This window comes from Streptomyces sp. NBC_00654, assembly GCF_026341775.1.
Classification (GTDB): domain Bacteria; phylum Actinomycetota; class Actinomycetes; order Streptomycetales; family Streptomycetaceae; genus Streptomyces.
In genome coordinates this window covers 1-461373 of the sequence record NZ_JAPEOB010000002.1, presented here as the reverse complement: position 1 = coordinate 461373, position 461373 = coordinate 1, and the positions used below count along the sequence as shown (strand labels likewise).

362 protein-coding genes and 64 pseudogenes (1 of these 426 only partly in view) are annotated in these 461373 nt (G+C 69.2%); 220 read left to right on the top strand and 206 right to left on the bottom strand.

Features of this window, described 5'->3' with window-relative positions:
• A protein-coding gene (locus OHA98_RS22225; protein ID WP_266928490.1) for a hypothetical protein crosses the window boundary here: on the bottom strand, positions 1-360 show its 5' portion. It extends 567 nt beyond the left edge of the window; the window shows 360 of its 927 coding nt (coding positions 1-360); it begins with the start codon at positions 358-360; its stop codon lies off the left edge, out of view.
• 282 nt (positions 361-642) lie between these two features.
• On the opposite strand from OHA98_RS22225, the gene OHA98_RS22220 reads away from it, so the two are divergent.
• The gene (locus OHA98_RS22220; RefSeq protein ID WP_266928489.1) at positions 643-1011 is read left to right on the top strand and encodes a hypothetical protein; all 369 of its coding nucleotides are present in this window, start codon (positions 643-645) and stop codon (positions 1009-1011) included.
• A 58-nt stretch (positions 1012-1069) separates the two neighbouring features.
• Here the strand turns inward: OHA98_RS22220 and OHA98_RS22215 are convergent.
• Positions 1070-2323, bottom strand: a pseudogene (locus OHA98_RS22215) (transposase); the annotation flags it as partial.
• Positions 2324-2606: 283 nt separating this feature from the next.
• Here OHA98_RS22215 and OHA98_RS22210 point away from each other — a divergent pair.
• Both OHA98_RS22210 and OHA98_RS22205 read left to right on the top strand, forming a co-directional pair.
• Positions 2607-4082, top strand: coding sequence for an FAD-binding oxidoreductase (locus OHA98_RS22210; RefSeq protein ID WP_266928488.1), 1476 nt, complete (start codon positions 2607-2609; stop codon positions 4080-4082).
• Between the two features lie 228 nt (positions 4083-4310).
• Entirely contained in the window at positions 4311-4697 is a 387-nt protein-coding gene (locus tag OHA98_RS22205; RefSeq protein ID WP_266928487.1) for a hypothetical protein, read from the top strand.
• Here OHA98_RS22205 and OHA98_RS22200 read toward each other — a convergent pair.
• Positions 4646-5026: a hypothetical protein gene (locus OHA98_RS22200; protein WP_266928486.1), complete on the bottom strand. Its 381-nt coding sequence runs from the start codon at positions 5024-5026 to the stop codon at positions 4646-4648. The genes OHA98_RS22205 and OHA98_RS22200 overlap by 52 nt on opposite strands.
• A gap of 693 nt (positions 5027-5719) precedes the next feature.
• On the opposite strand from OHA98_RS22200, the gene OHA98_RS22195 reads away from it, so the two are divergent.
• Positions 5720-6934 carry an IS110 family transposase gene (locus OHA98_RS22195; RefSeq protein ID WP_266922784.1) on the top strand — a complete coding sequence of 405 codons (1215 nt, stop codon included), beginning with the start codon at positions 5720-5722 and terminating at the stop codon, positions 6932-6934.
• 117 nt (positions 6935-7051) lie between these two features.
• Here the strand turns inward: OHA98_RS22195 and OHA98_RS22190 are convergent, their stop codons facing one another.
• From OHA98_RS22190 to OHA98_RS22180, 3 genes are all read right to left on the bottom strand, one after another.
• Positions 7052-7273: a hypothetical protein gene (locus tag OHA98_RS22190; protein WP_266928485.1), complete on the bottom strand. Its 222-nt coding sequence runs from the start codon at positions 7271-7273 to the stop codon at positions 7052-7054.
• Between the two features lie 17 nt (positions 7274-7290).
• Positions 7291-8241 (bottom strand): MerR family transcriptional regulator, encoded by a 951-nt coding sequence (locus OHA98_RS22185; RefSeq protein WP_266928484.1) that lies wholly within the window; start codon positions 8239-8241, stop codon positions 7291-7293.
• Between the two features lie 435 nt (positions 8242-8676).
• The gene (locus OHA98_RS22180; RefSeq protein ID WP_266928483.1) at positions 8677-8835 is read right to left on the bottom strand and encodes a hypothetical protein; all 159 of its coding nucleotides are present in this window, start codon (positions 8833-8835) and stop codon (positions 8677-8679) included.
• Between the two features lie 195 nt (positions 8836-9030).
• On the opposite strand from OHA98_RS22180, the gene OHA98_RS22175 reads away from it, so the two are divergent.
• Both OHA98_RS22175 and OHA98_RS22170 read left to right on the top strand, forming a co-directional pair.
• Positions 9031-9423, top strand: coding sequence for a hypothetical protein (locus OHA98_RS22175; protein ID WP_266928482.1), 393 nt, complete (start codon positions 9031-9033; stop codon positions 9421-9423).
• Positions 9424-9655: 232 nt separating this feature from the next.
• Positions 9656-10044 (top strand): annotated as a pseudogene (locus OHA98_RS22170) (IS5/IS1182 family transposase); the annotation flags it as partial.
• A 91-nt stretch (positions 10045-10135) separates the two neighbouring features.
• Here the strand turns inward: OHA98_RS22170 and OHA98_RS22165 are convergent.
• From OHA98_RS22165 to OHA98_RS22155, 3 genes are all read right to left on the bottom strand, one after another.
• Complete coding sequence (locus OHA98_RS22165; protein WP_266928481.1) at positions 10136-10621, bottom strand: hypothetical protein; 486 nt, start codon at positions 10619-10621, stop codon at positions 10136-10138.
• Positions 10622-11998: 1377 nt separating this feature from the next.
• Entirely contained in the window at positions 11999-12961 is a 963-nt protein-coding gene (locus OHA98_RS22160) for a phosphotransferase family protein (RefSeq protein WP_266928480.1), read from the bottom strand.
• Complete coding sequence (locus OHA98_RS22155; protein ID WP_266928479.1) at positions 12945-13226, bottom strand: hypothetical protein; 282 nt, start codon at positions 13224-13226, stop codon at positions 12945-12947. The genes OHA98_RS22160 and OHA98_RS22155 overlap by 17 nt, the downstream gene beginning before the upstream one ends.
• 418 nt (positions 13227-13644) lie before the next feature.
• Here OHA98_RS22155 and OHA98_RS22150 point away from each other — a divergent pair, with 418 nt between their 5' ends.
• Positions 13645-14007 (top strand): hypothetical protein, encoded by a 363-nt coding sequence (locus tag OHA98_RS22150; RefSeq protein WP_266928478.1) that lies wholly within the window; start codon positions 13645-13647, stop codon positions 14005-14007.
• A gap of 281 nt (positions 14008-14288) precedes the next feature.
• On the opposite strand, the gene OHA98_RS22145 is transcribed toward OHA98_RS22150, so the two are convergent.
• Complete coding sequence (locus OHA98_RS22145) at positions 14289-15191, bottom strand: LysR family transcriptional regulator (protein WP_266928477.1); 903 nt, start codon at positions 15189-15191, stop codon at positions 14289-14291.
• 171 nt (positions 15192-15362) lie between these two features.
• Between OHA98_RS22145 and OHA98_RS22140 the strand changes: the two genes are divergently transcribed.
• The gene (locus OHA98_RS22140; RefSeq protein WP_266930849.1) at positions 15363-16196 is read left to right on the top strand and encodes a DMT family transporter; all 834 of its coding nucleotides are present in this window, start codon (positions 15363-15365) and stop codon (positions 16194-16196) included.
• Positions 16197-16417: 221 nt separating this feature from the next.
• Here OHA98_RS22140 and OHA98_RS22135 read toward each other — a convergent pair whose 3' ends face one another.
• On the bottom strand, positions 16418-16792 hold the full coding sequence (locus OHA98_RS22135; RefSeq protein ID WP_266928476.1) for a hypothetical protein: 375 nt from the start codon (positions 16790-16792) through the stop codon (positions 16418-16420).
• A gap of 718 nt (positions 16793-17510) precedes the next feature.
• Between OHA98_RS22135 and OHA98_RS22130 the strand changes: the two genes are divergently transcribed.
• Both OHA98_RS22130 and OHA98_RS22125 read left to right on the top strand, forming a co-directional pair.
• On the top strand, positions 17511-18026 hold the full coding sequence (locus tag OHA98_RS22130; protein ID WP_266928475.1) for a GNAT family N-acetyltransferase: 516 nt from the start codon (positions 17511-17513) through the stop codon (positions 18024-18026).
• A gap of 413 nt (positions 18027-18439) precedes the next feature.
• On the top strand, positions 18440-18685 hold the full coding sequence (locus OHA98_RS22125; RefSeq protein WP_266928474.1) for a hypothetical protein: 246 nt from the start codon (positions 18440-18442) through the stop codon (positions 18683-18685).
• A 511-nt stretch (positions 18686-19196) separates the two neighbouring features.
• Here the strand turns inward: OHA98_RS22125 and OHA98_RS22120 are convergent.
• Together OHA98_RS22120 and OHA98_RS22115 are read right to left on the bottom strand one after the other, a co-directional pair.
• Entirely contained in the window at positions 19197-21557 is a 2361-nt protein-coding gene (locus tag OHA98_RS22120; RefSeq protein WP_266928473.1) for a glycosyl hydrolase family 18 protein, read from the bottom strand.
• A gap of 713 nt (positions 21558-22270) precedes the next feature.
• Positions 22271-22576 carry a hypothetical protein gene (locus OHA98_RS22115; protein WP_266928472.1) on the bottom strand — a complete coding sequence of 102 codons (306 nt, stop codon included), beginning with the start codon at positions 22574-22576 and terminating at the stop codon, positions 22271-22273.
• 204 nt (positions 22577-22780) lie between these two features.
• On the opposite strand from OHA98_RS22115, the pseudogene OHA98_RS22110 reads away from it, so the two are divergent.
• The 7 genes and pseudogenes from OHA98_RS22110 to OHA98_RS22080 all read left to right on the top strand — a co-directional run bounded on the left by OHA98_RS22110 (position 22781) and on the right by OHA98_RS22080 (position 30088).
• A pseudogene (locus OHA98_RS22110) lies at positions 22781-23616 on the top strand (alpha/beta fold hydrolase).
• Positions 23617-24836: 1220 nt separating this feature from the next.
• Complete coding sequence (locus OHA98_RS22105) at positions 24837-25709, top strand: ABC transporter substrate-binding protein (RefSeq protein ID WP_266928471.1); 873 nt, start codon at positions 24837-24839, stop codon at positions 25707-25709.
• Between the two features lie 2 nt (positions 25710-25711).
• On the top strand, positions 25712-26812 hold the full coding sequence (locus OHA98_RS22100; RefSeq protein WP_266928470.1) for an amino acid ABC transporter permease: 1101 nt from the start codon (positions 25712-25714) through the stop codon (positions 26810-26812).
• A 3-nt stretch (positions 26813-26815) separates the two neighbouring features.
• Complete coding sequence (locus tag OHA98_RS22095) at positions 26816-27568, top strand: amino acid ABC transporter ATP-binding protein (protein ID WP_266928469.1); 753 nt, start codon at positions 26816-26818, stop codon at positions 27566-27568.
• 122 nt (positions 27569-27690) lie between these two features.
• A complete protein-coding gene (locus OHA98_RS22090) occupies positions 27691-28476 on the top strand; it encodes an acetoacetate decarboxylase family protein (RefSeq protein ID WP_266928468.1) in 786 nt (261 codons plus the stop codon).
• Positions 28477-28547: 71 nt separating this feature from the next.
• Positions 28548-29237 carry a GntR family transcriptional regulator gene (locus OHA98_RS22085; RefSeq protein WP_266928467.1) on the top strand — a complete coding sequence of 230 codons (690 nt, stop codon included), beginning with the start codon at positions 28548-28550 and terminating at the stop codon, positions 29235-29237.
• A gap of 44 nt (positions 29238-29281) precedes the next feature.
• Entirely contained in the window at positions 29282-30088 is an 807-nt protein-coding gene (locus OHA98_RS22080) for an SDR family NAD(P)-dependent oxidoreductase (RefSeq protein ID WP_266928466.1), read from the top strand.
• A gap of 105 nt (positions 30089-30193) precedes the next feature.
• Here the strand turns inward: OHA98_RS22080 and OHA98_RS22075 are convergent, their stop codons facing one another.
• Positions 30194-31156, bottom strand: coding sequence for a phytanoyl-CoA dioxygenase family protein (locus OHA98_RS22075; RefSeq protein ID WP_266928465.1), 963 nt, complete (start codon positions 31154-31156; stop codon positions 30194-30196).
• Positions 31157-31270: 114 nt separating this feature from the next.
• Between OHA98_RS22075 and OHA98_RS22070 the strand changes: the two genes are divergently transcribed.
• Positions 31271-32338, top strand: coding sequence for an AraC family transcriptional regulator (locus tag OHA98_RS22070; protein ID WP_266928464.1), 1068 nt, complete (start codon positions 31271-31273; stop codon positions 32336-32338).
• A 114-nt stretch (positions 32339-32452) separates the two neighbouring features.
• On the opposite strand, the gene OHA98_RS22065 is transcribed toward OHA98_RS22070, so the two are convergent.
• Positions 32453-33058 carry a CGNR zinc finger domain-containing protein gene (locus tag OHA98_RS22065; RefSeq protein WP_266928463.1) on the bottom strand — a complete coding sequence of 202 codons (606 nt, stop codon included), beginning with the start codon at positions 33056-33058 and terminating at the stop codon, positions 32453-32455.
• Between the two features lie 111 nt (positions 33059-33169).
• Here OHA98_RS22065 and OHA98_RS22060 point away from each other — a divergent pair, with 111 nt between their 5' ends.
• Positions 33170-33958 carry an MBL fold metallo-hydrolase gene (locus OHA98_RS22060; RefSeq protein WP_266928462.1) on the top strand — a complete coding sequence of 263 codons (789 nt, stop codon included), beginning with the start codon at positions 33170-33172 and terminating at the stop codon, positions 33956-33958.
• A gap of 286 nt (positions 33959-34244) precedes the next feature.
• Here the strand turns inward: OHA98_RS22060 and OHA98_RS22055 are convergent, their stop codons facing one another.
• The 3 genes from OHA98_RS22055 to OHA98_RS22045 form a co-directional block, all read right to left on the bottom strand.
• Positions 34245-35519: an MFS transporter gene (locus tag OHA98_RS22055; protein WP_266928461.1), complete on the bottom strand. Its 1275-nt coding sequence runs from the start codon at positions 35517-35519 to the stop codon at positions 34245-34247.
• Positions 35520-35600: 81 nt separating this feature from the next.
• Positions 35601-36131, bottom strand: coding sequence for a carboxymuconolactone decarboxylase family protein (locus OHA98_RS22050; RefSeq protein WP_266928460.1), 531 nt, complete (start codon positions 36129-36131; stop codon positions 35601-35603).
• 111 nt (positions 36132-36242) lie between these two features.
• The gene (locus OHA98_RS22045) at positions 36243-37079 is read right to left on the bottom strand and encodes a hypothetical protein (RefSeq protein WP_266928459.1); all 837 of its coding nucleotides are present in this window, start codon (positions 37077-37079) and stop codon (positions 36243-36245) included.
• Positions 37080-37274: 195 nt separating this feature from the next.
• On the opposite strand from OHA98_RS22045, the pseudogene OHA98_RS22040 reads away from it, so the two are divergent.
• From OHA98_RS22040 to OHA98_RS22010, 7 genes and pseudogenes are all read left to right on the top strand, one after another.
• Positions 37275-37650 (top strand): annotated as a pseudogene (locus OHA98_RS22040) (serine hydrolase); the annotation flags it as partial.
• A 658-nt stretch (positions 37651-38308) separates the two neighbouring features.
• Positions 38309-39271 (top strand): 3-oxoacyl-ACP synthase III family protein, encoded by a 963-nt coding sequence (locus OHA98_RS22035; RefSeq protein ID WP_266928458.1) that lies wholly within the window; start codon positions 38309-38311, stop codon positions 39269-39271.
• Positions 39264-39524: an acyl carrier protein gene (locus OHA98_RS22030; protein WP_266928457.1), complete on the top strand. Its 261-nt coding sequence runs from the start codon at positions 39264-39266 to the stop codon at positions 39522-39524. The genes OHA98_RS22035 and OHA98_RS22030 overlap by 8 nt, the downstream gene beginning before the upstream one ends.
• Positions 39514-41079, top strand: a complete 1566-nt coding sequence (locus OHA98_RS22025) for an amino acid adenylation domain-containing protein (protein ID WP_266928456.1) — start codon at positions 39514-39516, stop codon at positions 41077-41079. The genes OHA98_RS22030 and OHA98_RS22025 overlap by 11 nt, the downstream gene beginning before the upstream one ends.
• Entirely contained in the window at positions 41076-42299 is a 1224-nt protein-coding gene (locus OHA98_RS22020) for an acyl-CoA dehydrogenase family protein (RefSeq protein WP_266928455.1), read from the top strand. Before OHA98_RS22025 ends, OHA98_RS22020 begins: the two co-directional genes overlap by 4 nt.
• A gap of 552 nt (positions 42300-42851) precedes the next feature.
• On the top strand, positions 42852-43064 hold the full coding sequence (locus OHA98_RS22015) for a hypothetical protein (protein WP_266928454.1): 213 nt from the start codon (positions 42852-42854) through the stop codon (positions 43062-43064).
• A gap of 472 nt (positions 43065-43536) precedes the next feature.
• The gene (locus tag OHA98_RS22010) at positions 43537-44808 is read left to right on the top strand and encodes an APC family permease (protein WP_266928453.1); all 1272 of its coding nucleotides are present in this window, start codon (positions 43537-43539) and stop codon (positions 44806-44808) included.
• 157 nt (positions 44809-44965) lie between these two features.
• Here OHA98_RS22010 and OHA98_RS22005 read toward each other — a convergent pair whose 3' ends face one another.
• Both OHA98_RS22005 and OHA98_RS22000 read right to left on the bottom strand, forming a co-directional pair.
• Positions 44966-45271: a PadR family transcriptional regulator gene (locus OHA98_RS22005; RefSeq protein ID WP_266928452.1), complete on the bottom strand. Its 306-nt coding sequence runs from the start codon at positions 45269-45271 to the stop codon at positions 44966-44968.
• A gap of 169 nt (positions 45272-45440) precedes the next feature.
• Positions 45441-45893 (bottom strand): hypothetical protein, encoded by a 453-nt coding sequence (locus tag OHA98_RS22000; protein ID WP_266928451.1) that lies wholly within the window; start codon positions 45891-45893, stop codon positions 45441-45443.
• A gap of 72 nt (positions 45894-45965) precedes the next feature.
• On the opposite strand from OHA98_RS22000, the gene OHA98_RS21995 reads away from it, so the two are divergent.
• Together OHA98_RS21995 and OHA98_RS21990 are read left to right on the top strand one after the other, a co-directional pair.
• Positions 45966-46280, top strand: coding sequence for a hypothetical protein (locus tag OHA98_RS21995; RefSeq protein WP_266928450.1), 315 nt, complete (start codon positions 45966-45968; stop codon positions 46278-46280).
• Between the two features lie 116 nt (positions 46281-46396).
• Positions 46397-46822, top strand: coding sequence for a tail fiber domain-containing protein (locus tag OHA98_RS21990; protein ID WP_266928449.1), 426 nt, complete (start codon positions 46397-46399; stop codon positions 46820-46822).
• Positions 46823-47718: 896 nt separating this feature from the next.
• Here OHA98_RS21990 and OHA98_RS21985 read toward each other — a convergent pair.
• On the bottom strand, positions 47719-48108 hold the full coding sequence (locus OHA98_RS21985; protein ID WP_266930848.1) for a GNAT family N-acetyltransferase: 390 nt from the start codon (positions 48106-48108) through the stop codon (positions 47719-47721).
• A 431-nt stretch (positions 48109-48539) separates the two neighbouring features.
• On the opposite strand from OHA98_RS21985, the gene OHA98_RS21980 reads away from it, so the two are divergent.
• Both OHA98_RS21980 and OHA98_RS21975 read left to right on the top strand, forming a co-directional pair.
• On the top strand, positions 48540-52109 hold the full coding sequence (locus tag OHA98_RS21980; protein ID WP_266928448.1) for a serine protease: 3570 nt from the start codon (positions 48540-48542) through the stop codon (positions 52107-52109).
• Positions 52102-52515 (top strand): CU044_2847 family protein, encoded by a 414-nt coding sequence (locus tag OHA98_RS21975; protein ID WP_266928447.1) that lies wholly within the window; start codon positions 52102-52104, stop codon positions 52513-52515. Before OHA98_RS21980 ends, OHA98_RS21975 begins: the two co-directional genes overlap by 8 nt.
• Positions 52516-52899: 384 nt before the next feature.
• Here the strand turns inward: OHA98_RS21975 and OHA98_RS21970 are convergent, their stop codons facing one another.
• Complete coding sequence (locus OHA98_RS21970; RefSeq protein WP_266928446.1) at positions 52900-53571, bottom strand: TetR/AcrR family transcriptional regulator; 672 nt, start codon at positions 53569-53571, stop codon at positions 52900-52902.
• Between the two features lie 61 nt (positions 53572-53632).
• Between OHA98_RS21970 and OHA98_RS21965 the strand changes: the two genes are divergently transcribed.
• Positions 53633-55045: an MFS transporter gene (locus OHA98_RS21965; protein ID WP_266928445.1), complete on the top strand. Its 1413-nt coding sequence runs from the start codon at positions 53633-53635 to the stop codon at positions 55043-55045.
• On the opposite strand, the gene OHA98_RS42970 is transcribed toward OHA98_RS21965, so the two are convergent.
• Positions 54951-55352 carry a hypothetical protein gene (locus OHA98_RS42970; RefSeq protein ID WP_353962255.1) on the bottom strand — a complete coding sequence of 134 codons (402 nt, stop codon included), beginning with the start codon at positions 55350-55352 and terminating at the stop codon, positions 54951-54953. The genes OHA98_RS21965 and OHA98_RS42970 overlap by 95 nt on opposite strands.
• A 121-nt stretch (positions 55353-55473) precedes the next feature.
• Between OHA98_RS42970 and OHA98_RS21960 the strand changes: the two genes are divergently transcribed.
• From OHA98_RS21960 to OHA98_RS21945, 4 genes and pseudogenes are all read left to right on the top strand, one after another.
• Entirely contained in the window at positions 55474-56097 is a 624-nt protein-coding gene (locus OHA98_RS21960; protein WP_266928444.1) for a hypothetical protein, read from the top strand.
• Between the two features lie 43 nt (positions 56098-56140).
• Positions 56141-56567: pseudogene (locus OHA98_RS21955) on the top strand (IS5/IS1182 family transposase); the annotation flags it as partial.
• A 4-nt stretch (positions 56568-56571) separates the two neighbouring features.
• Positions 56572-56847 (top strand): hypothetical protein, encoded by a 276-nt coding sequence (locus tag OHA98_RS21950; protein ID WP_266931015.1) that lies wholly within the window; start codon positions 56572-56574, stop codon positions 56845-56847.
• The gene (locus OHA98_RS21945; RefSeq protein WP_266928443.1) at positions 56820-57761 is read left to right on the top strand and encodes a serine hydrolase; all 942 of its coding nucleotides are present in this window, start codon (positions 56820-56822) and stop codon (positions 57759-57761) included. Before OHA98_RS21950 ends, OHA98_RS21945 begins: the two co-directional genes overlap by 28 nt.
• Positions 57762-58069: 308 nt before the next feature.
• Here OHA98_RS21945 and OHA98_RS21940 read toward each other — a convergent pair whose 3' ends face one another.
• From OHA98_RS21940 to OHA98_RS21910, 7 genes are all read right to left on the bottom strand, one after another.
• Positions 58070-59788 carry an ABC-F family ATP-binding cassette domain-containing protein gene (locus OHA98_RS21940; protein ID WP_266928442.1) on the bottom strand — a complete coding sequence of 573 codons (1719 nt, stop codon included), beginning with the start codon at positions 59786-59788 and terminating at the stop codon, positions 58070-58072.
• Between the two features lie 79 nt (positions 59789-59867).
• Positions 59868-61502: a ribosomal protection-like ABC-F family protein gene (gene abc-f, locus OHA98_RS21935; RefSeq protein WP_266928441.1), complete on the bottom strand. Its 1635-nt coding sequence runs from the start codon at positions 61500-61502 to the stop codon at positions 59868-59870.
• 625 nt (positions 61503-62127) lie between these two features.
• Positions 62128-62562 (bottom strand): spore-associated protein A, encoded by a 435-nt coding sequence (locus OHA98_RS21930; RefSeq protein WP_266928440.1) that lies wholly within the window; start codon positions 62560-62562, stop codon positions 62128-62130.
• A 470-nt stretch (positions 62563-63032) separates the two neighbouring features.
• A complete protein-coding gene (locus OHA98_RS21925; RefSeq protein ID WP_266928439.1) occupies positions 63033-63233 on the bottom strand; it encodes a hypothetical protein in 201 nt (66 codons plus the stop codon).
• A gap of 103 nt (positions 63234-63336) precedes the next feature.
• Complete coding sequence (locus OHA98_RS21920; protein ID WP_266930846.1) at positions 63337-63963, bottom strand: hypothetical protein; 627 nt, start codon at positions 63961-63963, stop codon at positions 63337-63339.
• 320 nt (positions 63964-64283) lie between these two features.
• Positions 64284-64814, bottom strand: a complete 531-nt coding sequence (locus OHA98_RS21915) for a DUF402 domain-containing protein (RefSeq protein ID WP_266928438.1) — start codon at positions 64812-64814, stop codon at positions 64284-64286.
• Between the two features lie 725 nt (positions 64815-65539).
• The gene (locus OHA98_RS21910) at positions 65540-66121 is read right to left on the bottom strand and encodes a snapalysin family zinc-dependent metalloprotease (protein WP_266928437.1); all 582 of its coding nucleotides are present in this window, start codon (positions 66119-66121) and stop codon (positions 65540-65542) included.
• A gap of 212 nt (positions 66122-66333) precedes the next feature.
• Here OHA98_RS21910 and OHA98_RS21905 point away from each other — a divergent pair.
• A pseudogene (locus tag OHA98_RS21905) lies at positions 66334-66514 on the top strand (hypothetical protein); the annotation flags it as partial.
• 302 nt (positions 66515-66816) lie between these two features.
• Positions 66817-67164 (top strand): hypothetical protein, encoded by a 348-nt coding sequence (locus OHA98_RS21900; RefSeq protein ID WP_266930845.1) that lies wholly within the window; start codon positions 66817-66819, stop codon positions 67162-67164.
• Between the two features lie 813 nt (positions 67165-67977).
• On the opposite strand, the gene OHA98_RS21895 is transcribed toward OHA98_RS21900, so the two are convergent.
• Together OHA98_RS21895 and OHA98_RS21890 are read right to left on the bottom strand one after the other, a co-directional pair.
• On the bottom strand, positions 67978-68487 hold the full coding sequence (locus tag OHA98_RS21895) for a GNAT family N-acetyltransferase (RefSeq protein WP_266928436.1): 510 nt from the start codon (positions 68485-68487) through the stop codon (positions 67978-67980).
• Between the two features lie 174 nt (positions 68488-68661).
• Positions 68662-69021 (bottom strand): hypothetical protein, encoded by a 360-nt coding sequence (locus OHA98_RS21890; protein WP_266928435.1) that lies wholly within the window; start codon positions 69019-69021, stop codon positions 68662-68664.
• A 127-nt stretch (positions 69022-69148) separates the two neighbouring features.
• On the opposite strand from OHA98_RS21890, the gene OHA98_RS21885 reads away from it, so the two are divergent.
• The 3 genes and pseudogenes from OHA98_RS21885 to OHA98_RS21875 form a co-directional block, all read left to right on the top strand.
• Positions 69149-69556 carry a hypothetical protein gene (locus tag OHA98_RS21885; protein WP_266928434.1) on the top strand — a complete coding sequence of 136 codons (408 nt, stop codon included), beginning with the start codon at positions 69149-69151 and terminating at the stop codon, positions 69554-69556.
• An 11-nt stretch (positions 69557-69567) separates the two neighbouring features.
• Entirely contained in the window at positions 69568-70020 is a 453-nt protein-coding gene (locus tag OHA98_RS21880; protein WP_266928433.1) for a hypothetical protein, read from the top strand.
• A gap of 151 nt (positions 70021-70171) precedes the next feature.
• Positions 70172-70900: pseudogene (locus OHA98_RS21875) on the top strand (2-oxoglutarate and iron-dependent oxygenase domain-containing protein); the annotation flags it as partial.
• A gap of 506 nt (positions 70901-71406) precedes the next feature.
• Here the strand turns inward: OHA98_RS21875 and OHA98_RS21870 are convergent.
• Positions 71407-72012: a hypothetical protein gene (locus tag OHA98_RS21870; protein ID WP_266928432.1), complete on the bottom strand. Its 606-nt coding sequence runs from the start codon at positions 72010-72012 to the stop codon at positions 71407-71409.
• A 101-nt stretch (positions 72013-72113) separates the two neighbouring features.
• Here OHA98_RS21870 and OHA98_RS21865 point away from each other — a divergent pair, with 101 nt between their 5' ends.
• A complete protein-coding gene (locus tag OHA98_RS21865) occupies positions 72114-72266 on the top strand; it encodes a hypothetical protein (protein WP_266928431.1) in 153 nt (50 codons plus the stop codon).
• Between the two features lie 140 nt (positions 72267-72406).
• Here the strand turns inward: OHA98_RS21865 and OHA98_RS21860 are convergent, their stop codons facing one another.
• Positions 72407-73252: an SDR family oxidoreductase gene (locus tag OHA98_RS21860; protein ID WP_266928430.1), complete on the bottom strand. Its 846-nt coding sequence runs from the start codon at positions 73250-73252 to the stop codon at positions 72407-72409.
• An 80-nt stretch (positions 73253-73332) separates the two neighbouring features.
• On the opposite strand from OHA98_RS21860, the gene OHA98_RS21855 reads away from it, so the two are divergent.
• Positions 73333-74277, top strand: coding sequence for an AraC family transcriptional regulator (locus OHA98_RS21855; protein WP_266928429.1), 945 nt, complete (start codon positions 73333-73335; stop codon positions 74275-74277).
• A 597-nt stretch (positions 74278-74874) separates the two neighbouring features.
• On the opposite strand, the gene OHA98_RS21850 is transcribed toward OHA98_RS21855, so the two are convergent.
• Positions 74875-75549, bottom strand: coding sequence for a hypothetical protein (locus OHA98_RS21850; protein WP_266928428.1), 675 nt, complete (start codon positions 75547-75549; stop codon positions 74875-74877).
• Between the two features lie 458 nt (positions 75550-76007).
• Between OHA98_RS21850 and OHA98_RS21845 the strand changes: the two are divergent.
• The 5 genes and pseudogenes from OHA98_RS21845 to OHA98_RS21825 form a co-directional block, all read left to right on the top strand.
• Positions 76008-76418 (top strand): annotated as a pseudogene (locus OHA98_RS21845) (Lrp/AsnC family transcriptional regulator); the annotation flags it as partial.
• A gap of 5 nt (positions 76419-76423) precedes the next feature.
• A pseudogene (locus OHA98_RS42965) lies at positions 76424-76846 on the top strand (polysaccharide deacetylase family protein); the annotation flags it as partial.
• Positions 76823-77592: pseudogene (locus OHA98_RS42960) on the top strand (SDR family NAD(P)-dependent oxidoreductase). The pseudogenes OHA98_RS42965 and OHA98_RS42960, both read left to right, overlap by 24 nt.
• Positions 77589-78167: pseudogene (locus tag OHA98_RS42740) on the top strand (ketopantoate reductase family protein); the annotation flags it as partial. The pseudogenes OHA98_RS42960 and OHA98_RS42740, both read left to right, overlap by 4 nt.
• A 919-nt stretch (positions 78168-79086) precedes the next feature.
• Entirely contained in the window at positions 79087-79458 is a 372-nt protein-coding gene (locus tag OHA98_RS21825; protein ID WP_266928425.1) for a nuclear transport factor 2 family protein, read from the top strand.
• Positions 79459-79724: 266 nt separating this feature from the next.
• Here the strand turns inward: OHA98_RS21825 and OHA98_RS21820 are convergent, their stop codons facing one another.
• Positions 79725-80954, bottom strand: a complete 1230-nt coding sequence (locus OHA98_RS21820; RefSeq protein ID WP_266928424.1) for a PQQ-binding-like beta-propeller repeat protein — start codon at positions 80952-80954, stop codon at positions 79725-79727.
• Positions 80955-81529: 575 nt separating this feature from the next.
• Here OHA98_RS21820 and OHA98_RS21815 point away from each other — a divergent pair.
• On the top strand, positions 81530-82933 hold the full coding sequence (locus OHA98_RS21815) for a CARDB domain-containing protein (protein WP_266928423.1): 1404 nt from the start codon (positions 81530-81532) through the stop codon (positions 82931-82933).
• 107 nt (positions 82934-83040) lie between these two features.
• Here the strand turns inward: OHA98_RS21815 and OHA98_RS21810 are convergent, their stop codons facing one another.
• The 9 genes and pseudogenes from OHA98_RS21810 to OHA98_RS21770 all read right to left on the bottom strand — a co-directional run bounded on the left by OHA98_RS21810 (position 83041) and on the right by OHA98_RS21770 (position 96516).
• Positions 83041-85938 (bottom strand): BTAD domain-containing putative transcriptional regulator, encoded by a 2898-nt coding sequence (locus OHA98_RS21810; protein ID WP_266930841.1) that lies wholly within the window; start codon positions 85936-85938, stop codon positions 83041-83043.
• 102 nt (positions 85939-86040) lie between these two features.
• Positions 86041-88368, bottom strand: a pseudogene (locus tag OHA98_RS21805) (SAV_2336 N-terminal domain-related protein); the annotation flags it as partial.
• The gene (locus tag OHA98_RS21800) at positions 88365-89375 is read right to left on the bottom strand and encodes a MoxR family ATPase (RefSeq protein WP_266928422.1); all 1011 of its coding nucleotides are present in this window, start codon (positions 89373-89375) and stop codon (positions 88365-88367) included. The pseudogene OHA98_RS21805 and the gene OHA98_RS21800, both read right to left, overlap by 4 nt.
• 26 nt (positions 89376-89401) lie before the next feature.
• Positions 89402-91561, bottom strand: a complete 2160-nt coding sequence (locus OHA98_RS21795; RefSeq protein WP_266928421.1) for a trypsin-like peptidase domain-containing protein — start codon at positions 91559-91561, stop codon at positions 89402-89404.
• Between the two features lie 5 nt (positions 91562-91566).
• Entirely contained in the window at positions 91567-92052 is a 486-nt protein-coding gene (locus tag OHA98_RS21790) for a CU044_2847 family protein (RefSeq protein WP_266928419.1), read from the bottom strand.
• A gap of 191 nt (positions 92053-92243) precedes the next feature.
• Positions 92244-93068, bottom strand: coding sequence for a tyrosinase family protein (locus OHA98_RS21785; RefSeq protein ID WP_266928417.1), 825 nt, complete (start codon positions 93066-93068; stop codon positions 92244-92246).
• A 16-nt stretch (positions 93069-93084) separates the two neighbouring features.
• Positions 93085-93489: a tyrosinase cofactor gene (locus OHA98_RS21780; protein WP_266928416.1), complete on the bottom strand. Its 405-nt coding sequence runs from the start codon at positions 93487-93489 to the stop codon at positions 93085-93087.
• Positions 93490-94148: 659 nt separating this feature from the next.
• The gene (locus tag OHA98_RS21775; RefSeq protein WP_323179618.1) at positions 94149-94670 is read right to left on the bottom strand and encodes an FBP domain-containing protein; all 522 of its coding nucleotides are present in this window, start codon (positions 94668-94670) and stop codon (positions 94149-94151) included.
• Between the two features lie 235 nt (positions 94671-94905).
• On the bottom strand, positions 94906-96516 hold the full coding sequence (locus OHA98_RS21770) for an MFS transporter (protein WP_266928413.1): 1611 nt from the start codon (positions 96514-96516) through the stop codon (positions 94906-94908).
• A 232-nt stretch (positions 96517-96748) separates the two neighbouring features.
• Here OHA98_RS21770 and OHA98_RS21765 point away from each other — a divergent pair, with 232 nt between their 5' ends.
• Positions 96749-97612, top strand: coding sequence for a TetR/AcrR family transcriptional regulator (locus OHA98_RS21765; RefSeq protein WP_266928411.1), 864 nt, complete (start codon positions 96749-96751; stop codon positions 97610-97612).
• Positions 97613-97707: 95 nt separating this feature from the next.
• Here the strand turns inward: OHA98_RS21765 and OHA98_RS21760 are convergent.
• Positions 97708-97947 (bottom strand): annotated as a pseudogene (locus tag OHA98_RS21760) (IS5/IS1182 family transposase); the annotation flags it as partial.
• A 143-nt stretch (positions 97948-98090) separates the two neighbouring features.
• Here OHA98_RS21760 and OHA98_RS42735 point away from each other — a divergent pair.
• Together OHA98_RS42735 and OHA98_RS21755 are read left to right on the top strand one after the other, a co-directional pair.
• Positions 98091-98186: pseudogene (locus OHA98_RS42735) on the top strand (IS5/IS1182 family transposase); the annotation flags it as partial.
• 55 nt (positions 98187-98241) lie between these two features.
• Positions 98242-99124, top strand: a protein-coding gene (locus OHA98_RS21755) for an IS5 family transposase (protein ID WP_266930840.1) whose coding sequence is annotated in 2 segments (ribosomal slippage) — positions 98242-98289 and positions 98291-99124 — 882 coding nt in all. Because the reading frame shifts where the segments join, the coding sequence is not laid out codon by codon here.
• A 29-nt stretch (positions 99125-99153) separates the two neighbouring features.
• Here the strand turns inward: OHA98_RS21755 and OHA98_RS21750 are convergent.
• The 17 genes and pseudogenes from OHA98_RS21750 to OHA98_RS21670 all read right to left on the bottom strand — a co-directional run bounded on the left by OHA98_RS21750 (position 99154) and on the right by OHA98_RS21670 (position 117448).
• Positions 99154-99918 (bottom strand): MerR family transcriptional regulator, encoded by a 765-nt coding sequence (locus tag OHA98_RS21750; RefSeq protein WP_266930838.1) that lies wholly within the window; start codon positions 99916-99918, stop codon positions 99154-99156.
• A gap of 494 nt (positions 99919-100412) precedes the next feature.
• Positions 100413-100751, bottom strand: coding sequence for a contact-dependent growth inhibition system immunity protein (locus OHA98_RS21745; RefSeq protein WP_266928410.1), 339 nt, complete (start codon positions 100749-100751; stop codon positions 100413-100415).
• Positions 100748-100996 (bottom strand): hypothetical protein, encoded by a 249-nt coding sequence (locus OHA98_RS21740; protein ID WP_266928408.1) that lies wholly within the window; start codon positions 100994-100996, stop codon positions 100748-100750. The genes OHA98_RS21745 and OHA98_RS21740 overlap by 4 nt, the downstream gene beginning before the upstream one ends.
• Before the next feature lie 202 nt (positions 100997-101198).
• Positions 101199-101702: pseudogene (locus OHA98_RS21735) on the bottom strand (transposase).
• Between the two features lie 349 nt (positions 101703-102051).
• Positions 102052-103287 carry a hypothetical protein gene (locus tag OHA98_RS21730; RefSeq protein ID WP_266928407.1) on the bottom strand — a complete coding sequence of 412 codons (1236 nt, stop codon included), beginning with the start codon at positions 103285-103287 and terminating at the stop codon, positions 102052-102054.
• A protein-coding gene (locus OHA98_RS21725; RefSeq protein WP_266928405.1) for an IS3 family transposase occupies positions 103288-104498 on the bottom strand; the annotation gives its coding sequence in 2 pieces (ribosomal slippage) (positions 103288-104207 and positions 104207-104498; 1212 coding nt in all).
• A 60-nt stretch (positions 104499-104558) separates the two neighbouring features.
• Entirely contained in the window at positions 104559-105554 is a 996-nt protein-coding gene (locus OHA98_RS21720; RefSeq protein WP_266928404.1) for an NACHT domain-containing NTPase, read from the bottom strand.
• 839 nt (positions 105555-106393) lie between these two features.
• Positions 106394-107707: a hypothetical protein gene (locus OHA98_RS21715; RefSeq protein ID WP_266928403.1), complete on the bottom strand. Its 1314-nt coding sequence runs from the start codon at positions 107705-107707 to the stop codon at positions 106394-106396.
• Positions 107708-108667: 960 nt separating this feature from the next.
• Positions 108668-109042 carry a helix-turn-helix transcriptional regulator gene (locus tag OHA98_RS21710; RefSeq protein WP_266928402.1) on the bottom strand — a complete coding sequence of 125 codons (375 nt, stop codon included), beginning with the start codon at positions 109040-109042 and terminating at the stop codon, positions 108668-108670.
• An 8-nt stretch (positions 109043-109050) separates the two neighbouring features.
• Positions 109051-109467 carry a tyrosine-type recombinase/integrase gene (locus OHA98_RS21705; protein ID WP_266930837.1) on the bottom strand — a complete coding sequence of 139 codons (417 nt, stop codon included), beginning with the start codon at positions 109465-109467 and terminating at the stop codon, positions 109051-109053.
• Positions 109468-109541: 74 nt separating this feature from the next.
• Complete coding sequence (locus OHA98_RS21700; RefSeq protein WP_266928401.1) at positions 109542-111689, bottom strand: tetratricopeptide repeat protein; 2148 nt, start codon at positions 111687-111689, stop codon at positions 109542-109544.
• Positions 111686-112057, bottom strand: a complete 372-nt coding sequence (locus OHA98_RS21695) for a hypothetical protein (protein WP_266928400.1) — start codon at positions 112055-112057, stop codon at positions 111686-111688. Before OHA98_RS21695 ends, OHA98_RS21700 begins: the two co-directional genes overlap by 4 nt.
• Before the next feature lie 135 nt (positions 112058-112192).
• Positions 112193-112573 carry a hypothetical protein gene (locus OHA98_RS21690; protein WP_266928399.1) on the bottom strand — a complete coding sequence of 127 codons (381 nt, stop codon included), beginning with the start codon at positions 112571-112573 and terminating at the stop codon, positions 112193-112195.
• A gap of 426 nt (positions 112574-112999) precedes the next feature.
• Entirely contained in the window at positions 113000-113983 is a 984-nt protein-coding gene (locus tag OHA98_RS21685; protein ID WP_266928398.1) for a tyrosine-type recombinase/integrase, read from the bottom strand.
• A gap of 289 nt (positions 113984-114272) precedes the next feature.
• A complete protein-coding gene (locus OHA98_RS21680; RefSeq protein ID WP_266928397.1) occupies positions 114273-114431 on the bottom strand; it encodes a hypothetical protein in 159 nt (52 codons plus the stop codon).
• A gap of 454 nt (positions 114432-114885) precedes the next feature.
• Positions 114886-115353, bottom strand: coding sequence for an NUDIX hydrolase (locus OHA98_RS21675; RefSeq protein WP_266930836.1), 468 nt, complete (start codon positions 115351-115353; stop codon positions 114886-114888).
• A gap of 232 nt (positions 115354-115585) precedes the next feature.
• Positions 115586-117448, bottom strand: coding sequence for an ABC transporter ATP-binding protein (locus OHA98_RS21670; protein WP_266930834.1), 1863 nt, complete (start codon positions 117446-117448; stop codon positions 115586-115588).
• 746 nt (positions 117449-118194) lie between these two features.
• On the opposite strand from OHA98_RS21670, the gene OHA98_RS21665 reads away from it, so the two are divergent.
• A complete protein-coding gene (locus OHA98_RS21665) occupies positions 118195-118605 on the top strand; it encodes a GFA family protein (protein WP_266928396.1) in 411 nt (136 codons plus the stop codon).
• Between the two features lie 146 nt (positions 118606-118751).
• Here the strand turns inward: OHA98_RS21665 and OHA98_RS21660 are convergent, their stop codons facing one another.
• The 4 genes from OHA98_RS21660 to OHA98_RS21645 all read right to left on the bottom strand — a co-directional run bounded on the left by OHA98_RS21660 (position 118752) and on the right by OHA98_RS21645 (position 124098).
• Positions 118752-119987 carry a cytochrome P450 gene (locus OHA98_RS21660; RefSeq protein ID WP_266928395.1) on the bottom strand — a complete coding sequence of 412 codons (1236 nt, stop codon included), beginning with the start codon at positions 119985-119987 and terminating at the stop codon, positions 118752-118754.
• 712 nt (positions 119988-120699) lie between these two features.
• Positions 120700-121686 (bottom strand): quinone oxidoreductase, encoded by a 987-nt coding sequence (locus tag OHA98_RS21655; RefSeq protein ID WP_266928393.1) that lies wholly within the window; start codon positions 121684-121686, stop codon positions 120700-120702.
• A gap of 49 nt (positions 121687-121735) precedes the next feature.
• Positions 121736-122797 (bottom strand): sulfotransferase, encoded by a 1062-nt coding sequence (locus tag OHA98_RS21650; RefSeq protein WP_266928391.1) that lies wholly within the window; start codon positions 122795-122797, stop codon positions 121736-121738.
• 32 nt (positions 122798-122829) lie between these two features.
• Positions 122830-124098 carry an MFS transporter gene (locus OHA98_RS21645; RefSeq protein ID WP_266928362.1) on the bottom strand — a complete coding sequence of 423 codons (1269 nt, stop codon included), beginning with the start codon at positions 124096-124098 and terminating at the stop codon, positions 122830-122832.
• A gap of 56 nt (positions 124099-124154) precedes the next feature.
• Between OHA98_RS21645 and OHA98_RS21640 the strand changes: the two genes are divergently transcribed.
• Positions 124155-124781 carry a helix-turn-helix domain-containing protein gene (locus tag OHA98_RS21640; RefSeq protein ID WP_266928360.1) on the top strand — a complete coding sequence of 209 codons (627 nt, stop codon included), beginning with the start codon at positions 124155-124157 and terminating at the stop codon, positions 124779-124781.
• A gap of 369 nt (positions 124782-125150) precedes the next feature.
• On the opposite strand, the gene OHA98_RS21635 is transcribed toward OHA98_RS21640, so the two are convergent.
• Positions 125151-126134 (bottom strand): trans-aconitate 2-methyltransferase, encoded by a 984-nt coding sequence (locus OHA98_RS21635; protein ID WP_266928358.1) that lies wholly within the window; start codon positions 126132-126134, stop codon positions 125151-125153.
• A gap of 280 nt (positions 126135-126414) precedes the next feature.
• On the bottom strand, positions 126415-135681 hold the full coding sequence (locus OHA98_RS21630; protein WP_266928356.1) for a non-ribosomal peptide synthetase: 9267 nt from the start codon (positions 135679-135681) through the stop codon (positions 126415-126417).
• Between the two features lie 214 nt (positions 135682-135895).
• On the opposite strand from OHA98_RS21630, the gene OHA98_RS21625 reads away from it, so the two are divergent.
• Positions 135896-142939 (top strand): non-ribosomal peptide synthetase, encoded by a 7044-nt coding sequence (locus OHA98_RS21625; protein WP_266928354.1) that lies wholly within the window; start codon positions 135896-135898, stop codon positions 142937-142939.
• A gap of 98 nt (positions 142940-143037) precedes the next feature.
• Here the strand turns inward: OHA98_RS21625 and OHA98_RS21620 are convergent, their stop codons facing one another.
• From OHA98_RS21620 to OHA98_RS21605, 4 genes are read right to left on the bottom strand one after another with little or no spacing between them, the layout of a single operon-like run.
• Positions 143038-143274 carry a phosphopantetheine-binding protein gene (locus OHA98_RS21620; protein ID WP_266928352.1) on the bottom strand — a complete coding sequence of 79 codons (237 nt, stop codon included), beginning with the start codon at positions 143272-143274 and terminating at the stop codon, positions 143038-143040.
• 23 nt (positions 143275-143297) lie between these two features.
• Positions 143298-144512, bottom strand: coding sequence for a cytochrome P450 (locus OHA98_RS21615; protein ID WP_266928350.1), 1215 nt, complete (start codon positions 144510-144512; stop codon positions 143298-143300).
• Positions 144513-144518: 6 nt separating this feature from the next.
• On the bottom strand, positions 144519-145532 hold the full coding sequence (locus OHA98_RS21610; protein WP_266928348.1) for a methyltransferase: 1014 nt from the start codon (positions 145530-145532) through the stop codon (positions 144519-144521).
• A gap of 2 nt (positions 145533-145534) precedes the next feature.
• Complete coding sequence (locus OHA98_RS21605; protein WP_266928346.1) at positions 145535-146986, bottom strand: AMP-binding protein; 1452 nt, start codon at positions 146984-146986, stop codon at positions 145535-145537.
• A 255-nt stretch (positions 146987-147241) separates the two neighbouring features.
• Here OHA98_RS21605 and OHA98_RS21600 point away from each other — a divergent pair, with 255 nt between their 5' ends.
• The 25 genes from OHA98_RS21600 (at position 147242) to OHA98_RS21480 (ending at position 176643) form a co-directional block, all read left to right on the top strand.
• Positions 147242-148252 carry a VOC family protein gene (locus OHA98_RS21600; protein WP_266928344.1) on the top strand — a complete coding sequence of 337 codons (1011 nt, stop codon included), beginning with the start codon at positions 147242-147244 and terminating at the stop codon, positions 148250-148252.
• Positions 148249-149358 carry an alpha-hydroxy acid oxidase gene (locus tag OHA98_RS21595; RefSeq protein ID WP_266928342.1) on the top strand — a complete coding sequence of 370 codons (1110 nt, stop codon included), beginning with the start codon at positions 148249-148251 and terminating at the stop codon, positions 149356-149358. Before OHA98_RS21600 ends, OHA98_RS21595 begins: the two co-directional genes overlap by 4 nt.
• A complete protein-coding gene (locus tag OHA98_RS21590) occupies positions 149355-150683 on the top strand; it encodes a PLP-dependent aminotransferase family protein (RefSeq protein WP_266928340.1) in 1329 nt (442 codons plus the stop codon). Before OHA98_RS21595 ends, OHA98_RS21590 begins: the two co-directional genes overlap by 4 nt.
• Positions 150684-150688: 5 nt before the next feature.
• Positions 150689-151756 carry an N-acetylneuraminate synthase family protein gene (locus tag OHA98_RS21585; RefSeq protein ID WP_266928338.1) on the top strand — a complete coding sequence of 356 codons (1068 nt, stop codon included), beginning with the start codon at positions 150689-150691 and terminating at the stop codon, positions 151754-151756.
• The gene (locus tag OHA98_RS21580) at positions 151740-152549 is read left to right on the top strand and encodes an SDR family oxidoreductase (RefSeq protein WP_266928336.1); all 810 of its coding nucleotides are present in this window, start codon (positions 151740-151742) and stop codon (positions 152547-152549) included. The genes OHA98_RS21585 and OHA98_RS21580 overlap by 17 nt, the downstream gene beginning before the upstream one ends.
• Positions 152550-152575: 26 nt before the next feature.
• Entirely contained in the window at positions 152576-154537 is a 1962-nt protein-coding gene (locus OHA98_RS21575) for a transketolase C-terminal domain-containing protein (protein WP_266928334.1), read from the top strand.
• Positions 154513-155187 carry an RraA family protein gene (locus tag OHA98_RS21570; protein ID WP_266928332.1) on the top strand — a complete coding sequence of 225 codons (675 nt, stop codon included), beginning with the start codon at positions 154513-154515 and terminating at the stop codon, positions 155185-155187. The genes OHA98_RS21575 and OHA98_RS21570 overlap by 25 nt, the downstream gene beginning before the upstream one ends.
• Positions 155187-156077, top strand: coding sequence for a dTDP-4-dehydrorhamnose reductase (gene rfbD / locus OHA98_RS21565; RefSeq protein WP_266928330.1), 891 nt, complete (start codon positions 155187-155189; stop codon positions 156075-156077). The genes OHA98_RS21570 and rfbD overlap by 1 nt, the downstream gene beginning before the upstream one ends.
• Complete coding sequence (locus OHA98_RS21560) at positions 156077-156721, top strand: HAD family phosphatase (protein WP_266928328.1); 645 nt, start codon at positions 156077-156079, stop codon at positions 156719-156721. Before rfbD ends, OHA98_RS21560 begins: the two co-directional genes overlap by 1 nt.
• A 1-nt stretch (position 156722) precedes the next feature.
• Positions 156723-158006 (top strand): L-lysine 6-transaminase, encoded by a 1284-nt coding sequence (gene lat, locus OHA98_RS21555; protein WP_266928326.1) that lies wholly within the window; start codon positions 156723-156725, stop codon positions 158004-158006.
• A gap of 193 nt (positions 158007-158199) precedes the next feature.
• Positions 158200-158415, top strand: coding sequence for an MbtH family protein (locus OHA98_RS21550; protein WP_266928325.1), 216 nt, complete (start codon positions 158200-158202; stop codon positions 158413-158415).
• Between the two features lie 584 nt (positions 158416-158999).
• Complete coding sequence (locus OHA98_RS21545; RefSeq protein WP_266928324.1) at positions 159000-161765, top strand: LuxR family transcriptional regulator; 2766 nt, start codon at positions 159000-159002, stop codon at positions 161763-161765.
• Positions 161766-161987: 222 nt separating this feature from the next.
• The gene (locus OHA98_RS21540) at positions 161988-165044 is read left to right on the top strand and encodes a BTAD domain-containing putative transcriptional regulator (RefSeq protein ID WP_266928322.1); all 3057 of its coding nucleotides are present in this window, start codon (positions 161988-161990) and stop codon (positions 165042-165044) included.
• 303 nt (positions 165045-165347) lie between these two features.
• On the top strand, positions 165348-165665 hold the full coding sequence (locus tag OHA98_RS21535; RefSeq protein WP_266928320.1) for a hydroxyisourate hydrolase: 318 nt from the start codon (positions 165348-165350) through the stop codon (positions 165663-165665).
• 696 nt (positions 165666-166361) lie between these two features.
• Positions 166362-166724, top strand: a complete 363-nt coding sequence (gene uraH, locus OHA98_RS21530; RefSeq protein ID WP_266928319.1) for a hydroxyisourate hydrolase — start codon at positions 166362-166364, stop codon at positions 166722-166724.
• A gap of 310 nt (positions 166725-167034) precedes the next feature.
• Positions 167035-168024 carry a helix-turn-helix domain-containing protein gene (locus tag OHA98_RS21525; RefSeq protein ID WP_266928317.1) on the top strand — a complete coding sequence of 330 codons (990 nt, stop codon included), beginning with the start codon at positions 167035-167037 and terminating at the stop codon, positions 168022-168024.
• 487 nt (positions 168025-168511) lie between these two features.
• Positions 168512-169306 carry a 2-keto-4-pentenoate hydratase gene (locus OHA98_RS21520; protein ID WP_266928316.1) on the top strand — a complete coding sequence of 265 codons (795 nt, stop codon included), beginning with the start codon at positions 168512-168514 and terminating at the stop codon, positions 169304-169306.
• Between the two features lie 52 nt (positions 169307-169358).
• A complete protein-coding gene (locus OHA98_RS21515) occupies positions 169359-170252 on the top strand; it encodes an acetaldehyde dehydrogenase (acetylating) (RefSeq protein ID WP_266928315.1) in 894 nt (297 codons plus the stop codon).
• Entirely contained in the window at positions 170249-171286 is a 1038-nt protein-coding gene (gene dmpG, locus OHA98_RS21510) for a 4-hydroxy-2-oxovalerate aldolase (protein WP_266928314.1), read from the top strand. Before OHA98_RS21515 ends, dmpG begins: the two co-directional genes overlap by 4 nt.
• Positions 171287-171345: 59 nt before the next feature.
• Entirely contained in the window at positions 171346-171576 is a 231-nt protein-coding gene (locus OHA98_RS21505; protein ID WP_266928312.1) for an acyl carrier protein, read from the top strand.
• Between the two features lie 68 nt (positions 171577-171644).
• Positions 171645-172772 (top strand): histidinol-phosphate transaminase, encoded by a 1128-nt coding sequence (locus OHA98_RS21500; protein WP_266928311.1) that lies wholly within the window; start codon positions 171645-171647, stop codon positions 172770-172772.
• Positions 172769-173749: an LnmK family bifunctional acyltransferase/decarboxylase gene (locus OHA98_RS21495; RefSeq protein WP_266928309.1), complete on the top strand. Its 981-nt coding sequence runs from the start codon at positions 172769-172771 to the stop codon at positions 173747-173749. Before OHA98_RS21500 ends, OHA98_RS21495 begins: the two co-directional genes overlap by 4 nt.
• A 70-nt stretch (positions 173750-173819) precedes the next feature.
• On the top strand, positions 173820-174380 hold the full coding sequence (gene cysC / locus OHA98_RS21490) for an adenylyl-sulfate kinase (protein ID WP_266928308.1): 561 nt from the start codon (positions 173820-173822) through the stop codon (positions 174378-174380).
• Entirely contained in the window at positions 174377-175312 is a 936-nt protein-coding gene (gene cysD, locus OHA98_RS21485; protein WP_266928306.1) for a sulfate adenylyltransferase subunit CysD, read from the top strand. Before cysC ends, cysD begins: the two co-directional genes overlap by 4 nt.
• A 2-nt stretch (positions 175313-175314) precedes the next feature.
• Positions 175315-176643 (top strand): sulfate adenylyltransferase subunit 1, encoded by a 1329-nt coding sequence (locus OHA98_RS21480; protein WP_266928305.1) that lies wholly within the window; start codon positions 175315-175317, stop codon positions 176641-176643.
• Positions 176644-176737: 94 nt separating this feature from the next.
• On the opposite strand, the gene OHA98_RS21475 is transcribed toward OHA98_RS21480, so the two are convergent.
• From OHA98_RS21475 to OHA98_RS42955, 5 genes and pseudogenes are all read right to left on the bottom strand, one after another.
• Entirely contained in the window at positions 176738-180595 is a 3858-nt protein-coding gene (locus tag OHA98_RS21475; RefSeq protein ID WP_266928304.1) for an amino acid adenylation domain-containing protein, read from the bottom strand.
• Complete coding sequence (locus OHA98_RS21470; RefSeq protein WP_266928302.1) at positions 180592-188316, bottom strand: non-ribosomal peptide synthetase; 7725 nt, start codon at positions 188314-188316, stop codon at positions 180592-180594. Before OHA98_RS21470 ends, OHA98_RS21475 begins: the two co-directional genes overlap by 4 nt.
• A gap of 29 nt (positions 188317-188345) precedes the next feature.
• Positions 188346-189395: a MupA/Atu3671 family FMN-dependent luciferase-like monooxygenase gene (locus OHA98_RS21465; protein ID WP_266928301.1), complete on the bottom strand. Its 1050-nt coding sequence runs from the start codon at positions 189393-189395 to the stop codon at positions 188346-188348.
• A gap of 90 nt (positions 189396-189485) precedes the next feature.
• Complete coding sequence (locus OHA98_RS21460; protein WP_266928299.1) at positions 189486-194126, bottom strand: amino acid adenylation domain-containing protein; 4641 nt, start codon at positions 194124-194126, stop codon at positions 189486-189488.
• A 133-nt stretch (positions 194127-194259) separates the two neighbouring features.
• A pseudogene (locus OHA98_RS42955) lies at positions 194260-194382 on the bottom strand (MbtH family NRPS accessory protein); the annotation flags it as partial.
• A 192-nt stretch (positions 194383-194574) separates the two neighbouring features.
• Here OHA98_RS42955 and OHA98_RS21455 point away from each other — a divergent pair.
• From OHA98_RS21455 to OHA98_RS21400, 13 genes and pseudogenes are all read left to right on the top strand, one after another.
• On the top strand, positions 194575-195852 hold the full coding sequence (locus OHA98_RS21455; protein ID WP_266928298.1) for an MFS transporter: 1278 nt from the start codon (positions 194575-194577) through the stop codon (positions 195850-195852).
• Positions 195853-196134: 282 nt separating this feature from the next.
• Positions 196135-197433, top strand: a complete 1299-nt coding sequence (gene istA / locus OHA98_RS21450; protein ID WP_266922051.1) for an IS21 family transposase — start codon at positions 196135-196137, stop codon at positions 197431-197433.
• Positions 197433-198272: an IS21-like element helper ATPase IstB gene (gene istB, locus OHA98_RS21445; protein WP_266922050.1), complete on the top strand. Its 840-nt coding sequence runs from the start codon at positions 197433-197435 to the stop codon at positions 198270-198272. Before istA (OHA98_RS21450) ends, istB begins: the two co-directional genes overlap by 1 nt.
• Before the next feature lie 79 nt (positions 198273-198351).
• Positions 198352-198453 (top strand): annotated as a pseudogene (locus OHA98_RS42730) (transposase); the annotation flags it as partial.
• 573 nt (positions 198454-199026) lie between these two features.
• Entirely contained in the window at positions 199027-200910 is a 1884-nt protein-coding gene (locus OHA98_RS21440) for a SidA/IucD/PvdA family monooxygenase (RefSeq protein ID WP_266928296.1), read from the top strand.
• Between the two features lie 43 nt (positions 200911-200953).
• Positions 200954-201133, top strand: a complete 180-nt coding sequence (locus tag OHA98_RS21435; protein ID WP_266928294.1) for an MbtH family NRPS accessory protein — start codon at positions 200954-200956, stop codon at positions 201131-201133.
• Complete coding sequence (locus OHA98_RS21430; RefSeq protein WP_323179617.1) at positions 201076-202944, top strand: non-ribosomal peptide synthetase; 1869 nt, start codon at positions 201076-201078, stop codon at positions 202942-202944. Before OHA98_RS21435 ends, OHA98_RS21430 begins: the two co-directional genes overlap by 58 nt.
• Positions 202941-206132 carry an amino acid adenylation domain-containing protein gene (locus OHA98_RS21425; protein ID WP_266928290.1) on the top strand — a complete coding sequence of 1064 codons (3192 nt, stop codon included), beginning with the start codon at positions 202941-202943 and terminating at the stop codon, positions 206130-206132. Before OHA98_RS21430 ends, OHA98_RS21425 begins: the two co-directional genes overlap by 4 nt.
• Positions 206129-210118 carry an amino acid adenylation domain-containing protein gene (locus OHA98_RS21420; RefSeq protein WP_266928289.1) on the top strand — a complete coding sequence of 1330 codons (3990 nt, stop codon included), beginning with the start codon at positions 206129-206131 and terminating at the stop codon, positions 210116-210118. The genes OHA98_RS21425 and OHA98_RS21420 overlap by 4 nt, the downstream gene beginning before the upstream one ends.
• Positions 210119-210198: 80 nt before the next feature.
• Complete coding sequence (locus OHA98_RS21415; protein WP_266928287.1) at positions 210199-211497, top strand: MFS transporter; 1299 nt, start codon at positions 210199-210201, stop codon at positions 211495-211497.
• Positions 211498-212304 (top strand): dimethylargininase, encoded by an 807-nt coding sequence (ddaH, locus tag OHA98_RS21410; RefSeq protein WP_266928286.1) that lies wholly within the window; start codon positions 211498-211500, stop codon positions 212302-212304. It abuts the gene before it with no gap.
• 27 nt (positions 212305-212331) lie between these two features.
• Positions 212332-212934 carry a 2OG-Fe(II) oxygenase gene (locus OHA98_RS21405; protein ID WP_266928284.1) on the top strand — a complete coding sequence of 201 codons (603 nt, stop codon included), beginning with the start codon at positions 212332-212334 and terminating at the stop codon, positions 212932-212934.
• Positions 212935-213702: 768 nt separating this feature from the next.
• Positions 213703-213984, top strand: coding sequence for a hypothetical protein (locus tag OHA98_RS21400; RefSeq protein ID WP_266928282.1), 282 nt, complete (start codon positions 213703-213705; stop codon positions 213982-213984).
• Positions 213985-214090: 106 nt separating this feature from the next.
• On the opposite strand, the pseudogene OHA98_RS21395 reads toward OHA98_RS21400, so the two are convergent.
• The 3 genes and pseudogenes from OHA98_RS21395 to OHA98_RS21385 form a co-directional block, all read right to left on the bottom strand.
• Positions 214091-214234, bottom strand: a pseudogene (locus OHA98_RS21395) (IS701 family transposase); the annotation flags it as partial.
• A 195-nt stretch (positions 214235-214429) separates the two neighbouring features.
• On the bottom strand, positions 214430-214906 hold the full coding sequence (locus OHA98_RS21390; RefSeq protein WP_266928280.1) for a transposase: 477 nt from the start codon (positions 214904-214906) through the stop codon (positions 214430-214432).
• Between the two features lie 62 nt (positions 214907-214968).
• A complete protein-coding gene (locus OHA98_RS21385) occupies positions 214969-215127 on the bottom strand; it encodes a hypothetical protein (RefSeq protein WP_266928279.1) in 159 nt (52 codons plus the stop codon).
• Here OHA98_RS21385 and OHA98_RS21380 point away from each other — a divergent pair.
• Positions 215119-215316 (top strand): hypothetical protein, encoded by a 198-nt coding sequence (locus OHA98_RS21380; RefSeq protein ID WP_266928277.1) that lies wholly within the window; start codon positions 215119-215121, stop codon positions 215314-215316. The genes OHA98_RS21385 and OHA98_RS21380 overlap by 9 nt on opposite strands.
• Before the next feature lie 556 nt (positions 215317-215872).
• Here the strand turns inward: OHA98_RS21380 and OHA98_RS21375 are convergent.
• Positions 215873-216937, bottom strand: a complete 1065-nt coding sequence (locus OHA98_RS21375) for a 2,3-butanediol dehydrogenase (RefSeq protein WP_266928275.1) — start codon at positions 216935-216937, stop codon at positions 215873-215875.
• A gap of 299 nt (positions 216938-217236) precedes the next feature.
• Here OHA98_RS21375 and OHA98_RS21370 point away from each other — a divergent pair, with 299 nt between their 5' ends.
• On the top strand, positions 217237-217563 hold the full coding sequence (locus OHA98_RS21370) for a hypothetical protein (RefSeq protein ID WP_266928273.1): 327 nt from the start codon (positions 217237-217239) through the stop codon (positions 217561-217563).
• A 304-nt stretch (positions 217564-217867) separates the two neighbouring features.
• Here the strand turns inward: OHA98_RS21370 and OHA98_RS21365 are convergent, their stop codons facing one another.
• The gene (locus tag OHA98_RS21365) at positions 217868-218104 is read right to left on the bottom strand and encodes a hypothetical protein (protein WP_266928271.1); all 237 of its coding nucleotides are present in this window, start codon (positions 218102-218104) and stop codon (positions 217868-217870) included.
• A 1347-nt stretch (positions 218105-219451) separates the two neighbouring features.
• Here OHA98_RS21365 and OHA98_RS21360 point away from each other — a divergent pair.
• The 5 genes from OHA98_RS21360 (at position 219452) to OHA98_RS21340 (ending at position 225030) form a co-directional block, all read left to right on the top strand.
• Positions 219452-219769 (top strand): hypothetical protein, encoded by a 318-nt coding sequence (locus OHA98_RS21360; RefSeq protein WP_266928269.1) that lies wholly within the window; start codon positions 219452-219454, stop codon positions 219767-219769.
• A gap of 534 nt (positions 219770-220303) precedes the next feature.
• The gene (locus tag OHA98_RS21355) at positions 220304-221689 is read left to right on the top strand and encodes an NAD(P)/FAD-dependent oxidoreductase (RefSeq protein ID WP_266928268.1); all 1386 of its coding nucleotides are present in this window, start codon (positions 220304-220306) and stop codon (positions 221687-221689) included.
• A 453-nt stretch (positions 221690-222142) separates the two neighbouring features.
• A complete protein-coding gene (locus tag OHA98_RS21350) occupies positions 222143-222580 on the top strand; it encodes an ester cyclase (RefSeq protein WP_266928266.1) in 438 nt (145 codons plus the stop codon).
• A gap of 840 nt (positions 222581-223420) precedes the next feature.
• Positions 223421-223759 (top strand): bifunctional 2-polyprenyl-6-hydroxyphenol methylase/3-demethylubiquinol 3-O-methyltransferase UbiG, encoded by a 339-nt coding sequence (locus tag OHA98_RS21345; protein WP_266928265.1) that lies wholly within the window; start codon positions 223421-223423, stop codon positions 223757-223759.
• A gap of 60 nt (positions 223760-223819) precedes the next feature.
• Positions 223820-225030 (top strand): IS3 family transposase gene (locus OHA98_RS21340; protein WP_266928263.1). Its coding sequence is split into 2 segments (ribosomal slippage): positions 223820-224111 and positions 224111-225030, totalling 1212 coding nucleotides; the frame shifts between segments, so codons are not numbered across the junction.
• Between the two features lie 141 nt (positions 225031-225171).
• Here the strand turns inward: OHA98_RS21340 and OHA98_RS21335 are convergent.
• The 4 genes and pseudogenes from OHA98_RS21335 to OHA98_RS21320 form a co-directional block, all read right to left on the bottom strand.
• Entirely contained in the window at positions 225172-225804 is a 633-nt protein-coding gene (locus OHA98_RS21335) for an SMI1/KNR4 family protein (RefSeq protein WP_266928261.1), read from the bottom strand.
• A gap of 65 nt (positions 225805-225869) precedes the next feature.
• Positions 225870-226340: pseudogene (locus OHA98_RS21330) on the bottom strand (ATP-binding protein); the annotation flags it as partial.
• The gene (locus OHA98_RS21325; RefSeq protein ID WP_266928260.1) at positions 226313-226495 is read right to left on the bottom strand and encodes a helicase associated domain-containing protein; all 183 of its coding nucleotides are present in this window, start codon (positions 226493-226495) and stop codon (positions 226313-226315) included. The gene OHA98_RS21325 and the pseudogene OHA98_RS21330, both read right to left, overlap by 28 nt.
• Positions 226496-226519: 24 nt before the next feature.
• Positions 226520-226711, bottom strand: coding sequence for a hypothetical protein (locus OHA98_RS21320; protein WP_266928258.1), 192 nt, complete (start codon positions 226709-226711; stop codon positions 226520-226522).
• Between the two features lie 369 nt (positions 226712-227080).
• Here OHA98_RS21320 and OHA98_RS21315 point away from each other — a divergent pair, with 369 nt between their 5' ends.
• Both OHA98_RS21315 and OHA98_RS21310 read left to right on the top strand, forming a co-directional pair.
• A complete protein-coding gene (locus OHA98_RS21315; RefSeq protein WP_266928256.1) occupies positions 227081-227746 on the top strand; it encodes a DUF4232 domain-containing protein in 666 nt (221 codons plus the stop codon).
• Between the two features lie 250 nt (positions 227747-227996).
• Positions 227997-228449 carry a hypothetical protein gene (locus OHA98_RS21310; protein WP_266928254.1) on the top strand — a complete coding sequence of 151 codons (453 nt, stop codon included), beginning with the start codon at positions 227997-227999 and terminating at the stop codon, positions 228447-228449.
• Positions 228450-228470: 21 nt separating this feature from the next.
• Here the strand turns inward: OHA98_RS21310 and OHA98_RS21305 are convergent, their stop codons facing one another.
• Positions 228471-228893, bottom strand: a complete 423-nt coding sequence (locus OHA98_RS21305; RefSeq protein WP_266928252.1) for a DUF4190 domain-containing protein — start codon at positions 228891-228893, stop codon at positions 228471-228473.
• A 284-nt stretch (positions 228894-229177) separates the two neighbouring features.
• Between OHA98_RS21305 and OHA98_RS21300 the strand changes: the two genes are divergently transcribed.
• Both OHA98_RS21300 and OHA98_RS21295 read left to right on the top strand, forming a co-directional pair.
• On the top strand, positions 229178-230311 hold the full coding sequence (locus tag OHA98_RS21300; RefSeq protein WP_323179615.1) for a histidine kinase: 1134 nt from the start codon (positions 229178-229180) through the stop codon (positions 230309-230311).
• Positions 230308-231048: a response regulator transcription factor gene (locus tag OHA98_RS21295; protein WP_266928249.1), complete on the top strand. Its 741-nt coding sequence runs from the start codon at positions 230308-230310 to the stop codon at positions 231046-231048. Before OHA98_RS21300 ends, OHA98_RS21295 begins: the two co-directional genes overlap by 4 nt.
• A 220-nt stretch (positions 231049-231268) precedes the next feature.
• Here OHA98_RS21295 and OHA98_RS21290 read toward each other — a convergent pair whose 3' ends face one another.
• On the bottom strand, positions 231269-231499 hold the full coding sequence (locus OHA98_RS21290) for a hypothetical protein (RefSeq protein ID WP_266928247.1): 231 nt from the start codon (positions 231497-231499) through the stop codon (positions 231269-231271).
• 15 nt (positions 231500-231514) lie between these two features.
• Positions 231515-233752 carry an HAD hydrolase-like protein gene (locus OHA98_RS21285; protein ID WP_266928245.1) on the bottom strand — a complete coding sequence of 746 codons (2238 nt, stop codon included), beginning with the start codon at positions 233750-233752 and terminating at the stop codon, positions 231515-231517.
• 153 nt (positions 233753-233905) lie between these two features.
• Here OHA98_RS21285 and OHA98_RS21280 point away from each other — a divergent pair, with 153 nt between their 5' ends.
• Positions 233906-234442, top strand: a complete 537-nt coding sequence (locus tag OHA98_RS21280) for a hypothetical protein (RefSeq protein WP_266928244.1) — start codon at positions 233906-233908, stop codon at positions 234440-234442.
• A gap of 310 nt (positions 234443-234752) precedes the next feature.
• Here OHA98_RS21280 and OHA98_RS21275 read toward each other — a convergent pair.
• A pseudogene (locus OHA98_RS21275) lies at positions 234753-235508 on the bottom strand (transposase family protein).
• Between the two features lie 180 nt (positions 235509-235688).
• Positions 235689-236969 (bottom strand): hypothetical protein, encoded by a 1281-nt coding sequence (locus OHA98_RS21270; protein WP_266928242.1) that lies wholly within the window; start codon positions 236967-236969, stop codon positions 235689-235691.
• A 569-nt stretch (positions 236970-237538) separates the two neighbouring features.
• Between OHA98_RS21270 and OHA98_RS21265 the strand changes: the two are divergent.
• Together OHA98_RS21265 and OHA98_RS21260 are read left to right on the top strand one after the other, a co-directional pair.
• A pseudogene (locus OHA98_RS21265) lies at positions 237539-238294 on the top strand (transposase family protein).
• Positions 238269-238724, top strand: a complete 456-nt coding sequence (locus OHA98_RS21260) for a hypothetical protein (RefSeq protein ID WP_266931013.1) — start codon at positions 238269-238271, stop codon at positions 238722-238724. Before OHA98_RS21265 ends, OHA98_RS21260 begins: the two are co-directional and overlap by 26 nt.
• Positions 238725-238741: 17 nt before the next feature.
• On the opposite strand, the gene OHA98_RS21255 is transcribed toward OHA98_RS21260, so the two are convergent.
• The gene (locus OHA98_RS21255; RefSeq protein ID WP_266928240.1) at positions 238742-239593 is read right to left on the bottom strand and encodes an IS5 family transposase; all 852 of its coding nucleotides are present in this window, start codon (positions 239591-239593) and stop codon (positions 238742-238744) included.
• 109 nt (positions 239594-239702) lie between these two features.
• Here OHA98_RS21255 and uvrA point away from each other — a divergent pair.
• The 3 genes and pseudogenes from uvrA to OHA98_RS21240 all read left to right on the top strand — a co-directional run.
• Positions 239703-242375, top strand: a pseudogene (gene uvrA, locus OHA98_RS21250) (excinuclease ABC subunit UvrA); the annotation flags it as partial.
• A 32-nt stretch (positions 242376-242407) separates the two neighbouring features.
• Positions 242408-243379 (top strand): annotated as a pseudogene (locus OHA98_RS21245) (RNA polymerase sigma factor); the annotation flags it as partial.
• A gap of 961 nt (positions 243380-244340) precedes the next feature.
• Positions 244341-244934 carry a hypothetical protein gene (locus OHA98_RS21240; protein WP_266928238.1) on the top strand — a complete coding sequence of 198 codons (594 nt, stop codon included), beginning with the start codon at positions 244341-244343 and terminating at the stop codon, positions 244932-244934.
• Positions 244935-245224: 290 nt separating this feature from the next.
• On the opposite strand, the gene OHA98_RS21235 is transcribed toward OHA98_RS21240, so the two are convergent.
• Together OHA98_RS21235 and OHA98_RS21230 are read right to left on the bottom strand one after the other, a co-directional pair.
• Entirely contained in the window at positions 245225-246733 is a 1509-nt protein-coding gene (locus OHA98_RS21235; RefSeq protein ID WP_266928237.1) for a hypothetical protein, read from the bottom strand.
• Between the two features lie 949 nt (positions 246734-247682).
• Positions 247683-248363, bottom strand: coding sequence for a TetR/AcrR family transcriptional regulator (locus OHA98_RS21230; protein WP_266928235.1), 681 nt, complete (start codon positions 248361-248363; stop codon positions 247683-247685).
• A 152-nt stretch (positions 248364-248515) separates the two neighbouring features.
• On the opposite strand from OHA98_RS21230, the gene OHA98_RS21225 reads away from it, so the two are divergent.
• Positions 248516-249442, top strand: a complete 927-nt coding sequence (locus OHA98_RS21225) for an NADP-dependent oxidoreductase (RefSeq protein WP_266928233.1) — start codon at positions 248516-248518, stop codon at positions 249440-249442.
• A gap of 1513 nt (positions 249443-250955) precedes the next feature.
• A complete protein-coding gene (locus OHA98_RS21220) occupies positions 250956-251378 on the top strand; it encodes an RICIN domain-containing protein (protein WP_266928231.1) in 423 nt (140 codons plus the stop codon).
• A gap of 226 nt (positions 251379-251604) precedes the next feature.
• Here the strand turns inward: OHA98_RS21220 and OHA98_RS21215 are convergent, their stop codons facing one another.
• Both OHA98_RS21215 and OHA98_RS21210 read right to left on the bottom strand, forming a co-directional pair.
• Entirely contained in the window at positions 251605-251727 is a 123-nt protein-coding gene (locus tag OHA98_RS21215; RefSeq protein WP_266928229.1) for a hypothetical protein, read from the bottom strand.
• A 256-nt stretch (positions 251728-251983) separates the two neighbouring features.
• A complete protein-coding gene (locus tag OHA98_RS21210) occupies positions 251984-252424 on the bottom strand; it encodes a VOC family protein (protein WP_266928227.1) in 441 nt (146 codons plus the stop codon).
• Between the two features lie 486 nt (positions 252425-252910).
• On the opposite strand from OHA98_RS21210, the gene OHA98_RS21205 reads away from it, so the two are divergent.
• Positions 252911-253372 carry a cupin domain-containing protein gene (locus tag OHA98_RS21205; RefSeq protein ID WP_266928225.1) on the top strand — a complete coding sequence of 154 codons (462 nt, stop codon included), beginning with the start codon at positions 252911-252913 and terminating at the stop codon, positions 253370-253372.
• A 944-nt stretch (positions 253373-254316) separates the two neighbouring features.
• On the opposite strand, the gene OHA98_RS21200 is transcribed toward OHA98_RS21205, so the two are convergent.
• On the bottom strand, positions 254317-255534 hold the full coding sequence (locus OHA98_RS21200; RefSeq protein ID WP_266928223.1) for a CdaR family transcriptional regulator: 1218 nt from the start codon (positions 255532-255534) through the stop codon (positions 254317-254319).
• A 362-nt stretch (positions 255535-255896) separates the two neighbouring features.
• Between OHA98_RS21200 and OHA98_RS21195 the strand changes: the two genes are divergently transcribed.
• Both OHA98_RS21195 and OHA98_RS21190 read left to right on the top strand, forming a co-directional pair.
• Positions 255897-257201, top strand: a complete 1305-nt coding sequence (locus OHA98_RS21195) for an FAD-binding oxidoreductase (protein ID WP_266928221.1) — start codon at positions 255897-255899, stop codon at positions 257199-257201.
• Positions 257202-257862: 661 nt separating this feature from the next.
• Entirely contained in the window at positions 257863-258447 is a 585-nt protein-coding gene (locus OHA98_RS21190; RefSeq protein ID WP_266928219.1) for a GrpB family protein, read from the top strand.
• Positions 258448-258543: 96 nt separating this feature from the next.
• Here the strand turns inward: OHA98_RS21190 and OHA98_RS21185 are convergent, their stop codons facing one another.
• Positions 258544-258954 (bottom strand): hypothetical protein, encoded by a 411-nt coding sequence (locus OHA98_RS21185; RefSeq protein WP_266928218.1) that lies wholly within the window; start codon positions 258952-258954, stop codon positions 258544-258546.
• Positions 258955-259420: 466 nt separating this feature from the next.
• Between OHA98_RS21185 and OHA98_RS21180 the strand changes: the two genes are divergently transcribed.
• Entirely contained in the window at positions 259421-260794 is a 1374-nt protein-coding gene (locus tag OHA98_RS21180; RefSeq protein ID WP_266928216.1) for a serine hydrolase, read from the top strand.
• Here OHA98_RS21180 and OHA98_RS21175 read toward each other — a convergent pair.
• Entirely contained in the window at positions 260784-260945 is a 162-nt protein-coding gene (locus OHA98_RS21175; protein WP_266928214.1) for a hypothetical protein, read from the bottom strand. The genes OHA98_RS21180 and OHA98_RS21175 overlap by 11 nt on opposite strands.
• Positions 260946-260985: 40 nt before the next feature.
• Between OHA98_RS21175 and OHA98_RS21170 the strand changes: the two genes are divergently transcribed.
• The 9 genes from OHA98_RS21170 (at position 260986) to menC (ending at position 273372) form a co-directional block, all read left to right on the top strand.
• A complete protein-coding gene (locus tag OHA98_RS21170; RefSeq protein WP_266928212.1) occupies positions 260986-262608 on the top strand; it encodes an ABC transporter substrate-binding protein in 1623 nt (540 codons plus the stop codon).
• Between the two features lie 59 nt (positions 262609-262667).
• On the top strand, positions 262668-263633 hold the full coding sequence (locus OHA98_RS21165) for an ABC transporter permease (protein WP_266928211.1): 966 nt from the start codon (positions 262668-262670) through the stop codon (positions 263631-263633).
• Complete coding sequence (locus OHA98_RS21160) at positions 263630-264583, top strand: ABC transporter permease (protein WP_266928209.1); 954 nt, start codon at positions 263630-263632, stop codon at positions 264581-264583. The genes OHA98_RS21165 and OHA98_RS21160 overlap by 4 nt, the downstream gene beginning before the upstream one ends.
• The gene (locus OHA98_RS21155) at positions 264580-265545 is read left to right on the top strand and encodes an ABC transporter ATP-binding protein (protein ID WP_266928207.1); all 966 of its coding nucleotides are present in this window, start codon (positions 264580-264582) and stop codon (positions 265543-265545) included. Before OHA98_RS21160 ends, OHA98_RS21155 begins: the two co-directional genes overlap by 4 nt.
• A complete protein-coding gene (locus OHA98_RS21150; protein ID WP_266928205.1) occupies positions 265542-266567 on the top strand; it encodes an ABC transporter ATP-binding protein in 1026 nt (341 codons plus the stop codon). The genes OHA98_RS21155 and OHA98_RS21150 overlap by 4 nt, the downstream gene beginning before the upstream one ends.
• Positions 266568-266785: 218 nt before the next feature.
• Positions 266786-270166 (top strand): serine hydrolase, encoded by a 3381-nt coding sequence (locus OHA98_RS21145; RefSeq protein ID WP_266928203.1) that lies wholly within the window; start codon positions 266786-266788, stop codon positions 270164-270166.
• Between the two features lies 1 nt (position 270167).
• On the top strand, positions 270168-271355 hold the full coding sequence (locus OHA98_RS21140) for a M20/M25/M40 family metallo-hydrolase (protein ID WP_266928202.1): 1188 nt from the start codon (positions 270168-270170) through the stop codon (positions 271353-271355).
• A gap of 14 nt (positions 271356-271369) precedes the next feature.
• Positions 271370-272269 carry a GNAT family N-acetyltransferase gene (locus OHA98_RS21135; RefSeq protein WP_266928200.1) on the top strand — a complete coding sequence of 300 codons (900 nt, stop codon included), beginning with the start codon at positions 271370-271372 and terminating at the stop codon, positions 272267-272269.
• Entirely contained in the window at positions 272266-273372 is a 1107-nt protein-coding gene (gene menC / locus OHA98_RS21130; protein ID WP_266928198.1) for an o-succinylbenzoate synthase, read from the top strand. Before OHA98_RS21135 ends, menC begins: the two co-directional genes overlap by 4 nt.
• A 179-nt stretch (positions 273373-273551) precedes the next feature.
• Here menC and OHA98_RS21125 read toward each other — a convergent pair whose 3' ends face one another.
• Positions 273552-275135, bottom strand: a complete 1584-nt coding sequence (locus OHA98_RS21125; protein WP_266928196.1) for a CdaR family transcriptional regulator — start codon at positions 275133-275135, stop codon at positions 273552-273554.
• A 792-nt stretch (positions 275136-275927) separates the two neighbouring features.
• On the opposite strand from OHA98_RS21125, the gene OHA98_RS21120 reads away from it, so the two are divergent.
• Complete coding sequence (locus tag OHA98_RS21120) at positions 275928-277478, top strand: alpha/beta hydrolase (protein WP_266930833.1); 1551 nt, start codon at positions 275928-275930, stop codon at positions 277476-277478.
• Positions 277479-277866: 388 nt separating this feature from the next.
• Here the strand turns inward: OHA98_RS21120 and OHA98_RS21110 are convergent, their stop codons facing one another.
• Both OHA98_RS21110 and OHA98_RS21105 read right to left on the bottom strand, forming a co-directional pair.
• On the bottom strand, positions 277867-278304 hold the full coding sequence (locus OHA98_RS21110) for a carboxymuconolactone decarboxylase family protein (protein WP_266928195.1): 438 nt from the start codon (positions 278302-278304) through the stop codon (positions 277867-277869).
• Between the two features lie 94 nt (positions 278305-278398).
• The gene (locus OHA98_RS21105) at positions 278399-279232 is read right to left on the bottom strand and encodes an IclR family transcriptional regulator (protein WP_266928193.1); all 834 of its coding nucleotides are present in this window, start codon (positions 279230-279232) and stop codon (positions 278399-278401) included.
• Positions 279233-279276: 44 nt separating this feature from the next.
• On the opposite strand from OHA98_RS21105, the pseudogene OHA98_RS21100 reads away from it, so the two are divergent.
• A pseudogene (locus OHA98_RS21100) lies at positions 279277-279603 on the top strand (hypothetical protein); the annotation flags it as partial.
• Here OHA98_RS21100 and OHA98_RS21095 read toward each other — a convergent pair.
• From OHA98_RS21095 to OHA98_RS21035, 13 genes are all read right to left on the bottom strand, one after another.
• The gene (locus tag OHA98_RS21095) at positions 279566-281032 is read right to left on the bottom strand and encodes an aldehyde dehydrogenase family protein (protein WP_266928191.1); all 1467 of its coding nucleotides are present in this window, start codon (positions 281030-281032) and stop codon (positions 279566-279568) included. The pseudogene OHA98_RS21100 and the gene OHA98_RS21095 overlap by 38 nt on opposite strands.
• A gap of 34 nt (positions 281033-281066) precedes the next feature.
• On the bottom strand, positions 281067-282200 hold the full coding sequence (locus tag OHA98_RS21090) for an NAD(P)-dependent alcohol dehydrogenase (protein ID WP_266928189.1): 1134 nt from the start codon (positions 282198-282200) through the stop codon (positions 281067-281069).
• A 256-nt stretch (positions 282201-282456) separates the two neighbouring features.
• Positions 282457-283701, bottom strand: a complete 1245-nt coding sequence (locus tag OHA98_RS21085; RefSeq protein ID WP_266928187.1) for an FAD-dependent monooxygenase — start codon at positions 283699-283701, stop codon at positions 282457-282459.
• A gap of 10 nt (positions 283702-283711) precedes the next feature.
• Positions 283712-284335, bottom strand: coding sequence for a maleylpyruvate isomerase family mycothiol-dependent enzyme (locus OHA98_RS21080; RefSeq protein ID WP_266928185.1), 624 nt, complete (start codon positions 284333-284335; stop codon positions 283712-283714).
• On the bottom strand, positions 284335-285177 hold the full coding sequence (locus OHA98_RS21075; protein ID WP_266928184.1) for a fumarylacetoacetate hydrolase family protein: 843 nt from the start codon (positions 285175-285177) through the stop codon (positions 284335-284337). The genes OHA98_RS21080 and OHA98_RS21075 overlap by 1 nt, the downstream gene beginning before the upstream one ends.
• Position 285178: 1 nt before the next feature.
• On the bottom strand, positions 285179-286315 hold the full coding sequence (locus tag OHA98_RS21070) for a cupin domain-containing protein (protein ID WP_266928183.1): 1137 nt from the start codon (positions 286313-286315) through the stop codon (positions 285179-285181).
• Between the two features lie 137 nt (positions 286316-286452).
• A complete protein-coding gene (locus tag OHA98_RS21065) occupies positions 286453-286632 on the bottom strand; it encodes a hypothetical protein (RefSeq protein ID WP_266928181.1) in 180 nt (59 codons plus the stop codon).
• Positions 286633-286877: 245 nt separating this feature from the next.
• Positions 286878-287819, bottom strand: coding sequence for an ornithine cyclodeaminase family protein (locus tag OHA98_RS21060; protein WP_266928179.1), 942 nt, complete (start codon positions 287817-287819; stop codon positions 286878-286880).
• On the bottom strand, positions 287816-288949 hold the full coding sequence (locus OHA98_RS21055; protein ID WP_266928177.1) for a pyridoxal phosphate-dependent aminotransferase: 1134 nt from the start codon (positions 288947-288949) through the stop codon (positions 287816-287818). Before OHA98_RS21055 ends, OHA98_RS21060 begins: the two co-directional genes overlap by 4 nt.
• Positions 288946-289599, bottom strand: coding sequence for a transcriptional regulator (locus tag OHA98_RS21050; RefSeq protein ID WP_266928175.1), 654 nt, complete (start codon positions 289597-289599; stop codon positions 288946-288948). The genes OHA98_RS21055 and OHA98_RS21050 overlap by 4 nt, the downstream gene beginning before the upstream one ends.
• Before the next feature lie 151 nt (positions 289600-289750).
• Complete coding sequence (locus OHA98_RS21045) at positions 289751-291019, bottom strand: amidohydrolase family protein (RefSeq protein ID WP_266928173.1); 1269 nt, start codon at positions 291017-291019, stop codon at positions 289751-289753.
• A gap of 73 nt (positions 291020-291092) precedes the next feature.
• Positions 291093-292571 carry a M81 family metallopeptidase gene (locus OHA98_RS21040; protein ID WP_266928171.1) on the bottom strand — a complete coding sequence of 493 codons (1479 nt, stop codon included), beginning with the start codon at positions 292569-292571 and terminating at the stop codon, positions 291093-291095.
• A 29-nt stretch (positions 292572-292600) separates the two neighbouring features.
• Complete coding sequence (locus OHA98_RS21035) at positions 292601-293908, bottom strand: MFS transporter (RefSeq protein WP_266928169.1); 1308 nt, start codon at positions 293906-293908, stop codon at positions 292601-292603.
• A 116-nt stretch (positions 293909-294024) separates the two neighbouring features.
• Between OHA98_RS21035 and OHA98_RS21030 the strand changes: the two genes are divergently transcribed.
• Positions 294025-295059 carry an Lrp/AsnC family transcriptional regulator gene (locus tag OHA98_RS21030; protein ID WP_266928167.1) on the top strand — a complete coding sequence of 345 codons (1035 nt, stop codon included), beginning with the start codon at positions 294025-294027 and terminating at the stop codon, positions 295057-295059.
• A gap of 82 nt (positions 295060-295141) precedes the next feature.
• Here OHA98_RS21030 and OHA98_RS21025 read toward each other — a convergent pair whose 3' ends face one another.
• Entirely contained in the window at positions 295142-295450 is a 309-nt protein-coding gene (locus tag OHA98_RS21025; RefSeq protein WP_266928165.1) for a hypothetical protein, read from the bottom strand.
• A gap of 674 nt (positions 295451-296124) precedes the next feature.
• Between OHA98_RS21025 and OHA98_RS21020 the strand changes: the two genes are divergently transcribed.
• The 3 genes from OHA98_RS21020 (at position 296125) to OHA98_RS21010 (ending at position 299338) form a co-directional block, all read left to right on the top strand.
• Entirely contained in the window at positions 296125-297672 is a 1548-nt protein-coding gene (locus OHA98_RS21020; RefSeq protein ID WP_266928163.1) for an NAD(P)/FAD-dependent oxidoreductase, read from the top strand.
• 64 nt (positions 297673-297736) lie between these two features.
• Positions 297737-298189: a hypothetical protein gene (locus OHA98_RS21015; RefSeq protein WP_266928162.1), complete on the top strand. Its 453-nt coding sequence runs from the start codon at positions 297737-297739 to the stop codon at positions 298187-298189.
• Positions 298190-298315: 126 nt separating this feature from the next.
• Entirely contained in the window at positions 298316-299338 is a 1023-nt protein-coding gene (locus tag OHA98_RS21010; RefSeq protein ID WP_266928160.1) for an NAD(P)/FAD-dependent oxidoreductase, read from the top strand.
• 257 nt (positions 299339-299595) lie between these two features.
• On the opposite strand, the gene OHA98_RS21005 is transcribed toward OHA98_RS21010, so the two are convergent.
• The 3 genes from OHA98_RS21005 to OHA98_RS20995 form a co-directional block, all read right to left on the bottom strand.
• A complete protein-coding gene (locus OHA98_RS21005) occupies positions 299596-300513 on the bottom strand; it encodes a PaaX family transcriptional regulator C-terminal domain-containing protein (protein ID WP_266928159.1) in 918 nt (305 codons plus the stop codon).
• A gap of 346 nt (positions 300514-300859) precedes the next feature.
• Entirely contained in the window at positions 300860-301687 is an 828-nt protein-coding gene (locus OHA98_RS21000) for an alpha/beta fold hydrolase (protein ID WP_266928157.1), read from the bottom strand.
• 42 nt (positions 301688-301729) lie between these two features.
• On the bottom strand, positions 301730-302953 hold the full coding sequence (locus OHA98_RS20995) for a saccharopine dehydrogenase family protein (protein ID WP_266928155.1): 1224 nt from the start codon (positions 302951-302953) through the stop codon (positions 301730-301732).
• 80 nt (positions 302954-303033) lie between these two features.
• Between OHA98_RS20995 and OHA98_RS20990 the strand changes: the two genes are divergently transcribed.
• Both OHA98_RS20990 and OHA98_RS20985 read left to right on the top strand, forming a co-directional pair.
• The gene (locus OHA98_RS20990) at positions 303034-303660 is read left to right on the top strand and encodes a GNAT family N-acetyltransferase (RefSeq protein WP_266928153.1); all 627 of its coding nucleotides are present in this window, start codon (positions 303034-303036) and stop codon (positions 303658-303660) included.
• A gap of 794 nt (positions 303661-304454) precedes the next feature.
• Entirely contained in the window at positions 304455-306761 is a 2307-nt protein-coding gene (locus tag OHA98_RS20985) for a M20/M25/M40 family metallo-hydrolase (RefSeq protein ID WP_266928151.1), read from the top strand.
• A 274-nt stretch (positions 306762-307035) separates the two neighbouring features.
• Here OHA98_RS20985 and OHA98_RS20980 read toward each other — a convergent pair whose 3' ends face one another.
• Positions 307036-307407: a MerR family transcriptional regulator gene (locus OHA98_RS20980; protein ID WP_266928149.1), complete on the bottom strand. Its 372-nt coding sequence runs from the start codon at positions 307405-307407 to the stop codon at positions 307036-307038.
• Positions 307408-307474: 67 nt separating this feature from the next.
• On the opposite strand from OHA98_RS20980, the gene OHA98_RS20975 reads away from it, so the two are divergent.
• Together OHA98_RS20975 and OHA98_RS20970 are read left to right on the top strand one after the other, a co-directional pair.
• On the top strand, positions 307475-308710 hold the full coding sequence (locus OHA98_RS20975) for an MFS transporter (RefSeq protein ID WP_266928147.1): 1236 nt from the start codon (positions 307475-307477) through the stop codon (positions 308708-308710).
• Positions 308711-309338: 628 nt separating this feature from the next.
• The gene (locus OHA98_RS20970; RefSeq protein ID WP_266930831.1) at positions 309339-309932 is read left to right on the top strand and encodes a hypothetical protein; all 594 of its coding nucleotides are present in this window, start codon (positions 309339-309341) and stop codon (positions 309930-309932) included.
• Here the strand turns inward: OHA98_RS20970 and OHA98_RS20965 are convergent.
• Together OHA98_RS20965 and OHA98_RS20955 are read right to left on the bottom strand one after the other, a co-directional pair.
• Positions 309890-310066: pseudogene (locus OHA98_RS20965) on the bottom strand (IS630 family transposase); the annotation flags it as partial. The gene OHA98_RS20970 and the pseudogene OHA98_RS20965 sit on opposite strands and share 43 nt — an antisense overlap.
• A 602-nt stretch (positions 310067-310668) precedes the next feature.
• Complete coding sequence (locus OHA98_RS20955) at positions 310669-311970, bottom strand: MFS transporter (RefSeq protein ID WP_266928146.1); 1302 nt, start codon at positions 311968-311970, stop codon at positions 310669-310671.
• A 56-nt stretch (positions 311971-312026) separates the two neighbouring features.
• Between OHA98_RS20955 and OHA98_RS20950 the strand changes: the two genes are divergently transcribed.
• From OHA98_RS20950 to OHA98_RS20935, 3 genes are all read left to right on the top strand, one after another.
• Positions 312027-313043: a helix-turn-helix transcriptional regulator gene (locus tag OHA98_RS20950; protein ID WP_266928144.1), complete on the top strand. Its 1017-nt coding sequence runs from the start codon at positions 312027-312029 to the stop codon at positions 313041-313043.
• A gap of 1046 nt (positions 313044-314089) precedes the next feature.
• Positions 314090-314317 (top strand): hypothetical protein, encoded by a 228-nt coding sequence (locus OHA98_RS20940; protein ID WP_266931012.1) that lies wholly within the window; start codon positions 314090-314092, stop codon positions 314315-314317.
• Positions 314318-314621: 304 nt separating this feature from the next.
• Positions 314622-315203, top strand: coding sequence for a restriction endonuclease (locus OHA98_RS20935; RefSeq protein ID WP_266928143.1), 582 nt, complete (start codon positions 314622-314624; stop codon positions 315201-315203).
• Positions 315204-315488: 285 nt separating this feature from the next.
• Here OHA98_RS20935 and OHA98_RS20930 read toward each other — a convergent pair.
• Both OHA98_RS20930 and OHA98_RS42725 read right to left on the bottom strand, forming a co-directional pair.
• Positions 315489-315686: pseudogene (locus tag OHA98_RS20930) on the bottom strand (hypothetical protein); the annotation flags it as partial.
• Between the two features lie 16 nt (positions 315687-315702).
• Positions 315703-316270: pseudogene (locus tag OHA98_RS42725) on the bottom strand (ATP-binding cassette domain-containing protein); the annotation flags it as partial.
• A 763-nt stretch (positions 316271-317033) separates the two neighbouring features.
• Here OHA98_RS42725 and OHA98_RS20920 point away from each other — a divergent pair.
• A complete protein-coding gene (locus OHA98_RS20920) occupies positions 317034-317363 on the top strand; it encodes a hypothetical protein (RefSeq protein WP_266928141.1) in 330 nt (109 codons plus the stop codon).
• Here the strand turns inward: OHA98_RS20920 and OHA98_RS20915 are convergent.
• Together OHA98_RS20915 and OHA98_RS20910 are read right to left on the bottom strand one after the other, a co-directional pair.
• Positions 317318-317767, bottom strand: coding sequence for a hypothetical protein (locus OHA98_RS20915; protein WP_266928139.1), 450 nt, complete (start codon positions 317765-317767; stop codon positions 317318-317320). The two genes, OHA98_RS20920 and OHA98_RS20915, sit on opposite strands and share 46 nt — an antisense overlap.
• 201 nt (positions 317768-317968) lie before the next feature.
• Positions 317969-318424 (bottom strand): annotated as a pseudogene (locus OHA98_RS20910) (transposase); the annotation flags it as partial.
• A 45-nt stretch (positions 318425-318469) separates the two neighbouring features.
• Between OHA98_RS20910 and OHA98_RS20905 the strand changes: the two are divergent.
• From OHA98_RS20905 to OHA98_RS20895, 3 genes are all read left to right on the top strand, one after another.
• Positions 318470-318790 carry a hypothetical protein gene (locus OHA98_RS20905; RefSeq protein ID WP_266928137.1) on the top strand — a complete coding sequence of 107 codons (321 nt, stop codon included), beginning with the start codon at positions 318470-318472 and terminating at the stop codon, positions 318788-318790.
• A gap of 194 nt (positions 318791-318984) precedes the next feature.
• Positions 318985-319143: a DUF6233 domain-containing protein gene (locus OHA98_RS20900; RefSeq protein ID WP_323179614.1), complete on the top strand. Its 159-nt coding sequence runs from the start codon at positions 318985-318987 to the stop codon at positions 319141-319143.
• A gap of 427 nt (positions 319144-319570) precedes the next feature.
• Positions 319571-320137, top strand: a complete 567-nt coding sequence (locus OHA98_RS20895; protein WP_266928135.1) for a dihydrofolate reductase family protein — start codon at positions 319571-319573, stop codon at positions 320135-320137.
• Between the two features lie 526 nt (positions 320138-320663).
• Here the strand turns inward: OHA98_RS20895 and OHA98_RS20890 are convergent.
• Positions 320664-320913, bottom strand: a pseudogene (locus OHA98_RS20890) (IS1182 family transposase); the annotation flags it as partial.
• Positions 320914-321031: 118 nt separating this feature from the next.
• Positions 321032-321602 (bottom strand): annotated as a pseudogene (locus OHA98_RS20885) (GNAT family N-acetyltransferase).
• A gap of 585 nt (positions 321603-322187) precedes the next feature.
• Between OHA98_RS20885 and OHA98_RS20880 the strand changes: the two are divergent.
• The 4 genes and pseudogenes from OHA98_RS20880 to OHA98_RS20865 form a co-directional block, all read left to right on the top strand.
• Positions 322188-322862 carry a Ku protein gene (locus tag OHA98_RS20880; RefSeq protein WP_323179613.1) on the top strand — a complete coding sequence of 225 codons (675 nt, stop codon included), beginning with the start codon at positions 322188-322190 and terminating at the stop codon, positions 322860-322862.
• A 16-nt stretch (positions 322863-322878) separates the two neighbouring features.
• Positions 322879-323846: pseudogene (locus OHA98_RS20875) on the top strand (ATP-dependent DNA ligase).
• Between the two features lie 105 nt (positions 323847-323951).
• Positions 323952-324590 (top strand): hypothetical protein, encoded by a 639-nt coding sequence (locus OHA98_RS20870; protein ID WP_266930828.1) that lies wholly within the window; start codon positions 323952-323954, stop codon positions 324588-324590.
• Positions 324591-325099: 509 nt separating this feature from the next.
• A pseudogene (locus tag OHA98_RS20865) lies at positions 325100-325324 on the top strand (conjugal transfer protein TraA); the annotation flags it as partial.
• A gap of 132 nt (positions 325325-325456) precedes the next feature.
• Here OHA98_RS20865 and OHA98_RS20860 read toward each other — a convergent pair.
• On the bottom strand, positions 325457-326020 hold the full coding sequence (locus OHA98_RS20860) for a GNAT family N-acetyltransferase (RefSeq protein ID WP_266928134.1): 564 nt from the start codon (positions 326018-326020) through the stop codon (positions 325457-325459).
• Between the two features lie 465 nt (positions 326021-326485).
• Positions 326486-326644 (bottom strand): hypothetical protein, encoded by a 159-nt coding sequence (locus tag OHA98_RS20855; protein ID WP_266928132.1) that lies wholly within the window; start codon positions 326642-326644, stop codon positions 326486-326488.
• A 205-nt stretch (positions 326645-326849) separates the two neighbouring features.
• On the opposite strand from OHA98_RS20855, the gene OHA98_RS20850 reads away from it, so the two are divergent.
• The gene (locus tag OHA98_RS20850; protein ID WP_266928131.1) at positions 326850-327155 is read left to right on the top strand and encodes a hypothetical protein; all 306 of its coding nucleotides are present in this window, start codon (positions 326850-326852) and stop codon (positions 327153-327155) included.
• Positions 327156-327638: 483 nt separating this feature from the next.
• Here OHA98_RS20850 and OHA98_RS20845 read toward each other — a convergent pair whose 3' ends face one another.
• The 3 genes from OHA98_RS20845 to OHA98_RS20835 all read right to left on the bottom strand — a co-directional run bounded on the left by OHA98_RS20845 (position 327639) and on the right by OHA98_RS20835 (position 329222).
• Positions 327639-328133, bottom strand: a complete 495-nt coding sequence (locus OHA98_RS20845) for a hypothetical protein (RefSeq protein ID WP_266928129.1) — start codon at positions 328131-328133, stop codon at positions 327639-327641.
• A gap of 20 nt (positions 328134-328153) precedes the next feature.
• Positions 328154-328603: a hypothetical protein gene (locus OHA98_RS20840; RefSeq protein ID WP_266928127.1), complete on the bottom strand. Its 450-nt coding sequence runs from the start codon at positions 328601-328603 to the stop codon at positions 328154-328156.
• 238 nt (positions 328604-328841) lie between these two features.
• Entirely contained in the window at positions 328842-329222 is a 381-nt protein-coding gene (locus OHA98_RS20835; protein WP_266928125.1) for an FKBP-type peptidyl-prolyl cis-trans isomerase, read from the bottom strand.
• A gap of 694 nt (positions 329223-329916) precedes the next feature.
• Here OHA98_RS20835 and OHA98_RS20830 point away from each other — a divergent pair.
• The gene (locus OHA98_RS20830) at positions 329917-330441 is read left to right on the top strand and encodes a hypothetical protein (RefSeq protein ID WP_266928123.1); all 525 of its coding nucleotides are present in this window, start codon (positions 329917-329919) and stop codon (positions 330439-330441) included.
• Between the two features lie 56 nt (positions 330442-330497).
• On the opposite strand, the gene OHA98_RS20825 is transcribed toward OHA98_RS20830, so the two are convergent.
• Positions 330498-330800 carry a hypothetical protein gene (locus tag OHA98_RS20825; protein WP_266928121.1) on the bottom strand — a complete coding sequence of 101 codons (303 nt, stop codon included), beginning with the start codon at positions 330798-330800 and terminating at the stop codon, positions 330498-330500.
• A gap of 86 nt (positions 330801-330886) precedes the next feature.
• Between OHA98_RS20825 and OHA98_RS20820 the strand changes: the two are divergent.
• Positions 330887-331142 (top strand): annotated as a pseudogene (locus OHA98_RS20820) (transposase); the annotation flags it as partial.
• A 20-nt stretch (positions 331143-331162) separates the two neighbouring features.
• Here the strand turns inward: OHA98_RS20820 and OHA98_RS20815 are convergent.
• Entirely contained in the window at positions 331163-332422 is a 1260-nt protein-coding gene (locus tag OHA98_RS20815; protein ID WP_266928119.1) for an IS110 family transposase, read from the bottom strand.
• Between the two features lie 361 nt (positions 332423-332783).
• On the opposite strand from OHA98_RS20815, the pseudogene OHA98_RS20810 reads away from it, so the two are divergent.
• A pseudogene (locus OHA98_RS20810) lies at positions 332784-333242 on the top strand (IS5/IS1182 family transposase); the annotation flags it as partial.
• A 632-nt stretch (positions 333243-333874) separates the two neighbouring features.
• Here the strand turns inward: OHA98_RS20810 and OHA98_RS20805 are convergent.
• Entirely contained in the window at positions 333875-334714 is an 840-nt protein-coding gene (locus tag OHA98_RS20805; RefSeq protein ID WP_266928117.1) for a helix-turn-helix transcriptional regulator, read from the bottom strand.
• 460 nt (positions 334715-335174) lie between these two features.
• Here OHA98_RS20805 and OHA98_RS20800 point away from each other — a divergent pair, with 460 nt between their 5' ends.
• Together OHA98_RS20800 and OHA98_RS20795 are read left to right on the top strand one after the other, a co-directional pair.
• On the top strand, positions 335175-335594 hold the full coding sequence (locus tag OHA98_RS20800; RefSeq protein WP_266928115.1) for a hypothetical protein: 420 nt from the start codon (positions 335175-335177) through the stop codon (positions 335592-335594).
• A 134-nt stretch (positions 335595-335728) separates the two neighbouring features.
• The gene (locus OHA98_RS20795; RefSeq protein ID WP_266928113.1) at positions 335729-336013 is read left to right on the top strand and encodes a hypothetical protein; all 285 of its coding nucleotides are present in this window, start codon (positions 335729-335731) and stop codon (positions 336011-336013) included.
• 1507 nt (positions 336014-337520) lie between these two features.
• Here OHA98_RS20795 and OHA98_RS20790 read toward each other — a convergent pair.
• The 6 genes and pseudogenes from OHA98_RS20790 to OHA98_RS20765 form a co-directional block, all read right to left on the bottom strand.
• Positions 337521-338090, bottom strand: a pseudogene (locus tag OHA98_RS20790) (helix-turn-helix domain-containing protein); the annotation flags it as partial.
• A gap of 198 nt (positions 338091-338288) precedes the next feature.
• Positions 338289-338580, bottom strand: a pseudogene (locus OHA98_RS20785) (HNH endonuclease); the annotation flags it as partial.
• A 23-nt stretch (positions 338581-338603) separates the two neighbouring features.
• Positions 338604-339196, bottom strand: a pseudogene (locus tag OHA98_RS20780) (hypothetical protein).
• Positions 339197-339314: 118 nt separating this feature from the next.
• Positions 339315-339812 (bottom strand): VOC family protein, encoded by a 498-nt coding sequence (locus OHA98_RS20775; RefSeq protein ID WP_266928111.1) that lies wholly within the window; start codon positions 339810-339812, stop codon positions 339315-339317.
• 851 nt (positions 339813-340663) lie between these two features.
• A pseudogene (locus tag OHA98_RS20770) lies at positions 340664-341002 on the bottom strand (transposase); the annotation flags it as partial.
• Between the two features lie 97 nt (positions 341003-341099).
• Positions 341100-342650: an RICIN domain-containing protein gene (locus tag OHA98_RS20765; protein WP_266928109.1), complete on the bottom strand. Its 1551-nt coding sequence runs from the start codon at positions 342648-342650 to the stop codon at positions 341100-341102.
• 214 nt (positions 342651-342864) lie between these two features.
• Here OHA98_RS20765 and OHA98_RS20760 point away from each other — a divergent pair, with 214 nt between their 5' ends.
• The 3 genes from OHA98_RS20760 to OHA98_RS20750 are packed head-to-tail and all read left to right on the top strand — an operon-like array spanning position 342865 to position 343413.
• Positions 342865-343041, top strand: coding sequence for a hypothetical protein (locus OHA98_RS20760; RefSeq protein WP_266928107.1), 177 nt, complete (start codon positions 342865-342867; stop codon positions 343039-343041).
• A 1-nt stretch (position 343042) separates the two neighbouring features.
• A complete protein-coding gene (locus OHA98_RS20755; RefSeq protein WP_266928106.1) occupies positions 343043-343213 on the top strand; it encodes a hypothetical protein in 171 nt (56 codons plus the stop codon).
• Entirely contained in the window at positions 343210-343413 is a 204-nt protein-coding gene (locus tag OHA98_RS20750) for a hypothetical protein (protein WP_266928104.1), read from the top strand. The genes OHA98_RS20755 and OHA98_RS20750 overlap by 4 nt, the downstream gene beginning before the upstream one ends.
• A gap of 343 nt (positions 343414-343756) precedes the next feature.
• On the opposite strand, the pseudogene OHA98_RS20745 reads toward OHA98_RS20750, so the two are convergent.
• A pseudogene (locus tag OHA98_RS20745) lies at positions 343757-344324 on the bottom strand (IS110 family transposase); the annotation flags it as partial.
• A 241-nt stretch (positions 344325-344565) separates the two neighbouring features.
• Positions 344566-344874 (bottom strand): transposase, encoded by a 309-nt coding sequence (locus OHA98_RS42950; protein WP_353962257.1) that lies wholly within the window; start codon positions 344872-344874, stop codon positions 344566-344568.
• Between OHA98_RS42950 and OHA98_RS20740 the strand changes: the two genes are divergently transcribed.
• The 5 genes and pseudogenes from OHA98_RS20740 to OHA98_RS20720 all read left to right on the top strand — a co-directional run.
• Positions 344873-345325 (top strand): hypothetical protein, encoded by a 453-nt coding sequence (locus OHA98_RS20740; RefSeq protein WP_266928102.1) that lies wholly within the window; start codon positions 344873-344875, stop codon positions 345323-345325. The two genes, OHA98_RS42950 and OHA98_RS20740, sit on opposite strands and share 2 nt — an antisense overlap.
• Before the next feature lie 302 nt (positions 345326-345627).
• Positions 345628-345861 (top strand): hypothetical protein, encoded by a 234-nt coding sequence (locus tag OHA98_RS20735; RefSeq protein ID WP_266928100.1) that lies wholly within the window; start codon positions 345628-345630, stop codon positions 345859-345861.
• 149 nt (positions 345862-346010) lie between these two features.
• On the top strand, positions 346011-346889 hold the full coding sequence (locus OHA98_RS20730) for an alpha/beta hydrolase (RefSeq protein ID WP_266928099.1): 879 nt from the start codon (positions 346011-346013) through the stop codon (positions 346887-346889).
• A 162-nt stretch (positions 346890-347051) separates the two neighbouring features.
• A pseudogene (locus OHA98_RS20725) lies at positions 347052-347859 on the top strand (IS5 family transposase).
• A 467-nt stretch (positions 347860-348326) separates the two neighbouring features.
• A pseudogene (locus OHA98_RS20720) lies at positions 348327-348970 on the top strand (transposase); the annotation flags it as partial.
• A 117-nt stretch (positions 348971-349087) separates the two neighbouring features.
• Here OHA98_RS20720 and OHA98_RS20715 read toward each other — a convergent pair.
• A complete protein-coding gene (locus OHA98_RS20715) occupies positions 349088-349678 on the bottom strand; it encodes a helix-turn-helix domain-containing protein (protein WP_266928097.1) in 591 nt (196 codons plus the stop codon).
• Between the two features lie 109 nt (positions 349679-349787).
• Between OHA98_RS20715 and OHA98_RS20710 the strand changes: the two genes are divergently transcribed.
• Entirely contained in the window at positions 349788-350741 is a 954-nt protein-coding gene (locus tag OHA98_RS20710) for a S9 family peptidase (protein ID WP_266928095.1), read from the top strand.
• 440 nt (positions 350742-351181) lie between these two features.
• Positions 351182-351559 (top strand): hypothetical protein, encoded by a 378-nt coding sequence (locus OHA98_RS20705; RefSeq protein WP_266928093.1) that lies wholly within the window; start codon positions 351182-351184, stop codon positions 351557-351559.
• A 168-nt stretch (positions 351560-351727) separates the two neighbouring features.
• On the opposite strand, the pseudogene OHA98_RS42945 reads toward OHA98_RS20705, so the two are convergent.
• A pseudogene (locus OHA98_RS42945) lies at positions 351728-352153 on the bottom strand (FAD-dependent oxidoreductase); the annotation flags it as partial.
• A gap of 28 nt (positions 352154-352181) precedes the next feature.
• A complete protein-coding gene (locus tag OHA98_RS20695; protein ID WP_266928089.1) occupies positions 352182-352310 on the bottom strand; it encodes a hypothetical protein in 129 nt (42 codons plus the stop codon).
• A 420-nt stretch (positions 352311-352730) separates the two neighbouring features.
• On the opposite strand from OHA98_RS20695, the gene OHA98_RS20690 reads away from it, so the two are divergent.
• The gene (locus tag OHA98_RS20690; protein WP_266928087.1) at positions 352731-353954 is read left to right on the top strand and encodes an MFS transporter; all 1224 of its coding nucleotides are present in this window, start codon (positions 352731-352733) and stop codon (positions 353952-353954) included.
• A gap of 225 nt (positions 353955-354179) precedes the next feature.
• Here the strand turns inward: OHA98_RS20690 and OHA98_RS20685 are convergent, their stop codons facing one another.
• The 4 genes from OHA98_RS20685 to OHA98_RS20670 form a co-directional block, all read right to left on the bottom strand.
• Positions 354180-354356, bottom strand: a complete 177-nt coding sequence (locus tag OHA98_RS20685; protein WP_266928085.1) for a hypothetical protein — start codon at positions 354354-354356, stop codon at positions 354180-354182.
• Positions 354357-354602: 246 nt separating this feature from the next.
• Positions 354603-355214 (bottom strand): HD family hydrolase, encoded by a 612-nt coding sequence (locus tag OHA98_RS20680; RefSeq protein ID WP_266928083.1) that lies wholly within the window; start codon positions 355212-355214, stop codon positions 354603-354605.
• Between the two features lie 346 nt (positions 355215-355560).
• Positions 355561-355695: a hypothetical protein gene (locus tag OHA98_RS20675; protein WP_266928081.1), complete on the bottom strand. Its 135-nt coding sequence runs from the start codon at positions 355693-355695 to the stop codon at positions 355561-355563.
• 1276 nt (positions 355696-356971) lie between these two features.
• Positions 356972-357394 (bottom strand): ester cyclase, encoded by a 423-nt coding sequence (locus tag OHA98_RS20670; protein ID WP_266928079.1) that lies wholly within the window; start codon positions 357392-357394, stop codon positions 356972-356974.
• 306 nt (positions 357395-357700) lie between these two features.
• On the opposite strand from OHA98_RS20670, the gene OHA98_RS20665 reads away from it, so the two are divergent.
• Together OHA98_RS20665 and OHA98_RS20660 are read left to right on the top strand one after the other, a co-directional pair.
• Positions 357701-358255, top strand: a complete 555-nt coding sequence (locus OHA98_RS20665) for an EF-hand domain-containing protein (RefSeq protein WP_266928077.1) — start codon at positions 357701-357703, stop codon at positions 358253-358255.
• Positions 358256-358600: 345 nt separating this feature from the next.
• Positions 358601-358804, top strand: a complete 204-nt coding sequence (locus OHA98_RS20660; protein WP_030299464.1) for a cold-shock protein — start codon at positions 358601-358603, stop codon at positions 358802-358804.
• Between the two features lie 1049 nt (positions 358805-359853).
• On the opposite strand, the gene OHA98_RS20655 is transcribed toward OHA98_RS20660, so the two are convergent.
• Together OHA98_RS20655 and OHA98_RS20650 are read right to left on the bottom strand one after the other, a co-directional pair.
• A complete protein-coding gene (locus tag OHA98_RS20655) occupies positions 359854-360306 on the bottom strand; it encodes a hypothetical protein (RefSeq protein WP_266928075.1) in 453 nt (150 codons plus the stop codon).
• 681 nt (positions 360307-360987) lie between these two features.
• Complete coding sequence (locus OHA98_RS20650) at positions 360988-361194, bottom strand: hypothetical protein (protein ID WP_266928073.1); 207 nt, start codon at positions 361192-361194, stop codon at positions 360988-360990.
• A gap of 306 nt (positions 361195-361500) precedes the next feature.
• Here OHA98_RS20650 and OHA98_RS20645 point away from each other — a divergent pair.
• From OHA98_RS20645 to OHA98_RS20620, 7 genes and pseudogenes are all read left to right on the top strand, one after another.
• Positions 361501-361687: pseudogene (locus tag OHA98_RS20645) on the top strand (DDE-type integrase/transposase/recombinase); the annotation flags it as partial.
• Between the two features lie 447 nt (positions 361688-362134).
• Positions 362135-362443, top strand: a complete 309-nt coding sequence (locus OHA98_RS42720) for an FAD-binding protein (protein ID WP_323179663.1) — start codon at positions 362135-362137, stop codon at positions 362441-362443.
• An 85-nt stretch (positions 362444-362528) separates the two neighbouring features.
• The gene (locus tag OHA98_RS42715; protein ID WP_323179612.1) at positions 362529-362684 is read left to right on the top strand and encodes a hypothetical protein; all 156 of its coding nucleotides are present in this window, start codon (positions 362529-362531) and stop codon (positions 362682-362684) included.
• Positions 362685-362912: 228 nt separating this feature from the next.
• A complete protein-coding gene (locus tag OHA98_RS20635) occupies positions 362913-364379 on the top strand; it encodes an MFS transporter (RefSeq protein WP_266928071.1) in 1467 nt (488 codons plus the stop codon).
• 175 nt (positions 364380-364554) lie between these two features.
• Positions 364555-364740 carry a hypothetical protein gene (locus OHA98_RS20630; RefSeq protein WP_266928069.1) on the top strand — a complete coding sequence of 62 codons (186 nt, stop codon included), beginning with the start codon at positions 364555-364557 and terminating at the stop codon, positions 364738-364740.
• Between the two features lie 174 nt (positions 364741-364914).
• A complete protein-coding gene (locus tag OHA98_RS20625; RefSeq protein ID WP_266928067.1) occupies positions 364915-366060 on the top strand; it encodes a methyltransferase domain-containing protein in 1146 nt (381 codons plus the stop codon).
• A 309-nt stretch (positions 366061-366369) separates the two neighbouring features.
• Positions 366370-367272: a transposase gene (locus tag OHA98_RS20620; protein WP_266928065.1), complete on the top strand. Its 903-nt coding sequence runs from the start codon at positions 366370-366372 to the stop codon at positions 367270-367272.
• Between the two features lie 212 nt (positions 367273-367484).
• Here OHA98_RS20620 and OHA98_RS20615 read toward each other — a convergent pair whose 3' ends face one another.
• Together OHA98_RS20615 and OHA98_RS20610 are read right to left on the bottom strand one after the other, a co-directional pair.
• Complete coding sequence (locus tag OHA98_RS20615) at positions 367485-368351, bottom strand: hypothetical protein (protein ID WP_266930827.1); 867 nt, start codon at positions 368349-368351, stop codon at positions 367485-367487.
• Between the two features lie 524 nt (positions 368352-368875).
• Positions 368876-369204: pseudogene (locus tag OHA98_RS20610) on the bottom strand (hypothetical protein); the annotation flags it as partial.
• Positions 369205-369249: 45 nt separating this feature from the next.
• On the opposite strand from OHA98_RS20610, the pseudogene OHA98_RS20605 reads away from it, so the two are divergent.
• Positions 369250-370517: pseudogene (locus OHA98_RS20605) on the top strand (NF041680 family putative transposase); the annotation flags it as partial.
• A 247-nt stretch (positions 370518-370764) separates the two neighbouring features.
• Here OHA98_RS20605 and OHA98_RS20600 read toward each other — a convergent pair.
• The gene (locus tag OHA98_RS20600; RefSeq protein ID WP_266928063.1) at positions 370765-371682 is read right to left on the bottom strand and encodes a CPBP family glutamic-type intramembrane protease; all 918 of its coding nucleotides are present in this window, start codon (positions 371680-371682) and stop codon (positions 370765-370767) included.
• Positions 371683-372800: 1118 nt separating this feature from the next.
• Here OHA98_RS20600 and OHA98_RS20595 point away from each other — a divergent pair.
• The gene (locus OHA98_RS20595; protein ID WP_266928062.1) at positions 372801-373091 is read left to right on the top strand and encodes a hypothetical protein; all 291 of its coding nucleotides are present in this window, start codon (positions 372801-372803) and stop codon (positions 373089-373091) included.
• Here OHA98_RS20595 and OHA98_RS20590 read toward each other — a convergent pair.
• The 3 genes from OHA98_RS20590 to OHA98_RS20580 form a co-directional block, all read right to left on the bottom strand.
• Positions 373076-374512 (bottom strand): PucR family transcriptional regulator, encoded by a 1437-nt coding sequence (locus tag OHA98_RS20590; protein WP_266928060.1) that lies wholly within the window; start codon positions 374510-374512, stop codon positions 373076-373078. The two genes, OHA98_RS20595 and OHA98_RS20590, sit on opposite strands and share 16 nt — an antisense overlap.
• A 78-nt stretch (positions 374513-374590) precedes the next feature.
• A complete protein-coding gene (locus tag OHA98_RS20585; RefSeq protein ID WP_266928058.1) occupies positions 374591-375397 on the bottom strand; it encodes an SAM-dependent methyltransferase in 807 nt (268 codons plus the stop codon).
• Positions 375372-376241: a helix-turn-helix transcriptional regulator gene (locus OHA98_RS20580; RefSeq protein WP_266930825.1), complete on the bottom strand. Its 870-nt coding sequence runs from the start codon at positions 376239-376241 to the stop codon at positions 375372-375374. Before OHA98_RS20580 ends, OHA98_RS20585 begins: the two co-directional genes overlap by 26 nt.
• 170 nt (positions 376242-376411) lie before the next feature.
• Between OHA98_RS20580 and OHA98_RS20575 the strand changes: the two genes are divergently transcribed.
• The 4 genes from OHA98_RS20575 to OHA98_RS20560 all read left to right on the top strand — a co-directional run bounded on the left by OHA98_RS20575 (position 376412) and on the right by OHA98_RS20560 (position 379562).
• Complete coding sequence (locus OHA98_RS20575) at positions 376412-376891, top strand: ATP-binding protein (protein WP_266928056.1); 480 nt, start codon at positions 376412-376414, stop codon at positions 376889-376891.
• The gene (locus tag OHA98_RS20570) at positions 376888-377262 is read left to right on the top strand and encodes a hypothetical protein (RefSeq protein ID WP_266928055.1); all 375 of its coding nucleotides are present in this window, start codon (positions 376888-376890) and stop codon (positions 377260-377262) included. Before OHA98_RS20575 ends, OHA98_RS20570 begins: the two co-directional genes overlap by 4 nt.
• A 1231-nt stretch (positions 377263-378493) precedes the next feature.
• Entirely contained in the window at positions 378494-378964 is a 471-nt protein-coding gene (locus OHA98_RS20565; RefSeq protein ID WP_266928053.1) for a matrixin family metalloprotease, read from the top strand.
• Positions 378930-379562, top strand: coding sequence for a hypothetical protein (locus OHA98_RS20560; protein ID WP_266928051.1), 633 nt, complete (start codon positions 378930-378932; stop codon positions 379560-379562). Before OHA98_RS20565 ends, OHA98_RS20560 begins: the two co-directional genes overlap by 35 nt.
• A 143-nt stretch (positions 379563-379705) precedes the next feature.
• Here OHA98_RS20560 and OHA98_RS20555 read toward each other — a convergent pair whose 3' ends face one another.
• The 3 genes from OHA98_RS20555 to OHA98_RS20545 all read right to left on the bottom strand — a co-directional run bounded on the left by OHA98_RS20555 (position 379706) and on the right by OHA98_RS20545 (position 382329).
• Positions 379706-380083, bottom strand: a complete 378-nt coding sequence (locus tag OHA98_RS20555) for a hypothetical protein (RefSeq protein WP_266928049.1) — start codon at positions 380081-380083, stop codon at positions 379706-379708.
• A gap of 354 nt (positions 380084-380437) precedes the next feature.
• Positions 380438-381712, bottom strand: coding sequence for an RICIN domain-containing protein (locus tag OHA98_RS20550; RefSeq protein ID WP_266928047.1), 1275 nt, complete (start codon positions 381710-381712; stop codon positions 380438-380440).
• 371 nt (positions 381713-382083) lie between these two features.
• Positions 382084-382329 (bottom strand): hypothetical protein, encoded by a 246-nt coding sequence (locus tag OHA98_RS20545; RefSeq protein WP_266928045.1) that lies wholly within the window; start codon positions 382327-382329, stop codon positions 382084-382086.
• On the opposite strand from OHA98_RS20545, the gene OHA98_RS20540 reads away from it, so the two are divergent.
• The gene (locus tag OHA98_RS20540) at positions 382328-382648 is read left to right on the top strand and encodes a hypothetical protein (RefSeq protein WP_266928044.1); all 321 of its coding nucleotides are present in this window, start codon (positions 382328-382330) and stop codon (positions 382646-382648) included. The genes OHA98_RS20545 and OHA98_RS20540 overlap by 2 nt on opposite strands.
• Before the next feature lie 446 nt (positions 382649-383094).
• On the opposite strand, the gene OHA98_RS20535 is transcribed toward OHA98_RS20540, so the two are convergent.
• Positions 383095-385947: a M48 family metalloprotease gene (locus tag OHA98_RS20535; RefSeq protein ID WP_266928042.1), complete on the bottom strand. Its 2853-nt coding sequence runs from the start codon at positions 385945-385947 to the stop codon at positions 383095-383097.
• Positions 385948-386043: 96 nt separating this feature from the next.
• Complete coding sequence (locus tag OHA98_RS20530) at positions 386044-386601, bottom strand: hypothetical protein (RefSeq protein ID WP_266928041.1); 558 nt, start codon at positions 386599-386601, stop codon at positions 386044-386046.
• A gap of 1266 nt (positions 386602-387867) precedes the next feature.
• On the opposite strand from OHA98_RS20530, the pseudogene OHA98_RS20525 reads away from it, so the two are divergent.
• Positions 387868-388622, top strand: a pseudogene (locus OHA98_RS20525) (transposase family protein).
• Positions 388623-389289: 667 nt separating this feature from the next.
• A pseudogene (locus OHA98_RS20520) lies at positions 389290-389557 on the top strand (transposase); the annotation flags it as partial.
• Between the two features lie 28 nt (positions 389558-389585).
• Here OHA98_RS20520 and OHA98_RS20515 read toward each other — a convergent pair.
• Positions 389586-390449 carry a hypothetical protein gene (locus OHA98_RS20515; RefSeq protein ID WP_266928040.1) on the bottom strand — a complete coding sequence of 288 codons (864 nt, stop codon included), beginning with the start codon at positions 390447-390449 and terminating at the stop codon, positions 389586-389588.
• Positions 390450-390735: 286 nt separating this feature from the next.
• Between OHA98_RS20515 and OHA98_RS20510 the strand changes: the two genes are divergently transcribed.
• The 4 genes and pseudogenes from OHA98_RS20510 to OHA98_RS20495 all read left to right on the top strand — a co-directional run.
• On the top strand, positions 390736-390975 hold the full coding sequence (locus tag OHA98_RS20510) for a hypothetical protein (RefSeq protein ID WP_266928038.1): 240 nt from the start codon (positions 390736-390738) through the stop codon (positions 390973-390975).
• An 18-nt stretch (positions 390976-390993) separates the two neighbouring features.
• Positions 390994-391287: a DUF6233 domain-containing protein gene (locus OHA98_RS20505; RefSeq protein ID WP_266928036.1), complete on the top strand. Its 294-nt coding sequence runs from the start codon at positions 390994-390996 to the stop codon at positions 391285-391287.
• 266 nt (positions 391288-391553) lie between these two features.
• Positions 391554-392444 (top strand): hypothetical protein, encoded by an 891-nt coding sequence (locus tag OHA98_RS20500; RefSeq protein ID WP_266928035.1) that lies wholly within the window; start codon positions 391554-391556, stop codon positions 392442-392444.
• Between the two features lie 175 nt (positions 392445-392619).
• Positions 392620-393219 (top strand): annotated as a pseudogene (locus OHA98_RS20495) (IS5 family transposase); the annotation flags it as partial.
• A 149-nt stretch (positions 393220-393368) separates the two neighbouring features.
• Here OHA98_RS20495 and OHA98_RS20490 read toward each other — a convergent pair.
• Complete coding sequence (locus OHA98_RS20490) at positions 393369-393485, bottom strand: hypothetical protein (protein WP_266930824.1); 117 nt, start codon at positions 393483-393485, stop codon at positions 393369-393371.
• A complete protein-coding gene (locus OHA98_RS20485) occupies positions 393467-394018 on the bottom strand; it encodes a hypothetical protein (RefSeq protein WP_266931011.1) in 552 nt (183 codons plus the stop codon). The genes OHA98_RS20490 and OHA98_RS20485 overlap by 19 nt, the downstream gene beginning before the upstream one ends.
• Before the next feature lie 326 nt (positions 394019-394344).
• Between OHA98_RS20485 and OHA98_RS20480 the strand changes: the two genes are divergently transcribed.
• Positions 394345-394539: a hypothetical protein gene (locus OHA98_RS20480; RefSeq protein WP_266931010.1), complete on the top strand. Its 195-nt coding sequence runs from the start codon at positions 394345-394347 to the stop codon at positions 394537-394539.
• Here OHA98_RS20480 and OHA98_RS20475 read toward each other — a convergent pair.
• The 4 genes and pseudogenes from OHA98_RS20475 to OHA98_RS20460 all read right to left on the bottom strand — a co-directional run.
• A pseudogene (locus OHA98_RS20475) lies at positions 394470-394811 on the bottom strand (helicase associated domain-containing protein); the annotation flags it as partial. The gene OHA98_RS20480 and the pseudogene OHA98_RS20475 sit on opposite strands and share 70 nt — an antisense overlap.
• A 396-nt stretch (positions 394812-395207) precedes the next feature.
• Positions 395208-395633: a hypothetical protein gene (locus tag OHA98_RS20470; RefSeq protein WP_266928033.1), complete on the bottom strand. Its 426-nt coding sequence runs from the start codon at positions 395631-395633 to the stop codon at positions 395208-395210.
• Positions 395634-395722: 89 nt separating this feature from the next.
• Positions 395723-396253, bottom strand: a complete 531-nt coding sequence (locus OHA98_RS20465; RefSeq protein WP_266930822.1) for a transposase — start codon at positions 396251-396253, stop codon at positions 395723-395725.
• A 490-nt stretch (positions 396254-396743) separates the two neighbouring features.
• Positions 396744-397538 carry an APH(3')-V family aminoglycoside O-phosphotransferase gene (locus OHA98_RS20460; RefSeq protein ID WP_266928031.1) on the bottom strand — a complete coding sequence of 265 codons (795 nt, stop codon included), beginning with the start codon at positions 397536-397538 and terminating at the stop codon, positions 396744-396746.
• Positions 397539-397894: 356 nt separating this feature from the next.
• Here OHA98_RS20460 and OHA98_RS20455 point away from each other — a divergent pair, with 356 nt between their 5' ends.
• The 3 genes from OHA98_RS20455 (at position 397895) to OHA98_RS20445 (ending at position 401340) form a co-directional block, all read left to right on the top strand.
• On the top strand, positions 397895-399637 hold the full coding sequence (locus tag OHA98_RS20455) for an endo-1,4-beta-xylanase (protein ID WP_266928029.1): 1743 nt from the start codon (positions 397895-397897) through the stop codon (positions 399635-399637).
• Between the two features lie 490 nt (positions 399638-400127).
• On the top strand, positions 400128-400523 hold the full coding sequence (locus OHA98_RS20450) for a DUF6415 family natural product biosynthesis protein (protein ID WP_266928028.1): 396 nt from the start codon (positions 400128-400130) through the stop codon (positions 400521-400523).
• Positions 400524-400887: 364 nt separating this feature from the next.
• Positions 400888-401340, top strand: coding sequence for a hypothetical protein (locus OHA98_RS20445; RefSeq protein ID WP_266928026.1), 453 nt, complete (start codon positions 400888-400890; stop codon positions 401338-401340).
• 93 nt (positions 401341-401433) lie between these two features.
• On the opposite strand, the gene OHA98_RS20440 is transcribed toward OHA98_RS20445, so the two are convergent.
• On the bottom strand, positions 401434-401922 hold the full coding sequence (locus OHA98_RS20440; protein ID WP_266928025.1) for a helicase associated domain-containing protein: 489 nt from the start codon (positions 401920-401922) through the stop codon (positions 401434-401436).
• Between OHA98_RS20440 and OHA98_RS42940 the strand changes: the two genes are divergently transcribed.
• Positions 401816-402178, top strand: a complete 363-nt coding sequence (locus OHA98_RS42940; RefSeq protein WP_353962254.1) for a three-helix bundle dimerization domain-containing protein — start codon at positions 401816-401818, stop codon at positions 402176-402178. The genes OHA98_RS20440 and OHA98_RS42940 overlap by 107 nt on opposite strands.
• Positions 402179-403037: 859 nt before the next feature.
• Here the strand turns inward: OHA98_RS42940 and OHA98_RS20430 are convergent.
• The 3 genes and pseudogenes from OHA98_RS20430 to OHA98_RS20420 form a co-directional block, all read right to left on the bottom strand.
• Positions 403038-404985: pseudogene (locus OHA98_RS20430) on the bottom strand (copper resistance CopC/CopD family protein).
• A 12-nt stretch (positions 404986-404997) separates the two neighbouring features.
• Positions 404998-405450: a copper chaperone PCu(A)C gene (locus OHA98_RS20425; protein WP_266928021.1), complete on the bottom strand. Its 453-nt coding sequence runs from the start codon at positions 405448-405450 to the stop codon at positions 404998-405000.
• Positions 405451-405614: 164 nt separating this feature from the next.
• On the bottom strand, positions 405615-406418 hold the full coding sequence (locus tag OHA98_RS20420) for a hypothetical protein (RefSeq protein WP_266928020.1): 804 nt from the start codon (positions 406416-406418) through the stop codon (positions 405615-405617).
• A 544-nt stretch (positions 406419-406962) separates the two neighbouring features.
• On the opposite strand from OHA98_RS20420, the gene OHA98_RS20415 reads away from it, so the two are divergent.
• Positions 406963-407145, top strand: a complete 183-nt coding sequence (locus tag OHA98_RS20415) for a hypothetical protein (protein ID WP_266928018.1) — start codon at positions 406963-406965, stop codon at positions 407143-407145.
• Positions 407146-407942: 797 nt separating this feature from the next.
• On the top strand, positions 407943-408191 hold the full coding sequence (locus tag OHA98_RS20410) for a hypothetical protein (RefSeq protein WP_266928017.1): 249 nt from the start codon (positions 407943-407945) through the stop codon (positions 408189-408191).
• Between the two features lie 399 nt (positions 408192-408590).
• Here OHA98_RS20410 and OHA98_RS20405 read toward each other — a convergent pair whose 3' ends face one another.
• On the bottom strand, positions 408591-408761 hold the full coding sequence (locus OHA98_RS20405; protein ID WP_266928016.1) for a hypothetical protein: 171 nt from the start codon (positions 408759-408761) through the stop codon (positions 408591-408593).
• Positions 408762-409560: 799 nt separating this feature from the next.
• Here OHA98_RS20405 and OHA98_RS20400 point away from each other — a divergent pair.
• Entirely contained in the window at positions 409561-411312 is a 1752-nt protein-coding gene (locus tag OHA98_RS20400) for a dihydroxyacetone kinase subunit DhaK (RefSeq protein WP_266928015.1), read from the top strand.
• Between the two features lie 37 nt (positions 411313-411349).
• Here the strand turns inward: OHA98_RS20400 and OHA98_RS20395 are convergent, their stop codons facing one another.
• The gene (locus OHA98_RS20395; RefSeq protein ID WP_266928014.1) at positions 411350-412006 is read right to left on the bottom strand and encodes an HAD family phosphatase; all 657 of its coding nucleotides are present in this window, start codon (positions 412004-412006) and stop codon (positions 411350-411352) included.
• Positions 412007-412573: 567 nt separating this feature from the next.
• Between OHA98_RS20395 and OHA98_RS20390 the strand changes: the two genes are divergently transcribed.
• Positions 412574-412783, top strand: coding sequence for a DUF5133 domain-containing protein (locus OHA98_RS20390; protein WP_266928012.1), 210 nt, complete (start codon positions 412574-412576; stop codon positions 412781-412783).
• A gap of 361 nt (positions 412784-413144) precedes the next feature.
• Here OHA98_RS20390 and OHA98_RS20385 read toward each other — a convergent pair whose 3' ends face one another.
• Positions 413145-413378, bottom strand: a complete 234-nt coding sequence (locus tag OHA98_RS20385) for a hypothetical protein (RefSeq protein WP_266928011.1) — start codon at positions 413376-413378, stop codon at positions 413145-413147.
• An 82-nt stretch (positions 413379-413460) separates the two neighbouring features.
• Positions 413461-414345 carry an ISL3 family transposase gene (locus OHA98_RS20380; RefSeq protein ID WP_266928010.1) on the bottom strand — a complete coding sequence of 295 codons (885 nt, stop codon included), beginning with the start codon at positions 414343-414345 and terminating at the stop codon, positions 413461-413463.
• Positions 414346-414637: 292 nt separating this feature from the next.
• Between OHA98_RS20380 and OHA98_RS20375 the strand changes: the two genes are divergently transcribed.
• On the top strand, positions 414638-415618 hold the full coding sequence (locus tag OHA98_RS20375; protein WP_266930820.1) for a phosphotransferase: 981 nt from the start codon (positions 414638-414640) through the stop codon (positions 415616-415618).
• 151 nt (positions 415619-415769) lie between these two features.
• On the opposite strand, the pseudogene OHA98_RS20370 reads toward OHA98_RS20375, so the two are convergent.
• Positions 415770-415877: pseudogene (locus OHA98_RS20370) on the bottom strand (AAA family ATPase); the annotation flags it as partial.
• A gap of 52 nt (positions 415878-415929) precedes the next feature.
• Between OHA98_RS20370 and OHA98_RS20365 the strand changes: the two are divergent.
• Entirely contained in the window at positions 415930-416130 is a 201-nt protein-coding gene (locus OHA98_RS20365) for a hypothetical protein (RefSeq protein WP_266928009.1), read from the top strand.
• 257 nt (positions 416131-416387) lie between these two features.
• Here OHA98_RS20365 and OHA98_RS20360 read toward each other — a convergent pair whose 3' ends face one another.
• From OHA98_RS20360 to OHA98_RS20350, 3 genes and pseudogenes are all read right to left on the bottom strand, one after another.
• On the bottom strand, positions 416388-416516 hold the full coding sequence (locus tag OHA98_RS20360) for a hypothetical protein (protein WP_266928007.1): 129 nt from the start codon (positions 416514-416516) through the stop codon (positions 416388-416390).
• Positions 416517-416545: 29 nt separating this feature from the next.
• Positions 416546-417127 carry a GNAT family N-acetyltransferase gene (locus OHA98_RS20355; RefSeq protein WP_266928006.1) on the bottom strand — a complete coding sequence of 194 codons (582 nt, stop codon included), beginning with the start codon at positions 417125-417127 and terminating at the stop codon, positions 416546-416548.
• Positions 417128-417424: 297 nt separating this feature from the next.
• Positions 417425-417550 (bottom strand): annotated as a pseudogene (locus tag OHA98_RS20350) (helicase associated domain-containing protein); the annotation flags it as partial.
• 195 nt (positions 417551-417745) lie between these two features.
• Here OHA98_RS20350 and OHA98_RS20345 point away from each other — a divergent pair.
• On the top strand, positions 417746-417958 hold the full coding sequence (locus tag OHA98_RS20345; protein WP_266928005.1) for a hypothetical protein: 213 nt from the start codon (positions 417746-417748) through the stop codon (positions 417956-417958).
• A gap of 286 nt (positions 417959-418244) precedes the next feature.
• Positions 418245-418610 carry an SH3 domain-containing protein gene (locus tag OHA98_RS42710; RefSeq protein ID WP_323179611.1) on the top strand — a complete coding sequence of 122 codons (366 nt, stop codon included), beginning with the start codon at positions 418245-418247 and terminating at the stop codon, positions 418608-418610.
• A gap of 1224 nt (positions 418611-419834) precedes the next feature.
• Here the strand turns inward: OHA98_RS42710 and OHA98_RS20340 are convergent.
• From OHA98_RS20340 to OHA98_RS20320, 5 genes and pseudogenes are all read right to left on the bottom strand, one after another.
• Positions 419835-421064, bottom strand: coding sequence for a PP2C family protein-serine/threonine phosphatase (locus OHA98_RS20340; RefSeq protein ID WP_266928004.1), 1230 nt, complete (start codon positions 421062-421064; stop codon positions 419835-419837).
• Between the two features lie 388 nt (positions 421065-421452).
• Positions 421453-421761, bottom strand: a pseudogene (locus OHA98_RS20335) (transposase); the annotation flags it as partial.
• Positions 421762-421783: 22 nt separating this feature from the next.
• Positions 421784-422993, bottom strand: a pseudogene (locus tag OHA98_RS20330) (IS3 family transposase).
• A gap of 69 nt (positions 422994-423062) precedes the next feature.
• Positions 423063-423688 (bottom strand): annotated as a pseudogene (locus OHA98_RS20325) (IS5 family transposase); the annotation flags it as partial.
• Positions 423689-423718: 30 nt separating this feature from the next.
• Positions 423719-424303 (bottom strand): S1 RNA-binding domain-containing protein, encoded by a 585-nt coding sequence (locus OHA98_RS20320; RefSeq protein ID WP_266928003.1) that lies wholly within the window; start codon positions 424301-424303, stop codon positions 423719-423721.
• A gap of 112 nt (positions 424304-424415) precedes the next feature.
• Between OHA98_RS20320 and OHA98_RS20315 the strand changes: the two genes are divergently transcribed.
• Positions 424416-424814, top strand: a complete 399-nt coding sequence (locus tag OHA98_RS20315) for an integrase core domain-containing protein (RefSeq protein WP_266928002.1) — start codon at positions 424416-424418, stop codon at positions 424812-424814.
• 196 nt (positions 424815-425010) lie between these two features.
• On the opposite strand, the gene OHA98_RS20310 is transcribed toward OHA98_RS20315, so the two are convergent.
• The gene (locus OHA98_RS20310) at positions 425011-425244 is read right to left on the bottom strand and encodes a hypothetical protein (protein WP_266928001.1); all 234 of its coding nucleotides are present in this window, start codon (positions 425242-425244) and stop codon (positions 425011-425013) included.
• Between the two features lie 354 nt (positions 425245-425598).
• Here OHA98_RS20310 and OHA98_RS20305 point away from each other — a divergent pair, with 354 nt between their 5' ends.
• Positions 425599-425739, top strand: a complete 141-nt coding sequence (locus tag OHA98_RS20305) for a hypothetical protein (RefSeq protein WP_266928000.1) — start codon at positions 425599-425601, stop codon at positions 425737-425739.
• Between the two features lie 394 nt (positions 425740-426133).
• Here OHA98_RS20305 and OHA98_RS20300 read toward each other — a convergent pair whose 3' ends face one another.
• The 3 genes from OHA98_RS20300 to OHA98_RS20290 form a co-directional block, all read right to left on the bottom strand.
• The gene (locus tag OHA98_RS20300; RefSeq protein WP_323179610.1) at positions 426134-426715 is read right to left on the bottom strand and encodes an ATP-binding protein; all 582 of its coding nucleotides are present in this window, start codon (positions 426713-426715) and stop codon (positions 426134-426136) included.
• A complete protein-coding gene (istA, locus tag OHA98_RS20295; RefSeq protein ID WP_266922051.1) occupies positions 426715-428013 on the bottom strand; it encodes an IS21 family transposase in 1299 nt (432 codons plus the stop codon). The genes OHA98_RS20300 and istA (OHA98_RS20295) overlap by 1 nt, the downstream gene beginning before the upstream one ends.
• Positions 428014-428489: 476 nt before the next feature.
• A complete protein-coding gene (locus tag OHA98_RS20290; protein ID WP_323179609.1) occupies positions 428490-429170 on the bottom strand; it encodes a response regulator transcription factor in 681 nt (226 codons plus the stop codon).
• A gap of 262 nt (positions 429171-429432) precedes the next feature.
• Here OHA98_RS20290 and OHA98_RS20285 point away from each other — a divergent pair, with 262 nt between their 5' ends.
• The 5 genes from OHA98_RS20285 (at position 429433) to OHA98_RS20265 (ending at position 434551) form a co-directional block, all read left to right on the top strand.
• The gene (locus OHA98_RS20285; RefSeq protein ID WP_266927999.1) at positions 429433-430404 is read left to right on the top strand and encodes an ATP-binding cassette domain-containing protein; all 972 of its coding nucleotides are present in this window, start codon (positions 429433-429435) and stop codon (positions 430402-430404) included.
• Positions 430401-431219, top strand: coding sequence for an ABC transporter permease (locus OHA98_RS20280; protein ID WP_266927998.1), 819 nt, complete (start codon positions 430401-430403; stop codon positions 431217-431219). Before OHA98_RS20285 ends, OHA98_RS20280 begins: the two co-directional genes overlap by 4 nt.
• A 122-nt stretch (positions 431220-431341) precedes the next feature.
• Positions 431342-433039 carry a sensor histidine kinase gene (locus tag OHA98_RS20275; protein WP_266927997.1) on the top strand — a complete coding sequence of 566 codons (1698 nt, stop codon included), beginning with the start codon at positions 431342-431344 and terminating at the stop codon, positions 433037-433039.
• Between the two features lie 79 nt (positions 433040-433118).
• Entirely contained in the window at positions 433119-433784 is a 666-nt protein-coding gene (locus OHA98_RS20270) for a nitroreductase (RefSeq protein WP_266927996.1), read from the top strand.
• Between the two features lie 107 nt (positions 433785-433891).
• Positions 433892-434551 (top strand): MSMEG_1061 family FMN-dependent PPOX-type flavoprotein, encoded by a 660-nt coding sequence (locus tag OHA98_RS20265; RefSeq protein ID WP_266927995.1) that lies wholly within the window; start codon positions 433892-433894, stop codon positions 434549-434551.
• Between the two features lie 556 nt (positions 434552-435107).
• Here OHA98_RS20265 and OHA98_RS20260 read toward each other — a convergent pair.
• A pseudogene (locus tag OHA98_RS20260) lies at positions 435108-436389 on the bottom strand (Helicase associated domain protein); the annotation flags it as partial.
• A 320-nt stretch (positions 436390-436709) separates the two neighbouring features.
• Between OHA98_RS20260 and OHA98_RS20255 the strand changes: the two are divergent.
• From OHA98_RS20255 to OHA98_RS20245, 3 genes and pseudogenes are all read left to right on the top strand, one after another.
• A complete protein-coding gene (locus OHA98_RS20255) occupies positions 436710-436946 on the top strand; it encodes a DUF6186 family protein (protein WP_266927994.1) in 237 nt (78 codons plus the stop codon).
• A gap of 16 nt (positions 436947-436962) precedes the next feature.
• Positions 436963-437322 (top strand): DUF6256 family protein, encoded by a 360-nt coding sequence (locus OHA98_RS20250; protein WP_266927992.1) that lies wholly within the window; start codon positions 436963-436965, stop codon positions 437320-437322.
• A 466-nt stretch (positions 437323-437788) separates the two neighbouring features.
• Positions 437789-438091, top strand: a pseudogene (locus OHA98_RS20245) (transposase family protein); the annotation flags it as partial.
• 6 nt (positions 438092-438097) lie between these two features.
• On the opposite strand, the pseudogene OHA98_RS20240 reads toward OHA98_RS20245, so the two are convergent.
• Positions 438098-438537 (bottom strand): annotated as a pseudogene (locus OHA98_RS20240) (transposase); the annotation flags it as partial.
• A 347-nt stretch (positions 438538-438884) separates the two neighbouring features.
• Between OHA98_RS20240 and OHA98_RS20235 the strand changes: the two are divergent.
• On the top strand, positions 438885-440231 hold the full coding sequence (locus tag OHA98_RS20235; protein ID WP_266927991.1) for a hypothetical protein: 1347 nt from the start codon (positions 438885-438887) through the stop codon (positions 440229-440231).
• Positions 440232-440734: 503 nt separating this feature from the next.
• On the opposite strand, the gene OHA98_RS20230 is transcribed toward OHA98_RS20235, so the two are convergent.
• The 4 genes and pseudogenes from OHA98_RS20230 to OHA98_RS20215 all read right to left on the bottom strand — a co-directional run bounded on the left by OHA98_RS20230 (position 440735) and on the right by OHA98_RS20215 (position 445728).
• Positions 440735-441550, bottom strand: coding sequence for an alpha/beta fold hydrolase (locus OHA98_RS20230; protein ID WP_266927990.1), 816 nt, complete (start codon positions 441548-441550; stop codon positions 440735-440737).
• 377 nt (positions 441551-441927) lie between these two features.
• Positions 441928-443138, bottom strand: a protein-coding gene (locus tag OHA98_RS20225) for an IS3 family transposase (protein ID WP_266926278.1) whose coding sequence is annotated in 2 segments (ribosomal slippage) — positions 441928-442847 and positions 442847-443138 — 1212 coding nt in all. Because the reading frame shifts where the segments join, the coding sequence is not laid out codon by codon here.
• A 155-nt stretch (positions 443139-443293) separates the two neighbouring features.
• Positions 443294-443971, bottom strand: a pseudogene (locus OHA98_RS20220) (alpha/beta hydrolase).
• A 104-nt stretch (positions 443972-444075) separates the two neighbouring features.
• The gene (locus tag OHA98_RS20215; protein ID WP_266927989.1) at positions 444076-445728 is read right to left on the bottom strand and encodes an alpha/beta fold hydrolase; all 1653 of its coding nucleotides are present in this window, start codon (positions 445726-445728) and stop codon (positions 444076-444078) included.
• A 191-nt stretch (positions 445729-445919) separates the two neighbouring features.
• On the opposite strand from OHA98_RS20215, the pseudogene OHA98_RS20210 reads away from it, so the two are divergent.
• Positions 445920-446163: pseudogene (locus OHA98_RS20210) on the top strand (hypothetical protein).
• Positions 446164-446181: 18 nt separating this feature from the next.
• On the opposite strand, the pseudogene OHA98_RS20205 reads toward OHA98_RS20210, so the two are convergent.
• From OHA98_RS20205 to OHA98_RS20195, 3 genes and pseudogenes are all read right to left on the bottom strand, one after another.
• A pseudogene (locus OHA98_RS20205) lies at positions 446182-447047 on the bottom strand (transposase).
• Between the two features lie 399 nt (positions 447048-447446).
• Positions 447447-447884 (bottom strand): GNAT family N-acetyltransferase, encoded by a 438-nt coding sequence (locus tag OHA98_RS20200; protein ID WP_266927987.1) that lies wholly within the window; start codon positions 447882-447884, stop codon positions 447447-447449.
• A 344-nt stretch (positions 447885-448228) separates the two neighbouring features.
• A pseudogene (locus tag OHA98_RS20195) lies at positions 448229-448998 on the bottom strand (transposase).
• 114 nt (positions 448999-449112) lie between these two features.
• Here OHA98_RS20195 and OHA98_RS20190 point away from each other — a divergent pair.
• On the top strand, positions 449113-449919 hold the full coding sequence (locus OHA98_RS20190; RefSeq protein ID WP_266927985.1) for an IS5 family transposase: 807 nt from the start codon (positions 449113-449115) through the stop codon (positions 449917-449919).
• Positions 449920-449927: 8 nt separating this feature from the next.
• Positions 449928-450074, top strand: a pseudogene (locus tag OHA98_RS20185) (site-specific integrase); the annotation flags it as partial.
• 330 nt (positions 450075-450404) lie between these two features.
• Here OHA98_RS20185 and OHA98_RS20180 read toward each other — a convergent pair.
• Positions 450405-451646 carry an FAD-dependent monooxygenase gene (locus OHA98_RS20180; RefSeq protein ID WP_266927984.1) on the bottom strand — a complete coding sequence of 414 codons (1242 nt, stop codon included), beginning with the start codon at positions 451644-451646 and terminating at the stop codon, positions 450405-450407.
• Between the two features lie 78 nt (positions 451647-451724).
• On the opposite strand from OHA98_RS20180, the gene OHA98_RS20175 reads away from it, so the two are divergent.
• Complete coding sequence (locus tag OHA98_RS20175) at positions 451725-452306, top strand: TetR/AcrR family transcriptional regulator C-terminal domain-containing protein (RefSeq protein ID WP_323179662.1); 582 nt, start codon at positions 451725-451727, stop codon at positions 452304-452306.
• Positions 452307-452389: 83 nt separating this feature from the next.
• Positions 452390-452608 carry a hypothetical protein gene (locus OHA98_RS20170; RefSeq protein WP_266927981.1) on the top strand — a complete coding sequence of 73 codons (219 nt, stop codon included), beginning with the start codon at positions 452390-452392 and terminating at the stop codon, positions 452606-452608.
• Positions 452609-452821: 213 nt separating this feature from the next.
• Here OHA98_RS20170 and OHA98_RS20165 read toward each other — a convergent pair whose 3' ends face one another.
• Positions 452822-452977 (bottom strand): hypothetical protein, encoded by a 156-nt coding sequence (locus tag OHA98_RS20165; RefSeq protein WP_266927980.1) that lies wholly within the window; start codon positions 452975-452977, stop codon positions 452822-452824.
• A 284-nt stretch (positions 452978-453261) separates the two neighbouring features.
• Here OHA98_RS20165 and OHA98_RS20160 point away from each other — a divergent pair, with 284 nt between their 5' ends.
• Positions 453262-454119, top strand: a complete 858-nt coding sequence (locus tag OHA98_RS20160; RefSeq protein ID WP_266927979.1) for a DUF3592 domain-containing protein — start codon at positions 453262-453264, stop codon at positions 454117-454119.
• Positions 454120-454841: 722 nt separating this feature from the next.
• Positions 454842-455183, top strand: coding sequence for a DUF6415 family natural product biosynthesis protein (locus tag OHA98_RS20155; RefSeq protein ID WP_266927978.1), 342 nt, complete (start codon positions 454842-454844; stop codon positions 455181-455183).
• A 6-nt stretch (positions 455184-455189) separates the two neighbouring features.
• Here the strand turns inward: OHA98_RS20155 and OHA98_RS20150 are convergent.
• A pseudogene (locus tag OHA98_RS20150) lies at positions 455190-456122 on the bottom strand (helicase associated domain-containing protein); the annotation flags it as partial.
• A 358-nt stretch (positions 456123-456480) separates the two neighbouring features.
• Between OHA98_RS20150 and OHA98_RS20145 the strand changes: the two are divergent.
• The 4 genes from OHA98_RS20145 to OHA98_RS20130 all read left to right on the top strand — a co-directional run bounded on the left by OHA98_RS20145 (position 456481) and on the right by OHA98_RS20130 (position 459671).
• Positions 456481-457146, top strand: coding sequence for a transcriptional regulator (locus OHA98_RS20145; RefSeq protein ID WP_266927977.1), 666 nt, complete (start codon positions 456481-456483; stop codon positions 457144-457146).
• Positions 457143-458480 carry an MFS transporter gene (locus OHA98_RS20140; protein ID WP_266927976.1) on the top strand — a complete coding sequence of 446 codons (1338 nt, stop codon included), beginning with the start codon at positions 457143-457145 and terminating at the stop codon, positions 458478-458480. Before OHA98_RS20145 ends, OHA98_RS20140 begins: the two co-directional genes overlap by 4 nt.
• Before the next feature lie 181 nt (positions 458481-458661).
• Positions 458662-459024, top strand: a complete 363-nt coding sequence (locus tag OHA98_RS20135) for a transposase (protein WP_323179607.1) — start codon at positions 458662-458664, stop codon at positions 459022-459024.
• Positions 459025-459050: 26 nt separating this feature from the next.
• Entirely contained in the window at positions 459051-459671 is a 621-nt protein-coding gene (locus OHA98_RS20130) for an IS3 family transposase (protein ID WP_266930816.1), read from the top strand.
• On the opposite strand, the gene OHA98_RS20125 is transcribed toward OHA98_RS20130, so the two are convergent.
• Entirely contained in the window at positions 459619-461016 is a 1398-nt protein-coding gene (locus tag OHA98_RS20125; protein WP_266927527.1) for an IS30 family transposase, read from the bottom strand. The genes OHA98_RS20130 and OHA98_RS20125 overlap by 53 nt on opposite strands.
• Before the next feature lie 104 nt (positions 461017-461120).
• Here OHA98_RS20125 and OHA98_RS20120 point away from each other — a divergent pair.
• A partial coding sequence (locus OHA98_RS20120; RefSeq protein WP_266927974.1) for an IS3 family transposase occupies positions 461121-461373 on the top strand: 253 nt, incomplete at its 3' end.

Below are 461373 nucleotides of genomic sequence, written 5' to 3'. Positions count from 1 at the left end.
CTGCCACTGCGCGTGGTATCCACCGCCGTCGGCCTGCCGTACGGGGCCGACGCGCCAACCCTGGCCGCGGACGAGCTGGGCGAGCTGGCCGTCGGTCGCCGGACAGACCTTCGCCGTACGGACCTTCCGGCTCTGACCCCATCCCGCCGGGCCGTCCGGCGCGGCGTTGTCCTTGGCCGTGTCGAATCCGTGGCGATGTCCTTCCCGCGAACGCGAGGAAGCCCGCCGATCGGACGAGGTATCGGTCTTGGGGATGAGCGAAGAGCAGTCGCGCGAGCACCTCGGACGGATACGGCCGAAGGCGAAGCAGGCGGCGTCGGCCGCCCCGCGGCACGGCAGTGGCAAGTCCCCGGAGGCCATCACCGAGGAGAACGGAGGGTCTGCGCCCGAAGCCCGGATCGCCCCTTCGGACATTCAGTGGGCGGGCGGCATCCGGTCCGCGCGTTGGGCCCACGGATCGGATGCGGGCGTCGCGGGGAGTGAACAGGTTCGTGCCTCGGCAATCGCACCGGAAGCCCACTGATCGCGCCGCGCCCCGGCCGTATGACGCTGTTGGCGAATTCAGATGTTGAGCCCGGCGTGAGTTGAAGCTCGCACCGGGCTCTCCTGTCCATGCCGGGGCTGAGGTGCGAGGATGCGTAAGTGGTGACGGAAGCAGAGTGGGAGCGAGTGCAAGGCGAGCTGCGCTTCGGTCAGGTCTTCACGGGCACTGTCGTCCGGGTGCCCAGGCCGGGGGCGATCGGTGTCTTCGTGGACATTGGCCTCAGTGTCGGAGGGTTCGTCGACGTCGTGCTCTTGCCTCGTAGGCGAAGCGAGGACTGGCCTGTCGAGGGAACAGTGACCGATTTCGAGGTCTGGTGGGTGCACAGCGGTCACCAGCAGATACGGCTGAAGCCCTCTGACCCGCAGTACCTGTGCGAGGACTTCGCCGACTTCGTTGCCCGATACAGGCCCAATTGGCCATCCGACATCGGCAAAGTTGTAAGGGGTTTCGGGGCGATCAATCCGTGAGCACTGCTCAGCCCTCGCTCTCTGCGAAACCAACCCGGAGCACAGGCATCCGCCGCTATGAGCTGTAAACGGCCCGCGATCTACTGGAGCGACCGTTCGGGCAGGTCACGCGCTCGTTATCCCAGCCGATGGTGAAGGCATCCTGGCCGTAAGCACCATCACCGCGCGAGGACCGGACGCTGTTGACCGCCTGGAGAGGGCCGTGCAGCTCAACCCCGTAGTCGCGGCGGGCGGCAACCATGGCGGGACTGTTGGCGTAGCCAGTGTCGACCCAGCGCTCCTCAGGTAGCAGCTCCCGCTGGGACAGACGGGCATGGACCACCGCGGCCATGCGGTCGTCATTGACCGCAGCGGCGGTGGTGGCCACGTTCGTGATCAGACGCACGTCCCCAGGGCCGCACGTCTCGGTCAGATGGACCTTGTATCCGTCCCAGTCCAGGTCCCGTTTGGAGCCGGTACGGGTCTCGGAGTCATACGAGGTGACCAGGCGTTTTGAGCCAGGCGAGCGGTCTTTTGGGTCCCTGCGATGCACCTCGCCCTCGACCAGGTGAAAGTGCTGGATCGAAATCTGCCGCAGGATCTCCACCGGTGGCAAAGACCCCAGCAAGCCGGGCGCATCCGACGCGGTCACAACCTGGAGCAGCCGCATGCCGTCGGCGCCGATCCGCCGGCCGATTTCGTCCTGCTTGGAGCGAGACCTGGGAAACCTCGAATCCTCGGCCCGGGTTGCGTCGTGCCGGAACCAATCCGGGGCGGCGACCCCGGTCAGCCACCCGGGGCAACCAGGGCCAGCTCGTTCAGCGCGGCGCGTAACGTCTCCGCCACCATCTCCAGCCAACTCAGCTCCCGAGCCGTGGACAAGACATGACTGGAGTCGGTCCGTGCCTTCCCACCACTGGCTAGCAGGCCCTTCTCCCCGGGCCGCGGTCAGGATGCCGTCCAGTAGCCGACGTCCTGCATCCACCCCGGCCAGACGGTCCCTGAACTCCGACAGCACCGAGAAGTCGAAGCCCGGATCGGTCAGATCCAGTCCGAGCGCGTATTTGAAGTCGATTCTCGCCCGCACTGCCTCCGCGGCCTGCCGGTCAGTCAGGCCTTCCACGAACTGCAAAACCAACACCATGGCGAGCCGACCCGGCGACCACGCAGGCCTACCGTGCGCGGGGAACAGGTCTGCGAACTCCTCATCGCGGAACAGCACCCCCAGCTCGTCCCGGATGCGGATTGCCAGACTTCCCTTCGGGAAGGCAGCCCGCGCCACTCGCAGGGTCTCAGCGGGAACGTCTCCCGGCTCCGTCGGCTGCATCGACATCGGCACCCATCCCATACAACAACGTCGGCCTTCAAGACCACAACCAGGTCTTGAAGGCCGACGTCACGCCGAGCTCCGAATTGACCAACAGCGTCCCGTATGCCGGGGGAGCCGCACGGGTGGATCTGGGAGGGGCGGTCGGGAGTCGTCTTGATCGAGCTGTGCCGCAGTGGCTGGATGACATGTGTGCCCAGGTCCGGACCGTGCGGTCACCACCAACCGTGGTCCCGCGTGCGACGCCCCGGGGCGGGGTCCGGGCTGGACAACGCGAAGGAGTGTGGGCGTGGCTGTGCAGGGTGTCGATGTGCTGGTGGTCGGTGCGGGAGCAGTGGGCCGTTCGCTGGCCTTCGCGCTCACCGCGGCGGAGCCGTCAATCCGCGTGGTGCTGGCCGGCGAAGCCGGTAGCGGCAGTGGGGCGGCATCGAGTGCGGCAGGGGCGATGCTCGGCGCGTCGGGGGAAGTCACCGATCTCGGGGTGCGGACACCCCACGGCCGGCTCCGTATCGAACTCGCGGTCGCCGCGGCCGGGAGGTGGCCGGCCTGGCGGGAGCAGGTCCGTGCCCGAGCGGGGGCCATGGCTCCGGAACGGGATGGGTACAGGACCGGCACGTTCATGGTCCTGAACGCGGTCTCCTCCGGTCTGGACGACGCTTCGTTCGCCGCCGTCGCCCGTTCCGCGGCCGAGCACGGTCTCGCCTGCCACGACACCGACCCGGCGGACATCCCGGGCTACCGGCCTTTGGACAACGACCGTGCGCTGCGCGCCTGGCACCTGCCCGAGGAGGGCTTCCTCGACGCCAGGGTCTGGCTCGCCACCCTGGACGCAGCCCTCACGGCCCCGTCCAACATGATCCGCGTTCCGACAGGCACGCTCACCGCGGCTCCGGGCGGCGGCTACCTCCTCGACACGCCCACGGGTGTCTTCCGGGCCCCGCGCGCGGTTGTCGCGGCCGGGGCCTGGACCACCCCGATCCTCGACGCCCTCGATCCCGACCTGCCGGTCGTACCCGTTCTGGCCGCGGCCGGGACCGCGGTGACGGTTACCGGTTCCGAGCCGTGGCCTTCGGTGGTCCGCACCCCCAACCGGGCGTACGCGTGCGGCCTGCACGCCGTCCCGCAGGCCGACGGGACCCTCTACCTCGGAGCCAGCGCCCACCCGGCCCTGGCCCCCACTGCCCATCCCACTGCCGGCGCCCTGCGCTTCCTTCTCGACGCCGCGCTCAGCCAGCTCGATCACCGTCTCGCCGGCGCCGGGGTCGTACGCACACATCACGGAAACCGTCCCCTGACCCTGGACGGTCATCCCGTCATCGGCCCCACCCTCCGCGAGGGCCTGTGGGTGGCGTCGGGTACGCACCGCGACGGGCTGCACGCCTCCCCGCTGATCGCCACCCTGCTCGCCGACGCCCTTCTCGCCCCCACGGGACCGGCCGTCCCGCTGCCGGGACCCCTGGCCGCGTTCGCGCCGTGCCGGAAGCTCATCGCCGACCTCACCATGAAGGAGGCGGCGGCGGAAGCCGCCTCGCATCACGCGGCGCTCGCGGCGGAGGCCCGGATGAGGCCACCGCTGACCGGCGCCTGGCCCCAAGCGCTGGCCGACTCCTACGACGGCCTCATGGACCGTGCCTACGCGGCCATGCCCGACGGCTACGTCCCGCCCCCGGACCTCGCCCCACTCGCCTACGAGACCACCGGTCAGGCTCTCGCCGAACTGGCGGCCTCGCACGGGGCCCGCCGCGAGCGCGCCCACGCCCCGTAATCGTGCCCCGCCTCGGGGACGGCGGCACGGTCCCGCGCTCTGGCGGAGTCTCCCCGCCGTACGCCAACGCCTCCGACAACCGCGCCCGGGTGCCCGGCTGCGCTGCCTCCGCGTGAGGGTCCTTGGACCGCCGGTGCGCTTGCGGCCCCTTGTGTTCGGGGCTTCCTGCGGATTTGCTGGAGGTGCTGGCCTGCACCGATGAGATGCTCTCCAGGCCGGGGGATACAGATGATCGAGGCGGTTTTCCGTTGGGAGACGCTGTCCGAGGCCGACCGGTTCGAGTGCTGGCGGGAGATGGCGTGTGAGAGCCACGCGCCCAACAAGGTCGAGTCGGATCAAGCCGACGACTTCCGGGCGACGCTACGGGTGCTGGGCCTGGGGCCGGTGAGGGTGTCCGTCCTCGACTGCCCGCCGCTTCGCTCGCACCGTACCCCGAGACTGATCCAGCAGTCCGATCCGGAGCTGTACGACCTCACCTTCACCCAGCGGGGGAGTGCCGGGGCCGTCCATGCCGACCGGGAGGTACGGCTGGGCGGGGGTGAACCGCTGGCACCCCGTACTGATCAGTCCGCGATCCACCCGCTGTTGGTGCTCACACCGTCGAACTGCAGGTAGTACTCGGCGTCAGGGGTCGAGTTCGTGAAAATGACCGTCCACACCCCCTTCGTGGCCTTGACCCACCCGTGGCACTTGTTGTGCGTGCAGACCCTGACCGAGCGGGTGGAGTTGGTCTTGATATTGATGTCGTTGCAGTTGCCCAGGACACTGGTCCAGTGGCCGCGGTTGGGCCAGTGCGCGTTGTCGCCCGGACCGGAACCCGCTTCGGCCGAGTACGAGCGGGCACTGCCGTAGCAGGACACCGCTTCTGTGCCGCTGCCGGCGGTATCGGCGGCCTGCGCAGGGATGGTGAGGGCCGTGAGGACCACAGCGGCGCTGACCGTCATCGCTGCGACACGCCTGTTCGTGGTGGTGATGACTTCCTCCTGTTGGGAGCGCGCGTCCCGCGAACCAGTCGCGGTCGCGGGAGGCGCGGGTTTGTGTGCTGCTCAAGTACGGACGATGCCAGGGGCCGTATCGCGAAGCCTTAGTTCTCCGCGCCAGGGGCTTGGGCCCGGGTGCCTCGTTTCCGACGCCTCACGTGCGGCGTGGGCGACGGGTGCGGCGGCAGAATGCGGCCCGACAGCGGCAACGATTCCGGCGACCGTTCCGGCCACAGCGGCGACAACGGCTCGATCAGCACACAGGTAGTACCCATGCGTCACACATCAACAGAATCGTGTGACGAACCATCAGCTGTGGGTGCGTCGTTGCCCGGGAGTGGCTTCTTGTCCGCCCACCGAACACGTACCGACCGCGCGCGGCGCCGACGATCCCCCTGTTATGTTTTTCGCGGTCCTGCAATGGGGCCGCTGGCCTCCGGGCCCGGTATGACTGTGTCCCCTCTGTCGAACGGATGACCTGGGGGGTGGTGTCGCCGGGCCTGGGGGTGCCGTCGGAGACGCTGATGAGAGACCCGGCCACCGCCCGGTCCGGCGCAATGCCGGGCAGAGACGTGGGCGGCAGGTCTGCATAACGTGGATGCGCGAGCACGGTGCCACTGCCGAGGCCGGCACGGTCAACGACCTGGAGAGGGTGCGATGTTCGACACCGAAGGCGTGGGCGTCTTCCTCGGGATGGACGTCGGCAAGACCGCCCATCACGGTCACGGGCTCACCCCAGCCGGGAAGAAGGTCTTCGACAAGCCGATGCCCAACAGCGAACCCAAGCTGCGGGCCGTCTTCGACAAGCTCAAAGCCAAGTTCGGCACTGTGCTGGTGATCGTGGACCAGCCCGCGTCCATCGGTGCCCTGCCGCTGACCGTCGCCCGCGACGCGGGCTGCGAGGTCGCTTACCTGCCCGGACTCGCGATGCGCCGAATCGCTGATCTGTATCCGGGCGAGGCGAAAACGGACGCGAAGGACGCGGCGGTGATCGCGGACGCGGCCCGGACGATGCCTCACACCCTGCGTTCGCTTGAGCTGACCGACGAGATCACCGCCGAGCTCACGGTCCTGACCGGTTTCGACCAGGACCTCGCAGCCGAGGCCACCCGGACCTCCAACCGGATACGCGGCCTGCTCACCCAGTTCCACCCCAGCCTCGAGCGCGTGCTGGGGCCCCGGTTGGACCACCGGGCCGTCACCTGGCTGCTGGAACGCCACGGATCTCCGGCCGCCCTGCGGAAAGCAGGCCGCCGCAGACTCGTCGAGCTGATCCGGCCCAAGGCCCCGCGGATGGCGCAGAGGCTGATCGACGAGGTCTTCGACGCTCTCGACGAGCAGACCGTCGTTGTTCCCGGCACGGGCACCCTCGACATCGTGATCCCGTCGCTGGCCGCCTCGCTCGCCGCGGTCCATGACCAGCGCCGGGCACTGGAAGCCCAGATCAGCACCCTGCTGGAGGCCCACCCTCTTCATCCGGTCCTGACCTCGATGCCCGGAGTCGGAGTCAGGACCGCCGCCGTCCTTCTGGTCACCGTCGGCGACGGCACCGGCTTCCCCAGCGCCGCCCACCTCGCCTCTTACGCCGGCCTCGCCCCGACGACAAAATCGTCGGGGACCTCGATCCACGGCGAACACGCACCCAGAGGCGGAAACCGGCAGCTCAAACGCGCCATGTTCCTCTCCGCATTCGCCTGCATGAACGCCGACCCGGCCTCGCGCACCTACTACGACCGGCAACGCGCCCGCGGCAAAACCCACACCCAAGCCCTCCTCCGCCTCGCCCGTCAACGCATCAGTGTCCTCTTCGCCATGCTCCGGGACGGCACCTTCTACGAGTCTCGAACCCCCACCGTCACCCTCGCCGCATAACCATCCCAAACAGCCTCATACCCGGCGCCACATCCTTGACGAACGACATAGAGACACCCCCCCCACGACTCCCTCCTCCCCGCAGTGTCCGCTCGGCGACCCTTCTCCCACGTCCCGTCAGCTTCTTTGCCCGATTGCCTTCGCCTTGCCGCGTGCCCAGCCCGCAACAGCAGCGCCGATGGCGACGGCGACGACGTAGACGGTGATGCTCGCCGCGAATCCGCCCGGCAGCCGGCCGAGCAGCCCGGCGTTGTCGTGGTCGACGAGCTGACGGATCGCTCCCTGCCCCCCGAGGACGAGGAGAGCCACACCGAGAGTCTGGAAGATGTCGTACTTCACGCGATGCCTTCCGAAGCTCAAGTCTTCGCCGCCGAGGCACCAGTGCCGCAGAGAACGGTGGTGAACCAGGTGTACACGGGAGCGAGCGTCGGTGACGCGGACCATCCATTGATCGTCGCCAGGAGTTGCCAGTAGCGCTTGGCGTGTGGGTCGACGGTCATCTGCAGGCGGGCGAGGAGCCAGCGGCGCAGATCGCCGTCGCCGACACGCTCGAACGCGTGGCCGTAGAGACCGCTCAGTGAGGCCGAGAGGGGTGGGGCTTTGGCGGAGGCGGGGAGGATGCCGACGGATACTGCTTCGTCGAGTCGATCCCGTACCGCTCGGTTGAGGCCGTCGTGCAGGCCGTTGACGTCCTGCTGGGAGGGTTCTTCCGCCTGCTCCACCGCCAGGCGCCGTACAGCGGTACGGAAGTCTGCGGTCTGGCAGAGTTCGGCAAGTTCCACCCAGGCCCCGACCTGTTCCGGCGTGGGGTCGTCGGCGAGTTCGGGCAGGGCGGACCGCATGAGGTTCACGAACTCGGGGTTGGTTTCGAGGCCCTCGAAGGCGTCGTCGATGAAGTCGTTGACCAGCCTGCGCTGTTCGGACCGGGAGAGTGTGGCGAGTCGCTGCATGAGGTCCATCTCTGTAGTGGTGGGGCAGCCTCTGGCGACTGTTCGCAGTACTGCCCGGCGCAGGCGGAGGGTCTGAATCTGTACGTCCAGGGCGTCGGCGTGTGCTTCGGCGACTTCCGGTATGGACGCCTCCCGGTCGAGCACCTTGCGGACTGTCGCCAGGCCGAGCCCGAGATCGCGCAGCGTGCGGGCCAGATCCAGGCGTGCCAGTGCGTCGAGACCGTAGAGCCGGTAGCCCGCATGGCTCCGTTCGGTCGGCGGGACGATGCCCTGGTCGGAGTAGTACCGGATGGTCTTCACGGTGAGGCCGGTCCGGCGGGAGAGCTCTCCGATGGAATAGAGCGTGTCGCTGTCCATGTCCCCAGCTTGAGGTCTCCCCCCACGGGAGACTCAACCGAGCCCCGAATCGCTGCCGAGTCCGCTCACGGGATTCGGCATCCGCGACGATGATGTGGGTGTACTGGACGTCGAGTTGGCCGATGCCGCCACGGAAGGGCACGGTGTCGCCGCGGGGCGGGGGTGTCCACACCGCACGGTCACCGCGTTGGTGGCCGGTTCAGGTGCGGGTGAGCAGTCCGGTCAGGAGGATGACCACGGCGTGGCGGAGGCCAAATTGAGGACGACCACGACTTCTTCCCCCACCCCCGACGGCCAGGCACCGCAGCCAGACATCAACGGCCTCGCCCTCAAGAACGCTGGACACGACGTGAGCCTCAGCGTGAACTGCCGGACGGGTAAACACGCATGCGAAGCCTCTGGTGGAGACGTTTCGCTTGGTCGAAAACCCATCTATCACGAGTTGTCGTAGGTGCCGTTGGGCTTGGCGCGGTATGGGTAGCGGCCGAGTTTCCGGCCGCGCCGCACTCGGCGCCCGCACAGCAGCACCACGGCGAAGATGCTCAAGAAGAGCAGCGCGACCCCGCTGCCGCCGAGTATCAGTGCTGTCTCCATCGGCTGAGTGTATGAGAGGAGGGCCAGGAGGCAGCCGAGATACAGCCCGCTGGGGCGGCCAGCCCCCGAGCGGCGCCAGAATCGGAGCTGGCGTGGGACGGGCGTGGCGTGCTCGGGGGAAGCACCCAGCCCCGCCGCCCACGATGTCCAGCGCGAAACCGCTCAGTGGCGTCACCGAACTCGTATGATCTCGCGGTGGAGATCTGGACGGAGCGCCCTGCCAAGACCGATGTCGAAGCGGTCGTTCGCGGCTACTTCAGCCTGCTCCGGGCCGGGAGGATCCCTGAGGCCGAGCAGCTCATCGATCACCACCCGGTCCGGCATGTGCTCAAGTCGCTGTGGACCGGTTCCGTCGAGGCAAGTGCAATCGAGGACGGGGCGAGCGGCAGTCCTGCTGCCGACGAGTGGGAGCAGGACCTGTCCTGGCTCGGTGAACTCGATCTCGCGGACTTCCACTGGGGCCACACCGGCAGCAGTTTCTATGTCGAGATCACCTACCGCGCGCAGGTAATCGAGGTGGCATTGGGTTTCTGGGTCAGGCCCACCGACGCCGGCTGGGTCCTCACGGGACCGGCCACGTACTGGTAGGTCACGCGAGAGAGCAGCACGATCCGCGTGACAGCGCAATTCTTCCACTGGCGGACCATCACATGCCGTCGATCGAGGACCCGACCAGCCCGAGCACCCCGCTCCCGTCCCACGCCAGCCCCGTGACCTGCAATTTCAGGTCGGAAAAGGCTGACTGCCCGCCCCCTCGACCCTACCGGCCTTCACGGGCCGGATGCCGGGAAGGCCTCTACCGCCACAGTGTCGGTGAGGGGTCGCCTTCGACAAGTTGCTGCAGCACCTGCGGTTCAGCTGTTCCTGCCAGGCGATTGCCGACCCCACGTGTTCGGCCACCACGATCCGCACCCGCCGCGACGAGTGGATCCGGCTGGGTGTCCTGGCCCGGCTGAGACAGCTCGCGCTTCAGGGGTACGACCGGATCGTGGGGCTGGTCCTGGACCAGGTCGCCGTCGACGGATGCATCGCCAAGGCCCGGGCGGTGGTGAGGTCGTGGGGCGCTCGCCGGTTGACCGGGGCAGGCAGGGCAGGCAGGGCCTGAAACGCTCCGGCACGGTGGACGGCTACGGCATCCCCCTGGGTCGTGTCCTGGCCGGGGCCAACCGCCACGACTCGCCACTCCCGGCCCCGACCCTGGACCTCCTCAACGGTCTCGGGCCTCTGCCTGGAAGGCGGCGGACGCGACCGGCACCTGGTGGCGAACAAGCCCGGCCCCATCCGGTGCGGCGGTGAAGGCTCAGCTGTCGCGTGTTGCCGTGGTGCGGAGCGGCAGACCTGCATTGACGCGCCGCTTCAGCTCGCTGAAGTAGTCGAAACCGTCCACGCAGCTGATGACGTTGCCGTCATCGTCTTCGTCGCCGTACACGTCCAGTAGGTCGCGGTCGAAATGCTTCAGCATGCGGGTGTCATCGATTTCGATCACGGTCGGTGGAGTCACGATCTCCAGGCGCGGCTCACCGATCACCGCGTTGGCGATGAGCGCGCCACCGATGGTGAAGTGATGTTCTTCGCCACAGAAGAGCCGGGCATGGACGTCGCCGCCGATGTGGGCGGAGTAGTGGTTGTAGTCGCCGATGAGCCGATCGGTGCTCGGATTGCCGTGGACCTGGAGCCAGTCGGCGGTCACCACGTCGCGTGCCCGCATGTTGCCGGTCACCAGCAGAAAGGACCCGGGATCGTCGCTATCGCCGTACGCGCCGTCGACGACCAGATCGCCGAGCACGACCAGGAGGTAGACGCTCTCGCCCGTCAGGTCGAGGTCGCCGGAGATGTGCAGGTCGCCATCGACAAACCAGACGTCGGTGGTGTAGTCGTCGATCTCGTCGAGCGCCGCAGTAACACGCTTGAACTTGTAGTTGTCTTGGAACCGACCGATTGCCGTGATGACCTCGGATTACGGGACAGCTCTTAGGAGACCTGATTCTTCTTGTAGCTACGCACGTTGGCAATCATGGCCAGGACACTACCTTCGTGTAATCGGCGTCGAGGTCCGTCGAATTTCATCCGTCGGATGGGGAGCCGCAGAGCTGGCCTCTTCCCATCCGCACCGGCATGCTGAACGCCCTCACTGACACGCCCACTCCTGCCCGACATTCCTCGGCGAAATGCCGTAGCGCAATGGGGACTTCTATCGATACCACCGATCTGGAGGCATCACCGTGCCTGTCGCGACCATCACCATCCGTAGCAGCCGCGCCGCCCCGCCCAGCCTCGGCATGGCCTGGCCAAAACGCCCAACCGCTCCTACCCGCACGGGTGGTAAGTGCATGAGTATGTGTACTCATGCGTCTTGAGTTCTCTCGCGCCACACTGTCTGCTTCATCGGGCCTTCCAAGGAGCAGACGTGATAAGTACGGGAAAGAGCATGGTTGTAGCGGTAGCGGCGGCTTTTGCTCTGGCGGGTGCGGCGGCTTCACCGGCCGCCGCCGCTGGGGGGCTGCTTCCGCACCCGGGGCCGGAAGGTCTGGTGTGGGTGGAGGAAATGAGAGGCGATGGTGGTGTTGCCTCAGGGGGTGCTTGGGAGGGGCTGCCGACTGTCCTCACGGTTGCTTGTGAGGGAGGCGGCAACGTTCAAGTGACCATGGAGTCACAGCGGTTGCAGGTGGCTGAGTTCACAGTGGACTGTCCTGTCGGCAGTGCAGGGGTGGGGTCGGTGACGATGGATCCGGGCGTCGTGCGGTCGGGTTCTTTCTCGATCGGCGTTGACGCCTCAGCTCAGGACATTCGGTGGGCGCTGACGGTGACGCAACCGGAGTAGGGACTCACACTCCTCATGGTGGCCCAAGTCCGGGTGTTCTCAGGCGACTTGGGTCATCAACCGGCTCAGCCGATGGGTACGGGGGGAGCGAAACGTTTCGCTGATCGGTGTTCCTGATTGACGACGCCGGGCCGGCGCGCCGCCCCGGCGTCCGACGGACCGCATCAAGAAGACCAAGACGCGGTGGCGGGCGGAGTTCGTGACCATCCCTTGCCGCCGAACGGTCCGTCACCCTCCGTGACCGTTCGGCCGTACCCGGGTGCGGGTGTGCGATCGGCTAGGCCGGAGCCGGTGCTCACATCCGGCCCGCGCCGTGGGCCGACGTCGGCCGCACGCTTCGGCTCAGCCCAGCGCGTCCATCAGAGCGGTGACATAGGCATCCAGCCGCTCCTCCACAGCTCGCGTCGTCAACTCTGTTCTCCCTGCGTTCCGCCAGGGCTGCGCCACCTGCTGCACTTCTTCTGAGCATGCCAGCCCGTCCCGCACGTGCCAGTACAGCCGCTCGCTCGCGGCCGTGGCCAGCACTCCACCGGCCTCCTCGTACGCCTCGGAGAACCGCAGACCCCAGGCCGGGCCGTGCAGCAGCGCGAGATTGGTGGAGCAGTGCGCCACATCGAGATCCGCCGGGCCCCAGGAAGTCGCTGCCCAGTCGACGACGCCGGTGATCCGGGCACCTGCCAGGCTTGGGGGCGACACGTCGAACAGTACGTTGCCGGGTTGGAAATCCCGGTGCAGGAATCGCCCCTCATAAGGCGGTGCCGGCCTGCGGATCACGTCGATCGCCGAGGCCCATACCGCCGCGTCGGCGCACTTTGGAGTCACGACGGTGTCGGCGGTCGTCAACGTCACATACTTTTTGGGCCGCTCGACGGGTCGCAACGCGTGGATCGCCACGAGTTGACGGGCCAGCAGAGGAACGCGTGTCTCGATTCCCTCATCGTCGAGGACCGTCCGGCCCGTCAGATGTGTCATAAGGAGCGAGGGAAACTCGCAATGCGCGGCGGTCGGATCAACCGCGACCAGTCCAGGAGCCCGCACGCCGGTTCCGGCGAGCAGGATCAGGGCGCCGGCCTCCCTGTTCAACCAGTCTTCGGCGTGCCCCACGGAGAAGGGGTCGACGAAACTCCGCAGCACCAGGTCACGGGTGCCTCCGTCCGGCGTGCCGATGATCAGTCTCCGCATTTCGGCAGTGATCCCGCCGTGCAACGCCTCAGCCCTGACGATCCGTTCGCCGACATTCAGGTGCCGGCTGACCCAGTCCAGTGTCAACGGTCGGACAGCCGCCACTTCATCGCGGTTGGTCATCGTGCCACCTCATCATCCGGAGGGCGGCACGCGCAAAGAGTATTCCTTGGAGGTGATGGCAGCACCGCTCTGTGCCTGTCGCAGCTGCCACAGGCACCGGATTCCAGTGCGGGATGAGACCGGCAGTGACGGCGTCGAAGGAGCGACGCAGGTGGCACGCGAAGCCGGTGATGTCGGCGTCCAGCGTGTCCCGTGCGGCCAGCAGGCCCGTCACGGCCTCGTTGATGCGTTCACGTTCACGTTCCCGGTTCAGGTCGGGCAGCATGCCGGAACAGGCCGATGACCCAACGTGCCTTGTAGTAGGCCGAGTTCCCCCGTCGGGGTGGAGGCAGGGTCTCGGCCGAAACGCCACCGTGCCTGGCGGAAGCGCTCGCATGTAGCGAGGCCGAGCCGACGTCGAAGCTGGTGAGCGGGTGTGATGGTGGCGTCGGGTGGGCGTCAGCGGGGAGGGGCTGCTGGGTGCCTGGTCGTGTGTACGGGTGTGGGTTGATCGCGGGCGAGGCGCGGACCGCGTCGGGGGCTGGGGTCGCCGCCCTGATGGCGGCCGCGAACGGTGTTGGTGCGAGTTGCACGGAGGCGCGCCGGAGGTTCACCCGCCCGAGTGATTGTTACGCTGTGCGCATGAGCGGACACTCGAAGTATTCGAGGGGCTCATGGGGGCTCCCGACGTGAGAGGAAAAGTCATGGCCGCAGTCGAGTCTTCCGCCACTGAGGTGCCGCGGATCGCGAGTAGTTCGCAGGCCGCCGACAGGGATCAGGGCCTCGCGGCGATCGGCGGCAACGTCGGCGCCGTGTGGCGGGCGTGGTGGACATGGACCCCGGGGAACGGAACGTTCAACCTCCAACTCCCCTGGAATGTCATCGGGGTCAACTCGACGGTCGTCATCACGGCCTCCGAGATCGACGGCAACGGGAACCGGTTCGTCGGTGGGGCACCCTTCCAGGTGTCGAGCATCGCCCCCAGTAACGGACTGGTGACGTTCAAGATCAACATCGGCTGGAGCAGCCCACTGCCGATGCGCACCGACGTCCTGGTCTTCAACTGAGCACCGCTCCCCGGCCGCCCGGTCACACTGGCCGAGGACCGCGCTGATCCGCCGACCCTTGCCCGCTCACGACTGTGACCCTGTCAGTTCCAAGGATTCGTAGCCGGACATGGGAACGACAGCACGAGACCCCGAGCGGTGATGCCCGGGGTCTTGGTGCGGTGCCGTTCCGCCCGGTTCACCCGACGTGCCTCGCACAACGTGCGATTCTCGGGGCTTGCTCAAACGCTGACCTGTGGAAACGTGATCGCTTCGGACTCCGGAGGAGTTCTCGCATCAACTCATTTCCGCAAGCTCGGGGGTTTGTCCTCCCCGTGGTAGAGGTCGATGGCGAGGGCGACGGCGGCGTGGGTGGCGGGGTGGGGATCCTGACGTCGCCAGATGAGGTGGACGGGGACAGGGGCGGCGTCGCGCAGGGGGCGGTAGACGATGCCGTCGCGGCGGTACTGGGCGGCGGTGGCCCGGGGAGTGACGCCGACACTGCGGCTGGTGGCGATGGCGGCGAGCCAGTCGTCGATGTCGTGGGTGTACTCGACGTCGGGTCGTTCGTCTGCGGGCCACAAACCCAGAGTGGTGGTGCCGGTGCGTCGGTCGATGACGAGGGTGCGGGCCGGGATCTCGTCCAGGCGGATGCTGCGCCGACGGGCCCAGGGATCGTCGGAGGCGAGCGCGACGACGCGGTGTTCGTGGCCCACCAGGGCGTGCGACCAGGGCTTCAGGTCGAGTGGGGCGCGGACGACAGCCAGGTCGCACATTCCTTCGGCCAGCCCGCCGGTGGGGGAGTTGTGGCGGACGAGCCGCAGCTCGACCTCGGGGTGGCGCTCGTGCCAGCGGCGCTGGAACTCGGTGGTGTGGGAGCCGAAGGCGGACCAGGCGTGGCCGATATGGAGCCGGGCATGTCCGCCGGTCGCTTCCGCGACGAGATCGTGGGCGCCGGCGAGCAGGATGCGTGCGCGCGCGAGAACCCGCACGCCTGTGGACGTGGGCGCGACCGTGCGGCTGGTGCGGTGCAGCAGCCGCACGCCGAGGAGCTGCTCCAGGCCGCGCAGGTTGCGGGAGACAGCCGCCTGGGAAATGCCCAGTTCAAAGCCGGCGTCGGTGAAGCTACCGGTGTCGATGATGGCAACCAGGCAGCGTAGGTGTTTCAGCTCCAGGTCAGTGGTGTTCCATCGTCGCTCTTCCATACGCTGAGCGTATCAATGGGCTGGTGGATGCATTTTGCGTATTGCTGCGCCGGCACCACGGTGAAGGGCATGGTGCTGGAGAATTCTCATGAGGGTGCCGGACGTGTTTCCGGCGCCGCCCACAGCGGTGGTACCGGCCAGGACGGCAAGCGCCTGACCGGGGTGGCGCTGATGCTGGGCAGTGGCCTGTCCAACCAGGCCGGAGCGTCGGCGGCGGCGCTGGCGTTCCCGGTGATCGGCCCGGTGGGTGTGGTGGCGGTCCGCCAGTGGGTTGCCGCAGGGGTGCTGTGGGCGGTCGGCAGGCCGCGGCTGGCATCGTTCACCGCGGCGCAGTGGCGGCCGGTCCTGGGGCTCGCGTTGGTGTTCGCCGCGATGAATCTGTCCTTGTACATGGCCATCGACCGTATCGGGCTCGGGCTCGCCGTCACGCTGGAGTTCCTCGGCCCGCTCGCTGTGGCCCTGTCCGGCTCGCGCCGCCGCGTCGACGCCTTGTGCGCGGTGGCCGCTGCGGGCGCGGTGGTCGTCCTGGCCCGTCCCTCGCCCTCCACCGACTACCTGGGCATCGCCCTGGCTCTGCTCGCCGCGGTGTGCTGGGGCAGCTACATCCTCCTCAATCGCGTCGTCGGCCGCCGCCTGCCCGGACTGGAGGGGCCGGCTGCCGCCGCCGCGGTCTCAGGTGCGCTCTACTTTCCCGTCGGCGTCCTGGCGTTGTGGCTGCGTCCCCCGACCTCGGCCTCCATGGGCTGCGCACTGGCGGCCGGCGTGCTGTCCTCCGCCGTGCCATTCCTGGCAGATCTGCTGGCACTGCGGCGAGTGCCCACGCAGTTCTTCGGTGTATTCATGAGCATCAACCCGGTCTTCGCCGCACTGATCGGTCTCGTCGTACTCGGCCAGCACCTCGATGTGACGGCCTGGCTCGCCATGCTGGTGATCGTCGGTGCGAACGCGGTCGCCGTCACCACGGCTTCTCCCACTGTCACCACCACCAACTGGAGCGTCTCGTGAAGGCCTCATCGTCCACGCCCGGGCCGTGGGCGTTGGTCGGCATACGGCATTGGCGCTGGTCAGCGGATGGAACCTGGAAGATGCCGCTGCCTCGCGTCCGGGACGGGACGTTCCCGCGGACGCTAGGGTGACGGCCCCAACCCGAACGGGTGCTGGAGCAGTTCTCCGTTCCGCCCGGCAACCGAGTCCACGGCTGCCGGGGTTCGGAAGGGAACGGGTTCTCAGAGGCTGAACCAGGGGCCGCAGGCGGTGTCTGCTCCGGCCCTGCCGGTGCAGACCTGGTAGCTGAGGGCGGGTGCGGAGGCGGCCATGTTCTGTTCGCCGCAGCCGGCGGTGACACCGTTCGCGTCGGTGATGGTGCGGGTGGCGGTGCCCCCGGTGCTGTTCCGGTACGTGTAGTGGGTGCGTACACCCCAGTTGTCGGCGAAGGTGTCACAGGCGTACACCCGCAGCCCGTTGTCGTCGGCCCCGCCGAATCCGCGGTTCTGGCCCTCGGCCTGGACGGGGTACTCACTCGCCGAGGCAGCGGTCGCGGTGAGCAGGACGGCACTGGTGGCCGTGACGGCGGCCAGCAGGACCCGAATCGTGTGTCGCATGGTCAACTCCCCTGTGGATTACGGACTCTCCCAGCGGTCCACCGGCCCGGCAGGCCCGTCGGAAGCCGGGACGTCCCGACAGGGCACGAGCCGCGAGAGCGGGGAGGCCTCCGGCACTGTCCGCCGCTGAGCCTCCCGGGCCGACAGACTCATGGGGAGGAATGGCCCGCGGGAACGTCTCCCAAGCCTGCACGTGGCGCATGTCCCTCTGGAGAGCTACCAACGGGACATGCGCCTTAATTCCTGTTCTCTGCCCCTGCCTCGCGGACAGGGACGGTTCCGCACCTCGGGGGCATTCAGGGCTACGCGTATCACGGGAGAGAGGAGAAGCGGCCGACGTCCTCAGTCCGCGAAACGGGTGGCGTGGATGCCGGCCGGTCCGAGAGCCCGACGCTGTTCCGGGGATCACCCGCCTGTGGCAGTGAGCTTGCCGCCGTTCGCGAACCCACCGCCTACTCCCCATGCCCTGCGCAACGGCCAAAAGGACAGATCCATGTCAAAGACGGCCTCGGCGGAGGAGTTGTCCGTCGAACGCACCAGTTGGACCCAGCCGAAGAGGGCCCGGTAGACCTTCCCCAGGCAGTCCACCACGGCGGTGCAAAAGAAGTGATCACGGCTTCACCCTGCCGCGCGGACGCCTCTCCGAGAAGGAACCGGACGGCCGCGTCGGCGGGATGAGGCAGTGCGGTCTGAAGTCCTGTGGCCTTACCGTGGAGCGATGGTGCATGTGCGGGAAATGGATGGAGCTGATGTTGAGGCCGTTTCGGCGATCAGGGTCAGGGGGTGGCAGGCGGCGTACACCGGCATCGTCCCCCAGGCGTACTTGGACGCGATGACGGCCGAAGGTGACGCCGACCAGCGGCGGCGGTTGCTCTCTCGACCCCGCCGGACGTCACGAGACCTTGTGGCGCTCGGTGACCGGGGCCCGGTGGGGTGGATCTGCTTCGGGCCGTGCCGTAGCGAGGTTCCCGGTGTGGGGCGGCTGGGTGAGGTCTACGCCCTGTACGTCTCGCCGGATCTGATCGGCCGGGGCATCGGCCGGAGGCTACTGGGCGAGGCTCACGCCCAGATGAAGAGCCACGGCTTCGAGGCGTCGGCCTTGTGGGTTCTCTGTGACAACCACCAAGCCAGGCGCTTCTACGAGCGGGCGGGCTATCAAGCCGACGGGGCGGTTCAGGACGATGTCTACGACGAGATCACGCTCTCCGAACTCCGTTACCAGCGTGTGCTCTGACACTCCAGGGCACACGCAGAACGGGCGACGGCGCACTCGTGGTTCCCGGCTCGCCCTGACCCGGGGGTGCGTGCTACCAGTTCACCGTGGCGACCAGGACCGTGCCCCTGCTGGACCGGTACGGCGCCGACCAGCGGGGTGGCCGCAGGGGAACAGTGAGACCCGAGACGGCCGGCGCGACCATCGGGCCCGGCATTCCCGTCGGAGGCCTGTGGCCACGGCACGTCGCCCACCCAGTCCCACTGGCCGGGGTCGTCGGGGTGGGGCCGACGCGGTCGTTTCCGTACACCCGTCGCCGCAGTAGCGCGGTCTTGCGATCAGGCGGTCATCGGCCCGCCGGGGGCGTCATCCGTTCGGGCGGAGTGCCCCGAATCGAGTCGCATCTAAAATCGAACAGGTGCTCTAATCGATGTATGACCTTTCCCTTCCCCGATGATCTGGTCCGGGCCCAGCGTGAGTGGCTCGCCACCTACCGGCAGCTCGCCGCGCCACGATCCCGCCACACCACCGCCCTGCGTCGCCGCCTCCTGGATCTGTCCGCCTGGATCCTGTGGCATCCGTTCTGGTCCACCCCGTCCGGCCGCACCCCCGCGGCCCGGGTGGAGCTCCGGCGGCTTGCTCACCGCCAGGAGCAGAAGCGGGGGACGAGAGCGGCATGACCCGCCGGACGTCCTGTCCGCCCGGTGGGAAGCGATCCTGGGCACGATCCGGGCTGCGGCCGGCCCGGACCTCCGCGACGTACGCCCCCGCCGCCGGGATGGCTGAGACGGGCGAGCGCGGGTCGCGGACGCCCCAGCCTCAGCCTCAGCCCCAGCCCCGGCCGCGCGTGGACGGCCGCGCGCGGCGGGAGGTGCTGGGGGTGGTTCCCCAGGAGCCGAGGTCGGCCCCGGGGGAGGCGGCGGAGGCGGGCGCTCGCGATGTGGAGGCGGCCGAGGGGCCTGCCGGCCCTGTTGGGTATCGGGGCCTGACGGTCCGCGTCGGCCGTCGGCCATGACGTGACGTGATGGGAACGGAGGCACGGTGCGTCGGCGTGTCGGGCCCCGATCGTGAGCCGTGGACCGGATCGCCGGGCGGTGGGAGTGAGTGGGGAACGACCCGGGCGGGAGTCCGCCGACCGCGCCCGGGTCCGGTGCACGGCCCGGCGGGATCCGGGCCGTGCGCGTTACTTCACTACTTCAGCCCGTTGTCCAGCGCGGTCATCAGCTGACCGTTCGGGGTGTCGCCGGACATCTCCCAGACGAAGCCGCCCAGCAGTCCCTTGGACTTGACCCAGGCGGTCTTCTTCGCGATGGACCAGGTGTCGTCGAAGGACCACCACTGGCCGTTGGCCCCGGTGTAGCCGTACGTCGACACCGACTGCTCGTCGTGACGGATGGTCATGTTCGGGAAGCTGGTGATCAGGTTGTTGTAGCCCCTGACACCGGCTTCGGTGTCGAACTGGCCGGGTGCGGCACCGTTCGCGCTCTGCCACTCACCGTTGGCGCCGCCTTCGGCGACGCCCTGCCAGCCGCGCCCGTAGAAGGGAAAGCCCACGGTCAGCTTGCGGGGGTTGACCCCGGCGCCGAGGTAGGCGTTGATGGCGTTCTCGACGCTGAAGTGGAATGAGTACGGGTCCTGTTCGTCCGTGTAGAGGTTGGACGCGTGGCCGGCACGGTTCGGCTCCCAGGAGTTGTCGCTGCCCGCGCCGTGGAAGTCGTAGCCCTGCACGTTGGCGTAGTCGAGGGACTCGAAGATGCGGCTGAGGTCCCAGCCGGCCTCGATCTTCGCCGGGTCGGCCGGGGTGAACGCGGTGAGCAGCTTGTGCTCGCCGCCGAGCGCGTCGAGCTGCTTGCGGAACTCCGCGAGCAGGGCGGTCAGGTTGTCCTTGTCCTGCGGGCCGTAGTGGTTGCCCGGGTGGCCCTCGGAGCCCGGCCACTCCCAGTCGATGTCGATGCCGTCGAAGATGCCGGCCCCGGTGCCCGGCCCGCCCGCGCCGTTGTAGAGAGGCAGGTCACCCTTGATCCACACGTCGATGCAGGACTTGACGAACTTCTCCCGGGACTGCTGTGTGGCGGCGGCGTCCGAGAAGAACTTCGAGTACGTCCACCCGCCGAGCGACACGACGGCCTTCAGCTTGGGGTACTTGGCCTTCAGTTTCTTCAACTGGTTGAAGTTGCCGCGCAGTTTGCCCCAGCCGTCGTCCGCGACGCCGTCCACGGACTGGGCGGCGGACATGGGGCGGGCGTAGTCGGCGTCCGCGTCACCGGCGCCGGTGCCCTCGTCCGGGTCCTGCGGGTTGCCGGAGACACCCTTGGTCACACCCGCCTGGCAGGTCAGGTTCTTCGGGTCGATGTTCTCGAACGAGTAGTTGATGACGTCCAGTTTGGCCGCGGCACCGGAGGTGTCGAGGTTCTTCACGAAGTACTGGCGTCCGTAGATGCCCCACTGCGCGTAATAGCCGACCTTGAGCTGCTTGCCCGCGCCGGCCACGTCGTCGGTGGTGACGGTCAGGGCGTCGGTGGCGGGCGACGGGTTGTCGGCGGTGTCCCGGGCCTTGACGGTGAAGGTGTACGGGGTGGCCGGGGAGAGCCCCTCCACGGTGGCGGTCAGGGTATCCGCGCCGACGGACTTGACCAGGGTGCGGCCGCGATAGACGTCGTAGGCGGCCACGGCGACGTTGTCGGTGGACCTGTCCCACGCCAGACCGATGGTGGAGGCGGTCTTGCCGGTGGAGCGGAGACTGCCCGGCGCTGTCGGCGGCGTCGGGTCGGTCGCCGGGTCCACCGTCTTGACCGACAGCGGGTCACTGGCCGGTCCGATGTTGCCGCGAATGTCCTTGGCTCGGACGGTGAAGGTGTGGTCAGTTGCCGGCGTCAGGCCGGTGACGGTCGCGGAGGTTCCGGTCGCTGTCGCGACGGTGTCCGGACCGCTGAGCACCTCGTAGGCGGCCACGGGGTGGTCGCCGCCGCCGGCTGCGGCCCAGCTCAGCGAGACCGTGTGCGCGGTGATCGCGGTGGCCTTCGGCGTTCCGGGGGCGGTCGGCGGGACGTCGGGGCTGCCGTCGCACTTGTCGCCGTTGACCGTGCAGCCGGTCGGGGTGCCGGGGGTGCCGTTCGCCGTGAACCAGTAGCTGTATGGCTCGGTGCTGCCGCCGGCCGCGACATTGGCGTTGTAGAAGGCGTTCTTGACGGTCACATGGCTGCCGGAGACGGTCACTTCGCCGTTGTAGTTGCCGGACAGTGTCACCCCGGCCGGCAGGTTGAACTCCAGGGTCCAGCCGTTGACCGCGGCCGTACCGGTGTTGCGGACGATGTACGTCCCTTTCCACCAGGAGCCGTTGTCCTGCGTGGTGAAGGACGCGGTCAGCGTGCCGGCCGCGTGGGCGGGTGCCGCGAGGGCGGTGAGCCCCGCGAGCGGCAGCAGCAGGGCGGTGCCGAGGACCGCGAAACGTCGCCGCAGCCGTCGTGCGTTGCCGGAGCGGTGCGGATGTGCCGCTGCCCTCGTACCGGGAAGTGGTCTCCGTCCGGGAAGTGGTCTGCGCCTGTGGAACATGGTTCTCCCTGTGGTGGTGGGGTGGTACAGGGGTGAGATGAACCGTGCGCTTACGCCTGCGGGTGACCGGACGAAGGCAGGCCGGTGTGCGAGGCGGAGCCGGACTGCGGACCCGGTGCCGCCTTCGGTCAGGACGCCCCACAACGTAGAAGGTCTGGACCAATGCGTCAATAGGTCCAGACCACGAACGGATCGCCCGGTGCGCCCCGGGCGGTGAACATGGGTGACATCCACCGGGCCCAACTGCACGGGAGAGGTCCTGGCGGTCGTTCCTCCTGGCGGCAGAACGGTCCAGGAGTTCGGGACCAGCGTGTTCATCGCGTGAGCATGCCGACCGGGTGAGGAAGCGGCCGGTTTCGACCTCTTCGAAGAGGCTGTCACCGGCCTTGCCGCTGCCCGGGGCGGGTGGCCCCGGGCAGCGGCGAAGGCTCTCTTCCTATCGGGGCGAAGGCTCCCTGCTTACGGGAGCGGCGGGGGACTTGAGAGCGGCCGCCCGTCTCGGCGGCCTGCTCCCCGCGGTGCCCCCGTGGGTCCTGCACCGTGCCATCGGACAGGAACATGCCGCGCGCGGGCACCTGAGCCCCTGAGCACCGACGGGTGAATCGCCGACGCGCACACAGTGCGCCTCCGTTCACCGGCTCCCGGATGCGTTGTGGACGCGTGCGCGGATGCCCGAGGTTGTCCGCGCCCCGCCGGCCGTTCCGCTGGTGTTGCTACTCGGTGTGTGTGGTGTGTGTGGTGTGGGTCGTGATGTGGATGTACTGGACGTCGAGTTGGTTGGCGATGTTGTCGAGGACATCGGCGAGGGAGCGGACGGTCACGGGCTCCAGGCCGATTCCTGGGCCGTCCTCCGTGTCCAGTACGGGGATGCCGTCGTGCGCGCCGGCTTGCCAGGAGCGGGCGATGGACCGCAGGAGCGCGGTGACGTGTTCCGCGGGAACGGTCAGGCGCCCATCGGGCTCGACGTTGACCTCGGGTGCCGCGAGCTGCGCTTCGTGTCCGTCGTCCTGTGAACTCATACCGCCCATTCCACACCCAACACGACGAGGGCGTCGCGCTGTACCTGGGGAGTTGGTTGCGGCGGGTTTTCCGTGTTCTCCCACATCCTCCCTGGCCGTGCCCATGACGAAGCCCCGAGCCGCCGTCCCGGCTTCCGGTTCGTTCGACGTAGCCGCCGCGGGCACCGCGCCCTCCCTCGCGGAGCACCTGGGATCCTGAGGCATATGAGCAAGATCGGCATCGAACTCTTGGAGATTCGCATGGCTTGGTCTGAGCGCACGGTGATGCGAGATGGCGTGCGACTTGTGTGCCGGGACTGGGGCGGGCCGGGCACGCCCGTCGTGCTGCTGCACGGTCTGGCCGGTCACTCCGGTGAGTGGGAGGCGATGGCCCGGCGCCTGACGTCCCGGTACCGGGTGGTCGCGGTCGACCTACGCGGGCACGGCGCCAGCGAACGTCATCCGCAGGATGTCTCCCGCGCCGCGTACGTCACTGACGCCGTCACTGTCATCGATCAGTTGGAGCTTCGACGGCCTGTCGTGGTCGGTCAGTCTCTGGGCGGACACACCGCTATGCTCACGCCGCCGCACATCCCGACCGGGTCCGCGCGCTCGTGCTCATCGAGGCTGGTCCAGGTTCTGGGGACTCCCGCGTTTCCGTCGAGGCCGGCGGATGGCTCCAGTCGTGGCCGGTGCCGTTCAGCTCTCGCGAAGCCGCCGCCCAGTTCCTCGGCGGCGGACCGGTCGGTGAAGGCTGGGCGGCCGGCCTGGAAGAGCTCGATGGTGGCTGGTGGCCGCGTTTCGACCGGGACGTGATGGTCCGCTCGCTGGCGGAGAATGCTCAGCGCACGTTCTGGGACGAATGGGAGCAGGTTACGTGCTCGACCTTGATGATTCCGGCCCAGTCCAGCTTCGTCCCGCCGCAGGAGGCCGACGCCATGCTCCGTCGAGGGACCGCCACTGTGGCCGTCAGCATCCCAGGTGCAGGTCACGACCTGCACCTGGAGCATCCAGAGGCACTGTGCGCGTTACTCTCGGACTTCCTTGATGAGCTCGCCTGATTCTCGGACGGCCGTTGGGCGGAGCGTCAGGCCCCGGTTCGCAAAGGCTTCGGCGTGCGCGCTACTTCAGTGCGTAGGCCCGGTGGATGGACTGGGTGGTGCGGTTTCCGGCGGCGTCCCACACTGCGGTCCGCAGGGACACATACAGGTTCGTGCCGTCGTGTACCTCGTGCGGGGGCCCGTCATGTACGCGGAGTAGCGCGTGCTCAGGTACAGCATGCGCTGGTACGTCAGGTCGGAGCCCGCCAGTTGGTAGTCGTCCCTGGTTCCGCCGAGGGTGATGTTCCGCCGGTGGCGGTGATTCGGCCGGAGAGCTGTCCGGTGAGCAGTCCGTTCGGGGTTCGTAGCTGTTTGATCTTCTGGCGTGTGCGGTGACCGTCTCCTTGATCCGCTGACCGGTCCAGTCGGGGTGACGCTGGGCCAGGATCGCGCGGCTCCGGCGGCGTGCGGGGGCGCCATCGACGTACCGCCGGCCGCGGTGTGGGTGGCGCCGACCGGGTGCCCATGGCCGTGCCTGCGGCACGTGCGGCGACGATGTTCACGCCGGGGGGATCTCCGGTTTGATCCTCATGTCGCCGGGGCGCGGGCCGCGGGAGGAAGCCTTTCGCGCCGCCGCTACCGCCATTGCCATCGCTACCGCCATCGCCGCCGACGTCCGCCGCCAAGCCGACCAGCTGCCGAAGAGCCGCTGATCCGAAGCACGTGCCGGCAGCGTCCTCGCGCGGGACGGAACGCCGACTGGCCGCGACACTGTCGGGCCCCGTGCGCCATGGCCGGCGCCGTGTCCGTACGGAGCGCGTCCGGTACGAACCACCTCGACCGGCTCACCGAAGCGATCACGGAGCCGACTGGGCCGGGCGGCGGCCGGCCGGCTCGGTCCGGGCCGCTGTGAGCCCCGTCGACAGCTCGATCGGCGGACTCACCCGGGAAGGAATGCCGCCGGGAGACGGAGACCTGACCGGCGGGTGGCCAGATCCCGTCGATCGGCCCCGGCCCGGCCACGGTCCTTGGCTCGCTCGCCCGTCTGCTCGCCCGCCGTTGGCGCAGGCGGGCCATCTCCGTGCGCCAAAGGTATGGCCAAAAACACGCCCTCGCGTATAACGTGCGTCCCACATCACTGAAATATCAATGATGTTCCAGGGTTCGCGCGGCAGCGCATGGCGTGGACTCGGGCTGCTCCTCTCCTCGTACTCCGAGGTCATTCTCCCCAGAGGTCGCACATGAAGAAGTCACTGAGAATCAGCGGTGCGGTGGGCATTGCCACCGTCCTCGCCGTGCTCACAGCCTGTTCCGGCGGGGCCGGAGCGGACTCCGCGCATCGGGCCGAACCGTTCGGGGACTGCGAGGTCACCAAGAGCCCTCGGATCCATGAGCTGAAGACGAAGAAGGCGGGTGAACTCACCGTCGCCGCCTCGCTGCCCTTCCCTGCGGGATACCGGGGCAACACATTGGAAACCATCGACGGCGGCTACATGTACTGCCTCGACGCGGAGATCGCCAACCGGGCGGGCCTCAAGAAGATCACCCTGGTCAACGCCTCCTTCGAGGCGCTGGTGACGGCCAAGGCGTCGAACTTCGACTTCGCGGTGTGGGACATCCTCGTCACTCCGGAACGACGCAAGGCCGTCGACTTCTCGACCCGTTACAACACCTACGAGACCGGCGTCCTCGCCAAGAGCGGTTCGGGACTCTCCCCGTCCACCATCAAGAACTCGACTGTCGGTGTTCTGGCCGGATCGCTCCAGCTGAAGTTCGCCAACGACACCCTCAAACCCAAGCAGGTCCGGGTGTTCAGTTCCAACGACGACCTCTTCAACGCCCTGCTCGCCGGCCAGCTCGACGCCGCGCTGAACGACACCGCGACCGTCATGCCCCGCGCCGCCAAGTCCGGCGGAAAGCTCGAAGTCATCGGCAGGTACCCGGTCGGCGGCGATGTCGCCCCGCTGTTCCCCAAGGGATCGCCGAACGTCGAGGTGGTGAACGAAATCCTCGCCGACATGGAGAAGGACGGCACGTTGAAGTCGATCATGGACAAGTGGCTCAACCCGATCCTCGGCGGCGATCCGCAGGCACTCCCCGACTGGAGTGCCTGACCATGGCTGCCCGAACGCTCCACAAGGAGTCCACCGGCAGACCCGCACCCGGCGAAGAGAGCTTCGTCCCGGCTCGTCCGCTGCGTACCTCGGGGTATCTCGGCGGGGCCGCGGTGCTCGCCCTCCTGACCGTGGTGCTGTGCTACCAGTTCGCCGGAACCCTCACTCCCGGACAGCTGCCCCGGCTCGTGTTCGGAGTCGTGCTGCCGGTGATCGTCCTCGGCGGCCCGCTCCTGCTGGCCTACCGGCGCAACAGGCTCTCGGACGAGGAGTGGGAGGCCGGGCACTACACCGAATCGCGCATCGCGGCCGCCCGTTCCAGGAACGCGTCGGTGTCCTCGCTGGGCCTGACAGGCTTCGTTGCCGTCGTGGCAGTCGCCGGCCTGCTCGTCCTCACCAACGACGGCGCGGTGCAGAAGACCTTCTTCAATGTGTCGTTCATGACGGAGAGCCTGGGAGACGTCTTCAAGGCTCTCGTCATCAACATCGAGATCGCCGTCGGCGCGCAGATCCTGGCCATGCTCTTCGGACTGGCTCTCGCTGTGGCACGGCTGCTGCCGGGCAAGGGTTTCTGGCCGGTTCGGGCGCTGGCGATCACGTACATCGACGTGTTCCGCGGCATCCCGTCCGTGGTGCTGATCTACCTGGTCTGCTTCGGTCTTCCCCTGACCGAGGTGCCCGTACTCAGCGAGGGCGATCCGATCGTCTACGCCATCGCGGCCCTGGCGCTCACCTACAGTGCCTACAACGCCGAGCTCTACCGCGCCGGCATCGAGTCCATCAATCAGGGGCAGACCTCGGCGGCGCTCTCCATGGGCCTCTCGCAGCCGGACGTCCTCAGGTTCGTCATCCTGCCGCAGATGTCCCGGAACATCGCCGCCCCCATGCTCAGCCAGTTCATCGGGCTGCAGAAGGACACGGCCTTGGTCATCGTGGTCGGCATCATCGACGCCTTCAGCCAGGCGAAGATCTACTCCGCCAACGACTTCAACCTCTCCGCGGTGACCGCCGTGTGCTTCGTCTTCGTCCTCGTCACCATCCCGCAGACCCGCTTCGTCGACTACCTGCTGGCCCGTTCCGGGACAAAGCTGAAGAGAGCCTGAACCATGACGACAACCGCACACGTGGCCCTGGAGCAGGTCACCAAGAAGTACGGCGACACCACGGTCCTCGACCGTGTCGATCTCGGCGTCGAACGCAACAAGGTCGTCACCCTCATCGGTGCGTCCGGGTCGGGGAAGTCGACCCTCCTGCGCTGCGTCAACGGACTCGAACCGATTCAGGGCGGACAGATCCTGCTCAACGGCGACGTCGTCTCCGGCGACGGGGTCGATCTGGTCAGGCTGCGCCGCAGAGTCGGCATCGTGTTCCAGAGCTTCAACCTCTTCCCGCACATGACGGTCCTGCGGAACTGCACCCTCACACCGGTCCGCGCCGGGGTGTCTTCGAAGGTCCAGGCGGAAGCCGACGCACGCGTCATGCTCGAACGTGTGGGGCTCAAGGACAAAGCGGATGCCTATCCCGAACAGCTCTCGGGCGGACAGCAGCAGCGCGTGGCGATCGCGCGTGCCATGCTGATGCGCCCCGAGGTCCTGCTGCTGGACGAGATCACCTCGGCCCTGGACCCGGAGCTGGTGATCGAGGTGCTCAACCTGGTCCGTGAACTGGCGGACGACGGCATCACCATGATGATGACCACTCACGAGCTGCCCTTCGCCAGGGAGATCTCGTCCCAGCTCTGCTTCCTGCACAAAGGAACCATCCTTGAGCAGGGGCCGCCCGAACAGATCTTCAACGAGCCGCGCACACCCGAACTGAAGACCTTCCTCCGGCGGATTCACGAAGCGGGAAGAAGCTAGTGCCCCCTGCGGCCGGTTCTGCCGTGCCGTTGCGGGCCCTCCCGTAAGCCGGAAGCCTGCGGGACACCTGCACCGGACACCCGAGATCGCACCAAGAACCCTATTCCACACAGGAGTTGACGATGTCTCAGAACTACGATGTGAAGAACTTCTTCAAGTACCTCGGCTACCCCGGCGGCGACCAGCCGTACTGGTCGCAGAACCTTCGCACGCTCTCGGTCTACTGCCGGGGAGACGCCGCGAACCTCGCCTCACTGCTGGAGCCGACGCCGTTCGAGCCGGCTGACGACCGGTTCGTCGTCCAGATCGCGGACTTCGGCAACGCGACCGCGGGCGCCTTCTACGATTCCGGAGTCGTCATCCCGGTCCGCTACAAGGACACGACGGCGGTGACCTACTTCTTCGAGTTCGAGGACCAGCCCTGGAGCGTGGCCTTCGGCCGTGAGGTCTGGGGATACCCGAAGCAGTACGCCGAGATCGAGCTGACGGACGGCGCGAGCGGCGCCCGCGGGACGGTCACCCGCGCGGGCTCCCAGATCTTCAGCATCGCGATGTCGGCGCGGGACGGGTACTCCGCTGATTCCTGGTCGGACATGCGGCTGTATCCGCACCTTCAGGTCCACGCGCTCCCCGAGGCGAACGGGCCGGGTTTCAAGACCTTCGAGATCATCTCGCGCGACACCTCCAAGGACTTCGTCCTGAAACACAAGACCTTCGGCCCGGCCGAGGTCGAGCTGTCCTCGGCGCTCGCCGTCAACGGCGTCGAGCTCAAGCTCGTGGAAGTCCTCGGTGGGGAATACTCCGTCGGCGACTACGCCTGCACGGTCGAGAACGGCATATCCACCGTGATCGACGATCTGCTCGCGGACCCAGGGACGTCCGGCGCCGCCCCAGCGGTGAACGCGTAGCCTGCTCACAGCCAACTGCCCACGGCGTCAATGGTCCTGCCGTTGACGCCCCCACACAGAGAGGTCGCCCGGTGCGTTCTGTAACAGTCGTCGGCGATTCAACGGCCGGCGGCGAGGCATCCGCTCCGAATCTGCTCAGCGCCTCGGCCTACAACACCCTGTGCTCGCGCCTCGTGCTCTGCGAGATCATGCCCGGGGAACGGCTCAGCGAGCCGGAACTGCGCAGCAGCCTCGGCTTCGGGACAACGCCCGTGCGCGAGGCGATCAGACGGCTCACCTTCGAGCGGCTCGTGGTGGTCTACCCCCGCAGCGGAACCTACGCCACCGACATCGCTCTCAAGAACTCCCGGTCCGTGACCGAGCTCAGGCTGGAACTCGAAGGGCTCGCCGCGACTCTGGCCTGCCGAAGGGGCTCGGACGCGGAGAAACAGCACCTGCTCGCCCTCGCCGAGCAGCAGGCGGAGACCACCAACCTCCAGGAGTGCATCGACCTGGACGCCACGTTCCACCGGGCGATGTACGCGATGACCCGCAACGAGGACCTGTCGGCCACCGCCGAGATCCACTTCAACCTCGCGCTGCGGCAGTGGTACTTCTGCTCGAAGGTCGTGAAGTCTCCCGGCGGTACCGCCGTCGACCATCGACCGCTGGCCGAGGCCATCATCCGGCAGGACGCCGAGGCCGCTTCCGCGCACATCCGTGACCACGTACTGCACGACTCCCAGAAGGTCGTGCGGATCCTGACCGACTACGGGCTGTAGCCGGCTCCCACCGTCTCGCCCGGCCCCACGCGAGGAGTGCTTCCATGCCGGCCGATCACACCACCTTCCCCTCCGCTGCCCCGTTCAGTTGCTTCTCACTGGCCGGACAGACCGCCCTCGTCACCGGTGCCGCCGGCGGACTGGGCCGTGCCCAGTGCCTCGCACTGGGCACGGCGGGCGCCCGAGTCATCGTCTCCGACCTCGACCCCGAGGCTGCCGAGGAGACGTGCGCGTCCCTCAGGGAGCAGGCGATCGACTGTTCCCCGCTGGCACTCGACGCCGCGGAACCGAGCAGTATCGATGCCGCGTTCGACGCCTTGGAGGCCTGCGGGGACATTCCGGACGTCCTGGTGAACAACGCGGGCGTCTCCTTGCGCAACAGCGCGCTGGAGGCCACCTTCGGAGAGTTCGACACCATGCTCTCCGTCAACCTGCGTGGCACCTACTTCACCGTGCAACGCGCGGCGCGTGCCATGCGGAAGCGTGGAGGCGGACGGATCATCAACCTCGCTTCCATCGGCGGCCTCGTGGTCGACGGTGAACGTTCCTCCGTGTACGACGCGTCCAAAGCCGCCGTTGTCCAGGTCACCAAGAACATGGCTTACGAATGGGGGCGGTACGGGATCAGGGTCAATGCCATCGCACCCGGCTACATGCGTACCGCCATGACCACGGACCTCCTGCCCGATCAAGCGGAGGAACACCGGCTCGTGGACACCCACATCCCGCTCGGGCGCATCGGAGAGCCCGGTGATCTCGGTGGTGCCGTGGTCTACCTGGCTTCGGCGGCGTCCGCGTACGTGACCGGCCATACGCTGACGGTCGACGGCGGCTGGGTGGTGGCGCTGTAGCAGTGCGTCACCGGTCTGCTGCGCCCAGGCCGGCGGTCTGCCGTGGCCGCACCCCCGCCGGCGCATTCCACGCGTCCATGGCTTCCATACGTAGCGTTCCTACCGTCAGGTCCCGCACCCGCCTTCACCGCTGGGGCGGACATGGGCGGTCGTCAGGTCCGCCGTGCCCTTCCAGGCGTACGGATCGCTCCCGGCGACGAGCACGATGTCCCGGTAGTCGTGCCTGGCCACCCATTCCCCCTCGGGCAGGGCGCCCCAGGGCAGCAGGGACGAGGCGGACATGTAGTGGTTGACCAGGGCCCGGCGGAAGCCCCGCTCCGCCGAGTTGGGCAGCGAGCGGTGCAGCAGATAGCCGTTGAAGAGGACGACGGTGCCGGCGGGCACCTCCACGGGGACCGCGTCCTCCTCCCGGTAGGGGAAGCCGTACGCCTCGTCGGAGCAGTCGAAACGGACGTCCTGCTGTGCGCGGGCCGGGTGGATGATGCCGCGTCGGTGGGAGCCGGGCAGCACCCAGAGGCACCCGTTGCGTACGGTGGCGTCGTCCAGCGCGATCCAGGCGGCGGTCAGCGAGCCGTCCCGGGTGGGTATGAAGTACTCGTCCTGGTGCCAGGCCTGGCCGGGCTTCCCCTCGGACTTGATGAACAGCATCGACTGCATGGCCTTGACGTCCGGCCCGATCACGCCGGTGAGAGCGGTCACCAGAGCAGGGAGGGAGAGGGCGGAGCGCAGGACGGACGAGACCTTGTGCGGCTGGTGGATGCAGAGGAAGTCCCGCATGGTGTCCGCGTCGCGCTCCTCCGGGGTCCGGGGGTCGGAGGCGGCGTCGGACAGTGGCGTTTCATCCGCCTTCTCAGGAACTCCGGGCAGCGGCCCACGCTCTCCGCGGCAGACGGCTGCCGCCTCGGCGCGCAGTTCGCGGATGTCGTCCTCGTCCAGGACATCGGGGAGCATGGCGAAGCCGTTCTCGGCGTAGTGCGAAAGGTCGTAGCGGGCCGGATCGGCGGGGGAGCCGGAGCGGGTGCTGGATTCGGGAGGCGCGAGGTGCTGGTCGCGGAAGGCTGTCGTCATACACAGCAGCATCCGATGGCCGGGGGCGGAGATCCATGCCCCATAGCGTCTGGGGCATGACCGATCCGGACAGGGAAGCCCGCGCGACGCCACCGCGCCTGACACAATCGAGGAATGCCGCCCGCATCGACCGGACCCCTCGACCACCACCGCGACGAGTCCCGGGTCGCGGTGCTCTTCGGTGGACTGGCCGACTACCCGCCCGGTGCCGCCTTCGGACCGCGACGGCTGGCCGAGTGGGAGCTGGTGTGGGTGCTGAACGGGGGCGCGGAGTGGCAGCGCGGCCCTGTCCGGGTCAGCCTGGAACCGGGTCGCCTGCTGTTGCTGCCGCCCGGTCCGCCGGACGTTTTCGACTGGTCCCGGCACGGCCCCACCCGCCACGGCTATCTGCACTTCCGGATAACCGATCCGGACCTCGCCGCCCGGATCGGCCCCCGGCCGTTGCTGCGGGAGCTGACGGATCACGACCCGCAGCGTGCCCTTGCCCAGTACCTCCTGGCCCTGACCCCCGGCTCGGGTCCGTCGGAATGGCCGGAGCGGGCGGGCCGGGTGCTGGAGCTGCTGCTGGAGATCATGCTGGACGGGCCACTGCCCGGTACCGCGGAGGATCTCCGGTTGCCTGCCCCGGTGCTGGACGCGGCGGAGGCGGTGGCCGCCCAGTGGTGCCGGGACGGCAGCCCGGGGGTGGTGCGGCTCGACCAGCTCGCCGCTGCCGCCGGACTCTCGGAACGCCAGCTGGGCCGGGTGTTCCGGCAACGGTTCGGCGAGGGGCCGGTGAAGGCCTTCGAGGTGGTCCGGCTGTCGCGGGTCGCCGAACTGCTGGCCCGCTCCAACCTGACGCTGGCCGCGGTGGCCCACAGCTGCGGCTACGCCAGCCCCTACCACCTCTCGCGACGCTTCCGCGCCGAGTACGGGGTCCCGCCGCGGGAGTACCGGGTCAGGGCAGGCGGGGAAGACGCGGGCGGGGGTGGCGGATCCGCCTTCCGCCCGGACCCGGTCGCCGGCCGCGGGCTCACCGCCCTGGCCCGGGTCGTCGCCCAGGCCGAGGACCGGCGGCGCGGCAGCACGGCCGGACCGGTCCTCGATGGCGGCGCTCGGCCGCTACCGCCTCCATCGGCCGGGCCCATGCGGGGTGTCGTCGAGGTTCGGCGTCCCGCGCCTGGGCCCATGTCCCCGGGGTGACGCTACTGGGCGACGCCGCTCGACTGATGCCCCGTCGGGGGCGGGCGCGAACCTCGCGGTACCGGACGGTGCCGAGCTCGCCGAGTCGCTGGTGACCCGCGGTCGTGTGCCCCGTCAGGAGGGGGTGCTGCCGCGTCGGGCGTAGGCGCGGGCGGCGCGGGCGCGGTCGCCGCAGCGGGTGGAGCACCAGTGGCGGCGGCCGTGCCGGAGCAGGTAGCGGTTGCAGGGCGGGGAGCCGCAGGCGGTGAGGCGTTCGGCGTCGGGGGAGGTGAGCAGATCGGCGGCGTCGGCGGCGAGGGTCGCGAGCGCGTGGTCGACGATCTGTGTGGTGGGGTGCGGGGCGGCGCGATAGGGGCCGGCCTTGTCGTCCCACTGCAGCAGGGGGGCGGTGGGGACTCTGATCAGTGCGTCATTGACGGCGCCCAGGGCGGCGGGGAGTGCGGGCAGTCCGTCGACGCGGGAGGCGAGCAGCGACCTGATCTGCTCGCGCAGGGAGCGCAGTTGCGTCGCGCACGTCTCCCGCATCCCGATCTCGACCGGGGCGAGACCGCGTTCGGTCAGCCACTCGTTCGCCCCCGCGGGGGTACCGAGCTGGTCGGTGTAGTGCCCGCCGGGCAGTGCGACGGCGCTGTTGGCGAGGGCGAGGGCGGGGTACTGCTCCGCGCCCGGTGCGGGCGGCAGGCCGGATTCGGGGGGCGCGGTCTTTTCCATGACCCTCATGGTACAAGCTCCACTCATCCATGATTCTCACGGTTGTGCTTGAACTTATCCGTGAGGTCTGGCTATGGTGATCTCACGGTTCACTCGCAACTATCCGTGAGGTTCGTTCTTATGTCTTCCCCCACCACAGCGACCGGGCAGTTCCCCGTCCGCGTCTTCGGCGGCCCGACCGCCCTCTTCGAGTACGGCGGACTGCGCTTCCTGACCGACCCGACCTTCGACGGCCCCGGCGACTACCCCTCGGCCGGCCCGACTCTGACCAAGACCCACCCCTCCGCCGTCGGCCCGGCCGACCTCGGCCCCATCGACGTCGTGCTCCTCTCCCACGACGAGCACGCCGACAACCTCGACGCCTCCGGGCGCGCCCTGCTCGCCGATGTCCCGCTCACCCTCACCACTCCCGGTGGCGGACAGCGCCTCGGGCGCAGGGCCCAGGGGCTGGCCGACTGGGAATCCGTCGAGCTGGACCGCCCGGGCGGCGGCACGATCACGGTGACCGGGGTGCCGGCCGTTCATGGGCCCGGGACACGCGAGGAGGTCGAACCGTTCGCCGGTGAGGTCGTCGGCTTCGTCCTGACCGGCGCCGGCCTGCCCACCGTCTACGTCAGTGGTGACAACGCCTCGCTCGACCTGGTCGGGCAGATCGCCGAACGGTTCGGCCCCATGGACACCGCCGTCCTCTTCGCGGGCGCGCCCCGCTTCCCTGTTCTCTTCGACGGCCGGTGCATCGTCCTCGACAGCGCCCAGGCCGCCGAGGCCGCTCAGCTTCTCGGCGCCCGCCGCGTGGTGCCCGTCCATTACGACAGCTGGGCCCACTTCACCGAGGGCCGCGACGACCTGGCGGCCGCCTTCACCGCAGCGGGGCTGGCCGACCGCCTGGACTGGGGCCACCGGGGATGATCCGGCGGAGGCGACCGTCCCGCGCGGACACCGGCGGTTGAAGCCTTCCGCGCCACACATATCCGGCGAGTTCCGGCGAGTTCCTCCGGCAGGAGCGCATGTGCGCTTCTTGATGTTCAACCTCTTCACCTTCAAGGACGGGAAGATCATCGAGAAGCGCGCCACTGCAATCTCCTCGATACCATCGAGCAGCTCAAGGCGGTATCCAGCGCGTAGCGGTCCCGGACGCTGCCGCGAGGGTCTCCGCGAGCTCCGCGTCGCCCCGGTGGTCCAGACGCAGAGCGTTCTACGCGGCCTCGGACAAGGTGGACCTGTCCGTCCGGGATGCGGGCCGGTCGAGTGCCGCCGTCGCGGTCACGGCTTGTCGTCCGTCGTGGCGTGGCCACAGGAGGAGCGCGCCGATGGCTCCCGCCCCGGCGAGGACCGCGAGGGCGGACCAGGCGGGAGTGAAGCCGGCGTTCGTACCGAGCCATCCCGCGATGGGGTAGGTGATCAGCCAGGCCAGGTGCGACAGCGAGAACTGGGCTGCGAAGGTCTCGGGGATCGCGTTCGGTCCGACGGAGGCCCGCAGGACACTGCCGGTCGGTGTGATGATCAGCGCCATGCCGATACCGATCACGGTCCAGACGACCGCCGTACCGGTCCAGGTGGTCAGGCCGGTCGCGGTGAGAGCAACCGCGGCGACCGTGGCGCCGACGAGCACTCCGGCACCGGTCACCATGACGGTGCGGGCGGTGATCCGGTCGAGTACGCGGGGCAGCGCGAGGGCGGCCAGGAGGGTTCCGCTGCCGGAGGCGGCGAGCATCCACGCGACGTCCGACTGCGAACCGCTGAGCTCGTCACGGACGTAGTTGACGGTGTTGACGACGACGATCGATCCTGCCGCCGCGACCACCAGGTTGAGTGCCATGACGCCGCGCAGCCGCGGTGTCATGAGGAAGGTCCTGATCCCTGATACCGCCTTGTCCCATGCCGTGGTGTGGGGGCTGGGACGGGCGTCCGGGATGCGCGTCGACAGGACGAGCAGAGCGGAGAGGAGGAATCCGGCGGAGGTGCCCAGGAACAGCCGGTCGAAGCTCATGAACGCCAGGGCGACCGCCGCCAGTACGGGGCTGAGCAGGCTCTCCATGGTGGAGGCGACCTGGGAGGCGGACAGGGCGCGCGTGTAGTCGGACCCATCGGTGACGATATCGGGGATGACGGCCTGGAACGTCGGGGTGAACGCCGCGGACGCGGCTTGGAGCAGGCCGATCAGGACGTAGATGTGCCAGACCTCGGTGACGAGCGGCAGTGCCAGGACCACTGCGGCGCGCACCACGTCGAGGAGGACCAGGAGCGCTCTTCTGGGGAAGCGGTCGACGTAGGCGGCGGTGAGGGGAGCTATGACCACGTACATGACCATCTTCACGGTCAGGGCGGTGCCGAGGACCGTGCCGGCGCGCGGGCCGGCGAGGTCGTAGGCGAGCAGTCCGAGGGCCACTGTTGTCAGCCCGGTACCGAACAGGGCGATGATCTGGGCGCTGAACAGGTGGCGGTAGTCGCGGATGGCGAACAGGCGCATGGCGTGTTCCTTCCATGTCCATGCGGCGGGGCACGGCCTCGGGGCGGAGGCCGGGAGCCACGGAGGGAGGCGGGGATGTCTCTACGCACCGGCGTCGACCTCCGGTGTGAGGCCGGCGAGCAGGTTGAAGGAGCCGGTGAGGATGTTGAGTGCGACGATGCCGACGACGTCGGCTATCGCACGGTCGCTGTAGCCGTGCTCGCGCAACGCGATGACCTGTTCGTCGGTGATCGACGTCGGCTCGCGGTACACCTGGAGGGCGAGGGCGATGATCGCCGAGATCGCGGGATCGGCCGAGGTGCCCGCGCGGGCCCGCTCGATCTCTTCCTCGTCCACTCCCCTCGCACGGGCAGCGCTGACATGCGCGTCGAGACACAGCCCGCAGCCCTGCAGCACCTGGAGGGCGATCGAGATCCGTTCGCTGGTCCCACGGTCGAGTTTGGCGCGTCCCATGGCCCGGCTGAGCTGCAGATAGCCGCCCAGAACGGCGGGTGAGTGCGCCATCGTGGAGACCATGTCGCCGACCCCGCCGTGGCGGGAGACCAGCTCGGTGAGGAGATCGCGCGAGGCGCCGACCGCTGTGTCGGGCGTGAGCCGGGTCAGGCGGGGCATGACGGTCCTTCCGGTGCGGAGGTTGTCCTGGGGGCGGCGGGACGCTCGACGGGGCGAGCGTCCCGTGACCGCTCCGTGGGTCGCGGCAGTTGGTCAGTGATGTGCATGCGGTCAGTGATGTGCGTGGTCGCCGTGGCCCGTGCGTTCGGGTGCGGCCGGGGATACCGCGTCCGAGTGGTGGCCCGCCGAGGCGGTCCGCACCGTGAACTCGGCCGTCCGGACGACGTCGTTGTGCTGGAAGTCCAGGTAGAGGCGGTAGGTGCCGCCCGATGGCGCGGCAGCCATGAAGGTGATCTCGGGCCCCGGCTCGGTGGTGCCGTCACCGGGCTCGCCCTCCGGGTGGACATGGAGGTAGCCCAGGTCGCCGACCCGCAGCGCCACCAGGTGCCCGTACGCGCCCAGGTAGGGCTGCAGGTCGGTGACGGGCCGCCCGTTCCGGCTGACGGTGAGCGTCAGGTCGCTCGCCTCGCCGGGCACGAGCTCGCCGTCGAGGGCGACGGTGTACTCGCCGACGTGAGCGGTGCGGGTGTCCTCGGAAAGTGGCTGCGGGTCGTACTGCCCGGCGACCGAGGCGTCGATGCCCAGCGTCATGGCCGAGTGGTGGCCGGCCGGGTGGATGTCGGCGAAGAACCTCCAGTCTCCCGGCCGCAGGGTCAGTCCGACACTCCAGGTGCCCTTCTCGTCCATCACGGGGTGCACGTGCTGGAACCCGGTCGTGTCGCGCCGGACAGCGATGAAGTGGAGTTCCTTCTCGTGCTCCGGCACGAACTCGGTCACCGGCCGTCCATCGGGACCGGTCACCCGGAAGGTGACCGTCCGCACACCGGTGGAAAGGATCGGCGAGTCGAATTCGAGGGTGTACCCGCTCTCGGAGACCGACAGCCCGCCGGGACGGGCTCCGCTGTGTCCGCTGTGGCTGGTCATGTCGTGGCCTGCATTGCTCTTCATCGTGTCTCCACCTGTGTGATGCGTGCCGTGTGATGGGTCTTCTGACGTTGTCCGTGTCCCGGACACCTGCCATAACTGTATACCCCTGGGGGGTATTCCCGCACGGGGTGTCCGGACGGGCCGCATGTCGTCGGGGGATCCCGCACATGCTGCGGCGCCGTACCCGCGCCGCACGGATCCGCGGAGCGTTGTGACGGCCCGTCCGGCTGGTATCGACCGTCACGGACCTCAACCGCTTCCTCGGCATGCTGCTCGCCGGCGAGATCGTCAGGCCGTCGTCGCCGGCGCAGATGCGGCGCACCGTCCCGGTCGTCTCCCGGGAGGGCAGGACGATCGACTACGGCCTCGGCCTGCACTCGATGGAGGCTCCTGGCCAGGGCACCTTCTGGGGGCGTGGCGGTACGGTCTGGGGCGCCGGAGCGCTGACCGTGACCCGTGCCGACGGCGGACGGAGATGTCCGTCGCGGTGAACCTGCAGAGGTGGAACGGACTCGACTCCACGGGCAGGCCGCAGCCCCACCCCATCGACGACGCGCTCGCGGCTCTCCACCGCGTGGCGATGTACGGCTGACCGGGCCGGAGGGGACCGCGTGCCGCGTACCACGTACACCGAGCGGCTCGGATCCCGAGAAGGGAGAGCCGGACGCGCCCGCGGGGATGGCCGCCCGCTCGTCCGGCTCCCGGAAGGTGGGACGGATCTCCGTGAGCTCAAGGGTGGCAGTCGGTCGGGCGTGCCCGATTCCTGGCCATCGCGAGGACCTTGCCGGCGAAGTACCCGCCCGGACGCCCCCATGGCCGATAACAGGGCCGAGAAAGTTCCTATTCAGTCACCGCGCGAGCATCTCTCCCGTAGAAGGTGCCATTTCCCGAGGTGGCCCGAACGGCATTCTGGCCATTCTCGCTTCTTGGACATTTTACGAGGTCTTAACAGTGGTAACGCGAGAGACGTGAGGGAACTCGAGTGACGCGTGTGGTTTCCTATTGGCCCGTACAGTTGGCCTGAAAATCAACCTCCTGTCGCTCCGGGCGGAACGAGACGGCTGTTAGTGTGAGGGCGCCAAATACCCAGGAGGGTGGTTATGCGTTCCGTTGGAATACAGGCCCTATCCGTTCACCTGCCGGACACAGTGCGCACCAATAAATGGTGGGGTGCGGATTCCACTTCCGTGGAAAACCCGCAGCCCACGAAACCGTCCGGGCCGAGACCACGAAACTTATTCGATGCCGCAATGCAGCCGTACATCGACGATCCGTTCTTCGGGAGCGTCGAGCGTCGAATAGCCGATCCCGGAGAGGGATCGGTTTCGCTGGGCATCAAAGCCGCCCGCAGCGTGCTGGAGACCGCGAACATCACGGCCGGCGAAGTGGACGGCCTGATCTCGGTGTCCATGTTCCCCGACCGGGTCGGCGCGGGAGACGCCGGCTACCTCGCCCAGGCCCTGGGCACGGCGGGTGGCGCGTTCAGTCTGGAGGCGACCTGCTCCGGTTCCATGTCCGCCCTGCTGACAGCCAGTTCGCTGGTGCGGTCGGGACTCAAGGAACGGGTCCTGGTGGTCGTCGCCTCCATGCTCTCGCGGGCGATCGACGCGGACGATGTCACTGCGCGACTCTGCGGAGACGCCGCGGCGGCCTTCCTGGTCGGTCCCGTGGACGAGGGCTACGGGCTGCTGGGTTCCAAGACGCTGCAGACGGGCGAGACGTGCGGTACCTGGCTGCTGGACACCGTCGACGAGCCCGAGGGAACCACCGCGGGGGGCCGCCGTATCCGTCTGCGGGTCGATCCGACCATCACGCACGTCCTGCGCGCCACCGCGAAACCGTATCTGCTGGGGACGGTCGAGGGCGCGCTCGAAGCCGCCCAGCTGAAGATCGACGAAATCGACGTGGTGGTACCGAACACCCCCACCGCCTGGCACGCACGGTTCAGCGCCGACACCCTGGGCGTGGACCCGGACCGCGTGGTGAACACCTTCCCCAGCGTGGCCAACATCGGGCCCGCCCTGATGCCGGTGAACACCCACCTCGCCGCGGTCGAAGGCCGCATCAAGCCGGGCGACCGGGTGCTGCTCTACACCTTCGGAGGCCAGGCGGAGGCGGGAGCCGCCGTCTTCCGCTGGCCCTCGGTACTCCTCGGCCCGGCGCCGGCCGGGGCGACCACCACTCTGAACTCCCTTGGAGGCAACCATGGCTGAGGTACGCGACCAGATCCGCTCTTTCATCATCAAGGAGATCCTCAAGGGCGGCAGCGAGGACGACCTGTCCGACGACGTGAACCTGCGCGAGTCGGGAGTGCTGAACTCGCTCGCCACCATGCAGCTGGTGACGTTCATCGAGGACGAGTTCGGTATAGATGTGGCGCTCCAGGACCCCCGGCTGCACTTCACGACCGTCTCCCACCTGACGCAGTACGTGAAGGATCGGCAGGCGCAGCCTGATGAGCGATAACTCCGTGCAGGCGTTCGAGGAGGCCGACCTCGCGGAGTACCTCGACGCCGCCGCCGAGCGTTCGCCGCTCAACCGCGCCGTCGTCGGGCCGGACGGGCAGTCACAGACCTACGGTGAGTTCTCCGCACAGGTCGACCGGGTGGCGACCGTCCTGCACGGCCGGGGCGTCGGCCAGGGGGACAGAGTCGGGGTTCTGATGCCCAAGAGCGTGCAGTCCGTGACTCTGATCCACGGCATTCTCAGGCTCGGGGCGGCCTATGTGCCGGTCGACGCGCACGGATCCCCGCAGCGCGCCGCGACCATCTTCGAGGACTGCCAGGCGCGCCTCATTCTGGCCGACGAGCGGTCCGCGGGGCGGCTCGGGGAGGCTGCCCCCTCTCTCACCACACGCACGCTGATCACCGACGGCTCCTGGCCGGGCGCGGACGCTTCGGGGGAACCCGACTATCCTCGCGCGGAGAAGAACCCCGACCGGTTGGCGGCGCTGCTCTACACCTCGGGGTCGACCGGGACGCCCAAAGGCGTGATGATCACTCACCGGAACGCCGTGGCCTTCGTCGAGTGGGCGTCGGCCACGTTCGGGATCACGGAGGCGGATGAGGTCGCCAGTCACGCGCCCTTCCACTTCGATCTCTCGGTCTTCGATCTCTTCGTGACCGTCAAACACGCCGCGTGTGTCCACCTGATCGACACGGATCTGGCGGCCAGCCCCCGGCACCTTCCCACGTTCATCGCGGAGTCCGGCATCACCGTCTGGTACTCGGCCCCCGCGATCCTGGGAATGATCGCCGAATCACCCAGAGCGGAGAGGTTCCCGCGGAACAGGCTCAGGCTCGTCCTGTTCGCCGGTGAAGTCTTCCCGATCGACAAGCTGCGGCGCCTCCTGCACCTCTGGCCCACACCCCGTTACTACAACCTGTACGGCCCGACCGAGACAAACGTGTGCACCTATTACCCGGTCCCCGAACAGATCCCGGCCTCCCGCACGGACCCCCTGAGCATCGGCCATGCCTGCTCCCACTGCGACGTCATCGTCGTGAACGAACAGCTGGAGCCCGTCCCCTCCGGACAATCGGGGTTCCTGAGCGTCGCCGGCCCCTCGGTCTACCCGTCCTACTGGAACATGCCCGCGCGTACCGCGGAACGCACATTCCACTTCGGGGGGCGCCGCTGGTACAACACGGGCGACATCGTCCGCGCGACGCCGGAGGGCTACGTGTTCCTCGGACGCGCGGACCGTATGGTCAAACGCCACGGTCACCGCATCGAACTGGACGAGATCGAGCACAGCCTCCGGCACAACGAAGCGCTCGCCGACGCGGCGGTCGTCAGCACCGGAGTGCCCGGCGATGTCACCATCACCGCCTTCGTCGTGGCCCCCGGCGCCGCGCCCACCGGCGTCGAGCTGCGCCAGTACTGCCACAGCCGGCTCGCCCGCTACATGGTGCCCGACGACTTCCAGTTCCTGGACGAGCTCCCCCGCACATCGACCGGGAAGACCGACTACCAGGAGCTGAGCAGTCGCTGCCAGGTCGCCGAAGCGATGAGCGGATGACCGCGGGAAAGACCTCGACCAGCAGTCCTCACGAACGAGCGGGAGGACACGATTCAGTGAACGCAGGGGTGGCTATGTGGAGTGGATGGGACGACCACCGCTCAGCTCTCTATCAGGGCGCGGATCGATTCGCCCGTGAGGTCCTGAGCACTGACATCGCAGAACGCGATGCGAGCGGGGAGTTCGACCGGGCCGGCTGGAAACAGTGCGCGGAGTTCGGACTTCTGAGGATGCCCGTCCCCGTGGAACACGGCGGCACGGGCGCGCCTCTGGGCGATCTCCTCGCCGTCATGGAAGGGCTGGGCCACGGGACGGAGGACCAAGGTCTCCTCTTCGCACTCAACGCCCACCTGTGGACGGTGGTCCTGCCCCTGTCCGTCCACGGGACACCGGCGCAGCGAGCCCAGTACCTGCCGATGCTGATGCAGGGATCATCCATCGGCGCGAACGCGTCGACCGAGGACGAGGCCGGGTCGGACGTGTACGCCATGCGGACCCGGGCGACGAAGGACGGCGACAGCTACGTCCTGAACGGCACGAAGAGCTACATCACCAACGGGCCCGTGGCCGACCTCTTCGTCGTGTACGCGACGGTGGACCCGGCGCTGGGCGCCCTGGGCGTGACCGCCTTTCTGGTCGACGCCCGGACGCCGGGACTCCACAGAAGCTCCCCGGTGGAAAAGATGGGCATGCGCACAGCCCTCATGGGACGCATCACGTTGAAGGACTGCCGCGTCCCCGCGGACGCCGTTCTCGGCCGGCCGGGACGCGGGGTCAGTGTCTTCGACGGCGCGATGGAATACGAACGAGGCTGCATACTCGCCACCGCTCTGGGCGCCATGCAGCGTGAACTGGAGCAGTCCATCGAGCACGCCCGCACCAGAAAGCAGTTCGGGCGCCCGATCGGAAAGAATCAGGCGGTCTCCCACCGCATCGCAGACATGAAAGTCACGCTGGACGCCGCTCGCGAACTCACACACCGCGTGGGTGCGCTCAAGGATGCCGGAAAAAGCATCGCACTCGCTTCGGCCAGCGCGAAACTTTTCGTATCCGAGGCCTATCTGAAGTCGTCCGTCGACGCTCTGAGAATCCAGGGAGGCCGAGGCTATCTCACCGGAACGGAATCCGAACGACACATGCGGAACTCCGTCGCGTCCGTGCTCTATTCAGGAACGTCCGACATCCAGCGCAACCTCATAGCAACCCATCTCGGCCTCTGACCAAGACCTCACCGTAAAGGCTGTCCCGCAATCCCTGGCGGGCGCGCGACGACAGCTGCGGCACCTCGCGGCGTTGTCGGAACGTCCGCATACATCCAGTATGCGGACGTCCCTCCGCCTTGCGATGCACCGCATCCGACCCCGCGCGCTGATCCACCACGGATTGCGGGGCAGCCTTTGGCCCGGCGAGGTACGGACCTTTCGCGGAACAGAGCCGCGCTACGTCCGTCGGCCGCCCCATCAGCCGACCCCGGGCCGATACGGCCGTGCGCCTGCTCAACCGGAGAACGCCGTTGGCTGTTCGGCCAGGCGATGTCGCCCGCACCACCTGGGTGGCAGTCGGACCCGGAGACGACCAAAGGCCCTCACCCACGGGATACGCGGGTGAGGGCCCCTTGGCGTTGGACGGCACCCGAGGTCGCGGCGCGGTGCCGGAGTGGCAGAGGTGATACCGGGAGTCGGCCGGTGTTGTCGGTGGGAGGGGGGCCAGGGCGGAACGGGCGTGCGCGCCACCGCCGGCCTCCGGCATTTTCTGTGGGAGAGCATGCTCCCGTGATCAACGGGGAGTTCTCATCGCGGTTGGCCGGCGCACGCGGTCGTCTTGTCGTCCGGCTCGGTGACGCGGCAGCCCGGTGGGGCGGGCCGGTCCCGGAGGACCCCGGCATCGCCGAACTCGCCGACCTTCTGGAAGAGGCCGCCAGGCGCCTCGGCCGTCCCGGCGCGGTTCGCTGCGGGGCGAAGGCCGAGCCGGGCAGGGGCCGTTGATCACCTGAGGGCTGCGGCCCGGCTCGGGGTCCTGCTGCCCGCCGTGACCCTGTGGCACCTGCACCGGGCCGTGCGTCGGGAGCAGGCTGCCCACGCCAGCCTCCGCGACTGAGCGCCAGGTCTTCCCGCCCCGCGCGGCAGACGCTGCCGGGGGTGCGTCACGGTGCGGGCGGCCGTGACGTTCTGCCGCCGGTGCGGCCTGGCCGCGCATGAGACCCGTCGCGGCAGCCGACCCGTCGGAAACCCCTGTCGCACAACGTGCAGGTCCTGAGGGGACTTTCACGAGTTGCGGCCTGCGGAATCGGTCCGGCTTCCGGACCTCGCGCAGAACTCTCACGAGTGGTCATTCATGAGAATCGCCGTGCGTGAGGCAAGGCCGCGGGCATGGTGACGGCGGCCCGGGGAGCTCCTGTATCGTGATCCGATATCGGGATCCGTAACATGTGCGGCTCTGCCGCGGAGGAGCGAGTCCATGAGCAGACCGTCGACGGACGCCGGGCAGGGTGAGTTGCGGCGCCGGCTCGGGGTGTCCGATGCCGTGGTGATCGGGCTGGGGTCGATGATCGGTGCGGGAATCTTCGCCGCACTCGCGCCGGCCGCGCACGCGGCCGGCTCCGGACTGCTGGTCAGCCTGGCCCTGGCAGCCGTGGTCGCGTACTGCAATGCCACCTCCTCCGCCCGGCTCGCCGCCCGGTACCCGGCCTCGGGCGGCACCTACGTCTACGGTCGCGAGCGGCTCGGCGACTTCTGGGGCTATCTCGCAGGGTGGGGGTTCGTGGTCGGCAAGACCGCTTCCTGCGCGGCCATGGCGCTCACGGTGGGCTCCTACGCGTGGCCCGGCCAGGCGCACGCGGTCGCGGTCGCGGCGGTGGTGGCGCTGACCGCCGTCAACTGCGTCGGGGTGCAGAAGTCGGCGCTGCTGACCCGGGTGATCGTGGCCGTGGTCCTGGCGGTGCTCGCCGCCGTGGTGGTCGCCTGCCTCACCTCTACCGCGTCGAGCCCGGCCCGGCTCGGTATCGGGGACGACGTGACCTTCGGCGGAGTGCTCCAGGCGGCGGGCCTGCTGTTCTTCGCCTTCGCCGGATACGCGCGCATCGCGACCCTGGGAGAGGAAGTCCGCGACCCGGAGCGCACCATCCCGCGGGGCATCTCGATCGCGCTCGGAATCACCTTGGCCCTCTACGCCGTCGTCGCCATCTGCGTGCTGAGCGTCCTCGGCCCGCAGGGACTGGCGCACGCCGCAGCCCCCCTGTCGGACGCGGCCCGGACAGCGGGCGCCGACTGGCTGGCGCCGGTGGTGCGCGTCGGCGCGGCGGTGGCCGCGCTCGGGTCGCTGCTCGCTCTGATCCTCGGAGTCTCCCGCACCACCCTGGCCATGGCCCGCGACCGGCACCTGCCTCACGGCCTGGCCGCCGTCCACCCGAAGTTCAAGGTGCCGCACCGCGCCGAACTCCTGGTCGGCACGGTGGTGGCAGTGGCCGCCGCGACGGCGGACGTCCGCGGGGCGATCGGGTTCTCCTCCTTCTGCGTCCTCGCGTACTACGCCATCGCCAACGCGTCCGCCTGGACTCTCACGCCGCAAGAAGGCCGCCCCGCAAGGATCATTCCTGCCCTCGGGCTGTCCGGCTGTCTCATCCTGGCCTTCACGCTTCCGGTGACCTCGGTGATCTGGGGTGCCGCGGTCCTGGTCCTCGGCGCTGCCGCATACGGGGCGCGCCGCATTGTGGCCGCCGGAAGCTTCTAGGTGTCACGCACGCGGAGGGCGGAGAGCCGCTGGTGCCTTCCTCTGCCGCGTCGGAACGATCGGGATCCGAGACGTCCTTGCCGGGGCAGAGGGGCATCCTCATGGTCAGGGCCGGCACGCGGCGGACCGAGAAGCCGACCATCGACTTGCCGCAGGTCTACCGGTCTTCGTCGCCGAGGACCTCACGGGCGAGTTCCCTGAGCGCCCTGCGGTCCTCGGCGAGGGCCTTCTTCCCGGCTTCGGTCGCCCTGTAGACGCGCCGGGTACGGCCGTCGACCACCCGCTGCTCGGAGACCAGCAGCCCATCAGCCTCCAGCCGGTGAAGTGTCGGGTACAGGGTGCCGGGACTGATCCGGTATCCGTGACTGGCCAGTTCCTCGGTCATCCAAGCGCCGTGGATCTTCTCCTTGGCCGCGTGGTGCAGGATGTGCAGCCGCACCGCACCCCGCTGGAACTCCCGCACCTGGACACCTCCGGCAGTGACGAAACCGATATCGATATCCGATCCTACGTGGACCGGCACTCGCCCCCACGCGGAGCCGATGCATCCGGGCCCGGGCGATCCGCGGAGCCGCGATCGGGGCCTCCGGTCCGCCCGGCTGAGAACCCGCTCGGACCGGCAGGGGTGTCGGTCATACGTACTGCAGTCCCGGATCGTGACCGATGCCGCCCACCGCACTGCTGCGGATGATGACGCGCTTCTGGAGAGGCTGCACGCTCTCGCGTGGGGTGCGGAAGGAGTCGCGCCATCGTGAGGCCGAGATGCTTCGTCGCCCAGCGGGGTTTCCCCTGGACCGCGCCCCCTCGACCAACGCCTCGTCACCGCCGTCCTGTCCAGGACCGACCACGTCACCCTCACCCTGCACGACTTCGAGCAGATCACCCTGCAGCCCACGGGGAACGCCCGCGCCGTCGCTATCGACCGTCGGCCACCACACCGACTTCCTGGACGGCGACACCAGCCCCCGAGCGCTGGCCGAGGTCATCCTTGCCGAAGTCCAACGCCGCCCGAGCGCACCCTCCCCAGGGCATTTCGCGCAGTGGTTCGTCTCGACGGGCATGGTGACCGAAGCGGAGTTCTTCACGACGTGTCCTGCCGGGCGTTGGGTCGTTGGGAGGCAGGGGCGTGATCGGCGTCCCCGGCGAAAGGATGCCTGATGCCCACGAAGCGCGCTGCCCGCCGTCTGGTGGTGCTGTCGGCCGCGGCCGCCGCATGCACCGGCGCCATGAACACCCCGGCCGCGGCGAGCGAGAACGTTCTCGCAGCCGGCAATGCCGCATTCGGCAACACGATGATCAACACACACAGAGAAGTCACGGCGGCCGGCGAGACAGTTCACGGCAGCGGGCTGGCCGGAAGCCTCTTCCAGCTGCCGGTGAACCGCCCCGAGAACGGTGGCGGCGGTGGCAGTCTTCTCTTCTCCGACCGTGAGTTGAAGACCGCGGTCACCGCGGTGGTCTGGGAGCGGTGAGCGGCTTGCGGCTGAGGGGGTTCCTGGCCAGGATCCGGACACCGGTCGTGGTCAGGAGGAGCCGGCTTCAGGATGTCTCCGTTGCCGGCCTGGCCTCCGGGGCGGTGTCGGGGGCTGTGTGCGGCAGCGAGCCGGTCAACGGCTATCAGGTACTCGAACAAGTGGTGCAGCTGCCGGTCAGCACGTGGCGGTATCACTGGGACCCGCCCCACGTACGACACCTGGGCCCCATGGCGCAGGACTGGTGGAAAGCGTTCAACGTGGGTGAGAACGACAGGACGATCTGCTGCACCGACACCAACGGAGTGGCCCTCGTCGCGATCCAGGCCCTGCACCGCGAACTCACCCAACTGCGCAACGAAGTCACAGCCTTACGAGCGCAGGCTCCCCAGCGCACCACTCCCGCAGCCCCAACAGCCCCGGCACGGCCGGCACCTGGTCAGCCTCCACTTCTCCCGAGCCCCTCCTGCACCGGAGACGCGATCGACGCGACGGCCGCCGAGCAGCTGACGACCGTCGACGAGATCCGGAACTGTCCGTGACCACTGAACCGACAACGCCACCTGCCGGTTCAGCACGTCGCGATCGATGAACTCGGGGTGGCGTGGGCGAGGCGACGGCAGCAGCAGGGCGCGGTGCTGCCGCCGACTCATGCCGACGGGCAACCAATGACCTACCTGGTGTTCAGAACCGGGCCCGTCCGGTCCGCACGCTCTCAGACCGCTTCGACCGCTTCGACCGCCTCCAGGCCGCTGATGGCCGGGCGCCCTGAACCACGCATCCGCGCGGGCGCATCGCGAGCCGTCTCGGACACCGACACACCAAGTGACACATGCCAACGGCGTATCGGGTGGAGACGTCGATGACCAGGTGGAGTGGCTATCGATGTGAATCCCTGCTGGCTTGCTGTTCTGCCTGAGCGCCGGAGAGCGATGACACACAGCGCCGGCGCCCGAGCCGGCCGGTGAGAGGACGGGCGTCGATCTCGAACGCGCGTGGTCGCGGTTGGCCGCTGAGGGGACTTCGGGAACGACCTGATGCTCTTTCGCCAGCGGCTCGACGCCAGAGGGGCGGAGAACGTACGCGTGATGGGCGCGAGCAACCCATGGTGCGTGTCCGGCTGGGCGGCAACCGGCTGCTCGGCCGTATGGGCGAGGCGAGGTTCCCGGCCCCGCACATGACGCGAGTGAACACCTTCACCGACATCGAAATCGGCTAAGGACCGCATGAGTTGGATGTGGTGCTTCACCGCCCGGGAACCGGCCGAGTGGGCGAGTGAGTGGGCAGAGGGCCGATGCCATGAGCAGGCGTCCGTCCGGTGGGGACGGCGGCAGCGAACAATCCAGCGGCGGCCTCCGGAAACCGAAGTGGCCGAGGTCGTCGAAGTGGCCGAGGCCGCCGAAGGAAGTGCGGCAGACGCACATCGTTGATGCGTCGGTCAGCCTTTCTGGCGGAGCATGACGATCAGGTTGTGCCCGGTCTCGTCGTCCAGGCGGCGAGTCCGTTCCTCGAAGCCCATCCGTTCGTAGAAGCCACGCGCACTGGGATTGGCCTCGAACACTTCCAGGAGCAGTTCGCCTCGCAGCGCTGCCGCATGCTCCACCAGCGCCCGCCCGATTCCCCGCCCCTGAGACCGGGGCGCGACGAACAGACCACCGATCTCGCTGCCGATCATTCCCAGCAGGGCGACGGCGACCCCGTCCTCCTCCGCGACCCAGTTCTCGGCCTCGCGCAGATAGAATTCCCGGACCTTGAGCGCCCGTTCGCCTTCTCCCTCACCCGGGATGAACGGGTGGGCGAGCTTCGAGGCACTCGACCACAGAGCCATGACCTCGGCTTCGTCGGAAGCTTCGTAGCGTCGGATGACAGGCTTGGTGTCCACGTGCGGACGCTATGCAGACTCTCCGGTTCGATCAAGTGAGTTTCGACTCGGACGATCCTTCTGCGAAACGGCACTCACCGGGCGGAGGAGGACTTCGCTCTGTGCCTGGGGGAGCGGGTTGTGCCGTGCCACCTCGAGGCCTGCACAGCAGGGCCCCCGGTCTGTCGCAGGCACGGTCATGTTCGTCGAGGTCTCTGCTTTGCAGGTGAGTCCACGCCCGCTTTCGGACACGGCCGCCGAGGTAGGAGGACAGGGGCGAGACGGGGCGGGGACGGGGCGGGGGCTGGGCCCGTTGTCCGGAATCAGCCCTGGACATCGGTGGATACCTGGATATGCTCAGCGCCTTCACATGGATCTGGTGCACGGGGGTGGACACCATGGAACCGGGAAGCGCAGCGCTCAGTGATGCCTCGGTGGCACGGATCCTGGGTGTCGATGGGAGCCCTGAAGGGGCCGGGTTCCGCGCCGGGCCGCGCGAGGTCATCACTTGTGCGCACGTGGTCGCCACGGCGCTCGGTCTGCCGTCGGACACCCAGAAGTCACCCGGCGACCGATTATGGGTCGACTTCCCACTCGCTGAGCGCGGCACCCGGGTGCCCGCGCGGGTCGGCTCCTGGACACCGGTCCGGCCCGACGGCTCCGGTGACATCGCCGTCCTGGAACTTCTCGTCGAGCCGCCCGTGAAGGCTCCCATAGCCCGCCTCGTCGAGGGCGCGGCCGGTCCCGACCGGCGGGTACGCGCCTTCGGCTTCCCCCACAGCTACGACGACGGCGCCTGGAGCGTCGGCTGGCTGCGCGGCGCGACCGGCGCCGGCTGGCTCCAGTACGACACCGATCCCGCCAGCGAGCACCGGGTCGAGCAGGGCTTCTCCGGGGCCCCGGTCTGGGATGTCGCCGAGGGCGGCGTCGTGGGCATGGTGGTCGCCGCCGATACGCGGGCAGACGTACGAACCGCCTACCTGATTCCGGTCCGCACCCTGCGCGAGAGCTGGTCGGCACTGGCCTCCAGCACTCTGCCCGCGTGCCCCTTCCGGTCCCTGGAGCCCTTCGGAGAGCAGGACGCCGGCCTCTTCCACGGTCGCGCCGAACCCGCCGAACGGATCGCCGGCCTGCTCGCGCACGCCCCGGCGACCAGCCTCGTCGGACCGTCAGGCTGCGGCAAATCCTCCCTCCTGCACGCAGGCGTGCTGCCCAGGCTGCGCGAGCGGACCGAGCTGGAGATCGTCGACTTCCGCCCCGGGCAGCTCGGCCGCGCCCCGCTGGACGCCCTCGCCCTCGCCCTGCTTCCCCGGCTGGAGCCCGACCTGACGGAAACCGCCCGACTCGCCGAACTTCCGGCTCTGGCTGGGCTGTTACGGGACGGGCAGCTCCCCGCGGTGGTGGAACGGCTGCTCGCCCGGCAGGGCAAGGAGCAGCTGCTCGTCGTCGCCGACCAGTTTGAGGAAGCCCTCATCGGTACCGGCGTCGCCGCCCGCGACGAACTGGACGCCCTGGCCGCCGCGTTGGCGTACTGCCTGCAGCCCGGCTCCCGGATGCGGCTCGCCACCAGCCTGCGCGCCGACTTCCTCGCTCCCGCCCTCGCCCACCCGGGACTCGCCCCCCTGCTCTCGGGCGAACGGCTCTTCACGGTGGGCGCGATGTCCGACGCCGAACTACGGGCCGCGGTGGAGCTGCCGCTGACAGGCACGGGCGTCACCTACGAACCCGGACTGGTCGACCGTATCCTCAGCGATGTCGGCAGCGACCCCGGCCGGTTGCCGCTGTTCGAGTTCACCCTGACCAAACTGTGGGAACGGCAGAGGCACGGACGCATCGGACACACCGCGTACGAGTCCCTCGGGCGGGTCCACGACGCGCTGGTCACCCACGCCGAACAGGTCTGGACCGGCGCCCTCGCCGAGACCGAGCAGCAAGCGGCCCGCGCCCTGCTGGTCCAGCTCGTCCACCCCGGAGACGACGGCCTCGCACCCACCCGTCGCACACTGGCCCGCTCCGAACTGCGCTCCGAGCAATGGAGGCTGGCCCAGCGCCTGATGACCACCCGCCTGCTCGTCCCGGGCGAGGACTACCGGCCGGACTCCGGTCCGCCCGAGGAGACCGTCGAGCTGGCTCACGAGACGCTGCTGACCCATTGGGACCGACTGCGCGCGTACGTGGCGGAGGACCGCGACTTCCGCATGTGGCAGGAAGGGATTCGTCGGCGTATCGCCCTGTGGTCCGCCGACGACCGCCCCGCGCGGCGGCTGCTGCGAGGGCAGGACCTCCGTGACGCACGCCGCTGGCGGGCCGCCCGCACCGGCGAACTGCGCCCCGCCGAGGAGTCGTTCATCGACGCGAGCGGCAAGGGTGCCCGGCGGCGCCTGACCGGGCTCGCCGCCGTGGGCGTCGTCCTCGCCCTGCTCGCCGGGCTCGGCAGCTGGGCCTGGCGCGAGGACATCAGCCAGGACGCGGCCACCACGGCATCGGACGTGCTGGTCCAGCAGTCCCGTGACGCCGACCTGGGAGGAAACCCCGCGGACTTCGGCATGTCGTACACGGCGCTGCTGCTCTCCCTGCGCGCCTACCGCACCCAGGACACTCCGCGTACGCGGGAGCGGCTCGGGGAGATGTACGCCCGGTTCGGATTCGCCGACCTGCTCGCCCCCCGGTACAAGAGCCCCACCAATGCTGTCCTCGAACCACTGAGCCTGCCTGTCGAGACCGTCATCGACGGGGAGGCGAAGGTGGTCGCCGCGCGGACCGGTGACGGCGACCTCGTGGTCCTGCGTACGGACGCCTCGGGGATCCGACGCGTGGAGACGCAGCGCAAGGGGGACGTCACGGCGGTCAGCCGGGACGGCACGATGGTGGCACTCGCGGATTCGATGGGCCTCTCCCCGGACTTCACGAAGCCGCCGGACCCGCAGCGGACGGCGGCCCGACTGCTCACCGTCGCGACAGGCCGGATCCTGGACCTTGAAGCCCCTCAGGGCGGAGACCCGTTCCCCAAGGACATTGACACGGGCCCGGAGATCCCCGGACTCGAGATGCCCACGTTTCCCGACATCCCCGGACTGCAACTGCCGACCCAGTACGCCCGTCTCGCCTTCGACCAGGGGTCCAAGGTGCTGCTCGGGCAGACCGGCCTGTTCGGGGAGGGCGGCAGACTGGTGCTCTGGAACACGGCCGACGGGCGGATCAAGAAGGTCATGCCCGGCCTTCCGGACGCTGTCGAGCAGCTGTGGCCGACGGACGGGGGAGATCGGCTGGTCACCGTGGCCAACGAGAGCGTGTCGCTGACGGAGACGATCATGGTGGTGAAGTCCTGGGACCTGACCGGAGCGGCGCCCGTCGGCCGGGAGGTGATGCGCCGGCAGAGCACCATGGACAAGGTGTTGTTCATGGACGTGAGCCCGGACCTCACCCGGTTGGGGCTCGTCGAGACGGACGTCGGCACCGGGAAGGGGCTGTCGGCGCCGTCCCACCGCATCGCGGTCCACGACCTCGACGACGGCAGACTCCTGCACCAGGAACGCAGCGGACAGCTGATCCCGGTCAGCGGGATTTCGATGGGTTCCGCCGGGGCGAAGCCGCTGGCGTACTCCTTGGTGGGTGAAGGGCCGCCGGCCGCGACCACAGCGGGCGACGGGCCTGTTCGCATGATCGGCCAAGGGCAGACCTGGACGGGCCTGGACCTGATCGGACCGGCCGACAGGCCTTCCGTGGTCCTGGACTCGATGGGCGTGGTCGCCGTGGTCGGTCCGGGCGACGGCGACCCACTCGCCCGGCTCCCCGTCCCCGGGGAGAAGCCCGTGAAGGCGCCGTCCGTCGACGAGGCGGGCGGGTGGATGACAAGGCTGTGCCGGATCCTCGGAGACGAGACGCTGCCACCCGCGGTGAACGAGAACGTGCCGCCCGGTGCTTACCGGGGGCCTCTGTGCGAGGGAAGGAACCGGACGCGTGGGTGACAACGCGCAGCTCATCTGGGTGCCGCTGGACGGCGAGGGCGGGAGTGCGGGCGAACGAGTGGTGGTAGAGGTGCCGTCCGGCAGTTCCGGGATCGTACGGGCCGCCCGGCCCGGGGAGATCGCGGGTACAGCCGCGCGCTCGCTGGCCGAGAGCTTCGACCAGGTGCGGGCGGCCGCCGCCTTGCTGCTGGACCGGATGACCACCATGCCCAGCCCGCCGGACACGGTCGAGGTCGAGCTCGGAGTGAAGATCAACGCCGAGGCGGGCGCGATCATCGCCAAGACGGCGGCGGAGGGGAACTTCACCATCCGGCTGACCTGGGAACGGGGGGAAAGCGGAGCGGCGGGGGAGCGGGTGGGACCGGGCCGTCCGGCCGTACCGGCAGATTCCTCGGCTGACGGCTGAGCCCCATCCCGCGTTCGACTCGGTCCACGGCATCCGGATGCACCCGCGCGTGATCAGGCTGACGCGGGGGTGACGCTCGGGGCGTTCGCCACCCGCTCGTTCTCGTTCCGCGGCGAAGGTCACCAGCACACATGCTCCCGCACATGGTGCTCAACCGGATCGCCCTCGTGTCGGAGACCCGGAGCACCATGATCACCCCGACACGGCTGACCAGCCTCGCGCTCGAAGCCCGGCCTCCCGCGCCCACGGCCCCCGCATGAGCGGTACGCCGCGGCCTTCGCCGTGGGGCGACGTGGAGGAAGGGGGAGGGACGAGGAGGGCGGCGGCACGGTCTTCGGCTGCCGGCAGCCGACTGGCACGGGGCGGAGCTCGGGGTGGTCCGCATCACTCCGTGTGGCGGTGGTGGATCTGCGGATCTCCGTCCTTCTTCCGGCTGATCTCCACCAGCTTCGGATAGTCGACCGCGACTCCCCGCAGCAACGTGTGCACAGCCTGCTCCGCTTCGTCGTCGCTGGTGACGGCGTGGCCGAACAAAGCACGGTAGTGGACCAGCGAGGCGAGCAGGTCGAGCAGCAGGTCCCGGTCGACGTCGTCGCGCAGGTCGCCGCGCGCGATGGCGGCGTCGAGCGCCTGGCCGACGGCGGTCCGGGGCGGGTCGAAGAGGGCGGCCATGAACGTCTCGCGGCGTTGTGGATCGTCGCCGTAGTCGGCGAGCAGTGAGGCGAGTGCGTCCGGTGGCATGCGCTGGAATGCGGCGACGTACAGCTTGATCGCGTCGCTGAGGTCGCAGATCGTGCAGTCGGTCGCGGGGGGGTCGAGACGGCCCAGGCGAGCGGTCAGGGCGTCGAGCACCAAGCTGGGCAGGGTCTTCCAGCGCCGGTAGACGGCCGGTTTCGTCGTGCCGGCGTGCCGTGCCACAGCCTCCACGGTGAGCCGGGCGTACCCGACCTCGTCGAGGAGATCGAGCACCGCATCGAGGATCGCCTGGTCGATGGAGGCGTCGCGAGGGCGGCCGCCCGGGGCCCGGCCTCTCGGTGCATGTTTCGGTTCAGCCATCCTGCCAGTCTAGTGTTAGATTCCGTTCCGGTACGTAATGAATCTCTCGGAGGGGAATCGCGTGACCACCAGAAGCGAGGAGCCGACTGCGGCACCGTCACCAGCCGGATGGGGAGCGTTGCTCGGCCGCGAACACGGGGAGGTCGCGGCGACGCTCGCGGCCGGAGTCGCGCTGCATGCCGTGAACGTCTACCTGGCGGCGACCATCCTGCCGTCGGTCACCGCCGACATCGGCGGATCGAATCTGTACGCCTGGGCCACCACGATCTTCATGTTCGCGTCCGTGCTCGGGTCGACGGCCGCGTCCGCCGTCCTCGGAGCCCGCGGCCCGCGCTCCAGCTACCGCTTCGCGGCACTGCTGCTCGCGGCCGGAACGGTGATCTGCGCACTCGCCCCGACGATGCCCGTCCTGCTGGCCGGACGCCTTGTCCAGGGCGTCGGAGGCGGGCTGCTCTTCGCTCTCTCCTACGCCATGGTCCGCATCACGCTGAACGAGGCACTGTGGCCGCGCGCCATGGCGCTCGTCTCCGCCATGTGGGGCGTCGCGACGCTCGTCGGCCCCGCACTCGGCGGCTTGTTCGCCCAACTCGATTTCTGGCGCGGCGCGTTCTGGGGACTTCTGCCATTCCTGCTCTTCTTCGCCTTCTGGGGCGCTGTGCGACTGCCCAAGGGGACGGCGGGGGAGTCGGCCCCGCGCATTCCCTGGGTGAGCGTGAGCCTGCTCGGCCTGGCCGTGCTCCTCATCTCCGCGGCCAGCATCTCGTCCCGGCTCGCCGTCAATGCCGCTGGTCTCCTGGCGGCCACGCTGCTCCTGGTCGCCTGGCTGCGACGTGAGCGGCGTACGACGATCCGGCTCATCCCGGCCGCCGCATTCGGCCCGGACGCGCGGCTGCGGCTCGTCTACGTCACGATGGCCCTGCTGGTGCTCGCCAGTACGGTCGAGGTCTACGTGCCCTACTTCGGGCAGCGGCTTCAAGGGCTCGGACCTCTGGCTGCCGGGTACTTGGGCGCCGTCCTGGCGGCGGGCTGGACGCTCGGCTCGGTCGTGTGCAGCGGCATGCAGCACCGCAGGGGGTTGATCATCGGCTCCGGCCCGGTCTTCTCCCTGATCGGGCTCGTCGTGCTCTTCTTCGCCGGCCCGGTGCACTCGGGCGCGGCCACGACCGTCGTGGCGGCGGGCGCCGGGCTGCTCCTGCTGGGCTGGGGCATCGGCATGGCATGGCCCCATCTGCTCACCCGGGTCCTGCAGTTGACGCCGGAGGAGGACCAGGACCTCGCCGGTTCCTCGGTCACGACGATCCAGCTCACCGCGACCGCCTTCGGCTCGGCGTTGGCCGGGACGGTCGCCAACGTGATCGGGTTCTCCGACGACGCGGAGGTCACCGACCTGCAGAGCACAGCACGCTGGATGTTCGGCCTGTTCGTGCTTGCACCGTTGGCCGCCGTGGTGACGGCGCGGCGCGCCCGCCGTTGAGGCGTGGCTCCACACGTTCGTCCCACCGCCAGGACGTACCGCACGGTCCCGTCCCCGTCCCCGTCCCCGCTGCCGGTGACGGCGACCGGACGGCCCTCCACCACCCCGTTGGCATTCCGCGCACCCAGCCGGTGTGGCCGGTCAGGGGTTCGCCGACGTGCCGGCCGGTGGCCGGATCCCACACCCGTACCGTCTCATCGGCGCCACCGGTGACGGCGATGGGGCAGCTGTCCACCACTCCCGTCGCTACTCCACTCACCGCGCTGGTGTGACCGGCGAGGGTCTGCCAGAGGCTGCGATCGACCATGCCGCCAGTCGCCCACGCCCCCCCCACTGCGCGGCGGGTTCGCCCTCCACCAGTACGCCGGTGATCCGCGCGTACCGATCCCGGATCGGACCATGTCGGTGCCTGGTGACAGGATCCCAGGGTGCTGATCAAGGGATACGACGACGGCCCGCTGGTGGCGGGCGAGTCACTGCTGGCCCGGTTGGGCTTCTGGTCGAACTACCTTCTGGCGATGTGCAGTGACGGGGCATGTGCTGAGCGGCCGGCTCCGGAGTGGTTCGGTGATGACGGGGCCGATGCCGATGCCATGTCCGACGTCCTCTTCGATCCCGAACACTGGCCGGTGTTCCGGGTGCCGGCCGAAGATGGTCCCGGAGCTGTGGTGATCTACCGCAACCTGGTCGGCGACTACGGAACCGACTACCTCCTCACCCATCCAGACAGGCGCTACGCCCAACAGATCGCCGACTGGGAAGGAGACTTCTCAGGGATGGGACTGACGTGGCGCGAACTGGTCCGCATGGCTGACAACCCTTCCGCCGCGGCAGAAGGCGTCCAGGACACAGCCGCCCGCCTCCTGCTGATCCTTCCCCTCCTTACCGACCCGGACCTGCCAGAGGCAGCCCCGGCAAGGCTCACCGCCGCCCTGACTGCGGTCGGTGCGCCGCAAGACACGGCCTCGACCACGGCGGAGCACCTGCTGGCCCACCTGGAGAGAAGGTCGCGACATGATCCCGCGTGGGAGTCTCCCCTGAGCGGCAGCTGAATGGCAGGCCGCCCCTTGGATCACCCCACGGAATGATCTTGTGATGCCACGTGTGACTACGTTGTCGGATTCTTCCCGGTCAGCCCCGTTCACCGGGCTGAGCGCCCGCGTCGGTTCGGCAGAGGGATGACTTTTGCTGCGGCGCGAGGGTGCGGACGCGATCTGTACGTGTCGGCCGTGGGGCCTTCGGCGGGAGGACCGGGGCGCCGCTGGTCGCGGCGTACTGGCGGACGAACTTGACGGTGCGGCAGATCCCCCGCTGTTCGGTATCCCGAAGTCCGCAGCCCAAAGGATCACCGCCCACCCCGGCTTGATGCTCGCACTCCAGCCCCGCGAACGGTTCGCCAAGGACACCGTGCTGATCGTGGGTGGGCACCCTGGTGCCCACCCACGACCACACCATCCCGGCGCAGTCGAAGAACTACCGGCACTCCACCGACCACCACGTCATCGACGCCGACACTCGGCTACGCGATGCTCACCTGGGAGGGCAACCAGATCCAGGGCGCGGGCAACATCATCGAGCAGCTCAAGAAGCCCGGGTTGAAGGCGGTCAAGACTCAGATCGCCGCGACCGACGCGCAGCCCGGAACGAACAACGGCGTCGTGCTCCTCGTCCTTCACGGTCCTGAGCCGCAGGGTCTCCGCAGGTCCCCGTTGGAGCGGCGGTGCAGTCGGTCGGGGACGACGTCGATGATTCCGTGGATGGTTGACTGGCCTTCATGGAGCCGACCACAGAAGTGCTCGTGACCCGTGGCCCCGCAGTCGTGTACGAGACGCGCACGGGTGCTGCCGACGTGGGGAAGCACTTTCAGATTGCGTCCCTGAGCAAGCAGTTCGCCGCTGCCGCCGCGCTCCTCCTCGCCGAGGACGGAACCCTGGCCCTGACGGACCAACTGGTCGACCGGGTTCCCGGCTGCCCGTCGTCGTGGGCCGGCATCACCGTGCACCACCTGCTGACACACACCTCCGGTCTGCCCCACTGGGACCCCGGCCCCGGCCCCGGCCCCGGCCCCGGCCCCGACCCCGACACCGACACCGGCCCCCTCCCGCCACCGCTGTCCCGCGTGGACACCATCGCCCACGTCATGCGCCTGCTCCCATTGGCCGAGCCGGGGCAGCGATGGCACTACAGCAGCCCCGGATACGTCCTCACGGCCCTGCTGGTCGAGCACACCACCGGACGCCCCTACGCCGACATCCTGCGCGAACGGGTCCTCAGCCCGCTCGGCCTGTCCCGCACCGGCACCACTGCCCCGGGCCACCGGGACGGCACGGGCAACGGGGAGATGGACCCTTCCTGCCTCCCGGGCGCCGGCGACCTGTGGTCCACCGCCGGCGACCTCGCGCGCTGGGCCCGCGCACTGGAACGGGGCCACCTCCTCGGACCCGACTCCCTGCACAGGATGTTCACCTCCCACATCGCTCCCCGCATCCAGTACCCGATGCCGCTCACCGTCACGGGATACGGCTACGGGGTATTCCTCGGCACCTTGGCGGGGCACCCGGCACGCTTCCACCACGGAGACAACCCCGGTCACCGCTCACTCCTGGTCCGGCTTCCCGGCCAGGACACCGGCATCATCGTCCTCACCCGCGACAACCACACCGACCCGTACGCGACTCTTTCCGCCCTTCTCGCCACGTCGGCGCTCCGCCTGTGAACACCCGTAACCCTGACGGAGGCGGTGTACAGACGGCGCTCCTTGAGCCCCAGCGGGGGCGTGACCATGTGTGGGAGGCCAGGGTTCAGTCCACGGCCGCACGGACGCCGCCGCGGACCTGTCTCAGGACGTGGATCCAGGGGCAGCCGGTTCCTCACACAGGCCGTGGCCTGCGGTCAACCTCCCTTGAGCGTACGGCACTTGAACGAATACCGGGCTACCCGCCGAACCGCATCATGCGTTGCGGGCCCGGTGATCCAGTGGTTTCCAGTTTTCGGCCATACGCGCGAGGGCGGTGTCATGGGTGGTCACTGATCCGGCGCCTCGGTCCCGGTCGTGTCCGGCGACCGCTTCGGAGCATGCTCCCCGACGGCAACGGGCTGTTGCCCGCTCTCCCGCTGACCGCGTCCCGGCTCCAACCGGATCTCGCGCCCCTGCCACCTTCGGCGAAGCCAGCGGTCGTGGCTTGCCAGGACGATTGCGCCGGGGCCGGTGTTGAAGGCCTCCTCCAGCTCGTCGCACAGGCGTGGGGAGAGATGGTTGGTGGGTTCGTCGAGCAGCAGCAACTGGGGTGGCCGCGCCACCAGGAGGGCCAGGGCGAGCCGTCGGCGCTGGCCGACGGACAGATGGCCGACGAGTTTGTCCACGTCGGCCGAGCGCATCAGACCGAGCGAGCTCAGCGGTACCTTCTCGGCCCGAGCTGTCCCCAGCAACATCTCATAGGTGTCGTGGACCGTGCGGTCGTCCCGGTCGAACACGGTGTCCTGGGTGAGCAGCCCCACCGTCAGCCGGTGCCGCCTGCGTACCTCGCCCTCGGCGGCAAGCCGTCCGGCGAGCACGGCGAGCAGAGTCGACTTGCCCGCCCCGTTGCCGCCCGTGACCAACAGCCGGTCGGTTGCGGACACCTCCAGGGCGTCCAGAGCGAGTCGGCCGGGAACCCGTACGTCCCGCAGGGACACCAGGGACCGCGGGTCTCCCTCCGCCGGCGCGGCCAGCTCCCCGGCCGCGAACCGCAGGGGGTGCGGTGGCTCGGCGGCCTGGGTGCGCTCCAGTTCCTCCAGCCGCCGCGTGGCATTGCGCACCCGGCGGGAGATCTGGTTCTGCACTCGTCCGGCCCGGTGGCCGTAGCCCATCTTCTCGTTGTCCTGCCGTTCCCGGCCCGGCGCGACCAGGTGCGCTGTCACGCCGGCCGTGTGACGTAGTCCCTCCAGTTCCTCCTGCTCCTCGGCGTACCGCCGCTCCCAGCGCTGCCGCTCGGCGCGCTTCTCACCCAGGTAGGCGCTGTAGTTGCCGCCATAGCGGACCGGGCCGTCCACCGACGGGTCGAGGTCGACCAGGTGGGTGCAGACAGCGTCCAGGAACGCCCGGTCGTGACTGGCGACCACCACTGCTCCGGGCAGGCCCCGGACCTGTTCCTCCAGGAAGGCGGCGGCGCTGTCGTCGAGGTGGTTGGTCGGCTCGTCCAGCAGCAGCGCCGACGGCCGTCGGACCAGCAGCGCGGCCAGGGCGAGCCGGCTGCGCTGTCCGCCGGACAGGGAGCCAAGTGTCCGGTCGTGCCCGACCGCGCCGAGGCCCAGCCCGTCGAGCATCAGGGCCGCGCGGCGATCGGCGTCCCAGGACTCCCGGTCCTGTGCCTGCTCAAGTCGCCTGCTGTAGGCGTCGAGGAGGTCCTGATGGCCAGGGGCCTCCTCCGGGACCCGGGCGAGCTCCTCGCCGAGCCGTTCGAGCTCCGTGACGTCCTCGCGGGCCTCGCACAGCGCATCGTCCATCACGGCCGTGAGGGACGATGCGGCCTCGAAAGGCATCTCCTGGTGCAGGAAGCCGATGTCGCCGGGGCGCCTGACGCTTCCGGCGTCAGGTTGGTCCACGCCGGCCAGAACCCGCAGCAGGGTGGATTTGCCGACACCGTTCTCCCCGATCAGGCCGATGCGGTGTCCGGGGGAAGCGGTCAGGGAGACGCCGTCGAGAACACGTCGGTCCCCGAGGCTTCGGACGAGGTCGTGGGCGAGCAGAGCGGGCTGGGGCACAGGGAACCTCTGAACGTGATCGATGCTCGGCCCGCCGGGCACAGGGCCTCGGGCGCGGGCCAGTCAGTACGCCGCCGGCTCACACCGCGGGTGCTCCGGTCTCCTTGAGAGCTCCGTCGGTGATGCGCAGCCAGCGGTTCACCCCGATCTCGGCAAGGAACCGCTCGTCGTGGCTGATCACCATGAAGGCGCCCTGGTAGGAGTTCAGCGCGCTCTCGAGCTGGCCCGCACTGACCAGGTCGAGGTTGTTCGTCGGCTCGTCGAGCAGGAGCAGATGGGGGGCCGGCTCGGCGCACAGCACGCATGCCAGGGTGGCGCGCAGCCGTTCACCGCCGGAGAGCGCCCCCACCGGCAGATGCGCGCGGGTGCCCCGGAAGAGGAATCGGGCGAGCAGGTTCATCCGCTCCGCCTCGGCCCGATCGGGGGCGAAGGCGGCGAAATTCTCCGCCACGGTACGGCCCAGGTCAAGCAGGTCCAGGCGCTGCGAGAGATAGGCGATCCGTCCGTCACCGCGGGTGATCTCTCCGGTGTCCGGCTCGAGATCGCCGGTGATCAGTCGCAGCAGGGTGGTCTTTCCGGCACCGTTGGCCCCGGTCAGCGCGATCCGCTCGGGGCCGCGGATGGTCAGGTTGACGCCGCCGTCGGTGAACACGGCCTGACCGGAGTGGTGCACCTGCATCCCCTCGCCGAGGAAGAGGTTGCGTCCTGCGGGCACCTGGGTGCCGGGCAGTTCAAGGGTGAGCCGCTGTTCCTCGCGCAGGGCGCGTCCGGCCTCATCGAGCCGGGACTTGGCCTCGCTGACCCGGGAGGCGTGCATCTGGCCGGCCCGGCCCGCGGACTCCTGCGCGCCGCGCTTCATATTGCCGGCGAAGATACGGGGCAGGCCCGCGTTCTTGAGGTTGCGGGCGGCGTTGCTCTGGCGGCGCTCGGCCCGCTCGCGGGCCTGCTGCATCTCCCTCTTCTCCCGCTTCAGCTCCTGCTCGGCGTTGCGGATGTTCTTCTCCGCGACCTCCTGCTCGGCACGCACGGCCTCCTGGTACTCGGTGAAGTTGCCTCCGTAGAAGCGCAGTTCGTCGCCGGTGAGTTCGGCGATACGTTCCATGCGGTCGAGCAGCGCGCGGTCATGGCTGACCAGCAGCAGGCAGCCGTTGAAGTCCGCCAGCACGTCGTAGAGCCTGTGCCGGGCTTCCAGGTCGAGATTGTTGGTCGGTTCGTCGAGCAGCAGCACATCGGGGCGCCTGAGCAGTTGGGCGGCGAGGCCGAGTGAGACGACCTGGCCGCCACTGAGCGTGCTCAGGCTCCGGGTCAGTTCCAGGCCGACGAGTCCGAGACGGTCGAGCTGGGCGCGGGTTCGCTCCTCGATGTCCCAGTCGTCACCGATGGTGGTGAAGTGCTCCTCGCTCACGTCCCCGGATTCGACGGCGTCGAGGGCGCGGATCACGGCGGCGATGCCGAGCACCTCGGCGACCGTGAGGTTTCCGGTCAGAGGGAGGGTCTGCGGGAGGTAGCCCAGCGTTCCGTTGAATGAAACCGAGCCGGTGGCGGGCCTGAGTTCGCCGGCGATGAGTTTGAGCAGCGTGCTCTTGCCGGAACCGTTGGGTGCGACCAGACCCGTGCGACCGGCAGCCATGGTGAAGGACAGATCCGTGAAGACCGGGGTGTCGTCAGGCCAGGCGAAGGAGAGGTTCGAGCAGATGATGGCAGCGTCGTACATGGAGCGTCCTCGAAGAACGAAGGGCAGACAGAGCTCTGCCCTGGACAGTGTGGGAACAAGGGGAACGACGAATAAGCCACGCCGACAGCACTACTGAACGCTGTCCGGTGGCCAGTCACATCCGGATCTCACCCGGAGATGTCGTCTTCACCCGCCACGTCTGCCACTCCTCGATTCCGACAATGCGCAACTCACACCGTAGCAGGCGCGGCACCTGCCGGGTCCGGGAATTCTCTGCCCGAACGGCCCCAGCGCCGCTGTCATCAGCACCCAGAAGCACCCAGAAGCGCCCAGAAGCGCCCAGAAGTACCCAGAAGCACCCCAGAAGCCCCCGACCCACCGCAGTCCGCCGCTGCTTGCTCAGAAGCTGATGTCCTTCCGAGAGCGACGGGTGTGCTTGCGCCGGTCAGGTATGAGGGTGGTGTCCCGGTGGCAGGGGCGAGGTGCCATGGTGCCTCGTCGGCGGAGGGGGAGAGGCCGGGACGGCTCACATCGACAAGCTGTACATGATCTTCGTCGCAGAACACTGTTGACGAGGCGTATGTCCACCACCCACCCGACAACCCCAACGGCCCGCCGAAGAAACGACAGGCCGTCAGGAAGAATCGAGGTCAGCCGCTGTTGCTCATCCGCAGTTCGTGCCTTCTCCAGAGGCATACGTCGCGCCGATTTCCCCTCGCCAGTCGATGCACCTGCCCGCGGCACCCGGGAGATAGACGGGGCCCGCGTAGTACTCGTACATCCCGAAGTCGTGGTCGTACCAGGGTTGTCCCGAGTAGCCCACCCAGGCCCCCAGCTCATATATGGAGCCGTCCTGTGTCGCCCTGATGGCGACAACGCAGTTCTTCTGCGCGGTGGGACTCCACGTCACGTACACGGTTCCCCGGCCGAACTGCGTGTCTTTCCAGTTCACCACGTTGTAGCCCGAGCCGCATTTCCCGTTGTAGGCAACGTTGGGAGAGGCGGCGGTACTTGCGCTTGCCGTACCCGGGAGCCCTGCAAGCATGGCGAGCGTCAGAAGAGGAGCGGACAGTCCAGCGAGCGTTCTTCGTGACAGCATTGACGAAACCCTCCTGATGAAAGTGGTTCACGGCAACGCGGATCCGTCCCCGTGCAGTGCACCCCGGCGGAGCGGCTTCACTATGCGAGAACCAAGGGCCGGTGACAAGAAGGCATCGCCCGCCCCAGCAGTTCCCGCTTGCGTCCGAGGCCTTCCTGGCCCCGTCCATCGCCCACCGAGAAACACGGCGGGGTCTGCGGGAACGGGCGATCCGCTTCCACTGCCGGTGTCGACAGGCCTCGCTCCGTCATCGCGTACTCGTCCAGGGCGAACCACTGGGTGGGTCTGGCGGAGGCCGCGCCCTGGCCGCTGGTTGCCGGCGTTGGTCCGGACATCGGCCCCGGGGCGGCTCGCCGCACCGTTCGGCCGGGCGCAGTGGAAGTCGGCCTGGTCATCGCCGTACCGGAGCCAGGCGGCGGACGCGGGCTGTACATACAGGTGGTCGGCACTGTTCCCCCCCGCTGGACGGTCTACGGCCGAGGCGTGGGCACACCGGGTTCGACCACGGGGCATCGCGTGCCCGAGTAGATGGTGGGCATGCAGCGGTTGCGGTGAATGCAGCACGAGGCGGCCGCGGAGTCCGTGGTGATGCGTCTGGCCGGATCGGGGTCGCTGAGCAGTGCCCGAGCCATCGCCACGAAGGCGAAGCCCTCGGCCATCGCGAGGTCCATGCTCTCCCGCCGGGTGATGCCGCCGAGCAGAATGAGCGGCAGGTCGAATTCGGCGCGGAAGCGCCGGGCGTACTTCAGGAGGCAGGCATCCTCGTACGGGTAGTCATGCAGGAACCGGTGACCGGTGATCCGTCAGCCGGATGCCCCAGCGCAGCGGCGGAGGGAGGCGCCGGCGAAGTCGCGGACCGGGGCGTCGCCGTGGAAGACGTACATGGGATTGAGCAGCGAACTGCCCGCGGTGAGCTGCAGGGCGTCGACCGAGCCGTCCTCCTGGAGCCAACGGGCGACCTGCAGACTTGTCGTCCACGTCCAGGCCGCCGCGAACGCCGACCTTCATGCCGAACTTCGCCATGACCGCGATCTCGGCGCCGGCCTCCTCCCGCACCGCGCGGGCGATATCGCGGGCCGGCCGGGCCCGGTTCTCCAGGCTGCCGCCGTAGGCATCGGTACGACGGTTGAGGCGGGGGCTGAGGAAGGAACTGGCCAGGTAGTTGTGACCGAGGTGGATCTCCACCGCATCGAAGCCGGCATCCACGGCAAGGCGCGCGGACGTGGCGTGTGCCCGGGTGACGCGTTCCAGGTCGGCGGCGGTGGCCGCCCGGGTGCGCCGCATGCCGAGGGGGTTGAAGAAGCGGCCCGGACCGAGGGCCGCAACGCTGTTGGAGGCGGCGTCGGCCACGGGGCCGGCATGCGCCAGCTGCGCACAAGCGGCCGCCCCCGCGTCATGCACGGCGTCGGTCAGTCTGCGCAGACCAGGCAGCGCCTCCGGCCGCAGATGCGGCTGGCGGCGTTCGTACGGCCGTCGCGGGACACGGCGCAGTAGGCCACGGTGGTCATGCAGAGATCGTTTGGCGGCCTTCGTGGTGATCCACCTGTCCGTCGGCCTCGTCACCGGATCGGTCAGATATGGCCCGCACAGCGCAGGTTCCCGCCGTATCCGAAGACCTCTCGGCACAAGAGGCATTGGCCGTTGAGACAGACCGCAGGTGTGGAGGACCGGATGGGACGCCCACTTGGTGTGGTGCCGTTCCGTCTCGCTCGTACCGCATTTCAGCCCTCCAAGAGCGTCCATTCGCGAGGAAGGTCGACGGACAGCACGGCCTTGACCTCGGCGGGCGGGAAGTCCGGCCAGCTTCGCTCCACGTCGTGCCGACGGTTCAGCCGTCGGTCCAGGAACCGCTGGCTGCGGATCAAGCCGTCCGCGGCCTGTGCGGGGCTCAGTTGGCCGTCGGCCAGTGCCTTGGCGTATTCGTCGAGGTCGAGGAGGCGGTAGGGGTGGTCGGGCGGCCCGACGATGACGTCGATCCACAGGTCGTCGACCCGTATCAGCTCGCTGTCCTCGACCACGGCGACCAGGTCGCAGTACCACCAGCCTTGCTGCTCAGGAGGAAAGAGGACCGGCTGATTGATTTGCATCCCGTCGTCGAGCAACACGAAGCTGCGTTGGACATAGTGCTGTCCTTGCTGCTCAAAACCCCAGTCATAGGCGACGACGTCCCCCCACCTGAGGCCTGCGGCCCGAAGTCTGCCGTCCCGCAGGACGGTGACCGGCCGTCCCGGGTGTGCCATCGAGTCAGTCATGGCGCCCAGCCTTCCATGGGCCACCGAGGCCGTCGCCCAGCCGGAGTGCTGACCACCGCGCGACCAGGTTCGGTCAGACAGCGACTCGATCGACTGAGGGCAGGGGACTGGGGACTGGCGACAGCCTGATCTGATGACTCCTCCCACGGGGATTTCGGGGGGTGCCGACCTCGGGCATACCGACGTGGTCGAGCACCAGAGCTTCGGGAGCGGCGAGGTTGCGAGTACGAATACGCCGACACGGATTCTCCGGGGCGGCGCATCACGGCATTGCAGTCATCTGTGCCATTTGCGGCCGCCAGGGGCGTATCGGCTCCAGGCTCCGCCTGTGGACCTCCGACCGCTTCACGCCTCCGACGGCGCCACGCTGCTCGACCCGGACAGGCTCGTCGGCGTGCTGTGCCGCTGACGGCGGCCTGTGTCCCGGTGGTGGTCTCACCTCGACGCCGGTGCCACCACCGGGACGCGGCGTGCGCTCGTGGAGCTGTGGCTGAACTCCTCCATCCGGCCTTCGTTCGCGTCACCACGAGTCCTGTGCCCGGCGAAGGCGATCCCGCAGCTTCCGGGATGCCTTCTACGAAGGTGCGGCGTTCGAGGTGGAGCCGGTACTCCATGACCGTGCCACGGCTGAGGAGGGTGGACACCGGTGTTCAGACGGGGCGGAGGTCCGGGTGGGGTGCACCGCGGTCCGGCGGTTTGGGCGGCGGTGCACCCCACCCGGACGGTCAGGGTGCGTCGACCAGCAGGCGGCCTTCGGACGGGGTGCGTGTGGCGGCGCGGCCGGCGTAGGCGGACTCGACGCGGGACCGTTCGGCCGCGTTGGGGACGGAGTTCTTGCAACTGATACCGGCGCTGGAGCCTGACATCAGCTGGGAGCACGGCCCGGGCTTGGTGTCCGGCAGGCCGAGGTTGTGCCCGATCTCGTGGGCGGCGATGCGGGTCTTGTCGTGGCCCTCGGTGACCGCCAGGCTGCCGAGTTCGACCCGGGCAAGGCCGCCCGGTCGGACCGGGCCCAGCGTGGCCTGCGGCCAACCGCTGGTGGCGACGATCTGTATCTCGGCGCGGGTGCCCGGCTGCGCCTTCGCCAGCTTGACGTTGCTGGTGTTCGCGTTCCAGGAGGCGACTCCGGCCGTGATGGCGGCTTCCCAGCCGGAGGCCCGGGTGTCGTCGTAGTAGAGGGTCGTGGCTGCAGAAATGCTGACCGGTGCAGCCGTTGCGGGCGTAGGAGCGGCGTGCGCCGCGGGCATCATGATCATAGTGATGGCCGCAGTGGTGACGGCTACCGCGAACCACTTCGAGTGGGGCATGGCTGTCCTTTCGCTGGGCTGGTCTCCGTGAGAGGGCGGCGGGGCCGGTGGCACGGGCAGTGGGCACCGCCCCCTCGGGGGAACGGAACAAGCATCCATTTTGTCGATGCACTGTCAATGTGTCGTGATGGGGAGTATGCGGGCGCAACGCCGACTTCCGCCAATGTCGGCCGGTCATAACATCCGTGGATGTGCGGGTCGCAGTCGGCTGTCTGGGCCTGGACCACTTCGAGGGCCGCACCTGGCGCGGCCGGTACTGCCACGTCCCCCTCGTCACCGCAGCTCCGGCATCCCTCGCCCTTCCGGAGGCTCGACCCGAAATGTCCGCAGGGGCGGTCTTCCGGTGCATGGTCCTGCGGTCCTGGCTCTTGCCGGTGGGGTCCAGGGACTTGACGGCCATGGTCGGCAGCGACACAGTCAGCCGCCGTGCAGGTGTGGTGCGAAGGACCGGGACGAACAGTCCAACGCATGACCGTAACGGGAGATTTGGCCGGGAGCCGGGGTGAGGCTGGGGCCCGGGTGGAGCTGGCGTCTTCCGGACAACGGATGCCGGGAGCGTCTGTGATTGACCGGTATGGATCTGGGCGGTCATGCCCGTCTACCGGAGGATTCGTGAGTGCAACACGCGTGCCCGAAACGTCTTCGAATCGAAGGGGCTTGACGTGAAAGCAGTACGTGCTCTCGGAGCTGTGGGGATGGCTGTGGCCTTGGCAGGCGGTGTGTCTGTTGCGGCCCAGACGACGGCGTTGGCTTCATCCAGGACCACCGCAGTACAGGCGGCGGACACCTGTGCCTATCCGTATGTCTGTCTCTTCAAGAACGGTGTGAAGATCGGCCAGTTCCAGGATGTCACCAGTACGTGGCAGAACCTGCCGTCCAGACCGTCCGGCCCGGGGCTGGTGGTTCAGAACACCCGTAATGACGATGTCGCTCATATCCGCTGGTCGGGGGGCGCCACGACCTGCATACCCCCGAACTCGAGCTTCGGAGTGACCGGCGGAACGCTGACAGGAATACGGATCTCCAGCGCTGCCACCTGCTGATAGCGGCCGAGACGCGGGACAGCCGGTTCGTGCGGGCCGGGCGGGATCGGTCCGGCCCGCGTGCCTGGCTGGGCAGCTCTTTGCGATGGGATCCGGCCCGGTGGAGGCTTCGGCGGTGCGGGGCCCCGGAGCCCGTTCCTGTCCGGGCGACGGCCTTCAGGGGGGTGTCTCACTCTCTCGCGGAGTCTGGCTGATGGGGGGCATGATCTTGAGCATGCGCACCTGAACTCGAACTCGGTCTGCCCACTCGGTTGTGGGGAGGAGCATCTGCGCATGCCGTTTCCGTCCCGGGAGGGCCGCGATGCCCCCGAACCACAAGCACCGTGAACGAAGTCAAGGCCGCGGCTATGGATCGGCGGACACTTCTGGGCCGGCCCGATGGGTCTGTGCGGACTGCCGTTGTCGGCGCTCAATTCGACCTGGTCATCGGCATGTTCAATCGAGCAAGCCATGGGCCCCCGGAGTCGAGCATCTCACCGGCGAGGTCCCCGACGCCCCGCTCACAGCCGGGCAGTTCCACGCGCTTCATCAGTTGGCCGTCACCGCTGCGGAGGCCGTACGGAACGACCGCCACCGGACTCGATGTCGCCTACCTCCTGTTTGGACTCGAAACCCCGACCTGACCAACACCACCGGAGGTTGAAGACCTGGCTCGGATGCTGTTCATGAACCGGGTGTACGCCGTCACCGGTGCCTCTCCTGCGGGTCGGTTCGAGGAGAGCTCGGGTTCACCCCCCCCGGACGGGGGCCCTCCGGTGCGGGCCTACGAGCCGACGTGAGTGTCCGCGAAGTGGGCAAGGAAGCGCTCAGGGTTCAGCCCTGGGTATCAGCCGGGGCGTTGAACGTGATCCAGGTATCGGGTGTCAGTTCTGGGCGACCCGGTACTGGCCTGCGTTCCTCGGTCCACGCGTCGCCGGCAATCTCGGTGGCAACGCGATGCCAGAATGCGACTGCGGCGGTGTTGCTCTCCTGGAAGGCGACTTCCCATTGCCCCGGATGTTTCGCCACGACCTCTTGAACGGCTTGCAGCCCGACCCCCGTTCTGCGCGCCCCACGGACGACGAAGAAGCTGTTCAGCACGCGCGTCGGAGCTGTCAGACTGCGGACGAACGCGAGGCCGACAGGGGAGGTGCCACTGGTCAAGAGGTAGGGCGCCCAGTCGGCCTGCGTAAAGGCGGCGTGGAGCCGATCGTTCCGGAAGGTTCCGTCGGGGTTGGGCAGAGCGCCACTGATCTCGGACATGTCGTGTCCGAACAGCAACCAGAGGCGCTCCATTACCGGTTGGTCGGATGCTTCGGCGAGGCGCACAGATACGTCGGTCATGAATCTCCTTCGTGTTGCGTGAAACCGTGGTGTTTCGGAGCCTCTTGGGCGCACGAATGTGGCGGGATCGCGGTGGCGGCCCCGTTGCGTCCGGGGTGAGGCCGGGCATGAAAAAAGCCTCCCTGGCGGAGGCGGGGCCCGGCCGGGAAGGCTTGAGTGCAGGCAGACAACATATCAGCATGCCCGAAGCGCCCGTCCTACGGGGTCGTATTGGCCTTGCCGGGGATCAACCCCGGTGATCTCAGGGGCGTATCCGGCGCTCAAACCGCCGCGTTCACGGTCCGGTTGGCGGCGATGCTCTGGTGGAAGCTGGGAAGCTGGGAAGCCGGGAAGCCGGGAAGCCGGGCTGAGGACGTGGGCCGACAGCTCGGACGCGATCTCCACGAGCGAAGTGTCGCGCGCGCGCGGCGAGGCCGAGCCCGGACCTGCGTGGTCGGTGAACCAGGCCAGCGTGAGCAGCCCGACTTCCTGCTCCTCCGTGCGGTGCGGCGAACTCTCCAGTTCTCGGAGCCGCTCCTGCTGCGCTGCGGACATACGGGGCCGCGCTCCGCCCGGTCCCAGGTACCCCGATCACCGACGAACGGCCCGCACACCAGCTGCGTCGCGGCCACCGGTCGGAGTGCCGCAAGCAGAACCGGCTCACCAGATCGGTGCTGTAGGAGTGCCCGATCAGCACGGCCTTGGGCACGTCCCACGCGTCGAGCAGCTCGGTGAGATCGTCGATATTCGGCACCCGTTGCTGGACCTGTCGCTGTTCCGCCGGCCCGCGTTCACCGCTGCGATGCTCACGATCGCGGTCGGCGAGGGCACCGTCTACGGAATCATGCCCTACACCTCGCTGTGGCTGCAGTCCGTGCAGCACCTCTCCCCTCTCGCCGCCGGTCTGGTCGTGCTGCCGCACGCGGCGGCTGCCGCATCGGTAGCGGTGCTGGGCGGCATCCGGAGACGCAAGCCCTCTCCCCGTTCGGGCGCTGCCCTCGGGCTCGCTCTCGCCGGTCTGGGGGTCGGTGCCCAGGGCTTCCTGGGACCCGGGTCGGGCTGGCCCGTCCTGGTGGGGGCCTGGCCCTGAGCGGGGTCGGCATGGGACTGATCTTCCAGGTCGCGGCGACTCTCGCGCTGAGCTCCGTTCCGGCCGAGCACGCGGGTACTGCCAGCGGCACCTACAGCACCTTCGAACAGCTCGGCTACGCCTTCGGTGTGGCTGTCTTCGGCGCCCTGGCCGTCTCCACCATGACCATGTCCCTCCAAGGCAAGGTCACCGATCCCGCCGCCACCGCACAGACCCTCTCCGGTGGCGGAGCCGACAGCCTCCTGGCCCACACCCCGGCTACGCAGCGCGCCTCTCTGGAGCACACACTCCATACCGTGTTCGCCACCGGGCACAACACCCTCGCGCTCACGGCCGGTGCCGTGGCCCTGGCCGGAGCCGCTCTTGTGCTGTGGCTGTCCCGACCGCCCCGGCAGGAACGCCCGACTGCCGCAGACGAAAACACCACCCCTGACGCCCGACCGGCGACAGCCGCCATCGAATGAGCCCGGCGGCAACCGTGCCGCGCCAGACGATCCGAGGCGCGCCGTACCCGGCGGACACGTCCTGACTCACGCCGTGCCCCCGCACCTCACCGGCCGGCTTCAGCCTCACTCGTATCCCGGCCCGCCCACCGACCTCAATGAGGGACTCAGTATGGCCACCACTCCGATTCCCGTCATCGACCTCAGCGCCTGGACATCGAATCGCAGCGCGGACCAGCAGCGGCTCGCAGCCCAGGTCGACCTCTCCCTGCAGTCCACCGGCTTCCTCCTGGTGACCGGACACGGCATCGAACCGGATCTGCCCGGCCATGTACGCGCCGCGGCACGCGACTTCTTTCATATGCCCCAGGCGGCCAAGCGGCACTACGACCAGAACCGACGTGGCTGGATCGGCCGGGAACGGGTGACCACCGCCCGGTCCGAAGGCACCCACACCCCACCGGATCTGCTGGAGGTCTGGTTATGCGCCGTCGATTCCTCCGTACGGCCTGGCAACGCACACCGGATACCTTGCGACTGGCCCGACGAAGTCCCCAGCCTGCGCCCGCTCGTCACCGCGTACACCGACCGGATGCGCACCCTCGCCGACACGCTTCTCGACGTCATGGCGACCGCCCTGCGTCAGCCGGCCGACTTCTTCACCCGCCATACCACCCGCCCGCACTGGGACTTCACCATCAACTGGTATCCGGCAGCCCACGAAACCGGTGCCGCCGCACCCGGTCTGTTCCGCGTCGGACCGCACACCGACTTCGGCCTCATCACCCTCCTGAACCGGGAGTCCGGCAAGGGCGGCCTCCAGATCTACGACGATGCGTCCGGCTGGCAGGACGCCCCCTACGAGCCCGGCGCCTACACGCTCAACATCGGTGACCTCATGGCCCGCTGGAGCGGAGACCGCTGGCGTTCCGGCCGGCACCGCGTTCTGCCGCCGCCCCCCCGAGGCCCCGCAGGAAGAACTCACCTCACTCGTGTACTTTCACGCCTGCGCACCCCACACCCGCATCGCTTCGCTGCCGGCACCTCTCGGCCTCAGGCCCTACAGCCCCGTACGTGCTGGGGAGTACCTCCACGACAAAATGCAAGCCATCCTCGGTTGACGTTCGACCCGCGCCTCGGTCGGCAACCCCGGCGTGGAAGTCAGCGGATGGCCAGGGCCTCCGGTCGCCAGGGTTGTGGGCACCTCTCATCCAGGCGATACCCAGGTGATGACCCGCACCGGCGATGCTGTCAAAGCAGAGCCGAGCTGTTACCCACACTTGTCCCTCGCCTACGCCGCAGGCGGCGCCGAGACCGTCGACGTGGTCACTCTGGCGACCGATCGCCGGAGTGCCGCTCGCGGGGGGAGAGAGACTCGGGCCCGACGGCGGCGCCGTCGACGGCCCCTCAACGAGAGGACGGAATCTGTTCCGATGTGCCGACCGCCTGTGGTGCCGTGGCGGACGGTGGCCTGGATATGCGGGCCACGGGAGTCAGTCCGGCCATGAGGAGCAATGCGCCGATCGGCAGCAGATCCAGGTTGGCCGCGAACAGGAGGAAACCCACGAGTACCAGCAGGGGACTCCAAGCGGGCAGCAGACGCGGCTTGGCGGCCGCCAGCATGACCAGCAGGGTGAGCCAGCCCAGCTGGAACGCAAGTGGGCCGATCATCTTCAGGGGTTCAGGCAAGGGTGCCGCGGTGTCCAGCTGCGCGAACAGATCACCGAGAATGACCCAGAGGAAACAGGCGACGCCGAACAGGCCGACTGCCGCAGCCATGTTGGCGAGGAAACGCCTGCGTATGGTGGCGGCGGGGGCGAGCTGCCGCAGCCTGATCGTCACCATGCCGAAGAGTGCGAAGGCGATGAAGAACAGCGTGTGTCCGAGGTTCCAGGCGAGCCCGGGTCCGTGCTCCCCGTCCAACCCGTCGAGGAGTCGCAGCAGGCCGTACAGCAGCAGCATGAGCGGAGCGGTGAACGCGGGGCTCCGCACGCCCACGAGTTTGGAGGTCATACCGGCAGACTCACAGTCCGGCTGCCTCCGGCCAATCGGGGACGGCCCCAGCAAACCCCGGAATGTGCCCCGTAGGGGCCGCGTGCACCCAGGAGACACGGTTGCCGAAGCCTGACCTCGACGCGACGGCCGACGGGCGAATCCGCAGGCGTGGGGGATCGGGCGAAGTCCACATCGGCGCTGCCATGCGCAACACCACCCCCAAGATGCTGCCTCGCCTCGCCTCGCCTTGCTTCGACGAGATCAAGACCTAACTCTTGGTCCGCCGGGCCGGTGCCGAGCAAGGGGATGGCTCGGTGAGATCGAGGGCATCGATCTCACCTCTACCTTCCTGCGTCAGAAACGCGGAGAGAGCCGTCGACCGGATCGCATCGCGCCGGTTTCGTTGACACGGTCAGCCCGGCCAACCACCCCTGTCGGCAGTGGACTTGGCGAATTCGGCAAAGGTCCGAGGCGAGCGGCCAAGGGCACGCTGCACGCCGTCGGAGACGTACTCGTCCGTACCCTCCCTGAGTGGCTCAATGACGTCCGCGAAGGCTTGGGCGTCCGTGGGCGGCAGTCCCTGCTGCACGAGTTCCGCGACGTAGCCCTCGACGGAGAGCGGCACGTAGCGGATTTTCCGGCCGGTGGCCTCGGAGATCGTGGCGGACGCCTCGGCCAGCGTCACCGCCCGGGGTCCGGACAACTCATAGATCTGGCCCGCGTGCCGGTCCTCGGTCAGCGCGGCGACCACCACCGCGGCGATGTCCTCTGCATCGACGAAGCTGGCAGCCCCATCGCCGCCCGGTAGCCGCAGCTCACCGGCGCGGACGGCATCAGCGAAGAAGCCCTCGCTGAAGTTCTGCGCGAACCAGCCGGGCCTGCTGATCGTCCACTCCAGACCGCTGTCCCGTACGGCGGCCTCGCTGTCGACGATGCCCTCAAAGACACCGCTGCTGTCCTTCGCGTAGTCCGGATTGTCGATTCCGCGCCCCGAGGCCAGCACGATCCGCCGCACCCCATGCTGCACCGCCCGCTCGATGAACGGGCGAACGAGCTTCGTGCCGTCCAACTGCACGATGTAGATGGACTGCACGCCCTCCAGAGCGGCATCCCAGGTGCCGCTGTCGGTCCAGTCGAAGATGTGCTCGCCGTTCCGGGCCGCCGCGCGAACAGACAGCCCCTTGGTCCGCAGTTGGCCGACAACTCGACGGCCAGACTTACCGGTTGCCCCGGTGACAAGAATCGGAAGTTCAGACATGACCCCAGTCAACGGGCCGGCGCCGAGACGATCCATGGCTGGCAAGCTCCACTTGATGTCCAGGCGTCTATGCTGAGGGCATGGACGCCGTGTCGGAGCTGTTGGCAGAAGTACGGGCGCGCGGCGCCATCTTCCGGCAGACGACCATGCGACCGCCCTGGGCGCTGCGGATGGCCAGTGGTGCCCCGCTGACGCTGGCCACGATGGTGCGCGGCCGGGCCTGGATCGTTCCCGACCAGCACGAGCCGGTGCCCATCGGCGTCGGCGACATCGCCGTCATCCGCGGCGACGTGCCCTACACGGTGGCCGACGACCCCGCGACCAGACCCTCGCTGGTGGTGACCAGTACCGACTACTGCCCAAGGGCCGAGGGCGTCGAGCACGCCTCCGGGCCGGCCCGGAGCTGCGGAACACCGGCCGAGGGGGCTGCCGTGCTGGTCAGCGGGGCTTTTGAGCGCAGGGGAGAGCTCAGCGAACGACTGCTGCATGCCCTGCCCGCCGTGCTGGTGGTGCCGGCCGGGGGCAGCCCCTACCTGTCGGTGGAGATGCTGGCCGAGGAGGTCACCAGAGAGCGACCGGGACAGGATCTGGTGCTGGACCGGCTGCTGGACCTGATGCTGGTTTCCGCGCTGCGCAGCTGGTTCGACAACCCCGACGCGGATGCCCCTGCCTGGTGCCGCGCACTGGACGATCCGGTGGTGGGTACTGCGCTGCGGCTGCTGCACGACACACCCGCCCGCCCTTGGACGGTGGCGGACCTGGCGGCCAAAGTGGGGGTATCGCGGGCAGCGCTCGCCCGGCGGTTCACGGCGCTGGTCGGCGCACCACCGATGGCCTACCTCGCGGACTGGCGGATCACCTTGGCCGCGGACCTGCTGCGGGAGACCGACGACACGGTGGGCACGATCGCCAGGAAGGTGGGCTACGCCAACGCCTTCGCGCTGAGCGTGGCGTTCAAGCGGCTGCGCGGCACGCGGCCCAGCGATCACCGGAGCTCGGAAACAACACAGTGGCGGGTCGGATGAGTCCCGCCACTGTGTCGCGCGAAGTGTGAAGGCGAGACGGATGGATCCGTGAATACCTGAGCCGATCACCCCGATGTGTCCTCTTGCTCGGTGCGGAGCGGCTTCTTGTGGGAGGCAGAGGTGCCATGGATCGGGGCGCCCTGGATCGGGGCGCCCTGGATCGGGGCGACCCGTATCGAGGCCCGCGACTTCTCCCAGTGGATTCAGAGAAAAGCCAAACCTCCCAGCCAAACCTCCCTGTCCGGCCAGGGAGGCCACGACCACCAACGCCATCACCGCCGCGGTGGCCGCGTCCCTGGCGGCTCAGCACGGAAGCCATCGCGCTGTGGCGGAAGTTCCCGCCCCGGGCCAACCCGAAGAGCCGGCCGACGACACGGCAGACCCCCGCCGCCGTGGTCGCCCGGATGCTGGAGCCCCCGTTTCTCGGCCAGGACTCCAAGTCCCGCTGCAACAGGAAGCTGACCCTGCTCAAGGTGCTGGAGTGGCTTGAGATGCGGCCCGGCAACACCTGGCAGGAGCGAGATCGACGCTGGTCCGCGTGTTCAGCACGATGCTTCCCCGACCGGCTCACTTTCAAGGGGGAACGATCTTCCCGGGCTACTCGACGGGCTGGAAACCGAGCCCGTATCCCTGTGCGCCCATCGTGAGTCGCAGGGTCGCGTAGCCGGGTTCGCCCTCGTCGGCGAACTTGCTCCAGTACTGGCAGGTGTAGCCCGTGTCCTTGCCCAGGGGGACCGCCTTCGCGGCGGGTATCTCCTCGCAGGCGAGCTTGCTGGCATCGGTGCGGCCGGACTCGGAACCGTAGCTCTCGTTGAGCGAGTCGTACACCGCCTTCGCCACCAGCAGACCCTTCTTGGGTGTGGTGTCGAAGAAGATGAGGGAGTTGCCTTCCTTGGCTGATTCGCTGATCTTCACCTCGTAGGGAACATCGACTCCTTCGTACGTGGCGATGCACTGGCTGACCGCGCCGGCCTTCTCGTCCACGCCGTCGGGGCATTTGGCGCTGGTCTCGCCGGGTACCCGTGCGGAGCGGAGAACGGCCTGGCGCAGGTTGTGTTCCACCTTCTCGACGAAGGGCGCGTCCATCGGGGGGAGCGGGGTGATCTTGAGCCTTTCGCCCGCTTCACGCTGCGGGACCACGTCCTTCTGGGGGCCGTCGACGGCGACCGGCAGAGCCTTCTGCGCGGCGCTGTCCTCGGCGTCGCTGGAGCCGCAACCGGCGGTGAGCAGAACGGCCGTGACCAGGCCGACAACAATCTTGGCGTTTTTCATGAGGTGAGGATAAAGGCCGGCACTGACATTGATGCCGATACTCAGGTTCCGGTGGCCGTGGCTCGGGCACCGACTGACGCCCTGCTGGGCTGTCCTCAAGTCGTTCTGTCCGGCCGCCGGGACCTGTTCAGCGCGTATGTGACGGCGCGGCCCTCGCAGCAGGCGTCTCCTGGCCGTCACCGGTGACTGTGCCTCGGCAGGACCGCAGGCTCCGGTCGCTCACGGGGCTTTCCGTACCGCGGTCGGTGCCGGACGGGTGCGCCCCGATGGACGCCAGGTGTCTTTTTGGACACGCGTGTGGCGTAATCCGTCATGTTCCAGCCATCCGTGTGCACGGGGCCCAGCTGCGTTCTTTACCCCTCCGGGGCGCTGTGGCTGCGGGATGAAAAGGCTTTGACCAGCGATGATGCAGGATTCCTTCATTGACGGTAGTGAGGGTGCTCGTTACCGTCGGCACCATGAAGCACCAAGCCCCTGTGGGCACCATCGACGAGCTGGACCAGCGCATCATCGCCGCGCTCCAGCTCAACGGTCGTGCCCCGTGGAGCGCGGTGGCACGCTGGGTGGACGCCAGTGAGACGACCGCCCAGCGGCGATACCGCTCCCTGTGCGAGCGGGGGCTGCTGCGGATCGTCGGCACCATGGAACTGGACCGGACGCGGGAGGGATCCTCCATGCTCGTCCGGGTACAGGCCAAACCGGGCCAGGGCCTGGCCGTCGCGGACCGGCTCACCGCAGGTCCGGACGTCCGCTTCGTGGCCGTGGTCACCGGCGCCGCCGATCTGATCGTCGACTTCGTTGCCCGCGACAACGAGGAGATGATGCGGATGCTCTTCACCGACCTGCCCGCGGCCGACCTCATCACGACTCCGGCCTGCCCGCAGAGAGCTGGCGCTGGACCGAACAAACCTGGCGCGGACACGTGGACGCCGTGCGCGCCGGACGGAGGCTGGTCCCCGGCCGCTGGCCCGGCAACGCCCGGGTCGCGGTCGCCCTGTCCTTCGACTCCGACCACGAGACGATCCCGCTGCGCGACGGCGAGACCAGTCCCGGCCGGCTCGCCCAGGGCGAGTACGGTGCCCGTGTCGGCGCGGCCCGGATCCTGGACCTGCTCGCCCGTCACCGCGCCCCCGCGACGTTCTTCATGCCGGCCGTCTCTGCCCTGATCCACCCCGAGGAGGCGCGTGCGTACACGTATGACGGGCACGAACTGGCCGTCCACGGCTGGATCCACGAGCGGAACATGCTGCTGGGACGCGACGACGAGAGAGAGCTGACCGCCCGCGCCCTGGACACGGGAGCGCTGCTCACCCTCACCGACCGCGACCCCGAGGCCCTTGATCGGGCCGCGGCACGGCTGGGCGGTGACCAGGCTGCGCACGCCGCGGACCTGGCCGACCCGGACGCCCCCTCCAGCCTGATCGAGAGGGCCTGGGCGGAGCAGGGTCCCGTCGACGTCCTGGTCAACGCGGCAGGTGTCTACCCGTCCCTCGACATGGCGGACGTCGACGCCCCCGCCTGGGACCGGCTGTTCGCCGTCAATCTGCGTGCCCCCGTCCTCACCACGGCCGCGTTCGCCCGGCTCGCCATGGCGGCCGGGCGGCCCGGCACGGTCGTCAACATCTCCTCCGGTTCCGCACTGCGGTCCCGGCCCGGCGGGGCCCCTACGCGAGTTCCAAGGCCGCCCTGGAGATGGCCACCCGCGCCGCCGCCCTGGAACTGGGCGAATACGGCATCCGCGTGAACGCCGTCAGCCCCGGCTTCGTCCAGGTCGCCGGCGACTGCAACCCCGTATCCGCCGAGTACGCCGCGGCCATCGGCGCCAACCCGCTGGGCCGCCCCGGCACTCCGTACGACATCGCCCGCGCCGTGTGCTGGATCACGGGCCAGGACGCCTCGTGGATCACCGGGGAGGTGCTGAGGGTGGACGGCGGGTCCAGTACGGGCGCACTGCACCTGCCCCGCATCTGGCAGCCCGGCGACACCCGCGCCGTCCCGCTGCCCGCGATACCGGCCGCCACCACGGAAGGACCCACCTCATGACCGACACCTCCCCGCGACGGGCCGCCTACACCGTCGTCGGCGGGGGCGCGATCGGCGGCACGCTCGCCTTCGCCCTCGCGCGGGCCGGACACCCCGTCACCGTGGTCGACACCGACCCGGCACACGTGGCGGCGATCCGCGCCGACGGATTCGTCGTCGCACATGGCGGCACCCGCACCGGCGTGCCGGTCGCCGCCACCACCCCTGACGAGTTCGACGGCACCCTCGGGCGGGTTCTGCTGGCTGTGAAGGCCCAGGCCACGGCTACCGCAGCAGCCTGGATCGCACCCCGCCTGGCCCCGGACGGCTGTGTGGTCTCCCTCCAGAACGGCTTCAACGAGAACCTCATCGCCCGGCACGTGGGCGCCGAGCGCACCGTCGCCGCGTTCGTCAACATCTTCGCCGACGTCATCGAACCAGGCGTCATCCTGGACGGCGGCGCCGGCGCCCTCGTCATCGGTGATCCCGACGGCGCCCCGGTCAGTGCCCGCGTCCGCTCCATCGTGTCCGACCTGCGGAGCTGGGGTCCGGCGGTGGCCAGCGACAACGTCGAGGGCTATCTGTGGGCCAAGGCCCTGGCGGGCGCGCGACGACAGCTACGGCACCTCGCCGCGTTGTCGGAACGCCCGCATACATCCGGTATGCGGGCGTCCCTCCGCCTTGCGATGCACCGCATACGACGCCGCGCGCTGATCCGCCAGGGATTACGGGACAGCCCTTTAGTGCAGCACGAGGACGTCCTCGTGCCCGAGATCCAGGGTCATGCCGGACAGCGTCGGCACATCGTCGTCGAACCACGTGTAGCGGAATCCCGGCGTGGGTGTCCAGCGGAATGCTTCGACGCCGGCGGCCCGCAACAGCGAGACCTGTTGGTTCAGCACGCGAATTCCACCCAACGGGAACTGGAATTCGAACGACGCGTAGATGACTCGACCGGTCACCGTACCTCCCTGAGACATCGGCGTGAACGCGTGCTGCCGGGCCTTCGGATCCACTGTCCTCGACCTGGCCGACATGGTCAATCCTGTGATCCAGTGGGACCGGATCGCTCGATGCGATACAGCGTCGCTGCCCATCGGATTATCTCGTGCGGTGCCTGAACGGCTCGGTAGATGGTGGAGATGATCGTGGGCTGTTCGGTGCCGTCACGAGTTTTCTGCCTGAATTTCTGTGCCCAGGGGGACGGAACGGAACGGAACGGTGTGACCGAGGCATCAGCGCCGGTGCCGGTGGCGGCCCACAGCAGGGCGTCCGGCCCCTGGTCACCGGCGCGCGCGGGAAAATCACCATCGCTCGAATCCCGCAGCTCCGGAAGAACGCATCGCACCATGCGATCGATTGCATCGACACAATGAGCTTGACCGCATCGGCAGGGCCGTCGACAGTGGTTCGAGTTATTACCTCGTATGGCGTCGAAGCCGGCACTGTCGTCGCCCACTCGCCATTGACTCGATCGGTCACACTCCGTCTCCGCAGAAGGAATGAGGGATCGATGTGCAGCAAGATCTGAGTGCGAAAGTGAATCTTTTTCTGCAGTGTCTGGAGGTGCGCGATTTATCCCGCGCCCAGGCGTTGTGTACGGACCGGGCGACCGTTTGGCAGAACGACGGCAACGGGGCACAGGGGATCGGTGAGAGCCTGGAGCAGTTCAAGGCCTTTGCCGTCGATGTCAAGTCGCTGCAGTACGACGTCATCCGCCGATTTCACAGTTCGAACGAGGTGTTCCAGCAGCACGTGCTCCACCTGAATATGGTCGGCGGGTCATTCAACGAGGTCCACGCCGTGGTGTATTTTCGATTCGAAGGTGATCTCATCGAGCGGATCGAGGAGTGCATCTACACCATGCCGAAGGGGAGAGCTTCATGATCCCATTTTCCGCTCCCGAGGAACGGTGCTGAGCGGGACATCCCTCAGGAGATCAGAAGCCGCTGCCCCGTCCGGGACATCGTCGCCCGTGAAGCCGTGGGCCCCGGGGAGCGCCGCCGGAATCTGCCCGGAGGACCCAGCACTCTGCGAGCCGGTGGGCGAACTCAGGTGCCGGAGGCCGGAGTTCGCCCACCACGGGGTGCGGCACACGGTTCGGACGCAGGCCTATGGAACGCACCGCGGGGAACCGGACGTGGGTACCACGATCACACGGCGGGCAGCGCGTAGAGCCGCTTCCCATGCATCACGGCCAAGCGGCTGCCCGCGGCCACCACGTACCACTGCTGGATGTCGCCGGTGCCGTCGTTGTAGGTCCAGCGCAGTTTTCCGGTCGTCGTGTCGAAAGCATGCACGCCGCCGTCCTTGTCGAACTCGGTCGCGCCGTACAGGGTTCCCTTGACCTTGGCGAACTGCCACGCCTGCGTCGCCGACTCCAGCAGATCCTCGTTGTGCCAGATCGCCTTGCCCGTGCCGGGATCCACCGCCCACATGCCACGCGCGCTGTCAGCGGCGTAGAGCACCCCGTCCAGGATCTGCGGGTCGTAGAACTTGCTGAACTCTTCGGTCCTGAGCGACCAGCGGTCCTTGCCTCCGGCCAGTTCGAGCGCCCGCAGCCGCCCTCCGTCCGCCACGATCACCAGGTCCTTGTGCACGGCGAAGCGGCGGCGGTTGGACTCGCTGATCTTCTTCGTCCACACCTGTCGGCCGGTCGCCGTGTCACGGACGGTCACATTCTCGCGGTAGTCCGTATAGATCAGGTGCCCGTCGACGGACGCGGCGGTGATCCCGTGCTCCTCGGTCCCCGCGTCGCGCTGCTCACGCCAGACGATCCTGCCGGACGTGGTGTCGATCGCCGCGATCACATTGTTCGGCGTCGTGAAGTCCTTCTCCAGAATGCCGGCGAGGACATACACATGACGGTCGTCGGCCGCGATCGGGCGCGGCAGTTGGTACTGCTTGCCCAGCCGGCTCCGCCAGGTCTCCTTGCCCGTGGCCGGATCCAGCCCCACTACGTCGCCGTCGTACTCGGCGCTGGCCAGATAGAGCGTCCCGCCGCCGACGATGAGTTTGGCGCCGGGGGTGGTGACACCGGCGCGCGACCACTTCTGCGTGCCGCCTGCCATGTCCCGTCCGACCAGCGGATCTCCCGACACCAGGACCGTGTCGCCGACCACCGCGAGGGCGTCCATCCCGGCCAGATTGGTGTTCGCGGCGTCCGACTTCCACAGAGGTTCGGGTGCGGTACCCGGCGGCGGTGTCGTGGACCCTCCGCCCTCCTTGTCCGCGCCCGTCGCCGGACCGTCGCCGGGCTCTTCCGGCTGCTCCCCGGATTCGCACGCCACGGCCCCGGTCCCGAGGACGACCAGTCCCAGCCCCGTCCCGGCCAGCCTGATCATCTGCCTGCGGGACACCGTGTGCCCGTAACGTCTGCCCATGTCTGTTCTCATTTCCGTCCGGTCGTTGCGACGCCTCCCTCGGCGTCCGTGCCAGCTAACCAGCGAATTTCGGCCGAACGGCCGATGGCACACAGTCGGGACATGGCGGTGAAGCACCTGTCACAGGACGGGATGGCGAGCGGGTGCGGCGGCCATCGGCGGTGACGGGCGCGCCCCGAAGGGTGCTGGGGAGGCAGAACCCCTGCTGTCCGGAGGCGCCGGCATCCGGAGAGCTCCCTGACTGTCAACCCTTTGCGTAGCGGATCACCCTCACGGAAGGCGAGGGAGAGTGGCCGCGGAGTTCTTTTCGGCCGTTCAAGGGGTGGCGGCAGGGAGAGGTGTGCCCCGTGAGTTCCGGGTGATGTGCGGACAGCCGCCGGTGCGGGGGCGGTGCCGTCAACCCTGGCGGATGTGCCCGGCAAACCAGCCCGGCGGGTTTGGCGAGGACCGATGAGGATGTGCTTTCCGTGTCCCCGGGATTGCGTTGTGCTCTCGGGGGCCACGGCTCCGCCGAAGCCCGCCCTCGTGGTCCGGCCGGAGGGCGATGCCGGACCTCGCCGAACCAAAGGGGACACGTGACTACACCTCCGCCCGCTCCGCTCCGGGTCGCACTGGTCAACGGAAGCTTCGAAGAGCCCGTCGTCACCGGCTTCGAGATCCTCCCGGACGCGTCGCAGACGCAGGCAGCCAAGCGCGTACCGGGATGGCGTACCACCTCGACCGATCACATGATCGAGCTGTGGCGTTCCGGTTTCAACGGGGTGCCGGCGGTGCACGGCTCCCAGTTCGCCGAGCTGAACGCGCGCCAGGTGGCCACGCTCTACCAGGACCTGCCGACCACGCCCGGGTCGAAGCTGTACTGGAGGCTGTACCACCGCGGACGGCAGGGCCAGGACACCATGGCACTGGACATCGGCACACCGGGCCCCGCGGTCGAACAGCGACGCTTCACCGACGGCAACAACGCCTGGGGCTACTACACGGGCACGTACACCGTCCCGGCAGGCCAGACGACGACCCGGTTCGCGTTCCGCTCCATCTCCGCCGCCGGCGGAAACCAGGGGATCGGGAACTTCCTGGACGGCGTCTTCTTCGGTACCGCTCCCTACGTGGTGCTCACCAAGACCGCCATCCCCGTGGGACCCCTGGAGGTGGGGGACGTCGTCACCTACCGCATCACGGCCAGGAACGAAGGCGGAGGCCCGGCCGAAGCCCTCGTCCTGACCGACGTCATCCCCGCCGGCACGACGTACCTGCCCGGATCTCTGCGTATCGTCGACGGTCCCCACACCGGGCCGAAGAGCGACCGGAACGGCGATGACCAGGCGTACTTCGACGCCCAGGGCAACAAGGTGGTCTTCCACCTGGGCAACGGCGCTTCGGGCGGCCAGGCCGGCAGCCTGCCCAGCACCGAGACCCTGCCGGGCGGCACCACGGTGGAGTACCGGGTCACCATCGGCCTGGCCGCGGGAGGCAGCCGGGTCATCAACAGTGCCACCGCTGCCTACGAGAACCGCCTCGGGCCGACTCCCGAACCGCTGACCGCCACGTCCAACGAGGCGGTCACGGACGTCGATCCGGCTGCCGATCTGACGGTGGCCAAAGCGGCCGACGCGACCACGGTCACCGAGGGACAGACCGTGACCTACCGGATCGCCGTCCGGAACACCGGACCGAACCGGGCCACCGGAGTCACCGTCACCGATGTGCTGCATGACGATCTCACGTTCCTGTCCGCCACGCCCTCACCCGGCACCTACGATCCGGTGACCGGACAGTGGGAGGTGGGTGACCTGGCCGACGGCGCCACCGCCACGCTCGTGCTGCGGGCCAAGGCGACCGCCTCCGGCTCGATCAGCAACACCGCCACGGCCACCGCCCATGAGAAGGACCCCGACCCCACGAACAACACCGACAGCGTCACCATCTGCGTCGAACGCGCCCGCGACTGCTGCGGCCCCTGCTCCGGCCAGGAGTAACCGGACGCCACCCCTCACCGGCGCCGTCGCGGTACGGTCCCGCTCGCACCAGCGGGTCTCCTCGGACAGCGGCGCCGGCACCAGGCGGCGGACCATGTCCGGTGGCGCTACGCGGTGTTCGGTACGGGGGCGGACGCCCGGCCCTCGACCAGTTCGCGCACCTGCCGGGCTTCGGGGGAACCGAGTTCCTCGAAGATGTCCAGGGCCTCCTGCCAGCACGCCCGCGCGCGGTCCACCTGTCCCACGGCCTGGAGCGCGCGCCCCAGGACCGTCAGTACGTTGCCCCTCCGCCAGTCGCCGCCGATGCCGCCCAGCACGGCCAGGGCCCGCTCGGCCAGATCCAGAGCCGGTGCCGGACGGTGCGCGGCGAGTTCGGCCTCGGCGATCCTGAACAGGGTCATGCCCTCCCAGAGACGCTGGCGGCTGTCGGTGAACCTCAGAAGGGCCTCGCGGAACGCGGCGATCGCCTCGTCGAACCGCTGGGCGGCCGTGAGCGCGAGTCCGAGCGCGTAGCGCGCGTTGGCGCCACGCAGGGACATGCCGAGGCCGTCATAGACGGCCATTCCCTGCTCCACGAGCGTCAGGGCGGAGGAGACCTCGCCGACGGCGAGCCGGACACGGGACAGGTTGCACAGGGCGCTCGCCTCGCCGGGCCGGTCATCGACGGCCCGGAAACCCGCCAGCGCAGCCGTCAAATGACGCTCGGCCTGCTCATGGTGGTTCCGATAGAGAGCCATCGTCCCCTGGCTGTTCTGCGACCAGCAGGCTGTCAGGGCGTCCCCGCAGCTCTCCGCCATCAGGAGCGCGCGGGCCGCCGCGTCGTCGGCCTGCTCGAACCTGCCCGCGTTCATCCAGGTCCTGGCCACCACCAGCGCGGCCCGTCCCTCTGCCCTCGGGTCGCCGCGCCGCGCCGCTTCCTCCCACAGGGCCGTGGCGGCCGCCTCGTACTGCCCGGACGCGGCGCCCGAGTCCGCCAGATCCTGGGTGACCCACAGGGTGTCCACGGCGCGCCGCAACGACGGGCCCGCGGACTGCCGGACCGAGGCGAGCAGACCGGCCGCCTCGGAGTACAGCCAGTCGATCGCCGTGGGCCGGCCGCCGAAGATCAGGCCCCCATGGGCCGTGGCCTCCAGATGGTCGACCAGCCGGTCGCCGGGATGCTCCAGCGCGTACACCTCGGCCGCCGTGGCGAGGTAGAAGTCCAGCAGTCGTGACAGTGCCAGTTCCCGCTCCACCGGCGGCTGTTCGTCGCGCTCGGCGCAGGCACGTGCGTAGAGGCGTACGAGGTCGTGGTAGCGGTAGCGGCCCGGTGCGGCCGATTCCAGGAAACTGGTGCCGACCAGTTCTTCCAGCAGGTCCTCCGCCACCTGCGGTTCCAGGTTCAGGAGTGCGCAGGCCGCCGCCAGTGAGATGTCCGGGCCGTCGGCGAGGCCGAGGAGGCGGAAGGCGCGGGCCTGGGCGGGCTCCAGCTGGCCGTAGCCGAGTTCGAAGGTGGCCTTGACCGCGAGGTCGCCCGCCTGGAGTTCGTCCAGCCGGCGGCGCTCGTCGGCCAGTTTGGCGGCGAGGACGGAGACGGTCCAGGTGCGGCGGGCGGCCTGGCGGGAGGCGGCGATACGGATGGCCAGGGGCAGGAAGCCGCACATGGCCACCACATCCAGAGCGGCTTCGCGCTCCGCGCTCACGCGTTCCTCGCCCACGATCCGGGTGAAGAGCTGGAGTGCTTCCTCGGGGGACATCACGTCCAGGTCCATCAGGCGGGCGCCGGCCAGGTCGACCATGCGGACCCGGCTGGTGACCAGGGCCGCGCAGCCCGCCGTACCGGGGAGCAGAGGGCGGACCTGGGCCGCGTCGCGCGCGTTGTCCAGGAGGACCAGAACGCGACGGCCCTCCAGCGAGGAGCGGTACAGGGCGGCCCGTTCGTCCAGGGTGTCCGGTATCGCCGAGTCGGCGGTGCCGAGCGCGCGCAGGAACGAGCCGAGCACCGTTTCCGCCGCCGCCGCACGGGGGCCGGCGCCCTGGAGGTCGACGTAGAGCTGGCCGTCCGGAAAGTGGGCCCGGACGGCATGGGCGGCCTCGACGGCGAGGGTCGTTTTGCCGATGCCGCCCAGGCCGCCCAGGGACGCGATGGTCATGACCGAACCGTCAGCCCGGCCCAGATGCTCGGTGACCTCCCGCAGATCGTCCTGATGGCCGGTGAAGTCGGTTACCCGTGCGGGGAGTTGCGCAGGAGCGGCCGCGGCGTACGGGGGCGCCGGTCCGTCGGCCGGGCGGGCCAGCTCCTCGTCGGCCCGGAGGATGCGCTGCTGGAGCTGGGCCAGCTCCGGGCGCGGGTCGACGCCCAGTTCCTCGGCGAGCAGCCGGCGGGTGTCGGCGTACACCGCGAGGGCCTCGGCCTGGCGTCCGCTGCGGTACAGGGCGACCATCAGCAGTTCGCGCAGCCGCTCGCGCAGCGGGTGCGTGGCGGTGAGCGCGGTCAGTTCGGAGACCGCATCCGCGTGGAGACCGGATTCCAGGTCCAGATCGAGCCGGGTCTCCGTGAGCTGGAGGCGCCACTCCTCCAGCCGGGCGCGCTGGTTCTCCGCGTACGGACCGGGCACGGAGGCGAGCGCCTCGCCGTCCCACAGGCCCAGCGCCTTGTTGAGGAGGCCGCGGGCCTGAAGGAGATCGCCATCGCCCCGGGCCCGCTCGGCCTCGGTGGCCAACTGCCGGGCGAGGTCCAGATCCAGTGAGTCGGCAGGGACCCGGAGGGCGTACTTTCCTCCATCGGAGACCAGGACATCGGGGCCCAGGGCTTTGTGCAGCCTGGAGGCGTAGGTCCGTAGCGAGGCCAGTGCCTGTTGGGGCGGATCGTCGCCCCAGATTCCGTCGATCAGCTCGTTCGCGGTGGCCGTCCGGCCGTCGTGCAGCAGCAGTGCGGCCAGAAGGGCCCGCTGCTGCGGTGAACCGGAGGACAGTGGATCGCGGCCGCGCCAGACGCGTACGGGACCGAGTACGGCGAACCGCAGCCCGTCCGCCGGCGGTGGCGTGGCCGGTGAAGCCGTGAGGACGGACCGAGGGTGCGGCGCGATGTCCAGCTCACGGGGGTCGGAGCCGTTCAGGATGCGCTGCTGGAGCCTCGTCAGCTCCGGGCCCGGGTCGAGGCCGGCCTCGTCGGCGAGCACCCTGCGGGTGTCGGCGTACACCGCGAGGGCCTCGGCCTGGCGTCCGCTGCGGTACAGGACGAGCATCAGCTGCGCGCGCAGCCGTTCGTTCATCGGATTCGCCGTGGTCAGGGCGGTGAGTTCGGGAAGGAGCTCGGCATGATCCCCCGCCTCCAGATCGAGCTCGATCCGGAATTCGAGGAGCGCGAGGCGCCACTCCGCGAGGCGGGTGGCCTGGCCCGCGGCGAAGGGGCCGGGGATCCCGTCGAGCGGGGATCCCTCGGTGCAGGCGAGCGCATCGGTCAGCGCACGCCGGGCCCCGGCCGGGTCGCCCGCCGCCCGCGCCGTCTTCGCCTCCTCGTACAGCCGCTCGGCGACCGTCAGATCCAGATCCGGTTCGCCCCTCTCGCCCTGCGCCGACAACCGGTGGCCGTTCGCCGTGTCGTCGATCTCGACTCCGGAGGAGGCCAACGCCTGCCGCAGCCGGGAGACATAGGACCGCGCGGTCCGCTTCCTGCCGTCGGGCGCCCACTCACCCCACACCGATTCCACGAGCGCGGTGTCGTCCACGGCCCGGCCTCTGCGCAGCAGCAGAGCCACCAGTACCGCCTTCTGCCGTGGCGGTCCCATCGGGACCGGCTCGGTGCCCCGCCAGGCGAGATGCGGACCGAAGACCGTGAACCGCAGGGGCGCCCGGGGCGTGCCGGGAACCTCCGCGACCGGCGTGGTCCTGCCGTACAGCCTGTCCAGCACCGGGCTGACCAGGACCGCGAAGGCGGACGCGCCCGCCGGGCGGTGCTCGTTCCCGCCCGGATCGTCGAGCAGCGCGGCGAAGTCGGGCATCCGGCCGAGATGGGGCTCCAGCGCCTCACCGACCGCCTCCACGACCTCGATGGACCGCTCCACGCTGAGCCCGCTCGCCAGCAGGTCCCGGACACCGGGTCCGAAGTCGTAGAGAGGATCGGCCGGCCTGCCACCGGCGGACGTCGGCAGACGGAGATCTCCCGGCCCGCCGTCCGCCAGCGGCCGCAGCAGGTCACCGAGCAGAACCTCGGCGACCGCCGTCGGTGACGTGTCGGGCAGCGAGGCGATCCGTACCAGCTGGATGACCGGCAGGCTGAGGGGCCTGATCGCGGAGAGCCGGACGGCCAGCCGGTAGGCGTCCGGGGAGAAGGAGGCCCGGAAGCGTTCCAGACGGTGCTGCGGGAGCGTCGAGGGGGGAGGACCGGAAGCTCGTGACGCCCCGTCACCGGTGTCGAACAGGGCGATGTCCACCATCGTGGGTGTGCCGGGACGGGTGAGCAGCCGGGCCCACGCGGACAGCGAGGACGGTGTGAGCGCGACAACCGGGACAGCGGGCCGGTCGGCCGTCCGCCCGACCGGCAGACCACTGAGCGGATCGAGGACCCGGAGCTCGCGGGCGGGCGCGAACGGCCGCTCCGCCACGACGGGACGGGGCTGTGCGTCGAACGCCGTGCCACGCCACAGCCGTCGCGGCAGCGGCGGCAGCACGGTCAGGGGGCCACCGTGCCCCCATGCCTCGATGAACCGGTCCGCCGCGGGGCTCTGCCACGCCTCGTCCACACCGTCCGTCAGCACGAAGGTGACGGGCGATTCCGTCCGCGGAGTCCCGGCGGGGTGGTGACCGTCCCCCAGGGCGAACCGGTGCACCCGTACCGCACGGAATACGCCGGCTCGCTCCAGGAGGCGTTTCACCTCCCGCGCGAGCGGCTGCCAGAGCCGCATGGACGGTGAGTCGTCCATGAGCAGCACGGCCGTGTGCCGCAGCTCCTGCTCGGGCCGGTCCACCACGTCCAGCACACCCGACTCGGCCGTGAGCCGGACCGTGGCCTCGATGTCCGCGACTGTCCGGTACCGGTGGTCGCGGTAGCCGCGCAGCGGGCGCAGCGCACGGGCCAGCGGCTGCGTGCCCGGCAGCGCCCGGGGGCCCGGGGCACGAACGGACCGGGCCCGGGTCCCGGCGCCGTCCGGGGTACCGCCGCCGTCGGAGGCGTACAGGCGGTGCGGCCGCCCGGCCGGCGCCGCGGCGGGCGCGGGGACGCGCGGATCGCGGGGAGCCTCCGACGGCGCGACGGGAGATACGGGCCCGGCGGCGTCCCCCACCGGCTCCATGAGGGGCGGAGCACCCGGCTGAACCGTCGGGGTGCCGGCCCGGGGTTCGGTCGCCGGTGCTTCGTGGCCCATCGCCCGCGCGAGCCACAGCACATCGAGAAGTTCGGGCGCCGCCAGGTCGTACCCCAGGGAATCCAGGAGCACCCGCAGCCGGTCGATCATGAGGGGAACGCTTCGTCCAACCGGTGCATGACCGCGCCGAGCAGCTCCTGACGCGTGAGATCGGCCCCGGTGACCCGCAGATGGACGGCGGCGAGCAACTGGTCGGTGGCCAGGCTCTGCACGGCCGCCTTCCGCAGGAATTCGGAGATCAGGTCGTCGGCCTCGGCCAGGGCGGCCTCACCGAGGTTCTGCCGGACGATGTCCCGCAGCTTCGCCTCGTCCGGGTCGCGCAGGTCGAGCCGGACACAACGGCGCAGGAAGGCCGGAGGGAAGTCCCGCTCCCCGTTGCTGGTCATGACGACGACGGGGAACTGTTCGCAGGCCACCAGGCCGCGCCGCACCCGGATCCGCTCCCTGCTGCCCGTGACGAGAACATCCGCGGTCTGCTGGTGTTCGGGCAGCCTCGCCAGCTCCGGGATCTCGAACTCGCCCTCCTCCAGCACCACCAGAAGGTCGTTGGGCAGGTCCAGATCGGACTTGTCGAGTTCGTCGATGAGCAGCACACGGGGGCCGCCCGTGGCGGCGAGCGCTGTTCCCAACGGCCCCAGACGCAGGTAGTTGCCGATGTCCGAGCCCTGCGCGCCGCGCCTCTTGAGCCGCCGTGCCGGACCGCGCGGCGCCTCGCGTTCACGCTGCAGCGACGCCTCGCGCAGCCGGCCGACGGCGTCGTACCGGTACAGGGCGTCCTGCAGTGTCGACCGGCTGTTCACGGACCAGCGGAGCACCTCGCCCAGCCCCAGGTCCTCGGCGAGGGCACGGGCCAGCGAACTCTTCCCGGTGCCGGGACGGCCCGTCACCAACAGGGGGCGGCGCAGATGGAGCGCGGCATTGACCACGGCGATCTCGTCGGCGTTCATGAGATAGCGCTGCGAGCCCGGGCTGCGCCGCGCGGCGGGGAAGCGCCGCCACGGTGGCGGTTCGGGCAGATCGGACGGGCCGCGGAACACCCACCAGGGTTCGGCGGGCGAGCTGCTGTCACCAGGTGCTGTGGCGCGTGGATGCGGCACGACGCGGTCTCCTCGTCGGGACGGGTTCATGGCTGGATGAGGGCCCACGGCGCGGGTGCCAGGGGCGGTGGCCGGTGGTTGGGCCCGTCGTGCAGGAGCGACAGCTCACGCCCGTGGTGGGTCGTGCAGTCCGGATCGGCCATGGCCTTGGCCCGCTCCAGGCGGACCGCTTCGGGGATGCGCGTGTGATCGACACCCTCGACCAGCGCCAGCAGGTCCGCCGCGATCTGCCCGCCGTGTTCCTCGCGGTGCCACAGCACGGTGTGGACCCCGGCCTGGATGCACTGCCGCAGCACCAGTCCCTGGTGCTGCCGGTCGCAGCAGACGACGACGATTCCGGCCTCCGGATGCACTTCGAGCCTGGCCTGGGCCACCGCCGGGTCGCAGGAGCGCTGATCGAGCAGCAGCCGGGGCGAGGAAGGCAGCGCGCTGCTGCGACGCTTCCACCCGGCGTGCGTCTCCCGGGTCCGCTCCGAACTCCGCAGCACCACACGGCGGGTGATGCCGGGCCGGAAGCCCCCGTCGTCGGCGCTGCCCGGGAACTCCCAGGCATCCACGTCGAGCCGCAGCCAGGCGGGGGCCACGAAGAACTCGACCAGAGCCGTCTCCGGATGCTCCTCCACCTCGGTACGCAGCACCTGCCGGATGGCCTCCACGACACGGTGGCTGGAGACTTCGGTGTCCTCGGTCAGGACCACCTCGTGCCGCCCGTCACCGTTCCAGACCCAGATCTGGTACGTGAAGAGGTGACCGGTGGACACGGGCAGGAGCTCGACCTGGACCCGGGGTGGGGCGGTGCGCGGCGCTCGCGCTCCACGCGCTCCGGCGTGCGCCGACACATCCGCCCGGAACTGCGCGACGGCGGCGGGCGCCACGCCCAGCCGGGGGGCGGTGCTGCGTACCCACGCGTCCAGATCGTCGGCGAGATAGGCGCCCGATTCGCGCTCCTGGACGCTGATGTGGATGACCCCCTGCAACAAGGGGGGCATGGGCTGGCCGGGTTGGGGGTCGTAACACTCCAGGATGTCCGTCGCGTCCGCGAGGTCGCAGGGCCGCGGGACCTCGTCCGCGTAGGGCAGTACGGCGCGGACGAGCGCGATCGGGTCGGTGGCGCGGCACTCGGCGAGCAGGGCGTTGAGATTGCGCCGCTGCCCGGACGACAGGCGTTCCCCCGGACTGACGATGCGCGCGATCCCGAGCGCCCGTTCCCAGTCGGGGTCGGTCGCCGGGGAGCCGGCACGCAGTTCGGCGAGCTGTTCGTAGACGATGTTGAGCAGTTCGGGGACGCCCCGGCGTACGCCCATGGCCATGCCCGCCAGCCGTTCGATGTCGGCGGCCGGACCGGAGGACCGTCGTCCGAGCCGCCCGGCGAGCCGCTCCTCGCACGCCATGACCTCCCTGCGGGTCGGCAGCAACTTCTCCAGGGCGCTGAGGAGTTGCTGCCGCCCCCGGCCCGCGGCGGGGACAGCGACAGGCGGAAGGCCGGGGAGCTCGGACTCGATGGAGGACAGCCCGATCGCGTACATCGCGGCGGGTGGGGCGTACCGCCCGGCTGGTGCGGGGCACTCCTCGCGCGCGCGGCTCTCATGAGCGGCGACGACCAGGCCGACGACGGCCTGTCGCGCCCGGTCCCACAACGGCCCGCCGCTGAACCCCTCGGCCACCGTCCCGCCCAGCACATCGAGCGCGATCCAGGGATGGGAGGAGACCCGCGGCATCGCCCGGAGGGTGGGCAGGGCGTGACCGCTCGCCCACTGCGCGACGACCTCGTTGCCGTCCCGATGGGTCAGGAAGGGCGCCGGTTCGGCGCCCGGTGGGGCCTCGGTGTCCAGTTCGACGACCGCGAGATCACCGTAGTACGGAAGGGCGCCGGCTCCCGGCGGGCTCGGGTGGTCGGCCTCGGGGCGGCTGCGCGGAGGCCGCCAGCAGTGCGGCAGCACCCGGCCGATCAGCTCGCGCTCCCGGTCGACATGCGGGAACCGCAGCCCGATCTGCTGCCCCCGCGACGGCACGGGCGCGTCGAAGCGATGCCGGCCGAGCGCGCTGTTGATGACATGCGCGCAGGTCAGGACCAGGGTCGGGGAGAGCAGCACGCCCGCACCGACCGGCTGGTCCCGCCCCAGGACGGACACGAACGCCCGGTGCAGCGGTGCGTCGGCGAGTGAGGGGGTCACATCCAGCCGCATACGGGTCAGGAACCGTCGACCTGGCTCGGCAGCCCTGCGGACGGGTGCGCCGGCGCGGCTTCCTCCGTGCCGTTCGTGCCGTTGAGGTTCCAGGTCGCCGAGACGGTGAAGCTGGCCTCGCCGCTCCCGGAGAAGACGCCGAGACTCAGGTCGCTGCCCAGCGTGACACCGAACTCGACCGTGACCTCGTCGGGCCGTTGGGCGAACCGGCTGACGGAGTCGTGGATGCCGCTCAGCACCCCGCCGAGGGGGCGCAACGCGTCACTGAGCGTCTGACCGCTCCGGGTGAGGGCCCGCGCCGTGCGCCCGTCGGAACTCACCGGCCGCGCCTCGCCGAACCCGGGCGGCAGGTCCAGCTCGCCCGCCGGATCGCCGTCACGCTCCGCGGTGCGTGCGCCGGCACCCGGATCGAGCGCCGGAGTACCGGTCCGCGGCGCGAGGTGCAGGCGTACGACAGAGCCGTCGTCGAAGGTCAGTCTCACATCCTCCATGGCCGAAGTCTCCCACGAGACAGGGGGGTTCGCCGTTCGTTCCCCGTTCCCCGTTCCTGTTCCCGGATCTCCGGGGGGTCTGCTCGCCGAGGGGGCCGTCAGGGAGATCGGCGCACACGGCAAGAACCTGCGACCGGAGACCGACGGCGGGACACCGTCGGTTCCGGCAGCAGACCCGTCATGCCCCGAACTCAGGCATACGTGTAGAAGGGAGAGTGGTCCAGCATGCTCTGGGGGGTCGTGTCGGTCCAGGGCGGCATGGTCTCGTCGAGATCGATCACGTCGGGGGTGTCCGCGGCGGGGAGGTACGCGGCGCCGGCCGGGTGGAGTGCGTGCCAGTCGGCCCAGAGCTTGTCGACGAACGCGTGGTGCAGCCAGAACACCGGGTCGTTGGGGGAGACGCTCGTCTCCATCTGACCCCAGACCCAGGTGTGCACCCGGTTGTGCATGCTCATATAACTCGCCGTGCCTTCGAGCGTGGAGCGGAAGCCGGCCGAGCCGTCCCGCCAGGGCGCGGAGTCGTACGTGGGAATGGCGAGGGCGGCGTCGACCTCGGCCCGGGTCGGGAGCGTGGGCACGCGGTAGGCGAGATTGCGGGCGAGGAACGGGCGCGTGTCGACCTGGATGGTGATGGGCCACTTGCCGGCGGAGTACGCGAAGGGGCCGTCCATCACCTGGTCGTCCAGGGCTCGTCCGGTGCCGCCGAGAAAGTCCGGCGCCCAGAGCGACGAGCCGAGGGTGTTGTCGGCGGTCCAGTCCCAGTAGGGGATCGATACCGAGGCGTCGACCTTCTGGAGTTCGTTCTCGAAGTCGATGAGGAACTTGCGGTGCCAGGGCAGGAACGACGGGCCGAAGTGGCCCACGTATATCCCGGTGTTCATGTCCAGCGCGAACCGGAGACGGTGGGCGGCGACGAACTCGTCGTACACCCCGGTCCGTTTGACTTCCAGTACCGCGTCGACGAAGGCCTTCTTCTCGGCACCTGTGAGGTTCGCCTGATTCTTGCGTACGGTCATGGCAGCTGCTCCCGGCTCAGGATGTGGGGTCGAAGGGAACGACGGAGGCGCCCTTGAGCGAGGTGACCGCGGTGCGAGCGGCGTCGAGCGGGCCGGCGAATCTCTCGTAGTGGTTGATCGGGCTGCTCCAGCCGCTCTTCCCGTGCTGCATCACATGGAGTTCGCGGCCATCGACCAGGACGCGGTAGCCGGTGCCGTGTCCGGCGTGGGCATGAGCATCGGCGGGCAGACCCTGGATGCGCCGCCCCTGGAAGATCTCGTCGAAGGGCGCCGGCCCTCCGGTGCCGCCGGGTGCGGCCGCCTTGCCGTTCGCCTTGTCGGGCGCGCTGTCCGCGGACGCGGTGGCCACACCGACGAGCGCTATGCCCGCGGCGGCGCCGGTGACGGCCCCGAGGGCCTGACGGCGGGTGAGTCTGGACATGGTGAATCCCCCCAGGAACATGAATGAGGCGGCCCCCCAGGTTGTTTGGTGCCGCCGCGACCATGCCTACAGGGGGAGCGGCCGTTCACAGAAGGAGGGAATTTTTGGTTGGCTGTCATATGGACATGTCTTCGCAGGTCATGCGGGGACCGCCGGCCTCGGTCCCCCTCCGCGCCGACGCTCCGCGGATCACAAAGTGGAGATTCCGCTGTGAATGAGCCCTGTACGTGAAGATCCTTCGGGGTTCATCCGGCTGCCCGCGTCAGGACCATGATCTGAGCATGGCCTGAAATCGGGTCAACTTCCTGTTCTGCCGCGCTCTGTTCGCCGGGATCGGAGGTCCCTGCCGGTCGCGGCCCGAGACCTTCACGTGCCATCGCCCGCGGCTCCGAACGGTGGTGACGCTCACGCATGGCCACGGGGGGTGGATGCCGTACAACTGACAACTGCCCGGCTGCTGCGGGGAAGTGAGGCCCGGCGACGGGCGCCCGTTCGGCCGGGGACGCACGCTGACGGATGCGCACCACGGTCGACAAGTGGTGCTTCCCGTCATCAGCGTGTGGCGGTCCCTCTCGCGGAGCCCTCGTGAACACGAAGTCATCGGCCCTGGCGGCGGCAGACTCCCCGCCCCGAGCAATACCAGCGGGTCGAGCGCACGTTCACCTTCTGTGTCTCTTGGTCTGCCCGGGGGTGGACACCGAACGGATGAAGGCGATCGTGCGTGAACGCATGCCTTCGCGGCGTGCCCTGATGGTTTCATCGAGCGAGGGATCGAAACTGTGGCGGATCGGCTTGGTGTGCATCTTCACCGCACAGTCGAGATCGGTGCACAGGAGAAGGCCGACTGCGTTGAGGCGTTCGCGTTTGTCGCGTGAGGGGAGTTGAGCGGTGAACAGGGACACCTCGTTGAACCGGCGGACGGACCGGCACAGATCGCACATCATCGCGCGCGATCCGTGTGCCGCGTCATTCGGGGCCTGCCGCAGCAGCACTCCCCACGCCCGGCCATCAGCCTCGGTGACGAGGTAGGCGCGCTTCGGAGCGCGCAGATCTCGCCATCCGAGGTAGTCGATCCGATGCCACGGGGCGTCGTCGAACCAGGCCGGTAGCCGGACCTTCTTCTCGGTCGGGTCCAGGTTCACGATCGCGCCGCGCACCTCTTCCCTGGTCATGGGGCGCATGGCTCCTCCTGGCACGTTGCACACGGGTACCACGTGTATCGAGACGGGTGGGAATGAAGGAATCTTGTGTGTCGTGGTGTCGACACGCCTGCTCACCACGCTTCGCCGGTGAGAAGGGGTTTCAGGACGCTGCACGGACTGACCACGTTCGTTGTTGGCTTCCTATGCCACCACGGGCATGTGCACGTTCTCAGGCGCCCATGGCATCCATGGCACCCACGCCCGGCCCGAGGGGCTACGGGGCGGGCGTCCTGGCAGGCAGTCCATCGGCCTCGTCGTGTCGGCCCGGTTCTGCCAGGTGCTCCGCCTCCTCTGCTGCCCAGCCACGGGTCCGGGCCGCTTGGCTGCCTCGGAGCAGGGTGGCGATCAGGATCGCTCCGCCGGCTGTTACTACGAGGGCGGCCACCGCAGCGATCCGCATCTCGTGGCTGAAGGCGTCGAAGGCCACCCTGCGCAGAGCCTCTGCGGTCCGGTGCGGCAGGGCCGCAGCGGTTTCGGCGGCGGCGCCGAGAGTCTCCTCCGCGCCCGCCCGCTGCTCGGGGGTGAGGCCGGCGGGGGCCTGGGACTCCATGTGTGAGCGATAGACGGCTGTGCCGATACTGCCCAGAACCGCGATACCCAGCGCGCCGCCGAACTCGGCGGAGGTCTCCGCCAGTGCGGAGGCCGCCCCGGCCCGCTCGGGCGGCGCGGCCGACAGGATCACCTCGGTGACCACGGCGGACACGCCGCCGATGCCGATGGAGACCACAGCCAGGGCGCTCACCAGGTGCACGATGCTCGAGTCGGTCTCGACAAGAGCCAGCGCGACGTAACCGGCGGCCGCCACCACCAGCCCGGCGGCCATCACGTTCGGCTTGCCGACGCGCGGCGCCATCGCGGTGGCCAGGGCGATGCCCACGGGCATCACGAGGAACGTGGGCAGTGACCACAGGGCCGACTCGAACGGACTCATGCCCAGGACGAGCTGCATGAACTGCCAATTGAACAACGAGAAGCCGACCATCGCGAAGGTCGCCAGGGCGTCGATGAGCAGCGGCACGTTGAACCGGCGAGTGCGGAACAACGCGAGGTCGATCATCGGATGGGCGGCCGTGCGCTGGCGACGGACGAACAGTGCTCCCACGCCGAGTCCGGCAGCGATGCAGACTGTGCCGGGCCAGGCGAAGCCGTGCTCCGCCGTCGCCTTGACGCCGTAGATCACGGCGAGAACGGCCACCAGGGACAGCAGCGCGCCGAGCAGGTCGAAGCGGCCCGGCTCGGGGTCGCGGTACTCGGGCAGCAGCAGCGGTCCGAGTACCAGCAGCAGGATCATCACGGGCGCGTTGATCAGGAAGACCGAGCCCCACCAGAAGTGCTCGAGGAGCAGACCGCCGATGATGGGGCCGAGGACAGCACCGCCGGCGAAACCGGCTGTCCAGACGCCTACAGCGGTGGCCCGCTGGCGTTCGTCGGAGAACATGTTCCGGATCAGGGAGAGAGTGGAGGGGGCCAACGTGGATCCGGCGATGCCCATGAGCGCGCGGGTCGCGATGAGCGTCTCGGGGCCGGTCGAGCAGGCCGCCAGGATCGAGGCGAGGCCGAAGGCCGCAGCGCCGATCAGCAGCACGCGCCGCCGCCCGATCCGGTCACCGAGGGTACCCATCGTGATCAGTAGGCCGGCCAGCAGGAAGCCGTACGAGTCCATGATCCACAGCAGTTCCGCACTGCTCGGGTGGAGGTCGGCCGTCAGGGACGGGAGCGTGACGAACATGACGGACATGTCCATGGACGCCAGGACGCACGGCAACACCAGGACGGCGAGCCCGATCCACTGCCGCGCTCCGGCTCTCTTGCTCACTTCGGCCATGCCCTTCACTCACTCCTGTTCCTTCGATCGGTGGCGGAAGACTGGCGACCATAAATTCCGTCACCCTTCGCGTACTCGGTACGCGTCACGCCGTGTACAGCATAAGCGGGAAGGTACCCTTTCCTGCAAGAGCCTTCTTTACCTGCTGGTACCTGGGTTCACGTGGTTCGCTGCGCCGGGTGAGCTAGACTTTCGTCACAACATCGGGTGTGTGACGAAAAGGAGTGTGGTGATGTCGGAGCAGTCCGTATGTGAGTCCTGCGGACGAGGTCTGGAACCTGCGGAACGGGGGCGGCCGCGACGGTACTGCTCCCAGGCCTGCCGGACACGGGCCTACCGGGCGCGAAGGACCGACGCGTCGACCGGGTTCCCGGAGGGAGGCGTCCTGGGCGGTGGTGCGCCGGACGCCGGCGGCAGTGCACCCCAGCTGACCGTCGAGCGCATCGTGCGGGCCGGGATCGATGTCGCGGACACGGAGGGGCTCGACGCTCTGTCGATGCGCCGCGTCGCCACGGACCTCGGCGCGAGCACGATGGCCCTGTACAGGTACGTTGCGTCCAAGGACGACCTGGTGGCCCTGATGGTGGAGGCCGCACTGACAGGCGTCCCGCTGCCCGACACACCGCCGCGGAACTGGCGACACGGCCTCGAACGGGCCGCCTACCGCGACTGGGAGCTGTACCACCGCCACCCATGGGTCCTGTCGAAGGTCCTGGTGACGGCCTGGACGCACTCCAGCCCGGCACTCGCCGCGGACAGCGAGAGCGCCTTCTCCGCGTTCGACGGACTCGGTCTCGAACCCGCTGACGCGTTCCGTTACATGTTCATGTTCGCCTCCTACGTACAGGGGGTGGCCCTGACCTACGTCAGCGACGTGGAGGCGGAACGGCAGGCTCGAAGCACCGGTCGGCGAACGTCCCACGAGCCGGACGACGGACACAGTTCGCTCTACGAGTCCGGCGCGTACCCACGGCTCGGCCCCGCAATGCTCGCGGGCGCCAACCCCTGGGACCTCGACGCCCTCTTCGCCGCAGGCCTTGCCGGCGTGCTGGACGGCATCGCCGCCGACATCGCACGGCGTGGCATCGAGGCATGAGTGGTGGCGGGCGGGCCGTCCCCGGTGGTTGCGCTCGGCGCTCAGGTCGGAATGGCCAAGTACCGCACCTCTGAGGGCGTGCCAACGTCGGCGGTTCAAGGGCGGTGGTGGGGTCGGGTGTGCCGGCGGTGGATGGCCGATGCCCGGCGGATCAGACCGCGGACGGTGATGACGGTGTCGACGAGGTCGAAGAACGCGTCGGCGACCACGGCGCGGCGCTCACAGCAGCGTGCCGGGCGACGGAAGGCGTTCTGCCCGGCATGTGTCCGCTCCACATGCCACCGCCGACCCGCCTGAGCAGGGGCTTTCTCGCCCTTGCGAGCGATGCGGCAGCGTTCGTCGCTGTGGACTCGCCTGGACCAGCCCGGGTGCGCTGAGGATCTGGGCGGACCAGGGCTTGGCCGGCCGCCTCGTGGAGTGGTCACGGACGATCCTCGGCCGTGAGCTCGTGAGCTGGAGATCGAGCGCGGCCCTGGGCCAGCGCGGATTCCAGGTTCAGCCCGAGAGACGGGCGGTCGAGCGCACTTTCTTGTGGCTCACGTCCCACCGCGGCCTCGCACGTGACTACGAGACTAGAGCCTGTCCGATGGGTCGTGTGACCGGCGATGGGCGAGATCTTTCCGGCTGGTGTGGGGCGCGGCGATCTTTCTGACGCGCAGTGGGCTCGGTTGGAGCCGCACCCTTCCGAAGAACGTGGGACGGGGCGGGCGGTGGAAGTGCCATCGCAAGATAGTCAACGGCATCCTCTTCCGCCAGCGCACCGGCATTTCTCGGCGCGACCTGCCGACGCGCTTCGGGAAGTGGAAGACCTGCCACGACCGGCATCGGCGCTGGTCGGCGGACGGCACCTGGGAGAACGTCCTGCGTGCCGTCCAGACCGACGCAGACGCCGAGGAACGTATCGACCGGAGCATGGTCGGCATTGACCCGTCGACCTGCCGGGCCCATCAGCATGCCGCCGGGGCTCGAAGGCGTCCGCCGCGAATTCCAAGGAAACGGATCCTGCCCGCTCAGCATCGCCCCGACGAGGCTCTCGGCCGGTCCAGGGGAGGTCTGACCACGAGAATTCATCTCATCGGAGACGGCGGCTGCCGGCCCCTGGCGGTGCTGATCACACCAGGGCAGAGGGGCGACGCACCTCAGTTGATCCCGGTCCTTGAGCGCGTTCGCGTACCACGGCCGGGTGGCGGTCACCCGCGCACCCGGCCTGATCACCGCAGCGGCGATAAGGCGTACTCATCCCGCCGTAACCGCCGGTACCTGTGCAGACGCAAGATCAAGCACACCATTCCCGAACCGAGAAACCAGCGGGCCAACAGGCAGCACCGTGCCAGCCGGGGCGGTCGGCCCACCGACTTCGACAAGTCGCTCCACAAGCGCAGGAATGAAGTCGAGCGAACGATCAACGCCCTCAAGGGCTTCCGTGCCGTAGCCACCCGATTCGATAGGAGGGCATACATCTTCCACGGCACCGTGACCGTCGCAGCCATTCGCCTCCGGCTGCGCTCATGACCCACCGAACAGCCCTTAGGCGCGTGCGGTCAGCTCAGCCGGGCATCGGCATACACGGTCATCGCATCGCGCTGGTAGACGGCGAGACCGTCGGCGATCTTGTCGAAGTTGGCCCGCATCTGCGGGTCGTCGACATAGGTCTGGCCCACTCCCTTGTACGCGGCCGCGGTCGGGGTCCAGAACCGGCAGATGCCCTGGTAGTTGGCGTCCACTTCGGCCTGTACCGCCGGGTCGGATACCGGCGTGCCAGCCACCATGAACTCCGCCATACGGATCATCTGCGCCGTCACCTCACGCTGCCAGCGCTCCGTGTCCTCGGAGGTCATCGCCTCGACGGCCTGCCGGGACTGCTCCCACGCCTGCGGCCACCGCTCCCGTACCTCGGCCTCGGCCTCGGAGGGGGGCTGGAACCCCTCGAACAGGTTCTCCGGCTTGTTGATCTTCGTCATATGACCCTTGTCCTTACCTTCTTCCAGTTCGGCGATGGTGAGGCCGACCGTACGGGCCAGCGTCTCCAGGCGGTCCCGTTCCGCGAGCAGCCGTTGGTGGTGCTCACGGAGCACGGCCACCTGGTCGAGCTGGCTGTCCAGGACCGCCTGGATCTCGCGCAGCCCCAGGTCCAGCTCCCGCATCAGCAGGATCTGCTGCAACCGCAGTAGATCGGCCTCCTCGTAGTAGCGGTGCCCGTTGCTCCCGATCCATGCGGGCGGCAGCAGGCCGATCTCGTCGTAGTGCCGTAGCGTCCGCGATGTCGCCTTGGACATCCGCGCCACCTCCGCGATCGACCAGGCCATTGCCGGTGCCTCCCTCGCCGGGCCGGTCTCTCCGGCCACACACATGACCGTAGAAGTTGCCGCAACGGAAAGCGCAAGCCCAAAGCCCTGTTGGACAGGCATCAGGGCCTGACCCGTCGGACAGGCCCTGGGGGCGTGTGTCGAAAGTAGCGCCGTCCGCCCGAAGGGCGGGGCTCACGGCGTCCGGTGCGTGCGATCGCAAGGCGGAGGAGTGTCCTCGTACTGGACGTACGAGAACACTCCAACAACACGGACAACGCCGACAACGCGGCGAGCGCGCGTGCCGGGCGTCGCGAGCCAGGCGGGACTTTCGACACACGCCCTAGCCCGGCCCGCTCAGAGACCGTGATCCGATGGGCGATGACCGGCATCATGGTCCGTCGGCCCGCCCGTGGCCGACCGGCGACACGTCCGGGCCCGCGTGTGCTCCTGCGAGACGTCTCGCAGGAGCACGCCGACCTTCGCTTCGAGGGGGAACGTTCTGCGCCGGTGCTCTATGGAGCCAGGAAGAACTCAACCTTCCGTCGCAGGTCAGGGGGAAGGCCAGCCGACTTCAAGACGATCGCGCGAAGCTCTCTGCAGAGGTCGGGAAACTCGTCCCAGACCGATGGGTTCGTGGCAAGGACCGCGGACAGCAGATCACCTTCGTACATGTGCCCCTCCGCCATCGGGTTCTCCCGAAGCACCTCCAGTGCCAGTGCCAGTGCCAGTGCCAGTGCCAGTGGCAGGAGGTAGGGCAGGCCAATGCCCTGCCCTATCAACAAGCGCACGTCCTCCACGGTCAGTTCGCCGATCGGCCGACGCCGCAAGGCGTGCGCAGTAGTGACACTCACACGCCGGTGAGTGCCGCACCGTAGCGCAGGTAACCGAGGCGGGCTGAGGGATCGGTGACGTGCCCGAGGCGCAGAGGCCTGCCCAGCTGGGCGGCCGCCTCTTCCTCGGCTTCGCGCAGCAGGGTGGACACGGGGTCGCCGTGGTCCTGCGCCTCCGTCTTGCCACCCGGCAGCACGGCGAATCCGGTCTCGGGGTCGAGGATCTGGTGCAGCGCAGTATTTGGCCTCGTCGAATGGTTCCGCACAGCTGACTTCTTTGGGGTGGTTTGCCCTCTTCTGCTGACAGGAGCACGGTCACTGTAGGTTCGCGTTTCGTATGTCCCTTTCTTGTTGACGACGGCCCTTGTCCGGCCCAAGGGGCAGCATGGCGAGACGAACTCCTGTCTGATCGTTCCCTCGGAGATAGCGCTGATCCCGCTCTCGTTCTCTGTAGAGCTCGTAACACGATCACGGCCGGGCCTTCTTGAGGCGTCTCCAGCAGATGAGGCTGCAGGCGAGGGAGGTGAAGGCGTCGTAGAGTTCGGTGCGGTGCCCTCATCGGACGGCGAGGCGTTTGTCGCGGTTCGGGTTGGAGGCGTAGCCCTTGTCGCCGAGCAGGGTGCCGGGGCGACCGGCTACGGGCCGGTGTCGGCGCCCGCTTTCGCACGGACATGAGACCGTCCACGCACGCCCGTGACCAGTCGAGCTCGCTGGCCGCGTTCAGCTCCGCGAGCAGGACCCGGTGCAACTGGTTGAAGATCCCGCCTTCTGCCACCGGTCCAGGTGTCGCCAGCACGTTTGACACGAGCCGAACCCCAGCTCCAGCGGCAGAAGTTGCCAGGCTATATCGTTGTGGAGGACGAACAGGATCCCCTGCAGACAGAGACGATCCGGCACCGGCCGCGGCACTGGCGACCGCTCCGGCCACGGCGGCAGCGACGGCTCGATCAACGCCCACAACTCGTCGTCCACGAGTCAAGGTCGAGTAAGCACACCCTCACGAACGGCCAAATCACACACCGGTCACGGCCAACCAGGACGCTTCAACAAGATCGTGTTACGAACTCGATGCACGGAAATCTTCACCGATTCGGCACGCTACCTGTCACCAATACCGAGGTGGGTAGATGATTGTCGCCATCGCACTGAGTGTTCGAGCGAGCTGAATATCCCGCGATTCCCTATCCTGTCAGCGGACCAGCGAACGGTTGGCCGCTGTCCCTGTTGGGTTTACCGTGTGACCGAGAACGTCAAAGCGGGCGCGCTGTCGACCCCGTAGGTATAGGGGACGCGGGATTCGGTGGATGCCCGGCGAATGTTCCTATGTGACTGGTGGCCAGGGCTGCTGAGCAAGGTGGCGTTGCAGTTCGATGTGCCGGAACTGGTAGACGGTTCCGATTTGCCGCAGCACACCGCGGTGTTCGTGCGCATCCTGGAGAAACGGCATGAGGCGCCAGGGCACTCTGCGCCGTATCGCAAGGTAGGTCCTTGATGCCACGAAGTCTGCCCAAGCTGTATGGTAAGCGCCGACCGTCAGACCAATAATCACCCCGCAGCCGACCACGACTGCCGCTTCGCGCGAGGCACCGGCCAATATGGTGAAGGGCCCGGAGGCGATGCCCCCCATCGGTGCGAACATAAGGCAGATGCGGCGATCCCGGGCAAGCAGCGGGGCAGCTCCGACCTCGGTGGTTAGGTCGGAAGGCTCCGACCTAACCCCTCGGGCGACTATGTGCAACAACGCACTCATAGTCCCGAGAAAAAATCCCGAAAGGGCCCCGATAGCTGCATACATTCCAGAAAAATAGGTCCACACAGATGTATCTTTGGAACTGGCACTGGCACCGTAAATAATTCCTACCGCAAGTACGCCGAGGATGGTCAGGCCAGGCACCCAAAGCAACCCGATCAGCGTGGAGCCGAGCGACCAGCGGATTCGCACTTTGGGTGCCCCTGTACGTGTCCGTCCGAAGAAGGTTAGCGGCATGATGGCAGCCCCTCCGATGAAGAGGTATGGCGTGGACAAGCCCCTCCACCTTGCCGTCTCGATGTCTAGCAAGATCTTCATGAGAAGGCTAAGCGCCATCCAGAAGAGGATCAGAGTGAGGCTGTAGGCGAGCGCGCGGAGGGCCAGGTTCAGACCTGTGCCTGGGGTGCGCCGGATTGCGGGCAGTAGCAGGGACAGGGCGGTGGAGGCGAGTACGAGGGAGAACCCAAATACAAAGCCGCCCCACGGGTCACCGGTGGACACGGCAAGGAAAACAATCCCGATGCCGCCGAGCACACCGTAGATGATGCGTTTGGTGCGGGCGGAGACAGCGTAGTGGAGTTCCCACCAGGCGAGGTTGGGGGTGCCGTCGCGGTGGTTTTCCAGGTGGTGGGCAAGAAAGGTGAGGGTGCGATGGGCCTGGAGTTTGGTCCAGGGGGACGGGTTGGGGTTGTGAGGGCTGTAGGCGGCGGGGATGTAGGCGTTGAGCAGGTGGGTGTCCAGGGCGGCACGGGTGGGGTAGGCGGCGGTGTCGCAGAGTTGGGCCTTGACCCCGGAGCTTGAACACATCTATGCGGCTCGGGTCAGGGTAGTTGATAGTGGGTGGAAGGTGGTCTCGTAGGCGATCGGGGAGCGTTGTCCGAGGCGGGAATGCCGGCGTCGGGTGTTGTATCGGGTCAGCCATCGGAAGGCGTCGAGCCGGGCCTCACGCTCGCTTGGCCAGCCCCTTTGCCCCTTCAGCGTCTCTCTTTTGAAGGTCGCGTTGAACGACTCCGCCAGTGCGTTGTCCGCGCTGGACCCGACCGCGCTCATGCTCTGACGGACCCCTGCTGACCTGCAGGCTTCGGCGAATTCTCGGCTCGTGTATTGCGAGCCGTGGTCGGTGTGCATCACCGCCCCGGCCAGGCTCCCGCGGGTCCGCTCGGCGGCGGCCAGGGCGTCGGTAACGAGTTCGGTCCGCATGTGATCGGCGACTGCCCACCCCGCCAGGCGTCTCGAGCAGAGGTCGATGACGGTCGCGAGATAGCAGAACTTCCCGCCACCGATCCTCAGGTAGGTGATGTCGCCGACGTACTTCGTGTTCGGGGCCGTGGCGGTGAAGTCACGCCCGATCAGGTCCGGCGCCTTCGGCGCGGCCGGGTCCGCGACGGTGGTGCGCTGCCGGCGCCGCAGCCGGACGCCCTCGAGCCCGATCGTCCGCATGATCCTCGCAACCCGCTTGTGGTTGACCGCCTGGCCGCCGTCGTCGCGGAGCTCAGCGGTGATTCTCGGGGCGCCGTAGGTGCCGTCGGAGTCCTCGTGGACCTTGCGTATCCGGGCGGCGAGCTGGGCGTCAGCGGCCTGCCGGGCCACCCTGGCAGGGGCGGTCCGGCGCCAGTAGTAGAAGCTCGAGCGGGAGATCCCGAGAATGTCACAGAGCCGCTTGACGCCGAACCGGCGCTGATGATCTTCAACGAACTGGCAGCGGGTCACCAGCGCGTCTCCGTCGCGAAATACCGGGCCGCCTTGCGGAGGATGTCGCGTTCTTCCTCCAGCTCGCGGATCCTCTTGCGCGCGGCGGCCAGCTCCGCCTGAACCAGCTCGCCGCCAGGCTGCGGCGCAGCCGCAGGCGCGGAGTGGGCACCGGCACGGCGTCCGTCGGCGGCCCGGATCCAGTTCCGCAGCGTCTCGGTGTTCACCCCGAGATCGGTGGCAACCGACTTGATCGTCGCTCCCGGACGCGACTGGTAGAGCGCCACCGCGTCCGCCTTGAACTCGGTGGGATAGTGCTTCATCCCCACAGGGACTCCGTTCTCCTGGACCATCAAGATCCAAGTCTCTCCGGTGTCCAAACTCCGGGGTCAGGGCCCGTAGGGTCCGGGCGTGGCTTGGGGGCGGGGGTTGTAGATGGTGCGGGCCAGGAACAGTCCGAATGGGGTGCTCAGTGCTTGTCCGGCAGGGGTGTTGGTGCCCAGGTGGGTAATTACCTGGTTCCAGCGGTTGGCGGCGGGGGCGTGGGGACCGCCTGCGTCGCGGCGGAGGTAGTCGGCGGCGGTCTGAGGTGTGAGGGGGAGCAGGTGGATGCCGGCTGCGCCGTTGAGCCGGACCGTTGCGTCGGGCCTGGCCAGGGCTGTGCGGTAGGGGACGGCGCGGCTGGACAGGACCAGGGGCTGTCGGGCGGGCATGGTCCGGTTGAGGGTGTCCAGCGCCACGGTGTGCAGGGCGGGGGGTAGCTCGTCGAAGCCGTCGAGCAGCGGGACGATGCTTCCGGTTGCCAGCAGCGCCTGAGCCAGATCGAGCGGGCGGGTGCCTAGTGTGGCGGTGGTGGTCGGTGCTGGGGCACGCAGTCCTGGGTGACTGCGTCGTAGCTGTTCGGCCAGCCAGGATTCGAGGGGATCGTGGGTGGGGTCCCAAGAGGCGAGGGAGAACAGGACCGGTACAGGTTCGCCATCCTGCCGGTGCTGCATCAGATCCTGGAGCAGGCGGATGAGTAGCACGGTCTTGCCGGAGCCGGGCTCGCCGAGCACGACCAGCCGACGGGTAGGCACACGGTTAACGAAGACCTCGCGGATCTGCACGTAGTGTCCCGCCAGATCGGCCTCGTTCGCAGGCCACCCGGCGGGATCGCCGGGCGGGGTGCCGGGCCAGTCACTGGCCAGGCCCGTCAGCCGGGCCCAGGGCTCGGTCAGGGCCGCATCGGCCGTACGCCAGGCGACGGGCAGAGGATACGGATCGTTCAAGCGCCTGGCCTCGACCTCGTCGTCCCACTGCCGCTTCACCGCGAGCGCAAGGTCGTCGGCAACGGTACCCAGCCCCACATCGGCATTCCGGCCCGGCCGGGCCGGAATTGTCAGCACAAGAGCCACCAGACCGCTCACCGCGCCGACCACGCTAGCCTTCTGATCCGCTTTGTCCCACCCGCCTACGATGCCGCTGATGACCAGCCATACGGCAGCCGCCGCGCACACACCCCACGGCACCACACGCAACCAACGACCCCTGTAACCCATAACGGACCACTCTGTCGTGACCCGCACGTGCCACGGGCGGGAATGGTCAGATTGGCTGGATCGAGCAGCCTCTGCCTCCGCCAGCAACTGAGCCAAGTCACAAGAACGGATGTCGACGAGGCATTCGTCATCACCGGTGACGCCGAACGGCCCGGCAGAGAGAGGTCGCCGTGCCGGACGCGACGGGAGCCTGTCAGCGCGCATGCGGCAGCGACAGCAACCCCCGACGCCGTAGAAACGGCAGTGCACCACCGGCACGAGCATGTCGGTCGTATTCGCCCGACGGCGTCTACCTGGCAACGGCCAGCAACGACCTGTCCTTGCGGATTTGGGGTCGCCAAGGTACTCCGGTCACCATGACGCGAACCGAGCAGGCCCTCGTAACCCTGGCGTGGGTCGCGGACGCCACTGGCTACGGCATCATCGGCGGCGGGGCCGGAGCGTACTTCCGGAAGTTCATGGCGGCCAGCACCAGCTGGGTCGCGCAAAACACGAGGTCCCACTGCGGGCGGTGTCGAACCCCGGTGACGCCGGCGGATGACTGCGGTCCCGGGCATGACATCCGCGGCGGCGTCGGCCTTCAGGGACAGGGCCGAGAGACCAGAAGCGCTGTGTCCCTCACATGGGACATTCGGAGATCCGAGGCCATTACGGCGAAACGGGATATTCGACATGTGAGCCTGTAGTCACTCAGGGGCGGGGGGTGGTGGTCGGTCCTTCATCCGCATGGCGACGTAGCTCGCGCGGTCTGTGGCGGAGTGCTGGTGCCAGCGGTGGGCCGTGGCGTTGCAGGTGCCGATGAGGTCGGCGAGCAGCTTCCAGTGCACGGAGCTGACCAGGGAGAGCCAAGCACCGTTGCGGGCGAGGCGTGTGGCAGGGATGCCGTGGCGGATGAGTCGCTCACTCAGGGCGTTCGCAGTGAGGTGACGGCCGGGGCGCATGCCGGGGAAGAGGTAGGGGGTCGCGCGGGCACGGGCGATGACGGTCGGTGGTGTGCGGCTGTCGATCAGCCGTTGCAGCAGCGCAGACAGGCGAGGCCGGAGCCAGAGCGGATCACGTCCGAAGAGCAGGCCGAGAGTGTCGGGCTCGTTCGGGTGGTGCTGGACGTCGTCCAGTGTGAGGCTGACGATGCGGGTGCACAGCTGCCCGTACTGGAGGACCAGACATCCGGCGACGCGGTCGGCGAGAGGGACGGTCTCGTCGGTCTCCAGTCGCAGGGCAGCCAGGACACGTTCGGTGTCGCTCATGATCGAGCGATCTTCAGCGCGCTGGGCTGCAGCGATGGCGATGCGTGGCGGGGACAGGCGGGCGTCAGCCGACCAGACCAGGAACTGACGGAGTTCTGCCTGGTAGTGGCTGTGCTGGGTGACCCATCGGTCGCAGCGGGCCTGCGTGCAATCGGCCAGGAGGACGCCGCAGCTGTGGAGATGGCCGAGGAACTGTCGGGCGACACGGAGGCGACGCAGGAGATAGGCGCGTTGTCCCTTGGTCAGGGGCTTGCCGTGACGGATGGCGTGCTGGGCGAGTGGCATCAGGGACCAACGGCCGTAGCGGGTGAGGATGAGCCGGTTGCCGGGGTCGAGTGCGCTGGCGTGGACGATGATGTCGCGGGTGAGTTGGGCAAGTTGTTCGTCGCGCGGGGGCAGGATGCCGACCAGGGTGAGTACATCCCGTAGGTGGTTGACCGAGGCGGTCTGCCGCAGCTCGTCGAGGGCCTCGTGCTCTGGCAGGAGGGAACCCGTAGCGAGCTGTCTGATCAGTTCTCCGCCGGGGCCGCGGAGGTAGGCGTCGAGACTCGACGGGTTCTCGTAGGCGGCCAGCTCGTCGACGAGTGGCTGCAGCCAATCGGGTGTGGCGCCGGTGACCGGGTCGGTGGTGAGGCCAGCCAGTCGGGTCTGTGCGGTGCAGGCGCGGCAGCGCGCGTCGGATTCGAGTCGCGCGAAGCCGTGGCAGGTGCGGCAGCGGTAGGAGAAGCGGACGCCGGCACACTCAGGGCACATGGGGCCGCCATCGTTGTGTTGGAAGGCGATGCTGGGCTGCTGGCAGCGGGAGCAGACGGCGGGGCTGGCCAGCACTTGGTCGACACATGCCCGGCAGACCGGCCCTTCGGGCCAGCGGCGGTTGGCACGGGCGATGGCGCCACAGCGACTGCAAGGAACCCGCATCTTCCCGTAGCAGGATGCACAGCGCGGGATCCCGTCTTCGACGGTGGTGACCTCTGCGGTACGCAGCCCGCAGTCCCGGCAGGGGTGTTCGGGAAACCGGTCCTGGCGGCGGCAGCGGGCGCACAGAGGCCCGTCGGGACCGCGGGCGACGATCACGGCGGTCGTGCCGCACCGTGCGCAGGGGCGGGAACGGTCGCGGCTTCGGCAGTACCGGCACTGGGGACCGCGCTCGTCGCGGTGGGCGACTTCCCGGCTCTTGCCGCAGTCCCGACAGGGCTCATGCGTGCGCATCAACGCGGCGCAACGGCGGCAGACCCTCTTCGCCGCGCTCTGCATCTGGCGAACCTCGCCGCAGACCGCACACTTCAGGCGAGGCGTGCGCTGGCGGTAGCAGCGTTCACACAGCGGTCCACTCTCGCCACGCTGGTGGACCGCGCGTACCTCGCCGCAGCCGACGCATGGCTCGCCGATCTGCTGCTTCTTCCAGCAGGTTTGACACAACGGTTTGCCATCCTCCAGCCGCGCCGTCACGACTCGGAGCTGGCCACATCGGGCGCACGGCTGGGCGTTGCGGCGTCGTTGGCACGCCTGACATACCGGGCCGGCAGCGGTCCGAGCGTAGGGCACCCGGTGCTGTCGGCAGTCGATGCACTCCTCGGTTGGCCGGCGGCGATCGGAACAAGTCGCGCACAGCTGAATCGAGCGCGTGTTCACCCGCAGATATCGCTCGCGGCCGCAGTCGTCGCACGAGCCGCGTCCCCGCTGCTGGCTCTTGTCCACCGCCATGGGGGCCGGTCAGGCTTCGGCGTCGAAGAAGCCGGCGTCGAGCATCGGCGACTCCGGCAGCAGCGGACGCGGGCCGGCCTGTTCGGGCAGCGCCACGTTGCTCTCCGCCGAAGCGACCTCGACGACGAGTTCCTCGAACCGGCAGCCGAGGATCTTGCACAGTGCCAGCAACAGATCGACCGGCATCTTGGGAGGCTTGTCGCCGCTGACCAGCCGATAGATGTGGCTTCGGTCGAAGTCGAAGCCATGCTCGTGCAGGGCCTCGGTCAGCTTGGTGGTGGTGTACCAGTTCTTCCGGACGGCCATCAGCTCGCGCAGCCGCCACTCGTACTGTGGTCTTGAGCTGGCCCTGACGCCTTCCGAATGGGGCTCCGGTGCGGGCACGGCCCTCATCACGCGCCCCTCCGGGAGTCGTTACCCTGCGGGGCGAGGGTGCTCGCCAGCTCCTCATCGCACTCCGCCTCGAGATCGGCCTGAGCGAACGCGAGACGGAGCACCTCGGCCTCGGCCGCCTCCAGGTGCTGGCGGACCTGCAAGTTCTGGTACTCGCTGCTGAGCGCCGTGTAGATAGCCGTCGTGGCGGCGTGAGAGTGGCCGACCTGCTCGGTGACGAACCCCGCGTCGTAGCCCGACTCGATGAGCCTGGTGACGTACGTGTGCCTTGTGCCCGCAGAGACCGTGTGCATACGACCTTGTGTAGCGATTGTGTAGGGGTGCCGACTGTGCACCTTTTGCCACGCAGATCGCGAGGTGTGCTGTAGCGGAAAGCGCCGCCCATGAGATAGATCACACCCTTTGGGATGTCTCAGCTGCAGCTCCCGATCACAGACTGCTACCGGGAGTTAACCGTTGCTTCGAGTAACGGCTCCAGTATGATGAACCGTCAAATCGCATCAAGGATGGAAAGCCGACTGCGGACCTCAGCAGCCTCTGGGACACCCAAGGCGTCATAGAGCGCTGCGGACTCGATCCAGCAAGCCCTGGCCTTCGCCGTGTCTCCGGCCTGCAGGTAGGTCTCGCCGAGGCTCTTCAGCGTGTTGGCGACACCCTCACGGTCACCTATGTCCCGGCGAATATCCAGCGCCTGGAGTAGGTAGGTGAGAGCCTCGACGAGCAACCCAGTGTCGCGGTAAGCGATGCCTATGTTGTCCAGCGTGATGCCTTGGCCTCGCCGGTCATCAGCCTGCTGGCGAAGCAGCAGTGCCTGCTGGTAGTAGACCAGGCCCTCGTCACACAGCCCCATCTCAACATAGACAAGCCCGAGGTTATTCAACGTGGCGCCTTCACCCTGGCGGTCGCCGGTCTCCCAGCGAAGGTGGAGCGCTCGCCGGTGGCACGAGATCGCCTCGTTATAACGCTGCAGTTCCCAATAGACAAGGCCGAGGTTGGTAAGAGAATTGGCTTCATTTACTTGGTTACCGACTCCACGGTGCAGGGGCAGAGCCTGCTCGTAGCAGGTGATCGCGTCATCCAAGCGACGAAGTCGCCAGTACGCCAGCCCGAGGTTGTTGAGCGTGTTCGCGCGGGCAGCCGGGTGATCCAGGCGCTCTGCCGCCTCCAAGGCGAGCAAATGAGTGGAGACCCAATCGCCGTAGTGACCGCGGAGTCGGAAGAAGGAGAACAGTATCCAAGGTATTTGCCAGGTGAGCTTGTCCAGCCCGGCTTTGGCCGTGGCTCGCACGAGGGCGGCCAGCGTTTTCCGTTCGGCCTCACACCAGCTCAGTGCCTGCGCATGATCTGTCATTGGAAGCGGGTGACGCGGTTCGGCCACCGCCTCGAAGGTGCGTTCGGGATCGGTTGGGGAGAGGAGCCGGCGAGCCGTATCCGCCGTGACGAGGTACCAGCAGGCCAGCCGCTCTACTGCTGCGCATGTGGCTTCGGGAGCATCTTCGGTGTCGGCGCACGTGCGGGCGAAGGCCCTCAAGAGGTCGTGCATGTGATAGCGGCCGTGCTCGCGCTGTTGGACCATGTACTGATCGAGCAGGTCCTCGAGGACGTCTTCCGCCTCCTGCGGGGAAGCATCAAGCAGAGCGGCTGTGGAATGCGGCGTGTACGAGTCCCCGGGATGCGATGCCAAGAGGCGGAAGAGACGTCGATGCGGTTCGGGAAGGGGCGCGTACGAGAGCGCGAGCGCTGCAGCCACGGCTCGGTCGCCAACGGACAGTTCCCGAAGGCAGCCATGCTCGCTCCGGAGTCGAGCGGCGTAAAAAGCGAGCGTCCAGGTGGGACGGGAGCGCAGCTTGTGCGCGGCTACCGACAAGCCAAGCCCGAGATAACCCACAAGGCGGCAGATATCAGCAGCGTCGTGCGGCTCCGCTTCAACCCGGACGTCACCGACAATCTGTTTGAGCAGCACAAGCGCTTCGGCTTCGGAGAACACGTCCAGGTCCAGGTGCTTGGCTTCCAGCCCGGACAGGCGGTTGCGGCTGGTCACCAGTACAAAGCAGCCAGGTGAACCGGGCAGCAACGGGCGGACCTGCTGCTCGTCTCGGGCATTGTCCAGCACCAGCAGGACTTGGCGTGAGGCAAGCAGGTTTCGGAACGTAGCCGCTCGCGCGTCCAGCCCGGCCGGAACTCGGTCCGGAGGGACGCCAAGCAGATCCAGGAATTCGCCAAGGACAGCGTTCGGAGCTGTCGGGGGGTGCCCTGCTGGGTCGTAGCCGTGCAGGTCGATGTACAACCGGATGTCAGGGAAACGGTCCATGAACTGGTGCGCGGCATGCACCGCGAGTGCGGTCTTGCCGACGCCCCCGATGCCACCGATGGCAGAGATCACGACCGCCGTTTTCTCACCCTCAGGGGGTAGAACCGAGTGCAACCAGGCCAGTTCCCGCTCTCGGCCGATGAAGTCGGCACGGTCCGCGACCAGCGTGTCCACATGGAGGGGGGCGCAGCCGCCCGGCGCGGGTGCTGGACTGGTGTAATGGGTGATGTACTGATCGCGCCCGGCCTGATATACGCGCCCTCCGCCGTCAGCCCGCCCCTGCATAACGCCAGCAGGGGGGACCGGCTCACCGTCGGCCTCGCTCACGCTTCGGAGATGTGCTGGTCGCGGCCAGCCTGGTACACCCTCGCACCCCCGTCAGCCTTCGCGTTCATCACGATCGACGCTATGCCGTTCCGCTCACGGTCGGCGAGAGTAGGAGTGAGATCCTCGTCCAACAGCCGCCGCAGTTCCTCGGCCAGGTGCGGGTCCTCGTGCAAAAGCTGTTGGAACCGCAGCCGCCACTGCCCGGCGAACGCCTGCTCCGTGTCGCTGTCCCCAGCCTCACGGGCAGCCATCACCCCGAGTCGGACCTCTTCCAACTCTCCTTCTACCGCCCCGGCCTGCTCCGGACGCGCTCGCCGCCATAACCGCACCACCGCGACGCGGGCCTGCTGCCAGGCGTCCGTCGCCATCGCCGCCACCAACGCAGTCCCCGTCGCCGCAACCACCGGATCCAAACCGCACCTCCAAGAAGTCACCATCCCGTGACACGGACTGTAGAAGAACCGAGGTAGGCCGCGTGGAGAATTCACACACCTCACCACCGTTCACGGGGTCTCGGCGTCGGTGATCGAGGAGTCGCTGTTCGGCTGCGGAGGGAGACCACCGTCCGCCTCGCCGCCAAGGCCGGTAAACACACACGGTGACCGCGATACCTCATACACAGAGGAATACGCGATGCACGATTGCGCGAGGTCGCCAGTTCTGGATCCCATTGTGGTTCGCGATGTGGGAAGGCAGCTGACGCGGCTCGTCCCAGCGGCGGACTCTCGGAGATGAACGATCTCCTCGTGCTGGGCGACGAGCTGGGCCAGGACCTGGGTGCGGAAGTCCGTGAGCTCGTCGATCGTCTGCTCCGACGCGGCCAGCCGTTCCTTGAGCTTGGCGTTCTCCGTCTTGAGTCGGGCGATTTGGGCTTCGAGAGTCACACATCCCGATCAGCGGCCGGTCGGCCGTGGGGTGCCGGCCAGTTTGAGGCAGAGTGCCCGGGACGGGTCGGTGAACCAGCAGTAGTTCGCGGGCCCAAGGTAGAAGACCTTGGCGCGTTTCGTCAGCAGATGTTCTCCCACGAGCTCGGCGCCGGCGCCCCGCTGGCCGGGAGCTCACGCAACCACCGGTTCACCACCGCCGCCGACCGCGGCACAGCCGGGCCGTCCTCGAAGCCCAGGTCGTCGCCGATGAGCACGGGCATCCCCTCGGGGATCAACGGCCGAGGCTCGACGTCAGGACTCCCAGCCCCGGGGCGAGAAGAAGTTCAGGATCACGAGCGCTGACAGTAGAAACACCACACAGCCGAGCGCAAAGCCCAAACACCCTGGTCACTAGCTCAGCTGGAGTCAATCGCCACACGGAAACTAAGCAGAGACAATGTGTCGAAGACAGTGGGGGCCAAGTTCCTCGGCCAGGCCAGCCTTGTCCCGCCAGTGTGCGAACCGGTCGTTGAGCGACCGCTCGCTGATCCGCGAGCCTCGCTCGGTGGGGAACATGACGCCGTCGTCCCGACGGCCCTGGTAGAACAACGGCCGTACGTGCTCGACGTAGAACCGGACCGTGGATACGGCCCACGGCCACACGGACACCACTGTTCGGCGGCGCGGCGGCTGCCCGGCCATCGCCTTGCCCCAGCGCACCGCCAGACCCCCGAAGTCCCCGAACTCCGGAAGTCGGGGCTGCCGACGCCAGTCGTGCAGGTCGAGCCGGGCGGCCTCCCGTCGCCGCAACCCCCACGCGTACGTGGTCGTCACCAGGGCAAGGTCCCGCGCCGCCGACAGAGCCCCCTTGTGACCGGCCGCCTGCAGCCGCCGGATCTCCGGATCGATCTGTCCGATCAGTGAGCGGATCTCCGGCCGCGTCAGCGGGCGGTTCCGGTTCGGTCGGCCGACGTACTCCTGTGAGTGCCGAACCCGGTTCAGGTCCCACAGAGCCCGCTCGTTGAATGTGCCGAACAGTTCCTGGCAGACCTCGCGCCAGCCGTATGCCGGCTCGCACAGATACGTCAGATAAAGCCCGACCTTCTGCTGGTGGGCGATCACCGTTGAGGTAGCCACCTTCTCCGAGAGGGCCGCCGACCATCGGTCGTACAGCGGCGCACCCCAAGTGGGCTGCCATGGGAAGGCTCCCGAGAACGCCTGTAGCTGCCGCACGGTCCGCTCCCGACCACGGATCGTGTCCGGGTCGAGATGCCGGGCCCGCTGACTGTCGCCGAACCCGGTGAGGGTCTGCTCGAAGACCACCGATGGGGACCGGAGCCGGGCTACCCCGTCCGGCACCCAGTGGGCCGAACTCCCAGGCTCTGAACGCCGCGTCCGGCGGGTCGGCAGGTCGATCGTCGTGCTCATGAGCGGCTCTCCACCTCGCAACTCGCCGATGCGATAGAGGCATCGGTGATGACCCCTAGTCATCACAACGAGGGAAGTCGCAGATGGGCACGCTGAACAGGGAGGCAGGAAGTGGTAGAACTACGGAGAGATCGCTCCAGAGATGCGGACAGGTCGGCACTTTGGGGACCGCGCCGATGATGACTCCCGTGCAACTCTGCGCGGAGAGGACGAGGACGCGCCCGTCCGGAGCGAATGACCACTCCCAGACCTGGGCGACGGTAAGCCCGTGCGGGGCTGGACCGTTGTGTCAGCGGTAGTGGTACTTGGGGCGGCCCGAGTGCTGGTCGGGTCCCAGGTCATGGTGACCACGGCAGTGGGCGCGTGTGCGGTGGCAACGCTGGGCGAGGACCCCGCCGGCGGGGTGGGCGAACAAGCCGAGCAGATTCGGCGCGGACGATGACGTCACAGGAGGAGAGGACTCGCTGGCCCGGGTCGTGCGATCACGGCCTCTCCTTCGCTGCCCGGACTGTTTCGGATGGTGCCGTCGGCCCGGGCACCCGGGAGTCACGGCCGGGCCGGCCGTGGACCAACCGGGAGGCGGGTGTGTCGAGCACGTCACCGGGCGGCAGCTGATCGTCCGGGGTCCTGGGCGGGTGGACACTCAGCGGCGGGTAGCCGCTCGTGTGTACATCCCGGCCCCCGTGCACACACGCGGCGAACCGCTGGGCCGGCTCCGGGCCAGGCCGCCCTTAGGTGTGGATGGAGAACTCCGTTCGGCGGTGGTGGCATCCGGCGCATCGTGGTTCCTGATGTGGGTCAGGCAGGCGATGGTGCCGTCGGTGTCTGTGAGTACGTGTCCTGGCTCCAGCGCACGGACCTGTCTTGGCTCCATGGGCGGGCAGGCCAGGCAGACGCAGCCTCTAATGCTGGATCAGGCCGTCGACCGGGACAGGATCGACGTGACCGGTTGCCGGAAGGGCCTGGGCGAGGGAGAGGCCGATGTCGACCAGCGATGACCGGCGCAGGCCGGCGACGTCGGAGATCTCGGTCCAGACCGACTCGGCGATATCGCCGTTCGGCTCGGGCCGGAGCCGGCCGCCAGTGATACGGACCCGGTAGAAGACGCCGACATTCTGGTGTTCGACTCCCGCACGGGCTTCGGCCACAGGGATCACTCGTGAGTCCACTCCGACCAGGCGATCCACCACCGCAGTGCAGCCTGTCTCCTCGGCGACCTCCCGGATCACCGCATCGAATGGATCCTCGCCGTGCTCGACCCCGCCGCCCGGAAGCGTCCAACTGCTTTCGCCCGCCGGTGACACCCACCGGGCGAGCAGCACCCGCCCGTCCTCGATGCACACGGCATACGCCGCCAACCGAAAACTCATTGCCGCACCTCCCACCCGGACCCTATCCGTCCGTCCAGGACCCGCGCATCGCTCCGTGAGTGGAGCCAGATCGACTTTCTTGCCTTTGGAGCCACTCCTGTTCCGTGCGGTGGTCCCAAAGAAGTGCTGACGAACAGCGGCCCCTCCGCAGTCTCCCGGCGCGGAACCAGGTGAAACGGCATGACGTCGGCGCCCGTTACGGCCGGGGGCTGCGACGTGGCTCCGGGGCGGCTCATGGGTGTGTCCCGTGCTTGTCGCCGTCCGGTTCGGCCGTGACCTGGAAGGACAGCAACTGCTGGAACAAGCCCGGCTGTTGGGAGAGTTCCGAATAGGTACCCTCCTGGACGATCCGGCCTTCGTCGAGGACGACGATCCGGTCGGCCACGGCGACATTGGTGATGCGGTGGGTGACGAGCAGCACGACCCGGTCCCGGGCCAGGCCCCGTAGACGCTGGAAGATCCGGAACTCGGCCCGTGGGTCCAGATTCGCGGTCGGCTCATCGAGGACCAATAGCCCGGCTTCTCGGAAGAACGCCCTCGCCAGAGCGACGCGCTGCCACTGACCGCCGCTCAGCTCCTCCCCGTTGAGCCACTCGCGGGCGAGGAGGGTGTCCAGCCCTGAACCGAGCTTGTCGATGACTTCGTCCGCCCCGGCTGCCTCGCACGCCTCACGCACCGCCGCGTCGCCGCGGGGGGAGGGCTGCCCGAGGGTGATGTTCTCGCGCACGGTCAGTGGCCAGTGCGCGTAGTCCTGGGGCACCAGCGCCACCCGTTGCCACAGAGCGTCGGGGTCGGCGTCCGCGGTGGGGGTGCCGTCCCACAGCACCTCTCCGTCCGTCGGCAGGTACAGGCCGCTCACCAGCTTCGACAGGGTCGACTTCCCCGATCCGTTGAATCCGACCAGGGCGGTGACCTCGCCCCTGCGCAGGGTGAGCGAGACGTCGGTCAGCGCGTTCTGGTCCTTGCCCGCGTAGCGGTGGGTGACCGATCTGATCTCGATCGTCTCCGGCGTCTCCGGCCGGTGCGATCCGCGGCGCATGCGGAACCCGCCCGCCTTGTCGAGGAAGCGGGTCCAGTCGTCCATGTAGAGGCCGGTGCGCATGGCTCGCGCACCGACGGACACCAGGCCGCGGACCGATTGCCCCACCATCTGGAGTGCGAATACCGCTGTCCCGGCGTGGCCCACACTGATGCGGCTGTTGGCCAGCAGCCACACGACGGCCGCCCACACCAGAGCCGATCCCAGCCCCCCGCAGAGCGCGCCGACGAGAGACATACGAGCACCCTTGTCGGCCGCACCACGGTCCTCACGGTTGATCCGTTCGACCGTCTGCCGGTACCGGCCGCCCAGGAACGAGGCCATGGTGCCGGCACGGATCTGGTCCGCCGCCTCCCGGTTGTAGATGTGCCAGCGCAGCACCGACAGCATCCGCTGGTCACCGTTGCTGCGGAGGTTGGCGAGGTAGCGCACCCGGGCGCCACTGACCTGGGCGAGAGCCTGCGGCAGGCTGGCCACGACCAGGAGAGGGAGAAGGATCCAGTGCACGCCGGCCAGCACGATGGCCCCGGCGAGGAACGAAGCCGAGGACGCGATCAGGTTCTGGCCCTCGTCGACCAGGTCCCCGGTGACCTGGGCTCCGCGGTCGGCGGCCTCACGGTCCCGGTTGAAGTCCGGTTCGTCGTAGGCGCACAGCTCCACCTGGGCGCAGCCGGTGAGCAGCATCTGCTCGGCCTCGCGCGACATCAGTGGGCCGAGACGGGAGGACAGCCAACTGACGGTGATGCCCAGGAGCGCGCGCACTCCGGCCGCACCGGCGAGCAGGGCGACGGGCGGCCATGCCTGCAGAAGGCGCTGGTAGACGTCTCCGCTGCTGAGCAGGGCGGTCAGGGTGCCGCTGATGGCGAGCAGACCGAGGGCCTGCATCACCCCTGCGGTGGCCTGGCACAGCAGGAGTCCGGTGGTCGCGTGCCGGTCGACGCGCCAGGCGAGTTCGAGCGAGCGGCGCACCAGCCGGGGCAGGCGCCTGGCCATGTCACGCAGCCGGATCGACCGGCCGGCCGCCTCACGGCTGCCGGTCAGATCCACGAACTGCATCTGTGTCCCCGGACCGTTCACCGCCCCGGAGGAGAGCGGCTCGGCATCGGGGGACACGTTCCCCGTGCGCCGCGGCCCGGTGGGCGTCGGTCCGGCGGGGGGCGGCAGCGGGGTGGCGCGCGGTCCTGGGACACCGCCGGCCGATTCATCGGCGGGGCTGTTCATGCCGCCCGCCCCGCGTCCGGTCGTGCCCAGCCACGGGCGGGGGCGGAGGCGCCGACGGGCCGCACACCGGGGGCGGGAAGCGGCCTGACCGGCAGCGATCGTTCGAATCCGAGGGGTCGGTGCAGCGGTGCGGGGAGAGGCGTCATCGTGTCCTCCATCAGTCATCGAATGGCACGTGTGCTCTAGAACGGGGCTCCCCGGCGCGCCGTAACGGGTGACGGCGGGGGTATTTCCGGGTGTCTGTGCGAATATCGCGGTTCGCGCCGTGTACGCGGGGGCCGGGCGTTTGAAACGCCCTCGTTCGATGGATCGTCGCCCGTTCGGCCGCTTCCTCCGAGGGTTTCCGGCCAACCTGAAACCCTCTCCGCCCCCTGCGGCGACCGCACGGTGGCGAGGGGTTCCGCGCTGCACCCCGGTGGCGGCAATGGCCCGATTCCGTGCGGCCGCACCCCGGCCGCGGAACAGGCGTGCCAGGCTGCCGACCCCGAGGAGCCCCCGGTGCCCGGAGCCGGTCCGCCGGCCGTGTCGTCGTCGGCGGGCCGACGGCTGCACCGACCATGCCGCGACAGCGAGGAAAGCCCATGCCGAACGACCACTCACCCGCACAAGCAATGTCCACCGGCGGCTGCCTGTGCGGACACATCCGCTTCGAAGCGTTCGGAGAGCCCTACGACCCCCACGTATGCGCCTGCCCCCACTGCTCCCGCCTCTCCGGCGGCCCGCTCATGGGCTGGGCCGGGTTCCGCCCGACGGCCTTCACCTGGACCGGGCCGGGGACACCCCGCTCGTACCGGTCCTGGCCCACGGTGGAGCGCTGGTTCTGTTCCCGGTGCGGTACGCAGCTCGGGGCGGCAGCCGACGGTGAGGAGTACCTCGGGATCTGTCTCTCGGCCCTCGACAACGGCTCCGGGATCGTCCCGGTCGGTCACAGCTTTCGCCACAACACCCCGGCGTGGCTTCCGGCCATCCCCTCCGCGCAGCCGCCGTCCTGAACCCCCCGGGCGGAGAGGGGCCGCGAGGCCCCGTCCGGGCGGGCCGGCTGTCCCTGCCGCTCAGCAGATGACCGCCATCCCCGTGGAGGTTGCGCCCGGTGCGCTGCCGGTGATCGTGGGACGTGGGCGCACGGCGCGTACGGCCGTCATGCCGGCTTGTCCGCAGGGGAGTTGTGGGGGTGGAGGAGGACAGGCAGGGCCCGGGGGTTGTTGGAGATGATCGAGCGGGCGGGCTCCAGATGCCGCGGGTCCACGGCCGGTGCGAGATCGGGGAAGCGGTCGAAGAGGAGAGTGAGGGCCGTGGTCGCTTCGAGCCGGGCGAGGGGAGCTCCCAGACACAGGTGGACTCCGTGGCCGAATGCCAGGTGCTCCTTCTCCTCCCGGCGGACATCGAAGGTGTCGGCGTCGGGCCCATAGGTATCGGGATGCCGTCCGGCCGCGCTGTAGGCGGCGAGGATGGCCTCGCCCTTACTGATCACCGTGCCGTCGGGCAGTGTGAGGTCCTGGACGGCGAAGCGCATGGGCAGGTGAGCGATCGGTGCGTCCCGCCGCAGCGTTTCCTCCACGACATCGCTGAACGCCGCCTTCCCCTCGCGGACCAGCCGGAGCTGTCCGGGGTGGGCGAGCAGATTGCGGACCGCGTTCGTGATCAGAGCGACGGTGGTTTCGAAGCCCGCGGAAATGACGAGAAGCAGCGTGTCGGCCAGTTCGGATTCGCTGAGCGCCCCGTCGTCCTCGCTACGGGCCGCGATGAGAACGCTGATCAGGTCGTCTCCCGGCGTGCCCCGCTTGAGGGCGATGAGCTCATGCAACAGGGCGTAGAGCGCTTCGGCGCCGGCCTGTTGCTCCTGCTGGGTGAGCGTCGTGTCGAAGACGTTGTCGACGACCCGGCGCAGGGGCTCCTCATGGGCGCTGCCGACGCCCATGAGCCGGCAGATGGTGAGGATCGGCAGGGGATGGGCGAACGCGGCGCGCAGATCCACGGGCCCGTCCGTCCGGCGAGCGGCCAGGTCGTCCAGGAGCCGCTGGGCGATGACCTCGACCATGGCGGCCCTGGCCCGGGTCTGCCGGGTCGTGAACGCACCCTGGATCAGCCTGCGCAGGCGCCGGTGGTCGTCCCCGTAGGCGGTGAACATGTTCTTCACGGCGACCCACGTGGCCAACGGCCACACCGCTGCCTGCCGTTCGAAGTCGGGCCAGTGGGCCGAGGCGTCCTTGGAGACCCGAGGGTCCGTGAGGAGTTGCCTGAGCAGGTCGGGGTGGGTGATCGCCCAGGCCTGGACCCCGAGAAGGTCGACACGGGTGGCGGCGCCGCGGCGGCGGAGTTCGGCGTCCTCGCCGACACGGTCGGGGGCTTCGGGGTTGAGAACGAGCGGTTCCACGGTGGTCCTCCTGGGTACGCGGGCAGCGGCGTGAAGCGGACGGGCAAGCGTTTCCGTACGTGGTGGAAGGGGCCGACCGCCGGCCGATCTCCTGGGCGGTGACGGCGGGTTCCGGGCCGGTGAGCGAGCCCGGGACATCGTCCGGCGCGGTCCGCGCCATGACCGGTGCCACGCTCCGGGCCGGGCAGGCGCGGGGCCCTTCGCGGCACGCCGGCGAGCCCGTCCCGGTTCGGCCGGGTGTGGTGTTCCGGCGGCCGGGACAGGATGCCGGTGCCCGACCGTACGGCGGCGACCTCGGCCATCCCCGCGGGGCCGGGTCGGCGGCGATGTGTCGTCTGCTTCATCCTTTCGCCGGAGGGGTGGAGTACGGGCCGGGCTCCGGCCTCGATGAGCTTCTGACGATCGGGCATCGGGCATCGGGCATCGGGCATCGGGCCCGGCACGGTCCTGGCCACCTGTTGTCGCCGCGGTCCTGTGGACGTGCTGGAACGTGCGCAGAGTATCCGGACAAGGAGGTGGCCGGGCGTTCATGGCCTGTCTGGGCCTGCCGAGCCGCCCCGCGCCACCTCAGGGCTCACCCGGGGCGGGAGCCCGTCCACAGGTGGTCAGAACCATCGAGGGCAACCGCATGAAAGCCATGCCCGGAGTCTCTGGTTCTCTGGATCTTACGACGGCCCGTCCAACCCACGAACAAGGTGGGACCGCATCAGCGCTATCGAGGGGGCGCCGAGGAGCAGGCGAGCACTGTCTTGGCGATCGTGGTGCGAGCTTCGAGAGCCGCATGGGCGTCCGACGCGGCGGACAGGGGGAACCGCTGTCCGATCCGGACCCGCAGACCTCCGTCGCGGACCAGTTGGAGTACGGCCGTTCCCCGGCGGAGCAGCTCCGCCCGGTCCTGGATGTGGTGGGTCAGGTTGGGCCGAGTGACGTACACGGACCCGGCGGCGTTGAGGCGCTGCAGGTCGAACGGCGGCACCGCGCCGCCGGACTGCCCGTAGACCGCCAGGACTCCGCGCGGGCGCAGCGCGGCGAGGCTCTCGTCGAACGTCGGACCGCCGATGCCGTCGAACACCGCGGCGGCGCCGAGGCCGTCGGTGTGCCGGCGCACCGCCTCCAGCAGCGCGCCCGGTCGGTAGCCGACGACCTCGACGGCACCTGCGGCACGCGCGGCCTCCGCCTTGGCCCCGGTCGACGCAGTGCCGATCACTGTGCCGCCGCGCAGCCGCACGAGCTGAGTCAGCAGCATGCCGACGCCGCCCGCGGCGGCGTGCACGACGACGGTGTCGCCGGCCCGGACCGGACAGGTGTCGTGGCACAGGTAGTGGGCGGTCATGCCTTGCAGCAGGGTGGCCGCCGCCAGTTCGGGGGCCAGTCCCTCCGGCACCGGCACCAGCCGGTCGGCGCTCAGCAGCGCGTACTCCGCATAGGATCCCGGCAGGTTCGCCCAGGCGACCACGTCACCGACGGCGACCTCACGCACCCCGGGCCCGACCTCGACGACGGTACCGGCGCCCTCCTGCCCGGGTACGTACGGCAGTTCCTCCGGGTAGAGGCCGGATCGGAAGTAGACATCGACGTAGTTGACCCCGGCGGCGGCGAGCCGCACCAGCGCCTCGCCCGCTCGCGGTGACGGGCGTGGCAGGTCGACGAGTTCGAGCACCTCGGGCCCGCCGGCCCGACTGACCTGAATGGCTTTCATGACCGGGACCGGACGACGGCCGTCCACCGCCGGCCGGGCGCCGGACGGTTCAGCTGCCGTCATAGCCGGCCCTCTCGGCGAGGTCGCGGACGATCGGCAGGACCTGACGGATCTCGGACTCGTGACGGCGCCACTTGTCCGGGTCGGGAACCGTCTGGGTCATCACGACAGGGAGGTCGCGGCGGCCCCAGGCGTCGGCGAAGGGCAGGTTCACCGCCTCGGCCACGGCCTCCATCGTGGATACCGGGTCGGCCTGGACGTCCTCGTAGCGGACGAGTACGGAGTTGCCGGTGGGAGCCATGCTCCGGGCGGCGTCCAGGACGGCCTGGTTGTGGGTCAGCCAGTTGCGTGCGCAGACCTCGGCCAGAGTCAGGTCCACCCAGTCCTGCCAACCGGGCGGCAGGCTCAGGTTCCACCACTGCTTGCCCCACGGGAAGACGTCCGAGTAGCCCTTGATGCGCAGCGGCACCGGTACCGGGTAGGAGAAGAACATCCGCGGGTTGAGCCAGGCGTCCATCAGGGAGCCGATGCTGGTACGCGGATCACGGATGACGAACACGTACGTGGCGTCCGGGTAGAGGGCCTGCAGGAACGGGATCCGGAAGCAGGACTGGATGCTCTTCTCCACCAGCCGGATCCCGCCGGCGAGGTCGGCCTCCGTGGGGCGCGGGCCGCGCGGCGGGAAGCAGAACGGTGTGATCTCGTCGAGTTCACCGCCGTCCCGCGTGGTGGGCGGGCCTTCCGGCCAGTCGCCCGGGAAGCGCTCCTGGAGGGCCTTGAGCGGCACGTCGTAGTAGTGCGGCTGGAGGCCCTGGGCGCTGAGGAAGCCGAGGAAGTCGAGCTTGTCGCCGACGGACCACTCCGCACCGGGTCTGCGCGCGGCGGCGAGCAGGTCCGCGTTCAGCCGCGCCGCCACCTCGGGGGTCGCGTCGGAGGCGTCCAGGGCGTTGGAGTGCCAGCCGCGCCGGCTGGGGTGCAGGCCGTCGCGTTCCCATATCGGCTTGCCTTCGCGGCCGATGCTCCAGACGTGCTCGCTGCGTTCGATCAGACTGCGTACCAGGCTGGTGCCGGAGCGGGGATGGCCGACGATGAAGATGGGCTGCTTGAGCATGGCTCAGTTCGCTTTCGTGAGGAGGCGGGTTCTCATGCGGGCCAGCGAGCGGACCTGACGTGCCGGCTCGCGAGCCCGGCCACGGTGATCACGGCCTGGACGCCCGCGATCAGCGCGATGGCGCCGGTGACACCGAGGAACTGCAGGGCCAGACCGCCGACCAGGGAACCGAGCGGGGATCCGGCGCCGATGAGGGTGATGGTCGCGGCGATGGCACGGCCTCGTCGGTGGTCCGGGGTCTGTCGAAAGATCATGATGTCGACGAGGATCTTCAGCGCCGGCAGCCCGAGTGCTGCCAGGGTCAGCATGGCGAAGACCCAGACCGGTCCGAGGGGGAGCGCCAGCAGCGCCACCGCGACCGTGGTCAGCGTGGACGCGGAGAGCAGCAGCGCGCCGGGGCTGAGCAGCCGGTTGAGCCGCGTCACCAGCGCCGAGCCGACGAGCATGCCGACGGCGGTACCGGACAGGGCCAGACCGATCGTGCCCGGCGAGTGGTGCTGGTCCCGCAGGGTCACCATCACCATCAGGATCGCGGCGGTGATGCTGAAGTAGAAGATGCTGATCAGGAGCAGCGCGGACCGCAGCAGCCGGTCGCTGATCAGTTCGAGCAGTCCGGAGAAGGCGGTGGTCAGCGGCGCGAGGGCGCTCTTCGTCTCGTTGCTCACCGGCTCGGTGGGCTTTTCTGCTTCGGGAAGGCGTATCACCAGGGTGCAGGCGAACGAGATCACGAAACCGACGATCGCCGCGACGAAGGGGAACGTGCGGGAGACCAGGTAGAGCGCGCCGCCGAGGGGCGGTCCGGCCAGGGCGGCGGCTCCGCTGCGGGCCTCGTCCTGACTGAGCGCCGCAGTCAGCTGGTGGTCCGGCACGACAGCGCGGATCAGCAGCATTCTGGCCGGTGCTCCGAAGGCCGTACCGGCGCCCAGGACGATCGCGGCCAGGATCAGAAGGCCGAAGTTCGCCCAGCCGGCGGTCAGACCGAGGACGATGAACGCGAGAGTGAGGGCGCGGACCGCCTCGGAGATCAGCAGGATGCGGCGCCGGTCCCAGCGGTCGACGACCGCGCCGGCCGGCAGCCCGACCAGGAGGGCGGTGCCGATCTGGGCGAAGCCGAAGAGGCCCGCCAGCGCCGGTGATCCGGTGAGGGACATGATCAGCAGGGGATAGGCGACCTCCACGGCTTCGAGGCCGAGGTTGGCCGCGGCCGCCCCGATCCACAGAGTCTGAAAACGCCGGTTGCGGCGCAGGGGTACGGGAGTGGCGGGGACCTTACTATCACCCTGACGTAAGCATTCACTCATGCGTGAACGATAGCGTGTAGGTGAATGGTTCGCTACGAGGAAACGGAGATGGGTCAATGGCTGACGATGCCGACGCGATCGCGGTCGTCCGGGAGGTGGACGACGTGGAGACGTTGAAGGCCCTGTCCGACCCGCTGAGGCTGGCGATCCTTCGCACGATGATGTGCGAGGTGCGTGCGTCGCACAGGGTGAAGGACATCGCCCGGCTTCTGGACCAGCCGACCACCCGGCTCTACCGGCACATCAAGGTGCTCGAGGCGGCGGGCCTGATCAAGGTGGCGCAGACCCGGATGGTCTCCGGCATTCAGGAGAGCCAGTACCGGGTGGCGCAGTTCGCCCTGCGGCTGAGTCGCGACCTGCTGGCCGCGCCGGGCAACGCGGGCGAACTGGCCGACGCGTTCGCCGCGACGCTGAACGACTTCCGCGACCGGCTCGTACGCGACATCATCAGCGGTCGCTTCCAACCGGAGCCCGAGGCCGCGGAGGAGCCGGATCCGCTAGGCCCGATGGTCGTGGCGCTGGACCGCCGGCTGACGCCGGAACGGGCGACCGAGTTCCGGTCCCGTCTGTCCGCGCTGATGGAGGAGTTCAACCGGCCCGACGACGAGGAGAACGCCGTCGTACCGGTCGAGTTCCTGCTGCTGTTCTGGGCGCCCAAGGAGCCCACCGAGGAGTCGCCCTAGCCGGACCCTCACCCCTCCGGGCACAGCACCCTCCTGCCCGTCGCCGGACATTCGGTCATGTCTTCGCCGGTCCGCCGGTCCGCCGGTCCGCCGGTCCGCCGGTACGCCGATCCGGACCCGGTGCCCCGGACCCGGTGCCCCGGACCCGGAGCCGGGACCGGGGCACCGGTCACCGCGCCGGACGCCGCTTCGAACGTCCGGGCGCGGTCACCGTCGTACAGGAGGAACGCCTCACCCCGGCCGCACTTCCGCACCGGCATCAGTGGCTCGGGCGCTGCCGGTTCCTCCCGGACGCGGGCGGGCGCCCTCGGATCCGGGAGGTCCGGCTGCCCGGTCGCCCGCGCATCACCGTCAGCTGTCCCTCACGGCTCACCTGGCCGCGATGAAGAGCCGGCCGGCGGGGAACCGGTGCGGCACGCACCGGGCCTGGTCGAAACCGGCCTGCCGGAAGCGGGCCAGCCAGTCCTCCTCCGGAGGCAGCGTCACGTTCATGAAACCGGCGTGCAGGTAGGTGAACAGCGCGCTGAACCTGCGCTCGCGCTCCGCCGACGCGTACGGCACCGCGTCGGTGATCGCCATGATGCCGCCCGGACGCAGCGCCTCCCGGCACCTGCGCAGCACCTGGTCGAAGACGTCGCCCTCCTGCACGATGTCATGGAAGACGAACCCGGCGTGGATGACGTCGGCACCGGCCACCGGTGCGGGGTCCTCGGCGATGGACTGGATCGGCCGCTCCACCACTTCGAGGCGGTCGCCGACGCCCGCTGCCCGGGCCGCGCGGGCCGCCTCCCGGCATGCTCCGGCACTCATGTCCAGGGCCACCCCGGTGCTGCCCGGCAGCCGGCCGAGCAGGTCGATCAGCAGTCCGGCGGCGCCGGCGCCCAGGTCGACGATCCGCTGCGGCCGCGCGGCGAGGATCGCCTCGGTGGCGGCCGGGTAGAAGCCCTGACTTCCGATCCACCGGGAACTGACCGCCACCTCACGGCCGTTGCGCTGGTACCGCGCGGCGGCGGCGACCGGGTCGCGCAGGAATTCTGCGGGATGCTCGACGTACGGCTGGTTGGCCCTCAACGACCAGGTGAGGTAGCCGGACTGGTGGATCCGGTCGGCGAAGTCGTCCGAGATCCGGAACTCCTTGACACCGGTCGGCACCAGCAGCGCGGCGGCGACCAGGGCGGACAGGAAATCGCCCATGCCTTCTTCCGGCACGTCGGCGGTCGCGGCCAGCTGTGCCGCGGTGACCGGCTCGCCGCGCTCCAGCAGGGGGACGATACCCAGCCGGTCCGCCATTTCCAGCAGGGCGGCGACGGCGGCGAGATCGGCTGCGGTCTCAGAGGGACTGATGCTTGACATCGCGCTCTCCCACTCCATTTCGACGGTCATCTCGGGTTCTGCGGTGCCGGGCCGGTGCTGTGCCCGGCCCGCGGGCGCGGCACCGTCGGCGCCGCGCCGGTCTTCGGTCCCGCTGCCACGGGTCCCCTGCCAACGGGTGACAGGGGAGAGCGAGTTGTGCGGTGGGCGTGAACCGGCCGGGTCCGTCGGGGTCCGCGCCGCCCGGCTCGCCGGCGGGGTGGTTGCCGTGCCGGCCTTCCCGGGGGGGGCACGGCAACCACCGGGGGGTTCGTCCGTGGCCTCACCGGGAATTCCCTTCGTCGCCGGCGGGGCCGGTGCGCCGGCGGAGTTTCGGCCGGCTGCGGTTCTCGGCCCGCCCGAGGCGTGCGGCGAGTGCGGCGACCGTCGGGGCTTCGAAGAGGGCGGCCACGCTGAGGTTCGCGCCGAACCGGGTGCGTACCCGGTTGAGCAGGCGGGTGGCGAGGAGCGAGTGGCCGCCGAGGTCGAAGAAGTTGTCGTTCACACCGACCCGCGGTGCCTTCAGTATCTCGGCGAACATCGCGCACAGCGCGGCTTCCCGCTCGTCCCGGGGGGCCACGTAGGCCGTGTCGGACGTGCTCGGTCCGGGTGCCGGCAGCGCCTTCCGGTCGACCTTGCCGTTGCCGGTCAGCGGCAGCCGGTCCAGCGTGACGAACACGCTCGGCACCATGTAGTCCGGGAGCGTCCGGGCGGCGTGCTCCCGCACGGCGGCCACGTCCACATCCGGCGGCACGAGGTATCCGATCAGCCGTTCGCCGTCCCCGGTGACCGTCGCGTGAGCCACGTCCGGATGGCCGGTCAGGGCCGCTTCGACCTCGGCCGGCTCGATCCGGAATCCACGGACCTTCAACTGCGCGTCGGCGCGTCCGTCGAACTCGAGCACCCCGTCGGGCCGGTACCGGGCGAGGTCGCCGGTGCGGTACATGCGCCCACCGGCCGGGCCGTACGGGTCGGCCACGAACCGTACGGCGGTCACGTCCGGCTGATGCGCGTAGCCCCGGGCCAGGCCGGTCCCGGTCACGTACACCTCGCCGGGTACCCCGGTGGGCACCGGCCGCAGTCGCTCGTCGAGCAGATACAACCAGGTGTTGTCCATCGCCCGGCCGATCGGCACCGTACGGGCCGGCGCCGTGGCGATCGGGTACCAGGAGGAGATGATGGTGGTCTCCGTGGTGCCCCAGGCGGCCGCGACCGAGGTGTGCGGCGCGTCGGCCATCAGGTCCGCGACCGACGCGGGCGACACCACGTCACCGGCCACCCATACGAGGTCCAGCGCGGACAGTGCCCCTCTGGCCTCGGCCACCATCAGGTTGAACAGCGCGGAGGTGAAGACCGCGGTGGTGGCCCTCCCGTCGACGATGGTGCGGGCCAGTACGTCGGTGTCCAGGTCGCCCTCCGGCGCGATCACCACCCGGCCGCCGGTCAGCAGGGGCAGCCAGATCTCGAACGTGGACGGGTCGAACGATGTCGGCGAGTGCATCAGCGTGTCGGCCGGTCGCAGCCATTCCCAGGCACGGTCGGCGACGAACTCGGCGACACTGCGGTGCGAGACGCTGACCGCCTTGGGCGTGCCGGTCGAGCCGCTGGTGAACATCGTGTACGCGGTGAGGTCCGCGTGGGTGGTGAGCGTGGGGCCGTGCTCCTCGGTACCGGGGGAGGGCGTGATGACCGTGACCCCGGTCAGCCCGGTGGGCCGGTCGGTCACGAGCAGGCCCGCCCGCATGTGGTCGACCATCCGCTGCTGCCGGGCGAGCGGCGCGGACCCGGGCAGAGGCAGATAGCCGCCGCCGGCCTTGATCACCGCGAGGACGGTCACGAGGTAGTCGATACCGCGCGGCTGATGTATCGCCACCGGATCGTCGGGCGCGCAGCCCGCCGCCACCAGCACGTGCGCCAGATGGTTGGCGCGCCGGTCGAGGTCCCGGTAGCTGATCGACCTGTCGCCCTCGACCGCGGCGATCGCGTCCGGGACGGCGGCGGCCCGCCGGGTGAACAGGACGGCGAGATCCTCGTCGACGACCGGCCGTGCGGTACCGCGCCGGCCCGACAGCGCGGCCTGCCGTTCGGCGTCGGACAGCAGGTCGATCCGCCCGATCGGCGCGTCCGGATCCGCGACGGCCGCGCCCAGTACCCGCAGGAGCCGGTCCATCAGAGCGGCCACGGTGTCCCGGTCGAACAGATCGGTGCGGTAGCGCACCTCGCCGGTGATGCCCTCGGGGACCCGGCCGTCTCCGTGGTGCTCGACGAAACTCAGGCTGAGGTCGAAGTCCACCGGACCGACCCGGATCTCGTCGAGCGCACCCCCGGCCGGCGCCGGCGACACGTCCACGCCGGACAGCGTGAAAGCGGACTCTGCGTTGTTCTGCAGCACCAGCATGGTCTGGAAGAGGGGGTGCCGGCTCAGTGTGCGGGCCGGGTTGAGCGCGTCGACGATCCGGTCGAACGGCAGCTCCTGGTGGGCGTAGGCGGCCAGGTCCAGGTCCCGCACACGGCCCAGCAGTTCGCGGAAGCTCGGATCCCCGGCGGTGTCGGTCCGCAGGACCAGGCTGTTGACGAAACAGCCGATCAGGTGGTCGAGGCTGTCGTCGCTGCGCCCGGCGACCGCGGTGCCGATGGGGATGTCGGTGCCGGCGCCGAGCCGGGTGTAGAGCGTCGCGAGTGCGGCGTGCAGCACCATGAACAGGGTGGTGTGCGTGCGCCGGGCCAGGTCCAGCAGGCGGGCGTGCAGCGGACCGGGCAGGGTGACCGCAAGCAGCTCGCCACGCAGGTCCGAGGAGTCGGGCCGGGGCCGGTCGTAGGGCAGTGCCAGTTCCTGCGGGAGCCCGGCCAGTTGCCCGGTCCAGTACTCCGAGAGCTCTTCCCCGGCCGGTCCTTCGAGCAGGGCCCGCTGCCACAGCGTGTAGTCGGCGTACTGGACCGGCAGCGGACGCCAGTTGGGCGCCTCACCACGGATACGGGCGGCGTACGCCTGGGCGAGGTCCCGGGTCAGCGGGGCCAGGGACCAGCCGTCTCCGGCGATGTGATGCATCAGCAGCAGCAGCGTGTGCCGGTCCGTGCCGGTGGTGAACAGGTGCAGCCGCAGCGGCAGGTCGGTGGTGAGGTCGAACCGGTGGCCGGCGGCGGCCGTCAGCTCCCGGTCCAGGTCGGCCGGGTCCACCGGGAGCACCCGCAGCACGTCGCCCGGTTCGGCCTCCTGCGGGATCTGCTGGCTGGGCGCCCCGTCGACCTCCGGGAAACGGGTGCGCAGCGTCTCGTGCCGCTCCAGCAGATCGCCCACCGCGGAGCTCAGCCCGTCGAGGTCCAGGGCCCCGTCCAGGCGCAGCACCAGCGGCCAGCCCAGCCCGTTCCACCGGGAGAGGAACCACAGCCGCTCCTGGGCGTAGGACAGCGGCAGCGGACACGGCCGAGCGGTCGGCAGCAGGGCGCCGCGGGTCCGGCTCGCCCCGTGGCCGGAGCCGAGCCGCGCGCCGAGTGCCGCCGCGGTCGGGGCTTCGAACAGGTCCGAGACGCCCAGGTCCGCTCCCAGGTGTGTGCGGATCCGGTTGACCAGACGGGTGGCGAGGAGCGAGTGGCCGCCGAGGTCGAAGAAGTTGTCGTGGGCGCCGACCCGGGACCTGCCGAGCAGCTCGCCCATGAGCTCGACGAGGATCTCCTCGGCAGCGGTGCGCGGCGCCGTGTATCCGGTGCCGGCCTCGAACTCGGGCTCCGGCAGGGCCCGTCGGTCGACCTTGCCGTTGCCGGTGAGCGGCAGCCGGTCGAGGACGACGAAGGCACTGGGCACCAGGTAGTCGGGCAGCGTCGCGGCGATCCGGTCCCGTACGCCGGCGACATCCGGGCCGGCGCCCTCGGGCACCAGGTAGGCGACGAGCCTGCGGTCGCCGGCCCGGTCCTCATGGGCGGTGACGAACGCCTGGCCGACCTCCGGCAGGGTGGTGAGAGCGCATTCGACCTCGGCGGGTTCGACCCGGAAGCCGCGGATCTTCACCTGGGCGTCGGCCCGCCCGATGAAGTCCAGGGTGCCGTCACTCCGCCACCGGGTGATGTCACCGGTGCGGTACATCCGGCCGCCGGGCGGTCCCCACGGATCGGCGGTGAACCGTTCGGCGGTCAGGCCGGGCTGTCCGGCGTACCCCCGCGACACCCCGGAGCCGGCGATGTAGAGCTCGCCCGGGACCCCGGCCGGCACCGGCTGGAGCCGCCCGTCGAGCACATACAGCCGGGTGTTGTCCATCGGAGCGCCGATCGGCACCCGGCCGGGCACGGCCTGCGCGCCGGACATCGAGAACCGGGAGGAGCAGGTGGTGGTCTCGGTCGGACCGTACAGGGCCCTGACCGTCAGGCCGGGGTGGCGGTCCAGAATCCGTCCGACCGCCGCGGGCGGCACCACGTCGCCGCCGGTCAGTACCTCCCGGATGCCCGTGAAACAGTCCGGGTTCTCCGCGAGAGCCCCGAACAGGCCGGAGGTGAGCCAGATCCGGTCCACACCGAACGCGGTCACCGCGCGGGCCAGGCCGGCGTCGTCGAGGATCTCCTCGGGAGCCACCACGACCGTGCCGCCGGTCAGCAGCGGTGTCCAGATCTCGTGCACCGACGCGTCGAATCCGGTGGCGGAGTGCATCAGCACCGTGCCGCCGGCCTGCCAGAGCCGGTCGCGGACGAACCCGGCCGTGTTCCGGTGCGTCAGGACGACGGCTTTGGGAACACCGGTCGAGCCGCTGGTGAACATCACGTAGGCGGCCTGGTCCGGGTGCGGGTCCGGGCGGGGCGGCTCGGACGACTCGCCGTCCCCGGGTGCCAGCACGGTCATGCCCGCCGGCTCGTGAGGCCGGTCGGCGACGAGCACGGTGGCGCCGACCTGGCCGGCCATCTGCCGCAGCCGTTCCGCGGGAGCGTTCGACGGCAGTGGCAGATAAGCGGCGCCGGCCTTGAGCACCGCGAGCATGGACACGACGAGGTCGGCCGAACGCCGCTGGAGCAGCGCCACCGGCCGGTCCGGGGACGCGCCGGCCGCGACCAGACGGTGCGCCAGATGGTTGGCACGCCGGTCCAGTTCGGCGTAGGTCAGGGTGAGAGGCCCGGTGATCGCCACCGTGTCGGGGGTCGCCGCGGCGCGTGCGGCGAACAGCCGCGGCAGCGACGCGTCCGGCAGCGGCCGCACGGTGTCGTTCCAGGTCCGGAGGATGGTGTCGCGTTCGTCGCTGTCGAGTACGTCGAGCCGGCCCAGCCGCTGGTCGGGGTCGGCGGCGACGGCCTGGAGGACGCGGACGAACCGGTCGGCCAGCGACCGTACCGTGTCCGGGTCGAAGAGCCCGGTGCGGTAGACGATCTCGCCGGCCATGCCGTCGGCGGTGCCGTCCCGCCGGTAGGTGTCGGTGAGGTTCACGAAGAGGTCCAGCTGCGCGGCGGACGGCGTCGACCGGACCACCTCGGCGTCCAGGCCGGACAGGCCGAAACCGGCGTCCGCGTTGTTCTGCAGGACCAGCATCGTCTGGAAGAGCGGATGGCGGCCGAGTGCCCGAGCCGGGTTGAGTGCCTCGACGAGACGGTCGAAGGGCAGGTCCTGCTGGCTGAGGGCGGCCACGTCGTCGGTCCTGGTGCGTTCCAGGAGTTCGCGGAAGGTCGGGTCTCCCGCGGTGTCGGTGCGCAGCACCAGGTTGTTGACGAAGAAGCCGATCAGGTCGTCGAGCTTGTCGTCGCCGCGCCCGGCGACCACGGTGCCGATGGGGATGTCGGTGCCCGCGCCGAGCCGGGTGTAGAGCGCGGCCAGGGCGGCGTGCAGCACCATGAAGAGCGTGGTCCGGCTCTGCTGCGCCAGGGCCAGCAGGCCTGCGTGGAGCGACGCGGGTATCCGCAACGGGAGCAGCGCGCCGTCGTGGTCGGCGCCGCTGGGGCGGGGCCGGTCGTAGGGCAGGGCCAGTTCCTCGGGCAGCTCCGCCAGGTAGTCGCGCCAGAACCCGGTCAGCTGCTCCTGGTACGCCGTGGTGAGCAGATCGCGCTGCCACAGCGCGTAGTCGGCGTACTGCACCGGCAGGGGCTGCTGCCAGACCGGCGCGGTGCCGGCGGCCCGCGCCGCGTACGCGGTGGCCAGATCCCGTGCCAGCGGCCGCATCGACCATCCGTCGCCGGCGATGTGGTGCAGCACCAGCACCAGCACATGCCGCTCCGGCGCGGTGCGCAGCAGCCACACCCGTACCGGCGCTTCCGCGGTGATGTCGAAGGGTTGCCGGCAGGCGGTCCGCACGGCCCCGTCCACGTCGGACTCGTCCACGTCCAGCACACGGACCGGATCGCCCGCGGGCGCCGGCGGAAGGATCCGCTGGCAGGGCTGTCCGTCCCGCTCGTCGAACACGGTGCGCAGCGACTCGTGCCGCGCCATCAGGTCCCCGACCGCGGCGGACAGCGCGGCCCGGTCCACCGGACCGGTCAGGCGCACGACCACGGGGAGGTTGTAGGTCCAGCCGAGCGGATCCATACGGTTGACGAACCACAGGCGCTGCTGCGCCCAGGACAGCGGGACGCGTTCCGGCCGGGGGGCCGCGACCAGGGCCGTCGCCTCCTGTCCGGCGGTCTCGGCGAGGGTGGCCGCGAGACCCGCGACGGTGGGCGTGGCGAACAGCGCGTCGAGCCCGAGCCGGACGCCGAAGGCGCCCCGGATCCGGTTGAGCAGACGGGTGGCGAGGAGCGAGTGGCCGCCGAGGTCGAAGAAGTTGTCGTCGATGGTGATCCAGGACCGGTCGAGCAGTTCGGCGGCGAGTTCGCAGAGCAGCTTCTCCCGCGCGTCCCGGGGCGCCCGGCCGGACCCGTCGCCGCGGAAGTCGGGCTCGGGCAGCGCCTGCCGGTCCAGCTTGCCGCTCGCCGACAGGGGCAGCGCGTCGAGCACCATGAACGCGGAGGGCACCAGATAGGACGGGAGGCGCTCCTTGGCCCAGTCGCGCAGAGCCGCGACGAGCAGCCCGCGACGCCGGGTGGCGATCGGGTCGTTGGTGAAGCCGGTGGAACCGAGGGAGCCGCCGTGCAGGTACACACCGTCCAGCACCTGTGGGCCGTCGGCGGCCGGGAAGAGAACGTCGAGCAGGTCCGGGCCGTCCGCCGACCAGGTGACCACGGCGGTGCGCCCGTGCGCCGCGGCCAGAGAGTGCCAGTACTCCGGGTCGATCCGGTCGCCCGGACCCGCGAGCGCGGCGCGCGTGGTCTCCACCGGCGCGCCCGCCCGGACCGCTCGTGCGGCGGCGACCTCACCGGCGACCCGGGCGTTGCGCACCCCGGTGAGCCGCAGCGCGGTGCCGTCGGCCAGACGCGCGGCCAGGTCCTGGGGATCCCGGACATCGAGCCCCCAGCTCAGCACCGGGGCCGCCGACAGGTCCTGCGCGTCGGTGCCGTGCTTGTGCAGCACCACGTCGTAGCGGTGTTTGGTCAGTTCGTTGTGGTCGGCGCCCGGCTTCAGCCGCACATCGACCGCGCCGGCGCCGACGGTGCCGAAGAAGCCCGGGTCGATCAGGAGCTCCTTCTCCAGGGCCACCGCCTGTTCGATCTCGCGGCGCAGCACCTCGGGACCCGGATCGTGGTCGAGCTGCCCGAGCCGGACGCCGGTCCACATGCTGTCCACGAGCGGCAGGCACCGCACGTCACCGACGAACAGCCGGCCGCCCGGACCGAGCAGGTCCACCAGCTTGGCCAGAACGTCCCGCACGTACCGCTCATCGGGGAAGTACTGCACGACCGAGTTGATGATGATCGTGTCGAAGTGGCCGTGCGGCAGGCCGGTGGTCACATCGGCGGCCTGCACGCGCAGGGTGACCTTCTCGGCGGTGCCCGCTTCACCGGCGAGCCGCTCGCGCAGCCCCTCGATCGCGGACGCCGAGTAGTCGGTTCCCCAGTACTCGTCCACCTGGCCGACCAGTGGCGTCAGGATCAGGCCGGATCCGACGCCGACCTCCAGGACGCGCCGCGGCGTGAAGTTCCGTACGCGGGTGACGATCGCCTCGCGCCAGCGGGCCATCTGCTCGACCGGGATACCCTCACCGGTGTAACTGGAGTTCCAGCCGGAGAAGTCGGCCCCGAAACCCGCGCTGTCGGACCCGTCGTAGAACGAGTCGTAGATCTGCTGCCACTCGTCGACGTGCCGCTCGGCGTTGCCGTCGTCGTTGTCCCGTGCCGGTGCGGCTACCAGGTAGGCGGCCAGCCGCTTCTCGCCGAGCTGGTCCTCGTGCACCAGGACCCGGGCCTGTTCCACCGCCGGGTGCCCGGTGAGGACCGTCTCGATCTCGCCCGGTTCGATCCGCAGGCCCCGGATCTTGATCTGGTCGTCGACACGGCCGCAATAGGCGAGTTGCCCGTCCGGAAGCTGCCGCACCAGGTCGCCGGTACGGTACATCCGGCTGCCCGGCGCCCCGAACGGGTCGGCGACGTAGCGCTGCGCGGTGAGCCCGGCGCGGGCGACGTATCCGCGGGTCACGCCACCGCCGCCGCTGTACAGCTCGCCGATCTCACCGGGCGGCGTCGGGCGCAGTGCGTCGTCCAGTACGTACAAGCGGCTGTCACCGGCCCGGGAGCCGATCGGCGGTGCGTCCGGCCCGGGTACGAGCGGGGCCGAGAGGGTGATCGCCATGGTGGTCTCGGTGGGGCCGTAGCCGTTGATCATTCTGCGGCCGCGGCTCCAGATGTCCACCAGCCGCGCGCCGCACGCCTCACCACCCACCATCAGCGCCCGCAGCGCCGGAAGACCGGTCCGCGGTACGGTCGCCAGCACCGACGGCGGTACGAACGCGTGGGTGATCCGGTGGTCCGCGAGGAACGAGGCCAGATCCTCCCCGACCAGCGTGTCCGGGGGCGAGACGACCAGGGTGCCGCCCGGCACGAACGCCAGCAGAACCTCGATGATCATGGCGTCGAAGCTGGGCGAGGCGAGCTGCGACACCACGCAGTCGGGGCCTGCCGCCATCCGGTCCACCAGGTCGGCGCCGAACGGCGCAACCCCCCGGTGCGGTACGGCGGCCCCCTTGGGCCTGCCCGTCGAACCGGACGTGTAGATGACGTACGCCAGTGACAGCGGATGGTCCACCGGGTCCGGGGCGGTCACCGGCGCCGTGGCCGCCTCGGCCAGGAGCTCCGGCAGCGACAACTGGTCGGTGCCCGGGGTGTCCGGCAGTCCGGGCAGCACCGCCTCGGTGGTCAGCAGGGCGCGGGGCGCGCTGTCGGCGCACATGAAGGCGATCCGCTCGGCCGGGTGATGGATGTCCACCGGCAGGAACGCGCCACCGGCCTTTCCGACCGCGAGCATGGCGACGATCAGGTCGGCCGAGCGGGGCAGCGCCAGCGCCACCACGTCCTCGGCGCCCACGCCGCGACCGCGCAGCACGTGGGCCAGTTGGTTGGCACGGGTGTCCAGCTCGGCGTAGCGCAACTCGACCGGGCCGCAGCGCAGTGCCGGTGCGTCACCGCGGAGCGCCGCGTGCCGGGCCACCAGACCGTGCAAGGACGCGGGCGAGTCGGTATCGGCTGACGGCGGGCGCTCCGGCGAATACGGCATCGCGGCTCTCCATGATCGGTGTGTGCCGGTGGTCGTGGTCCCATGCGGGCTGGCTCATGATGAGCGGACGGCAAGTTGTGCGACAACCCCTAGACAGTGCCGTCGGAACCCCTTGGGACGCGGCCTTTTCGGACTCGGTGACCTTGCTCTCCGCGGAACCGTCCTATCGTGTGCGGCCGACGACCGTCGATGCCTCGCAGGCGCAGGAGGATCCGTGTTCCCGTTGTCTTTCGCGCAGCAACGCCTGTGGTTCCTCAACCGCCTCGACACCGGAGCCTGGACCTACAACCTGCCGCTCGCGCTCCGGCTGGAGGGCGCGCTCGACACCGCGGCCCTGCGCTCCGCCCTGGGTGACCTGGTGGCCCGGCACGAGAGCCTGCGCACCGTCTTCCCCGAGACCGACGGCGAGCCGCGGCAGCGGGTCCGCGACAGCGTGGACGTCGCCGAGTTCGTCACCGAGCTGGACGTCACGGCGGCCGAACTGCCCACGGTCCTGGACCGGCTGGCCCGGCACGCGTTCGACCTGACGGCGGACCTGCCGCTGAGGGTATGGCTGCTGCGCACCGGCCCGCGAAGCCACACGCTGTACCTGGTGCTCCACCACATCGTCGGCGACGGCTGGTCGATGGCGCTGCTCGGCCGCGACCTGGACGCCGCCTACAAGGCCCGCCGGGCCGGTGCCGCGCCCGACTGGGAACCACTGCCCGTCCAGTACGCCGACTACGCGCTGTGGCAGCGGGAACTCCTCGACGGCCAGGAAGGTGCGGAACTCCTCGCCCACTGGACCGCGCGGCTATCCGGCCTGCCCGACGAGCTGCCGCTGCCACTGGACCGGCCCCGGCCGGAGGTCTCCGGTGACGACGGCGGTGAGGTACGGCTGGACGTGCCGCCGGCCCTGCACGCGCGACTGCTGCGGCTCGCGCGCGAGGCCGACGCGTCTTTGTTCATGGTCGTGCACGCGGCCCTGGCGGCCCTGCTGACCAGGCTGGGCGCCGGTACCGACATCCCCATCGGCACGATGGACGCGGGCCGCGCCGACCAGGACCTCGAGGACCTGATCGGGTTCTTCGTGAACACGTTGGTGCTGCGGCTGGACACGGGCGGGGATCCGACGTTCCGTCAGCTGCTCGCGCGGGCCCGGGAGGCGGACGTCGCCGCCCTCGCGCACCCCGAGCTGCCGTTCGACCGGCTGGTCGAGGTGCTCAACCCGAGCCGGGCGCTCAACCGGCACCCGCTCTTCCAGGTCGCGCTGGTGATGCAGAACAACGCCGCCGCGCAGTACACGCTGGACGGCCTGACCGTCACGGAGCTGCGCAACCGGACCATCGCGGCGCACTTCGACCTCTCGGTCAGCTTCACCGGCCGGTACGCCGCGGACGGCACTCCGCTCGAACTGTCCGTGCAGCTCGTCCACCGCACCGAACTCTTCGACCGGGACACGGTCACGGCGTTCGCGCACCGCCTGGTGCGGCTGCTCGAAGCGGCGGTCGACGACCCGGACCGGGCCCTGGGCGACATCGACCTGCTGGACCCGCGCGAACGCGACAACGTGCTGTACGGGTGGAACGGTACGACCCGGCCGGCACCGACGACCGGACTCGCCAGTGCCTTCGCCCAGCAGGCCGCCCGGACTCCCGCCGCGCCCGCCGTGTCCGACGCGGACGGCTCGCTGAGCTACGCCGAGCTGGACCGCCGGAGCGACCTGCTGGCCGGCCGGCTGAGCCGGCTGGGCGTGGCGGCGGAGACACGGGTCGCGATCCTTCAGCAGCGCTCCGCCGACCTGATCGTGTCGATGCTCGCGGTGCTCAAGGCCGGCGGCTGCTTCGTACCGCTGCCACTGACCGCGCCGGCCGAACGGCTGCGCGACATGCTGGACCGGGTCGGCGTGGAACTGCTGCTGGTCGACGACGCGCTGCGCGACCACGACGTGGCTACCGGCGGCCGGGTGGAGACCCTGACGGTGACAGGTTTCCTGGCCACCGCGGCCGACCACGCCGCCGTACCGACCGGTGCCGCGCACCCCGAGCAGGCCGCGTACATCATGTTCACGTCGGGCTCGACCGGCGCGCCCAAAGGGGTCGTCACCACCCAGCGCGGAGTGCTCGCGTTCGCCCGCGACCGGTGCTGGCAGGACGAACGGCCCCGCCGCGCGCTGCTGCACTCACCGCACGCCTTCGACGCCTCGACCTGTGAGATCTGGGTGCCGCTGCTGTCCGGCGGAGAGATCCGCGTGGCACCGGCCGGTGAGGTCGACGGCGCCGTCGTGCGGGCCGCCGGCCTCACCGACGTGCTGCTGGTCTCCGGCCTCTTCCAGGTCATCGCCGAGGAGGACCCGGACTGCTTCGCCGGACTGCGCGAGGTGATGACCGGCGGCGACGTGATCAGCCCCGCCGCGGTCCGCGCGGTCCTGCGCCGCCACCCGGGCCTGCGGGTCCGCGCCACGTACGGTCCCACCGAACTGACCATGTGCTCGGTGCAGATGGCACTGCACGACCCGGACGCGGTGCCCGGCGGCGTGCCACTGGGCCGGCCGATGGACGACACCGCCGTCTACCTGCTCGACGACCGGCTGCGACCGGTGCCGGTCGGTGTGGTCGGTGAGCTCTACGCGGCCGGCGCCGGCCTGGCGCGCGGGTACGCCGGCCGCGCCGGGCTGAGCGCCGAACGCTTCCTCGCCGACCCGTTCGGCGCGCCCGGTACCCGGATGTACCGCACCGGCGACCTTGCCCGGTGGCGCGCCGACGGGACCCTGGAGTTCGCCGGCCGGGCCGACACCCAGGTGAAGATCCGCGGCTTCCGGGTGGAACCCGGCGAAGTGGAGAGCGCGCTGGTCCGCCACCCGCACGTGGCGCAGGCCCATGTGCACGCCCGCGAGGACCGGCCGGGCGACAAGCGCCTCGTCGGATACCTGGTGCCCGCCGTACCGTCGCCGGACCTCGCCGGGATCCGCGCCGCGGCGGCCTCGGTGCTGCCGCCGTACATGGTGCCCTCCGCCCTCGTCCTGCTCGAACAGCTGCCGCTCACCCCGAACGGCAAGATCGACCGGCGGTCGCTGCCGGCCCCCGGTCAGGCGGCCTCCGGCACGGACTACGTGGCGCCTCGGGACGACCGGGAACGCGCCCTGTGCGCACTGTTCGCCGAGGTGCTGCGGGTACCGCGGGTCGGTGTGCACGACGGCTTCTTCATGCTCGGCGGCCACTCGCTGCTCGCGATCCGGCTGATCAACCGGATCCGTACCACGTTCGGTGCGGAACTCGGTGTGGCGGCCCTGTTCCAGGCACCCACCGTCGCCGAACTCGCCACCTATCTCGTCGAACCGGCCGGCGGCCGACGGATCCCCGCCGTTCCCCGGGCGGCCGCGCTGCCACTGTCGTACCAGCAGGAAGGCCTGTGGTTCCTGCACCAGCTCGACCCCGCCTCCCCGGTCTACAACGTGCCGCTCGCGCTGCGACTGCGAGGCCGTCTCGACGTGGACCGGCTCTCCCGCGTCCTGGGCCGGCTGGTCGCCCGGCACGAGAGCCTGCGCACCCGGTTCACCGCGGTGGACGGCACTCCGGTCCAGGTGACCGATCCCGCCCCGCCGGCCTGGCCGCTCGTGGTGACCCCGACCCACCCGGACGCTGTGCCGGAGGCACTCGCCGAGGCCGCCAACCGCCCGTTCGACCTGTCCGCCGATCAGCTGCTGCGCACGGAGCTGCTGCGGCTCGGCCCGGTCGAGCACGTGCTGGTGCTGTGCACCCACCACATCATCGCCGACGGATGGTCGGCGGGCGTCCTGCTCGACGAACTGTCCACCCTGTACACCGATCCGGACGCCTCCCTTCCGGCACTGGACATCCAGCCGGCCGACCACGCCGTGTGGCAGCGCGACCGGCTCGCCGACGACATGCTGGACAAACAGCTCGGCTACTGGCGCGAACAGCTCCACGCGCTGCCGCAGCTGGACTTCCCGACCGACCGGCCGCGCGGCACCGGCGCAGGGCACCCCGGAGCCACGGTGGAGCTCCATCTGCGGGACGGTCTCGGCACCTCGCTGCGCCGCCTGGCCGAGACCGAACGCGGATCGCTGCTGTCCGTGCTGATGGCCGGATTCCTGGTGGTGCTCTCCCGGCACACCGGGCAGGACGACATCGGCATCGGCTCGGTGTTCTACGGCCGCGACCGCCCCGAACTCGAACCGCTGGTCGGCTACTTCGCCAACACCGTCGTGCTGCGCGCCGATGTCGCCGGCAACCCGGCCTTCCGGGAGCTGGTGCGCCGCTGCGAACTGGCCGTGCAGGGAGCCACCGAACACCAGGACCTCCCGTTCAGCACCCTGGTCGAACAGTTGCGGCCGGCCCGTGAACCGGGCCGCAACCCGCTCTTCCAGATCAGCCTCACCCTGCACGCCGACGAGGTCTCCGCAGCCGCGCCGGCCTTCGGCCCGGTCACCGCCGAACCGCTGTCCGTGGCCGGTTCCGTCGCCCGCTTCGACCTGGCCGCGCACGCCACCGTCACCGCCGACGGCGGACTGCGGTTGCAGGCCGAGTACGCCACCGACCTGTTCGACACCGACCGGATCACCCGGCTGCTGGAACACCTGGGCCGCGTCCTGACCCGTGCGGTGACGACCCCGGACGCCCCGGTGGACGACTTCGTCCTGCCCGGACCGGACGAGGCCGCGCTGCTGCACCGGTGGAGCGCCGCCCGGCGCGAGGTCCCGGCCGACGCCTCGCTGTGGGACCTGTTCGCCGAACAGGTCCGGCTGCGCCCCGACGCGGTGGCGGTCCTCGCCGGCGAGGAGCGCACGACCTATCGGCAACTGGCCCGGCGTGCCGAACGGCTGGCCGCCCGGCTGGCCGCCCGGGGGGTCACCCGGGGAAGCCTGGTCGGCCTGTGCGCACGCCGGGAGACCGGCCTGGTCGTCGGGATCCTGGGCATCCTGCGCGCCGGTGCCGCCTATGTGCCGCTGGATCCCGACCACCCGGCGCAGCGGCTGTCCTACATGGCCGCCGACGCGGGCCTGTCGGTGGTGGTCACCCAGCGAGGGCTGGAGGTGCCCGCGGCCGCGCTGCTGCTGGACGCCGACACCGACGGGGACCTCCCGGTGCCGGACGTGACCGTGACCGGTGCCGACCTGGCCTACCTGATCTACACGTCGGGCTCGACCGGGGAGCCCAAGGCGGTCACCGTCCCGCACGGGCAGGTCGTCCGGCTGATGCGGGCCACCCAGGACCGGTACCGGTTCGACGAGCGGGACGTGTGGACGCTGTTCCACTCGTTCGCCTTCGATTTCTCCGTCTGGGAACTGTGGGGCGCCCTCGTCCACGGCGGTCGGCTGGTCGTCGTGCCGTTCTGGCAGACCCGCTCGCCCGAGGACTTCCAGCAGTTGCTGGTCCGGGAGAAGGTGACGGTGCTCAACCAGACCCCGGCCGCGTTCCGGCAGCTGGCCGCGGTCGACGAGGAGCGCCCGGAGGCACTCTCGCTGCGGTACGTGATCTTCGGCGGTGACGCGCTGGACATCGCATCGGTACGGCGCTGGTTCGACCGGCACGGCGAGGACCACCCGCGGCTGGTCAACATGTACGGCATCACCGAGACCACGGTCCATGTCACGTACTGCCCGCTGACCCGGGAGCTCCTGCGCGACAACGCCGGCCCCATCGGCGAGCCGATACCCGACCTGGCGCTGTGGGTCGTCGACCGGGCCGGGCAGCCGGCGCCCATCGGCGTGCCGGGCGAACTCCTCGTCGGCGGCGCCGGTCTGTCCTGGGGCTACCTGCACCGGCCCGGCCTGAGCGCACAGCGATTCGTCGCCGACCGGTTCGGCGGCACACCCGGCGCCCGGCTCTACCGCTCCGGCGACCTGGCCCGGCGCCGCGCCGACGGTGGCCTGGAGTACCTGGGCCGCATCGACCAGCAGGTCAAGATCCGCGGGTTCCGGATCGAGCTCGGTGAGATCGAAGCCGTACTCGCCGCGCATCCTCGCGTCGACAGCGCGTGTGTGACCGTCCGTGACAACCGCCTCGTCGGTTACGTGGTGGCCGGTGCGGCGGGCGGTCCCGGAGACCTCGGCGAGATCCGCGCGCACCTGGCGGCCCGCCTGCCCGACTACATGGTGCCCTCCGCGCTGGTACCCGTGGAGAGCATCGCCCTGACCGGCAACGGCAAGGTGGACCGGGGCGCGCTGCCCGCGCCGGAGCCGAGCCGCGCCGGCGAGTCCGTCGCGCCGCGCGACGACACCGAACACGCCGTCGCCCGGGTCTGGTCCGGCCTGCTGGGCACCGACCGGATCGGCGTCCATGACAGCTTCTTCGACCTGGGCGGCACCTCACTCGACCTGACCCGGATGCGTGCGGAGATCCGCCGGGAGTTCGGCGTCGAACTGGGCGTGCGCGACCTGTACTCGGCGCCGACCGTGGAGATGACCGCCAGGCTGCTCGATCCGTCCCGCCGGCAGCGGCCCCAGCCGTCGCCGCTGGTGCCGGTCAAACCCACCGGCAGCCGGCCGCCGCTCTTCCTGGTCCACGCCGTCGGCGGATCCGTGGTGCCGTATCTGCCGCTGGCCCGCCTGATCGACCCCGAGCAGCCGCTCTACGGCCTGGAGGATCCAGGGCTGGAGGGCGGTCCGGTCACCACCTCGCTGACCGCCCTGGCCGCGCGGTACGTCGACGCGATCCGCGCCGTCCAGCCGCACGGCCCCTACCATCTCGGCGGCTGGTCCCTGGGCGGCGTGGTGGCGGCGGAGATGGCCGGTCAGCTGACCGCCGCGGGCGAACCGGTCGCGCTGGTCGTCATGCTGGACACCGGAATGCCGCCGTACCTGGACGGGGAGCTGCCGGACCGCTCGGTGCTCCTCGGCGGGTTCGTCCACGACCTGGCCGGCCTGGCCGGGGTGCCGGCGCCCCGGTACGACGAGGCCGCACTGCGGGGTCTGTCGCCGGACCGTCAGGAGGAGGCGCTGCTGGACCTCCTGGAACGCGCGGCCCTCGTCCCGGAAGGCATCCGTGACGACATGCGGGACCGGATACGGGTCTTCGAGGCCAACACCCGCGCACTGCTGCGGCACCGTCCCGGCCCGGTCGACGGCCGCCTGGTGCTGCTGTCGGCGCGGCAGCAGCCGCGCAGGCCGAAGACCCGCCCGTGGCGCGTCCTCGCCCGTGGCGGCTTCGAACTCCACACGGTCCCGGGTGACCACCACACGATGATGCAGCAGCCTCACCTGACCACACTGGCGGAGAGTCTGCGGAGTGTGCTGGACCGGCTGGGCCGGTCGTGAGACGCCGCCCCGGCCCGTGAACGCGAGGCCGGGGGGAGCGCACGTACAGGACGGCGGGAGCGGAGGAGCCGCTCCCGCCGTCCTGTACGACCGGGCTGTCAGGACCGGTCCGGGGACGGTTCCCCGGACCGGGCGAGCTGGCCGGCGAAGTCCGCCAGCACGGGGTGTTCGAGCAGGACCCGGACCCGGACCGTGATGCCGAGGCGCCGGCGCACCGCGGCCACCACCTCCATGGCGGCCAGTGACTGACCGCCCAGGGCGAAGAAGTCGTCGTCGTCCTCGACCGGGACGCCCAGAACCTCCTGCCAGATTTCGGCGATTGCGGTGGTACCCATCGTCCATCAGCTCCTTGACGGGCTCACGCCGGGCTCAGCCGCACCGGCAGTCTGGTCAGTCCATGGATGAAGTTGCCGGTGCTCCACACCGGCCTGCCGGCCGGGGCTATCGTGCGCACCCGGCGGATCAGCGCGGTCAGCAGCGCGGTCAGTTCCAGCCTGGCCACCCGCGAGCCGACGCAGACATGGGGCCCCCAGCCGAACGCGAGGTGCCGGTTGGGGGAGCGGTCGGGCCGGAAGGTGTCCGGGTCGGGGAAGACCGCCGGGTCGCGGTTGGCCGAGCAGAGCCAGGCGGTCACCCGCTCGCCGGGCAGCAGGTCGCTGCCGGAGACCGTCACCGGGCGGGTCACCGTACGCAGCGCGTGCAGGCCGGGGCTGGTCCAGCGCAGGATCTCCTCGACGGTGGTGGGCAGCAGCTCCGGCGATGCGCGCAGCGCCGTCCACAGGTCGGGCCGGTCGCCGAAGACCAGCAGCGCTCCGGCCGCCGCGTACCGGACGGTCTCGTTGGCACCGGTCAGCACCCCGCTGCAGTTGATCAGCAGCTCCTCGTCGGTCAGGTCGCCGCCGGCCGCGAGCAGCGCGCTGATCAGGTCGTCGCCGGGGCGGGCGCGGCGCCGGCCGATCAGGTCGGCGAAGTAGCCGAAGATCTCGGCGTTGGCGTCCAGCCGGTCGATGGGGTCGGGGGAGTCCAGACCGTCGGTGGTGAGCCTGCCGATCAACGGCCAGTCGGCCCGGGGCAGGTTCATCATGGCGCAGATGACCTGGTTGGGCAGTCGCTGGGTCAAGTCACCGACGGCGTCCCGGATCAGTGGCCCGGCAGCTTTGTCCGGCCGGTCCCCCACGGGCCCGCCGACACCCTCCCCGACCACCTCGTCCACCAGTTCGGTGACGCCGGCGACGATCCGGTCGTGCCAGCGAAGCAGCGCCGCCGGGGTGAACGGCGCACCCATCACACGGCGGATCCGGCCGTGCCGCGGCGGGTCGCTGACCACCATCATCCGGTCGGCGACCAGGCGGGCCGCCTCGTCCGATCCGCCGAGCCTGATGCCGGCGCGGGAACTGAACGTGGCCGGATCACTCAGCACCGTCCGGACGTCGTCGTACCGGGCGGCCACCCAGAACCCGGGACCGCCCGGCTCCGGATGCCGGGTCAGGCCCGGACGGGCGCGTACGGCCGCGAGCTGGTCCAGGTGCCGGTGTCCGGCGAAGACATCCGGCGTGAGCAGGTCGATGTCCATCGCCGGTCAGCGCGCCTCGATCACGGAGAACGGCGACCCCGGGATCTCCGAGACCCGGTCGATCCGGTAGCCGGCGGCCTCCAGGACCCGGGTGAACCCGGCCCGGTCGCGTTCCCGGCCGCCGGTGAGGACCATCATGCCGAGGTCGCTCCAGCGGCTGATGTGCTGGGCGCCGTCCTCCGGCACCAGCATCTCGATCACCAGCAGCCGGCCGCCGGCGGCCAGCGCGCGACGGCTCGACCGCAGAATGTCCACCGCCTGGTCGTCGGTCCAGTCGTGCAGGACGCTGCACAGCAGGTGGGTGTCCGCGCCGGTGGGCACCGCGACGAAGAAGTCGCCCGGCACGGTGCGGCAACCGGAGACACCGCCGCGGAGGTTCACCTCGTCGATCACCGAGGGGCGGTCGAACAGTACGCCGCTCGCGTGCGGGGCCACCGAGAGGATCTTGCCGAGAAGAAAGCCGTCGGCGCCGCCGATGTCCAGGATGACCTCCGACCGCGACCAGTCGACGGTCTCGGCCGCCTGCCGGTACAGACGGCCGGTGCGTTCCCGCATCCGGCGCAGGAACGCGACGTTCGCGCCGCGCCGGGTGTTCTTGACACCGAAGAAGTCGCCGCCGCCGTCGCCGTCGAAGGATGCCGCGCCGGTACGGAAGGTGTCCGTGGCACGCAGCCAGGCCAGCTGGCTCTCGGCATTGACCAGGGACGCGGAGAGACTGCGCGGGTGGTCCCGTCGCAGCCTCGCGCCGAGCGCGGTCAGCCGGAAGCCGGTGGCGGGGTCGCCGGCGAAGAATCCGGCCGCGGCGAGGGCGGACAGCAGTCGGCCCAGGGCGTCGGGGGCGGCGTCGATCAGGCCCGCCGTGGTCGCTACGGGCTGCGGGGTCAAGGAGTCCATCACATCGGCGACGCCGAGTTCGACGGCGATGCGCAAGGCGTGCGGCAGCACCGCGACCATGCTGTCGTCGACGAGTGTGAGGTAGTCCTCCACGATCTTGTCGGTGGTCTCGGTGTACGTGGTCATCGTCAGCCCCTTTCCTGGGGTCGGGACGTGAGCAGCAGCTCGGTCAAGGCCCGGTGGTCGACCTTGCCGTTGGCGTTGTGGGGGAGATCGTGGAGGCGGCGCACCAGATCGGGCACCAGGTGGCCGGGGAGCCGGTCGCGCAGCTCCGCGCGCACCCGGTCCGGGTCGGCGTCGCCGGTGAAGGCCAGCGCCAGACGCTCGTACGCGCCGCTTCGGCCGGACAGCGCCACCGCCACGCAGTCGCGCACGCCGTCGCGGCCCGCGGCGTGGCTCTCCACCTCTCCCAGCTCCACGCGGTATCCGCGGATCTTCACCTGCCGGTCGGCACGGCCCAGGAAGTGCAGCACTCCCTCGGCGTCGCGTACCGCGCGGTCCCCCGTGCGGTAGACACGTGTCGGCACACCCCGGACATCGACGGTGACGAACCGCTCGGCGGTGCGTTCCGGGTCGCGCAGGTATCCCTGGGCCAGCCCCGCGCCCGCGACGCACAGCTCGCCGTCGACCAGGTGGACCTCCGTGCCGGGCACCGGCCGCCCGATGGGCACGCCGTGAGGCCGGTCGCAGTCCTCGGGCCGGATGTGATGCATGGTGGCGAAGGCGAAACTCTCCACCGGGCCGTAGCAGTTGTGGACGGCCGTGTCCGGGTGGTGCAGCAGCAGGGCCCGCACCGGCTCGGGCGCCAGACGTTCACCACCGATGAACATCAGGCCGATCCCGCGGAAGCAGTCGGGATCCAGCCGTACGAGCAGGTTCACCACGGAGGCGACCAGGACGAGGGTGTTCACGCCGTGCCGTGCGACCAGGTCGCGCAGGGTGTCCGGCAGCAGATGGTCCTCGTCCGGCAGCACCACGGTGCCGCCCCGGCACAGCATGCCCCACAGTTCCAGTCCGCAGGCGTCCCAGCCGACCGGGGCGAGCTGCGGCAGCACCCGCCCGGGGCCGAAGGCCGCCAGGGGGCCGCTGTCGAAGAGCCGCAGCACGGCCCGGTGCGGAGTCACCACGCCCTTGGGGGCGCCCGTGCTGCCGGAGGTGAAGAAGACACAGGCCGGGTCGTCCGGCCCGATGTCCGCCCGGACCGTCCGGGACCCGGGTGCGGGGGCGGACGGTGGTGTCCAGCACGGTGCGCCGGCGAGCGGTGTGTCCGTGATGAACAACGGTGCCCGCAGCAGGCGCAGCAGTTCGCGTACGCGCTCGTCCGGCCACTTCACGTCGATGGGGCAGTACGCCGCACCCGTCTTCAGCACGGCCAGCAATAACGTCACCATACGGGCCGACCGGGTGATGCGCACCGGCACCAGGCAGCCCGGACCCACCCCCGCCTCGACCAGTGAGGCCGCATACGAATCGGCCGCCGAAACAAGCTGGGAATAAGTGACCGGGCCATTGTCACCCATCAGTGCAATATGGCCGCCGTATTCTGCCGCGCGCTCGTCGAGTGCCTGATGAATCAGCACGTACCGCTCCTTGTCCGCAGCTTCGATCGCACGCATATTCACCCGTCGCCGTGGCGCGCGCAACCCCTACGAACCCCATAGCGGATACCCCGGCACCCAGGTGCGGGAAGGTGCGTTCCGTACTGTTGGGCGGCTCCCAGCAGGGTTCATTGACATTCTTCCGCGCCCGTCCGTAGCGTTTTTTCGTCGCGGTACCGGGATCTGACAATTCTTGTTCCCACCGTGGAAACCGATTATCGAGCCTTGGGGGAATTCGTGTCGTCCGCACCCCAGACCAGAAATCAGCACACCGTCGACGCCGGCATCGACCACATCACACTCTCCGTCGGTGATGCCCGCGCCCGTGCGGCCGAGTTCGTGGACCGCTACGGCTTCAAGGTGATCGCCGCCGGGGAGACCCCGGAGTTCACCGCCGTGGCGGTGCGGCAGCGGGACGTCGTCCTGGTGCTGCTGGAGGGCCGCACCGACGACCATCCGGCCACCCTGTTCACCGCCCGGCACGGCGACGGCGTGAGCGACATCGCCCTGCTCGTGGACGAGCCGGACCACACGGTGCTCGAAGCCTTCGGCGATGTGACGCACACCTTTGTGAGCCGGCCCGACGGCGGACCCTGGTCGCTGCCCGGTATCGCACCGGTCGGCACCGAGGAGCCCGCGGGGCCCGCGGCGCCGGCGCGGCGCCACCTGCTGTGCGTCGACCACATCGCGGTCTGCGTGGAGAACGGCGAACTCGACCGGACCGTCGAGTCCTACCGGCGGACGCTGGGCTGGCAGGTGGTGTTCGAGGAGGACATCCACGTCGGCGCGCAGGCCATGCAGTCCAAGGTGGTGCAGAGCCCGAGCGGGCGGGTGACGCTGACGCTGCTGCAGCCCATGAGCGGTGCCGCCCCGGGCCAGATCGACGACTTCCTGAAGAAGCACGGCGGCAGCGGTGTGCAGCACCTGGCCTTCGCGGTGCCGGACATCGTGGACGCGGTGGCCGATCTCGGCACCGCCGGCGTACGGTTCCTGTCCACGCCCGCCGCCTACTACGAGAACCTCGAACAGCGGCACGGATCCTCCGGCCATCCGGTGGCGGCGCTGCGCGAGCACAGCGTGCTCGTCGACCGGGACCACGACGGTGAGCTGTTCCAGATCTTCACCCGGTCCGAACACCCGCGCCGCACGCTCTTCATGGAGATCATCGAACGCCGCGGCGCGACCACGTTCGGCAGCAACAACATCCGCAAGCTGTACGAGGCGGTCGAGCGACAGGACCGGGCGTGACGGGCGGTCGGACCGTCCTGGCGACGGATCCGCTCACCCTCGCCGACATCGAGGACCGGGCCCGCGCCGTGCTGGCGCCCGAGGTGTACGACTTCGTGGCCGGCGGAAGCGGCCGGGAGTCGACGCTGGACGCCAACCGGACCGCGTTCGACCGGTGTCACCTCGTCCCTCGCGTACTGTCCGGGGTGGACACCGCCGACACCACGACCACCCTGCTGGGGGTGCCGGCGTCGATGCCCGTCGCCGTGGCGCCGATGGCGTTCCACTCGGTGGTGCACCCGGACGGCGAACCGGCGGTGTCCCGTGCGGCGGCCGCGGCCGGCATCCCCTTCACCGCGGCGACCCTGGCCGGCTGCCCGCTGGACGAACTGTCCCACGCCGGCGGCGACCTGTTCTTCCAGTTGTACTGGCTGCGCGACCGGGCCCGCACCGAGTGGCTGATCGGTGAAGCCGAACGGCTCGGCGCCCGCGCCCTGATCCTCACCGTGGACGTTCCGTTCATGGGCCGACGGCTGCGCGATCTGCGCAACGGGTTCACCGTGCCGGCGCACGCCGCACCGGTGAACCTGGCCGGCGCACAACGCGGCGGCGGGCAGAGCGTCGGCGGGCACGCGGCCGCGGTGATCGACCCCACGCTGTCCTGGTCCGACCTGGACCGGATCCGGCGACGGACACGATTGCCGTTGGTGCTCAAGGGAGTTCTCGACCCGGCGGACGCGCGGCGCGCGGTGGACCTCGGCGCGGACGGCCTGGTGGTGTCCAATCACGGCGGCCGGCAACTGGACGGCGCCGTACCCAGTCTCCTGGCCCTGCCGGCGATCAGGGACGAGGTCGGTGACGCGTGCGAGGTGCTGCTGGACAGCGGTGTGCGCAGCGGCACCGACGTGCTGCGCGCGCTGGCCCTCGGCGCGTCCGGGGTGCTGCTCGGCCGGCCGGTCCTGTGGGGACTGGCCTCCGGCGGCGAGACGGGCGTGACCGGGGCGCTGGAACTGCTGCGCACCGAACTCGAGGTGTCGATGGCCCTCGCCGGTGCGCCGCACGTGGCCGCGGCCGGGCGGCTGGGCGTGCGCTGGGCGTCCGCGACGCACGAACGGGAGGAGCGATGACCGAGTCGCCCCACGCCCGAACGGCACCGCCCGGAGCGGTGATGGACCTGGCCGGCCTGCACGGGTCGCTGTCCGATCCGGCGCTGCTGTCGATGAACCTGCTGAACGAGGTGTCCGACCGGTACCCGGACGCGGTCTCCTTCGCGCCCGGACGGCCGGACCCGGGCGGGTTCTCGGTGGAGGACGTCCACCGGTATCTGCGTACCTGGACCGAGTACGTCACCGACGGCACGCCCCGCGGCGCGGAAGTGGCCCGCAACCGGCTCTACCAGTACGGCAGAACGAAAGGGGTGATCCAGGACCTGGTGGCCCGCAACCTCGTGACCGACGAGAACATCCACGCCGACCCGGAGTCGATCCTGGTGACCGTCGGCTGTCAGGAGGCCATGGTCCTGGTGCTGCGCGCCCTGCGGGCCGGTGACCGCGACGTGCTCCTGGCCACCTCACCGGCCTACGTGGGCATCACCGGCGCGGCCCGTCTGGTCGACATGCCGGTCGTGCCGGTCGACAGCGGCGCCGGCGGCATCGACCTGGACGACCTGGCGGCCAAGGTGCGGGGCGCGCGCGAGGCCGGACTGCGGCCCCGGGCCTGCTACCTGGTGCCCGACTTCGCCAATCCGACCGGGCTCAGTCTCGACGTGCCGACCCGGCGCCGGCTGCTGGAGCTGGCCGCGGAGCTGGACATCCTGATCATCGAGGACAACCCGTACGGCTTCTTCGGCGACGGCGCGCCCCCGAAGCCGACGCTCAAGTCGCTGGACACGGGACATCGGGTCGTCTACCTCGGCTCGTACGCCAAGACCGCCCTGCCCGGCGCCCGGATCGGGTACGTGGTGGCGGACCAGCCGGTCGTCCGGGACGGAGAGGTCGTCGGCACCCTCGCCGACGAGCTGTCGAAGATCAAGAGCATGATCACGGTCAATACCCCGCCGATCGCGCAGGCGGTCATCGGCGGCCGGCTGCTGGAGAGCGACTTCGCTCTGCGCGAGGCGAACCGGGACGCCACCGCGCGGTACGGACAGCGGCTGCGGCACCTGCTCGACGGGCTGGCCGCGCGGTTCCCGACAACGTCGCCGGTCTCCTGGAACCGACCGGACGGCGGATTCTTCCTGGTCGTCACGGTGCCGTTCGTCGCCGACGACGACCTGCTCGCCCACTCGGCCAAGCGGCACAAGGTCATCTGGACGCCGATGCACCACTTCTACGCGGCAGGGGGCGGTCAGCGGCAGCTGCGACTGTCCTGCAGCTCGCTCACACCGGCGGAGATCGACCTCGGTCTGGACCGGTTCGCTTCGCTGGTGACCGATCTTCTGGAGAGGACCTGAGAACGATGAGAGCGCTGACGGTAAACGATCGGACCATCTCGGACGAGACCGACGCCTATGTGATCGCGGAGATCGGCCACAACCACGAGGGCGATCTGGGCAAGGCGGAGGAGCTGGTACGTCAGGCGGCCGCGGCCGGGGCCAGCGCGGTCAAGCTGCAGAAGCGGAACAACCGCTCGCTCTACACCAGGGCGATGTACGACTCCCCCTACACGGGACGCAACAGCTTCGGCCCGACGTACGGAGCGCACCGCGAGTTCCTCGAGTTCGGCACCCACGAGTACACCTATCTCCAGCAGCTGTCGGCCGAACTGCGCGTGGACTTCCTGGCCACCGCCTTCGACTTCGCCAGCGTGGACTTCCTGGCCGAGCTCGGTGTGCCGGCGATCAAGATCGCGTCCGGGGACATCAGGAACACACCACTGCTCGCCTACGCGGCGAAGGCGGGCAAGCCGCTGATCGTGAGTACCGGTGGCGCCGACATGGAGGCCGTGCGGCGCGCCTGCGGCACCGTCCTGCCGATCAACCCGGACCTCGCGCTGCTGCAGTGCACGGCGATGTACCCGGCCGAGCCGGAGGAGTTGAACCTGGCGGTGCTGAGCACCTACCGGGCCGAGTTCCCCCGGACGGTGGTCGGTTTCTCCGGGCACGACCTCGGCCCGTGGGCCGCCTGGACCGCGTACGCGCTCGGCGCCCGGGTGGTGGAGAAGCATGTCACTCTCGACCGCACCCGGCCCGGCAGCGACCACAAGTTCTCGTTGGAGCAGGCGGACATGGCCGAAATGGTCGACGGGCTGCGCCGCGTGCGGCGCTCGCTGGGCAGCCGGGACAAGCAGGTCCTGCCGGGCGAGCGGCCCGCGATCAACAAGATGGGCAAGAAGCTGGTCGCCCACCGGGACCTGCCGGCAGGGCACCGACTCATCATGGAGGACGTGGCGATCAAGTCGCCGGGCGACGGGCTGACTCCCGACCGGCTCGCCGACGTGGTGGGCCGCCATCTCGGCCGGCCGCTGGCGGCCGACGCCGACATCACCCTGGAGGACCTGGTGGACGGCGATGCCGACCGCGATTGACCTGACCGGATCGGTCGCCGTCGTGACCGGCGTGTGCGGACGGCTCGGCGCCATGTGGGTGGACGCCCTGCTGGGCGCCGGTGCCGATGTGCTGGGCCTGGATGTGCGGGACACCCGCGGGCCGGAGCTGCGGGCGGTGCTGGACAACCACGACCCGAAGCGGTTCGCCACGCTGGTCGCGGACGTCACCGACACCGGCAGCCTGCGCCGCGCGCTCGACGACTGTCTCGAACTGGCCGGCGAGCCGACCATTCTGATCAACAACGCCGGCATCGACAGCCCACCGTCGGCCGCGGGCGCCAGCTGGTGCTTCGAGGACATCCCGGACGAGGTGTCCGGCGGCATACTCGCGGTCAACGCCCAGGGGACGCTGCGGATGTGCCAGGTGTTCGGGTCGCGGATGGTCCGGCACGGCGGCGGGTCCGTCATCAACATCGGATCGATGTACGGCGGCCTCGCGCCCGACCCGCGGATGTACGAGCACCTGCCGATGGATCCGCCGTTCCTGAAACCGCCCGCGTACGGCATGTCCAAGGCAGGCGTCGCCTCGCTCACCCGGTACCTCGCGGCGCTGTGGGGGCCGGCCGGGGTGCGGGTCAACACCTTGTCGCCGGGCGGTGTGCTGGGCGGGCAGGACCCCGCGTTCCGGGAGAAGTTCCACGCCCGCGTGCCGCTGCGGCGCATGGCCCGTGCCGAGGACCTCACCGGACCGCTGCTGTTCCTCGCGTCCGACCTGAGCCGCTACGTCACCGGAACCGAACTCACCGTGGACGGCGGGTTCAGCTGTTGGTGACACCGACCCATCCACGAGGAGAAGCCATGGACAGCTCCTTGGCCTGGATACCGCGCACCGAGTTCGAGCGCGTCCTGGGCCATGTCGACGATCCGTACGAAAGGGCCCTCGCCTTCGCGGCGATGTCCCGGATCAACACCCTCTACATGATCGCGCGCGCAGGGTCGGGACACATCGGTTCCAGCTTCAGCGCCGCCGACGTGGTCAGCTGGCTGTTGCTGGAGGAGCTCGACCAGCCGTTCGAAGCCAACGGCGACGTGTACTTCTCGTCGAAGGGACACGACGCGCCCGGACTGTACGCCGCGATGATCGCGCTCGGACGGCTGGACGAGGACCTCCTGCACCGGCTGCGGCGGATCGACGGGCTGCCCGGTCACCCTGACGTCGGCACTCCGGGAATGCCCTTCAACACCGGTTCCCTCGGCATGGGGATCTCCAAGGCGAAGGGCCTGATCCTCGCCCATCGCCTGGCCGGCCGGGTCTCCCGGGTGGTGGTGATGACCGGGGACGGCGAACTGCAGGAGGGCCAGAACTGGGAGGCGCTGCCCAGTGCCGCGCGGTACGGGATGGGCGAGCTGACCGTGGTGGTCGACCACAACCGCCTGCAGTCCGACACGTTCGTCACCGACGTCAGCGACCTCGGCGACCTGCCGGGCAAGTTCACCGCCGCGGGCTGGGGCGTGCTGCGCTGCGACGGGCACGATCCCCGGCAGCTGGAGAAGGCGTTCACCCGCCGCGCCGAGGACCACCCGGAGCAGCCCGTGGTCATCATCGCGGAAACGGTGAAGGGCGGCGGCTGCCCCACGTTCGCCGCGACCTCGATGGAACCCGGCGAATGGCGCTACCGCCACCACAGCGGCGCGCCGAGCCCGCAGGACTACCGCTCCGCGCACCGGGAGCTGACCGACACCGCCGACGGGATACTCCGCAGGCACGGCCTGCCGCCCCTCCGGCCGGTCGAGCGAACGCTGGACCGGCCGGTGAAACCGGCCGGGGTGCGGCTGCCCGAGCTGTACGGCCGACTGCTCACCGAGGCGGCACACGACGATCCGCGGATCGTCGCGCTGGACGGCGACCTGGTGCTCGACACCGGCCTGATCCCGTTCCGTGAGGCCCACCCGGACCGTTTCGTCGAATGCGGCATCGCCGAGCAGGACATGGTCTCGATGGCGGGCGGACTGGCGGCCGGCGGTCTGCGGCCGTTCGTGCACTCGTTCTCCTGCTTCCTGCACGCGCGGCCCAATGAGCACATCTACAACAACGCCACCGAGCGGCGGCCGGTGGTGTACGTCGGCTCGCTCGCCGGGCTGCTGCCCGCCGGGCCCGGACATTCGCACCAGGCGGTCCGCGACGTGTCGGCGCTGTGCGCCGTCCCCGGTCTGGCCATCCTGGAACCGTCCCACCCGGCCCAGCTGGCCGCCGCGCTGCACTACTGCCGGTCCACCCCGGACAGCGTCTATCTGCGGCTGTCCAGCCAACCGGTCCCCGCCGAACTGGCGGATCTGCCGCCCGCGCCCCTGGTGACCGGCCGGGGCCAGGTACTGCGTACCGGCGGCCGGTCGGTCGCGTTCGGCGCCGGCCCGGTGGTCCTCGCGCAGCTGCTGGGCGCCGCCGGCCTGCTTGCCGCACAGGGCATCGAGCTGACGGTGGTGGACCTGCCCTGGCACAACCGGGTCGACCCGGTGTGGCTGGGCGAGCTGCTGACCGGCGTCCGGCATGTGTTCGTGGTCGAGCACCAGTACAGCAGCGGTGGCCAGGCCGACCTGATCGCCCGGCAGCTGCTGGAGACGGGCACCTGGGACGGAGCCTCCTTCCGCGGCGTCGGCCTCACGGACGTACCGCGCTGCGGCACCGACGCGGAAGTGCTCGCCGCGCATGGCATGGACGCAGCGCACCTGGCGCACCTGATCGGCGCGGACGTCCTGGACCGCACCCGTACCACCCAACCGACGGGAGACACACCGTGGAAACTGTCCGCAACGAACTGAACCGCCCACCCCAGGAGATCGTCGAGGCCTTCCGCGAGGTGCTCGCCGAGTACAGCCCGAGCTGTCTGGTCACCGACGCCCGGCGGCGGGTCGGCGCGATCGGCGGGCTGCTGCCGGTGAAACACCACCACAAGATCGCCGGGCCGGCGCTCACCGTCAACCTCTCGATCGACGACCTGGTCGACTGCATGCCGGTACTGACCCGGGCGCAGCCGGGCGATGTGATCGTGGTGGCCTGCCACGGCACCACCCGCACCGCGATGTGGGGCGGCCTGATGTCCACCCTGTCGCGGCAGATCGGTCTGGCCGCAGGCATCGTCGACGGCGCCATCCGCGACGTCGACGAGATCCGCGACCTCGACTTCCCGGTCTGGTACCGCAGCACCGTCCCGAGGCCCTCCCCGACCGCCGTGCACGACCGAACCGAGCCGGTCCAGGTGAACGTGCCGGTGGTGATCGACGGTCAGGTGATCAACCCGGGGGACATCCTGGTCGCCGACGAGAACGGCATCGCCGTCGTACCGCAGGACGAGGCCGAGACCGTCCTCGCCCGCACGAGGATGAACATCGACAGGGAGCGGGTGATCCGCGAGAAGATCGGCTCCGGCCTGTCGGTCGCCGAACTGATCGCCGAGTTCGGGCACCTGTGATGCGCGTCTACCTCACCGGCGCGGACGGGATGCTGGGCACCGCGCTGCGGCGGGAGCTCGCGACGCGGCCGGAGACCGCCGACTGGCCCGTCCTCGGGGTGTCCCTCTCCGACTTCGACATCGGCGACGAGACCGCCGTCCGGGACTCGATCGCCGATTTCGGCCCCGACGTGGTGGTGCACACCGCCGCGAACGCGGTGGTGGACTCCTGCGAACGCGACCCGGCACTGGCCCTGCGCGTCAACGTGGGCGGTACCCATCACGTCGCGGAAGCCTGCCGGCGGCACGGCAGCCGGCTGATCTACATCTCCAGCGACTACGTGTTCGACGGCCGGGCACCCGGGCCGGCCGGGTACAACGAGGAGGACGTACCCGCCCCGGTCAGCGTGTACGGCCTGAGCAAACTGGCCGGCGAGCGGATCGTCGAGTCCGTGCCCGACCACCTCGTGGTGCGCACGTCCTGGCTGTTCGGCGGTACCGACCCCCGCCTGGACCAGGTGCTCGCCGCCGCGCGGGAGTTCCTCGACGGCGGCCGGCCGCGACTGATCGACGACCAGTTCAGCAGCCCGACCTACGTCCCCGATCTGGCGTCCGCGCTCGTACGGCTGCTGCCCGGCGCACTGGCGGTCCGCGGCCTGCTGCACATCGCCAACCGGGGCCGGGCGAGCTGGTACCAGGTGGGTCTGGCACTCGCCGAACGCCTCGGCACCGCCCACCCGGTGCCGATGTCCATGGCCGACGCCGGTTTCGTCGGCGGCCGGCCGCGCGACTCACGCCTGGACAGCACCCGCGCGGCCGCCTTCGTGCACGCGATGCCCCATTGGACCGACGCCCTCTCCCGGTACTGTGCCCGGCTCGCAGCCGTCGACCGAGGGCCGGTGAACCACTGATGCCCGAGCCGTTCCTGCTGCTGGACTTCGACGGTGTGGTCTGCGACACCGAACGGGCCGCGCTGCTGGCCTGGCAGGACCTCTACGACCGGCTCGGGGTGCCCCTGAACGGCGAGGTGCGGGCCAGGATGCTCGGCAACTCGGCCGGGGCCCGGGTCGCCCTGGCCGACCTGGCCGACCGGCTGGGCCGGCCGGTCGGGGACGGCGAGTGGGCCTGGCAGCGGCAGCGGCGGACCGCCCGGTGCGCCGCCGCGCCGGTCCGGCCCGGTGTGGAGCGGCTGCTGCGCACCGCCGAGGGTGCCGCGATCGTGTCCAGCAGCCCGACCGCCTGGGTGGAGGAACACCTGCGGCGGCTCGGGCTGCGGGACCGCTTCGGCTTCCTCGTGACCGGCGACGACACCGACCGGCACAAGCCGGAACCCGACCTGTACCTGCTCGGGCTGGAACGCGCCGGGGTGGGTGCCGACGACGCGCTGGCGGTGGAGGACTCCCCACGAGGGGTCCGCGCCGCCCGGGCCGCCGGTCTCCGCTGCGTGGCGGTGCCCTGGGAGCCGGCCGGGGCAGCCGGCCTGGCCGGTGCCGACGCGGTGCTGTCCAGCCTGAACGAGCTGGACCTGCGGCACTATCAGCGCGACGAGGTGTGACATGGAGATCACGGCGGACAACGCCCTGGACGAACTGTCCCGGCACGTCCTGATGGACGGCCTGGACCTCGTACTGGACCTGGAGCGCAGCCACGGCAGCACGCTGGTCGACGCGCGTGGCGGCGAGGAGTATCTGGACCTGCTCACGTTCTACGGTTCGTTGCCCCTGGGCATGAACCACCCCGGCATGGCCGATGACCCGGCGTTCCTGGCCGAACTCACCCGGGCCGCGCTGCACAAGGTGACCAACTCCGACATCTACACCGCGCAGTACGCGCGGTTCACGGCGACGTTCAGCCGGGTGCTCGGCGACCCGGGACTGCCGCACCTGTTCTTCATCGACGGCGGCGCCCTGGCGGTGGAGAACGCGCTGAAGGTGGCTTTCGACTGGCGGGCACAGCGACCGCGGACCGACCCGACGGCACCCCTCGAAGTCCTGCACATGGAGAGCGCCTTCCACGGGCGCAGCGGCTACACGCTGAGCCTGACGAACACCTCGCCGACGGTGACCGCGCGGTACCCGGTGTGGAGCTGGCCCCGCGTACCGGCACCCGGGCCCGGCGGTGAACGGGAGGCGGTCGAGGTCGCGCGACGGCACCTGGCCGAGCGCGGCGACCGGATCGCCTGCTTCATCGCCGAGCCGGTCCAGGGAGCCGGCGGAGACCGGCATCTCAGCAGGGAGTTCCTGCTGCGCATGCAGGACCTGTGTCACCGGTACGACGTGCTGTTCGTGCTCGACGAGGTGCAGACCGGGTGCGGCATGTCCGGCGCGCCGTGGACCTATCAGCGGCTCGGACTCGCACCGGACGTGGTGGCGTTCGGCAAGAAGACCCAGGTGTGCGGCCTGATGGCGGGCGGCCGGGTGGACCAGGTGCCCGAGGGCGCGCTGGCCGTGCCGGACCGGCTCGGCTCCACCTGGGGCGGCAACACGGTGGACATGGTGCGGGCCACCCGGATCCTGGAGATCATCGAACGGGACGGCCTCGTCGACGCGGCCGAGACCAAGGGCGGACATCTGGGCCGCCTGCTCGCCGGCCTGGCCGCGGCCCACCCGGCGCTGGTGCGCGACGTGCGTGGCCTGGGCCTGATGTGGGCGTTCGACCTGCCGGATCCGGTACTGCGCGATGAGGTCCTGGACCGCCTGCGCCGCGGTCACCGGGTGCTGCTGCTGCCCGGCGGGGGGTGCGCCGTACGCTTCCGCCCGGCGCTGACCATCGGGCTCGACGAACTGGACAGGGCGGTCGCCGCGGTGGACGCGGTCCTCACCTCGATGAGTGCGCGGTGAACACCGTGCTCCCTCGACGCGTCGCCCGGCGGACGGGGGTCCCGCGCCGCCGGAGCGGGGTGGCTCCGACCCGGCGGGCACCAGCTTCCCGCCGGGCGGCACAGGGGTTGTCAGAAGGTTGTGGTGCGGCGAAAATACGGGCAGCAATAGGGCAGTTTCTCAATTCGGTGACAATAAAGGAGTGCGAGGGCTCATGAGTAATCCGTTCGAGGACGAGAATGCCTCATACTGCGTTCTGGTCAATGCGGAGGAGCAGTATTCCTTGTGGCCGGATTTCGCGGAGGTCCCGGCCGGCTGGACCGTCGTCCTGCCGAGCACGACCCGGCAGATGTGCCTGGACTACGTGAACGAGCACTGGGTCGACATGCGTCCCAAGAGCCTTGTCGAAGCGATGAGTCAGGCCGACTGACGCACCGCCCCCGGAGCAGCCAGGGATCATGTCGCGAGGCGGCATGATCCCTGGCTGTGTTCCGTGGTGGGGGCCAGGACGCATTGAATGGATATTCTGCAACCGCTTCGATCGGCTCGGATGCCTCGGGTACTCCTCGACGCCGTCACCGGTTCTCTATCAGGATTCTCTCGTTCCCGCATCGCGGCGCACGGCCGGCGCCCCGCGCAGCCGATAGCACGCTGATAGCCGGTCGATGAGCCGGGCGGGAAGCATGGGCCGCGTCGGCCGCAGGAACGCCCGGCAGCCGCCACGGCTCATCGACGGGGGCACGCGGCGAAGACGCGTGCACTGATGGCGCGGCACACGTATGCGACCCGAAGGAGGCTGTCCCGTAATCCCCGGCGGGCGAGCGACGACAGCTACGGCACCTCACGGTGTTGTCGGAACGTCCGCATACATCCGGTATGCGGACGTCCCTCCGCCGTGCGACGCACCGCATCCGACGCCGCGCGCTGATCCGCCAGCGATCACGGGACAGCCTTTACCGCCTGGCCGAGGAATGGTTTTCCCTCTTTCTCACTGACCCATGGGAGGAGTTCGCGGTGGAACTGGTGGAGCGCGAAGCACCGTTGGCACTACTGACCTTGCTGGCCGAACAGGCGCGGGACGGACACGGATGCGCCGCGCTGGTCTCCGGACCGGTGGCGGCGGGCAAGAGCGTGCTGGTGCACAACTTCGCCGATCGTGCCCCGGGCCTGGGAATGCTCCCGTTGTCCGCGCTGGGGTCCGAGGACGAGCGGCACCTGCCGCTGGGAGTGGTACGGCAGTTGGTCGACGACGCGCCGCTGGACTCCCGGGACCGGGCGCGGGCCGTGGCGCTGATCGAGGACGGCGTGCGCGCCGCCCGGTGCCGGGGCACCGGTGCGCAGGTGGACGACGGCATCGTGCACGGGCTCTGCACCGTTCTGCTGGAACTGGCCGAACGCCGCCCGCTGTACATCGCCGTCGACGACGTGGAGCAGGCCGACCAGGCCTCGCTGATGTGTCTGGCGTATCTGGCGCGGCGGTTGAAGAGCGCCCGGGTGCTCGCGGTGTTCACGCACAGCGGGCACGGGTGCGACACCGAGTTCCGATTCGGGGCGGACCTGCTGCGACAGCCCAACTGTCACCGCGTCGAGGTGACGCAGGTCTCCCCGGCGGGCGTGCGGCAGCTGGTGGCCCAGCACCTGGGCGAGGTGATCGCCGATGAGCGGTCCGCCGACTGGCACGCCTACAGCGGGGGCAACCCGCTGCTGGTCGAAGCGCTGGTCCGCGACCACCTCGGTGGCGACGAGGCGGGTCCGCGCTACCGCGAAGCCGTACTGTCCTGCCTGCGCCGCGGCCGCCCGGACATGGTCCGGGTGCTGAGCGGCTACGTGGTGCTCGGTGAACTGGACAACCTGGACAGTCTGGTGGGGCTGAGTCCGGTCCGGACCACGGAGGCGGTGCACGCGCTGATCGCCGGCGGACTGCTCACCATGGACGGTTTCCGGCACGGGGCGGCCCGCGACGCGGTGGTCGGCGCGATCGACTCCGACGAGCTCGCCCGGCTGCACGTCCGGGCGGCGGTCCTCGCCCACGAGCGCGGTGCCGGCACCGCGGTGGTCGCCGACCATCTGCTCCACGCCGGTGCGCCGGCCGACGGCGGTGCGCTGGCGGAGCCGTGGGCGCTGCCGGCACTGGAGGACGCCGCGGCGCACGCCCTGCGGGACGGCGCGGCCGGCCGTGCGGTGGACTGCCTCCGGCTGGCCCGGCTGGTCTGCACGGACTCGCTCAGGCGGGCACGCCTCACCGCCGCTCTGATCCGGGCCGAGTGGAGCATCAACCCCGGTGTGTCCAGCGGCCGGCTCGGCGAGCTCGTCGAGGCGATGCGAAAGGGCTGCCTGCGTGGTGCCGACGCGCTGACGCTGGTCCGGGCGCTGCTCTGGCACGGCCGCTTCGAACAGGCCCAGGAGGTGCTCGGTCACCTGGCCGGATCCGGGCAGGCGATGGACCCGGAGACAGCCACCGAGCTGCAGATCACCCGGCGCCGGCTGCGGCACACCTATCCGTCGTTCCTGGCCGCTCTCGGCCCGCGGTCCGGCGCCGGACGTCCCCCCACGCACTCGGTGAGCGCCGACCGCCGGCTGCAGGCGGTGTCCGCGCTGGCCGCCGTACTCGGCGAAGGCTCCCATCAGGAGGCCGTCGGCGTGGCGCAGCGGGTGCTCCACGGCACCCGGCCGGACGAGTTGTCCACCGAGACCGTCGAAAGCGCCCTCCTCGCCCTCGCGTACAGCGGGCGGGCCGAGCGCGCGGCAGCCTGGTGCGATCTGTTCCTGGACCGGATGCAGGCACGGCACACACCGAGCAGACAGGCGCGGCTCGGCGCGGTACGGGCCGAGATCGCCCTGCGCCGGGGTGACCTGAGCGACGCCCTGCGGTACGCGAGTGAAGCGCTCGCCACCCTGCCGGCGATCAGCTGGGGTGTGACCGTCGGCGCGCCGCTGAGCACGCTGATCCTGGCCACCACCGCGATGGGACGCTACGACGAGGCACAGGCCTACCTGGACCACCGGGTTCCGGAGGCGATGTTCGAGACCCGCTACGGCATGCACTACCACTACGCGCGGGCGCGGTTCGGGCTTGCCACCGGGCACCTGGAGATGGCCCTGGAGGATCTGCGCCGGTGCGGTGCCAAGCTGTGCCAATGGGGGATGGACACGCCTGGCCTGATTCCGTGGCGTACCGACGTCGCGGAGGTGTACCTGGGGCTGGGCAGGCCGGACGACGCCAGGCGGATACTGGAGGAGCAGTCGGCCAAGTTCGCCGTGATGCCGAACCGGGTCCGCGGCACCGCGACCCGGGTCCTGGCCGGAGTCGGCGCTCCGGCGCACCGGCCGACGCTGCTGCGCCAGGCGGCGGAACTGCTGCAGTCCGACGACGGCGACCGGTACGAACTCGCCCTGGCCTTCGCCGATTTGGCCCGCGCCTACCGGACCCTGGGTGAGTTCCGGCGTGCCGCGGCGGCCGAGCGCCGCGCGGTCATCGTGGCCGCCGACTGTCACGCCGAAGCGCTGGTCCGGGGCCTGGCGGTGGAGAGCGCCACCGCGCTGCCGGCACTGGCCGACGGCGGTGACGGGCTCACCGAGGCGGAGCGCCGTGTGGCCGCCATGGCCGCGGTCGGCTGTTCCAACCGGGAGATCGCCGAGGGGCTGCACGTCACCGTCAGCACGGTCGAGCAGCACCTGACCCGCACATACCGAAAGCTGCGTATCAGCCGGCGCGCGGACCTGCCGTCCCTGCTGGGCGGACCGGCGACGGTGGACCTCACCGACGCGCGGCGACGGTGACCGGACCGTGCCGAACCGGCTTCTTCCACGGCCGAGGTCCCGCCCATTCGGCTCAGTCGCCTTCTCGGACCCTGTGGGTGAATCCGCGCATTTCTTCCCGTCACTGAATCTCCGGCCACTTCAGTGACACCGTTCACTGGATAGACCCGATCGAGTCAGGTAGATATGATGTTGGTGCGTAGCTGACCGGCGGGAACTGTGTCGTGGATGTGAAGGACGGTCATGCGCTTTCGTCTATTAGGGCCGTTGGAAGTGGTCGGCCCTGGTGGCCCAGCGCTGATCACCGCCGAGCGTCAGCGAATTGTTCTGGCGGTTCTGCTGCTGGAGCCCAATCGGATCGTTCCGATGGACCGGCTGGTCGACGCGGTCTGGGGCGCGTCTCCACCGCCCACCGCGCGCGCCCAGATCCAGATCTGTGTCTCCATGGTCCGCGCCAGCATGGCGAAGGTCGGTCTGCCCGATGTCATCCAGACCAGGTCACCCGGCTACCTCGCCGAAGTCGGGGATGACGAGCTGGACCTCTACGCCTTCGAGCGGGCCGCTTCGGCCGGGCGTATCGCGGAGGAGGCCGGCCGCTTCGACGAGGCGGCGTCCGCCTTCGAAGCCGCGCTCGGGCTCTGGCGCGGGTCCTCGTGCTTCGGCGGTGGCATCACGAGCACGGCACTTCAGGCTCCGGCCGCGCGGCTGGACGAGCAGCGGCTCGCCGTCGTGGAGCAGTGGGTGGACGCGCGGCTGGCTCTCGGCCTGCACCAGCGGCTCGTGGCGAGGCTGATCGACCTGGTCATGCAGAACCCGCTGCGTGAACGCCTCCGCGCCCAGCTCATGGTGGCGCTGTCCCGGTCGGGCCGCAAGGCCGAGGCGCTCGAGGTCTACCGGCGTGGCCGGCGCGAGCTGATCGATGAACTCGGCATCGAGCCGGGGGAGGAGCTCCGCCGGCTGCAGGAATCGATTCTGTCCGGGCGGTTGGACGGTGCGCGGCCGATGAGTACGCCGCCCGCGGTGCCGTCGGTACCGGCGACGCCCGCGGCCCCCGAAGCGGCGCCGCCACCGGCACCGGTGGCCGCGCCCTTCGTCGGACCACCGGCGGTGCCCCGGCTGCTGCCCGGCACGATCGCCGACTTCACCGGACGCGACGACCTGCTCGCCAGACTCGAAGCGGCGCTGGAAGAAGCCACGGAGACGCCGTACGCCCTGCGGATCGTCTCGATCACCGGCAGAGGAGGCGTCGGCAAGAGCACCCTCGCGGTACATCTCGGACACTCCCTGGCGAACCGATTCCCCGACGGCCAGATGTTCGCCAAGCTGAGAGGACCGTCGGCCCAGCCGATCCTGCCGACACGCATCCTCGAACGCTTTCTGCGCAGCTTGGGAGTACGGGGCTCGGCCATGCCGTCGAGCATCGAGGAACGGGCGGAACTGTTCCGCAGCCTCGTCGCCGACCGGCGTATGCTCATCGTCCTCGACGACGCGATCGACGAGGAACAGGTGCGCTGGCTGTTACCCGGATCGTCCAACTGCCCGGTTCTGATCACGAGCCGGTCCCGGCTGGCCGGTCTGGAGGGCACGAGTTCCGTCCAGGTCGACGTGTTCTCCACCGAACAGGCGTTACAGCTGCTCAGCCGGATCCTCGGCACCGAGCGGATCCACAGCGAACTGTCCAGCGCACTGCACCTGATAAAGCTGTGCGGCAATCTCGCGCTGGCGTTGCGGATCGTGGCGGCGCGGCTGGCCGCTCGGCCGCACTGGCCCCTGAGCAAGATGGTGGCCCGGCTCCGTGACGAACGCCAGCGGCTGGATGAACTGACCCACGGCGGGGTCGGCGTCCGGGCCGGCCTGGCCATGGCCTACCAGGGCCTGCCCGCCGACGCGCAGCGCCTCTTCCGGCGTCTGTCGATGCTGGAGGCGGCGGAGTTCTCCAGCTGGGTCGCGGCGCCCTTGCTCGATGTCGCCGCGGCGGAGGCCGAGGACACCCTGGAGTTCCTCGTGGACGCCCAGCTCGTCGATGTCGAGGTGGTGAGGGGCAGCCGCCCCCGCTATCGCCTGCACGACCTGGTCCGGGTCTACTCCCAGGAGTGCCTGGCCGAGTACGAGAGCACCGCCGAGCGGTCGGTCGTGCTCGGCCGAGTGCTGAGTACGTGGCTGTTCCTGGTCGAGGAGGCGCACCGGCGGGCCTACGGCGGGGACCACACGCTGATCCACGGGAACGCGCCGCGCCTGGCACTCGACCGTGCGGTCGTCGACCGGGAACTCGGCGATCCGCTCAGGTGGTTCGAGGGCGAACGGGCCAGTCTGATCACGGCGGTCAGACAGGCCGCCGGCGCGGGTCTCGACGAGCTCTGCTGGGATCTGGCGCTGACGCTGGTCACGCTCTTCGAGATGTACGGCTACTTCGACGACTGGCGCACGACGCACGAGATCGCGCTCGCGGCCACCCAGCGCAACGACAACCGGCGTGGTCAGGCAGCGATGCTCTACTCCCTCGGCACACTGCACATGTTCCAGTACAAGCTGGACGAGGCGCGAGGCCGCCTGGGGCTCGCCGGTGAACTGTTCCGTCAGGTCGGCGACGTGCACGGCGAAGCGCTGGCCCTGCGCAATCTCGCGTTCGTCGACCGCGTCCAGGGCCGCCTCGACGAGGCGATGGCGGGCTACGAGAAGGCACTGGTCATGCTCTCCGAGGTGAACGACCCGACCGCCGAGGCGCATGTGCTGAGCAACATCGCACAGATCCACTTGGACCGTGGTCTGGTCACGGAGGGAAAACACACCATGGCCGCCGGTCTGGCCGCGGTGGAGCGCTCGGGCAACCGGCGGGTGCGCGCGCAGATTCTGTGCCGCCTGGGCGAGGCACATCTGCAGATCGACGAGGTGGCCGAGGCCGAGTGCGTGTTCGCACGGGCGCTGGAGACCGTACGTTCGGTCGGGGATCCGGTGGGTGAGTGCTACGCGCTGCGCGGTCTGGCCGTCGTCCGGTCGCGCCTGGGGAGCCACGGCGCGGCCTACGAGATGCTGGAACAGGCCATGGTGATCGCCTCCCGGGCCCATGAGTACCTGGCCATCGGACGGATCCAGCTCTCGCTCGGTGAGGTGGCCGCGGACAGGGGCAGCTATGAACGCGCCAAGGAGCACCTCACCTCGGCCCTGGACATCTTCGGGCGGATGCGGGCCACCCAGTGGCAGAATCAGACGTTGCGTCTCATGAGCGACGTCCGCGCGGCCTCCGACGGCGTGGCCTCGGACAACGCGGCCGCTGCCTACGCGCGGGCGAGCACGGGCTGATGCCGGGGCCTCGGAGCGGCCGACGGCTGACCCTTTTACCGCCGTCCCCGGGTCCGACAGCCGGACCCGGGGGCCCGGCACCGGAACCGGCCAAACTGGAAACGGAACTCCGGTGTCCCTTCCGGCCGCGTGGCACGATGCCCACCTCGGCGGGAGGCTCCGTCCGGACCGCGGATGCCGGGCGGTGGGATGGCAGGACCGAACCGTCGCGGCGGCGGGGCTGATGTTCGCAGACGGGACGCATCCGGTGTTCCGTCCCACAAAGGATGCAATCGATGAGGCCGGTGTTACGTGAAGCTCGGAGTGTGTGTCTCTGATGGAACCAATGGGCGGCCCGTCGACGGGCTGATGATCCGCATCGAACGGCCTGGCCTGGACGAGTGGCAGACCGTGTGGCACGGGCTGACCGGGAGGGACGGGAGACTGGACCGTCCGTCCCTCCCGGAGGACACCCCCGGGCCGTTCCGGCTGGTCCTGGAGAGCGACCGGTATTTCGCGACGCTCGGGAGACGGCCGTTCTACAGTCACATCGTGGTCGCGTTCGCCGAGTGGGAGACGGATCAGGAGATCCCGATCGTGATCGCCCCCTATGGATACGCGGTGTGCGCCGTCGGCCAGTAGTCGTGGCGCGCGAATGACGAACGAGGCCGGGCTACCCCACACCCCGGTCACCTTCCCCGCGATGGCGCGGTCACGTGAAGTGCGGCGGTGCGTCGCCGGCGCGGACGAACACGTGCCCACTCCGACGAGGCAGCGGCGGGCGAAGGCGATCCCTGTCCCGCGCACTTCGCCGAGCGCGGCGTCCGCCAGGCCGGTGAAACCACGCCGGCCAGCGCCAACGGCTGCCCCACGAGCGGGTTTCGCCCTCCAACACCCCACGCTTAGCGAGTACTTAGCGTTCCGGTAGGAGGACGAAAAGGGAACTCACTAGAACTGGAGGAGTCCACCCGGACCTCCGGGTCACGAGTTTCCGCATGGGAGATCGCTATGTTGGCTCTGCCGTACACCCTGGCCGAATTCGCGGGCGTCCACATTCAGGACGACACCATCTGGGGCTGAATTTCCGCCACTCGGCAGGCGGCTGCCGCCGGATCCGGCGCGGGCCGCCCGCGACGTGGCACGGGGGAAGGGCCGGACGGAGTGCCACGAAGGGCACTCCCCGGCCCCGGTGATGACTCGGCCCGGACGAGGAACACCCCGGACCGCGTTCGGCCGGCGAGCGCCTTCACGTACTTATGACGCAGGATGTGATGCGGTGTTGATGGCATGTGAGGAGCGGACGGTGAACGGCCTGTGCCGACCGGGAGGTGACGGCACATGAGCATCTCGGTTCGGGTCATCGATTCCACCAGTGGCTGCCCGGTCGAGGATCTGGTCGTCACCCTGCACGCCCGGGAGCACGGCGCGTGGCCCGCCGTGGCCCGGTCCCGGACCGACAGCGCGGGAAAGATCGCTTCGCTGTCCGACGAGGCCCTGCCGTACGGGTCCTACCGGCTGGTCTTCGAAACCGGTGAGTACTTTGCCGAGCGGGCGGTCGACAGCCTGTACGGGGAAGTCATCGTCTCGCTCCACTACCAGGGCGACCCGGGCCACCTGCACGTTCCGTTGCTGTTGAGCCCGTTCTCGTACACCACCTACCGGGGGCTCGTCCCCAGGACAGTGGCAGCCGAGAAGGTGTGAGAAGGGGCGGGCGACGCCCGCGTGCCGGAGTCCGCCGGTCCGTCCGTCACCGGCCGCGCTCCGTCGGCGGGCAACCGCGACGGCCCGGCGGAACGCCGAAGCGGGGCGGCGTGATGATGCCCCGGGCCTGAACCGGCCTCACCCTCCCTTCGTCCCCTAGCGCCGGGGCACACCCGTTCCTCGCGGGACCGGCGCGGGGCGCGCAGGGGCGAAGGCTCGCAGTGAAGGCACCTGCGGACACGGCCCAGGGGCACCGCAAGCAGAAGGGGTGGAACAGTTGTCTGACGCATCGCAGTCGACGATTCACACAGTGCCGGTCGAATCCCTGCTGCCGGCGGACTCGCCGCGTCTGGAGGGTCTGAGCGAGGGCCATGCGCTGGCACTGGCGGGGAGCGGGACCGAGTTCGAACCGATCCTCGTGCACCGGGACACGGGACGCGTGGTCGACGGCATGCACCGGCTCCGGGCCGCGACCCTGCGCGGGGAACACCACATCACGGTCCGCTATGTCGAGGGCGCGTCGGCCGATCTGTTCATCCGGTCGGTGCAGGCCAACATCGGCCATGGCCTTCCCCTGACACTCGGGGACCGCAAGGCGGCGGTCCTGCGCATCCTCGCGACCCACCCCCACTGGTCGGACCGGGCCATCGCCGCCGTCACAGGGGTGTCGCCGAAGACGGTAGGGGCAGTACGGGGGAGATGTTCGACTGAGGAACCTCCTCAGTCGAATCCACCGATCCCACGTGTGGGCAGGGACGGCAGGGCGCGCCCGACGGACATGCCGGAGCGGCGGGAGAAGGCTCGGTCCCTGCTGGCGGAACGGCCCCGCGCGACCCTGCGCGAAGTGGCCCAGGAGGCCGGTGTCTCCGTCAGCACGGCGCACCGCCTGCGGCAGGAACTGCGGTCGTGCACGGCCGTACGCGAATCGGACGAGCAGCCACCGGCCGCCGCGGACGTGCGCGAGGACTCCGCGTGCCTCCCCCCGCTCGTGGTCGCGGCGCCCCAGCGGTGTTCCGTTCCGGCTTCCCGCCCGGCCCCGGTGGAGCCCTCCTCGCGGGGGACCGTGCGCATCCGGGTACGGGCCATGGACGTTCTCTCCAACGATCCCTCGATCCGCTTCACGGACAGTGGCCGCGCTCTCCTGCGCTGGCTCAACGGCCAGGCCCACGGGCTGGCGGCGGGCGAGCAGCTGCTGGCCGCCGTCCCACCGCACTGCGCACGGGCTCTCACCGAAGTGGTGAGCCACTACGCCAGGGAGTGGGAACGGCTGGCCGCCGGGCTGCAGAGTCCGACCCGATGAGACGGCTCCCGGCGAGCGGTCCGGTGGGACCACCCCCGGTGCGCGTCGGCGCATTTCCCGGGACGGCCGGCGGACCTGGGAAACGTTCGGTGACGAAGCTCACGTTTGATGTGCGGGTCGCATCCTCTTGGCCCCATTTACGTGGGGGGCAGGGTGGTGAATATGCCCAATTACCGGACTCGTGCGCCTGGGTGAAACCTTCTGTGGTGCTCACTTCGTGGCTACGGTGAGACGCGAAACGAGGGGGCAGGCATCGAGCCCCGGGCTTCGCGGCCGTGCTCCCCTCGCCCGGATCCGTTCTGCTGATCCGAGTGATGCGGTCCGCACGTCATGGACCTCGTGTTCCCCGGGTGCCGGTGGCGGTCCGTCAGAGGCGGACCCGACGTCATCGGTGACGTCGACGCGTCGGAGCACGAGACGGTCCGCGTCGCGGACAGGTGACCGGCGGGCCCATGCGGCAGGTGCGATGTGTTCTGACAGGAGCAGAGTGAACATCTCGGTGGACGATGTCAGAGTCAAGGCCAAGGCACTGTACGAGTCACGTGCGACGGGCCGTCCCATCCCTCCCTTCACCGACGAGCATCCGGCGCTGGACATGCACGACGGATACGCCATCCAGCGCGAACTGGTCGGCATGCTCACAGCGGCGGGCGACAGCGTCGTCGGTTACAAGGCGGGACTCACATCCGCCCCGATGCAGGAGCTGTTCGGTGTCAGTACCCCGGACTACGGACCGGTGCTGGGCTCGACCGTGTACGAGAACGGAGCCACCACGCCGAACGGCTCGTTCATAGCGCCCAAGGTCGAGGCGGAGATCGTCTTCCGGCTCGGAACGTCCCTCAAGGGGCCCGGTGTCACCGTGGCCGCGGCACGGGAGGCGATCTCCGAAGTCATGGCGGGGCTCGAGATCGTCGACTCCCGGATCGAGGGCTGGAGGATCCGGCTCGCGGACACCATCGCCGACCTCGCGTCGAACGGCGCGGTGGTGCTCGGCCCTCCGGCCGCGCTGCCCGACGACTGCGATGTGCGCCTCGTCGGTATGGCCTTCTCCCGCAACGGCGAACTCGTGGCGACCGGAGCCGGTGCCGCCGCGCTGGGGGATCCGGTCGCGGTGGTCGCCTGGCTGGCGAATGTGCTCGGCGAGCACGGTGTGACGCTCGAAGCGGGTCAGCTGATCATGACGGGCGCCCTTCACGCCGCCGTCGCGATGCGTCCCGGCGACAGCTTCGTGGCCGAGTTCGACCGGCTGGGCACCGTCACCCTCCACGTCGGCGACCTGTAGACCACCGGCGCGCCCCAAGGTGAATCTCTAGCGAGGGAAGGGCAATGCAGCCATGAAGCGAAACGGGCGCCTGCCCGTGGCCGTCCTCGGCGCCGGCCTCATCGGCGTCGATCTGGCAGAGAAGATCATGCGTTCGGAGTTCCTCGACTGCGGGCTGGTCGTGGGACGCGACGAGAAGACGCCCGGCCTGCGGCAGGCGGCCGAACTCGGTCTCGCCATCGGTACGCGCGGCATCGAGTCCCTCCTGGACGCCCCGCAGCCGTTCGGCATCGTGTTCGACGCGACCAATGCCATGGCCCATGCCGAGCATGCGGAACGCCTGTGTCTGTCGGGTACGAAACTCGTGGACCTGACGCCGAGCAAGGTGGGGCGGATGGTGATTCCGAGCGTGAACGGGGCGGAGGTCCTGAGCTGCGACGACATCAACATGATCAGCTGCGGTGGCCAGGCGTCGATACCGATCCTGCACGCGGTCACCCAGGGACACAGGGTCGAGTACGTCGAAGTCGTCACGACGGCCGCCAGCCCGAGTGTCGGGCGCTCCACCCGGCTCAATCTCGACGAGTACGTCGAGACCACGCAGGACGCGGTACGTGACTTCACCGGCGTCAAGGACGTCAAGGCGATCCTCAACATCAGTCCGGCCAGGCCGCCGGCGACCTTCCGGGTCGCCATGTCGATGCTGGGGGAGGGGTTCGGCACGGCTTCGGTGAACGCGGCCGTGACGGCCGCGGCCGAGCAGGTCCGCTCCTTCGCCACGGGGTACCGGATCACCGCGTGCGTCGTGGAGGAGAACAAGGTGTTCGTCGCAGCGGAGGTCACCTCGTCCGGCGGACGCATCCCCCGGTACGCGGGCAACCTCGACATCATCAACTCCGCCGCGGTCCATGTCGCCGAACAGTGTGCGGCGGTCGGCCGGGCGAGCACGGGTACGGAGACGTCATGAGCGCAGCAGCATCTCCCGGCGGCGCCGGAAAGCCGGTGCTCATCTACGACGCGTCCCTGCGCGACGGCCATCACGCCGTCCGTCACCAGCTGGGCCGTGAACAACTGCGTGCCTACGCGCGGGCGGCGGACGCCGCCGGCGTTCCCCTGGTCGAGGTGGGGCACGGCAACGGTCTGGGAGCTTCCTCCCTCCAGGTCGGGCAGGCCCGGCTCGGCGACGACGAGATGCTGTCGATCGTGCGGGAGTCCCTGCGCGACAGCAGGATGGCCGTCTTCATGCTGCCGGGATGGGGCACGACCGCGGACCTCGAACGGGCCATCGCCCACCAGGTGGATGTGGTGCGGATCGGCACCCACTGCACCGAAGGAGACCTCGCCGAACGGCATCTGGGCTTTCTCCGGGAGCAAGGGGTCCAGGCCCAGGCCGTTCTTCTGATGAGTCACATGGCGAGTCCCGAACGGCTGGCACAGGAATGCGCCCGGCTGGTGGAGTTCGGCGCGAACGCGGTGGGCATCATGGACTCCTCCGGCCACTATCTGCCGGCCGATGTCACGGAGCGCGTCGCCGCCATGCGCGAAGCCGTCGAGGTGCCGGTGATGTTCCACGCCCACAACAATCTCGGGATGGCGGTCGCGAACTCGATCGCTGCCGCGGAAGCGGGTGCGGACATCCTGGACGCCTGCGCCCGGGGGTTCGGAGCGGGCGCGGGGAACACCCAGCTGGAGGTCCTGGTGCCCGTGCTGGAACGGACGGGCTTTTCGACGGGAATCGATCTGTACGGTCTGCTCGACGCGGCCGACATCGCCGAGCGCGAACTCATGCCGGCCCCACCCACCATCGACTCGGTGAGTGTCGTCAGCGGTCTGGCCGGAGTGTTCTCCGGGTTCAAGAACCGGGTCCTGGACATCTCGCGGCGTGAGGACGTCGATCCGCGCGACGTCTTCTTCGAACTGGGCAAGAGGCAGGCCGTGGCGGGCCAGGAGGACCTCATCGTCGAGGTGGCCCTCGCCCTGAAGGCGGCTCGTGGTGCGTGAGGGCCGCAAGCCCGCGGCTTTCGGTCGGGTGAGGACAGCGAGCGAGGGAAGAGCCAGTCGTGTACGACGTACTCAAGGACATCCTGGTCGGCGAACTGCACGTACGCGAGGAGGATGTCGTGCCCACGGCCACCCGTGAGGAGGTCGGGCTCGACTCCCTGGCGGTACTGGAACTCGCCACCGCGCTGAACGAGCGGCTCGGCATCGAGGTCCACGACTACGAACTGCTGGACGCCGGCACCCTCGCCGACGTGGCCCGTCTGATGGCGGAACGGCGGCCGGGAGGCTGAGCCCCACAGTCGATTCGGGCGCCGTCCGCACCACTGAACGCGGCGGCGTCCTCTCCATCGGGAGTCCCATGTCTCATCCACCGCTGCGCGCGGTTCTCGAAACCGTCGCCTCCTACAAGCCGTCCGAAGGTGTTCACGGACCGACGGCGCGGCCTCGCCCGCTGTCGGCGAACGAGTCGCCGCACACTCCTCTTCCCGGCATCGTCGAGGCGATCGAGGAAGCCGGTTCCACGGTGAACCGCTATCCGGACCCCGGCTGCGGAGCGCTGACAGGTGCCCTCGCCCGGTCCCACGGGATCGCGGAGGACCGAATCGTGGTCGGTGCCGGTTCCGTGGCCCTCCTGCAGACCCTGTTCCAGTCGGTCGCCGATCCCGGCGCCGAAGCCGTGTACGCCTGGCCGTCGTTCGAGGTCTACCCCACGCTCGCCGCCCTGGCCGGCGTGGAATCCGTACAGGTGCCGCTGGTCGGCGAAGCTCATGACCTGCGGGCCATGGCCGCCCGGATCTCCTCCCGGACCAGGCTCGTCATCATCTGCAACCCCAACAACCCGACGGGCACGGCCATCGGTCACGAGGAACTCCGGACGTTCATCGAGTCCGTGCCGCCGACCTGCCTGGTGGCCGTGGACGAGGCCTACTACGAGTACGTCCGCGGCCCGGCGGTGACCAGTGCCCTGGGGCTGTGCGCCGCCCATCCGAACCTGGTCGTGCTGCGCACGTTCTCGAAGGCGTACGGACTGGCCGGACTGCGGACCGGATACCTGGTGGGGGACGCCCATGTCGTCGAGAGGCTGCGCAAGGCATGTCTCCCCTACGCGGTGAACACCGTCGCGCAGCGGGCGGCCGTCGCGGCCCTCGGACTCGAGGAGCAACTGCTGCGGCGCGTCGACAGCACGGTCGCGGAACGCACTCGCGTACGTGACACCCTGGTGCGCCGCGGCTGGGAGATCCCGGACAGCCAGGCGAACTTCCTCTGGCTGGCACTGGGCCGGCACGCCGCCGGCTTCGGTGAGTGGTGTGCGGGCAGGGACATCGCGGTACGGGCGTTCCCGGGCGTGGGCGTGCGTGTGTCGGTCGGTTCCGCCGAGGACAACGACCGGTTCCTCGCAGCGGCCGACGAGTGGCGCTCCGCGAGGCGGACGGCCACGGCCGGAGCCGGTCGGACGCGTCAGGCCCGAAAGGAGGCGGAGGTATGACCACTCTTCACACCGCACGAGGTGCTCCGGCCGCGGACGACGCCGGGGTCTCCCGTCACGTGGTCGTCGCGCCGGGCATGTGCAGCGGCGGCTCAACGGTGTTCGGCCGGATCGGGGACTGGACCTGGGAGGTGGTGAGCGAGTCGTGCCGGATCAACGTACACGCGGCCCGGACCGCCGGGGGAGACCCCGCCTACCTGTCCTTCTACTACTTCCATGTGCGCGGCGGAGACGTCGTCCATCCCCACGGGCTCACCTTCGGCGACGAACTCCGGGTGGACTCCAGGGCCTTCCAGTTCGGCAGCCAGTCGGTCATCACCCTGCACCGGCTGGCCCCCGCCGGACTGGAACTGCCGGACGGACCGCTGGATCCGGCGGAGGTGTACGAACACCCGCACCCGCACTGCCTCTACGCGGAGAACTTCAACCGGTGGATCGCCCGCGGCACCGCAGGCAGCAACCGGGGTCTCGCTCAGGTGACACCCCCGGACTTCGGCTACCAGGAGCTGGCGCCGCTTCCGAACGCCTACTCCCCCCGGTCCCTCGTGGGCCGGGCCCGGGCCACCGGAAGCTTCCACCCGGCGGGCCCGCCCGGGTTCCGGGAGGCCGGGCAGCCCCGGACCTTCGAATACGCCCTGGATGTCGTGCGCGACCTCAACGGCGCCGGACTGATGTACTTCGCCTCGTACTTCTCCGTCTTCGACACGATGCTGCTGCGTCTGTGGCGATCGCTGGGACGGACGGACGAACAGTTCCTGCGGCGCAGGGTGATCGACCAGAAGATCGGCTACTTCGGCAACGCCGACCCCGGCACGGTCTTCGCGGTCACCGTGCGCAGGTGGCGGAGCACCGGCTCGTCGGACGTCGAGGTGGCCGACATGGCCCTGCGCGACACGGCGACCGGACAGCTGATAGCCGTCACCGCGATCGAGATCGGGATCGAGGCGGCGGGCATCCGCTCCTCGGACGGCGGGTGAGGTCCCGGCCGGCCGCTGCCCGCCCGCACGGGAACGCTCTCTTCGACGAACCGTACCCCGGATGGAGCACATGACCGACGAATGCACGAACGGCGGCGCGGTCGGCGCGACGGTGTGGCTGACCGGCCTGCCCAGCGCGGGCAAGACCACGATCGCGTCGACCGCGGCCGCCGAACTGCGGTCCGCCGGGCGCCGGGTGCACATCCTGGACGGCGACGAGCTGCGCGCGCACCTGACGGCCGGCCTCGGCTTCTCCCGCAAGGACCGGGAGGTGAACGTGTACCGCATCGGCTATGTCGCGGAGCTGCTCGCCTCCCACGGTGTGACGGTGCTGGTCCCGGTCATCGCCCCGTACGCGGACGCCCGCGAGGCGGTGCGCGCACGGCACGGGGCCGCCGGTACCGCGTATGTCGAGGTGCATGTGGCGACGCCGGTCGAGGTGTGCGCCACGCGCGATGTGAAGGGTCTGTACGCCAGGCAGGCGCGCGGCGAGATGGCCGGACTGACCGGGGTGGACGATCCGTACGAGCCGCCGGCCGCACCGGATCTGCGGATCCCGGCGCACGAGCAGAGCAGGGCGGAGTCGGCGCAGGCGCTCGTCGCGCTGCTGCGGGAGAGAGGGCTGGCATGACGACGGCGACGACACAGGCCGGGAGAACCGGCAACCCGTGCACGCTGAGCCACGCGGACGTGCTGGAGTCGGAGGCGGTGCACATCCTGCGCGAGGTGGCGGGTGAGTTCGAGCGGCCGGTGATTCTCTTCTCCGGCGGCAAGGACTCCATCGTCATGCTGCACCTCGCGCTGAAGGCGTTCGCGCCCGCCCCGGTGCCGTTCGCGCTGCTGCACGTGGACACCGGACACAACTTCCCGGAGGTCCTGGAGCACCGGGACCGTGTGGTGGCGGCCCATGGGCTGCGTCTCCATGTGGCCTCCGTACAGGACTACATCGACCGCGGTGCGCTCAAGGAGCGCCCCGACGGGACCCGTAATCCGCTGCAGACGCTGCCGCTGACGGAGAGGATCCGGTCGGAGCGGTTCGACGCGGTCCTCGGCGGCGGCCGTCGTGACGAGGAGAAGGCCCGGGCCAAGGAAAGGGTGTTCAGCCTCCGGGACCAGTTCTCGCAGTGGGACCCGCGCCGCCAGCGTCCCGAGCTGTGGCAGCTCTACAACGGCCGGCACGCCCCCGGTGAACACGTACGGGTCTTCCCGCTGTCCGACTGGACGGAGCTGGATGTGTGGCAGTACATCGCCCGCGAGGGCATCGAGCTGCCGGAGATCTACTTCGCCCATGAGCGCGAGGTCTTCCGGCGCTCCGGGATGTGGCTGCCCGTGGGGCCGTGGGGTGACCCGAGGGACGGCGAGAGAGTCGAGAAGCGGCGCGTCCGCTATCGCACCGTCGGTGACATGTCCTGCACCGGCGCCGTCGAGTCCGACGCGGTGACCCTGGACCAGGTCATCGTGGAGATCACCGCGTCCCGGCTGACCGAACGGGGCGCGACACGCGCCGACGACAAGCTCTCCGAGGCCTCCATGGAGGACCGCAAGCGCGAGGGGTACTTCTGAGCATGACCAGGACCACGGAACTCCCGACCACCACCCTTCTGCGGTTCGCCACAGCCGGCTCCGTCGACGACGGCAAGTCCACGCTGGTGGGCCGGCTGCTGCACGACTCCAAGTCGGTGCTGGCCGACCAGCTGGAGGCCGTGGAGCGGGCGTCGGCCGGCCGTGGCCAGGACACGCCCGACCTCGCCCTGCTCACCGACGGTCTGCGCGCCGAACGAGAACAGGGCATCACGATAGATGTCGCCTACCGCTACTTCGCCACCCCGAAGCGGCGGTTCATCCTGGCCGACACACCCGGGCATGTGCAGTACACCCGCAACATGGTCACCGGTGCCTCCACCGCCCAGCTGACCGTGATCCTGGTCGACGCCCGCAACGGTGTCGTCGAGCAGACCCGCCGTCACGCCGCCATCGCCGCGCTGCTGCGCGTCCCGCACGTCGTCCTGGCGGTCAACAAGATGGACCTGGTCGGCTACCGCGAGCCGGTGTTCGCCGCGATCGTGAAGGAGTTCACGGCGTACGCGGCCGAGCTGGGCATCCCCGAGGTCACCGCGATCCCGGTCTCGGCGTTGGCCGGGGACAACGTGGTGGAGCCGTCGGCGGTCATGGACTGGTACAGCGGCCCGACGGTGCTGGAGTACGTGGAGACGGTCCCGGTCAGCCACGACCCGGCCCACCGGCGGGCCCGGCTGCCGGTGCAGTACGTCATCCGGCCCCGGACCGCCGAACACGCCGACTACCGCGGCTACGCCGGCCGGATCGCGGCCGGTTCCCTTCGGGTCGGCGAGCCGGTCACGATCCTGCCGTCCGGTCGTACGACGAGGATCTCCGGTATCGACCTGCTCGGCAGGCGGGTCGACACCGCCTGGACCGGGCAGTCGGTGACCGTCCTGCTGGAGGACGACATCGACGTCTCGCGTGGTGACCTGATCGTGCCGACGACGGACGCCCCGGCGACCACCCAGGACATCGAGGCGACCGTCTGCCATGTGGCCGACCAGGCACTGACCGTCGGGCACCGGGTGCTGCTCAAGCACGGCACCCGCACGGTCAAGGCCATCGTCGAGAGCATCCCCTCCCGGCTCACCCTCGATGACCTGTCCCCGCACCCCTGCCCCGGCCGGCTCGTCGCCAACGACATCGGCCGCGTCAGGATCCGTACCGCGGAGCCGCTGCCCGTCGACCTCTACGCCGACTCGCGCCGCACCGGCTCGTTCATCCTGATCGACCCCGGTGACGGCACCACCCTGACCGCGGGCATGGTCGGCGGGCCCTCCGCCGTACCCGAACCGGTCGAGGGCACCGCCACCGAAGACGGCTGGGACTTCTGACGAGCGGCCCTCGCCCGCGCAGGGGCCCGCTTCGTCGTGGCCCGACGGGGCCCGGTGCGCCGCCCGCCACCGGGTTCCGTTCCGTCGCGCCCGCTCATCGCCCCGCCGTTCCTTCCGCGACCCTGTCCGACAGCACCGCGCCGATCGAGGCGAGCGGGGCGGGATCCAGCATCTCGTAGTGGCCGCACGCGACATCGAAGGCCGAGAGCCGCCCGCCGCAGTACGCCCGCCAGGCGTCCGGGGCAACGTCCGCGCCGTCCGACGCGGCCCGGAAGTGGAGCACGTCCACACCGCGCGTCCGCGCCGGAGCGGTCCGCAGCGCGTCCACCGCCGAGCGCACCGCGAGCCGCGCGCCTTCCACCGCTCGCTCCCCGAGCAGCGCGATCTGCTCCGACGGCGTCCCGTCCGCGGCGAACCCGGCCGACCGGGCCACGTGCCGGTGCGTCTCCTGCCAGTCGGGCAGCCCCTTCCCGGGCACCGGGTACGAGTCGAGCAGGGCCACGAACTCCACGGTGTGCCCCGTTTCCACCAGTTCCGCGGCCACCCCGTGGGCGAGGGTGCCGCCGACCGACCAGCCGAGCAGCCGGTACGGCCCCTCCGGCTGCGCCTCCCGGATCCGCCGCGCGTACTCCCGCACCAGTTCCTCCGGCTTGCGCGCACCGCCCTCCGGGTCGGCGAGACTCGGCGCCTGCAGCCCGTACAGCGGCACGTCGGGATCCAGGTGCGGCAGCAGCCGGGCGTACGGCCAGGCCAGGCCGCTCGCCGCGTGCACCGCGAACAAGGGCCTTTGGCGCCCGCCGGTCCGCAGCGGCAACAGAACGTCCAGGCCGGAGCCCTCTTTCTCGCCGTCGAGCCGGCGTGCGAGGGCGGCCGGGGTCGGCGCCTCGAACAGGACACGGACGGACAGCCCGGTGCCCAGGACCGCACGCACCCGGCTCACCAGCCGGGTCGCCAGCAGGGAGTGCCCGCCCAGATCGAAGAAGCCGTCGTCGGGTCCGACCCGCTCCACCCCGAGCACCTCGGCGAACAGCGCGCACAGCGGCTCTTCGCGCGCGTGGGCCGGCCCCCGGTGGACGGTGGCGCCGTAGGCGGGGGCCGGCAGCGCCGACCGGTCCAGCTTGCCGTTCGGCATCAGCGGGAACCGCTCCAGCTGCACCACCGCCGACGGCACCATGTGGTCCGGCAGCGTGTCACGGGTGAAACGCCGCAGCTCCGCGCCGTCGAGCGGCGTCCCGGGCTCGGCCGCCAGGGCGTACGCGACCAGCCTGCGGTCACCCGCCCGGTCCTCCCGTACGACCGCGACGGCCTGCGTCACACTCTCGTGCCGCAGCAGGGCGGCCTCCACGTCGCCGAGTTCGATCCGGAAGCCGCGGATCTTCACCTGGCCGTCGAGCCGGCCCAGATACTCCAGCTGCCCGTCGGCCCGCCACCGCACCCGGTCGCCCGTGCGGTACATCCGGCCGCCGGGCGTGCCGAACGGACAGGCCACGAAGCGCTCCGAGGACAGCGCCGGCCGGTTCAGATAGCCGCGGGTGACACCCGCGCCGGCGATGTACAGCTCTCCCGGCTGCCCCACCGCGACCGGCTGGAGCCAGGGATCCAGCACGTACATCCGGGAGTTGGGCACAGGCCGGCCGATCGGCGGATCGCCGTCGGCGTCCTGGTCGCCGCTGCGCCACCACGTCGAGTAGGTGGTCGCCTCGGTGGGGCCGTAGATGTTGGTGACCGCGCAGCCGGGCACCCGCTCCCGCAGCTCGCGCAGCAGGGCGTGCGGCACCGCCTCCCCGCCGAGCACCACGTGCCGTGCCGACACCTCGAAGGCGTCGCCGGCCAGCATGCTCGCCATGGCCGAGGGAACGCCGCTGACCAGGCTCCCCTCCCAGCCGTCCCGTTCGAGCAGCGCGAACAGGTCGTCGACCAGCTCCAGACGGCCGCCGAGCGCCAGGGTCGTGACGATCTCGAAGACCGACACGTCGAAGCTCAGCGAGGTGGACGCCAGGACCCGCGCCATGCCGTCGGTGCCGAAATGGTCCTCGACGGTCGCCACGAAGTTGACGGCGTTCGCGTGCTCGACGACCACCCCCTTGGGGACGCCGGTGGTGCCCGAGGTGTAGATGACGTAGGCGGGGTGCCGGGGGAGGAGCGGTCCCGGCCGCTCCGCGTCCACGACGTCCGCCTCCTCCTGCTGCTCGACGCGCCGTGCCACGGAGGGGTCGTCCAGGACGAGCGCGGTCGTCCCCTCCGGCAGCACACCCCTGGTCGCCCCGGTGACGACCGCGAGCAGGGGCCGCGCGTCGCCGAGCATCCGCGCCACCCGGTCGGCCGGGTAGCGCACGTCGACCGGCACATAGGCGGCCCCGGCCTTGAGCACGGCGAGCAGGGCGACGACCATGTCCGGGGCCCTCGGCAGCGCCAGGGCCACCCGGGTCTCCGGTCCCGCGCCTTCGGCGAGCAGTACGCGCGCCAGACGATTCGCCCGGCGGTTGAGCTCGTCGTAGCCGAGGGCCCGTCCCTGGTACGAGAGGGCGGTCCCGCGCGGGATCCGCGCGGCTCGCGCCTCGATCAGGGCGGGCAGCGTGGCCGGTGCCACCGGACGGGCGGTGGCGTTCCATTCCTCCAGCACCCGCCGGCGCTCGTCGGCCGAAAGGCCGGGCAGGCCGCCGGCCGAGCGGTGCGGATCCCCGGCGATCGCCTCCAGGATCCGTTCGAGCCGCTCGGCGATCCCCTCGACCGTCCCGCGTCCGAGCAGATCGGGCCGGAAGTCGATCCGTATGCCCAGCTCCTCGGCCGGCGTACAGATCAGGGAGAGCGGATAGTGGGTGGCGTCGAACCCCGTGACGCCGACGAGAAGCGCCTCGCCGAGACGGCGCTCGCCCGAGCCCATCGGATAGTTGTCGAAGACGGTCGTGGTGTCGAACAGGGACCCGAAGCCCGCCTGCTGCTGGATCTCCGTCAGCCCGACGTGGTGGTGCTCGAACAGGTCGAGCTGCTCGTCCTGGACCCGTTCGAGGAGTTCGAGCAGTGTGTCCCGCGGATCGATCCGCACCCGGGCCGGAACGGTGTTGATGAGCAGCCCGACCATCGTCTCGACGCCGTCGACCTCGGCGGCCCGCCCCGACACCGTCATCCCGAACAGCACGTCGCCCTGCCCGGTCAGCTGCCGCAGCACCAGCCCCCAGGCCACCTGCATCACCGTGCCGAGAGTGACCCCCGACTGCCGCGCCCGGTCCGTCAGCGCGGCGGTACGCGCGGCGGAGAGTGTGCGCACCACCCGTTCGGGCACCACCGTGCCCTGCGCCCGCGGTGCCACCAGCGTCGGCCCCTCGATCCCGGAAAGCGCCTCCGCCCAGGCGTCCCGGGACCACTGGGGGTCCACCTCGCCGAGCCAGTCCAGATAGGAGGTGTACGAGGGGGCGGCCGGCAGCCGGTGCGCCGTGCCGCCGGCTCCGGCGCCGTACAGCTGGAACAGCTCGTCGAGGAGGACCGAGGTGGACCAGCCGTCCAGAATGATGTGATGGTTCGTCAGCGCGAAGCGCCACCGGGCGTCGTCCAGACGGATCAGCAGGAAGCGGACCAGCGGCGGCCGGGCGGTGTCGAAGCGCCGCCGCCGCTCCTCCTCGACCAGCCGCGCCGCCTCGGCCTCCCGGTCCTCGGGCGCCGTCGCGGTGAGGTCGGCCGTCCGCCAGGCCAGCTGGACCCGGGGCGGTACGAACCGTACCGGCGCGCCCGACGCGTCCGTACGGAACCCCGACCGCAGGCTGTCGTGCCGGTCCTGGAGCACCTGGCAGACCTCTCGCAGCAGCACGGGATCGACCGGACCTTCGAAGTCCAGTGCCAGCTGGGTGGTGTAGATGTCCTGGCCGTCGGTGTCGAACGCCGTGTGGAAGAACAGCCCTTGCTGGAGCGGCGCCGGCCTCGACGTCCGCCCGTGGGTGCGATCTGGTGTGGTCACGCCGTCTCTCCCGGTTCGCCGGTGCGTGCGGTCAGGGTGTTCAGGGCCTCGGACCAGGCGTCGGCCAGGGCCTCCACCCGGGGCCGCTCCAGCACGGCCTTCGGATACGCCCAGGTGATGTGCAGTTCCGGCCCCTCGCCGCGGTCGTGGACGATCGCGGACACTTCCAGGAGGTGTGTCAGGGGCAGCCCGGGGTCGCCGCCTCCGGCGACCGCGCCGGCTTCCGGCGCCAGGCCCCAGTCCGACTCGCCGTGCCGGTCGAACCGGCCCAGGTAGTTGAACAGTATCTGCGCCCGCGGCAGAGCCCCGAGCACGGGCGCGGTCTCCGGATCGAGATGGCGCAGCAGACCGTAGCCGAGCCCCTTGTCCGGAATGCTCCCGAGCCGGCCGTCCACGGCCCGTACGGCGGCTTCCGGATCGTCGGGCCGCCCCGGGAGCCGTACCGGGAACATGCTGGTGAACCAGCCCACGGTCGACGACAGGTCGAGGCCGGCGGCGATCTCCTCGCGTCCGTGTCCCTCCACGTCCACGAGGAACGGCGCGCCGCCGTCGGCCCCCGCGCCGCCGGAAGCGCCGCCGGGGCCGAGCGCCGTACGCCAGTGCCCCGCGGCCGTGCTCAGCGCGCCGAGCAGCACGGCGTTCACGCCGACGCCGAGCCGGGCGGGCACGCGGGTCAGGAGCGGCTCCGTCCGGTCGGCGGGAAGGACACGGGTGACGGTGTGCTTCGAGCCCTCGACATCACGGTCTGCCACGAGGTCCGCACCGTCGACGAGATCGTCCGTTCCCTCGACGAGCCCCAGCCAGAAGGGGAGTTCGGACGCCCGCCCGCGCGATTCGCGCTCCAGCAGGCGCCCCCAGTCGGCGAACGACACGGGCGCGAGGCCCGGCCCCGTCGTCCGCGGGGCGTCCGCCGTGCCCAGGTCCTCCAGGAGGATCCGCCACGAAACGCCGTCCACGACGAGGTGGTTGATCATCAGGAGCAGCCTGCCCGGCCGGCCGGGACCCGCGTCGAACCACACGGCCTGGAGCATGTTCCCGTCCCCGGGCGCCAGACGCCGCCGGGCCGCGTCCGCCTCGGTGCGGACCAGGTCCGCAAGCGTCCCGGCGGCGAGGCCGGCCGCGTCGATCCGTACGACGCGCCCGGCCGCGTCGGCCGCACCGCGCGGCAGGACCTCGAGGCGCCACGCGGGGGCGCGCGTCAGCCGCATCCGCAACGCGTCGTGCCGGTCGAGCAGCGACTGGATCAGCGCCCGCAGCCGCGGCAGGGACAGGTCCGCCGGGGTCCGTACGAGCACGGACTGGTGGAAGCCGTCGACGGGGCCGCCCCGTTCGCGCTGCCAGTGGAGGATCGGAGTGAGCGGCACCTCGCCGGCCGGTGACGCCGGGGCGGATCCGGTCGCCGTGCCCGCCCTGGGCGTCCGTACCTTCGCGTGGACGGCCAGTCCGGCCACGGTCCGGTACCGGAAGACGTCCCGGGTGGAGATGGCCAGACCTCGTGAGCGGGCCCGGGACACCAGCCGGATCGACACGATGCTGTCGCCGCCGAGCTCGAAGAAATCGTCCTCGACGCCGACGCCGGGCCGTCCGAGGACGGCGGCGAACAGTTCGCGGAGGATCCTCTCGGCGGGGGTGTTCGGCTCCCGGGTCTCCCGGGCGGGGGAGGCGGATCCGTGCGGGGCGGGCAGCGCGGACCGGTCGAGCTTTCCATTGGGTGTGAGCGGCAGCCCGTCGGGCAGCACGACGACGGCGGGGACCATGTACGGCGGCAGCTCCTGCCGCGCCCGCTCGGCGAGTCCGGCGACGAGGCCGTCCGCGGTACCGGCGTCCCGGGCGGGTACCACGTAGGCGACGAGCCGACGCTCGCCCGGCCGGTCCTCGCGCACCACGACGGCGCTGCGGGTGACCTGGTGGTGCCGGTCCAGGACCGCCTCGATCTCGCGGGGTTCGATACGGAAGCCGCGCAGCTTCACCTGGTCATCGGTGCGCCCGAGGAAGTCGAGTTCCCCGTCCGAGGTCCACCGGACCAGGTCGCCGGTGCGGTACAGGCGGGCGCCGGGCGGACCGTACGGATCGGCGACGAACCGCTCGGCGGTCGGCCCCGGGCGGCCGAGATAGCCCCGGGCCACGCCCGCACCCCCGATGTACAGCTCGCCCGGTACGCCCACGGGCACCGGCCGGAGTCCCTCGTTCATGACGTAGACCCGGGTGTCGCCCAGCGGGGAGCCGAGCGGCGGGCGTTCCGCGTTGTGCGGGCCGATCGGGGCCGCGAGGGACCAGATGGTCGTCTCGGTGGGCCCGTACACGTTGGTGACCTCCGCGGCCAGGGCGGTGAGGCCGCCGGCCAGGGCGGGCGGCAGCGCCTCGCCGCCGACGAGGACGCGCAGCCCCCGGACCGCGTCGGGGACCTCGGCCACGAGGCCGGACCACAGGGAGGGCGTCGCCTGGACGGCGGTGACTCCGTGCCGTCCGATCAGCCGGCCGAGGGCGTGCGGCTCGCGCACCTCGTCGGGAGAGGCGAGGACGACGGCGGCGCCGTCGAGCAGCGGCAGGAGGAGTTCCAGGTGGGCGATGTCGAAGGCGACCGTCGTCACGGCGAGCAGACGGTCGGTGGGGCCCAGCGGCAGCCGGTCCCGCATGGCGGTCAGCAGATGGGCCACATTGCGGTGGCTGACCACGACCCCCTTCGGCCGGCCCGTCGAACCGGAAGTGTAGAGGACGTACGCCGTGCCGTCGGCCGGGATCGCCCCGTGCGGGGCGGGGCCTTCGGTACCGGCCCCGGCGGTGGGTGCGGCGAAGGGCCGGGGGTCGTCCAGGGCGAGCCAGTCGTCGGTGCCGAGCGTGTCGCGGGTGGCGCGGTCCGAGAGCACCAGGAGCGGCGCGGCCTCGGACAGCACCCTGGCCACCCGGTCCCTGGGGTGGTGCGGATCGACCGGGAGGTACGCGGCACCGGTCCGGTGCACGGCGAGGAGTGCGACCAGGAGGCCGGGAGTACGGTTCATGGCCACGGCGATCAGCCGCTCGGGGCCGGCGCCGAGCTTCCGCAGATGCCCGGCCAGCCGGTCCACCCGCGCGTCGAGCTCCCCGTACGTGATCCGGCGGGCCCCCTGGAGCACCGCCACCGCGTCGGGTGTCCTGGCGGCCTGGTCCCGGAACCGCCGCGGCACCGAACCGGCCGGCGGCTGCGAACCGGCCGCCGGACCGCTCCACTCCGCGAGGAGGGTGTGACGCTGGGCGGGGGACAGGACGTCCAGCTGCCGCACCGGCCGGGTGGGGCGCGCCGCCGCGTCGGCGAGGAGAGTGGCGAAGCACCCGGCGAGCCGTTCGGCGGTGGCGTGGTCGAAGAGGTCGCGGGCGTAGACGAGGGTGCCGTCCAGGCCCCCGCCGGACTCGGTGAGATCGAAGAGCAGGTCGAAGGGAACGGTCCGGTACCGGCCGTGGTCGAGCATGCCGACGTGGAGGCCCGGCAGTTCCACGGCGCCGGCCGCGTTGTTCTGCAGACTCAGCATGACCTGGAAGAGCGGGTGCCGGGCCGCCGACCGTACCGGGTCGACGGCGTCCACGACCTGCTCGAAGGGCACGTCCTGGTTCTCCAGTGCGGCGAGGACTCCGGTGCGGACGCGGTCGAGCAGGCCGCCGAAGTCCGGATCCCCGGAGACGTCGGTCCGTACCACCACGGTGTTCACGAAGCAGCCGACCAGGTCGTCGAGAGCGCTGTCGGTGCGTCCGGCGACCGGGCTGCCGACGAGGATGTCCGTCCCGGCGCCGAGTTGCCGCAGCAGGCCCGCCAGGGCGGCGTGCAGCACCATGAACACGCTCGCGCCGTGCTTCCGCGCCAGGGCGGTGACCTTCGCGTGGTCCTCCGGGGCGAGCCGGAACGGCACCGCGCCGGCGCGGTGGGTGGCGGCGGCGGGACGCGGCCGGTCGGCGGGCAGCGGGATCTCCTCGGGAGCGCCGGCCAGTGTGCCGCTCCAGTGGGCGAGCTGCCGGGCGACGGGGCTTGCGGGGTCGTCGGGTTCCCCGAGTCCTTCACGCTGCCACAGTGTGAAGTCGGCGTATTGCACGGGCAGTTCCGGGAACGCGGGGGTCCGCCCCCGCAGCCGGGCGGCATAGGCCGCGGAGAGGTCGTGGAGAAAGGGCGCGGCGGACCAGCCGTCGAAGGCGATGTGGTGGACCGTGACCGCGAGAACGTGCTCCTCGGGGGCGCAGACGAAGAGTTCCGCCCGCACCGGTATCTCCCGTGCCAGGTCGAAGTCGTGCTCCGACGCCGCGACCACCGCCGCCTCGACGTCCCGCTCCGGCACCTCCCGCACCGGGAGGCCGAACTCCACAGTACTCAGCACCGTTTGACGGGGCACCCCGTCGGCGACCGGGAAGACCGTGCGCAGGCTCTCGTGCCGGGTCACCACGTCCCCGAGCGCCGCCGTCAGCGCCCCGGAATCCAGCGGACCCGACAGCCGCAGGGCGGTCGTGACGGTGTGCGAGGCGGCTCCCTCCGCCAGTTCGCCCTGCAGCCAGAAACGCAGCTGGGAGAACGACGCCGGCAGTACGTCCCCGCGTGGCCGGGGCCGCAGCGGGCCGCGGCCGGCACCCGTGTCCCCGAACCTCCCGGCGAGTCCGGCGGGCGTCGGCGACTCGAAGACCGTACGCATCCCGATCCCGTCGTCCAGCACCTCGCGCAGCCGGTTCACCAGCCGGACGGCAAGCAGGGAATGGCCGCCGAGCACGAAGAAGTTGTCGTCCGCACCGACCGCCGGCACGGCGAGGATCTCGGCGAACAGCGCGCACACGAGCCGCTCGGCCGGCGTGCGCGGCGGGCGGGAGCCGCAGCCCTCCCCGGGGGCGGGCAGCGCCGCCCGGTCGAGCTTGCCGTTGGGCGTGAGGGGAAGCCCGCCGGGGAGCACGACGACGAGGGGGACCATGTAGTCGGGCAGGGTCCGCCGGGCGTGCTCGGCGATGTCCGGTGCGGTCTCGCCGTCGATGTCCGCGGCGGGGACGACGTAGGCGACGAGGCCGCGCTCCCCGGGCCGGTCCTCCCGTACGAGGACGGCGGCGCGGCCGACGGCCGGATGGCGCTCCAGAGCCGCCTCGATCTCGCGGGGTTCGATGCGGAAGCCGCGTATCTTGACCTGGTCGTCGACGCGGGTGAGGAAGTCGAGCTCGCCGCCGGCGGTCCAGCGGACGACGTCACCGGTGCGGTACATGCGGGTGCCGGTCGCGCCGTACGGGTCGGCGACGAAGCGCCCCGCGGTGAGTCCCGGGCGGCCGAGGTAGCCGCGGGCCAGCCCGGCCCCCGCGACGTACAGCTCGCCCGGCACCCCCACGGGCACGGGCCGCAGCCACTCGTCCAGCACGTACACGCGTGTGTTCGCCAGGGGCCGGCCGATCGGCGGCTTGCCGCCGTCCGCGTCCCGGGCCGGGTCCAGGCGCCCGGAGGTGGTGAACGTCGTGTTCTCGGTCGGCCCGTAGACATGGGTCAGCGCGGTGCCGGGGAAGTCCGTCAGCATCCGCCGCACGGCCCCGGCCGACGGCTGCTCCCCGCCCGTCCAGACGTGTCCGAGCCGGCCGAGCACCGGACTTCCCTCCGCGACCAGCAGGTTGAAGAGCGCGGTGGTGAGGAACGCGCTCGTCGCGCCCCCCTCGGCCACGGCCCGCTCCAGTGCCTGCTGCGAGGAGTCGCCGGCCGGCACCATCACGACCGTGCCGCCGCCGAGCAGCGGTACCCACACCTCGTACGTCGAGGCGTCGAAGGAGTGCGGCGAGTGGGCGAGCACCCGCGTGTGGCCACCGTCCGCCGCCCAGCAGGGATCGGCGGCGAGAGCGACGATGTTCCGGTGGGTCACCAGGACGCCCTTGGGGCGGCCGGTGGAGCCGGACGTGTACATCGCGTACGCGGCCCGGTCGCCGGTGATGTCCGGCCACCCGCCCGCATCCGGATCGGGGTCGGGGCCGGCCGGACCGTCGCCGTCGACCAGGACCAGCGGCAGGCCGAGCGGAGCGCCCGCGAGGCCCTCGGCCCGCTCCTTCGTGGACGCGTCCGCCAGGAGCAGACAGGGCCGCGCCTCCTCCAGGACCGTGCGCTGCCGCTCATCCGGGTTGCGCGGGTCCAGGGGAAGGTAGGCGGCCCCCGTCCTCAGCACGGCGAGCAGGGCGACGACCAGGTCGGCCGAGCGGTTCACGGCCACGGCGACCAGCCGTTCCGGACCCGCGCCCAGTCGCCGCAGACGGCGGGCGAGGCCCTCGGCCCGAGCGTCGAGTTCCGCGTAGGTGAGCCGGGACGCGCCGCAGATCACTGCGGTGTCCTCGGGCGAGGCGGCCGCGCGCCGCCGCAGGAGCTCCGGCACGGAGTCGGCCGGGAGCGCCGTGTCCCGGCCGTTCCATGTCTCCAGCACGGTGCGGCGCTCGGCAGGGGTGAGCAGCTCCAGACGGCCGATGCGCCGCTCCGGCGCGGCGACCGCCTGGGCCAGGAAGGAGGTGAAGCGGCGGACAAGGCGCTCGGCGGTGTCGTGGTCGAAGAGGTCGAGGGCGTAGACCAGGGTGCCGTCGAGCGCCCCGTCGGTCTCCGTGATGTCGAGGAGCAGGTCGAAGGCGACCCTCCGGTGGTTGTCGCAGTCCAGCAGGCGGGTGTCGAGGTGGGGGAGGTCCACGGCGGCGCCCGCGTTGTTCTGCACACTGAGCATGACGTGGAAGAGCGGGTGCCGGGCGGCCGACCGCACCGGGTTGACGGCCTCCACGACCTGCTCGAAGGGCACGTCCTGGTGGTCGAGCGCGGCCATGACGCTCGTCCGGGTCTGCTGGAGCAGGTCGTGGAAGTCGGGGTCGCCGGAGGTGTCGGTCCGGATGACGACGGTGTTGACGAAGCAGCCGACGAGGCTGTCGAGGCCGACGTCGGTGCGGCCGGCGACCGGGCTGCCGACCAGGATGTCGGTGCCGGCGCCGAGCCTGCGCAGGAGCCCCGCGAGCGCCGCGTGGAGGACCATGAAGGTGCTGGCGCCGTGCCGGAGGGCGAGCCGGGAGAGATGCCGGAAGCTGTCGGGCGGCAGGTGGAAGGGGACTGCCCCGGCCCGGTGGGTGGCGGTGGCGGGGCGCGGCCGGGCGGTGGGGAGGGGGAGTTCGGCGGGCGCGTCGGCGAGGGCGCGTGTCCAGTGCGCCAGTTGCTCGGCGAAGAGGCTGTCGGGGTCGTCGGGCGCGCCGAGCTCCTTGCGCTGCCACAGGGTGAAGTCCACGTACTGGAAAGGAAGCTCCTCCCAGGACGGAGGACGGCCGTCGACGCGCGCGGTGTAGGCGTACGCGAGGTCGCGGAGGAACGGGGCGACGGACCAGCCGTCGAAGGCGATGTGGTGCACGGTGATCGCCAGCACATGGTGGCCGTGGGAGCCGACGGCGAGCAGGACGGCCCGCAGCGGTATCTCACGCTCCAGGTCGAAGAGGTGCCCGCCCGCGTCGGTCACGGCCGCCTCGACGTCCTGCTCCGCGACCTGTCGTACGGGCAGCTCGACCGTCACCGCCTCCACGACGCGCTGCTCGGGCACTCCGTCGACGAGAGGGAAGACGGTGCGCAGGCTCTCGTGCCGCGTCACCACGTCCCGCAGCGCGCGGCGCAGCGCCACCGCGTCCAGCCGTCCCGTCAGCCGGAGTGCCATCGAAGTGTTGGGAGATTCGCCCCCGGGTTCCATCTCTCCCTGGAACCAGAACCGCAGCTGCGAAAACGACAGAGGGATCACGGTGGTCTCGGCCTCTCGGGTCTCTCGGATCAGTTCACTGCGAATGCTTCGCGGAGGGCGTTCAGATGGCGCAGCCCGTCCAGCACGGTCTTGGTGCCGATGCCGTAGTCGATCAGGCAGGCGATCTCGTCCACGCCGATGCCGCGCAGCCGCTCGACCGTCGCCGTCGCCTCCTCCACCGTCCCGAACAGCCCCCGCTGCTCGAAGTAGGTGTCGAAGGACTGGGCGACGAGGAAGTCGAGGTCCTCGTCCTCCAGCGCGTCGATGTCGAAGTCGGGGTCGAGGGCTTTGAACGAGCGGGCGATGAGATGGACCGAGCTCCTGAGATAGGCGCGCAGCGGCCCGTCGACGGTGGCGCGCACCTCGTCCCGGTCGGCCCCGAGGAAGGTGTGCAGCATCAGGACGACATGTCCGTCCCAGCCGGGGTGCGCCGCACGCGCCGTCCGCCGGTACTCGGCGATCTTCGCGGCGAGTTCGTCGACATCCTGGTGCAGCAGATGGGTGAGGACGCCGGCCCGCGCCGACGCTGCCGAACGGAAGGTTTCCGCGTCGCCGGCGCTGGTCACCCAGAGCGGCAGTTCCCGCTGCACCGGCGGCGGGAAGATCCGTACGGTCGCCGGGGCGCCGTTGCCGTCCACGACCTCGTGGGCCTCCCCGCGCCACAGCCCGCGGAGCTGCTCGATGCTGTCGGTCAGCCGGCGTTTGCGGTCCTCGTACGGCACCTGGCTCAGCGCGAAGTCCACCGGGTGCCAGCCGGAGGCGAGGGACACCCCGGCCCGGCCGCCGGAGAGGTTGTCCACGACCGACCACTCCTCGGCGATCCTCAGCGGATGGTGGAGGGGCGCGACGACGCTCCCGGCGCGGATGGCGACGGTGCTCGTGACCATCGCCAGGGCGGCGCCCACCACGGACGGGTTCGGGTAGAGCCCGCCGAAGGGGTGGAAGTGCCGCTCGGGCGTCCACACCGCGCGGAAGCCGTGCCGGTCGGCGAAGCGGGCGCCCTCCAGCAGCAGCTCGTACCGTCCGGCGTCCCCCTCCGGTGTGCTGTCGTCGGCGAAGTAGAAGAGGCTGAAGTCCATCGCGAATCCTTCGATAACCCTTGCCGTAGGTGATCCGGTCGGTGTCGCGGGCCGCGACGAGGTGGCGGACATGCCGCGGCCTGTGCCGCGTCAGTCCGGGCGAGGCATTCTCCGCAGGCCCGGTCTCGCCCTGCGGGCCCCCGCGAGCCGGGACGCGAGTCCGGCCACCGTGGGAGCGTCGAAGACCGTGCCGACCTGGAGCTCCACCCCCAGCTCGGCGCGGACGCGGCTCACCAGCCGGGTGACGAGCAGCGAATGGCCACCGAGCGCGAAGAAGTCGTCGTCGATCCCCACCGCGTACGCCGTGTCCGCCCCGCCCGAGGCGTCCGCCGCGTCCGCCGTGCCTGCCGCGTCCGTTCCGTCCGCCGGTTCCGCCGGCTGCGCCGTGACGAGTCCGAGGACCTCCGCGTACATCCGGCACAGCGCCGCCTCCCGCGGATTCCGCGGCCGGCGGCCGGCCCCGCGCCGGGCGCGGCGGGAGTCGGGCAGGGCGGCCCGGTCGAGCTTGCCGTGCGCGGTGAGCGGGAACTCGTCGAGGACGACGATCGCGGACGGCACCATGGACCCGGGGAGGTACGCGGCCGCCCACGCGGCGACCGACGTGATGAGCTCCGCGTCGTCGGCCGCCGCGAAGGGAACGCTGACGTGGCGTTCGGGATCCACCACCGGCCCGGTCCCGCTCACCGGCCCGGTCCCGCTCTCCGGCGGGAAGTCCCGCTCCCCGGAGGAGAACTCGGCGTCGACGTGTTCGGGCCCCGCCTTCGCGGACCAGCGCACCGCGGCGCGGTACCCCAGCCGTTCGCCGAGCCGCGCCAGATCCTCCGGGTCCTCCGGGTGCGCGCGGGAGCCCGGCGACCTGCCGGACGCGCGCAGATCCTCGGTGAGGCGCGCGTTGGGCACCCCGGCGACCCGGAGGGGTGCGGCGTCCCGCGCGCGGTCCCGCAGGATGCCGGCGAGGTCGTCGAGCGTACGGACGTCCGCTCCCCAGAGCAGTTCCGTCACCGCACCGGTGCGGGGCCGCGCGTCGCCGGCACGGCGCAGGACGACGTCGTAGCGGTAGCGGGTCAGTTCGTTGTGATGGGTTCCCCGCTTCAGCCGTACGTCGCAGGTCGCGAAGCGCGGCCCGCCACCCCCGTCCGGGACCGTCAGCGAACGGAAGAACTCCGGATCAACCAGCAGCTCCGGCTCCGTGGCCAAACCGTGTGCCACGGCCCGGCGGTGCTCCGCGCTGCCCGGTACGGCGTCCGCCGAGCGGGCCGCGACCGCCCCGTGGAAGGGTTCCGCGAGACCCAGGTGCCGGACGTCGCCGACGAACACCGAGCCACCGGGCGCCAGGGCGGCCGCGGCGAGCCCGAGCACCCGGGCGAGATAGCGCCCGCTGGGGAAGTACTGGAGGACGGAGTTGAGGACGACCACGTCGAAGTACGCGCGCGGGACGCCCTCGTGGTCGTCGGCCGGCCGGCTGTGCAGGACGACCCGTCCGGCCAGGTCCGGTTGCCCCTCCACCTGCCGCCGCAGCCGCTCGATCACCCGGGGCGAGAGGTCGAGCCCCCAGTAGGCCTCCGCCCCCGGGGCGAGGCGTGACAGCAACAGGCCGTTGCCCACGCCGAGTTCGAGGATGCGCCGGGGCCGCAGGGCGCGGATGCTCCGTACGGTCTCGTCGCGCCACTCGCGCAGCTGCTCCAGCGGCAGCGCTCTGCCGTCGTACCGGCTGTTCCACCCGCTGAAATCCTCGCCGAAGGCCGTCGGTCCGTCGTCGGCCGGCACGGCGTCGTGGACGCGCCGCCAGTCGGCCACACGGTCCGCGTCGCTCGGGCGATCGGCGCCTGCCGGCGCGGCCGGCTCGCGGCGGACGTAGGCGACGAGCCTCCGGTCGCCGTCCTGGTCCTCGTGCACGGTCACCGCGGCGGCGGACACCCGGGGGTGACCGGCGAGCCGCGCCTCGATCTCGCCCGGCTCGATCCGGTGCCCGCGCACCTTGACCTGGTCGTCCGCGCGCCCGACGAACTCCAGTTCGCCCGATGCCCTCCGGCGGGCCAGGTCACCGGTGCGGTACATCCGCGTCCCGGCCGGGCCGTACGGGTCGGAGACGAAGCGCTGCGCCGTCATCGCCGGCCGGTCGAGATAGCCGCGGGCCAGGCCCGTTCCCGCGACGTACAGCTCGCCCACCACTCCGGCGGGCACCGGCCGCAGGGCGGCGTCGAGCAGGTGGAGGCGCGTGCCCCGGATCGCCCCGCCGATCGACGGCGTGCCGGAGCTCTCCGTGAGGGGCCGGCTCATGGTGGCGCAGACCGTGGTCTCCGTCGGTCCGTACGCGTTGATCAGAGTCCGGCCGGGAGCCCAGCGCCGCCGCTGTTCCGCGTCCAGGGCCTCGCCGGCGGCGATCAGGACACGTACGAGCGGGAGGGCGTCGGACGGCAGCACGCGCAGCACCGACGGGGGCAGGGTGGCGTGGGTGATCCGCTGCTCGTCGGCAAGACGGCGCAGCCCGGGACCGGGCAGCAGGGTGCGGGCGGGCGCCAGGACGAGCGCGGCCCCCGCGGAGAGCGCCATCGCCAGCTCCCAGAAGAACGCGTCGAAGCTGGGCGAGGCGAACTGCAGGACGCGGCTGTCGGCGTCCACCGCGAGGGTGCCGCGCTGGTGGGCGGTCAGGTTGGCGAGACCGGAGCGGGTGACGACCACGCCCTTGGGCAGGCCCGTGGACCCGGAGGTGTAGATGACGTACGCGGGCAGGTCACCCCGTGCGCGCCGGGCGCCGGCCGGCGGGGCGGACGCCGGGGCGCGCCGCAGCGCCGCGCGGGTCTCCGGATCGTCCAGGTCGGTACGGGGTACCGCGGTGCCGGCCGGGAGGACCGTGCCGGACTCCGCGAGGAGCAGTGCCGGGGCCGCGTCGCCCAGGATGTGGGCGATGCGCCGCTCCGGGTAGCCGGGGTCCACCGGAAGGTGGGCCGCCCCGGCCTTCATCACCGCCAGGACCGCGACGACCAGTTCCACCGAGCGGTCGAGCGCCGAGGCGATCACCGACTCCGGCCCGGCGCCCCGTGCGGCCAGCACATGGGCCAGCCGGTTCGCGCGGGCGTCGAGCTCCGCGTACGAGACATGGTCCTCCCCGAACACCAGGGCGGTGGCGTCCGGGGCGGTCCCGGCGTGCTCCTCGAAGAGGTCGAGCAGCGGCCGGGCCGGGGTGTCAGGGGTGTCAGGGGCGTCGCGCGGCACGGGGCCTTCCGGGGCGTCGGGCGCGGGGAGGGCGACCCGGTCGATCCTCCCGCCGGGGGTGAGGGGAAAGGCGTCGAGCGGGACGATGACCGAGGGAACGAGCGCGGCGGGCAGCCGCTCCGCGCAGTACCGCAGCAGCTCCCGCGCGTCGAGTGCCGGAGCCGAGGCCGTCACATGGGCGACGAGACGCCGCTCGCCGGAGCGGTCCTCGCGGGCGGTGACCACGGCCCGGCGTACATGGGGGTGCCGGCCCAGTACGTCCTCGGTCCCGCCCGGCTCGGTCCGGTGGCCGCGCAGCTCGATCCGGTCGTCCGCCCGGCCGAGGTGGGCCAGGTGTCCGCCGGGGAGCCGGCGAACCCGGTCGCCGGTGCGGTACATCCGGGTGCCGGCCGGACCATGGGGGTCGGCGACGAACCGCTCGGCGGTCGGTCCGGGGTGGCCCCCGTACCCGAGGACGACACCCTCGCCCGCGAGGTACAGGTCCCCCGGCTCGCCCTCGGCCACCGGCCGCAGCATCCCGTCGAGGACATGCGCGCGTGCGGCGGGAAGCGGCGAACCGATGTGGGGCAAGGGGCCGGTGACGGGTGCGGCGGTGGAGACGAACGTGCATTCCGTCGGCCCGTACAGATGGACGGCGTCCACCCGTCCCTCCTCGGCGAGTCGCGTCAGGTCCGCCCAGAGGGCCCGGGACACGGGCTCCCCACCGAGGAAGAGCCGCAGTGGAGCGCTGACCGGCCCCTCGGGCACCACATAGGGGCGCAGCGCCTCCCACTGGGACGGGGTGACGTCGAGGTCGGTGGCCCCGTACTCCCTCAGGAACCGGGCGAACAGCTCCGGGTCGGCGCGCAGTTCACCGGCCGGGAGGAGCAGCGTGTCGCCGCGGCAGATCCGGACCCACTGGTGGACCGAGGCGTCGAAGCCGAGGCTCGTGTCCCACACGACCCGTGAAGGGGCCGGGGGATAGACGCCGCAGTCCTCCAACGCGCGGACGAGATGGGCGGTGTTGCGCCGGGTGACCGTCACGCCCTTGGGACACCCGACGTCGCCCGGGCCGTGGACGACGCACGCCGCGGCCCCGCCCGGCACCTCTCGTGCCGGCGCCGGTGTGCCCGGGGCCGACGGGCCGAGGCCGGTTGCCGGATCGATACGGCGCGTGCCCGTCGGCCACTCCGTGCCGTCCGGCCCCGCGGTGAGCACCAGGCGCGCCCCGGCGTCCTCGGCGAGCAGGCGCCGCCGGTGCGCCGGGTGGGCCGGGTCCAGCGCCACGTACGCCGCGCCGGCCCGCCACACCGCGAGCATCGCCGTCACCAGGCCGATACCGCGGGGGAGATCGAGGGCGACGGTCGTACCGGGCTCCGCGCCCGCCGAGCTCAGCACCCGGGCGGTCCGCTCCGCCCGCTCGCCCAGTTCGCCGAACGTCACCGACTCCGACGGTGTGACCACGGCGGCGCGCTCGGGGTGCCGGGCCGCCTCCCGCACAAAGCGTGTGAGGAGGTCGATCGCGCTGGTGACCACGGACAGCTCCTTGCGAGGGAAAGGGGGGCCGGTGCGGGACGGGCGGAGGGACCGGGGGCGCTCGCGGCGCCATCGGAGCGGGCCGTCGCCAGTGCCGGCGCCATGTCCGTCGCGGCGCGCGGGTTCGCCGGCCGCATTCCGAATGCCGCGTCCACCCGTCCGGAATATCGAATTCCAAGAGCCGGAGGGAGTGCTGGTCCTCCTCGATGACAGAGACCAGGAAATGACCGCGATCATGTGTGAACGGATGGGTCATCCGGGCCGACCTTCCCACGGGCACGGTTCGTTGGCAATGAACGAGGCCGACCCCGAGAGCTGTCTCCGTGGGAAAAGGACGCCCTGGTCTCCGGGGCGATGAACTTGTACGCTCCAGCCCGAACCAGCGGCCACCGCACCTGATCCGTGGCGCGTCAGAAATCAGTCGGTTGTCGAAGTCCGGAGGCCCCTGATGGAATCCGCCGTGCCCTCTGCCGCGCAGTCCGCGAAAGGCCAGGGCCGGCGGCCCCACCGGAACTTCCGGTTGCTGCTGATCGGCGAGACCACCAGCAAGTTGGGCACCAGCGTGACGTCCGTCCTGCTGCCGCTCGTGGCCGTCACCACCCTGCACGCCTCACCGTTCGTGATGGGTGTGCTCACCGCCGCGCCGTGGCTGCCGTGGCTGGTCATCGGCCTGCCTGCCGGTGCGTGGGTCGACCGTCTCGCGCCGCGCCGGGTGATGCTCGTGTGCAACGCCGTCTCCGCGGCCGTGTTCGCGAGCGTGCCGGTCACCTGGTGGCTGGGAGCCCTGACCATCGGGCACCTGCTCGGGGCTGCCCTGATCTCCGGTGCCGCCTCCGTCTTCTTCTCCACCGCCTACTCGGCGTATCTTCCCCAACTGGTCCCCAAGGAAGACCTGATGGAGCGCAACGCGCAGCTGCAGGCCGGGGATCAGACCGCCAGGGTGGCGGGCCCCGGTCTCGGCGGGCTGATCGCCCGGACCCTGGGCAGTGTGCCGGGCCTGCTCCTCGACGCGGTCTCCTTCGTGGTGTCATCGCTCTGTCTCATGGCCATCCGCTCCGACGGACCGCGCCCCGTCCCGGCACCCCGGCGGCGGCTGGGCCGCGAGATCGCCGATGGGCTGGGCTTCGTCGTCGGCAATCCGTGGGTCCGGGCCGTCACCGCGTTCGGCGCGGCGGTCAACCTGGCGATGGCCGGCCTCCAGGCCGTCCAGATCGTCTTCCTCGTGCGGACCGTCGGCGTCGGCTCCGACACGCTCGGCTGGCTCGTCTCCTGCGGCGGTCTCGGCGGGGTGCTCGGCGGTCTCGTGGCCGGCCGGCTCGCCAGGCGCCTGGGCACGGCACGCGCCCTCCTGGCCATCCAGTTCGCCGCCTCGCCCTTCGGCCTGCTGGCCGCGCTCACCGGTCCCGGGCCGGGGCTGGCGTTCTTCGTGATCGGAACGGCCGTGATGCTCGCCGGGGTCGTGGCCTGCAACGTCATCATCGTCAGCTTCCGGCAGGCGTACTGTCCGCCCGAGCTGCTGGGGCGCGTCACCGCGACCACTCTGTTCCTCAACTACAGCACCATCCCGCTCGGCGCCCTCCTGGGCGGTTCCCTCGCCTCCCTCTTCGGCGCCCGCCCCACGATGTGGGTCGTCACGGCCGCGCTGGTGGCCGCCGGCGGTTTCCTCCTCGTGGCGCCGCTGCGCGGCCTCCGTGACCTGCCGGGCGCACCTGTCGCCGACGGCTGAGCGCCTCGGCCAGGACCGGGCCGAAGCCGGCTGAGCAGGGCCGGCTGTTCTCGGCCGGAGCCTGGTGGAGCCGGGCGAATTCCTGGTCGCCGAGTGGGTGATCGACGACAGGCGAGGTGATATCCGAGGACGGGACGTACGCATTGCGATGACGTCATCGACCACACCGGCTGTGTCGGCAACGGGTGAAATGGATACCACGGACGGCGGATGAAAAGTGAGCCACTCTGCGATCTCTTGATCATTCTGGCTTCAGGGTCTCTGGAGCGGGAGGAAGAGAGGGTGATCCTTGTGGAGGACTGGGCTGAGATCCGCCGGTTGCACCGGGCTCAAGGACTGTCCGCGCGGGCTGTTGCCCGACAGCTGGGGATTTCACGGAACACGGTGCTACGGGCTCTTGCTTCGGACCGGCCCCCGCAGTACCGGCGGGCGGCGAAGGGGTCTGCGGTGGACGCGGTGGAACCTGCGGTCCGGGAGCTGCTGCGGCAGACCCCGACCATGCCCGTGACTGTGATCGCGGAGCGAATCGGCTGGGAACGCGGGCTGACGATCCTGCGGGACCGGGTGCGTGAGCTGCGGCCGGTGTATCTGCCGGTGGATCCGGTATCGCGGACGGTCTATCAGCCCGGTGAGCTCGCGCAGTGCGACTTGTGGTTTCCGCCGGTGGATATCCCCCTCGGCTACGGCCAGAGTGGACGCCCGCCGGTCCTGGTCATCGTCTCGGGCTACTCACGGATGATCACCGCCCGGATGCTGCCCTCCCGGCAGACCGGCGACCTGATCGACGGTCACTGGCGGCTGCTGGCCGACGGCTGGCAAGCAGTCCCCAGGACGCTTGTCTGGGACAATGAGGCAGGCATCGGCAGAGGAAAGCTGACTTCCGAGTTCGCGGCGTTCGCGGGGCTGCTCGCGGTGAAGGTCCACTTGTGCCGGCCCCGTGACCCGGAGGCCAAGGGCCTGGTGGAACGCGCGAATGGTTACCTGGAGACGAGTTTCCTGCCCGGGCGGACGTTCAGTGGCCCCGACGATTTCAACACCCAGCTCACCGGCTGGCTGCAGATCGCCAACCGCAGGACCCATCGTGCAATCGCCGCTCGGCCGACGGACCGCTGGGAGTCCGACCGGGCCCAGATGCTCCCGGTCCCGCCGGTCGCCCCGCCCCACTGGTGGCGCTTTCAGACCCGCATCGGCCGTGACCACTACATCCGGGTCGATACCTGCGACTATTCCGTCCACCCCCGGGCGATCGGTCACCGCGTCCTGGTCCGTGCGGACAACGAGGACATCACGGTCACCCTCACCGATACCCCCAGCGCCGGTGCCGGGACGGAGACGGTGGCGCGGCACCCGCGCTGCTGGGCCCGCCACCAGACGCTCACCGACCCCGAGCACGCCGAGGCGGCCCGCCTCCTGCGCGGAGAGGTCTGGCATCAGCAGGCCGCCCGAGCGGCCACCGCCCATACTGCCGCCCTGGCACCGAACAACCTCGGCGTCGAAGTCGAACAGCGCGAACTGGACACCTACGACCGGATGTTCACCCTCATTGAGGGCGGCGGCGGGAAAGAGGAGGCGGACACCTGATGCCCCGCACCCCAGCGGCCGGCTCCCGGCCAGGCCCGGCGAAAACCGCGGACAAAACAGCGCCCACCGGCCATCAGACTGCCTCGGACCTGGCATTTCTCGCCCGCGCGATGAAGGCACCCACCCTGCTGGACGCCGCCGAACGTCTGGCCGAACGCGCCCGCGCCGAGTCCTGGACCCACACCGAATACCTGGTCGCCTGCCTGCAACGCGAGGTGTCCGCCCGCGACAGCCACGGCGGCGAGGGCCGCACCCGGGCTGCCCACTTCCCCGCGATCAAGACCATCGAGGAACTCGATGTCGCCCATCTGCGCGGTCTGACGCGACAACAGCTCGCGCATCTGGGCACACTGGACTTCATAACGGGCAAAGAGAATGTGGTCTTCCTCGGCCCGCCCGGAACCGGCAAGACCCACATCGCCACCGGCCTCGCCGTCCGGGCCTGCCAGAGCGGACACCGCGTGGCCTTCGCCACCGCTTCCCAATGGGTGGACCGCCTCGCCGCAGCCCGCCGCTCCGGGCAACTCCAGGAAGAACTGGTCAAACTCGGCCGCTACCCGCTGATCGTGATCGACGAGGTGGGATACATCCCCTTCGAAGCCGAAGCGGCCAACCTCTTCTTCCAGCTGATCGCCAACCGCTACGAGAGAGCGAGTGTGATCGTCACGAGCAACAAGCCCTTCGGACGCTGGGGAGAAGTCTTCGGCGACGAGACCGTGGCCGCCGCCATGATCGACCGGCTCGTCCACCACGCAGAGGTCCACTCCCTCAAAGGCGAGTCCTACCGCATGCGAGGACGAAAACTCGGCCGCGTCCCCACCCCCACCGACAACGACTGACAACCAACCAAGACCGCAAAACGGCCCACAATTCAACCGCCCAAACTGGCCTCAAATTCGGCCGTTGCCGACAGGCTGCAAGGAGCAGGGCAGCATGATCGGTCGCTGCATCATCTGGCGGAACAAAAAAGCCGCCGACGAATGTCTTCGCGAGGTCGTGAACAAGCCAAACGTTGCCTGAAGCGGCACTGGTCATGGGCCCCGCGGTAGTAGTTGGTCCTCAATAGGACACGCGGACGGTGATCGCCCCGGCCAGGGAACACCCATCGATCTCATCGAAGTCGGCTAAAGGCTTCGGAAGGTCATGGTTGACAGGCGATCAACTTCGTTGTATCAAATGGTGGTTATGGGGTGGGCTTGCGTGCGAGTCCGTACTGGCACGATAATTTGCAGCCGGTCCCAGCACTTTGGGGCGCTCCGGAGCGGGGGTGGGCGTGCATGCTTGTCGGTGCATGCGTACCGGGGGGTAAATGAGAGGGCGGGGTCTTGGCAGTATTTGCCAAGTTGGTAGGCCTCGGGTCTTCGTAGGTCTTCGTGCGGTACTCGATCGCTTGTGGCGAAGGGTGGATGGGCCCTCATTCATGGGTGCCGGCGCCGGCCGGATTCGAAAGATTGCGCAACCGTGCGCGTGTCTGACATGAATAGCTGAAGCACCGCGACGCGTTGTGCCCTCGGGTTGCCTTCTGTTCGCCACGTCAACTCTTACTGAGCTGTCCAGACCAAAATAATTTCTGAATTATTGAGGAGAAGGTCCATGCTCGATATGCTGGGGATCGGATTCGGCCCGTCCAATGTGGCGCTGGCCGCTGCCATGACAGAGGCGGAGAATCCGCCCAGAGCACTCTTCCTGGAGGCCAGGGAAAGACTTGCCTGGCACCCGGGAATGCTGCTGGATGGCGCCCGGATGCAGATTTCTTTCCTCAAGGACTTAGTGACGCTGCGCAATCCGGAAAGCCCTTATTCCTTCCTCGCGTACCTCAAGGCCAAGGATCGCCTGGAGGAGTTCGCGAATCTCCGGGAATTCCATCCCTCTCGTATTGAATTCCAGGACTACCTTCGCTGGGTGGCGGGGCACTTCGAGCACCAGACTGTCTTCGGGGCGCGCGTGGCGTCGGTCAGTCCGGACTTCGGCATCGACGGCATGGCGCGCAGCTTCACGGTCAGTGCGAAACTCGCACATTCCGGGGAGTACGTCACCTATCAGACACGCAACGTCGTGTACGCCCCGGGTGGGACTCCGAATCGGCTCGCGGGTGTGGCTCCGCGTGACGAGCGTGTCATTCATACCGCGGAATTCCTTGAGCGTTTCCCGGAGAGCTTCCCCGATCGCTCGGCGGATCTGTCGTTCGCAGTGGTCGGCGGCGGTCAGTCCGCCGCGGAGATCATTGAGTACATCCTCGCGAAGTACCCCTTGAGCCGTATCCACGCAATTCTCCCCGGATACTCCTTCCGGCCTGCGGACGACAGCCCGTACAGCAACGAGGTCTTCTTCTCCGCCGAGGTCGACGACCACTTCACCGCCCACGACCGCGCGGCTCGGCTGGCGGGGGCGCGCAGCACCAATTACGGCGTCGTGGACCTTGACCTCATCGAAGACCTGTATCGCATGGGCTACGAGGACCGGGTCCGCGGGAATGTGCCGCGGCTCACGCTCTGCCGGTCCAGCAGGCTGCTGTCGGCGGACGCCGGCTCGACGGGAATCGATGTGACCGTCGGTGGCCCGGAGGGCAGCCGGAGCCTGAACCTGGACGGCCTCGTGCTGGCCACCGGCTATCACCGCGAGCTCGATCCCGAGATGTTCAGGGACGTCGTCCCGCATCTGCGGAGGAACGAGTCAGGTGATTTCCTGGTCAGTCGTGCGTACCGGGCGGACAGCGCACCAGAACTGACGGCGGGCATCTATTTTCAGGGCCTCGCGGAGTCGTCGCACGGTATTGGCGACACCTTGCTCTCGCTCCTGCCCTTCCGGTCGGCCGAGATAGCTGAAGACGTGCGGAAGAATTCGGAAGTGCCCTCGGCGGATGAGATGGAATACCCGCCGGACCGTCATGTCGAGACGGACACGGTGGCGCTTCTGGAAACCGTACAGCGTTTCCCGCTCGCGACGTTGATCTCCTCGGATGACGACGGTGAGGTGTTCGCGACGCATCTTCCGCTGATCCTGGACCGGGAACGGGGAGAGCAGGGGGTGCTGTTCGGCCATCTCGACGCCGGAAATCCCCAGGTCCCGAACCTTAACGGCCGCCGGGTGCTGGCGGTGTTCCACGGTCCGAATTCCTATATATCGCCCCGGACCTACACGACGGACCAACTGCCGACCTGGAATTACGTAGCTGTCCATGTGCGGGGCCGCGTGCGCGTTCTGGAGAACCAGGACCAGGTTGTCTCGGGCCTTGCCGGCATCAGTGAGAATGCCGATCGGTCGGAGGGCGCATACCGCTTGGACAAGAACGACTCACGTATCGAGAAGCTCATCGGCGGAATCGTGGGGTTCGAGCTGGACATCGAATCGTTGACCGGCCGGTTCAAGCTCTCCCAGGACCGGAACGAAGAGGATCGGAAGCGTGCCATGGCGGTTCTCCGTGAGGGTGTGGGCGGCGAGCACCATGACTTCGTGGCTCGAATACACCAACAGTGAAGCGCTCCTCGGTGGCAGCTGACTGGAACCTGGACGAGGGATTATGGAAAACCCTGGCGCATATGTGGTTGTCCGCAACGTTGAAGAACAGTACTCGATCTGGCGCGCCGGTCGACGAATTCCGGACGGCTGGACGGTGGTGGGCGAGCCGGCGGAGAGGGCCGAATGCCTGGATCGTATCGAGGAGCTGTGGACGGACATGCGTCCGAGGAGCGCGCGGTGAGGGCCGGTGCTGTGGGGGAATTCTCGATGAACAATGCCGAACCAGGCTGTGTGCACGAGCTGTTCGACCATCGAGCGACGCAGTCACCCGAAGCCGTGGCTGTGCGGTCGGAGGGGATGGATCACTCGTACGCCTCTCTACGGAGGGCCTCCGACAGCATGGCCGCGATACTCGTCGGGAAGGGGGTGCTGCCGGGCGACGTCGTGGCCGTCGCCTGCCCAAGGTCGTTCGACCTGATTGCCGGCATGCTGGGCATCCTCAAGGCGGGTGCGGCGTACCTTCCGATCGAGCAAGAACTTCCCGACGCCCGGGTACGGGGAATGCTGCGTACAGCCGGTGCCCGGGTGGTGCTTACCGGCGGTGCGGGAGCCGAGCGCACATGGGCGGACTTCGGCGTGGCAGAGGTGCCCGCAGGTGAGCGCACGCCTCGGCGGCAGGCGCCAGGAGTCGCGGTCTCTCCCGCGATTGCCGCCTATGTGCTCTTCACCTCCGGATCGACCGGAAAACCCAAGGGCGTTGTCTACCCCCATGCGGGCGCGGTGAACCGGCTCCGCTGGCTCCAGGAGACCTATGGCCTCCGGCCGGGCGACCGGGTGCTCCAGAAGACACCTTACGGATTCGACGTATCGTTCTGGGAGTTCTTCTGGCCGCTGTCCGTGGGTGCCACCCTGGTCTTCGCCTCCGCGGGAGATCACCGGGATCCGGCGCGAGTGGCCGCACTGATCAGGGACGAGCGGATCACTGTCGCCCATTTCGTCCCGTCGGTTCTCCGCATCTTCCTCGACCAGAAGGACGTGGCGGAGTTCACCTCCTCGCTCCGTCATCTGTTCGCCAGTGGCGAGGCACTCTCCCCCGAACTGGCGGAGGCTGTGCACCAGAAGCTGGGTATCCGGGTGGACAACCAGTACGGGCCCACGGAGTCGGGCGAGTGCACCTGGTGGACCTACCGGGAGAACCACGGCCATGCCTCGACGCCCATCGGGGAAGCCGTCCCGGGGTTCCGTACCTACGTCCTCGACGAGCACCTCAGCCGGGTTCCCGACGGTGAGGCCGGTGAGCTCTTCCTCGGTGGCGACGGGAACCTCGCGCATGGCTACTTGGGGGAGCCTGTCCTCACGGCCGAGAAGTTCCTGCCGGACCCGTTCGGCTCACCCGGTGAGCGCATGTACCGGACGGGGGACCGGGTCAGGCACGACCCCGAGGCCGGGTTGCTGTACCTGGGCCGGACCGACAGCCAGCTGAAGCTGCACGGCAACCGCATCGAGACCGGGGAGGTGGAAACCGCTCTCCGGAAGCTGCCGGGCGTCCGGGAGGCCGCCGTCAAGGTCGTGCCCGACGAGACCGGTGGACAGCTGGTCGCCTACGTGCTCACGGACTTTCCTTTCAGCCCCGGTGACGCACGGCGTCTTCTCGCCGAGACCCTCGTGGCGGCCGCTGTGCCCTCGCACTACGTGGTACTGGACGAGTTCCCCGTGAACCGCAACGGCAAGCTGGACCGTGACGCCCTGCCCGTACCCGCGCTCGATGCGGAGGCCGGGAACGGGGCCATGGACGGCGCCTCGGAACTGCACGTCGCCGTCGCCGAGGTGTGGGCGGGAGTGACGGGCCGGTCACCGGCGTCGATCGATCAGGAATTCCTGGACGCGGGCGGCAACTCCCTGAAAGCGGTTCAACTCGTCGGCCGGCTACGCCGGCTGACAGGGCTCGACCTCACCGTGGAGGAGTTCTTCACGGCCGGCACCGTACGTTCCATCGCCACAGTCCTCGAGCATCGGTTCGAGAACCTCGATTCCCCCGGGATACCGTTATGAGTGAACCCCTGTCCCTGCTCGACCGGCTCCGGCAGGCATCACCCGCGGCCGGGTTCCCCAGGAGAAGAACGGCCGACCGGGCCCCGGCATCGGCGGCGCAGCGCCGACTCTGGTTCCTCGCCGAAGCAGACGAGAGCACCGCTCCCTACCACGTGCCCGTTGCCTTCCACATCGACGGCCCGCTGGATGCCGAGGCTCTGGAGCGTGGTGTCTCCCGGGTCGTCGAACGCCACGAGGCCCTCCGCACAGCGCTGGTCGTCGATGCCGACGGCCTTCGCCAGGAGATATCCGAACCGTCACCCATCGTGGTCGAGCGCGGGACCGCGGAGTCTGTCGACGATTTCATCGCCGCCGCGCACCAGGACGCCCGCAGGCCCGTCGACCTCTCCCGCGCGCCGCTGCTGCGGGTCCACCTCTACGCGCTGGCCGACGGCAGTCATGGACTCCTGTTCGTCTTCCACCACGCCGTGATCGACGCGTGGTCGCTCGACATCTTCTTCGGCGATCTCAACGCCGCTTGCGCCGACGAGGCCTTGCCTGCCATAGCCCACCAGTATCGGGACTACACCCAGTGGCAGGAGGACTGGCTGTCCGGCGACGAGGCCCGGCGATCCCGTCACTACTGGACAGGGGCGCTCGCACAGGGGTACCCGCCCCTCTCCATCCACCCGCGTCGCCCCCACGCGTCCGACGGTCCGCGTGGGGGCGCGGTACACCGGTTCGGTGTTCCCGCCGCACCGGTCGAGGAGGTCTCCTCCCGGGCTTCGGCGACGCCGTTCTCCGTTCTGATGGCGGCCTTCCAGACGCTGCTGCACCGCTACTCGCTGAATGACGTGGTGAGCACGGGGGTGCCGGTGGCCTGCCGGACGACCCCGGAGAGCGAGTCGATACTCGGCTACTTCGCCAACACTGTGGCCGTCCCCACCGAGTTCGACAAGGAAACCTCGCTCACGGATGTGGTCCGGAGCGTCGGGCAGCGCATGCGCGAGGCCCTGAGCCATCAGGAACTGCCGTTCGACGAGGTTGTGGGCGCCGTCGCACCACATCGGAGCGCGGATGTGAACCCCCTGTTCGACTCCGTCTTCGTCATGCAGAACACCGAGTCGGCAACTGCTCTCTCCCTGCCCGGCTGCAGGACGCGGCCAGTGCAAGTCCACAACGGAACCGCGAAGTTCGACCTCACCCTGTCCGTCGTCAGGGAGTCGGACACGTTCAGCTGCGAGCTCGAATACGCGACGGACACCTTCGACGCCGATTGGGCCGGGGAATTCGGCCTGGCATTCGGTGAATTGCTGCGCGGGGCGCCGGTTTCCGGTTCCCTTCCCGTCGGGGAGGCTCCGCTGCTCTCGGAGGGGACGAGGGCCGGAATCCTCCGGGACACCGCGCAGGGCGTGGAGCCCTACCGGATCGACTGGACCATGCACGGCCTTGTCGCGGAACAGGCCGCCCGCACCCCTGACGCGACCGCGATCGTCGCGGGCGGAGCGAACATCTCCTATGCCGAACTGGACCGGCGATCCGGCGCACTGGCGGCCGTCATGGCCGAACGAGGCATCGGCCGGGAGTCCGTCGTCGGTGTCTGCATGCAGCGCTCGGTCGAGCAGATTGTCTCGCTGCTGGCGATACTGAAGGCCGGCGGGGCGTTCGTGCCGCTCGACCCGCGCCTCCCGAGGGCACGTCTGGCCGGCATAGCCGACGACGCGTCGCTCGCCCTCGTCGTGACCGACGAGCAGTGCCTCGACCTGGTCGACGGCCTGGCGCCCCTGCTCGTCCCCGAATCGGAACCGGTTCCGGACGCCATCCCGACCGTCCGCACCACTGATCCGACCGGCCTGGCCTACGTGTACTACACGTCGGGTTCGACCGGTAAACCCAAAGGCGTGGCCATCGATCATTCGTGCGCCGGAATCCGTCTGGAATGGCTGCGGCGCCGCTACGCGCTGGGCGGCGGGGAGGCGGTGCTCTACAAGACGCCGCTCATCTTCGATGTCGCGATCTGGGAGATCTTCCTCCCCCTCATGACCGGCGCGACCGTCGTCATGGCGGATGCCGAAGCCGAGTCCGACATCCAGCACATCGCGGACCTCCTCCAGGAGCACCCCGTCGTGCTGGCGCACTTCGTGCCGTCGATGCTGGAGGTCTATCTCCAGGGAGTTGCCCCGCAGGAGTACACCCACCTCCAGTGGATCGCGCTCAGCGGAGAGGCGGCTTCGGCCGCCCTGATCGAGCGGGCTGTGGAGCACTTCGGCGTGCCCGTGCACAATCAGTACGGCCAGACCGAGACCTCCGAGGTCGCTGTGTGGGAAGGCGATGGTGACTCCGTACCCGAACTGTCGGTCATCGGCACGCAGGTGGGTGCCTACCGGCTCTATGTGATGGACGAGTCGCAGGAACTGGTTCCCCACGATATGCCGGGCGAGCTCTGCGTGGCCGGCCTGGACGGCCTGGCCCGCGGCTACGTGGGCAGGCCGAGCCTCACCGCACAGGGCTTCGTTCCCCACCCGTACCCGGCACGGCCGGGCGAACGCCTCTACCGCACCGGGGACCTGGTCCGGCGCCGAGCCACCGGTGAGATCGTCTATCTGGGCCGTGGCGACCACCTGGTGAAGATCCGGGGCTGCCGGGTGGAGACCGGTGAGGTCGAGAGCGTTCTCCTGGACCACCCCGCCCTCACCTCCTGCGTGGTGATCGCGCGTCCCGGACCGGGCGGTGACCTCTGCCTGGTGGCCTACACCGTCGGGCGGGAGGCCGGGCGCGCGGAGCTCGCCGGCCACGCCGCGTCCAGCCTGCCCTGGTACATGGTTCCGAGTGCGTTCGTCCACCTCGGCGAAATGCCACGCACGGCGAGCGGAAAGATCGATCGAAACCGGCTGCCCGAACCGCGGCCCTCCGATTTCGAGCAGGAGAGGTCCTGGGAGGAACCGGAGACGCCTCTGGAGGCTCATCTCGCCGCACTGTGGTCGGAGGTGCTGGGGATGGGGAGAGTCGGCCGTCGCGACGGCTTCTACGCCCTGGGCGGCAACTCGCTTCAGACCACGCGAGTGCTGGCGGCGCTCAAGGCGTCGTTCGGGATCCGGCTGTCGGTCCGGGACTTCATGCACGCCCCCACGGTGGAAGGGCAGGCACGGTCGGTGATGGCCGCCCTGGAGAAGAAGGCCGCCGCACTGCTGGAGGAGAACGGCGCATGAGCGAGCACCTCACCGGGTCCGCCTCCCGCCACGAGCAGTTGGTGGCCGAACTGCTCGCGCAGGGGCTGGGCCGGACGACACCCCGAGCCGGAGCCGGAACGCACACCACGGGGCCTCTGTCAGTCGCCCAGCGTCGGCTGTGGTTTCTCGAACAGCTGAAGCCGGGCACAGCCACCTACAACATCGCCCTGATGGCGGAGCTGCACGGGACGCCGTCCCCCGACGTCCTCCGGGACGCCCTGCAGATCGTGCAGGACCGGCACAGTGTGCTGCGCTGCCGCTTCACCGAGCAGGACGGTGAACCCCGGCAGGAGGTCGTGCCGGGCGGGGGCGTTCCCCTCGTCTGGCACGACCTGCGGACCCCGTCCGCGGACACGGACCCCGACGGGACGGCACGCCGGATAGCCGCGGACTGCGCCGAGCGTCCGTTTCGGCTGGACGAGGCACCACTCTTCCGGTGCGCGGCCGTCCTTCTTCCTGATGACCGCTGGCACCTCGTGTTGTGCTTCCATCACATCGTCGTGGACGGCTGGTCCGTCGGCGTCCTTCTCGAGGAACTGGGCACCCTGCTGAGCGGCGGCAGCCTCGGCCCGGTCCCGTCTTTCCGTTTCCTCGACTGGGTGGCCGAGACCCCCGGGCAGTCGCCCGACCCCAAGGACGAGGCGTACTGGACCAAGAAGCTGTCCGGCGCCCCGGCCGTGGCGACTCCGTTCAACGATGCCCCGCGCCGGCCGTCGGATCACGCCACCGGCAAGCTGATGAGCTTCGTCATCCCGGCCCCCACGGTCTCCGCCATGGAACTGCTCGCCAAGTCGGCCGGAACGACCACCTTCGTGGTCCTCCTGTCCGCGTTCAAGGTGCTGTTGCAGCGGGTGGGCGGGGTGGACGATGTCGTGGTCGGCGCACCGTTCGCGGGACGCCCCGACCCTCGCCTCGACAAGGTCGTCGGCTTCTTCGTCAATACACTCCCGCTGCGCACCGGGATGGCCGGCGCCCGGACCTTCCGAGACGTTCTGGAACGGGTGCACGTCACGGTCATGGAAGCGCAGGACCACCAGGACACGCCGTTCGACCGCATCGTCGAACTCCTCGGCCTCAGCGGGGCCACATCGGAGAGCGCGTTGTTCCGCACCATGCTGGCCTGGCACAACACTCCAGGCGGACACCTGCGGTGGCAGGGGAGGACGGTGGCTCCCACACATCTGGACACCGGCACGGCCAAATTCGACCTGACACTCTCGCTCGAGCAGCGGGACCGTGTGATCGAGGGGCAGGCCGAGTGGCTCCTCGACTTGGCGGACACGGCGTTCGTGGACGGCTTCGTCCACGCCTACGCCGAGTTGCTCCGCTCGCTCACCGACAGGCCGGACGCCCAGTTGGCGGAGCACGCACTGACCGGTCCCCGTGACGAGAGAACGGTCGTCCCGCCCGCCGCCTCGCCCCGGCCGGCAGTGCCGTACCGGACCCTCAGCGAGCCCTTCGGAGAGCAGGCGCGACGGACACCGGATGCCGTGGCGCTCCTCGGTGACGAGGGGACGCTCACCTACGCACAACTGGGGGAGAGAGTCGAGCGGTTCGCCGCCGGCCTGTACGGGCGCGGTGTGCGGCCCGGCGACAGGGTGGGCGTGCTCATGCAGCGCTCTTTCGACATGGTTGCCGCCCTGCACGCGGTGTGCGCGATCGGCGCGGCCTACGTCCCGCTGGACCCCTCGGCCCCGCGGGAACGTCTCCACGGCATGCTGTCGACTCTGGAGATCGCTCACGTCACGGCCCATGGCGCGACCGCTGACAAGGTGCCCGACGGACCGTGGGGAGTGGTGCGCACCGAGAGCCTGGCGGATCCGGACGCGGTGGCGGATGCCCTTCCGGACGCTGCCGGCGACGCGCTGTCGTCGGATCGTACGGCCTACGTGCTGCACACCTCGGGGTCCACGGGACGGCCAAAGGCTGTTGCCTATCCCACTGACGCGTCGTTGGCCTTTCTCGACTGGCTCCAGGGCCTGATACCGGTGGGCCCGGGTGATCGCCTCCTTCTCAAGACGCCCTACGGCTTCGACGTGTCCGTGTGGGAGCTCTTCTGGCCCCTCCACCACGGGGCCACGATCGTGGTGGCGGAGCCCGACGGCCACCTGGACCCGAGCTATCTCGCGCGGTTGGTCCAGCGGCATGAAGTGAACGTGGTGAATTTCGTCCCTTCGATGCTGGAGAGCTTCCTGGGGCAGCTCGACGCCGTCGGCTGCCCTTCACTGAGGCATGTGCTGTCGGCCGGTGAGGAGCTCAAGCCGGGGCTGGTGGCCCTGACCCACCGGAAGCTCGAAGCCGAACTGATCAATCTGTACGGGCCCACCGAGGCCGGCGGGGTGAGCTACTACCTCGCCCGGCCCGGGGTCACGGGGACCGTGCCCATCGGCCGTCCGTTGCCCTATGTACGCCTGTACGTGCTCGACGCCCGCCTGCGGCCGGTCCCTGTGGGTATGCCTGGAGAGCTGTACATAGCCGGCGAACTGGGGCTGGCCGACGGTTACGAGGGCCGCCCCGCCGCCACGGCGGAGAAGTTTCTCCCGGACCCCTACAGCAGAGTGCCGGGCGGCCGGATGTACCGCACCCAGGACATCTGCCGGCAACTGCCGGGAGGCGAGCTGGAGTACCTCGGCCGGAGCGACCGGCAGCTGAAGCTGAGAGGGATCCGTCTGGAACCCGCGGAGATCGAGCAGTCGATGCTGGCGTCGGCCGCGGTCGCCGCCGCGCGCGTGCTGGCGATGGGGAGCGGATCCGAACAGAAACTGATCGGTTTCTATGTGCCGGTGGAGGGTGCCGCACCGGATCCGCGTGCCCTGCGCAGACATCTGGAGCACTGGCTGCCGCGGAACATCATCCCCTCCGCCCTGGTGGAGGTGGAGACCATCCCCACCACTCCGAACGGCAAGACGGACCAAGCCGCCCTGACGGCTGTCTGGGAGGACAGGCAGCAGACAGCGGGTCCTGGGGGACGGACGGGGGACACGGGCAGCAGGCCGAAGCCGGCCGACGGTTCCCTGGAGGCTCGTGTATGTGCCGTCTTCGAGAGTGTCCTCGAGATCCCGACGGCCGATCCCGACACCGGCTTCTTCGCCATGGGCGGGCACTCCCTCCAGGTGCTCAAGCTCACGGCTGTCTGCAAGGAGCGCCTGGGCATCAGACCGTCCGTGGCGACGATCTTCGCCCATCCCACGCCGCGAGAACTCGCTGTATGGATCAGGGAGACGACGACCAGTGAGCAGGACATCGTCGTTCCGCTGACGCCCGGGAAGGAAGGGACGCTGGTCATCGGCGTGCACGCGGCTACGGGTTCCGCACTGCCGTACCTTCCGCTCAGCCGCGCGCTGGCGGACAGCTGTTCCTTCCTCGGGCTGCAGGCGCCCGGTCTGGAGTCGGATGCCAGGACTCCCGGCTCGGTGGAGGAGTTCATCGCCGTCTACCTTCCGGTCGTCGAGCGACTGGCCGCCTCGCGGCGGCTGGTGCTGATGGGCTGGTCCTTCGGCGGCAACGTCGCCTACGAACTCGCCGCGGCGCTCGACCGCCGTGGACGCGCTCCGCTGGCCACGGTCCTCATCGACTCCTGGTACGGGGACGGCCTGGAGGACATCGCAGGGGATACCCCCGAGGAAGCGGTGGGCACGCTGCGCCGGCACGGGCTGGTGCCGGACGGACTCCCCAGTGAGACGGAGACCGGGATGCTGCGGGTGCTGGCCGGGACCTTGAAAGCCTTTCGTGCCTACCGGCCGGCCCGGTCGGAACTGGTGGTCGACCTCGTCAGGGCCACGGCGGACGAAGCGGAGAGCCCCTACCCGCGGCAGGTACGGGAATCCGCCGACCGCGGTATCGGAGCGTTCGCCAAGGCGGTCCGTGTCCACGACGTCGACGCGGATCACTACAGCGTGATGTCCGCAGACCACGTGAGAACGCTGGCAGCGATCTTCAAAGGCATTCTGTGCGAGCACACATGAAAGCGGGTGGTGAAGGAACGACCTCAGGGAAGCGATTGCGACGATATCTACAGGTCAGGCCCGCTTCCCTGAGTCTGGTGATGGCCCTGCAGCTCACCATGGGCACCGCCTGGTGGATGGCGCTGGTTGCCAACCAGGCACGAGCGACCTACGAACTGGGTGCGACGGAGCTGTACCTCGCCCTGGTGGCCACGGTCTGGGGCGCCCCCACCATCCTCCTGGGGCCGTGGGTAGGGCGACTGGCTGATCTGTACAGCCCCGCCGTTGTGGGGGCGGTGAGCACTGCCGTCGGCATCGGTGGGGCGGTCGGCCTTGCCGTCGCGGACTCGGCGCCGTGGTTGCTCGTGGCGGCCTTGACCAGCGGAGTTGCCAGGGCGGTCACTCAGGTTGCCATCGACGCGTTGCCCAGTAGGGTGCTGGGGAGCAACCAAGAAGTGAGATCGAGCATTCTGCTGGGCTTCGCCAGCAGCGTTCCCATCGTTGCTGGTCCCAGCCTGGCGGCTGTCATGCTGGCGAACTGGGGCAGCAACAGCGCCCAGTGGGCGAACGCGGCCGTCCATCTGATCGGATTCGCGGTCTTCTGCGTGCTGCGGGTCGATGTGCCCTCCCGCGGCAGGGACAGGGGCACTGGTGCGGGCAGCCGTCGCCGGAGCCTGTTCAGAGACCCGTCGCTGCGTGAGGCACTGGTGTTGACGGGCGTCGTATGGGTATCCCTGGGCTGGATCGGCCCGTTGGAGATTCTCTTCGTCAACGAGGTGCTGTCCGAGCCGGCCGAGACGTACGCGGCTCTCCAAGTAGCCTTCGGAGTGGCGCTCCTGGCGGCGACGTACGTGATGTCGAAGGGGAAGGCTCTCGCCGTCCGCCGTTGGTTCTTCGTCATGACCGTCGTGCTCGTCGGTGTCGGGGAATCCCTGTTTGCCTCTTCGCGCAGTGTGGGTATGGCATTCGTCGCCATCTCCCTCTGGGGAATGGCCGCGGGTCTGTTCAACCCCGCGAGCAGGATCGCCTTCCTCAAGGCCGCTCCCGTGGAGATGCACGGACGCGCCATGGGGCTCTGGAGGGCAGTGCAGTCCTTCGGCAGCCTGGCCCCTCCGATTCTCGCCGGCGTCGTCGCACACGCCTGCGGACTGCGGACGGCCATGCTCGGCATGGGCGTCTGCACTCTGTTGGCCACAGCGGTGGTGCTCGGGATCTCCGCTCGGCGTGGGACCCCCGGAGTGCGTTCGGCACCACGGGCGGCGGGCGACGCGCGAGCGGACGCGGAATCGGGTGGACCGACGAGTCTCGGAGCCGCTGACAACCAGATTCACATCGAGCCGAATCGAAGGCGTTCGATGCTGTCTCATTTCGGAACCACGAATTCTAGAACGGAGCGGTGAATGTTCCGTACGGCCAAGCCACACCGACTGCTGATGTGCCGTCCTCAGCACTTCGACGTCGTCTACTCGATCAACCCATGGATGGCACCGGAGAAGCCGGTCGACAACGGCCTGGCGGTGCGTCAGTGGGAGGAGCTCCGCCGGCTCTACACGCACCTCGGGCACGCCGTTGAGGTAGTGGACCCTGTCCCCGGCCTCCCGGACATGGTCTTCGCTGCGAACGGTGCCACGGTCGTCGACGGAAAGGTCCTGGGTGCCCGATTCCGGCATGTCGAGCGCACGGCCGAAGGGCCCGCCTATCTGGATTGGTTCGTGCGGAACGGTTACGAGGATGTCTTGTGGCCGGAGTTCATCAATGAGGGAGAAGGCGACTACCTGACCGTCGGCCGCCGGATCCTGGCCGGCACGGGCTTCCGTACGGACTCCAGGTCACACGCCGAAGCTCAGGAGTTCTTCGGGCTTCCGGTCACGGGGCTGACCCTGGTCAACCCGAGGCACTACCACTTGGACACCGCACTGGCCGTATTGTCAGATACTGAAGTCATGTACTATCCGGCGGCGTTCACGACCGGCAGCCAGGCAGTTCTGAAGGAGATGTTCCCGGACGCCGTCATCGCGTCGGACGACGACGCCGCGGTGTTCGGACTCAACGCCTTTTCGGACGGTCGGAACGTGCTTCTGCCCAAGAGTGCCACCGGGCTGATTCTGCAGTTGGAGAAACGGGGTTTCAGCCCCATCGGAGTGGACGTATCGGAACTTCTCAAGGCCGGCGGCAGCGTCAAGTGCTGCACGCTGGTGCTTCGCTGACCCAGAGGCCAATAGGGAGGCTGAATCATGAGTACCAACCGCGAACTGCTCATACAGGATTCCGTCCTGATGATCGACGGACCCGATGGCGGGCCCTACTCCGCAGAGGAGATCGATCGGCTGGTCGGGCTTTGCGAGAAGCTGCCGCGTGATGTGGGAATCGGCGACAACAACAGTGTCGAGGTCGGGCGCATAGTCGTCGACTCCTTCGACATCGCGGTGTCCGAGTCCAGATCCGTACCTCATGAGGTGGCAGCGCCGCACATCGCCGAGAAGATCCTTGAGATCATTGCCAAGAGTGAGGCAATGGCCTACTGGGGCGAGCTGTGTGGCCACAAAGTGTCCGTGCGACGGGCGCAGGCCAACTACATGCAGCAGGGCCAATACATAGGACGGCACACCGACTCGGAATCGAACCCGGAGTACTGCGCCAACGTCGTGATCGGCCTCAGCGATGACTACACTGGGGGTGAGTTTGTGGCTCACATGGACAACGAGCAATCCCGCCGGTTCATCCTTCGCCGCGGCTCGATTCTCGTCGGCACCAACGACCTGCTGCACGAAGTGAGCGAAGTGAGTTCCGGTGTGCGCGGTTCGCTGGTCATGTTCTTGGTGCCCGAAGGGCAGTGACTCCTTCTCGTCCTGGCCGGGGGCAATGACGCGTTCGGTGGACGCCGGGTGAGGCAACAGGGCTCGCAGCAGTCGCTGTTGGTGGACCCACTCGTCAAGTCGCGGACGCAGTACGAGGCGTGCCTTCCCTCCACAGCGTCATGCCCGGTGGCCCCGCAAGCTCTGGCCACCCCGTGCCGAACACTGGCGGCGGCTTCCGCCAGTGTCCGGCCCGGCCTGGCAGACGGTGCACCGGCGGTTCGCGCAGTGGGGCCTGGACCGGGTCCGGGCTCGGCTCCACCGCGTGGTCCTGCGTGGGCGAAGGCGCGAGAGCACGTGCTGACCCGCACGGAACTCTCCGCTGGGCCGGCCCAGCGGCTCTACGGACTTCGGCATGCCGGGATCTCGTTCCGGCCGTACTCCGGCGTGGTCCCCGCCGAATGTGCTCGCCGCGCGGGTCGGAGCATCTCATCCCAGGGCGGTTGCAAGTTCAGGGATCGCGTAGATCGTCCGAGCCCAGCTGGAGTTGACGTGACGACAGCGCAGGCAAGAGACCGGCGACCATCACGGTTTCTACGCCGGCGGATCACATCGAACTCCCGTGCCTGCCGCTCCATCCTGCCGATTCCTGTCGTCTGCCTGTGGCACCGTGCAGGGAAGTGGCTACGTCGACCTCGTGAAATCCATGCCACCGTGCCTGCCGGAGATGTGCGTGCGCCGAGGATGCCTCCAAGGCCAATCCGGCCGCCAGCAGATACCGCAACTACTACCTCATGAGGACCAACTGACATGCTCGACAGGGAACAGGCCGAGCGCAGGGCCGCGGAGTTCCTCGCTGAGGAAAGCAGGTCCTGGGGCCCGTCCTCCCGTGTCCGGATCATCCCCGAGTACTGCTTCACCGACGGAGGACAGTTCATCGCTCCTTACGACCACGTCGATTACCTCGACCATGGTCGCGAGGACATGCAACTCGGCGGAAACCTGCCGGTCGCGGTCGACCTGACAACAGGAGCCTGCCGCTTCATCGACGGGGAGGAGACGGACGACTTCATGGAACGCGACCTGCTCTGAGCTCGACGTTCAAGTGCGCCACGAGCGCAGAGAGCGAGGCCGACAGAGGCAGGACCCATCTGGCTCGCGACAGCAGGTGCCGCAGGCCGTACGGGACAGCCCCTGGCGTCCTGCAGTCTTCGTGCGGCGGGTCCGACAACAACCCGAGCACGAACGCCCGTGCCCGGCGTCGGCGTTCCACTCGGACGGACCGTCCCGTGATGCGGCCCAGCAAGAGCGCGAACATCTCCTGCCAGCGGGCAGGACCCAGGCTGTGACCTGTGGCCACCGTCTGATCCTCAGTCTTCACACACCGATGATCACCGGTGGCCGCGCCCGTTTCCGGGCCGACCCCGACCAGCAAGATCGCGATCTGCAACGGGAGTACGGGCTCGGGCGCGGGTCTGTCAGGAATCTGGTGTAGACCGTCTGTTTGGCCTACAGGTTCTTCGGTGGGCTGATCGGCCTACGCTCGGTTGGCGGTGAGGCGGCCGTCGAAGAGGACGTCGAACTCGTTGAGGGCGGTCTTCCAGCGGTTGTTCCAGCGCTGGCGGCCGCGGCCGGTGGGGTTCAGGGGGAGGGTGGTCAGATAGAGGCGCTTGAGGGCGGCGGTCTCATTGGGGAAGTGGCCGCGGGCTTGGGCCGCGCCCCGGTAGCGGGCGTTCGGACTCTCGATGGCGTTCGTGGTGTGGACGACCTGGCGGATCGCGTCCGGCAGGCCGAGGAAGGGTACGAACTCGCTCCAGGCCCGTTCCCAGGCTCCGGGCATCGATGGGTACTTCCTGCCCCATTTCACGGCGAACTCTTCCAGCCGGGTGCGAGCCTGGTCCTCGTTGGCGGCGGTGCAGACGGGCTTGAGGTCGCGGACGATATCGGCCCGGTCGCGGCGCGAGGCGTAGCGCAGGCTGTTGCGGATCAGGTGGACCACGCAGGTCTGCACCACGGTCCGGGGTCAGACGGTGCTGACCGCGTCGGGCAGGGCGGAGAGGCCGTCGCGGACCAGCATCAGCACGTCCCGGACGCTTCGATCCGTTTGTCGTCACCACCCCGGTGCAGCTCGGCGACGACGAGTTCGGCATCGAGCTGGCCCATCAGTGTGCAGGCGCCCGCGTGGAGGGCCAGTGAGAGCACGGACGCGCCCGAAGCCTCATTGCGGTGCGGCACCTTCAGCACCGGCCGGCCCGCGACCTGCACCCGCCGCGTTGGACCGGCGCCCTGCCCACCGGGGACAGCCTCGGCTTTCTGCTCGTACAGACGCGTAAGGACCCGTTCCGGGACCGCGAGTTCCTCGCGCTCGGCGTCCACCTCGGCCAGCGTTTCCGCGAGCTGATCCAGCTCGGCACGGCGAGCTGAGATCTTCTCCAGCGACGACGCGGTTCCCCTCCCCAACGGTGCGACACCCGCCCGCGATCGTAGAAGCCCGCCGCCCGCCGCCCCAGCGCGGCCGAAACCGGAAACCCGTATCCCCGACGAGTCAGATGGTCTACACGCCAGTCTCCCGCTCCCGACCAGGGCGAGTGCGCCACCGATCTCCCAAGCAGCTCCACTGACCAGCGGGATTCAAGATGTGCGGCTCTCATTGATCATTTCGTTTCCCAGGGTAGGTCTTCGCCGCGTCGTGGAAGTGCCTGTGCCCGCGTCGGCCCGGCGACCACGACGACACCTTGCGCCAGGTCGCGCGGCACGGGATCGGGCGCGGCGAAGGCACGGCCGTCGACGTCAGGGTCTCGACGCGAACGGTCGAGCGACATCGCCGCCGAGGAACAGCGGCGCCCCGTTCTCGCGGATCATGATCCGCGAGAACGGGGCGGGTGAGGGGGTTTTCGGCGAGAGCCGCCCACGCCCTCACCCGCGCAGGTTCGAACCTGCCGAAGCGTCCTGCGAGGGCATGGACATCTCGCCGTGCGCGTCAGGCGCGGGGATCGACCAGGATCTTGACGGCGGTCTCGTTGTGGTGGATCAGTGTCTCGAAGCCCTCGCCGACGAGGTCGTCCAGTCCGATGGTCTTCGTGATGAACGGCGCAAGGTCGATGCGCCCTTCCTGCACGAGCTTGATGGTCTGCGGGTGGGAGTTGACGTACGCGATGGTGCCGCGCAGGTCGACCTCCTTGAGGACGAGCTTCTGCATGTCGATCGAGGCCGGCTTGCCCCAGATCGAGATGACCGTGATGACACCGCCCGGCTTCACCGCGTCGAACAGCGTATCGAGGACCACGTTGACGGAGGTGGCCTCGAAGGCGACGTCCGCGCCCTTGCCGCCGGTGAGACGCCGGACTTCCTCGGCGACGTCGGTGGTAGCGGGGTCGATGACGTGGTCGGCGACCTTGGCGTCCAGCGCCTTCTGGCGGCGCAGCGGGCTGAGTTCGGAGACCGCGACCTCGACGCCCATCGCCTTGAGGACCGCGCAGGTGAGCAGCCCGATGGGACCGGCGCCGCCGACGAGGGCGAAGTTGCCCGCCTTCGCGCCCGAGCGCTGGAAGGCGTGGTAACCCACCGAGAGCGGTTCGATCAGGGCAGCCTGGTCCAGCGGGACGTCGCCGACCGGGTGGACCCAACGGCGCTCGACGACGATCTTCTCCGCGAGCCCGCCGCCGCGGCCGCCGAGCCCGATGAAGTTCATGTCGGGCGAGATGTGGTAGGTCGGGTTGTTCTCGCTGGTGTCGACGCCGGGGCGCAGGATGTAGGGCTCCACGACGACGCGGTCGCCCGGCTTCACGCCTTCGACGCCCTCGCCCACCGCGTAGACGGTGCCGGACATCTCGTGGCCGAGGGTCACGGGGGCGGCCTCGCCCGACACCGGGTGCGGATGGCCGGCCGGCGGCACGAAGATCGGTCCGTCCAGGTACTCGTGCAGGTCCGTGCCGCAGATCCCGCAGTACGCGACGTCGATGCCCACCGTGCCCGGTCGGACAGCGGGCTCCGGGACATCCTCGATACGGATGTCACCGCGGTCGTAATAGCGTGCAGCCTTCACTTTGCACCGACTCCTTCGTCATTCCTGCTCACACCATGCATCGGGTCGTGCCGCAGGTGACGTATGTACCCGACATGGCGCACACGGTGAGCAATTCACCAATACGACCATATACCTCCATCGGAACCTCAAGGACAGGGGTGTGGTGGCGCTCAGGTGAGGCTGCTCTGGTGGGCGACATCCCGTGAGTTCCCCGAGCGGCGGCGCGAGGCCGTCGACCGGGCTACGGCCCGCCAGTTCGACCGGCACGGCAACCGGCCGGACCGCCCGGCACCACGCTCCTGCCCGGCTGGGCACCGGTGGTCGCAGACGTCCGATCCGCCTACGTCGGAACGGCCCGCAGGGCGGGGGCCGGGGCCTACCCCAAGCCGACGGAGACCTGCCAGAGCGCGGTGGAACGCCCGCCGTTCTCCATGATCGAGGTGGTGCCGTTCGACCAGGTCGTGGCGCGTAGCGCGGAGGAGCTGATCGGCCTGGAACTGAGCAACTCCTATTCCACCCCGGCGCAGCTCGGGGAACGCAGGGAACCCTTCGAGGTGGAGCTGCGCCGCGCGCTCCTGACGTACGACCCCTCGGGCCAGTACGAGGAAACGATCCGCACCGAGGCCCTCATTGCCACCCGATAGACAGATCCGGATGGGGCCTGCCGTACACAGGGCGGAAGGCGCTGCTCAGCTTGCCGTTTAACCCTGTCAGGGGGTGACGTGGTCACCCCGGCCGAAAGTGGCGACGTAAGCCCGTCGAACGGCTTCTCCGCCTCAGCCACCCTTGATGCGGATGATGGGCGGCGCGAGGATGAACCAGGCGGTGAAGCACCCCGCCACGCTCGAAGCCCGCGTCGGCAAAAAGGTACTGCGCTGGATGATCCCGCTCTTCGCCTCTGATCCTGATGACCAGAGAGCGCTTGGCCCGCACGCGACCAACTCGCAGTCAGCCCTGCTTGCGTGTCAGTGCTTCGGCGCGAACGTCGATGCGGTAGTTCTCGACCAGGTCCGTCAGGCGCTCGACTATCTGTTGAGGGTCGCCCTCGGCGCTCACCTCCGGAACATCCAGTTCCGTGACGCTCTCGCCTGCCTGTGGAGTGAGGCTCGCCACCGGTGCATCGGGGGGCGATGCTGCGAGAGCCGTGATGAATCCCTGGGCATCATGAGTGATGGAAACGCGCATGCCTATCCCTCCAGTACCGGCTGTATGACCTTCCGGACTGTCCGCTGTCCGCTGTCCGCTTGATTGATCGGCCGTGGCTCGCTCAGGGGATGTTCCGAGTGAGGTAGGCGGTGTAAGAAGTCACATTTCCTTGACCGGCCAACCCGCTGTTCCTCACCTTCACCCAGAGGTAGGACTGGACATTACTTATGTCGCCGGATCCGATGTCCTTCTTGCCCATCGATATGTCGTCAACCGTGAGCCAGAAGAGCGTCTGCCTGAGGGTGGTGACAGGGTGCGCGGAAACACTGAACGACCCTTGGTCGAAGTATGAGTTAGGGCCCCATGTCAGGTCCCTCCGTGCTCCCACGGGTATGCTTTGGACAACGTAATGGGAAGTCGTCTGAGTGGCCATTGCCTTCTCCCGAATCCGGTTCGACCTTTGTATCGTGCGACCGTCAGCATTCACCGAGACCGCTGAGGATCCAACTGATTCCCTACCGCCTGGACTTTCGCGAAAATTAGTCGAGAGTGCAGGCGGATATCGCGCTCTCGGTGCTCTGCTTCTCAATTTACAAAGATGATCCTGATTGCCCGGTCGCGCAAGTCGATCACGTCGGCATCACCCTTTGCTTCACGATTCACCAACCGAGTCGTCGGGCCCGTTGCCCAAGGGCGAGAAAATCTTGACTCGTAGCTTCCTGTTCGGGAGTGAGTCGGTCCGGCATGGGCAGGATGAAACGGCAACGGGCTCTGCCGGCAGCCAAGTTCGAGGCGCTCTGCCGTACCCGACAAGCGGCAGCGCCGTCCGCTGATGGGGCGGAGGCTCAGCCTCTCGGCCACGACGGGATCAGAGCGGCCTCCCGAGCACGCCGGTGTCCGTGGGGCAGCGTCCGCGGGAATGCGGGAAGTCGGCTTAGGAGAAGCAGGCGCTGGGACGGGGTCGTCGACCTGGCGGCTGCCGCAAGAACGCGTCGTCGACCTGTGAACCCAGCCGTTGGCAACCGCTTCTCACGCTGGTGACCCCCGACGTACTTGGGAATCCTCTGCCGCCGCTTCACTGGACCCGCGAAATCCACCCGCCTGCGCCGTGAGGTTCGGCATCACTCCCCGGCATGCAATCCCCACGTACGCGAGGGAGATTCACCCGCCCCGACAGGGTCTCCCGCCAAACATCATGCCGTCCTGTGTCAGAGCAGACTACGGAGTGCTGCCAGCGGTGTCAGTGCCGCTCCCACGAGGGCGGCTCCCAGGTCACCTCGACGTCGGTGTCATGGAAGTCGCGCGCGAGTTCCGTCACCGTTGCCATCACCGCTGCCGCTGCCGCTGCCGCGGCCCGCGAGTCTTGCGGGCCAGAGGCTTCATCTCGTGCACGGTGAGGATCACCGCCTGGTCCGGTGCGGCCTCCATCTTCGGGGGGCGCCGACGCGTCCGGGGGAGATCTTCTCCTGGAACACCTTCGTGCAGTCGGCTCTCTCCAACGCGGCCAGTGGCTGGCTATCTCCTGGTCCACGGTCGAGCAGCGGGCGTACCCCGATCCGGATCGGCATTGCGGCCGTCTCCGTGGGCCGCTCCGGCATGGTGATCACCTGCAACGCGGTGGAGGCGGATCTGCCCAGCGTCCTCGGACAGGACTGCAGCAGCCAGCAGCCTCCAGATGATTTTCGAGCCGTCACCGCCTACTGACACACCACAGTGCCGACGTCGTCGAGGCCGTTCTGGATGATCCGCAGTGGGTGGAGTGGCGGCGGCGGTCACGCCTACGAGTTCAGCGCCGCCTGACCTTGTGGGCGGGCCCGCGGAGTGCGAGTTCCGCAGGCCCGGGTCATCTTCAGACCCGTCACCGGATACTCCGCTGAGCACGTCACCATCGACGTCAACGTCCGCGCCGACGAAGAGGTCGGCCGGCTGCCCCCTGTGCGTGAACGTGGTGCCCGGAGCCGCTGCTGGAGCGCAGGCGAACGGCGGCCGGACCAGCTCCGGCTGGGCGTCGAGGACGTGGGTCTGGTGGGCTTCTTTTTCTTGGACCACTTCTTGTGGCATGCCTGATCGTTTTCCTGTTGGGCGGGGAAACCAGCCGTCCGGCAGGGCTGTGCAGCCTGTGGTTGCCGCAGGGACAGGGCGCAGAGCGCAATCCCCGTGACCGGGGGACCAGAGGGCCGCGTGCCGTGTGGGGTCAAGTGCCCGGCCCTCACCGCTGAAACTTCAGGAGGAGCAGTCATGCAGGACTGGACGGCCGTCGTTCACGGAGAGCACTCGGAGCAGGAAGTCCTGCGCGTGGAGCGATTTCTGGAACTCAACCATGTCGAATTCGTACACGTCGAGGAGAGGAACGCGGACACGGTCAGTGTGGAGCTCACGCCTCCCGGCGGTGGTGAGCCGGTCGTTGTCAACGGGTTCGATCTGGGTGGGCTGACGGCGCATCTGAAGCTGAACACTTACACGGGGAAGGACTCCTACGACCTTGTCGTCGTGGGGAGCGGTCCGGCGGGCGTGTCCGCCGCGCTGAACGCGAAGACTCTGTTCGGCTGGACCACGCTCATCGTCGAGGACAACGCCCCCGGCGGGGCGGCCGGCACAGCGCTCAATCCGATCAACAACTACCTGGGTATCCCCGCGGGGACCAAGGCCCTTGATCTGGCTCATACCTGGATGGGGCAGATCAACACGGCCGGTGTCGAGTGGCTTCCCGGCTGCAGGGCCACCGGGATCACGCGGATCGAGGATCCCAGGCGGACCGGGACCCGGGACTCGTCCCTCTATCCCACGTACAAGCTCGCCGTCCGGAAGACCGATGGCACGGACACCGTCGATCTCTATGCGGGAATGGTCCTGATCGCCGCAGGGCTCAAGCCCAACCGGCTCGGATGCACGGGCGAGGAGCAGTACCTGGGCCGGGGCGTGTACTACGGCACACTGCCAACCGACATCACCAGGGCGAGGAAGGAAGGCGTCATCGGGATTGTCGGCGCGGGAGACACCGCCTCCGTAGCCGCGATCCTGCTCGCCGAGGAGAAGGCCAAAGACCCGGCACAGAAGCTCCAGGTAGTCATGTTCGTCCGCGGCAAATTCGGCAAGGACACGATCCCCGGCAACGTGGACAGGGTCAGGGAGTACGTGGGCCGGCACCTCATCACCGTTCACGAGGGAACCGAGGTCTTCAGCTGTCTGGGGAAGGACAGGAAACTGACAGGCGTCGAGTTCGGGACGACCGGACACCCCGAGAACGTGGAACCACTCGGCCTGACCGCTCTCCACGTCCTGACCGGGGGCGTCGCCGACACCCAGTGGCTCCAGGGCCTCGGGCTGCGGATCGTCTCCGACGAGGATGTTCAACAGCGCCGCTACCGGAAGGCCGGCGCGGTGATCACCGGAGGAGTCGACAGCACCCTGGGCTCGCTCACGACAACAGGAGTGGACGCCGTCTTCGCTGCGGGGGACGTGCGCGAGGGCGCGGTACGGCGTATTGCGGCCGCGGTGGGGGAAGGCGGAGCGGCCTCACTCGACATGAACTCCTACCTGGTCACGGACCGCACCTGGCAGAAGGCCATCAAGGAGGGTACGGCGCTCTACAAGTACTACGAGGCCACCGCACCCAGGAACTAGCCGGACACCAGGCAGTCCGTTCTGAAGAACGCCCCCAAGAGAACGAGTCCGTACAGGGCGTGCAGGGGCCAGGCCCTCCGCAGGCGAAACCATGACGACCACGGCCGCGTATTCACAGGTGGTCCGGACACATCCAGAAACGAAGAAGGTGAGAGCCGGATGCACCGGATCGCGGGACTGGTGACGCCGTCTCAGCCCGTGAGCTCCGGCGCATCCGGCCAAACAGCCGCGACCGCTGCTACGCCCATACCACCCGAGTTCCGCAGGGACGTCGCGCTGTGCCTGGGCGAGCCTGCTCCCTGTGGTGTGCGATGTTGCGAGGGGCTCGCTGGTGGGCCGGGGTGGTGCAGAGCCCGCGGCCCGGCCGGGTGACCGCTGCGCCTGTCGAGCCGTGGGCGGAGTATCCCGCCGCGCGACAACCGCGACATCTGCGTGGTGGTCCCGGGTGAGGGTATGAACCCGGGACTGGAACCGCGCGATGAGGCTGTGGCCGTCCGTTTCCTTGAGGAGACGGAGGACCGGGACCGCGTGGCCGCTTACGCCCACCTGTGTACCGCGGGCTGTCTGGAGCACGACCCGGCCATGCCCCAGGAGACGGTGGGCCGGGACGAGGCCGCGCAGGTCTACCGGGAGCTGCTGGCACCCTTCCGGCTGGGACACAACGTGGCGAGCATGGTGGCCGAAGACGATCCGGTGTGCGCGCGGTTCACCGTGCGCGGTCGCCACATCGGCGAGTACCAGGGAATCCCCCCGAGCGGCAGGACGTTCGAGGTGTCCGGCCAGGCCGCCGCCTTGAGGTTCGAGGGCGGAAAGATCACCGAGGCATGGTTCAACTGGGACCACCAGGGCGTTCTGGAACAGCTCGGTGTTCCACCGGGATCCGCTCGGTGACCACTCGCCGTGATGGCTCGATACCAGGCGCGGGCCCCGGGCTACGGACAGCAGCATCCCTCTCGTGGAGGGGCGCGGAACCGCCGACCGTCATCAACCGCTCACAGGAGACGTCTGGCCGGAACCCACCTGGCCGGGTGTCTCCTGGCGATTGATCGCCAGCGGCTCCCCCGGGGACGACCTCCCGCAGCCCGGGTACCGGACGCGGGCACTGAGCACTCGGGCTCGCCGGCCGTGCCGGTTGGTGGTTTCGGGGTCGTGTCTGCGGAGGTTCACCGCCTGGTCTCGGGCGCGGTGTTGGTGTGGGACTCATGGACGTTCGCATCCGGGAGTACAGCCACCTCGATGAGGTGGTTGTCGTTGAGTTGTCTCTTCGGGCATGGGCCCCGGTATTCGCCTCCATGCGGAGTGTTCTCGGGAAGGATCTTTTCCTCCGTCTGCACGGTGACTGGCGGGAGTACCAGGAGCGAGCGGTGCGTCAGGTGCTCCGCAGAGCGTGATGGAGGTCTGGGTGGCGGAAACGGAGGGCCGGGTTGTCGGTTTTGCCGCGGCGACGGTGGCCGACCCCGCCCGCCTCCTCGGCGAGCTCTCGATGCGTCCGTCCGTCACCTGCGGCCACACGACCACGCCGCTGTGCGGGTGTTGGGGCCCATGGCGGCGAGCCGGGCGAGGGGTGCCGCCCGGTCCTGGCCGGGCAGGTCCGAGACATGGATCCAATTGCCACGGTGATCCGCCGCCCTCACGAGCGCCGGGTCGCGCCCTGTGCGCCGACTGCGCGTCTTGAACCTGCACGGGCAGGTGCTCTTGCCCTGAGACGTCAGAGCCATCAGCATCCTCGGTATGAGCAGGGTCTATGACGATGAGCGGCTGGCAGGCGTCTATCAGGGCGGCAATGAGATGCCTGATGAATCATTTCGCGACTGGGCGCAGCTGATGGGTTCCTTCGCAGACCGTTCGTCACCTGCTGTAGTGGAGATCGGAGCGGGAACCGGTATGTTCTGCTCGGCGATGGCCCGCTGGTTGAAGCCGTCGAGGATGGTCGGTGTTGATGCCTCCTTACCCATGCTCATCCAGGCTCAGCGCTTCAACTCCCATCCTGCGGTCCAATACCTGGCCGGCACCGCGGAAGCGGTGCCTGTCCGCTCCGACCTGTTCGACCTGGCCGTGCTGGGGCCCTGACCCCGGAGTTTGGACACCGGAGAGACTTGGATCTTGATGGTCCAGGAGAACGGAGTCCCTGTGGGGATGAAGCACTATCCCACCGAGTTCAAGGCGGACGCGGTGGCGCTCTACCGGTCGCGTCCGGGAGCGACGATCAAGTCTGTTGCCACCGATCTCGGGGTGAACACCGAGACGCTGCGGAACTGGATCCGGGCCGCCGACGGACGCCGTGCCGGTGCCCACTCCGCGCCTGCGGCTGCGCCGCAGCCTGGCGGCGAGCTGGTTCAGGCGGAGCTGGCCGCCGCGCGCAAGAGGATCCGCGAGCTGGAGGAAGAACGCGACATCCTCCGCAAGGCGGCCCGGTATTTCGCGACGGAGACGCGCTGGTGACCCGCTGCCAGTTCGTTGAAGATCATCAGCGCCGGTTCGGCGTCAAGCGGCTCTGTGACATTCTCGGGATCTCCCGCTCGAGCTTCTACTACTGGCGCCGGACCGCCCCTGCCAGGGTGGCCCGGCAGGCCGCTGACGCCCAGCTCGCCGCCCGGATACGCAAGGTCCACGAGGACTCCGACGGCACCTACGGCGCCCCGAGAATCACCGCTGAGCTCCGCGACGACGGCGGCCAGGCGGTCAACCACAAGCGGGTTGCGAGGATCATGCGGACGATCGGGCTCGAGGGCGTCCGGCTGCGGCGCCGGCAGCGCACCACCGTCGCGGACCCGGCCGCGCCGAAGGCGCCGGACCTGATCGGGCGTGACTTCACCGCCACGGCCCCGAACACGAAGTACGTCGGCGACATCACCTACCTGAGGATCGGTGGCGGGAAGTTCTGCTATCTCGCGACCGTCATCGACCTCTGCTCGAGACGCCTGGCGGGGTGGGCAGTCGCCGATCACATGCGGACCGAACTCGTTACCGACGCCCTGGCCGCCGCCGAGCGGACCCGCGGGAGCCTGGCCGGGGCGGTGATGCACACCGACCACGGCTCGCAATACACGAGCCGAGAATTCGCCGAAGCCTGCAGGTCAGCAGGGGTCCGTCAGAGCATGAGCGCGGTCGGGTCCAGCGCGGACAACGCACTGGCGGAGTCGTTCAACGCGACCTTCAAAAGAGAGACGCTGAAGGGGCAAAGGGGCTGGCCAAGCGAGCGTGAGGCCCGGCTCGACGCCTTCCGATGGCTGACCCGATACAACACCCGACGCCGGCATTCCCGCCTCGGACAACGCTCCCCGATCGCCTACGAGACCACCTTCCACCCACTATCAACTACCCTGACCCGAGCCGCATAGATGTGTTCAAGCTCCGGGGTCAAGGCCCACAAGCCGGTACCCCCAAAATAGCGACAGAGCCCAGAAGTTGAGCCAGAACCTGAGAAGTTGGAGAGGCTGGGTGGTTCGCGTCGGCTCGGCGGAGGACTGCGTGGCTGGTGGTTAGGGCAACCCGATCGGTGCGGACCTCAGCGGGTGACCGTTCAGCTCGCCGCAGCCCTCTTCGTCCCACCACATCCCACCTTGCGTGGTGAGGTAGGGGTGTAGTCCGCGGACGCCTCCACCTCCATGAAGTGCTCGCGCGACCGCGTGGAGAAGGCTTGCCAGATCAGGCCAGGATTCGGTGAAGTCACCGCCACCGCTGTGGCCCGCCCAGCCGAGACGCCCCGTGTCAGGACCAGGACGTCGGTCGATGACCTGCGCCGCGCCATCGGCGCTCTCAGCCCAGGGAACCCAGAGGCGGTGCCACCAAGGCTCCTCTTCCCAGGGGCGAGGGGTCAGGCCCTCGTTCTCCGCCGCGACGTCCATGCAGGTCTGCCAATGGTCCACGATGCCGCTCACTGTGAGCGGGGACTGCTCCGGCAGGATGGTTGTCCAGGCGCTCACGCCGTTGTGGCATTGCAGAGATTCAGCGAGATCATCGGGCAGTCGGGCCCCGAGGATCCGTTCCGCATTTCGGATCTCGTCCGGTGTCGCGGGCGGATTGAGGAGTACGAAATCGGAGGCCATGTGAGTGGCCAGCCAGGCGTCGATCAGGCGCCAGGACTCCGACGGGGGCAAGATCTGCTGTGGCATGGTGTCATCCTGCCCCACACGTCTGACAGGGCGAGTCGAGGCCCATGCCGACCGATGAAGCGAGGTCAGCCAGCGGCCTGCTGCCCGGCTCGGGCGCGAGTGGTGACGAGACGGTAGGAGTCGGTGCCGGTCTCGATGATGTTGCCGCCCAGGGTGAGGCGGTCGACGATGGCCGCGCAAAGGCGCGGGTCGGTGAACGTCGTTGTCCACTCAGAGCAGGCTTCGTTCGAAGCGATCGTCACGCTGTTCTTCTCCTCTCTCTCGGTCAAACCTCGAAGAGGAGTTCGGCGCCGCGGTAGTCGAGTTCCATGTATCCGAACTCGTCGATACAGGGGAGTCGACGCGGCCGCAACGGGCGATGGTCTTGGTCACCTGCTTCTCGTCGGCGGCCTCGACGAGTTCGTTGACCAGCTTCGTCGCCAGGACGTACGTGACCGGTAGCCGGCCATCGCGGCCTCGGTGCTGAGCGAGATCAGCACGTGGGACTTGCCGGTGCCGGAGTCGCCGATCAGGCAGAGAGGCAGGCACTTCTTGACGCTGTGTGTGTTTTCACCGGTTCGGGGGCGGGCTCGTCGGGCGTCACGCCCAGCCATTCGAGCCGTTCCTGCTGCTCAGCGGTCAGCTGTGCCCAGGTGCGCGCCCGCCGTTGCTGTGCCAGCCACTTCCTCAGATCATCACCCTCGAACAGCACCCGGCCTGGATGCCGGGACAGCCCTTAGGCGAGGACCCGGTTGCGGCGTTGCCAGTCCAGCGGCCACGGGCAGTCCCAGTCTCCATCGATGGTGGCGAGCTGTTCGGTGCGGGTCTCGGCCCGCTCCTGTGTCTTTGCCGGGGCTGTCCTTCTTTTGCGGAGGCTGGCCATCAGCTGCCCGACAGCCACCAGATCGTCGTCGGCTTCGCCCCTCATACCGCTTCGTGTCGCGGGGCCAATTGCCCGTGGGCCCGGTGGAACGTCCGGAGCGAGGAGCTTCGGCAACGGCTTCACGGTGTCGCCACGCCTTTCCATCCCGGAGCTGTACCCTCGCCGCTCCCGCCCCGAGCTCTGCTCTCAGGACCCATATGCGAACCCTGCTCAGGGAGTTGCTGAGGCTGGTCGAGGCTCTGGTGGTGCGGGAGTTCGGGCCAGGCGGGTGGTGACCGTACGGTGAGGCCTTGGCGGACCGTGAGGTCAATACGCCTGTGACAGAACGAAGACGTCGCGGAGGACCGCCTGTAACTCGGTGCGGGATACAAATGCTTCAGACCACAAGCACCGCGCTACTCATGGGGGAACACTGTGAAGTACACCCGCATCACCGCTCTCGCCGCCATCGGTGTCGCCGCCACCCTTTCGCTCACGGCCTGCGGCGGCGACGGCTCCGCGAAGGACTCGTCCTCCAAGAACTCCTCGTCTGTTCCGTCCTCGGACGGTGGTACGAAGTCGGAGGGTGGCTCGGGCTCCGGCGGCTCGGCGGTCAGCGACGCGAAGTCTGGCTCCGGTGAGGGCACCGAGGCCCGCGCGGACGCCGCGAACGGCACGACGGAGACCGGAGGCAAGGTCACGTTCTGCAAGACGGAGGACCTGGCCATCGACGCCACGGACGCCGCGCCCGATGCGGAATCCGGCAGGATCGACATCACCATGATCAACCGGGGTTCGACCACCTGCTCGGCGACGGGCTTCGCGGGGGTCGACATCAAGGACGCCGACAACACCTCGAACCCCATCGAGCGCGGCCAGGCCCAGCCGCGTGTCACCATCCTGAAGCCGGGCGACGCCGCTGTCTTCAACCTCGCCTACGACATCGACAACACCGGCGGCAGCCTCGCGTCCCCGACCAACATCCTGGTGACGCCCCCGAACGAGACCCACACCGTGAGCCTGACGTGGCCTGCGGGCGCGGGGGCGATCAAGGGCGCCTACACCGACGTTCAGGTCTACCCCACGCACACGGCCAAGTAGGGGCGGTGCACGCGGTCAGCACGTGCCGCGCCCGCGTGCACGAGGGGACAATCAACCGCCCGGACGACGATGGTGGGACCGGCGCCGGGCGTTGATCCCGACGCCTGCCGACGCCTGCCGGGCCCGGCGACACGCGGTGTGTCAGTGACCGGGGTGGACCCGTCGTACTTGGTGAGGGCGCTCGGCCGTGCGACGGTTCCGCAAGAGTCTCGGGCGTACCTACGCGCCGCACGTCGCGTCTGAACACAGCATGACACCGACCTCCCGTCTGTTCACCGTCACCGCTGTCACCGCTGTCACCGCCGTCACGGCCGTCACCGCCGTCACCGCCGTCACGGCCCTGGCCGTCGCAATGAGCACCGCCCCCCAGACCGATCGTCCTGCCGCCAGGGTCGCCGTTGAGCGTCGCGCACTGGAAGGTGACGCGGCCCTTCGCGTCACAGCGTTTCCACTGGAGCTTCTGCCGCGTGTACTGCCGCAGGGGGTCCTTTGCAGTGGAGGCGTCGGATGCCGTGTACGCGGCCGCGGCCATTGCGGGTGTCAGCGCCGAAAGTGTGGCCGCCGCGAGGCCGGCGGCGAGCAGGGGGCCTTGCGGGTGTTTCTGCTTCGCACGATGATGCTCGTCCTTGTCGAGGGGAGTGGGCAGGGCACGGCGGCCACGCTGCCCCTGCGGCCCACCAAGGACCAGCCGGTTCACCGGTGAGTGAGGGGCAGGGAAGGCCGTTCAGTTTCCGTTCAGGTGCTCGCGGACGCACTGCGTGTACTGGTGGAAGCTGTCGGGCTGGTAGCACTCCTGCGTCTTGTTCGCGTACCAGACCATGAAGACGGCGACCAGCCCGGACACCACGATCGCGAGGGACGACGTCACCACGGCGGTGACGGCCTTGCCCCGGCCCATACCGGTCCGCTTGGCCGCCATCAGCGCGGCGATGCCCAGGATCAGACCGATCACGGCGAGCGGGCCGCCGATGAAGACGACCGAGGTGCACAGGCTGATGATGCCCAGTGTCATGGCGGCCGTGGCCAGGCTGTTCTTCGGTGTTGTCAGGCCCTGTGCCACTCCGTTCGTTGCCGTCAGAGTCCGTACGGCCTGGTCCTGCGCGGACACCGTGTGGTTCAGCGGCGTCTCGATCCTCTGAGCGTTCAACAGCCCGTCCTTCCGTCCCGTCAACTGGTGAGACCCCGATTCTGGTTTCCGGGGCCAACGGACACATCGCGGGAAGGCGGGAGAATTCGCTCCCCCGATCGGGGGAGGCCGCCGGTGGGCCGTCCGGCCATACTTGCCTGGCTATGTTCAGAGGAATCCGGCCGCTGCTGCGCGGCTCCACGTATTCGGGTGCGCTATTCGCCTACTGCGGCGCGTTGGCGAGCCTTCCATTGCTGCCTTTCGCAGCACTGCCGGCGATGGCGTGGCCATCCGCTTCCGTGGGAGTGCAGTTCGCTCTGACCGTGCTGGCCTGGTCCGTACTGATCGGTGTGATCGGGCTGGCTCGTACCACGCGGCGGGTGCTGATCGCTTGCGCCCGGCGGATGCTGCGGGTGCCATTGCCGGATCCCGTGGGCGAGCGTCGGGGTGCGGGCCCGCCCGGTGAGGGGGCGGCTTCTTCCGCGGCACTGGGCGCCGACCGTTGGCGGACCCCGCTCTGGCTGCTGTCGCATGTGGCGCTGGGGTGGGCGGGGGCGCAGCTGAGCGTCCTGCTGTTCATCGCGGGCCTGCTCCTTCCCGGCGGTTGGGCGGGCGCCGAGGCCGGGGTGAGTGTGAACGGCTGGTCGCTGCGGGCGGAGAGCGGCTGGCAGAGCTGGGCGGCGGCATTCTGCTGCCTGCTGCTGGCGGCGGCTCTTTGCCTTGCGGTGACGTACGCCCTGCGGTGGCTGGCGCCCAGACTTCTGGGTCCGTCGCCGGCCGAGCGGCTCGCGCTGGCGGCCGAGCGGGAGCGGGTGCTGGCCGAACGCAACCGGCTGGCCCACGAGTTGCACGACTCGATCGGGCACACGCTGACGGCCGCCACGATCCAGGCAGCGGTGGCGGGCGAGATGCTCTGTGCCGACCCGGTGGCGGCGCGGGCCGCCCTGCGCAGCATCGAGGAGTCGACCCGGGCCGCCCTCGAGGACCTGGACTATGTGCTGGGCATGCTGCGCGAGGAGAAAGCGGGGACGGCGCCTGCCCGCACCCTGGCCGACCTGCCCGAGCTGCTCGACCGGCTGCGGCACGCGGGCGCGGCGGTGGAGCCGTGGCTGTCGGGCGACTGTGCGCAGGTGCAGGGGACGCTCTCCCGGGCGGCGTACCGGATCCTGCAGGAAGGGCTGACGAACGCGCTGCGGCACGGAGCGGGCGGTCCGATCCGGGTCAAGGTGGCGGCCACGCCGGACTCGCTGCAGCTCGACGTGGTCAACCGGACCGGAGCCGGGAGCGGAATGAGCCAGGGTACCTTCCCAACGTCCGGGCACGGCCTGTCCGGCCTCTTCGAGCGCGTGCGGCTCCTGCACGGCGAAATCGAGGCCGGTCCGGACGGACCGGAGCACTGGCGGCTGGCGGTCCGGCTGCCGGTACGCTTGCCCGCATGATCGGCTCACAAGCGGCCGCAGCGGTCGTGACCGGCCCCGACACGAGCACAGCCGTCACAACTGACACCCCCGGTGCCGCCAGCTGCACCACCCTCCTGATCGCGGACGACGACGAGGTGACCCGCAGCGGTCTGCGCACGCTGCTCGGAATGCGGCCCGGGATCACCGTCGTCGGGGAGGCCGCCGACGGCATCGAAGCAGTCGAGCAGGCGCGGCGGTTGCGGCCGGACGTGGTCCTGATGGACGTACGGATGCCGCGCCGCAACGGCATAGAGGCGACCCGGCAGCTCCTCGCCGGGCCGGCCGACCCGCCGAAAGTCGTGGTGATCACCACCTTCGAGAACGACGACTACGTCACCGCCGCGCTCAGTGCCGGGGCCAGCGGCTTCGTGCTCAAGCGTCTCCCCGTCCCCAAGATCGCGGAGGCGGTGCGGGTGGTCGCGGCGGGCGAGGCGATCCTCTTTCCGGCGGCCCTGCGTCGGATGGTCACCGCCCGCCCCCTGGGATCCGCCGAAGCGCTGCCGCAGGCGGCGCTGACGGGCCGGGAGGAGGAGGTGCTGCGCCTGATGGCCACCGGCCGGTCCAACCCGGACATCGCGGAGTCGTGCAGGGTGAGCCTGGAGACGGTGAAGACGCATGTCGGGAACGTGCTGACCAAACTCGGCGCGCAGAACCGGACCCACGCGGTGGTGATCGCGTACGAAACCGGCCTGGTCGTGCCCGGGGTCACGGGCTGACGCGACGTCAGGTGGTCTGGCCCGGCCCGCCTGTGCCGCTGGACCGGCCTCCCGGGTGGTCCACGCCTGGGACACGTCTCCCCTGGGGCAGGCCCGGCCATGGAACTTGGGGAGTCTCCCGCCCCGCGGCGGGAGAGGTCGGCCGCGTAGCCGTTGCGGGAGGCCCCGGAGCGTTGGGTCCAGCGAGTGGCCGACCGGATGGTGATGCCGGGGAGGCGGCTCAGGACGACAGCGGGAAGCTCGGCGGCGAGATCCAAGAGAGCGGGGTTGCGGGCCGGCTTCGCCCGAATGCCGAGCTGATGCTGGTGCGGGTCATGCCGTGTCCGGCGACGGCCCGCGCATCGAACGTGCTGCCGTTGAGGGTGACGGAGAAGTCCGACAGGTCGATGGAGACGGCGGTGATCTCCGGGCTGCGCGAACACGGCGACCGGTCCGCCGTGATGGGACCCACGCCCTGACCTGCGGATCATTCCCACGTGTTGCTTTTCGGCGAGAACGACCGGGACCTGTACGTGTGCGGTGGTCGGCGGACGGTCCAGGGGGTGGCGCGGATGTCGATGGTGTCCATCCGGGCGGTGTGGGCTGCGCTGATGCCTTCGTCGGTGTTCTCGTAGGCGAGGCAGCGGGCGGGTTCCACTTCGAGGAGGGATGCCGCGGTGAGGAAGGCGTCCGGGGCCGGTTTCAGGGCGGCCACATCCTCGCGGGTGACGATGATGGTGAAGAGGTGGGCGAGTCCGGCGGCGGCGAGTCCGGCTCGGACGATGTGGCCGTCGTTGGCGGATGCCACCGCGACGGGGCCTTTCTCCGCGGCGGCGTGAGCGGCGGCGGCCACTGCGGCGACCGGACGGACCTGGTGGGTATGGGCCAGCCAGTAGCCGCGGGCAGCGCGTACGATGTCGGCGTCCGTGCAGGCCGGCACCAAGCCGTGAGCGGCCAGCAGATGACGGCGCAGCACGCCGAGGTCGGCGAGTGGAACGGTGCGCAGCCACCGCAGTGGGACGTGCGTACCGTGAGCGGTCAGTGCGGCGTGGACGGCGTGCAGGTTGACCTCGGCCGTGTCGACGAGGGTGCCGTCGAAGTCGAAGATCTGTGCTCGGTACCTGCTTGTACCTGGTGCGGGTTGAACGGTGTGTGCCGGAGCCCGGCCGGGCCTCACCGCTGCCTTCCGAGGCGGCGGCGGGCCGGTGGGAAGGGCATGGGTGAGGCCGCGCAGGATGTAGGCGGGTGCGAGGGCAGGCAGGTCCAGCGGGATGGGCCGGGGCGAGACGGTGTCCGGGGTGGAGTCGAATCCCCCGTCCGGTCGCTGGCGGGCAATGAGATAGGTGGCGGCGGCATGCAGGACGTCCGGCCGGGCGTCGGGGCCGAGGGCGGCGAGCGCGTATCCGGTGGAAATCGGGTCGCTGGGTGCCCCGTTGCCATGTCCCCACCCGCCGTCATCGTTCTGGCCGGCGCGGAGGCAGTCGCTGGCCCGGTGGACGGCGGTGCGGGCGTGGCCGGCGGTCTCGGGGTCCAGGAGGTGATGGCCGAGGGCGGCGTTCAGGCCGTGGACTGAGCGGAACAGCGCGTTGCCCTCCGACAGGCTCCAACTGCGTTCGAAGGCGCCGTCGCCCTGCTGGTTGCGGATCAGCCAGCGCGCGCCTGCGGTGATGGCGGCGGCATTGGCGTGGGGCCGGTCGCAGAGCGCGGACAACGCGCCGCCGGTCATGGCCGCCTCGGACGGGTTGGTTCGCCGGTAGACGGGCCAGCCTCCGTCGGGGTTCTGCATCCGCCGCAGGTAGGCATGACCGGCCTCCAGGCTGTTGGCGTACCGGGCGGGGGCATGCCGGTGGAGAAGTTTGAGGACGGTGTAGGCGGTGTCGGCGTCGGTCTGGGCGACGCCTTCGGTGAAAGACCACCCTCCGTCGTCGGCTTGGCGGGCGGCGAGCCAGGCGCAGGTCCGGTCCAGGAGACCCCGGTCGGCTCCCGCCTCGGACAGGGCCAGGCCGCCGACCGAGGTGACCCAGGTGTCGATGTCCCGGCTCAGGGAGAACCCGCCGTCCGCGCCCTGGGTGGCCACCAGGCGCTCGATGCCCGCGTCGACCAGGTGCCGATGGGCCGAGTAGGGGCGCAGCGCGAACAGGTACAGCAGGTGGGACAAGTGGTTGCGTTCGTGGATGTGCTCGCCGCTCAGGACGGCGGCCAGCGGCTCCAGATCGGCGGCCGCGACCTGGCCGGTGTCCCGGTGGGCGTGAAGGTGGATGAGGTGACAGGCCAGCATCTCCGGCCGCTTCCAGCTGTGCAGTTCCCCGGCGACGAACTCTTCCGGACCACGGCGGGGCAGCGTGCCCGGAGTGCCGGCGAGGTGGAGGACGGTGTCCATGAGTATCCGCTTGCGTACGGCGGTGTGGTGCACGAACCCTGCCAGAACGTCATCGTCCCCGGCTCCCGGCGCGGGAGGCCGTGACAGGGCGGCACGGGCCAGGAGCCGGTCCAGCCCACCTGCGCCGGGCCGGCTGGACGCCTTCTCAAGGAAGGCGCGCAGACGCGCGCGGGCTTGGTGGTGGCAGCCTTCGGTATCGAGCAGGCGCAGCGTGAGGGCGGATTCCAGGACACGGCTGGAACACGGGCAGTGCAGGCGGCCCTGTACGTCGACGAGTCCGGCGAGATGGGCACGCAGTCGGTGCACCGTTTCCTGTACCGGCAGGGTTCCCACTATGACGGTCACGGGTTCACCTCGGTTGATGGCGCGGGAGAATGGGGTCCGGATACTGCGGCGGCGTCGCCCGATTCCCTTCCAGCTTGGTTGTTCTTGAGGCCCCGGCTCTCCGCCGCCGCGGAAACGTGTCGGGACCGGGACCGCCGCCGCACGTGTTACCGGATGCGGAGACTTCGTCCTGGGAACGAGCGGGCGGCCGCATGGTCACAGAGCAGGCTCGCGCCGACCGTCGGATTCCGTGCCGGTGCGCGGATCGTCTCCGTCGACCTGGACGCCGAATCCCCGCACAACCTGGTCAACGCCTCCACCGGCGGCGGCAAGTCGGTGTCCCTGCGGTGCATCGCCTGCCAGATGCTCCACCACGGCTCGCTCGTGTCCGTCCTCGACATCAAGCGGATCTCCACCCGTGGGCGAACCGCCTGCCCGGCGTCAACCTACTACCGCGACATCGCCGACATGCACGACGCCCTGGTCCAGCTCGGCATGGGAGGCCGGCGCCGAACGCGTGTCGCCGACGAACTGGGCATCGGAGCCGCCCCGGACGCCATCGGCCCGCGGCTGCTGATACTCCTGGAGGAGTCCAACGCGACGATGAAGCAGCTCGCGCGGTACTGGGACAGGACCCGCGCTCTCGTGATCAATCCTGAGCCCGTCAGCCTCCAGATGCTGCCCAAAGTGCCGGACGAACGCTGCTGCTGAAAGTGAAGGAAGCCGGGCGTCCTCTCCAACGGGAACACGTCGATGGTGGTCCGCGACGACCGTGCGTATCCAATCATGACCGGTTCTTCTCGTGGACGCCGGTCCTGCCGCCGTACGTCATCGGCATGACGTACGGCGAGTACGTCCAAGAGCACGGGTTCGGCCCCGGAAACGGTGTGCACCGCCCCGCGTGTCACAGGCGGCCGGTCTACGGGGTGGGGTTTCGCTGGTGTGTGTCACTCGACCGCGTGGTGACCGGTGGTCGGGTCGGGGCGTTCTCCGGGGGGACAGTGAGCCTTTTCCATCTTGATCAGGTGGCGAGTTCGAGGGCCACGACGGCACGGACGACGGCGGTGATCCGGGTGGTGCCGCAACGGAGCTTCCGCAGGAGCCGCCAGCATTTGAGGGTGGCCGTGGCGCGTTCGCCGAGGCCGCGGACCTTGGCGTCGTCGCGGTTGTGACGGCGACGCCGGCCGCGCAGGTTCTTGCCCCGGAAACGGGGACACGGACAGCAGGGCCTGCGCCTGACATGCCTTGTCAGCCCAGCACTTGATGTCGTCGGCGGCGAGAACGGCGGGAATGCCGTGGGTCCGGTCCGGGCCGCGGTCAGATCGTGCACGGCTCCGGGCAGCGCGTCCGAGGCCCGGATCGGACGGCCGGCTGGATCCGCGAGAACCTGCACGTTCATCCCGTGGCGCTTCTTCTTCCCCGAGTGGTACGGCTGGTCGGCAGCGATCCGGTCGATCGGCAGCTCGGTGCCGTCGGATCACGTACGCCTGCCTCGACACCGTCGTCATGGCCTGCTCCAGCGTGGGCGTCCGAGTGGCAAGAAGGTCGACGGCGTCGCGCATGTACCGGTAGACGGTCTCGATCCCGACGCGGAAGCCTGCTGCAAGGGGGCGTAGATGTCGCCGCGGCGAAGGTGGGCCAGGACGAGCAGGGCCTGCCGGCCGCAGGTCAGGCGACGCCACCGGGAGCCGATGCGACGGCGGTGGCCTGCGAGGAGACCGGAGAGGTGATGCAGAGTGCGGCTGGACAGATCGATGCCGGACGGGTGGACAAGCACGCGAAAGCTCCCGGCAGACTGGTGATCTTGGTCGTGAACCCGTCCACCAGGGGCTTTCTTATGTCCGCTGCCGGGGCTGCCCGTCCAACCTCCGTCAGGCTGGAAACAGACTCTGTGCGTCATGGACGCGGCTCCCGTCCATGACTGTGGACGGGAGCCGCATGACGCGAGCCACAACCACTATTTCAACAGTTGCTCGAAATCTCTCAGTTCCGTTCCGTACCGCTCGTTCGAGGCAGCCAGAACCGCCTGCTTCAGGATGTCGGTTTTCACGTCCGAAACGATACGTGGCGATTTCACTCCCTCGGCATGTTCGTACTTCCAGACGATCACGTCGAGATAGATAGGGGATTTGAACTTCCGCCCCATGTTGAGCAGTGCTTGGGCGATGGCCGGGTAAGGCGTGTAGGAGGGGTTGGCAAGCCAGTCACGCATGGTGGACTCCGGAACGCTGAAATCCACGCCGATCTGGTCAAGTGCCTCATTCATGTTGTCGGGCACGGGGGGCGGATTGCCCGCCGGGGCGGTGACGACATGCCAGTCGTAGTCAATCTCGTAGTGGGCTCCTCCCTTCTTCACGGTGAGAGTCTGGGTGTCCCCGACCCCTCCCTGTTCTGCGACGAGCGCCGGATTCGGGACTGTGAGGGTGAGAGGGACCGGAGGAAAGATCTCGTCATTGAGGGCGGCGCTGATGGCATCTGCGAGTGCGTCGAAAGTGACGCCGGCCAACGCCCCGACCGCAGCCCCGACCACGGTCCCCACTCCAGGTATTGCGGAACCTATCGCTGCTCCGGCAGCGGTGGCCGCAGCCGCGGTAGCGGCCTTCTGGACGACTTCGCGTATCTTCCCGCCGGTTTCTGCTCGGAGTTCGTCAAAAGCCTTGCCCAGCTCTCCCTCATTCTCTTCCACGATGTAGAGCGTGACAGTGTACGTTCGCGGATAGTCGCCGGGTCGCTGCAAATCGAAGTCGATCAGTTCGTGCGGGTTGGCGGCCCAGGGGCCTCGTACCCTGTTGTCGGAGACGTCACCGATCATGGGCGCCTGGATGAGGTCGACAACCGGCTTCCTGTCCTTGCCGATGGTCACAGCCGAGGAATCCAGGCCGGATGCCGCTAGCCACACTTCATCATTGGATGTGTCGGTGGACGCCAGTTCCCGAAACCCCAGCAGCCGGAACTGGAGGCGTTTCGGTGTCTCCGCCTTGATCGGACCTTCCCGGGCGGTGGCTTCGAGGGAATTTTTCGATGCACGCCACGGCTCGCCTGCGGAACGATCTCCACCGGCCCGACAGGGCGCACCCTCGTTCCCCTCGGGCAAGGTCTTGGTGCAGTGGGAGAATGGCGCACGACTCCCTGTTTCGGCGACGGCCCCTGCCGCAGAGAATTGAAGGAGCGCGACTGACAGAACTCCCGTCAGTATGAAAACCCCACACTTACGCATCAGTGAACTGTGATGCCTCATTGGGCGCTCCTCGCCTCAGGGTAAAGCCGACGGGAAAAGGGAGCCCTGCTTTGGATTTCACGACGCTGCACGAATTAATGCGGGAAACTCATCTGCAGCTGGTTGGGTCAGCTAATCCATAATGAAAGTTCGACTCCCCAGTGCCGACCAATTTTCCGGGTCCACTACGCCCGCAGAGTCAAGCCCCCACGCTGTTTGAAAACGCCATGACGGCGAAACGTGTGATTTCGCCGAATATCCCGTTTGGCTGCTGCCATAGAGCCCGAACGCAGTCAGAGCTACCTGCAACCGACGACTGCATACCCTGCGAAATCGATGGTGGGCTTGCCATTGCGATCCTCCAAGGCTCGCCAGAGTAATGCTGCGTCGCCAATAGCAGAGTCTCGCTCCCCGACTCGGATCGCAACTCAGGACCAAGAAGCCTGAGCAGCATGACAGTTGCCGACTCAATCAGTGAGCCTTTTCCGAGCTGGTGGTGATGGCCGCGAGTTGGACGGGCATGCGCAACGACGAAGCTCCTGGTAGACGGGTTCTCGACCAAGATCACCCGTGTCTGCCAGGAGCTTCGCGTGCTTGTCTACCCGTCGGCGATTGATCTGTCCAGCCGCACCCTGCGGTTCCTGACCGAACGGCTGAAGGCCAGCCGGCAGGAGATCGGTACGCGTTAGCGGCGCCTTCCCGCGGAGCGTCAGGCTCTGCTCGTCCTGGCTCACCTGCGGTGCGGTGACACCTACGCCCAGCTGGCCGCCGGGTTCGGCGTCGGGATCGCGACTGTCTACCGCTACATACGTGAAGCCGTCGAGGCCCTGGCCACCCTCGCCCTGTCCTTGACCGAGGCGATGCGGACGATCAGGGAGAAGGCATTCGTCATCCTCGACGGCGCCCTGCTGCCGATCGACCGCATCGCCGCCGACACTCCCTATTGCTCCGGGAAACACAAGCGTCACGGCATGAACGTGCAGGTCCTCACCGACCCGTTTGGACGGCTGCTCTGGGTCCCGCCGACTCTGCCCGGCTCGACTCACGACCTGACCGCCGCACGACAGCACGGGATCATTGAAGCCCTTACCGAAGCCGGACTCAGATGCTGGGCGGACAAGGCGTACCAAGGCGCCGGCAGACCCGTCCGCGTACCGTTTCGGGGTCGGCGCCTCAAACGGTGGAAGCTCCGCCACAGCACCACCCACGCCAAGATCCGCTGCCTCGGTGAGCAGGCCATGGCCACCCTCAAGGGGTGGCGCCTCCTGCGGAAGCTCCGCTGCAGCACCAACCGCATCACCAACGTCGTGAAGGCCGTCCTTGTCCTTCACCACGCATCAGCGTGAGGTTGGAAAAGGCTCACTGAACCGTCCCTTCCCTTGCTCAAACATTCTGTGCGAGGTCAAGAGTCACCCGTGCGTTTTCTCGCTGCTTTCCCAGCCTGCTCGGGTTTTCTTTGCTCATGCGATGAGCTTCCCTGTCAAGGGCGATATTTGCCACACAGATCTGGTGCTGAATAGCGAGCCTGGCGTGTGGTGGCGCGGTGTTACGGTTGGTCTCGGCTCGTTCTCGACACCACCTGAGGTTTGCGAAGTGAGAAATCGGCTCGTCGTCAAGGGTGCCCGGCAGCACAATCTCCGTGACGTATCCGTCGAGCTGCCCCGGGATGCGCTTATCGTGTTCACTGGTGTATCGGGATCCGGAAAGTCAAGCCTGGCATTCGATACCATATTCGCCGAGGGGCAGCGGCGTTATATCGAATCCCTCTCCGCTTAGACCGACCGGCAAATGGATCACTTGAGGCGTCGGGTGGTGGGGCGGCCGTCCCAGCGGTAGCGGCTCGTCGAGCGTCGGATGAGCATGCGGAGCGTGACGAGAGTGGCGGCGAGGTAGAGGTAGAAGTCCACGACCTCGCCGCTCCTCTCGGTGCAGCGCCGGAGCTTGCCGTAGTCGTTCATCCACGAGTGGGTGCGCTCGACCACCCAGCGCTTGCCGGCTTGGATCGGGGCGGGCACTCCCTTGCGGGCGATCTCGGCCGTGAAACCCAACTCGGCTATCAGTAAACGGGACTTGGCGCTGTCGTAGCCGCGGTCGAGGTTGACGTTGACGGTCTCCGGCATCGCGCCGACCTGCGCCTGCGCCGCGTCCAGGGTGGGGCCGAGCAAGGGTGAATCGTGCCGGTTGGCCCCGTCGGAGACGATCCCGAGCGGGACACCACAGGCATCGGAGGCGACGGAGCGTTTCAGCCCCTGCTTGCCCCGGTCCACCGGTGACCGCCCGGCCTTGTCACCGCCGGACGGGGCCTTGGTGATGCAGCCGTCCACCGAGATCTCGCTCAGCCCGAGGCCGATCATGCGGTCGTAGGCCTCGAGTGCGAGGGCATGGACCTTCTCGGATATCCCCAGTTCAGCCCACTGTTTGACGCGGCGTCGGATCGTTCGGTCGGAGCATCCGGCGCCAGCGATCCGCTCGTAGCCGGAGCCGTGGACCAGCGCGAGCACGATGTACTTGAAGACGGTCCGGTCTGGAACCCGTCGCCGGTGACAACCCAGCGGATGGCTCTCGGCGTATTCGTTCCGCACGGGCAGCAGAACGGCGAATTGGTCCCACAGGGGTTCCAAAAGGCATGATGGGACCGCAGGCACGAGCCCTCCGGGTGATCACTGAGCGTCAAGAACTCCATGATCACTCAGGCTCGTGCCTGCCTTGCGTTCGGGCCCGGCTGGGCAGCCCCGCCCACCATTTGCCGGTCGCTCTTATGCGCGGCAGTTCCTCGGGCAGCTCGACACGCCCGACGTCGATGCCATTGAGGGACTGTCCCCAGCGATCGCCATTGATCAGAAGACGTCGAGTCGCAACCCGCGTTCCACGGTGGGCACCGTCACCGAGGTCTACGACCACCTGCGCCTGCTGTACGCCCGGATCGGCCACCCCCATTGCTCCGAGTGCGGCGAGCCGGTCAGCCGGCAGACACCGCAGCGCATCGTCGACCTGCTGTTGGACGAAGATGAGGGGACCCGCTTCCAGGTGCTGGCCCCGGTCGTCCGCGACCGCAAGGGCGAACATGCCGAACTCTTCCGGCAGTTGTCCGCCTATGGATTCAGCCGGGTCCGGGTTGACGGGACGGTCTTTGCGCTGACCACGCCACCCGCACTGGACAAGCGCAAGAAGCACTCGATCGACGCCGTCATCGACCGGCTGACCGTCAAGCCGGGTATCCGACAGCGGCTGACGGAATCCGTGGAAACCGCGCTGGGGCTCGGATGCGGCGTCCTCCGGGTCGAGTTCGTGGATCAGGAACTCGACTCGCCCGGCCGCGAGCTGGTGCTCTCCGAGGAGATGGCCTGCCCGCGCTCCCACGACATCGGCCTGGAGTCGCTGGAGCCCCGGCTGTTCTCCTTCAACGCGCCCTGGGGCGCCTGCCCCACCTGCAGCGGCCTCGGCTCGCGCGTGGAGGTCGACCCCGCTCTCGTCGTGCCGGACGACACCATGTCCCTGGCGGAGGGCGCCATCGCCCCCTGGGCCAACACCAGCGGCGCCGATCACTACGCCCGCCTGCTCGAAGCCCTGGGCGCAGACGCCGGCTTCAGCGTCACCACCCCCTGGCGTGAACTCTCCGTCGATTCACGTCAGATGGTGTTGCACGGGGCGGATCGGCGGCTGCACCTCACGTACCGGAACCGCTTCGGACGTGACCGCTCGCACGTGGCCCGCTTCGAAGGAGTCATACCGCACATCAAGCGCCGCTACGCCGAGGGTGCCGAGTCCGCAGCCGGTCAGAACCGGTTCGCCGGATACATGCGCGCGGAGCCGTGTGCGGCCTGCGGGGGCGCGAGGCTCGCCCCGGAGGTCCTCGCGGTCACGGTCGGCGGGCGCAGCATCGCTCAGACCGCCGCCCTTCCACTCGGTGAACTCGCCACGTTCATCGAGGCGTTGGAACTGAGCACCCGTGAACAGCTGATCTCCGAGGCCGTTCTCTCGGAGATCAGCGAGCGGCTGCGGTTCCTGCTCGATGTCGGCCTGGACTACCTCTCGCTCGACCGGCCCGCCGCGTCCCTTTCGGGCGGGGAGGCGCAGCGGATCCGGCTTGCGACCCAGATCGGCGCGGGGCTGACCGGTGTGCTGTACGTGCTGGACGAGCCGTCCATCGGGCTGCACCAGCGCGACAACCAGCGGCTCATCGAGACCCTGAAGCGGCTGCGCGACCGCGGCAACACGGTGATCGTCGTCGAGCACGACGAGGAGACGCTGCGGGGCGCCGACTGGGTGGTGGACGTCGGCCCCGGTGCAGGCGCGCACGGCGGCCGGATCGTCTGCTCGGGCACCGTACAGGAACTGGCCGTACATCCTGAGTCCGTCACCGGCGCCTACCTCTCCGGACGCCGTACGATCCCCCTGCCCACCCGGCGCAGAGAGCCGGCACAGGGCCGCGCCCTCACTGTGCACGGGGCATCCGAGCACAACCTGCGCAACGTGACGGTGTCGTTCCCGCTCGGCCTGTTCACCGTGGTCACCGGCGTCTCGGGCTCGGGCAAGTCGACCCTGGTCAATGACATTCTGCACACCGCGCTCGCCCGGCGCATCCACCGCGCACACAGGGTGCCGGGCCGGCACCGCACCATCACCGGCATCGAGTACATCGGCAAGGTGGTCCAGGTCGACCAGTCGCCGATAGGCCGCAGCCCCCGCTCCAACCCGGCGACGTACACGGGCGTCTTCGACCACCTGCGCAAGCTGTTCGCCCGGACCCCGGAGGCGAAAGTGCGCGGCTACCAGGCCGGCCGGTTCTCCTTCAACGTCAAAGGCGGCCGCTGCGAACACTGCTACGGCGACGGCACCATCAAGGTCGAGATGAACTTCCTTCCGGACGTCTACGTCCCGTGCGAGGTGTGCCAGGGCGCCCAGTACAACCAGGAGACCCTCGACGTGCATTACAGGGGGAGGTCCATCGCGGACGTGCTCGCCATGACCGTGGCGGAGAGCCTGGACTTCTTCGGCGGGCATCAGATCATCTCCCGGCATCTGCGGGCCCTGGACGACGTCGGGCTCGGATATGTGAAGCTCGGCCAGGCAGCCACCACCCTGTCCGGCGGTGAGGCGCAGCGCGTCAAGCTCGCCGCCGAGCTCCAGCGCCGCACTCGTGGGCGCACCCTCTACGTGCTGGACGAACCCACCACCGGCCTCCACATCGCCGATGTCGACCGTCTGCTGGCGGCGCTTCAACGACTGGTCGACGGCGGCAACACGGTCGTCGTCATCGAGCACAACCTCGACGTGATCAAGTCAGCCGATCACCTGATCGACATGGGGCCGGACGGCGGACACCGGGGCGGCGAGGTCATCGCCGAAGGCACCCCGGAACAGGTCGCGGCCAACGCCCGGTCCCACACCGGACGGTATCTGAACGCCCTGCTGGAGCCCATGTGAACGCCACAGACACACAGCGCCCGGAGGAAATCCTGCTCCCGGAGTACGACGAGACCGACGCCCCCGCCCCCAGGCTCCCCTCGGGAGACAGTACGGTCGATCAGGTCAGGGACTACCTGCGGCTCATCGCCAAGGTCCCACTGCTGACCGCCGAGCAGGAGGTGGAACTGAGCAAGCGCATCGAAGCCGGTCTGTATGCCGAACATCTCCTCGCCGAAGGACCGGGCCCGGACACGCACGTGCGCCGGGAACTGGCCCTCCTCGCTGAGGACGGCCGCCGCGCGAAGAACCATTTCACCGAGGCCAACCTCCGCCTGGTGGTCGCCGTCACCAAGCGCTACACCGGGCGCGGACTGCAGTTCCTGGACCTGATCCAGGAAGGCAACACCGGGCTGATCAGAGCCGTGGAGAAGTTCGACTACGCCAAGGGCTTCAAGTTCTCCACGTATGCGACCTGGTGGATCAAACAGGCGGTCACCCGGGCCCTGGCCGACCAGAGCCGCACCATCCGCATACCGGTGCACACAGTGGAGATCATCAACCGCGTGGCACGGATCCGCCGTGAGCTGATCAGCAAATCCGGCGACGAGCCCGCCCCGGAGGAACTGGCCGAGAAGGCGGACGTCCCGGTGGAACGGCTGGCCGAACTCAACGCCTACAACAAGGAACCCGTCTCGTTGGAGACGACTCTGTCCGACGACGGGAACACCGAGTTCGGCGACCTCATCATGGACAGCGACTCGCCCTCCGCCTGGGACGTGGTCGCCTTCGGCCTGCTCCGGCAAGCCATCCAGACCATCCTGGCGGAGATGACCCCGCGCGAAGCCGGCATCATCTCCCTGCGGTACGGGCTCTTGGGAGGCAGCCCCAGGACTCTGGAGGAGATCGGCAAGGTCTACGGCGTGACACGCGAACGCATACGCCAGGTCGAGGCCAAGACGATGAGCAAGCTGCGCCACCCCTCACGCTCACACATGCTGCAGGACTACCTCAATGACGACTAGGGCGTGTGCCGAAAGTAGCGCCGTCCGCCCGAAGGGCGGGGCTCACGGCGTCCGGTGCGTGCGATCGCAAGGCGGAGGAGTGTCCTCGTACTGGACGTACGAGAACACTCCGACAACGCGGACAACGCGGACAACGCGGACAGCGCGGCGAGCGTGCGTGCCGGGCGTCGCGAGCCAGGCGGGACTTGCGACACACGCCCTAGCAGAAGTCGGCTGGCCGGCCTCACTGCTACCGAGTAGTGCTTGGTCAGGTTGGTGTCGCCATGGGTACGTTGCGGTGGCAGGTGGGGCAGACGCCGGTCCGGACTGCGAGGAGTAGCCGCATCTCGCGGACGACCTGCTAGAGGCTCGGGCCGACGCCGCTTCTTTCGGGTTCCGCCGGCGGAGCTGGCGTGCTGAGCCGCGCGACGTCGTTCCGAGCGGAGAGGCGGAGCCATGCGCACCTCGTCCCGATGCTGCGGGCCACGGGGACGTACGGCCCCGAACGGCGGCGGCCGCGGACCTGCGTGCGCTGTGCGAGACGCTCGTCGGCCACACCCCCGCCGCAGCCGTGGCGGCCTTCGTCACCGACCAGGTGCCGAGCCGCGCAGCGCGCTGGTTCTGGCCTGTGTCCTGCAGTTGACCGAGACCGGTGACGGGGCCCGCTTCTGGTGGCAGTACGCCGCCGGCGCCGGGCAGCCGGCCGCCGCGTACGGCACGGACAGACCGCTCACCTCGGTTGAGAGGGACCGCGAAGCGCTGAACCCATCCACGCGGTGCGAGATCCGGACCGGCGCCGCGCTGATGACCGAGCTCGGCGGTTCTGCCCCGGCGGGAAGGGCGGTGCCGGACCCCCGGCGAGCGGACGGTTGCGCTCTGGCGGTATCGTGCGCGCCTGAGCTGTGAGTCGGCTGTGGGGGCAACGCCGCCCGGCCCGGCTCAACCAGAACACTTCAAACGGGGAGAGCGAAGAGATATGCGCATGTGGACTCGTGCTGTACCGGCGGCGGTGGGCGCCTTGGCGCTGGTTGCGGTGCTGGCCGGTTGCAACGACTCGGATTCAGGGAAGGGCCGGCGCGGCTCCGGCTCCGCCGGTTCCTCCTCCTCGGACGGCAAGACCTACCGCCTGGGCGAGGCGAGCCCGCCGCAGGAAAGCACCATGAAGGAGTCGAAGGACAGCAAGTTCACGGTGACGCCCACGAAGGTGCAGACCGGAACGACGGCCGACATGGACAACTCCGGGCTGGACAAGGCCAAGGACAAGGCCCCCAAGATTCCCGTGTACGTGTGGTCCACCCTCACCCACAAGAGCGGCAAGGCCATGGAAGTCGGCGACATGGACAACGACCTGGTCGTCAAGACGGACAAGGGCGAGCGCACCAAGGCCCTCATCGTCTTCATGGGTGATGCCAAGTGGCCGAACTGCCCGGAGCCCGACACCCTGAAGAAGCTGAGCGCGGGACAGTCCGAGAAGATCTGCACCGCCTTCCTCATTCCCGAGGGCCAGAAGGCCGCCGCGGTCCAACTGAGCCAGGGCTTCTCCAGCGCACCGCTGGAGTGGCCGGTCAAGAACTGAACCCTGGCCGACGCCTTGCCGAGCCCGGTGGCCAGGGCCTCGCCGCTTGACGGAGTGCGCGCACTCAGGACGGAGGGGTGCGCGCACTCCGTCGCACCATGCCGCACTCCGCCAACTGGGCACTTGCATGGACGTGGCCCGGGAGCGACCAGCGCGCGAGGTCGTCTCGGCGAATCCGGGTGTCCATCCGGTCCGGGTCCGGGTGCGGATCTGATCAGCGAGGTCGCGACCCTGATCGGGGGTGGGCGGTGCCGGCCGCCCCGATCGCCGGGCCGCGAAGCGACGTCCTGCTAATCCCTGACCTTGAGGAAGCGCATCCGGGTTGCGCCATTGCTGTCGGTGCCGCCGGCCTCGGCGTTGGAGATCTTGCCGCCGGTGAGGACGAACATCAGGTGCAGGCGGACCGTCCGGGGGCCGGAGGCGACCGTGTACTCGGTCATGATGTGTGTGGTTCCGCCTTGCTGCTCCTGCATCGCTGCGTTGATCGCCGCGATCTGGGTGAAGCTCGTCAGGAGGGTGTCCGTGGTCTCGTCCCTGAGCCAGCCGATGATGTAGCCGCTGCCGCCGGTGGCGGAACCGAGCGCGTACCGTACATCGCTGTCGATGTGGTACACCCCGGCTTCCGGGAGCACGATGTCGGACTCGGGGATCGGCACGTCGGTACCGGTCCGGGCCAGGAGGTTGGCGTGCTGCCGCTCGGCGTTGAGGAACGCGCTCACCGGCGTGAGGCGGGCGCCGATCTCCCACCTTTCGGGGCAGCCGGGCGTGCCGGTGACGTCGATGTCCACCGACCGTTCGATGCTGCTGTTGCTGCCAGGAGCGATACCCGTCAGGCCGATCCGCGGCACGAGCAGTCCACCGGTCGTGTTCCGTGCGGCATTGCACGGGGACGGGTCCAGAGCCGGTGTGTCGGGCGCGTACAGACACCCGTCGCTGCCCCGGGTGATGGCGTTGCCCCGGTCGGTGGAGATGCACGGAGGGCGGGCGGTGGCGCATCCATCCCGGCAGGAGGCGACCGGGATGACCGGCGGGACCGCGGCGTAGGGAGTCGAGCCGTCGAGGGTGTCGGTCGTGCAGGTGACCGTGCCGTCGCAGTTGCGGCAGGTCGTACGGAGGAACGGCCTGCCGCAGCCCGGGGCGGACGCCTGGACGATGAGGACGAAGCTGTCGACGGTCCACTGCTTGGGGCCGACTCGGCAGGTGTCGTCGTTGCCTGTTTCCAGGTTGAGCTCGATGACGATCTTCCCCGCGAGAACGTCCGCGAGGGACACGACGGTCGGTGCGATGACGCCGTTGTCGTCACCACCCGCCGGCAGATCGGGTGGGCCCAGGAGATCGGTGCGGATCGGGGTCGTGCCGTTCCACAGGGCGAAGCGGCCGTAGAGCCGGCAGGCCGTGTTCCTGCCGTCGTTGTGGACATGGACCGAGGCGCTGATCGTGACGCTGGTGGGGTTGCCCCGCAGTGACGTGGGGTCGATGTGCACGACGCCGGCGAGCCAGGTGTGCTGGCCGTTGTGCGTCCCGTCGTCGGCCGGGAACGTGCCCGTGCCGCTGTTCAGGATGGTCTGGGCGACGACAGGGTCCAGTGCGGCATGGGTGTTGGCGATGGTGTAGTACGGCGTCGGGTCGGTGCTGCTCGCGGTCGCTGCGACCCGGTACGGCGCGGAGTCGCGCAGTGGGATCGTCTCGCAGTGCTCGCACGGCTTGGAGCCGGGACAAGTAACGGGGGGACAGGCCGGCTTGGAGGGCTGACAGCCGCCGATGGCGATGGGGGACTGCCCGCAGCCGCATCCACTCATGGGTCAACTCCTGTTGTGAGGTGGAGTGGTGGCAGTGGCGGTGCGTGCCATGACACTTTGGCTCGGTTGGTGCACGAGGGGGTGGCGCGCCGACTCGTCGGCCCAAGCGGATGAAAGTCGAGCTGGGGCAGGCGCGTTGAGGGATGCCGGCGGACCTGAAGTCGGCCGCGCAACCGGGGAGCGGAAGAAGTGCGTCTGGCGGACCGCTCGCCGGGCCGTGGCTGACATGACGTCGATCGTCATCCAGCTACGTTTTCCCGCAGCCGGTCATTTCCTTGGGGTGGGAAACAGAAGCGGCCGTACCGGTCCCTCTTCGCGATTCTGCTACTGGTACTGGGCAAACCGCGTTGGGTGCTCGGACATAGGTCCTGAAGTTCAGTCACTTGTCTTCTTCGTTGCCATCCCTAATGTACTATCCCGTGATCTGTCGGGCAGTACCCCGTTAGGGTGGCGTCACCGTCTGCGCGTTTCTGGCCGTCGGCCACAGCCGGCGTGCGATCCAACGACAGCTCGGCATGACGTACCGCACCGTCCAACGGCCGGCCGGCGCGGCAACGCTGGAAGACCCCTTCCAGGGGCAGTGGCAGAACTGATGATCTGCCGGTTCAGCGAAGGGTCGTGATCCGGTGTTGCGCCCACTCCACCCCGAACTCCGCGAGCACCTCACACTGCTCCTGGGTGAGCCGGTCGTGGCGGTTTTTGGTGTTTCTGATGAATGCACCGAGCTTCACCACGTGCTTCTGGCCGTCGATGGCGACGGGTTCTTCATGTTTCCTTGGATGGGCCGTTTGGCTTCGTTGGCTTCTAGATACAGCGTTTGGCGACGGTCTTCGGAGGCGGTTGGCGATCATGAGGCTGCGAAATGTCGGGCAGAAATGACGGCGGTGCGGTGGTGGGGTCTGAGAAACATTCACGTCAGGGGCGCGTGCCCCCGGGTGGACGCCGGTGGTCACCCCGTTCGATGAGGTGGCTTGTAGAGGTCGTCAAGGCGGAGTGGCGCGGGCTGGGGCAGGGGTGTGCCGTCCGTCGGCAGGCAGGACTGGAGGAAGTAGGCGAGCAGGCGGCGGGATGCGGCCATGGAGGCCGCCGGGGACTCTCGCACGACGCCGTTGTTGGCCAGGAGCAGGAGGGTGATGTCGCTGGGGTCGAAGTCCTTGCGCAGCTGTCCGGTGTCCTTCGCACGCTGTACCAGCTGGGCGAGGGATGCCTCGGCGCGGGCACGCTCGCGATGGACGTCGGGCACGTCGGGAAATTGGGAGAGGAACGCGGCGCTGAACCCGCGGTCCTGGGCCTGCATCGTGCACACCTTGGTAAGGACGTCGCGAAGTCCGTGCCAGGGATCGTCGTCCTGAAGGGCCTCGTCGAGGGCTGCGACGCACTGGCTGAGTTGTTCGGAGAACGCGGCGGCGATCAGCGCGCCGCGTGTCGGGAAGTGCCGGTAGAGGGTGGCGGCACCCACGCCCGCTCTGCGGGCGATTGCGCTGGAAGATACGTCGGTGCCGTTGAGGGCGTACGCCTCACGGGCGGCCTGGAGGAGCCGGGCGCGGTTGTGCCGGGCGTCGGCTCTCTGCCCCGGGGCGGGGGTGCCGGAGGCGGAGGGGGGCGGGTTCCGAGACAGTTGGGCAGGCATGTCTCCCACTTAGTCACAAACGGAAGGGGTCGACCGTTTAGCGGGTTAGCGTGATCTGGTGCCGCGGTGCCCCGCGGTCGGCTCGCCGCCGCAGAGGTGAGTGGCTGCGAGTTCTCCTGCTGAACGACGTGCCATGTGTACGGAGGTTGCCCATGTTTGCTGTGCAGTACCACCGCTATGGCGGTTCGGAGACCCTTTGTGTCGAGGAGGTCGAAGAGCCGCACGCCGGGCGGGGTCAGGTCCGTATCGCGGTGCGTGCCACCGGCGTCACCCCTGCTGACTGGTACTTGCGCTCGGGGATGCTGCGGGACATCGTCACCATGGACTTCCCCCACATCCCCGGCATGGATGCCGCGGGAATCGTCGACGAGGTGGGAGAGGGGGTGACCGGCACCGCCGTGGGAGATGCGGTCTTCGGCCTCGTCCCCTTCGTGGATCAGGGAGGCGCCGCGGCCCAGTACGCCGTGCTGGAGGCGTGGGCGTCCAAGCCTCGGTCATGGTCTTTCGAAGAAGCGGGTGGCGCCGCGGGCAATATCGACACAGCCACACGTGTACTGGACGCACTGGAAGCCGCCGAAGGCATGACCTTGTTGATCGATGGTGCCGCCGGAGGCGTCGGCACCATAGCTGCGCAACTCGCCCAGGCCCGCGGCCTCACCGTGATCGGCACCGCGAGCGAAGGCAACCACGGCTTCCTCGACCGGCTCGGTGTCGTACCGGTCACCTACGGGGCGGGGCTGGCCGATCGCCTTGCCCCACTGGCTCCGCTCGGTGTCGATGTGGTTCTGGACGCGGCGGGTAAGGGCTCTCTTGCCGAACTGGTGGCCATCGTCGGCGACCCGCACCATGTGGTGACCATCGCGGACTTCGACGCCGGCCGGCACGGAGTGCGGTTCTCCCGCTCCGAAGCCGGAGAGTCGCCGGGCTGGGCAGGACTACCGCTGGCGGCCGACCTCGCCGACCACGGCCGCCTCACCGTCCCGCTGCACGCCGTGTTCCCGCTGAAGGAGGCCGCCACAGCTCATGACGTCAGCGCTACCGGCCACGCGCGCGGCAAGATCGTCATCACCGTGCCCTGACACGCGGACGCTTCGGCCCGCGACCAGCGGCCCGCAGCGGGGCGGCCACGGCCACGGTGGCCACAGCCGCCGTTCCATCGGCCGCCGGCTCCGCATGACGCACCGCACCGTCAAAAGCCTTGCCGATGCCACCAGACCACAAGACCTCTTCATCGGTCAGTACCAGTTCAACCGAGCCTCCGTGCTGGACGAGTACAAGCCCACCTCGACCAACTCACAGTCGTAGTACGTGTCCTCCGCCCCGTCGTAGGCGCTGCCTGGCTGCGCGCCGGTCTTCTGCCGGACGCTCCAGGCCCGGACTTGCGCGCGGTAGATAGTCCTCGTACTGGATCTCGGCGGGCTGTGGAGGCGTGGTGAGGACATCGCCGGCAGCAGTGGCGGATCGCCAGAACAGCTGGGTCCTGGGCATGTTCCCCCCTGGGTGATCGCAAGCATGGCGATCGGCCCCTCCGGACAAGGACGGGCGGCGTTGATCCGGTCCACCACGGCGCGTTCTTGCGGAGTGCAGGAGCGAGCGCCTCGCGGCCGACTGTGGGCAGTCGCCCGCAACGTACGCAGCAGGTGGACGTCCTGCGGGAAGGTCGTCGGCAGTACGGCCGGTGCCCGGTGGGTGGGCCGGCGGCGCGAGCCGCGGGAAGACCGTCGCGATGTCGGCCGGGCTCGGCGGGGTGGTGCGGGTCATGCGACCGCCACGTGGTACCGGTCTCAGTTCCCAAGATTTGGCCCATGGTCGTAGGGGGGTGTTCAGGGGGCTCGTCTCATTGAAGACGGGCCATGACGCACCGTTGGGCAGTTGAACCGTGGCGTTCATGCTGACGCCCTGCGGGATCGTGCTGGAGGAGTTCCGGTAGGAGGGAGTCACCACGTAGTGCACGGCAGCGTCCTTGGGCAGCGCGTCCACCGCCTTCCTGACCAGGATCTCGTAGCGGTGCATGCTCACCCCTTTGATGTTCATCCCGAGTTGCCAGTACGGGACAAGGTTCGACCAGTCCGCCTGGGTCCGGCCCCGGAGGATTCGTCAGGCAGGCCTACGCCTTGGTGGCCCGAGCACCGGGAGGGCCCGGGTCCACGGTCTTGTTGCGCAGAGCAACGTTCCGGCTGCTGTTGGCGATCCACCCGCCGACGCTGTCCCTCGCCGAGGGCGGCTTGCTGGTCAGGCAGGCAGCTTTGCCGTCCAAGTGTCATGACCCGTACCTGCCCATGGTTCTCCGGGGTACCGGTGTCCGTGCTGGTCGGGCGCTGTAGGTCAGAGGGGCGGCCGCGCTGACATCTCTCCTCCTACTTGGGAAACAGGTGTCAGCGTTGTATGGGGCTGTGGGACGCAGGGTGGTGCTGTGCCGGCAGACGGGCGTTCCATGGTCCGGGGGTCGGGGAGAGCGGGTTGTTCGAGGGCTTGACGATTCTTCTGAGCCGTCGGACGCCGTGTTCTGGTCATATGGCTCGGTTGTCCGATGACAGGCGGGGAGGTGATGGTTACTTCGGTGGTCGGTTGACCGTCGAATGAGGAGTAGTCATGGCTGTTTTCACTGCTGCGCTGGTGGCCCGTCACAGCGGGAAGGTGGTGTCCGTCACCGCTTCGGGGACCGAGGACGGTGCTGAGGTCGTCCAGTGGACGGACAAGAACAAGACCAATCAGCACTGGAATCTGGTCGCGACGACGGGCGGTTATTACCACGTCATCGCGGTGCACAGCGGCAAGGCCCTGTCCGTCACCGCCTCGGACACCGAGGACGGCGGGACGGTCGTCCAGTGGACGAATAAGAGCAAGCCCAACCAGGAGTGGAAGCTCGTTCAGAAGGACGAGGGGTACTTCTCCCTGGAGGCACGCCACAGCGGCAAGCTTCTGTCCGTCGTCGGCGAGGACACCGCGGACGGCGCCAAGCTCGTCCAGTGGACCGACAAGGGCAAGCCCAACCAGCAATTCCGTCTCGGCTGAACCGACACCCTTCGAGCCCCTGCCGGAAACATCCGACGGGGGTCCACCGTGCGGCAGTTCCCCGAGGCGCTGTGCCCCTCCTTGGCCGCTGTGCGGCCGGGCGGGGTCTCCTGGTGGGCCCGTACGGGCCGCAGGGGCGCCCGTCGGCGATGTTGTCCTCCCTGCCAGCCCGGGGTCACGGGACGCCGGAGGCGATGCTGCTGGCGAATGTCCGGTGGCTGTCGCGCTACCGGACCGGTCGCATCGCTTCCGGGGTAAGGCTGCGGGCCAGCAGCGCGGGGGCGTCGGCCGCCTTCGTCGTCGACCGCAGCACCACGGCGGTGATCGACCCAAAGTCGTCGTGCGACACGGTGGGGTCAGCAAGTCCGTGTCCCTGCAGCGCGACCGGCTATGGATGAGCAGCGGCTTCCGGACCGAGAACGACGGCGGATACAGGACTGCAGTGCGTGTTGTTGTGCCCCCTGTGCCCCTGTGCCCCTGTGCCCCTGTGCCCCTGTGCCGCCGTGGGTGCCTCGTGTCCCGAAGTTCCGCATGTCCTCGTCCACCGCGATGGAGCTGCGGAACCTCGATGATCTCGTTCGGCTGTGTGGTTCGGTTTCTCCTTCTCAGCGCAGTTGCTCGGCCAGTCCGACGATGATGCCCTCCGGGCCGCGGATGTAGCAGAGCAGATAGCTGTCCTCGAACCGGGCGATCTCGCCGACGAGTTCGGCGCCATGAGGGCGCAGGCGGGCAACGGTGTCCTGGATGTCGTCGACGGTGAACATGACGCGGTGCGTGCCCAGAACGTTGTGCGGCTGGTTGCGTGGCCCGGCGCCGATCGCCGCGGGGCTGCGGTATTTCGCCAGCTCGAGCCGACTGTGACCGTCCGGGGTCCGGACCATCGCGATGTCACAGTGGACGCCGTCGAGTCCGGTGCACTGGTCGGCGAAGAGGCCCTCGACCTCCGCTCTGCCTTCCAGCTCCATACCGAGTTCCACGAAGAACGTGATGGCGGCATCCATGTCCTCGACGACGATGCCGACGTTGTCCATCCGCTGAATCGCCATGCTGGTTTCTCCTTCTTCCTCGTGCGGCCGGTGGCGGCCACTGATGTCCCTGGGACGGTGCCGGCCGGTGCCGCGTTCTCGACATCCCCGGACCGCCGAACTCGATTGTCGGGTGACCACTGGCCGTCCGCGACCCAGCGGAACCTGCAGGGTGAGGGCTGATGAACCGAACAGGCACACCGTTCTGTACGACCTCATGGGTGTTCCGGAGCCCGGTTGCCCCTGGACCGCGCCCCCTGCGAACGGCTCGTCACTGCGGTCCTGTCCCGGACCGACCCCGCCGCCCTCACCCCGCACGCCTTCGAGATCCTGGCGCCATCGGATTGTTCTGTGCCGTCGCATGCTGCGTGTGTGCCATGGAGGTGTGAGCGGATTCCCAGGTGCCGGAAGCATGCGCTTTGCCGGAACAGCAAGAGTGATTGCCTGCTTCAGTACGGGAGTTGCAGTCTGGTCCAGGTCAGGAAATTCGATTCGAAAGGCTTCACAATGGCTACTCATGAAGGTGCCGGGCCCGCATCGGACTCTGGTGACCGCGCGCCGATCAACAACCGGGTCCACCACGTGGCATCCGGCGAACTGGACGGCTACGCGGCTATCAGCGGAGGCACCGTTGGCTCGAAGAAGCTCTGGATGGGCCTGGTGGAGAACCCGCCGCTGAGCTCGACGGACAACCATCATCACGGGGATTCGGAGGCTGGTATCTACGTGGTCAGCGGTCACCCCGTGTTCATCTACCACGATGGCACACAGGAGGTACGGCTCGCCGCCAACCCGGGTGATTTCTTCCTCGTCCCCCCATTCGTCCCGCACCGCGAGGAGAACCCCGACCCCAATGAGCCCGCAGTGGTCGTGATCGCCCGGACCACCCAGGAGCCGATCAAGGTCTCCGTGCCCGAGCTGTATCAGCTCAAGGAGACGGACACACAGCCGAGCCGGTCGACGTCGTAGGAATCGAATCGGCGAGGTCATCTTTGGCCGGCAGTGACCTGATGCGCTGGATCCGCAAGAAGGACCGGCGAATCCGGGCGCTCAAGAGGGCCCAACCGTGCTGGGCTCAAATCACCCGCCAGCACCCAAGGCTCTTCGCCTACCGCGCATGGCCGCCGATGTTCCGGTGACCAAGATGGCATAAACCGTGTAGCGGGGGATTGCTGCGACCGGTTCTGTGGGTGCCCGGGTTCGTGATTTCCCCGGCCCCCGGACTGCCAATCGACATATGAATCCCCCTGTCCCTTTCTCGGAAATCGGGTCCGGGCCCAGCGGGACTGGATCGGGCGTCGAATCACCACGCACATCCAGGCTCCGGGATCACTCTGTGGCGGTTCTCGGGGCGTATGTGTCATGGCTTCTGCGCGCCGTTACGGGACGTCGGCCAGGACCTCGTTCTCCGCAGGTCCGCCGGCGGACTGGAGAGAAGCTGACGCGGCACCGATGCCCCGGCATCGGTGCCGCGGACCGCGGCGACTCACCGTGGGGTCCAAACCAGTGACCGAGTCGCACGGCGGGCTGCGCGGCGACCGCCGGCGCCGCGATCTCCGCGACGCCGAGTACACCGCCGACGCCCAGCAGGACGACCAGTACCCTGGCGAAACCCGGCCGGCGCAGCGGACGATCACCGCGCGTGCCACCCCCTCCTGTCCCGCGCAGCGCCCCCGACATCGCGCTGGACAGCATCGCCGCGGTGCCGAGGAGAACGGCGGCCGCGGTCCCCCAGAGCCCGACGCCGGGCGAGCCGGCCACGATGACCGCGGCCGGGCGCGACCGACACCGCCTTGACGGCCGCGCGGACCGGAGGCGTTGGACACGGCAGGGCATCGTGCGTACCGCGTGCCCCGGGGCCGGGCACCGTTCGTGCGGAGTCGGCCGGCCGCGCGCCCAGGGCGAGCGGAGCGTCACACAGGACGGTGCAACTGCGCCATCTTCAGGCCGAGGTGGGCGGTGAGCCGATCATCTCCATGGGACATGTCCAGGCCGGTCAGCTCTTTGACGCGCCGTAGCCGCTGGTAGAGCGTGGAGCGGTGGATGTGCAGCAGCGCGGTGGCCCGCTGGGCGTCGCCGCCCTGGTCGAGGTAGGTGCGCAGGGTCTCGACCAGGTCCTGCTGCCCGGACCCGGGCTCCAGCAGTCGGCACAGGCCGGGATGGATACTCTCGGCCAGCTCGTCCGGTGGGAGCTTGGCCAGCAGCGCGTAGACCCCCAGGCGCGGATAGGCGGCCACCGGGCCCATGACACCGGTAGCACGTGCTACCTCGCTGGCCTGACGGGCCTCCCGGTAGGAGATATGGGCCTCGTTCAGGCGGCGGTGTGTCCCGCCGATACCCACCCAGCACGACGTCCCTGGGCCGGTGCCGAGTTCGGCGACCAGTCTCTCGTGCAGGACACCGGCCAATTCACCGACGGAGCGCTCGATGCCGTCACTCCGGCCACCCGGCCAGATGGTGAGCAGCAGGGCATGATCCGGCCGGGACAGGACGAGGGCGCGGGAGGGCGGCAGTCTCCGCCGAGCGTGGCCGAGGGTGAGAGCCATGGCCAGCCGTTGCTGTTCGGCGAGCGGTTCCCCGGTCCTGTGCGCCACCGTGGCCACCAGGGCGACGACCGGTCCGGCCACGGCCAGTCCCTCCTCGACGAGCGCGGCGGCAGCCTCCTCCCGTACAGCGAGGTCAGGGGCGACCAGATCACGGACGTGTTCACGTTCGTGACTGCGGGAAACCTCGTCGGCCAGGTGATCGCGGTGCAGGATCAGGGCGGCCTGCCCGGCTGTTTCCCGCAGTGCCTCGGCGTCCCTCGGGGTGGCCGGGCCGATCAGCCAGAGGTACCCCTGCAGCGCCCCGTTGTACCGGACCGGCATGCCGGTCCGCTCCACCGCGAAGCCGATCTCCGGGCACGGCGGGACGGTGAAGATATCGGCGGCGCGGGCGGCACCGTGCCGGGTGACATGGGCGGACAACGTGGGCGATACCCCGCGGCGCATGATCGACTCGATGCGGGCGTTGTCGATGTCGCCGGTGTGCGCGGTGTGGGCGAGCAGCCGGATCTGTGCGTCGTCCATAGCCACGGACCGCCCCAGCCGAACGCTGAGCGCATCGATCAATTGCTGCAGTTCGGAGGCCATGTCTTGCATGGTAAGGCCCCGCCGGGCGCGGCGGCACCGTGCGCGGGGCGTCCAGCGGTGGGGCGACACTTGTCGACTCGTACAGGGGTACTCTCGCGACAGTTGTGGGGTGCCGGGGGTGCCCCACAACTCCTATCGTCTTCCGCAGAGCCGACCGGACCGCAAAGCCACCGGCCACCCACCGAGCCGGGCCGCCTCCCGGCGTCGGATTCCCGCTACCACCACCCGACCCCGCCCACCCCGGTGAACTCCCTGCGGCGGCCCGGAGCAGGGGGCTCCAGGGCGATGCCGCCGCACCATGAACGAGCCGGCCCCGGCGCTCACCCCGTACAGCGCCCATCGCACGAAGAAGAGGTGACGTAGTGTCCGATACCGCAGACGTCCTCGTGGTCGGCGCCGGTGTGATCGGCTGCTCGGCGGCACTCGAACTGGTCAAGTCCGGTCTGCGTGTCACTGTGGTGGACAAACTTGATGGGGCCGGCGTGGGCTCCACCGGTGCCTCCAGCGCGATCGTCCGCTTCAACTACTCTGCCCTCGACAGCGTGGCGACCGCCTGGGAGTCCAGGCACTGTTGGGAGCAGTGGCCGGAGCACCTGGAAAAGAGCGGCTCGGGTCGACTTGCCTCCTTCGTACGCACCGGCCTCGTCGCCCTGGACGCGCCTCAGGCGCCACGGGGTCGCGCCACACAGCTGTTCGATCAGGCCGGCGTCCCGTACCAGGAATGGGACGCGGCGGAACTCGCAGAGCGGCTGCCGGCTCTCGACACCGGCCGCTACTGGCCACCCACGCCCGTGGACGACGATGAGTTCTTCGCCGATGCCACCACGCACCTGGGGGCCCTCCATACCCCCGACGCCGGCTACATCGACGATCCGCATCTCGCGACCCTCAACCTGGCCGAGGCGGCGCGGGAACGCGGCGTGACCTTCTGCTTCAACACCGAGGTGACCGCCGTCCTGCAACGGGGCGACCGGGTCTGCGGCGTGCGGCTCGCCGACGGTTCACGGCTCTCGGCCCCCGTGCTGGTCAACGCCGCGGGCCCCTGGTCCGGCGCGCTCAACCGACTCGCGGGGGTCGGCGCCGAGTTCACCGTGCGGGTGCGCCCCCTGCGCCAGGAGGTACACCAGGTCGCCGCCCCACCCGGCTACCATCCGGCGGACGACCTGGGGCCGGTCGTCGCCGACCTCGACCTCGGCATCTACCTGCGCCCCGCCGGGCGGGACTTCCTCCTGGTCGGCGGCACGGAACCGGACTGCGACCCGCTGGAATGGGTCGACGACCCCGACCGGGCCGCCCCCGGCGCCACTGTGACAGGCTTTCGCACCCAGGTGACCCGCGCCGCCCGTCGGCTGCCCGGACTGCGCGTTCCCAACAGGCCCAGCGGGGTCGCCGGCGTGTACGACGTCACCGACGACTGGGCGCCCATCTACGACCGCACCGACCTCGACGGCTTCTACGTCGCCATCGGCACCAGCGGCAACCAGTTCAAGAACGCCCCCCTCGTCGGCCGTTTCGTCACCACCCTGGTTCACGGGACGGAGGCGGGCCACGACCATGACCGACAGCCGTTGCGCTACGCCTGCGAGTACACCGGCCATCACATCAACCTCGGAACCTTCTCCCGCAAACGCCGTCCCAACACCTCCTCCGGCACGGTCATGGGCTGAGCCGACCAAGCCATGTCACCGGAAGGTTCGGGGCGCGTCCCGCAGGCCTTGGAACGGGTGAGCGGAGCCCGCCGGATACCGGGCGCACAGCGGAAGAAGGCCGGTGACCGAGGGGAACCGGGCTGTCGAGCGGCCCTGCGGCAGTCCTCCGACAGCAGTGGATGAGTAGGAACGCCGTCGGCGCGGGGTGTCGGGCGACACCCCGCGCCGACGTAACGCGAAGAAGACCGCGATGCTGCCGACCGACGTACGTGACACCGCCGAGAACAAGGCCGTTCACAGCTGTCTACTGAGGTCTACGCGGCCGAGGACGGTGAGCTGCGGGCAATCACCTCCGGTGAGGCGTCGGCGCGCAGCCCGCGCGTCTCGCCGGACGGCCGGACGCCGGCGTGCCGACGGCAACCGCGTGGACCATGGCAAGGAAACCGGCCTCGCCCGCCTCGGGTCCAACGCGGTCTCATAGCAGGCGGATTCGTCCACTGTGCGGTGGTGGCGGGCACCCGACAGGCGCCGTGTCGCAGATCCGGCCGTGCCACCAGGGTGCCCCGGCGCCGGTGGGAGCGGATGTGGCCTTCACCCGAATCCTGGGCCGGCTCCGGGGCGGCATCCCTGGCACCGCACCGCGTGCTCCGCCACGGTGCCCTCCAGTAGGGTCGATCAGATGGCGAACGACGACCGGGAACCGGTGCAGGCGGAAGAAGGAAACCCCTGGGTACACGGCGCCCCGACGGTTGAGCACATCGAGGTGGTTCCGTACGACGAGGAATGGCCCGGCCGGTATACGGCCCTTGAGGCCCGGATCGCGGAGGCGCTGGGGGACAGGGCCCTCGAAATCGCCCACGTGGGTTCCACCGCGGTGCCGGGCCTCGCGGCCAAGGACGTCATCGACATCGACCTCACCGTCAGGGACCCGCGCCGGGAGGAAACATACGTTCCACAACTCACCGCACTCGGCTACGACCTCACGGTACGCGAGCCGTGGTGGCACGAGCATCGCATGCTCCGACTTGCGCAACCGCGCGTGAATCTTCATGTGTTCGGACCCGGCACGCCCGAACTCTCGCGGCACCTGATGTTTCGGGACTGGCTGCGGTCACACCCGGACGACCGCGAGTTGTACGCGCAAGCGAAGGCAGCCGCCGCGCCCGGCGCCTGCTACGCGATGGAGTACAACTCCAGGAAACAGTCGGTGGTGGAACAGATCTATGAACGGATGTACGCGGGCCGGCACCGAAGTGATCCTTGACCTGCGGCGGCGGAGAAACGACCGAAGCACGGCGAGTTCGTCTCCCGTGCTCATCGCCGGGTTTCCTGGCGCTTCATGAACACGGGACAGCCGTTCTCAGATCCTCGGATCCAGTGTCCGTCCGTCCAGGATCAGGGTCCAAGGCCCATGCCGGAACATCCCCTGGCGTTCACCAACGAGGGTGTGCCGACGATCGGAGCGTTCGACGACGCAGCAAGTCCGGGAGATCCATGCCTGCCGTTCAACCTCGGCGTGAGATAAGTCGCGCGAGCGACTCTGTGGGCCGGCAGAGCCAATCGAGGAGGCGGCTGGTGACAACGAACCAGTGGATACTGCTGCGGCCTTGCTCATTTCCAGGATGAGTGGTGCCTCATCCCGGTAGACGTAGTGAAGGCAGCGGCGGCGGATCGGTGCTCCGGCTATGCGCAGCACCGGTGAAGCGACAAGTATGGCCACCGGGATGAAGACTCTCGCGGCGGTGAGCTTCCCTTTCTCCTCGTATCGCATGCGTTCAGTGTGCTGATCCTCGACGTCGCTCGTCAGCCCGTCCTGCGGGGTTCGGTGCCGACGTTGTGGTGGGCGGGCCGGTTGTATCCCTCGCCGGTGGCGAGCACTCTGTCGACGTCCTGACCGGGGCCTGCTCGGCCAACTGGGCCCAGCCCGAAAGTTGCCGGGCCGGGCCGCTGGGGGATCCGGCTGCCCGCTGACCACACCGCCGCCGGCGAGCACCTCCATCCGGCACGGGCAGCGCCACTGCCGTTTGGCCGATTCCACAAGGCTCCGAAGGAACTTCTGAAATCGCCTCCAACGAAGACGCGTACCCACCGGTCCAGACTTTCCCCGTGGCAGGGACTGCACCTGCTGCCCCCGCAGCCGGTGCTGCTTCCGGACATCAGCGCCGCTCATACACGGCGACACACAGCCGCAACGCCATCGGACCCGATTCGTACTCGCTGAACAGGGTGATCCCGCTATGAACTCCATGTCCCATCCACCGGCACCATCGCCCCTCAAGGCCGTCGGGAGTGCCGAGCGAGCATTGCGCGAAGCGCCGTTCGCCGCCGGGCTGTCGATGGCCGTGACCGACCGCACCGGTGTCCTGGCGTCGAGCGCGCACGGGCTCGCCGACGTCGCCGCCGGGCGGCCGGTCACCGCCGACACGCTCTTCGAGATCGGCTCGGTCTCGAAAGGATTCACCTGTGCGCTGCTGCTGCAGGCCCAGGACGCGGGGCTGATCGACCTCGATCAGCCGGTGGCCCGGTACCTGCCGTGGTTCCGGGTGCGCTCGCGCTTCGCCCCCGCCACCGTACGGCACCTGATGACGCACACCGCGGGGATCATCGAGGGCTCGGACTTCTCGGGGGAAGCGGCGTTCGAGGTCTGGTCGCTGCGCGAAACTGAGGCGACGTCCCCACCGGGGACCTGGTTCCACTACTCCAACGTCGGCTACAAGGCGCTGGGCCTTGTCCTGGAAGCCGTCCACGAGCGGCCCTACCACCAGATTCTGAGAGAGTTCCTGCTGGCTCCGCTGGGCATGACGTCCTCGGTACCAGCGATCACCGACGAGGTGCGGCCCCGGCTGGCGGTGGGCTACGAACCGCGCTCCGGCGCCGGTGCCCCGGTCCCGACCGAGGGTCTGATACCCGCGACCTGGCTCGAAACCGCCACCGCGGACGGCAGCATCGCCGCCACCGCGCTGGACATGACGGCTTGGCTGAGACTTCTGCTCGGTACGGGCACCGGCCGCCTGCTGTCGGACCGCGGCCGGGACGAGATGTTCCTCCCCGCGATCGCCGTCGACGACGACCTCGGCTGCTCCTACGGCCTGGGCATCAGGACGGGCGAGATCGACGGGCGCCGTCATGTCTGGCATTCCGGTGGAATGATCGGCTACTACTCGGCGGTCGCCTGCGACCTCGACGCGGGGATCGGAGCCGTCGTCCTTGCCAACGGGCCCGGCCCCTGGCAGGAAGCAGCGCTGCACGCTCTCGCCGCCGTACGCGCCGAAGCTGCGGGAGAGCCGGTCCCCGAACTCACCGTTCTGCCGTACGACGAGGAGCCTCCTCGCGCCGACCCCCCGCCTCCGGCGTGGGAGCCGATCGTCGGCCACTACCGCTGTCACAACCCCTGGCTGCCCGGCCTGCGCGTCCTCGCACGCGACGGCGGGCTGTGGGCCTGTATGGGCGACGGTGACGAGCAGGTGCTCACCCAACTGCCGGACGGCAGCTTCCGGATCGGCGCGGACGAACGGTCACCGGAGCGTCTGCGGTTCGACACCGTGATCGGCGGCACCGCGACCCGCGCCACACACTCCGGGTGCGCTCTGTACCGGTCGTTCACCCCCTGAGACCGGAACCGGACGACCCCTCCGACGCGACGAGCGTCACCGGATCGCCGAGCACCGACACCGCAGCGGTCGCGTCCCCCTCCCCGCAGGACCACAGGATCTCCACTCCCACCCGTACCCGAGGTGATGTCCCCATGAGATTCAGACGCACCCTCGCTCCTTGCCCTGCCCGGTCACGTGGACCGAGCCGCTTGCGGCGAAGTGGCGTTGCCGTCGCCGTCGTGATGGCCCTCTGCTTCAGCGCCGCCTGCAACAGTTCGGCCACCCCGAACGTCTTCCGGCTCGGCGGCACCGAACCGATCGACTCGATGAACCCGTTCGTCGCCGTGAACTCGTCGTCGTACGCGGTCTTCGAGAACATCTATCCGTCCCTGGTCCAGGTCGACCCCGCGCTGAAGACCGTGCCGGACTTCGCCGACAGCTGGCAGATGTCGCCGGACGGAAAGACCTGGACGTTCCACACCGAGCCCGGCGCGAAATGGTCCGACGGCGAACCACTGACAGCCGCGGACGCGGCCTGGACCTTCGAAACGGTTATCAAGCACCAGGAAGGCCCCACGGGCAGCCTGGCAGGCTACGTCGCCTACATGGAGAGCGCCACCGCACCCGATCCCAACACCCTGGTGCTGAAGTACTCCCGGCCGGTCGCCAACGTCCTCGCCCAGATGTCGGGCATACAGATCCTGCCCGAGCACATATGGGCGCGGTTCGCGGCCGGCGACGGCAAGGGCCTGCTCACCTTCACCAATCCGGCACCGGTCGTTTCCGGCGGCCCGTTCACCCTGGTCAAGTACGCCCAGGGCCGCATCGCACTGCTGAAGCGCAACCTGCGGTACTACGGCCCCGCCCCGCACATCGACGGACTCGGTCTGCAGTTCTTCGACACCGACGACGCGATGATCACCGCACTGAAGAACGGCCGTCTCGACGGGGTGCAGTCGGTGGCGCCGACTTCGGTGGCCGCGCTGAAATCGGCGGGCCTCGTCGTGGCGTCAGCCCCCGGAGCGGCGTTCGACGACTTCATCCTCAACGCGAACCCGAATCAGGCGGCCGACCACCGTGAGCTGGTCGACCCGCTGGTCAGGCAGGCATTCGACCGAGCGATCGACAGGAACGCGATCGTCAGGACGGCACTGCTCGGCTTCGGCCGGCCCGGGGCGTCGATCATCCCGCCGTCGACCGGGCACTGGAGCGACCCGACGATCAAGCCGACCCCGTACGACCCGGCCGCGGCGAACCGTCTCCTGGACGAAGCCGGATACCGCATGGGGCCCGACAAGATCCGGATCGCGAACGGCCACCCGATGTCGTACACCGTGATCATGCCCGCCAGCATCACCAACGGGTACGGGGCCCGCTCGTTCCTGATCATTCAGGCCGGCTTCAAGAAGATCGGCGTCCGGCTCGTCCCGAAGCACATGGACGCCTCCGCTGCCAATGAGGCCCTCTTCGCCAAGAAGTACCAGAGTTTCGAGGCCGCGATGTGGGGCTTCTCGCTCACGACGGACCCGGACGGGATGCTCTCCTATCTGACCTGCCGGTCCCGGTACAGCCTCAACGACACCGGGTACTGCACCAAGTCCTGGGACGGGCTGTACGCGAAGCAGGCCACGGCGATGAACCCGGCGGTCCGGCAGCGGATCGTCCATCAAATGCAACAGACCGCCGCCCGGGAGCATTTGTACCTGGTGCTGGACTATCCGGATTCGATCGAGGCGCACTCCGCGTCCTGGACCGACCTGCCGATGATCGAGGGCAGTTCGTTCTCGGCAACCTCGAAGATCCCGTTCCAGACCGTCCACCGGGTCGGGTGAGCGATGAGCCACGACATGCGGAGTCGGCTCACCCACTCCCCGGCTGAAGGGGGAGGCCTGTGAACCGCACGGAACATCTGCTGAAGAGAGCGGCGTTCGCGCTGACCACGATCTTCGTGGCGGTGACGACCAACTTCTTCCTCTTTCGCGTGCTGCCGGGTGACGCGGTGACGAACTTGGCCCGGGTGCCGCACGCCAGCCCCCAGCTCAAGCACGCGCTGACCGTGGAATTCGGGCTGGACAAATCGAAATGGGAGCAGTATCTGATCTATTTGCGCAACCTCTGCCACGGGGACATGGGCATGTCGTTCGCCCATCGGCAGCCGGTGCGCGAACTGCTGGTCGCGGACCTGATGAACACGGTGCCGTTGGTGCTGGCCGGTACCGTCGCCGCGATCGTCGCGGGCGTCCTCGCGGGAGTCGTCTCTGCCTGGCGGCGCGCGTCAGCAGCCGATCACCTGAGTACGAACCTGGCGATCTTCGCGTACGCGCTGCCCAGCCAGTGGATCGGTCTGGTGCTCCTGATCCTTTTCGCCGGCGTCCTTCCGTCGGGCGGGATGATGAACGAGTTCCTCTTCGAGCCCGCGCCGTTCTGGCAACACCTGGGTGACATCGGTACACACGCGATCCTGCCGGTCGTCACGCTGATGCTCACCGCCTACGGCGGCTACACACTGGTCGTACGCTCGTCGATGCTGGAGATCCTCGGAGAGGACTACGTCCTGACCGCGCGGGCCAAGGGCCTGCCGGCCCGGCGCATCGTCTGGAGGCATGCGGCGCGCAACGCGATGCTGCCGATGGTCACGCTGATCGCTCTGGACCTCGGATACATCGTCGGCGGCGCCGTGCTGATCGAGGTGCTCTTCAGCTGGCCCGGTATCGGCCTGGCCATGTACACCGCAATCAGCCAGCGGGACTACCCCATGCTGCAAGGCGGATTCCTGATCCTGACCGTCTCGGTGATCCTCCTGAACTTCCTCGCCGACCTGGTCTACGCCCGACTCGACCCGAGGATCCAGCGATGAGTGTGCAGATCAGCAAGGCGTCACCCGGCGCGGAGGCCGTCGGTCCACACCCGAGCGGTTTCCTTCGCACCGCGTTGCGTGAGCACAAGGCCGCCGTCGCGGGCCTTGCCGTCATCGTGTTCTTCGTCGTTCTGTCCGTGATCGGGCCCTACATATCGCCGTACAGCGCGACAGCGCAGACCTGCGCGGTCTACGCCCCGCCGTCGGCGCAGCACTGGCTCGGTTGTGACGACGGTGGCATCGACATGCTGTCGGAACTCATACAGGGCGGGCGTGTCTCGCTGCTGGTCGGCTTCGCCGCCACCCTGATCTCCATGGTGATCGGGGGAGGATTCGGGATCCTGTCCGGTTACTTCGGCGGCTGGGTCGATACCTCGCTGATGCGGATCACGGACTACCTGCTGGTCATTCCCGACCTGGTGCTCGCCATGGTGATCGCCGAAGTGTGGGGGGCGAGTCTGTTCCACGTGATCATGGTGATCGGCATCCTCGAGTGGACCTCCACCGCCCGCATCATCCGAGCCCAGGTCATGTCGATCCGTGAGCGTGTCTACATCAAACGCACGCGCGGACTGGGCGCCGGCAACGCCCGCATCATCGGACGGCACATCCTGCCGCAGGTCGGACCGCTCCTGGTCGCCAACACCGTGCTGACCGTGGCCGTGGCGATCTACCTGGAGACAGCACTGGCGTTCCTGGGCCTGCAGGACCCAGGCGTGACGACCTGGGGAACCATCCTGAACAACGCGTTCCAGCGCACCGCGATCAGCTCCGGAGCCTGGTGGGCGATCGTCCCGGACGGATTCGTGATCGCCGCGGTGATCGTCGGCTGCTTCCTGCTCGGCCAGGCCATCGAAGACACCCTCAACCCCCGGTTGAAGGTTGCCCATCTCTCAGTACGCCGCTGGCGGCTGCGCCCGCTGATCGGAAGAGGCGAGGACGCGATATGAGCCTTCTGGAGTGCAGGGACCTGCATGTCTGGTTCGACCAGAAGCACGGCGGCCGGGTACACGCGGTCAACGGGGTGAGCTTCGACCTGGACGCGGGGCAGCGGCTCGGCCTCGTGGGCGAGTCCGGGTGCGGCAAGACCACGACGATCCTGGCGCTGATGGGGCTGTTGCCGCCGACCGCCTCGGTGGCGGGCGAGGTCCGCATCAACGGCACCGACATTCTGCGCGGCGGCGAGGAATCGGTCCGCCCGTTCCGCTGGCGGGACATCGCCATGGTGTTCCAGGGCGCGATGAACGCCTTCAACCCGATGAAGACCGTCGCCTGGCAGATCGCCGAACCGATGGTCCACCACGGCGTCGCGGACCGGGCTCGGGCCCGCGGCCGCGCCGGTGAACTGCTGGAGCTGGTCGGAATCCCCGCCGCGGCCGGGAAACGCTACCCGCACGAGTTCTCCGGCGGGATGCGCCAACGCGCGGCGATCGCGATGGCCCTCGCCTGCGAGCCGAAGATCCTGCTCGCCGACGAGCCGACCACCGCGCTGGACGTGATGGTCCAGGCGCAGGTCCTGGAACTGCTGACCCGTCTCTGCGACGAGCTGGGCCTCGCGCTGATTCTGGTGACGCACGATCTGCCGGTGGTCGCCCAGACCTGTGAGCGGGCCGCCGTCATGTACGGCGGCGAGATCGTGGAGGACGGGCCGGTCGCCGATCTCTACCATGCCGCCCGCCATCCCTACACCCGGCTGCTGTTCGCCGCCACACCCGACCTCTACGGGGAGGAGCGGATCACCACGATCCCCGGGGGGCCGCCCCGGCTGGACTCCGTGATCGCCGGCTGCCCGTTCCGGCCGCGGTGCGACGTGCCGATGGAGCGGTGCGACAGTGAGCGCCCAACGCTGAGTACCACCGGCCCGGACCACCGTGCCGCCTGTCACCGCAACGAACTCCAGGGGGCGAAATGAGTACGCCACACACGGCGGGGCCAGCGGCGGAATCACTGCTGGAAGTGGACGGACTGGCGGCACGCTACCCCGTGCGTCGCGGCCTGACCCACGTACTGGCACGCCGGACAAGGCGCTGGGTGCACGCAGTCGACGGAGTCAGCCTCAGCCTGGCCCGCGGCGAGATGGTCGCCCTGGTCGGCGAGTCCGGCTGCGGGAAGACCACGACCATCCAGACGATCAGCGGCATGGTCCCGCCTTCCTCCGGCTCGATCCAGCTGGAGGGAACCGAGATCGCCGGCCTGTCCGAACGGAGGTTGCGCCCCCTGCGCAGACGGATGCAGATGATCTACCAGGATCCCTACGAATCACTGGATCCACGGTTCCGGGTCAGCCAGACGCTGGTGGAACCGATGCTCATCCACGGTATCGGCGGTTCGCGGAGCGACCGGGCCGGACGTGCCGCCGAGGCCCTGGAACGGGCGGGCCTCGCGCCGGCGGGGGCCTTCCTCGACCGCTACCCGCACGAGCTGTCCGGCGGGCAGCGTCAGCGCGTGGCGATCGCCGCGGCACTGGTCCTCGGCCCTGACCTGCTGCTCGCCGACGAACCCGTGTCCATGCTCGACGTCTCGGTCCGTGCCGGAGTGCTCTCCCTCCTCGACGCGCTGCGCCGCGACCCCGGGATGGGAATCCTGATGATCACTCACGACCTCTCCACCGCAGCCCACTTCGCGGACCGCATCGCGGTCATGTACCTGGGCCGCATCGTCGAGCAGGGCGCGGCGCAGACAGTGGTCCGCGCTCCGCGTCACCCTTACACCCGGGCCCTGCTGTCGGTGGTTCCCGACCGGGACCCCCGCAAGGCCGGGACACCGCAGGTTCTGACCGGCGAGGCCCCCGACCCGGCCGACGTGCCGTCCGGCTGCCGGTTCCGCACCCGCTGCCCCGTCGCCGAAGCGCGGTGTGCGACGGCCGATCCACACCTGCGACTCCCGTCGGACGCGACGGACCCGGGCCACGAGGTCGCCTGCCATCTCGCCTGAAGGCTGTCCCGCGATCCCCGGTGGATCGGCGCGCGGCGTCGGACGCGGTGCGTCGTAAGGCGGAGGAGCGTCCTCGTACTGGACGTACGAGGACGATTCCGGCAACGCCGCGAGCGTGCGTGACGGCCGTCGCGGGCCAGGCGGGACACGCCGGACAGGCCCCGGGACACCTGCCGATCGTGAAGATCCCCGGCACACCCTCCAACCGAAGAGAAGCCATGACCTTGACCAAGCCCTCGCGCGCGGCACGCCGCCAGCGCATCGACGACCTGACCACGTTCGCCGTTCCGGAGCAGCCGGCACTGTCGCCGGACGGCAACGAGTGCCTCTACGTGCTGCGCACCTGCGACGCGGAAGCCGACCGGAACGTGCGCGCCGTCTGGCGCGTCGGCACCCGCACCGGCCGGCCGCGGCAACTGACCCACGGCACGGCCGACACCTCACCCGCGTGGTCACCGGACGGCGGACACATCGCCTTCCTGCGCTCGCGGGACGGGGCAGCGCAGATATGGCTGCTCCCCGCCGACGGCGGGGAGGCCCGGCAACTGACCACACTTCCGCTCGGGGCCGGTGCGCCCGTGTGGAGCCCGGACGGCTCGAAGATCGCCTTCGTGGCAGCGGTGGATCCGCTCGCGGCCGGCTCGGACGGCATGTCGCCCGAGGTTCGCGCGAACGCACCGCTCGTCGCGGACCGGCTCACCTATCAGGAGGACGGCGCGGGTCTGCTGGGCGCCGTACGCCGTCACCTGCACGTCCTCGACCTGGCCACCGGACGGTGCCGCCAGGTGACCGAGGGGGACTGGCATGCCAGCCATCCTGCCTGGTCACCGGATTCGAAACGGCTGGCGTTCGCCGCGGCGATGGCTCCGGACGCGGATCTGCGGGCCCGCATGCCCCTGTACGTCCTCGACGTGAGCGGCGAGCCGGCGGAGCCGGAGCCGGCCGGCCTGCCCGACGGGTTCGCCGGTCCGATCCTGTGGACGCCGGACGCAACGGCACTCCTCGTCGTGGGGACTGCCGGCGAACCGGCCGGCCACGCCCGCCTCCTGCGTGTTCCGCTCGACGGCGGCGCACCGGAAGAGCCCGCCGCCGCACTGGACCGCAACGTGATGCCGGGTGGTCCGGGCTACCCCGGGGCCCTGCCGCAGTTCGGCGACAACGGTCGCACGATCCTGTTCTGCGCCCGTGATCGCGGCTGTACCCATCTGTACGCGGTGTCCGCCGAGGGCGGCACTCCCCGTCCACTCGTCGCGGGTGCCGGGCGGAACGTCATGGGCCTGTCAGTGGCGGGTGACACGGCCGTCATGGTGCTCGGCACGCCGGCCTCGTTCGGCGAGATCGTCACCGTGGACCTCGCGACGGGTGCGGAAGCGGTCCGGACCGAACACGGGGCGGGTCTGGCCGATGTCGAACTGTTCCCGCGCGAGGAACGGGAGTTCACCGTCTCGGACGGCACGGTCGTCCAGGGCTGGCTCGTCCACGACCCGGCCGTGGAAGGTGCACGCCCGCTGCTCCTGGACATCCATGGCGGACCGCACAACGCGTGGAACGGTGCCGCCAACGAGGTGGAGCTCTACCACCAGGAACTCGTGGCGCGCGGCTGGGCCGTACTGCTGCTGAACCCCCGCGGCAGCGACGGGTACGGCGAGCGGTACTGGAACGCCGCGGTCGGTGCCTGGGGCGAGGCCGATGCGAAGGACCTCCTGGAACCCATCGACGATCTCGTGGCAGCGGGGATCGCCGACCCTGCCAGGCTGGCCGTCTCCGGCTACAGTTACGGCGGATATCTGACCTGCTACCTCACCAGCCGGGACGACCGGTTCGCGGCCGCGGTGACCGGTGGAGTGATCAGCGACCTCGTCAGCCTGACCGGCACGGCCGACGACGCCCATGTGTTCGGCCTGTCCGAACTCGGTGCTCTTCCGTGGACCGCCCCGGACCGCTACGCGGCGATGTCACCGCTGACCCGGGTCGACCAGGTCAGGACGCCGACCCTGATCCTGCACGGCACGGCGGACCTGGGCTGCCCGGTCGGCCAGGCCCAGCAGTGGCACACGGCGCTGCGGGGGCGTGGCGTACCCACCCGGCTCGTGCTCTACCCGCAGGCATCGCACCTGTTCGTCCTCGACGGGCCGCCGTCGCAGCGGATCGACTTCAACCGTCGCATCGTGGACTGGGTCGAGCAGTACGCCGGCAGGAGCTCCGGTCCCGCACGGCCCCGCCTCGACGCCGCGCACTGGCAGCGCCGGCTGACCACGCTTGCCGAGTACCACCACGTACCCGGAGCCACGCTCGGCATCCTGCGGATGGGTTCCGGCAGCGAGGACGAGTTCGCCGAAGCTGCGTACGGCGTGCTCAACAAGGACACCGGTGTCGGGACGACGACCGACTCCCTATTCCAGATCGGCTCGATCACCAAGGTCTGGACGGCGACGGTCGTCATGCAGCTCGTCGACGAGGGTCTGCTGCGCCTCGACACCCCGATCGCCGAAGTCCTGCCCGAGCTGCGGCTTTCCGGGCCGGACATCGCCAAGCACGTGACCATGCGGCATCTGCTCACGCACACGAGCGGCATCGACGGCGACGTCCTCACCGACACCGGACGAGGAGACGACTGCCTGGAGAAGTACGTGGCACTGCTGGCCGGCGTGGCGCAGAACCATCCGCCGGACGCGACCTGGTCCTACTGCGACGCCGGCTTCTCGCTGGCCGGCCGGGTGATCGAGAAGCTGACCGGCGACACGTGGGACGAGGCCATTCGGAAGCGGCTCTTCACCCCGCTGGGCCTTGAGCGTACGGTGACGCTGCCCGAGGAGGCGCTGCTGCACCGCACCGCCGTCGGCCACATGACCGGCGGCGGGACCGAGCCGGTGCGTGTACCGGTGTGGGGACTGCCGCGAGCGGTGGCGCCCGCCGACCTGATCAGCTCGACCGTCGCCGACGTGCTCACGTTCGCGCGAATGCACCTCGCCGGCGGGACGGCGCGCGATGGCACCCGGCTGCTCACCGAGGAGAGCGCCGCGGCGATGGCCGATGCCCAGGTGGAACTGCCGGCCCACTACGACCGCGCCGACTCATGGGGCCTCGGCTGGTCCCGTATCGGCTGGGACGGCCGCCGGCTCCTCGGGCACGACGGCTCGACGAGCGGACAGGTCTCCTGTCTGCGCCTGCTGCCCGACGAGCGTCTTGCGGTCGCTCTGCTCACCAACGGCGGCGACACGACGGGGCTGTACGAGGACCTGTTCGGCGAGATCTTTGCCGAGCTCGCCGACGTGGCGATGCCGCCACCGCTCGGCCCACCGGCCCTGCCCGTGCCGCAGGACGTACGACCCCATCTGGGCACGTACGAGCGGGCGGGCGTCCGGATGGAGGTGCTCGACGGGGACGACGGTCCGATCCTGCGGACGACGGTCACCGGCCCGCCGGCCGGTCCGACGCCCGGTCCGGAGACCGAGCAGGCGATGGTGCCGGTCAAGGAGAACCTGTTCGTCGTCCACGACCCCGAGAGGAAGTCCTGGGCTCCGGTGACCTTCTACGCCCTGCCGACAGGCGAGCGGTATCTGCATGTCGCCCTGCGCGCCACGCCGAAGGAAGACTGACATGGACCTCGCGACGCTTGTCGCCGACATGACCGCCGCGCTGCCGAAGATGCTCGCCGACATCGAGGCGCTCGTGACGTGCGAGTCGCCGTCCAGCGATCGGGCCGCGCTCGCCAGAAGCGCGGACACGGTGGCACGGATCGGCGCAGCGCGGCTCGGAGTGGCCCCGGAACGCATCGTCCTGGACGGGCGTACGCACCTGCGCTGGCGCCTCGGCGACGGGCCGTCCCGTGTGCTGCTGCTCGGGCACCACGACACCGTATGGCCGATAGGGACGCTGAGGACTCATCCGTTCACGGTCGCCGACGGCGTGCTGCGCGGCCCGGGCTGCTTCGACATGAAGGCGGGCCTGGTGCTGGCGATGCACGCCGCGGCCCGCCTTCCCGACCCCTCGGGCGTGACGATTCTGATCACCGCCGACGAGGAGATCGGCGCGCCCGGCTCGCGGACGCTCATCGAGACCGAGGCCACCGGCCTGGCCGCGGCTCTGGTGCTGGAAGCGGCAGCCGACGGAGGCGCGCTCAAGACCGAGCGCAAAGGTGTCTCGCAGTACGAGGTGGCCGTCTCGGGCCGGGCCGCCCACGCCGGTCTGGAACCCGAGCGCGGTGTCAACGCCACCGTCGAGACAGCTCGTCAGGTGCTGGCAGTGACCGCGCTCGCCGCCCCGGACCGGGGCACGACGGTCACACCGACGCTGATGTCTGCGGGTGTCACGTCGAACACCGTGCCGGCCTCCGGGGCGTTCACGGTCGATGTGAGGGTCCGCGACGTCGCCGAGCAGCACCGGATCGACGCCGCGATGCGCGCCCTGCAGCCGATGCTGGACGGTGCGCGCGTGGAGATCACGGGCGGCCCGAACTGTCCGCCGCTGGCCGCGGAGGCGTCGGCAGCCCTGTACGCGCGCGCCGTGGCCGTGGCCGCCGACCTGGGACTGCCGCCACCCATCCGTGCTGCGGTGGGTGGCGGCTCGGACGCCAACTTCACCGCCGGCGTCGGCACCCCCACGCTGGACGGGCTCGGCGCGGTGGGCGGCGGTGCCCACGCCGACGACGAGCATGTGCTGGTAGCCGCGTTGCCGGCAAGCGCCGCCCTGGTCGCGGCGCTCGTCGCCGGGTTGCTCGACGAGGCGTCGGCCGGTCCCTCCCCAGCGGGCCGGTCACGACCGTTCCGGACGAGGTCACGAGAATGAGAATGGAGCGAGTGGTGGACTTGTACAGTCTCCGCGCCGGTGCGGAGCCGGGCCCTGACGCCGCGGTGAACGCCGCAGACCTGGCGGCGCGCGCGGCGGGCGTTCAGGTGCGCGAGGTCGCCGAAATCGGTGAACTCGAAGCGGTGAACAGGCTTTACGACACGATCTGGCGCCCCGACCCGGCGAGCCCGCCGGTGCCGCTCGACTTCCTGCGAGCCCTGGCCAAGGCCGGAAACTACGTCACCGGCGCGTTCGACGGACCCCGGCTGGTGGGCGCGTGTGTCGGCTTCTTCGGCCCACCCGCGTCGGAGGCGATGCACAGCCACATCGCCGGTGTGTCCGCGGCGGCACACGGCCGGAGCGTCGGCTTCGCCCTCAAGCTGCACCAGCGCGCCTGGGCGATGACGCGTGGCGTCTCGGAGATCGCGTGGACCTTCGACCCACTCGTCAGCCGCAACGCGTACTTCAATCTGGCCAAACTCGCCGCCGGGGCCACGGAGTACCTGACCAATTTCTACGGCGGCATGCACGACGGCATCAACGGATACGACGATACCGACCGGCTGCTCGTCCGGTGGTCCTTGCACACGCCCGAAGTGGCGGCCGCCGGCGCCGGAACGGTCCGGCCGTGCGACGCGGAGTCCGAGCGGCGGCGCGGAGCCGTGGTGGTGCTCGCCTGCTCCGACGACGGGTTGCCGGTGCCCGGCGTGCCGGACGGCGACACGCTGCTGGTGGCCGTGCCGCCGGACATCACGTCGCTGCGCGCGGCAGAGCCCGAACACGGCCGGGCGTGGCGCACCGCGCTCCGTGAGGTGCTCACGGCAGCGATGGCGGATGGCCTCCACATCGCCGGATTCGACAAGTCCGGTTGGTACGTCCTCAAGCGCGACACAACAGAAGGGCAGCACGCATGAAACTGACCGGAGTGGAACTCCGCCGGATCCGCCTGCCACTCGTGGCACCGTTCCGTACCTCGTTCGGCACCGAGACGGAGCGCGAAGCCCTGCTCCTGCGTGTGGTCGCCGACGAGGCGGAGGGCTGGGGAGAATGCGTCGCCACGGTCGATCCGCTGTACTCCTCCGAGTACGCCGACGCCGCGGTGGATGTACTGAGCCGCTTCCTCGTTCCCGCCCTCGCGGCGCACGATCGGCTGAGCGCCAATGCCGTCGCACCCGCACTGGCCCGGTTTAAGGGACACCGGATGGCCAAGGCGGCGCTCGAAATGGGAGTGCTCGACGCGGAACTGCGCGCCCTGGGCCGGCCGCTGGCGCAGGAGCTCGGCGCCGCACACGACCGTGTCCCCTGCGGGGTCTCGGTCGGCATCATGTCCTCCATCGGAGAGCTCCTCGACGCCGTCGGCGGCTACCTCGACGAGGGATACGTCCGTATCAAGCTGAAGATCGAACCCGGATGGGACATCGAACCGGTACGCGCGGTACGCGAGCGGTTCGGCGACGATGTGCTGTTGCAGGTCGATGCGAACACGGCGTACACACGCGCCGATGCGCACCATCTCGCAAGGCTCGACCCCTTCGGCCTGCTGCTGATCGAGCAGCCGCTCGACGAAGAAGACATCCTCGGCCACGCCGAGCTGGCCGAGGCTGTCCGCACGCCCATCTGTCTGGACGAGTCCATCACATCGGCCCGCGCGGCTGCTGACGCGATCAGGCTCGGCGCGTGTTCGATCGTCAATGTCAAGCCCGGACGCGTCGGTGGGTATCTCGAGGCCCGCCGCATCCACGACGTCTGCGTCGCTCACGGCGTGCCGGTGTGGTGCGGTGGGATGCTGGAGACCGGCCTGGGCCGGGCGGCGAACATCGCACTGGCAGCGCTGCCGGGCTTCACACTGCCCGGCGACACATCCGCCTCGGACCGCTACTACCGGACGGACATCACTGCTCCGTTCGTCCTGAGCGACGGCCACCTTCCGGTGCCGACAGGCCCCGGTATCGGCGTCATGCCCCTCCCCGAGGAACTGAAGGCAGTCACCATCAGTACCCAGTGGCTGCCTCTGTAGACCGCTGGACAGACCGCTGGACGCGATCCGGCCGTTCGTCGGGCAGTGGTCGGAGCCGCTGAAGTCCACGGACCGAAGTGACCTCCGGCATGCCCGGCGTCGGCCCGCCGCGAGCACTGCCACCGCTGCCCGAACCGCGTCCCTCCGCTCCGCGGTCATCAGCATCCGCAACCGTGGCGTCATGGTGCGGTGAACCGGTCGCCGATGCGGAGCTGAATCCAGAGCAGGAGACGCTCATCCTGGTCGGCGAGGCTGAAGCGGAAGATCTCCTCGGCGCGCGTGATCCGGTATCGGCATGTGTTCGGATGCACGTTGAGCCGGCGGGAGGCGGCGGCGATGTCACTGTTGGCGTTCAGGTACGTGAGCAGCGTTCTGGCGTAGGCCGTGGCGTGCTCGCGGTCGTAGACCTGAATGGCAGGTCCCAGCCCTTGCGTCATCCGGGGATTGCCGGAAAGGTCCTCGGTCAGCTCCAGAAGGGTCGCGCTCGCCCGGACCTCGTCGATCGTGGCGACGGAGGGCAGGCCAGGCTCTGCCGGCCGCTCGGCGAGGACCTTCAGCACCACATCGGCATCCTGGCGTGAGCGGGCCGCCAGGTGCAGTCCGGCGACGTGGGAACCGAGTGCGGCATGGACGGGAATCCGAAGGGCGGACATCGCCCGCCGGGCGATGTTGGCCACGAAGCCGTGGTACGACTGCCCGGCAGGCCCCGCCGGCAACAGCGCGTAGACGGTGCCTTCGATCAGTGCGCACCCGTGCCGCCCGTAGTGCGCCTCGACGTACACGCTGACGAGGTCCGCCAGCCGAGCGGCCGCCTGCGCGGTGGCGATGCCATCGCCGCCGCAGGGCACAACGACGAAGGCGGCCACGGCCACGGAGACGTCCGGGTCCAGGCTGAGCTGCGGCGCCACGATGTTGACGGCAGCCGGGTCGGCCAGCAGCCGTCGGAGCACATCGGCGCGCTGGCGGCGGGCGACATCAGCGGCTGTACGCGCCGCCAGCAGGTGCAACGCCGCGGTCGCCGCGGCCTGCGAGAGGGCCTGCACGGCATCGTGGTCGAGAGTGCCGGCGTCGACCACCCAGATCGACCCGAGCAGTTCGCTCCCGGCGTGCACACTGACGGCAAGGCGGGGCAGGCCGATCGGGTCGGTGAACCTCTGAACCAGCGTGGTGCCGTGCACCTCGCGGTACAGCGCACCGTTCGCCGGGAGTTCGGGTACCTGCAGGCCGAGAATGCCCTGCCGTCGGTCTTCATCGATCGGCTGGTCGGGCAGAGTGGAGTACGCCAGGATCCGCTGGCGCGGATCCTCGATGGTCGTCGCGCCGCCAACCATGGCCGCGATCGCGTTGGCCAGGGCGAACAGGTCCCCGACGGCCGGCGCACCGGCCCCATGAACGGTGCGCCCGGTTTCCGCCAGGACGGAGGAGACCAGGGCATCAAGATGATGCCAGGCAATGTCCTCGTCCGCTGCCAGAAGCGAGATCCCTGCCTCCGCTGCGGTGGCCACCAGCCGGCCGGCCGACTCGCCGTAGCGCTTGATGACCAAGCATGTGTAGCCGGCCAGCGCCGCCTGCCCGAGCAGCTCGGCTGCCTCGACGCTCGAAGGCCGCACGCCCACAGCGAAGAGCATGGCGTTGCGCATCGGGGGCAGCGGCGCGCGCGGTTCGTGGATCAGTGCGCCGGACACCGGTACATCGGCTCCGTCCCGCGCAGTCAGAAGGTGCAGCGGCGCCGGTCCCAGCGCTTCGAGGATGTGCCTGAGCACCGCTGTCCTCATCCGAAGACGCACTCCCTGTTCGGATTGCTTCCCAATATTTCGTCCGCGGCATCCGGCTGCGGCCCGGCGGGAGCCTGTCGCTCATCGAATGTCGGCCCGACCTCGTCGCGAGTCACCTGGTGGGTGGGGTGATCGCCCCCATCTGCGGCACGCGTGAGCGCGAGAAGGACCGGGACGCCGGCATGGTTCGCAGGGCGTCGGCACGGATGGGCGCCGATCGCGGAAAGCGGGAGTTCGCGCGGTGCGCCGAAGTGCTCGCGGAGCGGGGCGAACCGAGTCGGTTCGGCCCCAACTGCGATGAAATTACTTTCCGTCACGTAGTAGCCTTCCTGAATCGATCGAATGTATAGCGATCGAAGCAAGTTCGATAGGGGAGGGGTCGTGAGTTTATGTCGCGCGCGAATCGCTAAATATCGAACCTCTGTGCGATTCGGATGGCAAGGGTGTGCGGCAAGGGCGGCAAGAGCGGGCGGTCGGGACGGTCGCCGGCGTGCTCGGATTCTCCGACGGCACGGACGTCACCGACCCTCACGCGCACCGCCACGTGGCAGGAACGACTCCAGCGGTCCTACGCCGCATTCGTCGGATGCCCACGGTCCCCACCGCCACCCGACCCACGCCGCCGCCGCGTCAGGAGATGCGGGAACCAGTGCCTGGCATCGCCCTCGCGCCCAGTGGTGCGGCAGTTGCCGTACCCAAGGGGAACGCGGCGCGACAGCAGGTACTCGACCGCAACACGCAGCACCTCAAGGAGGTTTCGTGATCACATCCAGCACCGCCATGCGCCGCACCTCGGCCGTGGGGCTCGCCCTCGCCGCCTGCCTCGGCACCGCCCCCACCGCCACGGCAACTGCGGCTCCCGCCGCGCCGAAGTCCGAGGCCCGGCTCGACCGTTACTACGACCAGCGCCTGATCTGGGGCAGCTGCGCCAACGGCCCGGGCGACACCATGGGCCGAGATCTGGACAGGGCGGGCGTGCAGTGCGCGGAGGTCACTGTGCCGCTCGACTACGCCGCCCCCCGGGGCCGTACGATCACGGTCGCGATATCCCGGCTCAAGGCCACGGATACCCGGCACCGCATCGGCTCGATCCTGCTCAACAACGGCGGTCCCGGTGGCACCGCCCTTGAGTCCCCGCCGGAGTTCCACGCGCGGATGAAGACGGTCGGCCCGCGTTACGACATCGTCGGCTTCGACCCGCGCTTCGTCGGCCGCAGCACCCCGCTGGACTGCGGTCTGCCCGTGGGCACCAATCTCTTCTCGGCGGGTCTCAGCCGGGCGAGCTTCGAGCGCCAGGTCGTCCTCCAGAAGGATCTGGCCGACAAGTGCCGTGCCACCAACGCCTCCGTGCTGCCGCACGTCAGCACCCGCAACACGGCCCGAGACATGGACGTCATCCGCGGCGCGCTCGGAGAGAAGAAGATCTCCTACTTCGGCTACTCGTACGGCACCTATCTGGGCACCGTCTACACACAGATGTTTCCCGGCCGCAGCGACCGCATGGTCCTGGACGGTGCCATCGACCCACGCAAGTTCGGCCCCCAGTTGCTCAAGGACGCCGTCGGCGAGAACGAGCAGGCGCTCGCCGACTGGGCGACTTGGACTGCCGCCCGCAATGACACCTATGGCCTCGGCCGCACCCGCGCCCAGGTCCTCGCCACCATCGACCGCGTCATCAGGGCATCCGCGCGTGGCCCGCTGACCGTCGGTACCGCCCCGGAGAGCTTCCAGCTCGACGACACCCGGATCCCGTTGATCCTGGTCGCCGGACTCGACAGCGACACCGAAACGTCCCGCGCGGCCCTCGGCGAGCAGGTGTCCGAGCTGAAGAAGGCCGCGGCCGGGCAGCTGACCCGGCTGTCACCGCAGTTCGCCGCGATTCTGCGGTTCACGATGACCGCCGAACAGTCGCACCACGGCAGCGTGCAGTCCGCGGTCATCTGCGGAGACCGGGCGGCCCCGCGCGACCCCGAGGTCTACTGGCGGGACATCGAGCGCAGCCGTGCCGCGTCCCCGCGCTTCGGCCCGCTGGCCGGCAACATCAACCCGTGCGCTTTCTGGGACCGGCCCCGCGAGGAGCCCACCGAGGTGAAGCACGACGCGAAGCTGCTGATCGTGTCCGCCACCGGCGACCCGCGCACCCCGCACACGGGTGCCGTCGCCCTGCACGGTCTGCTGCCGAGCTCCAAGCTGGTCACCCTCAGGGGCGCCAACCGGCATGCGGTCTACGGCGTCTACGAGAACGCCTGCGTCGACAACAAGGTCAACCGGTACCTGGCCACCGGCAAGCTGCCCGTCAATGACCGGACCTGCTCCAAGCAGGCCGGGTAGCGCTGTGACCGGATGGGTTCGCCGGTCACGTGGTTCGGGACGTCGCCGGGCCGGGCGGTACGCAGTGACCTCGGCGCGGCCGGCGTGCCGGCGGCACCCTTCCTGCAGTGGTTGACGCCCCACGGGTGTCGCCGCCGGTCGAGCAGCAGATGCGGAAGGACCGCACGCCGTGCGTGCGGTGGTAGGTGGCCAACCACAGGCCATGTACGGGAAAGGAGCGTCCGCAGCCGCCTTCGTCGGCCTCGGACGCTCCTCACCCCGAGCCAGGGTCCGACCGCCGCAGGTCCGGGCCGCAGTGCGTCGGCCTCGGACTTCGCAGGGATCGGTCATGGCCGATCAGGAGTCCTTCCGGGACGAGCGGGACGTTGCCCACGGCATCGCACCGGCTTCAGGGGGCGACCCGATAGTGGCTGCTGATGGCGACCCGATTCCAGGCGTTCATGACGATCGCGAGCCAGCTGACTGCGGAGACCTGCTCGTCGGTGAGGGAACCGTCGTCCCAGGTGTGCCGCTCCGGGACGTTCAGTTCGGTGACCTGCTCGGCCAGGGCGAGGGCCGCGCGTTCCTGGGCGGTGAAGTACTGCGACTCCCACCAGGCGGCCAGGACGGCGAGGCGGTCGGTGCTCTCGCCCTTGGCGAGGGCGTCGCGGGTGTGCATGCGCAAGCAGAAGGCGCAGCCGTTGAGCTGCGAGACCCGGATTCGCACCAGCTCGGCGAGCAGAGGATCGAGCCCCGCCTCCCGCGCGGCGGTGTCGGCCTGGGCGTCGAGCGCCCCCAGGCTCTTATAGGTGTCAGGGTGCTGCTTACCGAGGTTCACGGTGCTCATGGTCTTCCTTACTGAGGTGCGTTCGTTCATGTGGCGGTGGGCCTGGTCGTCATCAGGCCCGGGGTGAACATGGCGGGTGCTCCGTACAACGGCCTCACCTCGCCGGCGATCGGTTCGCGTCGTCCGTCCCCGAGCCGCTGGGGCAGTTCGGCGAGCCGGGCATGGCAGAGCTGGCCGAGGAAGGAGACCACCCGGCCGCGAGGTCGCTTTCGATCCTTGTTGTGGCGGCGGACATGGCCCCCACCAGGGTGGGCAGCATGTCCCGGTCGAACCGGGCCGTCGGCATGGCGAGCGACAGGCCCGCCTCGGGCTCGCCGACCGGGTTCCGGATCAGCATGCCCACGGCGGTCAGGCCGGTCTCGGTGCGCTGGTCGTTGATGGCGAAGCCGCGCTTGCGGACGAGAGCGAGTTCGCGCTTGAGCCGGGGAAGCTCGATACCGTCCACACCGTCGTACAAGGCGGTCAGCCGGTCCGGCGGCAGCGCCGCGAGGATCGGCTTTCCCCCTGACGCCATATGGGCCGGCAACGACCGTCCTACGCGGTCGCCGACACGGAGGATCTGATGGCATTCGACGGTGGCGATGAACCGGACCTCCGTCCCCGCGAGCACCATCACGTTCGCGGACTCCTGCGTCTCGCCCACCAGGCGCTGCAGATGAGGCAGGGCGACCCTGCGGAGCAGTACCACCGGTGCCTCGGACATCTCCACAGGCCGAAGTACCTTGCCGGCACGGTATCTGCGGTCCGGCATCTGCTCTGCGAAGTCCCGGTAGACCAGCATCGCGAGCAGCCGGTGCGCGGTGGAGTCAGAGACACCGAGGCGTTTGGCCGCATCGGTCACCCGCACCGGGCCCTCCTGCTGGAGCAGGGAGGCGAGGTGCAGGGCATGGTCCACGGAAGTGATCGAGTACGACGGTTTGTTCTTCACAGCAGAAGCAATTATCCCTCACGGCACAAGAACGGACAGGTTGCGGTCTGGGCCCGTACGAAGTGCGTCGCCGTCCGGGCCGGTGCCGGCACATCACCCCGGCCATGCTCGCTCACGCCTTCCTGGCCGCCCTCCTCGCAGCCCGGACCGCCGAGAGAGGTAGTGGTGGCAGATGGCGTCACCAGCACTGCCCCCTCTCACCGTGGTGGATGTCCGGCGACTCCCCGATGTTCTGCTTCCTCGCCCCGAGCCCCACGCAGGACCAGTTCAGGCAACGATTCCCGACCGGAGTACGGGCGCCACGGATCAGGTGCCACTCGTCCCGGCGGAGCTTCAGAACGGATAGCGCTCGATGTCGCTCTGGAGCGTGACCCACTGTGTCTCGGTGAAGGTCTCCATATTGGCGTTCGGCCCCCCGAACCGTCCGCCGGCCCCGGACCCCTTCCAACCGCCGAAGGGGGCGACCGCCTCGTCATCGACGGTCGAGTCATTGATGTGGACCGCGCCCGAGTCGATGCGGTCGGACAGCTCGAACGCGGCGTACGCGTTCGACGTCAGGATCGACACCGACAGGCCGTACTCGGAGGCGTTGATGATCTCGATCGCCTCGTCGACGTCGTCGTAGAGCTGGATCGGGGCGACCGGGCCGAATATCTCCTCCGACCAGGCAAGGTTGTCGGATGTGACGTCGGTGAGCACCGTCGGCCGGTAGTAGAGGCCGTCGTAGGCACCACCGGCCGCGAGGGTTGCGCCCTTGGCCACGGCCTCGGTCACGACGCTGTGGACGCGGTCGCGCTGCCGGGTGTCGATGAGCGGGCCGAGCGCGTTCGAAGCGTCGGACGGGTCACCGACGCGCAGGTTCTCGGCCTTCTCGCACAGGGCGGCGACGTACTCGTCGGCCAGGGAACGGTGCACGAGGTGACGTCCGGTTGTCATGCAGATCTGGCCCTGGTGCAGGAAGGACCCCCACGCTCCGACGGACGCCGCCGCCTGGACGTCGGCGTCGGGCATGACGAGCGTCGCGTTGTTGCCGCCGAGCTCGAGGTGCACCCGCTTGAGCAGGGACGCAGCGGCCTCGCCGATCTTGCGGCCCGCCGCGGTCGACCCGGTGAAGGAGATGCAGGGCACGTCCGGGTGGCTCACGAGCGCCGCCCCGAGGTCGCCCCCACCCGGCAACACGTGCAAGACGCCGTCGGGCAGGCCGGCCTCGGCGAGCAACTCGGCGAGCGCGAGGCCACCGGAAACGGGGGTGCGCGGGTCCGGCTTGAGAATCACGGCATTGCCGAGCGCGAGGGCCGGTGCGACTGAACGCATCGCAAGAACCGCCGGAAAGTTGAACGGCGCGATGACCCCGACAACACCGAGAGGCACGCGACGCGCCAGCGAGAGACGCGGCTTGACCGACCGCAGGATCTCGCCGTTGGGGTGCGAGGCGAGCGCCGCGCACTCCTGCAGTTCGGAGACCACCAGCCCCACCTCGAAGCCGGCTTTGCCCAACGCGGAACCCGCCTCGGGGACCAGGACATCCTGCAGCCGGGCCGGATCGGCTGCCAGGAGCGCTGCGGCTTTCATCATCACCGCGGCTCGCTGGGTGTAGGAAGCCTTGGCCCAGGCTCGCTGTGCCGACTTGGCGCTCGCCACAGCGGTGTCAAGGTCGGCCCGGGTCGCGCTCGCCACTTGGCCGACCGCCTTGCCCGAGCCCGGTGCGATGACGGTGATCTTCTCGCCCGAGCCCTCCCGCCACCCGTCGGAGTAGAGCTTGCCGTCCCAGACCGGGCTCTCGTTCAGTTCCGGAGTCATGGTGTCGTGTTCCTTCCTCGATCGTCGATGATGGTCAGGCAGTGGGTTCGGGCATCTTGACCACGGGCTTGATGACGTCGCCGCGGTGGCTCGCCCGCAGCGCCCCCTCGATGTCCTCGAAGTCGAAGGTCTCGACGAGCTCGTCGAACGGGAACCTGCCCTGCCGCCACAGGGCCAGCAGCGCAGGGATGAGCCGCTGGGAGCGTCCGCTGCCGCCGAGGGTGCCGACGATCCGCTTGCCGAAGAGGGTGCGGAAGTGGTCGGCGGTGAAGCTCGCGCCGGCCGGCGCGCCGCCGATGAGGATAGCCGTCCCCAGCATTCCGATGGTGTCGATCGCCTGCTCGACGACCTTGATGACACCGGTGCAGTCCAGGGCGTAGTCGGCCGTCCCGCCGACGATCTCCTGGACGGCCGCGACCACGTCGGCCGTGCTGCCGGCGTTGACGACATGAGTGGCGCCGTATCGCCTGGCCAGTGCGAGACGGGAGTCGTGGACGTCGACGGCGACGATTGTCGTGGCGGGGGTGTTCCTGGCTGCCATGATCGCGGCCAGCCCGACGGCGCCGACGCCGAAGACAACGATGCTGTCACCCACCTGTGGCCGGGCGGTGTTGAGCACGGCCCCTGCGCCCGTGGCGATGCCGCAGGCGAGTGGCCCGGCGATCTCCAGCGGGACGTCGTCCGGAATGACGACGGCCTGGCTCGCCGTCGCGAGCGAGTGGGTGGCGAATGACGACTGTCCGAAGAAGTGACCCGACACAGGCGAGCCATCGAGGCGCCGGTAGCCAGAGGTGCCTGCCCTCTCGCCGGTGAATCGCACGCCGGACACGAGGGCAGGGGCGATGCTCAGGCAGTAGCGGGGCTCGCCCTCCAGACAATGCTTGCACTCACCGCAGAACGGCCAGCCGAGCACGACGTGGTCACCGACGGCCGGGCTCGTGACGCCGGGGCCGACGGCCTCGACGACGCCGGCACCCTCGTGACCGAGCACGCCCGGCAGCGGGAGCGGCATGCCGCCGCTGCGGGTGTTGGCGTCGGTGTGGCACACACCCGAGGCAACGATGCGTACGAGGATCTCGCCCGGCCCGGGGGCATCGATCTCGAGGTCGGTGCAGGTGAAGGGAGCGCCGACCTCCTCGACGACGGCGGCACGGATCTGCATGCTCATGGCCTTCCCTTTCGTGGAGAGTGTCCCGACCCTCGTGGAAACCGCGGTGCTCGCGGCTCACGGGCCGGGGTGAATGGCGGGCGGTCGCTGGTGACCGCTGGTGACAGTGAGGCTTCAGCCCGCTGGTGGTGGCGGTGGAGTTGTTTCATGGCCCGAGGTCCCGGACACACGACCCGACCGGTGTCCGGCCTCGCGCACACACCCCGCCGGCAAGGCCGGTCCGAGGCGGATGCCTCGGAACAGTCCTGCGTCCCTCTCATTGCGGCACGGTCTCGGCGCTGGTCAAGGGGATGGCCCGGTACATCTCCGGCTCGTCCTCGGGGAACAGCGCGGTCGGGCCGAAGATCCAGTCGGTGAAAGCGTAGTCGCGCGTGTTCCGCGACCGCAGAACGGCGTTGCGCTGCTCGCGCCGCACTCCGTCGAGATGCCACAGCTCGCCCCAGGCCCGCGCGGTCAGCACCACGCGGCGGCAGTGCTCCGGCCGGACCGCCTGGTACGCCGCCAGTACTGAAGCCCAGTCCACACCCGCGGGCGTCTGGTTGCGCGCGACATGTGAAGCGAGCACCCAGCCGTCCTCGATCGCCATGATCGCGCCCTGCGCCATGTACTGCAGGGGCGGGTGCGCGGCGTCGCCCAGCAGTGCTACCCGGCCGTAGACCCACTGGTCGATCGGGTCGCGGTCGTACATCGGCCACCACCGGTCACGCCACAACCTCAGCAGCCCCTGCCGCACCTGCTCGCAGGTGCCCTCGAACGCGGCGTCGAGCTCGTCCGGCGCCCCCCATCCCTCGACACCGGCCAGCGCCTTCGGCGACTCGAACACGGCGACCTGGTTGAACATCTCGCCGCCACGCAGCGGGTACCGCACGAAGTGACAGCCCGGCCCGACGTACACCGCGACGGCATCCTCGTCGACCTGGTCGGCACGGGCCTGCTCGATCGGCACCGTGCCCCGGTAGGCGACGTACGACGACGACACCGCCGGGTCGCCGACGTACTGCCGACGCGCCACCGAGTGCAGTCCGTCGGCCGCGATCACCAGCGGCGCCGTCTCGACGCGCCCGTCGGCGAGCCGCACCGACGCGGAGCCGACGCCCTGCTCGTAGCCGACGACCTGCTGGTCGTTGAGCAGCTCCACACCGGTCCTGCGGCAGGCATCCAGGAAGAGGCCGTGCAGATCGGAGCGATGGATCACGACGTACGGGAAGCCGTAGGTCCGCTCCAGGTCGCGCAGGTCGAGCCGGGTCAGCTCCGAGCTGTCGACGCCGTCGAACATGATCATGTCCGCCGGCGCTACGCCACGCTCCAGCACCTGGTCGAGGAGGCCGTACTCGTGCAGGATCCGGGTGCAGTTCGGTGCGATCTGCAGTCCCGCGCCGACCTCGCCGAACTCGGCGGCCCACTCCAGCACGCGCACCGCGAGCCCCTGGCGGCGCAGCGCGAAGGCGGTCGAGAGGCCGCCTATGCCGCCGCCGACGACAATGACATCTGGATTGCTCATGCTTCTCCTCCTACAGCCACGGGCCGAGCTCGGGGGCCTCGGCGAGGGAGTACGGGCGGCCGGCCAGGTAGGCGGCGCGGTCGGGCAGCGGTCCGTCGGGCACCGTGTCGAGGCCGCGCTTGGCCTTGATGTCGACGACCAGTGCGGCCAGGAACTCCTCGGGCAGATCCGCGAAGCCGATGCCGGTGGCCAGGTCGACCGCGTGCACGCAGATCTCGCGGCTGCGCATCCATGGGATCTCGCCGGCCGGCACGGTCCTGCCCTGGGCGGTGACCACCTCGGCCTGCCAGCGCTCGAACGGCAGCACTGCCATCGCTGTCTCGAGCCGCTCGGCCGACTCGTGGGTCCACGCGGTGAGTTCCGCGGCGGGCAGCCGCGCACCACGCGCGATTCCGGCGGCACGTTCCTCGAGCGAGGCGTACATCGGGGTCTCCTCACCGGTGGCGGCCCAGTGCACCAGGTTGCGGAGTGCGTCGGCGTTTGCCGCCACATGTGCGACGAGGTGCCTGCGGGTCCATCCGGGCAACCCGCTGGCGGCGTCGTACGACGCCGGGTCGAGGCCGTCCACCGAGGCGAGCAGCAGCTTCGTGCCCTGCTGCATCCAGCCGCGGGCGTCTGTCCATGTGCGTGACATCAGGACTCCTCGACGATGACGTTGGTGCACGCGCCGAGCCCTGCGATCTCGGTGACGACGGTCTCACCACCGGCGAGGTAGATCTTGGGATCGCGGGCGTGGCCGACGCCCGCCGGAGTGCCGGTGGCGATCAGGTCGCCCGGGTTGAGCCGGGTGATCGTGGAGACGTACCGCACCAGGAAGACCGGGTCGAAGAGCAGCGTGCCGGTGTTGTCGCGTTGCATCACCCGGCCGTCGACGGTGGTCGACACCTCCAGCGCGGGCCGCACGCCGCCCACCTCGTCGGGGGTGACCAGGTAGGGTCCGACCGGCGTGGAGGAATCCCAGATCTTGCCCTGGGTCCACTCGATGGTGCGGAACTGCCAGTCGCGCATCGACACGTCGTTCATCACCGTGAAGCCGGCGATCGCGGCAGCGGCCTCGTCCTCGCTCGCGCGCCGCACCGGCTTGCCGATCACCACGACCAGCTCGACCTCCCAGTCGAGCGCACCGGTCTCGGCCGGCTTCTCGATCGGGTCGTTCGCGCCGGTGAGAGTGTCGGCGAACTTCGGGAAAAGAGTCGGGTACGACGGCAGTTCCCGACCCATCTCCTTGATGTGGCCGGAGTAGTTGTGGCCGACGCAGATCACCTTCGAGGGCTGCGGCACGACCGGCGCGAAGTCCGCGCCCTCGACGTCGTACGTCGCGGCGCCGGACGCGACAGTGCGGGCGGCCGCGATCCCGGCCCAGTCGGGCTGTGCGAGCAGCGTGCCGAGGTCGGCCTCACCGAGGTCCACGAGGACGCTGCCCTCCAGCTTGACGGCGCGGGTCGCGTCAGGGGTGCGGATGGTCGCGAGTTTCATCTCAGATGTCTCTCTTGTCGGTGCGGTCGAGCTGAAGTGCTTCGAAGACGGGGGAGTCGCTGAACCGGAAGAGGTCCAGCGCGCCGGAGTCGGAGTCGGTGTCGCCGGCCTCGGACTTCACCGAGAACGGTGCCCACGAAGGGACCACGAAGAGGTCGCCGCGGGTGACCGACCAGGTCGAGTCGCCGACGGTGACGGTGCCGGAGCCGTCGAAGACCTGGTACACGGACGAGCCGGTCTCGCGCGTCGGCGCGGTCTCCGCGCCGCGCACGATGCGGTGGAACTCCGCGCGGATCGTCGGCAGCACATCGGCGCCGTTGTGGGGGTTGGTATAGCGGACCGCGGCATGGCCGGGCTCGACGGTGCCTCCGTGGTTCTCTGCCTCCATGGCAAGCTGGTCGGCCAGCGCCCGATCGGTGAACTCCCACTTGTAGGCCAGTAGGGGCGAGCCCGGAGCGACCGCGCCGACCGACAGCGGACGCAGGCCGGGATGGCCCCAGAGCCGCTCGGAACGCGACCGCTCCGGCGTCGTGCGCTCGCTCTCACTGATCTCGTCGCGGCCGAACTCGAAGAACTGCGATTCGGTGACGTACTGGAGCGGGATGTCCAAGCCGTCGATCCATGCCATCGGCTCGGCCGTCGCGTTGTGGTGGGCGTGCCAGTTCCAGCCGGCCTGCGGCAGGAAGTCGCCGCGTCGCATCGGTACCGGGTCGCCACCGACAACGGTCCACACGCCCTCGCCCTCGACGACGAACCGGAACGCGTGCTGGGTGTGCCGGTGCTCCGGCGCGTCCTCGCCGGGCATCAGGTACTGGATCGCCGCCCACAACGTGGGGGTCGCGAACGGGCGGCCGCCCAGGCTCGGGTTGGCGAGCGCGATCGCCCGGCGCTCACCACCACGGCCCACCGGCACCAGGTCGCCGGCCTCCGCCGCGAGTCGGCGCAGGCTCTGCCACCGCCACACATGGGGTACGGCGCGCGAGCGCGGACTGGCCGGCATGAGGTCGCCGATCTCCGTCCACAGCGGGACCAGCAGCTCCTGCTCGAAGCCGTGGTAGAGGTTCTTGAGCGCGGGGGTGACATCGGGCTGGCCAGGGGCATCGACCGCCTGGATGCGGACGGGTGAGGTGATGGTCATGAGTACCTCTCGATCGGTGGGTCAGCGCGCCGTGGCCATGACCACGCCGGAGGCGGGCCGAGCGACGATGTACGTGACGAGGAGCAGGACGGCGGACACGGCGGACACGGCGGACACGGCGGCGAACACCGCACTGGTCAGCGCGTTCGCCGGCGTGGCGGGACGGTGGCGGCGTGGACAATGAGGTCGTAGCCGTCGTAGCCGTCGTAGCCGCCGTAACCGCCGTGGACGGCGATGAGCCGACAGGGCACCGGCACCGGGCCGGACGGGCTGCGCCGCACGGTCTCCATCGGTTGTGGGGTGCGCTGCGTGGTCATGGCCACAGGATGTCGTCCGTGCTGCGGAATGGGACACAAGATTCTGCAGTGCGGAATGTGAAGCCGGAAGGACGAGCTGCCGAAGGAGGCCTCGGTCACAGCTCAAGGCCGCCCTGGTCCTGAACGGGTTCGAGTGGGCTGAACCATGGCGGCGTTTCGAAGTGGTGGTGCTTGCGCAGCCACCTTTCCAGTCTCTTGGGCCGATCCGGCGGAGGGCAGCCGGCGTTTGGCCGCTGCTCAGGCGACTATGGGGCCAGCTCGCGCAGGACGGCCGCAGCGAGTGCCGCGTCGAGTGCGCCGACTCCGGTGAGGTCCGCGACCGTGATCGCACCGTCCGGCCGCTCGACGGGCCTGTCGAGCAGGAGACCGATGGGTGTGTCGCCGGTGTGGGTCGTGGACCCGGCTCGCACGGCGTGGCCGAAGTCGCCGTGGTCCAGGCACTGCTGGTGGTCGTCGGTTGCGACCAGTGCCGCGCGGGCGAAGAGCGCCGGCGGCAGTTCGTTCTTGTGAGGCATGTCGGTGCCGATGCCGGTGACGTGCGCGCCCGCGCGGACGTCACCGGCCTGCAGGACCGGGACCGTCGCCGGTGTGGTGGTGACGACCATGTCGGCTGCGGCCGCCTCGTCGGCCGCGGCAGGCCGGGAGTGGAGCCCGACGGCCTCGAACTTCTCACACAGCGACCTGGTTCTGTCCCGGCTGCGGCCATGGACGAGCACCGTGTCGATCGGGCGGAGCCGGGCCAGCCATTCAGCCTGGAGGCGGGCCTGTTCTCCGGTGCCGAACACGGCCAGGGTGGCGGCGTCGGGGCGGGCCATGGCGTGGGTTGCCAGGGCGCCGGCGGCGGCGGTGCGCCAGGCGGTGAGCAGGCCCTGGTCGTCGAGGATCGCGCGGATCCGGCCGGTGCGGGCGCTGACGACGCAGACCAGGCCGTGGTTCGTGGGCAGGCCGGCGTCGGGGTTGCGGTAGAAGCCGGTGGCGATCTTCACGGTGAAGTCGGGCGTGTCGGTGATCCATCCGGCCTTGACATGGCAGTCGCCGTCGGCGTGGGGGAACGGCAGGTGCAGCGGTGGCGGCACGGTGGTGCGTCCGTGGGCGTGGGCGATCAGCGCGTCGCGGACGGCGGCGAAGACCAACTCCGGGGTGGTGGCGCGCTTGATCGCGGAGGTGTCGAAGACGAGTGGGGTCACCGGTTCGCCCGCAGCCACTGGGCGAAGGCGGCCAGGCCCTCTTCGGGGTCGGCGCGGCCGACGCCGATGCGGAAACGGTCGGTGGGGGTGGGAGTGAGTTCGGAGCGGTAGAGGCCGGCGGGCAGCAACAGGACGCCGGCTTCCTCGACCAGCCGGGTGCAGAACTCCTCCACTCCGTCCGGGCCGAGGTAACGGGGGTAGGCGACGCAGCCGCCGTCCGGCGCCCGCCAATCGAAGAGGTCGGCGAATTCGGCGAAGAAGGCGTCGAAGAGCGGCAGGTTGCGCGCGATGAGTGCCCGGTTGCGGTCCAGGATCGTGGCGCGGGCCTTGAGCGCGATGCGGGCCAGGACCTCGCTGGGGGCGGAGTTGCAGATCGTGGTGTAGTGCTTGGCCCGCTCCAGGCGGGACAGCAGCTCCCGGTCGCGGCAGGTGATCCACCCGATCCGCAGGCCCGGCAGGCCGAGCGACTTGGAGGTGACGTTCAGCGACAGGGCGCGGCCGGACAGGTCGGCGGCCTGCGGCAGGGTGCGCGCCGGGTCGCGTTCCAGGCCGCGGTAGACCTCGTCACTGAACAGGTGGATGCCGCGCTCGTCGCACAGCCGTGCCAGCTCGGCGAAGTCGGCTGCGCCGATGACCTTGCCGGTGGGGTTGTTCGGGAAGTTCACCGAGACGACCCGGGTGTTCGGGCGGATCGCCGCCCTCACCGCATCGAGGTCCAGGGCCCAGTCCCGGTCGGGGTCAAGGGCGACGCCGGTGACGTCGCACAGGGCGAGCGGAACGGTCTCGGCCGCCTGGTAGTTCGGGGTCACCACCACGGCGTGGTCGCCCGCGCCCAGCAGGACGTTCATCGCCAGGTAGAGCGCCTCCTCGGCGCCGGCGAAGCAGATCACGTCGGCCGCGTCCGCCCGCTCGTACATCCCGGCGATCGCCTCGCGCAGGGCCGGGTCGCCGTAGGTCTCGGTGTAGCCCAGCGAAAGGTTCTCGAACGCGGCACGGTCCTGGTCATCGGCCAGGGCGAGCAGCTCGCCAAGGGTCATGGTCTGCACGTCGGAGGCGGTCAGGTGGTGACGCGCGGTGAACTCCCACCGGGAGAAGTAGGTTTCCAGGCGGAAGTCGGGCAGCCGGGTCATGGTGTGTCGTCCTTCGTACGGGGTGCTCGAAGTTCGGCCAGCAGGCCGTAGAGGGTGGAGCGGGAGACCCGCAGGGCCGCGGCGACGACGGGGGCGGCGCGGCGCACCGCGAAGACCTTGGCCCCGTCCAGGCGGGCGAGGACGGCCAGGCGGTCGGCGCGGGTCAGCCGCTCGACGGGGCGGCCGCACTCGCGCACGTACGCGCCGACGATGTGCTGGACGCGGTCGTTCCAGTCCTGCTCGAACAGAGGCTCCGGCCGGGGCGTCGCCGGGGCGCCGAACGCGGACAGCACGGCTGCGGCCTGCTCCAGCGGCGTGCGGTCGAGGTTGACGCACAGCACCGCGGCGGCCTTCCCGTCCGGCTCGCGCAGGACGGCGCTGACCGATGAAAGCCGCCGGCCGTCTGCGAGCAGCTTCTCGTACGGTCCGAACACGTCCCGCGCCGACGGGTCCAGCCTGTCCAGCTCGCCCAGCAGCGAAGGGTCCCCGGGGCCGCGGGAGCCCATCGGATTCCAGATCGCCAGGATCCGGTCCGTGTCCGGGTCGTGCAGGACCACCTCGGCATACGGGCCGAGCAACAGCGCGACGGCCTGGCCCACGGGCGCCCACATCCGGACCCGATGGTCTGTGCTTTCTTCAGCAGTCTCCACGCTCTGGACCATACGTCCACATCGGACTGTCCGTCCAGAACTGTTCGGAGCCGCTCGGCTGTACGTCCGTGAAGTGGAATGGCCCGGTTCGGCGGGCCGCGCTCTGTCGAGGTGGCTCAGGGGCGCCGCGCCCCGACGGGAACCCGAAACCCTACGGACCACCGACAAGGTCGAGTGTTGACCGGTGCATGACCTGACCGGCCTTCATCGCTAGCCTCAGATGCTTGTCCGGTCGGGCGAGTACGGTGACATTCTCCAGCGGATCGCCTTCCACCATCAGAATGTCGGCATGGGCGCCGGGCGTGATCTCGCCGATGAGGCCTTCCAGACCGACGAGCCGTGCGGCCACACACGTGGCGGAACGAATGATGTCGATGGGAGGCTGGACTTCGGCACGGATCGTGAATTCCTCGGCCTGGTGCACGTGCATGCCGCCGAGCAGGTCTGTGCCGAAGACGATCTCGACGCCACCGCGGTGGGCCAACTCCAGGGCCCGCAAGCCGTGTTCCAGCACGTGGGAGACCTTGCGATGGCTGTCGGCCGGCAGGCCGTGCTGTGGTCCCTCGGCGGCCAGTGTCCGGTAGGTGACCAGGGTGGGTACGTAGAAGGCCTTGTGCTGCTTGAACAGCTCGATGCTGGTCTCGTCGAGCAGGTTGCCGTGCTCGATGCTGCGCACGCCGAGTCGCAGTGCGCGGTTGATGGCGCGTGCGGTGTAGGCGTGGCCCGCGACGTACCGGTTGGCAGCCTCCGCTTCCTCGACTGCGGCGCGGATCTCGTCGAGCGACAGTTGGGTGGAGTCCACCCTGTCGGTCGGGGAGGCGACCCCACCGGACAGCATGAGCTTGGTGTGGTGCGCACCGGTACGCAGCTGATCACGGACGGTCCTTCGGATCTGGTCCACACCGTCGCACACCACGCCGACGGCCGGGCAGTGGGGGTGCTCGTCGGCCACGGTCCGGCCGCGGTGGCGCATGTCGGCGTGGCCACCGGTCTGGGAGATCGCCTTCCCCCCGAACAGCAGGCGCGGGCCGGGCAGGTACCCTTCGCCGACCGCCTCGGCCAGGCCGTAGTCGGCGCCGCCCATGTCCCGCACGGTGGTGAAGCCACGCCGCACCATGCCCCGCAGGATGTGACCCGCCCTGGCGGTCACGTAGGCCGGCGACCACTCCGCCTGTGCGGAGAGGTCTGCGGTGCACGCGGTCACATGCACGTGGGCGTCGGTGAGTCCGGGAAGGACCGTGCGCCCTCCTGCGTCTATGACGGTGCTTTCGGCCAGCGCCTTCACCTCGCTGCCGCCGACCTCGGCGATCACATCGCCGGTGATGAGGATGCTCGCCCCTTCGGCGTATGTGCCGGCGTGGACATCGAGGACTCTGGCATTCCTGATCAAGGTGCTGGTCTGTCCGGTTCTGCTGGTCACGACGACTCCTCTGGGTGGTGGCTCGTTGTCGGGCCGCCTTCCCGGCGGTGGGCGCCGGGGCGGCCAGGGACCGTCATGGCGCCGTCGGGCCCAGCGGGCTCGTCCGCATGCCCGGTCGCAGATGCCGCCACGGCAGGTCGGCCGGGTTCGCGGGAATCGGCCCCGGTGCCCCTGCTACGAGGACGGCTTCGGCGTGGGGCTCGAAGTCGGCGCGGAAGTGGACCGAGCTCTTGACCACGATGATCCGTTCCCGTTCCGGGCGGATTCCGAGCATGTGGAGCTGGCTTCGGTCGATGAGCTGCACCTTCCGGCTCGTCACTCCCACTCGTACGTCGTCGATGCGCAAGCAGGCGCTCGGGCCGGAGTCGATCTCGGTTCCGTGCATCATCGGACCTTCGAAACGGCACCGGCCGTCGGAGAGGTGCTCGACGACGAACATCCCCTCGAACGGCTCGGCGCCGGGGATGCCGGGGTACCCGCCGAGCGTGATGCCGATGGCCCTGCCCGTTCCGGCGGCATGTGCCGCCGCCGCGGCGGCGGGGTCCCAGACGGCGGCCAGGACGGCGGACACCCGGGCTTCCGCCAGTGTGCGGAGCATGCCGGTCGAACGGGCGTCACCGCCGGCGCCGGGGTTGTCCTGGGTATCGGCGATCACCACCGGGCGGGTGGCGTCATCGGCCATCCGGTTCGCTTCGGCGACCGCTACGGCAGGCGGCAGCAGACTCACCTGCCAGTCGGCCTCCCGTCGCACGATGTCCTCGTAGAGCGTGTCGAGCCGGCCCCGCAACGCGTCGACGTCGCTTCCGTACCCCCAGACAACCGGACCGCATTCGGGGAAATCCGTGGCAGGAAAGCCTGCCGCGAAGGACAGGATGGTCCCGTCCCCCTCCCCGCGGCCGAGGCTGCGGTAGATGTCCCGGGCAGGTCCCATGTCGGTGCAACCGCTGTTCACCGGGATGAGGAAGGGAATCCTTCTCCACCGGAGGTGAAGCCGTTCGCCGGCGCACAACCGCCGCAGTAGCGCGGCGGCCCGGCTGCCTGTCTCGGCCATGTCGACATGCGGGTACGTACGGAGGCCCACCGCGGCGTCCACAGTGGACATCATGCGTTCGGTGACGTTGGCGTGCAGGTCCAGGCTCACCACGATGGGGACGTCGTTCCCCACGACCGCGCGCAGTCGGCCGAGGAGTTCGCCTTCTCCGTCGTCATGGTGTTCGGCCGCCATCGCGCCGTGCAGGTCGAGGTAGATCGCATCCGGCCGAATGGCCTGTGCCGCATCGAGGATCTCGCCGGTGATGCGCTCGTAGGCGTCGCGGGCGACCCGTCCGGACGGGCAGGCCGCCGCCCAGATCACGGGCACGATGTCCCAGTCGTAGGCCCGCGTGGCGGAGAGGAAGCCGCCCATCGCGATGTTGACGTTCGCCAGTTCGTGGAGTGCCTCGCCCCGTCGCAGTGCGGGGAATCCCTCGCCGTTGACGAAGCTGTCATAGGTGGCAGGTGTTGCGGAGAAGGTGTTGGTCTCGTGCTGGAACCCAGCGACCATGATGCGCATTTGCCGTTCCTCTCGTTCGGTGGATGCCGTCAGCGGTTGCGGGCGGGGAGGCGGTTCGCGGCGATGCCGACGCCGCCAGCCAGCAGCATCCCGACCAGGACGAGCAGGCCCGTGTGGTTGGAGCCGGTGCTCTCCTTGAGGTAGCCGAGCAGTGCCGGACTGATGAACCCGCCGAGCAGACCGATGCTGTTGATGAGCGCGATGCCTCCTGCGGCGGCGGTCCCGGACAGGTAGGCCGACGGCATCGACCAGAACACCGCGTACGAACCCCAGCTGCACGCGGTCGAGACGGCGATCGCCGTCATGGCGAGCGCGAGCTGGTCGGTGGTGAACGCGGCGACGGCCATGAACACCCCGGCGGTGATCGCCGGGACCGCGCTGTGCAGCCGGCGTTCCCCCAGCCGGTCGGATCTCCTGCTCAACGCGATCATCGCGATGATCGCGGCGGCGTACGGCAGCGCGGAGTACAGGCCGATCGTCATGGTGCTCTCGACGCCGCTGTCGGAGAGGATCGTCGGCAACCAGAAGATCACCGCGTACATCCCGCCGATCAGGAAGAAGTAGCTCAGCGAGAGGCCGTACACGCGCGGATCCCGCAGTACTTCGCGGAACTGCTGTTTGCCGTGCGGGTTGTGCCCGGCGGCGATGTCCCGGGCCACCCTTGCCTTCTCCTCGGCGCCGAGCCAGGAAGCCTGGGCCGGAGAGTCCGCCAGGACGCGCCGGACGACCAGTGCGAGCAGCACCGAGGGGACCCCTTCGAGGAGGAACATCCAGTGCCAGCCGGCCAGGCCCCACGCACCGTCCAGTGCGGTCATGATCCAGGCGGAGACCGGCCCGCCGATCATGGAACTGATGGGCCCGGCGAGCATGAACAACGCCGTGGGCGCGGCCAGTCGCGCGGGTGGATACCAGAAGCTGAGGTACAGGATGACACCTGGCGCGAAGCCGGCCTCGAACACACCGAGCAGGAAGCGCAGGACCAGGAAGCTGGTCGTGTCATGGACGAAGAGCATCGCGCTGGACGTCAGGCCCCACAGGAGCATGATCCGCACGAGGGTCTTGCGCGTGCCGATCCTGGCCAGGATCAGGTTGCTGGGCACCTCGAACAGGACGTAGCCGAGGAAGAAGATGCCGGCCCCGAGACCGTAGGTGGCCTCGCTGATCCCGATGTCCTCGGACATCTGGAGCTTCGCGAAGCCGATGTTGACCCGGTCCAGAGCCGCGAACACGTAGCAGATCAGCAGCAGTGGCAGCAGTCGCCTGCTGATCCTGCGGTACAGCGCATCCTGACGGACGTCCCGTCCGTCACCCTGATCGACGCTGGTTGTGTGGTCCATCGTGCACTTCCGTCCTGAATACCTCACGGAGGGGGGCCTGTGTCGTCACAGCCTCGATTCGATGCCGCACTGGGTCCCCGAATTGATGGATACTGACTTTCAAGGGGGTCTGGATGATGAGAATCGACGCTGAGACCGGAGAGCTTGACGAGATCGATCTCGCCCTCGTGGACGCGCTTCAGATCAGCCCGCGGGCGAGCTGGACGAAGCTCGGTGAGGTGCTGGGACTCTCTCCGATCACCCTGGCCCGTCGATGGCGGCGGCTCGTGGACGACGGTGCGGCGTGGGTGAGCATCGGCATGAGTGACGCTCGCAGTCGCGGTGCGATCGTCGAGTTCACCTGCGCGCCCGGCACGGAGATGTCCGTCGCGATGCAGCTGACGCGTCAGCCCTACGTCACCACTGTCGGCATCACGAGTGGCGACTACCACGTGTTCGCCAACATCGCCACGCCGACCTTGGCCGGCACGACGAATGTGCTGCTGAACGGCTTGCCGCTGTCGCCGCACGTGATCCGGACGCGCAGCCACGTTTTCGGCAGTCTCTTCGGCGGAATGGTGTGGCGCCTCGGCGTGATGAACAGTTCCCAGACCGAGCGGATTCGCGAGGCCATCGGTCCGCCGCCGCGGGAGATCCGTCCCTTCGGCCCGCTCGACCGGGCGTTGTTCCTCGCGCTCGGCCGCGACGGACGGCGTGCCTATGCCGATCTCGCCGACGAACTCGGCACCACACCGAAGGCGGTGCAGCGCCGGCTGGACCGGCTCCGCCGGAACGGCGACATCGCGTTCCGCTGCGATGTCGCCCGGGAACTCGCCGGATGGCACACGATGGCACTGCTGTGGCTGACTGTCCCGGACATGGATCTGCGGGCCGTGGGACATCGGGTGGCGAGCTGGCCGGAAACCCGTATGTGCGCGGCCGTGGCCAGTCCGACCAACCTCGCTCTCTTCGTCAATCTGCGGTCCTTCGAGCACCTTGAGGACGTGCTGATCCGGATCGCCACGAAGTGCCCGGGCGTCGCCGTCACCGAACGACGGCTGGTGCTGCGGCAGGTGAAGGTCTACGGCCGCCTGGTGGACGAGAGCGGCCGGTGCGTCGAGGTGGTCCCGCCCGATCCCTGGGCAGCGGACCCCGGGGGAACGGCCGGCTGACTCCGCTGGAACCTGCTGTGCGTACGTGTACGCGTACGGAACGGGACCGGCCTCCCCCGAGTGCCGGAAACCGGCCAGTACATCAATCCGCGCAACCCTCGTTCCGTCCGCTCGGGGTGGGGCCCGCATCGTGAACGTCATCCGCCCGGACCGGTCCCGCGCCCGGCCGACGTACGGGAATGGCGGCCGTGAGTTCCTCGGGAGTCACCGCGAGGGCCTGGGCGAGATTGGCCGTGAGCGCGGCGTCCAGGCCGTCGGACACGGCGAAAGCGGCGATGATGTGGATCGAGCTCCGGGTGTCGGCGGACTCGGTGTCGTGTCCGGCCCGTCGGCAGCGATGCAACAGCCAGCGGGCGAAGCTGTCGTGGGCAGGCTCGTCGTGGTTGGGCACGAGCGGTTCCTTTCCTTCCGGTCGCCTGAGGGCCGTGCGCGAGCAGTTGGTTTCTTGAACGGCCGACCTTGGAGCGGCCCTTGCGAACGTGCCTGCGACAGCGGCGGATCAGTGACGGCCGATGGCTGACGAGCGGATGGTGAAGGGGTTCGTCCCGGCCGGTCCGGCACGGAGGCAAGGGCTTCGGTCTTCGCCCGCCCGGCTGTGGCGTACGCACGGACCGGGTCCACGGTGTGCGCGGGGCAACCGCATCGTGGCGGCCCCATGGACGACCGCGGTCGTCGCGTACGTCGAGGCATAGCTTCCCGGCCAACCGGACAGCTCCTCGGCCCGCTTTGGTCTGGGCCGATGCCGCGTGTCCTGCCCGGCTCCCGCACCGGAGCTGCCCCTGAGCCGAGCCCGGGGCCGGCGCCCATGCCCACCACGGTCTCGGCCGCTTCGTGCTTCCTGTCCGTCACTCTCGCCCCACCCCCGATCCCGCCGGGTCCGGCGGATGGCGGGTTCCTCATTCACTTGCTCTCTCTGATCGGATACGATCGAATGCTATACGATCGGTTTTAGATCGAGCAGAATGTTGATGGAGGAGGATCATGACCAACCCACAGCGCCCGGACACGGCTCCGCGCGGACCGGGGGCCGTGCCGCAGGCTCACGGCCCCGTGCAGGGGGATGCCATGAGCGCACGCCACGTATCCGTGGTCATCGTCGGCGCGGGTTTCTCAGGGCTCGGTACGGCCATCCGGCTGCTGCAGGAGGGCCACCGGGACGTGCTGATACTGGAGCGGGCCGACGAGGTCGGCGGCGCATGGCGGGACAACACCTATCCCGGGTGCGCCTGCGACGTTCCCTCGCGCCTGTACTCGTTCTCCTTCGCGCCCAATCCCGCGTGGAGCCGGCGCTTCGCTCCGCGCGAGGAGATCGGGCAGTACCTCAGGCGCTGCGTCGACGAGTACGACCTGAAGCCGAATCTGCGCCTCGGCTGCGAACTGCAACGCGCTGCCTGGGATTCCGAGCGGCAACGCTGGGACCTGCGGACCAGCACGGGTCCGCTCACCGCAGGGCTGCTGGTACTGGCCCAAGGCCCACTGTCGGAGCCGGCCGTTCCGTCGCTGCCCGGACTCGACGGTTTCACCGGCGAGGCGTTCCACTCCGCCAGGTGGAGGCACGACCTGGATCTGCGATCCAAGCGGGTGGGAGTGATCGGGACCGGCGCGAGCGCAATCCAGTTCGTCCCTCATCTGCAGCGCACGGCACGGCAGGTGACGGTCTTTCAGCGCACTCCTCCGTGGATCGCGCCGAGGCGCGACCGGGTCATCCCGCTGTGGCAGCAACGTCTGTTCCGGCTGGCACCGCCGCTGCAGCGACTGGCTCGCGGCTGGGAGTATCTGGCCCGGGAGGCGACGCTCCCCGCTCTGCTCGGCAACCGCACCATGTCCGCACTCGGTCAACGCGAGGCGCTCGGCCATCTGCACCGTCAGGTCGCGGACCCGGGAATGAGGGCCAAGCTGACCCCGGACTACGAACTGGGCTGCAAGCGTGTCCTGCTGTCCGACGACTACTACCCGGCCTTGGTCCAGCCCAATGTCGACGTGGTCACTGATCCGATCACGAGCATCGGGCCCGATGCGGTGCTCACCGCGCCCACCGCCGCGGCGCGGGACGGAGAGGCCATCGCCGAGCACCCGGTGGACGTGCTGATCTACGGAACCGGATTCCGCGTCACCGACGCGACGTACGCGCAGCAGGTCATCGGTGCCGAGGGGCGGTCCCTGAGCGAGGTCTGGGAAGGCAGCCCGCAGGCCCACCTCGGCACCACGGTCGCGGGATTCCCCAATCTCTTCCTGATGGCGGGTCCCAACACCGGCGTAGGACACACGAGCCTCATCTACATGATCGAGTCGCAGATCGACTACCTGCTCAGCTGCCTGCGGCTGATGCGCGGCCGGGGCCTGACCGCCGTGGAAGTGCGGGCCGAGGCCCAGCACGCCTTCAACGCGGAGCTGCAGAGCCGGATGGAGCCCACCGTCTGGGCCGCCGGCGGCTGCGTCGGCTGGTACCAGGACCGCACCGGTCGTATCACGTCCATCTGGCCCGAACCGACATGGCGATTCCGTCGTCGCACACGAGCCTTCGACCCGCGGCAGTACGTGCTGACGGCGAAGGACGCCGCCCCACCGCGTCCGCAGCCGTCAGGCCGGGCCGCACTGAACTCTGAAGGGTGAGTCCAGGATCGTGACGCGTCCTCGTGCCCGCACCGGCCGGAGGGTCCCGCTCAGGGAGTTGATCGTGCCCACCGCGCTGAGCCGTACTCCGGCCACCCGCCTCTTCGCCGCCGAAGCGCTGAGCGCGGTCCTGTTCTCGGTGCCGATGCTGTTGTTCACCACGCCCAGTCACCCCAGAGTGCCCGAATGGTTCCAGTTACTGGGGCTCGTCCTCCTGCTCACGATGATCGGCGCCACCGTGCACACGTGGCGGCGGACCATCGCCGACGAGCTGATACCCGCCGGGCGAACGGGCCCGGCGGCCGGGGGAGCCTGCGAGCGTCTGCGTGAACAGCTCAATGCGGAGCGCCGGTTGCGCCGGCTGCTGATCCTCTATCCAGCCGTGCTGGTGCTGCTGCTGCCGGTCCCCGATACCTGGGTGACCTTCTGGTTCTGGTCCACGCTGGTGGCGGCCGTGGCCGGGCTGATCTCGCTCGGCCTGCTGCTGCGCGCACCCGGCCGTCGCGGGCGTACGTGATCGGGTCCGTCGCCTGTGCCCGATGCCTGGTGGTTCACGTGGCGGGTGGTGGGGGTTTGCGATATTGGCAAGGCTTTTTGTTGGCCTGTTGTCCGGTGGTACACGCTCGGGGTGGAGGTGATCGCCATGGGCGGTACGACGGACGATGTGCGGGACAGTACGGGGAGCGCCACTTTTGACGGGGGCGTGTACGACGTGGTGGTGGTGGGCGGGGGTGCGGCGGGGCTGAGCGCGGCTCTGGTTCTGGCCAGGGCGCGTCGCCGGGTCGCGGTGGTGGATGCGGGCGGGCCGCGCAACGCTCCCGCCGCGCATATGCACGGTTTCCTGTCCCGGGACGGGATGTCCCCGGCCGACCTGCTGGCGGTGGGCCGGGCCGAGGTCGCCGGTTACGGGGTGGACGTGTTCGAGAGCCGTGTGGATCAGATCGACCCAGGCTTCTCCGTCCGTCTGGACGGTGGTGCGGTGCTCGGTGCCCGCCGGGTCGTGGTGGCCACCGGACTGCGGGACGAGCTCCCCGCGATCCCCGGCGTGCGGGAACGGTGGGGCAGGGACCTGCTGTTCTGCCCCTACTGCCACGCGTACGAGGTGCGCGACCAGCCGATCGGGGTGCTGGGTACCCACCCCGGCGCGGTGCGGCACGCGCTGCTCTTGCGACAGTGGTCGCACGATGTCGTGTTCTTCCCGCACACCCTGGACCTGGGTGAGCGGGAGCGCGAGCAGTTGGCTGCCCGCGGGATCGTCGTCGCCGCGGGGACCGTCAAGCGTCTGGTGACCGAGGACGACCGGTTGCGCGGGGTCGAGCTGGCCGAGGGGCATGTCGTCCCGCGCTCCGCAGTGTTTGTCTTCCCGCACATGGTGCCCCACGACTCCCTGCTCACCGGTCTGGGGTGCGAGCGGGACCTCAACGGCTGGGTGACCACCGACAATGCGGGCCGGACCAGTGTGTCCGGGGTGTGGGCGGTCGGCAATGTGTCCGATGCGAGGGCGCTCGTGATCACCGCTGCGGGGCAGGGGGCGGCAGCCGCGTTCGCCCTGAATCATGACCTGGTCGAGGAGGACGTCGAGCGGGCGGTGAAGGACGCCGGCCCTTCGCCCCGGGAGCCGCGGTATGTGCCGCGGCCGGCCCCACGAGGCGCCGCGCCCGACTGACCACCGGTCATTGAGCCGGCCGGCCCCCGGCCCCGTGCTTCGTCAGGATGCCGGCAACCAGGATGGATCGGATGGCGAACAACGGCCGGCAGCCGGTGTGCCCGCGGAAGAGGGCAACCCCTGGGTACACCGCGCTCCTGCGGACGAGCAGCTCAAAGTCATCCGCTGCGAAAAAGCCATCCCCTACGACGAGGAATGGCCCGGCCGGTACACGGCTCTCACGTCCCGCGTTACGCATCCGGTACCCGGCTTCGGGCTCACCCGTCGCGGCGCTGCCCTGCGGACCCGGTTCCCCTGACAGCGTCGTCGTAAAGGCGGAACAGGCGGACGTGCTGCCCGGCCGCTGTGCCGGACTGCCCCAGCCGGTCCAGGAGCTGCCAGCACTGTGCGACGAGCCGACGTGCCTCGGTTCCCGGCCAGGGCCGGGGGAGCAGCTCGGGCGGCAGAAGAGGGTCGGGCTCCATCGCACGGCTGAATTCGGCGGCCAGTTCGACCGCGATGGTCAGCTGCTGGAGCGAGGAGGGGTCGGCCTCGTCCTGGAGTCGGCGCAGCCGCGGCTCGGCCACGGAAGCGAGTTGCCGATAGCGATCGGCGATCTCGTCCTGCGGCCACAGGTTGCGGGCAAGCGCGGCTGGATCACGTACATCGCCCTGACGCAGGTCGTCGGTGGTGAGGAGGGTGAGGCGGTCGTGGATGCCGAGCCGGCGAGCCGCGTCCTCGACGTAGGGTTCCCATGCGTTGGCGCTGACGTAGAGGCCACCCTGGACGGGGGCGCCACCGAGCCGGGTGAGAACGGCGCGCAGTGTGTCGCGCGCCGTGCGGGTGTCTTCGGGTACGGCGAAGGCGACCAGGTGCCAGATACCGTCCCAGGGGGCGAGTCCCGCGTCCTGCCGGAAGGCGTGCGCGACGAACTCGACGTCCGGCCCCAGAGCCTGCACGGTAGCGCCGGTCGCCCGTAGCAGTGCTTTGCGCCCCCTGCCTTCCTGGACGAAGCGCCCCTCTGCCACCAGCCGCTTGATGCACAGGCGTACCTGCTGGTCGGTCATGCCGAGCTGGTCGGCAGTGGCGTAGAGCTCGCCGGCGTCGACCGTGTGGTCGGTACGGATCAGAGCCTCGACCAGCATGCGGGTGGGGACCTGGACGGGCGCTGTCGTTGTGTGGAGCGAGTCGGTCATGAAGTGGCGGGCCTTTCTGGTACGTCCGAGGGTGCGGCGCGTTGTGGTGTCGAGCCGCACCTCCGCAGGCCGCGCGGCCAGGAAGTGCGCTCGGTATACAAGGGACGGTATCCGTGCCGCTCGTACAGTGTCCTGGCGCGGGGGTTCATGCCGGCGTCCAGCCCGCCACCCCGGCACCAGTACTCCTCACGAGGGCGATCCGAGCGTCGCGGGGAGCGTCACCTCTTCACGCCGTCGCACCTGTCGGAGGCGGGTACACGTACCCGGGGTACCGGGGCCGGGGCGGGTCACGCCCCGCGGTGCCGTGGAACCTCCCCTCTCGCTTGAACCGGGCGTGGTTCGGGACCTATGGCCTGTCCCAGAACGAGCCGAGCATGACGGCGACCTCGTCGGCGCGCTCGATCTGCGGCATGTGGCCGGTCCGGGGGAACAGATGGGTGCGTGCCCGGGGGAGAGCGGTCGCGGCGTTCACGAGGTGGGTGGCCGGCAGGATCCTGTCATGGGTGCCCCAGACGACGAGCGTGGGGATGTCGAGCGCCGAGACCTCGGTGAGCAGCTCCTCGCGCCAGCCGCGGCGTACGCCACGCCACGAACCGAGGGCCTGGGACTGGCGCCGGAACGTCTGTGCCGCCCCTTCGCGACGGGAGAGCGCGAGTGCCAGGGCTACCCGCTCGGGTGTGGCGAAGGCCGGGTCGTAGAAGATGGAGCGCTCCGACATCAGCGCGCTGTCCGCATGGGGACGCAGAAGCAGCCGCCAGAGCAGCGGAAGGCCGAGGATGCGCAGGGTCCAGGTGACGTCGCGGCCGAACCCCGCGCTGTTGAGCAGCGCCAATGACGCCACCCGCGCGGGGGAATCCGCGGCGATCCGCATCGCGACGGCTCCGCCGAGCGAATTGCCCACCACATGGGCGCCCGAGGGAACCCCGAGCACGTCCAAGGCCCCTGCGACGTGCCGGGCCAGTGCCGCGAGGCGGCAGTCGGGCAGGGCCTGGGACTGCCCGAAGCCCGCGAGGTCGATGGCGATCAGCCGGTACCCGCTCAGAGCGGCCCGCAGCGGCTCCCAGTCCTCCAGGCTGCGGCCCAGTCCGTGCAGCAGGACCACGGGCGGGCCGGTGCCCGTCGCCGCGTAGCGGACGCGAAGCCCCCCGACCTCGACGAATTCCGCTGTACGCACGCCGACCCCTGGTTCCAGTGATGTCACCGGTATCTCCTCGTTTCAGTTGCTCGGGGTGACAGTGGTGATCACGCAGTTGCCGGGGTGTTCGCTGTCGGAGGTGTGGGGCAGGTGGTGGGACAGGTCGAGGAAGAACCGCTCGGGTTCGATGACGGCCTCGGGAGGGTGTACGCCGGGCCGGCCGCTGGTGCCGTCGAGAAGCTGGGCGAGCCCCAGGGCCAGCGGGATTCCGGTCGCCTCTGCCATGTCGTCGATCAGCGTGGTCATGCCGGACGTCTCGGCGAGGCGGGACAGGACGGTGACCGGCCTGCCGTCGCGGGTACCCGTGGCTGCGGCGAAGAACGGCGGCAGCGACCGGGGGCCCTTGAGGCCCATGGCGCCTGCCACGGCCCGCAGGCCGCGGGAAACTGAGGGTTTGGCCAGGTCGACGGCGGCGGTTTCGTTGGTGAGTTTGCCGGCGTCGATGTCCCGGCGCAGAACGTCCAGGTAGGCCAGTGTGCCTGGGGTGATGACCATGAGGTTGGCGGCCTCGCCGGTCGGGCGGAAGCTGCGGTGGAGGGTGACCGGCTCGGGATGGCCGACGGTGTACGCCGTTCCGGAGTGCTCGGGGGAGAGGGTCAGCGTGACCGGACGGAGCGGCCGTCGGTGTACGAGCTGTCCGTCGCTGACGACGGCCACCTTCCCGCTGATCTGCTCCATCCAGTGCACGGCGGCGGCACTGGGCCGCCCGTCGGGGTCGAGCAGCTGATCGTCGTCCTGATCGTTGCCGGAGACATCGACGGGCCACGCGGTGTACAGGTTCTGGACGTGGTCCAGCTGCTGGACGGCTCGTGCGGCCAGCAGGTTGCTGACCCCGGGACTGGCGCCCATGCCCACCACCGCGCAGACCCCGGCGGACCGTGCTTCCTCGTCCAGATCGAGCATCTGCAGGGTCGGCTCCCAGTCGTCGCAGATGTCCAGGTAGTGCGTACCGGTCGCGATCGCGGCGCGCAGCACGGTCAGGCCGAAGCGGTAGTACGGGCCGACGGTGTTCAGCACGACGTCGGCGTCAGTCATCGCGGTCCGGAGGGCGGAGTCATCGGTCACGTCCACCTGCAGGGCCCGCATGGGCGCACCACCGGCACCGGCGAGGTTGCGTACCAGGCTCTGGGCCGCTTCAAGGCGTTTGTCGGCCACCACGATCTCGGTCACCTCGGGCAGCCCGGCAGCCACCCGCACCGCCACCGCTCCCATCGCACCGGGTCCGCCTAGTGCCAGGATCCTCATTCGCTCTTCCTCTCTAGTCCGTTACGATCGAAAGCTATACGATCGGTTTTGAATCGAGCAAGTGCTGATGAAGGAGGACCATGAACGACTACCAGTTCCCGGACACAGCTCCGCACCGGCCGGAGATCGACGACTGCCCGTCCGTGGATGCCTGCGTAGGTGTGCTGGCCGATGCGTTTGCCCGTGAGTCGGCGACCTCCTGGATCTGCGGCAGTTCGTCCGCCACCAGGGAGAACTGGTTCGACGCCACCCTGCGCGCCGATGACACTATTCCCGGATCGCGCCGTTATGCCCTGACCGGGGACGACGGCCGCCCCGTCGCGGCCGCCGTCCTCACCCCGCCCGGATCTCGGCTCTCACCTGCCGCTCAGGCGCAGTGGGCGGCCCGTACGCTCGCACGTTGCGGCCCCCGGTCCGTGCAGCGGACCCTGCGCTACCTCGAACTCACCGAAGCCGGTGCGCCCGAGAGTGCCTGGACGCTGGAGTTCATCGGGGTGGTTCCCGCCGCCGCGGGCCGCGGGGCGGGGAGGCGTCTCCTCGACCGTCTGCTGGCCGACACACCAGTCACGGCCGGGGTCTACCTCACCACCGCGGACCCCGGAAATGTGGCGCTCTACCAGCACTTCGGGTTCGTCACCCAGAAGCGCCTGTCCGTCGGACCACTGAATGTCGCGACCATGCTGAGAAGGCGTACAAGCAGTCCGTAGCCATGGGCGGCCCCGTGCGGCTGTGTCGCCCTCCTCCCATGGGCTGCGCTCAGACCTGGGCGTCGTGATCGCATTCGGATGCCACAGGTCCGGCCCACCGGCAGCTCCGCGATCGAGGCGAACAGCAGCTCGTTCGGCCGGGGCGTGAACTCTTCCCTGCCTCCCAACAGTCGGCTGTCGCGCAGCGTGTCCGCACTGCTTGGTGCAGCGCTCCCGCACACCGCCGGTGAGTGCTGTCGTATGACGGCCGAGGTCACGGTCCCTGGCTTTGTCGACCACTCGCGAAGTCACTTCTCGACGGCTCGGGGAGGCGCTCGCCGGGCCCGGACCTCGGTGTCGATGAGTACGGGAGGCGCCTCTGGTCTGGCCGAGGTCTGACTGTGGCAGCGGAGCCACACCATCACGCCACCCGAGCTGCCCGAGTTGCCCGAAAACTCTGCGCTTCGTCATCGGCAGAGCCAGTTTCCGGAGCGAAGTCCATGCGTCGGCCGTGAGCCGGCCTCGCGCAGGGCCGGCTCACGTTCTCCGAGGCGCCCCGGTCTGTTTCCCGGCCGCAGGTCCTGGGTTTCCGCAGGCATACAGCGACTCCGTGCCCTGGACGTTTCGGCCAAGCCGATCCGCAGGGCCGATCGAGATCGGTTCGGACAGCTTCAGCGACTCCGAGATGTTCCCCGACACCAACCCGCTCAGGCTGCGCGACCGCGCCGGCGAGCGCTACACCGCCGAGCTGCGGAACGTCGCCGTCGACGCATTTGTCCACTGTCCCCATCCCACTCCCGCTATGAGGTATATCCGTGCAGTTCCAGACCACGATGCGCAGACGAGTACCGGCCCTGGCCGCTCTTCTGCTGCTGTTCCTCACCGCTTTCGCGGTCACGCAGCCGTTGCGCGCCTCCGAGCCGCGGCCGGTCTCCGCCCCCGTCGGCGAATTCTCGGCGTCCCGTGCCGTTGCCCTGCTCGACGGAATCGCGAAGGTGCCGCACCCGACGGGTTCGGCCGCGCAGGCGGACGTACGGGAGTACCTCGTCGGTGAGCTGCGGAAGGTGGGTCTGCGGCCCGAGGTCCAGAGCAGGGTGGCCCCTTCAGATGTCGACGAGCTGCCGGCCGTGGTCGGTTCCGTCTCCAACATCCACGCCACGATTCCCGGCAGGAAGCCCACCGGCCGGGTCCTCCTCGTCGCCCACTACGACTCCGTGCCGACCGCCCCGGGCGCCGGCGACGACGGTTCAAACGTCGCCGCGATCCTCGAAATCGCCCGTGTGCTCAAGGCCGGAGCGCAGCCCCGCAACGACATCGAGTTCCTCTTCACCGACGGTGAGGAACAAGGGCTGCTCGGCGCGCAGGCGTTCGTCGACGCGGAGGCCGGCTCGCCCCGGGCCGCTGACCCCCGGCAGACCGTGGTGCTGAACATGGAGGGCCGGGGCACCTCCGGGCCCGTCGTGATGTTCCAGAAGGCGGGCACGGGTCTCACCTCCGCCGTACGGGCCTCCGGCGCACTCACCACGTCTCTCTCCGCCGCGATCTACGAACGGCTGCCCAACGACACCGATCTGACAGTCTTCGACGAGGCCGGGATGCGCGGTCTCAACTTCGCCTTCATGGAAGGCTCCGCGCACTACCACACCGCCCACGACAGCATCTCCCGGCTCGATGCCGCGAGCGTGCAGGACATGGGCGACGCGGCCCTCGGAGCGGTCCGCCAGCTCGGCGGCACGGACCTCTCCCAGAGCGGTCCGGACGCCACGTACTTCTCCCTGTTCGGCACGGTCGTGTCCTACCCGGCATGGCTGACCCTGCCGCTCGCACTGGCCGCCGCACTGGGCGTGCCCCTGCTGCTGTGGCTCGGCCGACGCCGAGGCCTGTCCCCCGGCGGCGCCGGACGGGCCGCCCTGACCTTCCCGCTCACGTTGATCGGCGCTGCGGCCATCGGACTGGCCGGGTGGTCGGTGCTGAGCCTGGCCCGGCCGGACTTCGCCCTCAACGAGGGCAGCGTCTACCACCCCGGCCGGTACGCATGGGGCGGAGCGTTGCTCCTCCTGGCGCTGCTCGTCGCCTGGTACCGCTGGGCGCGCCGCAAGGCGTCACCGCTGGACATCGTGATGGGCGTGCTCGGCGTTGTCGCGATGATCGCCGTGGTCAGCGCCGTGCTGCTGCCCGGGGGCGCCTACCTCTTCACCTGGCCGGCACTGATCGGACTGGCGGTCGTCGCGGTGACGCTGCGGTTCACAGGGGCGGAATCCCCATGGCGCGCGGTGGCCGGAGCGGTGGCCGCAGTACCCGCTGTGGCACTCGTCCTGCCGGTCGTACTCCTGCTGCTGCCCGCCCTGGGGCTGACGCTCGCCGCGGCCCCGCTGGTCCTGGCGGTACTGCTCGTGGCGTTGTCGCTGACACTCCTGGAGCCGCTTCCCTCGCGCCGGGCATGCACGGTCGGGATGCTCGCGACGGCGGTGGCGGGCGCGGGCACGCTGGTCGTGGGTACGGCCCTCGACGGCTACAGCGCCGACGAACCCCGGCCGGTCAGCCTCGGCTACGTCCTGGAGTCCGACACGGGCAAGGCCACCTGGGTCAGCCTCGGCGACACCTCCCAGCCCACCGTCGGCAAGCTCCTCACCGGTGAACCGGCACGCTACGACGACCGCATCCCTCCGCTGGGCGACGTCGCGCTCACGAACGGACCCGCCAAGGCCGCACCCCTGGACACACCGCGTACCGCGAACGTCTCAAGCACCGAGGCCGACGGCATACGTACGGTCCGAGTCCGTATCCAGGGGCCTGCCGACGCCCACACCCTCGCTGTACACGCCGACACCCGTGCCCACCAGATCCTCGACGCCACCATCGAGGGCGCGAAGCTCACCGGCGGACCGAAGCGACCGGAGAGCGGCTGGGACTGGAGTTTCGACTACGCGGCCCCGCCCGCCGACGGCATCGACCTCGTCCTCCGCACCCGCGGCAAGGGCCCCCTGCCGATCCGCGTCGTATCCACCGCCGTCGGCCTGCCGGGCGAAGTCGGTGCGCCCACTCTGGCCGCGGACGAGAGCTGGGCGAGCTGGCCGTCGGTCGCCGGACAGACCCTCGTCGTACGGACCTTCCGGCTCTGACCACGACGCACGAAAGGCCCGCCACGCTCTGAGGAGCAGGAGCAGGAGCAGGAGCAGGAGCAGGAGCAGGAGCAGGAGCAGGAGCAGGAGCAGGGCTCGGCCTCATGGGCCTATCGTGAGGCCGAGCCCCCGGCGGCAACGACTCCAGGGGCCGGGTCCGTGGCGCCGAGGCATTTCGGCAGACCATCTCCATCAGCGGCGACGACAAGGTCCTCGTCGGTGTGGGCGAATGGCGGAACGGGGTAACCGGCGTCCCCACCTCGCGCGGTGACAGTCATTCCTCCGGGACGCGCCGTTCGGCCGCATCGAGATACGCGCTGATGGCGTCGTGATTGCGGGTGAGATAGCGGATCTTCTCGGCCATCCGATCGCGTTCGTGCTCAAGCGTTTCGACCATGTCGGGCGTGACGTAGGGCATGTGGATCGTCTGGGGCTCGTTCAGGCACGGCAAAATGTGTCGGATCACGCGTGTGGGGAGACCGACATCGAGCAGGCCGCGAATCTGGTGCACCCGGTCGACGAGGTGCTCGTCGTACTCGCGGTAGCCGTTCGGCATGCGGTCCGGCTCGATCAGGCCCTGCTCCTCGTAATACCTCAGAAGGCGGATCGGGGTGTCCGTGCGCCGGGCGATCTCTCCGATCTTCATCGGTCCCCTCTCGTGTGGCGTGCCTGATTTGACCCTCACATAGGTGTGAGCCTTCAGGGTTGAGTCTATGGATACTCAGACCCGCACTCAACGCCGTTCCGGCAGGGCCGAGGCAAGCTCGACGGAGCGATTCCCGCTCTCCGGGCTCCTGGCGCTCGCCATGGCCGGATTCATCACCTTGCTCACCGAGACACTGCCCGCCGGGGTGCTTCCCGCCATGGCGCGGGACCTGGACGTCACCATCTCGGCGGCAGGGCAGAACGTCACCGCGTATGCGATCGGCTCGGTGATCGCAGCGTTCCCGCTCATGAAGGCGACTGCTGGCTGGCCTCGACGGCGCTTGCTGTTGGCCGCCATCGCGGGGTTCATCATCTCGAACACGGTGACGGCGCTGTCGAGCACCTTCGTACTCACCCTGGGATCGCGGTTTCTCGCCGGGATGGTCTCTGCGCTCATCTGGGCGTTGCTAGCCGGATACGCGAGGCGCATGGTCGCACCGCATCGGCGCGGTCGCGCACTGGCGATCGCCTCGGCGGGTACGCCGGTCGCCCTCGCGCTGGGTGTTCCAGCGGGCACGTTCCTTGCGCAAGTGCTGGACTGGCGCATCTCGTTCGGCCTCATCAGCGTTCTCACCGCCGTCCTCGCCGTCTGGATCCGACGGGCGATCCCTGAGTTCGCAGGTCAAGCGCGTGGTGAACGGCAGCAGCTGCTGGCTACCTTCCGGCTGCCCGGTGTGCTCCCGATCTTGGCCATGACGACGGCGTACGTGCTGGCTCACAGCGTCATGTACAACTACATCGCGCCCTTCCTCGGGCCGATCGGCCTCGGAGATCGCGTCGATGCTCTGCTCCTGACCTTCGGAGCGATCTCATTGCTCAGCATCTGGATCGTCGGGGCGTTGATCGATCGCCACCTGCGCCCACTGGTCATCGCGAGTTGCGTCCTGTTCGCTGTCGCCACGCTGGTGCTCGCCCTGTTCGCGGAACTTCCCATACTCGTATTCGTGAGTGCGGCGATCTGGGGACTCGCGTTCGGCGGTGTCGCAACGCTCCTCCAGACGGCAGCCGCGGAGGCGGCGGGAACAGCTGTCGACGTGGTGCAGTCCCTGTTCGTCACTGCCTGGAACCTCGCCATCGCGGGCGGCGGCATCGTCGGCGGAATCCTCCTCAGCACCGCAGGATCCCACGCTCTGCCCTGGGCAGCACTCACCATCCTGATCCCCGCACTGGTCGTTTCCATCGCGGCGCATCGACACGGCTTCCCCGGGACGGCGGGGCGCCGCGCCCGAGAGGAATCCGTATGAGCGGACCTCGTTCACACGGGCCCTGCACGTCGGCCGCCGCTCGTTGATCGCGCCGACCGGTTTTCCCCCTCGGCACGCAGCCGTGACCGCCGCCTCGGCATCGCCGAGATCACCGGGGCCTTGCTGCCTCGACGACGGTCACTAGGCTGTCCGCGGAAGCTCAAGCCCTGCGCTACCCCGTTCAGCGACAAAGATGACGGTGATAGTCGGCCTGCGGCCGGGTTGGGTTGCTGCCAGGCTGGCGTTGGTGTTCCGGCATGACCCGAAACGGCAACTGGCGGCTCGTCAGAGCTTGCCGAGCCCCGAGGTGTCTGCATGACGTCGGCGTCGGCCTGGCCCACCCGGTTGGCTTGATCAGCAGCTTGTCCGCCATTTCGACGTGACTCATCACAGTTCTGCCACGCGGTGACTCCACCCAGGCCGCCGCCGACCAGGGCCGTCCAGCGTTGAAGAAGAACAACCGGGTGACCATGTTCGCAGAACAGGTCGACGGCGTCATCGGCGCCGTGCTCGCCAGCACCGACTCACCCGCCAACACCCGGGGTTATCAGCAGCTGCTGGACTTCGCCCGACAGCACATTCCGGGCCGGAGGGTACCGGCTCCCATGGCACCGGACTTGCCGCCTTCCTGGAAGCGGCTGGCAAAGGTGTCGCCGAGGTGTGCCGGTCCAAGCGTCCCACGGTCCGATGCGGGCGCAAGACTGACATGCTTGATGCTGTCCGCGCGGCCAGGAAAGCCCTGGCGACCGAACATCTCATCAACCCACGACGGCGCGGTGAGCGCGAGGCACTTCGTGTCCTATGTGCCACCCGTCAGAGCGTCGTCCTGGCCTGCACGGCAGCGATCAACCTGCTCAAGGCCCTGATCATCTCGGCGCGGGCGAGCTCCGCGTCGAGCTCCAGGGTAGTCGCGCCAGGAAAAGCTCTGGGCGTGTGTCGAAAGTCCCGCCTGGCTCGCGACGCCCGGCACGCACGCTCGCCGCGTTGTCGGCGTTGTCCGCGTCGTCGGAGTGTCCTTGTACGTCCAGTACGAGGACACTCCTCCGCCTTGCGATCGCACGCACCGGACGAGTGTCCTTGTACGTCCAGTACGAGGACACTCCTCCGCCTTGCGATCGCACGCACCGGACGCCGTGAGCCCCGCCCTTCGGGCGGACGGCGCCACTTTCGACACACGCCCCTGCGCCCGTCACGGTTGCCGTCGTCGCGGCGCGGCCGATAGATCAGCCTTGACCGTTGGCCGGGTCTGTCGCAGGTCGGAGCCGCGATGGAGATCCGCCCGCAGGATCGGCCCCGCACCCGCACCACCGGGGTCCGGCCGCGCTGTGACCAGGTCCTGACCTGCGGCGGCGTCATGGAGAATCCGGCTTGGTCCTCGAAGACGAGCCAGGCTCCACGGGCCGCCGCGAGCCTTCCGCGCGGGGCCGCACCTCCTTGGCCAACCCCGCGACCGCATCGTCGTCCCGCTCCATCGCTCTGCGGGCGCCGGCGCCTCACAGGACCAGCCGCTACGCACCAACAGCTTCCACTCACCCTGGATCGTGCACGTCAGATGGAAGCGCCGGCCGATCACCGTCCTCACACGGACCAGCGTCCAGCGATGGTCCTCCCAGCCATGCGCGGCCGGCCCCTTGGCCGGCTCCGCCTCCAGTTGCGTGAAGTGCCTTTCGCTCAGCCACGGGAGCGACGCCGGCCCCTGCGACCGCAAGGACCGCGGGTCGCCCTCGGCCCACGCGTGACGCCATCGCTGGACCGAGCGGACACCGACCCGCAGATCCCTGGCAATCGCTGTACTGTCCTCGCCCCGGGCCGACTGCCTGGCCGCCCGGCCGCCCGGAGCCGTAACTCCTCGCGGAACTGCTGCCGTTCGGCCGTCAGCCCGCCCCCTTGTGGGTACCGCACGACTCCGGTGATACCGCAGCCAACGGCCAGCCGTCACCCTCTACGACACCACGAGTTCAACCGCAGTAGTGGGTGGGCTTCGACTGTTCGGATTCTTGTGCCGCGCGGCGGGCGGCGAGCGGAAGGGCGAGTGCCGCACTGGCGAAGAGTGCCGCGAGGACCGTCCAGCCCGCGGTGCCGTGAGGAAGGACGAACGTGGTCAGCAGGCCCGGGCCGAGTGCCTGACTGACAGAGATTCCGGTTTGGTAGATGCCCTGGTAGGTGCCGTGGGCGTGGTTGGGGGCCAGGTCGTAGGAGAGGGTCCAGCTGCCGGCTTGCGAGGTGACCTCGCCCAGGGTGAGAAGGACGACGGCGGCCAGGAGGACCGCGCCGGCGGTGACCGGTGATCGGTGGGCGGCGCACGCGGCGGCAAGGCATGCGGCTGCGACGAGGAGCCCACCGAGGCGGAAGGCGCGCGCTGCCTGGGCCGGGCCGGTGATGCCGCGGGCGGCACGGACCTGCAGGGCGACGACCAGGGCCGTGTTGGTGACCAGCAGCCAGCCGACCATGGCCCGGGGTGCGCTCGTGCAGGTGAGGAGCCACAGGGGCAGGGCCACTTCCAGGACGACGTAGAGGGTGTTGACGACCGCGTTGAGCGCGGTGACGGCAAGGTAGGGCAGGTCACGAAGTGGATGGGGCGCGCGTCGCTCGGGCACGGCGACGTCCCGTGCTGCCGCGGGCTGCGCGGCCGGCGGCCGTGTCGCGGTGGGGATCCGGCGAAGCGGGATCAGCGCGAGGAGGAACGCGGTGGCGCTCACGCAGATGGCTCCTCGGTACGCCGCGTCGCTGTCGAAGGCGAGGAGAACCGATCCGAGGGCGGCGCCCGCTCCGATGCCCACGTTGTTGACCGCCCGCAGCAGCGCGAGTGCGCGGGTGCGTATGCCGACGTGGAGGGCGTGGGCGTACAGGGTGCCGCGCGCGGTGGCGTTGGCACGGCTGCCGGCCGTGGCCAGACAGGCCAGTGCGAGGAAGACGGGGAAGGAATCGGCCACGGCGTACAGGCCGATCGCAGCCGCTTGCAGGAGGTGCAGGAAGGTCAGGACGGACTTGGCACTCCATCGGTCGCACGCACGGCCGGCGGGGAGCGAGGCGAGGATCCCGCACAGCCCGGCGACTGTCAGTGCCAGCCCGACCCGCGAGGTGGAGTATCCCAGACCCTGGGTGAACCACAGAGTGCTGATCGTGAGGAAGAGTCCGTTGCCGACGGCGTTGACCGACAGCAACGCGGCGATCCTTCGTACGGTCGGATCACTGATCAGCCGGGTCGTCGGGACGGCAGGCGCCCGGGAAACGGGCGCGGCGGTAGAGGGAACGGTCATGTCCCTCAGCACAGCTTCGGCCTGGAGTGGGCGGAATGGTTTTACCCTGGCGCTTAATGATTCGATTCCGCCTCGATGTGGCCGACCTCGCCGCGACCTCGTTCGCCTACTCTCCGTTGCAGGAGACCGTGCTCAGCCTGCGGATGTGGACCGGGCACGCGTGGCGCTTCCCTGCTCTGCGCGAGACCTTCGCCGCCCTCCGCCCGGCCTTCGAGCACCTCGATCACGTACTGCTCACCTCGCTGGTGGCCCGTCGCAGGTACTGGGTCCCCGACTTCCTCACGCCCCGGCCACCCACCTCGGCACCTGACGTCCGCCGGGAGTTCGCCGAGCTACGCGCCACCGACCCGGCCGTCGTGCGAGTGGGCCTGGAACAGACGTTCCTCCCGCTGGGCGAAACGGTCCCGGCCAGGCTGACCGGCGCCTGGGACGACCCGGAACGCCTGCTCCTCGACATCGCTGACGCACTGGAGGAGTACTGGACCTCGTGCCTGCGGCCCGTCTGGTGGCCGAGAGCGAGGGCGGTACTCGAGGCCGACATCGGCCACCGCGCCCGCGTACTGGCCGAAGGCGGCGCGAACGCCCTGTTCACCGGTATCAGCGGCCGGCTGTCCTGGGCCGAGAACATGCTCAGCATTGAACGCGACGGTCCCTGGCCCTCGCTTGCGACCGAGATTCCCATCGACGGACGCCGCCTGCTGCTGACCCCCAGCTGCTTCGCGGACGGCGTCTCCACCATGCTCAGCTCACAGGCTCCGCCCCATATCGTCTACGGCGCGCGGGGACTGGCAACCCTCGCCGAACGCCCCGCACCACCGGCTGCCCGAACGTTGCAACGACTCCTGGGCGCGCCACGCGCGCGTCTGCTCACCATGCTGACCGAGCCTGCCTCCACCACGGAACTCGCCCACCGTCTCGGCGTCACCCCCGCCGCCGTCAGCCAGCATCTGTCCGTCCTGCGCGCGGCTCACCTTCTGGAGCGCACCCGCCATGGACGTCACGTCCGCTATCGGCTGAGCCCGCTCGGCACGGCCCTGTGCGAACCGCACCTCGGCCATGGTTCCGACCACTGACCCGGGCCTCTCGGACACGTCGCGCCAGACGGTGACAGTCAGGACACCGGCGAACAGGCCTCCTCGAAGCGTTGCTCGGACCCGTGCGGGGCGCCGCTCTCGGAGATCCAGTGTGGGCGCCGACTACCGCCCCGGCCTCCGGCTTCGACACGATCTCGTCCGCCTGCTCGTTCGCGATCCCGACAGCGGCCAGGGCCTGGAAGGCCATGGACCGCGCGCTCGGGGCCTCGTGCTGGTGCCGGCTGATGCGGGCCGGCTCCTGGCCGTACGCATCAGCGTCGTGCTGCTCGGTGCTCACGCTGTGCCGCCCTTGTCGGTTCGGGTGCGGTGGGCGATCCAGTCCGGATCGCGTACGGGCGCCGGCGCTCGCGTCCCGGTTGGACCAACATCCCGGTCACGTTCTGGACGTCCGATACAGTGCCGACCGAGCGTTGAAGAGCCGCTCGCCAGGACGACGCGCCGTCGGCGCCGCGCCCGGCAGCGGCCCGACTTCGTACAGGAGACGCACGACTGACCGGCGACGACAGTGGGGCCGGACAGGATCACCCTGTCCGGCCCCACTATCCGTTCCAGGCTGCACAAGGGCGGCGGCCGCGGTGATGACGACAGCGGTTGCGACCATCGCACCCTGATCGCGGACAGTTCTCCATCCGTCCCAGCCGAGCCGGACCGAGCGCACCTACTGCACGAGTTCCTCGCCTGGTGCACGACGTCGCCAGGTTTTGTGGGCAGTTCGCTGCCAATCTCCTCCAGGTGAAGCGGGACGAGGAGGAAGGCGCACTGCCACTCCACGGGCCGGGCACCAGGACGCGGCGATGTCCTCCAGCTGCTCTCGGCGGTCATGGCCCCGGCCGACGACCGAACCGGCAGGCCCTCGGCACGCCGTTGCTCGTTCTCAGCGGTCTTGCGGGCGGCGGCCCGCGGCTTCTTCAGCCAGACGCCCACCTTGTAGCCCTGGTGGGTGGCGTCCAAGGGGGCGAGCAGGTGTCCGTTCGTCTCGGCCCATCCGCGTACGGCGGCCAGGCCATTTCCCACGCGACGTCGTAGTGCGGCCACTCCATGCCCAGCTTCCCCAACTGGGCGATGCGGTGCTCGTGTGCGACGCGAGCCGCGAAGGCCTGCGTCTGTACTACGGCTACGGCAACGGCGACGTCGAACACGTCACCCCGCAGATCCGGGCCGACGTCCACGCCGCCATCACCACCAGCCTGGAGCGGGACTGGCCGCCCTGCATCCAGGGACTCATCGACCGCGGCGCCATCCAGACCCAGTAGCCCCGCACCACCCCGCCACAGGCCCGGCCACCACCCAGGCCGGGCCTGTGGCCGTCTCCACCCCCCTCGCGCCGGCCAGCCACCCGGGCTCCGCGTCGTCGTAACCGGCCTTCAGCTGTCCAACGTGCGGAGTCCGTGCGCGACCCCATTGACGACTCGCTCGGCTTTACGCCGAAGGGCTCGCCCGTTCTCGCTGCAGAGGCCGGAATCGGTGAGAGTCCGGCCTCTGTGCCTGGATGGATCCGTACCCGGTTGGGGAGCCGTAGAGCGCACGGACAGCCGGATCAAGGGAGGGGATCGGAGCATGGGAACGGGAACGGTGCTGTTGGTGGCCTTAGCGGTTCTGGTCGCAGGGGGTGTGACGGTGGCCCTGGTGCGTGCCGGGCGCCGCGAGGCCGAAGCCGAGAAGATCCGGCTCGCGGAGCAGGCGCGGCTCCAGGCGCTGCGCTCGATGGAGGCGATCTGGTCTCTGGGGGACCGCGAGTTCGAGGAATACGTCGCGGACCTGTGTCGCCGGGACAGCTGTACCGAGGTTCGCCGCGTAGGCGGCGCGAACGATCTGGGTGCCGACGTGATCGGCCGGCTGCCGGACGGTCGGAAAGTCGTGGTGCAGTGCAAGCGATACGCGAAGCACCGTACCGTCGGTAGCCCGGACCTTCAGAAGTTCAACGGCACCGCGCGCAGCGAACACGGAGCGGACGTTCCGCTGTTCGTCGCCTCGTGCAAGTTCACCAAGCAGGCCCGGGCCTTTGCCGCCCGCCACGGTCTGGTCCTCGTCGACGTCGACCTGCTCGGCTTCTGGAACAGTGGCACAAACCTGGCCGCGCTTCTCGACCTGGACATCGGCCGCTCCGGCACCAACCGGAAGCTGGCCCCCGACAACTGAGCTCTTGTTCTGCTCAGCGGCTGGCGTCGACTCCCTTCCCGCCGTGCCCGTGCCCGAGCGGCCGCAGCTCTCGACTACCAGGGAGCCGCCCGGTGCCCGCCGCAGGCTGGTGCCCAGCACTGCGGGGTCTGCCGAGCGGAGGCGGTCAGCGCGGGCGTCTCGGCCACTTCGAACCGAGGCTGAACTGCGCCGTCGACCAGTGGTAGCCGAGCACGGTGAGGCCGACGCACCAGGCGATCGCGATCCCGGCGTTGTTGCCGATTTCGGTGCCGAGGAGGAGGCTGCGGAGCGGTCCGCGCCGCGGCCACCGATGCCGGCGCTCACCACGTCGCCGAAGATGATGACGAAGAGCAGCAGCATCATGATCGGCGTCAGCAGCAGGTTCAGGGTCCCGGACGGGTAGCGCCATGCGTGCAGGAGGGTGCGGCGCAGCATCATGTTCGAGTCGCGGACGGGGAGAGGAGCACATCGGACAGAATCCATGGGCTGGTTGGGGGGCGTTGGCTGGGCCGGTCAAGGCGAAGAAGACGTCGTCGAGGTCGGGGGTGTGGACGGTCAGTTCGTCCGCCTCGATGCCGGCGGAGTCGAGCCGGTCAAGAGTGGAGCGCAGTTCGCGTTGACTGCCGTCGCTGGGGATGGACAGCGACAGTGGCTTGTTGTCCCGGGTGATTTCGCGCAGGGCGTCAGCGGCGGGCTGGTAGGCGACCGGGTCGGTGAAGCGGAGCCGGATATGCCCGCCCTGGGATGAGCCGTTTGAGCTCCTCGGCGGTGCCGTTGGCGGCGATTCCGCCGTCGTTCAACACGGCGATGCGGTCGGCGAGTTCGTCCGGCTCGTCCAGGTACTGGGTGGTGAGGAAGACGGTGACGCCGTCGGAGACGAGGCCGCGGATGATGCCCCACACGTTGTGGCGGCGCGGGTCGAGGCCGGTGGTCGGTTCGTCGAGGAAGATGATCCGCGGGCTGGCGACCGGCGTCATCGCGAGGTCGAGGCGGCGCTTCATGCCTCCGGAGTAGGCCGACGCGGGCTTCTTCGCGGCCTCCACAAGGTCCAAGTGCTCCAGGAGTTTTGTCAGCGCGGCAGTTTGGCCGCCCCCGATCCCAGCAGAGCCACATCGGCAATGCGGCCGCACACCGGACGCGCGCCCTGTCCCGGCAGGCGGCACCCAGTGCGTGGCTGTGTTGAGGATGCCGGGCACCGCACGATGCCCAACAGTTGGTGCACGGAGCCCCCCGATGCCCGACACGGAACAGCTGGCAGGGCGGAAGGACGAGCAGAGGCGGCGGGCAGCAGCATCTGCCGAGCGGTCAGCCGCTCCCAAACAGCCGACGGGCAAGCCGCCTGCCGGGACTGGTGGATCTCTGTGTGCAGCACGAACAGGATGCCCTGCAGAGAGCCACGGTTGTTCAGAGGCAGCCGCCCCGGATTGCTCGACCGGCGCCGCCTGACCAGCAGCAGCGGCTCGATACGTGCCCAAAGATTGGCCGACACCGCCCACGGCGGACCATTGCCCTTCCCCATGCTCCGTCCAACAACCCACCAAGGAAGCGGACATGGCTTCCCCAGCTCTTACTGTTAGCTCCTCTAAGCACAGAGAACGTCAGGCCGCATCTGCCAGTTGACTGCCCCGCCTGCGCTGAGGGGTTCCCGCTGCCGCTGAAAAAGGCGGCGGCCCCACCTCTGCTGGTGGGGCCGCCGCCACCGCGTTCGCGGGCGTCGAGCGGAGAAGCGACGCTGCCTACAGCGAGGGTGTGTCATCGATCCGGAAGCTTGCGCCGCAGTAGATCCATCGTCGGTCCGGTTCGACGGTCAGACCCGGAGGTCAGGGGCTGGTGTGGCGCCACGGTGCCTACCGCTACGGGCCGTACATCGCCGGGTACGGCAAAGACGAAGGCGCCGTCGCTGAGATGCAGAGCGCCATGGACGTCACCGGGACCGACGTCCATAAAGAGCTGGCCGAGGCCATCCCGTCCGCCTGCACCGAGCACATCGGCCGCCAGTTCATCACCACCGGCAGGCGGGGCGCCGCCAGGGTGCCGGACCCGCAAGACCGGCTCGCCGCCCTGGCAGGCTCCGCGTCCGGGCCGCGCAGCCTGCTCATTGTGTCGGACGTTCGTCAGCAGGTAACCGGAACGTCCAGGGTCACCGGGCTGGAGGGATAGCCGAGAGCGGATGAGGTGAACTCGGCGTGGACGGTCGAGCCGCAGGGGACGGTGCCGCCGACGCCACGGACCTGGGTGGTCGCGGCTTGGAAACGGACCGGCTGCACCAGGTGGCCGAGGGAGGTGCCGCCGACGACGTTGCCGGTGAGGGTCGTGGTCAGGTCCTTGACCGGGAGCGTGGAGCCCGGGCTGGGCGGGCCCGCCAGGCTTATCTGGCCGCGCAGCTGCACGCTGTTGCCAGTGACTTCGGCGCACACCTTGGTCAACAAGCCCACCCGGAGGGCGGACGGACCGCACGTCACGGTGGTGGCAGTGGTGGTGGGGGCGTGTTCGGCGGTGGCCGGGGCCGCGCCGAATAAGGCCAGGCCCATGGCCGCGGTGGAGAGCAGAGCGATACGAGACATGAGGGAAGTTCTCTCTGTTCAGAGGTGTCGTTCATAGGCATCACTGACGCACTCAGGATGCAGTTGCAATGTGATATTGCACTGGACTCAGTATGTGTGGAGACCACGTGAAGGGTCAAATCTCGTACCTCCATGGGATCTTTGCGCCGTCACCCTTCTCTTGTCCCGCCGAGTGACGCGTACGCCGGTGCTGAGCAGGCGGACGAGGAAGGGCAGTCCGTTCGCGTCCGACGGGACGTGCATCCTGGAACCCGGTTTGCCCCGGTCCACGGGGTTCGGACCTGCGAGTTCGCCCTCTTTCTCGCGCGGACATGGGCGGAGTCGAGGACAGCGGTCGAGGACAGCGCGTGAGAGATCGAGCGGGCCGGCATCGTCGAGGCGGTGCGGGATCTCCTCGTGCAGCCGGCCCCGGACCCCGGCCCTGGACCGGATCAGGAACCGGCGGTGAGCGGTCGACTTCGATATCCTGAAGCAGGGTGGCAGGGCCCGCCAGGCGCACCCGCTGGCCTGGACGTAGATGATCGCGGCGAACAGCGTCTCATCCGACGTGTCCTGCGTCCCACCACCTTGCGGCAGCACCCGGGAACGTGGGATCAGTGGCTCCGCGATCTCCCACAACCCGTCCGGAACCATCCAACTCCACGTACCCCGCCCCATGCCGAGGTCAGCGATGCCTCACCACATAGGACACGGTCCTGGCGTGTGTCTCAGTACGACTTTCCCCCGAACCTTCGCGACGCCCAGCTCGCTCTTCTCCGGATCCGTGACGAGTGCGAGGAGTGCGGCCGCACGCTGCCGCGGTCGGACGAGCCGATGGACGGGTCGCCCTCGAAAGAAGCCACTCCCGGCTACATCGAGGACGAGGCCGCCCGGCTCGCCGAGTACCGGAACCGTGTGCTGGAGCTGAGTACCGCCGTGATGACGCACCCGTACTGGGAGACGCTGAGTGGGCCCGACCGCGCGGAATCCCGTACCGCACTCAAGCATGCCCATGAACCGCCGGCCGTGGAGAAGACGGCGTAGCCGCATGTCTGACGACCGCATCTCCGATCTCCCGGCCGACCTGCTGCGGCTGTACATGCTGCGGACATGGCACGCCGTGTGGGTCGTCCGGATCGATGAAGCCATCGCGGCCGCCGAGCAGCGCGAGAAGGAACAGCTCCTGGGCGAACGGGTGCGCCCGCCCACACCCGACTGGGTGATGGAGCACGGCATCGGTGTCGGTGCACCCGCGATGGGGATCCACGTCAGCGGCTGCTACGCGGCGGGGGGAGCGGCTGAAGGTCATCAGCCGGGACCAGGCACTTGGGGCGCTCGCGGAGGGGATCCGGGCCTGTACCCACTGCCGGCCAGACGCCGCCCTCGGAATGCCGTAATCCGTCGGGTGACAGGCGCATCGGCACCCGGACTGAGCGGGTGCGGGCGGCCGGGTGCGGCGTGAGGATCAGTAGTACGGGCAGCGGCCCGGCGCGCCCGGCCCCTGGGGCCGGCTCTCCCTTCCGGCGCTTCCGGCCCGCTTCCCGACTGTAGGTCTCGCCGCTCGTGACATGGTGATCTTCCGTGACCTGGGCGTTCTTGGCTGTCTCACGGCCTTGTCACCATGATCAGTTTCAATCCACGGCATTTCCTCGCGAGGGCGAGGGCGAGGGCGAGGGCGAGATCAGGAGGCTTGTACGAGTCGGCCGAGTACACCACGCTGAGAACCGAGCACGAGGGCTACCGGCGAGCCCAGATCGCGCACCGATGAGTTTTCCGCGCCGCACTGGTCCATATGCCGGACACCCACGAACAGAAGGCTGAGCCATGCGGAAACTGATCTACGGCATGAACCTGACCCTGGACGGCTACATCGCCGCGGCCGGCGACGATATCGGCTGGAGCGGACCGCCGAGCGACGAGCTGTTCCAGTGGTGGCTCGACCACGAGCGGGCGAGCGGCCTGTCGCTGTATGGGCGCAAGCTGTGGGAGACGATGAGCTCCTACTGGCCGACCGGCGATCAGCAGCCCAACGCCACCCCGGCGGAGATCGAGTTCGCGCGGAACTGGCGGGACACGCCGAAGGTGGTGTTCTCCTCGACGATCGACAAGGTCGACTGGAACACCCGCCTGGTCACCGGCGACGCGATCGCCGAGATCACCCGGCTCAAGGCCGAGGACGGCGGCCCAATGAACATCGGCGGCGCAACGCTCGCCGGGGCGGCCATGCGCGCCGGGCTGATCGACGAGTACTTGATCGCCGCCCATGCGGTCCTGGTGGGCGGCGGCACGCCGTTCTTCACCGCGCTGGACAGCTGGGTGAACCTGAATCTGGTGGAGACGCGGACGTTTCCCGGCGGCGTGGTCCTGACCAGGTACGAGACGAGGCGCTGAGCACCAGCACCCACGCGGCAGACCAAGTCTCACCTTTGAAGCATCTGCCTTCCGGAAGGCAGATGCTCACAGCGGCATCGAACAGGTCCACCGCCCCTCCCAGCCAAGGCGCGCGTCTACAGGCTCGGCGTTCCATGGTGAAGGAGTGTGCGGAAGCGTTCAGACTTGGCGACTCGAACGAGTGACGCTCCTGAAGTGCGAGTCTCAGGAACATGGCCAAACGGCCACATGACGGCTACTCGGGCTGAGATCTGGCCACGAAAGTTGAGACTCTGCACGACCCACCCGTCAGGGGGTCTTGGAGGAAACGATGCCGAGGCCTTTGTGGACCGGTGCCATTTTTTTGCCTGGTTAGGTCCGCCTCGGAGTAGTAGCCCGCGTCGAGGAGCGCCTGACGTGCGTGGATTCCGGTGTTCGCGGCGGATTGGTAGAGCATGCCGGTGTAGTTGAGTGCGTCGGCGGGGCTGGTCATGACGTCGGCGTCGGTGGTGATCTGGTGCGCGTCGTCCCCCACGGCCTGGGCGTTCGCCCGCGATGAGCGCACCCCGGTGGTGTACCCGTGGATCAGCAGCCGGACCATCAACCGCGGTTCGTACGGCGGGAACCCGCGTTCTCTCGGTGTAGGACGCCAGGATCGGGCCCAGGTCGAGCACCTCGTCGACCAGTTCGGCCACGAATCGGGCCAGATGCCCCTCGGGCAGCCACTCATCAAGCGACGGCGGCAGCATCAGCATCTGATCGGGGACGGACGCCCGGAAGGTCTTCTTCACCGCCACCGTCGGCTCGGTCCCCGGCTTCACCACCGACGCCGAATCCACCTCGAACAGGCCATCCCAATCAGACATACCAGGATTCCCCCATATGGAAGATCACGTCCAGGGGGCGGCGTCGGGCTCAATCGCCTGATCGACTGCCAAGATCCGCGGACAGTGCCGCGTAGATGTACTCGCTGCCCCAGCGATCCCCGTCGAGGTCGTTCTCGACCAGGGTGCGCCTCCCGGCGCATCCCGAGGCGCTCACAGACCCGCACAGACCCGGTGTTCTCCACATCCAGCCGTGCGTAGAGCCGGTGCACGCCCAGCGTGTCGAAGGCAAATCCGGCCAGCGCCGCGGCCGCCTCGGTCGCGTAGCCGTGCCCCTCGTGACGTGGAGCGAGAGTCCAGCCGATCTCGGCCTGGGCGGCGCGGGCATCGGCCAGGCCGAGGCTCACCTCGCCAAGGACGCCGGGCTCATCGTGTCGGCAGACAGCGAGCGCCAGCTTGTCCCCGTCGGCGCGCCAGGCCGTCTGTGCCGCGCGCTCGGCGGCAACCTGCTCGCTGCGATCCCGCGTGTGCGCCGGCCGGTACAAGTAGCGCGCCACGCTCGGCAGGCTCTGGTAGGCGTACAGGTCGTCGGCGTCGCCGGGAGTGAACAGACGCAGCGACAACCGCGGCGTGGTCAACGGCAGCAGCGAGGCGATGTCCATGCGGACCTCCCTGACACGGATGTGGATCAAGTTGCGGAGCGATTGTCGCATCGCGACTGCCCGGCAGCCACGCCTTTTCAAGAGCAGCGCTCCGAGCCGTACTTCACCACGAGGCGCGGCATTCCAGGAGTTTTTTTACTGACCCACGTTCCTCGCCTCCGTCGCGAGGGCGCCCGCCGGTACGCCGTCGGGAGCCTCGCGCTGTTTGTCCGTGGTGACCAGCTGTCCGCCCGTGTAACGCACCATCGCTTCAAGGTTTCCGGCGCGGTACACCATGCGACCGAGGGCCGCCTCGATCACGTTCAGGTCGGCAGGTATGCCGATTTACTCGGTCGCCATGAGCGCCAGGCTTCCACAACGCCCCCGATGAGAGCGTCACCGCTCCTCGGAAAGTAATCGACGATCTCTCGGTGAACCCCCTCTCCGGGAACGATCACTGCGTGAGCCGAGCATGAATACTCTCAGAGCCAAACAGCTGTACCCGTCTCAAGGCCGGGATGTGGTTCCAAAGGATGCTTGGGAAGGCTCCCAGCAGCTTCGTGATCGAGGCGATGAAACAGTCGGAGCCGACGTGCCCGCGACGCATTGCCGCAGCTCAGAGCCCATTCGGTCAGCTTGACGGTCGGTAGGATCGACGGACAGGTCGCCGCGAAACCGTACGCGCTGCTCCGTAGGGCGCTGGAGCGCTCCGACCGGCTCCCGGGCGCCAAATTTTCCTGGCCCAACCGCGAAAGGCCGGGTCTGCCGCGGGTTCAGTCGGGTGCGATCATGCTGCAAGCGATGCGGTGGCCCGATGAGATCCGCAGCCCCGAACCCCTCACCCCGACGCCCGTGGAGCTGGAGGAGGGCGAGAGCGAGCAGGCGGTCCAGCTCGCCGACAGCATGACGGTCGAGGACCTCCCCGAGTTCAGGGACGAGTACCGCGACGCCCTGGAGGCACTCATCGCGGCGAAGGCCGAGGGCAAGGCGCTCCCGGAGCCGGCCGGGGCCGGGGCCGGGGCGGGGGATTCGGGGACGGTCGTGGACCTGATGGCCGCGCTGAACGCCTCGGTCGCTGCGGCGAAGGAGGGTCGCGGCGAGGAGAGCGACGAGCACGCCACGGTGCACGAGATGCGGCACCGCAAGGTGACCACGGCGACGAAGGCCACCCCAGCGAAGAAGACCACCAGCAAGAAGACCTCCACCAGCAAGAAGACGGCCGAGGGAAAGAAGACCAGCACCACCAGGAAGACGACGGCGAAGAAGAGCAGCGCCTCCTGACCCCCTCCCCGATGTCATGAGCGTCCGGCCCCGGATCGACCCCATGCTCGCCATCCCAGGCCGCCTGCCACCACCGGCCTCGGACGCCTGGGTACGCCTACGAGGTGCAACATGGGACTGGCCGGGGCACCGTGAAGGCCGCCCGCCTGACCCGCACCGTTGTGACGGGACGTGCTGCTGCGGGCCCGTTCCGGTGCCGACATCACCCCCGCCTACCCCGAACTAGCCTCGCTCGGACAGGTGTTGGGTGGGAGGCCGACAGTTCTGGACGGGGAGATCGTCGCCCTGGACGAGGACGGCCGCAGTGACTTCGAGCGGCTGCAGGCGCGGATGGGACTGGCCGGGGCACCCGCGAAGGCAGCCCGCCTGGCCCGCACCGTACCCGCCCACCTGATGCTGTTCGACGTCATGCTCCTCGACGGCACCGGCCTCACCCGGACCCCGTACACGGAACCCCGCGAGGTACTCGAAGCCTCCGTCTTGCGGGCCCGGCCCGGTCTACACCGGCGGCGGTCACCGGGCACGGCACCGAGGCCTGGGGCATGACCCGGGAAGTGGGGCTGGAGGGGCTGCTCGCGAAGCGTCTGACCTCCCGCTACGAACCAGGGGTGCGCTCCCGCGCCTGAATCAAGATCCGCAACGTCCGCACCGTCGATGTCATCGTCGGCGGCTGGGTCCTCAGCCGCGGCCATCTCGCCGGACTCCCCGGAGCCCTCCTCCTGGGCCAACGTGACCTGGACGGAACCCTGCGTAGCGTCGGCACCGGATGGAACGACACCGAACGCACCACCCTCGCCCAACTCCTCACCGAGGCCTCGGCCGACACCTGCCCGTTCACCGACACCCCACCGGTCACCGAAGCCCAATGGATACACCGCGCCTCGTCGCCGAAATCCGCTACACAACCCGCACCCGGCGCCGGACGCCCGGGCCCCTTCCTGGCACCGCCTGCGCCCCGACCTCGCCCCCGACGACATCCTGTGACTGGTCGCGATAGATGACACCTGGTCGCGACGACTGAAACCCAAAGCGCGACCGAACCCCGCCACTAGACTCCGGCACCATGACGGCCCCACTCCCGTATCGCCGATCCCGGTCGCGCCTGCCGGCCTGACCGACCGGGCCAGAAGGTTCGTCGAGGTGGACGGCGTTCGCGTTTCTCGGCAGGGCCTCGGGCAGCACCGAGAGAGGTGGATCGAGCACGGGGTCCCGGCCGTGGAGTTCGACCGGGCCGCGGCCTTCCAGGACCGTTGGGGCGGCTTTGCGCTGTCGCCTGCCCCGTTCTACGAGGACGGTCCGCGCATCCTGGGCACCGACTGTCCCGGGGGCTCGGCGGCAGAGGGCTGGTTTTTTCCGGCGGGAAGCTGTCGGGTGTCCATGGCCCACGGATTCATGATCGGCTCCGACGGCGCATTCGGGATCGATGCCTACCGCTGGACACCGCTGCATGCCAGCACAGACGGATGGGTGGAGTCCTTGGCGCTCGCCGCCCATGCCGGTCGCTGGGCCAGGACCGGGACAAGGATCAAGGGGAAGACCGTCGCGTCATTGGACCTCGTCGGCTTCGAGCCGGTGCCTGAAGTACAGGGCGTGACGGTCACGTGGTGGCGGGGCAAGGACTCGCTCATCGCCCTCTACCGAGGCGAGGCCGTCTCCATGGACACTCCGCGATGCCTTCAAGCCCACGTGTACGGCGGCCTCGACGCGTGGGGCCTCCACGGCGGCTGATCGCCGGCACCACCGAATCTCAGCACCTACCTGGCCGGGTGACCCGCGCCATCGCGCTCAGTCGCATCGAGCTGAGCAAGGTCCCTGGCTGGAGGAAACAGCCCAACGCCGGAGACAGGGGTCGGCCGACCAACCCGAGGAGGTGCCAACAACGATGACCAGACGGTGCCAACTATCGAGACCGGAGGGGAGCATCGCGCCTGCTCGGCGAGCTCCGCTGATGTCATCTATCGCGACCAGTCACAACATCACCTGCGCCGGAGCGGTGACACCGTGCTGCGCGGGGTGGTCAGTCCGGATGTGGAGGAGTGCCCGGCTGGGCGAGTCCAGCGGGCGTTCAAGGCCCGTCATCCGTACGGTCGGTGTGGGTGCCCCTGACAGGACGGTGCTCGTGTGGCCCCGCGGGTCCGTCGCACGTTCCGCGGGGCCAACCTCTATGTGAGGGGCAAAGCATCCAGGAGCAGCCCCCCTGAAAGCAGGCTCGTGCAGGTGAAGACGGTGACGCCAACACTCGCCCGGCCGGACACCGGATGATGACCGCCGACCCTGCCCTCTAACAGCGCGACACCGAGGACCAGGCCGTGCTGCGCCCGCTGACCCTCAACCGGTCCGCTTCCCCGTACGAGCGGGCACGCCTCGCCGCCGGCGCACTGACCGCCCGGGTCCACGCGGCACGCCGCGGCGGCCGCCTGGGCTTCCGTACCCGGCCGCACACCGTCGCCGTACCCGCAGCCCAATACGAAGAGATCGTCCGCCTTCGGGCCACAGCTGCTGAGACGGCATCCGTGACTCCACTCCCTGGCGCCCGCCTACACCGTGATCGGATCATGCGACTGACAACGCGGGCAAGCAGCGACTCCCCGACATCAGGTCGGGGTGTCGGCCCTTCGTATATGCAAGTGGCCGTCCCTGGGGAAAGGCGGCCGAGCCGGAAGGACCTGGTGAAACTCGTATCTGGCCTTCTCCGCGACCCGGCACGACGCGAGGTTGTCCACCTGATGGAGCAGGTCGAGACGCTCCAGACCTTCGACCATGAAGACGCCGAACGCCCAACGGGTGAGAGATTCGAGAGCACGAGGGGCCACCCCTCGGCCTCGGGCGTGGGCTGCTGTCCAGTAGCCGACCTCTGCCGATTCCTGGCTGGGACCGGTCCGCTTCATGACCACGTTCCCAGCCAGTCGGCCCTCGCCAGTGCTGGAGTGATCTTCATACACGGCGAAGCTCAGCCGTTCTCCGGTCTCCCAGCCGCGTCTCTGAAGCGCCAGCCACTCGGCTGCATCCTCGATGCTCTCTACCGGAAGCCTCGTCCAACGACGCAACGTGGGATCGCGATATGCCGCGACCAGCGGCCCGGCGTCGCGATCATTCCAAGGGCGCAGGAAGAGCGCTGACGCAGACGGCGTCGCGTCCACCTGCAAGGTGACGGTCATCTAAGTCCTCCCCGAACAGTTCACCTGATCATCTCTCATCCTGCGAGCTGTGATCCGCGCGCTCGCGCGGTCAGCAGAACGCAGAACGTAGAACGCAGACAAAGGAACCGAATCGGAGAAGACGTGCCACGGGTCTCGACACAGGGCAAACGTACGGGGACGTCCGGTCAACCGCGGATGTCCATGCGCTGATCGACGGCGGCCGACTGCCCCCGCCGCTCGCGTCCCGCTCGGTGTGGTGGTCCAGGTTCTCGAACGTGGCCGGGTCGAGCCACACGTCACGTTGCCACGGCGGATTGGCCAGTGCCAGCACCGCCGGCACGAGTTGGATTCGAGCACGTGCGGTGAGCAACTGGTCGTCCACCCGGCGGAGTTTATCCGCAGAGTGGACGACCAGTCGCAGTCGGACGTCTCCCCAGGTTCCTGTCACGGTTCCATCGAGAATGCGGGTGGTGCGGTCCCGGGTCAGGCGGTGGCCGCTGCGGCAGCGAGAACGTCGTGGAGTCGTACGCCGCTGAGGTCGCCGACCCGGAAGAACTGAACATCGAGGTCCCCGGAGTTCCCGAAACGGCGGCGGGCCGGACCGCCGGTGCTGCGCCCGGGGATACGTGGCGCGGTCGCCAAGGGGTGAGGAGGGCCCCGACCGGGTGCTTGAGTCCCCGGAGCTGTCGCTAAGGCGATCTCGGCAGAACGCCGTGGCACATCCAGTGCCGTAGGCGCGAGGCGGGACATCCCGGTGAGGGGAGACGCTTGGACACTCCGGCAGCTGTGGCCACTGGCTGCGCCGATAGTCTCTCCGGAAAAGCCCCGAACACGTTGCGAGAAGCCAGTGATCCGAGACCTGTACAACGTCCAGGTGCAGCCCGCGGAAGGCGGATCCACGCCACTGACAGAGGAGGAAGAGCAGCACGTTCGCAGGGTGCTCTTCAGCGATCTCGGCAACATCATCGCCGAACGAGGCTGGGTCCGCTTCCCCGCATACTCGCCGGAGGAACGCCGCCGACTGGTCGATGTCGCGCACCGTCTCAGTGGTCATTGGGGGCAGCAGGTGTTCATTGAGGCCGAAGACCAGTGCGCCATGAAGCTCTATCTCGCCGGGCACGGATCGCGGCCGGCGAATCGCCTGCTGCCGTAGACAGGAGATCTCTGTCCGTGCGATCTAGGCTAGTGGACATGGTTGGGTGATACATCGCCATGAACTGCCGGACTCCGAGTGGGAGTTCGCCCATCCGGTGGTGAGGGTGGGCGGGGCGTGTGGTGCGTTGCCGGCCCATGTGTGCAGGAGGTAGCGGACTGTTCCGGTGGTGCGCCCGGTGGTTTCGCTGGTGTGGTCGATGGTGTGGTCGATGGTGCGGCAGGCGACGTGGTGCAGGACGGCGACTTCATACGGGAGGGGGTTCGCGGCGGGGACCGGGAGCCGTGTGGTGCGGATGGTGTGGGCATCGGTGTAGGCGCGGTGGGAGGGGTCGCCCCGGACCTCGTCGCCCAGGCCCGGCAGGTCCTGCCGCTCTGGCGATGCAGGTGGGACAGGGCGCTCGCGAGGGTGGGGATGGGCCCGTGGCCGGGGGCGGCACTGGCCACGGTGTCTGACGGATGGTCCGGGCCGGGGCGGACAGTGTCACCAGGGCGAGGCGGCGCTCGCGGCGGCGGGCGGGCTCTCCAGCATCCGGTTGAGGGCGCTGGGACTCATGTGGAGCATGTCCGCGATCGTCTGCATCCGCATCCTGCTGTCGCGGCTCTGCAGGACAACGGCACTCTTGAGGTCCTTCCAGACCGTTTCGCACTCCAGGAGCACGGCGAGTGCGTGCTCGGGCTCCTCGCCGCTCACGTCGAGCCGGTCGATCAGGTCGGGCAGGGCATCGAGCGATGCCGCGGCGAACTCGCTATTGTCCGCGGCGGGCAGCAGCCTGACGGAGCGGCGGTAGCGGGTGCCGCACTGGTCGCAGCAGTAGACGCGCTCCCGTCCGACACGGGTCTGGGTGACGGAGTTGGTGACCGGCAGCGCGTCGATGTCGGTGGTGCGGTAGAGCATGACGTGGGCGGCTCCGGCCCGTGAGGTCCCGAAGCGGACCTCGACCGATTGCGGGGACCGGATCCATCCGAGGCGCACCATGTGGTCGAACTCCGTACGCGTTACCCCCAACCCTGCTGCTTGCATGTTCCGGTCCGAGCGGGGTGTCGGCGGCGAACCAGCACTGCCAGGTCCGCCCGCCGGCAGACCTCCGCGACCTGCCCGGGATGAAGCAGCGACCCGTCCAGTGTCGCACTCAGCCCGGTGAGCAGCCCGCAGCCGATGAACCGCCGGACCACGAAGACGGTCACGGCCGCCTTTCCGACCGTGTTCGGAGTCCCGAGGACTTCGGCGATCAGGTCCGCCGCCGCATGAGCGGAGATCGGCGCACACGGAAACGCGCCCCGGATCACACCGACGTCCAACCCCTCCACCGCGGCCCGGGACCACCGGCAGGAGCACACGTCGGGATCCGGGACGAGCCCGGCGTGCCGCGCCCACCGGAACGCGGCCGCCGTCACCCGCAGCCGCTTCGCGGCCTGGCCCGCGTCGTACTCGGTCAGTCGTGCCATTCGTTTCGCGGGGGTTCAAGGCCGTCGGCACCCCGGCCGTCGGCCGGCGGTCCGGGCTGGGATTCAGGCCCGCCACCGGGGTATCTGCCGTTTGTGGATCACGGCCGATGCGCGATATTGCCAGCGCGTACCCCTGTCCGTGGCTGCGGGTGAAGGGTGTACGGGTGTGGTGTCGCGGTCGGCCGGCAGGTGTTGCCCGGCCCTTGGTTCCGGGCGGAGAGGCCGGGAGCAGAAACCCTCAGACTGCGACGGAGAGCAGGTCCACCACGAAGACGAGTGTCGAGCCCGCCGGGATCAACGGCGAGGGGGACTGGTTACCGTAGCCGAGGCGCGGGGGAACGATGATCTCGCGCCGGCCGCCGACCTTCATCCCTCTGACCCCGCGGTCCCAGCCCTTGATGACCTTGCCACCGCCCACGGCGAACTTGAACGTCTTGCCCCGGTCCCAGGAGGTGTCGAATTCCTTTCCGGACTCGAAGGTGACCCCGACATAGTGAACCTGGACAACCCTGCCCGGCTTCGCCTCAAGCCCGTCCCCGACGACGAGGTCGCGGATTGTCAGCTCAGTGGGAGCGTCACCCTCCGGAAGGCCGATCTCGGGCTTCGTCGGTTCACTCATCGCAGCCTCATTCGCTCGCCGCCTGGAGCCCTCATACAGACCAGCCAGGCACATGATCACTCCATGCAGTAGACCATCATGTGCCGTGAACACCGAATCTCTTGCGGTGCATCAAGTCCAACGGAGCACGATGCTCAGCGTGACCGGGCGCGCAACGTCATCGCTACGCCGCGCCCGAGCCCGATGACGGCGAGGCTCTGCTCCCCGCGTCCGCAGGCATGGCCCCTGGGCGTCGCCTGGTGGCGGGTGGCCCGCTTCGCGGACGGTTCTGCAGCCTGCGCTGACAACGGTTGTGGACGCGCTCCGAGCAGCGCCCGCAGCCGGCCCGGACACACCGCCCCGGGCCGCGAGGCCTCTCGCTTCCACCTCGACCGTGCCGAACTCAGCCGTAACCGCCTCGACGTCCACATTGTCGATCCCGTCGAACACCAGCGAGCCCCAGAACGGTGCACCGGTCCGCCTGACCAGCACCATCACCGCTTACCACCGGCTGCGGCAGCGGCCAGAGGGGGCGTCACTTCCGACTGTCAAACGACAAGGCGTACGTCGCCTACCGCGAGCCAGACCCTCGCAATCGAACGTCGCGGAGTGTCACGGGGGCAACAACATGAGTTGGGTCAGCCCGTCGGGCGGTTTGCCGGGACAGCCGAAATTTCCGGGCACTCTCGCGAGCCGTGCTGGCATCGTTTGGGTCATGGCAGCGATAGACGACACGTCCGATCCCGGCAGCCCTGTCCGCAGCGCTTATCCGCCCCTGGTGGAGGCAGCGTGGCTGTATCGGGCGGATCAGGTGTGTCCGGAAGACCTGCCGATGATCGCCGCCCGGGCACTCGCAATCGGAATGGACACGCCGACCCTGTGCGAGCTCGCCGGTCTGCCGCGTCATGCGGACCCCCGGGACATCCGTGACACATTCGAGCAGGCTCTTGAAGAATTGGGGATCATTCTGCCCGATCATCACGTGGCCCGACGATACGCGCTGCGCAGGCTGGCCGCGCAATTCACCGCCGGGGAAGTGGATCTTGCCGAGTTGGCATCGGACGAGTGGTCGGAGATAGCGGTCGAGACCGCCGAGGAGCAAGCATTCGTGGAGCTACTTCCGCCATGCGCGTGCTGCATCGAGTACACGCTGCGGCTCGACGAGGCGGCATGGAAAGCGCAACTGCAGATCGCGGCCTGTGCCTTGGCCTCACATCCCAGTGTCGGGCCGCGCTTCTGACGAGTGGGGTCAGAAGGCATTTCAGGCGAAACACCTGGGGTCGCGATCGCGGAGAGTCATTGAAGCAGGATCATCTTGCGGAGTAGTCCGAATCCGGCTCGGCCGTCGAGCTGCCGCTTGATCTTCTTGATGCGGCTGACGGCGCCCTCGATGCCGCCGGTGCTCCAGTCGAGAGTGAGCCCCGCGGTCACGGCGTCGAGGTCTCGGAGCAGGTGGAGTGCAAAGCCGGTGAGGCCGGGGAGCTGGCTGGCATCGACGGCGTCGATCCAGGTGGGGAGCGTGGAGCCGAGGCGGTCGGTGAGTATCTCGCCGAAGTCGCGGAAATGTTCGCCGGCCTTGTCCAGTTCGGAACAGCGCACCAGGACCTGGGGCCGGTCGTGCGGACCCGGGACCGCGCGGCCGGCTGCGGCGACGAACGAGTGGCAGGCGGTGACCAGGTCGAGAACTCCGATACGTCGTTGATACCGGGTGCAAGTGGAGGGCCCTACCTGCGGATTTCCTCCGTGGAGGACAGCTTGAGCTTCATGGCCCGCTGGGCGGCGGCCGGGATCGCCGGACAGACCCGCGACGTCCTCGCCGGGCGGATCCGGCAGGAGACGAGTAAGGGCCCGAGGGTGGGGACCACCGTCATCGACTCCCAGTCGGTGGAAGCGGCCTTGACGTTCGGCAGAGACAGCCGCGGCTTCGACGGCGGGAAGAAGACATCCGATGCGGAAAGTCGTCAAGCCGCCAGGGACAGCTGGACTTCTCGTGGCGCGGGGAAGGCGATGTCCTCGCTGAAGTGCGTGCGCTGGGTGAGGCAGTGGTGGAGGCAGCCGATCATGCGGCTGAAGAGGTTGCGCTGGGCGGCGGTGTGCCGGTCGCCGGCGTTGCGGCGGCGGTCGTAGTGGGCCCGGGCTCCGGTTGAATGGGCCATCGCCGAGAAGGCCCACATGTAGCCGACCCCGGCCAGCCGCTGGTTCTTGACCCTGCGGGCCATGACCACCGTGCTCCTGCCGGAGGCCCTGGTGATGGGGGCCGCACCCGCGTAGGCCTTCATGCCCCGGGGGTCTGCGAAGCGGGAGCGGTCGTCGCTGATCTCGGCCAGGACGCGGGCGCCGCTGAGGGGGCCGAGCCCGGGGAAGCTGGTGATGATCCCGGCGTCAGGGTGCTCCTCGAAGGCCTCGGTGGTGGCTTCGGCAAGGTCGTCGGCGCTGGTGCAGGCGGCGTCCAGCTGACGCAGGAGCGCGAGGGCCTGCCTACCCATGGCCTTTTCCACCAAGGGGAGTTGGCGCATCTGCGGCGATCGGAGAGCGGTATGGAGGCGCTCGGCCTCAGCGTCGATCGTGTTCTTGCGGCCAGCCTTCTTCAGCAGGGCCCGCAGCTGGGCGCGGGTGAGCTTGGCGGCTTGTTGCGGGGTCGGTGCCGCGGCAAGGAGGACGCGGGCGATCGGGTGGAAGATCCCTTCACGTCGGTGGCCGACGGCCGCCAGGTAGCCGGGGAAGTACTCGCGCAGGTGCGATGTCAGCTTGTTGCCGGCCTGGGTGCGGTCCCAGACCGCGTTCTGCTGAGCACGGGCGAGCACGGCGACGGCCTGGACGAGCTCGGTGTCGGCGGGCAGCTGCCGGTGGGCGTCGGCGTCGGTGCGGAGAATGTTCGCCAGCACCAGGGCGTCCAGGTGATCCGACTTCTTGCGCGCGACGGTCCGGCGCTCGCGGTAGCGCGCAGCGGCCATGGGGTTGATCGCGTACACAGGGCGGCCGGTCGCGCGCAACGCAGCGACCAGGAGGCCGTGCGAGGTCTCGATGGCCACCGGGATCGGGCTCTCCGCAGTGTCGCCGTGTTCGGCGAGCATCTGGAGGAGCTCGTTCAGGCCTTCGACGCTGTCGTCGATGCGGGCCCGGGCCTTCAGCGCGCCCGATTCGTCCACGATGGCTATGTCGTGGTGGTCGCTGGCCCAGTCGATGCCGCAGAACACTCTCACTTGCTCCAGCTCTCTCATCTGCTTCCTGCGTTTTAGCTGGTCAAAGCCGTGCAGGGCATGCGTCTCTTAATGGAAGGGCTCGTTGGCCCGACATCCGATTAGCCGTTCATGACCCCAGCGACCTGCGGGGCCCTCAGTCTCGAACGGAGCTGGTGGCTCCCGATCACGTAAGAGGTGGTCCCCGCAGGAGGCTTGAACCATGATGATCATCGGTCATCAAGGGGGTGGTGCTCGTGGTCGGCGGCGAGCGTCAGCACACGTCAGTCTTCTTTGAGGGCTCACGGGCCCGGATCAACGGAGGACGTTGTGCTGACGCCGGCGGCCGGCGACGAGCGGGCTCCAGTCGTGCCAACTGCCGCCCATTAGATCAACGGCCGCAAAACGGCACCTGGTAGTCGGCACCCGCGGCCTGCCCCTGCTGGGCATGGTCACCCCCGCCCCGCTCACCGGCCGCGACGCCGCCAGGGAACTTCACTTCCGCCTCCGCCTCATGCATCCCGAGATCACCATCGTCCGGGCCGACTCCGCCTACGCCGGAAAGCTCGTGACCTGGGCAAAGAACTACCTCAGCCTCACGATCAAGACCGTGAACCGCCCCAAGGACGCCACCGGGTTCATCGTGCTGCCCCGCCGCCGGGTCGGTGAACGAACATGGGCTTGGATGATGCACGCCCGCCGACACGCACGAGACTACGAACGCCTCGTCCAGCACTCCGAATCCTTGATCACATGGGCAGCCATCACCCTCATGACCAGGCGCCTCACACGCAAACGCGCTCGACAGCCAAAGCCCCGCTCCGCCGCGCCTCGTTCCTGGCCGCCGCGCGTGACACATGCTGATCAAAACGGCAAGCAGGAAGTCCGCTGCCGACGGCTCTCACCACCGTTCTTGCCTGCGCGGCAACGTAGGCAGTTCAAGGTCACGGCGCACATGGCCTTGTGGCGTCAACGATGGCCACTGCACCCGGCCCAAGCGGCGCCGCTGTCCTCCTCCAGCCGGCGGGCCGTCAGGGCCGTGGCGGCCGTCTCCACCCAGTCGTCGACGAACAGCACGCGCCGGCCGGGGCGCAGGTCTCGTCGCCGGATTTCCCAGTGCTCCGTGCGGGCGTTGTAGTCGGGTGGGGTACTTCGCAGCAGGACTTGACCCCCTGTATCGCTCTCAGCGAGGTCCCTTCGCATTCGTCCGCCGGCCGGCCGACGAGGTCGTCCGGGGCTGGCGGGAATGGGAGCGGCGTGGGGCGCCCGGGATGTTCGACTTCGGCCTGCACATTGCCCCGACACACAGCACGTGTTCTCGGGCGACGCCCCGCACGGTTCTCGCTGGGATGCGCTCGTGCGGGGCCGAGCGGGCGCCCGCGGATAGAAGGGCAGTGGAGACCTGTGCGTTGATCTTCTGATCCGAGCCCAAATGCGACAGGCCGTGGGCCGGGTCCGCACGATCGCGAAGACGAGGGAGTCGACCCGGTTGAGCTATGAAGTGTGCCTCTGCGGGGGTTGGCCGGGGAGCGGAGCCTGGAAGTGATGGCCGTTGAGCAACGCGCTGCCCAACGGGGTGAGGGTGTGCAGGACGGCGCTGCCGTGTCGGGTGGTGGAGATGAGGTCGGCCTGGCGGAGTACGCTTGCCTGCTCGCTGGCGGTGGGCAGGGATGCGGAGATCCGCTTGGCCAGTTGTCCGGTGGTGCAGGGGCCGTCGCTGATGGCGTGGAGGGCCTGGGCGCGCGTGCGACCCAGGAGGGCGGACAAGGCTTTGTCGAGCCCGAATTCCCGGGTTGTCAGCAGGGTGGCAGCGTCGGAGACGCTGCGGATGACGGGGATGAACAGCAGGACAGGTGCCTGGTCATCCGTTGGACTGGTGTAGGTGATGGGCCTGGTCTGGCAGAAGGCGGAGGGGACCAGAAGCAGTCCCCGGCCGTCCAGTTCGACGGTACCGGTGAGTGAGCCCCGGCCGATCTCGAGTGTCGGGGACTTCCAGCGGAATCCCGGCGGCAGCCCGGCGAGCATCGCCTCGACCCCGTGCTCCGCCAGGGTGCGGGCGTGACTGACCTGCTCTGCCTGTAACCGCGACAGGATGCGTGGCCAGTAGGGGGCCACGGCAGCACGGTGGGAGTCTTGGAGATAGGCCACCAGTTCTTCGCGGGTCTCACGGTCATGCGCGATGTCCCCCCAGGCAGTACCCGCCCATGGCCCCGTGCAGCGCGAGTAGCGGGCGCGGGCCTGGACCGCTCCGGCGAGCTCGGCGTGGAGATGGTCTGCTCGGGCCGCACGCAGTGCCTCGATTCCTTCCTCTATCGAGGCCGATACTCCCGTCAAGGTAAAAAGATCCAGAAACGCCTCGTGGAAAAGGGCAGAAGCCGGATGTGAGCATGCATCCGACCTGGCGTGAACTCTCTGGCGCCAGTTGCCGAACAGAGCTCGCCCCTGTGGCTGCTGCAAGGTCGTCAAGGAGAAGAAGGTCTCACCGAGCGGGCCCCATGTCGAGGCGATTCGAGTCCTGGCCAAATCTTCGGACGTGAATGTTATGCGCAGCACGCGATGTCCCCTCCGGTTGGTCTGGCGATGTCATCATCCCCGCCGCTCTCAGATCGCTCCAAGGTGCTTCTGCGTCAGGCACTTCGGCCACAGCCGAATGTGTTAGGGCCGGCTCGGGATGTGCCGCCAGGATCTGTTCCAAGGCCAAGCAACGCAGCCGGGCCGAACTCGCCCGCTCGTGGTGAAGACGACGACCGCACCGAGCGGATTCACATCTACGAAGCGACTAGGAGATACACATATGCACGTACGTCTGTTGCTCACCGGCATAGCTCTGGGGGCCACCATGCTGGTGGGCAGCGCCGCCACCACCGCATCGGCGGACGCATCCGCGAGCGTGACGGACGCAGCACCGAACTGGACACCGTCGAACATCGGCGCCGACGCCCTGGCCTGCGGGGATGACAATGTCGTGAACGGTCCAGGGGGCACCAGCGTAAAGAACGCCATCTGGCTCAGGAACGGGCCCAGCGCGGGCTGTGGCAACTCCAGCGGCTACACGCTCACCGTGGGGACGCGACTCGGCGGCTGGTGCTACACGTACAACGAGTCCGGGAACAAGTGGTACTACGTCAGCGTCGGAGGCGCAGCTCCGCACGGCTGGATCTACTCGGGGAACGTCACGTCAGACGCGAGTTCGATCACCACGCCCTGCTCCTGACGTGAGCCGAGCAGCTCCGTGAGCTGACCCCGATTGGTCGGGGCTCCGTCCGGTTCGACCTGGAAAAGCCCCGCCAAACAAGAACCGGGGCTTCAGAAGAGGCACTCAGCAGACCCTAGGAAGAGGGAGAAACCATGCGTACTACAGCAAGGCGGGCTTTCACCACACTCGCCACTAGCGCGGCCGTCGTCATGATGGCCACGGCAGGAGCCTCAGCGGCCCCGGCTTCGGCTTCGGCTTCGGCTTCGGGCACGGCCGGTGTCACGCCCGCCACCCTGGCGCCTGCCGGGGCCGAGGGATGGGACTACATCGGTGAGTTCTCCTGGGCGACGTGCATAGACCTGCGTGACTCCTATGCCGGGAAGGCCAAGTGCGTTGAGAACGCCGGCGGCCTGTACGACCTCTACGTCTGGGTGTGATCGACTCCTCTCCCGGAACCAGTGCGTGAGAAAGCCGCCCGAGGGCGAACACGGGGCGGCCACAGGCCCGTGAGAGCGATTCACCTGCCGTACGAACGGCCCTGCCCCCGCGATCCCGTCGCGGGGGCAGGGCTCCTGTGACTGAGCGTTGGTTCTGTTGTGGCGCCGCCGGAATTCACCGTGCCACCGCAGAACAACGCGCGGTTGAAGTTCACCGTGCTGTTCTCACCTTGTTCTTCAACCTCAATGCCGTTGATCTGGAGGACTGGTGGGGGTGCGACGGCCGCGATGACCTGGAGGGTTACTGCCGGTCGGCGGGTGCGCTGTGGTGGCCGTGGCACGGTCGGGGTTCCAGGACAGGAAGCGGGACAGCTTGCGTTTCGCATGACGTATCACGGCCCGGAGCCTGCAGGGCGGGTTGATCTCTTGGGGTCCATGAGGGTGGTGATGAGCCGGTAGCGTTCGGCCTGGTCACGGCCCGGTATATCCAGGCTGTACTGGATCACGCGGATCTGATGTCCTGGGGCGGCCGGACGCTTCGGCCCCGTCCGCCGCGGACGGTGGAGATCTGCGAACCGTCGGGAAGAACCTCCTCGACCAAGAACGTCCCCGGCGTCCGCTCGTCGGCCACCGCCGCCCCGGCCACGAGCCCTGTGGCGGCATACAAGGCGGACCGCCCGGAGAGCGGGGCGCTCCGTGTGGGGTCTTGACCACGCATGTGACGGTAAGCGTCAGCATGGCCCGGCGCATGAGTGGCCGTACCCAGACACTGACGATGCCGACACGCCGAACTGCGGCGGCGAGTCCGGTGTTCTGCGCTGTGCAGAAGACCGGAGTTCCCTCCCCAGGGTGTCTCTTGGTGAACTGCCGTTGTCGAGGCCGGCGGTTGGGTACTGTCCTGTGCGCACGCGGGCTATGGACCGGGAGTAGGCCGCGCAAGGAAGTTGGGGGAGACGGGTGCTGAGCGACGACGAAGTCCTCAAGGCCGTGCAGACCGAGATCGAGAAGCGAGGGGAATCCCTGTCGGCGCCGCCGGGTGCCGCGATCACGTGGCATCCCCTGCTGGAGGGAAAGATCGTCCGGTGCGTCGAATCCCGCACGGAGATGGAGCGCTTTCACGCCGGTCCCCTCGACCTCTCGAAGCATTCGGAGTACGACACCACGATCAGTCAGCGCCGCATTCCGCCGCCCCGGGACCCGTCCAAAACAACCACGCTGAGACTGGTACGTCGGGGTTCGGTCGACGACCGGTCCTGCGACTGCGGCAACGGCACCGTCGCCTGCCAACGATGCAAAGGCGCGGGCGACCTCCCCTGCGAGCAGTACCGCCCCTGCGCTGAATGCCGCAGCCTCGACAGCTGCCTGCGGTGCGCCGGCACCGGCATCCCCAACCAGAAACCGGCCGGTCCGCCCGCTCAGGACACCGACGAACGCGTCCAGTGCAGGCAATGCGGTGCCCATGACGCCGCATGCACCAGATGCCACGGCCGAGGCCAGGTCTGCCTGCCTCATTGTCCCAGACAAGCGTCCTGGGGACTGCTTGCCAGCCGTCGGCCAGCAGCCGCCAGTGACCGTCGATCAGGTCGCCGGTCTGCCGGGAGGGCAGCATCCGGGCGGTGATCATCCGTGAGTAGCCCGAGACGATGACCAGGACCGGCGGGCGTCCACTCTGGCCGTAGCCGAGGGGGATATCCACCGGCGGAAACCACAAGTCGCACTGCGCGAGCTCACCGGGCTGATAGACCGTCCGCGATACCGGATCCACCGGCAGATACACCGGCCGCAGCTCACGCACCCGGTCCCGCAGGATCGTCAGCCCGCGTTCCCAGCCGATTCGCTCCGCGATCACAGTCACGGGCATGGTCGGGGTCTGCCGCAGCAGCTCCCGGACCGCAGGTTCCACCGCGTCCACCGCAGACCCCTTCGCCGCCCGCCGGTACTGAGGGGGCCGGTCCGAAGCAAGAGCCCGTAGCACCGTGTTCCGTGAAATCCCCAGCTGTCGGGCAACAGCCCGCGCGGACAGTCCTTGAGCCCGGTGCAACCGGCGGATCTCAGCCCAGTCCTCCACAAGGATCACCCTCTCTTCCTCCCGCTCCAGAGATCCTGAAGCCAGAATGATCAAGAGATCGCAGAGTGGCTCACTTTTCATCCGCCGTCCGTGGTATCCATTTCACCCGTTGCCGACAGGTGCACGTCACCGCCGCCGCCCCGGCACCACCGGATACCCACACGCATCGCATTCCCCACGTCCACGACGGGATGGCCGCCGGTCCGATTACGGTGCGACCTCGTACTTCACGACCGTGTCCGCGCAGCCGTCGGCCAGGGCGTTGAGGGCGGTGCGCTCCTTCTCATCGGCATTGAGTCTCCAGCGGAGCTTCGTACTCACCCAGTCGGCTCCATAGGCGCACTGTGCAGAAGCGGCCCGGCGGAACCCACTGGGCGGGGTCCTTGTCGCTCTTGGACCGGTTGGTCTTCGCGATGACCGCGACCAGCGAGCGGTCGCTCCCGAGGTCGTTGGCGTACCGCATCCGCCGGTCGGCGTCCCACTTCGAGGCCACGCTGTCCTAGACGATCAAGTCCGATGTCTTCAGTGATCGAATGCGACCAGCGAGCGCATGATCGGCGCGCCGGTCTTGTGGTTGCGCCAGATAGCGGCAGCCATCGCCAGGATGCGCTGGGCGACCCGGACGGCGACGCCCTCGAAGGTCCGTCCGCCGTGCTGCTCCAGGTCCAACTGCCCCTTCAGCGTGTCGTTCACCGACTCGATCAGCTGCCGCACCGACTTGAGCAGTCCCTCGCCCTTGCGCTTCCTCTCCCGCCGGTCGGCGTGCAGACCAGGTACAGGCGCAGGCCCCAGAAGAACCGCGAGTGGGAGGCGCAGTATCTGTATCCGGCCCACCCGGCAAGGTCCGACCGCTTCACCGTCGGCCGCGACATGCCGCGCGGCACCGGCGTGGAGTCGACGATCCAGTGATTGTCGAACCAGAAGTCCGTGTCAGCAGCCAGCATCCGTATCGCCTTCTTGACCAGCGGCAATGCCGCCTTGAGGCGCTTGTTGTACCCGGACTGCTGCGGCAGGTACGGAAACATCGAGGACATGTGCGAGTTCGCATAGCGCAGCCAGCGCGTGTCGATCTTCACGTACAGTGCGGTCAGCAGGGTGTCCAGGTTGTTCGTCACGCGACGATTTTGGTCACCCTCTTCGCGTTCCTGGACACTCCGGTCCCGCCGGCGGGCGGCGCGATGGCTGGGGGACCGTGCTCCGGGCCGACGACCTGGCCAACGCATAGGCACGTTGTCAGACGAGGTCAGAGGCCCGGCCGGGGAAGAAGTCGGCGCTTTGGACATACTCCATCGCCTTGGTGAACTCCGGGTCGCCGAGGCGGCGTTCCATCTCCTGCGGACTCAGATCCTCCACGCGGGTCTGGATCCAGTACAGGTTGCCCAGCGGATCACGCACCCTCCCGACCCGGTCACCGAAGAACAGATGGGTGACCTCGGTGACCGAGGTGCCGCCAGCTGCAACGGCCTGACGGTGCACGGCGTCGGCGTCCTCGACGTAGAGGCGGAGGAAGCCGGGGGTCGGCGGCCACTCCGGCCGCGCGTCGAACAACATCACCACCGAGTCGCCGATTCGTACCTCCGCATGCGCGACGCTTCCGTCCTCACTGGTGAGACAAGCGAGCTCCTCCGCGTCGAAGGCCCTCTTCATGTAGGCGATGAGCTGCACCGTGTCGCGAGAGATGATCCACGGCGTCACGGTGGTGTAGCCCTGGGGAATCGGCTTGACGGACATATAACTGCCTCCTGGAGCGCGAACCACAACTTGGCGACGACGCTAACCGCGATATAGGTAAGTTTCTGTCCTAGACGGGCACCAATGGCATCGTGCCAAGGCGCGCTGAGGCGGAACCCTGCGAGACGGGTCAGCCAGACATAGGACTTGATCGTCTAGGCCTGCGAACGGAACTATGTGGTCGATGTCGAGCCTGCCCGCCGCAGTGACGGTCACCTCGTCGTAGTAGGACAGCCATTCACCCCCGGTCAGCGCACACCGTGCCCCCTGCTCCGGCTTTACGACGGCCTCGGCCAGGAGCACTTCGTTGCGGGTCGAGCAGCCGTCTGAGTCCTCGTCCACCCAGTGGTTGAAGCTGCCCCGCTCGTATCCGTTGCGCACCTCGTCGCCGGCCGGGATGAAGGCGATGGCCTCCTTGAGGCTCAGGCCGCTGCCGTCTGCCGGTGAGCCAGGGGCGGCCGAGCCGGAGGCGGATGTGGCTGGGGGCTTCCGGTCGGTGCCGGTGGGGCCGGGCTGGGCGGCACTGGGATGGTGCAGGCAACGAGGGAAGCCAGTGCGAGGGCGGCTTTCAGGGCGGCTTTCAGGGCGTGGCAGGGTGCGGTTACGGGATACTCCAGCGGCTGGTCAGGACGCTGAAGAGCCCTCATGATCCCAGCTGGGAGAATCGTGTGACAGGCGCTCACCCGGGCTGGTGAAGTCGGTGGTGACATGCGGTCAGGGCGCTGGGCCTGGTCAGTCATCCCCATGGTTCTCCGGATTCAGGCGACCGGTGGGTGCCGGACTGTCGGGTGTCGGCGTAGACGCGGGGCCGGATCCCGGGCTGTTCGGTGGGTTTGCTGCCCGGTGGTGACGAGGGCCCGGACATGTGACCCGTCCATGGCGCAGTCGTCCAGGTCCAGCAGGCATGCGCGGCGAGGCTCCGTCAGCAGGGCAGCGTGCAGGCACGGCCATACACCAGCCTCGGTCCAGTCCCGCAGCTGGCGCTAGGCGGTCACACCGGAACACCCCACGGCCTCCGCGGGTACGTCGCGCCACGCGACACCGGTCCGCAGCACGTACATGACGGCCGCAAGTGCCACTCGGTCGGGAACACACCGCCGCTCGGGATCGCGGCAGCACCGTTCGGGGGCGGGCGGCAGCAGCGGGGCCACCCGCTCCCACAGATCGTCAGGAACAAGATCAGTGCGCACCCGGACGCCCTGCCGACCAAGATCGTCGAGGGCAAGACCCGCAGCTGAGCTCATTTGCTGAACCGATCAGTAAGACGGAAAGCAGTTGCTGTGTCGGTCAGAAGGGGCGAACCCAGCCCTGGACGTTCGCGCTGCCCGGTGTCTGGGCGACGGCCGGGGAGTCCTGGTCGATGCCGGTGGTGGCGAGGACCAGACCGGTCTGGGGGTTGGTCATCCGGAAGGTGCCGTTCTTCCGGGTGACGGTCCACTTCTGGTACACGTCCGCCGGGCTGAAGGGCTTGGCGGTCACCGTACTACCGGCGGCGGTCGGGGCGGTGAGGGTCAGGGGCTGGGCGCAGTTGTCGGAGACCCGCACGGTGCCGTCCGCGTTGGCGTCAATCTTCCAGTGTGACGAGTTGTACGCCGGGGCGTACTTGCTGATACGGACGTTCGCCGGGGCTGTGGCGGCGCAGCCGCCGGCGCGCTCCAGGCCCCACCGGCCGCCGTTGCTGAGTCCGTGGGCCTTGCCGTCGCCCACGGGGCTGGGGCCGTAGTCGACGGCGCTCCTGGAGACGAGCAGAAGCGCCATGCCGGTGGTGGACATGCCCGCGTTCGGGCGGGTGGTGTTGAAGTACTGCGAGAAGGTGGTCGGCTTCTGCGCGGCGACGGCGGTCAGGGTCGGCCCCCAGCCGTTCTCCACCAGGCGCCAGAGGCGCAGTAGTGAGCCGGCGACGTTTCCCTGGACCTGGTCGCCGATTTCCCACCCGGGGCCGTACTGGATGGGGACGTACACGCCGTTGGGGTGAACGTAGTCGTAGTCGTTGAGCACGTATGCGGCGGTGGCGTCCGCGAAGCCCTCGGTCCAGGCGCAGGTCTCGGAGCTGGCCGTGGGGATGTAGTGGGGGTTGCAATTGTCCACGTTCGGCCACACGCCGTCGTAGAGGCGGTGCAGGAGGAAGTGGCCTGCCTCGTGGAGGATGGTGTGCTCGGAGTCGGCGGCCTCGCCGTCCAGGTAGACGGTGTTGGACCAAGGGTTGTACTCGGCGGAGGTGGTCCCGTCGCTTACGCGGATCTCAAGCCGAGTGCAGGCGTTGTTGTCGGGCTCACCGGCGGTCCAGCAGTTGCTCACTGTGTTGTCGCGCTTGCGCCACAGGTCGTAGACGGTGTCGAGGGCGTGCCAGCCCCGTCCCGCGATCCCCGTGGCAAAGACGCCGGGAAGGGAGTAGGTGCCGCCGCCGACATCGGTCAGGGTCTGCGAGTCCTGGGTGAAGTAGGCGTTGTTGGCCGAGTCGATGACGCGCCACAGCCGACGGCTCTCCGACCAGACCCTCACCCACACCTTGTTCATCGTGACGGTCGTGGTGGGGGTGTAGCAGAGGTTATAGGCGCCGTCGTCCGAGGTGAGCTGGGAGACGCCGAGCCAGCGCGGGGTGTCGTTGCTCTTCTCGGCTCCCCACAGTTCGACGTTTGCGGCGCGGACGTACTTGGTGAAGGTGGGTTTGGTCGTTCCGGCCTCGGCGGACTGGTACGCGTAGGAGAACCTGCCCTGGAGACAGACCGGTGTCGCCGCCCTCGCAGTCGTGGCGGTGAAGGGGACGAGCGCCAGGGCGATGAAGAAGGCCGCGGCGAGGGTGATGACCGGATGAGCCAAGCGCGATCGGAGGGCCATGGAAGCCTTTCTGGAAGCGCGACAATCCCGGGACGGAAACCGGCGGCGGCAGTGCAGAGACAACGAACCCTGCATCTGCTGTAGGACGTCGATCGCCCGGTCGACTCATGGTCGGGGCATGGTTCCCCGAACAACAGGGCGCGCAAGAGCACGGTCAGGCGCATGGAAGCACACCGGATGGGAAAGAGGTTTCCCTCGAAACAGAAGAGTCCGCATGAACTTCACAGGGTGCAAAGCCGAGGCGGTTGAGCGCGAGGACTACACCGGCCGGGACGTCGTCACCTGCGACGGCGAGGCCCAGCCGATCATGCGGGTGGAGAAGACCTGCGACGACGGAACCGACGTGGCGGTGCTCACACCATGCGCGACCTCACGAAGCGGTGTGAACTGACATGGCATGGTCTGGAAGCGCCATGTTCGTCGAGTGGGCGAAGGTGCCCCAGGGGGCGAGGGGCACCGGCTTCACGGGCCTCGACAGCGACACGGTCAAGGCTGCCCTCTACAACAACTCGATCACCCCGGACAAGGACGCGGCGGTCGAGTCCACGGGTTACAGACGGTGACCTGGTCGAATGCGAGTGCTTTCAACGACACCGACGGCAGCGACGACTGGCCTGAGGCGAGCCTCGCGCTCTCCTCGAAGGCCGTCACGGACGTCGGCTCAGGCGTCGTCGTGTACGACGCGGCGGACGCCATCAGGACCGCCACTGGCCCTCGCCGGCTCCAGCTCGACCGGAAGCCCCCGGGTCGCTCCCACGAGTGAGCGCCCAGATGAACACCGGTGGTGCTCTGGGGCAACGTGAAGTACCCGAGCATTGGCACTGGCCAGCAGTACCTGGAGAGCAACACTGGCGTCTACGTGTACCAGGTTCTGGGCCCGGGATTCGAAGTCCGGGAGGTGCCTGCGGGCTGGAAGGTCATGGAATACGGCGACCAGTGCCCCGCCCATCCGCGCCGTTCCCCCACCGGGCGCAGCGGTAGTCAGGGGTGTTGGGCCTATCAGGGGTGCGTTCCGGCGCTCCGCCCTGCCACGGCTCGTTCCCCGTCGTCCGTCCTGTACCGGACGACGGGCTCGCATTTGGCCGGAGATGTCGCTTCGTTGTCCCAAGGGTGCTGATCTGGGCTTCGAGCGCTCTGCGCTGGTCGTGGACCGCTGCGAGCGGGGTGGCCAGGGACGGGATCACGATGTCGGGGGTGCCCGTGCCGGGAACGATGACGGTCTGTTCGTCGAGGGCATCGAAGACGTCGTCGACCAGCCTCTATGCCGCCGTCCGCGGGGCCTTGGGCCGGATGAGTTCGACGAGTCTGCGGCGGCCGGCTTTCCTCAGGGCGACCGGGGATCCGTTCCACGTCCTTCGCGTCGGTCTTCGCCTCGCCGGGATACCGATCGGCGATCCGCCGCATCGCGAGTCCGGGCAGGTAGGCGACCTGGTAGCCCGCGTCCCGTGCGACGGTCGGGGGCAGGGCGCCGATGGAGGCGGGTCGGTCGACGATCACCAGGACGGTGCCGGACTTCGCGGTCAGCTTGTCGAGGACGGCCCGCAGTTTCGGTTCGCTGTTGGGCATCGGTTTGTCGAAGACCTTCTTCCCGGCCGGGGTCGGCCCGTGTCCGTGATGGGCGCTCTTGCCGACGTCCATGCCCAGGAAGATGCCCACATCGCCGGTGTCGAACATCGCGCCCCTCCCAAGTGGTTGACCTTGCCGGCCTCGGCGGTGGCAGCGTGCTCGCCCCTCCACGTCATGCAGACCTGCCGCCCGCGAGCTGCACGGCATCGCACCGGGCCAGGCGGTGGCCGTGGCTCAGGGTCTGACTGACGTCCTGCTGGGCTGTCCCGCGACTGTTCTGTCCGGCTGCCGGGACCTGTTCTCCATGGCTCCTGCCAGGTGGAACATGGCCTGATAGCGCCTCTGTGTGTCAAGCGGCCTGAGCACGGCGGTTCCGTTGGTCTCGTTTCATGATCCGGTAGACCACGTTGGACAGCCGTCGTTTGAGGGCCCTGCGGGCCTCCGAAGGCGTCTTCCCCTCACTGATCTTGCGGAGGTAGCAGTCCTGCCCGCGCCCGCCGTCGCGGATCTGGCAGACGGCGGGCGCGGGCAGGACCGATTTCAGTGCACGGTTGCCACCGGTGTTGAGCCGGTGGCGGACGTTGTCGCCGCTGGAGGCATCCAGGGGTGCACTGCCGGTATGGCTGGCGAAGCGGTGCTCGGTGGGGAACCGGCTGATGTCCCCGATGTGGCCGAGGACCGTCGCGGCCCTGCACGGTGCCCAGGCCCGGCAGGGTGGTCAGCGTGGTGAGGGTCACCGCGACGGCCTCGCGCGTCTCGGATTCGTTGTCCTTGACCTGCCGGTCCAGTCGGCGCAGGTCGGCCAGCAGGTCACGGGCTATGTCCCGGCGGCAGTTGTCGGTGGCGGGGACCGGCCGGATGACCTTTACCAAGGTGGCAGCCTTGTCGGCCGTCAAGCCGGTGGGTGCTCCGCCGGGCAGGAGGTCGTGCAGGACGGCATGGAGCCCGTTGAAGACGCGGGTCCGCTCGTGGACCAGGTCGTCTCGCCGCTCGGACCAGAGCATTCCGTACTGCGTCACCAGCGGAGACGGCTGGCTGGAAGTGGTCCGGCCCACCTGAACGCGCTGGTGATCAAGCCCGGGCCGAAGGCGGGCGCCTTCCGTAGCTGACCAACCCGTTCTGCGTCTGGGTACGGTGGTGTTCCGACATCGCGGACGTCCTGGTCCAAGAGCCTGCGCCATTGGCTGCCGGAGACCCTGACCTTCGGCTTCGAGGGCGGCGGCGGGCTGTTGGGCGCATGGTCGTGATCGGGCGTGGGCGTACGCCCCTCGGTATGGGGTCGTGGATGCGTCACCAAGTCGAGCCCGGTGTTCCCCGTCCCTGCGCAGGCGAGGGGGCGCCCCCTGCGGTAGAAGGGTCGCGGTCCTCACTCCGGCGGCGCTGCGTCGGCGCAACGCAAGGGATGCAGCTCGTGGAACATCGGGATCAGGACAAGGCCAGCCGCCCAGCCACCGGTGGCTCCTTCCTCGTCCGGGACGTCCTTCACGAGGACATCCCGGGCATCTGCGCCGTGATGCCCGAGGAGTTCGGCCCCCTGGGCGGCGCCCCGTGGGCGGATCCCGGCTACGTTGCCCAGGGGCTGGAGTGCTGCGGCCGCTCACGGGCGGCAGGCAATTCGGTGGCGGGTGTGCCGGGCGGGGCATAAGGTCTCGATCATGTACTCGCTCCTGTGCAACTGGCATTCCCTGCGCATCCGTTCGGTGTCCCTGACTCGGTGCTGACCTGAGCGTTCTGTCGGCACCTGGTCATCCGTGCACTGTTCACCGTTCGCCTCAGGATGACGAGGAAACCTTCATGCGTACCACCTCACGCCCCACCTTCGTGTTCGTTCCCGGTGGGTCCAGCAACGCCCGGGCCTGGGGGCCGTTGCAAAACGAGCTGGCCCTGCTCGGGTACCGCTCGTACGCCGTCGACCTGCCCGGTCATGGCGACCGTGCCGACCACCCGGCCGCCTACTACCGGCAGCCTCAGGACCTGGCGGCACTGGCCACCGCCCCCTCTCCGATACGTGGCGTCACCTTGCGGGACAACGTGCGGCACGTGGTGGACGCCCTGCACCGGCTCGCCCCCTCGGGGCCCGTGATCCTGGCGGGCCACAGCTTCGGCGGCCTGACCGTCACCGCCGTCGCGAACGCCGTGCCCGAACTCCTCGACCGCGTCGTCTACCTCTCCGCGGTCTGCCTCAGCGACCCAGCGATGGTTGCCGAGGAGTGGGACGTCCTCGACGACAACCTGCTGGACGCCGCAGCCGCCCGGATCACCGTCCCGGACACAGGGAACCAGGGCATAGCACGGCTGAACTGGCGTGCCGCGCACACCGACCCCGTACTGTTCGCGCAGCTCAAGGCCGCCGTCATGGCGGACTCCACCGACCACCAGTTCCGGATGCTGCTGGACTCCATGGACCCGGACGAGAATTACGCGGTACTGGAGAAGGGCGCGGTGGCCCGGCATGCGCAATGGGGAAGGATTCCGCACACCTACGTACGCCTCTCCAAAGACCTGAGCATCCCCCCGGCTGTACAGGACTACATGATCCGCAAGGCAGACGTACTGACGCCGGACAACCCCTTCGACGTCCGGACGCTGGCCACTTCCCACACCGGATACTTCAGCCGCCCGCACCTCTTCGCAGAGCTGCTGGCCGACTTGGCTCAAGCAGCATCCGCGTAACAAGCCACCCCCACGCCCGGGCGGTGGATCCTGCGCAGACGTCCCCGGCGGCGCCGCGTTCGCCGGGGACAGCATGAAGAAGCTGGACACTAACTGATCATTTCAGAATGAGATCGGTGTGTTGGCTTGGCAGTTGGGTGTTGTGTCGGCAGGATCTGCCGGGTGTCTGCTGATCTCGTGCCCGATGACCTGTGGGAACGCATAGCCCCGCTGCTGCCTCCTCGTCCGCCTCGGCGGCACCGGTATCCCGGGCGGCTGCCGGCCGATGACCGTGCTGCTCTGCGGGGCATCGTTTACGTGCTGCGCAAAAGTGTGAGCTGGCGGGACGTCCCTGCGGAGCAGGTGGGCTGCAGTGGGGTGACGGCCTGGCGGCGTCTGCGGGACTGGACCGAAGCCGGAGTCTGGCCCCGCCTCCACGAAGTCCTGCTGGCAGAACTGCGTAAAGAGGGCCTGCTGGAGATGGACGACGCTGCGATCGACGGCTCGCACGTCAGGGCCCTCAAGGGGGGGCTCACACCGGACCTTCGCCGGTCGACCGCGCACGCCCCGGCAGCAAACACCACATCATCGTCGACCGGCACGGAACCCCGCTCGCCGTTGCTCTGACCAGCGGCAACCGCCACGACGTCACCCAGCTCATGCCACTTCTGGACGCCATACCGCACATCCGCGGCCTGCGCGGCCGGCCCGCCACCGGCCCCGGCGACTGTTCGCCGACCGTGGCTACGAATACGACAAGTACCGCCGTCTCGTCCGGGCTCGTGGGATCACACCGAAGATCGCCCGTCGCGGCACACCGCACGGCTCCGGCCTGGGCAGGACCCGCTGGGTCGTCGAGCGGACCTTCGCCTGGCTGCACCAGTTCAAACGCCTTCGGATCCGCTACGAGATACGCGCCGACCTACATCTCGGTCTGCTCCAACTCGCCTGCAGCATCATCTGCTTGAGACGACTCCGAACCGCATTCTGAAACGATCAGTAAGGAAGACAGCGTCGACCGCAGCTACCACATTGAGTACTCGGAGGGCGGTACGCCACCGCCGTACCCGGCGCGAACAAGATCTACCTCACGAGCACCGAATCAGAGTGCTTCGCGTTCCACCCCGACATGGGAAGACGGTCGGACCGCTCTCCTTCGGTACATACAAGTCACCGTGGCTCGTCTTCCACCCGTTGCCGAAGACTGAGGCCAAGCGATCCTCTGCCCGTGTGAGTGCCTGACACTCCTCTCAGCCAGTGTGACGGCGGGCGACGCAGGCCCGCCGTCACGGCGCCCCGCTGGTGGACCGAGCACTGGTCCCGCTCGCCCCAGGTGTGGCTGACCGCGCAGCTGCTGTTCTCACCAGTGCGGGGTGGGTTCGCCCGCCGTCCGCGAAAGTTGATGACACGGCCGTATTCAGGGGTGGGCCGGACATCCAGAAACGAACGGAGAGCCGGATGCACCGGATCTCGGGACTGGTGATCGAGCCGACCCTGACGGCATGGAGAAAAGCCCGGCTCGACCGCAGGCCCACCGGCCGGCCGGTCAAAGTCGACCTCTGCGGCGTATTCAACGCGATTCTCTACATGAACCGCACTGGAATCCCCTGGAAATACCTCCCGTACGGCTTCCCGAACCACGGCATCGTCTGCGCCTACTGCGCCTACCGCGCCGCCTGGCGCGACGAGGGAATCTTCGACCAGCTCAATTACGACCTGACGGCACTGGCCCGCTTGAAGGAGGGGCGCAAGCCGAACCCAAAGGCTCTGTCATCGACACCCAGAAAGTGGAGACCTCCACCAACGTGCCTGTAGCCAGTCAGGAACGGACGCCGCGACGAAGGCTGCGGGCCGGAAGCGGGGCATCCTCGCCGACACGATCGGCCTGATCCTCGTCGTGACCGTCACCGCCGCGAGCCCTTCCGGAAACGCCTGGGAATGCGCCTCCTCGACCAGGTCAAGAAGACATACCCGACCATCGCCAAGAGCTGGTAGACACCGGCTTCAAGAAGTCCTTCGTCGAGCACGGCGCGCAGCTCGGAATCGATGTCGAAGTCGTCAACAGAGATCCCGGAGTTCGCGGCTTTCACGTCGTGAAAAGGCGCCTGGACCGCTGGCGGGGAACACGGGAAGGCTCTGTCGGGGAAGAACCGAACCGCAGGCACACGCGGGTTGGACCTCGGGGCGAACCGGCCAAGGGGGACAGCGGTGGAATCTGTTCAGCTGCCGGGTCCCGGGCCCGGGCCGACCGTGGCGGTGCTATCGGCGCTGGTCCCGGACGGCGGTGCTTCGACCGGGAAGAGGATCGGGCTGAGCAGGTACTGCGTGCGGTCGGGCGATGGCTCGTTGGCCAGGTGAGGGGCGATCGCTTCCCGCATCCCGTCGATCATCCCGCGCAGTTCTCCGGGGCTGAGCCAGACGGCATGCTGCCGGTAGCCGACCAGGTCGGCTACCGGGTCGGCCGTGTCGCGGTCGAGATAGGCGGTGAACTCGGCAGTCAGGACCGCCAGGGCGGCGGCGAATGCGCTGCGATGGTCGTCGAGCGAGAGTGAATTGGCCGTGTCTGTATTGATCCCCGTGTGGTCGCGGCGCAGCCGGTAGCGGCGCTCGACCGCGCCGCGCACGCGCCGCTCCAGGGCGACTTCCAGGACCCCGCCGGCTGCGAGCAGGTCGACGTGCCGGTAGACCGTGGCCTTCGAGACGTCCCGGATGCGGTCGCACAGGTCGGCGGTGGTCAGTTCCCTGCCGCCGCGCATCGCGTGAACCACTCGCAACCGCACCGGGTGGGCCAAGAGTTCGAAAGCGTCCATCCCGCAATGATCTCATGCCATGTTACCGTTCGCATCTATTGAGAAAGGTTGTGATGGGATGCCCGACGGCACTGCGACAGAGTCCATGACCGGCTCAGCTCTCGCTTGGATGCCACCGCCCTATGCCGAGCCCGACCGCTTCGAAGAGCACGAGGTCACCGTCGGCACCGGCCCACTCGCCGTGCCAGGCACGGTGAGCGTCCCCCGCGGGCAGGCTCCAGGCCCCGGCGTGGTGCTGCTCGCCGGTGGTGGCCCCTTCGACCGCGACGAGACCAGCGGGCCGAACAAACCGCTCAAGGACCTGGCCTGGGGGCTCGCCAGCCGCGGGACGACGGTGCTGCGCTTCGACAAGGCGACATACGCCCACCGCGATGTCGCCGCGGCGTCGGACCTGACGATGACACAGGAATACGTGCCGCACGCCGTCGACGCGGTCGGCCTGCTCCGTCGCCACCGCTCGGTGGACCCCGAGAGGGTCTTCGTCCTCGGCCACAGCATGGGAGGCAAGGTCGCCCCCGCCGTCGCCGTCGCCGCACCCACTGTGGCGGGGCTGGTGATCATGGCCGGGGACACGCAGCCGATGCACCATGCCGCTGTCCGAGTCGTCAGCTACCTCGCCACCGTGCTTCCCGACCAGGTCCCGTCCGCAGCCATCGAGACCTTCCAGCGGCAGGCAGCCCTGGTCGACAGCGCGGAGCTCACGCCCTCGACGCCCGCAGCGGATCTGCCGTTCGGCCTGTCCGCGCCGTACTGGCTCGAACTGCGTGACTACGATCCGGTCGCGATCGCGGCCGGACTCAATAAGCCGATGCTCGTTCTCCAGGGAGGACGTGACTACCAGGTCACCGTCGCCGACGACCTGGTCCGATGGCGGAAGGGTCTGGCCGGCCGGCCGGAGGCCGATATCCGTGTCTACGAAGCCGACAACCATCTGTTCTTCCCCGGCGCAGGACCATCCACCCCCGCCGACTACGGCACCCCTCAGCATGTCGACCCTGCCGTCATCGCCGACATCGCCCATTGGCTGGGCCGCAGCGAGGATGAACGTTCGCGCCGCCTGTGAACCAGCGGTCGGCAGCCTCCTGGCGGGGCACCACAGCACACCGCCGACCCCTCGCACCGAGATGTGCCCCGCTCGCCCGCGACAGCACCGACGGGCCGGGGGCGACGAGACCGCTGACAGACACCGCAGCGAGCAGCGACCAGTCAACGAGTTCGTCGTGGAGGAGATGCTCCGCCATATCTACGGAGTGCCACAGCTCTTCCGGACGATCCCTGTACCTCCCATGCCGTCTCGCCAGCCGGCGCGGCGACCGTGCGGTACCTGAACAACACGGATCCCAGCATCGCCGCCGACATCGAACGTGCCATCGACACTGCTGTGGACCTTCACCAACGCCACACGTCACCGGACCCGCACCCTCGCTACGGTCTTGTGCACGATCGAGTGCTCGTCGTCGGAGAGCTGACGGCCCGCAGGCCCGGGACGATACGGCGGATGCGGTGGCGAAGGAGCGGCAGGCGCTGACCAGATCGTGGAACGGAGCCCGCGCACCTCGTCCCGAAGCTGTGGGCCACGGGGTCGTACCGCCGTGGAACGCGGCGGCCGCGGACCTGCGCGCGCTGTGCGAGACACTCGCCGTCCACACCCTCGCCGCAGCCGTGGCGGGCTTCGTCACCGACCAGGTGCCAGAGCCGCGCAGTGCACTGCTTCTGGCCTGTGTCCTGCAGCTGGCCGAGACCGGTGACGGGGCCCGCTTCTGGTGGCAGTACGCCGCCGGCGCCGGGCAGCCGGCCGCCGCCTACTGCCCCAATCTCCCCACCTCGCCCGTGGGGGAGGAGGAAGTGGCCCGGTGGTGCACGAGGCGACCGCGGCGGTAGCCGACCTTGCCCAGCTCCATGGCCTCGATCTCGAAGGCGACCGCGATTCCGGGCCCCACGCCAGCCCCCACGCATCACCCCGAGCAGCTCGGGCTCGGTCTCGGCGTCGGCGCGTACGAACGTGCCGTCGGGCAGGACGACCTCGACAGCGCGGATGTGGTCGATGGTGAGCCCGTACTGCCGTACCAGCCAGCCAACGCCGCCTCCGGTGGCGACGATGCCGCCGACGCCGACGTTCCCGTGGTCAGCCGAGCTGATGACGAGACCGTGCGGGGCGAGCGCCTGGGCGACCTGGGCCCAGCGGGCACCCGCCTCGACACGGACCAGGCGGGAGTCGCGGTCGACGACCTCGCCCCGGGGCAGCGCGCTCAGGTCGAGAGGAGCAATCCGCCGTTGGTGCCGCTGCCGGACAGACCGTGCCCGCCGCTGCGGACCGCGACTTGGAGTCCCGGTCTCCCACGCGGGACGCGGCGCTGCGGCAACTTCGCCCGCGGACTCCGGCCTGACGACGGCGGCCGGGCTGCCACTGTGGTGTACGTGGACCGGAGCGTCCGATAGCGCCGGTCGTCGGGCGAGACCAGCTTCCCGGCCAATGCGACCGGAAGGGTGCCCAGGGAGTTCGTCATCGCCCGCTCCTCTCGGTATCGACGCACTCGCGCACGGCGGGCACGATCTCGTCGGCGGAGAGCGCGAGCTGCCGCTCGGGATCGGCGGCCGACCAGAAGACGAAGGTGTCGGACCCGAGATCCACGCCAGTGCGAGCATCTTCGGCTACCACCTGGCCCCCGACGGGCAGGAGCTGGTGGACGCCCTGCGGCCGCTCGCGCAGTGGAACATGCGGCGAGGCGCGCGCCCGGGGTACCGGGCGGATCCCGGCGGTGTGACCCTCGGAGAACGCCCGCGTGCCCAAGCGGGGACGCCAAGCCCGCGTACTCCTCGTCATGCCCGGCCGCGTCCGGGTCGCGCAACGGTCGCAGGCCGCCGAGCGCGTCAGCTTGCCCGCCCCCGGCGACAGCCACCGGTGAATCCGCGGTGCTGCCGTGGACGGTACGCATCCGCGTCCATGCCGCCAACGGCCCGAAGATGGCGGGCCGCGGACGGGACTGGGCCGGCTGCTAGAATGGACGCGTTGGCCTTCGGCGCCCAATGGGTGCGCGCGGAGGCTTTTTTCATGCCTTCTGACACATCTACGTCCAGCACGCTTCCCATCAACAGCTACCGTGGGCTGCTCCGCAAGCGTGAGTTCGCCGGGTTGTATGCCAGCTTCACACTGACGGTCGCCGCGAGCACCTTGTCGGGGTTCGCCCTCGGTACGCTGGTCAACCATCAGACCAAGTCCCCGCTTCTGACAGCCGTGAGCATGTACGGCGCCACGTTCGCGATGGTGCTCGGTGCGCTGACGCTGATGTCGGTCGCGGACGGAAACCGGCCTCGCCGAACCCTCGTCGCGCTTCAGTGCGTCTCGCTCGTAGGCACTGCCGCACAGGCGGTTCCGGAACTGCCGCTCGTGGCCCGGTTCGGCCTGCTCCTTGTGCTGGGGTTCTTCCAGTCCCTGGGAACCGGAACGCGGATGGGGCTGCTCGCCGAGGTGGTGCCGAACTCCACGTATGCCCTGGCACGTTCGCTGATGAACATCACCTCGGGCGGCATGGCCATCCTCGGCTACGCCATCGGCGCCGTACTTCTGCGGTACCTGAGCCCGCAAGAGGTCTTCGCCGTCGCGACGGCCCTGACCGCCGTCGGGTTGATCATCGTGGCGGTGACGGTCCGGGAACGCTCGATCCGCCTGACCCGTCGCCCCGGACTGCGCCAGACCTGGACAACGAACATCGCGCTCTTCTCCCACTCCGGCCAACGCTCGCTGCTGCTGAACCTGTGGGTCCCCAACGGCCTGATCGTCGGCTGCGAGGCCCTGTTCATCTCCTACGCCCCCCATCACGCCGGCGCCTTCCTGGCGGCCGGATCGGCAGGCATGCTCCTCGGTGACCTGACGGTCGGGCGACTGCTCACCGCCGAGCAGCGACGCCGCTATGCATTCGCCCTGCGACTGCTGCTCGCCATCCCTTACCTGCTGTTCGCCATCCACCCGCCTGTGCTGGTGGCGACAGCCGCGGTGTTCATCGCCAGTGCCGGGTTCGCAGCCACCCTGCCGCTCCAGGAGCAGCTTCTGGAGTTGACCCCCGATCCGGTCCGTGGCCAGGTCCAGGGGGTTGAGTCCGCCGGCCGGATGACGTGGCAGGGTATCGGAGCCGCGATCGCCGGCGGCGTTGCCCAGCACTTCAACCCCGGCACGGCCATCACTGCTGTGGCCGCAATCTCCGTCGCCATCACTGTCTTCTCCCGGCCCTTCGTGGTCCGCGCCCGAGCCGTCCGCGTCGAGGCGGCCAACGCATGAGCCAACCCGAGTTTTGGTAGCCGATTTGCACGAGCCTCCTACGACAGCATGAGCGGCGGGGCGCGGCCGCACGCGCCCGCCCTCTGCCACGGGCGCAGCCGCCCGAGGGCATAGCTGGCCGCGAGGGCGGCGACCGCTGTGACGACGATGGCCATCACGACCACCCCATCCCGTGGCTGGGAGAAGGTGAGACATGCGGACACGGCAGAGGCCGCGGTCGTCGGTTCACCGGGCCGCGGGAGATCGGAGCGCCTGGAGGAAGGCTACGAGGGGTGCGTACGAGGCGGAGGCGATCGTGTCGGTGGGGACTTCGCCGGGGCGCAGGAAGACCGGCACGATGACGCGGGCGACCTTCGTGGTCCCGTCCGGGTTGGGCCGGAGCGCCGTCCGGTGACTTGCCATTGAGGCAAGAGTCCGCTGATCTGGGCCTTGTGGCGTCGCGTCCGGCCCGTCGCGATGAACCGCGCATTCACCGCGCCGGCGGCTCCGGAGACCTGTGGGAACGCGGCCCCGAGGCAAGAGCAGGTGCCCATGTGTACTGCGGTTGCCTGTTCGAGCTGTACTCCGGCTGACTGCCAGGGTGGCCCACCCGGCCCCGCCCGGTGACCGGTTGGCAGAGGCGTATGACCGCGCCGGGCGTTGTGCTGTTCAGTTCGCGGGTGGGAGCAGTCCCTGGGCCACCGAAGCGTCCCTGATCTCCTGGTACAGAGCGGTGAGGGCTTCGCTCACTTGGACGCGAGGAAGCTGGAGGCGGTCCAGTGCTTCGGCGTCGGCGCCGACGTCCTGCCATCCTTGGCCGGTCAGGTAGCGCATGAGGGCGGGGTTGAGCCGGTCGACTCCGCGTACGATCCGGGCTTCGGGTGTCGTGCCTGCTTCGTACTCGTGCCACAGGTCGAGGAATTCGGCACCCAGCTTGCCGGGGAGGGGGGAGAACCGGCGCTGGGCGACCTCCTCCTCGATGCGGGCCTTGTCGTCGCTGCGCTGGGTGTTGTGCTGGGTGCTCCAGGCCGACGGGTCACCGGCCTCGATTTCCACGAGGTCGTGCATAAGGCACATTTTGAGCATCTTTTCCAGATCGAGAGCGTGTCCGAGTTCCTGCTCGAACTCGCTGTGCAGAATCCAGCTGACCAGTGCCAGATGCCACGAGTGCTCGGCCACACTCTCTTTTCTTTGAGGAGTGGCGTTGTTGTGCCGTTCGACTTCTCGCAGCCGGGCCGTGAAGGTAATGAAGTTGAACGCTTCCCGAAGTGCGTCACGCATGCCGCATATTCCTTTCCGCTTCCGTAATGTGGACGCGTTTCCTTCCCGTAGACCCGGTGGAACACTAGCACTGGCCGCTGTGCGTTCTCATTCTTGTTGCGGTAGGGAGATCGCTCTGAACTGTGGGGATGTGGATGGCCGAGAGATGCCTCGGTGTGTTTTCTCCGCGCGGATCGTGATCTTGAGCTGCAGTACGCAGGCTTGATGAGAATCCCGCAGGTGTATTGAGGATTCTGGTAGCGGCCAAGGGTGTCTGCGTGCCTTCGGCTGACGATCCCCTGCCAGCGGGCGTCCGTCATGGGCTTCCAAGAGCCCGCCTGATCCCGCGACGGCGGCACTGCCGGGCCTACCCGGCGGGTGACGTCTCCTCGATGATTCTCAGGAGTGCGACGTGGTCGTCCGGGACGACGTGGGCGGTGTCGATGTTCTGGGATGTCCACCAGTGATCACGGACAGGATGCCCGGCCAGGCTCCATTGCATGAGCGTGTATTTCTCACCCTGGGTGAAGCGCCCAGTTGACGGGCGGGTCCTCGGCCACGGCGTCCAAGCGGGGATGCCGCTGGCCGACCACCTCGCCCGTCTGACAGCTGAGGTGGACTCGTGGAGCGCGGGGCGCCGAGACACTGGCCATCCTGGAACGGATGGAGGCCAACCGTTCGGTCTGCGCGGACGGCCGTGCCGTCCTCACCGGACGAGCGTTCAGGTGCGGCCGAGGGCTCTGCCCCGTCGGCGGAGGGGTCCGGCCGGGGCGCGCATGATGCGCCGGCCGGCGCGCGACACGGTGACGACGTGGACCAGGGACGACGGCGGCCTGGCGGCCGAAGCCGCCGCGGACCCATGGCCCGGTGAAGCGGACCTGATCGGCCGCCCGGTCACCCGCTCGCTGCCAGGGGCGCAGCCGCCCGAGCAGACAGCCGGCCGAGCAGACAGCTGGCCGCGAGGGCGACGATGGCCATCACGATCACTGAATCCCGATCGCGGACAACTGCTCCATCCGCCCTGGCGTCAGTGCGATGTGCCGGCCTGGTGGCGGTGGGGAATGTCGGTGATGTGATGTCAGGCTTCTGTGTTTGTGCTGGAGTTGGTGTTTGCTTGGGTGGGTTTCGCTGTCATGAGCCGGTGTACGGGGCTGGTGGTGATGTCGTGGGGCGGTACACGCGCGCCTGGCCCGCTCGCGGTCACGGAACCGGCGCTTCTGAACATGCCGACGGCGGACAGTCACCCGCTCTGGAAACCCGGGGCCCGACCTCGGTGGAACCGGCCGGCTGGGTCATCGCTCGACAGCGTGAGACCCCGAGCGATGGAGCCCGGCGGTCTCTCTGTGACATGAGGTGTCGTCTGTCCTGCCGGTTCATCGACCGGCTACGGCCGGTGTCATGCCCGTCGCTCCTCGCCGAAGTCCAACGCTGCCTGAGTACGCCTCACCAGGGCACTCTGCACTGTGTGCAGAACGGGGCCCGATCGGTCCGCACACTTTACGAACGCCTCGACCGGCTTCAGGCCGCTCCGGGCGACGCGACCACCTGAAGCCGCTAAACCGGTCACCGCGGCCGACAGGACGAGACCCCGGGCGCTTCGCCCAGGTTCTCTCGGTGCAGTGCCATTCCGCCGGTTCAGCGGCGGGTCGTGGCCCGGTGTCACGCCCATTCCATCCCGATCTCGGTGAAGGCATCGCGCTGTTCCTGGGTGAGCCGGTCGCGGCGGAGGGGCGGCGCCCTGCTTCCTCGCCTTCCTTGCTTGCCCATCGCGGGTGTTCTCACTGCGTAGGGCCGGGTGGGGCGCCGAGTTGTTCGAGCGCGCCCTGGTGGTCCCAGTTGAACCAGGCCTCGGCGATCTTGGTGTCCTGGAATCTCAGGGTGACCTGGCCGGACACTTCGAAGGTCCTGCCGGTCGGGGGGAATCCCTGGTACTCGCCGATGTGGCGACCGCGAACCGTGAACCGCGCGCACACCAGGCTGTCCTCGGCCACCATGCTTTCCGCGGTGTGTCGCAGCCGGAAGGCCGCGAACAGTTGCCGGTAGACCTGCGTGGCCTCGTCCAGCCCCACCGTCTCCTGCGGCATGGCAGGGTCGTGCTCAAGGTAGTCCGCGGTACACAGGTGGGCATAGGCGGGCTCGCGGTTCCGGTCGTCCGTCTCTTCCAGGAAACGGCTTGCTACGGCCTTGTTGCGCTGTTCCATGTCCGGGTGCATACCCAGGCCGGGGACCGCCACGCCGACACGCAGGGCCAGCGTTCGGGGCAGCGGCGCCCCCAACCCCAGTGACCGCGTACGTCTCCGGGCGTGCTGCACCTCTCCGGATGAGGCATATACAGCATTGGGATGGCCAAGTTGGATGGACGGCCGTGCTGGACCGCTTGCGTCGTGCTGTCCACCCGATCCGGAAATGATCACTGGATCGTGTGTCATCAAGGTGTTCGGCGTTCGTTCCGGTCGGTTCATCTCATGCTGGAAGAGCCCGAAACAGGAACACGTAAGGACTCGGCCATGACCACCGTTGCTCCCCAGGACACCATCACCGTCAAGCTTGAGCGCACCTTCGACAACATGGATTCCAACCACGACGGCTACGTGGACTGGACCGACTACCAGGCGCTCGGTGACCGCTACGTCCAGGCCTACCGGCTCGCCAAGGACGACCGCCGGGCCAGGGCCATCCAGGCCTTCTGCCAGATCTACTTCCTGGAACTGCTGCGCCACGCGGGCGTGGACGGGGACCGGCTCACGAAGGACCAGTTCGTCACCGCCAACCGTCTCGCGGTCATCGACACCAGCCGGCTCAACGTCACCGAGGGCGGCGGCCACGCGATCTTCGACATCATCGACGTCAACGGCGACAACGAGATCGGCAAGGACGAGTTCGCCCGCTTCCAGAAGGACGTGTGGAAGAGCGACGCCGCCGACGCGATGGACATGTTCGCCAAGCTGGACACCGACGGCGACGGTGTGATCTCGCGCCACGAGTTCATCCGCGCGGTGCGTGAGCACTTCCTCTCCAACGACCCGGACGCGCCGGGCAGCGTGTTCTTCGGGAACTTCTGACCCACCCGCTCCGAAGAGCTGGCCGACCCCGGACGCGGTCACGGTCGCCGCACGGCCGGGCGGGCCTGGATTGGCGAGTTGCCCACTCGCTGGTTGATCGGGTGCTGCAAGGGGGGGGAGCTGTGACGCGGCCATGTTCCTACTCAGGAGCGGGTCGTACCGGCGCCCGGAGACGTGCGCGGCGATCCTGGCCGGGACGGTGAACAGAACCTGTTAGTGAGGGACTGGGAGGCTGGCGAGACTCTTTGTGGCGGAACGAAATGAGCAAGGTTCGGAGCCTGCTCGACCGGACTGTGGACGGGGCGCCAAGATCGCGCCGAGGAACTGAATGAAGGATGAGGACCGATGGCAACAGGCACTGTGAAGTGGTTCAACGCGGACAAGGGGTACGGCTTCATCAGCCAGGACGACGGCGGCGCGGACGTGTTCGTGCACTTCGCCGCCATCCAGACCAATGGATACAGAAGCTTGGAAGAGAACCAGCGGGTGGAGTTCGAGGTCACCCAGGGGCAGAAGGGTCCGCAAGCGGAAATGGTCCGCCCTCTGTAGCACGTCTTGTTCCGACTGCCCTTCCTCCCTCGTCCAGCCCTGCTGCCGGAGCCGAATTCTGCGCCGGGGGTTAGGGGGCGTGCAGGCCGGTTGGCGAAGGTGGGCGAACAGCAGGGCGTTGGAGGTGGCGCGCCCGCGCTATGCGGTGTCGGCGGTGCCGGCGGTGCACAGCTGGTCGTCGGCACCGTGCAGACAGCGGCGAACCAGCCCTCCTCTGCACCGGCAAGGACGGGGGCGAACCCGACGCCGCTGCCTGGGTACTGGTGGAGGGAGGCTGGCGGAGTCAACCCATGGACTCCGGCGCCGGTCGGTGACGCGCCGTACACCGCGACGGTGACCGCCACCGCCCCGTCGTTGCCCCTGCCACCACTGATGAGATCCGTGATGAGCACACCGCCGACCTGTGGGCCGCGCTGGCCGGCGTAGGCCCGCTCCTCACCCACGGGGCGGCCGAGCCGTGGCCATCGATTTCCCCGGTACGCCCAGATGCTGATGACCACCACTGACAAGACCACCGCCGTCCTGGCACGCACCACCCCTGAAGGGCATAGGAATGCCCTGCCGCACGGTTGCCGGTCTCCGTGCTGGGGTTTTGACGGCGCTCAGTGGCCCTCCCGATCCCTCCCGGGAAGGTTGTGTTCCGCAGGGCGGTTCTACCGTGGGCTGGGGAGGCGCGTTGCGGGCGGCGCGCCGGGGATACTGCCAAAGGTGGAAGCCCCCCGAATCGGACGTCGGCCATCCGTGCAGGTCAGCCTGCGCGGGCAAGCCGGTCATATGTCGGGGCAGGGGCAGGGGCAGGGGCAGGGGCAGGGGCAGGGGCAGGCGCCGCGGGTCGGTGTGGGCGGGATGACGGCCCGAGAAGGACTGTCACCCCGCTGTTTCCGGGCCGGTGCGCCGGTATGGGGTCTACTGGCCCATGGCGGTGATGGCCTGGCTGATGCGGAGACGGTCTCCCTGGAGGTCGAGGAGGTCGGCGTGGTTCTTCGTGCCGGGCGTCGGCCTGGGCACGGAGGTTTCGATCTGGTGGGTGAGGCGGGTGCGTTCGCTGATCAGCGCACTTTGTCGGTGTAGTCCCTCTCCGCCGTGGCCGAGTGGGTCGTCTGCTTCGACCGGACTAGGGAGCCATCGACCCCGCTGTCCCGCTGCCCGGGGCAGACGGTCTGCCCGTAGTCGACACTTGCGTCGGCCTTCAGACCGGCCGCGATGCCCTCGGTGGTGGTGTCGGTGACCGTGATGGTCGCCGACTCCGAGTGCTCCTGGGTGACCGGCCCCTCGACGAGCTCACCCGAGGACACCAGCGGTGCCACGCCCACCAGCTTCCCGACGATCGTGAAGAGCTTCACTACCCCGAACGGCTGTCCGAGGCTGACTACCGGGACCATCCACGCCTGCTCGGAGAGCCGCTGGTGCGACGGGCACTTCCTGACCCACTGCGGGGTGCCGTCCAGGAAGTACCCCCAGCGGGGGTTCACACCCGCGGACTTGGCCGAGTAGCCGTCCACGTGGTCCTCGAACCCGTCCTACGCGTCGGCCAGGGATAGACCGGCTCGACATCTGTGCCCCCGCACGTGCAGATCCATCGCCCACAGATCCGGGGAGTACGGCATAGGGCCGTAGACGAAGGTCGGGCAGCGGTCCAGGACGATGCTGTCGGGCACCTTGCAGGGGTCACGAAGTCGGTCGGCATGACGATGTACCTGCCCACACTGAAATCACCGAAGTTGCTGGACCTGGACACGCGGCATGCTTCTGAGGGAGATCGGATCGGTCCACCGGCACAACGGGCCCACACCCCCCAGGAGGTCACCGCCACCGCACGCCGCACAACACCCCACTGCGCCCCGGGCGTACCGGGTCCGCAGCGGCGGTCCCCCCCCACTGAGGATCGCCCGGACGCGCTCCTCACCGGCGCCGACGTGTCTTTCCACACCGTCGTATCGAGCAGTGGTCGGTTCTTCCCGCCGTACTCGCGGGAGGAGCACCGGGGCGAGGGTGCGCAACTGCCGGTGCCGCACGCCGTCCCGCGATCGTCGCGGTGCCCAACAGGACGGTGGGTTGGCCGACCTGGTGCCCGGGGGATTTCCGTACCGACCGGGCACGGTGGCCCGCGGCGCTGGTTCAACACGCGGCCGTCGCCAGGACTTCCTTTCTCGTCCGCCGCCCCGGCCTCCGGTCCGCCGGATCTAGAGTGGCTGCCAGCCGGCCTGACCGTCGGACCCCACAAGTGACCAGCCGGCCTGGCCGTCGGAACCAACGACCTGCCAGCCGGTGCTCCCTTCTGCGAAGTCGATGTCGGAACTGACTTGGTATCCATCGGCGTGAGCGGCGCTGCTCGCTCCGAGGAAGGCGAGCCCGGCTACGGCCATTGCTGTGACAAGACGACGGATCATGGGTCTGCTCCTTGCTGTTCGGGTAGTGACCTGCGGGAACAGCAACGAGGTATATCCCTGTCGAGTACGCGTACAGCCGGTGCTTTCACACGACTGGACCTCGCCCGGGCCCCTCATGCACATAGCACGGGATCCCGGGGGATGTCTGCTGTCCGGCAGGCGCTACGACGTGCGGGGTCGCGCAGGGTTTCGGCGCCGAGCACCGCCCGCCCGGTCTGAGGCAGGCCGATCGCCGGGGTCCAACAGCTGCCGGTCGGTCGCTGCCGATCCGGGGATCAACCCGGAGACCCTGCGGAACTGGGTCCGGGCGGCGGGAAGTTCTGCTACCCGGCGACCGTCATCGACCTCTCATCGCGCCGTCTGGCCGTCTGGGCGATCGCCGACCACATGCGCGCGGACCTCGTCACCGACGGCCTGGCCGCGGCTGTCCGAACCCGTGGCAGCCCTCGCCGGACTGTTCATGCACACCGACCATGGAGCCCAGTACACGAGCAGGGCCAAACGAGCGCGGGGCCTGATCCGACGCCTTCAGACGGCTCCACCGCTACAACACCCGATGCTGACACTCCCACCTCGGACAACGATCACCGATCGCCTTCGAGAACGTCTCCAACTCACACCAACTTCGTCGGCACAAGTCGCATATCCCGTTTCCAGGATCCGGGGTCAAGGCCCCTGCGTCCGTGGGTTCACCTCCAAGCCGGGCGGTGCGGCGAGCTCGGTCTCGGTGTGGACGAGGTGGAACGTGCGAAGGGTCCGCTCGGACTCCGCACGCTCCCCGGTGGTCTCGATCGGTGCTCCCAAGGGGTACGGCCGAGCCCGGCGCACGGGCGCTGGAGGCGGGGACCACCTTCGGTGAAGGGCTCGGGTGATGGCGATGAGCGATCCACCTTGCCCATTGCGTGCCCCCTTGCGGAAATAGCAACAAACTTTGCTGCGCGTGGGCAGTGACTGCACCTTGGAGGCGGAGGTGATCACTGTGAACGATGTGATCGGCAAATGCGGTACGAAGAGCGATGCGCGGGACGATGCCGTGTACGACGTGGCGGTAGTGGGTGCGGGGGCCGGTGGGCTGAACGCCGCGCCGGTACTGGCGCGGGCCCGGCGGCGTGTTGCGGTGGTGGATGCCGGAGAACCGCGCAACGCCCCGGCTGCGCACATGCAGGGCTTTCTGTCCCGGGACGGGATGTCTCCGGCAGCGCTGTCGGAGGTGGGCAGGGCCGAGGTGCTCCCCGGAACGGGCTGCTGACGGGCCTGAGCTGCGAGCGGGATGACAACGGATGGGTGATCACGGACCGTTCGGGCCGCACCGGTGTGCCCGGGGTGTGGGTAACGTGGCCGACCCGCGGGCTCTGGTCGTCACCGCGGCCGGTACGGCGGCGGCCGGATTCGCCATCAACCACCACCTGGTGGAGGAGGACACCGACAGGGCTGTCGCGGACCGTCGTACGGCAACCGACCCGGCAACCTCCTTGCCCTCCTCGCGCTGAAGCGTGTTCCAGAACGCTGTAGGGCCTGTCCGGCGCATCCCGCCCGGCCTGCGACGTCCGGCACGCACGCTCACCGCGTTACCGGGATCCTCCGCGTACGTCCCGTACGACGACGCCCCTCCGCCGCGCGATCGCACGCACCGGATACCCGCGGGCCCCGCCCTTCGGGCGGACGACGCCATGTGCCGGACAGTCCCTGGAACATCCGAACCGAAGGACAAACGAGCCATGCCCCCAGAACCTGTGGATGCCTACCCCCGGACAGTGCCCCCAGCCGGCATTGACGACACACGGGCGAGGAAGGGCACCGGCGAACAGCCCCGGACGTCTCCCGCGTTCGCCGTCCTCGCTGTCGTCCAGGCGACACTGATCTTCACCATCACCCTGATCGCCGTCCCGCTGCCGGACATCGGACGCGAGTTCGGCCTGAGTCCGGCCGACCTGGTGCTGGTCAATGCCGCGTACGGACTGCCCTTCAGCGGGCTGCTCCTGTTCGGAGGGAGACTCGCGGACCGCTACAACGGACGACGGATGCTCGTGACGGGGCTGGCGGTCTTCGCACTCGCCTCCGCGACAGCCGGATTCGCTCCCGGCTTCGAGGCCCTGGTGGCGGTGCGCTTCGCCCAGGGCGTCGGAGCGGCGCTGACCGCCCCGGCAGCCATCGCCATGCTGCGTACCCTGTACCCCGAACCGGCCGCTTTCGGCAGGGCGATGGCCTCATGGGGCGGCGTGTCCGTGCTGGGTGCGGCGATCGGGACCGTCACCTCCGGCGCGATCACCACCTGGGTGTCGTGGCGGTGGATGTTCGCCGTCCCTGTACTCGTCGCGGTCCTCGCCCTGGCGGTCGCGCGGCGGCTGCTCCCGTCCGGTTCTGCGGGGACGTCCCTGCCCCGTCCCGGCCTCGACCCTGCGGGGGCCCTGCTCGCTACCCTGGGAATCTCCGTCGGCAGCTACGGTCTGATCGTCAGCGGAGACCACCCCTGGACCTCACCCGCAGTGCTCGTACCCCTCACCGTGGGCATCGTGCTCCTCGGAGCGTTCTTCGCCGTCGAGCGCCGAGCCGGTCAGCCGCTCCTGCCCCCAGGGTTCATCAGGGAGCCGTCACGCGTCCTCGGGCTTGCCGGCATTCTGCTGGCATCGGCCGGAACCGGAGTGGTGACCTTTCTGCTCTCCCTCTACCTGCAGCAGGAACACCACTGGACACCACTGGCGACGGCCGGCGCGTTCATACCCTTCACCGTTGCCCTGATCGCGACCAGCCGTGCGGCAGGAGCGCTGGTCGGACGATACGGAGCGGCCCGCGTGACCACCGCCGGACTCCTCATCGGCGCAACCGGACTCGCACTCCTCGCCGGCATCGGCCCCGGCACCGCCTTCGCCCCCGGTCTCCTGCCCGGCCTCGTACTCCTGCCCGCGGGCACATCCCTGGTCTTCTCCGGATCAGCCGTCCTCTCCACCGCCGGAGTACCCCCGCACCAGACCGGTCTGGCAGGTGGCGTCATGAACACCGCCATGGAACTCGGACCCACCGTCGGCCTCGCCGCACTGATGTCCGTCGCCGCGACACAGGCCGACACGGTCACCGGCTACGCCTGGGCCTTCTCCACCGCTGCCGCCGCCTACCTCACCGCCGCACTCGCCGCACTCATACTTGATCGCCGCAGTGCCCCCGCCCCAACACGCCGTCCCTCATAGCCAGTGCCGCATCAGGCGACGCTCGCCCTGAGGCCAGGCCCTCATCGAGGTCCCCTGTTTCCGGGCGCTCGAAGACCTCGCCTGCGGTTCCATCGCCGTCCACCGCACCGCCGAGCCCAGCGGGGTCGCCAACGGGCTACGTACCCCGAGAGCTTGGTGGAGCACAACCGGCGGCGTGCCGGAACGGCCTGCGGCCCCGATACCCCGTAGCCGGCTGTGGTCCGGCGGCGTCATGGGGTCGGAGCAGAACGACGACGGAGCCGCGCCCGCCGGCTATCTGCCGCTGACCGAGATCGCGGCCGGGTGCGGGTCGGGGCTCGTCGGTGTTCTCCCGCTGACGGGCCCCGAACCTCTACCCTGAAGACCGGCGAGAAGAAGGAGATGCCTCGTGGACGTCGTGATCGCCAAGCACCGATCCCCGATCGGGGATGACGGACACCAGCCGAACCGCCCCGTACCTCCACCTCCACCCCCACCTCCGTCTCCTCCTGCCACGGACACGAAGTAACCTGCGGTGAACTCACCGTCCCAAGCGGTGAACACGCAGGGGCTGCTCGCAGAGATCGCTGAACAGCTCGGACACCCCGTGTCCGACAAACTGGCCGTGGCACTGCGGGAGGTGCCTCGTCACCGGTTCCTGCCCGAGACAGTGTGGGTGCGCGATGGCCAGGGCGGGTACCGGCCCATCGACCGGGCAGCAGACCCGGGGGAGTGGATGGCCGCAGCGTACGAGGACCAGACCCTGGTCACCCAGTTCAGCGACGGCCTGCCCTCCTCGTCGGCATCCATGCCTTCGATGGTGCTGCGCATGCTCCAGCTCGCCAATGTCGCCCCTCCCGGGTGGACACAGCAACAGCCTTTCAAGGTCGTCGAGTTCGGTACGGGGACCGGCTTCAACGCGGCGTTGCTGTGTGCGTTGCTCGGGCAAGGCAGGGTCACCACGGTGGAGCTGGACCCGGTACTGGCGGAACAGGGCGAGCGGAACCTGGAGGCCACCGGATACGCGCCCGCCGTGGTGGTGGGGGACGCCGGTAAGGGCTGGCCTGACTCGGCGCCGTACGCGCTGGTACTGTCCACGTTCTCCGTCGACCAGGTGCCGCCCGCCTGGCTCGCCCAAACCATCCCGGGCGGGCGGATCGTGACGCCGTGGACGTCGTCCTGGTGCTGCTACGGCACCCTCGCACTCACCATCAGCGCGAGCGGTACCGCGGAGGGCCGGTTTCACGACTTTGCCTCCTTCATGCCCATGCGGCCCAGCATCGAAGAGACGACTCCGCATGGAGACCACGGCCAGGCGGCCCCGATACTGGAGGTGAGGTCGGTGACGGAGGTCTCGCCGTGGGCGGTGGCCGGCGGGGATCTGGACGCCGAGTTCCACCTCGGACTCACCGTGACCGGCGCGTTCTTCTCCTGGGACACCACCGGAGAGCACGTCCCCGTACGCCTCCGCGTCGGGGACACGACCAGTACGTCCTGGGCGACCGTCGACTTCGACGGCATCCACACCACCGAGTTCACCGTCACCCAAGCAGGACCCCGCCAACTGTGGACCGAGATCGCCGTCGCGTATAGGACCTGGGAAAGCAACGGCCGCCCCGGCGTCGGCCGCCACGGGCTGACCGTGCACAGCGACGGAGGACACACTCTGTGGCTCGACTCCCCGGACCACCCTCTGACCTAAGGGCTGTCCCGTAATCCCTGGCGGGCGCACGACGACAGCTACGGCACCTCGCGGCGTTGTCGGAACGTCCGCATACATCCAGTATGCGGGCGTCCCTCCGCCTTGCGATGCACTGCATCTGACGCCGCGCGCTGATCCGCCAGGGATTACGGGACAGCCCTTACGGCCTGGGGATGAATAGCCCCGGTGTTGGTGGGGCCGTGACGTGAGGAGGGCCGCACGGGTTGGGTGAGTTGTGACGCTTACCTGGGCCGTGCGGCCTGCTCCCATCCTGCCCTGTCCGGGGTCTCTCGCGCACATCTCGGCGAGTTGCTCGAAGAGTTGTCGCCGCGTTGGTGGGCCCGGCGTGAGTCGGCGCTCGACCGGCAGCGGGGCTACAAACGGCGCCGGGCGGAGGGGGCCGGGCGCAAGCCGAAGCTGGAGTTCGTCGACCGGCTGCTGGTCACCCTCGTCCACCTGCGGCTCGGCCTGCCTCACGCCGCTCTGGCCGAGCTGTACCGGGTGGACCGCTCCACGGTCTCCGCCGCGATCCGCCAGGTCAGGCCCCTGCTCGCTGCCCGCGGCTTCGCCGTGCCCGACCGCCCCGGCGTCAGGCTGCGGACCTTGGAAGATGCGTTCGCCTACGCCGATCTTGAAGGCGTGGACCTGCGGATCGACGGCACCGAGGTTCAGGTCCGACGCCCCCGCGCCGGACGGCCGGGGCGCAAGGCCTTCGTGTCCGGCAAGAAGAAGCAGAACACGATCAAGACCACCACCTTCAGCGACCAGCAGGGCCGCACGCTGTTCTCCGGTGTCGTCCGCCCGGGCCGGATGCACGACCAGACCGCCCTGCGCACCGAGGGCATCGCGGACCAGCTCCGCCGGCACCCGGGGGTGAAGGCCGAGGTCGACTCGGGATACCAGGGCCTGGCCAAGGAGTTCCCCAGCCAGGTCAGCGCCCCTCCGAAGAAGCCGGCCGAGGACGCCTGCGACGGGGACAAGCGGGCCTGGCGCGAGATGCGCCGCCGCCAGTCCCCGGCGCGGATCTGCGTGGAGCACACCAACGCCGAGTACAAGCAGTGGCGCCCCCTCCAGCGGTACACCGGCCGACGCGAGACCTACGCCGAGACCCACCTCGCGATCGCCTCGCTGGTCTCCGACCGCTCCGCACGACGCCCGACCCGCCGCCGGACGAACACCGAACTCGTCCTCGCCCGCAACACCGTCTGCTGATCACCCACCAGCCGAACCACCAGGCCAACACGCCCCGACCCCAATTTCACCCAAGGTCGTTAGACCGGGCGGCGCAGGCCCGACAGCCCTCATGCCCAAAGGCGTCCTGCACAGGGCGGCCGACCTGTACGTAGACCTACCTCACCCAGGACCGCGCCCGGGTCGGCACGGAAACCGTGGCGGGCACACCAGCCGCCCGTTGCGGCACTGGCCTATTGGATCAGGTCGGTATGTGTATAGCACTTCGGGCAGGAGTAGATCTGGAGATTATTCGCGTCGGAGACCTGGATACCGGGCGGGTTCGACACGTTGTCGTTGTCGATTACGGCGACGGCCTGGTCCTCGTACGGGACCCAACCCCTTCTGTGGTCACGGCATTCATCCGAGGCGATGGTCAGCAACGGGCTCATCGTGGCGCCACAGTTGATGCAGAACCGGGCGATGGGATCGGTGAGGCCCCACGGCGGCCAGCCACCGACCTTCCATCCGGGAGCTTCGGACAACTCGGCGGAGTAGAACTCATCCGGTTCCTCATAGGAATCATCCAACTCGACGCCGGCCGCCTGCCACGCGCTCCAGTCACTCAGCTGCTGCCGCAACTCCTTGCCCAACTCAAGAAAGTTGGGGTACTCGGTGACTTGCTCCGGTGCGAGCACGCACGGCTCCGGCGTGTAGCCGTACTGCGCCTCGGCCGGTTCGGGCGGCGAGGCGAGGACGTGGGTGACGTCGGCGGCGGTTCGCCAGAACAGCTCGGTCGTGGGCTTGTGCTCCGGCGGGTGCTCAGAGGGACACCACAGCACCTGGAGCAGATCGGTCCGTCCGGGCGGCCGCAGCAGGGGCACGTCGCGCACGTACAGCTGCGCCACTGGCAGAAGGGGGGAGACCGGACCCTCGTGCCACTTGTCGCAGTACAGCCATGGCTGCCCGGCGGGCCACAGCAGCGGCCCGCCGACCGAACTGTCGTACGGCGACGGAGAACCGGGGCGGGGATGCAGCCGGGTCGTCGTGCGTGCCAGCGGGGCCAGTTGAGGGAAGACCGCGGCCACGTCGAACGGCCGTGGTGGGGTGGTACGGATGATGTTCACGGCGGCGATACTGCCAGCAGCCTCCGACAACGGCGTACGACGAGATCAGCCGTGGCCCCGCCCTTCCCGCGCGAAGACCACCACCGCGTCAGCATCGGTACACCGCTCCACCACTCACCAAATCCAGCGCGATCTACGCCGGGGACGAGTCATTGAGTCATCCTCATAAACGACCCTTTGCCCGAGCAAGATCAAGAAAGGCCGGAGCCCGGCAGCCGGGACGAGGACATCACTCTCAAGCACGCGATCGAGGCCGTCACTCCTGCCGCGGATGCCGCCGACACCGACGGCAGCTGCGCGTGCCGGTGGCGCGGGCGGTTGACCGATTCCCCACGGCTCCAGTGCGGGGACTACTCCGACCTGGATGACAATCTGGAAATTGCGAAGCTTTTGCGGTCAAGGGGTGAAATCGTCTCGAAAATGAAGAGTCGTTGTTGATTCCGCGAAGACGTGACGTTCCCAGAATTTTGGTCGACGAATCTCTGCTTCCAGCTCGGACACTGACTACATGAGGGCGCTCAGGTTGCCACTGCACCGCTCGGCAGCAGCCAGTGCGTCGCGTGCATCTTTCCCCTGGATCTCCCTGCCGCTACGCTCCCCAGCATCCCCAGCATCCCCAGCATCCCCAGCAGCCTGCAGACGAACGCTCCGACTGAGGTCGTCAGCGGTGTCGGGTCAGCGTGTCTGGCCAGGGTGAGGTGTCCGTCGAGTAGGTGTTGGCCGAGGTCGGGATCAGCTGCTTTCAGGCGCCTGGGCAGCCATTTTCCGGCGCCTTCCATGTGCGATGGTGCGCGGTGGGCAAATGCGCCGCTTCGCGCAGGACTCCGTCTGTCCCGGCCAGCTGTTCGCCTCCCGCGGGGAACTGCTGCTCCACCGCGCCGTCGAGTTCACCGACGCGGTGCTGTGTACCGACGGGCCGGTGAAGACCCTGGTGGACCTGGCACTGGCGCCCGAGCACCGGCGCGGGTGCGGAGCCCTGTACGGCGGGCTGAACCGGCGCCGCCTGGACGCCGAGCGGCTGCGGACCGAGTTGGCCGGGCTGTCGCTGCCGCGCGCCGCCGACGGCCGCCCGGTGCTCGCGGTGGACGTCTCGCCGTGGCTGCGGCCAGACGCCGCCACCTGCCCCGGCCGGTCGTTCTGCCACACCTACGGCCGCGGCGACGCGAAGCACCAGATGATCCCCGGCCGGCCGTACTCGTTCGTCGTCGCGCTGGAGACCGGGCGCACGTCCTGGACGGCGGTCCTGGACGCGGTGCGGCTGGCGCCCGGCGCCGACCTGGCCGCCGTCACCACCACCCAACTCCACGACGTGATCGGCAGATTGATCGGGGCCGGGCGGTGGAAGGAGGGTGATCCGGAAGTGCTGATGGTGATGGACGCCGACTACGACGCGCCCGCGCATCGCCCACCTGCTCGCCGACCTACCGGTGCGGGTCCTCGGCCGGCTCCGCTCGGACCGGGTGATGCGTGGCCCGGCGCCGACCCGCACAGAGTTCGCTCCGGCCAACCCGTCCGGGGGCCGGCTGCCCAAGCGCGGCGGTGAGTTCGTCTTCGGCGACGCCGTCACCTGGTGCGACGAACAGGCGGTGACCACGACCGCCACCCGTCGCTACGGCACCGCCGGTGCCCAGGCGTGGGACCGGCTCCACCCGCGGCTGACGCGCCGCGCGGCCTGGCTGGAGCACGACGGGCCACTGCCAGTCATCCAGGGCACCGTGATCCGCCTGGCCGTCGAGAAGCTGCCGGTCGCGCTCTGGTGGTCGCGCACCGGCGCGAGCCCGGCCGACGTGGACCGGGCTGGCAGCCGTTCCTGCGCAGGTTCGACCTTGAGCACACGATTCGCCTGCTCAAGCAAACCCTCGGCTGGACCCGTCCGCGCCTGCGTGACTCGGCGGCGGACCGCTGGACGTGGCTGGTGATCGCAGCGCACACCAAGCTCCGCCTTGCCCGGCCGCTGGTCACCGACTCCGCCACCCGTGGGAGCGGCCAGCGGAACCGAACAAGCTCACCCCCGCCCGGGTTCGGCGCGGGTTCAGGATCCTCCGCACGAAGGCCCCCTCACCAGCGCGTGCACCGAAACCCACCCGTCCTGGCCCAGGCCGGCCGCCCGGTTCGAAGAACCAGCGGCCCGCCGATCGCTACGAGGTGGGCAGAGTCCTGGCCACCGGTGAGGCATACGCCCGGCCCCGCCCACGCAGCCGAATGCCCCGCCGGTGTCGTCTGCCAGAAGGACGTCAGTGGGTTCTGCCATCGGATGTCAGTGGTTCTGCCATGAGTTCTGTCAGTAGCCAGGGGTGTCGGCGTCGGTGACGCGAAGGCTGTACCGGACGTCGTCGGCCAGGACGGCGGTCCCGCCCTCTGCGCGGACCAGGAGCCAGGCATCGAGCAGGCCGGTAACGGAGACCGCCTACTTTTCGCCGGGCGTGTGCCGACGCGTGACCCGACGGCACACCAGGAATGTGATCGCGACGACCACCAGGTACAGCGGTACGAGCAGCACCGCGTCACCGGACGTCTGCTCCACCGTCACGCCCGCGTCGCGGTCCTCGCCCTGCAGCATGATGCGGTTCACGGTCAGGACGGTCAGGTGCGTGCCGATCGCCGCCCACAGCGGGGCGCGACCCACGGCCGCACGGGCGGTGATCAGGGTCAGGCTGAACACCGTCAGAAGGATGAGGTAATCGACCGGGTGCTGCCCCTCCGGGGCGATGCCGATGTGGCCCGGCTCGTCACCGGCCAGCCGGGCAATGCCGACCGTCACCAGCGTCGAGGTGCCCGGCACGAGCAGGAAGACCGCCGTGGTGCCGAACGCCGCCAGTGCGGGCCCGAACCGTCTGCGCAGCGATGTCCAGGTGTAGCCGCGCAGCGTCGTCTCCTCGGGCAAGGCTTCAAGCAGGAACGCGACGACGGCGTTGGTGACGAGAAAGCCGACCAGAGTGACGAGGTCCAGCTCCTGCCAGACGAGTAGCCCCACGGCCGTGCCCGCGCCCAGGACCAGCGCCGCCGCCGCGGCCGTCACCCCAACGCCGGTGAGGAACGCCCGTAGGCTCGCGCCCGGACTACCGAAGCCGACCGTCCGGGGGTGTGACAGACGCAGGACAAACGGCACGGCCACGACGGTGACGAGGCCCGCAGCGATCAGCCGGGCGGCCAGGCCACTGGCTCCGGTGGCGTCCGCCAGTACGGGTCCGAGGCCGTTGCCGACACCGATCGCCACCGCCATGATCAGGCCGCCGGCCAACGCGCGGCCCATGGCCCCGACGATCGTGGGTGTGGGTGTGGGTGTGGGTGTGGGTGCGGGTTGTCGTATGTGTAGCTCGGTCATAGCGCTCCTGGTGACGGTAGGGCCGACTCCTATCGACAACCCCGTGTGCTTTCCAGGCTCGCCCGACCACCAGTCAGGGGCGTCGTACACGCGGACGACCTCCCTGTACATCCTTCGGCGCAGTGGACGATAGGGGTCGACTGGTCGTTGGCCACCGGCTCCGGCTCCGGGGACACCCAGAGGCTGAGTGCCCGCGTTCATGCGACTGCCGCTCCACCGCCTGGGCGATCGACGGAGCAATGCGGCTCGGAGGATGGTCCACGCTCTTCAACCACGGAACCGGCACTTGCGGCTCGGTAACGGTGCTCGGGCGGATGTCACACCGTTGGCTTTCGCCAGCCCTTAGCAAGTGACGGGGGAATTCCAACCGGACCCCCGCGCCACCTGCGTGAGGAGCCTCGACATGACGTACGCCAGCAGCGCCCGGCAGCCCGACCCGGATCCGCGTCCGACCTGGACAAGGGGTGGTGAGCAGCCTCCGGGCGGCCCGGAATCCAGTGCTGCGGCCAGTGCCGTGAACGATTCCAGCGTCGTGCCCATCACCGCAGCTCACACCGCACGTAAGGGGGCCTCCCGGCATGCTGACACCTCTCTGACTTCACCTGAGACACCGGCGAACGGGAAGAGGCCTGCTCCCACAGCCGGGAACGTGAGGGCTGATGTCTTGAGGTTGCTGGGGTGTGTGCGGACCCGGACCGTCGCCGTCGGAGCTTCCCCGAACCGGTCGGCCGCTGACGGGAACGGGCGAGCCCGCTGTGCGGCCGGGAGCCGCCAGGCCGCACCGCGGGACGGGCTACGATGCCGAGCTCCGCCGCAGCCTGCTCCGCTGGCGGAACTGACCGGCAAGCCGAAGGCAGATCTGGGCAAGCCTCTCCGACGAAGGCTTGCCCAGGGCCCGCGCCCACGCGTGACCGCTCGGCGGGACGACCTCCCACGTCGATGCGCCACCGCGCGGGACGATCGTGATCCAGACACGTACTGCGCCCCGGCCCCGGCGTACCAAGGAGATGTCGGCGCAACCACCAGCTGAGGAGACCCGAGAGCATGAGGCGCAGCAGGCAGGACAAGAACCATGACATCGAGGCCGCAGCTGCCTGGCCGTACGGCCAGGCGCCTACATGTGGAACGCGCCGGCCCGGCTGCGCAGTACGCACCGCGACCCTGTCGTCGGCCTCAAGCCGTTCGTCCTACCGGCGGGCGTCCTGTCCTTCGTCCAGGCACCGGACGTCATCCTTGCGTCGCGGATACAGCTGCCCGGGACGCAGACCACGAGCGACCTGCACGACATGATCTCGCCGACGGAGGGCCGCATACCCGCATCACCGATCGCCGCCAGGCCCTGCGCGAGCAGACCGCCCGGACCACCCGCCTGTGCGCTCGCCGTGGGCGGGGGTTACAGGCGTCGGTAGGTTCGGCCGCCGCGTCGGGGGAGGGCTGCCGGGTCGTCAGGACGTGTTCGTGTGGCCTCCAGGGCGAGGTAGAGCTCGGTTCTGACGGTGGGGTCGTCGAGGTTCTGTCCGAGGTGGTCGGTGCACTGGTTGAGCCAGGTGGTCAGGGTGGTGCGGTGCAGGTGCAGCTCGGTCGCGGCCGGGGCGGTCTTCCCGTGGTGCCGGACCCAGCAGGCCAGCGCGATCCGCAGACGCGGTTCCAGACCGCCGATCAGGCCGGTCGCCCATGTGTGTGCGGCCTCGGTGTCGAGAATCCCCGCCGGCAGTGTGCCCAGCACGAAGGGGCCCGGCGCGGAGGTGTCGTGATGGCCGGTGGGCGCGCGGAGGGCGAGGAGCAGGTACGCCCGGACGGAGGCGTCGGGCAGGTCCGCGCCGAGCAGGCCGGCGAGGTGACCGAGGCGGGCCCTTACGGTGCCGGCCGACAGGCCGAGAGCCCCGGCGGCGGAGCTCACGGTGCCGGTGCGCAGCCACACGTCGAGCAGGTGCCGGTGCTCGGGGGTCACCGGGTCCAGCACCGTCGTCGCCCAGGAGGTGTAGGGGTGTGGGGGGAGGAGGCGGATCAGTGCGGAGGTTCCGGTGGCGGTGGCGGGGATGATGCGTCGGGTGGCGGTGGCGCTGTGGCGGGCGGCTGCCGCGTCGCTGTGGGCGGTGGGCAGGTCGGTGAGGGGGACCGGTCCGGCCATTCCCGCGATCAGGCTGTGCCGGTCGCTCACCCGGGAGACCAGGCGCAGGATCCGTCCGTCGTCACCGCCCCGGTGGAGCTCGGCGACGACGAGTTCGGCATCGAGCTGGCCCATCAGGGTGCAGGCGCCCGCGTGGGGGACGAGGGAGGGGCGGGCGGCCCGCCACAGGACCTGGTGGGCGGTGGGGACGTCGGGGCCGGTCAGCCGGTAGACCGTGACGTGCGTGAGACCGTTGCCGCCCAGGGTGTCGGTGACCGTGGTGGTGTGACCGGCCAGGAGCAGCCGGATGAGGGTGGTGTGCAGCCGCATCTGCTCGGCCAGCAGTTCGGCCGCGCGCCGCGCCCGCACCTCCAGGAGGGCGGCGGTGGTAGCGAGGACGAGGCCGGTGCGGTCGGCGGGCACTGTGGGCGCCGGGGCCAGGACGAGGACGGCTCCGGCCGCCGGGCGCAGGACGCGGTGCGGGTGCTCCCGGGGTGCTGCGGCCGTGTGGACGCCGTCGGCGGCGGCCGTTGCGGGGGTGCTGTAGACGGCCCCGGCGATCGGGTCGGCCAGCACCGCCCACCCCTCGATCACGGACGCGGCCTCGCTGATCAGATCCGCGCCGGACCGGGTCGCCGCCCGCAGCAGCCGCCCCACCGCGTCCTGCCCGTCCCACTCAGCAGCGTCGGCTGTCTCCGTCGTGCCTGCGGTGCTGCTCATGGTTCAAGCCTGGGCGGGCGGCGGGCGCCACGCACTTCCAGTGTGTCCGTGCGTGGCGGTGCGGGGGGTGAGGAGGTGTCAGGGGATGCGGGCGACCGCACCCCAGCCGGCCCGGGCCGTGGTGGTGCCGGTGGTCGCGTCGGGCCGCCAGTTCGGCCAGGACACCATCCCCGGCTCCACCATCTCCAGGCCTTCGAAGAACGCGATCGTGGTCTCCGGCTCCCGGAAAATGTAAGGGATCGCGCCGCTCTTGTTGTAGCCGTCCTGGACGGCGCGGTGTGTCTCGTCGGAGGCGGTGGAGTGGCTGAGCGCGAGGTAGCCCCCCGAGGGCAGCCGCTCCACCAGCCGCCGCACCAGGGACAGCGCGTCGTCCCAGTCCACGATGTGTCCCAGCACGTCGGAGATCACCAGAGCGACCGGCTTGGTCAGGTCCAAAGTGGCGGCCGCGCCTTCGAGGACGGCGTCGGTGTCGCGCATGTCCGCCTCGACGTAGGCGGTCGCACCCTCCGGGCTGCTGGTCAGCAGCGCGTGGACATGGAGCAGCACCAGGGGGTCGTGGTCGACGTAGACGATCCGGGACTCCGGGGCGATCCGCTGGGCGACCTCGTGCGTGTTGTTCGCCGTCGGCAGCCCGGCGCCCAGGTCGAGGAACTGGCGCATGCCGGCGTCCCGGGCGAGGTAGGTGACCGTCCGGCGCAGGAAGTCCCGGGACTCCCGGGCGAACGTCTCGATCAGCGGGTAGTGCTCGCGGTAGGCGTCGCCCGCCGCCCGGTCGGTCGGGAAGTTGTCCTTGCCGCCGAGCCAGTAGTTCCACACCCGGGCCGAGTGCGCGACGCTCGTGTCGATCTGCGGGGGCAGATCACGCGGATTGCCGGGCGTACTCATCCTGCAGCACCTCTCTGGTCTGAGTCGGTTTCATCGCCATCACGCACGACACGTCCAGCATCGTCCGGTACTCCTGCACCGGGCTGTCGGTGTCCCATACATCCGCGGTCCCGGGCAGCCCGCCCTCACGCACCACATGGTCCGCGATCTCCGGGGTCTCCACCCGGTACAGGCTCAGTGCCGGGAGCCCAGTCAGCGGATGCGGCGGCGCGTCCTCAGCATGCAGCTGCACCGTCAACTCCCGCTGATCGGCAGCCTCCCGCAGCGAGGACAACTGCTCACGCATCACCCCGGCCCCGCCCACCCGACAGCGCAGCGCGGACACCGGCAATACCGCCCACACCCTCGCCTGCTGCTCGCGCAGACGTATCTGACGCTCCACCAGCAGATCCGCGCGCCGCCTGCGCGCGGCCTCGTCGAGTTCCGGGCGCAGGGTGGCTTCGACGGCCATGGCGTAGTCGGGGGTTCGCAGCAGCAGCGGGACCAGGGCCGGATCCCACACCCGCAGGAAGTTCGCCGCGGATTCGACGCTCATCAGGTCCATCTGCCACGGGTCCATCGCGTCACGCCACGGATGCCACCAGCCGGGCATGTTCGCCGTGTTCAGCCGGCTCATGATGTCGCCGGCCTCCGCACCACTGGCCCCGTAGGTGGTGAGCAGTGCGGAGACCTGCCCCACGTCCAGACTCGTCCGCGCCTGCTCCAGCCGCCGCAGCGTCGAGGGATGCCACTCCAGACGGCGGGCCGCCTGGGGGATCGACAGACCCGCACCCTCCCGCAGATGCCGCAGACGGGCCACGAGAACGAGGTGCTGCGCGGTCCTGCCCGACCTCTCGCGCGCCACGGACGCCTCCGCTGCTCGATCCGACACTGCGCGCAGCCTGCGCACAGTGCACACAACGCGCCTTGCGACGAACGCGCGGCGCTCTCATGGTGAGTATGTCCGACTTCACCACGCGCCACGCGGTGGGACGGGCCGCCCCACACGCTTCTCACACCCCTGCGGAGCCTCCTGTGACCACCTCGCTCACCGCTCGCCGGCGCGCCCGGACCAGCCTTCACCTCGCCCACCGACCCAGCGCCTGCCCACGGGCCCGGACCTGGGCCGCCGAGGCCCTGACTCGCTGGGACGCGACGGACGAGGAGACGGACGACGTCCTGCTGGTGATGTGTGAGCTGGTCACCAACGCGGTCATCCACACCACCGGCCCGATCCGGGCCCACCTCAGCCGCGACCAGGCGGGCTGCTACCACGTCCAGGTCGATGACGGCGGCCCCACCGTTCCCCCCGCCGCCCGACCCGACGAACACGACAGCGACGAGCACGGCCGCGGCCTCGTCATCGTCGACCACCTTTCAGCCCGCCACGGACACAGCCGCGCTCCCTACCCCTACCGCTCACGCGCCTGGGCGGTCCTCGCCCCCACCACCCCCCACCCCGCCGGACCGCGCACCCTGGTTCCGGCCGCACGCACCCTGGAGCCCGCCTCATGACCCACCCGAGCCTGCTGCCCGCCATCGCCGCCCCGCGGCCCGCACCGGCCCGCCGTCCCGTCGATCTGCGCGTCCGCGTTCAGCGCATACAGGTCGACGACCTCACCGTCACCGACCCCCGGCAGGTCCTCGCCCACGCCCGCCAGGAAGCCCAAACGGACCCGGACACCGCCGCCCTGCTCGGGTACAGCCCCACCACCCCGCTGACCCTCCATTCCGCGGCCGCACTGCTGTCCGCGCTCTACGGCACCGAGGACCTCGCCGCCATGGGCCTGCACCCCACCCGGCACACCACCCGCGTCAGCGCAGCCAATACCGGCACCACCCCCGTCACCCTGGAACTGTCCGACACACCGGACCGGGAGAGCTGACGTGGCCGCCCGCCGACTGCGCCTGCTCCTGCGCTACCTGACCGGGCGCACCCCGGGAAACACCGCACTCCTCCAGCAGCACCCCCATCACCAGGCCCCACCGGCCACCCTCCGCACCCCGCTGCACCGAACAGATACCGTGCGTGCCCCGGCCCCGCACGGGCGAGGAGTAGGCCGCCCGGACCGCCCGCCGCGCCGCTGCACTTCCGGGGTCGCAGGATCGGGGTATGGAGTACCCGATCAGGGTGGCGCTGGCCAAGGCGGTGTCGGTGCTGCCGCGCGGGCCGGGCTGGTGGTACGACAGTGCGGTGCTGTACGCCCGACGGGCTGGATACCCCCCCTGGCCCGCTCCTGGTGGGGCGGACACGACCCGTCGGGAGGCCAATGGCAGCGCACCGCCTCGCCAGCACATGCGTCGCCGGCAAAGTCGTCGTCATGAGCGGCGGAACCATCGTGCAAACCGGCACCTACGACGAACTCCTCCTGTGCCACGACGGGCTGTTCGCCGAGCTCCACTGTCTCCAGGTAGGCCGGGAGTGATCTGAAAGGTCGTTGTAGGTTCCGCGACTTGATGGACAACGGAACCAGAAATGGGCAATGGACGAGCAATTCCGCGGTTCCATGGACATCGCAGCCGACGACCTGCGGGTTTGCCGCGAGCGCGGCCGCGAGAGCTGTCGTCGAGGGCCCGGATTGCCCATGCTCAGGCGCCGGATCGAGGGGCCAGCATTGCTCACGACTCCGAACCCCGCAGGTCAGAGACCCGCGGCTGGTCACGAACCTGCGGAACCTACACGCGTCCCTGTCCGTGCGCATCCGGCCCGGGTCGGGCTGGAGCCCGACCGCACCGCTCGCCCCGGCATCCCCGCCCCACCCATCGGGACGGACCCGAACGCCCCGAGGCGACGATGGTGGCAACGCCGAACCAGCCCACAGGCCCGGGCCCAAGCGTTCCGCCCGCACCGTGGCCAGCGCAGGCCTGTGCCACGCCGCGCCCTTCCGAGCCCGGGACCGGCTCCCGCCGAGGAGGCAAGGGCACGAACGGGAGTACACGGAGAGCGAGGACGGGACACTGCGGCACTGTGCTGCGTCATATTCTGGCCGAATGCCTCACGCAATCACTCCTCGGCGATTACGGCTGTGGCCGATCGCGCTTTTCGTCGCGACGTGCACCAGCCTTGCCTCAACGTTGCCTCGCACCAGCGTTGCCGCGGCAGCTCCAGCGAAATGCGTGAACGGAAAGAAGGACTCGAAGACGTTCTCGTCCGTCGACGACCGGGAAATCAGGTGGACCGAGGCAACGAAGTACGACAACGCACGCACGTGGTCGCAGTCCCGCTGGTACACCTCGAACCACAGTCTGAATAAGGTGAAGATCGCACCGGACGACGCCCTGACCAGCAACGACCTGCACTGGAAGGACAAGAAGACGGCCGACGGCGCACTCGCGACATGGGAACGCCACGGCAATATGGGTGCGACAGATTACATTTACCTCAACAAGCATTACCTGGACGGCCGTGGAGACTGGGCCTCCGACTACTGGAGAAGAGCGGCAGCCGCACACGAGTTCGGTCACGCGCTCGGCTTCTGCCACAAAGGCCAGGACAGGAAATCGCTCATGACTCCGAACATGAGCGAGGTGGCGAGCAATCAGCCAACGGATTATGACCGCGACGCCTACCACAAACTCTGGGGATGAGATGCGCATCAGTCGGGGTATCGCCGTGTTGGCATCGGCCGCCGCCGTCATGACCGCGGCCGGCTACGGCGCCTACCTCAGCCTGACAGACGCCCAAGCCCCGCCCCGAGCAGTCCAGTCGGAGTCTCTGCGGGTCCCCGACCTGTCCAGGGACGAGTATGTGGCACAGGCCGCACAGCACCTCGTCCACGGCACGGTCATCAGCAAGACCGGCCAGCAGCGCACCGATGACAACGGCGATATGGAACAGCAGTGGCTGGTCGAGGCCGAACGGTCCTTCAAGGGCGGCGTCACCGGAAGGATCACCGTCAACACGAACGCCTTCTCGGAGTCCGGCGAGGAAATCCCGGACCCGGGAGCTCCGGCCATCAAGGTCGGCGGCCAGTATGTCTTCGCGGGCCTCTGGAACGAGGAAGACGACCGGCTAGAGATCTACGGCGGGGCTGCGGGCATCCACGCCTCCAGAGGACTGGGCAAGCCTGACCCGGCGTCACGCCTTCGAGGCCTGCAGGCGGGCGTCACGGTGGAACAGCGATGGGTGCAAGCCGTGTCCGATGCCAGACCGGCTCCGAGGGACGCGTCCGCATCAGAAAACTGATCCCTTCGCAGTCAGCAACTCGCGGTTGACCCCCCGGCCAGGCCGCCCTGTTCCAGCGGTGGCTGTAGACACGGACGCGCTGGTCGTGTGCTCCAGCAGCCCGTTGAGGAGAACCCGGCTTTCCCGCTCGGCGAGTCCGGTGATCACCCAGGAGCCGAGCAGCAGCGAGCAAGCGCTGATAGCCGGGTGGGCAAGGCTGAGCGGGCGCTTGACCTCCGGATGGCCGGCTCGTCGTGCCGCAGCCATGCGAGCGCTTCCTCTCGCTCCGTGCGGGGTGCCCCCATGAACCACTCCTCCCGGGGGTCCCACACCCTGGTCGCCGCCCAGTCGAGCCTTCGCTGTACGGGCTTCGTATCGCCCGGGTCGGGCATCGCGAGGTAGCTGATGCCGGCCTCCCAGGTCGTCCCGAGCACGGCGACGGTGCTGTCCAAGGAGAGCATTGCGAACTCCGGGCGTCCGGCACGTGAGCCGAGCAGGTGCTCGGGGTAGCCGTGCTCGCTCGCCCCAGGCGGATCGCGCAAGCGGCGCCCATGATGTCCCAGTCGTCGAGCAGGCGGACCCGGCGCCCAAGCACCTTCAGGCCCGCCCTCCGCAGCGGTGCGTATACCCTGCGTCGCATCTCCTGCTTGCCCAACTACTGTTCCCACTCTGCCGCTCGACCGTTGGTCGAGTGTATGGCCGGTCCGGAGGCGACCCACCCCAGGAGGGAGCCAAGGCACTCGGTGCTGGCTACAGGGTCGCTGGTCAACAACTGACTCTCCCCGGCACACCACGGCGCCCGCCCTCATCAGAGCAAGGGCGCCGCCCATGCGTACGCGCACGGTTCAGGCGCCCACGACGCCGTCAGGCTTCGGCCACTCCGGGATCATCCGGGATCAGGGGTTGGCCTGCCGGACCCACTTCTGGCTGTTGCCGCCGTTGCAGGTCTGCTGGACGAGCAGGCTGCCGCTGCCGGTCGCGCCGCCCGCGACATCGATGCACAGACCCGAGTCCGCGGCGCGAAGGGTGCCGTCGGGGTAGAGCCGCCACTGCTGGTTGGTGTTATGGGAACCGCATCCCCAGACGGTCACCTTGCCGCCCGGAGTGCTCTCGCCGTTGTTGTCCAGGCACACGGCGTAGCCGAGGGGGTCCGTCGCTCCCAAGCGCAGGAAGCCCTGGATCACGCCCTGGGGGCTGAGGGGGGTGGTGGGCACCGGGGAGGTGGAGACGCTCGGGGAATTGGGCAGGAACATCCAGATCTGCTTGCCGGTACCGTCACAGGCCACGATGTTCGTCTGCGCGCCCCAGGGCTCCTGGCTGGGGGAGTTCAGGCAGAGACCGGAGGCCGAGCCCTTGATGGGGCTGGTACTGGTGAAGCCGCGCACAACGTGCTGGCCCGACCCCGAGGGCGTGCTGGCGAAATTGGACTGGCCCGCGCAGCTGCCGTACTCGTAGACGTTGTTGACCGTGCCGGACAGGCCGCCCGCGTCCGTGCTGCTGGGGCCGCCGAAGTAGGCGTCGGACACCGTGTTCTGAGCACAGGTGCCGGCGGCGTTGTAGTAGACGTACTCGACGAACCCGTTGCCCGAGGAGGTGAGCAGACCGCTCGGCACCGTCCAGCTGCCGATGTGGGCCACGAGCTGCTGGGGGTTGGCGGAGTCGTAGACGTCGCCGGTCCAGGTGTTGGTGGTGGACGTGCTCGCGGTCCGCTTCACCGTGAGGTTGTAGGTGTGGCCGTATACGGCGTTGAAGAGGACGGAGCACGACTGGCCGGCGTCGCCGTCGGCGCCCGGTCGGCAGTTGGGGTCGTTGCTGGAGGTGTCTCCGGGGGTGCCGGCGCCGCCGGAGGCGAACACCGAGAAGATGGCACGGAACTGCTGGGTGTTGCCGCTGGTCGGCTGGGGCTGCAGGCCCGTATAACCGATCCGGCCGTTGGCGACGCCGAACTGCTGGGCGTAGTAGAGGCCGGTCTGCTCGCTCGCCGGGTTGATCGCCATCGGGAAGGTGATGTTGGTCAGATGCCCTGAGGGGGCGTTCGGGACCGACCAGCCGAGGGATACGTTGCCGCCGAGGCCGAAGTCGACAGCCGACGCCGACGCCGGGGCGAGCAGTAAGAGCGCCGCGGCCGCCACTGCGGCGCCGCAGCGCCGCAGTATCGAGGGGAGGGACATGCGAGTTCCTTCCTGCCGCCCGTGCGCGAGAGGCCATCAGCGGCATGACTGGAGTGCTGGTGCGAACTGGCGGGACAAGTGCTTCGAGCGGAGCGATGACGCGAGCCGGAGCTTCCAAGGCCCGTACGCACGTCCTACCACCACGCGATGCGCACAGTATCCGCACAATCACCGCCAGTGAGGCACCGTTTCTTCAAATCAGTCACCTCTCATCGGTGAAATGGCGGAAATCCCCACTATGACCGTCATCAAGGAGAGAGGTGTGATAAGGCGGGCAACCGCGACACCCGTACGGCCTGACATCGCAGGGGGGCGACCCCGCTCTCCCGAAGCTACGGCGCAGTGACCAGTAGCGCTCTGGGGTGCGCTTGTCAGCCTTCCGGGTTCTCACGGGTGAGGCGCAGGTGCCGGCCGTCGGCGCCGCAGGCGAGAGTGGGGGTGTAGGTCTCGGGCGCCGGGCGGCCGGCGCTCTCCCAGGCGGTGAGCCAGTCGCGCAGGACGGCGAGGGACGGGGATCCGGGGCGGTCGGCGAGGATCGTTCCATCCTGTTGAAGGACGGCGGCGGTCGTCGCGGTGGAGTGGCCGATGGCCCACAAGTCCGGGGTGAGGCCGGCCATGGTGAGCTGCGGGTCGGCCTGGGTGGCGGTAAAGGTCCGCCAGGACGGCCAGTCGAGTTCGCCGCCGTCGTACGGCTCGGTATGGACGTCCTTGAGCAGGCGGGCGAGCGCGGTGCGGGCGCGGGTGTGGAGGTGGTCGTCGCGCTCGCGCCAGGCGATGGAGATTCACGACGGGGCCGGCGTCCGGTTCTCCCGGTCCACCCACCGGCGACGGCAGTTCCTCGCGGCATCCGCCGCTGTCGGCCTGGCTGCGCTCGACCTCCCCGACGCCGAAGCGGTCACCCGCCGCGCGAACCGGCCCGGCCCCACCCAGCGATGATCCTGGCATTCTGAGGTTCGGCGATCTGCTCGCCAGAGCGGCCCGCAACGACGCACGCCACGAAACCCCTGTGATCATCTCTCCATCAGTTCGGTCGGGACCCTCGCATCAACCTGTTCCTTCCGAACGGGGCGAATGGCGGCACACGAAGCAAGCACCTAGCGGCGGTACGCATACGCACTGATGGTGTGGCTGGATTTCCTGGAGGCCATCGGCAGTTCGTGGGACTGTGCGAGCGCACGCGATGTCGAAGCGTTCAAGGACTGGCGAATCACTGACCTGCGCGGTGGTGAACGCATCCGGCCGACTTCGTTCGATACGGATCGCGCTGCCTTGAACTCTTCTACACCTGGGTGAGTTCACGCTACGGAGTCTTCTACCCGGTGCCGACCGTCCAGGCGGACGACTCGGACGAATTCTGCCGGGACCGACCGCATCGCGAGCTGTTACGAGCTTCCAGGAGCAGGCTCCTGGCCGGTGTGGTCACAGACGGCCTTGGAGCCCGTAGCGGCCGGGCGGGAGGTGCCCCGATAGCCGCCATCACGCAGGATTCCGTCGATCGCGGCGTTGACGGATTCGGCGCAGAAGGCGGCCGCTCGCAGGTTGCGCAGTGCGCTCAGCAGGGCCTTGGGGTCGCGTGCGTCCAGTGCTTGGGTGCAGCGGCGGCTTCCGGTGTCCGCCCAGGTAGCCATCTGATGCCAGTCGGCTCGTACGGGCGGTTCGGCGGGCACGCGGAACCATATTGTCTCGAACCAGACGGCCGTCCCCCAGTCGCTACAGACCGACGGAAGCAGCTGGTACAACGCGCCCCACCGGTCCTCGTCGTCCCGCGCCGAACGGAGGGCGGCGGTCAGTTGCTGGTCGTACCAGATCGCTGCGTCGATGAGCTTGTCGCCGCGGAGGCGATACCAGGCCCGGATCTGCCTGAGGCGGGTGGCTTCTGACAGCGGCGGACCCGGGAGCCCCCAGTTCTGCACCAGGCTGCGTTGGTATGTGAGGGTGTTGTTCCTGAGGCCGAGCTGGTACCTCCGGACAGCTCCGTCCGTCGCGGTGGCCGCGACTGCCGCGGCGCACAGCAGACTCACCGCGAGCAATCGAGCGCGAGCTCCGCGGGTCCGCGCATCCACATTACTGGTGACGCGCGCGTTCGGTGGCCGCCGAGGGCGGAGAAGACTGGTGGCCAGACCGGTGATGACGGCGGTGAGTGCGCAGAGGACCAGGGCGTTGTTCAGAATGAATGTGAACGGGAACAACGGCCGCCACCAGGCCGGCCGCCAGGCGCAGCTGTCCGACAGGACGTTGAGGGGGGTGACGCAACCGTCAACGGACACGAGCAGGGCCATGGCGGTGAGCCCCATCAGAGCTGCTGCCTGACCGGCTATCAGGCCACCTAGCAGGCGGTAGCGTCGGTCTGCGGTGCTCGCCACGGCGGCGGCCATGGTTGCCGGCAGGCACAGTGCCAGCAGCAGGAGTGCTGTGTACCGCAGGGCGTAGAGGCCGCCCCGCGTCTCCGGTACTGGTTGTCCGGTGTGGACGTACGCCTGGACGCCTACGACGGCAAGACACGCCAGTGCCCCACCCGCCAACCCGGGGCGTAGGACTTTACGCAAAGACGCCACAGGATCTTCCGTCAGAGCTGCCCGGGTCGGCTCCCAACCGGGACTGTCCGCTACCGGCCCCTTCGCCCAGGCGAGCAGCGGCAGGACCCACAGGAGGGTGATCACGAGGGCGCACAGCGGTGTGTCCGCAATGCTGCTCAACTGGGGGAACACCACGGCGATGCCGGGAACTCTGCTCAGGTCCCCGGTCGGATCTGCGGAGGGAAGCCATTGCAGGATGTCGCGGGCGATCATACGGGCGCTCGGACTGTCTCTGTTCAGGCTTGTGGCCCCAGCGAGCATCCACCACGTGAGCCACGCCATCATGGCGAGGGAGGAGACAGCCGCACAAAGGCCGAGCGCGGGGCGCAGAGTCCGGCCGCGCGAAGTGCCGATCCATAGACGTGCGCACTGCGTGACCCACCAACCGAAGGCTGCTCCCGCCGCCACAGGCACGAGCAGGACCAGCGGTTGCTCCGGCAGCCAGGACCAGCCCGCTCCGAAGCCGCTCAGGACCAGGCCGACCGACATCCCCGCCCCCAGCCACCCCCCGGCCCACCCCCCGGAAGGCACTCGGGAACCGGTCAACAGGGCATACGCAACCGCCCGCCACAGGGCGACCACGATCACACCGGCCACCAGCGCACCAGGAATGACGACCAGGATCACCATCAGGTTGCTGGTGAAATTAACGTGATACAGCGAGATCTGCCGGATCACCTGGGATACGGCCATGACAGGCACGGTGCCGAGGAGGAAGAGCGGCAGGACGGCGATACGGAACAGCGGCGCGGGGTCAGCGAACGCTCCCTGACGCAGGCCCCAACGCGGGTGTGTGCGCCACAGTTCGAGGAACGAGTCGAGAGTGCCGCGCGCCGCACTCCGGTGCGGCGTGGCGGTGACGGACCAGCCGTGCGGGTCCGCGCCCCAGCGCGCTGCGGTCAGGTCGGCGTAGATCTCCCGGCTCCGCAGGGTGTCGGAGTGGGTGAGATACAGCAGCACGACCATGACGACGGCCAACGCCGTCGCCCGGTCCAGCCGCGGCATGCCGCCGTTCGCAACGACCCCGTACGCCACATAGCCCAAGCAGAGCACGTACGGCAGCAGTACCAGCGCGAGGAAGACCCGCCACAGGGCTACCGTGAGGTAGGTCAGGGTGATGTCATGGTTGGCAATGTGGGCGAGCTCGTGCAGCAGCACAGCCCGGAACCGCTTTGGATCGCGGTGGCGGACGGCGAGCAGGCCGCCGTGAATACGGACGACGGGACGGCGGGTGCGGCCGAACACCACCGCGCTGACGGAGCCGGCTGCGGGGTCGATCACTACCCGGGGCAGCGAAGCCACATCCGTCGCGGCGCACAGCTCGCGGAGTTGGGCGAGGAGTGCACCGCCTGGATCGACTGACTCCAGCGGGACGACACGGCTGCGGCGGGCCTTCCACCGCGGCAGCACCGCGAAAAGCAGCCAGGCCATGACCATCAACAGCAGGGGCCAGCAGGCCAGCTGCCACCACGGCGGCGCGGGTGCCCAGATGGACATGCAGGACCGAAACGCTATGGCCTGACCGGTGATGCTGAGTGTCGAATTCCAGAAACTGCCATCAGCGGGGTCCACGCCTGCAGCGAGGGTGCATCCGGTCACGTCCCCGTCGGCCAGGACTCTGAACACCTCCAGGATCATGGCCCCGCTGGCGGTCAGCATCAGAAGCAACAGGGAGACGAACCGGGGGCCCGTACCCGCGCCAAGGACCTTCTCGTTGATCCGAAGCCGCTCTTCCGGTCCGAGCCCGCCAGACACCTAGTCCCGCCCGGTGGCCGAGCCGATAGCGCCCGGATCGGCCGGAGGCTCTGGCGCCGGCGGAGCAGGCGCATCCGATTCGTCGAACAGGGCCAGCCGAGCCACCACCGCATCGGCGAGCTCGTCGGCCCGTTCAGCCGGGAGCCCACGCTGCTGGGCCGCCGCCAGGATGAGTGCCCGAACCTGGACCAGCTGATCCCGCGTCAGTGCCGAGACCACCGCTACCGAGGCCGGTCGTCGCAACAGCCGCCGCGTCATACCCGTCACCCTCTGGGAGGCGTTGGTCACCGTCGTCGCCACCATGTGCTGCGCCACTCCGTCGAGCACCAACCACACGACGGGTGTCACCAGCGCGGCGACCTCTCCGATTCCGAAACCCAGCGGCTCGCGACGTTTGCCCCTGCGGCTTAGTCGCCGTGTCACCGTGGCGTCGTCGAAGCGGCGAAGCCCCTCCACAAGCGGCAGTTCCTCCGGCGCGACGGACGCCACTACCGAGCGCACCAGATCCCGCACCGGGTGCAACTGACCGTCGCCGGGCCTGTCGATTCCGGATTCCACTCGTCCCCCAGACATCCTGAACCTTCCCGGCCCGCAAGGGATCGGCCTCACACGATTCACTGTGGCACAGGAAGTGACGGCGCCACAGAACTTTCAGGAACGAGGAGCGGTGTAATCAGGACGCCGCGCCCGGGGCTCGGACAGCGCCGGTGCTGAGGCCCACGGAGCCGAGTCCTGCCCCCATCGGAGCGCCCGTCAGCGCAGCGATCTGGCCAACTCCTCCCGGCGGACGATGCCCAGGTGCTGCGTGGCGCGAGGCAGTGCCACGAAGGCGGGGCGGTGGCCCGTTGCCGGGCGCGGGGTGGCTCGTCGGGCTGAACGGGTGACGGTGAGGGGAGGGCGGGCGGATGACGACGAGGGTTTTCAGCGATGAGGAGTTTGAGGCCCCTGCGGTCGCTCCCGACGATCGGTAAGGAGGAGCTGATCCGGTACTCCACCCTCACCCCGGAGGCGTTCCTGCGGAAGTTCCGTCGGGCCCAGAATGTGCTCGGCGCCGTTGTGCAGCTGTGTTTGACGCGGTTCAGGGGACCGCCGGCCGCCCCGCGCCTGTTCCCGGAGAACACGGGGACCTGCTCCGTAGGTTGAGTCCATGGTCAGAACTGAACCCAGCGCGGCGGACAGGCACTTGATCCGGATGGCAGCAGAATACGGGCTGAAGCTCAGCCCCTGCCAACTGGAGCGATGGCGAACTGCTGGGCTGATTCCGCGGCCGGGGCCGGACACCCTGATGCGGATCGGGAGCACCAGGGTCTACAGGCCGGAGACAGCAGTCCTGGTGACAGGTCTCCTCACCTGCGCTCCGTGGTGCAGGACGGCCGGGGACCTGGCGCTGCTGGCGTTCTTCAACGGGGTCCCGGTGCCCTGTGATCCGGTACGAGCCGCCCTGATCGCGGAGTATTTTCCCCGCTACGACGAGGACCGGAAGCGGGCAAGCACACAGTTCGAGCGGGCCCGGGTGTGGCCGCCGGCGGGCGCGGTGCCTGGCCGTCTCGGGGACGTGAGGTGCGGCCAGGCGGTGGAAGTTGGACTGTCCGTCCACGGCTGCGGTAGGAGGACGAGCTGCGCAAAGAGCTGGACTGTCCGACCGTCGCCGTGTGGTGTCCGGGAGCGGGAGCGCACCGAGGGGGTGTTGCCTCGGTTCCGGTGACGATGAGCTGGTTCCAACCTGTCAGCTATGTACGTCAGTTGGGCGGCTCTGCAACGCGATGAAGCTCCTGGAAGGAGGTGTCACGACCAAGATCCACCGTGCCCCACCAGGAGCTTCGCGTGCTTGTCCGCCCGTCGTCGATTGATCTGTCCAGCCGTGCCTTGCGGTACCTGAGCGCTCGGCTGCATGCCCGGGGGCGGGAGATCGGGGCGCGCCGGCGGCGTCTGCCCGCAGGCCGACAGGCCCTGCTCGCCTTGGCTCACCCGCGGTGTGGCGATACCTGTGCCCAGCTCGCCGCCGGGTTCCGCATCGGCATCGCGACGGTCCATCGCCACATACGCGAGGCAATCGACGTCCTGGCCGCCCTCGCCCCGACCCTGACCGAGGCGATGAAGAATATGCGGACCAAGGCGTTCGTGATCCTGGACGGCACTCTCCCGCCGATCGAAAGGATCTCCGCCGACACCCCCGTACTGCTCCGGGAAACACAAGCGTCACGGCATGAACGTCCAGGTCCTCACCGATCCGTCCGGCCGGCTGTTGCGGGCGTCCTCCGCCCTGCCCGGGTCCGTCCACGACCTGACCGCCGCACGGACCCACGGGATCACCGACGCGCTCGCCGCAGCCGAGCTGAAGTGCTGGGCGGACAAGGTGTACCAGGGAGCCGGCCACCCCGTCCGCGTCCCGTTCCGAGGCCGTCGGCCCAAGCGCTGGAAGCGCCGACACAACAGTAGTCACGCCAAGATCCGCTGCCCGGCCGAGCAGACCATGGGGCCCTGAAGAGCCGGCGGCTCCTTCGGAAGCTCCGCTGCAGAACGACCGCATCACCACGATCGTCCAGGCCGTACTCGTCCTCCATCACACGTCAGCGTGAAGTTGAAAAAGGCTCACTGGCATACGCATATCTCCTACGAAGAACCAGGCGGCGACCGCCGCCGCTTCGTGGAGGATGCAGCATCAGGCAGGGGCTTCGTCGGGGAACTGGTTGCACTTCGCCACGATGGCGTAGGAGACCACGCTGACGCGCCCGCGCCCGCGCGCCGGCTCCGCCCGCTTCGCCATCCGACCTGGCTTGTGGCGCGTCGCCGCACCCGTGCGATCATGCTGTTCGTCGACATGGCAAAGATGGGTAGATGGCTGGCGTATGGGTGACGGTCTGTCTGCCGGCCGAGGCCGCAGACGATATCGAAAGGGCGCTTGCAGAGGCCCTCGCGCCTTTCTGCCTAGACACGGATGACAACCCCGTCGACCGTGGCATGTGGGACGAACGCCGCATCCACGGCGGGAGCAACGGCATGGGTTTCGCAGTCGTGCCCGGACACATGGACGATCCGAGGCTCATCCACGACGACCCTGGATACGACGGCGCGCCCCGCCCCAGCGCCCCGGGCGTCTGCGCCGGAGGACCACGTGCCCTGCTCGATTTCTCGCAGCCACACCTTGCCTCCGAGCGTGCGGTCGCCGCGTCCTGGGGCCTGTGGCGCAGCCTGTCCGCCGTACACCCTCCGGCCATTCCCCTCGCGGTCTTCGTGGACCGTTGGCTCAACGTCCACAAGGCCGCCGGACTGCGGGAGTTCGCCGCATCCCGGGACCGGCTGACCATCTACTGCCTGCCGCCCCACGCACCCGACCTCAACCCCGTCGAAGGCATCCGGTCACTCCTACGGCGCGGATGGCTCCAACGTCGCCTTCAGCACCCCCGAACACCTCGTCCAGACCGTCCGGCGCGGCCTGCGGCACATTCAGTACCGCAGCCACCTCATGGACGGCTGTCTCACCGAGACCGGCCTGACCATCCGACCCACCTGATCAGCAGCACGACATCCCGAGTTCAACCTCAGTACTCACCCGGAGTCTCCCACTGCCCCCTGGCCACTCCGTCCGTGTCCGGTACGACGGCGCACCAGTCGGCCAGTGCCGCATCGGCCAGCATGAGGGAGAAACCGTCATCCGCGACCTCGGAGAGTGTGTCGGCTCCACCGGGGTAGTTCCGGTGGGCCAGTTCGCCGTGCGTCAGCGGGGCCATGAAGACGGTGAAGTCGTCTTGCAGCAGTTCCGCTCTGGGGTTCAGCTCCGGCTCGGCGGCCACGCAAACCAGCGAGCGCGGCCGCAGTAGTCGGGCCACTTCGGCTGTGCTCTCCGGCGTCACGCGGAACCATCTGTACCCGTGAGCGCCGTACGCCCAGCGCTCGCATACCAGGGTCAGGCGCTCGGACGCCTCCGCCACCCTCGCCCAGAAACCCGCGTCCGCGACGGCGTCAACGGGGTCCGAGACCTCTACGGGTTCAGGAGCCGCGTCTCGCCACAGGAACGTCACGCCCTCACCATGGCGTCCCGCCAGATCGGTGGCCACCGCTGCAGTGGTGAAGAGGTGTACCGCTCCGTCCCATCCCGGCTCGATCTGAAGTTTCCCGGGTGCAGCGAGCTGACAATACGGCCCCCGCCCGGCTGCCATTCCCTCGGCGAGACCTATCGCTTGCGGCGGCCGGACCTCTGCACCGTTGCGCAGGCTGCGGTGCTCTTCGGGAAGGGGCTCGCTAACCAGCAGCCCGCCCACCTCCAAGAGGTCTGCGCCGCTCTTCTCAATCGCGGCTCCGAGCACCTCGCGAAGCTCCGCCGCGTACGCGCTCCAGGCAGCGGCTTCCGCCAGCTCCTCCCGCACGTGCTCGCTGCGGGGGCTGATGATCACCTCTTTGCTCATTTCGCCAGCCACTTGAGTCCTCGCAGCTCTCCGTTCGGCCCGATGTCCAATCGTACGTTCCGTCTCGGGCCGAGCCCCCGATGACGACGGCCGGGAAGACGAGTTTCCGTGGCCGCCGCTACCTTGCACCCTGGGTCAGGGATAGGAGACCGGGGCCAGGTCAGCGCGGCGCGGCTCGGGCGGTGAGTGGCCTCGTCCTCTCCAACTGAGCACCTACACCTTCTTCGAACAGTGCCAGCACCGCACGGCCTGCGCCCGCTGCGACTTCTACACCCCAAAGGACTCCATGAGAGCACAACTCCTGGAAGCCAAAGCCAACTTGCAGAAGATGACCGACTCGATCCCGCTCACCGAGGACGAACAAGCCGCGGTCACCGACGGCCAGAACTCAATCGATCAACTTCTCGGCATACTTGTCGATGCCCCGACCCCAGCCGGGCCTACACCCCACGAGATCAAGGCCCCCGGCGCGGCTCGACTCCTGCCGATCGTCGACGTCCGGCAGGGCGAAGCCACGCAAGCTTGACAAATCTGATTCCACAGAATGCGGTCCTGGCATGCCATGTGGGTTGCCCGGACCGATGAGGCCGTCGCGGCCGCTGAGCAGCGCGAGTGGGAGCGGCGGCAGGGTGAGCGAGTGCGCCTGCCTGCGCCGGACTGGGTGATGGAGCACGGGATCGGTGTCGGTGCTCCGGCGATGGAGATCCATGTCGGTGGGCGTTCTGCGGCGGGGAAGCGGCTGAAGGTGATCAGCCGGGAGGAGGCGCGGGGTGCGCTCGCGGACGGGGTCCGGGCGTGTACGCGCTGCCGGCCGGACACGGAGCTCGGGATGCTGTGACCGGGTGGGCGCGGATCCGGTCGTGGGGTCCTCGCCGTACTGGTTCGCCGCGGCGCGCTGATGCACTCAATTGCTTTCTGTGGAAGCATGATCGGCTCCGATTGGACTCGGCGGTGGGGTGTGACGTGGGCGAATGGCGGACCGATCCGACGTTCGCGATGTGCCGGGCGTTGGCGGACGGGGCAGAACTGTCCTCGTTCGCAGGCGGGCCATTCGACGTTCGAGCAGCGGTGGCCGCCATCCGGCCCGAGGCCAAAAACGGATTCTTGCTCGACCAAGTCCCCTGGGAGCGCTTCCCCCGGGGGGAACATGTCAGGGAGGCCATTCACCTGCTGCACACCAAGGACTCGCCTGTTCGCACCGGAACGGGCGTTGTGGACGGCATGTGCGCCAACGACATGCGGGCCGCCGCCGTTCTCGCCGTACCGTTCCTGATCCGCATCGCCGCCGACACCCGCCACCCCTACCGTGCCGACGCGCTCGCCGAGGTCTCCTCCCCGGCCCGCGCCCGCTACTTCGGTGTTGCCTCCCGCAATGAACTGTTGCTCCACCGCGCCGACGCCCAGGACGGAGATCTGTACGACGACTATGGCGTCGAGGTGACCGGCTACCCTGCTGGCTGGTCGGTCGCCGCCGCCCGGGCAGCGATCACCGCCGACATCGCTCTCCTGCAGCCCCTTCTCAGCGATTCCGACCCGTCGATACGCATCGACGCCGCCTACACACTGGCCACCGCCGCAGACCCCGACCGCGCGGTCCGTTCCTCCTTCCGTGCCCGGTTTGCCGTCGAGCGGGACCCGATCGTCAGAGCCGCCTTGGTCCTCGCCACCGCCGAAGCCACACGCACTCACCCCCACTCGCCGACCACCGCATGGATCCGAGAGAAGTGGCGGCAGCGGACACAGCCACCCAAGGTCCGGCTGGCCGCCGCGATCGGCTGGCTCTGCCTCACCGACGAACCCGTCCCCGAAGACCTGCGCGCCGCTGTCGACGACCTCGCCACCAATGAGCGCGCCCAGGCCATGGGCGCCTTGCCCTGGATGGCTGCTGCCAGCGGATCCGGCGAAACGGGACTGCGGCACTGCGTCCGAAAGATGCTTCACCCAGACCAGACCGATCCTGAGGAGCACGACGACCCATGGGCCCCGCGCCGCTGACGGGGTGACCAAGCCACCAGCGCTAGATGTTGATTCGTGCGAGTGAGTCGGGCTGTGTCGGTGTCTGTGCACGTTGGCGCTGAGAACTGCCCGAGCGCGCCGCTCGATTGAACGTGATGCCCTGGTGCAGATAGGACGGTGTCCTATGTGATGAGGCTGGGTAGCACTGTCCAACGTGGGGCAGGGGACGTGGAGTTGGATTGTTCCGGACGGGCTGTGGGAGATCGCGAGGCCTCTGATCCCGCCGTCGGGGGTGCGGCCGCAGGGCGGTGGGACGCAGGACACGCCTGATGAGACGTTGTTCGCGGCGATCGTCTATGTGCTGGTCAGCGGGTGTTCTTGGCGGGCTTTGCCGCCGTGTTTCGGGGTGTCGAAGTCGACACGCCGTGTTTCGGGGTGTCGAAGTCGACGGTGCACCGTCGCTTCATGATCTGGTCGAGGGCCGGTGTCCGGGGCCGCCTCCATGAAGCGGTGGTGCACCGCCTCGACGACGCCGGCGTCATCGACGTCTCGCGCGTCGTGCTGGGCTCCGCGCACGTGCGGGCTGAAAAGGGGGCGAACACACAGGTCCGAGCGCTGTGGACCGGGGTGAGCCGGGTTCCGGGATGCACGTCCTGTCGGACGCGAACGGACTGCCCCTGGTCGTCGGCGTCTCCGCCGCGAACGTCCACGACAGCCTCGCCCTGAAGCCCATGGTCGCCGGCCACACCAAACGCGACACGACCCCCACCGCGGTCGGCACCTCAAGCCCCAGCGACTGCACGCGGACAAAGCGCGGCTGTCCAGGGCTGTCCGGCGGCTGACCAGCGACAACGCCGGGGAGTGGGCGACCGGTCCGCACCAGAGTGCCGGACAGTTCTGTCTCACCCGGCCTCCGCGACCGGTGAAGCCGCGCTCTAATGCGGGCGGGAAGCCGCCAGGGGGTTACCGGAGCGGGGCTGGCAGCCGTGTCTTACCGTCAGTAAGTGCTGAGTCAATCTGCTCCTTCGTCAAGTTCCATGCGTCGCGCAGGTTCGCACCGGTCAGGTCCGCGCCACGCAGGTCTGCACCACGCAGAGCTGCACCACCCAGACGTTCACCAGGCGGAGTCGGCGCGAATCCGGGTGTGGGTGCGAGGTTGATGTTGGGGAGCTGGGCGCCGCGGAGATCCAGGAGAAAGCTGCCGCCCCAGTTTGTGTCGCGGGTGGCGAGGACGTCAGGGCGGCGTGGACGTCGGCCGGGACGTCCTGGCTCTTCGCTGGGGATTTGGCTGTGTGGGTGCGGATGTAGGTGGTGAGGACGTTGGCGATGGTGGGCTGGTCGCGGTGGGAGTCCTGCATGATCCGCTGCAGGGCGTAGATGCCGCCCAGCCGTACGTCCACCTTGTCCTCACCGAGGTTTCCCACCGCCGCCGTGTACCGGTCGGTGATCTGCCCCTCCTTGGCCAGCGCCCGGTCATCCCGCGCCTGAGCGGTGGCCTGCTGGGCCTGCTTATTGGCCTGTCTGGTCTGAACGTTCGAGTACCAGAGACCCACCACCGCCACGACAGCCGCGACCACCACGGTGAACAACTCGATCCGCCGCGCCCAGTCCAAACCCTCCGGGGCAGCAGCAGGGGCAGCGGGAGTGTCTGGTGGCCGGGTGGAGCCTGCTCCCAGGCCGACGGAGGTACGGGCAGTGAGACGAGTGGTAGGGCGTAGCCGTGGGTGGCGGGCAGGCGTGGGAGGCATGCCTGTATTCGATCTCAGCACACCACGCCAGCGCAGCGATTCGGTTCTATCAAGCCGAGGCCCTGTGCGGCACACCGGTGGTGTGGTGGGTTTCCGGGAGCGGCGGCACTCCAGGGGCGTCGGGTTGCTCCGCGCCTGCTTCCTGGCTGGATTGCTCACCTGTGGGGGTGTCTGCTTCGTACGGTGGGGTGGTGGACGACATGACGGCCGAGGTCGAGTTGCATGGCGGTCCGCTCGACGGGTGGGTGGTGCCGGTGGAAATCCGGCAGGACATCCTCACCGCGGCCGCAGCGGTGAGGGACGCCCCGGAGCCCGATCACGTCGCCCACCTGCTGGAAAGACTCGGCCGCCTGAACCTCCCGGACACCCCGGACTGCGCCCGGTGATGCCGGCGCCGCCGACAGCACGAGACCCCGGGCGACACGGTGGGTTCAACGACCGGCCATAGCCGGTGCCACGCCCATTCCATGCCGAGATCGGTGAGGGCCTGGAGTTGTTCGGGGGTGAGCTTGTCGCGTCGGCTTTTGGTGTTGCTGATGGACACACCGAGTTTCACGGAGTGCTCCTGGCCGTCGACCTCGACCGGCTCTTCGTGCTTCCTCGGGACAGGACGCTCGTGTCCTTCGCGCTGGAGGTACTGCGCAAGGGCCGCGCCCCCCGCCGGAAGGGCGCCGACAGCCCGCTTACCCCCTTCACCGCGCGCTGGGTGCGTGCAGGTCGTCGCTGAGCTCGTCGGCCTCCCAGCGGTTTCGGGAGAACGGGTGCTACAGCCTGTCAGGGGGCGTATGGCCCGCGTACTCGGCGAGCTGCCAGCTGTTCTTGCGGCCCGCCAAGCCCAGGGACCCACGGAAGAGAAGATCGTCGAATCCCTCTTCCTCACGTTCTTTGGTACATCAGCCATGCCGGCGGGCTGCCCGAGACGTTGCCAGTACAAGCAGCGCGGCCACATGTTCGTGGCACAGCCCGACAAAGACTGCCCTGCCCCGTTCGAGCCCGCTACACTCCCTACACCCAAGCCGCTGACCAGTACTAATGAAGAAGTCCGGCGGGAGTATTAGGTAACGGCGGAGATTGCGGTCACGAAGCAGTGAGGCTCGTCGGCGGTGAAGTAGCAGTGCACCCAACCTGTGGTTGTGACGACGGTCTCACCCGTGTGCAAGAGGCCGGAGGACCATCCAATGCCCACTTGGTCGAGGGCGCGGGTGAACTCCTCAAGCGTGGTGGACTGGTCGATCCTGGAACCTGACAGATCGAGCGGGCCGGTGCGCTCAACCTCGAACTGCACGCACATCAGTTCAGCATCTTCGAACAGGAACTCCACTCCGCCGGCGAAGAGCCCAAACGAGTCGTAACTGGGGTCTATCTCCTGCCGTACGGTTGTCAGCCCCAAGGCCACCGCTGCCTTCCTCACCTCGGCCTCGTCGGAATTGAAAGCGGCACCGACTGCTCCGGTGGCCAGGAAGTCTACGAAGTCAAACACGAACCCTCCCTATCGGCTCCGCTCATGCCGATGAGCGGGCGCGATGGTGTTTACCTACTGAGGTTGAACTCGGGATGTGGTGCTGCTGATCAGGTGGGTCGGATGGTCAGGCCGGTCTCGGTGAGGCAGCCGTCTATGAGGTGGCTGCGGTACTGAATGTGCCGCAGGTCGCGCCGGACGGTCTGGACGAGGTGTTCGGGGGTGCTGAAGGCGACGTTGGAGAGCCATCCGCGCCGTAGGAGTGACCGGATGCCTTCGACGCGGTTGGGGTCGGGTGCGTAGGGCGGCAGGCAGTAGATGGTCAGCCGGTCCCGGGATGCGGCGAGCTCCCGCAGTCCGGCGGCCTTGTGGACGTCGAGGTTGTCCCGGATGAGCACGATCGTGCCGCCGAGCTGCTGGTGGGCGGCGATGAGCAGGTCGCGGTAGTCGCGCCAGGAGAAGCTCCCGCGCCCGTCACGCCGGCCGTCGTCGCGGCGGGGCCGGTGGATCAGCCTTGACCGGTGTCCGGGTCTGCAGCAGGTCGGAGCGGCGATGGATATGCGTCTGCGGGAACGTCCGCGGACTCGGACCGCCGGGGTCCGGCCGCGTGGGGCCCATGCCTTCGCGTGCGGCGGCGTCATGGAGAAGCCGGCTTCGTCCTCGATGACGAGCCAGGCTCCACGCGCCGCCGCGAGCCTTCCGCGCGGGGCCGCACCTCCTTGGCCCACCCCCGCGACCGCATCGTCGTCCCGCTCCATCGCTCTGCGGGCCGGGACCTGGCAGGACCACCCGTTACGCACCAACAGCTTCCGCACTCACGACCCCGCACCACCCGCACTGGGGCCCGTGCCTGCTCCGGCCAAAGCGCCGGTACCCACCGCGCCCGCATCTGTGCCTGCTCCGGCGGCCGTGGCCGTGCCCGCCGCACCACCTGTGCCTGCTCCGGCCGCGGCTGCTGCGCCTGCTCCGGTTCCACCAGTCGCCCCCGTCCCCGTCCCCGCACCTGCCCCCGTCCCCGCACTGGCCCGTGGCGCGTACCCGGCCGGTCCGCACCTTGGAGGTGGTGTGTACTGGGCGACGCGTGTCCACGGGGGAGATGCGTGTGGCCGGCACCCTCAGTCCGCGATGCGGTTAGAAGAACTCGTCGAGCAACCGGTAGAAGGCCATTTTGTCCTTGTCGATGCCGGGGTCGTCGTACAGCCCGAGGAACTGCTCGGTGTACTTGGGGCCGAACCAGGGGTCCTCGTCGATCGCCAGCTCACGGGCGGTCAGGGCGAGGTCGGCGTGGCGGTCAGCGAGGCCGAGGCGGCCCACGTCGATCACTCCGGTGACCTCGCACGTCACGGGATCGAGCAGGACGTTGTTCGGGCAGAGGTCCCCGTGGCAGACGACCACGTCCTCTGTCTCCGGCTGAGTGCGGTCGAGTTCGGCCAGGAGTTGCGCACCGGACCAGCCTTTGCGCTCCTTGCCCACGTCATCGAGGTCCACGAGCCCCTCACGCAGATTGCGACGGGCCTCGGCAATCGCCACGGACAGCGAACGGTCGAAGGGGCACCTGTCCGCGGGCAGTTCGTGCAGAGCGCGGGTGAGGCGTGCCATGGCCTCGACAACGGCGAAGCGTTGGTGCTCTGGCCACTCCTCGGCAGCCGAGACACCGGGTACAGCCTCGGTGACAGTCCAAACGAAGGCATCGTTGCCGCCACGCTCGGCGATGCGGGGTACCGGAATGCCGTGACGGGCCAGCCATTCGAGCCGATCAGCTTCGCCGGCCAGGTCGAAAGCCGGGTGTTCCGGGGCGCGCGGCGCGATCTTCGCGTACAGGTCGCTCTGCTGTCCGGTGAGGCGGAAGACGAAGGCACCCGAGTCCCCTTCGGTCACAGGGGTCCACTCATGATGGGGGTACTTGTGGCGCAAGGGGTTCTCCATAGCGCCACATTTTGGCAAGACTGCTCAGATTCTGACATTTCTTTTCGCCCCCAGCCCGCCGCCCGACTGCCGTCGCACCAGATGCGATTTCTCGGTTTCGGGACAGTGGTGGTGAGAGACGGTCGACAGTGGTGTGTTGTCACGGACAGCGGCGGTTTCGGGATGCGGTTCGCTGTCTTGGGAGTGAGAAGCAACACGCGTGTTTGACGCGCCTTCCGCGCAGGCCAGAACGACCCGGGCCCGCTCCGCCACACGAGCTGGGACGTGCCACACAAGGCCGCCGTACCTCATGTGTGATGAACTATGGTCCGGTTTCGAGACGTTGATCACGTCTCGGCAAGAAAGCGGGAGGGATCGTGAACCTTGGCGGGGGGACGTGGCAGCGGCTTACCGCCGTGGTGCTCGTCATGGCGGTGGCGGCCGGGTGTACGGGGCAGAGCGAAGGGCCGGAGGGCGGGAACGACACAGACCTGCTGCGGAACCATGACTGGACGCAGATGCCGGGCACCACTGCGCGGAACGACGTCCTGCGGGTCAGCGCATCGGATCGGCACATCGTGGAGCAGGACTCCTCCGGTGGCCAGCCCAATCCCCCGCTGAACCTGGCCGGCCCGCATCTGAGGTCCGATGGCGACTTCACCGTCACCGCGCGCATGTCCGGTGTGGGTGACGACGCCGGCGACTCATGGCTGCGGCTGTACGGACGGGTACCGGTCATCTACGACGAGTGGCGGCAGGAGCTGCCCTCACTCCGCGTCGGCGTGACCGCCGACGGACAAGTGAAGGTACAGATATGGGACGGCGAGGGCGACGAGCCTGCCACCTCCAAGGTTTTCGACTGCGGCTGCTCCGGGACGGTGAGGCTCGCCGTATCGAGCATCGGTGACACCTTCCGCGTGAAAGCCGACGGGCGGCGGCTGGGAACCGTGCAGGACCCGGGGGTGTTCGCCGAGGGCACTGTCTGGTTCGGCCTGGAGGCGGACGCGGGCGAAGACGAGCGCCGCGAGGGATGGCGTCTGACGCAACTGATCGCGCGGGCCGAGAGCGGTGACTCGCTACGCGTGGTCAACGCGCCGCAGCTGCGCCAGGAGCAGTCCGACGACTCGCTGCGTGCGCGGGCCGCAGACGTGGGGCGGCCGTTCGACGTCGGCGCCGCCCTGGCCGAGAACCCGCTGCTCACCGACTCCCGCTACCGGGCGCTCGCGGGGAGCCAGTTCTCCATGCTCACTCCGGAGAACGCGTTCAAGCCACAGTTCCTCCACCCGCGCCGGGGCGTCTATGACTTCCGCGACGCGGACCTACTCGTACGCTTCGCCCGCGCAAACGACATGAAGGTGCATGCGCACACTCTCGTCTGGCACGAGGCTCTGCCCAACTGGATGCGGGAGAACGACGATCCCGGGGAGGTGCGCCGGACCATGCTCCGGCACATCGCCGTGGTCGCCGGTCACTTCAAGGGGAAGGTTGCGGAATGGGACGTGGTCAATGAGCCCATGTCCGACGACGAGAAAAGCTACACCAACGGGGATCTCGGTCTGCGCTCCGAGCAGAGCCCGTGGTTCGAGGCCATGGGCGAGAAGTACATCGACGAGGCTTTCAGGGCCGCCCACCGGGCCGATCCGAAGGCACGGCTGTTCGTCAACGAGTACGGGGTCGAGGAGGAAGGCGAGCGGTGGGACGCCCTTTACGATCTGGTCAAGCGGCTCAAGGAACGCGGCGTACCGATCGACGGCGTAGGTTTCCAGAACCATGAGTACGCACCCGGCGACCGCATCGCCCCGGAGACCTTCCGCAGCCATGTGCGGGATCTGGCGGAGCTCGGGGTCCAGGCGCGGGTGTCGGAGATGGACGTCCCCATAGGCGAGGATGAGGAGGACGGGCAGGAGATCCAGGCTGACGAGATGGTGGGCAAGCTGCGGGTCTGCCTGGAGGAGCCGAACTGCACATCGTTCTCCACATGGGGATTCACCGACCGGTACGGTTCCACCGCCGACACCAAGATCTATCCCCCGCGCACGGCCGATTCTCTGCCGTGGGACGCGGCCCTGCGGCCGAAGCTGGCGTACGAGCGCCTGATCGAGGCCTTTGACGAGGCGTGAGACATCAGGGTCCGATCTCCCGGTTTGGTGTCGGTGCTGGGGTTGTCATTGTCATAGGGCGGGAGATCTGGGTGGGGGATCGCTGTCGTGGGGCTTTATCTCACTACAGGTGATGCTGTCCCAGGTTCGAGAGTTCTGGCGTGTCTGGCCGATACCGCGGTCAGACACAGCGGCTTCCAGGCCCATTCCACCCCGAGTTCGGTGAGGGCGTCGCGCTGCTCGGGCGGCTTGTCCCGCCAGGTCTTGGACTCGGTGTCCCGTACCACCCGGCCGGGCCTGGTGTCCGCTCCGGCAGTTGCTCGCTTGTGCTGGGCGAGTGTGGCATCCCCGCCCGAACGCCCGGCTGGCCGTCCTGGTCTGGAGCGGTGGGTGGGGGTTGCGCAGGGTTTGCAGTCGGGGGAGACCCATCCGGTGGGGGTGGCGGCGGCGATTGAGCATCAGGTGGTGGCTGGCCGCCTGCGATTTCGTGAGATCCCTGGGGTGAGGGCTGATGAAACCGAACACGCACACTGTTCTCCATGACCCGCGCGGGTTGTTCGGTGCCCGGTTGCCCCTGGATCGCGCCCCCTACGAGTGTTTGGTCGCCGCGGTCCTGTCCTGGGCCGACCGGGTTGCCCTCACCCCGCACGACTTCGAGCAGATCGCCCTGCAGCTGACCGGTCACGCCCGCGCCGTCGCCACCGACGTCCGCCACCACACCGATCTCCTGGACGAGGACACCGGCCCCCGCGCCCTGGCCGAGATCATCCTCGCCGAAGCCCAACGCCGCCTGAGCACACCTCACCAGGGCACCCTGCACTGCGTGCAGAACCGGGCCCGCCTCATCCGCGCCCTCTACGAACGCCTCGACCGCCTCCAGACCGCCCCGGGCAACGCGACCACCTGAACCGCCACCGGCCACCGCAGCCGACAGCACGAGACCCCGGCGCTTCGCCCAGGTGCTCTCTGTGCGGTGCCGTTCCGCCGGTTCAATGACCGGCCACGGCTGGTGTTACGCCCTCTCCATCGGGGGCGATGCACATTATCTGTAGTCAGGTGTCCGGTGAGATCGGCCGGCGCGTTCGTGGCCAATGCCGTTATGCGGGCTGCCGATGACTGGGAAAGTCTGGGGGGCTTCCTCAAGGGGGTGATGAAGGTCTTACTTCCCACGCTACTGAAGATTATTTCCCGTCGTCCTTCACGGTGTCCGCGCACAGGTCGCACAACGAAATCAGTTGCCGAGGAGCCTGGGTATGCGGTGTTATCCGCCCATGGGCAGAGACGCGGAGGTCATCGTGCTGGCGCTGTGGGCGGACGAGGTCATGGAACCACTGACGCGACAGGACACAGAGCGCACCTGGTGGGGACATTTCGCGCCGATCCAGGGTCAGTGGGGAGGCTTCGGCTTCGGATGGGCCGCGGAGTTCGAGAAGGTGCGGAACCGCACCGGCCTGCTGAAGCACCTGGAGTCCCTCGCCTGGCCTTGTCCCGGAAGCGTGCAGGTACTGATCCATGATCAGGACGACGACTGCTTCGGCCTGTGGATGCTCCATGACGGCAAGCTGGTGGAGGTCGACCTTCCGCGGACCCAGCGGATCCACCAGTCGGCCCCACCCAATCAGGACTTTGCACCCGACCCGGGATACCTGATGCGCACCGACCTGGACCACCCTGTGCCCGAGCCGATCCCGGAGGAACTCCGCGATCCGCGCCCGGCCTGGTAGAGCCTGACACTCCGCGATCACGCTTGAACGAGCATGAAAAAGTATCGAACTCCGCCCGCAGAGATACGACTTCCCCGAGATCGGCTGCCGCTGTCACGCCCACTCCACCCCGAGCCCGGCGAGGGCCTGGTGCGGTTCCTGAGTGAGCTTGTCGCGTCGGCTTTTGGTGTTGCTGATGAACACACCGAGTTTCACGACGTGCTTCTGGCCGTCGATGTCGACGGGCTCCTCGTGCTTCCTCGGGACCGGCCGTTCGTGTCCTTCGCGTTGGAGGTACTGGGCGAGCGCGGCGACTCCCCGCCGGAAGGGTGCCGACAGCCCGCCCGCCCCCTTCGCCGCGCGTGCTGTCACCGGGGCGGGTTCCGGCTCGGCGGGTGTCACACCGAGCCCGCCGAGCCACTCCTGCTGCTCACCGCTCAGCTGCGCCCAGGTCTGCGCCTTCCGTTGCTGCGCAAGCCACCTCCCGAGGTCCCCCGTGCTCCACCGCATCGCCGTCCGGTACGCGGGCGGCTCCGCCCCGGAGACCGTCGTGTCGTACGTCGAGGACTGCCACGCCCTCCTCGCCGCGCGGGCGACCGTCACCAGGCACCTGCCCCTGCTCGCCGGACGCTTCGCCACCGGGCGTCTGGACGCCCTGGCGCGCGCCGACGCACTCTCCCCCGCCGCGGAGCCCCCACGTGCTGTTCGTCTGCACCGAAAATGTGGGCCCGCTCCCAACTCGCGGCCGCGCTGCTGCGCCGAGTCGTCGCCCCGTCGGTGCGCACCCACAGCGCGGGCACCCTGCCCAGCCAGCGCATCGACCCCACGGCCAGGCGCCTGCTCGACGAGATCGGACTGACCCCCGGGCATCGAGTTTCCCAAGCCGCTGACCCACGAGATGGTCCGTGGCGCCGACATCGTGATCACCCTCGGCTGCGGCGACGCCTGCCCCGTCCTGCCCGGCCGCCGCTCTACGAGTGGAACCTGCCCGACCTCAAGGGTCTGGACATCGAAAGCGCCCGCTCGGTGCGCGACGCCCTCACCGCCCGCGTTGAACGGCTCGCTGCGGAACTCTCTGCCGGCCAGGCTCCGTAGCGAAGAATTCGTCCGGCACGCTCGGAGAGCTTCCATCCTGAACCAGCTGCCGGTGCAGGTGACGTGCACAGTGTTCCCCCAACGGCCGACTGGGAGTTGCAAGATTTCCCGACGTGACGCGCTCGGGATTCGGTCGCACGCACTCGAACTTCGCTGCCACAGGGCGGCCCTGTGCGGCCCGCTCGTCAGGAGGGTGCAGGACCCGCCCCCGACCCGACCGCCGTCACCGACGCCGAACTGGACGAGCTGCTCGCGCTGATCGAGGACCCCCCCGATCTGAGGGATCATGGAAGGGCGCGCCGACCGCGGTCAGCGAGGCCGGCCCGTCGGGCCGGGTCGCTGCATAGCCGGTCGCACCGCCTGCCGCGCCCAGGACCAGCCCGGTCGCGCTGGCCACGCCAGCCCGGTCGCGCCGGCCACGCCAACGCTGCCGAGCAGCCGCCGGGAGATGGCGCCGCCGCCCCGGGCTCCTCTGTCCGCGCCGCCCGCGGAGGGTTCATTCCTGTCGGTGGAGTCCCCGCTGCCCGCGGAGGGTTCTTCGCTGCCGGTGAAGTTACCGCTGCCTGCGGAGGTCTTCCTGTTAGCCGGTGAGTTCCTGTTGCTGCCTCCGCTCACGATCCTGCTCAGCCGATCTTCACGTTTCTGTCGATGGTCGTCTGACCGATGTCCGACGTGCGTACGGTCACCGCTACCTTCCAGTCGCCCGCCATCGGGATCTGGACGTCGCTCGCGGTCCAGTGGCCCTTGGTGACCTGGGCAGGGATGACGGGAAGCGGGCCGATGTCCTTGGACTCCAGAGTGAAGGCGAGCTTCACTTCGGGGACATCCATGGCCTTGCCGTCGGTGCTGTCGATCCAAATGTGGAGCTCATTGGTGCCGGTACAGGCGGAGTCGATCTCCATCCGCACCGTTCCCTTGCCGTCCCTTGCCGTCCCTGGCGCCCGTGTCGAAGGGCGGCGTCAGATTGACCAGGCGTGCGGCTGCGGGAGCGGTTGCTGCCGTGGAGCTGCGGGCCGCTTCCTCCTCGGTACGTGCCGGCTCGGTCGAGGTCAGTGCGGTCGTCACGGCCAACAGCGCCACGGCGACTCCGACTTCCGCCAGCACCGAACGGCGCAGCCCGGACCGGTCGGGGTCGGCGTCGCGGATCCGCTTCTTCTCGACGGTGGCCATGGCTGCCCTCTGCCGGGCGAGCTGGGCCGCCCGCACGGGGTCCTCGGTGGCAGGCGGCGGTGGGACCGAGGCGGCCTCCTCGACCTCTGCCCCGGCCTCCTCTCTCTCCGCGTCGGCTCCGTTCGTGACCAGTCGTGCGGTCCAGCGGCGCGATATCCAGGCGATCCCGACCAGGACGGCGACGAGACCCACCTTCACGAGCAGCAGTTGCCCGTACCTGGTGCCGGTCAGCGCGGACCAGGTGCCGACTTGGCGCCAGGACTGGTAGATCCCGGTGGCGGTGAGCACGAGCACGCTGCCGAACGCGACACGGGAGAAGCACCGTACCGCCGATACCTCGATGCCCGGCGTCCGGTACAGCGCGACCAGCAGGGCTGTCAGCCCGCCCAGCCAGGCCGCGACGGTCAGCAGGTGCAGTATGTCGACCGGGATGGCGATGCCCGGCTGGATCCCGGCCGAGGCGTGTTCGGCGAGCGCCCAGGTCCCGGCGATCCCCGCAGCGATCACGGTGCCGCCGATGGCCAGTCCGACGGTGAGGTTTTTCTTCTCGCGTCCGTCCTCGTGCTCCGCGAACGCCCCGAACAGCACGGCGATGAACAGTGCGGAAGCGCCGAGCAGCAGCAGCCGGAAGACGAGCGCCGCCCCGGGCTTGGTGTCGAGCACGGCCTTCAGGCCGTCGAGGTCGAAGGCGTCCGGGAGGTCCCCGGAGCCGGTGTACGGGTAGCGGAGAAGGAGCATGGCCAGGGTGGCCACGGTGAGGGTCATCCAGCCGCGTACGACCAGGCGTTGCAGCGGGCGGGATCCCGCCCCTCGCTGCCAGCACACGAGTATAAAGGCCGCGCCTCCGGCCAGCAGGATGAAACCGGCGTACGCGGCATAGCGTGCGATGCAGTAGAGGGCGCCGACGAGGCCGCCCCCCGCCGCGTCGGCCGGGAGGGCGACGGTGGTCCCGGAGGGGGCTCCTACGGAGAAGGTGAAGGCGCCCGAGATGGGGTGGCTGCCCGCCGAGACAGCCTGCCAGGCGACGGTGTACGTGCCGTCGGGCAGCCCGGTGCGGAGCGGGACGCTGTAGTTCATGGTGGAGCCGCACTGCAGATTACGCGGCGCGGCGCCGGTGTCGGCGCGTTCGCCACTGGGGTCCAGGATCCGGACGGAGTCGTCGCTGAGGGCGACGTTCTCGGAGAAGGTGAGGCTGATCGCCTGGGGAGCGGCAGCGACCACCGCCCCGTCCTTCGGATCGCTCCCGGTGAGTGCGGCATGCGCGGACGCGGGGCCCGCGCCGCCCAGCAGCAGGCCGAACACCGTGCCGACAAGGGCGGCGAGGAGTGCGGCCGCGGCGAGTGGCCGACGTAGCGCGGGAATGGACGGGGCCGATCCGAAGTGCGGGGCGGTGGCTGTCATCGAGTCAGTACCTCAGTGTTTCTTCGGAGCGTGGGTGGTCTCCTTCACGGGAAGGTCGACCTTGATCGTGTCGGCCTTCTCGAAGTGCAGCTCCACGGGCACCTTCTCGCCCACCTTGGGCTGCTTCTTGAGCTTCATGAACATGATGTGGTTTCCACCGCGTTCCAGATCCAGCTGACCGCCTGCGGGCACCTCGAAGGACGTCACCTTGCGCATCTTTCCGTTCTTCGTCTCGTGGATCGTGACGTCGTCCGAGATGGGGCTGGTGACCGAGGTGAGCCGGTCGGATATGTCGCCGCTGTTCTTCACGGCGAGGAAACCGCCTGCCATGTCGCTGACGGGCTGCGGCATGAACGCGCCGCTCACCTTCAGCTCGGGCTTGCTGTCCGAGGTCGAGCACCCCGCCAGCGTCAGTGCGGTGGTGAGGGCGATGGCGCCGGTGAGGGCGATACGGGAAACATTCATGAAGGGGCACTCCACTGAAGCACGAAGGGTGTCCGGCGCGCGGGTGCGCGACGGCATCGCGAGACCTCTTCCCCACGTGTGTGCACGGCTCGTACGGCACCGACTCGTCCGCGCCGGGTGGTCCGTGCGTCGAGTGGTGCGTGTATCGGGTGAAGGGTGTCGCGTCAGACTGCGAGCGCGTATGCGGGGGGCGGACCCCGCCTGATCACCATGTGCTGCAGCGGGTCTCCGGTGGCGGGTGCCGGGGAGTCGCCCGCGGTACGAGGGGTGCGCGGACCGGTCGCCGGGCCCTCGGGAAGTTCGACGCGCAGAGCGTTCACGAGCGAGAGCGCGGCGCGCAGAGCTCGCAGCCGGGCCCCGGCCGCGATCTGCTGGGCGCCGTGTGCGGACAGACGGGCCAGCCGGAACAGGGCGATCTCGCCCCGCCGAAGCAGCCAGCCGGTGACCATGGCGGCCAGCAGGTGGCCGAGCAGCATGGGCAGGCTGGGCAGCAGACCGGCGAGGCCCGCCGGGTCCGAACCGGCCACGGAGGCCATGTGCTGGTGTTCGAGGGCTGTCACCGACGCCGGGTCGATGCCCGCGGCACTGATGATGCGTTGCGCTTCGGCGGTGTTCAACTGCGCCGGTTCCATGCCGCAGACGAGGCTTGCCGCGAACCGGATCAGTGGGTCGTCGCCCGTGGCGGTGTCCGCCGTGGCGGTGTGCGTACCCATGCCGAAGAGGGCGTGCAGAGCGAGCTGTCCGCCGGCCAGCACGGCGACGATGGACGGCAGTGACCGCTCGCGTCCGGCGAGCGGTGCCGCCACGGCGAAGACCCCCAGGAACCCGGCGAGCAGGCTCCACCAGGGGACGGCCGCGCAGGACGCCAGGGAGTGACCTGCCGCGGACAGCACGACGCAGACCGCGGTGAACACCGCGGCCCTCAGGAGCCGCAGACCGGCCCCGGCGCGTGCGACGGGCATAGACATGGCGGGGTCATCATCGCACCGTGCCCCGGGCCTCCCTACGGCAGGTCCGGAAGGTTGCTTTCCGTCCGATTGAAAGGGCGCGCGCATGGGTGGGGTGGAGGAAGGAGCGAGGCGAGGGGTAACGACCGGTGACAACGCCGCCAGGTGCCGCCCATCGGCACGCGACGCCGCCCCACCCATGTGCGCGACCTGTCGCCCGTCCCGACATCCAGGAGGGGGACGAGGTGATCGTAGGCGTCACTGTGCAGGGCAGGCCGACTGCCTCCGCGATCGACCAGCAGTTGCCCGCAACGCCCGGCATCAGTAACCCGCGCAGGTACAACACGCCGTTGGCCCGCAGATCGCGGCGGCGGTAGACCGGCGCGAGGTCACCGGCGCCGCCGACCAGCCCGCCGCAGCCTGAGCACCGGCCCGAAGCCCAACCAGCGCCACGCCCCGACTCACCGTCAGGCACTCACACGAAGCCGGGTTCACCGCTGGCCCTGACCTGACGGCCGAGCCAGCGGATACGGTGGCAGGGCTGACGGATCTGGGGAGGACGGATATGGACCCGTCGAGGCGGACCGTGATCAGGGGCGTCGTGTACTCGGCGGCGCTCGCGGTGCCCGGATGGCAGGAGACCGACGCGCGCCTGTCCCGGCTGGATGTCGACCCGCACGCCCGCATCGGCATGGCCGAAGTTCGAGACGGTGGTCGCGATGACGGAGCGCATCAGCACCCTGGATGACGAGTACGGCGGCCGCATGGCCCGGCCGATGGCGGCCGCATTCCTCGTCAACACAATCCGTCCCGCACCTCAAAGCGCGGGCGTCGGAGCCGGTACGGCAGGCGATGCCGGCGGCGGCCGCGGACCACCTCTGCCTCACCGGGTACATGGCGATGGACGAGCGTGAAGACGGCCTCGCACAGCGGTACTACATGAAGGCTCTCCGGACATGCCCCGACCCGGCCGAGACCCCGCTCCCGCACACAACCGGGCTCTGCCCGCAGCCATCACCCCTGGCTCCGCCCGCGACCGAAGAGACAGCCCTGACACGGTCGTTGGACAGCGCCCAACCCGCCTGCCGCACCCAGCCCGGCGCGCCCGCGCCCGCGCCAGGGGCGGTCCGCGAGCTGTTCGGCCGGTGCCGCGATCCCCCCTGCTGGCCGCAGTACCGAACCGCGCCACCCGGTGTCACGCGGTTCAGCGGTCCATGTCGGCCTCAGCGATCCGTCAGCGGGCAGGGATCGTCCAAGGGACGCGAAGGGAGCCATCCGATTGGACGATTCAGGCTCCCGGGCCGACGTGCCTGACGTGGGCAACGGCCACGGGCCGGTCGTTGTCGCGAAAGCGAGAGTTCTCAGCCGGGGTTCAGCGGCCGCTCTGGACCGGACCATCGTCTGCTGACGGTTTTGTGTTCTCGTGTTCGGGTGGTGGGGGACGATGTCTCTGTGATCAACGGGGTTGTTTCCTTACGTCTGGCGGCGAGGCGTGGCCGTCGCATTGCCCAGCTCGGTGACGCGACGGCGGGGTGGGGTGGGGAGGTGCCGGAGGATCCGGGTATCGCCGAGCTGGCCGATCTCCTCGAAGCGGCCGCTGCTGATGTTCCCGCCCGGGCCGGCGAGACCGGGCACACGGCCAGGACCCTTCTGACCGGTGCGGTCGAGGATTTGAGGGCGGCCGCCCGGCTCGGCGGCCTGCTTCCCGCCGTAACGTTGTGGCACCTGCACCGCGCCATGGAACAGGAACACGCCGCCCACCAACACCTGCACCCCCGGGCGCCCACAGGCTGAGCAGACGGTGCGCCGTCCGCCTCGCCCTCCAGCCCGCCTGCTCCGCGCACACGGCCAGCCCTGCCCCGGCCGGGCGGGCCTGCCGGCCTTGCCGCTGTCCGATGACGCCCGTACACACGGCGCCGACAGCACGAAACCCGGGTGCCCGGGGTCTCTCTGGGGCGTTCCCCGCACTACTGCGGGGGACGCCCCAGAGGTATACGTGTGCTGGCCCGGGCGAGGCGGGTACCCGGCTCTTCTGCCCCGCCCGCCCCAACCTCCTCAGCGCTGGTTGAGGCCTTCCTCTACCAGCGGGTCGGGGTATCCGAACCTTTTGCCGAGCGCCACGAACGCGTCGAGGCTGCTCGTGTCGACCGCCACGTCGTACCAGCCAGGCGAGACCGGTTTCGTATGTCATGTTTACTCCGGATAGGCGGTGTAGACGACCCAGGTCCTGGGCTTGGCGTGCCCCTTGGTGAACTTCAGCCGGATGTGCACGACGTTGCCGACAGCGACACCTTGCGGACCGTCCTTCACCCACTTCCGCCCGAGGGAGCCGCCAAATCCCGCGACGGGCACGCTGATCGTCAACAAGTCCATTCTCGGGTCGAAGCTGATGCCCTTACCGATCCGTTGCCCTACCGGATCCTCTATGTTTCCAGCTTGTTCGCGTTGCCGGACAAACGGCGACATCAAGTTCGTTCCGACACTCATTAGCGGTTGCTGTGCCCATGAGCTACTTCCGCGACGCCCTCGCCCAACCACGCGGATAGGGGTAGTGCAATCTGCCAGAGCAGTGAGGGGTCGCCCGCGACCGGGGCGGATCCCTGGGTGGCGGCGATCCTGATGCCCTCCGTCCGGGTCTCATCGGCCAGGTCTGCCAGGGCGTCCCTGGCGGCGTGTCCAAGGCCGACGGGATGGGGCTCAGCTGCCCGCTCTCGCCGCGTGCCAGTGTGAGCAGTGCCGCGATCGTCACACGCGCGATCGCCTGGTCCACGCTACTTCGTCGCCCGAGTCATCAAACAGCCCTGCCAGGACAAAATGCTCTTTGAGTCGACGGGTCGTGGCGTTGACGTTCCGTTCGCCGCCTGGCACGGGTCGTCCTGCTGAATCACCCGGGTGCGCAGGTCGAGAGGCGCAGCGAGGCGGGCCGGCCGAGGGCTCTCCCCGCGGCCACTCCTGTGGGGCCGCGCAGACTGTCACGCGCGGACAGTGCGCGACGAGCGGGGTTCTCGTTGAGACCCGTTCGTGTTGCGGCAGGCCTGCCGGAGGCGACAATGGGGTTCCGCGATGTCCCCCTGGGCGGCTGGTTCTGCAGGCCCGGCAACTGGTTGTCGGGAAGTGGCCCGTGGGGACCGTTCCTGTGAGGCGCTCGCCCCTGGAGGTCCAGATGAGCTTCTTCCTTCCTGATCGCGAGGCGGTCCTGACGGGATGCCAGGGGCTGGCGCTTTCCCATCCGGGGATCGGGGTGTGTCCGGACCCGCTGTACATGCTGGCGACCCGGCCCGCCCCGGGACGGAAGGTGGCGCTGGTGGCCGGGGGCGGCGCCGGACACGAGCCACTCGACGGCGGACTGCTGGGGCGCGGTGGCGTGGACGCCGTGGTGCCGGGCCCGGTGTTCACCTCTCCGACAGGAGCTCAGGTGGAAGCGGGAGCCCTGGCCGCCGCCGCGGTTGGCTCGCGTGGCGGTGTTCTGCTGATCGTGAAGAATTACACCGGGGACCGGATCAACTTCGCTCTCGCGGCGGAGCGGGTCCGAGCCGCCGGGATCAGGGTGGACGAGGTGGTGGTCGACGACGATCTCGCCACCGCGTGCACGGCGGCGGGGCGGCGCGGGACGGGCGGCGTGCTGGTGGTGGAGAAGATGCTGGGGGCGATGGCCGACCGGGGCGCGGACCTGGAGGATCTGACCGGGCTGGGTACCCAGGTGGTGGCCGCCACGCGGAGCCTCGCCGTCTGCGCACGCGCCCACACGTCCCCGGCGCTCAGGTCGCCCGCGTTCGCTCTGCCGCCGGGCGCTCTGGACTACGGCGTCGGGATCCATGGCGAACGGGCTGCCCGCACCGTCACTGCCTCCCGTCCGGTCGAAGACACCGTCGGCTGCATGCTCGACGAGCTGCTGGCCGATCTTCCGCGGGCCGGGGACGGGGTCATCGCCGTGATATCGGGGCTGGGAGGGACGGGAGAGCTGGAGCTGAGGGCGATCAGTGCGCTGGTCCACCTGAACCTGACCGCACGCGGGGTACCGGTACGCTCCCTGGCTACGGGCGTCTACGCCACCGCACTGGACATGGCAGGGTTCAGCATCACCCTCACCCGTCTGGCCCCGGGATGGCTGGAGCTGTGGACGGCACCCGCAGACACACCGCTGTGCCTCCCCGGCCCGGCGAACTCCGGCGGCGTGTTCCTCGAACCTCCGGAGGGGTTCGGCCGAGCTCCCCTTCACGCCACGCCCGCCGGGTCCCGAGCCGGAGGCGCCTTCCTGGACGAACTGCACCGGATATGTCTGGCGGCGCACGCAGACCTCACCGCCCTCGACCAGGCGGCGGGGGACGGTGATTTCGGCGACAACTTCTGCGGTGGCGTCACTGCCGCCGTGCAGTGTGCCTGCGAGAACCGGCTCGCGGGCACAGCCGCGCTCGCCGCAACGTTCCGTGACCGTGTCGGCGGCTCCAGCGGCCCTCTGTTCGGCCTCCTGTTCACCGCTCTGGAGCCTGCTGCCGACCACACCCCGCCCGATATCCCCCATCTTGCCGCCGCCCTTCAGCAGGCGCTCACCCGCATCAGCGCCATTGGCGGTGCGGTGCCCGGTGACCGTACTTTGCTCGACGCGCTCGCCCCCGCGGCCATATCCCTCACGGCCGCGTCACCGGGCAGCCACCACCAGCCGGTGACCAGTGCGGCGCGGGCAGCCATCGACGGCGCCCTCGCCAGCGCGGCACTTCCCGCCCGCCGAGGCAGGGCCAGTTACACCGGGGCCCACGGCACCGGGCAGCCCGATCCTGGCGCGGTCGCGATCGCCCTCGTCCTCATCGCGCTGGCGCGTGTCCACGAACCGGGCCCGGCCGCCGATCTGCCCGACCCCGCCGAGGTCACCCGCGCCGAAGACCTCGGGGAATCGCGAACTCCCGCACCAGGGTGAGCCTTCCGGTGCCCCGGGTGCGGGAATACTGGTGCCCTCAGCCCGTGGTCGCCTGGTCCCGGTTGCCCCAGCTTGCGATCCAGGCGGCCAGTACCTCGTCCTCCAGGGACTCGACCCAGGCGTCGGCGAGGGCGGCGCACTCAGGAGAAGAACCCGCGCCGACACCGACGACAGGCATCCCTGCGTGCACAGCGGACTGGATCCCGCACAGCGAGTCCTCGATGGCCAGGCACTGGGCGGGTTCCACACCCAGCAGGTCCGCCGCGCGGGTGTACACGTCGGGATGGGGCTTGGGCCGCATCCGGCCGACCGGCACCACAACGTGGCGGAAGTGCCCGAGGAGCCCCGCCGAACTCAGGCAGGCCTCCACCACGTCCCCGGGGCAGTTGCTGGCCACCGCGAGCGGCAGCTTTCCGGCTGCGGCCTCCACCACCGCCGACGCGCCGAGACACGTCACCGGCTCGGCGGAAGCCAGCATCCGGAACGCGCCCAGCAGCTGATCCGTCATCTGCGACGCCAGTTCTTTACGCCTGGCCACCTGCGCCATGAGCCTCCCGCACTCGGTGTAGTGGATTCCCTGCGACAGTTCCCAGAACTTCCTGTCCGGGACAACTCCGTATTCATTGAGAACCTGCTTGCGGGCGTCCACCCAGTGCTTCTCACTGTCCATCAGGGTTCCATCGCAGTCGAACACGACTGCTCTGGGGGACCATGTTTTTCCTCTGGATTCCAGCACTTCCTGCCTCCTTCGCGAATTCGTGCAGCCCGGTGAACCCGAACAGTGAGACGGAGGGCTCAGAACGCTGCCGTCTTCGGACTGCCTGCAGGCAGGAGAATTCCCGCCACTGCTGCACGGAATTTGCAAGGAAAGATATTCACGGAAACGCGAGAAAGGAAGAGGGTGGTCGGAAGTGAAATGAGAAGAAAATAAAGAATTCCACTCATGGAATTTAATTTACATCGCGAAAACGGACACGAAAAGGAAGGGTATGTATCGAACAGGAGCAGCCTCGGGCAAAATTTAGCAACCATGTGCCCCGGTAAGAACGTTCACCCTCCGCATGTTCCTAAACCTCGATGCAATCCCATCTCCGTCTTTCGCGGACAAGCAGGAGGTCCGGGGCAACCGCGAGGTCGCGCAACCGGTCACCCGGTCGGCGCATCGCCTTTCCCTGAACGATGTCCGTCTACGGTGGCGAGGTCCGGGCCGACACCGCACCATCGGAGAGACGCCCGACGCCACCGGACCCGAGGAGGGCACATGGCACTGAAAGCCGACCCCGAAGTCGTGCGTGAGCTGGTCCACCGCTACGACAAGCTTCAGAGTCTCGATGCACCCTGCCCGGGATCCTCAACCAACCCCGGGATCGAGGGCGTCGTCTACACCCTCTGTGTCCTGACCGGCACCCGCGACGAGCTGAACGCTCTGGCCGCCGCTCGCAGCTTGCTTGCGCACTCCGACTCATCCTGATCGGAACACATCCCGCCCTGCCCGGACCCGCTGCAAGATTCCGCCACGACCACAGACCGGTGACAGCCCCGCTCCGCTCCGGACCTGTCCACGCGGCCGCGACTGCGCCGGACATGGCCGGAAGTCCGAACGGCTGACGCCCGGTGTGCCGGGATCGGATTTCTCGATGTCCGCGAGGCACCTCAGGAGCGGGCGTGCTGATCCGGTACCGGATTCAGTACACCGACTGGGCATGTAACTGACACCGTCAGGCAGGGCCAATGCGCTCCCGGGGGTGTCGCTGCCCCGCGTCACGCGGAGGCAGAGCGTGCCGTCCGATTCCGGCGGGGCCCGGGAGCACGTCGGCACGCTTTCCATCAGGTCAAGCTGTAGGTGACGGCGGGGGTGCGCCGGTGAATGCGCTGATGAGGTGGCGGTAGACCTCGCGCGCGACGAAGCGAATACCGGTCGGTGGGGGATCCTGTCCGTTCCACCAGATCGCCAGGGACTGGACTTCCCGGCGCAGGGTTGCGTCGAGGTCATCGGCGATCAGTGTTCCCTTGCCGGCGCAGCGGTCGATGAAGTCCAGGGGTGTTTCGTGGCCGCCGAGGTTCATCGGCTGGTCATGCCGAGCTGCCGATGGATCGCGCGACGGCTGTGCCCCGCCTCCGCCAGGGCGTGGACCGTGGCGTGAACGGTCAGGGTTCGGCCGGCGAACCGATGGCCGGTCGGCCAGGGCGAGTCGGAGGACTCATGCACAGGCCTTGGCTCCGTCTCGGGTGTTTCAGGTGTCTCGGGCACCAGGACACGCAGGCATCGGCGGTGCTGGGCGATGCTCCGCTCGGTGCCTCACTGAGGTTGTGCCAGAGGTGCCACCGGTCTGCGACCTGCACGGCCTGCGGGGCGCCGACGGCGGCGCCTTCGGCGAAGAACGGCGCGCGGTCCCGGCAGACCACCTCGATTCCGGGCCGCTGGGCCAGCCACGCAGCCAGGGTCGACGACTCCAGGGCAGGCAACAGGTCGATGGGCCGGCGGGTCTCGACGTCCACAAGAACGGTCCCGTAGTGGCGGCCCTTGCGGGTGGCGCACTCGTCGACGCCGACCACCCGCGGAGCGGGCACCTCCGGTTCGGGAAGCGCGTCGACCAGTCGCAGGACTGTGCTGCGGCTGACCGCCCCGCCCACGATGGCAGCCAGGCGCGCACCGGCCTGGCCAGCCAGGGCAAGACCGATCGAGGTCAGGGTCGAGCGGAGCCGCTCGGTCCGCTGACCGTTTCTCCGGGTCAGGCCGGGTATCTGCTCGACGAACGTGCGACGTTCGCACTCAACGTTCCCGCAGGTGAACCGGCGGACCCGCAACTGGAGAATCACGCTTCTTCCCGCGCTCGGAACATCATCGGGAAATCGCAGGTAGGAGCCGTGCACCTTGGCTGACCATGCCCCACAACCCGGACATGAGGCACCAGTTGCGGTACACCGCACATCAACACGCACTATCGCGATGGTCACGTCTACCGACAGCACCGCGACGTCCGCGATCGACGGGAACAACAGCTCCTCCAGCCGGAACGAGATCTTATTCACAGCCACGAACCATCGGTCCAACCACGCATGCCACTGTTCGTTTTGAGGCAACGTACCTGGCCGCCCCAGGGAGTTCAGTCGTTACTCACAGTGCACGGACCACGCAACCTCACAACCTGAGCCAGAACCCGAGAAATGACGTCAGCGCATGGGATGGCTTGCCACCTGGTGCCCGTTCTTGAATCATGCATGGACACCTTCGGATCAATTCGTTCGGCGATGAACGATGACTCGCGTAGGCTGCCCCAGTTATCAGGGCGGAAGGCGGGTCGCGGGCGTGGCACCGAAGAAAGTGACGCGGGATCAGTTGGCGGGTGCGGCGCGGGCCGCGCTGGGCGGCGGGCGACGGCTGGAGGCGGTCGAGCGACTGGCGGGCGGCACCACGAAGGGCGTCTATCGGCTGACGATGGACGACGCCATGACGGCGATCGCCTATCTGTGGGAGGACTCCGAGAACTACTGGCCGGCCACCGAGCACGACGGCGACCTCGCCGACCCGTTCTCGCCCGGCATCGGGCTCGACCTGTTCGAGGCCGCGCACGCGCGGCTGGGGGCGCTGGGCCTTCGGGTTCTAAGGATCCACCTGGCCGATCGTGACCGCATCCACTACCCGGCCGACCTCGCGATCGTCGAGGACGTGCCCGGCGAGAAGCTGATGGACCTGCGCAACCGCGACCCGCGCGCCGCGGAGCCGACGATGACGCGCCTTACTGAGAGCCTGGCGATGATGCGCGGCCACCGGGCACCGTCCTTCGGCAAGGTCGCCCTGATCGACGCGGGCGGCACATCACGGTCGGCCTCGTGCGAGCAGGCAGCGCTCGCCTTCGCGCTGCGCTGCCTCGCCGAGGCGACCGCGCGCGACCACAGGATCGCCGACGCCCGCGATCAGCTGGAGGAGCAGCTGCGTCAGCTGACCGCGACGGTGCGGCCGCGCGCCGAGTACTCCGTCGTCCACGGCGAGCTGGGCCTGGACCACGTCATGGTCGACCGGGACGGCCATCCCGTCGTGATCGACATCGAGAACCTGCTGTACTTCGACGTCGAGTGGGAGCACGTGTTCCTACGCCTCCGCCATTCCCACAGCCAGTACCAGCAACTGGCGGTGGACGGCCTCGACGAGGACCGCCTCGCGCTCTACAAACTCACCCAGCATCTGTCGCTGACAGCCGGCCCTCTGCGCCTGCTCGACGGGGACTTCCCCGACCGGGAGTTCATGCGAAGGGTCGCCGAGCATCACCTGAACGAGGCGCTGGCGCTGGTCCCGGCGAGTTGAAGACGCGACCTGCGTGTTTGTGCCAGGGCTGGGTGATCTCCGAGGTAGTCGGCCACAAGAAGCCAGATGGGATCCTCCGGAATGACATCAGCACATGGGACGGCCCGCCGCCCGTGAGGGCGGCGGGCCGTCGAGACTGAAGCCGCAGAAGTCAGCTGGCCGCGGCCGGTTCTTCTGCCCGGGCTCGGGTGCTGGCGAGGCGGCAGGAGTCGGTGCCGGTTTCGAAGATGGTGCCGTTGCAGGTAAGGCGGTCGACGATGAGCCCCAAACATTCTGGGCAGCTTGCTGTGTCTGCCTCGTACGGTGAGGTGGTGGACGACACGATGACCGGGGTCGAGCTGCACGGCGGTCCGCTCGTTGGGTGGGTGGTGCAGGTGGACACCGGTGATCCGGATCCCTGGACCGCGATCGTCAGCGACCACGGTCAGCACCCCGGTGGCCGGTCCCTGTGCGCACCCGATACAACAGGCCGGTGGCGCTGGGTCCGGGACCTGCGGCCGGAGGAGATCTGATGGGAGAACAGCCCGTCGCGGAGCCGGGCGATACCGCCCGCCTCGATCAGCTGGCGGCCCACTGGCGAGAGGCACCGCCGGAGATCCGGCAGCGTTGCCCACCTGCTGGAAGCACTCGGCCGCCTGAACCTCCCGGACACCCCGGACGGTGCCCCGTGATGCCGACGCCGCCGACAGTATGAGACCCCGGGCGATGATGCCCGGGTTCTCTCTGTGCAGTGCCGTTCCACCGGTTCAACGACCGGCCATGTTCGGTGTCACGACCACTCCACCCCGAGCCGGACCGGTGTCCCGTTCGGCAGCTCCTCGCTCCACGACCGGGACACGACCGTCTTCCTCTCCCGCTGCTTGTACTGGGTGAGCGCGGCGACGCCCCGTCGGAGCACGGTCGGCTGCTGGCGAGACCGGACGTTGGTCAGGCTTCGTGGACTCGGGCGTGCAGATGCATGTCGTGCCAACCGTCGGCGTGGAGCAAGGCCTGACGCCGTACGCCTTCCAGAGCGAAGCCCGTCTTCCCGGCGATGCGGCAGGATGCGGCATTGGCCGATGAGTGGCCGAGTTCGAGTCGGTTGAACCCGGCCTCTTCCAGTGCCCAGCTCGACGCTCGGGCCACAGCGCGGGAGCAGACGCCCTTGCCACGGGCCTCCGGTGCCGTCCAGTACGAGATCTCTGCTTGGCCACCGACCAAGACGATGGACTGGAGGGAGACCCGTCCGAGAACCCGGTCACCGTCGGCAGCGACGACGGCCCAATGGCAGGCGGCCTCGCTCTCCCAACCGCTGCGCCACTGTTCGATCCACTCCTGGGCTTCGTCTTCGGAGTCCGCCTTGCGCAGATGCCAGCGCTGGATCGCCCGGTCCTGGAACACTCGCGCGACGGCGGCCGCATCGGAAGACAGCCACGGCCGCAGCAGTAAGTCGTCGTCGATCGACAGCGACGGCTGGGAAGAGGAGTTGAAGCTGCCAGGCGATATGACAGGAGTGACCAGGGAAGGCATGGTCCACATCATGGCAAGCCCAACCACGGCCCGCGGGCAATCGCCAAGACGTATGGACCGGAAGTGTCAAGGAGCGCTCCGGCGGTAGGCCGACATCTCGGCCATCCGGCCGTCGATGAGGCGGATCAGCTGGTGCCGGGGCGGCTTTCGTGCCGACGCCGCCCCCAAAGCCGCCGCAGACCCACGGCCCGGTGAAGCGGACCTGATCGGTTTCCCAGTCACCCGCCCGCTGCCACCGCAGCCGCCCGAGCATACAGCCGGCCGCGAGGGCGGCGACCGAAGTGACGACGATGGCCATCACGGCCACCGCATCCCGATCGCGGACAACTGCTCCATCCGCTCCGGCGTCAGCGTCGCGGCCCTGCTCCGTTGGTTGCCGTTCCAAGCCCCCAACTTGTACTCCCGCTCCTCCTGGTCCTTGCCGAATGCGATGTGCTGGTCTGGCGTTAGTGGGGTTTTGTCAGTGATGTGGCGTCAGTTTTCGGTGTTTGTGCTGGCTGGGTGTTTGCGCGGGTGGGTTTCACTGTCATGAGCCGGTATGCGGGGCCGGTACACCACTGGCTCGCTCGCGGTCACGGAATCGGTGCCTCTGAACCTGCCGACGGCGGACAGCCACCCGTGCTGGGAACCCTGCGTCCGGCCGCGGTGGACCCGGCCGGGTCCCTGCGGCGGGAGGTGACTCCTTCGCTGTTTGTTGATCTGGGCGACGAGTTCCTCGACCTGGCCAGGAAGTGGGCCATCAGCCCGCCCCCGCCCCGGGCCGGGACCGATGCGGCGCATGCCGCGGTACTGGCCTGGGACGGGCGGCCCTCGATGACGGACCCGGGGTGAACCCCAGCCCGGGCCCGGCGATGTGCTGGTCATCGATGCGCCCCCACCGCACCGGCGACTCGGCTGACCGCCCGGTTCGGGGGTTGGTCGAGAAGCATCCATACGGCCGGGGCGGGACGCACTTGTCTGCTCGCTGCGGTCGCGGCGGCGGTGCCTCCACCGTTGACGGAGAGAGGTGGTCATCGTGGCTGTTTCCCCTGGTTGTGGCCAGAAATGATCTTTTGGATCTATGTCGGCGGACGTAGCCTCAGCACGCTGTAATGGATCTTGATGAGGAGAGATTTAGATGCGTTTGTCCATGCAGGCCGTAGCGGTTGGTGGTACGGCCGTGGCCGCACTCCTGATGGCAGCTGTTTCTCCGGTGAACGCTGCTGAGGCAGGAGCCGGTGCTCCTGCTGTCGCAGCTGCCAGCTGCTACATCAAGAATGTGTCAGGTGATGCTCTCAACGTGCGTAGCGGTCCTGGAACTCGGTACACCACCATCGGGACGATGGCGAAGGGCGGAAAGTTGCCCTGCGGCGTCGACAAGGACACGGTGACGAGCGGTCAGAGCTACTCCTCCTGTGGCGGTGGGAACGGTTGGATGACGGTGAAGGTCAACGGCAGGGACGGATGGGTCGCTGAGGAGTGTGTGGGCATCGGCTGGGGGTGATCTGCAGCCGGGATGAGGAATGCTGGTTCCGGACCGTGCTGGCGAAGGCGCGGTGAGCGCTTCGGGTTCGCCCTTGGTCCAGGCCGGGCTCAGTGCCCTCGCTCCGCGTGTTGGTGACGGCCGGAAGGCCGGCGGCCAGTCTGTTGGCTGCCACGCAGACGGCACTGCCGGGCACGCGCTCCCGAGACGTGCGCTGTCCCCGACTCCTGTTTGCTGGATGGCACGAGACCCCGGGTGCTATCGCCCGGGGTCTCGTGCTGTGCCGTTCCGGCTGGTTCAACGACCGGCCACGGCCGGCGTCACACCCACTCCACACCCAGCCCGGCCAAGGCCTCGCGCTGTTCCCGGGTGAGCCGGTTCCGGCGGCTCTTGGTGTTGGAGACTCAGACCCCCAACCGGAGCGGTGTCGATGTGTGTCCATTGGGCGTCAATCAACGACAGACCCCGGCCAACGATCAGATGATCCGAAAGCTACTGCTCACCCGCCCCGTGCCGCTGCCGCTGCCGCGCTCGAAATCGCCTCACATGCCTGGCGTACTGCCCGGCCTGTGACCTCTGAGCCCGATCGATCCACAGCACCTGGGGATCCGCCGCTCGCTCGTACAGCTCGACCTTGAATGGGGCTGCATCCGCCTCGACAAGCCGTGACGACGCGTTCCGATCCTGCTCAGCTGTCGGACGTACGCGAACCGTGTCCCTCCACAACTGACCGCTCGCTTCGGCCAACGCGAGATCCACGCGAGACGGCCTGGACCGCCTGTCGACGGACCTGACCCCGGTCCTGGCCGGGAGGGAGTAGCTGAGGGTGCAAAAGAGGGGAGAGGCCCATCGGATCCTGTGAGACCCCTGGTAGTCTCCGGCCTCCGGTCCGCCCTGTCGCGGCATCGCCGGGCCCACCGGTAGGTCGCGTCTTCGATGATCCTCAGGACTGCGACGTGGTCGTTGGGAACAAGGTGGGCATGTTGGTGATCTGGGATGTCCACCAGTAATTGCGGACTGGCTGCCCGGCCCCACTGGACGAGCGGGTATTTCTCGCCCTGGGTGTAGTCGCTGATGCCCCTGATTCGGGCCCGTAGATGCCAGTCGCGCCGGGCGACCGCAGGATCGGCCCTCCGTGATCGGGGCCGTTGCCTCCTGTGCCACCGGGTTTCCTCTGACGTCGACGGGGGACCTGGGCGGTGCGAAGCCCGGTCCGAAGGAAGCGGACCGGCTGCTTCCCGGTCGTCACAGGCGCACGACGATCAAGGCGGTGTCGTCGGTGAGGCCGGATGGAGGGATCAGGTCGGTCAGGAGAGCGTCGCCGAGCGTGTCGGGATCGGTCGTGCCGTGACGGGCGAGAGAGTCGGCGAGGCGCAAGAGCCCGGTGTCGATGTCTTCTCGGCGGCGTTCGATAAGTCCGTCGGTATAGAGGACAAGGGCGGAGCCGTCAGCGAACGCGGTTTGGGCCTGAGGCCCGGGGACGTGCTCGGGGCGGGCGCCGAGCGGGGGGTCGGTGGCCTGGTCGAGGAAGGTGACGGTGCCATCGGGGTGGCGCAGCGCGGGCGGGGGATGGCCCGCGCTGCTGTAGGTGAGGGTGCGGCCGGTCCAGTCGATGAAGACCGACACGGCGGTGGCCGATTCTGCTCCGTCGACGGAGCGCGCGTACAGGCCAAGGACCTCCAGAGCCTGTGCGGGGCCGTCGGCGACGCGTGAGGCGGCGGACAGCGCGCTGCGGAGCTGGCCCATGACTCCGGCGGCACGCAGCCCGTGGCCGACGACATCGCCGACCGCGACGACGGTGCGATTGCCGTCGGGCAGGTCGGCGAGGTCGTACCAGTCGCCGCACACGTTCAGAGCCCCCACGGCGGGGCGGTAGCGGACGGCCGCACGATGATGACCGAGGGGGCGGGGCGCGGGCAGCATCGCCCGCTGGAGATGGAGGGCGACCTCGCGCTCGCGGGCATGAGCCTGGCGCAGGCGCTCGTTGACTTCCTGCAGTTCCCGGGCCCGGGTGTAGAGCTCGGTCTCCAGGACCGGGGCGCGCTCCCCGCCCCGAGCACCGCGGGCGCGGATGAGTTCGGTGACCTCTTCGACCCGGTGCAGCAGCAGTGCCACGCTGCCATCCGGGGCGAGGACGGGGACGTTGACCGGGCTCCAGTACCGCTCCTGCCACACCCCGAGCCGCTCGGGGTCCTCCACGTCGTAGCGCTGCAGAGCCATGCTGTCGCGCTCTCCGGTGTCCACGACCCGCCGCAGGGAGGCGTACAGGTTGCGCATACCGGTCGCCCCACGGTCGTTAGGGTTGTCGGGAAAGACATCGAACAGGTAGCGGCCGACGACCTGGCCGCGGGTGCGCCCGGACATCGACAGGAACTCCGCGTTGGCGTCTGCGTACACCAGCTCGGGGGTCAGCAGCGCGACCGGACCGGGCAGGGCCTGGAACACGGCCTGGTAGTCGATAACGGGTCTGTTCACGAATCCACCTGCCCGCACGTCGGCCAACCGGTCCGGTCTTGACTGTTCCCACGATGCCACGCCCACCGGCGGCGGAGCCGCTCCGGTGCGTCTGTGTGGACCGTTCGGCCCCCCATCTGGGCCGGTATCCGTCCACCGGGGCCAAGAACACCTTGAAGCTTCCCCTTGATCGTGGGCACCTGGAGACTGGGACGTGAGCCCGACCAGGACCGACACCAAGGCCGCCCCCTCGCCCGACCTGATCGGCCGGGACTTCACCGCCGCCCGCCCCGGCACGTAGATCGTCGGAGATATCACCTACATCCCCACCGCCGAGGGCCGGCTCTACCTCGCCTCGTGGCTGGACCTGGCCACCCGCGAGGTGATCGGCTAGGACTTGTCCGGGCGATCACGTGCGGAGCCAGATGACGAGGGCTGCTGCGGTGGCGGTGCCGAGGAAGACGTAGCCGCGCTTGTCGTATCGAGTGGCGACGGCTCTGGCGTGCTTGAGCTTGTTGATGGCCCGCTCGACGGTGTTGCGTTTCTTGTACCGCTCTTCGTTGAACGCGGGCGGTCGCCCGCCGCCTGAGCCTTTGCGTAGGCGGGCGGCCTGGCTGTCAGTCTTCTCCGGGATCGTGTGCCGGACGCCTCGGCGCCGCAAGTAGTCGCGGACGAGGCCGTTGCTGTAAGCCTTGTCCGCAGCAAGGCTGTCGGGCCTTGACCCCGGAGCTTGAACACATCTATGCGGCTCGGGTCAGGGTAGTTGATAGTGGGTGGAAGGTGGTCTCGTAGGCGATCGGGGAGCGTTGTCCGAGGCGGGAATGCCGGCGTCGGGTGTTGTATCGGGTCAGCCATCGGAAGGCGTCGAGCCGGGCCTCACGCTCGCTTGGCCAGCCCCTTTGCCCCTTCAGCGTCTCTCTTTGAAGGTCGCGTTGAACGACTCCGCCAGTGCGTTGTCCGCGCTGGACCCGACCGCGCTCATGCTCTGACGGACCCCTGCTGACCTGCAGGCTTCGGCGAATTCTCGGCTCGTGTATTGCGAGCCGTGGTCGGTGTGCATCACCGCCCCGGCCAGGCTCCCGCGGGTCCGCTCGGCGGCGGCCAGGGCGTCGGTAACGAGTTCGGTCCGCATGTGATCGGCGACTGCCCACCCCGCCAGGCGTCTCGAGCAGAGGTCGATGACGGTCGCGAGATAGCAGAACTTCCCGCCACCGATCCTCAGGTAGGTGATGTCGCCGACGTACTTCGTGTTCGGGGCCGTGGCGGTGAAGTCACGCCCGATCAGGTCCGGCGCCTTCGGCGCGGCCGGGTCCGCGACGGTGGTGCGCTGCCGGCGCCGCAGCCGGACGCCCTCGAGCCCGATCGTCCGCATGATCCTCGCAACCCGCTTGTGGTTGACCGCCTGGCCGCCGTCGTCGCGGAGCTCAGCGGTGATTCTCGGGGCGCCGTAGGTGCCGTCGGAGTCCTCGTGGACCTTGCGTATCCGGGCGGCGAGCTGGGCGTCAGCGGCCTGCCGGGCCACCCTGGCAGGGGCGGTCCGGCGCCAGTAGTAGAAGCTCGAGCGGGAGATCCCGAGAATGTCACAGAGCCGCTTGACGCCGAACCGGCGCTGATGATCTTCAACGAACTGGCAGCGGGTCACCAGCGCGTCTCCGTCGCGAAATACCGGGCCGCCTTGCGGAGGATGTCGCGTTCTTCCTCCAGCTCGCGGATCCTCTTGCGCGCGGCGGCCAGCTCCGCCTGAACCAGCTCGCCGCCAGGCTGCGGCGCAGCCGCAGGCGCGGAGTGGGCACCGGCACGGCGTCCGTCGGCGGCCCGGATCCAGTTCCGCAGCGTCTCGGTGTTCACCCCGAGATCGGTGGCAACCGACTTGATCGTCGCTCCCGGACGCGACTGGTAGAGCGCCACCGCGTCCGCCTTGAACTCGGTGGGATAGTGCTTCATCCCCACAGGGACTCCGTTCTCCTGGACCATCAAGATCCAAGTCTCTCCGGTGTCCAAACTCCGGGGTCAGGGCCCGTCCGGCTTCTTGCGGGGCCTGCCCGGCCCGAGACGGGGGACCCGGATCTTCTCCAGCACCAATTTGAACTGGGTGCAGTCCGCCCGCTGCCCTGGCGTGACGACCAGGGACAGCGGACGGCAGAGGCCATCCGCGTTCAGGTGGATTTTGCTGGTGAAACCGCCCCGCGAGCGGCCCAAGCCCTCGCCTCCCGCGCCACCTCCACCAAGCGGCCGTGAAAACTCTGCCACGGCGTCTCGTCCTGGTGTTCTGCCTTCGCGGCCCCCTTTGAAGCGGGGGCCGGCGGCGGGCCGGTGCGGGCGCCGGCCGCATGCTGATGCGCACGCACGACGGTGGATTCGACAGAGATGTCCCAGTCGATCCCCTCAACCGCGTCGGCCTGGACCTGCTGGAGCAGACGCTCCCAAGTCCCGTCGGCCGACCACAGACGGTGGCGTTCATAGACGGTCTTCCACGGCCCGAACCTCTCGGGCAGATCACGCCACTGCACCCCGGTCCGCACCCAGTGCAGAATCCCGTCGATCACCTGCCGATGATCCCGCCACCTGCCACAACGCCCGTTACTGACCGGCAGAAACGGCCGCAGCCGTGCCCACTCGGCATCCGTGAGATCGCCCCGCCCCATGCTCACCTAAACGATTGGGCACCGCGGCCGTCACGCAGGCAGCACGACACCTGCGTACTGGCCGCTCTCCGGCCTGGAGAGGAACACCCGGCGGGTTGACAGTTCGATCTCTGCGACGACGACGGCAATGTCCTCTCCGACCTCGAAGTGCCCTGCCGGACTCGCCGCAGGGCGGTCGTCGATCTCTCTGAAGGAGACCAGCCCGAAGATCCCATCCCCGAGGCCGACGAGGACGCCGATGGGAAGCACCTTCTCAACCGTCCCGCGGAATTCCTGGCCCACCACTGTGCGGTCGGCGAAAGCCTCCAGGGGGTCGGGCTCCAGTGCCTTCAAAGACAGTCTGGCCTCAGCGTTGTGGGTATCGAACCCCATGAACTCGCACGCGACACGCTGCCCTACCTGAACAACATCGGCGGGATCATCGAAGCGCCGCCAGGACAGTTCGGGGATACCGAGGAACCCGACACCGGGCAGGGTGGGATGACCAGGCCCGTCGTCCAAGGCCACGAAGACCCCGAATTCTTCGATCACCGCGACGGTGCCGGACAGGATGTCGCCGGGGTGCAGGGACTTCAGGAACGCCCAAAGCTCCGGGCTACCAGATTGCCAATCCATACCCGCAACCCTGGCACACGTGTGCCAGTCATGTCCTTAAACCGAGGCCCCGTCCGCAATCCCGCCATGCCTCAACCGCCAGCACCTTGATCGCCCGGACAAGTCCTAGTCGATGGCCGATCACCATCGCGCCGAGCTGGTCGTCGACGCCCTGGACATGGCCGACGCACTGGGCGGTCTGGAACCCGGCTGCGTGATCCACAGTGGTCGCGGATCGGAGTACACCTCCGGTCAACTCCGGCACAAAATTCGCGAGTTGGGTCACCGACAGAGCATGGGCCGGACCGGAAGCCGCTTTGACAACGCCGCCGCGGAAAGCTTCTGGGCCGTCCTCAAAAAGGAGATCGGCACCCGCTTCTGGCCCAGTCGGGCCGCCGCCCGTGCGGCCGTCTTCGACTTCATCGAGACCTTCTACAACAGACGCCGCCCGCGCAAGCACATCCACTGGGGCTACCTCACGCCCCACGAAACCCGCATGCGCTACCGGCAAGACCAGGCCCTCGCGGCATAACGACACCGTGTCCAAGATCTCGGGGAAACTTCACCTACGGTTTCGCCCCGACATCGTCCACGTCCTGGTTGTGGTCCTCGGAGGTGCCTGCTGTCACGGAAACGCTCAGGGGTACGGCCCACCAGTGGCCGGATGGGGAAGGAGAGCCGCCCGAAAGCAGTGGCACGACACCTACCGGGCACTCGCTGGCGTTCCGTCACTGGCACCGGACCTGCCCCGGGGACCGGAGTTGGGTTGCTGTGGCCCGGTCGATGCCGAGTGTGGCGAGCTGCTCGTGCTGCTCCGGGTTCGTCTCTTGCTCGGTCAGTTCGACCAGCGCTGCCACGAAGACGAAGCCGGTGAGCAAGTCGAACGTTACGGCAGGCATGGGCACAGTGCTGGGATCGGCGGTCGCCGCGGTGATGTCGTCGCCGACGGGGGATAGGTTCAAGGTGGCCCCTTGGGTCCGGGGCCCGCCGCCAGGACTGGACTCTTCGAGGCGGGCCCCTGCATACCGGACCCACATCGGGCCCAGCTTCCACCTCTTCGCGGGAGAAGCCCTGCCCTCGCCAGCATGAAGGCCCAACTTTCCTTTGAAGAAGGGAAGCGGGTCGACCCTCTACGCCTATCTCAAGACAAGCGATGACCCGGTCGGCAACGGAGACTGGCTTGAGCTGCTCCGGATTGACGCCTGTGACGCCTGCGGCGGCACTGGCAGCCGCGAAGTTCGACTCTGCCTGGAAGGCCCGTCCCAGGGACAGCTTTCCCGACCGGGGCCGGCGAGCTCCTCGGTTGGCTGACGACCGTGACGGGGCTCGCCTCCATCGTCGCCGTGGTCGTCCTCGCCCTGACCGGTCACGACACCGCCGCCGCCCTGGCCGGTGCCATCGGGGGCGGAGTGAGCACGACCGGCACGATCCGGGTGACCGTTCGTATCCGGCGCTGAACCGGGACGGGCGGGCCCAGGGAACTCCCACCGCCAGACGCCACGCCCCGAGCACGTGATGCCTCACCCACGGGGCTCAGGTGAGGTTTCACAGCCCTGTGCACGGGGGCTCGCCGTTCATGCGTCGGGTCCCATCGTGGGGTGGCGGACTCGTTTGGACGCTGCACCATCCTGCCCCGATGACTGCCTGCTGGAGCCGGTGGTCCTCTGGGACAAACGAAGTACCCGAGCATTGGCACTGGCCGGCAGTACCTGGAGAGCAACACTGGTGTCTACGCGCACCAGGTTCTGGCCCCGGGATTCGAAGTCCGGGAGGTGCCTTGTCGGCAACGGCCGAATTTGAGGCCAGTTTGGGCGGTTGAATTGTGGGCCGTTTTGCGGTCTTGGTTGGTTGTCAGTCGTTGTCGGTGGGGGTGGGGACGCGGCCGAGTTTGACCAGTTCTTCCTGGAGTTGCCCGGAGCGGCGGGCTGCGGCGAGGCGGTCCACCCATTGGGAAGCGGTGGCGAAGGCCACGCGGTGTCCGCTCTGGCAGGCGCGGACGGCGAGGCCGGTGGCGATGTGGGTCTTGCCGGTTCCGGGCGGGCCGAGGAAGACCACATTCTCTTTGCCCGTTATGAAGTCCAGTGTGCCCAGATGCGCGAGCTGTTGTCGCGTCAGACCGCGCAGATGGGCGACATCGAGTTCCTCGATGGTCTTGATCGCGGGGAAGTGGGCAGCCCGGGTGCGGCCCTCGCCGCCGTGGCTGTCGCGGGCGGACACCTCGCGTTGCAGGCAGGCGACCAGGTATTCGGTGTGGGTCCAGGACTCGGCGCGGGCGCGTTCGGCCAGACGTTCGGCGGCGTCCAGCAGGGTGGGTGCCTTCATCGCGCGGGCGAGAAATGCCAGGTCCGAGGCAGTCTGATGGCCGGTGGGCGCTGTTTTGTCCGCGGTTTTCGCCGGGCCTGGCCGGGAGCCGGCCGCTGGGGTGCGGGGCATCAGGTGTCCGCCTCCTCTTTCCCGCCGCCGCCCTCAATGAGGGTGAACATCCGGTCGTAGGTGTCCAGTTCGCGCTGTTCGACTTCGACGCCGAGGTTGTTCGGTGCCAGGGCGGCAGTATGGGCGGTGGCCGCTCGGGCGGCCTGCTGATGCCAGACCTCTCCGCGCAGGAGGCGGGCCGCCTCGGCGTGCTCGGGGTCGGTGAGCGTCTGGTGGCGGGCCCAGCAGCGCGGGTGCCGCGCCACCGTCTCCGTCCCGGCACCGGCGCTGGGGGTATCGGTGAGGGTGACCGTGATGTCCTCGTTGTCCGCACGGACCAGGACGCGGTGACCGATCGCCCGGGGGTGGACGGAATAGTCGCAGGTATCGACCCGGATGTAGTGGTCACGGCCGATGCGGGTCTGAAAGCGCCACCAGTGGGGCGGGGCGACCGGCGGGACCGGGAGCATCTGGGCCCGGTCGGACTCCCAGCGGTCCGTCGGCCGAGCGGCGATTGCACGATGGGTCCTGCGGTTGGCGATCTGCAGCCAGCCGGTGAGCTGGGTGTTGAAATCGTCGGGGCCACTGAACGTCCGCCCGGGCAGGAAACTCGTCTCCAGGTAACCATTCGCGCGTTCCACCAGGCCCTTGGCCTCCGGGTCACGGGGCCGGCACAAGTGGACCTTCACCGCGAGCAGCCCCGCGAACGCCGCGAACTCGGAAGTCAGCTTTCCTCTGCCGATGCCTGCCTCATTGTCCCAGACAAGCGTCCTGGGGACTGCTTGCCAGCCGTCGGCCAGCAGCCGCCAGTGACCGTCGATCAGGTCGCCGGTCTGCCGGGAGGGCAGCATCCGGGCGGTGATCATCCGTGAGTAGCCCGAGACGATGACCAGGACCGGCGGGCGTCCACTCTGGCCGTAGCCGAGGGGGATATCCACCGGCGGAAACCACAAGTCGCACTGCGCGAGCTCACCGGGCTGATAGACCGTCCGCGATACCGGATCCACCGGCAGATACACCGGCCGCAGCTCACGCACCCGGTCCCGCAGGATCGTCAGCCCGCGTTCCCAGCCGATTCGCTCCGCGATCACAGTCACGGGCATGGTCGGGGTCTGCCGCAGCAGCTCCCGGACCGCAGGTTCCACCGCGTCCACCGCAGACCCCTTCGCCGCCCGCCGGTACTGCGGGGGCCGGTCCGAAGCAAGAGCCCGTAGCACCGTGTTCCGTGAAATCCCCAGCTGTCGGGCAACAGCCCGCGCGGACAGTCCTTGAGCCCGGTGCAACCGGCGGATCTCAGCCCAGTCCTCCACAAGGATCACCCTCTCTTCCTCCCGCTCCAGAGACCCTGAAGCCAGAATGATCAAGAGATCGCAGAGTGGCTCACTTTTCATCCGCCGTCCGTGGTATCCATTTCACCCGTTGCCGACAGGCCTGCGGGCTGGAAGGTCATGGAATACGGCGACCAGTGACCCACCCCCTCGCCTGCGCGCACAGTGACGCCTCGTGTCCCTCTCGCAGGTCTTGCAAAGGACCACGCTCGGCATCCCCCCGGGCCCGCCGCCTCGGCACCCAGGCGGAGAACGCCGCGTCCATCCGATGGCTCCCGCGGCCCTCTCCCCATACCGCGGGAGCGGTCGAGGGAACAGCGTGACGTGGTGATCACGGGGTCCGTTTCTGCGTCGCTGTCTCCCGCGCCGTTCTCAGCTCAACCTGTTCCGTCGTCAGTCCGGTCAGAGCGGTCGCAGGAAGCACTGAACATCTCAGACGGATCGGCAGTGGGCACGCTGACACCGGGTCAGGCGCGGCGTGACGGCGCCAGGCCGGCCTCGTACGCGACGATGGCCGCCTCCACTCGGTTGCGGGCGCCCAGTTTCGAGAGCACCGCGCTGACGTGGGCCTTCACCGTGCCTTCGACCAGATGCAGACTGCTCGCGATCTCCGCGTTGGACTGTCCGGCCCCGAGTCCGGCCAGTACCTGGCGCTCCCGTTCCGTGAGCCGCTCCAACGGGCGGCGGGGGTGTGCCGCCCGGTGGGCGCGCATCCCGGTGATGACGCGGCCGGCGACTCTGGGGGACAGGTAGGCGCCCCCGGCGCCCACCGCCCGTACACCGTTGAGCAGTTCCCTCGGGTCGTCGGCCTTCAGCAGGAAGCCGTCGGCGCCCTCCTCCAGGGCGCGGGTGATGTACTCGTCCTGGCCGAAGGTGGTCAGCATGATCACGCCCACCGTGGCCGACTCCTGGTGGAGCCGCGCGACCGCCGCCAGCCCGTCCATGCCGGGCATCTGGATGTCCAACAGGACCACGTCCGGCCGGTGCTGGCGGGTGAGCGCGATGGCCTCGTGCCCGTTGCTCGCCTCGGCCACCACTTCGACGTGCGGGTCCCTGGCCAGGACGGCCAGCACTCCGGCTCGGACCATCGCCTCGTCGTCGGCCACCAGGACACGGACCTGGCGGCTGCTGGGTGTCGTCTCTTCCACGCGGCGAGCCTACGGCCGGTGCGCCGCCGTGCGGACGTCGAGTGCCGCAGATCCGCCCGGGGGCGGAGGGCACCCCTGACGAAAGGCAGGACGCCGCTGCCGTTCGACCGATGGGAGTGAGTACTGCGGACTCCTAGCGTCGCTTCCGTACGGGAAACGAAGCAGTCGATCCGGGCCGACCGCACGTCGATGCGCGCCCCCGTCACCGCCGCCGTCACCTTTCGCGAGCTGTACTCCGCCGTGACCGACACGAAGGAATTCCGTGATCACTCTCCGAGGACTGACCAAACGCTACGGCGGCACCCTCGCCGTGGACGAGCTGACATTCGATGTCCGGGCCGGCCGCGTGACCGGCTTCCTCGGCCCCAACGGGGCCGGGAAGTCCACCACGATGCGCATGATCCTGGGCCTGGACCATCCCACCCGCGGGCAGGCCCTGATCGCCGGCCGGCCCTACGCGGACCTGCGCAGGCCACTGTGCGCGGTCGGCGCGATGCTGGATGCCCGGGCCGTCCACCCGGCCCGTTCCGGCCGCACGCACCTGGTCGCCCAGGCCCGGTCGAACGGCATCCCGCTGCGCCGCGTGGACGAGGTGCTGGAACGGGTGGGCCTGACCAAGGCGGCCCGTCGGCCGGCGGGCACGTATTCGCTCGGCATGAGCGGGCGGCTCGGGGTGGCGGGCGCGCTGCTCGGTGATCCGCCGGTGCTCGTTCTGGACGAGCCGGTCAACGGCCTCGACCCGGACGGCGTGCGGTGGATTCGCCGGCTCGTCCGTGACCAGGCGGCGGAAGGACGCACCGTGTTCCTCTCCAGCCATCTGATGAGCGAGATGCAGCTGACGGCCGACCACCTCGTTGTCATCGGACGCGGGCGGCTGCTGAGCGATACCTCCATGACCGAGTTCCTGGCTGCCGCCTCTCCCGCGTCGGCGCGCGCCGTGGTGCCCGACCCCGAGGAAAGGGCGACGCTGGTCCGCCGCCTCATGACCTCTGACGGGGTGACCGCCGAGACGTCCGAGTCCGGCGAACTCGCCGTCGAGGGCCGTACCGCCGCCGAGATCGGCGACCTCGCCCACCACTGCCGAGTCCGGTTGCACCAGCTGAGCGACGTCAGGGTCTCGCTGGAGCAGGCGTACATGGACCTGACCGCACGCAGCGTCGAGTACACGACGGGCGGCAGCGCCGCGGACACGACCGCCGCGTCCGCGGCGCCGAACGAAGGAGAACGACCGTGACCCTCCCCACGACGCCCGTCAGGCGCACGGACCCGCCGCGGCCCGTCCCTGACACTCCTGGCCGGGGCGCGCCCGGAGGCTTCGCCGGCGCCGTCGCCGCCGAGTGGACCAAACTGTCGTCCGTCCGAGGTCCCTATCTCTGTCTTCTGGCGGGCCTCGCGATCACCGGTGTCTTCACCTACTACTACGCCTCGATCGCCCGCATCAACGAGCATCCCGTCCAGCCTGTCGGGAACGCGGCAGCCTCCTCCGCCGTCCTCGTCCAGTTCACCGTCGTCGTCCTGGCCACGGTCGCGGTCACCTCCGAGTACTCGACGGGCAGCGTGCGGGCCTCCCTGCTGTCGGTGCCCCGCCGGCATCTGGTCCAGGGCGCGAAGGCCCTGGTGGTGGCCGTGGTCGCGTTCGTCGCCGGCACCACGTTCGTCATCCTGGGTACGGCGGTGGCCTGGGCGGGGTTCGACGGACGGGCCTCCTTCGCGGCCGGCCCGAGCCTCCTGCAGGTCCTCGCGATCGGTCTCTACCAGGCGCTGGTCGCCGTGCTCGCCGTCGGAGTGGCGTCCGCCACGCGCCATCCTGCAGGCGCCCTCTCGATCCTCGTCACACTCCTGTGGGCACTGCCGAGCATCCTCCTGGGACTGGGAGGCCCGACGCTCGCAGACATCAACGACCTTCTGCCGTACGGCGCCGGGGACCGATTCATGCGCCTCGGGGCCGAGGCGCCGTACCCGCCGGTGACGGCGGTTCTGATCGTGGCGGCGTGGGCCGCGACCGCGCACCTGACCGGTCTGTACGTGCTGCGTCGACGGGACGCCTGACTCCGACGCCGGTGGCGGACCGAAGCCCTCGCCGGGCCTACTCTCGCACCGCGCGTCCGGCCCGTCCCGCAGAATCGACCCGGGAAGGTGAGGACATCCACCAGAAGGACGGTCGACGCACCATGCCGTACATACACATGCCCCCGGCCGGACTCGTGTGCGGTGACGTGGCCCTGTGGAGCGTGCTCGCCGCTGCCACCGGCTACGGGTTCAGGGACGCGGGCGTGGCAGCCTCGCCGGTCCAGGACCTGCTCCTCCCCTTGGCCGTACTGGCGGTGGCCGTCCCGCTGTCCCGCCGCCGGCCGGGCACAGCGGTCGTCCTGGTCAACGGACTGTGCGCGCTGGGCATGGCCGACCCCGCGACCCCCGCCAACGCCCATGTCCTCTCGCTGGCCGCCCTGAGCTGTCTGCTGGGGGCCCGGGTCACCGCGGCTCGGCGCCCGCTCCTGGTGCTGGCCGGCTGCCTCGCCGCCGATCTCGCGACGTGCGCGGTGCTGCGGACGCAGGCCGTGTGGTGGTTCTACGCGCTGACCGTGCTGCCCGCCGCTCTCCTGCTGCCGTGGCTGGCCGGACGGCACTGGCGCGGCCGACGCGAACTCGTACGGGAGGGCTGGCGGCTGGCCCGGAGCCTGGAGGAGCGCCAGCACCTGGTCGCGGAGCGGGCGCGGCTGACCGAACGCGCGGACATCGCGGCCGACATGCACGACTCTCTCGGGCATGTGCTGAGTCTGGTCGCCCTGCGCGCGGGCGCCCTGGAACTCTCTCCCGACCTCACCGACCGCGACCGCACCGACCTCGCCGAGCTGCGCGGGACCATCGCGGACGCCGTGGAGCAACTGCGCGAGACTGTCGCGGTTCTGCACGACCCGGCCGGAACGGAGCCCGGAAGGGGCCTGCCCGTCACCGACACCGTCGAGGACCTCCTCGGGCGGGCGGCCGCCTCCGGAGTGCCGGTGCGCTGGGAGCAGCACGGAGCGATGCCCATGCTGTCCGCCCTGGTCCAAGGGGGTATCTACCGGGCGGTGCAGGAGGCACTCACCAACGCGGTGAAGCACGCGCCGGACGGCGAGATCCGGGTGCGGATCTCGCACGAGGCCGACCGTACCCGCGTGAACGTCGTGAACGCCGCTCCGCCGGCCGACCGGCCGGCGTTCGCGGCCGAAGGCCCGATGACCGGCGCCGGTGGCCGGGGCCTGACGGGGCTCAGGGAGCGGGTGACGGTACTCGGCGGCTCCCTGTGGACCGGCCCGTACCAGGGTGGATTCCGCGTCACCGCCGTCCTCCCGCACCAGGTCGCGGCCCGCCCGGGAACGCCGACGCCGCAACCGGAGACGGCGCCCGCACCCCGCGGGCCGCACGCAGGATCCGCTCGCCCGGCCCCGCATGCCGTCGTACCGGAATCCGTCAAGCGGCTCGCTTCCGTACGGAACGCCGCCCGTCGCCGCTCCGCCGCCGCCTTCGCGGCTCCTGCCGTCGCAGCCGCCTTCTTCGTACCCTCAGCCGTCTACCTGGCCTGGCAGTTGACAACCAGCGTGCTGCCGCCGTCCCGGTTCGACGAACTGACCACCGGCCGGTCCCGCGCCGAACTCGCTTCCTCGCTGCCGGCCCACGCCTACCCCTACCCGCCCGACCACGCCCGTTCCGCACCCCGGCCACCCGGCGTCCGTTGCGAGTTCTACCGATCCGGCCGCGACCTGTTGACGGAGGTCGACCTCTACCGGCTCTGCTGGTCCGGCGACACGCTGGCGACGAAGGACACTGTGCCCGCAACCCGGCCGACAGCCCCGTGGTCACCTTCCGTACCGTCGAGGAGGGGCTGAACCGCAACGATCCGGGACCGGCGAAGATCATTTACCGACCGGCAGGTCGAGCTACGTCGAGTGGGAGGACGAGAAGCACGTGGATGTGTATGAAGCCGTGGACGGCCGCCGGGCCGTGCGGGCGTTCAGCGATGAGCCGGTGCCCCAAGAGGTTCTCGAACGTGTGCTGACCGCAGCGGCGCGGGCCCCGTCGAGCGGGAACCTCCAGCCGTGGCATGTCTATGTCGTGGCCGGCGAGCCCCTGGCCGAACTGAAGAGGCGCGCGACGGCCAGGGCACTGGCGGGCGACCCGGGCGACGAGCGGGAGTATCCGATGTACCCGGCCGAACTGGCCTCACCGTATACGGACCGCTTCGCCGCCGCGGCCGCCCAGCGGTACGAAGCATTGGGCATCGAGCGCGACGACCCTGACAGGCCAATGAAGATCGCCGCCTTGAACTCGGACGCGTTCGGGGCACCGGTCGTGCTGTTCTGCTACCTCGACCGGACGATGGGCCCCGGGCAGTGGGCGGACGCGGGGATGTATCTGCAGACGGTCATGCTGTTGCTGAGGGCGGAAGGGTTGCACAGCTGCCCCCAGGTGATGTGGACGATGTATCGCAGGACTGTCAGCCGGATGGTCGGAGCCGAAGACGGGCTCGTGCTGTTCTGCGGTGTCTCGGTGGGATTCGAGAAGGAAGGCGCGCCACGGCTGCGCACCGGGCGGGCGGACATGCCGGAAACAGTGAGCTTCATCGGCGTGTGACCATCAGGCGGTCAAGTTCCGCAGGATCAGCAGGCGCGAACGTCACCATGTCCCCGTACTCGCCGACCAAGATCAATCGCAGGTCGGCCCTATCAAGGTCCGGAGCAATGAAAACACCCCTCGCCCTCAGCGCCTTCGACTCACTCCGCCTCGACGCCGTGCCCGACAAGGAGACGCTGCGCCGGGCCTACGCACTCCCCAGCGACGCGGCCGTTCGCAAGCAGATGACCGAACTCACCGCACAGACCCAGCGGTTGATCGGCTGCTCTTCACTGGTCCTGGTCGCCAGCGCGGACGCCGAGGGCAACTGCGACGTCTCCCCGCGCGGCGGCCCCGCCGGTTTCGTTGCCGTCCTGGACGCACGGACGGTGGCGATACCGGACGCGACCGGGAACAAGCGCCTGGACACCCTGCAGAACGTCATCGCCACCGGACGGGCCGGGCTGCTGTTCATCATCCCGGGGCGCACCACGACGCTCAGGGTGAACGGCCGGGCCTGCGTCTCCACCCGCCCGGAGCTGCTGTCGCAGCTGACCGCCGTGGGCAAGCCGCCGGCCAGTGCGCTCGTGCTGGGGATCGAGGAGGTCTACCCGCACTGCCCCAAATCGCTCCTGCGCAGCGGGGCCTGGAAGCCGGAGCAGTGGCTGCCGGCGGACGCCCAGCCGACCTCGTCCGAGGTGACCCTGGCCCAGCTGCGAATACCGGAGCTGACGATCGCCGACATCGAGCAGGCGGAAGCGGATTCACTGAAGTACCGGTACGAGTAACCGGCGGACCGGCGATCGCTGAACCACCGGCCCGCCCGGGCCCGTGCCGGTGGAGATGCTCCAGCAGCCGGCAGGCGTCGCCACCACGGCCCAGTGGGAACCTCAGCACCCAGACCGTGGCCAACTGGGCAGGTGAGAGAGCCGGGCGACCGTCGCGCGGGTCGCAGTCGGGCTCCTCGTCGTTCCACAGGCCGTCGGGTGGCCAACCCGGTCCCGGCCCACAGGGCGAGCTGTATCGGGTTGGCGGTGGTGCGCACTCCGAACTGCTCCAGACCTCGTCCTTGTCCACCGAGCAGACCGGGACTATCGGCGCGCGGTGCCCGACCCGCCGCCAGGACTGGGCACTCTGCACGATCAGGTCCAACGTGGGCACCATCACCAGAATCCGCCCGCCCGGGGCGATCTCTCGGGTTGGTGTTGCTTGTCGGAGCGGTACTGATCGTCTGGTTTCGCTGGCATGAGGCGTTATCTCATGGTGGATGACGTCGTCTCAGATTCGAGAGTTCTTATGAGGTGAGTGCCGTTCCTCCGGTTCAGCGGCGGGCTACGGCCGGTGTCACGCCCATTCCGTGCCGAGCCCGGCGAGGAGCTCGCGCTGCTCCTGGGTGAGTCGGTGGCGTCGGGTTTTGGTGTTGCTGATGAACACACCGAGCTTCACCACGTGCTCCTGGCCGTCGACCTCGACGGGCTCCGCGTGCTTCCCCGGGACCGGCCGCTCGTGCCCATCCCTCTGGAGGTACTGCGCGAGCGCCGCAACCCCTCGCCGGAAGGGCGCCGACAGCCCGCCCGTCCCCTTCGCTGTGCGTGCTGTCACTGGAGCGGGGGCAGCTTCGTCGGGTGTCACACCGAGCCCGCCGAGGCGTTCCTGTTGCTCACCGCTCAGCTGCGCCCAGGTGTATGCCTTCCGCTGCTGCGCCGGCCACTTCCCCAGATCGTCACCCTCGAAGAGCACACCGGCCTGGATGTCGGGGAGGTTCCGCCGGCCTCGGCGTCGGTGAGTGCGGCGAGGACTCGGTAGTGGCGTTGCCAGTCGAGTGGCCATGGGCAGTTCCAGTCCTTGTCGATGGCGGCGAGCTGCTCGCCGTGTGTCCAGGCCCGTTCCTGGTCTTTGCCCAAGTTTCGCCTCCCATGCCTCGTCTCTCCCCGGTTCCCACACCATCCCCTCCTCGTCGAGGAGTTCCTTGCGATGGGTGTCGAGCTCACCGGCCCGCTGCACGCCGCTGTTGGTGGACCCACCGTCCCAGCGGGAACCGGGTGACCCCGACCTTGGTCGCAGCGTCGTACGGCACCGCGTACAGCCCTGCGATCTCGTGCTCCCCCTACATCGTCGTAGGCTTGGTATCCCTCGAGCCACACCAGCGACTCCGGCCGGAACACCCGGGTGCGCAGGAACACGGCGATCGTCGCCGGGTCACGTGGTGTCGAGAAGTGCAGCAGCGCCGATTCGACCACCGCTTCGGTCCCGTCCTCCATGGCGACGACCTCACCCTCACCCGCGGCCCGGACGATCCGCCCGTCCCCATCCCGCCGAACGTGCACCGGCCGCTCCCGGCTGCTCCGTGTCAGGGCACGCGAAGCCAGTTGCTCGACAGGTGGGCGTCGTGTGAGCGGAGGCCCTGGAGGAGGGCCACAAGCGGTGCGAACGAGGCGGAGGCAACCATGTCACCGGGGTCCTCACCCGGCTCCAGGAACACCGGCACGATGATCCTGGTGACCTTCATGGTCCCGTCCGGATTCGGGCGCGGCGCACGCCCGATGTTCTGCACGATCTCGACCTGCGACCCACGCGTGTCCGCGAAGCACACGGCTTCCACGCCGCGCTCGCCGACGATGTCGATTATCTATAGGTGGTGAAGTGTGAAGGGCGTTTCGGTGGAGTGGCTGAGCGCGAGGTAACTGTCCGGGGGCAGCCGCTCCACCAGCCGCCGCACCGACACTCCGGACTCCTGCGTTGCAGAGGTCGGCCCGTCGGCGGACGACGGGGACGGTTTCGGCCCATCGGCCGCCAGCGGTGGCCCTTGGCCGTCGGGCCGTGTCATGGACGGGCGGTTCCTCCCCTGCGGCTTGACGCGCGCGCCGGGTCCGCAGCGCCGAGCCCGCTGTGACCGATCATCGACCTGACAGCCACCGATAACCCCATCAGAGCAGGAGAGATCCCTTGGCAGAGCATCCGGTGATCGGCTACCTCGTCTGGGCCGCGCTGTTCGGCGCCATCTTCGCCTGGGAGGGCGTCGGTCTGTTGCGGCCCGAGGACGGCTTCCCCACCCTCAGCGACGCGACCAACGCCGTCATGCGCTACCCCGCAGGGCGCTGGGCCCTGTTCGCCCTGTGGCTGTGGTTCGGCTGGCACACCTTCGTGCGCGGCTGGCACTTCCTGCTTCAGGATCCCACCTGACCATCGGACGCCTGCCGTGCTTCCCGTACGCCTCAACGTCACGGTCATGCTGACCGGCTACCTCCTGGTCATGGGCTATCTCGGCCTCGGCCTGCTCATCCTCCGACGCCGCCCGGCCAAGTCCTGGAAGCCCGCGCAACGGCTGACTCCTGCCCCGGCCGGGCGGGGCTGGCCCGCACTGGTCCGTCAGGTCGTGGGCACCGCGATCGGCGGATACCTCGTGCTGATGGCTGTCGTGGCCGGCTGGTACCAGGGCATCGCGCAGTTGGGAGGCCGTTTCCTCTTGAGCGCGGTCACCGGCACCGCGCTGCTGATCGGGGTCGTCCTGCCGCTGTTCCTCCTGGTCTCTTGGATGACCTCGCGCCGGCGCAGATGAGGCCCATCACGGCATGCAACCCGCGACGCCCGGGTATCCGGGGGAGAGTCGTACACCGGGTCTGGCCGGCCCTCCACTCATGTGGCGCAGGCACCTGGCTCCGCAGCCTCCACCCCGCAGCAGGAGCCGTTGGCTGGCCGCGCTGCGGCGCGTGCCCGGAACCGGGGGCGAACATCGGCTTGTCGAGGCTGGACTGCATGACCTGCTCCAGCAGGAGCGGGCCGAGGATCAGGCAGAGCATCTGGAACGGCGCCCACTCCTCGTCGGGACCCGGTTCGTAGTCCGCAGACAGCCGTAAGTACCGGCAGGATCAGAGATGGACACCCGGTACTGCGCTGTCGACGGCCGGGCCGACGCGATACCCGGCCCCGGCCCCGTGCGGCAGTGCCACCTTCATCGGCAGTGGTGTGTTGGCACTGGTCAGCGGCGGTTTCGGGATGTGGGTTCGCTGTCCTGGGAGTGAGAGACCGCGGCCCGTGCCCACGGCATCGTCCAGGCCTGCCTGACCCGGCAGATCCTCATCCTGGCCGACCGCGCCTACCGGGGCGCCGGCGCCATTGTCTGCACCCTGTATTACCGACACAGCGAACAGCCCGCCCACTACCAGCAGTTCAACCGAGACCACGCCCGACTCAGAGCCCCCGGCGAACGGGCCTTCGCACAGCTCAAGTCCTGGCGCATCATGCACAGAGCGCATTGCTCGACCCGACGCATCAGCCGCATCGTCCGAGCCGTCCACACCCTGCTGACCTGCAACTATTCAGGATGAAAGAGGTTCAGTGAGGATGCCTCGCTTCCGGCCCACGATCTTCTTGGCGGCGTCCGTTCCCTGGCTGGTCACGGGCACGTTGGTGGAGGTCTTCACGCTCTGGGTGTCGATGACGGAGGCGGTCGGCTCGGGCTTGCGTCCCTCCTTGACGCGGGCCAGGGCGGTCAGGTCGTAATTGAGCTGGGCGAGGTTTCCTTCGTCGCGCCAGGCGGCGTAGTAGGCGTAGGTGGTGCCGTGGTTCGGGAAGTCGTGCGGGAGGTATTTCCAGGGGATTCCTGTGCGGTTCACGTAGAGAATCGCGTTGGACGCGTCGCGGAGTTCGACCTTGGCCGGCTGACCGGTGGTCTGCGGGCGAGCCGGGCTTTCCGCCAGGCCGTCAGCGTCGGCTCGATCAGGGCCCATCGGTCGTCGGACAGGTCGCTGAGGTACGGCTTCCGCTGGCTCACGCCGTAGCGTTGGCACGGGAAAGCCAGAAGATGTCGTTCCGCTGATCATCGGGAGATTCTGCGGCATCCTCAAACCAGACGGACATCCAGTGGTAGAAGTGAGCGAAACGGGTGGCAGACTCCGAGCGGTGAGAGGTTGCGAAACTCGTATGTCGCTCAAACAATCGCAAAGCAGGTCAGCGACGGAACTCGCTTTTCTGAACAGACATACGTAAACACCCTCTAAAAGGGTGGTTCGTGAATCTTTGGGTGGTGCTGTGGTCGCCTGATGGTGTGAGCGAGGACGGAACCCGTCCCGGCCTCTCTCGTTGGCCTGTCGACCGATCGTCTCTCCCTGAGGACGCGACATGCGCCGACGCACCACCCCGTTCCGCGCTGGAATCATGTGCGCCGTGCTGATCGCGGTCGTTTTCGTCGGGGTGCAGCTGACGGCGGTGACCGGCCGGGACTCCCCGGACTCCAAGAACTACATCTCCTACGCCCTCAGCCTGAGCGGGGAGAGCCGGACCTCGGCCACCGCTCACGCGATCGACTACGTATGCGCCGACCGGGCCGAGAGGCCGCTGACCTGGATTCCCTGGTCCGGGAACGGTCTCCCGACGGAGACCCCGCGGGAATGTGTGCAGCGCCTGACCGCATCGGCCGCGTACTGGACCCGGCAGGGCAATACCTCCGGCATGACCGGGCCGTTCCTCAACCCCCGCTTCATGGCGATCTACGAGGCACGTCCCGGGTACCCGCTGCTGCTCGTGCCGTTCATCGCCGCGTTCGGCCTTGCCTGGGGCATCTGGCTGGCCGGCGTGACCGTCGCGTTGGCGGGAAGTCTCTGTATTCTGGCCGCGCTCCGTACGAGCGGTGCCGCCCGGCCTGCCGCGTTGTCCGGGCAGGCCCTGTATCTCGCCCTGCCCACCGGCTCCACCGCGATGCGTCCCATGACCGACGGGCTCACCATGGCCTGCGCGGCCGGGGTGGTGCTCGGCTGCGCACTGACCCTGAACGGGAAGCGGCGGGCCGGGACAGCGATGGTCGTCGGCGGGCTCTTGTCGGCCTTCCTCGCGCGCTACTCTCAGGCGCTGCTCCTGGCAGCCGTCCTTACCGGGGCCTTTGCGGGACTCGCCTGGTACCGAAGGCGGCATAGTCGGCCAACTCGCCCCGCGCTCGGCCTGTTCGCCCTCTGCGGCGTCCTGACCATCGTCATGCAGATCACGACGCACATGCTGGGGTGGCCCACCGGACAGGACAGTGCCCAAGACCTCCTGACCCACCACTACCAGCGTCCGGACGTCGCCGCCCCCTGGACACACTTCATCGAGCGTGAACTGGCCTTCTGGCCGGCCTGGTTGCAGCATCAGCTGACCCACCCCGCTCTCCTCATCGCACTGGCCCTCGCCGCCTGGGCCCTGCTGCGACGGCCCGCGATCCTCGGGCTGCTCGCCTCCGCAACGGCACTGTCCGGCCTGCTCAACCAAGCCGGACACCCCAACCTCGCCATGGTGAACGACTACCGGCTCATCGTGCTGGTCTGGTTCCTGCCGATCCTCGTGATCCCTCTGCTCACGGCAGGCCCCGGCCGCGATCACGGTGCCGGGCGCCTGCGGGAGGACAGCCCGGCCGACTTCGTCGGGGCAGGGGACGTGAGACCGCCGACCCGCACGGGCAGCGCGGCCCCGCGAGAACGCGGAGCGGTAGAGTGATGGACATGGCAGGGAACGAGTCCGCCGCGCAGGGCTGACCCGGGCTGCGGGTCGGCGCGTGGGGCTGATCCGGGCCGAGGGCTGTTGCGGAGGCGAGCAGCAGGAGGAGTGGCGGGGCGCCGGCCGTGTTCTGCGGCCGGCAGCCGTCATCTATATGCGTCCGCAGCTCCGGCAGGAAACGAATCGCTCGGCGCCAGGGAGGTGTTCGCGAACACCTCCAAGTGGGGCGACCCGCGGGCGGGCCGCCGCGGACGACCGGGTGGGCCCGGGGTTTTGTGGGCCCACCCAGTCGTCGCGAGGTCGCGAGCGCCCGTCAGATGACTCCGTCCTCCTTTGCCGAAGGCGGTGATGAGGTCCTCGATTCGGCTGGTGCTGCCGTGGTCGGTGGACGTGGTGGCCGCCGTACCGCCCGTCACTGCCGTAGGACCGTCAGCGAAACCGCTGCGCCGCCGGCTCGCCTTCACTCTGCCCTTCTGCGCGGCGGCGTCAGCGGCCCGTTCTGTTCAGGAGCAGGTGTCGAGGAATCGGCGGATCGCGACCGCTGACTCCTTCGGCCTTTGAAGGTGAACCCAGTGATCGGCGTCCAGTTCGACCAGGGTGGTGCCGGGGCGTCGAGTGGTCATGTCGCGGGCTTGCGCGGTGGGCAGCACGGTGCTGGCTGTGCCGTGGAGGAGCAGTGCGGGGCAGTGGGAGCCCAGCCATTGGCGCCAGTGGTCGCCGAGCAGGCGGGTGTCGGAGTCGACCGTGTCCGCGGGGTGAGAGCCGAGCCGCCACCCGTCGTGGTGTGGTCGCAGTCCGTTTTCCAGCAGGGGTGCCAGGGGGCCGCAGGCGGCGAGGAGTTCCTCGCGCGTGGGGGTGGAGTACGGCAGGTCGAGCAGAAAGGACAGCGGGGCGGGTTCCACGACAGGGAGACAGGCAGGCCCGTCGATGTTGATCAGGGCGCTTACGGCGTCGGGCCGGGCCGCGGCCAGGTGGTAGCCGTTGATGGCGCCGAGGGAGTGCCCGAGGACGGGGAGGGGCCGGTGATCAAGGCCCAGGCAGGTGAGCAGGAGGCGCAGATCGTCGAGGTATCCGTCCCGGTCGTACTGCTCGGCCCGGTCGGAGTCCCCGTGCCCTCGCTGGTCCAGCGCGATCACCCGCCATCCGTCGGGGCCCAGGGCGCGGGCGAGTTCGGCGAAGTCAGCCGCTTCGCCAAGGTGTCCGTGTAATCCGAGTAGGGGCCGCCCCTCTGCCGGCCCGAAGTCGAGGTAGGAGAGGCGTCGCTCGTCGGTGGTGAGGAAGGAGCGCACGGGCTGGCCCGGGATCGGTCTGGTCGGCATGGATTCACCGTATGGACGATCAGCAGCCAGGTACGTGAGCACATCTGCCTGATCGCCAACTTCTGGCGGACGAGGCGGTGGTCGGCTCGACCAGCCTGTACGCGCTTGATCTTGCCGAGGGGCGGGCTGAGATTGGCGCGACCTGGTTCGATTGTTCGTGCTGGTGTCCGCCCCTACAACGCTGAATCCAAGTTGCTGCTGTTCGGGCATGCCTTCGATGATCTGGGCCTGGCCAGGATGGCCTTGCGCACCGACAACCTCAACGTGCGTTCCCAACAGGCCCTGACACAGCTGGGACTCGCGTATGAAGGGACGTTGCGCAGTCACATGATGCGCCAGGACGGCACTCGGGCCTTGACCCCGGAGCTTGAACACATCTATGCGGCTCGGGTCAGGGTAGTTGATAGTGGGTGGAAGGTGGTCTCGTAGGCGATCGGGGAGCGTTGTCCGAGGTGGGAATGCCGGCGTCGGGTGTTGTATCGGGTCAGCCATCGGAAGGCGTCGAGCCGGGCCTCACGCTCGCTTGGCCAGCCCCTTTGCCCCTTCAGCGTCTCTCTTTTGAAGGTCGCGTTGAACGACTCCGCCAGTGCGTTGTCCGCGCTGGACCCGACCGCGCTCATGCTCTGACGGACCCCTGCTGACCTGCAGGCTTCGGCGAATTCTCGGCTCGTGTATTGCGAGCCGTGGTCGGTGTGCATCACCGCCCCGGCCAGGCTCCCGCGGGTCCGCTCGGCGGCGGCCAGGGCGTCGGTAACGAGTTCGGTCCGCATGTGATCGGCGACTGCCCACCCCGCCAGGCGTCTCGAGCAGAGGTCGATGACGGTCGCGAGATAGCAGAACTTCCCGCCACCGATCCTCAGGTAGGTGATGTCGCCGACGTACTTCGTGTTCGGGGCCGTGGCGGTGAAGTCACGCCCGATCAGGTCCGGCGCCTTCGGCGCGGCCGGGTCCGCGACGGTGGTGCGCTGCCGGCGCCGCAGCCGGACGCCCTCGAGCCCGATCGTCCGCATGATCCTCGCAACCCGCTTGTGGTTGACCGCCTGGCCGCCGTCGTCGCGGAGCTCAGCGGTGATTCTCGGGGCGCCGTAGGTGCCGTCGGAGTCCTCGTGGACCTTGCGTATCCGGGCGGCGAGCTGGGCGTCAGCGGCCTGCCGGGCCACCCTGGCAGGGGCGGTCCGGCGCCAGTAGTAGAAGCTCGAGCGGGAGATCCCGAGAATGTCACAGAGCCGCTTGACGCCGAACCGGCGCTGATGATCTTCAACGAACTGGCAGCGGGTCACCAGCGCGTCTCCGTCGCGAAATACCGGGCCGCCTTGCGGAGGATGTCGCGTTCTTCCTCCAGCTCGCGGATCCTCTTGCGCGCGGCGGCCAGCTCCGCCTGAACCAGCTCGCCGCCAGGCTGCGGCGCAGCCGCAGGCGCGGAGTGGGCACCGGCACGGCGTCCGTCGGCGGCCCGGATCCAGTTCCGCAGCGTCTCGGTGTTCACCCCGAGATCGGTGGCAACCGACTTGATCGTCGCTCCCGGACGCGACTGGTAGAGCGCCACCGCGTCCGCCTTGAACTCGGTGGGATAGTGCTTCATCCCCACAGGGACTCCGTTCTCCTGGACCATCAAGATCCAAGTCTCTCCGGTGTCCAAACTCCGGGGTCAGGGCCCCTCGTCGTGACTCCTGTACTACAGCGTGTTGGTGGATGAGTGGCCTGCCGTGCGCGACAGGCTGCTCACCAAGATCGCGGCCAAGTTCACCGGCTGATCGCGCAGCTGTCCGCACCTGGGATTTCCATGAGCGGTCGTGAATCCTTCATCCTGCAGGCGAGGGTGTTGGCGGCGAGCAGTTCCTGCAGGAGTTCGACGATGAGATCGGGCTGTCCTGCGAACGAGGAGTGGCCCGTCTGCCACTCGCGCACGTAGGTGCAGCGCGAGGCCACCTTCCGCTGCAGGACCGGGTTGATGGCCCGGTCCTGCGTGCAGACGATGTAGGTGGAGGGAGCGTGCTTCCAGCTGCGGCGCTCTGGGATGCCTCGCCCGCAGCCGGAGCTTGGGCACGCAGCAGGCCAACCGCCCAGACGGCGAGAGGTTCGGGACAGTCGCCGTGGAATGTGCCCGCAGCCCGGTTGGGTTACAGGCTGGTCGACCGGTCGGGCTCAGGGTTGATCGCGGCCTGGAGCTGCGGGAACGCGCCACCCGGAGTGGCTGGGGCTCTGGCCGGCATCTGGTACGAAGGCTGCTGGATAGACCAGGTGTCCCGCCTCGCGCATCCCAGTGATCGCTGACCCGCCGTAGGAGTGTCCGAGCACGATCGGAGGCTCCGGTGGCGAGTCGGTGACGGCTTGGACCGCGGCTGTGTCAGCTGACAATGAGCTCTTGTGGAGCTCGGGAACGACGACCGCGGTTCCTGCGGTCCGCAGGGGTTCTGCCACCAGGGCGAAGTGTTCGGGAGGGTGATACAGGCCATGAACGAGCACCGCGGCGGCCGATGCGCACGTGTCCTCGGGCCGGTGTCAGACGAGTGGTCCATGGTCGGTCAGCCGTATCGCTGGAGCAGTCCGTCCACGTACGCCTCCAGCCGTTCTGCCAGCACATCGGACGTCAGATCGTCCCGGCCCAGTTCACGCCACGGCCCGGCCAGTTTCGCTGCGTCGGGGCAGTAGTGCAGGGCGTCGAGCAGCCGCCAGTACAGGTGGTCGGGGTTGTCGGCGAGGCCGCGGCCGCCGTGTGCCTCGTACCGCTCGCGGAAGTCCAGCCCGTGCGCCGGCCCGTGCAGCAGCGCGAGCGCGGTCGAGCAGTGCGCCACGTCCAGGTCGGCAGGTCCCCACGAGGTCTCGACCCAGTCCACGACACCGGTGATCCGCAGCTTGGGACCGGCTCCTGTGAAGAGTACGTTCCCGGGGTGGAAGTCGCGGTGCAGGAAGCAGCCGTCGTAAGACGGCGGGTCGCGGCGGATCACGTGGACGGCCCGCTCCCACAGCGGTCCGTCCGGGGTCCGGACACGTTCCGGGGACGTCCACGCCTCGTACGTGCGCGGTCTTTCGTCCGGTACGACGCTGTGGATGCTGACGAGCTGGGCCGCGAGCAGGTCCAGGCGCCGGGCGAGGTCGTCCTCGTCCACGCGGACGCGGCCGGGCAGCGCGGACATCAACAGCGTCGGGTGGTCGCAGTGTTCGGCCGTGGCGTCCACGGCGACGAGATCGGGCGCCGGGATGCCCTCCTGCCCGGTGAGCAGCGTCAGGACGGACGCCTCGCGGGCCAGCAGCCCGGGCCCGTGGCGGCGGAAGAACGGCTTGACGAAAGTCCGTTGCACCAGGGCGGTGCCGTCGTCGAGCGTGAGTTGGCGCATCTGGGAGCTCCAACCACCGGACAGGAGGTGCAGGCCGGTGACCTTGCGGCCGGTGCCGAGCTGCTTGGCGACCCACGCTTGCGTAGCTGACCAGCCCTGGTCGTCGAGGCCAGTCAGCACTGCCTCCACGAACTCCCGCCGGTCCTCGCTGTGATCGCGGAACCACGTCCCCAGCTGGTGCTGTGCGTCCGGAAGGTCGAACCGCGTGTACTGGGAGCGGGCGGCCAGCGCGTCCTGTACGGACTCGGTCACCGCGGCCGGGATCACCGCGTCCGTGCCCGGCACGGCGAGCACCGTCCGGCCCTCGTACGCCCGCAGCACCCGAAGCGCGGGCGCCTCCCGCCAACTGCCCGGCCGCCGGATGGTCCCGCTGAACCGCCCGTTCCCTTCCTCGAAGGGAATGTCCCACGCTGCGGCGGTATACACGGCGGGTGCGCACAGCCCCAGCGCCGCCACCCGATCCCCGTAGTGGGCGACTAGATCCGCGACCGTCTGCCCGCTCATACTGAAACCCACCAGGACCAGCGGCCCTTCCGCCCCGCCATACGCGTCGATCACCGCGACGGCCTGCTCGAACCGTCGCCGCAGGCTTGACTCACTGAGCTTTCCGGTGCTTTTGCCGTGCCCGGAGAAGTCGAAGGCGACCCCTCGGCAGCCGTGGGCCACGAACTCCTGTACCAGCGGCAGCAGTCGCTCCATGCTGCTGTTGCCCGCGCCATGCAGCACCACGGCGGTGACCCCGGAGGACTCACCGCCGTATACACCGCTGAGCCGTTCACCGTCGTGGTCGTGGTCGTGGTCGTGGTCGTGGTCGTGGTCGTGTGCGAAGTCGAAGAGCATGCCCCTATTCACTCACGCCGTGGTCTTCGTCTTTCGGGAGTATCACCACCGGCACTCGACCTCTGGTCGTCATCTGTTCGGGGACGGAGGTTGGGATGCCGAGGCCGACGGGGGTGCCCCTATGTGGTTGGTCAAGGTCGAAGGCCAGTAGGTTCGTGTGGTCGAGGGCGGGCCGAGCCGTAGGGGTATGCATGAGCGATAGCCAGGTCACGATCAAGCTCACGAGTGACGAGGCACTGGTGCTGTCGCACTGGCTGGAGAAGCTCCAGATGACGGACCCGCCCGCCGCTCAGCCAGGTTGTCGACGATCCGGCGGTCTGGGCGCCGATCCATAGGATCGCCGGAACCCTCGACAAGACGCTTCCTGAGCTGTTCGCATCCGACTTTGACGAGCGCCTTGAGGCGGCTCGTCAGAGGCTTCGGCCGGAGGACTGACCGAGCGGTCTGAACTGCTCACCTGCCTGCGACGGGTTGGGGTTCGTAGAAGGCTCCGTCGCGGAGCATCGCGAAGAGGACGTCGGCCCGGCGCCTGGCGAGGCAGAGCAGGGCCTGTGTGTGGTGCTTTCCCTGGGCGATCTTCTTGTCGTAGTAGGCCCGCGATGCCGGTCACCAAGGGCCGCGAACGCGGAGAGGAAGAAGGCCCGTTTGAGCTGCTTGTTTCCTCTCCTGGACGGCTGTTCACCGCGGATCGAGGAGCCCGAGTTCCGGGTTGCCGGGGCGAGTCCCGCGTATGCGGCAAGGTGGCCGGCGGTCGGGAAGGTGCTGCCGTCGCCGACCTCGATCAGGATGCGGGCACCGGTCCTGACACCGACCCCCGGCATCGACGTCAGGGCTTTGGAAAGAGGGTGGGCCTCCAGGAGTTCCTTGATCCGTCCGGCCAGCAGTTTCCGCTGGTCCAGGACGGCCGTCAGCGATCCGGCCAGGCTCGGGACGATGAGCGAGGCCGCTTCGGTCTCCGGAACGGTCACGGTCTGTTCGTCCAGTGCGGCGAAGATCTCCTCGATCAGCCGCTCGGCCATCCTCGGCGCCTTCGGCCGCAGCAGCGTGACCAGCCGCCGACGGCCCGCCTTGCGTATGGCGGGCTGGTCGACCACGATCGGCACTGTTCCGTGCTTGGCCTGGAGTTCTGCGAACAGTTCGCGGAGCTTGGGTTCGGTGTTGGGCAGACGCTTGTCGAATGCCTTCTTTCCGGCCGGGGTGACGGCGGTGGCGTGGTGTTCACTCTTGCCGACGTCCAGGCCGAGGAAGACGTCGATATTACCGATGTCGATCACGTGCAGGCCTCTCCATGGCGCTTTCGTCCGGCCTTGCCTCGGCATCGAGCTGCCACACCCACGTTACGGAGAACTCTTCCGGCTCGGGTGAATCCGGTGCTCAAGCCCCTCATCAGCGGTCCGTCGATGCTTCCGGGCCCGGTGACACCACCCCCCGGATCATCAACCGCAACAAGGGGGGGAAAGTCATGCCGGACCCGAAGGCCGGAGGCCCCATTGCGGAGCCACGAAAAAGGTAACTGTGATAGTCGACCTGCGGCCCGGGTTGGGTTGCTGCCAGGCTGGCGTCTGCGTTCCGGCAGGCTGGGGGCTTGTAATTGAACAACTGGCACATCCACAGCCCTACCGGCTGACTGACCGTTCACAGAATCAGCGGGGTGTCGAACATGGGCGCCGCCAGCACTCACCAAGTGCTGGCGGCTTGGAGGTTGAGGATGCTGTGGCCTACATAGCCGGGCTGTCGCGACAGACCAACCGGGCCTCGGCAACACCGATGCCGTCCTCGTCATCGAGCCGTTCGATTCCGTCCCGGGTGAATCCGGCACGCTCGTAGAAGCGGATGGCATCGGTGTTGGGAACGTACGCGTACACGCAGAGCTGACCGAAGCCACGCCCTTTCAGATCGGCTACGGCGTGCCCGAACAGGCCCCTGCCCAGTCCGGTGCCGATTCGGGCGGGCTCGATGTAGAGCCCGTAGACCTCGCCCGCGGAATCACCGAGATCCGGATCCCCGTCAGCGGGGCCGGTGCGGCAGAACCCGACGACGGTGCCCGCTTCCTCCGCCACCCACAACCGGTATGCGGCAGGGATGTCCACCAGGTACTCGGCCCAGTCCACGGCCTCCTGCACGGGGTCGAGCCGCTCCAGATACGCCGTGCTCATGAATCCCGCATAGGCCGACCGCCACGCGCGAACCTTCAGTTCCCCGAGTACCGGGGCATCTTTTGGGATAGCAGTACGAATCACAGTTCGAGGCTATGCCACGAGCGCTGGGACCGGCATTCGATTTCTGCCCGGCCCAGGCGCACCTGGCGGGCAGGTACCGGCAGCCGGCCAGGTATCTTCCGTGCACGACGTCGTGAAGCCCTGGCCCCGGTTGGGCCGCCGTCAACCGATGCACAGGGAGTCAGGACGCCGTTCCGGTGGGTCACTATTGATGAGGCGTACGGCTAAGCGTTGTCCCGTAAATGATCTGCGACGTGCTCGCTGGCCTGCTTGTTCCTTCGTCACCCGGCGAGGGTGAGGTTGTGCAGGCGAGCGATGCCGAGCATGGCGTGGTGGACGCCGTCACCTCTGAGGCGGCAGTCGCGGTGGATCTTCCGGGTCTTCATCCGGGCAAAGGCGTGCTCGACGCGGGCGCGGACCTTGCGGTGCGAGGCGTTGTGTTTCTCTTTCCATGGTTCGAGTTCGCTCTGGCCGGGTTCGCGGCGGTGCGGGATGACCAGGCCGGTGCCCCGGTAGCCGCCGTCCGCGATGACCGTGGTCCTGCCGACGGCGGCCTTCGCGCCGGACAGCTCCCACGCCTTGCAGTCGTTGCGGTTGCCGGGCGGCGGACGGCGACCGCGACGACCAGCCGAGTGTCCGCGTCGATGACGACCTGGTGGTTGGTGGAGTACCGGTAGTTCTTCGACTGTTCGGCGATGTTGTGGTCGCGGGTGGGGACCAGGGTGCCGTCCACGATCAGCACGGTGTCCTTACGGAATCGCTTGCGCTGCTGGAGGGCGAGCGATGGCGCGAGGTGGTCGATGATGCGGTCGGCCGCGGACTTCGGCGCCCCGAAGAGCGGCGTCAGCTGCCGCAGGGTCAGGTCTGTGCGCCAGTAGGCGGCGGCCAGCAGGACGCGGTCCTCCAGCGGCAGGCTCCACGGTCGGCCCTTACGCACCGGATCCGCACCTTCCCGCCGGAGGGCGGTGATCAGTTTGCCGAACTGGCGCGGGCTCAGCCCGCTGAACGGGGCTATCCAGGAGGGCTTCGACGCCGCGATCACACCAGACACAACAAGATCATCTCACCCTGACCAGCAGTTACGGGACAGGTCTTACTGATCATTTCAGAATGAGATCGGTGTGTTGGCTTGGCAGTTGGGTGTTGTGTCGGCAGGATCTGCCGGGTGTCTGCTGATCTCGTGCCCGATGACCTGTGGGAACGCATAGCCCCGCTGCTGCCTCCTCGTCCGCCTCGGCGGCACCGGTATCCCGGGCGGCTGCCGGCCGATGACCGTGCTGCTCTGCGGGGCATCGTTTACGTGCTGCGCAAAAGTGTGAGCTGGCGGGACGTCCCTGCGGAGCAGGTGGGCTGCAGTGGGGTGACGGCCTGGCGGCGTCTGCGGGACTGGACCGAAGCCGGAGTCTGGCCCCGCCTCCACGAAGTCCTGCTGGCAGAACTGCGTAAAGAGGGCCTGCTGGAGATGGACGACGCTGCGATCGACGGCTCGCACGTCAGGGCCCTCAAGGGGGCTCACACCGGACCTTCGCCGGTCGACCGCGCACGCCCCGGCAGCAAACACCACATCATCGTCGACCGGCACGGAACCCCGCTCGCCGTTGCTCTGACCAGCGGCAACCGCCACGACGTCACCCAGCTCATGCCACTTCTGGACGCCATACCGCACATCCGCGGCCTGCGCGGCCGGCCCCGCCACCGGCCCCGGCGACTGTTCGCCGACCGTGGCTACGAATACGACAAGTACCGCCGCCTCGTCCGGGCTCGTGGGATCACACCGAAGATCGCCCGTCGCGGCACACCGCACGGCTCCGGCCTGGGCAGGACCCGCTGGGTCGTCGAGCGGACCTTCGCCTGGCTGCACCAGTTCAAACGCCTTCGGATCCGCTACGAGATACGCGCCGACCTCCATCTCGGTCTGCTCCAACTCGCCTGCAGCATCATCTGCTTGAGACGACTCCGAACCGCATTCTGAAACGATCAGTTAGGGGAGCAGGGGCCTCGGAGCTGATGCTGATGGCGAAGTCCCGGCACAAGAAGGTGGAGAATGTTCGCCGGTACTTCAAGCCCGCGGCGCAGGCCATCGCGGACGTGACCAGCCTGCTGGCCCCCGGCAACGCCCGGCGCTAACCGGCCCCTCGGGCGCCCCGGCCGATCGGGCGAGCACCGCGAACCGCCGCGGGGCCGGGTCGTTGACGGTGCGGGGGCCAGCGGAGGCGGAGGAACGGTGGGCGGAGGGCCCCAGCCTCAGCGTGACGGCGGGGCCCCAGTAGTTCGGGTCTTGCTCAGCGGCGGGGGCGCCAGCGGGCGGAGACGCACTCGTTGTTGCCGGCGCGGAGGCCGAGGGGCGGGGCGGCGCGGTCCAGGGAGATGGTTTGGCCGGGGGCGTGGACGGTGTAGCCGTTGCGGGCGGGCCTTGGCGACGGGCAGGCTCGTGGGCACAGGGCCTGCCTCGGGCGCTCAGGCGTCGGCGTAGGCGTAGGCGGGAAGCTGCCAGTCACCGCCGCGCTCCTCTTTCGACATGCGCGCGACCAGGTCGGGGATGTGCAGGAAGCAGGCCAGCGCGGTGGCGTTCTGGAACGCGGTGATGGCGTGCTTGTTCAGGGGCATGCCGACGCGCAGGATGCGCGGGTTGACCTCGCCCTGGATCTCGTCGACGAACGGGCGCAGGACGCGCTCGTAGTTCGCCAGCGCGGTCGGCAGGTCGCCCGGGCTTCGGTTGATCTCCCCGGCCAGGACGTAGGCGCCGATCAGTCCGCCGGAGATCCCCATGCCGCTGTAGGGGGAGGCGCAGTGCGCGGCGTCCCCGGCCAGCGCCACCCGGCCCTTGGACCAGCTGCCGATGCGTACCTGGGCGATCTCCTGGGAGTAGAAGAACGGGCTGTCCTTCATGCCCTTGACGAACCGCTCGGTCTGCCAGCCGGCGTCATTGAACCGCTCGGCCCAGAATTTCTGCTGCTGCTCGATCGGAGCGCGGTGGATCGCGGAGGCTTCCGCCGAGTCCTCACGCATCACGAAGTAGACCTGCGTCTCGGTCGCGTTGTGGCTGCGCCGCATGATCTGCCGGCCGCCTGGGATCATGTAGGTGTCGCGGATGTTGGTGTCGGAGGCGATGCGCGGCACGAACCAGTACGCCGTGTGGATGCCCACGTGCCGGTACGGATCGAAGCCCTCGGGCAGCAGCGCCCGGCGGGTGCGCGAGCCCTGCCCGTCGGCGCCGATCAGGAGGTCGTACTCGCCCGAGGTCCCATCCGAGAAGTGCGTGGTGACCTTGTCGAAGTGCTGGTCGAAGCCGTCGAGTCTCTTGCCGAAGACGTACTCGGCGTCGTCCTTCGTCGCCTTGTACAGGATGCGCACCAGGTCACCGCGCATGATCTCGTACTCCGAGGTCAGGGTCTGACGGCCCTTGCCGGAGGTGTTGGCCATGATCGTCGCCTTCGGCTTCCCGCGGGAGTCGATGAACGCCACTCCGGCCTCGTCCACCAGCTGACTGCGCACCTCCTCCAGCAGCCCCATCCGCGTCACCGCGTCGATGCCTTGCCCGCGCAGGTCCACCTGCGCCCCCGAGGCGCGCAGCGCCGGAAACCGCTCGACGACCGTCACGGCGTGGCCGCCGCGGGTGAGCCAGAAGGCCAGCGCCTGCCCTGCGACACCGCCGCCGGCCACCAGGATCCGCAGGCGCTTCGCGATCTTGTTCGCCATGACGCCACCCCAGAATCTATCGGTGATTGATTCCTTTCCAGGTTCTTCTATCAGCGATAGATTGTCAACGTGACCAAGATGAACCGTGAGACCGTCGTCACAGAGGCGCTGGACCTGCTGGACGACGTGGGCCTGGAAACCGTCAGCACCCGGCGGCTGGCCAAACGCCTGGGCGTCGAGCAGCCGTCGCTCTACTACCACTTCAAGACCAAGAAGGACCTGCTGGCCGCGATGGCGGAGGCGGCCATGGCCCCACACGCCCACGCCGCCCTGCCGGAAGACGAGGACGACTGGCGGAGCTGGTTCCTGGACAACTCCCGCAGCTTCCGCCGCACCCTGCTGATGCGCCGCGACGGCGCCCGCCTGCACGCCGGCAGCACTCCGACCGGTGATCTGCACCGGATCCGCCGCAAGATGGCCTTCCTGGTCTCCTCTGGCGTTTCCGAGCGGCAGGCGCAGATGGCGATGCTGGCCGCCAGCCGCTTCACCGTCGGCTGCGTACTGGAGCAGCAGGCAGAGGTGGACGCGCCGGACACCGGGGACCTGCCGGACGACGTACCCGCGCTCGATCACGGGGAGGCGTTCGAGGCGGGCCTGGCGCTCATCCTCGGCGGCCTCGAACAGCACACCGCCGCACCCGACGCCGCAACCTCCCCCTGACCGCCGACAGGCGAGGCCAGGACAGCGGCGCTTCGCAGGCCGGCCCGTCTCGTCGCGGGTCACGCTGATTTTCTGGAGAGCTGGTGAACACGGATGCGGATGCAGGGCTTGTGGGCGGGCTGATGAAGGCCTTGGCGCGGCGAATGAGGCCATCAACGGTGTTCTCGGGCCGCGCCAGCCCCGCCCTTCTGACGCACATGGTCACCTTCTACGAGCGCAACCAGATCGCGGGCCGGGGCCTGGACGGCGCACCGCAGGACGGCATCCTGCCGAACTCCGCAGAGCATGCGCCGTCGCAATGAGACGGGTGGCGTCACACGCGGGCGCCTGCCAACGATCACGCTCGAGCTCCTCAAGGGACCGCCGACGGACCAGGCAGCGCCCGCCGGGCTCCTGACGGCCCAGGAGGTGGAGCAGTACGGGGTAGGCGGCCGGCGGTATGCCGCGCGGGGCGAATACGAGGGCGTTGTTGGCCGTCCAGACGTACTCGGGAGCGACGGGCTCCACAGCGATCGTCATGACGTCCCATCCTTCGTGGCGCGGGCCTGGGCGCGCGCTTTGTCTTCCCGCAGCGGCTTCTCCGCCGGCCTCGGGAGCTCTCTCAGTTCCTTGAACGCCTCGGGCAGGTGTGGTTTGTCCTCGATGGCGTCCAGCAGCGACAGCTGGTCCACCTTCAGTGTCCCCTGCGCCCGCACGCTTTGGTCCGCGATGACGCCATGTGCCGGCCCGGCGTCGTGCGAGTGGTGTACGGAGCGGCACAGCACGCCGCCCGGCTGCCTCGGCCTGCTCCACCGGCAACGACGTAGTCCCGCACAGCAGGTCACGCTGTGCGGACCGATGCTGCGCCGGACCGAACTCCGGTGCCATCCACGGTTCGGCGAAGTCGGAGTTCTTCTCGGCCGGCCGGTCCGGCCATGGTAGACCTTGCGCACGAACGACGGACAGGGGGGCGGGCGTGAACTGGCACGGAACACTGCTGCTGTGGTGCGGGGCGTGCGGCGTATGGGCTCTGGTCGGATACGGGCGCGCGCTGGCCGGGGCCACCCGGTCGCAGCGGACGGTACGGGTGACCGGGCGGATCGTCGAGGTGCGGACCCCTCCGCACGGCAGCCCCGGCACGGCCGGAATACCCGTGATGATCGCCTTCGCCGACGCCGTCACCGGGCAGGAACACGTCCTGCCGTACGTGGCCGAGCGCGGCATCGAACTGAACACGGTCTGGGTGGGGCGTGAGGTCGCGGTGCTCCACCCGCCCGGTGACCCGGATCGGTTCTGGATCAGCTACGGTCTCCAGGACGGCGAGGACGGGCGGGCCTGGCCGAACTTCGCGGTGTTCCTGCTGTACGCCGGTCTGGTCACGGACATCGCGATCCGGTACGGATATCCGTGGGCGCTGCTGGGCGTCGGCGGACCGCTGACTGTCGCCATGGTCTCCTTACTGCGCCACGACCTCCGTCTGATACGTGTCGAGGCCGCGCACATGGCCGCCGCCGTGCGCGTTCCCGGCCGGGTCGTCGCCGTCCTCAAGTCCGTTTGCGAAGACGGCGAGTCCGTCTCGACCAGCTACACCCCGGTCCTCGCATTCACGACACATGAGGGAACGGCGGTCACCGCCCGCCTCCGTAACGGCGTACGACGCCCTGCCGACTGGTACGGACGCGAGCTCCCGGTCCGCTACGCGCCCGAGGACCCCGCCGTCTTCACCCTGGACCGCGCCGCCGCCCGCCGCTCCGGCATTTGGGGCATCGTCTTCATCGTGGTCCTCCTGCTGCTCTGCGCGGTGGCCACCGTCGCGGGCGTGGTCCTGCTGTGACGCGTGGACCGCAACGGGCCGGGGGCGTGACACGGCAGTGCGTCGTGCGGACAGGGGCGCCCCGGCGAACGCGGCCGCACTACGCGCTACCCGTGCGGGAGCCGGTAGACGGAGACATGGGAGCGCGAATCGGCGGTGAACCGCCTCCCCGCCAGTCGGCGTGCCTGGACTGGGAGTCTTCGCTTCCCTGGCTGGGGTGGTTCTCGGTTCGGTGTCCGGTCTTGGGTGCTGTGGACCGGGCTGATTCGGTTTGTTTCATGAGGTGTTGAGTTTTGATGGCCCGGCGCTGGTGTTGGACAAGTAGTGAGGATCAGCTGGTCACTGGGTGAGGATTGCCTGGCCAGGGGAGTGAGAGCTCCCACGAACCCATGGAAACACCTCTTCAACAACTGGCAGCGGCCGGTGTCACGCCCACCGCATACCGAGCCCGGTGATGACGTCGTGCTGCTCGGGGGAGCTTGTCCCGCCAGGTCTTGGTCCCGGTGTCCCGTACCACCCGGCCGGGCCGGTGTCCGCTCCGGCAGTTCCTGGCTTGTGCCGGGCGAGCGCGGCATTCCCGCCCGGATGCCCCGGCCGGCCGGCCGTCCTGGTCCGGAGCGGTAGGTGGGGGTTGCATAGGGTTGCAGTCGGGGAGAGTCATCCGGTGGGGATGGTGGCGGCGAATGATCATCAGGTGGCGGCCGGCTGCCGGAGACTTCGTGAAACCCCTGGGGTGAGGGCTGATGAAACTGAACACGCACACTGTTCTCCACGACCCGCGCGGGCTGTACGGAGCGGGCTTACCCCTGGACCGCGCCCCCTACGAGCGGTTGGTCGCCGCGGTCCTGTCCTGGACCGACCCGGCCGTCCTCACCTCGCATGACTTCGAGCGGATCGCCCTGCAGCTGACCGGTCACGCCCGCGCCGTCGCCACCGACGTCCGCCACCACACCGACATCCTGGACGAGGACACCGGCCCCCGCGCCCTGGCGGAGATCATCCTCGCCGAAGCCCAACGCCGCCTGAGCACACCCCACCAGGGCACCCTGCACTGCGTGCAGAACCGGGCCCGCCTCATCCGCTGAACACACGAGTTTCACGACGTGCTCCTGGCCGTCGACCTCGACCGGCTCTTCGTGCTTCCTCGGGACAGGACGCTCGTGCCCTTCGCGCTGAAGGTACTGAGCAAGGCCTGCAACCCCCCGCCGGAACGGCGCCGACAACCCACCCGCCCCCTTCGCCACGCGTGTTGTCACCGGGGCGGGTTCCGGCTCGTCCGGTGTCACACCGAGCCCGCCGAGCCGCTCCTGCTGCTCACCGCTCAGCTGCGCCCACGTGTGCGCCTTCCGCTGCTGCGCCGGCCACTTCCCCAGATCGTCACCCTCGAACAGGACACCGGCCTGGATGTCGGGCAGGGTCCCGCCGGTCTCGGTGTCGGCAAGATCAGCGAGGACCCGGTAGTGGCGTTGCCAGTCCAGCGGCCAGGGACAGTTCCAGTCCTCATCAATGGCAGCCAGCTGCTCGGCCCGCGTCCCGGCCCGTTCCGGGTCTTTGTCCAGGCCGTCCTTCCGACGGAGGTTCGCGATGAGCTGCCCGATCGCCACCAGCTCGTCGTCCGCCTCGCCCCGCACCGCGTCCTGCCGCGGCGCCAGATGCCCATGAGCCCGCCGGAAGGACCGCAGCGCGGCGAGCTTCGCCTCCCACGCTTCGTCCCCCGGCTCCCACACCAACCCCTCCTCATCAAGGAGTTCCCTGCGATGGTCATCGAGCTCACCGGCCCGCTTCGCCCGCCGCTGCTGGTGCACCCACCGGCCCAGCGGGAACCGCACCACGCCGACCTCGGTCTGCGTCTCGTACGGCACCGCGAACAGCCCCGCAATCTCGTGTTCCTCGCGCCACCGTCGCAGGGCCTGGTACCCGTCGAGCCACACCAGCGAATCCGGCCGGAACACCCGGGTGCTGAGGAACGCGGCGATCGTCGCTGGGTCACGTGGCGTGGAGATGTGCAGCAGTGCGGATTCGACGACGGCCTGGGTGCTGTCCTCCAGGGCGACGATCTCACTCTCGGGGGGAACCGAGCAGGCGTGTGTGCCTCCAGCAACCTCTCTCCGGCCCCAACCACGCCTCTCCTGTCGTAGGCGGCGAACTGCTCACAGCCGCCTACGGCGGCCAACCGCCCCGCCGGGGCACCGCAAGCCCGCCAGGGCTGAGGAGCTACCGGCCCCGCGCGCCGCCGCACCCCAAGAGCGCGAATTTCCGTCGACCAGAGGGCAGGCAGGTCAGCACATTTGAGCAGCGGCCCCTCGCAAGCCTGCTGAACCGCAAAGAGTTCTGCGCGAAGGGATCTTTGCGAATAACTCTTTGCGGTCTACTGTGTGTCGCATGACTGATGCAGTGGAGAGGCCGGATGGCCCGAACGTTGAAGAGGACTCGGTTGTCCTGGATGCCAGGGGGCTGCGTGCCCTGGCGCATCCGGTGCGCGTGCAGTTGGTCGGGCTGCTGCGGAAGTACGGCCCGTCGACGGCCACCCGCCTCGCGGAGCGGCTGGGCGTGAATTCCGGTACGGCCAGCTACCACCTTCGGCAGCTCGGCGCGGCCGGTTTCGTCGAGGAGGACACCGAACGCGGCAACGCGCGTGAGCGCTGGTGGCGGTCGGTGCACCGGACTACCTGGTTCAACGATCCTGAGCTGGCCGAGCGGGAGCCCGAGGCCGCACTGGCCTACCAGCAGTCCGTCGCGGCTATCTACACCCTGCGCACGCAGCAGGCCCTGAATGGGCTTCAGACGATGCCCCGCGCATGGCGGAACACCTTCGACATGAGCGATTGGGCTTTGCGGATCACGCCGGAGGAGGCCGCCGTCCTGTACAGGGAGTTGACGGAAGTCATCGCGCGCTACCGGCGAGACTCGCCGGAGACGGCGGCAAGTGCTCCTGAGGGAGCCGAACGGGTCGCCGTGATCACGCAGATCCTGCCCGAACTGGACGCGCCTGCCGCGTCGTCGCTCCCTTCCCGCCCTCAGGAAGAGGAAGGAAACCCGACATCATGACCGACGACGCCTTGGAGGCCGGCGGCATACCCGCCAAGAGGTCCTTACGGCCGCTGGGCGGGGTGCTGGCGGCCATGGCCGTGTCGCTGACCGGCACGCGCATCTCCGTTGTGGCACTGCCCTGGTTCGTCCTCGTCACAACCGGCAGCGCCACCCAGACCGGACTGGTCGCCTTCTGCGAGATGGCTCCCTACGTGGTGGTCAAGGCGTTCACCGGACCGCTGGTGGACCGGATCGGCCCGCGAGCCGTTTCCTGGACCACCGATCTGGCCAGCGCGACCGCCGCCGCCGCGGTTCCCCTGCTCCACGCCCTGGACCTGCTCTCCTTTCCCCTTCTCCTGGTTCTGGTTGCACTGATCGGCGCGGCCCGGGGACCCGGCGACCTGGCCAAGGAAGTGATGGTCCCGGAGGCGGCTGAGCGCGGCCGGGTGCCGCTGGAGCGGGCCACCGGTCTGGCCGGTGTGATCGAGCGGCTCGCCTCTACCGTCGGCCTGGCGGTCGGCGGATCCCTGGTGGCGCTGCTCGGCCCCCTGACCGGACTCGCTGTCAACGCGGGCTGCTTCGCCCTCGGATCGGTGATCATCAAAGTCGCGCTGCCTCGCGGTATGGGGCACGCGGCCGAGGAAGCCCCCTCGCAGGCCGAGGGGACGGGACCGGGTTACTGGCGGCGGTTCGGCGAGGGCTTCACCTTCCTGCGCGGCGAGCCGTTGCTGCTCACCGTCATCGTCATGGTGGGGATCACCAACCTGCTGGACGCGGCGTTTACCTCGGTGCTCGTGCCCGTCTGGGCCAGGGAGTCCGGCAACGGGCCGGCCGCGATCGGCCTGATGGGCAGCGTGATGGGGGCCGCGGCGGTCGGCGGGAGCCTGATCGCCGCGATGGTCGCCCACCGGCTGAGGCGGCGGGTGGTGGTTCTCACTGGGTTCCTGCTGGCCGGGGCACCGAGGTTCCTGATCCTCGCCTTCGATGCTCCGTGGGGGGTGGTACTGGCCGTCTTCGCGATCAGTGGGTTCGGTGCCGGCTTCGTCAACCCAGTGCTGGGGGCCGTCCTCGTCGAGCGGGTGCCGCGCCGGATGCTGGGCCGGGTCAACGCGCTCGGTGACTCGCTGGCCTGGGCCGGCATCCCTCTCGGCGGGCTGCTCGCAGGGGCGGCGGTGACCGCTGCAGGACTCGTGCCGGTGCTGCTCGCCTGCGGCGCCGCGTACTTCCTCACCACGAATCTGGCCGGACTGCGGCCGGAATGGCGCGAGATAGACCGTACGCGGGGGCGGGGCGCCCTGAAGCCGCATTCCAAGGAAGACGCCTCGCAAGACAGTGCGAATGTAGCGACATGAGGCTTACGTGGGGGAGGAGGGCCATCTGGCTTCCTTCTCCCCCAACAGCTCCGAGCGGGCACAGCCGCAGCAAACGTGCTCTCTTGCCTTCACCCTTCCCTCAACCACACCTGTCTCTGCACGGCCGAAGCCGCCCTGACAGCCATCCCGGTGCTCCCACGCTGTGTGAGGTTCCCCCGAGATGCGGAGTCGGTTGACAGCAGGTCAGATGGGACTCATGAGAGGAACATCGACCATGGCTGCTCCCCGGAAATACTCGCTTGAGTTGCGTGAGCGTGCGGTACGGATGTATCGCACTACTGAGCCGAAGCCGCAGATCAAAAAGATGGCCGTCGACCTCGGCGTGCACCCCGAGGCTCTGCGCGGCTGGATCCGCCAGGCCGAGGCGGACGCCGGCGAGCGCGACGACCGTCTCACCACGGACGAACGCGCCGAGCTCACGGCCCTGCGTAAGGAGAACGCCCAGCTCAAGCGGGCCAACGATGTCCTGCGGACAGCCTCGGCGTTTTTCGCGGCGCAACTCGACCCGACCCGGCCCAGGTAACGGCGCTCGTCAGCGAGCATCCCCGCCTGGGAGTCGAGTGCGTACTTCGGGAACTGCATATCCCCTCCTCCACCTACTACCGCTGGCGCCGCGCCGAGAAGGAGCCCTGCGAACGCCGGCGCCGCGACGTCGAGCTGACCGAGCGGATCAAGGAAATCCATACGGAGTCCGGCGGGATCTACGGCTCTCCGCGCGTGCACGCCGTCCTTCATCGCGAGGGCGCCCGGGTGGGCCGCAAACGGGTCGAGCGATTGATGCGCGAAGCCGACATCTCCGGGGTCAGCCCACGCCGCAAGGGCTTCACCCGCCGGGATCCCAAGGCCACCCTCGCCCCGGACCTGGTCAACCGGAACTTCACCGCACCGGCGCCGAACCGGTTGTGGGTCACCGACCTGACGATGATCTCCACCGGGGAGGGGCCGCTGTGGCTCTCGGCGATCCGCGACGCCTTCTCCCGCCGGGTGGTGGCCTGGGAGACCTCTGCCCGCGCGGACGCCGACCTGGTGCTGACCACGTTGGAGTACGCGCTCGCCAGCCGCGAGGTCGAGCCCGGAAAGCTCATTCACCATGCGGATCACGGCTGCCAACCCGGACTCAATCGGTTGTCGCAACACCGGCTTCTTGAGTCAAGAGTAGGTGTTCGTTGAGGGCTTCAGCGGGTGTCTTCCATCCGAGGGTTTTGCGGGGGCGGCTGTTGAGGGCGAGTGCAACGGCTGCGAGGTCGTCTGTCTGCCATCGGGACAAGTCCGTGCCCTTCGGAAAGTACTGCCGCAGCAACCCATTCGTATTCTCGTTCGTGCCGCGTTGCCACGGGCTGTGCGGGTCCGCGAAGTAGATTTCGAGGCCGGTGTCGACGCGGAGCCGGGCATGCTGTGCCAGTTCTTTGCCGCGGTCCCAGGTCAACGAGCGACGCAGCTGCTCGGGCAGCGTGGTGATCGTGGAGGCGATCGCGTCCCTGACGGCCTCGGCACCCAGACCGGCCAGCGCCGGCCCGTTCTTCACCCTCGGCTCGGTGCCAAAGCCTTCCATCCGGGGCAGGTGCAGCAGCATGGTAAACCGGGTCGTGCGCTCGACCAGAGTGCCGATCGCGGACTTGCCGGTGCCGATGATGAGGTCGCCTTCCCAGTGTCCCGGGACTGCCCGGTCCTCGGCCTCGGCCGGTCGTTGGCTGATCATCACCTCGGGGGTGACGTGCCCGTTCGCCCGCCGTCGGGCTCGGGCGCGGGGAACCCGCAGCGCACGCCCGGTACGCAGACAGCCGACCAGCTCACGCTTGAGGGCTCCACGTCCTTGGATGTAAAGCGCCTGGTAGATCGCCTCGTGCGAGATGCGCATGGACTCATCATCGGGGAAATCCGTCCTGAGCCGGCCCGCGATCTGCTCGGGACTCCAGGCCGTCGCCCACCGCCGGTCCTGACGGCGGGGCTTGTTCCGTCCCTTCCACCGAGGCGTCTTCGGCCCGGTGACCTGTGTTCCGTCCGGACGACGTACATCCCCGGCGAGCCGGTCCTGCACATACTCACGCAGCCGTTCATCGGCCACGAGCTTCGGCGTCTTCGGACGCCGTGCCGCCAGTTCCGCCTTCCACTGGGCGATCGAGGCCCGGTAGCCGAGCTGCCCGCCGCGGGTGGCCGCGTTGCGTCGCAGCTCCCGCGAGATGGTCGACGGATCCCTGCCCAGGCGGCGTGCAATCTCGCGGACTCCCAGGCCCTGGGCGTTGAGCAGCGCGATTTCTTCGCGTTCCGTGAAGGACAGGTATCTGCCCGAGGGCGTGCTGAGCTGGATCGACGGCATGCCGCCACGTTCACGGAACCAACGGGACCCCACCACTGGGGATACGCCGCACGAGACCGCCGCCGCCTCGCTGGTCATCCCCTCGGCGATCTTCATCCAGAAAGCCCGCTCCACCTCCCGACGGATTGGGGGCCGTCCCGGCGACCGCATTGCCGGACGCCCCGTCAGCCGCGTGGCCCATCCCGCTGGCCGACCCATCCAACACCTCCAGGGTCGAGGTGTTGCGACGATCAGTTGAATCCACCCAATACACATCCATCAAGCTCACAACCCGGTTGATGCGGTCGGGAGCTGAGGCGTCCATGGGGTCCGTCGGAGATTCATACGACAACGCCCTCGCGGAGAACCTCTGGATGCTCATCAAAACCGAGGGACTCCGCGGCCGCACCTTCGCCACCCGGGCCGAGGCGAACGTCGCGCTCTTCGAGTACATCGACGGCTTCTACAACTCCCGCCGCATCCAGGAACGGCTCGGCTTCCTCAGCCCGATCGAGTTCGAGGAAAGGCACTACGCCGAGCAGGCGACAGCCAAACAAGCGAACCTGAACGCCCGCC

What these genes read in the sequence shown, in the direction of transcription:
- OHA98_RS22205 (WP_266928487.1), top strand. Translation starts at nt 4,311, where the DNA reads ATGATCGAGGCGGTTTTCCGTTGGGAGACGCTGTCCGAGGCCGACCGG.
- OHA98_RS22200 (WP_266928486.1), bottom strand. Translation starts at nt 5,026, where the DNA reads ATGACGGTCAGCGCCGCTGTGGTCCTCACGGCCCTCACCATCCCTGCG.
- OHA98_RS22195 (WP_266922784.1), top strand. Translation starts at nt 5,720, where the DNA reads ATGTTCGACACCGAAGGCGTGGGCGTCTTCCTCGGGATGGACGTCGGC.
- OHA98_RS22185 (WP_266928484.1), bottom strand. Translation starts at nt 8,241, where the DNA reads ATGGACAGCGACACGCTCTATTCCATCGGAGAGCTCTCCCGCCGGACC.
- OHA98_RS22180 (WP_266928483.1), bottom strand. Translation starts at nt 8,835, where the DNA reads ATGGAGACAGCACTGATACTCGGCGGCAGCGGGGTCGCGCTGCTCTTC.
- OHA98_RS22160 (WP_266928480.1), bottom strand. Translation starts at nt 12,961, where the DNA reads ATGACCAACCGCGATGAAGTGGCGGCTGTCCGACCGTTGACACTGGAC.
- OHA98_RS22155 (WP_266928479.1), bottom strand. Translation starts at nt 13,226, where the DNA reads ATGCTGCCCGACCTGAACCGGGAACGTGAACGTGAACGCATCAACGAG.
- OHA98_RS22150 (WP_266928478.1), top strand. Translation starts at nt 13,645, where the DNA reads ATGGCCGCAGTCGAGTCTTCCGCCACTGAGGTGCCGCGGATCGCGAGT.
- OHA98_RS22145 (WP_266928477.1), bottom strand. Translation starts at nt 15,191, where the DNA reads ATGGAAGAGCGACGATGGAACACCACTGACCTGGAGCTGAAACACCTA.
- OHA98_RS22140 (WP_266930849.1), top strand. Translation starts at nt 15,363, where the DNA reads ATGCTGGGCAGTGGCCTGTCCAACCAGGCCGGAGCGTCGGCGGCGGCG.
- OHA98_RS22135 (WP_266928476.1), bottom strand. Translation starts at nt 16,792, where the DNA reads ATGCGACACACGATTCGGGTCCTGCTGGCCGCCGTCACGGCCACCAGT.
- OHA98_RS22130 (WP_266928475.1), top strand. Translation starts at nt 17,511, where the DNA reads ATGGTGCATGTGCGGGAAATGGATGGAGCTGATGTTGAGGCCGTTTCG.
- OHA98_RS22125 (WP_266928474.1), top strand. Translation starts at nt 18,440, where the DNA reads ATGACCTTTCCCTTCCCCGATGATCTGGTCCGGGCCCAGCGTGAGTGG.
- OHA98_RS22120 (WP_266928473.1), bottom strand. Translation starts at nt 21,557, where the DNA reads ATGTTCCACAGGCGCAGACCACTTCCCGGACGGAGACCACTTCCCGGT.
- OHA98_RS22115 (WP_266928472.1), bottom strand. Translation starts at nt 22,576, where the DNA reads ATGAGTTCACAGGACGACGGACACGAAGCGCAGCTCGCGGCACCCGAG.
- OHA98_RS22105 (WP_266928471.1), top strand. Translation starts at nt 24,837, where the DNA reads ATGAAGAAGTCACTGAGAATCAGCGGTGCGGTGGGCATTGCCACCGTC.
- OHA98_RS22100 (WP_266928470.1), top strand. Translation starts at nt 25,712, where the DNA reads ATGGCTGCCCGAACGCTCCACAAGGAGTCCACCGGCAGACCCGCACCC.
- OHA98_RS22095 (WP_266928469.1), top strand. Translation starts at nt 26,816, where the DNA reads ATGACGACAACCGCACACGTGGCCCTGGAGCAGGTCACCAAGAAGTAC.
- OHA98_RS22090 (WP_266928468.1), top strand. Translation starts at nt 27,691, where the DNA reads ATGTCTCAGAACTACGATGTGAAGAACTTCTTCAAGTACCTCGGCTAC.
- OHA98_RS22080 (WP_266928466.1), top strand. Translation starts at nt 29,282, where the DNA reads ATGCCGGCCGATCACACCACCTTCCCCTCCGCTGCCCCGTTCAGTTGC.
- OHA98_RS22075 (WP_266928465.1), bottom strand. Translation starts at nt 31,156, where the DNA reads ATGACGACAGCCTTCCGCGACCAGCACCTCGCGCCTCCCGAATCCAGC.
- OHA98_RS22070 (WP_266928464.1), top strand. Translation starts at nt 31,271, where the DNA reads ATGCCGCCCGCATCGACCGGACCCCTCGACCACCACCGCGACGAGTCC.
- OHA98_RS22065 (WP_266928463.1), bottom strand. Translation starts at nt 33,058, where the DNA reads ATGAGGGTCATGGAAAAGACCGCGCCCCCCGAATCCGGCCTGCCGCCC.
- OHA98_RS22060 (WP_266928462.1), top strand. Translation starts at nt 33,170, where the DNA reads ATGTCTTCCCCCACCACAGCGACCGGGCAGTTCCCCGTCCGCGTCTTC.
- OHA98_RS22055 (WP_266928461.1), bottom strand. Translation starts at nt 35,519, where the DNA reads ATGCGCCTGTTCGCCATCCGCGACTACCGCCACCTGTTCAGCGCCCAG.
- OHA98_RS22050 (WP_266928460.1), bottom strand. Translation starts at nt 36,131, where the DNA reads ATGCCCCGCCTGACCCGGCTCACGCCCGACACAGCGGTCGGCGCCTCG.
- OHA98_RS22045 (WP_266928459.1), bottom strand. Translation starts at nt 37,079, where the DNA reads ATGAAGAGCAATGCAGGCCACGACATGACCAGCCACAGCGGACACAGC.
- OHA98_RS22035 (WP_266928458.1), top strand. Translation starts at nt 38,309, where the DNA reads ATGCAGCCGTACATCGACGATCCGTTCTTCGGGAGCGTCGAGCGTCGA.
- OHA98_RS22030 (WP_266928457.1), top strand. Translation starts at nt 39,264, where the DNA reads ATGGCTGAGGTACGCGACCAGATCCGCTCTTTCATCATCAAGGAGATC.
- OHA98_RS22025 (WP_266928456.1), top strand. Translation starts at nt 39,514, where the DNA reads ATGAGCGATAACTCCGTGCAGGCGTTCGAGGAGGCCGACCTCGCGGAG.
- OHA98_RS22020 (WP_266928455.1), top strand. Translation starts at nt 41,076, where the DNA reads ATGACCGCGGGAAAGACCTCGACCAGCAGTCCTCACGAACGAGCGGGA.
- OHA98_RS22010 (WP_266928453.1), top strand. Translation starts at nt 43,537, where the DNA reads ATGAGCAGACCGTCGACGGACGCCGGGCAGGGTGAGTTGCGGCGCCGG.
- OHA98_RS21995 (WP_266928450.1), top strand. Translation starts at nt 45,966, where the DNA reads ATGCCCACGAAGCGCGCTGCCCGCCGTCTGGTGGTGCTGTCGGCCGCG.
- OHA98_RS21985 (WP_266930848.1), bottom strand. Translation starts at nt 48,108, where the DNA reads ATGGCTCTGTGGTCGAGTGCCTCGAAGCTCGCCCACCCGTTCATCCCG.
- OHA98_RS21980 (WP_266928448.1), top strand. Translation starts at nt 48,540, where the DNA reads ATGGAACCGGGAAGCGCAGCGCTCAGTGATGCCTCGGTGGCACGGATC.
- OHA98_RS21970 (WP_266928446.1), bottom strand. Translation starts at nt 53,571, where the DNA reads ATGGCTGAACCGAAACATGCACCGAGAGGCCGGGCCCCGGGCGGCCGC.
- OHA98_RS42970 (WP_353962255.1), bottom strand. Translation starts at nt 55,352, where the DNA reads ATGGTCGATCGCAGCCTCTGGCAGACCCTCGCCGGTCACACCAGCGCG.
- OHA98_RS21950 (WP_266931015.1), top strand. Translation starts at nt 56,572, where the DNA reads ATGCTCACCTGGGAGGGCAACCAGATCCAGGGCGCGGGCAACATCATC.
- OHA98_RS21945 (WP_266928443.1), top strand. Translation starts at nt 56,820, where the DNA reads ATGGAGCCGACCACAGAAGTGCTCGTGACCCGTGGCCCCGCAGTCGTG.
- abc-f (WP_266928441.1), bottom strand. Translation starts at nt 61,502, where the DNA reads ATGTACGACGCTGCCATCATCTGCTCGAACCTCTCCTTCGCCTGGCCT.
- OHA98_RS21930 (WP_266928440.1), bottom strand. Translation starts at nt 62,562, where the DNA reads ATGCTGTCACGAAGAACGCTCGCTGGACTGTCCGCTCCTCTTCTGACG.
- OHA98_RS21925 (WP_266928439.1), bottom strand. Translation starts at nt 63,233, where the DNA reads ATGGACCTCGCGATGGCCGAGGGCTTCGCCTTCGTGGCGATGGCTCGG.
- OHA98_RS21915 (WP_266928438.1), bottom strand. Translation starts at nt 64,814, where the DNA reads ATGACTGACTCGATGGCACACCCGGGACGGCCGGTCACCGTCCTGCGG.
- OHA98_RS21910 (WP_266928437.1), bottom strand. Translation starts at nt 66,121, where the DNA reads ATGCCCCACTCGAAGTGGTTCGCGGTAGCCGTCACCACTGCGGCCATC.
- OHA98_RS21900 (WP_266930845.1), top strand. Translation starts at nt 66,817, where the DNA reads ATGGCTGTGGCCTTGGCAGGCGGTGTGTCTGTTGCGGCCCAGACGACG.
- OHA98_RS21895 (WP_266928436.1), bottom strand. Translation starts at nt 68,487, where the DNA reads ATGACCGACGTATCTGTGCGCCTCGCCGAAGCATCCGACCAACCGGTA.
- OHA98_RS21890 (WP_266928435.1), bottom strand. Translation starts at nt 69,021, where the DNA reads ATGTCCGCAGCGCAGCAGGAGCGGCTCCGAGAACTGGAGAGTTCGCCG.
- OHA98_RS21880 (WP_266928433.1), top strand. Translation starts at nt 69,568, where the DNA reads ATGGGACTGATCTTCCAGGTCGCGGCGACTCTCGCGCTGAGCTCCGTT.
- OHA98_RS21870 (WP_266928432.1), bottom strand. Translation starts at nt 72,012, where the DNA reads ATGACCTCCAAACTCGTGGGCGTGCGGAGCCCCGCGTTCACCGCTCCG.
- OHA98_RS21860 (WP_266928430.1), bottom strand. Translation starts at nt 73,252, where the DNA reads ATGTCTGAACTTCCGATTCTTGTCACCGGGGCAACCGGTAAGTCTGGC.
- OHA98_RS21855 (WP_266928429.1), top strand. Translation starts at nt 73,333, where the DNA reads ATGGACGCCGTGTCGGAGCTGTTGGCAGAAGTACGGGCGCGCGGCGCC.
- OHA98_RS21850 (WP_266928428.1), bottom strand. Translation starts at nt 75,549, where the DNA reads ATGAAAAACGCCAAGATTGTTGTCGGCCTGGTCACGGCCGTTCTGCTC.
- OHA98_RS21820 (WP_266928424.1), bottom strand. Translation starts at nt 80,954, where the DNA reads ATGGGCAGACGTTACGGGCACACGGTGTCCCGCAGGCAGATGATCAGG.
- OHA98_RS21795 (WP_266928421.1), bottom strand. Translation starts at nt 91,561, where the DNA reads ATGCGGCTGGATGTGACCCCCTCACTCGCCGACGCACCGCTGCACCGG.
- OHA98_RS21790 (WP_266928419.1), bottom strand. Translation starts at nt 92,052, where the DNA reads ATGGAGGATGTGAGACTGACCTTCGACGACGGCTCTGTCGTACGCCTG.
- OHA98_RS21785 (WP_266928417.1), bottom strand. Translation starts at nt 93,068, where the DNA reads ATGACCGTACGCAAGAATCAGGCGAACCTCACAGGTGCCGAGAAGAAG.
- OHA98_RS21780 (WP_266928416.1), bottom strand. Translation starts at nt 93,489, where the DNA reads ATGTCCAGACTCACCCGCCGTCAGGCCCTCGGGGCCGTCACCGGCGCC.
- OHA98_RS21775 (WP_323179618.1), bottom strand. Translation starts at nt 94,670, where the DNA reads ATGCGCCCCATGACCAGGGAAGAGGTGCGCGGCGCGATCGTGAACCTG.
- OHA98_RS21770 (WP_266928413.1), bottom strand. Translation starts at nt 96,516, where the DNA reads ATGGCCGAAGTGAGCAAGAGAGCCGGAGCGCGGCAGTGGATCGGGCTC.
- OHA98_RS21765 (WP_266928411.1), top strand. Translation starts at nt 96,749, where the DNA reads ATGTCGGAGCAGTCCGTATGTGAGTCCTGCGGACGAGGTCTGGAACCT.
- OHA98_RS21750 (WP_266930838.1), bottom strand. Translation starts at nt 99,918, where the DNA reads ATGGCCTGGTCGATCGCGGAGGTGGCGCGGATGTCCAAGGCGACATCG.
- OHA98_RS21730 (WP_266928407.1), bottom strand. Translation starts at nt 103,287, where the DNA reads ATGTGTTCAAGCTCCGGGGTCAAGGCCCAACTCTGCGACACCGCCGCC.
- OHA98_RS21715 (WP_266928403.1), bottom strand. Translation starts at nt 107,707, where the DNA reads ATGTGCCCTGAGTGTGCCGGCGTCCGCTTCTCCTACCGCTGCCGCACC.
- OHA98_RS21695 (WP_266928400.1), bottom strand. Translation starts at nt 112,057, where the DNA reads ATGGCGACGGACGCCTGGCAGCAGGCCCGCGTCGCGGTGGTGCGGTTA.
- OHA98_RS21685 (WP_266928398.1), bottom strand. Translation starts at nt 113,983, where the DNA reads ATGAGCACGACGATCGACCTGCCGACCCGCCGGACGCGGCGTTCAGAG.
- OHA98_RS21675 (WP_266930836.1), bottom strand. Translation starts at nt 115,353, where the DNA reads ATGAGTTTTCGGTTGGCGGCGTATGCCGTGTGCATCGAGGACGGGCGG.
- OHA98_RS21670 (WP_266930834.1), bottom strand. Translation starts at nt 117,448, where the DNA reads ATGCAGTTCGTGGATCTGACCGGCAGCCGTGAGGCGGCCGGCCGGTCG.
- OHA98_RS21665 (WP_266928396.1), top strand. Translation starts at nt 118,195, where the DNA reads ATGCCGAACGACCACTCACCCGCACAAGCAATGTCCACCGGCGGCTGC.
- OHA98_RS21655 (WP_266928393.1), bottom strand. Translation starts at nt 121,686, where the DNA reads ATGAAAGCCATTCAGGTCAGTCGGGCCGGCGGGCCCGAGGTGCTCGAA.
- OHA98_RS21650 (WP_266928391.1), bottom strand. Translation starts at nt 122,797, where the DNA reads ATGCTCAAGCAGCCCATCTTCATCGTCGGCCATCCCCGCTCCGGCACC.
- OHA98_RS21645 (WP_266928362.1), bottom strand. Translation starts at nt 124,098, where the DNA reads ATGAGTGAATGCTTACGTCAGGGTGATAGTAAGGTCCCCGCCACTCCC.
- OHA98_RS21640 (WP_266928360.1), top strand. Translation starts at nt 124,155, where the DNA reads ATGGCTGACGATGCCGACGCGATCGCGGTCGTCCGGGAGGTGGACGAC.
- OHA98_RS21635 (WP_266928358.1), bottom strand. Translation starts at nt 126,134, where the DNA reads ATGTCAAGCATCAGTCCCTCTGAGACCGCAGCCGATCTCGCCGCCGTC.
- OHA98_RS21630 (WP_266928356.1), bottom strand. Translation starts at nt 135,681, where the DNA reads ATGCCGTATTCGCCGGAGCGCCCGCCGTCAGCCGATACCGACTCGCCC.
- OHA98_RS21620 (WP_266928352.1), bottom strand. Translation starts at nt 143,274, where the DNA reads ATGGGTACCACCGCAATCGCCGAAATCTGGCAGGAGGTTCTGGGCGTC.
- OHA98_RS21615 (WP_266928350.1), bottom strand. Translation starts at nt 144,512, where the DNA reads ATGGACATCGACCTGCTCACGCCGGATGTCTTCGCCGGACACCGGCAC.
- OHA98_RS21610 (WP_266928348.1), bottom strand. Translation starts at nt 145,532, where the DNA reads ATGACCACGTACACCGAGACCACCGACAAGATCGTGGAGGACTACCTC.
- OHA98_RS21590 (WP_266928340.1), top strand. Translation starts at nt 149,355, where the DNA reads ATGACCGAGTCGCCCCACGCCCGAACGGCACCGCCCGGAGCGGTGATG.
- OHA98_RS21585 (WP_266928338.1), top strand. Translation starts at nt 150,689, where the DNA reads ATGAGAGCGCTGACGGTAAACGATCGGACCATCTCGGACGAGACCGAC.
- OHA98_RS21580 (WP_266928336.1), top strand. Translation starts at nt 151,740, where the DNA reads ATGCCGACCGCGATTGACCTGACCGGATCGGTCGCCGTCGTGACCGGC.
- OHA98_RS21575 (WP_266928334.1), top strand. Translation starts at nt 152,576, where the DNA reads ATGGACAGCTCCTTGGCCTGGATACCGCGCACCGAGTTCGAGCGCGTC.
- rfbD (WP_266928330.1), top strand. Translation starts at nt 155,187, where the DNA reads ATGCGCGTCTACCTCACCGGCGCGGACGGGATGCTGGGCACCGCGCTG.
- OHA98_RS21560 (WP_266928328.1), top strand. Translation starts at nt 156,077, where the DNA reads ATGCCCGAGCCGTTCCTGCTGCTGGACTTCGACGGTGTGGTCTGCGAC.
- lat (WP_266928326.1), top strand. Translation starts at nt 156,723, where the DNA reads ATGGAGATCACGGCGGACAACGCCCTGGACGAACTGTCCCGGCACGTC.
- OHA98_RS21550 (WP_266928325.1), top strand. Translation starts at nt 158,200, where the DNA reads ATGAGTAATCCGTTCGAGGACGAGAATGCCTCATACTGCGTTCTGGTC.
- OHA98_RS21540 (WP_266928322.1), top strand. Translation starts at nt 161,988, where the DNA reads ATGCGCTTTCGTCTATTAGGGCCGTTGGAAGTGGTCGGCCCTGGTGGC.
- uraH (WP_266928319.1), top strand. Translation starts at nt 166,362, where the DNA reads ATGAGCATCTCGGTTCGGGTCATCGATTCCACCAGTGGCTGCCCGGTC.
- OHA98_RS21515 (WP_266928315.1), top strand. Translation starts at nt 169,359, where the DNA reads ATGAAGCGAAACGGGCGCCTGCCCGTGGCCGTCCTCGGCGCCGGCCTC.
- dmpG (WP_266928314.1), top strand. Translation starts at nt 170,249, where the DNA reads ATGAGCGCAGCAGCATCTCCCGGCGGCGCCGGAAAGCCGGTGCTCATC.
- OHA98_RS21500 (WP_266928311.1), top strand. Translation starts at nt 171,645, where the DNA reads ATGTCTCATCCACCGCTGCGCGCGGTTCTCGAAACCGTCGCCTCCTAC.
- OHA98_RS21495 (WP_266928309.1), top strand. Translation starts at nt 172,769, where the DNA reads ATGACCACTCTTCACACCGCACGAGGTGCTCCGGCCGCGGACGACGCC.
- cysC (WP_266928308.1), top strand. Translation starts at nt 173,820, where the DNA reads ATGACCGACGAATGCACGAACGGCGGCGCGGTCGGCGCGACGGTGTGG.
- cysD (WP_266928306.1), top strand. Translation starts at nt 174,377, where the DNA reads ATGACGACGGCGACGACACAGGCCGGGAGAACCGGCAACCCGTGCACG.
- OHA98_RS21480 (WP_266928305.1), top strand. Translation starts at nt 175,315, where the DNA reads ATGACCAGGACCACGGAACTCCCGACCACCACCCTTCTGCGGTTCGCC.
- OHA98_RS21465 (WP_266928301.1), bottom strand. Translation starts at nt 189,395, where the DNA reads ATGGACTTCAGCCTCTTCTACTTCGCCGACGACAGCACACCGGAGGGG.
- OHA98_RS21455 (WP_266928298.1), top strand. Translation starts at nt 194,575, where the DNA reads ATGGAATCCGCCGTGCCCTCTGCCGCGCAGTCCGCGAAAGGCCAGGGC.
- istB (WP_266922050.1), top strand. Translation starts at nt 197,433, where the DNA reads ATGCCCCGCACCCCAGCGGCCGGCTCCCGGCCAGGCCCGGCGAAAACC.
- OHA98_RS21440 (WP_266928296.1), top strand. Translation starts at nt 199,027, where the DNA reads ATGCTCGATATGCTGGGGATCGGATTCGGCCCGTCCAATGTGGCGCTG.
- OHA98_RS21435 (WP_266928294.1), top strand. Translation starts at nt 200,954, where the DNA reads ATGGAAAACCCTGGCGCATATGTGGTTGTCCGCAACGTTGAAGAACAG.
- OHA98_RS21430 (WP_323179617.1), top strand. Translation starts at nt 201,076, where the DNA reads ATGCCTGGATCGTATCGAGGAGCTGTGGACGGACATGCGTCCGAGGAG.
- OHA98_RS21425 (WP_266928290.1), top strand. Translation starts at nt 202,941, where the DNA reads ATGAGTGAACCCCTGTCCCTGCTCGACCGGCTCCGGCAGGCATCACCC.
- OHA98_RS21420 (WP_266928289.1), top strand. Translation starts at nt 206,129, where the DNA reads ATGAGCGAGCACCTCACCGGGTCCGCCTCCCGCCACGAGCAGTTGGTG.
- OHA98_RS21415 (WP_266928287.1), top strand. Translation starts at nt 210,199, where the DNA reads ATGGCCCTGCAGCTCACCATGGGCACCGCCTGGTGGATGGCGCTGGTT.
- ddaH (WP_266928286.1), top strand. Translation starts at nt 211,498, where the DNA reads ATGTTCCGTACGGCCAAGCCACACCGACTGCTGATGTGCCGTCCTCAG.
- OHA98_RS21405 (WP_266928284.1), top strand. Translation starts at nt 212,332, where the DNA reads ATGAGTACCAACCGCGAACTGCTCATACAGGATTCCGTCCTGATGATC.
- OHA98_RS21400 (WP_266928282.1), top strand. Translation starts at nt 213,703, where the DNA reads ATGCTCGACAGGGAACAGGCCGAGCGCAGGGCCGCGGAGTTCCTCGCT.
- OHA98_RS21365 (WP_266928271.1), bottom strand. Translation starts at nt 218,104, where the DNA reads ATGCGCGTTTCCATCACTCATGATGCCCAGGGATTCATCACGGCTCTC.
- OHA98_RS21355 (WP_266928268.1), top strand. Translation starts at nt 220,304, where the DNA reads ATGCAGGACTGGACGGCCGTCGTTCACGGAGAGCACTCGGAGCAGGAA.
- OHA98_RS21350 (WP_266928266.1), top strand. Translation starts at nt 222,143, where the DNA reads ATGAACCCGGGACTGGAACCGCGCGATGAGGCTGTGGCCGTCCGTTTC.
- OHA98_RS21345 (WP_266928265.1), top strand. Translation starts at nt 223,421, where the DNA reads ATGAGCAGGGTCTATGACGATGAGCGGCTGGCAGGCGTCTATCAGGGC.
- OHA98_RS21335 (WP_266928261.1), bottom strand. Translation starts at nt 225,804, where the DNA reads ATGCCACAGCAGATCTTGCCCCCGTCGGAGTCCTGGCGCCTGATCGAC.
- OHA98_RS21320 (WP_266928258.1), bottom strand. Translation starts at nt 226,711, where the DNA reads ATGAGGGGCGAAGCCGACGACGATCTGGTGGCTGTCGGGCAGCTGATG.
- OHA98_RS21310 (WP_266928254.1), top strand. Translation starts at nt 227,997, where the DNA reads ATGACACCGACCTCCCGTCTGTTCACCGTCACCGCTGTCACCGCTGTC.
- OHA98_RS21295 (WP_266928249.1), top strand. Translation starts at nt 230,308, where the DNA reads ATGATCGGCTCACAAGCGGCCGCAGCGGTCGTGACCGGCCCCGACACG.
- OHA98_RS21280 (WP_266928244.1), top strand. Translation starts at nt 233,906, where the DNA reads ATGCGGAGACTTCGTCCTGGGAACGAGCGGGCGGCCGCATGGTCACAG.
- OHA98_RS21270 (WP_266928242.1), bottom strand. Translation starts at nt 236,969, where the DNA reads ATGAGGCATCACAGTTCACTGATGCGTAAGTGTGGGGTTTTCATACTG.
- OHA98_RS21240 (WP_266928238.1), top strand. Translation starts at nt 244,341, where the DNA reads ATGTGGACTCGTGCTGTACCGGCGGCGGTGGGCGCCTTGGCGCTGGTT.
- OHA98_RS21235 (WP_266928237.1), bottom strand. Translation starts at nt 246,733, where the DNA reads ATGAGTGGATGCGGCTGCGGGCAGTCCCCCATCGCCATCGGCGGCTGT.
- OHA98_RS21230 (WP_266928235.1), bottom strand. Translation starts at nt 248,363, where the DNA reads ATGCCTGCCCAACTGTCTCGGAACCCGCCCCCCTCCGCCTCCGGCACC.
- OHA98_RS21225 (WP_266928233.1), top strand. Translation starts at nt 248,516, where the DNA reads ATGTTTGCTGTGCAGTACCACCGCTATGGCGGTTCGGAGACCCTTTGT.
- OHA98_RS21220 (WP_266928231.1), top strand. Translation starts at nt 250,956, where the DNA reads ATGGCTGTTTTCACTGCTGCGCTGGTGGCCCGTCACAGCGGGAAGGTG.
- OHA98_RS21210 (WP_266928227.1), bottom strand. Translation starts at nt 252,424, where the DNA reads ATGGCGATTCAGCGGATGGACAACGTCGGCATCGTCGTCGAGGACATG.
- OHA98_RS21205 (WP_266928225.1), top strand. Translation starts at nt 252,911, where the DNA reads ATGGCTACTCATGAAGGTGCCGGGCCCGCATCGGACTCTGGTGACCGC.
- OHA98_RS21200 (WP_266928223.1), bottom strand. Translation starts at nt 255,534, where the DNA reads ATGGCCTCCGAACTGCAGCAATTGATCGATGCGCTCAGCGTTCGGCTG.
- OHA98_RS21190 (WP_266928219.1), top strand. Translation starts at nt 257,863, where the DNA reads ATGGCGAACGACGACCGGGAACCGGTGCAGGCGGAAGAAGGAAACCCC.
- OHA98_RS21185 (WP_266928218.1), bottom strand. Translation starts at nt 258,954, where the DNA reads ATGCGATACGAGGAGAAAGGGAAGCTCACCGCCGCGAGAGTCTTCATC.
- OHA98_RS21180 (WP_266928216.1), top strand. Translation starts at nt 259,421, where the DNA reads ATGAACTCCATGTCCCATCCACCGGCACCATCGCCCCTCAAGGCCGTC.
- OHA98_RS21160 (WP_266928209.1), top strand. Translation starts at nt 263,630, where the DNA reads ATGAGTGTGCAGATCAGCAAGGCGTCACCCGGCGCGGAGGCCGTCGGT.
- OHA98_RS21155 (WP_266928207.1), top strand. Translation starts at nt 264,580, where the DNA reads ATGAGCCTTCTGGAGTGCAGGGACCTGCATGTCTGGTTCGACCAGAAG.
- OHA98_RS21150 (WP_266928205.1), top strand. Translation starts at nt 265,542, where the DNA reads ATGAGTACGCCACACACGGCGGGGCCAGCGGCGGAATCACTGCTGGAA.
- OHA98_RS21145 (WP_266928203.1), top strand. Translation starts at nt 266,786, where the DNA reads ATGACCTTGACCAAGCCCTCGCGCGCGGCACGCCGCCAGCGCATCGAC.
- OHA98_RS21140 (WP_266928202.1), top strand. Translation starts at nt 270,168, where the DNA reads ATGGACCTCGCGACGCTTGTCGCCGACATGACCGCCGCGCTGCCGAAG.
- menC (WP_266928198.1), top strand. Translation starts at nt 272,266, where the DNA reads ATGAAACTGACCGGAGTGGAACTCCGCCGGATCCGCCTGCCACTCGTG.
- OHA98_RS21120 (WP_266930833.1), top strand. Translation starts at nt 275,928, where the DNA reads ATGCGCCGCACCTCGGCCGTGGGGCTCGCCCTCGCCGCCTGCCTCGGC.
- OHA98_RS21110 (WP_266928195.1), bottom strand. Translation starts at nt 278,304, where the DNA reads ATGAGCACCGTGAACCTCGGTAAGCAGCACCCTGACACCTATAAGAGC.
- OHA98_RS21095 (WP_266928191.1), bottom strand. Translation starts at nt 281,032, where the DNA reads ATGACTCCGGAACTGAACGAGAGCCCGGTCTGGGACGGCAAGCTCTAC.
- OHA98_RS21090 (WP_266928189.1), bottom strand. Translation starts at nt 282,200, where the DNA reads ATGAGCATGCAGATCCGTGCCGCCGTCGTCGAGGAGGTCGGCGCTCCC.
- OHA98_RS21085 (WP_266928187.1), bottom strand. Translation starts at nt 283,701, where the DNA reads ATGAGCAATCCAGATGTCATTGTCGTCGGCGGCGGCATAGGCGGCCTC.
- OHA98_RS21080 (WP_266928185.1), bottom strand. Translation starts at nt 284,335, where the DNA reads ATGTCACGCACATGGACAGACGCCCGCGGCTGGATGCAGCAGGGCACG.
- OHA98_RS21075 (WP_266928184.1), bottom strand. Translation starts at nt 285,177, where the DNA reads ATGAAACTCGCGACCATCCGCACCCCTGACGCGACCCGCGCCGTCAAG.
- OHA98_RS21070 (WP_266928183.1), bottom strand. Translation starts at nt 286,315, where the DNA reads ATGACCATCACCTCACCCGTCCGCATCCAGGCGGTCGATGCCCCTGGC.
- OHA98_RS21065 (WP_266928181.1), bottom strand. Translation starts at nt 286,632, where the DNA reads ATGACCACGCAGCGCACCCCACAACCGATGGAGACCGTGCGGCGCAGC.
- OHA98_RS21055 (WP_266928177.1), bottom strand. Translation starts at nt 288,949, where the DNA reads ATGACCCGGCTGCCCGACTTCCGCCTGGAAACCTACTTCTCCCGGTGG.
- OHA98_RS21040 (WP_266928171.1), bottom strand. Translation starts at nt 292,571, where the DNA reads ATGCGCATCATGGTCGCTGGGTTCCAGCACGAGACCAACACCTTCTCC.
- OHA98_RS21035 (WP_266928169.1), bottom strand. Translation starts at nt 293,908, where the DNA reads ATGGACCACACAACCAGCGTCGATCAGGGTGACGGACGGGACGTCCGT.
- OHA98_RS21030 (WP_266928167.1), top strand. Translation starts at nt 294,025, where the DNA reads ATGAGAATCGACGCTGAGACCGGAGAGCTTGACGAGATCGATCTCGCC.
- OHA98_RS21020 (WP_266928163.1), top strand. Translation starts at nt 296,125, where the DNA reads ATGAGCGCACGCCACGTATCCGTGGTCATCGTCGGCGCGGGTTTCTCA.
- OHA98_RS21010 (WP_266928160.1), top strand. Translation starts at nt 298,316, where the DNA reads ATGGGCGGTACGACGGACGATGTGCGGGACAGTACGGGGAGCGCCACT.
- OHA98_RS21005 (WP_266928159.1), bottom strand. Translation starts at nt 300,513, where the DNA reads ATGACCGACTCGCTCCACACAACGACAGCGCCCGTCCAGGTCCCCACC.
- OHA98_RS20995 (WP_266928155.1), bottom strand. Translation starts at nt 302,953, where the DNA reads ATGAGGATCCTGGCACTAGGCGGACCCGGTGCGATGGGAGCGGTGGCG.
- OHA98_RS20990 (WP_266928153.1), top strand. Translation starts at nt 303,034, where the DNA reads ATGAACGACTACCAGTTCCCGGACACAGCTCCGCACCGGCCGGAGATC.
- OHA98_RS20980 (WP_266928149.1), bottom strand. Translation starts at nt 307,407, where the DNA reads ATGAAGATCGGAGAGATCGCCCGGCGCACGGACACCCCGATCCGCCTT.
- OHA98_RS20975 (WP_266928147.1), top strand. Translation starts at nt 307,475, where the DNA reads ATGGATACTCAGACCCGCACTCAACGCCGTTCCGGCAGGGCCGAGGCA.
- OHA98_RS20955 (WP_266928146.1), bottom strand. Translation starts at nt 311,970, where the DNA reads ATGACCGTTCCCTCTACCGCCGCGCCCGTTTCCCGGGCGCCTGCCGTC.
- OHA98_RS20950 (WP_266928144.1), top strand. Translation starts at nt 312,027, where the DNA reads ATGATTCGATTCCGCCTCGATGTGGCCGACCTCGCCGCGACCTCGTTC.
- OHA98_RS20935 (WP_266928143.1), top strand. Translation starts at nt 314,622, where the DNA reads ATGGGAACGGGAACGGTGCTGTTGGTGGCCTTAGCGGTTCTGGTCGCA.
- OHA98_RS20915 (WP_266928139.1), bottom strand. Translation starts at nt 317,767, where the DNA reads ATGTCTCGTATCGCTCTGCTCTCCACCGCGGCCATGGGCCTGGCCTTA.
- OHA98_RS20895 (WP_266928135.1), top strand. Translation starts at nt 319,571, where the DNA reads ATGCGGAAACTGATCTACGGCATGAACCTGACCCTGGACGGCTACATC.
- OHA98_RS20860 (WP_266928134.1), bottom strand. Translation starts at nt 326,020, where the DNA reads ATGACCGTCACCTTGCAGGTGGACGCGACGCCGTCTGCGTCAGCGCTC.
- OHA98_RS20845 (WP_266928129.1), bottom strand. Translation starts at nt 328,133, where the DNA reads ATGGTGCGCCTCGGATGGATCCGGTCCCCGCAATCGGTCGAGGTCCGC.
- OHA98_RS20840 (WP_266928127.1), bottom strand. Translation starts at nt 328,603, where the DNA reads ATGGCACGACTGACCGAGTACGACGCGGGCCAGGCCGCGAAGCGGCTG.
- OHA98_RS20835 (WP_266928125.1), bottom strand. Translation starts at nt 329,222, where the DNA reads ATGAGTGAACCGACGAAGCCCGAGATCGGCCTTCCGGAGGGTGACGCT.
- OHA98_RS20830 (WP_266928123.1), top strand. Translation starts at nt 329,917, where the DNA reads ATGGCAGCGATAGACGACACGTCCGATCCCGGCAGCCCTGTCCGCAGC.
- OHA98_RS20815 (WP_266928119.1), bottom strand. Translation starts at nt 332,422, where the DNA reads ATGAGAGAGCTGGAGCAAGTGAGAGTGTTCTGCGGCATCGACTGGGCC.
- OHA98_RS20800 (WP_266928115.1), top strand. Translation starts at nt 335,175, where the DNA reads ATGCACGTACGTCTGTTGCTCACCGGCATAGCTCTGGGGGCCACCATG.
- OHA98_RS20795 (WP_266928113.1), top strand. Translation starts at nt 335,729, where the DNA reads ATGCGTACTACAGCAAGGCGGGCTTTCACCACACTCGCCACTAGCGCG.
- OHA98_RS20775 (WP_266928111.1), bottom strand. Translation starts at nt 339,812, where the DNA reads ATGTCCGTCAAGCCGATTCCCCAGGGCTACACCACCGTGACGCCGTGG.
- OHA98_RS20765 (WP_266928109.1), bottom strand. Translation starts at nt 342,650, where the DNA reads ATGGCCCTCCGATCGCGCTTGGCTCATCCGGTCATCACCCTCGCCGCG.
- OHA98_RS20760 (WP_266928107.1), top strand. Translation starts at nt 342,865, where the DNA reads ATGAACTTCACAGGGTGCAAAGCCGAGGCGGTTGAGCGCGAGGACTAC.
- OHA98_RS20755 (WP_266928106.1), top strand. Translation starts at nt 343,043, where the DNA reads ATGGCATGGTCTGGAAGCGCCATGTTCGTCGAGTGGGCGAAGGTGCCC.
- OHA98_RS20740 (WP_266928102.1), top strand. Translation starts at nt 344,873, where the DNA reads ATGTCCCCGATGTGGCCGAGGACCGTCGCGGCCCTGCACGGTGCCCAG.
- OHA98_RS20730 (WP_266928099.1), top strand. Translation starts at nt 346,011, where the DNA reads ATGCGTACCACCTCACGCCCCACCTTCGTGTTCGTTCCCGGTGGGTCC.
- OHA98_RS20715 (WP_266928097.1), bottom strand. Translation starts at nt 349,678, where the DNA reads ATGGACGCTTTCGAACTCTTGGCCCACCCGGTGCGGTTGCGAGTGGTT.
- OHA98_RS20710 (WP_266928095.1), top strand. Translation starts at nt 349,788, where the DNA reads ATGCCACCGCCCTATGCCGAGCCCGACCGCTTCGAAGAGCACGAGGTC.
- OHA98_RS20690 (WP_266928087.1), top strand. Translation starts at nt 352,731, where the DNA reads ATGCCTTCTGACACATCTACGTCCAGCACGCTTCCCATCAACAGCTAC.
- OHA98_RS20685 (WP_266928085.1), bottom strand. Translation starts at nt 354,356, where the DNA reads ATGGCAAGTCACCGGACGGCGCTCCGGCCCAACCCGGACGGGACCACG.
- OHA98_RS20680 (WP_266928083.1), bottom strand. Translation starts at nt 355,214, where the DNA reads ATGCGTGACGCACTTCGGGAAGCGTTCAACTTCATTACCTTCACGGCC.
- OHA98_RS20675 (WP_266928081.1), bottom strand. Translation starts at nt 355,695, where the DNA reads ATGCAATGGAGCCTGGCCGGGCATCCTGTCCGTGATCACTGGTGGACA.
- OHA98_RS20670 (WP_266928079.1), bottom strand. Translation starts at nt 357,394, where the DNA reads ATGGAACAGCGCAACAAGGCCGTAGCAAGCCGTTTCCTGGAAGAGACG.
- OHA98_RS20665 (WP_266928077.1), top strand. Translation starts at nt 357,701, where the DNA reads ATGACCACCGTTGCTCCCCAGGACACCATCACCGTCAAGCTTGAGCGC.
- OHA98_RS20660 (WP_030299464.1), top strand. Translation starts at nt 358,601, where the DNA reads ATGGCAACAGGCACTGTGAAGTGGTTCAACGCGGACAAGGGGTACGGC.
- OHA98_RS20650 (WP_266928073.1), bottom strand. Translation starts at nt 361,194, where the DNA reads ATGATCCGTCGTCTTGTCACAGCAATGGCCGTAGCCGGGCTCGCCTTC.
- OHA98_RS20635 (WP_266928071.1), top strand. Translation starts at nt 362,913, where the DNA reads ATGCCCCCAGAACCTGTGGATGCCTACCCCCGGACAGTGCCCCCAGCC.
- OHA98_RS20600 (WP_266928063.1), bottom strand. Translation starts at nt 371,682, where the DNA reads ATGACCGAGCTACACATACGACAACCCGCACCCACACCCACACCCACA.
- OHA98_RS20595 (WP_266928062.1), top strand. Translation starts at nt 372,801, where the DNA reads ATGTGGAACGCGCCGGCCCGGCTGCGCAGTACGCACCGCGACCCTGTC.
- OHA98_RS20590 (WP_266928060.1), bottom strand. Translation starts at nt 374,512, where the DNA reads ATGAGCAGCACCGCAGGCACGACGGAGACAGCCGACGCTGCTGAGTGG.
- OHA98_RS20585 (WP_266928058.1), bottom strand. Translation starts at nt 375,397, where the DNA reads ATGAGTACGCCCGGCAATCCGCGTGATCTGCCCCCGCAGATCGACACG.
- OHA98_RS20570 (WP_266928055.1), top strand. Translation starts at nt 376,888, where the DNA reads ATGACCCACCCGAGCCTGCTGCCCGCCATCGCCGCCCCGCGGCCCGCA.
- OHA98_RS20560 (WP_266928051.1), top strand. Translation starts at nt 378,930, where the DNA reads ATGACCGCGACGCCTACCACAAACTCTGGGGATGAGATGCGCATCAGT.
- OHA98_RS20550 (WP_266928047.1), bottom strand. Translation starts at nt 381,712, where the DNA reads ATGTCCCTCCCCTCGATACTGCGGCGCTGCGGCGCCGCAGTGGCGGCC.
- OHA98_RS20540 (WP_266928044.1), top strand. Translation starts at nt 382,328, where the DNA reads ATGGTGAGCTGCGGGTCGGCCTGGGTGGCGGTAAAGGTCCGCCAGGAC.
- OHA98_RS20545 (WP_266928045.1), bottom strand. Translation starts at nt 382,329, where the DNA reads ATGGCCGGCCTCACCCCGGACTTGTGGGCCATCGGCCACTCCACCGCG.
- OHA98_RS20535 (WP_266928042.1), bottom strand. Translation starts at nt 385,947, where the DNA reads ATGCTGACCGCCAGCGGGGCCATGATCCTGGAGGTGTTCAGAGTCCTG.
- OHA98_RS20515 (WP_266928040.1), bottom strand. Translation starts at nt 390,449, where the DNA reads ATGAGCAAAGAGGTGATCATCAGCCCCCGCAGCGAGCACGTGCGGGAG.
- OHA98_RS20510 (WP_266928038.1), top strand. Translation starts at nt 390,736, where the DNA reads ATGAGAGCACAACTCCTGGAAGCCAAAGCCAACTTGCAGAAGATGACC.
- OHA98_RS20505 (WP_266928036.1), top strand. Translation starts at nt 390,994, where the DNA reads ATGCGGTCCTGGCATGCCATGTGGGTTGCCCGGACCGATGAGGCCGTC.
- OHA98_RS20465 (WP_266930822.1), bottom strand. Translation starts at nt 396,253, where the DNA reads ATGACGCCGCCGCACGCGAAGGCATGGGCCCCACGCGGCCGGACCCCG.
- OHA98_RS20460 (WP_266928031.1), bottom strand. Translation starts at nt 397,538, where the DNA reads ATGGAGAACCCCTTGCGCCACAAGTACCCCCATCATGAGTGGACCCCT.
- OHA98_RS20450 (WP_266928028.1), top strand. Translation starts at nt 400,128, where the DNA reads ATGAAACCGAACACGCACACTGTTCTCCATGACCCGCGCGGGTTGTTC.
- OHA98_RS20445 (WP_266928026.1), top strand. Translation starts at nt 400,888, where the DNA reads ATGGGCAGAGACGCGGAGGTCATCGTGCTGGCGCTGTGGGCGGACGAG.
- OHA98_RS20425 (WP_266928021.1), bottom strand. Translation starts at nt 405,450, where the DNA reads ATGAATGTTTCCCGTATCGCCCTCACCGGCGCCATCGCCCTCACCACC.
- OHA98_RS20420 (WP_266928020.1), bottom strand. Translation starts at nt 406,418, where the DNA reads ATGTCTATGCCCGTCGCACGCGCCGGGGCCGGTCTGCGGCTCCTGAGG.
- OHA98_RS20415 (WP_266928018.1), top strand. Translation starts at nt 406,963, where the DNA reads ATGGACCCGTCGAGGCGGACCGTGATCAGGGGCGTCGTGTACTCGGCG.
- OHA98_RS20400 (WP_266928015.1), top strand. Translation starts at nt 409,561, where the DNA reads ATGAGCTTCTTCCTTCCTGATCGCGAGGCGGTCCTGACGGGATGCCAG.
- OHA98_RS20390 (WP_266928012.1), top strand. Translation starts at nt 412,574, where the DNA reads ATGGCACTGAAAGCCGACCCCGAAGTCGTGCGTGAGCTGGTCCACCGC.
- OHA98_RS20385 (WP_266928011.1), bottom strand. Translation starts at nt 413,378, where the DNA reads ATGAACCTCGGCGGCCACGAAACACCCCTGGACTTCATCGACCGCTGC.
- OHA98_RS20355 (WP_266928006.1), bottom strand. Translation starts at nt 417,127, where the DNA reads ATGCCTTCCCTGGTCACTCCTGTCATATCGCCTGGCAGCTTCAACTCC.
- OHA98_RS42710 (WP_323179611.1), top strand. Translation starts at nt 418,245, where the DNA reads ATGCGTTTGTCCATGCAGGCCGTAGCGGTTGGTGGTACGGCCGTGGCC.
- OHA98_RS20320 (WP_266928003.1), bottom strand. Translation starts at nt 424,303, where the DNA reads ATGGATTGGCAATCTGGTAGCCCGGAGCTTTGGGCGTTCCTGAAGTCC.
- OHA98_RS20315 (WP_266928002.1), top strand. Translation starts at nt 424,416, where the DNA reads ATGGCCGATCACCATCGCGCCGAGCTGGTCGTCGACGCCCTGGACATG.
- OHA98_RS20300 (WP_323179610.1), bottom strand. Translation starts at nt 426,715, where the DNA reads ATGCCCCGCACCCCAGCGGCCGGCTCCCGGCCAGGCCCGGCGAAAACC.
- OHA98_RS20275 (WP_266927997.1), top strand. Translation starts at nt 431,342, where the DNA reads ATGCCGTACATACACATGCCCCCGGCCGGACTCGTGTGCGGTGACGTG.
- OHA98_RS20265 (WP_266927995.1), top strand. Translation starts at nt 433,892, where the DNA reads ATGAAAACACCCCTCGCCCTCAGCGCCTTCGACTCACTCCGCCTCGAC.
- OHA98_RS20235 (WP_266927991.1), top strand. Translation starts at nt 438,885, where the DNA reads ATGCGCCGACGCACCACCCCGTTCCGCGCTGGAATCATGTGCGCCGTG.
- OHA98_RS20230 (WP_266927990.1), bottom strand. Translation starts at nt 441,550, where the DNA reads ATGCCGACCAGACCGATCCCGGGCCAGCCCGTGCGCTCCTTCCTCACC.
- OHA98_RS20215 (WP_266927989.1), bottom strand. Translation starts at nt 445,728, where the DNA reads ATGCTCTTCGACTTCGCACACGACCACGACCACGACCACGACCACGAC.
- OHA98_RS20200 (WP_266927987.1), bottom strand. Translation starts at nt 447,884, where the DNA reads ATGAGCACGGCGTATCTGGAGCGGCTCGACCCCGTGCAGGAGGCCGTG.
- OHA98_RS20180 (WP_266927984.1), bottom strand. Translation starts at nt 451,646, where the DNA reads ATGGCGAACAAGATCGCGAAGCGCCTGCGGATCCTGGTGGCCGGCGGC.
- OHA98_RS20175 (WP_323179662.1), top strand. Translation starts at nt 451,725, where the DNA reads ATGAACCGTGAGACCGTCGTCACAGAGGCGCTGGACCTGCTGGACGAC.
- OHA98_RS20155 (WP_266927978.1), top strand. Translation starts at nt 454,842, where the DNA reads ATGAAACTGAACACGCACACTGTTCTCCACGACCCGCGCGGGCTGTAC.
- OHA98_RS20145 (WP_266927977.1), top strand. Translation starts at nt 456,481, where the DNA reads ATGACTGATGCAGTGGAGAGGCCGGATGGCCCGAACGTTGAAGAGGAC.
- OHA98_RS20140 (WP_266927976.1), top strand. Translation starts at nt 457,143, where the DNA reads ATGACCGACGACGCCTTGGAGGCCGGCGGCATACCCGCCAAGAGGTCC.
- OHA98_RS20135 (WP_323179607.1), top strand. Translation starts at nt 458,662, where the DNA reads ATGCGGAGTCGGTTGACAGCAGGTCAGATGGGACTCATGAGAGGAACA.
- OHA98_RS20125 (WP_266927527.1), bottom strand. Translation starts at nt 461,016, where the DNA reads ATGGGTCGGCCAGCGGGATGGGCCACGCGGCTGACGGGGCGTCCGGCA.